Here is a 457,459-nt window from a genome sequence, read left to right as displayed (position 1 = left end):
CACTACGCGGGAATGTATCTTGAGGTAAGGAGGTGATCCAACCGCAGGTTCCCCTACGGTTACCTTGTTACGACTTCACCCCAGTCATGAATCACAAAGTGGTAAGCGCCCTCCCGAAGGTTAAGCTACCTACTTCTTTTGCAACCCACTCCCATGGTGTGACGGGCGGTGTGTACAAGGCCCGGGAACGTATTCACCGTAGCATTCTGATCTACGATTACTAGCGATTCCGACTTCACGGAGTCGAGTTGCAGACTCCGATCCGGACTACGACGCACTTTATGAGGTCCGCTTGCTCTCGCGAGTTCGCTTCTCTTTGTATGCGCCATTGTAGCACGTGTGTAGCCCTGGCCGTAAGGGCCATGATGACTTGACGTCATCCCCACCTTCCTCCGGTTTATCACCGGCAGTCTCCTTTGAGTTCCCGACCGAATCGCTGGCAACAAAGGATAAGGGTTGCGCTCGTTGCGGGACTTAACCCAACATTTCACAACACGAGCTGACGACAGCCATGCAGCACCTGTCTCACGGTTCCCGAAGGCACTAAGGCATCTCTGCCGAATTCCGTGGATGTCAAGGCCAGGTAAGGTTCTTCGCGTTGCATCGAATTAAACCACATGCTCCACCGCTTGTGCGGGCCCCCGTCAATTCATTTGAGTTTTAACCTTGCGGCCGTACTCCCCAGGCGGTCGACTTAACGCGTTAGCTCCGGAAGCCACGCCTCAAGGGCACAACCTCCAAGTCGACATCGTTTACAGCGTGGACTACCAGGGTATCTAATCCTGTTTGCTCCCCACGCTTTCGCACCTGAGCGTCAGTCTTTGTCCAGGGGGCCGCCTTCGCCACCGGTATTCCTCCAGATCTCTACGCATTTCACCGCTACACCTGGAATTCTACCCCCCTCTACAAGACTCTAGCCTGCCAGTTTCAAATGCAGTTCCCAGGTTAAGCCCGGGGATTTCACATCTGACTTGACAGACCGCCTGCGTGCGCTTTACGCCCAGTAATTCCGATTAACGCTTGCACCCTCCGTATTACCGCGGCTGCTGGCACGGAGTTAGCCGGTGCTTCTTCTGCGGGTAACGTCAATCGMCGWGGTTATTAACCWCAKCGCCTTCCTCCCCGCTGAAAGTACTTTACAACCCGAAGGCCTTCTTCATACACGCGGCATGGCTGCATCAGGCTTGCGCCCATTGTGCAATATTCCCCACTGCTGCCTCCCGTAGGAGTCTGGACCGTGTCTCAGTTCCAGTGTGGCTGGTCATCCTCTCAGACCAGCTAGGGATCGTCGCCTAGGTGAGCCATTACCCCACCTACTAGCTAATCCCATCTGGGCACATCCGATAGCGTGAGGCCCGAAGGTCCCCCACTTTGCTCTTACGAGGTTATGCGGTATTAGCTACCGTTTCCAGTAGTTATCCCCCTCTATCGGGCAGTTTCCCAGACATTACTCACCCGTCCGCCACTCGTCACCCAAGAGCAAGCTCTCTGTGCTACCGTTCGACTTGCATGTGTTAGGCCTGCCGCCAGCGTTCAATCTGAGCCATGATCAAACTCTTCAATTAAAAGTTCGATTTGCTGCAACAAGTGCAGCGATGCTCATCTGTAAAACGTCATAATGAATTTCATTATGTGTTCACTCGTGAGACTTGATATTTTTTGACACCCGAAGGTGTCTGATATCAATCCTGCGAGTGCCCACACAGATTGTCTGATAAATTGTTAAAGAGCGGTGCAATCAGTGCCGAAGCTTCCTGTTGCGAGGTGGCGTATATTACGCYTTCCTCMTTCRGAGTCAATCTTTTTTTGAAGATTTTTCTCTGTCGCTTCAGTTACCTGAAGCTCCTGACCCGGTGACTCGTAAGCCGTTGTTCCGTGTCAGTGGAGGCGCAGTATAGGGATTTTCTGGRGGCTGACAAGGGCTAATTGCAAAAAACTTTTCAAACGTTTACTTTTCCACCAGAAAGGCTGATTAACGCGCTCTTTTGCTGCTTTATTCAACAAAAATGGGCCAGAGGCCCATTTTTGCTACTCGACTAACCTTACTGATGCGCCACGATTACGCCGTCTTTAATATCCATCCGGATGGTTTTTCCCGGAACCAGCGCCCCGGAAAGGATCTGCTGCGCCAGCGGATTCTCAATTTGCTGCTGGATAGCCCGTTTCAGCGGCCTTGCACCGTACACCGGGTCGAAGCCGTTCTCGCCCAACAGCTGCAACGCCTGATCGGAGATCTGCAACTCAAAGCCGCGTTCTTCCAGGCGCTGATACAGGCGGCCAAGCTGAATACGGGCAATCGAGGCAATATGGTTTTCACCCAGCGGATGGAACACCACCAGCTCGTCAATACGGTTGATAAACTCCGGTCGGAAGCTGTGGCTGACCACCGACATCACCAGTTCCTTCATTTCACCGTAGCTCAGCGCACCGAAGCGCTCCTGAATCAGATCGGAACCGAGGTTCGAGGTCATGATCACCACGGTGTTACGGAAGTCCACCGTGCGCCCCTGACCGTCGGTAAGGCGGCCATCGTCCAGCACCTGCAGCAGGATATTGAACACGTCCGGGTGTGCCTTCTCTACTTCATCTAACAGAATGACGGAGTAAGGGCGGCGGCGAACGGCTTCGGTCAGATAACCGCCCTCCTCATAACCGACATACCCCGGAGGTGCCCCCACCAGCCGCGACACCGAATGTTTTTCCATAAACTCGGACATGTCGATGCGTACCATCGCTTCGTCGCTGTCGAACATAAAGTTAGCCAGCGCCTTACAGAGTTCGGTTTTACCCACCCCGGTCGGGCCGAGGAACAGGAACGAACCGATCGGCCGGTTGGGATCGGCCAGGCCAGCGCGGCTGCGGCGAATCGCATTAGAGACCGCTTCCACCGCTTCGTTCTGACCAATCACCCGCTTATGCAGTTCCTGCTCCATCCGCAGCAGCTTATCGCGCTCGCCTTCCATCATCCGCGCTACCGGAATACCGGTCCAGCGCGCCAGTACGTCGGCAATCTCAACGTCGGTGACGCGGTTACGCAGCAGACGCATGGTTTTGCCTTCGGCCTGGGTTGCCGCCGCCAGCTGTTTTTCCAGATCCGGGATCTTGCCGTACTGCAGCTCGGACATCTGAGCCAGGTCACCCTGGCGACGCGCCTGCTCCATGGTCAGCTTCGCCTGCTCCAGTTCGGCTTTAATATGCTGGGTACCGGAGAGCGAGGCTTTTTCCGCCTTCCACTCTTCTTCCAGCTCAGAGTATTCACGCTCTTTCTGGCCGAGTTCGTTCTCCAGCATCTCCAGACGTTTGATGCTGGCATCATCAGACTCTTTCTTCAGCGCCTGCTGCTCCAGCTTAAGCTGGATAATCCGCCGCTCCAGGCGATCGAGCGATTCCGGCTTCGAGTCAATCTGCATACGGATGCTGGATGCCGCTTCGTCGATCAGGTCGATCGCCTTATCCGGCAGTTTGCGATCGGCAATATAGCGGTGCGACAGCGTGGCCGCCGCGACGATGGCCGGGTCGGTGATCTGCACATGGTGATGCAGCTCATAGCGCTCCTTCAGGCCGCGCAGGATGGCAATGGTGTCTTCCACCGTCGGCTCGGCGACAAACACCTTCTGGAAGCGACGCTCCAGCGCGGCGTCCTTCTCTATATACTGACGATACTCATCCAGCGTGGTGGCACCAACGCAGTGCAGCTCACCGCGAGCCAGCGCCGGCTTCAGCATATTACCGGCATCCATCGCGCCGTCTGCCTTACCGGCACCGACCATAGTGTGCAGCTCATCGATAAACAGAATGACGTTGCCTTCCTGCTTCGACAGATCGTTGAGGACGCCTTTCAGACGCTCCTCGAATTCACCGCGGTATTTCGCCCCGGCCACCAGTGCACCCATATCCAGCGCCAGTACGCGGCGGCCCTTCAGCCCCTCCGGCACTTCGCCGTTGATAATGCGCTGCGCCAGCCCTTCAACGATCGCGGTCTTACCCACGCCGGGTTCACCGATCAGCACCGGGTTATTCTTGGTACGGCGCTGCAGCACCTGAATGGTGCGGCGGATCTCTTCATCACGGCCGATCACCGGGTCAAGCTTACCCAGCTCCGCCCGTTCGGTGAGATCGATGGTGTATTTCTTCAATGCCTGACGCTGGTCTTCGGCACCCTGGTCGTTCACGCTGTCGCCTCCGCGCATCTGCTCAATCGCTTTTGTCAGTTTCTCGCTGGTCACCCCAGCCGATTTCAGTAAGTCCGCCAGCGAACCGCGCGATTCCAGCGCCGCCAGCACAAACAGTTCGGAGGAGATAAAGTTGTCGCCGCGCTTTTGCGCCAGCTTGTCGCACAGGTTAAGTACCCGGCCGAGATCGGCAGAGGGCTGCACATCGCCGTCGGTGCCTTCGACCTGCGGCAGACGGCTAAGAGCCTGTTCAATGCCGTTACGCAGTTCGGCCACGTTAACGCCGGCGGCGGTCAGGAGAGGACGAACCGATCCGCCTTCCTGGCTAAGCAGGGCGCTCATCAGGTGCAGAGGTTCAATAAATTGGTTATCGCGGCCAAGGGCCAGAGACTGGGCGTCGGCAAGAGCCAACTGGAATTTGTTAGTAAGACGATCCAGACGCATCATTTCCCCCTTTCAGGTCAGATTGCTACTGGAGATTAGATGAGGTCATCCCTCAAATTTTCAAGGTATCTGACCTGAGTTTTTGGAGAAAAAAACATCATTCCGGACCGTCTTGTGGCGCTAGGTTAACTCAGCCAGATGAAACTTGCCATACGGCCGGTGATTCCATCGCGTCGGAAGGAGAAAAATTGCTCATGCTGGTTAAAAGTGCAGTCACCCCCGCCGAAAACTTGCGCCACGCCGGCACCTTGCAGGCGCTGTTTTGCCAGCAGCCAGAGATCGGCGGTGAACTTTTCACCCTGCGGACGGAATGCCGCATCGGCTTCAGCATGCTGGCTGACAAATGCCTCCCGCACCTCGGCACCGACCTCAAACGCGGTCGGGCCGATCGCCGGTCCGAGCCAGCAGCTAATCTCTGACGGCGGAACGGAAAACGCCGCCAGAGTGGCTTCCAGTATCCCGGCACACAGGCCACGCCAGCCGGCATGCGCCGCCGCCACCTGCTGGCCGTCCTGAGAACAGAACAGTACCGGCAGGCAGTCGGCGGTCATCACCGCGCAGACCACGCCCGGCTGCCGGGTCCACACCGCATCGGCTCGCACCGCCGCTGGCATGTCCCCGTTAAGCCGCAGTACCTCGATACCGTGGACCTGCTCCAGCCAGACCGGCATCGCGGGCAGTTCCGCCAGCTGCAGCAGCCGCTGACGATTCTCCTGCACCCGCTGCCCGTCATCACCGACGTGGGCACCAAGATTCAGACTGTCCCAGGGCGCCGTGCTGACGCCCCCGCTGCGGGTGCTGCTGCCGGCGCGTACGTTGGCCGGCACCGTCCATTGCGGGGTAATCAGACCCATTACCAGTCCAGCTGCTCTTTGAACTCTTCGGTATCGGCCTTCAGCGCGGCGATCAGGTCGACCATATCCTGCGGCAGCGGCGCGTGCCACTCCATCTCAATTCCGGTAATCGGATGATAGAGACGCAGCATGGTCGCATGCAGTGCCTGACGGTCAAAACCACGCAGGGTGCTGATGAACGCTTCGGATGCCCCTTTAGGCGGGCGAGGACGACCGCCGTACAGCGGGTCACCGACCAGCGGATGGCTGATGTGCGACATATGGACGCGGATCTGGTGGGTACGGCCGGTTTCCAGACGCAGACGCAGGCGGGTGTGCGCACGGAAATGTTCCATGATGCGGTAGTGGGTGGTCGCCGGCTTGCCCATCGGATGCACCGCCATATGGGTGCGCTTGGTTGAGTGACGGCTGATCGGCTGATCCACCGTGCCGCCGGCGGTCATACGGCCGATGGCCACCGCTTCGTACTCACGGGTAATTTCACGCCGCTGCAGGGAATCCACCAGGTGGGTCTGCGCCGGAACGGTTTTTGCCACCACCATCAGCCCGGTGGTGTCTTTATCCAGGCGGTGCACGATGCCCGCACGCGGTACATCGGCAATCGCCGGGAAGTGGTGCAGCAGCGCATTCAGCACGGTGCCATCCGGGTTACCGGCACCCGGGTGAACCACCAGATCGCGTGGCTTATTGATCACCAGAATGTCGTCATCTTCATAGACGATAGTCAGTGGGATATCCTGCGCTTCCCAGCGGGCTTCCTCTTCAATCTCGGCATCGATGGTAATTTGCTCACCGCCGAGCACTTTTTCCTTAGGTTTGTCGACAATTTGACCGTTCATAGTGACGCGACGGTCAAGGATCCACTCTTTTATGCGAGATCGTGAATAATCAGGGAACAATTCAGCCAAAGACTGATCTAAGCGTTGTCCGAGTTGCGATTCGGATACCGTTGCGTTGAGTTTTACTAGTTGTGCCATATACAGCTTCTTCGTTAACGTTGGGTTTTCACGGCGATGCCGTTTAATATAATGTGCTATTGTACCTGGTCACTATCGGGAGCTAAACGGACAGCTTTCCTGAATAACACTCTGAGGATAATCAAATCGTCATGATGCGTATGAAATATCTGGTGGCTGCAGCCACGTTGAGCCTGGCATTAGCTGGATGTTCCGGCTCCAAGGACGTGGTGCCTGACAGCCCGCCTGCTGAGATTTATGCCACGGCTCAGCAAAAACTGCAGGACGGTAACTTTAAAGGAGCCATAACGCAACTGGAAGCGCTTGATAACCGCTATCCATTCGGGCCGTACTCCCAACAGGTTCAGCTGGATCTGATCTACGCTTACTACAAAAATGCCGATTTACCGCTGGCGCAGGCTGCCATCGACCGCTTTATGCGTCTGAACCCGACCCATCCGAATATCGATTACGTCATCTATATGCGTGGTCTGACGGATATGGCTCTGGATGACAGCGCCCTGCAGGGCTTCTTTGGTATCGACCGTTCTGACCGCGATCCGAGCCATGCACGTGACGCGTTTAAGGACTTCTCACAGCTGCTGCACGCCTACCCGAACAGCCAGTACGCGACCGATGCCCGCAAGCGCCTGGTGTTCCTGAAGGAGCGCCTGGCGAAGTACGAATTGTCCGTTGCTGAATTCTACACCAAACGCGGTGCCTATGTCGCTGTGGTTAACCGTGTAGAGCAAATGCTGAAGGATTATTCCGATACCGATGCCACCCGCACGGCGCTGCCGCTGATGGAAAACGCTTATCGCCAGCTGCAGCTGAACGCTGAAGCCGAGCGCGTCGCCAAAATCATCGCCGCTAACCAGGCCTGATCGGTGACACAATAAAAAAGCAGCCGTAACAGGCTGCTTTTTTTGCTGTAAAAACAGGCATTTTCACCCGTTTCCCCGCAAGTTAACTTATCAACAATGCCACCGAATATCCCCGGCTGCAAGGCCTGCAGGAGGGTTTCTCTGCCCTTCTCACAGATTTTCCTTCTTTGACAAAAAGTGACAAAAAATCGTGATTTAGATCACACCTTTCCGCGTAAATCGCGCTATGCTGGATCCACCAAGACGGAAATGACAGAGAGGTAACACTATGGTTCTGAACATTACCAGCAAGCAAATGGAAATCACGGCGGCCATCCGCCAGCATGTCGAAGACCGTCTGAGTAAGCTCGAAAAGTGGCAAACCCACCTGATTAATCCGCACATCGTTCTGTCGAAGGAGCCGAAAGAATTCGTTGCCGATGCCACCATCAATACGCCAAATGGCCCGCTGGTCGCCACCGCTAAGCATGAAGACATGTATGCGGCAATTAACGAGTTGATCGGCAAACTAGAGCGTCAGCTGAACAAAGTTCAGCATAAAGGTGAAGCCCGCCGCGCCGCCGCCAGTGTTAAAGACCTCAGCGTGGTTGACGAAGAGTAATCCCCACCCAGAGATAACGCGCCCGCCGGGCGCGTTTTTTATTGACAGAATGAAATTACAGCGGTTACTTTAATCCCCTCAGACCTTATGGACAGCAACATGCACCGTATCCCGTTTTTCTTCGCATTCTTTTTTACCTTCCCATGACCGGGAGGCAATTCGTCGTGTGAGAATGAATGCGAAGACGAACAACAAAGCCTCCCAACCGGGAGGCTTTTTTTTTAGCGACATCTGACAGGTAGCACTTATGACCACCGAGAATCCCCTGCTTGCCCTGCGTGGAAAAATCAGCGCACTCGACGAACAACTGCTGACGCTGCTGGCCCAGCGTCGTGAACTGGCGGTCGACGTCGCCAGAGCAAAAATGGCTACCCATAAGCCTATCCGCGATATCGACCGCGAACGCGACCTGCTGGAGCGACTGATCGCGCTGGGTAAGACTCACCAGCTGGACGCCCACTTTATCACCCGCCTGTTCCAGCTGATTATTGAAGACTCGGTGCTGACCCAGCAGGCTCTGTTGCAGAAACAGCTGAACAACACTAACGCCAGCTCGGCGCGCGTCGCCTTCCTGGGGCCAAAAGGCTCTTACTCGCACCTGGCGTCACGCCACTACGCCGCCCGCCACTTCGATAACGTTATTGAGATCGGCTGTGCCAAGTTCCACGAGATCTTTAACCAGGTAGAGACCGGACAGGCCGAATATGCGGTGCTGCCGGTGGAGAATACCACCTCCGGCTCGATTACCGACGTGTATGATCTGCTGCAACAGACCAGCCTGTCGATCGTCGGTGAAATCACCATGCCGATCGATCACTGCGTGCTGGTCTCAGGCCAAACCGACCTGCAGCAGATTGAGACGGTGTACAGCCATCCGCAGCCGTTCCAGCAGTGCAGCCACTTCATCAATCGTTTCCCGCAGTGGAAAATTGAGTACACCGAAAGCACCGCCGCGGCGATGGAGAAGGTTGCCGCGATGAATTCACCCAAGGTGGCCGCGCTGGGCAGCGAGGCCGGCGGCGAGCTGTACGGCCTGCAGGTGCTGGAGCGTAACCTGGCGAACCAGCGGCAGAACATCACCCGCTTTATCGTGCTGGCGCGCAAGCCGATTGACGTGTCGCTACAGGTACCGGCCAAAACCACGCTGATTATGGCCACCGGCCAGCAGGCGGGTGCGCTGGTAGAGGCGCTGCTGGTGCTGCGTCAGCATAATCTGACCATGAGCAAGCTGGAGTCGCGGCCGATTAACGGCAACCCGTGGCAGGAGATGTTCTACATCGACTTCCAGGGCAACCTGCGCACCGAAGCCGTACAGCAGGCGCTGCGCGAGCTGGCACCGATTACCCGTTCGCTGAAGGTGCTGGGCTGTTACCCAAGCGAAAACGTGGTGCCGGTCGAGCCGCAGTAAGCCTGTTACACGCCAATAAAAAAGGGCCCTGCGGCCCTTTTTTCTGTCTTACGCGTTACGGCCGGCTGTCGTTAGCCTGCTTCAGCAGGATGCGGCTCTCGGCCTGGAAGCGCTGGGCGTGGTCACCAAACCACTGCTCCACGCGGCGGAAGCTGGCGATAAACGCCTGCTTATCGCCCTGCTCCAGCAGCCCAATCGCTTCGCCAAACCGCTTGTAGTAGCGTTTGATCAGCGCCAGGTTACTCTCCGACGACATGATAATGTCAGCGTAAAGCTGTGGATCCTGGGCAAACAGACGCCCGACCATTGCCAGCTCCAGCCGGTAGATCGGTGACGACAGCGCCAGCAGCTGGTCCAGCTGCACGTTCTCCTCGGCCAGATGCAGGCCGTAGGCGAAGGTGGCAAAGTGGCGCAGCGCCTGAATAAAGGCCATATTCTGGTCGTGCTCCACCGCGCTGATGCGGTGCAGACGCGCGCCCCACACCTGGATCTGCTCCAGGAACCACTGATAGGCTTCCGGCTGACGGCCGTCGCACCACACCACCACCTGCTTTGCCAGGCTGCCGCTGTCCGGGCCAAACATCGGGTGCAGGCCAAGTACAGGACCGCCGTGCGCGGCCAGCATCGCCTGCAGCGGTTTGTTCTTCACCGAGCAGAGATCGACAAGGATGCAGTCCTGCGGCAGCGGCGGCAGTTCGGCGATCACCTGTTCGGTCAGATGGATCGGCACGCTGACGATCACCATACCGGCATTCGCCAGCAGCGCGTCGGCGCGATGCCAGTCCTCTTTATCGAGGATCTCGACCTGGTAACCGGACAGGGTCAGCATTCTTTCAAACAGCCGCCCCATCTGGCCGCGGCCGCCGACGATCACCACCGAGCGCAGTCCCGGATTAAGCGTTTTAAAGCCCTTATCGTTTTCACTGGTGTACGACTCGCGCATCACGCGGCGCAGCACATCTTCGATCAGATCCGGGGGCACGCCCAGCTGTTCCGCCTCTTTGCGGCGCGAGGCCAGCATGGAGGCCTCACGCTCGGGGACGTAAATCGGCAGCCCGTAGCGGCTTTTCACCTCACCCACTTCCGCTACCAGCGCCAGCCGTTTCGCCAGCAGATCCAGCAGCGCCTTATCCGTTTCATCGATTTGATCGCGTAGTGCGGTCAGCTCAGCCACCATACTTCATTAACCCTCGTGCGACAGACGCGCCGCCAGTACGCCGTTCAGATCCTGATGGATCTCCCGCAGCAGGCTCTCGGTGGTTTCCCAGTTGATGCAGGCATCAGTGACGGAAACGCCGTAGCGCATCGCGCTGCGCGGCTGCTCGGAAGACTGGTTACCTTCGTGCAGATGGCTCTCCAGCATCAGGCCCATAATTGAACGGTTGCCGTCTTTGATCTGCGCCACCGCAGACTCAGCAACGCCGGACTGGCGACGGAAGTCCTTATTAGAATTACCGTGACTGCAATCTATCATCAAGGATGGGCGGAGTCCCGCCTGCTGCATCTCTTTTTCACACTGCGCCACGTCATTCGGGCCGTAGTTCGGCGTTTTACCGCCGCGCAGGATCACATGGCCGTCCGGGTTGCCCTGGGTCTGCAACAGGCACACCTGGCCGGACTGGTTGATGCCGACAAAACGGTGCGGCATCGCCGCGGCGCGCATGGCGTTGATGGCGGTCCCCAGGCTGCCGTCGGTGCCGTTTTTGAAACCAACCGGCATCGACAGGCCGGAGGCCATCTCACGGTGGGTCTGCGACTCGGTGGTACGCGCACCGATCGCCGACCAGCTGAACAGGTCGCCAAGGTACTGCGGGCTGTTAGGATCCAGCGCTTCGGTGGCCAGCGGCAGGCCCATTTCCACCAGGTTCAGCAGCAGCTGGCGGGCAATGTGCAGGCCGGCTTCCATATCGAACGAGTTGTCCATGTACGGGTCATTAATCAGCCCTTTCCAGCCGACGGTGGTACGCGGTTTTTCAAAGTAGACGCGCATCACAATGTAGAGCTGGTCGCCCACCTCATCGGCCAGCGTTTTCAGATGACGGGCATAGTCGAGCGCCGCTTCGGTATCGTGAATCGAGCAGGGCCCGCACACCACCAGCAGGCGGTGATCTTTGCCGCTGATAATGTCAGAGATGGTCTGGCGGGAAGCCGCAATCTGCTGCTCCAGCACGCTGTTCAGCGGGAACTGCTTTTTCAGCTCTTCCGGCGTAATCAGAACCTGTTCGTCAGCGATATGAACGTTATTCAGCGCATCTTTTTGCATGATCGTCATCCTGGAGTATTCGGTTAAAAGGGATCCTCAAGTGAGGTTGAGAGCAACTGTACCAGAAGGCGTACAAAACACAAATAACGAACGTACACATTTATTACCACCAACAAACAGGAAGATGACCAACCAAACAAAAAATAAATAAAAAACATAAAGTTAAATATAATCAACCGAAAACAACCAACCACAACACTGTAAACTTAAAATTACACTTCAGACTCTAATTTCGAAAAAAACTTAATCATTTCCGCAACCTGCCGTCCTTGCCTGCGCCAAAGAATTTTTTTATCGTTAAACAGACGCTGTAAAACCGATCGTTGCCAGGAGGCGACCATGAATATTGTGATCAGGCCCTATGAAGAGAGTGACGCCGCCGCGTTCGCCCGCGCGGTAAACCAGTCGCTGGATACGCTGAAACCCTGGCTGCTGTGGGCTCACGCGGATTTCACCGAGGAGCAGGCGCTTCAGTGGTTTAGCCTCACCCATCTGGAGCGACGTCAGGGAAAATCCGACGAGCTGGGCCTGTTTGCTGAAGATGGCCGCCTGCTGGGCGGGGCCGGGCTACGTTTTCACCCGGATGCTGCGGTACCCTGCTCGATCGGCTACTGGGTAGCCAGCAGTGAACAGCGTAAAGGCGTGGCCCGTCAGGCGGTGCGCCAGCTGGCAGCACGCGCGTTCAGCCGCCCGGAGGTGACGGCGATTGAGATCCTCGCCGCCGAAGAGAACCGTGCCAGCCGGGCGGTGGCGGTCAGCGTCGGGGCTGCGTTAACCGGGATTCATTTCGGACTGATCGTGCTGGAGAGCGGCCCGGTCAGCACCGCCGTCTACCGCCTGAGCCGCACGCAGTAATGCGGCCAGCGGCTGGCGCTGCCGGCCTTCATCATCGAAATTATCCGGGGCCAGCCAACGGGTAATGGCCTGGCCGATCTCGGGCCACTCACCGTCGATAATCGCGTACCACTGCGAATCGCGCGAGCGCCCCTTACGCGTCATCATCTGCCGGAAGGTGCCCTCGTAGGTGAACCCCAGCCGCAGCGCCGCGTTACGCGAAGGGGCATTTAGCGCATCACACTTCCACTCGCAGCGGCGGTAGCCCAGCCGGAAGGCGTAATCCAGCAGCAGCCACAGCGCTTCGGTACCGATAACGCTGCGCTGCATCAGCGGCGACCAGGTCACGCCGCCAATCTCCAGCGAACCGTTGGCCGCATCGATACGTAAATAGCTGACCAGCCCCACCGGCAGGTTGCGCTGCTGGCAGATAACGGTAAAGGTGACGAACGTTTTATCCGCCGCCCGGCGGGCCAGCCACAGATGAAAATCGGCCAGCGTCTGCGGCCGCTCCTCGGTCAGGTAGGTCCAGTCACGATCGTCCTCTGCGGTGGCAAAGGCGGCATACAGCGCGTCGCCGTGCAGCCCGGTGGCCAGCGGCTCCAGCCGGCAACTGCGCCCCTGCAACGGCTGACGGGCGGGTAACGCCGCCGGCTGCCAGTCTGGCAAAGGTGCCCCAACCGGTTGTCCGTACTGATTAAACTGCTGCGTCATTTCTCTCTCCTGTTGGCGAAAAAATTCATCACAACGCGCCGCCGGCACGCTTGCCAGCCAGCAGCCCTTACAGTAGCATCCTTTTTTACCCGCACAGGATACTGAAATGACGCTTCACGTTCGTTTAGCTCTGGTTGGTGACTACCGTGCCGATGCCGTTGCGCATCAGGCCATCCCGCTGGCCACAGAACTGGCCGCCCGCTCGCTCAATCTCGACGTCAGCCCGCACTGGCTGCCAACCCCCGACATTACTGCCCCCGACGTATTGCAGGAATATGATGCTATCTGGCTGGTGCCAGGCAGCCCATACCAGCACGATGACGGAGCCTTTATGGCGATTACCTACGCACGTGAAAACGACGTGCCGTTCCTCGGCTCCTGCGGCGGTTTTCAGTATGCTGTGGTCGAGTACGCCCGCAACGTGCTCGGCTGGCAGGATGCCGGGCATGCGGAGACGGACAGCAGCGGCCGCCTGGTGATTGCCCCGCTCAGCTGTTCGCTGGTGGAAAAAACCGGTGAGATCGTCATTACCCCGGGCACACAGCTGGCCGCGATCTATGGCCAGGAGGTAATTACCGAAGGCTACCACTGTAACTACGGCGTTAACCCGGACTTCGTGGCAGAGCTCTCCGGTCACGCGCTGCGTATCAACGCCCACGATCGCGCCGGCGACGTGCGCGGCATCGAGCTGCCGGGCCAGCGCTTTTTTGTCGCCACCCTGTTCCAGTCGGAGCGGGCGGCGCTGCGTAATGAACTCTCGCCGCTGGTGGTGGCGTTACTGCAGGCGGCCAGCCGCTAGCCAGCGCGCTGCGTGATGCGCAGATCGAAAGCCTGGCGCATGGCGAGGGCCAGCAGGGCTGGTCGGCGCTGTCGCGAAGTTTTATGCGCCGCGCCGGGCGGCTGCCCGATGACTCAGGCCGTCAGACCTGAGCGGGTGTCCGTCAGGGGGTGCTGATCACCACCGCCACGCGGCGGTTTTCAGCCCGGCCCTGCGCCGTTTTGTTGCTCTGCACCGGGCTGCTGTCACCCAACCCGCGGGTGGTCAGATTGCTGCGTGGGATCCCGGCACCGCGGGCCCAGGCATCGGCCACCACGTTGGCGCGTTTGAGCGACAGCGCTTCGTTAAAAGCCTTCTCACCGTAGTTATCGGTGTGCCCGTCGAGGCGTGCGTGGCGCAGGCCGGTGGCAGAGAGCTGCGCCGCCATGCGCTGCACGATGGCGGCGCTTTGTGTGGTCAGCTCGGCCTGGTTTTTGCCAAACAGGATCTTCTCGGACAGGCCGAGCATCCAGCCCTCCGGCACTTCGTTAAAGCCCTGTGCCCGCATCGCAGCAACCTGTTGCGCGGTAAATTTTCCCTGAGGAGCTGACTGGCAGCCGGCCAGCAGCAGCGCTAACGCCAGCGCGGCAAACCCGTTTCGCTTGTTCATTGCATTTTCCTTGTGTTATCAGGCCACCCGCGGGCGGCGTTTTTCCTTTTCGCTATACATGCTGCGATCGGCCGCTTCCATCAGCGCCTCGGCCGTGGCGGCCTGGCAGGCAACGGCATAACCGATGCTCAGCCGCACCGCCAGCGCTACGCCGCTGCTGAGCACCACCGGTTCCTCCATCCGCAGATGGATCGCCGCGATCGTCGCCTGTACCTCGTCTTCATCGTTCAACCCTTCGAGGATCATCGCAAACTCGTCGCCGCCAAAGCGGCAGGCCAGCTGGCGGCTGCCGGCACACTCGCTGAGCCGTGAAGCGATGCTCTGCAACACTTCGTCCCCCGCGGCATGCCCAAAGCGGTCGTTGATGCTTTTAAAGCCGTCACCGTCCATAAACAACAGGGCAGTGCGCAGCTTACGTTCGGCGTCGCTGAGCACGCTATCCAGCGCGCTGGTAAAGGCGGCACGGTTAGCCAGCCCGGTTAACGGATCGCGCAGGGCGCGCTGCAGCAGCGAGTCTCTCTCCTGCTGCTCCCGCCGCTGCCACTTCTCCATCTCATTCAGCAGGCTGTTAAAGTCTTCGCCAAAGGCGTGCAGCTCACTGATCGCCGACGGCGGCACCCGGCGGGAAAACTGACGGGTGGCGCGGATCTCGTGCACCACGCCGGTAATGGTCTGCAAGGCCGAAACCAGCCCGCGATGCAGCCGACGGGTGATCAGTAGCGCGACCAGCGCGGCCAGCAGCAGGCACAGGGTTAATACGGCCAGCGAGCGGTAAACAAAGCGGGTGACGGTACTGTCTTCGCCGGTCAGCGTCAGCGTGCCGATGCGCTGGCCGTTATGCTCGATCGGCTGCTCAACCGGCCGCGGGAACAGCCAGTGGGAGACCATCTCCCCCAGCGGGTCAATATGCTGCGTCCGCTCCTCCGGCCACGCCCAGCGCGCAAGCTCCTCGCCATCGCTGTCGGTGACCACCGCTGACGCGAACTGCCCCTGGCGGCCCAGCTGGGCCAGCGTATCCCGCGCCGCATGAGCGTCGCGAAACACCACCGCCGCCTCCACGCTGTGGCTGACGGTGCTGGCCAGCAGCTGCAGATTCTTCTCCGCATACTGGCGCAGTGAAAGCAGCGAGGTGGCAGAGATAAACAGCCAGGCGATGATAAGCGTCGTGACCACGCTGATCGCGCTGATGCGAATCAGCGTACTTCTGAAGGTGGGCCTGCGGATGTTGCGTTTAGCCATGTCGGTTGCTCCCTGCAGATGCCAGCATTAATACATCGGGATGCACCCGAACGCCGCTTCGACTTAGCGAGTCGAGATTGACCGAGAAACCGACCCGGTCATCGGTAAACTTAAGGCAGAAAGCGCTGCCTGCCGAGCAGTCCGCGGCCTGCTCGGCAATGGTCAGTAACGGACGCGGCAGATAGGCGCCGATCGCCTCCAGCTGCTGCCGCTGCGACTCCTGGCCAAAATAGAGTGCATCACACTGTTCGGCGAGTGCCTGATTGACATCCGCCACCGGGATCGCCTGCCAAAGGTCGGGGCCGGCGTCGATGCCGTCCAGCGCCGCCGCATAGGTAGCGGAGCGAAACACACACAGCCGCGGCACCCCCTTCAGATGCGGCCAGCGGGTGTAGCTGATGATCCCGGCGACGGTTTGCCGCACTCCAGCCGCTAAGACCGGATCGGCTGCCGCAGGGTGCACTTCGCTTCTGAGCGGCAGGCTGGCCGCACTCAGCAGAATCAGTAAACTCACCCGCCACTTTATCGCCATGACGCCTCTTTAGCCCCGGCCACCCGCGTGGCGCTGTCGTGCCAGGTTCTGTCACTTAACTTTAATTAAGAAATATCCTAACATTCAAAAACCCATTCGTCATGATTAGCAAACCTGCTGAGTGACTGAAAATGGGTAAAATTTTCGTAATTCGTCCATTTTCCAGGCAATAAAAAGGCCGATCGTCGATCGGCCCGGTGTACAGGATTGTGCCGTTAAACGTTAGCCGCTCATGCTGGCCGGGGAAACAATCCGCCGCTGACGCCGTTCGAAAACCATCGAAAATGCGCCACCGGCCACCACCAGGCAGGCGCCCGCGATGGTGACCGATTCCGGCAGCGTGTCCCAGAACAGGTAGCCCAGAAATACCGACCAGACCAGCGTGGTATAGTCAAAAGGTGCCAGCAGCGAGGCGTCGGCATAACGCAGGCTTAGGGTCATCAGGATCTGCGTAACGCCGCCGAGCAGACCGCAGCCCAGCAACAGCAACAGCTGGTTAAGATCAGGCACCGTCCAGCCAAATCCCAGCGTGAACAGTGAGGTGATGGTTGTCGTGATGGCAAACCAGAAGGCGATCGCGCCGGGCTGTTCTTTACCGTTAAGGTAGCGGATCTGAATCGAGGCTGCCGCAATGCACACCGCCGCCAGCAACGCCAGGCTCATGCCCAGCACCGACTGCCAGCTGACGCTGCTCAGGGACCCGCTGCGGCCAAAGAACAGATGTCCGGAAAGCATTACCAGAATGCCGGAGAAGCCGGCAATCACCGCCACCCAGCGGTGCAGCTTCACCTTTTCGCGCAGGAAGATGGCCGCCATGATCACCGTAATCATCGGTGCCGCGTAGTTAATTGTGGTCACGTCGGTCAGCGAGAGATAGAGCAAGGCGAGGTAGCTGAAGTAGAGCCCGCCGGTGCCGGCCAGGCCGCGCACCACGTGCCCTTTAATATTGCGCGTGCGGATGCCGTCAATAATTCGCCCCTGGCACCACAGCCAGATAAACAGCGGGATTAGCGCCACAGAAGAACGGAAGAAGATCACTTCGCCGACGGGGATGGTGCCGTCGAGGCCTTTAACGCAGGCCATCATCAGCGTGGAGGTCAGGGCTGCGCCGATCTTCATCGACACGCCGGTAGCGGGACCGGCCTGGTAAGGCATAGGGGATTTCCTGGGAAATGTGATGATATTCACAACCATACTCGCTTTGGCCGCTTTATTAATCCGATTATCAGCGGCTGACGGCATTTTCTGCGGTTTTCATGTCCGGCCGCAAAAAAAAAGGGGCCAACCTTTCGGTCAGCCCCTTGATTATTAACTATCAGATGTCGCTTAAGCGCCCAGACGTTCTTTGATACGTGCAGACTTACCGGTACGCTCACGCAGGTAGTACAGTTTGGCTTTACGCACAGCGCCACGACGTTTAACGGTAATGCTGTCGATTACCGGTGAGTGAGTCTGGAAGACACGCTCAACACCTTCGCCGTTGGAAATCTTACGAACAGTAAATGCAGAGTGCAGACCGCGGTTACGAATAGCGATAACCACGCCCTCGAATGCCTGCAGACGCTTCTTAGCACCTTCCACAACCCATACTTTCACTTCCACGGAATCACCCGGACGGAATGAAGGTACGTCCTGCTTCAGCTGCTCTTGCTCGATTTGCTTGATAATGTTGCTCATAATTAAATCTCTTATCCTGGGTAAACTGATAGTTAGGACGGCAGGCTCGGTGCCTGGCCAGTCGTATCATCGTTTTGTTGACTGACGTGTTCCCGTTGGAACGCGTTCAGCAACTTTGCTTGCTCTTCAGTCAGAGCCAGGTTTTCCAGAAGTTCAGGTCTTCTAAGCCAGGTACGGCCCAGCGACTGTTTCAGGCGCCAGCGGCGAATATCAGCATGGTTGCCCGACAGCAGAACTGGCGGTACTTCCATCCCTTCCAACACTTCAGGGCGGGTGTAGTGTGGGCAGTCCAGCAAGCCGTCTGAGAACGAATCCTCTTCGGCCGACGCCTGTTTACCCAGTACGCCCGGAATTAACCGGGAGACCGAGTCAATCAGCGTCATCGCTGGCAGCTCGCCACCGCTGAGAACGTAATCACCGATCGACCACTCTTCATCGATTTCGGTTATGATCACGCGCTCATCAATCCCTTCATAACGACCGCACACCAGAATTAACTTCGGGTTAGTCGCCAGTTCGCTCACTCCACCTTGATCGAGTTTGCGCCCCTGAGGTGACAGATAAATCACCTTAGCACCTTCTCCTGCCGCCGCTTTTGCTGCGTGGATGGCATCCCGTAAGGGTTGAACCATCATTAGCATCCCCGGTCCGCCGCCGTAAGGACGTTCGTCCACGGTACGGTGCCGATCATGAGCGAAGTCACGAGGACTCCAGCTCTGGATGCTGAGCAGGCCATTTTTTACTGCCCGGCCGGTGACTCCGTAATCGGTAATTGCGCGAAACATTTCGGGAAACAGGCTGATTATGCCAATCCACATGCTTTGCGCCGGAGTATTACCGCTCAGTTCGGAGCTCAAAAACCAGGATCCCAATCTACCGTAATGATACGGGTAGTGAGATCGACATTCTTGATAACCTGTTCATCAAGGAACGGGATCAGCCGTTCCTGTGCACCGAATGCATCTTTCAGGTTTGCCTTCACGACGAGAACGTCGTTAGAACCGGTTTCCATCAAATCGATGATTTTGCCCAGCTCATAGCCTTCAGTGGTGACTACCTGGCAGCCCATCAGGTCTTTCCAGTAGTAGTCGCCGTTATCCAGCTGTGGCAGCTGCTCTGAATCCACGACAATTTCGCAATTAGTCAGCAGACCCGCGGCGTCACGATCGTCAATGCCTTTGACTTTGATGATCATGTCCTGATTGTGGCGTTTCCAGCCTTCCAGCTCGACACGCTGCCATTGACCCGCCCGCTGGATAAACCACGGCTGATAGTCAAAAATGCTTTCGGCGTCTTCGGTGGAGGAAAACACTTTGAGCCAACCACGGATACCGTAGGCCGAGCCCATCTTACCCAGCACAAGCGGGTTAGCGGGAGGCTGCGAGGTGAGTTGCTTGCTCATGTTGACCACCGTGACAGATTAAGCTGCTTTCTTAGCTTGTTTGATCAGCGCGTTAACGCGATCAGACAGGGTTGCGCCCTGGCCAACCCAGTGCTCAATACGGTCCAGATCCAGACGCAGTGGCTCAGCCTGACCAGAAGCGATCGGGTTGAAGAAGCCTACGCGCTCGATGAAGCGGCCGTTACGTGCATTGCGGCTGTCGGTGACGACTACCTGATAGAACGGACGCTTTTTAGCGCCGTGACGTGCCAAACGAATTGTTACCATAACATCCTCTTTAGTTAATAAAACAGCCGGGCCCCATTGAGGGAACGGGGCCCGGATGCAATATAAAAAGCCCGAAAATTTTACTCTTTTTGGCGCAAAAAGCAACCTAAATCGCTTATCCGCCTCCAGGCTGGCTTAACGGCCCGGGAAGCCTGGCGGCATCATACCTTTCATGCCGCGCATCATCTTCGCCATACCGCCATTTTTCATCTTTTTCATCATGCGCTGCATATCGTCAAACTGCTTAAGCAGGCGGTTAACGTCCTGCACCTGCATACCGGAACCGGTGGCGATACGACGTTTGCGGGAACCTTTGATGATCTCCGGTTTTTCGCGCTCTTTGCGCGTCATCGAGTTGATCATCGCTTCCATACGCACCAGCACTTTGTCGTCCATCTGCGACTTAACGTTGTCCGGCAGCTGACCCATGCCCGGCAGTTTGCCCATCAGGCTGGCCATGCCGCCCATGTTACGCATCTGCTTCAGCTGGTCGAGGAAGTCGTTGAGGTCGAAGCCGTTGCCTTTTTTCAGCTTGCTGGCCAGTTTCTCAGCCTGCGCGCGGTCAACCTTGCTTTCGATATCTTCGATCAGCGACAGCATGTCGCCCATGCCGAGGATACGCGAAGCAATACGCTCGGGATAGAACGGCTCAAGGGCCTCGGTCTTTTCACCGACGCCCATAAATTTGATCGGCTTGCCGGTAATGTGGCGAATGGAGAGCGCCGCACCGCCGCGGGCGTCACCATCGACTTTGGTCAGAACCACACCGGTGAGCGGCAGCGCTTCGTTAAACGCCTTCGCGGTATTCGCGGCATCCTGGCCGGTCATCGCATCGACCACAAACAGCGTTTCCACCGGATTAATCGCGGCGTGAACCTGTTTGATCTCATCCATCATCGCTTCGTCGACGTGCAGACGACCGGCGGTATCCACCAGCAGCACGTCATAGAACTTCAGCTTCGCCTGTTGCAGGGCGTTTTTAACGATGTCGACCGGCTTCTGGCTGAGGTCGGACGGGCAGAAATCCACGCCAACCTGTTCGGCCAGCGTTTCCAGCTGGCGGATTGCCGCCGGGCGATAGACGTCGGCGGAAACCACCAGCACCTTTTTCTTGTGCTTTTCGCGCAGGAACTTACCGAGCTTACCGACGCTGGTCGTTTTACCGGCACCCTGCAGGCCCGCCATCAGCACCACCGCCGGCGGCTGCGCGGCGAGGTTCAGCGTATTGTTCTCTTCCCCCATTGCCGCGACCAGTTCGTTTTTAACGATCTTAACGAACTCCTGGCCCGGGGTGAGGCTTTTATTGACGTCATGGCCTACGGCACGCTCTTTCACGCGATTGATAAACTCACGTACCACCGGTAGCGCAACATCCGCCTCCAGCAGCGCCATGCGCACTTCACGCAGCGTGTCTTTAATATTGTCTTCAGTCAGCCTGCCGCGGCCGCTGATATTGCGCAGGGTCTGCGACAATCGATCGGTTAAATTATCAAACATCGTCTCTCGCTCAACGTAATGAGAGGCCGCCGGGGCGACACAAATTGCGCGGATTATAGCATGATCCCCCAGGGCTGTGTCCCGCAATTGCTTACCTCGCTGCCCATCCCTGCCCGCTTTGCGTAACGTGCCGGAGATCGTAACCATTTACCATCAGATCGTTTGGAGCAAGCTGCCGCTGGCGCTATACTGTTTTTTTTCTCAGTCATAGCCGGTACTGACAACATTTATGTCCGTTTTTGCGATTCTGGCGCTGTTTGCCTACTCATCCAGCCTTGCCCTGATTATCCCCAGCCTGCTGCGTAACAACGGCACCTGGCGTCGTCTGGCCGTTCTCTCCGCCACGGTGGCGCTGGTCTGTCATGCCGTGGCGCTGCAGCAGCGTATCTTTGCGCTGGACGGCGGGCAAAACCTCAGCCTGCTGAACATCGGCTCGCTGGTCAGCCTGCTGATCTGCGCGATCATGACTATTGTGGCGTCGCGCAACCGCGGCTGGATCCTGCTGCCGGTGGTCTATACCTTTGCGCTGATTAACCTGGCGTTTGCCTCCTTTGTGCCCAACGCCTTTATCACCCACCTGGAGGCCACCCCGGGCATGATGATCCATATCGGGCTGGCGCTGTTTGCCTACGCTACGCTGATCATTGCCGCTCTGTATGCGCTGCAGCTGGCGTGGATTGACTGGCTGCTGAAGACCAAACGGCTGGCGTTCACCAGCGACATCCCGCCGCTGATGACCATCGAGCGCAAGATGTTCCACATCACCCAGATTGGCGTGGTGCTGCTGACCCTGGTGCTTTGTACCGGGTTGTTCTTCCTGCAGGACCTGTTTGCGCGTGAAAATATCGATAAAGCAGTACTGTCGATTCTCGCCTGGTTCCTGTACATCGTACTGTTGTGGGGCCACTATCATGAAGGCTGGCGCGGTCGCCGCGTGGTGTGGTTCAACTGTGGTGGTGCCTTCCTGTTGACCATGGCCTATTTCGGCAGCCGGATGCTGCAGCACGTTTTACTTCACTGACCTGGCCTGCAAGGATTTCCCTTGGAACATATCTCAACGACCACCCTGATCGTGACGCTGGTTATCATGATCCTGGTTTCCGCATACTTCTCCGGTTCTGAAACCGGCATGATGACGCTTAACCGCTACAAGCTGCGTCATCAGGCTAAAAACGGCGACCGCGCGGCGCGGCGCGTTGAGAAGCTGCTGCGCCGCCCTGACCGGCTGATCAGCCTGGTACTGATCGGCAATAACCTCGTCAATATCCTTGCTTCTGCGATTGGCACCATCGTAGGTATGCGCCTGTACGGCGACGCCGGGGTAGCGATTGCTACCGGTATTCTGACCTTCCTGGTGCTGGTGTTTGCCGAAGTGCTGCCGAAGACTATCGCCGCGCTCTACCCGGAAAAGGTCGCTTTCCCCAGCAGCGTGCTGCTCGGGCCGCTGCAGGTGGTGATGCTGCCGCTGGTGTGGCTGCTGAATACCATTACCCGCATGCTGATGCGCATGGTGGGGATTAAAACCGACGGCTCCGCCAGCTCGGCGCTGAGCAAAGAGGAGCTGCGCACCATCGTTTATGAGTCACGCTCGCTGATGTCACGGCGCAATCAGGACATGCTGCTGTCAGTGCTCGACCTGGAGAAGGTCGACGTTGAGCAGATTATGGTGCCGCGTAATGAAATTGTTGGCATCAACATCAACGACGACTGGAAATCCATCGTCCGTCAGCTGACCCACTCACCGCACGGGCGTATCGTGCTGTACCGCGAATCGCTGGATGACGCCATCAGCATGCTGCGCGTACGTGAGGCCTGGCGCCTGATGAACGAGAAAAAAGAGTTCACCAAAGAGGTGATGCTGCGCGCCGCTGATGAGATCTACTTTGTGCCGGAAAACACTCCGCTCAACGTGCAGCTGGTGAAATTCCAGCGCAATAAGGAGAAGGTCGGCCTGGTGATCGACGAGTATGGCGATATCAAGGGGCTGGTCACTATCGAAGACATTCTCGAAGAGATCGTCGGTGATTTCACCACCTCAATGTCACCGACGCTGGCCGAGGAAGTGATGCCGCAGAATGACGGCTCGGTGCTGATCGAAGGCAGCGCCAACGTGCGCGAGCTGAATAAGGTGTTCAACTGGACGCTGCCCGCCGAGGACGCCCGCACCATCAACGGTATGGTGCAGGAGGCGCTGCAGGACATTCCACAGCCCAACACCCAGTTGCAGATCGACCACTACGCGATTAATATTCTCGACGTGCAGGACAATATGATTAAGCAGGTGCGGATCACGCCACAGAAGCCGCTGAAGGAGTCGATCGGTTCATAACCCCTGCCCCGCTCGCTGTTCTGCCGGGCGTTCAGACGTAAAAAAGAAGGCGGCCAGTGGCCGCCTTCCTGCTGCTAACAGATTCACATCACTGACGCTAGATCTGCAGCGTTTTCAGCTTTTCAGCCGGCAGCGCCAGATCTTCATTACGGTTAACGCCGATCGGGTTGTCGATAACGTTCTGCGCAATGGCCTTGGCTTCGTCCAGCGAGTGCAGCTGGTAGCTGCCGCACTGGTATTCGTTCAGCTCAGGGATCTGATCCTGGCTGGCCACTTTCAGCACGTCCTGCATCGCCGCTTTCCAGGCTTTCGCCACGCGATCTTCCGCCGGAACGCCGATCAGGCTCATATAGAAACCGGTACGGCAGCCCATCGGCGAGATGTCGATGATCTCCACGCCGTCGCCGTTCAGGTGATCGCGCATAAAGCCGGCAAACAGATGCTCCAGAGTGTGGATACCGCGCTCTGAGAGGATCTCCTTGTTCGGCCGGCAGAAACGCAGGTCAAACACGGTGATGGTATCGCCGGCAGGGGTGTTCATGGTCTTCGCGACACGGACAGCAGGAGCGGCCATGATGGTGTGATCTACGGTAAAGCTATCCAGCAATGGCATGTTGTTACCTCAACGAATGAATTTATTTTAGAAACAGTGAAACTTTTTCTGTTACCGCGCGTCTGAATATATGAAAGACGCGCATTTGTTATCATCATCCCTGACAACAGAGATGTTAATTTGGCCACAGTGATGTGGCCTTTTTCTTTTGGCGCTAGCCTTTATCCTTCAGAAACTCTTCCAGGCTCAGCGTATCACTCTCTTCGATCTCCCGCTGCTTCACTACCGAACGCCGCGCTTCGTCGCTAAACTGCTCTTCGCTCAGAATTTCCAGCGGCTCCTGCAGCAGCTGCTGACGATACTGCTCGGCCAGCGCCATGCCGGTGCCGGCGATGCCGTTATCCTTCAGCGACTGCATAAAGCGCGCGGAGTAGGTCAGTTCCGGATCGTCAAAAGAGGCCGCCAGGCGATCGCACACTTCCTGATAGTGATGCTCACCGTTCTGACTGTCGAGCGTCACCGCTACCCTGTGCAGATCGCGGAACAGCGCTTTACCGACGTCGGCCAGCGGCTGCTGGGCCGCTTCACAGCCCATGCCAATGGTCTGGCCCGGTTTGCGCCCTTCCAGAATCACCCGATTCCAGTTGTGGCGCGTGCAGGCCAGCTCATCGCTGTTCATCTCCGGGGCCTCTGCCAGCGCACACCAGATCAGGAACAGATCGAGGAAGCGCGCCTGATTCGCGTCAACGCCGATCGGTGAGAACGGGTTGATATCCAGCGAGCGAACTTCAATGTATTCGATGCCGCCGCGCAGCAGCGCATCGGACGGAGCTTCGCCGGAACGGGTCACGCGCTTGGCGCGGATCGGCGCATACAGCTCGTTCTCAATCTGCAGCACGTTGGCGTTCAGCTGCAGCCAGTTGCCCTGCTCATCCTTCACGCCCATCGAAGCAAACTCTGCCGACGGGGTTTTGATCGCCGCCTTAAGGGCGGTGATGTAGTCAGGCAGGTTGTTGAAGGTGATATTCAGCCCGCTCTGCGCCTTATTGGTATAGCCCAGATCGCTTAAGCGCAGCGAAGTGGCATACGGCAGCGACAGCATGCCGCTTTCACTGCGCTCGAACGGCAGTGAACTCTCTTTGCCCTGCAGGAACGAGGAGCAAATCGCCGGCGATGCGCCGAACAGATAGGGGATCACCCAACCGAAACGGTAGTAGTTGCGGATCAGCCGCAGGTAACCGTCGGAGATAGCGTCTTTGCCGCTCTCCGCATCCTCAACACCCGCCCACGCCTGCCAGAACGACAGCGGGAGCGAGAAGTTGTAATGTACGCCTGAAATCACCTGCATCAGCGCACCGTAGCGGTTTTTTAACCCCTGACGGTACAGCGTCTTCATCTGACCGATATTGGAGCTGCCGTACTGCGCCAGTTCGATATCCTGCCCCGGCTCAATCAGGCACGGCATGCTCATCGGCCACAACCGCTCGTCGCCCAGTTCGCGCAGGGTATGGCGATGAACGTCGCGCAGGAAGGCCAGCAGGCGATCGATATCGCGATCGACCGGGGTGATAAATTCTAACAACGCTTCGGCGAAGTCGGTGGTGATCCACTTGTGGGTCAGCGCCGAGCCGAGAGAAGTCGGGTGGCCGGTGGTGGCAAGGTGGCCATCGGGCCTGACGCGCAGGGTCTCGCGCTCAATACCGCGACCAATGCCTTTAAGTGCATCAGGATGGGCCTGAAGCCAGGTTAGCGCCTGTGATACATCCGGGATCAAATCGACCTCCCGCTCGGAGAAAATTTATTATTGTTAAGCATCATATTCATCGTGGCCTCGCCTGACGGCGAATCAGTGCCACCACTCCATGCCCTGTAATGTTGCCGTTGCCAGCAAGACGTAACGCAGCGTTTTGCCGACGGCGAGGAAAATCACCACCGGCAGCCAGGCGAACCGCAGCCAGCCGGCCAGCACGCACAGCAGGTCGCCGACCAGCGGCAACCAGCTTAAAAGCAGCGCCGCAGGCCCCAACCGCCGTAGCCAGACCAGCGCGGTGGCATGCCAGCGCCCCTGCTGCTTTAACGGCAGCAGACGGCCAATAACCACGTTGGTTAAGCCGCCAAGGGTATTGCCCAGTGCGGCGGTGACGACCAGACCAACGGCTGAGGCTTTACCCGCCAGCAGCAGCCCAACCAGCACCGCCTCGGAACCGCCGGGCAGCAGCGTGGCGCTAAGAAAACTGCTGACGAACATTGACGCGTAGAGCCAGTCACTCACAGCAGACGAACGTCAACCACGTCCATGCCTGCCGCCCGCGCGGCCTGCAGGCCGAAATCAGCATCTTCAAACACCACGCAGCGCGACGGCGGCACGCCGATCAATTCGGCGCAACGCAGAAATGTATCAGGTTGTGGCTTATGACGTTTAACATCATCTGCACCAACAATCGCATCAAAATGGTCAAGCAGGCCGAGGTGCTGCAACAGCGCGACCGCCATGGCGTGCTCGCTGCCGGTGCCCACCGCCATCGGGCGACGCCCTTTATAGGCTTTTACCACCTCGATTAACGGCAGCGGCTGCACGCTGTCGTACAGCATAGTTTTCAGCAGCGCGTTTTTCTCATCGGCCAGCCGATAAGGATCGAGATCGCGCTGGTGACTGTCAATCAGCACCTTAGCGATATGCCAGGTGGGGGAGCCGTTCAGGCCAATCACCAACTGGTCATCAAAGGTCATATCGTAGTGTGCCAGCACCTGATGCCAGGCTTTACGGTGTGTGGGCTCGGTATCCAGGATGGTGCCATCCATATCGAAGATCAAGCCATCGTAAGCATCGTACATTCTCTTACCCATCCTGATTGAGGAAACCACACTTTAGCGTAAAGCACTGAAAATGTCGCTGTCAGCATGGATCCGCAAATGCCATGAATAGTATAGGGATTTAGCCTGACGGAAGAAAATGAGGAAAATGCATGAACAAAGCGATGATGAAGAATAGTGAAGCAGGAAGATAACAGAGACAGAGACAGTATGGTGCATCCAGGAGGATTCGAACCTCCGACCGCTCGGTTCGTAGCCGAGTACTCTATCCAGCTGAGCTATGGATGCATTGGGTACTGCTGAGGGGGTACTGCGAGCAGATTAGAATGACTGGCATTTAAGCCTGTAAAAGCTGCCAAACTTCTAAAATATGGTGCATCCAGGAGGATGACTCGGCTTCGCCTCGCCCTGCGGGCCGTTGCTGAAGCAACGTTATCCTCCTTTGTGCTGGCTTTGACACTACTGCTTTCTGCCAGAACAAGGTTGCTGCCAAACTTCTAAAATATGGTGCATCCAGGAGGATTCGAACCTCCGACCGCTCGGTTCGTAGCCGAGTACTCTATCCAGCTGAGCTATGGATGCGTCGGTAAAGCTATTTGGTAAAGCTATAAGGGAGATAATGCGACAAACCTGAGGAGATACTGAAGAAAATCACTGCCACTTGCGGAGAAAGGTTAAACCGTAGAGGTTGCTACCAGAACTTCGAAAGATGGTGCATCCAGGAGGATTCGAACCTCCGACCGCTCGGTTCGTAGCCGAGTACTCTATCCAGCTGAGCTATGGATGCATCGCTAATTCTTGTATTACACAGGGTGCTGACTACTCACCGTGATACAGGGCTGCTAACGCTGTATCGGTACTACCCCAAACTCAGTGCCGCTAATGCCACACTGAAAGAAGATGGTGCATCCAGGAGGATTCGAACCTCCGACCGCTCGGTTCGTAGCCGAGTACTCTATCCAGCTGAGCTATGGATGCAAAATGGCGGTGAGGCGGGGATTCGAACCCCGGATGCAGCTTTTGACCGCATACTCCCTTAGCAGGGGAGCGCCTTCAGCCTCTCGGCCACCTCACCACTAGCACTCTTTCGAGTTGTGCTTCAGAACGTTGTTTCTGCTCATCGGCACTGCGTGGCGCACATATTACTTTCTGGGCGTTGTAAGTCAAACAATTTCTCAGGCTTTTTTAGTCAAATGCGTTTGTTTGCACAAAAGCCACGCAAAATGGCGACTTAGAGAACAAAAAGGGTGATTTATCAACAGCAACAGTGCGTTATCCGCCGCAAAACCCTGATAAAGAAAATCCGGTTTGCGGCCCCTTTCCGATTAAAAAGAGCCGAATACAGACCCCCAATGTACGGTAATTATCAGTCACCGCTGCTGAATCGCGGAAAAAACAGGCAATCCAGTGTTAACACCGGCTAATGGCGGCAGATAAAGATGGTTCGCTGCAGAATCTGCATCCGGCTTATCGGAGGGGCTCCGGAACGCGGCCCTCCTACACCATCCAGCCTCAGGGCAAGAAGCGCTGTCCTTTGCACGAGGCTACAGAGCCCTGAACAGGTTCGCTGCAGAATCTGTACCCGGCTTATCGGAGGGGTTCCGGAACGCGGACCCGCTCCACCATCCCTGCGCTCGGCCGGGCACGTCCGTGTGCCCGACGGTCCGCTAACCCGGATCCCCTCCGATTGCCCTCAAGAGCCGTGTTGCTGCCTTAAAACGACATCGTGCCATCCGGTCACTATGCACTCTGCACTCAGTAACCAGTAACCAGTAACCAGTAACCAGTAATCAGTAATCAGTAACCAAATTTAGCATCGAACTGTTTTATGTTTTATGCACAGCAACTCAGTAGCTTATAGGGAGGCCGTTGGGGGGACAGGTTAGCCGGGCGTACGGCGCAGGGACGCGCCGTCCGAGCCCACAGGGAGGTGTTTACGGCGACCCGGCGATCTGCCCGCCAACGGCCGACCCTGCCCCCTGCCCTCCAGCGATACCTTTGGCAGCGATAACCTGACCTCAGCGATACCTTTGCCAGCGATAGCCTGACCTCAGCGATACCTCAGGCATTGATAGCCAGCCCTCCAGCAACGCCTTTAGCAGCGACAGCCATGCCAGAGGCTCTCTGAGTCAGAAAAAGCGAGATCCGAGCAAAAAGAAACAGCGGATTTGGAACTTTGGAGCCAGGGGAGAAGTTTCTGAGTAAAGCGGAGAAAGCAGGAAAAGCGGTTGCGCCTCGCTGCCGGGAGCGAGGCGCAGGATCCGTTAGTAACTCGATGGCTGAGTTTTTTCGGCCTGAATACGTTGATAAATTTCTTCGCGATGCACCGAAACTTCTTTAGGGGCGTTCACACCGATACGAACCTGGTTACCTTTAACACCCAGCACAGTTACAGTCACCTCATCACCGATCATGAGGGTCTCACCAACTCGACGAGTTAGAATAAGCATTCTTTGCTCCTTGAAAGATTAAAAGAGTCGGGTCAACTGTACCCCGGCATTATCCATCATATAACGCGAAATGTAGACTATGACAAATACACCATTTGTGCACCTGCTTGCCAATACATTCTGCTGATATTTAGTTTAGCCGAAAAGCCCACCGTCAACCTGACTTTATGATTACCGGGCGTACCGCGTTACCAAAGCGCCGGAGCACGCGTCTCCGGCCCTCTGTCACAGTACTTCATTATTGTCTTACAGTTTTGCTGCCACCCACGACTCAACGCCGGCCAGCGCCGCAGGCAGTGCCTGAGCATCTGTGCCACCCGCCTGAGCCATATCCGGACGACCACCGCCTTTACCGCCAACCTGCTGGGCCAGTTCGCCCACCAGCTCGCCGGCCTTAACGCGATCGGTCAGATCTTTGGTCACCCCGGCAATCAGAGAAACCTTACCGTCGGCCACCGTTGCCAGCACAATCACCGCAGAGCCGAGCTGATTTTTCAGATCGTCCACCATGGTACGCAGCATCTTAGGCTCGACGTTGTTCAGCGCGCTGACCAACAGTCTGGTGCCTTTCAGCGCGATCGCCTGGCTGCTCAGTGAAGCACTGTCCTTCGCCGCCTGCTGATCTTTCAACTGCTGCAGCTCTTTTTCCAGCGCGCGGGTATGGTCGAGCAGCGCGCGAACTTTTTCATTCAGGTTGCTGCTGTTGGCTTTTACCAGCTGCGCAATATCCTGCAGCTGCTCGCTCTGGCCGACCACCTGGGCCAGCGCGCCCGCGCCGGTCACCGCTTCAATACGGCGCACGCCGGCGGCGGTGCCTGACTCAGAAAGGATGCGGAACAGGCCGATATCACCGGTCCGGTTGGCGTGAATACCGCCGCACAGCTCGGTAGAGAAGTCTTCCATGCCCACCACGCGCACGCGGTCCTCATATTTCTCGCCGAACAGCGCCATCGCGCCCTTCGCTTTCGCCTCTTCCAGATCCATCACCTGGGTTTCAATCGCCAGGTTACGTCGGATCTGCGCGTTGACGATATCCTCAACCTGACGCAGTTCCTGCGGCTTCATCGCTTCGAAATGCGAGAAGTCAAAGCGCAGGTACTTATCATTAACCAGCGAGCCTTTCTGACCGACGTGCTCACCCAGCACCTGGCGTAACGCCTCGTGCAGCAGGTGGGTCGCCGAGTGGTTCAGGCGAATACGGCCACGACGCTGTTCGTCGATCGTTGCTGCGACGCGATCGCCCACGCGCAGCGTACCGCTGTTCACCTTACCGATATGGCCGAACGCTTTGGCATACTTTTGGGTATCGGTCACCGTGAAGCTGACGTTACCGGCGCTCAGTTCACCGGTATCGCCCACCTGGCCGCCCGACTCACCGTAGAACGGCGTTTCGTCCAGCACCACCACGCCTTCCTGACCGGCGCTGATTTCATCAGCGGCTTCGCCGTTAACGAAGATGGCGGTCACCGTAGCGTCGGTCAGCGCCTGCTGCTCGTAGCCTTTGAAGTCGGTGGCTGCGTCAAGACGGATCACGTTGCTGTAATCGGCACCAAAGCCGCTGGCGTCACGGGCACGCTGGCGCTGCTGCTCCATGGCGCGTTCAAAGCCGGCTTCGTCGATTTTCAGATCGCGCTCGCGGCACACGTCAGCGGTCAGATCCACCGGGAAACCAAAGGTGTCGTACAGGCGGAACACGGTGTCACCGTCGAGGGTATCGCCCTGCAGGTTCGCCAGCTCGTCATCCAGCAGCGCCAGACCGCGCTCAAGGGTTTTGGCAAACTGCTCTTCTTCGGTTTTCAGAATCTGCTCAACCTGCGCCTGCTGACGCTGCAGCTCTTCTCCTGCAGCACCCATCACTTCAATCAGCGGGGCAACCAGCTTCCAGAAGAAGGCACCCTGTGCGCCCAGCATATTGCCATGACGCACCGCGCGGCGAATGATGCGGCGCAGCACGTAGCCACGGCTCTCGCTTGACGGGATCACGCCGTCGGCGATCAGGAAGGCACAGGAACGGATGTGGTCAGCAATCACCCGCAGGGATTTGTTGCTGAGGTCGGTCGCGCCGGTCGCCGCGGCCACCGCTTTAATCAGCTTAGCGAACAGGTCGATCTCGTAGTTAGAGTTGACATGCTGCAGCACCGCCGAGATACGCTCAAGGCCCATACCGGTATCCACCGATGGCTTCGGCAGCGGCTGCATGGTGCCGTCAGACTGACGGTTGAACTGCATAAAGACGATGTTCCAGATCTCGATATAGCGGTCGCCATCCTCTTCCGGGCTGCCCGGCGGGCCTCCCCAGATGTGGTCGCCGTGGTCAAAGAAGATCTCAGAGCACGGGCCGCACGGGCCGGTATCGCCCATCTGCCAGAAGTTATCGGAGGCGTAAGCGCCGCCTTTGTTGTCGCCGATGCGGATAATGCGCTCGCGCGGCACGCCGATTTTCTGTTCCCAGATGTCGTAGGCTTCGTCATCGGTCTCGTAGACGGTCACCCACAGTTTCTCTTTCGGCAGGCCGAACCACTCAGGGCTGGTCAGCAGTTCCCACGCGTAGGCGATCGCTTCAGGCTTGAAGTAGTCACCAAAGCTGAAGTTGCCCAGCATTTCAAAGAAGGTGTGGTGACGCGCGGTATAGCCGACGTTTTCCAAATCGTTATGCTTACCGCCGGCGCGCACGCAGCGCTGCGAGGTGGTGGCACGCGAGTAGTTGCGCTTGTCCTGGCCTAAGAAAACGTCTTTAAACTGGTTCATCCCGGCGTTGGTAAACAGCAGCGTCGGGTCGTTGTGCGGGACGAGGGAGCTACTGGCTACAACCTGATGTCCCTTACTCTGGAAAAAGTCGAGAAACGCTTGACGAATCTCCGCAGTGCTCTTGCTCATATTTGTCCTGGAATCACGCTAAAGAACGTTTCGTGGTCTGGGCGGCCCGGTATTGCTGCCGGCAACGGCGACGCACGAACAAAAAGTGGTGAATAAGATAAATTTTCTTCCGGGGGAAGTAAAATCCCATTGCGGGTCAATCGTCAAAATTTGCGAAAATAGCGCGGATATCCTCGCTAAAGAAGCCTTTGCTCATCAGATAACGCTGCACTTTGGCCTTTTCCTTCCAGTCGGTGGGAAAAGGCAGGCCAAACTTGCGTTCCGCCAGCACAAACGCCTGGCGCGCCCAGTCGATTTCCGCCGCAAACATCGCCTGTTCAATCAGCTCTTTCGCCACCCCGCGCTGCCCCAGCTCCAGGCGGATGCGCTGCGGCCCGTAGCCCTTACGGCTGCGCGAGCTCAGGTAGCGTTCGGCAAAGCGAGCGTCGTCCAGCCAGTTGTGCTGATAGCACCAGGCCACCACCTGGTCGATCTCCTCGCTGCTCAGCGGTTCCGGCGGCGTCTCCTGCTTTGCAAACTGCGCGGCGCGTTCGGTTGAGATCACCAGCTTACGGCGGAACTCGCTTTCGCTGTGATCGCGCATGGCCAGAATACGCGTGGCCCGCTCCAGCAGTTTGGTCTGTCGGTTTCGTGCGGTGGAGTCTGACATTGGGTATTCCCCTGTGTTGAGGCCGGTGAATGAGGTAAGGGTAACGCCGGGGCAAAATCCTGGCGAGGAGAAATCACGGCAAGCCGGCAGAAGCAGCCGTTTTTCGACAGATAAGGCGGGTATCCGGCGTCATGGCGTGGTAACCCGGTGCCATTAAGAGGGGGATCCGACGTCATGACGTGGTAACCCGGTGCGATAAAGAGGGGGATCCGGCGTCATGGCGTGGCATCCCGGTACCATAAGGGTAAGCGTGGGTTTGCGGGCCAGCCTGAGCCATAAAAAAAGGAACGGGGTTACCGTTCCTTTTCATCTGGGTTATCAGCCTGCGGCGCTCAGCTTACCGGCTGATAAACACGCCAGGGATCAGAAGTCTTCTTCTTTTTCGCTGCCTGCATCCGCTTCGTGCGGAGCCGGAACGAAGTCAGGCTTGTCGTCCTGGTTACCCAGCAGCATCGCACGCAGCTTGGTGTCCAGCTCGTTCGCCAGCGCCGGGTTCTCTTTCAGGAAGTTAGAGGCGTTAGCCTTACCCTGACCAATTTTGTCACCGTTGTAGCTGTACCAGGCACCGGCTTTCTCGATCAGCTTGTGCTTAACGCCCAGGTCCACCAGTTCGCCGAGGGTGTTAATGCCTTCGCCGTACATGATCTGGAACTCAGCCTGCTTAAACGGCGCAGCGATTTTGTTTTTAACCACTTTCACGCGGGTTTCGCTGCCCACCACTTCGTCGCCCTCTTTGATCGCGCCGATACGGCGGATGTCCAGGCGCACGGAGGCGTAGAACTTCAGCGCGTTACCGCCGGTGGTGGTTTCCGGGTTACCGAACATCACACCGATCTTCATGCGGATCTGGTTGATAAAGATCAGCAGAGTGTTGGAGTTTTTCAGGTTACCGGCCAGCTTACGCATCGCCTGGCTCATCATACGCGCCGCCAGGCCCATATGTGAGTCACCGATTTCGCCTTCGATTTCCGCTTTTGGCGTCAGCGCCGCTACGGAGTCAACGATGATCACGTCTACCGCGCCAGAACGCGCCAGTGCGTCACAGATCTCCAGCGCCTGCTCACCGGTATCCGGCTGGGAACAGAGCAGGTTGTCGATGTCCACGCCCAGCTTCTTGGCGTAGACCGGGTCAAGGGCGTGCTCGGCGTCGATAAAGGCACAGGTTTTGCCTTTACGCTGTGCCGCGGCAATCACCTGCAGGGTCAGCGTGGTTTTACCGGAAGATTCCGGGCCGTAGATCTCAACGATACGCCCCATCGGCAGGCCGCCGGCGCCCAGCGCGATATCGAGGGATAAAGAACCGGTAGAGATGGTTTCAACATCCATCGTACGGTCTTCACCCAGGCGCATGATGGTACCTTTGCCAAACTGCTTTTCAATCTGGCCGAGCGCTGCTGCCAGTGCTTTTTGCTTGTTTTCGTCGATAGCCATTTCTACTCCTGATCGTGCGGGTAAAGCATACGCGGGCGCTGCTTTGGTTCAAAAATATGCGTTAATTATACTGTATGGTCATACAGTATCAAGCTCTATTTTGCAGAAAGGTGGTCGAGCAGCGTCTGTAGCGCGTGGGCGGTGGCCTGGCGACGAACCGCCTCACGGTCGCCGCTAAACCGGCGGCGCTCTGCCCTCACCTCCCCGCCGGCGCTGGCGAAACCAAACCAGACGGTACCGACCGGTTTTTCATCGCTGCCGCCGTCCGGCCCGGCGATGCCGCTAACCGAGAGCGCGTAATCCGCGCCTGCCGCCTGCAGCGCGCCCTGCGCCATCTCACGCACCACCGCTTCGCTCACCGCGCCGTGCTCCGCCAGCGCAGCGGCGCTGACGCCGATCATCTGCTGCTTGGCTTCGTTGCTGTAGGTGACAAAGCCGCGCTGGAACCAGGCCGAGCTGCCGGCGATGTCGGTCAGCACCTTGGCGATCCAGCCACCGGTGCAGGACTCCGCGGCGGTGACGCTGGCACCTTCGGCCTGCAGCCGCTGGCCAAGACGGATGCTCAGTTGCTGTAATTCGTTATCGGTCATGCTCTCCCTCCTGCCGAACGTGAAGAGCGAAAGAGTAGCACCTTTCCCTGGCCGACGGTGCAGAGAAAGCAGATTTTGCGGTGCGCCTTCAGCGGCAGTACGGGCGGTTACGGCGCAGGGACATTTTTCTCAACGCGCGCCGCACAAAATAGCAGGCCGCTCTGCGGCGCCCCGAAAAAATTGAGCAATTAATATGCCTCCTGTACAGACGCAGGAATGTCAGCGGCCGATCGCCAGCACGGCACGACAGTAAACAGGTACGGTTAACCGGCTTTCTGCGCCACCATAAACAGGCGCGGGAAGGCCATCAGCCGGTTACCGTCCTGGCGCGGTGGCAGCGCGCGCTCAATTTCCGCCTGATACTCTGCCAGGTACTGCGCCTGTTCCGCCTCGCTGAGCGCGGCGAGGTAAGGCCGCAACCCGGTGGCGCGCAGCCAGTCAACCACCGCCGCCGCCGAAGGCATCACGTGGTAATAGGTGGTGCGCCAGATATCCACCCGGCAGCCGGCGGCGGTCAGCAGATCGTAGTAGGCTTCGGTGCTGAGCAGCCGCTTGCGGTCGGCGGCGGACGGCGGGATTTTCTCCTGCCACGCCGGGCGCGCTGCGACATCACGCATCAGGCTGTGGGTGGGCTGGTCAAGGTTATCCGGCATCTGCACCGCCAGCACGCCGCCGGGGGCCAGCTGTGCCACCAGGTGCGGCAGCAGCACCGGGTGATCGGTCAGCCACTGCAGCGAGGCGTTGGCATAAATCACATCCTGGGCGGGCCGCGCCTGCCAGCTGCGGATATCGGCCAGCTCGAAGCGACAGCCGGGCAGCCGCTGCCGCGCCTGGTCGATCATCGCCTGCGAACTGTCCAGCCCGGTGATCTGCGCAGAGGGCCAGGCGCGATGCAGCAGCTCGGTGCTGTTGCCGGGGCCGCAGCCGAGATCGGTGGCGTAATTAATCTGAGTAAGAGGGATGCGCCTGAGCAGTTCTTCAGCCGGTCGCGTACGCTCCGCTTCGAACTGCCGGTAGAGATCGGGGTTCCAGTCTTTCATTGTGCCTCATTGAATGTCAGAACAGACGGGCTAAGTGTAGCCCGTCTGTCACCGAGATAACTCAGCGAAATGCAACAGGGTTTTGCCGCTTACTGCCCCTGACGTGCGCGCCCTACCGCCTCACCCAGCTGCCATACCGCCATCGCATAGTGATTGCTGTGGTTATAACGGGTAATGGCGTAGAAGTTCGGTAAGCCGTACCAGTACTGGTAGCTGGTGCCGACGTCAAACTTGAGCAGGCTGACCTGCTGGTTATTATCCAGCGGGATCTGTGGCGACAGCCCCGCCGCCGCCAGCGAGGAGACGCTGTATCGGGTTTTGAAACCGCTCTCCATGCCCGCTGCCTGGCCGTTAGCCATGACGGCTACCGTGCCGCCGGTCACCCAGCCGTGCGCCTGGAAATAGTGCGCCACGCTGCCGATGGCGTCGACCGGGTCCCACAGGTTGATATGGCCGTCACCGTTGAAGTCCACCGCGTACTCTTTAAACGCCGATGGCATAAACTGGCCGTAGCCCATCGCGCCGGCGAACGATCCGCGCAGATCCAGCGGATCGTCGCCTTCGGTGCGCGCCATCAGCAGGAAGGTCTCCAGTTCGCCGCTGAAGTAGGCGGCGCGGCGCGGGTAGTTAAAGGCCAGCGTGGCCAGCGCATCGATAATGCGCGTTTTGCCCATCACCCGCCCCCAGCGCGTCTCCACGCCGATAATGCCGACGATAATCTCAGGCGGCACGCCGTAGGTCTGCTGCGCGCGCTGCAGCGCATCCTGATACTGGTTCCAGAACGCCACGCCGTTCTGCACGTTATCCGGGGTAATGAATTTGCTGCGGTAGCGCAGCCAGGCGCCGTTCGGGCCGGTCGGGCCCTGAGCGGTTGGGGCCTGTTTGTCCATCAGCCGCAGCACGAAGTCGAGGTTTTTCGCCTGCGCCAGCACGTCATGCAGCTGCTGACGCTCAAAACCGTGCTTACGCACCATATTATCAATAAAGGCGTTGGCGGCCTGGTTATCGGCAAAGTCGCCGCCCAGCACGCTACCGCTGTGCGAAGGCTGCAGCAGGAAGCCGCCGTTACCTTTAAACGGGTTGCCCGTCGGTTCAGCGGTGGCCGGTTTCGGCTGGCTGCTGCAGGCAGAAAGTAAAGCGACAACAGGGAGAAGAGTAGCCAGAGAACGCATCGGATATCCATAAAGCGGTGAGAAAGAGTCAGAAAACTGATGGTAAGCAAAGGGCGGGAAGAGTTAAAGCGGATTTGTGCCGGGGGATGTAAAGAAACGCCAACCCCCGCCCCTGCGGGCGGGGGAGGTCAGTCAGGCCGGGCGGAAACGGCCGAGGTCGTAGTGCTGCGGGAACAGGTCATCCAGCTCCTGCTGATGGGTCACCGCCACTACCGTGGTGCCCGGCAGCTCGCGGCGCACCAGCGCCAGCAGCGCACGGGCGGCGGCGTGATCGAGGCTGCTGGTGGCTTCGTCCAGCCACAGCGTCTCAGGCCGCGCCAGCAGCGCGCGGGCAAAGGCCAGACGCTGGCGTTCGCCGCCGGAGAAGATGCGGTCCCAGTTCAGCTGCTCGTCCAGCCGGTCGCGCCAGGCACCCAGCCCCACCTTGTCCAGCGCCTCACGCAGCGCGTCACTCGCCGCCAGCACCGGCTGCGGATAGCAGAGGATCTCCGCCAGCGTGCCGTGGCCGAGGTAGCTCTGCTGCGGCAGCAGCAGGCTGCGACCTTCCTGCAGCTGCCACTGGCCGTCGTAGTAGGGCCACAGGCCGTTCAGCGTGCGCAGCAGCGTCGATTTGCCCAGGCCGCTCTCGCCGGTCAGCTTGCTCCAGCTGCCCGGTTCACAGTGAAACGCCACGTTGTGCAGCAGCGGCTGCCCCTGCGGGGTACGGAAGGAGAGGCTGCCAATCTGCAACCGTTTACCGGCATCTGCCTGCTCCTGCTGCGACTGATGTTGCAGGATCTCGGCGCGGAACTGCGAAAGGCGCTGCATACTGGCCGACAGCTCGATCAGTGCCGGGTAGACGCGGATAAACCAGCTCAGCACGATATGCACCTGGTTAAAGGCGCTACGGATCTGCATCAGCCCGCCGAAGGTGACGGTTTTATTCAGCAGCAGCGGCAGCGCGGCAAACACCGGCACGATCTGGCTGACGCGGGTGTAGCCGACAATAAACAGATTCATATTACGTTCGGCGTTCATCAGCGAGCGCCAGTTGCCGGTCACCGCCTGGAAGTGGCGCGCGAGGTGACTTTTTTCCTGCTGCTCACCGCCGTACTGGGCGATCTGCTCGGCGTTATCGTGCTTGCGCAGCAGCGAGGCGCGGAAGTTACCCTCCAGACGCTCTTTGCTCACCGTCAGCCCGTGCATTTTTTTACCCAGCAGATGGGTGACCAGCGTACCCGCCAGGGTATAGACCAGCACCACCCACACCAGATAACCGTGGATGGTCCACTCGTTGCCGAACAGAGTGATTTGCTGCACCCCCGAGAGCTGCCAGAGAATAAAGACAAAGGTAAACAGCTGGATCGGGTTCAGCAGCAGATCGACGGTCAGGCCAATCGTTTTGGTGACAAAAATCTCGATATCCTGCGCGATACGCTGGTCGGGGTTATCCACGCGGCCGCTCAGCGACATGCGGTAAAACGCCCGCTTCGCCAGCCAGCTGTCCACCAGCTCGGCGGTCAGCGCGCCGCGCCAGCGGATTATCAACAGCTTGCGGAACCACACTTCATAGACGATGGCGAAAACGTAGATCAGAATATAGAGCGCGTACTCCTTCACCAGCGCATAAATCTTGCCGCCGTCCAGCGCCGTCAGCGCGTCATAGAACGACTTGGTCCACTGTACGAACAGCACGTTAAGCCAGATCACGCTGCCACCCAGCGCCAGCATCACCAGCATAATCAGCCATGCCTGTACGCTGCTGCGCTGGCCCCAGAACGGGCGACACAGCGCCCAGAATTGTCCTGCGGCCTTTTTCACTTTTTCACCTGCTGCGGCAGCGAAATTGAGACCACCCGGTTCTGCGGATTATAGAGCCGGGCTGCCATCGCCTGCACGCCGGCCAGCGTGATGCTGTCGGCCAGCCGTGCGGCGTCGCTGAGATAGCGCGGATCGTTATAGTGGCGATAGCTCAGCTCCAGGCGGCGCTGCAGGGTGAAGATATCCTGCTGGCGCCCCTGCTCGGCGCGGATAAAGTCGCGCTTCTGCACGTCAATCTGCTGCTGGGTGATCTGCTGCGGCAGCTGCGCGAACACCGCCTCCGCCCGCTGCCACAGCTCCTGCGCGCGCTCCGGCGCGCTGGTAAAGCTGACCTCCGTCTCGATGCGCTGGTGGCGATCCGCCAGCTCGCTGTTCATCTGCATGCGGTAGATGCCCAGCGCGTCGTCGCGCAGGCTGGACTTCAGCGCCTGGCTGGCGAGGTTACGGGCAATGCTGACCTGCACCGCCGCCTGCGGCGTCCACGTCTGCGGGGTAAAGCTCCAGCTCTTCACGTCGGCGCGTGGCTCAACGTTCAGCGCCAGCGTCTCCTCGTAGCGGCCGCTGCGCGGCAGCTCCGGCTGTACCGTGGCGACCGGCTGGCGAGGGATGCCGGCCAGGTAGCGTTCGGCCAGCGGCTTCAGCAGCTCCGGCGACATATCGGCCAGAATAAACCAGCTGACCGGCGCGCGGGCGGCCGTCTGCCACTGCGTCAGCAGCGTGCCGGCATCAATCGTTTTCAGCTGCTGCTGCGTCGGCGGCGTCCAGCCCGCGCTGCCGTAGCGCAGCAGACGGGTGGCCTGCGCGCGGGCATTGCCTGCCGATCCGGCATCCACCGCCTGCTGGCGCGCCAGCCGCAGCAGGCTCTCTTTCATCACGTCCGGGGCGATGCCCGCGGCAGTCTGCAACGCATAGTTCAGCGCCAGCAGATCGCCCAGCGCCTCGCGGGAAGACTGGCCGGTGTACTGCAGCTCGTCCGGCAGCTGGCTCACGCCAGACGATACGGCTTTCTGCTGCTTCCACGCCACCAGCTGTTCGCCCTGCCAGCCCTGCGGGCCGCTCTGCCCCACCAGCTGGGTCGCCAGCTGCGACTGCCACGGATTGAGCCCGGCGGTGTTAAAGCCCGCCGCGCTGCGGCCAGACAGCCAGACTTTATCTTTCGCCAGCGGCGTACGCAGCAGCACCACCCGATCGCCGTTGCTCAGCGTCCACTGTTCCACCTGCTGCTGCGGGAAGCTTTTCACCGCAGCGATAGTCCCCGGCTGCGGGGTCACCTTCAGTTCGGTCACCACCTGCTCCACCTTGCGCTGCGGTGGGGCCAGCGTTTCGGTTTTCAGCTGCTCGCGCAGGCGGATGACCGACTGCGCCGTTGGCAGGGTAAACGGCGTGTTGCCGGGAATGCTGAACTGCACCAGCGCGTCGCCGGCCGTCAGCCACTGCTGCAGCCGTGCGTTAACCTGCTGATTAGTGATGGTCTCCAGCGCCGCCAGCGCCTCACGGCCGCGCTGCTGGCTGCCGGTATACGGCTTGCCCTGCGCCCAGCTGGTGAAGATCTGCTGTACCCAGTCGGCAAACTCACGCTGCTCCGGCTTCGCGGCCATGCGCTGCGCCACGTCGCGGATATCCTGCTTCACGTCGGCAATATCGACGTCGCTCAGGCCGTAACGGCGCACGCGCTCCACCTCACGCAGCAGCACCCGCAGCGCCACCTGGTGCCCGTCGGGCATCACGTCGGCAAATACGCCAAATGCTTCGGTGGTTTTGCCAATATCCGATTTACGCACCACCAGGCCGCCGACTTCCGCCGGCAGCTCCGGCTTCTGCCGACGCATCTGGCGGCTGACGCTGGAGAGGGCGATCTGGCTGATTAGGCGCTGTTCATAGGTGGTGGTGCCAGGATTACTGCGCAGCACCAGCGACAGCTGGCTGCTGCCGCTCTGGCCGTCCTGCAGGCGCACCACCTTTAGCTGCGTCTGCAGGCGCGGTTCGTAGTAGTCCCGCTCTGGTACCGCGCCCGCCGGCAGGGTGCCGAAATAGCGCTTAATTTCCGCCGCCGCCGTCTCTGGCCGGAAGTCACCGATCACCAGCAGGCGCATATTGCCCGGATGATACCAGCGCTGATAAAACTGCTGCAGCGTGGTGGCCGGGGTGTTGCGAATAGAAGCCTCAGTGCCGATGGTCGGGCGCTCCGGGTAGCGCGAGCCGTGGCGAATAGCCTGCACGCGCTGCTGGTTCATGCGCTCGGCCACGCCCAGCTTGCCGCGCCACTCTTCCAGAATAATGCGCCGCTCGTCGTCAAGGTCGCGCTGGGTCAGGCGGGCATGCCCGGCCATCTGGCTCAGAGACTCCAGCGCCACGTCCAGCTGCCCCGCTCCGCCCGGCGGGCTGAACATATACAGGGTGCGCTCGTAGTTGGTCATCGCGTTGTAGTGCTGCGCCCGCACCCAGCCGCGCTGGTGCAGCTGGGTGGCCACGCCCTGCGGATACTGCTCGCTGGCGCGGAACACCAGATGCTCCAGCATATGCGCCACGCCGGACTCGTTATCCTGCTCATCGATCGAGCCGACGTCCACGCTCAGCCGCACGTCCACGCGCTGCTTCTGGCCGCTGAGCGGCACCAGCGTATAGCGCAGGCCGTTATCCAGCACGCCTTCGGTAATCTGTGGCAGCGGGCTGAGCGTTTCCGCCGCCCGCGCGCCGTTGAAGAGGAACAGCAGGCTGACGATTGCCACCAGCCCGCTTAAGTTTCGCCATTGCTTCATTGCAAATTTCCTGTACCGGAACGCGCAAACACGCACTCACGGTTTGCTGATTAACCGGGCGGGCGGAAGAGCCGGCCCGGGATGACTGATTTACAGGCAGGCGTTTAAGCCTGCCTGGGATAACGACTTAACCGGCAGGTGTTTAAGCCTGCCTGGCGAGCGGATTAACCCGGCAGGCATGCAAGCCTGCACGGCGAGCTGATTAACCCGGCAGGGGCTAAGCCAGCCGCGAATAAGATGGCTCACCGGGCAACCGCTTACGCCAGCCCGGTTGCCCTCTTACCAGTTGTACGCCACGCCCAGCCAGAACTGACGTCCGGCTTTGTAGGTGACGACTTTGGAGTTGGCACCGGTGGTCTGCGAGGTTTCGATCACCGAGTCCAGCACGTTGATCACGTCCAGCGTCAGGTCAACGCTCTGATCTTTGTACACCGGCTGGTTGTAGCTGAAGCGCCAGTCGTAGGAGATATAGTCCTTAAACTTGATCTTGTCGTACCGGGTGGCGGAACCTTCATAGCTGCCGCAGGCTCCGTCTTCTGACGGGCAGCTAACGGTGCTGGTGGTGTAACCGCTGTAACCGGCGGTATAGCCGATATTCTGGTTCCAGTTCAGGCGGATCGCCGGGAAGAAGGTATTGACGTTGACAAAGGCGGTCCACGGCGTGTTGAAGTCCAGCGCATCCATTGCCCCTTTTTCGATTAACTTACCGTCGAAGATCACCATATTTTCATCGGTGTCGCTCTGCTCGTAGTAGGTCTGCGAGCTGGATTTGTTTTTCACGATGCTCGCGCCCAGCGACCAGCTGACGTCGGCCCAGCCAAACTGCATCGGGCTGATCGGCTCGGCGCTTAACGAGAAGGTATCGCCGCGGGTTTTGGCATTGTTATCCAGCACGTAGCTTTTACCACCATCGGCGTCGGTTACCGTTTTACGACCGAACTGATCCTGACCGCTGCGGTTGACCCACTTCGCCGTCCACAGCGTGTCGCCGATGCGCTGGGAAAGCCCAAGTGACAGTTCGTCGCTGTACGGGGTTTTCAGGCTGGAGATATCGTAGTCAATAGCGTTAGTACGCGTATCCCCCACCGTCCAGGCATCGGTTGCGCTGGTACGGGTAAGGATATTGTAAGAGCTGATGCCCTGGCGCAGCTTATAGGCCAGCAGGTTCTGCCCGTAGTAGCGGTTGGCACCACCAAACACGCGGGTGGTGCGGTCGCCAAATACGTCATACGAGGTGGCAAAGCGCGGGGCCAGCGTCAGGTTGCCAAGGAAGTCGTCATACTGGGCGCGCACGCCCGGCGTCACTTCCAGATTGCCGAAGTTCATGCTGTCCTGCAGATAAACCGCATAGTTGGTGTAGTTGCCGGTGACTTCGCGGGCCGGGTACAGGGTCACGCTTTTGAAGTACTGCTCACCGTCGATACAGAAGTCATCGCCTGACTGACAGACCACGTTTCTGTCAATGGTCGAGGTACCCCGGCTCAGATTAACATCCCGAAAACGCTTGTAGCGGGCGCTGTAGAGATCCACTTCCCAGCCAAGGTCTAACTGATGCTGTAGCCCCATAAACTTAATCGGGTTCAGCTCATAGTCCTGCTTCAGCGTGGTGGTACGTTTCTCCGTGGCGAAGGATCCATATCCCCCCAGGTTACCGTTGGCGCTGCCCCAGGTAATCACGTTAGAGACAAAATTACTGGCGGTGGTGTAATGACGCCAGGTCTGATAGGTATCAGACTCATGGTCGATTTTGTTTTCTTCAAACTGGTAACCGGCAAGACTGGTCATTTTCCCCCAGTCAGCCACGTGCTCCCACTCTATATTGGTGCGATAACCGCCGCCGGTATTGGTATAGGAGCCATTTTTGGCGTTAGTTTTAAAATACTTCGATTCATGCGGCGAATACATGCCGGTCAGGCGGAAAATATCGCCGTTATCGGCCAGATAAGTTCCTTTCAGCAAATACGTTTCCGCAAGACGCGTTTGATCGTCCCACTCTTCCAGCGCCGACTGATAAAAAGGAATGGTCGACTTCTGACGGTTATAGGCAAAGATAAAACCGGCTTTATCACTGAGTGGCTGATTCGCAGAGAAGGAGTAAAACTCTTTTTTGAACTTCGGCTGATAGGTGTGTTTGGTGGCCGAGTAAAAATCTTCACCGATGGCTTCATCAATGTGATAGCGCGTCCAGGCGTCGCGGGTCGTGCGGTAGGAAATTTTTCCGGAGGACTTTTCCAGGTCCGGATCTTTCAGGCGCGCATCCACCACCCCGCCGGTAAAGTCACCGTATTTCGCCGAGACGTTGCTGTCGAACACCTCCAGCTGCTCTACCAGCTCAGAGTTGATCCAGTATGACTGGGTGCCGCCAGCGGGCAGATCGGTTGGGGAGAACCCATCGGGATCGTTACTCAGTTCCCCGCCGTTCGCCCCCGGGTTAATGGTGTTGTTGTTCGACAGGCCGTCGATCATAAAGTTGTTGTTATAGAACTTCTCACCGTGGAAGGAGACGTTTTCCGGCGCAATTTCCCCCGGCGTGTTGCTGCTGTCGGTGGTATTGGCGAAGCGCACGTTAGGGTTGTGCTTCAGCAGCTCGGTAATGGTGCCGTTCTGGGTCGGCATCCGGGCGATCTGCTCTTTAGTGAGGATCTGGGTGCCCATCGACTGGCTGGTCGGCGTGGATCGCACCAGAATAGTATCTTCCCCTGCCGTATTCTCAGCCGGGGTATTCTGCTGTGTTTCAGCGTTGTTTAATGACTGAGCGTCCGTATTGTCATCCTGCTGGGCCATAGCCGCAGCTGGCACCAGCGAGAGTGCCATAATAATACCGAGTTTGTTCACTGTTTTTCCCGAGGTTTATAATTGCTGTAACAAAAAAATATTTTAATTTTCGAGCGCGACCTGGCCATTTAATTTAAACACGATCGAGGCAACCTGGTCGTTAACCGCCGCCTGCGTCTGATAACGCCAGCGGGCAATATCTTTGGTCACCGACTGAGCAAATACGCCGACCGGTGTTTCAGACAAAATTCGTACGTTGGTCACGGTGCCGCTGGCGGTGACGTCAAACTTAATGCGCACCCGCCCTTCCACCCCCAGCGCTTTGGCGCGCTGTGGATAATCGACCCGCCGGTGCAGCGCACGGAAATTCTGGTTATTGCTGCTGCCCGCGCCCCGCGCGGCGTTGCCGCTGTCGCTGCTGCCGGCGTTCAGCGCGCTGCCGGCGGCCTGGCGGGAGCTGCCGCTGGCCGCTGCGGCCTGGCCACCCGTTACGGCGTTGGCCTGAGCGGTGGCGTGGGTCGATGTGGTTGGCGCGTTCTGCGCAGCAGCGTTACGGACGACGGCCGCCTCGCTAACCGGCTGTCTGACGACGGTGGGCTGGCGGCTGGGCTGAGCAGCCTCCGCAACCGCGCGTGGCGAGCGTTCGGCCTGCCGGTTAGCCGCCTGGGTAACCACTGATGCGCTCTGACGGGTGGCCGGCGGGGTTGCCGCTGGCGTGGTCTGCCGCGTTGTCGACGGAGCGACCGCCGGGGTCTCCTGGCGGGTTGCCTCTGCATCAGTGCGGCGGTCGCTCAGTGGCCGACGCTCAGGCTTAACCGGGGCCGCCTGGCTTTCGCTATGACGGGCCGTGCGGCGCTCGGGGTCGGCGGCCTGCTGCGGCGCCACGGGCTGGGCGTTTTTCTGACGCGAAGCCGCCGCTTTCAGCCCGGCATCACGGGCGGCCTCGCGCGCACGGGGTAAAGCAATTTCCGGATCGGGCAGGGTCACTTCGGTCGCCAGCGGGCGTGCGCTCTCGCCAGCAGCCGTACCGGTGGGTTGCGCAGCGGACGCGCCGGCGGGCAGCGCGGAGGACGGGTTCACCGCCATGGCGGCAGGTGGTGATGAAGCCGCGGCTGCGGGCTGGCCGTGGCTGGCGCTGAGCACGCTGAAGGCCACCGCGCCGCCGGCGTTACCGGCCATCACCAGCGGCGGCACCCGCTCTTCACGCAGCAGGCCGACGATCAGCGCCACGTGCAGCAGGATCGACAGCGTGACTACGCCGGGCAGCCGCCATTTCACCGGCCAGCGCTCCCCCGTCGTAAACCCGTCTGCTGTCAACGTCTGTGAGTTTTTCACATCCAACCCCTGGTGCCGTTAATAATCTTTTTAGCTAAAAACGCTACATATCATCACGTTATGCCATATAGCTGAATGATAATTATTTTACAAACGATAATTATTAGCAATTAAAATTTACACCTGGCGAACAAAACCGTGCTAAACGTCAACAAATCTGTTGCTAAAAAAAGACTCAACAACTTGAAAAATAGTGGTTTTCTATAAACTGACAAGGAAGTGTAAAGGCTTACACTGTCAAAATAACTGGGGCTGGCTTACGAACGAGTGGAATGTCCGGCCAGCGCGGCAGGATCGGGATAACAGGAACAGATTTTCAGTACCGCAATCAGAGGCGTCAGGCACGGCCTGCGAGTGCAGCAGAATCAGAGGCGGCAGGAACTGCCTGCTATAGCGACAGAATCAGAGAGCAGAAAAGGCCTGCCAGATCGGAAAAATCAGAGAGCGGGAACGGCCTGCCGATACGGCAGGCGCGGACGGATAATCAGCTGAGGAGAATGCGTAGCCGGTTACTGTTTGTAGAAGATTTCGCCGGATTTAGCCGACAGGATCTTCCCTTCTGCATCGGTAATCAGCACATAGTTGCCGCCCATATAGGTCCAGTGGCTGCTGGCCTCCGGTGCCGGCAGGTGGCGGGTTTTCCAGTCGCTGACAATATATTTTTTGCTGCGGTAGAGGTCCGGCACCACGTCACCGAGGGTGAAGCGTTTAAAATCGGCGAAGAAGGTTTTCACCTCATACGGGTCCGCCGGGTTGCTCTGGCTTTCCGCCGCCGCGCCCTGCTCGTCAGCGCCGGAAAGCGCGTTCTGGCTCTGCGGGGTCTGCACCGGCGGGGTTGCCGGAGCGTCCGGGGTAAGCGCTGGGGCAGCAGATTGATCTGCGGCCGCCGGCGCGCTGCTGGTTTCAGGCGCGGCGGCCGGGGCGTCGGCTTCACCGGCGGCAAAGGCGACTGAGGTCGTAGCAAGGGCCGCTACTGAGAAAACGGCGGAACACAACATGACGTTTAACTTACGCATAGCTTCTCCAAATGGGGTTCACCTGCCGGCCGTTCTGTGCAGCAACCCGGCCGGCCAGTATGAGCGGGCGGGCACCGGTCTCCGCCGTCAGTCAGACGTTAGAGGGCATAACGGTGGAATGGTTCCGGCACAACTGACGCAATATTAATAGGATATCGGCGCCTGCTGTGGGAATTATTGTCAGAAAAGATGACAGCGGCGGGCGGGTAACCCGGGGTTGGCAACGTCAGGCAGCCGGGGCGCGTTCGATCAGGGTTGCTGGCTGAGCAGCATCGCTGCTCCGCAGGGGAGATCGTGGCGCGTACGGTCAGCGTTACCGGTTAAGCAGCGCCGCCTGCCCGCAGGTATTATGCCCCGGCCTGGCGGCCGGGGCGCAGTGGGTCAGCGCGGCGGGCCAGGCAACGCCAGCTCCGTGCGCTGCAGGTCGCGGTACAGGCTAATGATATACAGCAGGATCACCAGCGAGAACGGCAGGCCGCACAGCACCACGGCGGTCTGCATGGCGTTGAAGCTGCCGGCAGAGAGCAGCGCACAGCACACCACGGTGGTCACCACCGCCCAGAACACCCGCAGCCATGCCGGTGCATCATCGCGGATTGAGCCGCCGCGCGAGGAGAGGTTAGCGATCATCAGGGTGCCGGAGTCGACCGGGGTCAGAAACAGGAAGAAGCTGATTACCACGGTAAAGCCGGCGGTCACCCGCGTCCACGGCAGCGACGCCAGCAGCTGGTACACCGTCATCGGCGGGTCGTTCAGGGCCACCCTTCCCAGCAGCGCATTACCCTGTTCCAGCACCAGCGCAATGGCGGTGTTGCCGAACAGCGACAGCCAGGCGAGGGTGAAGCCCAGCGGGATCAGCATCACGCCGAAAATCAGCTGGCGCACGGTGCGCCCGCGTGAGATACGGGCGATAAACAGGCCAACGAACGGTGCCCATGACACCCACCACGCCCAGTAAAACAGCGTCCACATCCCCTGCCAGTGCCGCGCCTGACCATAGAGATAGACATCGAAGCTTTTTCTCACCAGCGCGGAGAGATAGTCGCCGGTGTTCTGCAGCAGGCCGTTAAGCAGGTGCAGCGTCGGACCGGCGATAAATACAAACAGCAGCAGCAGGCACAGCAGTACCACGTTAACACGCGACAGCATGGCAATCCCCTTCTCTACCCCGCTGACCGCCGCCAGCGTTGCCACCACCATCATCGCCACCAGCAGACCGGTGATGACCAGGGGGGTTTGCGGCACCTGGAACAGGTAGTTCAGCCCTGAGCTGACCAGCAGCGCGCCAATGCCGAGATTGGTCACCATCGAAATCACCGTGACCAGAATACCAAAGCCGTCCACCAGATGGCCGGGCCAGCCGTTAATACGATCGCCACACAGGCCATACAGCGCCGAACGCAGCGCCAGCGGCCGCCCGCCGCGGTAAGCAAACCAGGCGAGCGCCGTCGCAATCAGCGCATACAGCGCCCAGCCGTGCAGGCCCCAGTGCAGGAAGGTCAGTACCATGGCGTTGCGTGCCGCCTGTACCGTACCCCCGCTACCTTCCGGCGGCTGCAGGAAGTGGTCGAGCGGTTCGTAGGCACCGTAGTAGACCAGCGCGATGCCGATCCCGGCGGAAAACAGCATCGCCACCCAGGATAAATAGCTGAATTCAGGCTCATCGTGCTCATGGCCCAGCTTCAGCGTGCCAAAGCGCGACAGCGCCAGCCAGAACACAAACAGCATGCACACCACCATCAGCAGCATGTAGTACCAGCCAAACACGTCGGCCATCCACTGCTGGGCCTGCTCCAGCCAACGCTGACTGGCGACCGGGTACAGCACGATCGGCAGGCTGAGCAGCGTAATCACCGCCGCGGAGCCGATAAAGACCGGCAGGTTAAGCCGCTGCGCGGGCGGACTTTCATCGGGTTGCTGACGAATCACTGTCATGATGTTTTCCATAAGGGGGGAGTTAACGGGCCGCTTTTAGCTATAAGCATCAATAAAAATCACAATTAATTGATGTTTTTGCAGCATATGCGTGATTAATTGAACGTTCAATTAAAAAAGGCATCGTATTTTTACGAAAAACTCAAAAGTGGGATGCGGCGTGGGCGGAGGCGGACACGGCAGATTTACCTAAGTCACGGGCTATCACATTGGTCGGTTGTAACGTTTATCACTTATAGTAAGAGGCAGTTATTGTAGGGGTATTCACTGAAGCAAACGGAGCCCAACATGAGCATGTCAACCGAGCAAGATAGCGATAATAATAACGCCGTACCCGCAGGAAAATGTCCGTTCCCTCACGGCCAGTCTGATGACAAAAGCGTGCTGGCGCGCAGTGCAGGCAGCGGCACCAATAACACCGACTGGTGGCCTAATCAGCTGAAGGTCGAACTGCTGAATCAGCACTCCTCCCGTTCCAATCCTTTAGGCAGCGCCTTCGACTACCGCAGTGAATTCAACAAACTCGACTACTTTGCCCTTAAAGGTGATATCAAAGCGCTGCTGAGCGATTCTCAGTCCTGGTGGCCTGCCGACTGGGGCAGCTATATCGGCCTGTTTATCCGCATGGCGTGGCACAGCGCCGGCACCTACCGCACCATCGACGGGCGCGGCGGCGCCGGCCGTGGCCAGCAGCGTTTTGCGCCGCTCAACGCCTGGCCGGATAACGTCAGCCTCGACAAAGCGCGCCGCCTGCTGTGGCCGGTGAAGCAGAAATACGGTCAGAAGATCTCATGGGCCGACCTGTTTATCCTCGCCGGTAACGTCTCGCTGGAGAATGCCGGCTTCCGCACCTTCGGCTTTGCCGCCGGGCGCGAAGACGTCTGGGAACCGGATCTCGACGTCAACTGGGGCGATGAGAAAGAGTGGCTGGCGCACCGCCATCCGGAAGCGCTGGCCAGCGCGCCGATCGGCGCCACCGAAATGGGCCTGATCTACGTTAACCCGGAAGGGCCGGAAGCCAGCGGCGAACCCGCCTCGGCCGCCCCGGCGATCCGCGCCACCTTCGGCAATATGGGCATGGACGACGAGGAGATCGTCGCGCTGATCGCCGGCGGCCATACGCTGGGTAAAACCCACGGTGCCGCAGCCGCCAGCCACGTCGGCGTCGATCCGGAGTCCGCCCCGCTGGAAGCGCAGGGCTTCGGCTGGAACAGCAGCTACGCCAGCGGTGCCGGCGCGGATGCCATCACCTCCGGCCTGGAAGTGGTGTGGACGCAAACCCCGACCCAGTGGAGCAACTACTTCTTCGAGAACCTGTATAAATATGAGTGGACCCGGGTCCACAGCCCGGCGGGGGCGATCCAGTTTGAGGCCAGCAACGCCGAGGCGATCATCCCCGATCCGTTCCACCCCGGCCAGAAGCGCAAGCCGACCATGCTGGTCACCGACCTGACGCTGCGTTTCGATCCGGAGTTCGATAAGATCTCCCGCCGTTTCCTCAACGATCCGCAGTCGTTTAACGAAGCCTTTGCCCGCGCCTGGTTCAAGCTGACCCACCGCGATATGGGGCCAAAAGCGCGCTACCTCGGCCCGGAAGTGCCAAAAGAAGACCTGCTGTGGCAGGACCCGCTGCCGGCGGCCAGCCATCAGCCCGGCGCCGAAGAGATTGCCAGCCTGAAGGTGGCGATCGCCGCCAGCGGGCTGAGCGTCGGTGATCTGGTGGCGACCGCCTGGGGCTCCGCCTCGACCTTCCGCGGCGGCGACAAGCGCGGCGGTGCCAACGGTGCCCGCCTGGCGCTGGCCCCGCAGAACGGCTGGGCGGTGAACGCCACCGCCGCCCGCGTGCTGCCGCAGCTGCAGGCGATCCAGCAGGCGTCCGGCAAGGTCTCGCTGGCCGACGTCATCGTGCTGGCCGGCGTGGTGGCAATTGAACAGGCCGCGGCGGCGGGCGGCATCAGCATCCACGTGCCCTTTACGCCGGGCCGCGTTGACGCACGCCAGGATCAGACCGACGTCGGGAGCTTCGCGCTGCTCGAACCGCTGGCCGACGGTTTCCGCAACTATCGCCGGGTGCGTGGCGGCTCGTCGACCGAAACGCTGCTGATCGACAAAGCCCAGCAGCTGACCCTCAGCCCGCCGGAGCTGACCGTGCTGGTCGGCGGCCTGCGCGTGCTGGGAACCAACTTCGACGGCAGCCAGCACGGCGTACTGACCGCGCGGCCTGGCGTGCTGAGCAACGACTTCTTCGTTAACCTGCTGGATATGCGCACCCGCTGGCAGGCGCAGGAAGGATCGAGCGAACTGTTCAGCGGCAGCGACCGCCAGAGCGGCGAACAGCGCTATACCGCCACCCGCGCCGACCTGGTGTTTGGCTCCAACTCGATCCTGCGCGCGGTGGCCGAAGTCTACGCCAGCAACGATGCGCAGCAGAAGTTCGTCGCCGACTTTGTCGCGGCGTGGACGAAGGTGATGGAGCTGGACAGGTTTGATGTGCAGTGAGTAAGAGGGCGTAGCGGATACGCCTGATAAGATGTAAGCCCGGCCGGGATCTGGCCGGGATCACCACGAGGCCCGGCTGATTTAGCGCCGGGCTTCGCTTTTGTCTGTTACAGGTGTGCAATATGCCATGGTTTCCGGCAACGGCTTGCCCACTTCTGCACCGGCAATATCGCAGGCCAGCGTCAGGCGATCGCTGCCTGAGTACCCCGAGAAAACGCCGCCAAAACGTTGACTGCTGTACAGCTGGAGTTCACCCTCTGAACTGTCGACAACCACCGCCCAACGAATCAAACGATCCTGTGGCCCAACAGGAATAAACAGCTGCCAGTGCCCGTCAGGTGTAAGAGAAAAATGCCCGCTGGTATCGGTCTGCGACGTCGCTATTGGCTTACAAAAATCCGTTAACGTCACAGCCGCACCCACAATGGGTTTACCCCCGTTAGCGAGGGTGCCGTCAACGTGCGGAGTGGAATAATCATGGAACAGGCAGCCGCTAAGTAAAAGCGGGCTGGCGATAGTCAGCAGTAAATATCGGGTGATGCGAGCGATCGGTGACATTGGGCGCAAATCCTTTAGCGAGTGGTGCTTCCTGTTGCAGATTATCAGTACGCCGGAGGATTTCTGAAAGGTAATGGTGCGTTAGGCAGGGGGGGATTTATAACGACCTTTGAGCCAACTTTTGCCCGAATATCATCCTCATGTTTAAGACGTCAGAACCCTGTAGCGTTATAGTATTCCTGTTTTCCCCTCCCTCTCATTAACGCAGGACATCGCCATGAACCGGTATCATGTCTCCAACAGTGAAGGCCAGTTTGAGAAAGACTCAGGTGAGCAAGTTCTGGCTAACAGGCTGGGAATCTCGCGTACTGACGAAATTGACGACGCTGAACTTATTCTGTTAGAAAAACTCTACCACTCTGTTTTTGAAGAAAAATTCCCGACAGGAAAAATTAATGTTGCCCTGTTAAAAAACTGGCATCGTCGCTGGCTAGGGAACATTTATGAGTGGGCCGGGCAGGAGAGATCGGTCAACATCAGTAAGGGAGGGTTTATGTTTGCTCCTTCAGCACAACTTCCAAAACTACTTGAAGAATTCGATGAAAAATATCTTGCGCTCTACACGCCCTGCAGCGGCCTGGAAGAAGAAGAGCTTATCGCGGCTATTGCTATCGTCCATGTGGAACTGATACTTGTTCATCCGTTCAGGGAAGGAAACGGGCGTTTGTCGCGGTTGTTAGCCGATGTGATGGCAGTTCAGGGAGGATATAAACCTCTGGATTATCGAAGCTGGGAGCAAAATAAGACCGGCTATGTTTCAGCTATCCATGCCGGTATGTCAATGAACTACGCCCCCATGAAGCACTGGGTCAGGCAAGCATTGAGAAACGACTAAACCGCCAGCCGGAGATGAGAAAACCTCTTACGAGTTTCTTCAAGTGAGGCTTCGATCTTAGCGGATGACTGACCGGTCTCTACCGCCGTAGAGGTGGCAACAGAGCGGGCAATATCTGCACGGGACGGCACAGCATAGGGTGCCTGTGTTTTTTTAATTTCGCTCATTATCACTCCCATCAGCCACGTTTCGGTTAATAAATCACTGCCAATAATTATACCCGTCTTTCTCTGTAAATTCACGGCTTCTGTCCAGCGTATCATTCATCTGGCCGCACTTCAAAATAGCTTTCCCCTGCCCTGTTCATCGGAATTTCGCCACTTTCCCGCCCCACTTTGTGTCCCCCCTGCAGGTTTATTAACCCGCTCAGCATTGAGCATGCGCTGATAGCTGAGGGTTTCCCTGAACAATGGGCCGGGTAGACATTGACAGTTATCAGATCAATCCATCTTCAGAACAATTTTCCCGACGTTCAGGCCCGCCTCCATACGCTGATGCGCAGCCGCCGCATCCGACAAAGGATATACGCTGTCGATAACGGGGATCAGCACGCCGTTTGCAAAGCTCGCCAGCCAGTGCTCGCGGAATCTGCGGGACATGGCATGCTTAACGTCCTGCGAACGTGATTTCATCACCGTGCCTGCAATGTGCAGATGACGGTATAACAGCCGGTCGAGCGGAATTTTAGCGTTATCAATGCCGCCCATAATGCCAATCTGAATCAGGCGTCCGCCAAAAGCGAGCGCGTTAATATTACGTTCAAAGTAAGGTGCGCCAATAAAGTCGAGGATCAGATCCACCCCCTTACCGTCGGTTGCCTTATGCACCACCTCTGCGAAGTCCTCATTCTGGTAGTCAATAAGCCAGTCTGCCCCCAGCAGGCGGGCCTGCTCCTGATTAGCCGCTTTTACGGTGGTAAAAATGGTCGCCCCGGTCGCGCGCGCCAGCTGGACCGCGGCCCCACCGACTCCGCCCGCCCCGGCGTGAATCAAAACCGACTCTCCGGCTGTTAATTTCCCGAGGTGTATCAGCGCTTCATGCGCGGTGACAAACACCTCGGTAATCGCCGCCGCCTGAATATAATCAAGATTATCGGGGATCGGCATCGCCATGCGGTAATCAATGCGCGAGTATTCCGCATAGGCACCGCCGCCGACGATCCCCATCACGCGGTCACCTGGCCGGTAGCCGGTGACCGCATCGCCTGTTGCAATCACCTCTCCGGCGATTTCCAGCCCCATAAGGGTCGAATCACCAAAATCAGGGCGGCCATACCCCCCTTTACGGTGGGTCAGATCGGCGCGGTTGACCCCGGCAGCGTAGGTACGTATCAGCAGATCCTCCGGGCGCAGCTGAGGTTTTTCCACTTCTGCCAGTTTCAGTACGTCCGGCGTGCCAAATTCTTCAAAGGTGATAGCTTTCATCATCGTCTGCTCCGTTAAGTCAGTGATGTGATGCCGCCGTCTGCGGGTTACAGTCCGGCGGCACGTCATTATCGGGTTTCTGCAAAGGTGGCGTTCGCACAGGCAGAAGCGGTGATCGCCGCCGGGAAGCCGGCGTAAAATGCCAGATGCGTGATGACCTCACTCAGTTCCGACTCGGTCAGGCCGTTTTCTATGCCACGGCGCAGATGTGCAGGTAGCTCATTCGCATGGTTCAGCGCGATCAGGCAGGCGATGGTAATCAGGCTGCGATCGCGCGGTGCCAGCGCCGGATCGGCCCAGACCCCGGAGTAAAGCGGCTGCTCAACAAAATCCGCAAGTTTAGGCGTAAACGGGCGTGCGGCGGCGCGCGGGCTGGTAAAGTCGATAGGTTTCATGATGATATTCTCCGCTTAACTGCTCAGATCTGGCTGATGAATTTGTTGGTCAGATAGGGGGCAATCCCTTCACGCCCGCCTTCGGAACCGTGACCGCTCTCTTTCATGCCGCCAAACGGCAGTTCAGTGGCGATGATGCGGTACTGATTAATGCCAATCATGCCGGCCTCAAGCCCGTCCCCGACGTCAAGTGCGGTCCGCGCGCTGCGGGTAAAGGCGTAGGCAGACAGCGCGTAAGGCAGCCGGTTTGCCTCTTCAAGGCCGTCGGTGATGGTGTCAAACGGACGCATCACGGCGATCGGACCAAACGGCTCCTCGTGCATGATGCGGGCGCTCAGCGGCACGTTGGCCAGTACGGTGGGCTCAAAGAAGAAGCCGGGACGATCGAGGCGTTTCCCGCCGGTCAGCACTACCGCCCCCTGTGCTACCGCGTCGTCGACCAGCGCGGCCATTTTCTCCAGCTGCCGTTCGTTGGCCAGCGGCCCTACCTGAGTGCCCTGCACCATACCGTCACCGATTACCAGTTCCCGGGTGGCCGCCACAAAGCGCCCGACGAAGCGGTCATAAGCACCGCGCTGGATCAGGAAACGCGTTGAGGAGATACAAATCTGCCCGGTGCCGCGGAAGCGGTTTGCCGCACCGTCCGCCGCGGCCGCCTCTATATCGGCATCCTCAAAGACCAGCACCGGCCCGTGACCGCCCAGCTCAAGCGAGATCGGTTTCACACCCGCCGCGGCGCGTTCAGACAGTAAGCGCCCCACAGGAACGGAACCGGTAAAGGCAACCTTGCGGATAATCGGCGAAGCGATAAGTTTTGCTGAAACCTTGTCAGGGACGCCGAACACGATTTGCAGCACGCCTTTCGGCAAACCCGCATCATCCAGGCAGCGCGCCAGCGCCAGCGCCGTTGCCGGGCTCTCTTCGCCGGGTTTGAGGATCACGCTGCAGCCTGCTGCCAGCGCGGCGGAGAGTTTCCTGGCCGGCGTAATGGCCGGGAAGTTCCACGGGGTAAACGCCGCCACCGGGCCAATCGCCTGCCGCTTAACCAGCTGCTGCACACCTGGGCGGTTAGCAGGCACCACGCGGCCATCAATACGACGCGCTTCTTCAGCGAACCATTCAAAGTAGTCCGCCGCGCGCTGGACTTCGTCACGGCTTTCCGCCAGCGGCTTGCCCTCTTCCAGCGTCATCAGCGTTGCAATATGCTCCGCCCGATCGCGCATAAGAGCGGCGGCTTTTTTCATAATGCGTGCACGCTGATCCGGCACGGTGTTACGCCACAGGTTAAAACTGTCGTGGGCGGTCACCAGCGCCTGATTCAGGTCGGTGTGGGTTGCCATTGGCAGGCGGCCGAGGGTTTTGCCGCTTGCCGGATTGATCACCGCCAGGGTGTCACGGTCTTCGGCAGTCAGCCACTGGCCGTTGATGAAAAGATAAAGTGGATCATACTGTTGCGTTTGCATAAGGGCTTCCTCTCAGAATAAATCGGTAATCTCTTACTGGTGAGGAGAAGCTTAAGGGAGATGCGTATTGCTGATAAGATAGCCATCACCCACAACAGCTATGCAAAGAATGCACAGATGCAGTCAGAAAAGTTTGCTGAGTTTTTAGGCGTATTTGTTGATGTCGCCAGGGAGAGCAGTTTCTCCGGCGCAGGCCGTCGGCGCGGGCGCACGCCCTCTTCGGTCGGCCGGCAGATAGACGCGCTGGAATCCTACCTTGAAACGCCGCTGTTCTTACGCTCCACCCGCCACCTGACGCTGACCGATGCCGGCGAAGCGCTGCTGGTCCGCGCGCGGCAGATACTCGATTCTCTGGATGATGCCCGCCAGGAACTGGCCTCGATGAAGGGTGACGTGACCGGCACGCTGCGCGTTGCCTGTTATCCGACGTTTGGTAAGCGCTACGTATTGCCGGTGATGGGGCAACTTGCCCGCCAGTATCCTGACCTGAACGTTGAACTGGACCTGACGGAGCGGATCGCCGACCCGGTAGCGGAGCGGCTTGACGTGGTAATACGCATCGGCGATATGGCAGACAGCACGCTGATTGGTACGCGCATCGCCATACAGACCCGCGTCCTCTGCGCCAGCCCGGCCTACCTTGCCCGCGCCGGCACGCCGGTGGCGCTGAACGAGATTGCCGCTCATCGGCTTATCGACAAGCTGCACGGGGCCGACCTGCTGCGCTGGAGCGATGTGCTCGGCCATCCGGCACGCTGCAGCCATGCTCAGCCCGTTTTCGGCTGCGATGATTTTGAGGCGATGCGCCTTGCCGCCATCGAAGGTCTGGGCATTGCTTACCTGCCCGACTGGGTGGCTGGCCCCGATATTCAGGCCGGTGTACTGACGCAAATCTGCCCGGAATGGTCCGATCGGGCTGCCGCATCAACGGGGATCTATGCGCTGCGCGCGCTGCGAAACCCGCCCGCGCGGGTGAGCATCTTTATGGATGCGCTACGCGCTTATATCGGGCAGCCGTTTAGCTGGTCAACCCGCGAGTAGCGCAGCGGGTGCGACAGCTGACAAAAGGGGGGGAAAGCCTGACGTTTTCCTCGCTATGCGAGACGCCTTCCGGTTTTACGGGTGTCAGTTTCAGGCCGGCTACGTTACACTAACCGCAACCGGAAAATGGCCACCTATAATCACAACTCACGCCATTAAGCCTCTTACATTTCAATGGACTAAGTAAAAACAGCGCATGAACGATACCCCTAAACTCACCGCCCATACCCCGATGATGCAGCAGTATCTGCGCCTGAAAGCGGACCACCCTGAGATCCTGCTGTTTTACCGCATGGGGGACTTTTACGAGCTGTTCTATGATGACGCGAAACGTGCCTCGCAGCTGCTGGAGATCTCGCTGACCAAACGCGGCGCGTCGGCCGGTGAGCCGATCCCGATGGCGGGCGTGCCCTATCATGCGGTGGAGAACTATCTTGCTAAGCTGGTGCAGCTGGGTGAGTCGGTGGCGATCTGTGAGCAGATTGGTGACCCGGCGCTGAGTAAAGGCCCGGTTGAGCGTAAAGTGGTGCGCATCGTGACCCCCGGCACCATCAGCGACGAGGCGCTGCTTAACGAGCGCCAGGACAACCTGCTGGCCGCCATCTGGCAGAGCCCGCGCGGCTTTGGTTTCGCCACGCTGGATATCAGCTCCGGCCGCTTCCGCCTGGCCGAACCGGCCGACCTGGAAACCATGGCCGCCGAGCTGCAGCGCACCAACCCGGCCGAGCTGCTCTATCCGGAAGAGTTTGGCGCCATGTCGCTGATTGAGAACCGCCGCGGGCTGCGCCGCCGCCCGCAGTGGGAGTACGAGCTGGATACCGCCCGCCAGCAGCTGAATCTGCAGTTTGCCACCCGCGACCTGAGCGGCTTTGGCGTTGAGCAGGCGCACCACGCGCTGCGCGCGGCCGGCTGCCTGCTGCAGTACGTGAAGGATACCCAGCGCACCTCGCTGCCGCACATCCGCTCGCTGACCATGGAGCGCCAGCAGGACGGCATCATTATGGACGCCGCCACCCGCCGTAATCTGGAGATCACCCAGAACCTCGCCGGCGGCGTGGAGAACACCCTGGCCGCGGTGCTGGATAAAACCGTTACGCCGATGGGCAGCCGCATGCTCAAGCGCTGGCTGCACCTGCCGCTGCGCAACCCGACCACCATTACCCGCCGCCAGCAGAGCATCAGCGCGCTGCAGAGCTTCAGCGAGGAGCTGTCGCCGCTGCTGCGTCAGGTTGGCGATCTGGAGCGTATTCTGGCGCGCCTGGCGCTGCGCACCGCGCGTCCACGCGATCTGGCGCGCATGCGCCACGCCTTCCAGCAGCTGCCGCAGCTGAACCTGCTGCTGGCCGACGAGCAGACCGAACACCTGCAGGCGCTGCGCGATAAGATGGGCGACTTTGCCGAACTGCGCACGCTGCTGGAGCAGGCGGTGATTGAAGCGCCGCCGGTGCTGGTCCGCGACGGCGGGGTGATTGCCCCCGGCTACAACGCCGAGCTGGACGAGTGGCGGGCGCTGGCCGACGGGGCTACCGACTACCTCGACCGGCTGGAGATCCGCGAGCGCGAAAAGCTCGGGCTGGATACGCTAAAGGTCGGCTTTAACGCCATCCACGGCTACTACATTCAGGTCAGCCGCGGCCAGAGCCACCAGGTGCCGATCCACTACGTGCGCCGCCAGACGCTGAAAAACGCCGAACGCTACATTATTCCGGAGCTGAAAGAGTACGAAGACAAGGTTCTGACCTCGAAAGGCAAGGCGCTGTCGCTGGAGAAGGCGCTGTACGAGCAGCTGCTGGACCTGCTGTTGCCGCATCTGGAAGCGCTGCAGGAGAGCGCCGCCGCGCTGGCCGAGCTGGACGTGCTGAGCAACCTGGCCGAACGCGCCTGGGCGCTGAACTACAGCTGCCCGACGCTGAGCGACGCGCCGGGCATTAAAATCACCGGCGGCCGTCACCCGGTGGTCGAGCAGGTGCTGAAAGAGCCGTTTATCGCCAACCCGCTGTCGCTGTCGCCGCAGCGCCGTATGCTGGTGGTCACCGGGCCGAATATGGGCGGTAAAAGTACCTATATGCGCCAGGCGGCGCTGATCGTGCTGATGGCCTGTATCGGCAGCTTTGTGCCGGCGGAGCAGGCGACGATCGGCCCGGTGGATCGCATCTTCACCCGCGTCGGGGCCGCCGACGACCTCGCCTCCGGCCGCTCAACCTTTATGGTGGAGATGACCGAAACCGCCAATATCCTGCACAACGCCACCGAGCAGAGCCTGGTGCTGATGGATGAGATTGGCCGCGGCACCTCCACCTACGACGGCCTGTCGCTGGCCTGGGCCTGCGCCGAAAGCCTGGCCAACCGCATTAAGGCGATGACGCTGTTTGCCACCCACTACTTTGAGCTGACCACCCTGCCGGACCAGATCGAGGGCGTGGCCAACGTGCATCTCGACGCCGTGGAGCACGGCGACACCATCGCCTTTATGCACAGCGTGCAGGACGGCGCGGCCAGCAAGAGTTACGGTCTGGCCGTGGCGGCGCTGGCCGGGGTGCCAAAAGAGGTGATCAAACGGGCGCGGCACAAGCTTAAAGAGCTGGAGGCGCTCTCCGGTGCCGCCGCAGCCAGTAAAGCGGACGGCTCGCAGCTGCCGCTGCTGGTGGAAGAGACCTCGCCGGCGGTGGAAGCGCTGGAAGCGCTGGATGCCGATTCACTGTCGCCGCGCCAGGCGCTGGAGTGGATCTACCGGCTGAAAGCGCTGGTGTAGCGCGCTATACATAGCATCCTGCAGGCTGTTTCAGGGCGGCGAACGAATCAATCTCCAGTCACAGAGAAAACGCTGTGACTGGGATGCATAAGAGCAGCCAGTGCAGAAGCATTGCCTGAAGGATGGGTGTATGAACAGGCAATAAAAAAAGCGATGACCGGGGTCATCGCTTTTTTTGGCATTACCTTAGACTGATGCAGCGTTACTCGCGAAACAGGGCTTCAATACTCAGCCCCTGTGCCTGCAGGATTTCACGCAGGCGACGCAGGCCTTCAACCTGAATCTGACGAACACGTTCACGGGTCAAACCGATTTCACGACCCACATCCTCCAGCGTTGCCGCTTCATAGCCTAACAGACCGAAACGACGCGCCAGTACTTCGCGCTGCTTGGCGTTCAGTTCGAACAGCCATTTGACGATGCTTTGCTTCATATCATCGTCCTGCGTGGTGTCTTCCGGGCCGTTGTCTTTCTCATCGGCCAGGATGTCCAGCAGCGCTTTTTCAGAATCCCCGCCTAACGGCGTATCAACTGAGGTAATGCGCTCATTGAGGCGCAGCATGCGGCTGACGTCATCAACGGGCTTGTCCAGCTGTTGCGCAATCTCTTCCGCGCTTGGCTCATGATCGAGCTTGTGTGACAGTTCACGTGCGGTACGCAGGTAAACGTTCAGCTCTTTCACGATATGGATCGGCAGGCGAATGGTACGGGTTTGATTCATAATCGCCCGTTCAATCGTCTGACGGATCCACCAGGTGGCATAGGTGGAGAAGCGGAACCCTCTTTCGGGGTCAAACTTCTCTACCGCGCGGATCAGGCCGAGGTTACCTTCTTCAATCAGGTCCAGCAGGGCCAGACCACGATTGCTGTAACGACGGGCAATCTTCACCACCAGGCGCAGGTTGCTTTCAATCATGCGGCGACGTGAAGGTACGTCCCCCCGCAGGGCACGGCGAGCGAAGAAGACTTCTTCTTCAGCCGTTAATAGTGGAGAGTAACCAATCTCTCCCAGATAAAGCTGTGTCGCATCCAGAACGCGTTGCGTTGCACCCTGTGACAACAACTCTTCTTCAGCTAAATCGCTATCACCAGGTTCGTTTCCGACAAGAGCCTTCTCATCAAAAATCTCAGCTCCGTTTTCGTCGAATTCCGCGTCTTCATTTAGATCGTTAACTTTCAGCGTATTCTGGCTCATAAGCGGCTCCTACCCGTGATCCAAGGGCAGAACTGCAAGGTTCTGCCGGACTATCGCTGCGGCAAGTAGCGCAGCGGGTTTACGGATTTCCCCTTGTAACGAATTTCAAAGTGCAGCCTCACCGAACTGGTTCCGGTACTGCCCATGGTGGCGATCTTCTGGCCCGCTTTCACTTCTTGTTGTTCGCGAACCAGCATCGTGTCGTTATGGGCATAGGCACTCAGATAATCATCATTATGTTTGATGATAATCAGATTACCGTAACCGCGCAGGGCATTACCGGCATAAACCACACGACCTGAGGCGGTGGAGACGACGGCCTGACCACGCGACCCCGCGATGTCGATACCTTTGTTGCCTCCTTCGGAAGCAGAGAAGTTATCGATAATCTTACCGTCGGTCGGCCAACGCCAGCTGCCCACCGGGGTGGAGCTGTCCGTTGTACTGCTGACGGTTGGGGCGGTAACCGGTGCTGTTGTCGTTGCAACAGTTGTACCGGACGAAGGCAGCATTTTGCCCCCGCTTGACGTATCTGAATCCTCAGAATACGTAATTACGGGTTGGCGCGCAACAGGTTGCTGAGCGATTTGTGAGCTGACCGGTGGCGGCGTTACCCCACCGGCTTTCGCATCGGCAGTGGTGATCGCGTTACCGCCGGTGATCGGCGTACCTGAGCCGTTAGCCACCTGTAACTGCTGGCCAACGTTGAGCCCGTAAGGCGCGGCGACGTTATTGCGCTGTGCCAGATCGCGGAAATCGTTGCCGGTAATCCACGCAATATAGAACAGAGTATCGCCACGTTTAACGGTATAGGTGTCGCCGCCGTAGCTACCTTTCGGAATATTCCCATACTGGCGATTGTACACAATGCGACCGTTTTCGGTCACCACGTTCTGGGCCGGGGCTGAACTGGCCATGCCGCCGGACGAAGAGGACGACATTGAAGGCGGACGCGCGGGAATAAAACCACCGCCACCGCCGCCACCGCTGTTCGCGCTGCTGATATTGCCACCCGGACTCCCGCCGAGCATGCGGCCGGAATCATTACCGCCAACGGAACTGATGGGGGCCTGCGTATTGTCGCTGGAACAGCCCGCCAGCCAAAATCCAACCACTGTCACCGCTGCAATACGGCGTAACTTAAATCCTGGGCTTCCCGTGCTCATCTATCCCCCATTACGGCAATACTTCTTTTAATGTGTAAACCGCGACACCATCCGGGCCACCGCCCTGATGCGCAAAGTTATCAGATACTAGCAACATCATTCGGAAGCTGCCATGAAACAGTTGTATAGAAATGTCCTGGAACTCAGGCGAGATCACCCTGCACCAGCGGCACAAAACGCACCGCTTCGATGGTTTCAACCTTAAACTCGCCGCCGTGGCGACGAATGCGCTGCAGCACCTGCTGATCTTCACCAACCGGCAGCACCATAATGCCGCCTTCATCCAGCTGGTTGAGCAGCGCCTTAGGTATCTCCGGCGGGGCGGCGGTGACGATGATCGCATCAAAGGGCCCGCGCGACGGCCAGCCCAGCCAGCCGTCGCCGTGGCGGGTGGAGACGTTATGCAGGTCGAGCTGCTTCAGGCGGCGCTTGGCCTGCCACTGCAGCCCTTTAATTCGCTCCACCGAACAGACGTGTTCGACCAGGTGGGCCAGAATCGCGGTCTGGTAGCCGGAACCGGTGCCGATCTCCAGCACCCGCGAAGCCGGGTTCAGCTCCAGCAGCGAGGTCATGCGCGCCACCATATAGGGCTGGGAGATGGTCTGGCCGGAACCGATCGGCAGCGCCATATTCTCCCACGCCTTATGTTCGAAGGCTTCGTCGACAAAGCGCTCGCGCGGCACCTCTTCGATGGCCTTTAACAGCAGCTCATCGTTAAAGCCCTGCTGGCGCAGCAGCAGCAACAGCGACTCGGTGCGGCCACTTACCATTCAGTACCCACCTCCACGTTGCTCAGCCACGCAGCCACCACCTCCTGCGCCGCGTGGGCGGTCAGGTCAACGTGCAGCGCGGTCACCGAGACATAGCCTTCATCCACGGCGGCAAAGTCGGTGCCCGGGCCGGCATCCAGCTTATCGCCCGGCGGGCCAATCCAGTACAGCGTGTGGCCGCGCGGGTCCTCCAGCGGGATCGCCCGATCGCTCGGGTGGCGGCTGCCGCAGCGGGTAACGCGGATGCCTTTGATCTGATCCAGCGGCAGGTCCGGCACATTGATATTGAGGATACGCCCGGTGCGCAGCGGTTCGCGCTGCAGGCCGCGCAGGATCGAACAGGTGACGGCAGCCGCCGTTTCATAGTGCTCAAAGCCGTTCAGCGACACCGCCAGCGCCGGTAGCCCGAGGTGACGCCCCTCCATCGCCGCCGCCACCGTACCGGAGTAGATCACGTCATCGCCGAGGTTGGGCCCGGCGTTGATGCCGGAGACCACGATATCCGGCCGCGGCCGCATCAGCGTATTCACCCCAAGATAGACGCAGTCGGTCGGCGTACCGGCCAGCACCGCCACGTCGCCGTTGGCGTGGGTGAAGGTGCGCAGCGGCGTCTCCAGCGTCAGCGAGTTGGAGGCCCCGCTGCGGTTGCGATCGGGAGCAACAACCTGTACCTCGGCAAATTCGCGCAGCGCCTTTGCCAGCACCTGTATACCCGGCGCGTGGATACCGTCATCGTTACTCAGCAATATGCGCATTAAACACCTAACCTGTTGATTTAAAGATAGCCAAACCGTCGGCGCAGGGGTGCTTGCCCGGCAGGGAAACGCAGAGCGCTTATCTGATGGACACCTGCCGAGGGCGGGTTGATTGCTGCATTTTAGCTGGATGACGCGCCGGGCGGTAGGTGTAAGTTTCTGGTTTTAAACCCGACGCAGGCTGACTGCGCGTTCGCTGCGCAGCTTTGGCGGCCGCGGTCATGTTTCCGCTCACACTCTGCCGGTGGCGGCGCGCAGCTTCACCAGGCCATTTTTGCGACAGGTTTCATTTCTGGTAGTTGTTTTTCTGCGCCCCTGCTCACAAAATAGCTGACAATATTCTCCAGCAGGCCTATGCGATGGCGCTTTTCCGCAATCCCTTTTTTAAAAGCAGTGACCAGGCTACCGAACAGGCTTATGAAGATGGCGTTATCGCGCTGTCGCAGGGCAACTGGTACGAGGCTCACCCTTTGCTGAGCCGGGCGGCCGCGGGCGGCCATATCTCCGCCTATTACAATCTGGCGCTGATCTACGCCGCCGGGCATATCACCCCTTATGATATCGATATCGCTGCCGACTGCTATTACAAGGCGGCGATGGGCGGCCATCCGCAGGCTAACGAGCTGCTGTTTATGCTGGAGGCGGCGGACCGCGCCGGGCTTGGCACCATCCACCTGGCGGAGTTTACCCTGCGCAGCCAGGATGCCGACGGCCTGCCGTTTATGACCCTGCTGGCCGGCTGCCGCTTTTATGCCGCAGTCTGTAAGGCATCCGGGGCGACCAGCCAGGTGATCGAGTATGAACTGGAGGCCGCCAGCAACAGCACGCCGCAGTACGTACGCGATTTTGTCACCCGTACCGGCATCCCATACTCCATTTACGGTGGCGGGCTGGAGCGGGTGAAGGAGGGCACCGCCGCCGATCAGATTATCGACGGGCTGAATCAGCTCTACTACAGCATGGTTAAAGCCGGGTTCCCCGATGAGAAATGCCTGATGGCACGCTGCACCATCGTCGGCTATCTGGTCTCGAAATCGATGTACGGCCACCGGGCGCAGCCGTTGCTGGGGGTAGACCGGTTTTTCGGTGAAGCGCCGCAGGCGGGCATCAACGGCAGGTCCGTCCGATGACGGATCAGATGAAAGATCGTCTGCACCTCGACGGCCAGACGTTTTTGCTGCGCAGCGAGCCGCTGAACAGTTATATCCGGACGCACTGCATTAAGGTGACGCGCGATCTTAACGATACCGTCAGCTGCTGCTGGCGCGGTTACACCGCCGACTGGCAGATCGCCGAGGGCAGGCTGTGGCTCACCGGGCTGCGCGCCGTCATAAAAGATAACGATATTTTGCCGCGGTTTAACTTCAAAACCGGTTTCCCGGTGCTGGCCGACTGGGTCAGCGATGAGGTGGTGTTTTACCAGCGCGATGAGCTGTTTGCCATCAGCTGTACGGTGATTAACGGTACGCTGATAAAGAACCGGTGAACTCAGCTGTTGAGCCAGGCTGAAAGCCCTGCTCCCGGCCAGCAGATGTCACCGCCGACGTGGCCCAGGCGATATCCCTCTCACCGCGAGTGAATGACGGGCAGTAAAAAGGCCTGCATTTTCATGCAGGCCTGATAAACGCATCACCGCGTTGCGCAGAGAGCGGGATTACTCATCCGCCCCGTTAGCATCATCCCCGACCCGCAGCAGCTCGCGCACCACGCTGGTGGCGAAGCTGCCGGCCGGCAGCCAGAAGTTCAGCGCCAGCGTGTGGTCGTCCAGCCACGTCCAGCGCAGGTCGCGCGGCACCACCAGCATGGCGCGGCGGGCGGCGTCGACCTTCTCACGGGTCAGCAGCGCGATTAGCGGCTCCTGACCGGCCAGGCTCTGCTGCTCGCACGCCAGCGCGTCATGCAGCGGGCCGGGTTCACCGCTGCCCGGCAGCGGTGCGGTAATTCGCAGCTCACCGGCGTTAACGCGCTGCTGTAAGCTTTCCAGCTCGGCGGCGTCGGCGACAAACCAGCTGCCGCGGCCGGTCAGCTGCAGCGCGTCGCCCGGCAATACATGGGTTAACCCGCTCTGCTGCGCCAGACGGTCGCTGACCACCTGATTAAACATCGCGCTGCGCGCGGCGGAGAGCAGGAAGCTGCGCTTGTTGCGCTCGCGCACCTGGATCTCATTTGCCGCCCAGCGCTGCGCCATCAGCAGGTTGCTGCCGCCGTGGCCGAAGCGCTGGCTGCCGAAGTAGTTCGGTACGCCGCCGGCGGCGATCTGTAGCAGCCGCCGTTCGGCGGCGTCACGGTCGTCAATCTCACGCAGCACCAGGATGAAAGCGTTGCCCTGCAGCGCGCCGGTGCGCAGCTTGCGGCGGTGGCGCGCGCTCTCCAGCACCTCAACCCCTTCCAGCACGAAGTCGCGCATATCCGGGGTAGTTTTACCCGGCAGGCGCATGCAGAACCACTGCTCGGTTACCGCGTGGCGGTCCTTCATACCGGCAAAGCTGACGTCGCGCGGGTGAATTTTGACAAACTTCGCCAGCGCCTCGGCCACAAAGCGGGTGTTGCAGCCGGTTTTACGGATGCGCACCAGCAGCTGCTCGCCGTCGCCGTCCGGCGCGTAGCCGAGATCTTCCACCACCACAAAATCCTGCGGGCTGGCCTTGAGCACGCCGCTGGCCTGCGGCTGACCGTACAGGTAGCCCTGCTTCGCGAGATCCATTATTCGGCCTTCAGCAGCAGCGCCACGGCTTCACAGGCGATGCCCTCACCGCGGCCGGTGAAGCCCAGCTTCTCGGTGGTGGTCGCCTTGACGTTGACCTGATCCATATGGACGCCGAGATCTTCCGCGATATTGATGCGCATCTGCGGCGAGTGCGGCAGCATCTTTGGTGCCTGGGCGATAATCGTCACGTCGACGTTGCCGACGCGGTAGCCTTTGGCGGCAATCTGGCGCATTGCCTCACGCAGCAGCACGCGGCTGTCCGCGCCTTTGTAGGCGTCGTCGGTGTCCGGGAACAGCTTGCCGATGTCGCCCAGCGCCGCCGCGCCGAGCAGCGCGTCGGTCAGCGCATGCAGCGCCACGTCACCGTCCGAGTGGGCCAGCAGCCCTTTCTCGTAAGGGATACGCACGCCGCCGATAATCAGCGGGCCTGGGCCGCCAAAAGCATGTACGTCAAAACCGTGTCCAATACGCATTAGCGCTCCTGTTGGTCAAATTGGGTCAGATAGAAGGCGGCCAGCGCGAGGTCTTCCGGTCGCGTGACCTTGAGGTTGTCGCTGCGGCCGCTGACGAGTTCGGGACGATAGCCGCAGTACTCGAGCGCGGAGGCCTCATCGGTGATGGTAGCCCCCTCGCTTAGCGCGCGCTGCAGGCAGTTGCGCAGCAGCGCCAGCGGGAACAGCTGCGGGGTCAGCGCGTGCCACAGCGCCTCACGCTCGACGGTGTGATCGATGCTGCCGTCCGCCATGGAACGCTTCATGGTGTCACGCACCGGGGCCGCCAGAATGCCGCCGGTCTGGCTGGTGCTGGTCAGCGCCAGCAGGCGGCTTAAATCGTCCAGGTGCAGGCACGGCCGCGCGGCATCGTGCACCAGCACCCAGTCAGCCCCTGCCGCCGCCTGCAGGCCGCAAAGCACCGAATCGGCGCGCTGGCCGCCGCCGGTGACCACGCTGATGCGCGGGTCACCGGCGGCCGGCAGCGCGGCAAACCAGCGGTCGTCAGGGCTGATGGCGACAATCACCCGGCTGACCGCCGGGTGCGCCAGCAGCGCCGCCAGGCTGTGTTCCAGAATGGTTTTGCCCGCGATGGTGAGATACTGTTTCGGACGCTCGGACTGCATACGGCTGCCGATCCCCGCAGCGGGGACCACGGCAATCACCTGCGGAAAAGAGGCTGGGTTCATCGTTATAGTTACTGGTTAGCTGGTCGGCCCTGCTGCGCGGTTCGTTTACTTTGGTCCGGCACCAGGCGATAGAATACCTCACCGGGTTTAATCATCCCCAGCTCGTTGCGTGCGCGCTCCTCAATCGCCTCCGAACCGCCGTTAAGATCGTCGATTTCGGCAAACAGCTGATCGTTGCGTGCTTTTAGCTTGGCGTTACCGGCCTGTTGCACAGCAACATCACCGTTAACCCGCGTATAGTCGTGTATGCCGTTCTTGCCCAGCCAGAGCGAATATTGCAGCCAGCCAAGAAGTGCAAGTAACAGCAGCGTAAGTTTTCCCATCCCGCCCCCTGAAAAACGGCTCAATCATCCCATAACTTGCGGCACGACTCCACTGTGCCAGCGAAATAGCCGCGCTTTCGCGCCGCAGGCGATAAAACTGCGTTAAAAAACAGCAAAACGGCGTGAATTACCCCGCCACGCGGGTAAAATTTTGTAACGCAGCGATGCACTCTCACACGGAGTGCAGGTAAAATTTAATCGCGCAGCACCGTGCGCTCACACGCAGGGCAGGCCGCTACCAGCCGGTCAGCAGGCTGAACAGCAGCCAGAACAGGCCAAACACCGCCAGCACCGTCACCAGTATGGACCAGAACAGGTGGCCGCGCAGCAGGGTGCAGGCCGCCATACCGGTAAATACCGAAACCGGCAGCAGCGCGAGGAAGAACGGCCAGGTGTAGAGGAACAGAAACAGCGTGTTAGCGCCGTAGAACAGGAAGGGAACGGCCAGCGCCAGCCACCAGGACGCAAATCCGGCCACGCCGCCGGGGAATAACCCGGAGGTCTCCTGGCGTTCGTGTTGTTCTTTACCTGCCAGCATGGGGGTGACGTTATTCATAGCTTTCCCGTTAACGACCATCGGGGAGCGGCCGGTGCCGCCCCCCGCCCGGCTGCCCCTGAAAGCGGCGCAGGCCAGAAATGTCTTAGGGTTTGATAATATCGCGCTGGCGCAGCAGATCTAACAGTTGAACGGTTAAAGTTGTTACCAATTGTTCGCCATCCAGATGAATTTCCGGTCGTTCAGGCGCTTCATACACCGCGTCGATGCCGGTGAAGTTACGCAGCTCACCGGCGCGCGCCTTCTTGTACAGCCCCTTCGGATCGCGCGCTTCACAGGTCGCCAGCGGCGTGTCGACAAACACCTCGACAAAGCGCCCTTCGTCCAGCAGGTCACGCACCATCTGCCGTTCGGCGCGGTGCGGTGAGATAAAGGCGGTCAGCACCACCAGCCCGGCGTCAGCCATCAGCTTCGCCACCTCACCCACCCGGCGGATATTCTCTTTGCGATCGTCATCGCTGAAGCCGAGGTCCCGGCACAGGCCGTGGCGCACGTTGTCACCGTCGAGCAGATAGGTGCTGACGCCGGCACGGTGCAGCGCCTGTTCCAGCGCCCCGGCCACCGTCGATTTACCCGATCCGGAAAGCCCGGTAAACCACAGCACCGCGCCCTGATGGCCGCGCTGCTGTTCCCGCTCCGCACGCGTTACCGCGTGCGAATGCCACACCACGTTGTCGTCGTGTTCGGCCATTACTGACCGCCCAGCAGATCGCGTGCGTTCCAGTGCGGGAAGTGACGACGTACCAGCGCGTTCAGCTCCAGCTCAAAGGCGCTGTAGTTGCCCGCGGCCTGTGCCGTTTCCGCCAGCGGCTGGCGCACCATGCCGGCACCGACGGTGACGTTGCTCAGACGGTCGATCAGGATCAAACCGCCGGTGACCGGGTTCTGCTGATACGGATCCAGCACCACCGGTTCGTCAAAGATCAGATCGACCAGGCCAATGCCGTTCAGCGGCAGTGTGTCCGCCGCGTGCTGCGCGAGGCTGTTAATCTCCACCTGATGCTGAATTTTTTCCACCCGCGCGCGGGTTTTCTTGCCGGCTATCTTAACGTCGAAGCTCTGGCCCGGCGTTAGCGCCTGTTCCGCCATCCACACCACGTCCACCGACGCGCCGCGCACCGCCTGCAGGTCGGCATCGGCGTCCACCAGCAGGTCGCCACGGCTGATGTCGATCTCATCTTTCAGTACCAGGGTAATGGCTTCACCGGCGTGCGCCTGCTGCAGGTCGCCGTCAAAGGTGACGATGCGCGCCACGGAAGATTCGACGCCGGAAGGCAGCACCTTAACGCGCTGGCCGACCTCAATCACCCCGGAGGCCAGCGTACCGGCGTAACCGCGGAAGTCGAGGTTCGGGCGATTCACGTACTGCACCGGGAAGCGCACCGGCTGCTGTTGCGCCTCACGCTGCACCTCAACGGTCTCCAGCACGTCGAGCAGGGTCGGGCCGCTGTACCAGTTCATCGCCGCGCCCGGTGCCGCCACGTTCTCCCCTTCCAGCGCCGACAGCGGCACAAAGCGGATATCAAGGTCGGCAGGCAGCTGGCCGGCGAAGTCCAGATACTCCTGCTTAATCTGCTCAAAACGTTCCTGGCTGTAGTCAACCAGGTCCATTTTGTTCACCGCCACCACCAGGTGCTTAATGCCCAGCAGCGTGGAGATAAAGCTGTGGCGACGGGTCTGATCCAGCACGCCTTTACGCGCGTCGATCAGCAGGATCGCCAGGTCACAGGTTGAGGCACCGGTAGCCATATTACGCGTGTACTGCTCGTGGCCCGGGGTGTCGGCTATGATGAACTTGCGCTTCTCGGTAGAGAAGTAGCGGTAGGCCACGTCAATGGTGATGCCCTGCTCGCGTTCGGCCTGCAGGCCGTCGACCAGCAGCGCCAGATCAAGCTTCTCGCCCTGGGTGCCGTGGCGCTTGCTGTCGTTATGCAGCGTCGAGAGCTGGTCTTCATAGATCTGCCGCGTGTCGTGCAACAGGCGGCCAATCAGCGTGCTTTTACCGTCATCGACGCTGCCGCAGGTGAGGAACCGCAGCAGGCTCTTGTGCTGCTGCGCGTGCAGCCAGGCTTCCACGCCGCCCTGGTCAGCGATCTGTTGTGCAATAATGGTGTTCATGACGGCTCCTTAGAAATAACCCTGGCGTTTCTTCAGCTCCATGGAGCCGGCCTGATCGCGGTCAATCATCCGCCCCTGGCGCTCGCTGGTGGTGGAAACCAGCATCTCTTCAATGATCTCCGGCAGCGTGCCGGCTTCCGACTCAACGGCACCGGTCAGCGGCCAGCAGCCGAGGGTGCGGAAGCGCACCTTACGCTGTTCGATCTTCTCGCCCGGCTGCAGGTCGATGCGATCGTCATCGATCATCATCAGCATGCCGTCACGCTCCAGCACCGGACGCTCGGCGGCCAGGTAGAGCGGAACAATCTCGATGTTTTCCAGGAAGATATACTGCCAGATATCCAGCTCGGTCCAGTTGGAGAGCGGGAACACGCGGATGCTTTCGCCTTTGTTGATCTGGCCGTTGTAGTTGTGCCACAGCTCCGGGCGCTGGTTTTTCGGGTCCCAGCGGTGGAAACGGTCGCGGAACGAGTAAATACGCTCTTTGGCGCGCGACTTCTCTTCGTCGCGGCGGGCACCGCCGAAGGCGGCGTCAAAGCCGTACTTGTCCAGCGCCTGCTTGAGACCTTCGGTCTTCATAATGTCGGTGTGCTTGGCGCTGCCGTGGACGAACGGGTTAATGCCCATCGCCACCCCTTCCGGGTTACGGTGGATCAGCAGCTCGGCACCGATGTTCTTCACCGTGCGGTCGCGGAATTCGTACATCTCGCGGAATTTCCAGCCGGTATCAACGTGCAGCAGCGGGAACGGCAGCGTGCCCGGGTAAAAGGCCTTGCGCGCCAGGTGCAGCATCACCGAGGAGTCTTTACCGATGGAATACATCATCACCGGGTTGGAGAACTCTGCCGCCACTTCGCGGATAATATGGATACTCTCCGCCTCCAGTTGACGCAGATGAGTCAGTCGTTTTTGATCCATAACACCTTTTTCCTCAAGCCAAATTCACAACGGCGGACTCGCGTCCGGCCTGCTGTGCAGAATGTTGATACCACGCCAGCTGCTGATGCAGCTTCACCACTTCGCCAATCACCAGCAACGACGGGGTAGGAGCCTCAGCGGCCAGCGTTTCCAGCTGTTCCAGGGTGCCGGTCAGCACCTGCTGATCCTGACGGGTGCCGCGACCGATCACCGCCACCGGGGTCTGCGGATCGCGGCCGTGAGCAATCAGTTCGCGGGAGATATCCCCGGCTTTGGCGCTGCCCATATAGATCGCCAGCGTCTGGCGGGCGCGGGCCAGCGACGGCCAGTCGGTGCCGGCACCGTCGGCGCGGCACTGGCCGGTAATAAACAGCACGCTCTGCGCGTAGTCACGGTGGGTCAGCGGAATGCCGGCGTAAGCGGTCGCCCCGGCGGCAGCGGTCACGCCCGGCACCACCTGGAACGGAATGCCGGCCGCCTTCGCCGCCTGCAGCTCTTCACCGCCGCGGCCAAAGATAAAGGGATCGCCGCCCTTCAGGCGCACCACGCGCTTGCCCTCCAGGGCCAGCTTCACCAGCAGGGCATTGGTCTGCTCCTGCGACAGCACGTGTTCGCTGGCGCGCTTGCCCACGCAGATGCGGTCGGCGTCGCGGCGCACCAGGTCCAGCACTTCCGGGCTGACCAGATGGTCATACAGCACCACGTCGGCCAGCTGCATCACCTGCAGCCCGCGCAGGGTCAGCAGCCCGCTGTCGCCCGGCCCGGCACCGACGAGGATAATCTCTCCCTGCCGGGCTTCCGGTTCGCTGAGCTGCTGGTCGAGGGTCGCTTTCGCACCGCTAATGTTGCCGGAGCCGACCTGGCTGGCAAACAGGCCGTTAAAGGCCTTCTCCCAGAAGCGGCGGCGGTCGGACATTTTGCTGAAGCGGTCTTTGACTTTTTCCCGCCACTGACCGGCGATTTCCGCCATCTGCCCGAGGTTAGCGGGCAGCAGCGTTTCAATCTTCTCACGCAGCAGCCGCGCCAGCACCGGCGCGGTACCGCTGGAGGAGATCGCCACCACCAGCGGGGAGCGATCGACGATAGACGGGAAGATAAAGGAGCATTTCGGCTGATCATCGACCACGTTGGCCAGCAGGTAGCGATCGGTGGCATCCTGGAATACCTGGCCGTTCAGCTCGCCGTCGTCGGTGGCGGCAATCACCAGAAACACCCGGTCCAGCTGGCTGGCCTGGTAATCCGTTGCCAGCCATGCGATCTGCTGGTCAGCGTGCAGTTCAGCCAGCTCCTCGCACAGCTCGCGGGAGACCACCTGCACGCGCGCGCCGGCGCGACGCAGCAGCTCGATTTTGCGCGCAGCCACGTCGCCGCCACCCACCACCAGCACCGGTTTGTCTCTGATCTGAGCAAAGAGGGGAAGATATTCCACGAGGACCTTATCAATAATCACATAACGTTAACGGGACTATACGTTCCCACATTAAGTCTTATGAAATTACTATTTGGAATGAGTAGTTACCGAATGGAATAACGACCTGGTAAAGCAGCGAACAAAATGTGCTTAACGGATGATATTTCGGGCCTTTCGCCGCAAATGAAATTATGCAACCGTCCTCACACTTTCATACCGTGGTGACCAAATATTTTGCCTCGTTCGTCACGGGATGACGACTCAGGAATTCCGCTGCTCTCACGGCTTCGTGACGGCCTGTTGGTGATGCCGACCGGCCTGGGCCAGCCTGGCGGCCACTCTGCCGCGGGTGGTGCGCCGGCACTTCCCGCCGCCCTGCACAACCGGGCGCAACGTGATAACCTGAGCGGCATCGATCGCTCACCCGGGCACATCCCCCGCCGCCCCCATGACTGCGTGGCGGCGCTGCTGTTGCGGGTCCGCGAACTGACTACCCCCTGATAACGGAGTTCTGCATGTATATTGTGTTCCTGACCTACACCCGCCCGATGGAAGACGTGGAAGCGCTGCTGGAGCCGCACATTGAGTGGATTAACCGCTACTTTAAAGCCGGCGCCTTTATCAGCGCCGGGCGTAAAGATCCGCGCGATGGCGGCATGGTGATGGTGAGGGAGATGGACAGGAAACAGCTGGATCAGATCCTGGCGGAAGATCCGTTCCAGGCGGTGGCGCGCTACGACGTTACCAAAGTGAATATCACCCGCTCGGCGGATAAATTCAGCGGCCTGACCGGGATTTAATCGCAGGCCAGATAACGTTCGGTAATCCCCACCCACAGCGCCGCGCCGGGCACGATATTGGCATCGTTAAAGTCGTAGTGGCCGTTGTGCACCGGTACGCCGTTGGCCCCCTCGGTGCCGTTACCGATGTTGATATAGCACCCGTTAGGGTGCTGCTCCAGCATCCAGGCAAAGTCCTCGCTGGCCATCACCTGCACCCCGTCGTGGCATTTCGCTGCGCCAAACAGCTCAGTCCCTACCTGGCGGGCAAAGTCGGTCGCCTCCGCAGCGTTGATCAGCACCGGGCTGCCGGCGATGTGGCGCAGCTGCGCCGTGGCGCCGTAAGCCTGCGCGGTCGCGGTGGCAATCGTCCCAATCCTTTCCAGCACCTGCTGGCGCGCGGCCTTATCCAGCGTACGCACCGTCAGCTTCAGGCAGCCGCTGCCGGGGATCACGTTCGCGGTATCGCCCGCCTGCAGGCTGCCGATGGTGACCACCGCCGGGGCGAAGGGGTCGACGTTGCGTGCGACGATCGACTGCAGCGCCAGCACGATATGCGCGCATACCAGCACCGTGTCGGTGGCCTTATGCGGAAACGCCCCGTGGCCGCCCACTCCGTTAACGTCAATCTCAATCGTATCGCCGGAGGCCATGGTAACGCCCTGGCGGAAGTAAAACTCCCCGGCGGCCAGCCCCGGCAGGTTATGCATGGCAAACAGCATATCGCAGGGGTAGTTGTCGAACAGCCCCTCGTCAATCATCCGGCTGCCGCCGCACAACAGCTCTTCGGCAGGCTGGAAAATCAGGTTCAGCGTGCCGTTGAAGTTGCGCGTCGTCGCCAGATAGCGCGCCGCGCACAGCAGCATGGTGGTGTGGCCGTCATGGCCGCACATGTGCGACACGCCGGGATGCAGGCTGCTCCACGGCAGGCCGCTCTCCTCGACAATCGGCAGCGCATCCATTTCGGCGCGAATGCCGAGTACCCTGCTGCTTTTGCCCATTTTAAGAGTGGCGACCAGCCCGGTGCCGGCGATACCGCGCTGCACCTGATAACCCCACTCTTGCAGCCGCTCCGCAACCAGCTCGCTGGTGCGGTGTTCGTTAAAGCCGGTTTCCGGGTGTTGGTGGATAGCGTGGCGGACGCGGGTGAACTCGGCTTCCAGCGCGCCAACGCCTTGCAGAATGTGGTCAAACATGAAGTCCTTCTCCCTGCTGGTGGCCCCCGCGGAGGGGGAGAGATGGCCGGCCCGGCGTGCTGAGCCCGCCGACTATCCCTCCTAATCTAAGCCAGCCAGCGGCTGCGGGACATTCGTAAAAATACGATAAAAAAAGCCGCCCCCGGCAAACCAGGGGCGGCTTCATGGTACAACGGGCAGAGCAGCGGTTACTCGTGCAGACCGCACTCGCGTTTCAGGCCAAAGAAGCGCGTCTCTTCTTCTGCCATGCCCGGCTCCCATTTACGGGTGGTGTGGGTGTCGCCCACCGACAGGTAGCCCTGCTCCCGCAGCGGGTGATAGACGAGGCCGTGCTGCTGCAGGTACTGATAGACCTGACGGTTGTCCCAGTCGATGATCGGCAACAGCTTGAACACGCCCTTCTTAATCGCCAGCACCGGCAGATGCGCCCGGCTGCCGGACTGATCGCGGCGCAGGCCGGCAAACCAGGTCTGCGCGTTCAGCGTCTGCAGCGCGCGGTTCATCGGCTCGACCTTATTGATCTGGTTATAGCGCTCAATGCCCTCAACGCCCTGCTCCCACAGCTTGCCGTAGCGCGCTTCCTGCCACGCCGCGCTCTGTGCGGCGCGGAACACCTGCAGGTTGAGATCCAGCTTCTCCGTCAGCTCATCAATGAACTGGTAGGTTTCCGGGAACAGATAGCCGGTATCGGTGAGGATCACCGGGATGCCCGGCTTCTGCCGGTTAACCAGGTGCAGGCTCACCGCCGCCTGAATGCCGAAGCTGGAGGTGAGCACCGCCTCACCGGGCAGGTTCTCCAGCCCCCAGATCACGCGATCCTCAGCGGAGAGCTTATCCAGCCGGTTGTTAATTTCGGCGAGCGCCATCACCTGCTCAACCTTCGGTAGTGCCTTCAGTGCGTTGAGATCGAGAACTGCCATATCACGCCTCTTTGACTTCCCAGAAATCCCGTGCCGGGTCGAGCACCGGAGCGATAATGCCGCTACGGATGGTGAAATCACCGAAGCCTTCATCGGCTTCGCGCTCGTTTGCCCAGCGACCAATCAGTTCATCAAGGGTAGCAAGGATCTGCTCTTCGTTGATGTTTTCGCGGTACATGCGCGGAATGCGCGTGCCCATGCGGTTGCCGCCCAGATGCAGGTTGTAACGCCCCGGGGCCTTGCCCACCAGGCCCACTTCAGCCAGCAGCGCACGTCCGCAGCCGTTCGGGCAGCCGGTCACGCGCAGCACGATGTGCTCATCGCCGACGCCGTGGCCGTTCATGATCCCCTCAACGCGGGTGACGAACTCCGGCAGGAAGCGTTCGGCTTCGGCCATCGCCAGCGGGCAGGTCGGGAAGGCCACGCAGGCCATCGAGTTTTCACGCTGATGGCTGACGCTCTCCATCAGGCTGTGGGCGACCGCGATCTGCTCAATACGATCTTTTTCAGCTTCCGGTACGCCGGCGACGATAATGTTCTGGTTGGCGGTCAGGCGGAAATCGCCCTGGTGCACGCGGGCGATCTCGGCGATGCCGCTCTTCAGCGGACGGCCCGGATAGTCCATCAGGCGGCCGTTTTCCACGAACAGCGTCAGGTGCCACTTGTTGTCGATGCCCTTCACCCAGCCGAAGCGGTCGCCGCGGGTGGTGAACGCATACGGGCGCGTCGCCTCAAGGGTAATGCCGGCGCGGCGCTCAACTTCGGCCTTAAAGACCTCCGGACCCACGCGCTCCATGGTGTATTTGGTTTTGGCGTTTTTACGATCGGTACGGTTGCCCCAGTCGCGCTGGACGGTGACTACCGCCGCCGCCACGTCGAGCACCTTCTCCACCGGCAGATAGCCCAGTTCGGTGGCGGTGCGCGCGTAGGTAGCCTTGTTACCGTGGTCGATAGACAGTCCGCCGCCCACCAGCAGGTTAAAGCCGATCAGTTTGCCATTCTCAGCAATCGCCACAAAGTTCAGGTCGTTGGCGTGCAGGTCAACGTCATTGTGCGGCGGCACCACCACGGTGGTTTTAAACTTACGCGGCAGATAGGTTTCACCGAGGATCGGTTCGACGTCGGTGGTCGCCACCTTCTCCTGATCCAGCCACACTTCCGCATAGGCGCGGGTCTGCGGCAGCAGGTGCTCAGAGAGCTTTTTCGCCCATTCGTAGGCTTCCTGATGCAGTTCAGACTCCACCGGGTTGGAGCTGCAAAGCACGTTACGGTTAACGTCGTTGGCGGTGGCCAGCGCGTCCAGCCCGACTTCGTGCAGCATCTGGTGCGCCGGCTTCACGTTGCCCTTCAGGATGCCGTGGAACTGGAAGGTCTGACGGTTGGTCAGGCGCACGCTGCCGTAAATGGTGTTATCGGTGGCGAACTTCTCAATCGCCAGCCACTGGGTCGGGGTGATGATGCCGCCCGGCAGGCGGCAGCGCAGCATCATCGCGTGACGCGCGTCCAGCTTCTGCTCCACGCGCTCGGCGCGGATGTCGCGGTCATCCTGCTGGTACATTCCGTGGAACCGGATCAGCAGGAAGTTATCGCCGTTAAAACCGCCGGTCAGGCCGTCGTTTAAGTCCTCGGCAATGCCGCCGCGCAGATAGTTGCTCTGTTTTTTCAGGCGCTCGGCGTCAACCAGCTTGCCTTCGACCACCAGCGGGCCCGGGTATTTGATATCGCTCATTAGTACACATCTCGCTGATAGCGGCGCTCAACGCGCAGCTCGCTTAAGAATTCATCTGCCGATTCGGTGTCCATCGCACCGTATTCGGCCACCACGTCCAGTAACGCCTGCTCAACGTCTTTCGCCATGCGGTTAGCATCGCCACACACGTAAATGTGCGCGCCCTCCTGCAGCCAGCGCCACACTTCGGCCCCTCTGGCGCGGATCTTATCCTGCACGTAAACCTTGTGTTTCTGGTCACGAGACCAGGCCAGATCGATATTGGTCAGCAGGCCGTCTTTGACATAACGCTGCCACTCCACCTGATAGAGGAAATCCTCGGTGAAGTGCGGATTGCCGAAGAACAGCCAGTTCCTGCCGGCCGCGCCTTCGGCGTCGCGCTGCTGCATAAAGGAACGGAACGGCGCGATGCCGGTGCCCGGACCAATCATAATCACCGGCGTTTCCGGGTTGGCCGGCAGGCGGAAGTTGTCGTTGTGCTCGATAAACACGCGGATTTCAGCGTCCTCTTCCAGCCGGTCAGCGAGGAAGCTGGAGGCACCGCCGGCGCGCGCACGGCCTTCAATCTCGTAGCGTACCGCGCCGACGGTAATGTGCACCTCGGTCTCGTTCTCGGCCTGTGAAGAGGCGATCGAGTAAAGGCGCGGGGTCAGCGGACGCAGCAGGCCGGTCAGCTGTTCGGCGTTCAGTTCGGTCGGCGCATAGCGCACCATATCGACGATCGGCGTGGTCTGCGCATAGTGCTGCTGCTGCGCTTTCTCCGCGGTCTGCGCCAGCAGCACCTCGTTACGCGACAGCTTTGCGTACTGCTCGACAATCTGCGGCGTGTTCACCGTCAGCTCATAGTGTTTCTGCAGCGCTTCGGCCAGCGGCAGCGTCTGGCCATGCACCCCGACCGGCTCGTCGCCCTTCAGCCACAGCAGGCCGAGCAGCTCCTGCACCAGCTGTGGATCGTTCTCAAACCACACGCCCAGCGCATCGCCCGGCTGATAGCGCAGACCGGAATCGCCGAGGTCGATTTCAATATGGCGCACGTCTTTATCGGAGTCCCGGCCGGTGATCTTCTGATTAACCGCTAAGCTGGCGGTCAGCGGTGCCTCTTTGCTGTACGGGCTGCTGTGGATTTCGTTAACGCTGCCGCTGGTGGCGACAGCCAGCTGTGCCGCGCCGGCGTCCGGCACCCGCGCCTTGAGAATATCGGTCAGCTGTTTGCGCCAGGCTTCTGCCTGCGCCGCATAGTCGACGTCCGCATCCACGCGATCGGCCAGCCGCTCTGCGCCCAGCTCCGCCAGTTTGCTGTCGAAATCTTTCCCTGCCTGGCAGAAGAACTCGTAGGAGGTATCGCCAAGGCCGAACACCGCAAAGGCGTTACCGTCAAGCTTCGGCGCTTTCTTCGACATCAGGAACTTATGTAACGCCACCGCTTCTTCCGGCGCTTCCCCTTCTCCCTGGGTGGAGGTCACCACCACCAGCAGTTTCTCCTGGGCGATCTGCTTGAACTTGTAGTCACCGGCGTTCACCAGGTTAACGTTCAGCTTCACCGCCAGCAGATCGTCACGCAGCTGTTCCGCCAGGCGACGGGCGTTGCCGGTCTGCGAGGCGGAGAGGATGGTCACGGCGGGGATTTCAGCGGCCGCCGGTGCCGGCGCGATCGCCGCACCAGGGGCCTGATTGACCATGCCCCAGAAAAACCCGGACAGCCAGGCCAGCTGGGTTGGAGAATAATCACCGGTGGCGGCCTGCAGGCGGGCAAGCTGCTCCGGGTTTAACGGAAGCATGTTGGATGTCATTGCGTCGAAAATTCCACAGTCGAAGGTCTATAGGGGACAGGTTAAGGCCTGGTATAATAACCCTTAAATAAAGGTTGGAAATAATTAATAACCAAAATGACTAAGTGGTTTTTCGGGTAAGCGATAACACCAAAACAGGTTGATTAACCCTATATTTTTCATAAACTTAAAATCTGCATTTTCCGTTTACACTTTCACTTATTGGCATCCGCCGCTAAACGGGTGCGAAAAAAGCCGTTTTCCGGTATCCTGCCGCGGTTTTCCCGCTAAAAGACTGAGACTGCTATCATGGCCACCACGCTGTTTAAAGATTTTCAATTCGAAGCCGCCCACCACCTGCCGAACGTGCCGGCCGGGCACAAATGCGGCCGCCTGCACGGCCACTCCTTTATGGTGCGGCTGGAAATTACCGGCGAAGTGGACGCGCATACCGGCTGGGTAATGGACTTCTCCGAGATCAAAGCGGCTTTTAAGCCGGTCTACGATCGTCTGGATCACTACAACCTGAACGACATCCCGGGCCTTGAGAACCCGACCAGCGAAGTGCTGGCCGCCTGGATCTGGCAGCAGATGAAACCTGTGCTGCCCCTGCTGAGCGCGGTAATGGTCAAAGAGACCTGCACGGCGGGTTGCGTTTATCGCGGGTAAGTAATGCAGCAGTACAAAAAATAGTCATTGCACACTCCCTGTTTATTTGCGAAAATTTCGAATAAATGCTTTCAGGAACAGGCAATGACCACATTACAGAACAAGCTGCCTTCACAACATGAAGCCGAGCTAGCAAAACTTTGCAGCCGCGAACTTTCTGCCATCCTCGAAACGCGCGCTGAGACTCAGCAGGTCTCCGTGACTGATAAACGTGGCCAGGTCCATAATGTTCGTATTCCGGTCAACGCACTCCGTTTGCTGGTAGATGTGCTGACAGAGCTGGGTGAAGGTAACGCTGTTCGGCTGGTCCCGGTTGGTGCTGAGATGACCACTCAGGAAGCCGCTGATATGCTTAATATTTCCCGTCCGACACTGATTCGCCTTCTGGACTCGGCCGAGCTGCCTTATCATCGCACTGGCAACCGCCGAAAAATTCGCTTTTCCGATGTACTGGCTTACCGGGATCGGCTCAAAAATGCCCGCCTTGATGCACTGGATCAACTGGGGGCAATCGATCAGCAACTCGGAATGGGATACGAATGAGCGCGGGTTATGCCGTAGTACTTGATGCCTGCGTTCTTTATCCGGCACCGTTACGCAGTTTCCTCATGTACCTCGCTGCCGGAGGACAGTTCCGGGCGCACTGGACAGAAGATATCCATGAAGAGTGGATCAGGAACCTGTTACTGAATCGTAAAGAGTTAGCCAGACCTCAATTAGAGCGTGTCAGGGCATTGATGGACAGACATGCTCCCGACGCACGGGTAACCGGATATCGTGAATTAATTGATTCCATTACCGGGCTGCCCGACAAAGACGACCGACATGTTGTGGCTGCAGCGATAGTCGCTCAGGCAGCAGAAATTTGACATTCAATCTGAAGGATTTTCCGGATGAGGTTCTAACCAGATGGAATTTGCGTGCAATCCACCCCGACAGTTTCATCACCAGCCTGAGCGATTTGGATATTACCCTCGTACTGGAGGCAGCCCGACGCCAACGGGCCAGCCTGAAATCTCCACCTTTTAGCGCTGACGAATTTCTCGATTGCCTGCTGCGCCAGCAGTTACCAGAGACCGTATCGCGACTGCGTCCACTTAGCGGTCTGATCTAAAGAAGCTCTGATGCTAAAACTATGCTTTTACAGGCTGGAATCGCTAACAGACTGATTGATTCTCAGGTTTACCCCGCTTTACTTTCCTGTCATCTCCCTGTCATTCCCCCCCACTACATTGTTGGCTCACTCATTAAAGATCAAGAGAATCAACGATGAAGCTGTCAAGCAAACTGTCTGTTCTTGCCCTGGTTTTTTCAGCCTGCGCCCAGGCCAGTACCATTAATATCCTCGACTTTCCGCAGCCGGAAAATAACCCGGAAGAGTTCTACGCCCTGACCGAGATCCCGGCCGGCGGCATTATCAAGTATGAAACCGACGCCAGAACCGGCTTTATTATCGCCGACCGTTTCCAGTCGATGCCGGTAGCCTACCCGGCCAACTACGGCTCACTGACCCAGTCGCTGGGCGGTGACAACGATCCGCTGGACGTTGTCTTCTACACCCGCGCGCCGATGGCCCCCGGTACGCTGATCAAACTGCGCCCGATCGGCGTGCTGAAAATGATCGACGGCGGCGAGTCCGACGATAAGATCGTCGCGGTGCCGGCCAGCAAGATCGACCCGACCTACGATGACATTAAATCGATGGCCGACCTGCCTAAACTGGAACAGCAGCGCCTGGAAGCCTTCTTCCGCGTCTACAAGCAGCTGCCGGAAGGCCGCAAGAAGGTCGAGCTGAACGGCTTCGGTGATGCCGCCGCCGCCAAAACCGAAATCAAAGCGGCCTATGACGCTTACAAAGCGAAAGCCGCTCAGTAAGGCAACAGGTGCGGGTGGTGACGGGCTGCCCGTACTCTATGAAAGACTTATCAAACATCCAAAAAAGAAGCTCCCTTAATAATCGATGAAAAAATATTTCTTCGGGTAGGGATTAATTTTATAAAATTAGATACAACCATCTTCGTTAACTTCACTCAATATTAATTCAAGTAAGCTTCGAGCACACTCCTTAGCATGCCTAGTTATAATATCGAGAGCACTTGTAAAAAGGAAAGTTCCATTGGTTACTTCCCCAATAGCAAAAATACTAGAATTTATAACACCTGAATCACTTATAATTCTATAACTTGACCTGCAAACATTTAAACCACCTAAATAGTTCCTCGATATTACTTTACCTTCGAGCAACCTTGAAAACAAAACCGAATCACAATCATCTAAATACCTAGGACTTCCAGTTGCATACAAAATTTTATCTAAATAACTACCACCATCATGAAAACACATTCCACTTTTAAAAAATATACTTGGATTTATTTCACCATGAACATAACTGAGTTGCCCCGATTTAATATAATCTAAAATCTTTAATGCATTTACTCTAGGTATAGATACTCTCATTGACATTGCATTCGAAAAATAACTTGCTAAAAATAGTTCTTTGTCTTTTTTTGAAAACATACTCCATATAAGATCTATACAATCATTGGTATCGTAAAGAATCGCCTGCCAGGCGCGTGGGCCACTAGATAAATTAATTTCCCGCTGAAGAAATGAAGCTAGTGAACTTATGGGTTTGAAATTAATTGGCAGATCGTCACCATCCTGAGTTTTTTTTGTTTTCTTGTAATTATCAATCTCTTTATTATATAGATCATGCAATATTTTAAAATCCATAACATTAAAATTTGAGGATATAAAACTTCGATTCAAATACAAATTTTTGTAACGTTTTTGTGTTCCTCTCACAAAGGGAAAATTACCTGATCTAGAAAATAGAGTAATTTTCCCTCTATGCCCTGACTCAATTAGGCTAATTACTGAATCGATGGCACTAAGCCTTGACCCCACGATCCCAACATTATCATAAGGCATAATTTTTTTAGGTAAAAACTTAGTTGGGAAAGGAGTAGTCATAAAATCACCATCCTTTGAATAATCTTTTCCTTTCCCATTGAGATTACCACAGGCAAGAATTATCTTATTTGCATAAACCTCCTCACCATCACTCAAGGAAATAACAAACTCATGCTCATCTAACTTATCGATACTTACCGCCTCACCTTTTATTTTTTTTATTTCAAAGCCAGAATAGTGAGCATGCTTGCATATTTTCTCAAAAGCATCCTTCATATATATTCCAAAAAGCGCTCGTGGCAAGTAACTATCTCTCTTCACCTTTAAATTAGCAAAATCAACTCTCCACTTATTCTCACAGCACACTAACCATTTGTAGAAGTCCCCCGGACTATCTCTGAAAATCGTAATATTTTCAGCTTTGGTATTTAGAATATTTGATTCAATATCATTTCTATATGCATTACCGGGGCCTATTTCTTCTGATTTTTCTATTACTAAAAAACAGATGGCCAATGGTTCGGTATTATTACACTCCTTTATAAAATTATCTATAAAAGAAACACAAGATGCCCCACCACCAACGATAGCAATATTTAAAGACATAGCAAATCCCTTTTAGATTTAAAACACCTACTCAATTAATCTCGAATGGAAATTCCTTTTCTACTCTATCTAATTCAACATCACCAACCAGCTTAATAAGATAGAAAATCCCTTTATGCAGTTTAAATACAATCAACTCCGTTATAATTATTATTTCCTTTTGCCAAAAATGAGATTGATTAGTAGAAATTGTTATTTGTTTGACATGATCAACAAACTTTTTCACCTTCCCTCCACTTACAATTTCAACTTCCCCTGAACTCAGTGCCTTTTCAAAAAAATTGGTTCTCGTTGTACCACACAAATATATTTTCTTAGCTGAATGAAAAATATTAATAAATCCACCCGCACCCGTTACCTCTCCTCCAAAAGAGCTAGCATTGACATTCCCATACTTATCTATTTCAGCGAAGCCCAGAAATGCAACATCGATTCCACCGCCATTATAAAAGCTAAATAAATCAGACTGTTGAATGCATGCGCTAAAATTTTCTGACTCACCAAATGACATGCCTGTTTTGGGAGTCCCATTTATGACTCCTGATTCAATAGAGGAATGAAACTTTTGATTACTTTTAGCGATCCTCTCTCCTATAAGAGCCGGTAGTCCTATGCCAAAGTTCACATAAGACCAATCTTCTATTGGCTCTGCACAAGCATATTTAATAATAACCTCCTTTTCGATTCTGATGTTATCAAAATCATCATAAAATGTATAATTAGCGGAACCATAACTTGGGAAGTGTTTATTTTTTGATATCACAACATAATCAACTAAGTGCCCTGGGATATCTACTTTTTGAGCTGGTAAAATGTCCACCACACTCTCGACCTGAAAAGCAATTATACCTCCACTATTTCGAACTGCCATTGCTTGCAATAGTGCATCATGCAGAGCCGCCTCGCCAGACATTGATATATTTCCGTTCATATCTGAGACAGTTCCTCTGAGCATAGCAAAATCGGCTCCTACGCTAGGAAAATAAAGCATATCCTTACCCATGATGTTAACAACGCTTACCAATGTATTTCCTTCAATTACAAGATTACCACCATCAACTCTAGGGTCTACAAAGGAATGCAACCCTACTGAAGTAATATGGCCATCCAGTCCACTTGCTATATCCCTAAAAAGATGACTAATAACTCCCAGAGGCCAATTATGCGCTTCAATCCTCCCACTCAGCCCAAGTTTAGCTAGTGAAGGGCAATAACCCCAGAATCCACCAATAGCTCTTTTTACTAGAAATTCATTAGCAATCACATCTAATCCTTTCCCTTTTTTATCACCTGAACCAGATCCGAAAAACAATGTTAATCCTAGTGGATGCCTTTCCTCTGAAAACCGATTGGCTAGAGCATCTGTTAATTCATCGGGATGACCACAACAGCCAAACCCTCCAGGGATTACAACCGACTTATCTTTAATCAAACTTACCACATCTCTAGCTGTTGTTATTTTCACATTATCCCTTGCAGTTGTTTTACGGGTTTATATCTCGATGCCAAAATTAAGCATCCTTTCTTGGATTCCATACTATGACAAGTGCCAGGAGAACGCAGAATAAATGAACCCGGAAGAAAGGTTTTATTGTTTTCAATATAATCACCTTTTAATACCAGCACAGTCTCATAGCCAGTATGTAAGTGTTTAGGTACGAACGCATTTGGTCCATAGCGAATGAATGCCATATCTGCACCGTGAGGATCGTTGACAGTCTCATCAAATAAAACAGCTATTTCTACATTTTTTCTAAGTCCTTTTTGGTAAGTGGAAAATTCAATCCATTCAGGTAATTCAAAATCCTCACCGAAAGAAATATTCATTACTAAGTCATATGCCTCAGATTGATAAATTAATGTCACAGTATTTTACCCTCTCATCACAGAAAACTTATTTGATATATGTAAAAATAATCAGTTAGCCCTAAGCCTAATTGCTAAAACAACTCAATCGATTGATTTCTCGGCTGATAAGTTGACAAGCAAATGGTATAAGCAACAACATCTAGACTCGTATATTATTATAGCAAAACTGGAATTAAAATAGATTTTCATCCAAATAAAACCAGCTTGCTATACTTAAAGTCAAAATGGATAATTTATTTATCTATTGAAGTAATGTAAGCCGTTAATTAATTTCGCCACCAATCCAAACCGTGCCAGTAGTGCGGCCAGCGCTGCTCTTTACCTGAGTTATTTACCAGAGTGGCGAGAATCACCAGCGCAACACTGCCTAACAGAACCGGCGTCAGCAGGAAAGACCAGTTCATCACCTGCTGTCCGGCAAGAATGATCACGATCGGGTTGGCGCCGGCAGGGGGATGAACGGTTCGCGTAACCTGCATCAGCAAGATAGCCAGACCGACTGCGACGGACATGACGATCGCTGAATCTCCCAGCGTATAAAGCGCAGTCATGCCCACCGCCGCAGCGATCAGATGCCCGCCGATCACGTTACGAGGCTGTGCCAGTGGCGATGCTGGTACGGCAAACAGCAGTGCGCAGGTTGCCCCAAACGGTGCCATTAGCCAGGGTACGCCGGTTGACGCAGCCAGATACCCCAGCAGCAGGATCCCCAGAGTGCTGCCGATAAATCCCCTGACCAACTGCATCACGCCAGGTCTGGGTGGCAACTGGCCACCGCCGGATAATTTTTTCATCTCTCTCTCCTTAATGCTCAACGTTAAACCACAAGGTTCTGTGGTAGCCTTAACCGTACAGATCTATACAAGTCAAAATGTACAGATCTGTACACTTAACGGCAATGCTGATTTTGCGGGTAGAGAGGAACAATTTTGTGAGTAAAAGTGAACACATTCTGGACGTTGCTGAGACCCTGTTTAACCAGTTCGGTTATTCAGCCGTGGGGGTTGACCTGATCCGGGATCACGCCAGGGTATCTAAAACGTCGATGTACCGGCATTTTGGTTCCAAAAATAAGCTGATTGAAGCCGTGCTGACCCGACGTCATCAGCGTTTTGAAAATACGCTGGGCAAGACCGTCATCGCCGGTTCGTCCACGGAAGAGAAGCTTAATGCCCTTCTGGATTGGCATTTCGCCTGGTTTCGCGAAGCAGATTTCAAAGGCTGCATGTTTATGCACGCCTTTGCGGAGTTCAAATACGCCGATCGGCTCCTGGCCGATCGGGCACAGCAGCATAAGGCCTGGCTTAAGGCGCTGATTGCCTGCGCTTTTGACGTCGACGAAGCGCGGTCTGAGGCCTGCACGTCACTGCTCCTGACCTGGTTTGAGGGGCTGATCGTCACAGCAGAATTTGGCGAGATCGACGCCGATCGCGAACTGTACCGTTCAGGAATGCATGCGCTTGCCGCTACGCGCTTCCCCACTTATGCTCAGTAATGTCTTTGCCCTGCAGGCTTAGCACTGTCAGCCGCTAACCCTTGCCGCCCCTGGCCCCCAGCCGTGACTTATTACGACCCGTGCCGCCACTAAAGAGCGGCATCGGGTGCTCAGTCTCTGACAGCTGATGCCGCTTATACGCCCTTACTTTCAACCAAACAGATAAGTCCGGCTTTATGTTTTTTTGTCGCAAGCTTAGCCAAAATAAACTTATTCTTATTCCATCTACTATATTAAATGACGATATAAGCGCGGTTTTCATCACCGTGCTACGCTCCCGCCATAAGTTCAGATAAGAAATACTACGATCCAGGAAAGGTGCCCGATGCCCACATGGCTGACGTTAGCAATAGACTCCTTCTGGCCGATGCTGTACGCCGGCCTGACATTCACCATTCCACTCACCTTAATCTCCTTCGTGCTCGGCCTGTCGCTCGGTTTCCTGGTGGCGCTGGCGCGGTTGTATGGCCCAAAACCGTTAAAGCAGCTGGTGCGTTTCTACGTCTGGCTGATCCGCGGCACGCCGCTGCTGGTGCAGCTGTTTCTGATTTTCTACGCGCTGCCCAGCGCGGGCATCACCATTGACGCCTTTCCGGCGGCGGTGATCGGCTTTACGCTGAACATCGGTGCTTACAGCTCGGAGATCGTGCGCGCTACGCTGCTGTCGGTGCCGAAGGGACAGTGGGAAGCGGCGCATTCGATTGGCATGAGCTGGCCCCAGGCGCTGCGGCGCATCGTCATCCCGCAGGCGGCACGTATCGCCGTGCCGCCGCTGTCGAATACCTTTATTTCACTGGTAAAGGATACCTCACTGGCCTCGGTTATTACCGTGCCCGAGCTGTTCCTCGCCGCGCAGCGCATCGCTGCCGTTACCTATCAGCCGCTGATCCTCTATACCGAAGCGGCGATTATTTATCTGTTAATCAGTTCGGTATTGTCCGCCCTGCAGACGCGGCTGGAAAAAAAGCTGGAAAATACTGCCCCGCGTAAGGTGCATAGCCATGATTAAGTTATCCGGCATTGAGAAACGTTTTGATGACAACCCGGTCCTGAAGAATATCAACCTGACTATTAACGAAGGCAGCGTCACCGCGCTGATCGGCCCGTCCGGCAGCGGCAAAAGCACCCTGCTGCGCTGCATTAACCTGCTGGAGATCCCGCAGGCGGGTGAACTGACCATCGGCAGCGAGCAGATCGTCTTTACCGGCAGCCCGCGGGTGGGCAGAAACGACCTGAAGCGTATCGCCGGGCAGACCGGCATGGTATTTCAGAATTTTCAGCTGTTCCCGCACCTGACGGTGATTGAGAACATCACCGAAGGGCTGATCGTGGTACAGAAACAGTCACGTGACCAGGCGCGGGCGCGGGCGGAAGCGCTGCTGGAGAAGGTCGGTATGCTGCATAAGCGGGATGCCTGGCCGTCGACGCTTTCCGGCGGCCAGCAGCAGCGCGTGGCGATTGCCCGTGCGCTGGCACCGTCACCCAGGGTGCTGCTGTGCGACGAACCGACCTCGGCGCTGGACCCGGAACTGGCGGTGGAAGTGGTCGCGGTACTCAGGCAGCTGGCGCTGGAGGGTACCACCATGCTGATGGCCACCCACGACCTGCGGCTGGCCGCCAATATCGCCAATAACGTGGTGTTTCTGGAGGCGGGCGAAATCGTCGAATCCGGCACCTCACGCGATATTTTTACCCGGGCACAAAAGACCCGAACCCGGGCGTTTATCTCAACGCTGACCGAAACCCTGCCCGATTCATGGGAAATTTAAACCACAACCACACACGGCATTCAGGAGCACTAAGATGAAAACACTCGCAACGCTGGTCTTTGCAGGCCTGGTTCAGCTCGGCTTCGCAGGCGGCGCACTGGCTGCTGACGATCTGGCAAAAATCCAGTCCGCCGGGGTGCTGAAAATCGGTACCGAAGGCACCTATCCGCCCTTCACCTTCCATGACGCCAGCGGCAAGCTGACCGGCTTCGACGTCGAAATTGGCCGCGAAGTGGCAAAACGCCTCAACGTAAAGGCGGAATTTGTCGAGAGCAAATGGGATGGCCTGGTAGCCGGGCTGGATGCTAACCGGTATGAAGCGGTGATTAACCAGGTGTCGATCACTCCGGCACGTCAGGCGAAGTATGATTTCTCCGAACCCTATATCAGCTCCAAAGCGGCGCTGATCGTGCGTAACGACAACACCAGCGTGAAGACCTTTGAAGATCTGAACGGCAGGAAATCTGCCCAGTCGCTGACCAGCAACTTCGCAGAACTGGCGCGCAAATATAAGGCGGAGATCGTTGGTACCGACGGCTTTAACCAGTCTGTTGATCTGGTCGCCAGCGGCCGCGCCGATGCCACCATCAACGACAACCTGTCGTTCCTCGACTTTAAAAAGCATAAGCCGGACGCGCCGGTGAAAATCGTCGCCACCCAGAGTGACGCCGAGCAGGAAGGGATCCTGATCCGTAAAGGTAATCCGGAGCTGAAGGCGGCGATCGATAAGGCCTTAGCCAGCATTAAGAGTGACGGCACTTACCAGCGCATCTCGCAGCAGTACTTCGGTGCTGACGTGTCGAAATAAGGTAACAGCCCGGCGACAGGCGCGGATCTTCGCGCCTGTCGCAAAGTCCCGCTACGCCCCGCCTGTAAGCCGAGCCGCCATCTGCAAGCCGCACCGATCCGCGTTTAACAACCGTGCCAAACCCTGTAAGCCCCCTCTACTCGCCGTTTAACAATCGTGCCGCTTCATCGCCGCTGAACCACTGCGCCAGAAAATCCAGTAACGCGCGCAGCCGCGGCGACTGGTGCTGGCGTGAGGTGTAGATGGCGTAAACGCCGAGGTCCTCCAGCTGCCACTCGGGCAGCAGCGCCACCAGCTGGCCGCTGGCCAGATACGGCCCGGCGCTGAAGGTCGGCTGCATTGAAATACCGCTGCCGGCCAGCGTGGCGGCCAGCAGCATCACCGAATCGTTGGCGCTGAGATTACCGCTCACCGCCACCGCCTCCAGTTCCTCACCCCGACTGAAGTGCCACAGGCTTTTGCCAAAGTGCGAATAGGCCAGGCAGTTGTGCTGTGCGAGCTGCGCCGGCGTCTGCGGCGTGCCGCTGCGCGTCAGATAGTCCGCTGAGGCGCAGATCACCGACCGGCAGCGATGCAGCGGGCGGGCGATCAGGTTGGGCTCCAGCTGTGAGGTAATGCGCAACGCCAGATCGATGCGCTCCTCCACCAGGTTGACCCGCTGGTTGCTGATATGCAGATCGATACGGATGCGCGGGTGCTGACGCTGGAAGGTGTCAATCGCCGCCATCAGCACGCTCTGACCCAGCGACAGTGAACAGGAGACGCGCAGCAGCCCGGACAACGCGTCCCCTTCCGGCTGGTTGCTGTTCTCGATTTCCACGGCCAGCGCCATCAGCTGCTGACAGCGGGCCAGCGCATGCTCCCCGGCCGGGGTCAGGCTCAGGCGGCGGGTGCTGCGGTGCAGCAGTCGCGCCCCGGACCAGCTCTCCATCTGCGTCAGATAGCGGGTGACCATCGCCCGCGACATCGCCAGCGTTTCCGCGGCCGCCGACAGGCTGCCGCGCTGAACGATAGTGATAAAAACCTGTGCTGCGGTCAGCCTGTCCATCATATGCCCGTTTTATGCAACAATCTGTTGCCTGATAGTCGGTTTATCCGGCCCGTTTTGCAATCCACAATAGGGGACTTTTCGCATCACAGGTTAACTGCCATGAAACGTTTATCGATTTTACTGCTGGCCGGCGCGGCCAGCGCCCCGCTTTACGCCGCCGAACCGCTGCAGCTGCAGGTTTATAATCCGGGCGAAGCCAGCATTTTCCCGGTCTCCAGCGAGATCATCTCCGGCCCGCACGAGGTGGTGCTGATCGACGCCCAGTTCCAGCGTAACGACGCCGAAGAGCTGGTCAGACGCATTAAGGCCACCGGCAAAAAGCTGACCACGGTGTTTATCAGCCAGTCCGATCCCGACTACTACTTCGGCCTCGACACCATTAAGCAGGCGTTTCCACAGGCTAAGATCGTCGCCACCGCCGCCACCGTCGCGCTGATCAACCAGACCAAAGACCATAAGCTGGCGTTCTGGGGCCCGAAAATGGGCGACAACGCGCCAAAATCGCTGATCGTGCCGCAGGTGCTGGCGGGCAGCAGCTTCACCGTTGACAGCCAGATCGTTGAAGTTCAGGGCAGCCACGGCGCGGAGCCGCAGAACGGCTGGCTGTGGGTACCGGCGCTGAAAACCGTGCTCGGCGGCGTGCAGGTGTCCGGTGACAATATTCACGTCTGGCTGGCGGACGCGCAGACCAAAGCCGCGCGCGAAGTGTGGCAGCAGAAGCTGCAGGCGATCGCCGCGCTGCAGCCGCAGCGGGTGATCCCGGGGCACTTCCTGCCAGGGGCAGCGGAATCATTAGAGTCGGTTAGTTTTACGCTGAACTACCTGAAAAAAGCCGAAGAGACGCTGACGCAGACCAAAGACGCCGTCGCCTTTACCGAGGCGATGAAGGCCAGCTATCCGGCGTTGAAAGACGTGTCGAGCCTGGAACTGAGTGCGAAAGTGCTGAAAGGGGAAATGCAGTGGCCGTAACGGCGTTTGCAAAGGTAACACTGGCGTAGCGGGCGGCATTCGCAGCGGAAATCCCGTGCGGCAGAGCCGGCCTGAAACGTTCCGTTTACGGCGTCTTCAGGGCTGTGTGCGGTGACGAACGTGGCCTCGATACGTGGCGATGTTCACCGGCGTGGAGAACGCCGGTGAACGTGGCATCAGGCAATATTCAGGTACTTGTGGGTCTGCATCGACAGCCGCCAGTTGCGGGCAATACAGGTGTCGATGCACAGCTTAGTGGCATCGTCCTTCTGGCTGATCGGCTGCAGCGCGATAATCCGCGCCTTGCTGTCGCTCAGCGTCGCCAGCAGGTCGTCCAGCGCATCGACATCACGCTGGCGGGCCACCGGGTGCTTCACTTCATCGGCGCGCACCAGCGCCGAATGCAGCACGTCGTAGCCGCCGCGCATGTTGACCTTCGGCGATACCGTCACCCAGGTGGTGGCGGTGCAGCGCACCTCATGGGTGCCGCTGGTTTCTATCTGGCAGCTGAAGCCCTGCTGCTCCAGTTCGGCGGTCAGCGGCGTCAGGTCGTGAATGCACGGCTCACCGCCGGTAATCACAATATGCTGCGCCGTCCAGCCGTGCTGGCGGACAACCGCAATCAGCGCTGCGGCGTCGGCCGCACCCCAGGCGTCGGTCTCTGCCGTTTTCAGCAAAATATCGCCCAGCGAGGTTTCCCGATCGGCCAGCTTATCCCAAGTGTGTTTGGTATCACACCAGCTGCAGCCCACCGGGCATCCCTGCAGGCGGATAAAAATTGCCGGAACGCCGGTATAAATCCCTTCGCCCTGCAACGTCTGGAACATTTCATTTATCGGGTACTGCATTGACTTCTCGACTGGTGGCTAAATAACGGGCGCAGATTATGGCAGATTGCGACTGCAACACCAACCATCCTGTGCCTTCCGGCCGTCCTCAGTCGTTAAAAGGTCTCCCAGTTGCCCTCATCAGCGGCCAGCGCCTTGCGCGGAGCCGCCAGCTGCGGGGTTTTAAGCGCCGGCACCGTGGGCGTCACCCGCGCCACCGCCGCCGGCTGACCAATTTTAAACACCGCCACCGTCTGGGTCAGGCGGCTGGCCTGCTCCTCCAGCGAGGCCGAGGCCGCCGCCGACTGCTGCACCAGCGCGGCGTTCTGCTGGGTCACCCGATCCATCTCGGTGACCGCCACGCCGATCTGGTCGATACCCCGGCTCTGCTCGTCGCTGGCCGAGGCGATCTCACCCATGATATCGGTGACGCGCACCACCGCGCTGACGATTTCATTCATGGTCTCTCCGGCGGTGGTCACCTGCTGCGAACCGGAGTCGACCCGGCTGACTGAAGCTTCGATCAGGCCTTTGATCTCTTTCGCCGCCTGGGCGCTGCGCTGGGCCAGGTTACGCACCTCCCCCGCCACCACTGCAAATCCGCGGCCCTGCTCGCCGGCGCGCGCCGCTTCCACCGCGGCGTTCAGCGCCAGAATATTGGTCTGGAAAGCGATGCCGTCGATCACGCTGGTGATATCGGCAATGCGTCGCGAGCTGTCGGAGATTTCACTCATGGTTTTCACCACGCCGTCGACCACCCGGCCGCCCTTCCCGGCGGTTTCCGAGGCGTTTCTGGCCAGCACCGTTGCCTGGCGGGCGTTATCGGCGTTCTGCTTCACCGTGGCGGTCAGCTGCTCCATGCTGGCGGCGGTCTGCTCCAGCGAGGCGGCCTGCTGCTCGGTGCGCGACGAGAGGTCGCTGTTGCCCTGAGAAATCTCGCTGGCGCCGGTATAGATGGCGTTTGAGCTGTCGCGTACGTTGCTGACGGTGTTAATCAGCGAGTGCTGCATCTGCGTCAGCCCATCGGCCAGCTGGCCCATTTCGCTGCGCCCTTCGACCGCCAGCGTCTGCGACAGGTCACCGGCGGCAATGCGTTGCATATGCGCCAGCAGCTGCTGCAGCGGGTTCAGCAGCACGCGACGGATCCCCTGCCACACCGCGATCAGCAGCACCACCAGTACCACCAGCACCGACGCCAGCGTCCACAGCATATTGCTGTAGCCCTGCTGATTCTGGTCCGTACCCACCTGCAGCAGCTGACGGTTCTGCTCCCGCCACTGCTCGTAGGTGCTCTCCAGCTCGTCCTGCGCCTGCTGCGTGTCGAGATTGCCGTAGGCCTCATAGTTGTTCGCCGCGAGGAACTGTATCGACTGCTGCAGCAGACCGTGCAGCTGCTGGTAGCGCGCGCCGACCGCGTCGGCCAGCGCCGCGCTCTCGCCGCTGACCACTGGCATATTTTGATACCGGGTAAAGTGCTGCTGCGCGTCGTCCAGCGTCTCGCGCGCCTGGCCAAGCAGTTTCGCCATCGCCGCCAGCGAGGCGTCATCGGTCTGCTTCTTCAGCATGCGGATCGCCACGCGGTTAATGGTGACGCGGGTTTTGACCAGCGTCTGCCATGCGTCGCTGAGCTGCCCCTGCTGCTGGGTGAGGATCCCGGCACGGTTGAAGTTGGCCTTATCCTGGCTGATGGCGTTAAACGACAGCCCGCTGGAGACCAGCAGCAGCGCACTGAAAATGAGCAGCATAATAAGGATGCTGGTGACAACTTTAACGTTTTTGAACATGGTGCTCACTCTGTAGTGGGGAAGATGGCGGACACCACTGATTATCGGTTAACAACGGCGGGAACTTTAGCCTCGGCGGCAGGCCGGGTGCCAGAATTTGTGTAGCGACAGGCATAAAAAAACCCCGTCCGCAGACGGGGTTTTGTCGGTTATTCCGCGCCGGTGACGGCGGGGATTAACGCAGCTTACTGGCCTTTAACTTCTTTCAGGCCGTTGAATGGCGCACGGTTGCCCAGCGCTTCTTCAATACGCAGCAGCTGGTTGTACTTAGCTACGCGGTCAGAACGGCTCATAGAACCGGTTTTGATCTGGCCTGCAGCGGTACCGACCGCCAGGTCAGCGATGGTGGCATCTTCGGTTTCACCTGAACGGTGAGAGATCACCGCGGTGTAGCCGGCGTCTTTCGCCATCTTGATCGCAGCCAGGGTTTCGGTCAGTGAACCGATCTGGTTGAATTTGATCAGGATTGAGTTAGCGATGCCTTTATCGATACCTTCTTTCAGGATCTTAGTGTTGGTCACGAACAGATCGTCACCGACCAGCTGGATTTTGTCGCCCAGTACTTTGGTCTGGTATGCGAAGCCCGCCCAGTCAGATTCGTCCAGGCCGTCTTCGATAGAGACGATTGGGTAATCTTTGGTCAGGTCTTCCAGGAAGTGGGTGAACTCTTCAGAGGTGAAGGCTTTGTTGCCTTCGCCAGCCAGCACGTACTTGCCGTCTTTGTAGAATTCAGATGCCGCACAGTCCATCGCCAGGGTAACGTCTTTGCCCAGCTCGTAGCCTGCTGCTTTTACCGCTTCTGCGATAACGGCCAGTGCTTCGGCGTTAGAACCCAGGTTTGGCGCGTAGCCGCCTTCGTCGCCGACCGCGGTGCTCAGGCCTTTAGACTTCAGCACTTTTGCCAGGGTGTGGAACACTTCAGAACCGATACGCAGCGCTTCTTTCAGCGTTTTCGCGCCAACAGGCTGGATCATGAACTCCTGAATGTCGACGTTGTTGTCCGCGTGCTCGCCGCCGTTGATGATGTTCATCATTGGCAGTGGCATAGAGAACTTGCCTGCGGTGCCGTTCAGTTCAGCGATGTGCTCGTACAGCGGCTGACCTTTAGAGGCAGCGGCCGCTTTCGCAGCAGCCAGAGAAACGGCCAGGATGGCGTTAGCGCCAAACTTGGATTTGTTCTCGGTGCCGTCCAGCTCGATCATGATCTTGTCGATGTTAGCCTGGTCTTTCGCGTCTTTACCGGTTACGGCGTCAGCGATAGGACCGTTAACAGCGGCAACGGCTTTGGTTACGCCTTTGCCCAGGAAACGAGATTTGTCACCGTCACGCAGTTCCAGCGCTTCGCGGGAACCGGTAGAAGCACCTGATGGTGCCGCAGCCAGACCAACAAAGCCGCCTTCCAGGTGAACTTCTGCTTCTACAGTCGGGTTACCACGGGAGTCGATGATTTCGCGGCCGATGACTTTTACGATTTTGGACATTAGTTTTTCCTCAGTACAAGTTAACTTAAACTTAGACAACAACGCCCTGAGACCGAAGTTCAGGGCGTTATGAAAACACTTATTTTGCCAAACGCTTCTGGAACTCGTTTGCTGCCTTCACGAAGCCGCTGAACAGCGGATGTCCGTCACGCGGCGTGGAGGTGAACTCCGGGTGGAACTGACACGCAACATACCACGGGTGGTCAGGGATCTCGATGATCTCCACCAGCTGGTCGTCGCCGGAACGACCCGCGACGCGCAGGCCGGCCGCTTCAATCTGCTGCAACAGCATATTGTTCACTTCATAGCGGTGACGGTGACGCTCAACGATGGTGTCGCTGCCGTACAGCTTGCGCACCAGGCTGTCATCGGTCAGCTGGCACTGCTGGCTGCCCAGACGCATGGTGCCGCCCAGGTCGCTCTGCTCGGTGCGCTGCTCAACGTTGCCTTCTTCATCACGCCATTCGGTGATCAGCGCCACCACCGGGTACTTACAGTCCGGCTGGAATTCGGTGGAGTTGGCACCAGGCATGTTCGCCACGTTGCGGGCGAACTCCATCAGCGCCACCTGCATACCCAGGCAGATGCCGAGGTACGGGATATTATTCTCGCGCGCATACTGCGCGGTCATGATCTTGCCTTCCACGCCACGGTAGCCGAAGCCGCCCGGGATCAGGATAGCATCCAGATCCTTCAGCACTTCCACACCGCGGGTTTCCACATCCTGCGAGTCGATCAGCTTAATGTTGACCGTGACGCGGTTTTTCAGGCCGCCGTGCTTAAGGGCTTCAATCACCGACTTATAGGCATCCGGCAGCTCAACGTACTTGCCGACCATACCGATGGTCACTTCCGCGCCCGGATTAGCTTCTTCGTAAATCACCTGCTCCCACTCGGCCAGGTTGGCTTCCGGTGCGTTCAGGTTGAAACGTTTGCAGATAAAGTCGTCGAGGCCCTGCGATTTCAGCATGCCCGGGATCTTGTAGATCGAGTCGACGTCTTTCAGCGAGATCACCGCTTTTTCCGGCACGTTACAGAACAGCGCAATCTTGGCGCGTTCGTTGGCCGGTACGGCGCGGTCAGAGCGGCAGATCAGCACGTCTGGCTGAATGCCGATCGACAGCAGCTCTTTCACCGAGTGCTGGGTAGGTTTGGTTTTCACTTCACCGGCGGCGGCCATATAGGGCACCAGGGTCAGGTGCATATACATGGTGTGCTCGCGGCCCACATCCACCGCCATCTGACGGATGGCTTCAAGGAACGGCAGAGACTCGATATCACCGACGGTGCCACCAATTTCAACCAGCACCACATCGTGGCCTTCGCCGCCTTCGATGATGCGCTCTTTGATGGCATTGGTAATGTGTGGGATCACCTGAATGGTCGCGCCCAGATAGTCACCGCGACGCTCTTTGCGCAGCACTTCTGAGTAGATACGGCCGGTGGTGAAGTTGTTGCGGCGGCTCATCTTGGTGCGAATGAAACGCTCGTAGTGACCGAGATCCAGATCGGTTTCTGCGCCGTCGTCGGTGACGTACACTTCACCGTGCTGAGTCGGGCTCATGGTGCCCGGATCGACGTTGATATACGGATCCAGCTTCATGATGGTCACGTTAAGACCGCGCGCTTCAAGGATTGCAGCCAGGGAAGCGGCAGCAATGCCTTTACCCAGAGAGGAAACGACCCCGCCGGTCACAAAAATATAGTTCGTTGTCATGCTGAACCTGAGAATGTAGGTTTAAAGACGATGGAATGAAATACCAGGACGGGAAAATAGTATACCCGAAACACCCCGGAACGACAATTGATCGTTTCCGGTTGTGTTACCGCCACCGCATTTACCGCCCTGACATTACCTGATTTCGCCACGCAGAAGGTTGACGCGCGTCACATTTTTGTTGAATCGTGTCAGCCAATTATTCCTCTGACTTTACCTGCTGCCACGCGGCCTCCATCTGCTCCAGCGTCGCCTGCGGCATACTCATCCCCTGAGCGGCGATAATCTGCTCAACCTGGCGGAAGCGCCGTTCAAATTTGGTATTGGCCTTTTGCAGCGCGGTTTCGGCTTTCTTGCCCAGATGGCGCGACAGATTGACCGTGGCAAACAGCAAATCGCCGATCTCCTCTTCAAGCTTCTGCTCGTCGATCACCGCCTGCTTCGCCTCGTGCATCACCTCGTCGATCTCTTCATACACTTTGTCCAGCACCGGCCCGAGGGTGGTCCAGTCGAAGCCGACGTTGCTGCAGCGTTTCTGGATTTTGTGCGCGCGCATCAGCGCCGGCAGCGCGGCGGGAATATCGTCCAGCGCCGAGTGCTGCGCCTTATCCGCCCGCTCCTCGCTTTTAATCTGCTCCCAGTTAACCAGCACCTCGGCGCTGCTGCCGGCTTGTGCATCGGCAAAGATATGCGGGTGGCGGCGCTCCAGCTTGTCGCTGATGGCGGTGCAGATGTCGTTGAAGTCGAAACGCCCCTGCTCCTGCGCCATCTGCGCATAGAACACCACCTGGAACAGCAGATCGCCCAGCTCGCCGCGCAGGTCGTCGAAGTCGGCGCGGTTGATCGCGTCGATCACCTCATAGGTCTCTTCCAGCGTATAGGGTGCGATGGTGGCAAAGGTCTGCTCGCGATCCCACGGGCAGCCGTGCTCAGGGTCGCGCAGGGTTTTCATGATGCCGAGCAGGCGATCGAGAGAAGTCATAGTTTCATCCATTTAAGTGTGAGAAAGAGTAATTCGCTGCCGGTTTCAGTACCCGTCTGAACCAATGAGCCCGCTATACGAACCCATCGCTGCCGGTTCCGGTGCCCGGCGTATCGGGTATATCCGGAACGCGGACACGCTATAAACACATCCATGTGCGCTCGGCGGCGGCCATCCCTGGCCGCCGACGGTCCGCTAACCCGGATATACCCGATTGCCCGTAACGACGGAAGTCGCTGCCTGACAGCACATCCGGCTTTTGCTATGCAGCAGGTAGTTTAAACGTTAAAAACAGCGATACAACAGGCAGAAAGGGAGGGCGCTGGCGGACAGGTTAGCCGGGCGTACGGCGCAAGGATGCGCCGTCCGAGCCCACAGGGAGGTGTTTACGGCGTCCCGGCGTTCTGCCGCCTGCGGCCGAACCCAGCACAGGAACGAGAAGCTACGCCCTTAAAACAGCGACACAAACGTCAGAAAGGGAGGCCGCTGGCGAGCAGGTTAACCGGGCATCAGAGCCTGTAGCGACTTTACGTCTGCCGCCGTTAATGCAGACGTTTGGCATCTATTATGTCTGGCACCTGGTTGAGTCTTGCCAGCACCCGGCTCAGCACCTGCTGGTTATAGATCTCGATATCCATATCGATGGTCGCCAGCTGCTTTTTGGTGTCGCTGTGGCTGGAGACGCCCAGCACGTTGACCTTCTCATTGGCAAGGATGGTGGTGATATCGCGTAACAGGCCGCTGCGATCGTTGGCGGTCACGCGCACCACCAGCGAATAACCGCTGGAATAGGTTTCCCCCCACACCGCGTCAACAATGCGCTCCGGCGCGTGCGACATCAGATCGGCCAGCTGGTCACAGTCGGCACGGTGGATCGAAATGCCGCGCCCCTGGGTAATAAAACCGGTGATATCGTCGCCGGGGATCGGCTGGCAGCAGCGGGCGATGTGGTGCATCAGGTTGCCGACCCCTTCCACCACCACCCTGCCGCTCTCTTTGCTGCGCGGCACGCTGCTGGCGGTTTTCTGCGTCAGCTGGCGCAGCGCTTCGCGATCTTCCTCTTCGGCGCTCGGCTTGTTGAGCTTCGACTGCAGGTAGTTGCTCATCTGGTTGAGGCGAATATCGCCGCCACCGATCGCCGCCAGCAGTTCATCGAGGGTATGGAAGTTATAGCGCGGCAGCAGCAGCCGCTCGGCGTCCTTCAGGCTGATATCGAGATGATCCAGCTCGCTGTCAAGGATCTGCCGCCCGGCGATGATGTTCTTATCGCGATCCTGCTTGCGGAACCAGGCGTGGATCTTCGAGCGTCCGCGGCTGGTGGTAATGTAACCAAGGTTCGGGTTCAGCCAGTCGCGGCTCGGATTCGGCTGTTTCTGGGTGATAATGTCGATCTGATCGCCCATCTGCAGCTGATAGGTGAACGGCACGATGCGTCCACCGATCTTGGCGCCGATGCAGCGGTGGCCGATATCACTGTGGATATGGTAGGCGAAGTCGAGCGGCGTCGAGCCGGCCGGCAGGTCGACAACGTCGCCTTTCGGGGTAAACACGTAGACCCGGTCATCAAACACCTGGCTGCGAACTTCATCGAGCATTTCGCCCGAATCCGCCATCTCTTCCTGCCAGGTAATCAGCTTACGCAGCCAGGCAATGCGCCCTTCATGGCCGGACGCCCCACGGGCGCTGCCGGAGGTTGAGCCCTCTTTATACTTCCAGTGGGCGGCCACCCCCAGCTCGGCATCTTCATGCATCTGCCGGGTGCGGATCTGAATTTCAACGGTTTTGCCCTTCGGCCCGAGCACCACGGTGTGGATCGACTGATAGCCATTGGGCTTTGGGTTAGCGACATAGTCATCAAACTCGTTCGGCAGGTGGCGATACAGCGTATGCACGATACCCAGCGCGCCATAGCAGTCCTGCAGGCGTTCAGCGACGATGCGCACCGCGCGCACGTCGAACAGCTCGTCAAAGGCCAGCGCCTTTTTCTGCATCTTGCGCCAGATGCTGTAGATATGTTTCGGCCGGCCATACACCTCGGCCTTGACACCCTCTTTCTTGATCTCCGCGCGCAGAGACTCAACGAAGGTATCAATATAGCCTTCGCGATCGATGCGCCGCTCGTGCAGCAGTTTGGCAATGCGTTTGTATTCATCGGGGTGCAGGTAGCGGAAGCAGAAGTCTTCCAGCTCCCACTTCAGCTGGCCGATGCCGAGGCGGTTGGCCAGCGGGGCGTAAATATTGGTGCACTCTTTCGCCGCCAGCACGCGCTCGTCTTCCGGCGCGTCCTTCACCTCACGCAGGTGAGCAATACGCTCCGCCAGCTTGATCACCACGCAGCGGAAATCTTCCACCATCGCCAGCAGCATGCGGCGCACGTTATCCACCTGCTCGGAGGCCATCGAGTCGTTATGGGTGGCTTTCAGCTGGCGGATGGCGTCCATATCGCGCACGCCGTGCACCAGCAGCACGATAGCCTTGCCGAAATGCTCTTCCAGCACCGCTTCGCTGACTACCCCGGCGTCGGCCAGCGGGAACAGCAGCGAGGCCTGCAGGGTTTCAAGATCCATGCTGAGCATGGAGAGGATCTCCACCATCTCCACGCCGCGCCACAGCAGCAGCGTGGCGTCCGGATGGTCCTGGGTCGCCGTTTCACAATAGCGCCAGGTTTCGGCCAGACGTTCACATGACTGTTGGTTAGCGATCCCCAGACTGGTGATCCACTGGTCGGGCGCAAACTCACCGGCCGTATTCAGATGTGCACTTCTTACCGCAACCATATCCTCTCCTGCACGCCCCCCGGTTCGGGGGACCCTTTTCGGCTAAACAGCACCATGAGCCCCGGCACGCGCGATATCACACCCCGCCGCGCACCCTGACCCGTTCCCATTTGGTAGCCGGACGTCAGTACTCTCTGACCGTCCCATGCCCGTCTTCATTCTGTTCAGCGAAACATTATACGCAGCCTTCCCCCCGAATGCTGCAACGCCCTCCACACCTGCGACATTTTAAGCCACTTTTCCGGTTGTGAGAGTAAAACTTCCCATTGTGAAGCGGTAAAACAGCACGCAATTCTGTCGCTGTCGGCCTTATCCAGGGCAGTGTAGGCCATTTCTGCCGACTCGTCAGGCGACTCGCATCAGGGATGATTACGCAGCAACGACCCCCTGCCAGCAGGGCGTTTCGTATTGCGTCAGCCATCGCCGGGTTCGTGGCAGCTGATGCTTATGCGAAAACCGTTCCAGTTTTACGCTAAACTTCGCTGAATGCCTGCGCCTGACGCCGCCTTCGCCGCTGAACATATTAACGCCGTCAGTGCGCACGCACGCTGCACGCTAAAACGGTGCAAGGCGCAGGGCTTGCTCCATAACGAGGCACCAGAACAGGGCATTCGCAGATATCGCCCAGCTCAGTCCCGCTCAGCGGACCAAAACCTCTTTATGATGCGCGGCTTTTGGGCTGCCAGTTCCGGCGCAGAGAGAGTAGAATTGCGTCATTCGTTTCACCGCTGGCTCACGGCGGTGGCAATCATCCACCGTCGCCCTCCGGCGACCCGGGATTCGGCCAGGACGCACCCGCTCGGCGAAGGATCGCCCAGGCCTCGCACAGGGAATACAGCATGACCAAATACAGCCTGCGGGCGCGCATGATGATTCTGATACTCGCCCCCACGTTGATGATCGGGCTGCTGCTGTCGACCTTTTTCGTGGTCAACCGTTATAACGAACTGCAGCGTCAGCTTACCGATGCCGGTACCAACATCATTGAACCGCTGGCGGTCTCCAGCGAGTATGGCATGACCTTTCACAGCCGCGAGTCCGTGCGTCAGCTGGTCAGCCTGCTGCACCGTCGTCATTCAGAAATTGTGCGGGCAATCTCGGTATTCGACGATAAAAATCAGCTGTTCGTCACCTCGAACTACCATCAGTCGCCCGATCTGCTGCGCCTGCCGGACCATGCGCCGCTCAGTGGAAAATACTTAAAAGAGCGGCACGGCAATTCGGTGATCCTGCGCACGCCGATCCTTTCGGAAAGCTACTTCCCCGATGAGTCCCCGGGGCAGGAGGCGAAGCCAACCGGCAATCCGCTGGGCTACGTGGTGATTGAACTCGACCTGCAGTCGGTGCGGCTGCAGCAGTACAAAGAGGTATTCATCTCCACCCTGCTGCTGCTGCTGTGCCTGTGCATCGCCATGCTGTTCGCCTACCGGCTGATGCGTGACGTCACCGGGCCGATCCGCAACATGGTCAGCACCGTCGACCGCATCCGTCGCGGCCAGCTCGACAGCCGGGTCGAAGGCTATATGCTCGGCGAACTCGACGTACTGAAAAACGGCATTAACTCGATGGCAATGTCGCTGACCGCTTACCACGAAGAGATGCAGCAGAACATCGACCAGGCAACCTCCGACCTGCGGGAAACGCTGGAGCAGATGGAGATCCAGAACGTTGAGCTGGACCTGGCGAAAAAACGCGCCCAGGAAGCGGCGCGCATCAAGTCCGAGTTCCTCGCCAATATGTCCCACGAGCTGCGCACCCCGCTCAACGGCGTGATCGGCTTTACCCGCCAGACGCTGAAAACCGCGCTGAACACCACCCAGCGTGACTATCTCAACACCATCGAACGCTCGGCCAACAACCTGCTGAGCATCATTAACGACGTGCTGGACTTCTCCAAGCTTGAGGCCGGCAAGCTGGTGCTGGAGACCATTCCGTTCCCGCTGCGCGCCACGCTGGATGAAGTGGTGGTGCTGCTGGCACAGTCGGCGCATGAGAAAGGGCTGGAGCTGACGCTGAATATTCAGAGTGACGTGCCGGATAACGCCATCGGCGATCCGCTGCGCCTGCAGCAGATCGTGGTCAACCTGCTGGGTAACGCGATTAAATTCACCGAGCGCGGCAACGTCGATATCCGGGTGGAGAAACGCGCGCTGAGCAATAATCGCATGGAGCTGGAGGTGCAGATCCACGACAGCGGCATCGGAATTTCCGAGAAACAGCAGTCCCAGCTGTTCCAGGCCTTTCGCCAGGCGGACGCCAGCATCTCACGCCGCCACGGCGGCACCGGGCTGGGGCTGGTGATCACGCAGAGGCTGGTGGGCGAGATGGGCGGTGAGATCTCCTTCCACAGCCGGCTGAACCACGGTTCGACCTTCTGGTTCCATATCAACCTGGCGCTGAACCCTAATGCCGCCAGCGACCCGCGGGTGATGGACTGCATTGCCGGGCACCGGCTGGCCTACGTTGAGGCCAACGTGGCGGCGGCGCGCGCCACGCTGGAGATGCTCAACGCCACGCCGATGCACGTCAGCTACAGCCCGACGCTGGAGGAGCTGCCGGACGCCCACTTTGACGTGCTGCTGCTGGGGATGCCGGTCAGCGCGGTGCCGGAGGCCGGGCTCGGCGGCGAGCAGCTGAAACCGCTGCTGCAGCGCGCCGACAACCTGATTCTGGCGCTGCCTTTCCAGATGCAGATGTGGTCTGAAGAACTGAAAGCGCGCGGGGTGACCGCCTGCCTGGTTAAGCCGCTGTCGATGACCCGGCTGCTGCCCGCGCTGGTCGACTACCATTCGCGGGAGAGCCGACCGCAGCCGCTGCATACGCGTCTGCCGCTGCGGGTGATGGCGGTGGATGATAATCCGGCCAACCTTAAGCTGATTGGTGCCCTGCTGGAGGAGCAGGCCGAGGAGATCGTGCTGTGCGACAGCGGTGAAGCGGCGATCCAGCAGGCGCGGCTGCAGAAGCTGGACATTATTCTGATGGATATCCAGATGCCGGACATCGACGGCCTGCGCGCCAGCGAGGCGATCCGCGCCCTGCCACAGCATGCAACCACGCCGATCGTCGCCGTCACCGCCCACGCGCTGGAGGGGGAACGCGAACAGCTGATCCACGCGGGGATGAATGACTATCTGGCAAAACCGATCGACGAGCAGAAGCTGAGCGTGCTGCTGGCACGCTATGCCCTGCCGCAGGGTGGCGAACGGCTACCGGTAATCGACGTGCCGGCCTCGCTGGACTGGTCGCTGGCGCTGCGCCAGGCCGCCAATAAGCCCGACCTGGCGGAAGATCTGCTGCGGATGCTGGTGGATTTCCTGCCCGAGGTGCAGAGACTGGTGGAGGAGTCGATGGCGGAGAACAACGCCGCCAGCCTGCGCGATATCATTCACAAGCTGCACGGCAGCGCCAGCTACAGCGGCGTGCCGCGTATGAAGCAGCTTTGCCAGCAGCTGGAGCAGGGCCTGCGCCAGCAGCAGGATATTGCGGCGGTGGAGCCGGAGCTGTTTGAACTGCTGGACGAGATAGAAAACGTGGCGGGGCTGGCGAAGAAACGTCTGAAGCTGTAAGGCATGGCAGGAACGGTAACAGTGCCACCTCCCGACAGAGCTGCCGGCGATCGCCGGCTGGCGTGCAGCACCGGGAACACCGGTCTCTCTGTCGGCAGCGGGCAGGTCAGCCCAACTTTTGCCGGGCATCGCCCGGCAGCAGTTTTATTTCAGCAGCTGCGCCCACTGTTCCACCCACGGCGAGGTGACCTCTTCCGGTTCCGGGTTCTCACCCGCGTCCACCAGCAGCACCTCGCCCACGCGCACCGCGCTGTGCTCCTGCAGCAGCGCGTCAAACTGTTTGCCAGCGCCGCAGAAGTTGCTGTAGCTGCTGTCGCCCAGCGCAATTACGCCGTAACGCAGCGTCGGCTGGTAGCCCAGCTGGTCTTTCATCGCGTGGAACAGCGGCGCAATGCTGTCCGGCAGGTCGCCCTGCCCGGTGGTGGAGGTAATCACCAACGCCACCTTATCGGCATAACGCTGCCAGTCCGCCAGCGAAGCATCATCGTAAATTTTCACCTGGTGGCCGGCCGCCACCAGCAACGGCTCGGCCTCTTCCGCCACCAGCAGCGCGTTACCGTATACGGTGCCCACAAAAATACCGACTTCAGCCATCTTGTTCTTCCTTACTCAGGTCGCGGTTATTACCGGCCAGCGGCGCCCGCCGGCTCAGAGTTGTTCACTATCCTGCAGACTTTGCGGCGGCAACTCAACCCTCGGCACGTCAGGTAGCGTGGCCTGCCAGCCAAACTGTTCCATCATCACCTGCCACACCGCGTCCAGCCCGGCACGCAGCACCAGCGGCTCGCCGGTGACCGGATGGTGAAGGCGCAGTTCGCTGGCGTGCAGCATCAGGCGATTAAGGCCAAAGTGCGTGGCAGCGCTGCGGTTCTGCTTCAGGTCGCCGTGCTTGCTGTCGCCGATGATCGGATGGCGCAGATGGCTCATATGCCGGCGCAGCTGATGTTTACGCCCGGTCTGCGGCAGCATCTCCACCAGCGAATAGCGCGAGCTGGCGAACCGGCCGACGGCCACCGGCAGCTCGGCCGTGGCCAGCCCGCGCCAGTGGGTCACCGCCGACTGCGGCGATTTTTCCTGGCTGAACTTATCGGCGATTTTATCCAGCTCTTCGGTAAGCGGATAGTCCAGCGTCTCATCGCCCTCCAGCCAGCCGCGCACGACCGCATGGTAGGTTTTCTGCAGCTGATGCTGTTCAAACTGCTGTGACAGCAGGCGCGCCACCTCCGACGACAGCGCCATCAGCAGCACGCCGGAGGTCGGGCGATCGAGACGATGCACGGTAAACACGTGCTGGCCAATCTGGTCACGCACCGTCTGCATCACAAACTGCGTTTCATGGCGATCGAGCCAGCTGCGGTGGACCAGCCAGCCGGAAGGTTTGTTGACCGCCACCAGCCACTCATCCTGGTACAGTATTTCCAGCATCAGTTGCCTGACTCAAACAGGTTGTCAAAGGCGGTCAGGCAATGCAACAGGCGCGTGCGGTGCGGCATCGCGGCGTCGAGCGCCACCTCATAGTAAGGGGCAATGGCCAGCGTGGCCGGCAACGGCGCGCCGGCATCCAGCAACGCCTGCATGCGCGGTAAAAATACCCACTGTAGCCACTCCAGCGGCAGCATCGTGCTCACACAGAAGGGTTCGGTGCAGGCAAAGGCCTCACTGTCCGGGGGCTGGTTCTGCCACAGGCCACTCTCTTTCAGGCACTGTTCTGTCGCCTGTAACCGTGCCTGAACCTGCTGATGACGGTTCATGGTCAACCTCTTAGCTGATGCGTGATAAAAAAGGGGGGCAAGCATACCGTTTTCACGCGGGCGGCCGCAACTGCGGCGATGGAAAGCGCGCGACGTGGGCCGGCGGGCCAGGATCGAGGCATAAAAAAAGGGAGCACTGTGTTAACAGTGCTCCCGGTTCGTTTGCAGCAATCCCGCTACCTTGATGCTCCCTGCTCTTCCGTGAAAACTCGTCCTTCCGCCATCCGTTGCTGACACCTTCCCGGTGAATATCCCTGTACATCCCTGAGCACCACTCTCCATAGCGGTTCACATTCTCCGTCCTGGAGGTGTCCCTTATCTCATCCTGAGCTGTTCCCTGTTGCTTCATCGTTGAAGCCTATCCCTGTCGCTATCATCCTGACGGGTCCTGCTCAATCCATTGAGGACATCATCCTGATGTCATCCTGAATCCTGAGCATCCCTTCAATAACGATAATTTTGCCCGATTATCACGACTAAACAAGGTACCTGCGCAGATTATATGTCCCTGCTACGGGCGTTAATTTAGTGCAAAAGGTGCTAAGATCATGATCTGACATAATTTTACATTCTTAGGCGTTAACAGAATGTCAAAATCTTTGGCGATCTCGCACAGCTTTTGTAAGAGATCTCGCACGCATCATGCAGCCATTAACGAATCAGCTAACGATAAGTGGCTGTAACGAAATAAGAAAATTCTTAAGAGAAGGCGCAATCACTTCGCGGTTTTTCTTCCCCAGCTGTTCGAGAATCACTTCACCGCTGAGATTACACACCGAGATCACCTCCAGCTCCGACTCGGTGGTGGCAATAAACAGCGTGGGCGACTGCTTTAAACGCCGTTTCATCAGCAGATGACCGATTAGATTCTCCTGCACCCGAATAAAGTCCTCTTCGCTCCACGCCTGCAGCAGCGAGAGCGCCAGGCCGTCGCAGCTGGCCGCCATGTCGCCGGCAAACTGGGTGGTCCAGAACGCCGTAAGCGCCGGCTGCAATTGCAGATCCAGCGCCCGTTCTACCGCCAGCAGATTCTGTGCCAGGGTAAAAGGCTGCGGTTGCCACCAGACGCTCTCCTGCTGCGTCTGCAGCACACAGGGTGAGGGAACCCCGGTTAAATCCGCGCTGGCAGGGGCGTGCCCGCGCTGCTGCTGCCAGAGATCGCAGTAACGTGCGGTAAAATCCTGTAAGGCCTGGCCGGTTTCATCAATCATTCTTTTTTCACTCTTAGTATGCTGAGTTACACTGACCGCCTATTGTAGCCCGAACCCGCGTCGGGCTGACTGCCAAATTTGCAACTGCGCCTGCCAGCACAGGCAGTAAGGTAATACGATGTCTTCCTACGACAACCATCAGGCCCTTGACGGCCTGACGCTGGGTAAGCCCACAGAGTACCACGACCGCTACCAGCCGACGCTGCTGCAGGCGGTGCCGCGCAGCCTGAACCGCGAACCGCTGGGTCTGTTCCCGGATAACCTGCCCTTCAGCGGTGCCGATATCTGGACGCTTTACGAACTGTCATGGCTGAACGCGAAGGGTCTGCCGCAGGTGGCGGTGGCGGAGGTGAGCCTCGACGCCGCCAGCAGTAACCTGATCGAATCGAAAAGCTTTAAGCTCTACCTGAACAGCTTTAACCAAACCCCCTTTGCCGACTGGGGCGACGTGCGCAACACGCTGGAGCGCGATCTGAGCGCCTGCGCCGAGGGCGACGTCGCCGTCGCTCTGTTCCGCCTGCAGGAGATCGAAGGGCAGCCGATCGGCCACTTCAGCGGCCACTGCATCGACGAGCAGGATATCACCATCGACAACTATCAGTTCAGTACCGACTATCTGCAGGATGCCACCGGGCAGGAAGTGGTCGAAGAGCAGCTGGTCAGCCATCTGCTGAAGTCCAACTGCCTGATTACCAACCAGCCCGACTGGGGATCGGTACAAATCAGCTACCGTGGCCCGCGTATTCAGCGCGAAGCGCTGCTGCGTTATCTGGTCTCATTCCGCCACCACAATGAGTTTCACGAACAGTGCGTGGAGCGCATCTTCAACGATATTCTGCGCTTCTGCCAGCCAGAAACGCTCAGCGTCTACGCCCGTTATACCCGGCGCGGCGGGCTGGATATCAATCCGTGGCGCACCAACGGCAGCTTCCGTCCGTCACGTTCACGGCTGGTACGTCAGTAAGCCTCATGCTTCACATCGTCAGCGATTGCCCGCGCGGGGGAGTGTTTTTTTAGCGCCCGGAGCGCTAAGCTGATGACGGGCAACCAGAAAAGGATGCCCAGGGATATTTTACCCCGCGGCTGCAGTCGCGGAGTTACCGATCACCCAGGCGGGTGTAAAGGAGTTCACTTGATTACTCAAATCAGCCCACTCGGCTCGATGGATCTGCTTTCTCAACTGGAAGTCGACATGCTGAAGCGCACGGCCAGCAGCGACCTCTACCAGCTGTTTCGTAACTGTTCCCTGGCCGTGCTTAACTCCGGAAGTCTGACCGACAGCAGCCATGAGCTGCTCTCCCGCTTCGAAAGTTTTGATATCAACGTGCTGCGCCGCGAACGCGGCGTCAAATTAGAGCTGATCAACCCGCCGGAAGAGGCGTTCGTTGACGGCCGCTTAATCCGCTCGCTGCAGGCCAACCTGTTTGCCGTACTGCGCGATATTCTGTTTGTGAACGGTCAGATCGACCACGCCGGGCGCTTCCAGCATCTCAACGTGGAAAACTCGGTGCATATCACCAACCTGGTGTTCTCTATTCTGCGCAACGCGCGGGCGCTGCACGTCGGCGAAGAGCCCAACACCGTGGTGTGCTGGGGCGGCCACTCGATCAACGCCGTGGAGTACCAGTACTGCCGCAGCGTCGGCGCCCAGCTCGGCCTGCGCGAGCTGAATATCTGTACCGGCTGCGGGCCGGGGGTGATGGAAGCGCCGATGAAAGGCGCCGCGGTGGGCCACGCCCAGCAGCGATACAAAGAGGGGCGTTTTATCGGCCTGACCGAGCCGTCAATTATCGCCGCCGAGCCGCCGAATCCGCTGGTCAATGAGCTGATCATTATGCCGGACATTGAGAAACGGCTGGAAGCCTTCGTGCGCATTGCCCACGGCATCATTATCTTCCCGGGCGGGGTGGGCACGGCAGAAGAGCTGCTCTACCTGCTGGGGATCCTGATGAACCCGCACAATCACGACCAGGTGCTGCCGCTGATCCTCACCGGGCCAAAAGAGAGCGCCGACTACTTCCGCGGGCTGGATGAGTTTATCGTCAGCACGCTGGGCGAAGCCGCCCGCGTTCACTACCGCATCATTATTGACGATGCGGCCGAAGTGGCACGTCTGATGAAAAAAGCGATGCCGAAGGTGAAAGAGTACCGCCGTGAAACCGGCGACGCCTACAGCTTCAACTGGGCGCTGCGCATTGCGCCGGACCTGCAGGTGCCCTTTATGCCCAGCCATGAAAATATGGCAAACCTCAACCTTTACCCGGATCAGCCCGCCGAGCAGCTGGCCGCCGCGCTGCGCCGCGCCTTCTCCGGCATCGTGGCCGGTAACGTGAAAGACGTCGGCATCCGCGCGATTAAAGAACAGGGGCCGTACAAGCTGCACGGCGATCCGCAGATGATGCGCCGCATGGACGAGCTGCTGCAGGGCTTTGTCGCCCAGCACCGCATGAAACTGCCCGGCAGCGCCTACATCCCCTGCTACGAAATCATCAAGTAACCTCACCCAGCGGCCCGCAGGGCCGCTCAGGGCCAACACTATGATCCATCTGTTAATTATTGACGCGCTGAACCTGATTCGGCGCATTCACGCGGTACAGGGCTCGCCCTGCCAGCAGGCATGCACTCACGCCGTGCAGCAGCTGTTGCTGCACACCGGGGCCAGCCATGCGGTGGCGGTGTTTGACGATGACGACCGCCGCGAAAGCTGGCGGCACAGGCTGCTGCCCGACTACAAAGCGGGGCGTTCGCCGATGCCGGACGCGCTGCACGACGAAATGCCGCTGCTGCGCGCGGCCTTCGCCACCCTTGGCGTGGCCAGCTGGCACTCGCCCGGCGATGAGGCGGATGACCTCGCCGCCACCCTCGCCTGCAAAATTTCAGCAGCGGGGCACCAGGCGACCATCGTCTCGACCGATAAGGGCTACTGCCAGCTGCTGGCGGCCAACATTCGCATTCGCGACTACTTTCAAAAGCGCTGGCTGGACGTGCCCTTTATCGCCGATGAATTCGGCGTCGCGCCGCAGCAGCTTACCGACTACTGGGGGCTGGCCGGCATCAGCAGCAGTAAAATCGCCGGCGTCCCCGGCATTGGCGGCAAAAGCGCCGCGCAGCTGTTACAGCAGTTTGGCAGCCTGGACGCGATCTATGCACAGCTGGACCAGGTGCCGGACAAGTGGCGCAACCGGCTAAGCGGCGCGCAGCAGCAGGCAGAGATCTGTAAGCAGGTGGCGACGCTGAAAACAGATTTGGTGCTGGAAGGGAATCTGAAGGATCTGCGCCTGCCGGGTTAAGCTAAAGCATTAACGCTCGTCGCGCCGTCCTCCGACCGCACTCCAGATGCGGCGAATATGTACCGTCACCTCTTCGCGATCGTGATACAGCTGACGCGCCTGGATCTGCGCATTGATACCGCTGGCCTTCAGCTTCTCGTCGATCATCGCCAGGTTCTGCGACACCTCTTCGTAGCGCTTTTTCATCGGCAGCTTGAGGTTAAAAATGGCCTCACGGCACCAGCCGTTGACCAGCCAGTCGGCCATCAGGTTAGCCACGCGCACCGGTTTTTCCACCATGTCGCAGACCACCCAGTAGTTGTTATTGCGCGTCGGGCGATACTTAAAGCCGTCCTCACGCTGGTGGAACACCTGCCCGGTGTCCATCAGGCTCGGCGCCATCGGGCCGTTATCCACCGCGTTAACCATCATGCTGCGCTGCACCAGCTGATAGGTCCAGCCGCCAGGGCAGGCGCCGAGATCCACCGCCCACATGCCGCTGGCCAGACGTTCATCCCACTCATCCGCCGGAATAAACACGTGAAATGCCTCTTCCAGCTTCAGGGTCGAACGGCTGGGCGCGTCGGACGGGAACTTCAGCCGCGGGATGCCCATAAAGAACGGCGAGTTGTTGTGCGGCAGGGAGTAACCCACGTAGCAGTGGCCAGGCGCGATAAAGAACACGTGCACCACCGGACGCTTGTTGGTCTCATAGTTGACCAGCACTTTTTCTTTACGCAGGGCGGCGCGCAGCGGCACGGTAAACTTGCGGCAGAACTTGAGCAGCTCTTTGCTCTCGTTGGTATCCGGCACTTCCACCCGCAGCTCACCCCCCTTCTCCACCGCGCCCACCAGCATGCCGGCCACCGGCGTGATGCGGTCCTCCGGCGGCAGGTCGCGCAGCAGCTCACCGACCACGATCATCTGGCGGGCGAAGATCAGCTGACTGTACGGCAGATCCTTCAGCAGCTTCTCGGCCTCACCGGGCTGATAGCATTCGAACAGCACGTAGGCCGAATCTTCTTTCACCCGGGCAAAGCCGAAAATCTGGTGTTCGGCGGCCTTAGCGGTGATCTCCGCCGCGCACTCTTTCTCAAAACCCTGACGGCAATACAGTAAAATTTTATTCATGGCGTTCTGCCCTTTTTTTCAGACGCAGAGCGCCAACCAACATCAAGATCCAGCCAACCAGCAGGCAGGTGCCGCCGATCGGAGTGATATAAACCCACAATTTCAGGTGTGACAGCGCCAGGCTGTAGAGGCTGCCGCTAAACAGCACCACGCCGAGCGCCAGAAAAGCGCTGCTCCAGTAAAACCAGATATTGGCCCGGCGCAGCATCACCGCGGCGGTACCGAGGATCGCCAGGGTGTGGATCGCCTGGTAATCCAGCCCGGTTTTCAGCCACGCCATTTCAGCGGGGCCGAGAGATTTACCCAGCACGTGGGCACCAAACGCGCCCAGCATGACGTAGAAAAAGCCGCTAATTGCGGCAAAAATTAACATTGCGCGACTGGACATGGTCCATATCCTCAATCAGGGCAGCCCTGCGGTCGGGGCTGGCGTCCATCGATCACTTAAGCGTCCGCCACGGGCAGCTTACTGCTCGTAGCGAAAGCGAAATTTTTCCTGTTCACTGGCGGCTTTGGCCAGGATCCACTGCCGGAAGGCGGCTATTTTACCGAGTTCTGCCTGACTGTCATGACAAACCAGATAAAAAGCATTCTTACTTACCAGCACGTCGTTAAACGGGCAGACCAGCCTGCCGGCTTCAATCTCCGTCTGCGCCATCACGTTATTGGCCAGCGCGATCCCCTGGCCGTGAATCGCCGCCTGCAGCACCATCGCGCTGTGGCTGAAGATTGGCCCCTGCTGCACGTTGATGGCGTTCAGCCCCAGCTGACGGGTATAGGCCTGCCAGTCACGGCGCGAGGCGTCATGCAGCAGCGTATGCTGGCTCAGCGCCGCGGGCGAGGTTAACGGCCGGTCGCCGGTTAACAGCATCGGCGAGCACACCGGCAGCAGATACTCAGCGTAGAGTTTTTCAACCCGCAGGCCCGGCCAGTTACCACGGCCATAGAAAATCGCTACGTCAACGTCATCAGCCAGCTTCATCTCTTCATCGCGGTCAACCGCCTGAATACGCACGTCAATGCCCGGATAATCCGCGTTGAAACTGGTCAGGCGCGGCACCAGCCACTGGATGGCGAAACTCGGCAGCAGGCTGACCGTCAGCGCTCCTTTGGCGCTGCGCGCCTGCAGCTTACGGGTGGCGTCGTTGAGGGCGGTAAAAATCTCTTTGATATCGAGATAGTAGCTCTGCCCCTCTTCGGTCAGCAGCAGCGAGCGGTTACGGCGACGAAACAGCTTAAGCCCGAGGAAATCCTCCAGCGACTTGATTTGGTGGCTGACCGCCGCCTGGGTAACAAACAGCTCTTCTGCCGCTTTGGTAAAGCTCAGATGACGCGCCGCGGCATCAAAAACCCGCAGGGCGTTAAGAGGAGGCAAACGTTTCGACATGATGGAAGGGTTTTTCCCGGCATAAGCGTTGCTTTACAACACCTGGTTACGTATTAGTTTTTTTTATTCGACACATTATAAATTGTCCGTTGAGGAACCGCCAGCAAATACCTATAGTTGCCGCACTTCCTGAGCCGGAACGAAAAGTTTTTGAGGATTGGGTATTAACGTACTGAATCTTTGGCACTTTTGGCTTGTGGGCGTGATGTTGTGTTTGCAATTGACCTGACGATTTTCGGGTCCGGTGGCGTAAGCGACCTTTTATTCCTGTAGATTTACCCTGTCTGTCCATAGTAAATTCTTAGTAGCACCGCTTTTTGCGGTGCTTTTTTTTTGCCTGACGTTTACTGATCCATCTCCGCCATCTCTTTCACATCCGAACGGTTGATCTGCTGCATGTTGCCACTGGCATCTTTATAGCCGATCATTCCGGTGTCGTTATCCACCGACGGCTTGCCTTTGGCGACGATGGTGCGGCCATCGTTGGTGTGCATCACGTAGTTGCTGGAGCAGGCGGCCAGAGTAAAGGTCATGGCACAGGCGGCGATTACGGCAGCGATCTTTTTCATCTTAAATCTCCTTGCAGATAAATGGGCGTTAATCCCCCGCAGGCGGTTGACCCTGCGCCCCCGGGCAGTAAAAATGCCTGTAACGGGCGGCTTTGTTTTGCGGGTAATGGCATAACGCTGACCTTTTTTAGCATAACGCGCTTTTTTCGCTTTGCCAGAAAGCGACACTGAATTCAGCCTGGTCCTAAAAAACCGGCACTGCCCGCCCTGATGAGGAGAGTATGACGTCTTTTAATCCCGCGCTGTTTCGCCAGCAGTTTCCGGCGCTCGCCGAAGCCGGCAGCTACCTCGACAGCGCCGCCACCGCGCTAAAACCCCAGGCGGTGATTGACGCCAGCGAACAGTTTTATCGCCTGAGCGCCGGCACCGTTCACCGCAGCCAGTTTGCTGCCGCCCGCCGTCTGACCGAACGCTACGAGAACGCCCGTGGCCAGGTGGCCCGCCTGCTGAACGCCGCCGATGCACACGCCGTGGTCTGGACCAAAGGCACCACCGAAGCGATCAACCTGGTGGCACAAAGCTGGCTGCGTCCGCGCCTGCGGCCGGGCGATGAGATTGTCGTCAGCGAAGCGGAACACCATGCCAACCTGGTACCCTGGCTGATGGTGGCCGAACAGTGCGGCGCGCGGGTGGTGAAGTGGCCGCTGGGCGACGATCGCCTGCCGGATATCCGCCTGCTGCCCGCGCTGCTGAACAACCGTACCCGCCTGCTGGCGGTGAGCCAGATGTCTAACGTCACCGGCGGCTGCCCGGATCTGCCGCAGGCCATCACCCTTGCCCACGCCGCAGGTGCCAGCGTAATGGTGGACGGCGCACAGGGCGTCGTGCACGGCCCGCCCGACCTGCAGGCGCTGGACGTGGATTTCTATGCGTTCTCCGCCCACAAGCTGTACGGCCCGATGGGCACCGGTGCACTGGTGGCGAAACCGGAACGGCTGAATGAGATGGTGCCGTGGCAGGGTGGCGGAAAGATGCTGACTGAGGTCAGCTTTACAGGCTTTACCCCGCAGGCTGTGCCCTGGTGCTTTGAAGCAGGAACCCCCAACGTTGCGGGGGTGATTGGCCTGAGCGCCGCACTCGAGTGGCTGGCAGACGTGGATATCGCGGCTGCCGAGCGCTGGAGTTGCGATCTTGCCAGCCTGGCCGACGCCCGGCTGAGCGCCCTGCCCGGCTACCGCAGCTTCCGCGTCGGCGAGTCCAGCGTGCTGGCGTTTGATATTGCCGGTGTGCACCACAGCGATGTGGTCACGCTGCTGGCGGAAAGTGGCGTGTCGCTGCGCGCCGGCCAGCACTGTGCTCAGCCGCTGCTGGCGGCGCTGGGGGTCAGCGGCACGCTGCGCGCCTCTTTTGCCCCCTATAATTCCCTTGAAGACGTGGACGCGCTGGTCGCGGCCATGACCACCGCACTTGACCTGTTGGCAGACTGAATCATGAACCTGATAGCCCCTCATCCGTTTGGCAGCGAGATTACCCGCGACGCGCTGCTGCAACAGTTTTCCGCTTTTCACCAGTGGGAAGATCGCTACCGCCAGCTGATCCTGCTGGGTAAAAAGCTGCCCGCGCTGGCAGAGGAACTTAAAGAGCGGGATATTGAGCTGAGCGGCTGTGAAAACCGCGTCTGGCTGGGGCATCAACGCCTGGCAGACGGTCGGCTGCATTTTTATGGCGACAGCGAGGGCCGCATCGTGCGCGGCCTGCTGGCGGTGCTGCTGGTGGCAGTGGAGGGGCAAACCCCGCAGCAGCTGGCGGCGGAGGACCCGCTGGCGCTGTTTGACCAGCTGGGTTTAAAAGCGCAGCTGAGCGCCTCGCGCAGCGCCGGATTACAAGCGCTGGCTGAAGCGGTATTAAAAACGGCTAATCACCAAAAGTGAATGTTGCACTATCGGGGGGACAAATCTGAGAATAGTTAGCCTCCCGGCGATGATAATCTGAACGGCTGCGGTCGTTTACGACTTTGTCGCGGAAGCTGTCGGTACATAAAGGATTGCGCGACGCACGTTCACGGTTAGCTTTGATGCTCCAGTTCTGATTATCCTTTTCCCGCTGCTGATACTGTTCCAGGGAGCGGGCAATTTCCCGGGCGTTCCAGCGTCCTTCTGGCTTGCCGCCAGCGCCAGAAGGAGGCAGCGGTGCGGAATGACCCGCTGGATTTTTCGCGCTCCAGCTGGCAGGATCTTCAGGCTGCCAGTGGAAAGTGGGACCAGCCGCAGAAACGACAGCAGGTATGATGATTCCGATGATAATGATGAGTCGCGTTTTCATAAATCACCTGCGGGGAGGGTAAACTTAGCCACCACTCTGCGCCGGATATACTCAATCTGAAATCAATCAACGCGTGCAACCGCGGACTTTTGTGCGTTTGCGTTCGCCTTCGCCATCATCTTCTTCAGCACGTGTGACACGGCGACAAAACCAAAGGTCGCGGTAACCATGGTGGCTGCGCCAAACCCGGCGGCACAGTCCATCCGTTTCGGGCCTTCAGCGGTACTGCGCGAGGCGCACACCGTGCCGTCCGGCTGGGGATACATCAGCGCTTCGGTGGAAAACACGCAGTCGATACCCAGCTTGCCCTTGCTGTTTTTCACGATCTTAAAATCGTTTTTCAGCCGTTCGCGCAGCTTAGCCGCCAGCGGATCCTGAATGGTTTTCGCCAGATCGGCCACCTGAATCTGCGTCGGATCGATCTGCCCGCCCGCACCGCCGGTGGTCACCAGCGGCACCTTATTACGCCGGCACCAGGCCAGCAGCGCCGCTTTTGGCCGCACGCTGTCGATGGCATCAATCACGTAGCTGAACCCCTGGTTCATCAGCTCAGCGGTGTTATCCGGGGTGATAAAGTCGTCGACGCAGGTCACCCGGCACTCCGGGTTGATCTCGCGGATACGGGCGGCCATCACCTCGGTTTTCGCCTGGCCGACGTTATCCTTCAGCGCGTGGATCTGGCGATTGGTATTGGTGACGCAGACGTCATCCATATCAATCAGGGTGATGGCACCGATACCGGTACGCGCCAGCGCTTCGGCGGCCCAGGAACCGACGCCGCCGATGCCGACCACGCAAACGTGCGCGTCGGCAAACAGCTGCAGCGCGTCCTGACCATACAAACGCCCGGTGCCGCCAAAGCGTTGCCGCCAGGCGTCAGAAAGAACCGTCATGCACTATTCCTCGAAGAAAACGAAGGGCCACCTGGGTGGCCCGGAGAAAAATTACTGGCTGGCGAGCAGCGCGCCCTGCGCGTCACGCGGCACGGCGGCGGAAGAGAACAGCGGCGTACCGGCTCCCGGTGCGGTTTTCAGCACCCACACGCGGCCATAATGGTTAAACCAGCCCGCCATATGCCCGGCGTCCGGGCCGATGCCCTGGTAGATGTCAAAGTGCTGGCCTTTAATGGCCCCGCCGACGTCCAGCGCCACCATCATGCGCATCTCATATTTTCCGGTAAATTTACCGTTGTTGTCCAGCAGCGGGATCTCCGCCAGCAGCGTTGTCCCCGCCGGGATCAGTGACCGGTCAGAGGCCACCGACGCTTTGGCAATCAGCGGCACCGCGCTGGCCCCGCGCACCGGCGCAAAGTTCTCCGGCTTAAAGAACACGAACGACGGGTTCTGCTCCAGCAGCTCGCGCACCTCCGCTTCGCTGTGCTTCAGGCCCCACTCGCGGATCGCCTGCATCGACATATCTTCCCGCTTCACTTCGCCACGGTCGATCAGCACCTTACCGATGCTGCGGTAGGCGTGGCCGTTCTTGCCGCCGTAGCCGAAGAAGGTCAGCGGCCGGCCGTCGCCGAAGTCCACATAGCCGCTGCCCTGCACGTCCATAATAAAGTTATCCATCAGCGAATTGCTGTAGCCGGCAATATAGCGGTCACCCAGCGCACCGCTGTAAATCTGCGCGCGGCTCGGCAGCTGCTTGCCACGCGGACGCGGCGGCATGCGGTAGAGCGGATACTGGAACTCACCCTGGCGGGTGTAACGCGCCTGCAGCACCGGCGTATAATAGCCGGTAAACTGCACGTTGCCGTAGTTGTCGGCCCCTTCCATCTGGTAGGCATTCAGACCGAACTCCCGCAGCTGGCGGGTATCGCCGCCGGCCATCAGCCAGCTCTGCACCGCGCTGAAGGTGCTTACCTGGCGAGAGTAGAGACCGGATGAGCTGCTGCGGACCTGCTGTACCTGGTCGGCATAGTCTTTGCCGTTCACCGGGCGGCCTTTAGCGTTAGGCTGATTGACCAGGCCCAGCGGCTGCTCCAGCTTGCCATCCTTATACTGCTGCCCACGGTCGGTGGGTTTAGAGGAACATGCCGCCAGCAGCGCCAGCAGCGAACCGGTCAGTAAAACTTTAGCCCAACGTCCTTTCATACCTTTATCTACCCTTAACCGGAAATAAGCGAAATCTGCTGCGAAGATAGCAAAGCCGCCCTGAGATTGACATCCTCCCCGCCCTGAAGGGCAAGGATTCTTACAGCGTTCAGAACAAAATCTGACTCGCCTCGGTGGGTTCCTGCTTCAACGGGTGGCCTGACTGCACCATCCCTCCACAGGCAAGCACGGCATGTCCTGCCGCTAAAATATTACGAGCGCCGTTTATATCGGCGTTCTCGTTATATCCACATTCCAGACACTCGAACTGGCTTTGTGACTGGCGGTTTTCTTTAGCTGTATGACCACAGCAGCCGCATTTCTGACTCGTATACGCTGGATTGATTGCCAGTACCTGCCCCCCACGCCAAAGCTGCTTGTACTCAAGCTGTCGGCGAAGCTCGTACCAGCCCTGATCCAATATCGAGCGGTTTAACCCGGATTTTGCCCGGACGCTGCGACCGTGCTGGCCTGTCGAACCCGAAGCTGACTTTGACATGTTGGCAACCTTCAGATCTTCAATGACAATCATCGCGTGGTTTTTGCTGATTGTCGTGCTGACTTTATGAAGGTAGTCGCGGCGGATATTACCGATACGGGAATGCAGGTTCTGTACTTTGCGTTTTGCCTTCTTCCAGTTGTTGCTGAACTTCACCTTCCGGTTCATTTCACGCTGGAGTTTGGCAAGTTTCTTCTGATTGGATTTAAAGCTGTCTACAGGCTCAAAAACCGTGCCATCTGATAGCGTAGCGAACTTCGCTACGCCCGCATCAACCCCCACCATCGATGTTGAGCCATGAGCCGGTTCAGTAACGTTGTATTCCGTCTGAATGCTGATATACCACTTACCGCATGACTGGCTGACGGTGACGTTTTTCACCTCACCCACGACCTCACGGCTATTTCGATAACTTATCCAGCCCAGTTTTGGCAATGATATACGGTTATTGACCTGATCGAGCTTCACGCCCTGCGGATAGCGGAAGGCATCACTTTTACCGCGCTTTTTAAAGCGTGGGAATGACGCCCGTTTCTGGAAGAAGTTTTTATATGCTCGCTCAAGATCTTTTAAAGCCTGTTGCAAAGGTTGAGAGGGTGCTTCTTTCAACCACTGCGTTTCGGGTGTTTTTTTCCATCCGACCAGCCACGCTGCCATTTTTACATAGGTAAGGTATTTGTTACTCGCCTCATGATTTTTATTCTGCAACTCCAGCGCGCGGTTAAAAACGAAACGACAAGCCCCAGCGAAGCGCCGCATATCACGCTCTTGCTGACCATTTGGTCTTAACTGGAATTTAAAGGCTTGTAGTCGCTTCATACCCGCAATTTTACTCCTGGTCTGTGACAAAGGAAATTGATATTTGTCGGGGGACGACATTGTACTTTCCTGATGCATGTTCGCCTGGTCTTTGTTGCCAGGTATCGACGAAGAGTATTTGATCAGGATGCTATCGGGAAGTTATGTAGCTACTTTACCAGCGCATGTACTGATTTTGACGTTGAGCTGGTTAACATGGAGGGTGAAAACGATCACGTTCACTTGCTGATCGACTACCCCCCAAAATTAGCAGTATTAAATCTTGTAAAAAGCCTAAAGGTGTGTAAGGCAGATTACTTCGTCGTGATCGCCCAGACGTTGCTGCACGGTATTACTACAACGGGGTTCTGTGAACCCCAGGCTACTTTGCCAGTAGCTGCGGAGGTGCACCAATATGCATCATCCGGCAATACATTGAGCAACAGCAAACACCTGGTTAAGTGGAAGACCGCGCCTTATATCCCCGCCCTGAAGGACGGGATTTTACGGTGCACTGGATAAAACGTGCGCCACCGCTGCGCGACGGCATTTGTACAACAATCCAGCGCCTCGCTTAAAAAATGCGTCATCAGGATGATTTCGGCCACTTATCTTCAGAAAGGGGTTGCAAGAAAAATCATCAAGCGTATAGTGCGCATCCACGGACGCGGGATGGAGCAGCCTGGTAGCTCGTCGGGCTCATAACCCGAAGGTCGTCGGTTCAAATCCGGCTCCCGCAACCAATTCACCGCAGTCTGGTGAAGCAGTAAAAGATAGTGTCGTRATGGAAGCGACAAACCACGCGGACGCGGGATGGAGCAGCCTGGTAGCTCGTCGGGCTCATAACCCGAAGGTCGTCGGTTCAAATCCGGCTCCCGCAACCAATTTTCCGCAGTGGTCAGTAGTAATAAAAAGCGTTTACGGACGCGGGATGGAGCAGCCTGGTAGCTCGTCGGGCTCATAACCCGAAGGTCGTCGGTTCAAATCCGGCTCCCGCAACCAATTTAACACCCTGATGGGTGTTTTTTGGTTTCTGGCCTATAGCTGGAAAACCTCTCCTACAAGAAGAGGCATTATTTATGCTCACCCCATCAACTTCATAGCTTTCTCTTCAAGAATTTTACTTCTTTCAACAATAAATTCTTCATAAGATAGCGACTCAATATTTTGCGGACAAAAAGCCAACTCAAGGTATACTTTCTTTTGAAGATCAGGGCATTTTTTTAGATATTCTGAAGGCTCCTTGTCTTTTATTGAATTATTATCAGCCCTAGTCAGAAAACAGATGTTCGCTAAAATATTAATATTTCTTTTTTCAACACCCATTCTTTTGAGAAATGCTTGAGGGAAAATGTGGTGATATTCATGCTTACTACCTTTCTTCAAGGCCTTACTAACATCGACTTTTGCACCACTCCAAAAAGAATGAGGCTGAGCAGTATTAAGCATGGCAATTAAAGATTTTGAATTGGCGTTGCCAGCAGCAAAATTACTATTACTGAAAGAAAATTTCAACTCTGCTTTAGGCAGTTTGAATGCGTAATTTTCATCAAGCTTCAACTTATTCATTTCGATTATATCGTGTGCTTGCTTTTCATTTACATCAGATGAAAACCTTCTGCTAAATAAAGACCTCCAAAACCAAGTTTTAATTATATCATTTTGTTTTGCTGTATAATTAAGCCCTTCAGATTTATTAGTTGCAAAAAAACAACTTAAAGGGACCAATAACCCAGGGAAAGGTAAAAGTTTGAAATGAGATATACCTAACTGTTTGGTGAGATAATCAATTGCTCCTGTAAGACCATTTTCAATTTCACAGAATCTGTTACGTATCTCATCACCTTTTAAATCCATTATCTTATCAGGTGTTGTTTCACCTAATATTATTCCTGCGCATATTCTTAACTGGAGATCTTTATCGTCAACCAAATCATCATAACCATGGTCTTCAATTTTTGTTTGTAGCTCTCCAAATCTTTCAACTAAATCGAAGTCTTCAGACCAACTCCAAGCTGAGAGCAGTTCAAATACATTAAGTTCAGTACCAGCCCTATTTATTCTCTCGAAAACTATTGCAACTTTATTTCTATCACTAGACTCAAAAATCTCGTTGGGGATCATGTACTCTCTGAATTTTGCGCTCATTGTATCAATTCTATCCAATAATTCATCTGGAAGAACTGCCATTGCCTTTCTATAAGCTACTGGTTCGAAAATTGTTTTGATTGGAAAATGACGATTTAAATCTATTTCTCCATCTTCTAATGCCATGAATAAAGACTCTTGGACATTGTCAGGGGAAATCATATCGAAGTAGATATCTGTCCAGTCATCACTTTGAGGCTGAAGATCATTCTGAAATGTACTAAAAATACTAGTAAGCCTTTGCTGACCATCCAAAACATAATTTACTGGATAATCTTTAGCTGGTTCAGGGAGAATGAATGAGCCGAGATTTTTTTCGGCACTTAATCTGGCATCTGTTTTCCACAGTATGACTGTACCTATTGGATAACCTTTATATATACTATCAAGTAAAAATGCTATTTGGTCTGGCTCCCAGACAAAGTCTCTTTGAAAGGCAGGTATACGTATGTCACCAGTTGTGATCCTATCAATCAATCGTCTTATACTAAGTGGTTCTGACATCTCTAAACTCCTTTTTTAGTGAAGTAACAAATGAAAAAATATCAGAGATAGCTGTTTTTTTAAATGAATTTTTTAGTAGTGATTTATAGTTGCCCCGTTAGCAAAGTACGCCTTAATCCCTGCCAGAATCGACTCCGCCACCTGCTGCTGAAAACGCGCGGTGCGCAGCTTACGCTCCTCTTCCACGTTACTGATAAACGCGGTTTCCACCAGAATTGATGGAATATCCGGTGCTTTCAGCACCGCAAAGCCGGCCTGATCTACCGAACGCTTGTGCAGATGGTTGATGTGGCCCATCCGTGACAGCACCTCTTTACCAAACTTCAGGCTGTCGTTGATGGTCAGGCTCTGCACCATATCAAACATGGTGCTGTCGAGATAGCGGTCGCCGCTCATGCTGACGCCGCCGATCAGATCTGATTCGTTCTGCGTCTGCGCGAGGAAGCGGGCGGCGGTGCTGGTCGCCCCTTTGGTCGAGAGCGCAAACACCGAAGAGCCGCGCGCGGCACGGCTGGTAAAGGCGTCGGCGTGGATCGAAATAAACAGATCGGCGCGCTGTTTACGCGCCTTCGCCACCCTGACCTTCAGAGGAATAAACACGTCTTCGTTGCGGGTCATATAGGCGCGCATGTTGGGCTGTTTATCGATCAGCGCCTTCAGCCGCCGGCCAATTTTCAGCACCACGTCCTTCTCACGCGTTTTATGCTTGCCCACCGCGCCGGAATCTTCCCCGCCGTGCCCGGGGTCGATCATGATCACGATCGGCCGATCGCGCCCGGCTTTGCCCGGCAGCGGCGCGGCGGCCGGCTGGTCACGCTCCAGATCGCCCTTGTTGTAATTTTCCAGCAGTGCCAGCAGCGGATCGTCGCTCTGTTTGTTCTGCGCCGGATAGAGATCCAGCACCAGGCGGTTGTTGATCCCGGCCACCGGGGCAAGGGTAAACACCTTCGGCGAAACATTCTGCTTCAGTTCCAGCACCAGCCGCACGGTGCGGGCATCGAACTGGCCGACGCGGGCGTTTTTAATATAGGGATCGTCCTGACGTACCAGCTTACCAATGCCCTTTAGCGTGTGGTTAAGCTGAATATCTTCTATATCCACCACCACCCGATCGGGATGGCTGAGCGCAAACTGCCTGTATTTTAACGGCCTGCCTGACTCAATGGTCAGGCGTGAGTAGGTCGAGGAGGGCCAGAGGCGGATCGCCACCACGTGGCTGCCTGCGGCCATCCCCACCCCGCTCACGCTGAGCAGCAGGCCGGCACCTGCGCCCTGTAACAGCCGTCGTCGGCTGAGAAAAGTTGAATCAGACATGCCACTCCAGATGCGCTAAAACGCGTAATAAAAAGCCAATTGAGACAAATTTGTAAAAACTTTAGCGAAAGCGCCGCCGGGTGTCACCCGGAAAAAGCGAATAAATGCAGTAAATTAGCATTACAGTTTCACGGTAACGGGTGATAATTAAGGAAAAATGTCGCTTGCACCCGGCCCCATAAAAGAATAAAAATACATATTTACCGAATAATCATGCAAAGAGGGTTTGCCGTGAAGGAACGCAGTACCGAGCTGGTTCAGGGTTTTCGTCATACCGTTCCCTACATTAACGCCCACCGTGGTAAGACGTTTGTCATTATGCTGAGTGGCGAAGCCATTGAGCATGAGAACTTCTCCAGCATCGTCAACGATATCGGCCTGCTGCACAGTCTCGGCATCCGTCTGGTGGTGGTTTACGGTGCCCGCCCGCAGATCGATGCCAGCCTTTCCGAGCGCCATCTTGAGCCTGTTTATCACAAATATACCCGCGTCACCGACGCGCAGTCGCTGGAGCTGGTCAAACAGGCCGCCGGCCGGCTGCAGCTGGATATTACCGCCCGTCTGTCGATGAGCCTGAGCAATACGCCGCTGCAGGGCGCGCATATTAATGTGATCAGCGGTAACTTTATCATCGCCCAGCCGCTGGGCGTCGACGACGGCGTCGATTACTGCCACAGCGGCCGCATTCGTCGCATCGATGAAGAGGCGATCCACCGCCAGCTCGACAGCGGCGCGATCGTGCTGCTGGGGCCGGTGGCGGTATCGGTGACCGGTGAAAGCTTTAACCTGACCTCCGAAGAGGTGGCCACCCAGCTGGCAATCAAGCTGAAGGCCGAGAAGCTGATCGGCTTCTGCTCCGAGCAGGGCGTCACCAACCGCGAAGGGCGGATCGTTTCCGAGCTGTTCCCTAACGAGGCGCAGCAGCGCATCGACGAGCTGGAAAACGACGATGACTACCACTCCGGCACCGTGCGCTTCCTGCGCGGCGCGGTGAAGGCCTGCCGCAGCGGCGTGCGCCGCAGCCATCTGATCAGCTACCAGGAGGACGGCTCGCTGCTGCAGGAGCTGTTCTCACGCGACGGTATCGGTACCCAGATCGTGATGGAGAGCGCCGAACAGATCCGCCGCGCCACCATTAACGACATCGGCGGCATTCTGGAGCTGATCCGCCCGCTGGAGCAGCAGGGGATCCTGGTGCGCCGCTCGCGGGAACAGCTGGAGATGGAGATCGACAAGTTCACCATTATCGAACGCGATAACCTGACCATCGGCTGCGCCGCGCTCTATACCTTCCCGGAAGAGAAGATCGGCGAGATGGCCTGCGTGGCGGTGCATCCGGATTACCGCAGTTCGTCGCGCGGTGAAGCGCTGCTGGAGCGCGTGGCGCTGCAGGCGCGGCAGATGGGGCTGAAAAAGCTGTTCGTGCTGACCACCCGCAGCATCCACTGGTTCCAGGAGCGCGGCTTCAAGCCGGTGGACGTCGAACTGCTGCCGGAAAGCAAAAAGCAGCTGTATAACTACCAGCGCCGCTCCAAGGTGCTGATGGTCGACCTGCGCGAAAACAGCGAGCATATCCGCCAGAGCTGACGCCACCGCAGCACTACGCCTGCAACCCGCGGCCCGGTAAATACCGGGCCGCGGACTTCTGATCGGCTAACACACTCAACGCTCCGCCATCAGCTATCAGCCATCAGCCATTACGCCGATTCATCGTGCCCGTCAGTTGCCAGCGCTATCGCTTCCGGCACCAGCGTATTCAGCCGCTCTACCAGCCCGCTGCGCCGCTGCGTGCGCACCTTCACCGCCGCGTTAAATACCGCAGCGTCGCTGTACAGCGTCAGCTGCTGCTTCGCACGGGTGATAGCGGTATAGACCAGTTCGCGGGTCAGCACCGGCGTCATCTGCCCCGGCAGTACCATCAGCGTGTGTTCAAACTCCGAGCCCTGCGATTTATGCACGGTCATGGCATAAGCCGTCTCGTTGGGCGGCAGGCGGCTGGGCTGTACCGGCTTGATGCTGCCGTCCGGCAGCGGGAAGAACACCTTCAGCTCCTGTTCCGCGTTGCGCATCGCGATGCCGATATCGCCGTTAAACAGCCCCAGCGCACGGTCGTTGCGGGCGATCATCACCGGCCGCCCGACGTACCAGCGGCCGTTGGCCGCCAGGTTGCGGTGGATCAGCCCGGCGCGCGCCAGCGACGCCTCAATGCGCTCGTTCAGGCCGGAGACGCCAAACGGCCCCTCGCGCAGCGCACACAGCAGCTGAAAGCGCGAGAAGGCCGCCAGCACCTCGCCCGGCGCGGCTCCGGCGGCCAGCAGCTGCAGATAGCCGCGATAGCCGGCCACGCAGTCGGCCAGCAGCTGCTGGTAATGCTGCGCATCGTTCAGAGGCTGCAGGCGGATATCGCTCAGCCCGGCGGTGAACACCCGCCCCGCCCCGGCGGCATCCCCGGCGTTCACCGCCCGCGCCAGCTGGCCAATCCCCGAGCCGGCGGTAAAGCGGTAGCTGGTGCGCAGCAGGCAGATCATATCGCGCACCGGCGAGGCGAGAGGGTCTTCCACGCCCTGTACCTCACAGCCGGTGATGCGGCTCAGTTCGGCGGCGCGCTGCGGGCTGTAGCCCTGTTCAGCGCAGCGGCAGATATCGCCGAGCACCGCGCCGGCCTCCACCGAGGCGAGCTGATCGCGGTCGCCGAGGAAAATCACCCGCGCCTGCGGCGGCAGTGCGGCTATCAGGTGCGCCAGCATCGGCAGGTCGACCATTGAGGCCTCATCCACCACCAGCACGTCAAGGTGCAGCCGGTTGCCGGCGTGGTAGCGCATGCGCTGGCTGCCCGGCAGCGCGCCGAGCAGCCGGTGCAGGGTGGTGGCTTCGGCCGGAAAACGCTGGCGCACCGCTGGCTCCAGTTCCAGCGCCTGCAGGGTTTTGCCCAGCGACTCGGTCAGCCGCGCGGCCGCTTTGCCGGTCGGCGCGGCCAGCTCAATACGCAGGCCGGCGGGGGACAGCTCGATCAGGCTGGCCAGCACCCGCGCCACGGTGGTGGTTTTACCGGTGCCCGGCCCGCCGGAGATCACCGACACCTGGCGGGTCAGCGCCACCGCGGCGGCGATTTTCTGCCAGTCGCCCGGCTCGCGGCCAAAGTAGCGGTCCAGCGTGCGGCCAAGCGCCGCTTCATCCACGGCCCAGTGCTGCTGGCGCTGGATAAAGCGCGCCACGTCACCTTCGCTCTGCCACATACGGTGCAGGTAGAGGCGTTCGTCGTGCAGCACCAGCGGCGTGGCATCGCCGCCGTCACCCACCGCCGTCTCGGCCAGCAGCAGCGCCTGCCAGTCGGCAGGCTCCCCCGCCGCCAGGCATAACTCCTGCGCCAGCTGCGGGTGCCGCCCGTCAAACAGCGCGGCGGGCCGCAGCTGCGCCAGCGGCAGGCAGACGTGCCCTTCGCCGGCATCGCGACTGACCAGCGCCGCCGCCAGCATCAGCGCCGGCCGGCTGTCGTCGGCCAGCATGCGGGCAAACTGCACGTCCAGCGCGCGCAGCAGGCGCTGGCGGCAGGCCAGATCTAACAGGTCGGCCATGCTCATCGCGCCGTCTCCTCATCGCCACGGAACAGCTGGTCCAGCGCCTCAACAAAGCTCAGCTCAGGGCGGGCGGTGAAGATGCCGTGGCTGCCCTCTTCGCCGTCCAGCCCGCGCAGGAACAGATAAATCACCCCGCCAAAGTGCTGCCGGTAGTCATAGTCCGGCAGGCGGTGGCGCAGGTAGCGGTGCAGCGCCAGGGTATAAAGCTGATACTGCAGATCGTAACGGTGCGACTGCATCGCCTGCGCCATAGCCGGCTGGGTGTAGGCGCTCTGGTCCTCACCCAGCCAGTTAGATTTGTAGTCCAGCAGGTAGTATTTGCCCTGCCAGCAGAACACCAGGTCGATAAAGCCCTTCAGCATGCCCTGCACCTGGTGAAACTCCAGCGGCGGCGTCCCGGCCGACAGAGGATCCTGACGCACCAGCGCATCAAGCGCGCCGGCGGTAAGCAGCCTGGAGATCGGCAGGTAGAACTGCAGTTCAACGCGGCAGGCTTCCGGCGACAGCTGGTTCAGGCTGACCCCACTCTCATTTAACGGGGTCTGCAGAATGCGGCTCAGCCAGTCGCACATCACCGGCAGCCACTCCTCGCTCAGCCCCTGGCCCTGCAGCTGCTCCAGCAGCCAGACGTCATCCAGCGGAGCGGTGAAGTCGATCGCCTCAAACAGGCCGTGCAGGAAAGTGCCGGGCGCCGCGCCGCGCGGGAAGCTGTGCGGCGTCAGCTGCCGGGCGCTCTCCGGCTGCGCTTCGCCGACCGCATCGACGTCAAACCGCGGCAGCAGATCCAGCGTCTGCGCCGCACCGTGCTGCTGCAGGCCGGAGTAGCTGGTCACCCGCCAGTCGTCGCGTAAGGCACGCGGCAGCGGCAGACAGCGCAGGTTTTCCGGCGCTTCAGCTTCCGGCTGGAAGCGCGGTGCGTCGCTGCCCGCAGCGTCAGCCAGCGCGGTATGCTCACACTGCATCGCCGCCAGCAGCGCCTGCAGCGTGGCGGCATCCGCCGCTTCCCCACGCTGTAACAGCCAGCCCAGCGCGCTGCGGTGCAGATCGCTGGCACCCTCTTTTTTACGCGTTCCCTTTACCAGCGGGGCCACCCCGACGCTGCAGTGATACACCGACCGCGTCAGCGCCACGTACAGCAGGCGCAGATCTTCCGCCAGCCGCTCCTGCTCGGCCAGCGCTGCGCTCTCCTCGTCCGGCTGCAGGTCGAGCAGCGCGGCAAAGGTCTGCCGGTCATGGTAAACGGCGCTGTCGGCCTCGCGGAAGTTGGCGACAAACGGCAGCCACACCAGCGGATACTGCAGCCCTTTGGATTTATGGATGGTAACAATCTGCACCAGGTGGCGATCGCTCTCCAGCCGCAGCTGCTGGTTCGCCACCTGGCCGTCGGGCTGCTCCAGCTGCTGCGCCAGCCAGCGCACCAGCGCGTGTTCGCTGTCGAGCCCGGCCGCCGCCTCCTGCAGCAGCTCGCCGAGGTGCAGCAGGTCGGTCAGCCGGCGTTCACCGCCCTCCGAAGCCAGCAGGTTCTCGGCCATCTGCCGCTTCAGCATCAGCTCACGCAGCATCGGCAGTACCCCGCGCTTCAGCCAGCGCTGGCGATAGTGGTCAAACTCGTCCACCAGCCGATCCCAGGCGCGTTCGTCGCGGCCCAGCTGGTCCAGCGTCAGCGCATCGAAACCAAACAGGCTGCTGGCCAGCGCGGTGCGCAGCGTGCGCTCCTGCTCCGGGTTCAGCACCGCCTGCAGCAGCCACAGCAGCTCGCGCGCCTCGTTCGAGGTAAACACGCTGTCGCGGTTAGACAGATACACCGACGGGATCGCCAGCCGCTGTAGCGCATCGCGCATCACCGCGGCTTCGCCACGGCTGCGCACCAGAATGGTAATATCCGACGCCCGCAGCGGCTGCTGGCTGCCGGTTTTGCCGATCAGCGCCAGCCCCTGCTGGCCCGCCGCCAGCCACTGGCTGATTTCAGCGGCGCAGCAGCGGGCCATCGCCTGCTGATAGTCGCTGACCCCGACGCCTTCGCCGGGCTGCAGCCACAGCTTCAGCGCCGGCTGCTCCACGCCGTCAACGGTGAAGCTCAGCCGCTGATTGGGTTCCGCCGCGCTGACCGCGATAAACGGGATTTCGTTAAACAGAAACGGCTGTGGCAGGCGCGCAAACAGCTGGTTGACGCTGTTAACCATCGCCGGCGAGGATCGCCAGTTGGTCTGCAGCGTGTAGTGGGCGCTAACTTCGGTGCGGGCGCGCATGTATGTAAAGATATCGGCGCCGCGAAAGGCGTAGATCGCCTGCTTCGGATCGCCGATCAGCAGCAGCGCGCTCTCCGGCTGGCGAACGTACAGCCGGTGAAAGATGCGGTACTGCTGCGGGTCGGTGTCCTGAAACTCATCGATCAGCGCCACCGGATAGCGCTGCCGGACGGCGGCGGCCAGCGCCTCACCGGCGGGCTGCTGCAGCGCGGCGTCAAAGCGACCGAGCAGATCGTCAAAGCCGAGCTGCGCGTGCAGGCGTTTTTCCTGCTGGGTGATGCGGCGAATGTCGCTCAGCGCGCGGGCAATCAGCAGATCTTCCAGCGTGCGCGGCTGCGCGAGGAAGTCGTCGATCTGCACAAACAGCGCATGGCGCGGCGCTTCGCCTTTTTTGGTCTTGTCGCTGAGCATCTGCTGGCCAAAGCGCTCAAGATCTTTCGGCACCGCATAGTCGAGGGTGTCGCTTTGCGCCCACAGGGTGATTTTTTCCAGCCAGGCAGGTAAGTGCTTACTACTGTAGCTGCGTCGGTCAACGCCGGAAGCCTCAATCAGCGCCTGCAGATCGCCCGCCGCCAGCCACGCCGCCTTGATCGCCGCAATGCGGCTGATAATCTGCTGGTGCCGCTGCTCCAGCGTTTCATCCGGGTGCGGCGCCGAGCGCAGGGTCGGCGCTTCACCGTTCAGCCACGGCGACAGCGTTTTCAGCAGCGCATCCGGCCCGGACCACAGCTCGCGCACCGCGGCGGCCACCGGCAGCGGCAGCGGATAGCAGTGGCGACGCCAGAAGTCGGCCGCCGCGCGACGGCGCAGCGGCGTTTCATCTTCGATCAGCTGCTGCTCAAACATCATGCCGGACTCAAAGGCGTTCAGATTAAGCATACGCTGGCAGAAGCCGTGAATGGTGAAAATGCCGGCGTCATCCATCTGCCGCTCGGCGGCCAGCAGCATTGCCGCCGCCTGCGACAGATCGGCGACGCCCGCCATCAGCTCGCGCAGCATCGGGTTGGCGCTGTCGCCGCGCACGCAGGCGATGCGCAGTTCGTGGATATTGGCGCGGATGCGCCCGCGCAGTTCGGCGGTGGCGGCCTCGGTAAAGGTCACCACCAGAATCTCCTCCACGGTCAGCGGCCGTCCGTACGCCGCGTCTCCGCCCAGCCCCAGCAGCAGGCGCAGATAGAGCAGCCCGATGGTAAAGGTTTTACCGGTGCCTGCAGAGGCTTCAATCAGCCGTTCACCGCGCAGCGGCAGGCTTAACGGTTGCAGCGGGCTGGCGGGCTGGCTCATGGCTTATCCTGGATCACCGGGAACGACTGCTGCAGCGTCGACAGATCTTTCCAGGTGGTCCAGCCCGGTGCCACCGCGTAGTCGGCTTTGCCGTGATGGCTGCCGGAGATCTGCGACAGCAGCGCCAGGCCGTTCGGGGCGATTACCGCCTGGTGGAAGAAGTCGGCCAGGGCGGCAGGCGTCAGCTGTTGCACCTGGGCAATCACCTTCTCACGGGTGTCGAAACGGTAATTTTCCCGGCTGAAATCCTTGCTGAAGCGCCCGGCCTCTTCATCCAGCGTCTGCGGGCGCTGTTTCAGCTCGTTGATCATCGCCGCCTGATACTGGGCGAAGTCCTCTTTTTTCATTTCACGCAGCCGTTTTTCCGCCGTCGGATAGAACGCCTGGAAACGGGTTAACAGGTATGCCGGCTGTTTGACGTTGCTCTGCAGCAGGAAACCGATCCCCCACTGGCGGCCGACCGGCATCTGGAAGGCAAATACCGCATAGCCCAGCTGCTCTTCGGTGCGCAGCTGGTTGTAGAACCACGGCTGAATAATCTGGCTGAGCAGCGCGCTGCTGGCCATGCTCTGATGCTCGCCATAGCCGGTCGGCACGTAGACTGCCGCCAGCGCGGAGTCGGTGCTGCTGCCGGCTTTTTCCAGATTGGCCCGCTTAAGCTGGTCCACCACCACTTCGTTGTTGTGCCACCAGCGCTCACCGGAACAGTTGAGCTGATTTTTCACCTCATCGGCCAGCGTGGTGACCGCTTCCGGGGTCATGTTGCCCACCACCAGCAGTTCCGGGGCGGCTTTTTCCAGCAGCATTTTGCGGTAGTCCGCCAGCTGCTGCAGCGTAACGGTTGGCACAATCTTACGGCGTTCACTGCGCTGGGTGTACGGCAGGCGCGACAGCAGCTGCGCAGGCTCGATCGCCAGCTCAAACGCTTTGCCCTTTTCGGCGGCGTCCAGCCGCTCGATATACCAGGATTTAGCCTGCTCCAGCTGCTGCCCGGTAGGCGTGAAACGGGTGTAGCCGGCAATCAGCTGGTTCATCAGCTTCGGCAGGCGCTGGGTAAAGCCGCTGGCGCTGAAGGTCACCCCGTCATTTTCACCGGTCGAGAAGCTGATGCCGCCCACCGACGCCTGTGAGCTCAGTTCATCCAGCGCCACGCCGGCCAGATAATCATTGAGGGCAAACAGCACCTGGTTCTGCGCGCTGTTCATCGCCTGCTCATTGCGCAGCGACAGGGTGATGCTGGCCTTCGGCTCATCGGCGTAGTACTGGCTGGGCATGTAGAACACCCGCAGCCCCGGCTTGTTGACCAGCTCCTGCGGGCGATCGTAGCCGTGCGCCGGTTTAATCAGGCTGAAATCATCGGGAATGTAGGGGTTGAGCACCGGCAGCGACAAAGTGATTTTGTCGCTTTCCGCCTGCCACTGGCTGAAGGTCTTCGCGCTGATTTTGTCCACCTGATAAGGGGCGTCAACAAAGTAAGCGGTTTTGTTGTGCGGCTCCTGCGGGCTGATATACCAGATACGTGCGTTCTGCGGCGTCATGCCGTCCAGCCGTGCTTTAATCGCCTGCGGATCGTAGCGGTCGGCGATGTAGGAGGCATCCAGCGTGTGCTCAACCGGCACGCGCAGCATGGTATCCACCAGCCACTCGATGTAGTCCATATCACGGGTAATCGACGGGTAGCGGAAGTCCAGGTCGAGCACGTGGGCCACTTCATCGAAGTAACGTTTATCAATGCCGCCGTCGCGCAGGGTCTTCAGGTAGCTGAACACCGCCGCCACGACCCGATCGCGGTTGGCCTGGCCTTTGTCGGTCAGCGAGACGGCAATCGAGAAGATACCGCCGTTGCGGTCAATCATCGGATCGGCCCCGCCGCTGACCGAGTCAGCCAGCCCCTGGCTCTGCAGCCAGTCCGACAGGGTGTTTTTGCTGCGGTTACCGATCAGGTAGCCGATCAGCGTGTCGGTTTTGCTGCGGAACTTATCGCTGTTATTTTCAATGCGGAATTCGATCTTCAGCTGCTTGCGCGGCTGGGCCGGCACGTAGTGGATCACAATGCCTTTCTGCTGGTCGGTCACCACCGGTACGTCGATCGCCGGCACGGTAGCGTTGTGGCTGGCGACGCGGCCAAAGGTGGCGACGGCAATCTTCTGCAGCTCTGCCAGCGGCTTGTTGCTGTAGATCACCGCTTTCATCAGGTTGGCCGAGTAGTAACGCTGGTAGAAATCCTGCAGCGCATCGTGCAGCTTGCTGCCGGGTTTGTCGCGCAGCGTCTCCAGGTTGCCGCCGGCGAACAGCGAGCTCGGGTGCTGCGGGTTAAGCGTTTCCGCCCCCACCTGCGCCATACGCAGGCCATCACGCGAACGGGCCATGGTCAGCTCGGCGTTGACCGCGTTACGTTCGCGGTCGGCGTTGACCGGGTCGAGCAGCGGCTCGGCGATGGCGTCCGCCAGCCGGTCGGCGGCCGGTTGCAGGGCGTCATTTTCCACTTCCAGATAGAAGGCGGTACGGTAAGGCGCGGTACTGGCGTTATGGCTACCGCCGTGCTTTTTGAGGAATTCGGCGAGGTTATCCGGCTCCGGGTAGCGTTTGGAGCCCATCAGCACCATATGTTCAAGGTAGTGTGCCAGCCCCTGCTGGTTGCGCGGGTTTTCCAGCGAGCCGACCGGCAGCGCCAGCGCCGCCAGCGACTTGGTGGCCAGCGTGTCGGACACCAGCAGCACGGTCATGCCGTTATCCAGACGGATCGCCTGATACTGGCGCGGATCTTTTTCGCTTTTATGAATGGTTTCCGCGATGGGCTGCCAACCGTTCTCCGCCATACTCAGCGGGCTGAACAGGGCTACCGAAACAAAACAAGCTAACCAGACTGCATAACGACGCATTCAGACTCCTCAACACATGCTACTAATAACGTTATAAAATAACACTACAGGATAGTCTCCTGCTTGTCCCTGAAACTTTACTCTCACGTCCTGCCGGTTCTGCGCCGCATAACGGTTACTGCTGCGGCTGGTGCCACTGACGCATCGGCAGCAGCCACCGTTCGGCCGCGGCGGTGAACTGCTGCACGGCCTCGTCATCCAGTTGACGGATCAGCCGCTGCAGTGAGGGGTCGCTGCCCTCGCCCTCTATCTGATAATTGCCCTGCCAGGCGGCCAGCAGCTTCGCCTGGGCTTTCTTCTGCGTGGCCTCATCGCGCAGCAGCGTGCCGCTGTTGCCGTCATAGCTGGCCTCCAGCCAGGCCGCGCCGCTGCGGGTCAGCAGCAGCGGCAGGCACAGCCCCTGCTGATAACCCGCGATATAACCCGCCAGCTGCTGCTGCGCCTGCTCTGCCGCCATCGCCGGGAAGTGCCATTCGCTCTCCAGCCGGCCAAGCATGCGGCTGCTGCCGCTGCCGCCGCTGGCGCAGTAGACCAGATGTTCCAGCCACAGCGTCAGGCCGTCGGTGTAGTTGAGCACACCGGGCCGCCAGCGCAGCAGGCCACTGTCCTGCACCTGGGTCAGCCAGCCGGTCAGCGCCACGCCGCCGCACTCCAGCAGGATCTCGCGGTTCTCCGCCCCGGCGCGCAGATCCTTTACCCGGGCGGCCAGATCGCTCATCTCCTGCTGCTGCTCCTGCCACAACAGCTCACCGAACGCCCCGTAGGGCAGCGCGCCCGCCGCCCGCTGACGACGGTAGAGCTGCTGGCCGTCGCCGCCGTCTATAAGGCTGTTCAGCAGCTGGCTGTTAAGCTGATAACGGCTCAGCCCGTCCAGCGCGAACGGTTCGGCGTCCGGCAGGCCGCTCTCCTCCAGCTGGAAGCTGACGCCCAGCCGCAGGCTGAAAAACGCCCGCACCGGATGCCGCCAGAAACGCACCAGCCGTTCAAAGCTCAGCGTATTTTCCTCCAGCGGCTCCAGCGCCTGCATAAACGGCGGATGCGCGCTGCCGGCCGCGCTGGCGGCGGGCAGCCACTCGGCGGCGTAGCTGGTAAACTCCGACCGTTCGCTGAAATTTTCCGCCGCAAACGGCATCCGGCTGTGCAGATGCTGCAGGTGTTCAACCACCGCCTGCGCGCTGCTGTCGACGTCGCGATCGCGGTCCGCCGCCAGGCAGAAGCTCTGGCTGATGTACTCCACCAGTTCACTGACCAGCACCGAAGGATATCGTTCCGTATTATCCTGAATCGAGCGGGCGATATAGCTGATATAGAGCTGCTGCTGTGCCGAGTTGAGCGCCTCCAGGAACAGGTAGCGGTCATCGTCACGGCGGCTGCGGTCGCCCTTTTGGCCCTGCTGGCTCATCAGGTCAAAGCCGAGCGGCGGCAGGGTGCGCGGATAAACCCCGTCGTTCATCCCCAGCAGGCAGACCACGCGGAAGGGAATGGAGCGCATCGGCATCAGGGTGCAGAAGTTGACCGGGCCGGCGAGGAAGCGCTGGCTGATGCGCTGCTGGTCGAGCCGCGAGGTCAGCTCATCGCGCAGCAGCGCCAGCGGCACCGCCTGATCAAACCGGGCCTCCAGGCCGTACTGCACCGCCTGCTGCCACTGCTCCTCGATCAGCGTCAGCGCCGCTTCCGTATCGGCATCCCGCACAAAGAAATCATCCAGCATCTGGCGGCACAGCGGCAGCCAGGCGTCCAGCCCGCGCGCCTCGCTCAGCCACTGTCGCCAGCGGTTCAGCTGCATCAGCAGGCCAGCGAGGTTACCCGCCAGCTCGGCGATCAGCCCGCTCGACTCATCGTAAGGCAGGATCCCCTGCCAGTCGCCCGCGTCGCTGTTCATCGCATAGCCCAGCAGCATGCGGGTCAGGCCAAAGTGCCAGGTGTGCTGGCCGGTGGCGGGCAGATCCAGCTCGCGTACGCTGTCATCATCCAGCCCCCAGCGGATGCCGGACTCGGCCACCCAGTGACGCAGCAGGCGCAGGCCCTCTTCATCTACCGCGAAACGCCCTGCCACCGCCGGTACCTCCAGCAATGCCAGCACCTCTTCGGCGGTAAACCGGCTTTCCGGCAGGTTGAGCAACGCCAGATAGGCCTGCAGCGCCGGGTGCGCCTGGCTGGCGCGGCGGTCGGAGATGGCAAACGGCAGCTGGCGCTCCGGCGGCGCGTTGCCAAACACCGCCTGAATAAACGGCGTGTAGGCGTCGATGTCCGCTACCATCACGATAATGTCGCGCGGCGTCAGGCTGGCATCTTCCGCCATCAGCGCCAGCAGCCGGTCCTGCAGCACCTCGACCTCGCGCTGGGCGCTGTGGCACTGGTGAATAACGATCGAGCGGTCCTCTTCGGCCAGCACGCGCTTTTCACGGCTGCTGTTCCACTCCCCGGCGGCCAGCCCGAGCACGGCGTTATCTTCCAGCTCCAGCAGGTCGCGCTTGATGGTCTGCAGCAGGTTGGTCGGATCGATATCGACGAAGGCCACCACTTCGTTCGGCTCCATCTGCGCCAGCAGATAGAGGTTATCGCGCCCCAGCTTGCCCCACGAGGCCAGCAACGGGTTACTCAGCTGCTGCTCACCCGCCGGGTTAAACAGCGTCGCGGCGCTGCCGCCATCGAGGAACTGCGGCACGTCATGCTGATGCTGATAGTGTTTGCGATGGCGGTTCTGCAGCTTCGCCAGGAAGGCGTAGTCCTGAATATCGCCCCAGTAGTGGCGGCAGGGGTTGGTAAACAGCAGGTGAATATCAATGTGGCGGCCCAGCGCCTGCAGCGCCTGCAGATAGACCGGCGGCAGCGCTGAAATACCGCAGATAAACACCCGATCCGGCAGGTTGGCCGGACGGGTGGTGCTTTTTTCCAGAGCGTGAATAAAGCGCTGATAGAGGTTGGCACGGTGCCATTCCGGCTGGCCCAGCTGGTGGGTGTACTCCACCAGCGCCGCCCACAGCGGCGCCTGCCAGGCCTGCGCCTCCGCCAGCCCCTCGACTAACTGCCCCTGCTGCCACTGATTCAGCCACTGCGGTCGGTAGACCAGATACTGGTCAAACAGGTCGGCGACCTTAGTCGCCAGCTGGAACAGCTTGCGCTTGTCGTCGTCGTCGCTCAGGTAGTGACGCAGCGGGGTAAAGGCGTCGTCCGCGAGCATTGCGGGCAGGATCGCCATCAGCTTCCAGCTCATGCTGGACTTGTTGAAGGCGCTCTCTTTCGGGATCCCCGGCAGCACGCTTACGAACATGTCCCAGATAAAGCTGGCGGGCAGCGGAAAATCAATGTTGGCGGCAATGCCGAACTCGTCGGCCAGCGACATCTGCAGCCACTGCGCCATGCCGGGGCTCTGTACCAGTACCACCTCCGGGCGCAGCGGATCCTGCAGCGGCTGGTTTTCGATCTGCCATGACGCCAGCGTTTTCAGTATGTCCAGCTGATTGGAGTGGTAAACGGTAAACATAACCAACGGTCCCTTATAAGACGTTTCATTTTTCCGGGGAACTACTTTACCCCGTCCGGCCGGCGATGAACATGTCACAACGCGAGCCTGGTGTGCCGGTTCACCCACCAGGGGGTGAACCGAAGCCCGGCGACTCAGCGCAGCGCAGCTGCGTCAGCTCCGCGCGCCGCCCGGCCGGGCTGACCACCCGCGCCGTCAGCAGCTGGCAACCCGCCGGCCCCGGCTGCTGCAGGCGCTGCCCCTGCCAGCCGCCCGGTACAGCCTGGCCCAGCAGCAGCTGATGGGCGTTGCGCCAGGCGCTGCGCTGCTGCCACTGGCGCTGGAACCCGTCGGCCAGCGCCAGCTGATACTGCATCAGCGCGCTGAAACTGAGGCTAAACAGCAGCAGCGCCACTAATGTTTCAATCAGGCTAAAACCCTGCTGGTCAGGCCGGTCTGAGGCAGGTTCCGGTATAAGCCTGCCCCCCTGCTGATGCGCGCGGCGCAGGTCAGAGTCTGGCTGCATTCTCAGGCTATATTGCTGTGGTCTGCATATGACAGGCTTCAGTTTCATATTAAGGCCCTGCTGCCGCGGCCGGTATCTGGCAGGCGCCACTCTCTTTCAACGGGCAAAAATCCAGCCAGCCATGGGCTAAAGGGTGCAGGCGTGGTGCCGTTCCGCCCAGCCAGCGCCATAATGCCAGCGTTCTTTCACCGCTGTCGGCGTACAGTAAGCTGCGTGGCTCAGCGTTATTATCAGCGCGCGTCTCGCCGCTGCGCAGGCACGCGCGCCAGCCCTGCGGCTGTAGCCGCTGGCACTGCCAGCCCCCGGTTTGCGGCCAGTTGAGACGCTCACCCCACGCCAGCGCGGAGGCAGCAGCGGCAGACTCCCGGTAATAGCGCCCTTCGCCCGCCACCAGGCTCAGGTTATCGCTGAGCTGGCGGCGGGTGGCATGCAGCAGCAGGCTGCCCATCATCAGAAGAATGACCACCATCAGCAACGTACCGCCGCCACGCTGCTGGCCGATCGCCCTCGTCTCGCTACCGTTCGTGGCAGCGGCTTCGCCACGACGCCAGCCAGGTTCACCGCCGTTGCTCATGGCGACGTTAGCCTCGTTCGTTGCCATCATAGCGACGCTAGCCTCTTTTGTTGCCATCATGACGCCCCTCACTACGCCGTCTGTACGCTTCATAGCGGCCTCACCACCGTCATCCGTTACTCGTTATTGATGCCTCCCTGCCCCGCGTCAGTGACTCCCGATCCGCCGTACCCTTGAGGAAGACAGTCCCCTTCATCGCAGAAAGTCCCCTGTCAAACTCGGTTATTTTTACAAATTCTCCGCATTCACCTGCTGCTCCAGCGTCAAGGTTACGGCAGGCCACGCCACCGCGAAGGCGCTGAGTACCAGCCTGAGCTGATGCGCGTGCCGCGCGATCGTGAACTGGCTGATAGCGATCTGGCGAGGGTCGTTCAGTTTTTCCCAGCCAGGCCCCTCGCAGCTCGCCACTCCGCGCTGCATTTCCAGATTGCCCGCGCGCAGCCGGTAGCCCCAGAACTCGCTGTTGTCCCGCCCGACGCCCTCCCACCTGCCGTTACTGTTCTCATCCCAGCGCAGCAGCAGGCAGGCGGACGGCGGCGGGCGAATGCTCAGAGCCGGGCCGGAACAGTGCCCGTTACAGTAGCCGGCACGCCGCAGGGCTTTCTCCAGCCGCCAGGCGATCTGCTGCAGCTCCTCCTGCAGCTGAGCCTGCATCAGCAGCCGCTGAGTATGCTGCACCAGCAGCGGCAGCGTGCGCGTGGCGCCGAGCATCAGCACGCTGCCTACTGCCAGAGCGATTAACACCTCCAGCAAAGTAAACCCCTGCGCCCGCTGCTTTTTCACTGGCGCCCTCTGACGCCGCCCGTCATGCCTGAGTAACTGAACCTGGTTCCGTCCATGAACCCGCCTTTGTCCATGAACCCGTAGCTGTCCATGAACCCGCCTTTGTCCATGAACCCGTAGCTGTCCATGAACCCGCCTTTGTCCATGAACCTGTATCCGTCCATGAACCTGCTTCTGTCCATGAAGCAGAGCATGCGCCCGTCCATGAACCTGAGCACCCGTCTGCCCCGTCACCGGCAGCGCTCTTCGGACTGCGCGCAGATGCGCACCCGGCCGCGGGCGGAGACGATAATGCGCCGCTCCCCTGCCGGGCTGGCAATCAGCACATGGCCGGGGAAGGCGGTGTTGTTTTTACCGTAGAAACCCATGCCGTCGCTGAGTTCACGCAGCCGCACTTCCGGCCAGGGGGCCGACAGCTGCCACGGTGACGACGGCCGACAGCGCTCAACGGCGGGGCCGCCGCCGAAGCACCAGCGCGCGCCTGGCTTCAGCCACAGCAGCCGTTCGGCGTTATGCCAGTTGGCGTCGCTGCGCAGGCGCAGCAGCAGCTGGCGGATCTGCGCGGCGCTTTCGTCCAGCCGCTGACGCTGCTGCCAGCGCTGCCAGCCGTGCCAGCCCGAGCTGCTCAGCGCGGCCACCATCGCCAGCACCAGCATCATCTCCAGCAGGGTAAAACCACGTTCGGTCAGGATTTTCATCACGCCAGTTTGCGCCTGCCGGCAGCGGATGCCAGCGGCAAAAGCCATCGTTGCGGGGGCTGTTCAGCGGAAGATAAAGAGTTGCAGCAACGCGCCTGATTATTGCGGCGAAGTGCAGAAGTTRGTGAAGTTAGTGAAGTGTGARGTTRGTGARGTTRGTGARGTTGGTGAGGTTGGTGAGGTTGGTGAGGTTGGTGAGGTTGGTGAGGTTGGTGAGGTTGGTGAGGTTGGTGAAGTCAGGCAGGAAGGCGTGCCCGGCGGGCTGCGGTAAAGCAGCACGCCGGGCAACAGGGTCAGATCGCCACCGGGGCTTTAATCGCCGGATGCGGGTCGTAACCTTCAATCTCAAAATCGTCGAAGCAGTAGTCGAACAGCGAGTCCGGTTTACGCTTGATGATCAGCTGCGGCAGCGTGCGCGGTTCACGGGTCAGCTGCAGACGCGTCTGTTCCAGATGGTTGCTGTAGAGGTGAGTATCGCCACCGGTCCAGACAAAGTCGCCCACCTGCAGATCGCACTGCTGCGCCATCATATGCACCAGCAGCGCATAGCTGGCGATATTGAACGGCAGGCCGAGGAAGATATCGCAGGAGCGCTGGTACAGCTGGCAGGAGAGTTTACCATCCGCTACGTAGAACTGGAAAAAGGCGTGGCACGGGGCCAGCGCCATCTCGTCCAGTTCGCCGACGTTCCAGGCGGAGACGATAATGCGCCGCGAGTCCGGGTCAGATTTCAGCTGCTCAACCACCTTCGTCAGCTGGTCGATCTGGCGGCCGTCCGGCGCGCCCCAGCTGCGCCACTGCTTGCCGTACACCGGCCCGAGGTCGCCGTTTTCATCCGCCCACTCATCCCAGATCGAGACCTTGTTCTCTTTCAGGTAGGCGATATTGGTATCGCCGTTGAGGAACCACAGCAGCTCATGAATAATCGAGCGCAGATGGCACTTCTTGGTGGTGACCAGCGGAAACCCTTCCTGCAAATTGAAACGCATCTGGTGGCCGAAAACCGACAGCGTACCGGTGCCGGTGCGATCGTTTTTCGGTGTGCCGTGGTCAAGCACGTGCTGCATTAACGCCAGATACTGTTTCATTTTTCCTCACGAATTTTGGGCTGCGGGCGACGACGGTACGCCCAGATAATCATAATCACACCTGCCAGAATCATCGGCACGGAGAGGATCTGCCCCATGCTGATGCCGCTGAACAGGCCAAGCTGCTGGTCCGGCTGGCGGAAGAACTCTACGATAATACGGAAAGCGCCATAGCCGATCAGGAACAGGCCAGAGACCGCGCCCATCGGGCGTGACTTACGAATAAACAGGTTGAGGATGATAAACAGAACCACCCCTTCCAGAATCAGCTCATACAGCTGCGAAGGGTGGCGCGGCAGCACGCCGTAGGTCGAGAGCAGCGACTGCCATTCCGGATGGCTGGCCACCAGCGCAATATCTTCGCTGCGCGAGCCGGGGAACAGCATTGCCCACGGCAGGTTCGGATCGACGCGGCCCCACAGCTCGCCGTTGATAAAGTTGCCAAGGCGTCCGGCACCCAGCCCAAACGGGATCAGCGGCGCCATAAAGTCAGCCACCTGGAAGAAGTGACGTTTGGTGCGGTGGGCAAAGATCATCATCACCACGATCACGCCGATCAGGCCGCCGTGGAACGACATACCACCGTCCCACACTTTGAACAGGTAGAGCGGATTTTCGAGGAACAAAGGCAGGTTATAGAAGAACACATAACCGATACGTCCGCCGAGGAACACGCCGAGGAAACCAGCGTACAGCAGGTTTTCAACCTCTTCTTTTTTCCAGCCGCTGCCCGGCTTATTGGCGCGGCGCACCGCCAGCCACATGGCGAACACGAAACCCACCAGATACATCAGCCCGTACCAGTGCAGCGAAACCGGCCCGATGGAGAAGATCACCGGGTCGAATTGGGGGAAAGCCAGATAGCCGTTATTCATCTTTCACCATTAGTTGAGTCAATCCTGACAGGCAGCCGCAATCGTCGGCTGCATAAGTCGCGCATCATAGCATAGCGGGAATTTTCGCGGTCCCGCCCGAGTGTAAACTTTGTTAAGAGAGAAGTTGCCTGAGGAACCCGTTCAGCGCCCGCCGCGGATCAGGCCGCCCAGCCCTTTCTGCTCCATAAACGCCGCCACTTCGCTGCGCACCTCGCGGGTGTGCATCGCGGCCAGGCCGGTGCGGGCCAGCGCCTGCGCCTCTTCCAGCTCAATATGGCGCAGCAGATATTTGACCCGCGCCACGTTGCGGCCGTTCATGCTCAGGTGGTGATAGCCCATGCCCACCAGCATCACCACGCTCATCGGGTCGCCGGCCATTTCACCGCACAGGCACAGCTCAATACCGGCCCGTTCTGCCTCATCGGCGATGGTCTGTAACGCCCGCAGCAGCGCCGGGTGCAGGCTGTCGTAGATTGACGCCACCCGGGTGTTGTTGCGATCCACCGCCAGCAGGTACTGGGTCAGGTCGTTGGTGCCGACCGAGATAAAATCGATGCGCCCGCGCAGGTGCGGGATCATAAAGATCATCGACGGCACTTCAATCATCACCCCCAGCCGGGGCAGCGGAATAGCGTAACCGAGCATCTCGCTCACTTCCTGACTGGCGCGGTCGATCAGCCGTTGCGCCTCGTCGATCTCATCAATGCTGGTGATCATCGGCAGCAGGATGCTGAGGTTGTTGCTGGCCACGTTGGCGCGCAGCATCGCGCGCAGCTGCACGAGGAAAATCTCCGGCTGGTCAAGGGTCAGGCGGATGCCGCGCCAGCCCAGCGCCGGGTTCTCTTCGCTGATGGGCATATAGGGCAGCTGCTTGTCCGCGCCGACGTCCAGCGTGCGCAGCGTCACCGGTTTATCGAGGAACAGCTGCAGCATGCCCTGATACTGCGCCACCTGCTCCTCTTCCGACGGGAAGCCGCTCTGCAGCATAAACGGGATTTCGGTACGGTACAGGCCGACGCCGTCGACCCTGCTGCCCTGGGTTTTTTCATGCTCGGCGCTTAAGCCGGCATTGAGCATTACTTTTACCGTCTGGCCGCTTTTCAGCTGCCCCGGCTGCTCAACCAGCCCTTCGGCCAGCTGGCTCAGTTCGTTCTCCGCGCTGATCAGCCGCTGATATTCGTTGACCAGCACCGCTTCCGGGTCCACCAGCAGCTCGCCGCGATAGCCGTCGACGATCAGCAGGTGGCCCTTCAGCAGCTCCGGCTGAATATCGGCCCCCATCACCGTCGGAATACCCAGCGCGCGCACCATAATCGCCGCATGGGAGTTGGCGGCACCGTCACGCACCACCACCCCGGCCAGCCGTTCACGCGGCAGCTCGGCCAGCGTGGTGGCCGTCAGCTCATCGGCCACCAGCACGAAGCGTTCCGGCCAGGTGTTGGTGCCCTGAATGGTGTCGTCAAGGTGGAACAGCAGGCGCTGGCCAAGCACCCGCAGGTCGCCCGCGCGCTCGCGCAGATAGCTGTCCTGCAGGCTGGCAAACTGGGCGGCAAACTTCTCAATGACCTTTTTAACCGCCCACTCCGCCACCGAGCCGGCCTCAATCTCCGCCAGCAGGTCTTTCTTCAGCCGCGCATCGCTGAGCAGGTGCGAGTAGAGATCGAAGATTGCCGCGCTCTCTTTGTGCAGGCTGGCGGTGAAGCGCTTGCTGTAACGGCGAAACTCCGCCGAGGCTTCCGCCATCGCCAGCGCCAGCCGTTCGCGTTCGCGCACTGAATCGAGCGTTGAGGCCGCCGAGACGTTTTCCAGCGACGGCTGTGAAGAGTCTACCCAACCCTCCGCCACCGCCACACCGGACGCGGCGGCAATCGCCTGAATGCGGGTTTGCCGGTACTGGCCGAACAGCGCGTTAAGCTGGGACTGCGACAGGATCGCCGCCAGCTGCGTCGCCAGCGTGACCAGGAAGGACTCTTCGCTTTCGTCAAACAGGCGATGTTCGCGCTGCTGCACCACCAGCACGCCCAGCAGCTGGCGACGGCTGATGATCGGTACGCCGAGGAACGAGCGAAACTGCTCCTCTTTGACCGAGGGGATATATTTAAAGCTGGGGTGTTTCTGCGCATCGGCAAGGTTGATCGGCTCAGCAAGGCGACCGACCAGGCCGACAATGCCTTCATCAAATGCCAGGGCGACCGTGCGCCCACGCGGCTTTTTTAGCCCACGCGTAGCCATCAGGTAGTAGCAGCGACGATCGTTATCGGCGAGGTAAACCGAGCAGACCTCGGTTTCCATCGCCAGACATATCTCATTAACCAGAATATCCAGCGCCTCGGTAAGACGAGGCGCTGCTGCCACTTTCTCAACTATTTCGCGCAGCTGTGTGAGCATGATCGGTGTGGCTTAACCTCTCTTCCGTCGAAAGGGCGTGTTTCGTGGTGCGGTATTTTCCTGCAGGGGCATCACCACGCTGGCAAACTCTTTCATCACCCGACGATAGACGTCGCGCTTGAAGGAGACCACCTGGCGTACCGGATACCAGAAGCTGACCCACCGCCAGCCGTCAAATTCCGGCGTGCTGCTGGTTTGCATGTTGATATCCGCGTCGTTGCACAACAGCTGCAGGAGAAACCATTTCTGTTTTTGGCCGATACAAACCGGCTTTGTGTCCCAACGCACCAAACGTTTAGGCAACTTATATCGTAACCAGTTTCGGGTGGAGGCCAGAATGCGCACATCCTTACGGTGTAAACCGACTTCCTCGAAAAGCTCGCGGTACATTGCCTGTTCCGCGGTCTCCCCTGGGTTGATGCCCCCCTGGGGAAACTGCCAGGAGTGCTGACCAAAACGTCTGGCCCACAGCACCTGTCCCTGCCTGTTACAAATTACGATACCAACATTCGGGCGGTAGCCATCATCATCGATCACCGGACTACCTCAAACTAAAACTGGATGTTCTGATTGTTTCACACTCCTTACAGACGGTAAACCACTGCTTTAACAGCATGTGCCTGGTCCGGAGTGGGATAACTCTTCATTAACAGGCAAGTTATAAACAGAAAGCGGGGGAAAAAGGCGATCTTATTCACGTTTTCTGTGGATAGCTTTGTGCAGAACTCGCTGAAGAAGTGGGGAAAACTTTTATAGTCGCTAAACAAGACCTGCCAGCATCAAGGAATAATCTTATATTAATCAGCGGTATTTAGCGGTGTAGCGCCCTTTTCCTGTCCATGTCATTCTGCTGTCATATCCAGCGATCCGCGGACTGGTGATTTTTCGCGCACATATGACGTTATCCACAGAATATGTTGATTACTTGCCCACGACGCAGGCTAAATGGGCAAAAAAACCCTGCGTCAAGGCTGTAAATGGAAACAGTATTATCTTCACGGACCACTTATCCCACTTTTCTGTGGATAACTACCCGGAAGATCCTGTTCATTGCCGGTGACCAGAAAAGTTAAACCTTACTGAGCCCTGACCGACGGCGGCAGTCGGGCGATAAAAAAACACGATTTATCATGCTATTATTGTTTTTTTCCCCCACTGAATAACCGCACGCCGTGATGCTGTCGTTTGCTGTACTTTTTTTAACCACCGGAGAGCAGATTGAGCGATAACGATTTTCTGCCGCCGCCACGCCATGAAGATGAGCTGATGGCCCGCGCCCGAGGCCTAGCGGGGTACACCCTCGGTGAACTGGCGCACGCCTGTGGTTTAGCTATCCCGCGCGATCTGAAGCGCGATAAAGGCTGGGTGGGTATGCTGCTGGAACGCTGCCTGGGGGCCAGCGCGGGCAGCAAGCCGGAGCAGGATTTCGCCGCCATTGGCGTTGAGCTGAAAACCATTCCGATCGACGCGGCGGGCCGCCCGCTGGAAACCACCTTTGTCTGCGTGGCGCCGCTGACCGGCAACAGCGGCGTGACCTGGCTCACCAGCCACGTCCGCCATAAGCTGAGCCGGGTGCTGTGGGTGCCGGTGGAGGGCGATCGGGCCATTGCGCTGCCTGACCGCCACGTCGGGGCCGCGCTGCTGTGGAGCCCCAACGCGGAGGAGGAGCGGCAGCTGCGCCGCGACTGGGAAGAGCTGATGGATATGATCGTGCTCGGCCAGGTGGAGCAGATCACCGCACGCCACGGCGACGTGCTGCAAATTCGCCCTAAAGCGGCCAACAGCAGAGCGTTGACCGAGGGGATTGGCCGCGAGGGGCAGCCGATTATGACCCTGCCGCGCGGCTTCTATCTGAAAAAATCCTTTACCGGTGCGCTGCTGGCGCGGCACTTTTTACTCTGAGCCGCCGGCGGTGGCCGGCGATGTCAAGTTTTCCGGCCTTAACGCCGGACTTTCAGACTGATGTGATTATCACCACGGAATATTTCGTTTATTACTACACTCTTAAGCGTAAACGAATCACAGGGGAGATAACCATGAAGTTGATGACTGGCGCAGCGGCGATCGGCATAGCGATGCTGTTGAGCGGCTGCAGCAGCAGCTATGTAATGGCGACCAAAGACGGGCAGATGATTATGACCGACGGTAAGCCGCAAATTGATAAAGAGACCGGGCTGGTGCAGTACACCGACGAGTCCGGTCATGAGAAGCAGATTAACGGCGACGAGGTTTCCAGCATCGTTGAGCGCTAATCTGGCGGCTGTTGCCTGGATGCGCCCGTATTCAGGCAGTTGTTCATCGCTCTGCACAATTCCTCACTTCCCCCACTGCCCCGCCGCGGTTATAGTCGAAAACCGGGATCTGGCACCGTCAGCCAGTGAACGATGCAGGAGTATTCCCTGACCTTCAAAAATGAAAAGGAAGCCGGAAATGCATTATCACCGTATCCCCCACAGCACCCTTGAAATCAGCTCACTGGGCCTGGGAACCATGACCTTTGGCGAGCAGAACAGCGAAGCCGACGCGCATGCCCAGCTGGATTACGCCCTGAGCCGCGGCATCAACCTGATTGATACCGCCGAAATGTATCCGGTGCCGCCGCGCCCGGAAACTCAGGGCCTGACCGAGAGTTATATTGGCAGCTGGCTGAAGGCGCGCGGTAACCGTGACAAGGTGGTGCTGGCCTCGAAAGTTGCCGGACCGGTGCGCGGTGCGGACGCCTCTATCCGCCCGGGGCAGGTACTGGACCGTAAAAACATCCGTGCCGCGCTGGATGCCAGCCTGAAACGGCTGAATACCGACTATCTCGATCTTTATCAGCTGCACTGGCCGCAGCGCCAGACCAACTTCTTTGGCAAGCTGAACTATGAATATGCCGATACCACCGCGCCGGTCACGCTGCTGGAGACGCTGGAAGCGCTGAACGAGCAGGTTCGCGCCGGGAAAATCCGCTACATCGGCGTGTCCAATGAAACGCCGTGGGGCGTGATGCGCTATCTGCAGCTGGCGGAAAAACACGAGCTGCCGCGCATCGTCAGCATTCAGAACCCCTACAGCCTGCTGAACCGCAGCTTTGAGGTGGGTCTGGCGGAGATCAGCCATCATGAAGGGGTTGAGCTGCTGGCCTACTCCAGCCTGGCATTTGGTACCCTGAGCGGTAAATACCTCAACGGTGCGCAGCCCGCCGGCGCGCGCAATACGCTGTTCAGCCGCTTTACCCGCTACAGCGGCGAGCAGTCGCAGCTGGCCATTGCAGAATACGTCGCGCTGGCGAAAAAACACGGGCTGGACCCGTCGCAGATGGCGCTGGCGTTTGTCCGTCAGCAGCCGTTTGTCGCCAGCACGCTGCTGGGTGCGACAACGCTTGAGCAGCTGAAGATCAATATCGACAGCTACGACCTCACGCTGAACGCGGACGTACTGGAAGGGCTGGAGGCGATTCACCGCCGCTTCACTTACCCTGCGCCATAATGTCTCAGGGCGAGGTTTCCCTCGCCCTGTTCTTACGCTTTGTTGTAACGCTGCATTCGCGCCACGCTCGCCTTCATCTGCTGCTGCCAGTCCGGGGTGCGGGCTTCGACCATATCAAAGACCATCTTTTTCACTGACTTAACCAGCTCTGGCGCGGCCTGCTGCGGCGTACCGCTGTGGAACGGCGGATGCGGATCGTACTGGGTGATCAGCTGAGCGTACTCGGCGCTCTGTTTGCCGGCCAGCTCCGCCTGCAGCGTCAGGCCAAAATCGATACCGGCCGTGACGCCTCCGCCGGTAATGCGGTTGCGGTCAATTACCACGCGGTCATTGACCGGGATCGCCCCGAAAGGTTTCAGATCGTCGATCATTGACCAGTGGGTGGTGGCCTGATACCCCTGCAGCAGCCCCGCCGCGCCCAGCAGAATGGAGCCGGTACAGACGCTGGTGATCCATTCCGCTTTGCCGCCCACCTCATGCAGCCAGTCGATCATTTCATGCTCTTTCAGCAGCGCATAGGGGTTGCCGGTGCCGGTGATGCACAGGACGTCCACTTTTTTCAGCTCGCGGAAGGTGGTGCTGGGCAGGAACTGCACGTGGGCCATTTCGCCGTGGACCGGGTTACGGTCGCGCCAGACAAAGTGAATATCGAAATTTTCACCGCCCAGCATGGTCGCCGGGCCGATGATGTCCAGCGGGGTCATGCCGGGGTAAATAACAAATGCGAGACTGATCCTTTTACCTTTGTCGCCCGTTGCCTGCTTCAGCCCGTGCCGGTACTGCGGTGTGGCCGCCGGGGGGGCAGCAAACAGTGAACCCGTGGCACCGGCTCCAAGACTGGCGGCGACCAGGGACAGTGCGGATTTGGCAATAAATTCCCTTCTTTCCATTTCAGGCTCCCTTTCAGAATGTCGTAAAGTTCGCTCGCCGCCCGGCAAAAAGCACTGCCGCTGGCGAAACGGGTGATGAGCAACGCAATGGTACGCGAACGATATGCGCCGCAGTATGCAAGTCATGCGTCATAGAAGAGGTCGAATAGTAACCGAAAGAAAAGCGCAGGCAGGAGGGGAAAGGCCTTAAAGATCTTAAAACCGGTAAAGCGAGTACGGGCCGAGCAGGCCCGTACTTAGGTTGTTCTCAGCGGCGGCGTTTTTGCACCTGATGCCAGCCCCACAGCAGGGCGATGGCCAGCGCAAACAGCGCGCCGAAACCTACGCCGGTGGCAACCGGTGGCGCACCGAGGCGGATCGCCAGCGAGTAGAGGCCAAGCATCAGCAGCATCGCCATATTCTCACCGAGGTTCTGCACCGCGATGGCGTTACCTGCTCCCACCGTCTCTTTGCCGCGCATCTGCAGCAGCGCGTTAAGCGGTACCACGAAGAAGCCACCCAGCACGCCAATCACCACCAGCAGCAGGTAAGCGTTGATCGCCTGCTGCTGCAGGGCAAACGCCACTACCGCCACGCCGATCAGTACGCCGGCCGGCATACAGCGCGCCACGGTTTTCAGCGTCACCAGCTTCGCCGCTGCGATCGCACCGATGACGATGCCGATCGCCACCATCGCGTTAAGCAGCGTCGGCGTTTTGTTATCGCTGATGCCCAGCGCCACCGGCACCCACAGCACCAGCAGGAAGCGCAGCGTTACCCCGGCGCCCCAGAACATGCTGGTGCCGACCAGCGAGAAACGGGTCTCCGGGTTGCGCCACAGCGTGCGGCAGGCGTTGAAGAAGCTGGCGGACATCGCCGCCGGCCGCCACGACTGGCCGCCGCGCGCCGCGGGCAGTTTCGGGATCAGCAGGTTGGCCGCCACCGCCAGCGCGTAGGCCAGCACGCAGGCCGCCAGCGCGCCGGTCAGGTTCCAGTCGGCGAGGAAGCCGCCGGCTACCGAACCGAGCAGGATCGCGGCGATGGTCGAGGACTCCATCAGGCCGTTGGCCTTAACCAGCGTTTCCCCGTCGGTCAGTTCACCGAGGATGCCGTACTTGGCAGGGGAATAGGCCGCCGCGCCGATGCCGACCAGGCTGTAGCCGAGGAAAGGATCAAAGCCGAAGCAGATCACCATCGCGCCCAGCAGCTTCAGGCCGTTGGCTGCCATCATCACCCGCCCTTTGGCAAAGCCGTCGGCAAACTGGCCGACGAACGGCGCGAGAATGATGTAGGTGGCGACAAACACCATCTGCAGCACCGGCTGGCTCCAGTCGGGATAGACCAGCTGCTTGAGCACCGCCAGCGCGGCAAACAGCAGCGCGTTATCACCAAACGCCGACAGGAACTGGGCGACGATCACCGCCATCATCCCCTTCGACAGCAGCGGCTTGCCGCCCGTCGCCAGGTTACTCATCGTTGCCCTCCGGCTTTTCTGCCATCTCACGCAGGGTGACAAAATCCGGTTTACCGCTGCCGAGCAGCGGCAGCTGTTTAATCACGCGGATATCGCGCGGCACCGCCAGCTCGGGGCTGCCCAGCTCACGCGCCGCCTGCAGCAGTTTATCGCGCGACAGTTCCGCATCGGTGGTAAACAGCACCAGCGCTTCACCACGGTTGCCGTCCGGGCGCTGGGTGGCCGCATGTTGTTTATCCGCCGAGGCCTTCAGCGCAATCTGCTCGACGTTCTCCAGAGAGACCATTTCGCCGGCGATTTTGGCAAAGCGCTTCACGCGGCCCTGAATCTGGCAGAAACCACCCTCGTCGAAGCTGACGATATCGCCGGTGTCGTACCAGCCCGCTTCCATCAGCCCTTCGCCGTTATCCGCCACCGGGGCTTCCAGCACGCCAGGGCGCTCAACGCGCAGATAGCCCTTCATAATGTTCGGGCCGCGCAGCTGCAGCAGACCGCCGTTCTCGATACCCGGTACCGCTATCAGCCGTGAATCCATGCCCGGCAGAATACGCCCGACGGTTTGCGATTTCGCCGCCATCGGCACGTTGATCGCCACCACCGGCGCGCACTCGGTCACACCGTAACCCTCAAGAATACGGATGCCGTACTTCTCAAACCAGACGTCTTTAGTCGCCTGCTGCAGCTTCTCCGCCCCCGCCACCACGTAGCGCAGGCGGGCAAAGTCATACGGATGGGCAAAGCGGGCATAGTTAGCGAGGAAGGTCGAGGTGCCGAACAGCACGGTGCAGTTACGGTCATACACCAGCTCAGGTACGATGCGGTAGTGCAGCGGGCTGGGGTAGAGAAACACCTGCGCGCCGGTCATCAGCGGGGTGAACAGCCCGACGGTGAGGCCAAAAGCGTGGAACAGCGGCAGCGCCGACATAAAGCGGTCACGCGGCGTAAAGTCGGCCACGGTGCGGATCTGCTCAACGTTGGCCAGCAGGCTTTTATGTGAATGCACCACGCCCTTCGGGTGGCCTTCCGAGCCGGAGGTAAACAGCACCATCGCCGCATCTTCCGGCTGCTGCGGCACGGCGGCCAGCGACGGCAGCAGCAGGTGGCTGAGGATCCACAGCTTGTCGCCGGTGGTGACGGTGTCCTTCAAATCTTCGAGGAACACCCATTTGACGCCGGTAATGCCCTCCGGCAGATGCCACAGCTTGCCTTTGTCGAGGAACTGGCGCGAGGTGAAGACGGTTTTCACCTCAGAGGCGGTCAGCGCGCTGGTCAGCCCCTTCACCCCGGCGGTGTAGTTAAGCATCGCCGGCACGCGGCCGCGCATTGAGGCACCGAGAATGGCGGCCGCGGTCACCGTGGCGTTCGGCAGCAGCAGGCCGATAACTTCGCCCTGATGAGTGTAACGTTCGAGGATACGCCCGACGCCAAGCGATTTTTTCAGCAGGCCGGTGTAGCTGTCGGGGGTGAAACTGACGTCCTCGATGCACGGCTTAAACAGCCCGTAGCGGGTGCGGGCAGAAAGAAACGCCTGATACAGCGTCTCACGCGGGCGCACCGCCATCCGCGCTTCCATCATGATGTGGTGCAGGTGCTCACCGGCCAGACGCCGGCGGTCGCGGGCTTTCGGCGCTTCCGGCATCGGGATGGTGGTTGGTGGCAGCACGGTCAGGGTAATGCGCGGGAACAGGCGACGCTTAAATACCCCGGCCAGCCGGCCAAACGGGGTGAACTCCGCGCCTTCAATGCGCAGCGGTACCACGGCGGCCTGCGATTTGGCGGCAACGAAACCGGCACCGTCGTAGATCTTCATCAGCGACCCGGTGACGGTGATGCGCCCTTCCGGGAAGATCACCACCGGGCGGCCTTCATTAACCAGCCGTACCAGCTGCTTCAGCGACATCGGCCGCGTCGGATCCAGCGGCACCACGTCAATAAACTTGCCGACCCAGCGCATATACCACTGTTCGCTGATCGATGAGTAGACGGCAAACACCGGTTTTACCGGCAGAAACAGCGCCAGCAGCACGCCGTCGATAAACGACATATGGTTAGGGGTAATCAGCACCTTGCTCTTATACAGGCCGGAGAGATCGCCGGCCAGCCGGGTGCGAAACAGCACGCGAAACAGCGTGCGGAACAGAGTAAATAACATGCCAGCTCCTGAGCAGGTCACAAGTTGCTGTAACCATGCAGGATATGACCGCACAACTCAATAATTTTCAGACCGGGTTCCACTGCGCATAGCGCCCGCAGCCAGTTCCAGCAGAACAAGCAGCGCAAGAGCCAGGATAAACCACACTTTACCCGCCGCCACCAGTATCCAGCCGCCAAAGGCTGGAAAACCGAATATGCCGACGAAATAAGACATTACGAACCAGGTCAGGGCCGCATGCCGGTTTTCCGGCAGCGAATCATTCACCGCCCAGGTCTGGATCACCGGATACACCAGGCCGTAACCGAGGCCGGTGAGCATCGCGGAGGCAATCTGAAAAGCAGGATGGATCGGTATCCACAGCAGGCAAAGAATGCCGACAAACAGGCAGCATAACAGAGCAGAAACCAACGGCAGACGGGGCAGCCCCGACAGCCGCCGCGACAGCAACAGCCGGGCAACCACTGCCGTAGTGGCATGCACCCAGAAATAGGTGCTGGCGCTGGCGGAGGTCCCTTCGACCAGGCTTCCCTGGAACGACATCATCCCTGAAAAAACACAACCGCCTAATCCGACCATCACTATGGGCCTGGCGGCAGGGCTGAAAGCCAGTACGGCGAGTTTTTTCACCCAGGGCCTCAGAGCCCGATCGCCTGGCCCACCCGGTTCTTTACGACCAAATGCCGCCAGCAGCAGGGCAGCAAGCAGACCGGCCCCCCCCACCAGCAGAAAGCACTGCTGTAACGGAGTGTGCAGGCTACCGGTCAACAGCGTGACCAGTACCGGCCCGCCACAGATCCCGACCATCTGAAACGCGCTAAAGCGGGTAAACCAGTGTCCGCGATCGGCATCTGAAACACGTTCAGAAAGCGCCATAGGTGCACCGATATAAAACATCCCCCACCCCAGGCCAATCAGCAGTGTGGATAGCAAGGGTACGAACCTGAATTCTTCGCTTAAGCTCCCCATCAGCAGATAACCCACGGAGAGGATGAACGCTGCGAGTGCGGCAAGCCGCGAGGCATCCATCCGCCCGGCAAACCAGCCGACCAGTGGCACCCCGATAAATGTCCCCAGCAGAGCCATACTCAGCGTCGTACCGGCCTCAATATCGGTTCCGCCCTGAGAGCGAAACCAGGCAGAGAACAGGAAGGTGGCGCCGTAACCGCCCGCCGTCAGAGAGGTACCTGACAGCAGAAGCAGTGCAGTTGAATTTTTCATGGTTGCACGTCCTGCGCACGGCCTGCTGAGCGGCGAAATACAGGGTTCATCGCACGGAGTGCCTCTACGGCGACTTTAAGCCGCTGGCAAACGTAACTGATTTCAGCTTCCGTATTGAATCGCCCGATGCCGATACGGATGCTTGCCTGAGCCATCGCATCGCTGAGGCCCATTGCTTTAAGGACGTGCGACGGTGCCTGTCGGGCAGAGGTGCATGCCGAGCCGGCTGACAGCGCAATGTCAGGAAGTTCGAGCAAGAGGGAGTCGGCGTCAATGCCGCTGAAAGAGAGATTCAGTACCCCCGGAAGATGGTGTTCGGGGTGACCATTTAAACGGACTTCAGGCACATTCTCGACGACAAACTGCCAGAGCCGGTTACGCAACGCCCTTATCCGGGCGGATTCTGACGCTTGTTTCTCCACAGCCAGTTTAACAGCGTGGGCAAAGCCGACGATGCCGGCAACATTTAACGTCCCCGATCGCAGGCCATTTTCGTGCCCTCCTCCCACCATCATAGGCTGAAGTTCAATAAGAGGTTCCCGTGAGCTGATATACAGCGCGCCGACACCTTTGGGGCCATAAATTTTATGGGCCGAGAAAGATGCCAGGCTGATATCTGACAACCTGACGTCCAGCGCTATTTTTCCCAGCGACTGCGTTGCATCGCAATGAAAAACCACACCCTGCTCGCGACAGATTTTCCCTATCTCGTTTATCGGTTGCAGCGCACCCGTTTCATTATTTGCCGACATAATTGAGACAAGACGGGTCTCTTTTCTGATTTCACCAGAAACAGCTTCAGATAAAACGATTCCATAACAGTCCGGTGCAACCCGGCTGACCTGCATCCCGGCAGATTCAAGCCTGGCACAGCTGTCCAGCACGGCTTTATGCTCAATCTGTGAGGTAATGACATGCCCGTTTTTAACCGGACTGAACAGTGCCAGATTGACCGATTCCGTCGCCCCTGAAGTGAAAATAATATCACCGGGACTGTATGCATTAATCGCGCTGGCGATGATTTCACGGGCATTCTCCACCGCTTTGCGGGCCTGCAAGCCCCAGACATGGCTGATACTGGCCGCATTTCCGTAAACGTGGGTGAGATAGGGCATCATTGCTTCAAGTACGTCATCATCTAAAGCCGTAGTGGCATTGTTATCCAGATATACAGAACCATCCTGTCCATTCATCGGTATCTTCCTGAGGTTGTACTGCGAATCGATTTAAAACTGCGGGTTTTGTCGTGCGGCGATAATCTCTCCCTGCTGTACGCCGCCCTGCTCATCGACCAGGTTCAGGCGAATACCGGCAGTAAAGCCGAGCAGGTGGCTCAGCTGCAGCCCGCGAACCCAGGCGAGGCTCCCTGACCAGGGGCTGTCTTCAAAGAACACTTCCAGCACCGATTCAGGCGTCCGTCCTTCGCCTGCAGCCCGTTCAAAATATTCCCGGGTGATCGCGGCGCAGGAGAGTTTCGACGCCTGCGGGCCGGCGCTTGCCGGAGCCGGTGCACGCATACGGTTAACCACCGGCTCAGGAATATCATCATTCTCAAGCATATAAACAAGGTGTTGCCGGGCAGAGTCTTCATGAATGGCGTAGATTTCGCTGAGCGGAATATTGTATTGATTCGCCACCGGTAAAAAAACACGTTGAATACGCTGATGCAGATGACACAGGCGGGGACGTCTTTTTTGCGAATTAGTGAGCTTCTCTGCCAGAAAATGTTTGCGAAAAATACCATGATGATCGAAAGCAACGGATATTCTCGGTTTATTACCCTGTTCAGGGGTGCATTGACTGGCGAATTTAAGCGCTGATTCAAAGGCTTTAAGTTGCGCCTCAACGACAATCTCACCGGCTTCATCAATAAAAACACGGGAGTTTCCGGCGAGTATGCTGATAAGAGAGCGTTCGACATCCATTATTTTCTCCTTTTCAAAACCCGGCATTCCGCATCTGAAACATCACCCGCATCGAAATAACGTGCTGTGAACGTATAGAGTGAAACGCCAAAAGTTCAAAGAAAACAAATATCAAAAACCCGTAAAGACCACAACCGTAAAAAATCCATATTAACTTACATACATGTTATTTATTAGCCTGTTCACTAACGCGTTACCCCGTAAAAATAAAGCCCCGGTGACGTAATGTACGCTGGCCGGGGCCTGTTGCCTTGCGACCACTTTGCCAGGCTAGCGCCAGCCGCCCCCCAGCGCCACGATCAGCTGTACGCTGGTGACCCACCGGGTGCTTTGCAGCTGCAGCAGGCTCTGCTGCTGGCTGAGGCTGCTGTTTTCGGTGGTGGCCACATCGAGATAGTCGATCATTCCCGCCTGGTACTGGTTAAAGGTTACGCGCGCTGACTCCTGCGCCGACGCGGCGGCCTCCTGCTGCGCCTGCAGCTCATCCTGCAGGGTGTGCAGCTCCACCAGATAATCCTCCACCTCCTGGAAGCCGCTCAGCACCGTCTGGCGGTAGCTGGCAACGTCAGCGTCATAGGCGGCGCGCGCCTGCTCCACCTTCGCAGACGTGGCCCCGAAGTCGAGCAGCGTGCCGCTCAGCGACGGCCCTAACGACCAGATACGGTTCGGCAGCGAGAACAGGTTGCTGAACGAGGAGCCGCTGTAGCCGCCGCTGGCGCTGAGGGTCAGATCCGGGTAGTACCCGGCGATCGCCACGCCCACTGCTGCGTTGGCGGCGGCCACCGTGCGTTCCGCCTGGGCGATATCCGGCCTGCGCTGCAGCAGTGCGGACGGCAGCGCGGCCGGGATCGCCGGCAAAGTGGCGTTCAGCGGTGCCGCCGCCAGGCTGAATTCCGCCGGGGTTTTGCCGACCAGCACCGCGATGGCGTGCTCCAGCTGGGCGCGCTGCCAGCTGAGATCCAGCGCCGAGGCGCGGGCGCTGGCCAGGGTGGTTTGCGCCTGCGCCAGGGTGGCGCGCGACTCGCTGCCCGCCCGGTATTTGTTATTAATTACCGTCAGATAGCGCTGATAGGCGGCAATGCTCTGCTGATACAGGGCAATGCGCTGGTCGAGAATACGCAGCTGGAAGTAGTCCTGCGCCAGCGTTGACTGGGCGCTGAGGGTGATATTGCCCAGTCCGGCGGCGCTGGCCTCTGCGCTGGCCTGGTTCTCTTCCAGCGTGCGGCGCAGTTTGCCCCAGATATCCAGCTCCCAGGAGGCAGAGAGCTGCGCCGAGTGGCTGTTGCTGATCCGCCCGCCGCTGGTCGCCCCGCTGCTGCTGGCCGCCGTGCCGCTGCGGGTTGAGCTGGCGGTGGCGCTGACCGTCGGCAGCAGATCGCGGCTGGAGCCGGAGGCCAGCGTCAGCGCCTGGCGGTACTTCGCCTCATACTGCGCCACGTTCTGGTTGGAGACCTGCACCTGGCGCAGCAGCGCATCCAGCGTCGGGTCACGATACACCGCCCACCAGTCGCCCTTCTGCTGCGCGTCCTGCGGCGTGGCCTGCTGCCAGCCGCGCGCTTCTTTATAGCGCAGCGCACCCGGTGCCGACGGCCGCTGGTAGTCCGGCCCGACGGCGCAGCCGCCGATCAGCAGTGCCAGCACTACGGGGGTAAGTTTATTCAGTTTCATCAGGCGTTCCTGGGGTGGCGCAGGCGCTGCCACTGGCGTTGCGTGGCGCGGCTGGCACGGTCGAGATAAAGGTAGACCACCGGGGTGGTAAACAGGGTCAGCAGCTGGCTCAGTGCCAGGCCGCCGGCAATCGCCAGCCCCAGCGGGCTGCGCAGGTCGGCATCGCCGCCGCTGCCCAGCGCCAGCGGCAGCGCGCCGAAGAAGGCGGCCAGCGTGGTCATCATAATCGGCCGGAAGCGCATCAGGCAGGCCTGAACGATCGCCTGCTGCGGCGTCATGCCCTGATTGCGTTCGGCGGCCAGCGCAAAGTCGATCATCATAATGGCGTTTTTCTTGACGATGCCGATCAGCAGCAGGATGCCGATCAGCGCAATCACCGTCAGCTGGGTGTCGGTCAGCAGCAGCAGCAGCAGCGCCCCAACCCCGGCCGACGGCAGCGTCGACAGAATGGTCAGCGGATGAATGTAGCTTTCATACAGCATCCCCAGCACGATATACACCGCCAGCAGCGCAGCAAGGATCAGCCACGGCATGGTGCTGGTCAGCCCGACAAACGCCTGCGCGGTGCCGGCAAAACCGGCCTGGATGCTGTCCGGCAGGCCAATTTTCGCCATCGCGGTTTTGATCGCCGCCTGCGCTTCTTCCAGTGACGCACCGTCCTGCAGGTTGAAGGCGATGGTGCTGGTGGCCGACTGCCCCTGATGGTTTACCGACAGCGGCGCGTTGCCGCCGCTGAAGCTGGCGAAAGCGGAAAGCGGGATGCGCTCGCCGCCGTCGTTGAGCACGAACAGCTGCTGCAGCGCGGCAGGGTCACGGGTCCAGCGGTCGTTCAGCGACATCACCACGTGGTACTGATTGAGCGTTTTATACAGCGTGGCGATCTGCCGCTGGCTGAAAGCGTTATTCAGCAGCGTATCCAGCATGCTGACGTTGACCCCCAGCCGGGTGGCGCGATCGCGGTCGATACCGATCATCACCTCCTGACCGCCGGTTTCCGAGTCGGAGTCAACGCTGGTCAGCTGCGGGATCTGCTCCAGCGCCGCTTTCACCTTCGGCGTCCAGGTGCGCAGCGTGTCGAGGTCGTCGGCCTGCAGGCTGTACTGATACGAGGCGTTAGCGCTACGCCCGCCGATATGCAGATCCTGCGCCGCCATCAGAAACAGCTGCACGCCGGGGATATTCTGCGTTTTGCCGCTCAGGCGGTTAGCCACGGTACTGGCGTCGTCGCGCTGTTTAAAATCCTTCAGGTGGACGAAGAACATCGCGGTATTGCGCGAGCCAAAGGCACCGCCGCCGATCGACGACATCACCCCGTCCACCGCCGGATCCTGCTGGATCAGCGCGGCAAACTGCTTCATCTTCGGCTCCATCGCCTGGAAGGAGACGTTCTGATCGGCGCGCAGCATGCCCATCAGCAGGCCGGTATCCTGACTGGGGAAGAAGCCCTTCTGCACCACGCCGTAGAGGAACACGTTGAGCACGATGGTCAACAGCAGGCTGAACAGGGTTAAGCGCTGGTGGCGCATTACCCACGCCAGCCCGGCGCTGTAGCTTTCCAGCAGGCGGTTAAGGCCATTTTCAATCCACTGGTACAGCGGGTGCGGGCGCTTTGTGACCGCCGGCTTGCGCTTCAGCAGCCTTGAGCAGAGCATCGGCGTCAGGCTCAGCGACACCCCCATCGAAATCACCAGCGACACGCTGAGCGTGACGGCAAATTCGCGGAACAGGCGGCCAACGATGCTGCCCATCAGCAGGATCGGGATAAACACCGCGATCAGCGACAGGGTCATCGCCAGCACGGTAAAACTCACCTCCTGCGCCCCCTTAATCGCCGCCCGCACCGGGCTGAGCCCCTGTTCGATATAGCGGGTGATGTTTTCCAGCACCACGATGGCGTCGTCGACCACAAAGCCGGTGGCGATAATCAGCGCCATCAGCGACAGGTTATCGAGGCTGTAGTCGAGCAGGTACATCACCGCGCAGGTGCCGATTAACGATACCGGCAGCGCCAGCGCCGGTATCGCCATCGCCCGCAGGTCGCGCAGAAACACAAACACCACGCCGATCACCAGCAGCATGGCGATCAGCAGCGTCTCTTCGGTGTCGTACAGCGAGTCGCGCACGTTGGGCGAACGGTCCACCACCAGCGTCAGGCTGACGTCAGCGGGCAGATCCTGCTTAATCAGCGGCAGCTGCGCCTTAATATCGTCGATGGTCTGCAGCATACTGGCCCCCGCCTGGCGGGTGACGCCGATAGTGACCGACGGCGCACCGTTGTAGAAGCCGACGTTGTATTTATCCTCCACCGCGTCATACACCGTCGCCACGTCGCTGAGGCGCACCGCGCGGCCGTTCTGGTAGCTGACCACCAGATCGCGGTAGTTTTTTGCCTGCTCCTGCTGGCCGTTGCCGTCCACCATCCACGACTGCGTATCGCCCTGCAGCACGCCCTTCGGCAGGTTGCTGGTGCTGCTGGCGACCGCCGTCCGCACCGACTCCAGCGAGATGCCGTAGTGACTCAGCTGCTGCGGCTGCAGGTCAATGCGTACCGCCGGCAGCGAACTGCCGCGCAGCGACACTTCACCGACGCCGGCCACCTGGGCAATTTTCTGCTGAATTTTGCTGTTGGCGAGATCGTACAGTTCGGCGCCGGAACGGGTGGAGGAGGAGAGCGCCATCATCACGATCGGCGCGTCGGAGGGGTTAGCTTTTCGGTAAGTGGGCAGCGACGGCATGCTGCCCGGCAGCAGGCTGCGGGCGGCATTGATCGCCGCCTGCACGTCGCGCGCCGCGCCGTTAATATCGCGGTCCAGCGCAAACTGCAGGATGATATCGCTGGAGCCCTGCGAACTCTGCGAGGTCATTTCGGTAATGCCGGCGATCTCGCCCAGCGCGCGCTCCAGCGGCGTCGCCACCGTGGCGGCCATGGTTTCCGGGCTGGCACCCGGCAGGCTGGCGCTGACCATAATGGTCGGGAAGTCCACCTGCGGCAGCGGTGCCACCGGCAGCAGCCGGTAGCCAAGCGCGCCCAGCAGCAGCAGCGCCAGGGTCAGCAGCAGCGTGGCCACCGGGCGGGAGATAAACAGCCGGGTCAGGTTCATTCACGCCCCCGGGCCGCCGCCGCCCGCATCCAGCGTTTGCCGCGCTGCGCCAGGCCGTCAAACCACAGATAGATAACCGGCGTGGAGAACAGCGTCAGCACCTGGCTGACGATCAGGCCGCCGACAATCACCAGCCCCAGCGGCTGGCGCAGTTCGGCACCGGAGCCGGAGGCCAGCATCAGCGGCAGCGCGCCGAGTAGCGCCGCCAGGGTAGTCATCAGGATCGGCCGGAAGCGCAGCAGGCAGGCCTGGTGGATCGCCTCACGCGCGCTCAGCCCCTGTCTGTTTTCCGCCTCCAGCGCAAAGTCGATCATCATAATGGCGTTCTTTTTCACGATGCCGATCAGCAGGATCACGCCGATCAGCGCGATCAGGCTGAATCCGGTACCGGCCAGCAGCAGGGTCAGCAGCGCGCCGACCGCCGCCGAGGGCAGCGTGGAGAGAATAGTCACCGGGTGGATAAAGCTCTCATACAGAATGCCAAGCACCACGTACATGGTCAGCAGCGCGGCGAGGATCAGCCACAGCGTGTTGCCGGTGGCGCTCCGGAACGCTGACGCCTCCCCCTGATAGCGCAGAACGATCGACGACGGCTGCGCCAGTTGGCGGCTCACCTCGCTGATGGCCTGCTGCGCCTGCTCCAGCGAGGTGCCGTCGCTGAGGTTAAACGACACCGTCACCGCCGGGAACTGGTTAATGCGCGTATGCACCAGCGAACCGGTACGCAGGTGGACGGTGGCAATCGCGGTCAGCTTCACCATACCGCTGGTGCCGGAGTAAGAGGAGCTGCTGCTGCCTGATGAGCCTGAACCGCTACTCGTGCTCGTGGTGCTGGTGCTGGTGCTGGTGCTGCCAGACGCACTGCTGCTGCCCGAGGTCGCCAGCCAGATATCGTCAAACGACGCCGGTGACTGCTGGAACTGCGGTGCCACCTCCAGCACCACGCGATACTGATTCGACTGGGTAAAGATGGTCGAGATCAGCCGCTGGCCAAAGGCGTTATACAGCGCGGTATCCACGTCCGAGGCGGTGATGCCGTAGCGCGCCGCCGCGTCACGGTTCAGCTCAATGTAGGCCACCTGCCCCTGCTCCTGCAGGTTGCTGACCACCGAACTGAACTCGGGCCGCGCGCGCAGCGCCGCCACCAGCGTCGGTGACCAGCTGACCAGGTTTTCACTGTCGGCATCATCAAGGCTGAACTGGTAGCGGTCCGGCGTGACCTGGTCGTTAACCGTCAGATCCTGCGCCGACTGCAGGTAAAGCTGAATGCCCGGCACCTGCGCGGTGGCCTGCTGCAGTTCGGCGATCACCGCATCGGCCCGCTTATCGCGTTCATCCAGCGGCTTAAGGTTAATCTGCAGACGGCCACTGTTCAGGCTGGTGTTGCTGCCGTCGATGCCAACGGTGCTGGAGACGCTCGCCACCGCCGGATTGTTCCGCACGATCGCCGCCAGCTGCTGCTGTCTTTTCGACATCTCACCGAAGGAGACGTCCTGCGAGGCAATCGTTACCCCCTGGATTAGCCCGGTATCCTGCGCCGGGAAGAAGCCTTTCGGCACCGCCAGCCAGAGCAATCCGGTCAGCACCAGCGTGGCCAGCGCGACGCACAGCGTCAGCCGCTGGTGGTTAAGCACCAGGGTCAGCAGGCGGTCATAGCCGGCGATCAGCTTATCGAACAGCTCGCCGCCCTTGCGTGAGAAACGCGACTGCCGCTCCGGCGGGATATGCTGCAACAGGTATGCGCAGAGCATCGGCGTCAGGGTCAGCGAGATAAACATCGATACCAGGATCGCTACCGCGAGGGTGATGGCGAATTCGCGGAACAGCCGCCCGACCACGTCGCCCATAAACAGCAGCGGGATCAGCACCGCGATCAGCGAGAAGGTCAGCGAGATAATGGTAAAGCCGATCTGCTGCGAGCCCTTCAGCGCCGCCTGCATCGGGGTTTCGCCCTCCTCCAGCCGCCTTGTGATGTTCTCCACCACCACGATGGCATCGTCGATCACAAAGCCGGTGGCGATGGTCAGCGCCATCAGCGACAGGTTGTTCAGGCTGAAGCCGGCCAGGTACATCACGCCAAAGGTGCCGACCAGCGACAGCGGTACCGCAATGCTCGGGATCAGCGTGGCGGCAACGTTGCGCAGGAACAGGAAGGTGACCATCACCACCAGCGCAATCGACAGCATCAGCTCGAACTGCACGTCGCGGATTGAGGCGCGGATGGTCTGGGTGCGGTCGGAGAGAATGCTGACCTTCACGCCGTCCGGCAGCGCGGCCTGCAGCGTCGGCAGCTGTGCCCTGATGCTGTCGACCACCGAAATCACGTTGGCACCCGGCTGGCGCTGTACGCTGATGACAATCGCCGGGCTGTTGTTGGCCCACGCAGACTGATAAACGTTTTCCGCCGCCTGCTCAATCTGCGCGATATCGCGCAGGCGCAGCGCAGCGCCGTTTTTATACGTCAGGATCAGGCTGCCGTACTCGTCGGCGGTGCGCAGCTGGTCGTTGGCGTCGATGGTCACCGAATGGTACGTGCCGTCAAAGCCGCCCTTCGAGCCGTTGACGTTGCCGTTGCTGACCAGCGTGTTGACGTCGGCCAGCGTGAGGCCGTGGGCCGCCAGCGCCTTCGGGTCGACGCGTATGCGGATCGCCGGCTGATGGCCGCCGGCCAGCGTGACCATACCCACCCCGGCGATCTGCGCCAGCTTCAGCGCGATGCGGGTGTTAACCAGGTCCTGCACGCGGGTCAGCGGCAGCGTGTCTGAGGTGGCGGCGAGGGCGATCACCGCGCTGTCCGCCGGGTTGACCTTTTTATAAGTTGGCGGGCTGGGCAGGTCGGTCGGCAGCAGGCTGTCGGCGGCGTTGATCGCCGCCTGCACTTCCTGCTCAGCCACGTCCAGCGACAGGTCCAGCGAGAACCTGAGGCTTATTACCGACGAGCCGCCGGAGCTACTGGAGCTCATCTGGCTTAAGCCGGACATCTGACCGAGCTGGCGCTCCAGCGGCGCGGTGACCGAGGAGGCCATCACGTCCGGGCTGGCCCCGGGATAGAGGGTGGTGACCTGAATAGTCGGGTAATCCACCTGCGGCAGCGCCGAGGTGGAGAGCAGCCGGTAAGCAAAAATACCGGAAATCAGGATGCCGGCCATCAGCAGGATGGTGGCTACCGGCCGGTTGATAAAGAGGCGTGACGGATTCATGGCGCGGTGCTGCTCTGGTCAGCCGTCTGCTGCTCCGGTGTCACCCGTTCAACCCTGCTGCCGCTGCTCAGGCGATCGATGCCTTCGGTCACCACCTGCTCCCCGGCCCTGACGCCGTCGAGGATCGCCTGCTTATCGCTGCCAAAGGCCGGGCCGGTTTTCACCGCGCGGCGGGTAACGGTGCTGTCCTGGCCGATCACCCAGACAAAGCTGCCGTCGCTGCTCAGCTGCAGCGCCTGGGCCGGTATTACCGTGGCCTGCTTCAGGGTGGCGGTCTGCAGACGCAGATTGACGAACTGATTCGGATAGAGCGCTTCGTCCTGATTGGCAAACAGCGCCTTCAGCGCAATGCTGCCGGTGCTGGTATCAATCTGGTTGCTGATAAACTGCACCTCGCCCTGCGCCAGCTCGGCCTTGCCTTCCTGATCGAAGGCGGCAGCGGACAGGCTGCGATCGTTGTGCAGCGCCCTGAGCAGGGTCGGGATATTACTCTGCGGCACGCTGAAGGTCACCGCCGCCGGCTGGGTCTGGGTGATGGTGACGATACCGGTGGTGTCAGAGCTGTGCACCATATTGCCGGCGTCCACCAGCCGCAGGCCAACGCGGCCGCTGACCGGCGCGGTGATGCGCGCATACTCAATATCCAGTTTTGCCGCCGCAATCTGCGCCTCGTCGGTTTTTACCGCGCCGCTGTACTGACCGACGGTCGCCACCTGGCTGTCCAGGTCCTGGCGCGCCAGTGAATCCTGAGCAAATAGCTTCTGATAACGCGTCAGCGTCAGCTGCGCGCTTTTCAGCAGCGCCTGGTTCTGCGCCAGCGAGCCTTGATACTGCGCCAGCGTGGCCTGATAGCTGCGCGGGTCGATCTGCGCCAGCAGCTGCCCGGCGCTCACCTTCTGCCCCTCTTTAAACAGCACCTGGGTCAGCTGCCCGTCGACGCGGCTGGTCACCGTCACCGTGGCGTTCGGCACCACCGTTCCTAACGCGTTGAGGTACACCGGCACGTCGGCCAGCGTCACCCTGTCAGCGTGCACCGGGGTGGCCGCCCCGGCCATCATCATGCCGGGCGGACCGCCGTGACCGCCGGGGCCGCCCGGGCCACGCATCCCGCCGGGGCCACCGTGTCCGGAAGGTGCCGACGGCCAGAAACGCCACACCAGGCACGCGATCGACAGCAGCAGAAGGAGAATGACAGCGATTTTACGCCGGGAGTGCGGCCGGGAGGTGGAGTTCAGGGTCATGAGGCTCTTGAGTTAAGGACAGCGTTCAGATAAAACGCGCCTGAAATGCAGACGCGATAAAAGAGTCGGGCGATAATCCATCGCGGTCAGGCCCGGGCTCAGCAGCCGCTGTGCAGGAACCGACCGGGAAGGAAGCGTCAGTGCCCGACTGCATCAGCGGTTGTTGATAGTCATTCCTATTATCGAACAGCGCGTTGTTTAAATTCTATGCGCAGAGCGTAAGGGTTGCGTAAGAAGTACAGGATCCATCCCGCCCGGTCAGGATTTCCAGCCGCCCCCCAGCGCCTTATACAGCGTGATCTGCTGATTCAGCTGCCCCAGCTGCGTGGTAATTCTCGCCTGCTGCGCGCCGTAGAGCGTGCGCTGGGCCACCAGCACGTTAAGGTAGTTGTCCACCCCTTCGCGGTAGCGCAGCGTCGCCAGGTCATAGTTTCGCTGGCTGGCTTTTTCGTCCAGCTGCCGCGCCTGCAGCTCGTCACGGTAGGTATCCTGCCCGGCCAGCGCATCGCTGACGTCCTTAAAAGCGCTCTGAATCGCCTTCTCATAGTCGGCAATCTCAATGCGCTTCTGCAGCTTCGCAATATCCAGATTTGCCGCGTTTACGCCGCCGTCGAATATCGGCAGATTGATGCCCGGGGCAAACGACCAGGCGCCGCTGCCGCCGGAGAGCAGGTGCCCGAGGCTGCCGGAGCTGGAGCCGCCGGAGAGCAGGTGCCCGAGGCTGCCGGAGCTGGAGCCGCCGCTGGCGGTCAGGCTGATGCTCGGGAAGAAGGCCGCGCGCGCCGCGCCGATGCTGGCATTGGCGGCCTTCAGAGTATGTTCTGCCGCGATAATATCCGGTCTGCGGGTCAGCAGATCGGACGGCAGCCCGGCCGGGGTGGCCGGGAAGCGCCACGCGTTATCCAGCCGCGCGTCGGCCAGCAGATTAGCCGGCAGGTCACTGCCCACCAGCAGCGCCAGCGCGTTCACATCCTGGCGCACCTGACGGGTGTAGCTGGCCACGTCGGCCTGCGCGGTGCGCACCGAGGTTTCGGCCTGCAGCAGATCCTGCTCGCTGGCCACACCGCCGTTATAGCTGCGCTGGGTCAGGTTGTACGAATCCTGCTGGCTGTTCAGCGTGCTGCCGGCCAGCGCCAGCAGCTGGTTGTCTGAGCAGAGCGACAGGTACGCCGAGGCCACTTCGGCAATCAGTCCGATCTGCGTGGCGCGCTCGCTGGCGGCGGTGGCCAGGTACTGCTCCAGCGCCTGGTCGCGCAGGCTGCGCAGACGACCAAAGAAGTCCAGCTCCCACGAGGTAACGCCCAGGCTGGCGTCATACTGATGGTAGGTGACCGGGCCGCTGGACTGGGTGCTGTACAGCCCGCCCGGCAGATGGGTGCCAGTGCCGCCCGCGCTGAGGTTAACCGACGGCAGCAGTGCCGCACGGTCAATCTGTACCTGGGAACGCGCCACTTCAACGTTCAGCGCCGCCACCCGCAGGTCACGGTTATTTGCCAGCGCGCTGGCAATCAGCTTATTCATCACCGGATCGGTGAAGAAGGTCTGCCAGCGGATATCGGCACCGTTGCCCTCGTCGCTGGCGCCGTACCGGTCATACTGGCCTGCTACCGGCAGCGCCGGGCGCTGGTAATCCGGCTGCATGGTGCAGCCGCTCAGCGCCAGCAGCAGCGCCAGCGGCAGCACTCCGAGAGAAAAAGCCTTATGCGTCATTCTGTTGGACCTCTGTTTTGATTTTCTTTTTTCCGGCAAAACGCTGCGCCACTACCACGTAAAACATCGGTACAAAGAAGATGGCGAGGAAGGTCGCGGTGATCATGCCGCCGACCACGGCGGTCCCGATCGAGTGCTGGCTGCCGGCCCCGGCGCCGTGGGAGATGGTCAGCGGCAGCACCCCGAGCACGAAGGCCATCGACGTCATGATAATGGGCCGGATGCGCAGCTTCGCCGCCTCCAGCGCCGCTTCAACCAGTCCGCGTCCCTCTTTTTCATGCAGGTCTTTGGCAAATTCGACGATCAGAATGGCGTTCTTCGCCGCGAGTCCGACGGTGGTCAGCAGCCCCACCTGGAAGAACACGTCGTTTTCCAGCCCGCGCAGCAGCACGGCGAGAAGGGTGCCGAGCACCCCAAGCGGCACCACCAGCAGCACCGAGAAGGGAATCGACCAGCTTTCATACAGCGCGGCCAGGCACAGAAACACCATCAGAATCGACAGGGTATACAGCGCCGTAGTCTGTGAGCCGGACGACTGCTCCTCCCAGGAGAGGCCGTGCCACTGCACCTTAAAGCCCGCCGGCAGTCTGGCGGCAATCTCCTGCACCGCTTTCACCGCATCGCCCGTACTGTAACCACTGGCCGGGGACCCCATAATCTCCACCGCCGAGACGCCGTTAAAGCGTTCATAGCGCGGCGAGCCGTACTGCCATTCACCGCTGCCAAAGGCGGAGAACGGTACCATGGTGCCGCTGGAGTTACGGAAGTACCATTTGCTGAGGTCTTCCGGCGTGACGCGTGAACCGGCGTTACCCTGCACATAGACCTTCTTGACGCGGCCGTGGTAGATAAACTGGTTCACGTAGCTGGAACCCCAGGCGGTGGAGAGTTCGTTGTCGATATCCTCCAGGCTGATGCCCAGCGCCCGCGCCCGTTCATCATCGATAATCAGGTGGTACTGCGGCTCATCCTCCATGCCGTTAGGACGGGTGGCGAACAGCCGTTTATCCTGTGCCGCCATGCTGAGGAACTGATTACGCGCCGCCATCAGCGCCGCATGCCCCTGGTTGCGGGTGTCCTGCAGGAAGAAGTCGAAGCCGGTGGCGTTACCCAGCTCCATCACCGCCGGCGGCACCAGCGCAAACACTCTGGCATCCTTCATGCTGGCGAAGTGGGCCATGGTGCGCGCGGCAATCTTCTGCACCGACTGGTCACTGTTGCGTTCCGCCCAGGGTTTGAGCAGCACAAAGGCCATCGCGCTGTTCTGGCCGCGCCCGGAAAAGCTGAATCCGTTAGGTTCAAATACGGAGGTTACCGCCGGTTCGTTCTTCGCCAGCCACTGCTGGATCTCATCCAGCACCTGCTGGGTACGCTCGGTGGAGGCGTTGGTTGGCAGCGTGACCTGCATCATCATCACCCCCTGATCCTCATCCGGCAGGAACGAGGTGGGCACCCGCGTGAACAGGTAGCCGGTAGCGACGACGATCGCCAGGTAGATGACGAGGAACAGGCCACGGCGTGAGATCACCGTCCCCACGCCGCGGGTATAGTGCAGCGTGCCGGCGTCAAACCTGCGGTTGAACCAGCCCGCCAGCCCGGTGGTTTTCTGCTCGGCCGCGCTGGGTTTAAGCAGCGTGGCGCACAGCGCCGGGGTAAAGGTCAGCGCCATCAGCACCGACAGCACCATTGCCGACACGATGGTGATTGAGAACTGGCGATAGATAACCCCGGTGGAGCCGCTGAAGAAGGCCATCGGCAGCAGCACCGCCGACAGCACCAGCGCGATACCAAACAGCGCGCCCTGGATCTGCGCCATCGACTTGATGGTGGCGGCCTTCGGATCAAGATGTTCGTCGTGCATCACGCGCTCGACGTTCTCCACCACCACGATGGCATCATCCACCAGCAGGCCGATGGCCAGCACCATGCCGAACATGGTCAGGGTGTTGATGGTGTAACCGCAGGCGGACAGGATGCCGAAGGTGCCCAGCAGCACCACCGGCACCACCATGGTGGTGATCAGCGTGGCGCGCAGGTTCTGCAGGAATACCAGCATCACCAGGAACACCAGCGCAATCGCCTCAAACAGGGTTTTCACCACCTCCTCAATCGAGGCGCTGACCACCGGCGAGGTGTCATAAGGGAACTCTACTTTCACCCCGGCAGGCAGCGTGTCTTTCAGTCCTTCCACCGTGGCTTTCACCGCGTTCACCGCATCCAGCACGTTACCGCCGCTGGCCAGACGCAGCGCCATACCCGCTGAAGGCTTACCGTTCTGGGTCGCCGAGATGCTGTAATCCTGTGGGCCGAGATCCACGCTGGCCACGTCGCGCAGCCGCACCTGGGAACCGTCGGTATTGACCTTCAGCAGGATATTTTCAAACTGCGATATCTTCTGGAAACGGCTTTTCCCGACGATGGTGGCGCTGAACTTCGCCCCCTCAATGGTCGGCAGCCCGGCCAGTTTACCGCTGGAGACCTGCACGTTTTGCTGGGTGATGGCGGTGGTGACGTCACTGGGGATCAGCTGATACTTGTACAGCTTCGCCGGGTCCAGCCAGATGCGCATGCCGTATTCAGAGCCCAGTACGAAGAAGTCACCCACGCCGGGCGTGCGCGCAATCGGATCTTCCAGTCTGGAGACCAGCAGATCGGCCAGGTCACCGTTACTCATCCTGCCGTCGGTCGACACCAGGCTGACCACCAGCATAAAGTTAGCCTGGTACTTGCGGACGTTAATCCCCTGCTGGGTGACTTCCGTCGGCAGCTGCGACTCGGCCAGCGACACCTTGTTCTGCACCTGCACCTGGGCGATATCGGGATCGGTGCCCTGATTAAAGGTGACGATAATGGTGGCGCTGCCGTCGCTGGCGCTCTGTGATTCGATATAGCGCAGATTATCAATGCCGTTCAGCTGCTGCTCAATCACCTGCACCACGGTATTCTGGGTGGTTTCCGCGCTGGCGCCCGGATAGGTGACCGCGATCGAAATGGCCGGTGGCGCAATGTTCGGATACTGATTAACCGGCAGCTGCAGGATCGCCAGCGCCCCCACCAGCATCACCACTATTGCGATTACCCAGGCAAAAATCGGGCGCTCTATGAAGAATTCAGACATCAGATTTCCTTACTGCGCGGAGGGATCGGCGGTGGTTAAGTTGGCCTGCGGCGTGGCTTTGATCTGATGCTCGCTGGGGTTTACCTGGCTGCCGACGTGCAGGTTTTGCAGGCCATCCACCACCACCCGGTCACCGGCCTTCAGCCCGCTCTCCACCAGCCATTTACCGTGCTGCATCTCACCGGTGGTTATCGTCTGCTGCGCGATGCGGTTATCGGCCTGCACCACGTAGACATAGGGCCGCCCTTTGTTGTCGTGCATGATCGCCTCCTGCGGGGCGAGGATCCCCTGCTCCGCTATCCCCTGCGGGAAGCTGGCGTGCACAAACATGCCGGGCAGCAGCAGACGTTTCGGGTTAGGAAAGCGCGCGCGCATGGTCACGCTGCCGGTACTTTCATCGACGGTGACTTCCGAAAATTCCAGTTGCCCCGGTTGGTCGTAGGCGGAACCATCTTCCAGCGTCAGTTTTACCGCCGCGGCGTTGTTACCCACCGCCTGCAGCTTGCCGTCGGCCAGCGCGCGCCGCTGGCGCAGCAACGCCTGCGAGGATTCGCTGACGTCAACGTAGATCGGGTCCAGCTGCTGGATGGTGGTGAGGTAACTGCTCTGGCCGCTGGTCACCAGCGCCCCCTCGGTGGAGAGCGAGCGACCGATATGCCCGGTAATCGGCGCATAGACGTGGGTGTAGCTGAGGTTAACGCGGGCGGTTTCGAGATCGGCCTTCGCCTCTTTGGCACTGGCCGCCGCATCCTCGTAGGTTTGCTGGCTGACCGCATGCGCGGCGGCGAGCGGCTTGTAGCGGTTGGCCAGCGTCTGCGCATTACTCAGCGTGGCCTGCGCTTTATCGAACGCCGCCTGATACGTTGCCGGATCGATCAGATAGAGCGGATCGCCCGCTTTGACCTCACTGCCCTCTTTAAACAGACGCTTCAGAATAATGCCGCTGACCTGCGGACGGACCTCTGCGGTTCTGACCGCGGTGGTACGGCCGGGTAACTGGCTTAACAGGGTGACCGTTTCAGCGGACAGCGTGACCACCCCGACATCAACGGGCTTATTGCTGGCAACCGGGGCTGCCGTCTGGTCGCAGGCGGCCAGCAGCAGAGCCAGACTCGCGGCAGAGATCCTTAAGCGCATGGTGAATTCTCTTTTAGATGTGATTTGATTAATAATGTGAGTGATCATTCTCATTTCAGGACGTCATTATAGAGAACCTGTAATTCGAAGGTGTTAAGTTTCTGCTAAAGATAGTGTCGAAAGGCTACAAAATAGCGGCGGTACGTGCCGAACAGGTTGAACTCCGACGGATGACCAGCGTAACCTGAACACGTTATTGCTGCTGAAAGGAGAGAGTAAGCGTATCGCTCGCAATTGTGACGGTGTTTACCGGCTGAAAGAGATGCGGGGTGGCCGCTGCGGCGCCGCATAAATCACGGCGAGGCAGCGGCCAGGGGGTAACCGGCTTAGCCGTGGGTGTAGATGGCATCCGGTGGAATATTCATATGCTTCAGTACCGGCCCGATGATGTTACCAAACACCGGTGACGCCACCGATCCGCCAAAGTGATCGCCCGCGGTTGGGTGGTTAATCATAATCACCAGCGCCACCTGCGGATTACTGGCCGGGGCCACGCCGGCGGTATAGTTAATGTACCCCCCGTCGTATTTGCCGCTGTCACCCATTTTTTCGGCAGTGCCGGTCTTGATCGCCAGCCGGTAGCCGGGAACGGCGGCGCGCACGCCGCTGCCGCCCGGCAGGGCATCACTCTCCATCATATGCACCACTTCACGCACCGTCTGCTCGTCGGCCACCCGCTGGCCGAGCACCGGCGGGCTGACTTTGGTAATCGACAGCGGACGATAAATGCCAAACGAGCCCAGCGTGGCGTACTCGCGGGCGATCTGCAGCGGCGTGACCCGCAGGCCGTAACCAAAGGAGAAGGTGGCACGCTCGATATCCGCCCAGCGCTGGCGATGCGCCGGGAAGTAGCCGACGCTTTCACCGGTCAGCCCCAGTCCGGTAGGTTTGCCCAGGCCAAACGACTGATAGGTGTCCACCAGCACCTGCGCCGGCATCGCCAGCGCGATATGCGACACGCCGATGTCGCTGGATTTTTGCAGAATGCCGGTCATGGTCAGCCGCGGCCAGTGACCAACGTCGCGGATCAGATGGCCGTTAACCCGGTAAGGCGTGGTGTCCAGCACCGAGTCCGGCCGCACCAGCTTGCGCGCCAGCCCCTCCATAACCACCAGCGGTTTTACCGTGGAACCGGGTTCATAGCTGTCGTTAATCGCCGCGTTGCGCATCTGGTTCGGCGCAACGTCGGCGAAGTTGTTCGGGTTGAAGGAGGGGTAGGAGGCCATACCGAGGATTTCGCCGGTGTCGATCTTGATCAGCACCGCCGCGCCGGAATCCGCCTTGTTCAGCAGTACCCCATCGCGCAGCTTGCTGTACATCGTAAACTGGTCGAACTTATCAATACTCAGCTGCACCGTTGGCGGCTGGCGCGGTGGCTCGTAGTCGATCATGGCGATGATGTTGCCACTGGCATCCTGACGATACTTCTCCACGCCTGGCGTCCCCTGCAGTAGCTTATCAAAGCCTTTTTCCAGCCCGGTCAGGCCGCTGTTATCCGCCCCGACGATCCCCAGCAGCGGCGCGGTGGCCTCGCTCATCGGGTAAAAACGGCTGTCGTCATAGCGGGTGCTGATACCGGCCAGATGCAGTTTGGCAATATCTTTGGCGATGCCCAGTTCAATCTTGCGCCCCAGATAGAGGAAGCGCCGCTGTGGGTTAGCGTTAATCTGAGCCGCCAGCTGCTCCGGCCGCTGCTCCAGCGCATTCGCCAGATACTGCCATTTGGCGTTGGTGAAATCCGGATGCGCCTCCAGCACCCGCTGCGGATCGGCAATAATATCGCGTGAAGGCACGCTCAGCGCCAGCGCTTCGCCGTTGCGATCCAGCAAGGTTCCCCGGTTGGTCGGCAGCGTCACCGTGCGCAGCGAACGTTCATCGGCCTGCTTTTCCAGCATGGGATGATTGATTAACTGCAGATCGGCCACCCGCGCCAGCAGGAAGACCAGGCAGGCCATCACCCCACAGCAAACCCAGCGAAAACGAACCGGGTTAAAGGTGGGAGCGGGCTGTGAACGCGTCGGCATTTTTTTTAGCGGGGGCATGTTTGTTCCATTGCAGATGCCTGATAAGTTTCTGGCATTTATACAAAAATCGCGTGAAGGATGACAGGGGAACAGTGTTTCAGATCGTGTTTATGGCGGGCAAAAAAAACCTGCGCATCTGCGCAGGTTGGTGAAAAAAAGCGATAATACTTTTGATGTTCACCCATCAATACCTCTGGGACTTGAACTGTAGCAATCTGCCGCATTCCGGCGCTATACGCGAATCGCAACAGTTAACCGCAAAGTGTAACCAGCTATGTGATTTGTAGGGCTTTTCGCAATCTTTTGCTCACCCTTCCTCACGCCTGACAAAATTCTTCGTAGCGGCTTCCGGATTTGATTAAACGTGGTTTTCATCGGCGGAAAAGTGGGTAAATATCGACCTGTTCATTGTGTGAACAGGGGATTTATGACTCAATAGAGAGCGGGCTGAAGAAGCAAAGCGGCGGCCCGCCACCACCAAAAAAAAGGGATGTCAGGCAATGGGTGCGGTTAAAGAAAAAACTGTCGCTTCTTTTCAACATCAACGATTGGGGCCGCAGGCCCGTAGCAGGGAGCAGCATATGGCTAATTTTGCCGAACAGTTTGGGCAGATGCAGCATGACATCGGGGTGATTAAAATCGATCAGGCGGTCATGATGACCCGCTCTGAACATTTTGCCACCCGGAGTGAGCTACATGAGGTAAAACTGGATGTTCAGGTACTGAAAACTGATGTTCATAATTTAAAACAAGACGTTAATGAGCTTAAAGGCGATGTTCGCGTTCTGAAAGTGGATGTTCAGGAGTTAAAAGTGGATGTTCTGGCGCTTAAAACCGATATGAAGCAGGTAAAAACCGAGCTGCATGAGTTCAAAGGCACCTTCGATCTGTTCAGAACCGAGGTGGGCAAAGCCTTCGCCGACGCGGAGATCCGCACCAACGATCGCTTTGACGCCCTGAATAGCCGCATCACCTGGACGCTGCTCGCGCCGGCCATCCTTGGCATCATGGCCTGGTTTGCCAAAACCGCCCTGCTGGCGGCCTGATTCGGGCGCATTTCCCCCATCCGGCCATCCGCAGGACACCTGGTGTCGGTTACAGACCGCCTTCCGCCTTTTTAATTTCGACCAGACAGCTCATCGCGTTCGGCCCCTGCGTCAGCGATGAAGTACCGATATCCAGCGTTAATACGTTCGGGTTACCGGCACGGTCATAGGGCTGCCACGCTTTACCAAAGCCGGGATCGAACCAGGCGCCGGTGGCAATCAGCACCACGCTCTGGCTGACGCCGTCGGTGATGCGCACCCCGGCCTGCATACGTCCGCGATCGTTACTGACCTCAATCACCTCACCGTCAACAATTCCGCGGGCGGCAGCATCCAGCGGATGCATCCACAGCGTTTCACGTCCGGCGGTTTTATTGGCCTGCACCGACGGCGTAGCGTCCATCTGGCTGTGCAGGCGATCGGCAGGCTGGATCGAAATCATATGCAGCGGGAAGCGCTGGCTGGCGTCGGCCCCCAGCCATTCACGCGGCGGCTGCCACTGCGGGTGCGGCGCAAAATCCTCCAGCTGATAGCCGGCGATGGTGTCACTGTAGAGCTCAATCCTGCCGCTGGCGGTCTTGATCGGATGGGCCACCGGATCATGGCGGAATTCCTGCATAAACACCCAGTCTTTCTCCGACGGCGGGATCTCCACGTGCCCCTGCTGCCAGAAGGTGTCAAAGTCCGGGAAGTCGATGCCCTTGCCGCGGTGCGCCAGCGCGCACTGCTGGTAGAGGTGTTGGATCCACCCCATTTCGCTGCGGTTTTCGGTGAAGGTCTCCCGGTAGCCGAGGCGCTCGGCCAGATCGGCGAAAATATCAAAGTCGTGACGCGCCTGATGCTGCGGCTTAATCGCCTGATGCATCGCCAGCACAAAGCGGTCCTTTGACGAGCCGCCAATATCGTTACGTTCCAGCGTCGTCGTCACCGGCAGCACGATATCCGCCATCTGTGCCGCCGGCGTCCAGACGATATCCTGCACGATCACCGTGTCCGGCCGCTGCCAGCCCTCTACCAGACGGTTGAGCTGCTGATGATGGTGGAACGGGTTGCCGCCCGCCCAGTGCACCAGATGGATCTCCGGATAGGTGTGCGTTTCGCCCTGGAAGGTGTAGGGCGTGCCCGGATGCAGCAGCATATCGGCAATGCGCGCCACCGGGATCGCCTGGCTGGCGATCGGGTTCACCCCGGTTGACATCAGCGGTGAAGGCCCTTCAGTACGCGGATTGCCGACGCTGTTCATCGAGCCGTGACCAAACGAGAACCCGCCGCCGGACAGGCCGGGCTGACCGAGCATCGAGGAGAGCGCGATCATCATCCAGTACGGCTGTTCGCCGCGATGGGCGCGCTGAACCGAATAGGAGCAGGTGATAAAGCTGCGCTGGCCGCACAGCTGCTGCGCCAGCAGGCTGATGCGGGCAGCAGGAATGCCGGTGATCTCACTGGCCCACTGCGGCGTTTTCGGCTGGCCATCGCTTTCACCCAGCAGATAGGCGCGCAGCTGCGGCCAGCCGACGCAGTGCGACTGCAGGAAGCCGCTGTCCACCGCTCCCCGCCGTTCAATCTCAAAGCCCAGCGCCAGCATCAGCGCCACGTCGGTGTTAGGCCGGATCGGGATCCACTCGGCGTTAACAAACTCCGGACAGTCGTCGCGCATCGGGCTGATATTAACCACCGGTGTGCCTTTGGCGGCCAGCTGCAGCAGCGCCGGCTTCAGGCTGTGCTCAGCCGCACCGCCGGAGGCCACCTGGCCGTTTTTCAGCGCCAGCCCGCCGAAGGCGATAAAAATATCGCAGTGCTGCACCACGCTCGGCCAGTCGGTGACCCGGCCGGTGAGCGGCGCAAAGGTGCCGATGACGTAAGGCAGGAAGAACTGTGCGGCGCCCCAGCTGTAGTTGCCCTGCTGGTCGATGGCGCCGCCGCCCTGGTTGTAGAAGCGCCGTACCAGGGTTCGCGCGTGGTGCACCCTTCCCGCCGATGACCAGCCGTAAGAGCCGTCAAAAATACCGCTCGCGCCGTAGCGATCGCGCACCCGGCGGTTTTCATCGGCCACCAGGTCCAGCGCGGTTTCCCAGTCTACCGCGACAAAATCTTCCCGCCCGCGCAGCGAACGATCGCTGTTCTCACGCGCCCTGAGCCATGACCGGCGCACCATCGGCTGACGGATGCGTTTGTCGGAATAGACCAGTTCCGGAATGCTTTTCAGCATCGGCGACGGATCCCGATCGGCGAAAAACGGCTCGCAGCGCAGCAGCCTGCCCTGCTCTGTCACGGCGGTAAACGCGCCCCAGTGGGCAAGATGCGGGAATTTTTTAACGGTCATTGACGGGATCCGGCTGCGTGATGATTTCTGGAAAGGGAGAATAGCATGTTTCCTGAACGGCGGGCGAGTGGCGGCGCGGCTGAGTCTGTCAGGCTTTGCTGCCAGAGAAATCATCAGCTTTGCGATATCCGCGACATTCTGACCGCTTGCAGTCGCTGGCGCTTTCCGCAACACTGAAGCCTGTGTAAACGCTTACCCAGTAAGGCAGTAAACCCTATGGCTACCATAAAGGATGTTGCCAGGCTCGCGGGCGTATCGGTCGCGACCGTATCAAGGGTGATCAATCACTCGCCCAAGGCGAGCGAAAGTTCACGCCTGGCCGTAACAGAGGCGATGGAGTCGCTTCATTATCACCCCAACGCCAACGCGCGCGCGCTGGCCCAGCAGTCGACGGAGACCATCGGGCTGGTGGTCGGCGACGTATCCGATCCGTTTTTTGGCGCGATAGTTAAATCGGTGGACGAGATTGCCTGGCAGACCGGCAATTTTCTGTTGATTGGTAACGGTTATCATGACGAGCAGAAAGAGCGCCAGGCGATTGAGCAGCTGATCCGCCACCGCTGCGCGGCGCTGGTGGTTCATGCGAAAAAGGTGCCGGACAGCGAGCTGATCCCGCTGATGAAACAGATCCCGGGTATGGTGCTGCTGAACCGGATAGTGCCGGGGTTTGAGCCACGCTGTATCGCGCTGGATGACCGTTACGGTTCCTGGCTGGCGACCCGCCATCTGATTCAGCAGGGTCATGAAAATATTGCCTTTATCTGCTCGACCCACTCAATCTCCGATGCCACCGATCGTCTGCAGGGTTACTACGACGCCCTGAAAGAGCACGGGATCGCGGTCAACGACCGGCTGGTCGCCTGGGGAGAACCGGATGAGGTCGGCGGTGAGCTGGCGATGACCGAACTGCTCGGTCAGGGTAAAAACTTTACCGCCGTCACCTGCTACAACGACTCGATGGCCGCCGGCGCGCTGGCGGTACTGAGTGATAACGGCGTGCAGGTGCCGGAGCAGATGTCGCTGATCGGCTTTGATGATGTGCTGGTCTCGCGCTACGTTCGCCCGCGCCTGACCACCGTGCGTTACCCGATCGTCACCATGGCACAGCAGGCCGCCGCGCTGGCGCTGGCCTTAGCCAGCGGCCAGGCTCTGCCGGAGGTCACCAACCTGTTCAGCCCGACGCTGGTTCGCCGTCACTCGGTCAGCGCACCGCCCGCCTGAGCCGCCGGCCGGGGGTTTCACCAGGGTCTGAAGAGGGGCCCTGATACGCCTGCCAGACGTTTCCGTCAGACGGCAAAAAGCCGGTCCGGAAGGACCGCCTTTTTGCCGTGATGGCGTGAAGTGCGTCAGCTGCACGATTGTGCCGCAGACAACGTCGCACTCCCCGGTCTTTTACAGCTCCAGCGCCAGCAGTTCGGCCACCGTCTGCGCACGGCGGATCTGGCGCGGCTGGCCGTTTTCAAACAGCACTTCCGGGATCAGCGGACGGCTGTTGTAGTTAGAGGACATCGAGGCACCGTAAGCGCCGGTGTCGTGGAACACCAGGTAGTCACCAACCTGCACAGCAGGCAGCGCGCGGCTCTCCACCCTGCCGCCCTCCTGCTGGGTGAACACATCACCGGATTCGCAAAGCGGCCCGGCCACCACGCTCTCAACGCTGGCCTGTTCATCCAGCTCACGCCCGTCACCGGCGATGGCGGAAATATGGTGATAGCTGCCGTACATGGAGGGACGCATCAGCTCGTTAAAGCCCGCATCCACCAGTACAAAGTGACGGCTGCCCATCTGCTTCACCGCGCGCACCTGGCTTAGCAGCACTCCGGATTCTGCCACCAGGAAACGGCCTGGCTCGATCTCCAGCTTAACCGGGTGACCAAGGTGCTGCGCCACGCGCTGACGCGCGCTGTCCCACAGGCCAAAATAGTGGCGGGTATCGATGGTTTCACCGCCCGGCTGGTAAGGAATCGACAGGCCACCGCCGGCGGAGATCGCCTCCAGGTCCTGGCCAAAATTCACCACCAGGTTGACCATCGCGTCGCACACCTGCTCCAGGTGGCCGTAGTCGACGCCGGAACCGATATGCATATGAATGCCCACCAGTTTAAGCTGGTAGCGCTGAATCGCCTCCAGCGCCAGCGCCATGTCGCCGTGCCAGATACCGTGCTTGCTGTTCTCCCCGCCGGTATTGGTTTTCTGGCTGTGGCCGTGGCCAAAGCCAGGGTTGACACGCAGCCACACCGGGTGCCCGGCTGAGACCGCGCCCAGCTGGTGCAGCATGTCGACCGAACCGGCGTTGACCGGCACCTTCAGCTCCGCCACCCGCGCCAGCGTTGGCTCATCAAGCAGATCGGCGGTAAAGACGATCTCGTCGCCGCCCGGCTGATAACCCGCCGCCAGCGCACGCTCGATCTCGCCCAGCGACACCGAGTCGACCTTCACCCCCGCCTCACGCATCAGGCGCAGAATATGGATGTTCGAGCAGGCTTTCTGCGCGAAGCGTACCACGTCAAACTGCTGCAGCTGGCCGATGCGCTCACGGATAATCTCCGCATCGTAGGCCCAGACCGGGCCGGGATACTGGCGCGCCAGGGCCAGCAGGTTGGTATGGTTCAGGGCGGTGGTGGTATCGGTAAGCGGGCGTGGCATAAGGCGTCTCCATAGGTTGATAACGCTATTACGCCACAGGCGCAGGCGGGATAAAAATATCTGTTTTAATGAAGTCTATTCATTCATGATATGGCTCAGGGTGTTTTAAGGAGTACAGCCCATGGCTGGCGTGTCGCTACGGCATATCGAAATTTTCCACGCGGTGGTCACCACCGGCAACCTCACCGAGGCCGCTACGCTGCTGCATACGTCGCAGCCGACCGTCAGCCGCGAGCTGGCGCGGTTTGAAAAGCTGACTGGCCTGCAGCTGTTCGAGCGGGTACGCGGCCGCCTGCAGCCGACCGTGCAGGGGCTGCGGCTGTTTGAGGAGGTGCAGCGTTCGTGGTACGGGCTGGATCGGATTATCAGCGCCGCAGAGGGGCTGCGGCAGTTCCGCCAGGGCGAGCTGTCGGTGGCCTGTCTGCCGGTGTTCTCCCAGTCGCTGCTGCCGCTGCTGTGCCAGCCGTTTATGCAGCGTTACCCCGAGGTGAGCATGAACATTATTCCGCAGGAGTCGCCGCTGCTGGAGGAGTGGCTGTCGGCCCAGCGCTACGATCTCGGGCTGACCGAAACCACCCACACCCCGGCCGGCACCGGGCGCAGCGAGCTGTTTACGCGTAATGAGGTGTGCGTGCTGCCCGCAGGCCATCCGCTGACGCAGCGCGACTGCCTCACGCCGCAGGATTTTGCCGGGCAGAACTACATCAGCCTGTCGCGCACCGACAGCTACCGCCAGCTGCTGGACGGGCTGTTTCACGAACAGGGGGTACAGCGGCGGATGGTGATGGAGACGCACAGCGCCGCGTCGGTGTGTGCGATGGTCAGGGCGGGAGTGGGGATTTCGATCGTCAACCCGCTGACGGCGCTCGACTACGCCGACAGCGGGGTGATAATGCGGCGTTTCAGCGTTGACGTACCCTTTACCGTCAGCCTGATCCGCCCGCGTCACCGTCCGGCCTCGGCGCTGGTCGAGGCCTTCAGCCAGCATCTGCAGCAGCAGGCTGGCCTGTTCGGCCAGCGCCTTGACCGGCAGCTCGGTTAAGCGTTAACCGCCTGCGGTTCGCCGCGGGTGTTGCGGAAGGTATACAGGCAGATCAGCAGCCCGACCACCGCCAGCACGGCGGCAGAAACCGGTACCGCCGTCAGGCCGTAGCCGCCGCCGATCACCGCCCCGCCGACCCAGGCACCCAGCGCATTGCCGACGTTAAACGCCGAAATGTTCAGCGTGGAGACCAGGTTCGGCGCGTCCTTACCGTGGCGCACCACGTTAATCTGCAGCGCCGGCACCATGGCAAAGGTCGCCATCGCCCACAGGAACAGGGTTATCTCCGCCAGCCACAGCGAGTGGCTGGTCCAGCTGAACAGCAGCGAGAACACCGCAATCAGTGAGAAGCTGAGGATCAGGCTGAACGACACACGCCAGTCGGCCAGTTTACCGCCCAGCGTATTGCCGACCGTCAGGCCGGCACCGATCAGGAACAGCGTCCAGCTGACGCCGCGATCGCTGATGCCGGTCACTTCCAGCAACAGCGGCGCAATATAGCTGAACAGCGCAAACATCGCGGCGGCAAAGAACACGGTCATCAGCAGCGACAGCCACAGCCTGCCGTTGTTCAGCGCGCTGACTTCGCTGGCAAGGTGCACCGGCTTTTCATCGCGGTTGGTCGGCAGGCTGACTATCAGGCCGATAAACGCCAGTACGCCAATCACCGAGACGCCCCAGAAGGTGGCACGCCAGCCGAACAGCTGACCAAACCAGGTGCCGAGCGGCACGCCAAGCACGTTAGCCAGCGTTAAGCCGGTAAACATCAGCGCCACGGCGGACGCCTGTTTGCCCGGCGCTACCAGGCTGGCGGCGACCACTGCGCCAATGCCGAAGAAGGCTCCGTGGCACAGCGCGGTGACGATGCGGGCCAGCATCAGCAGGTTATAGGTATAGGCCAGCGCACAGAGAATATTGCCGACGATGAAAATTGCCATCAGCAGGATCAGCGTGCGTTTACGCGGCAGTTTTGCCGTCAGCAGCGCCATGATCGGCGCGCCAATCGCCACGCCCAGCGCATAGCCGCTGATCAGCCAGCCGGCGGATGGGATCGACACCTGCAGATCCTTCGCCACTTCCGGCAACAGACCCATGATGACAAATTCGGTGGTGCCGATGGCAAAAGCGCTAAGCGCCAGCGCCAGTAATGAAACAGGCATAACAGAGACTCCTGGACAAAGAGATGACCCGCTCCCGGCAACGAAGAGGGAGCCCGATCAGAAAACGATGAATCGGTGATAACTGAGAACCAGATCACAGACGGACATTAAAGCACAGCGCCCCCCGCCCTGACAGTCCACTCAAGGCAAGGGTGTATTGCCATTTTTGCAACAATCGGCCTCTGCCACCTCTTTCATTAACATCAGTATCCCTGATGCTTAACAATTAGGAATCCTCTCACCCTTAAAGGCCTTAATCCCCTTAATTTAAGGTGAGTCAGGTTGTTGGGCGATGAAAAAAACACCACCATGCGCCGCAGAAACACCAGCAACTTTCTGCGAAGGGTAAGCCACTGACGACATCAGGCACCGCCGTATCCGACGGAAAGTTATTCACTTATCCGAAGGAAACGTAATGAAAATTTTAATCGCCCTGTCAGCCCTCGTCCTCAGCGGATGCTCGGTGGGTGACTACCACTACAGCAAAGAGTCCCTTAAGCGCGTCGATATGACCTTTACCGGCATTCCCACTATCCTCGGTGCCGGTTCGCTCGGCTCGACCATTCCGCTGACGCCGGAGTACAGCCTGACCGCCGCGCACGTGGCGAAGTTCTCACTCCACCGCGTGAAGGCCTGGCACCCCCAGTGCGATCTGGCGGTGATTTACCATGACAACAGCGACCTGAAGCAGTCGCCGGTGTTCCGTAACAGCAACATCGGTGACCGCGTTAACTATTACGGCTACAGCTTTATCAGCGCCATGCCGGTGGCCTCCAGCGGCGTTAACCTGATTAATACCGGCATCGATAACAGCTATAACAAACGCGGCTGCGTGGCGGTGGCCAGCAACGCCGGCGTGGTGAAAGGCATGTCCGGTGGCCCGGTCTACAACGCCAGCGATGATTCGATTGCCGGGGTGATCGTCGGCTACAGCGGCCGCATCAACGATAAGAAAACCGGTGAGAAGCTGTACAGCGACGTATCGCTGTACATTCCTTACGCCGGCTTTGAACAGTGGCTGACCAACGCCATTAACAGTTAATCCAACCCCGCGTGATGCCCGCTAATCTCCGCCCCCTGACGACGGATTAAGGGCATTCTGGCGCGCCGCAATAAAAATGTCGCACCCGGCACTAATGAGATCTTAAGCACGTCCGATAACCCATTGTGTCCGGACGACAACGCTGGCCTGGCCTGCCCGGCCAGCCTTCAGCACCACGGCAGACGCCTTTAACCCCTGATTACGTAAGGTGAATTAACCACTTACCGTTAGGGATCATCCGAAAAAACTCACTCCAGGACCAGGAGGATTGCGATCCCTGTGGGCATCGTTAGGCTTGATGACGAAAAAATACATTAGCCCTCTGCAATAAAAAAAGCCTCAATCACTGCAGAGAGGGGGAAAGGAATCTGGCGGAAAACACGTTTAAACCACCGGGGTTACCTATGCGATCTGCAGTATGCCTGTTAGCGGTCTGCCTGAGCGGCTGCTCAGTCGGCAGCTATCACTACAGTGATGAAACGTCCAAACGGGTCGATATGACCTTTACCGGCATTCCTACCATCCTCGGTGCGGGAACGCTCGGCACCACCATTCCGCTGACCGCGGAATACAGCCTGACCGCGGCCCATGTGGCAAAATATTCGCTCTACCGGGTGAAAGCCTGGCATCCCGAGTGCGACCTGGCGGTGGTCTACCATAAAAATGATGAGCTTAAACAGCAGCCGCGCTTTCGCAACGGCAAGCTGGGCGATCGGGTGAATATGTACGGTTACAGCTTTATCAACGCCCTGCCGATGGCTTCCAGCGGCGTCAATCTGATTAACACCGGTCTGGATAACAACTGGAACAAGCGCAGCTGCGTGGCGGTCGCCAGCAGTGCCGGCGTGGTACAGGGGATGTCCGGCGGCGCGGTGTATAACGCCTCGGACAATACCGTCGCCGGGGTGATTGTCGGCTACAGCCGGCGGCTTGACGATATTAAAACCGGCAAGCTGCTTTATCGTGACGTGTCGCTGTATATCCCTTACGCCCGTTTTAACCAGTGGCTGACGGCGGCGCTGCTCGGCTGAACCGCCATCAGACTTGCGGACTCGACCGGCCTACTCTTCCTGCAGTACGAACATGCCAAACGGATGGATCTGCAGGAAGAAGCTGTCGCCCGGCGCGGGTTGCAGCTCGGTCGCATTGACCTGCAGCAGCAGCTGTTGCCCCTGCCAGTCCACCAGCACCTCGTACTGCGGCCCCATATAGGCCACTTTAATGATGCTGCAACGCTGGCTCGCCTCTCCCCGGGTGCTGAGGGTGATCGCCTCCGGACGCACGCCCACCGTACAGTGCTGACGATCGGCGGCAAAGCCGTCAGGACGCGGGACAGAATAGCCCTGAATCTCCACGCTGGCGGGGAAGATCCGCGCCTGGAAGATATTGATATCGCCCATAAAGCTGGCCATAAAGCGCGAAGCCGGGTAGCGATAGAGCTGCTGCGGTTCGCCGAGCTGCATAATCTGCCCTTTGTTCATTACCAGTACGCTGTCGGAGACCGCAAAAGCCTCGCTCTGATCGTGGGTGACATACAGCGAGGTGATGTTGAACTGCTGCTGCAACTCGCGGATCTTTTCGCGCATGCTGCGGCGCAGGTTGGCGTCCAGGTTACTCAGCGGCTCATCAAACAGCAGCACCTTCGGCTTGAGGATCAGCGCGCGGGCCAGCGCCACGCGCTGCTGCTGGCCACCGGAAATCTGGTCAACGTAGCGGTCGGCAAAGCCCGCCAGGTCAACCAGCTCCAGCGCTTCCTCTACCCGCTCACGGATTTCCGCCTTTGGCCGGCCGGTCATCTTCAGCCCGTAGCCGATGTTCTCCCCCAGCGACATATGCGGGAACAGCGCATAGGACTGAAACACCATGCAGATGTCGCGCTGCTGAATTGAGCGGTGGGTCACGTCCTCACCGTCGATAAAGATCTGCCCGTCGCTGGGCTTTTCCAGCCCGGCAACCATGCGCAGGACGGTGGTTTTTCCGCAGCCCGACGGGCCAAGCAGCGTCACCATCTGCCCCTGTGGAATCGACAGGTTGAGGCCTTCAATCACCGCATTGCTGCCAAAACGCTTGGCGACGTTGCGCAGTTCAACAAAACCTTTTTTAGCCTGAGTTGCTGCAATATTGGCGTTCATAAGCACTCTCTAACTGTTTTTCGCCCGCGAGCGGGCCACGCGCGCTTCACCGACCAGCGCATCGAAAATAAAGATAATTGCCAGCATCACCACGATCAGAATCGAACCGTAGGCGATCGCCATACCGTACTCACCGTCCTCAACGCGGTTGAGGATGTAGGAGGTGGCGACGCGGGTGTCCGGCGTGACCAGGAAGATAATGGCGCTGACGGTGGTGATGGCCCGCACGAAGCTGTAGATCAGCGCCGAGAGGATCGCCGGGCGCAGCAGCGGCAGCACGATGTAAACCATGGTGCGCAGCGAACCGGCGCGCAGGCTGAGGGAGGCTTCGTCCAGCGACTTGTCCAGCTGGCCCAGCCCGGCGATCCCGGCGCGAATGCCTACCGGCACGTTGCGCATCACCATCGAGATAATCACGATCGCGGCGGTACCGGTGAGGTACACCGGCGCGCCGTTAAAGGCGAGGATATAGGAGATGCCCGCCACGGTACCCGGTACGGCAAAGCACAGCATGGTGGAGAACTCGATCACCTTCTTGCCGCGGAACTGCTGGCGCACCACCACCCAGGCGATCAACAGGCCAAACAGGGCGGTAATCGGTGCCGCAACGCCGGCAAACAGCAGCGTGTCGAGCAGTGATGGCCATGCGCCCTCGCTGAAGCCCTGGCCGAACAGCTTGCTGAAGTTGTCCAGCGTCAGGGTGTAATCCACCCCCCAGTTGACGGTAAAGCTGCCGAAGAAGATGCTGCCGTACAGCAGGACGTTAAAGGCGATCCACACCCACAGCAGGGTCGTCACCGACCACACCAGCGCGCGCGGCAGCGGCTGTACGTCGCCGCGTGAGGATTTGCCGGAGATGGTGACGTAGGAGCGCTTACCGATCCACAGATACTGCACGCAGAACACCAGCAGCGAGAACAGCAGCAGGATCACCCCGAGCGTACTGGCGGAGGTGTAGTCCAGCTGGGCACCGGTGATATAGAAGTAGATCTGGGTGGCCAGCACGTCAAAGTTGCCGCCGAGCACCAGCGGGTTACTGAAGTCGGCCAGCGACTGCACGATGACGATCAGGAACGAGTTGGCCAGCGCCGGCTTCAGCAGCGGCAGAAACACCTGTTGAAAGGTCTGCAGACGGGTAGCGCGCAGCGTATAGGAGGCCTCTTCCAGCGACGGGTGCAGCGTTTTAATCGCGCCGTCGAGGATCATAAAGGACATCGGCGTAAACGCCAGCACCTGGGCCAGCCAGATACCGGTGAAGCCGTACAGCCAGTTGGTGTCGGTCAGGCCGAAGTAGGTCACCATCAGCTCGGTAACGTAGCCGGATCGCCCCATCATCAGCGTAACGCCCAGCCCGACCACGAACGGCGGCGTGACGATCGGCAGAATCGAGAACACCCGCCCCAGCAGCGCCGAACGTTTGGCGATGCGCGTGGTGTAGATCGCCAGAATCAGGCCGAAGAAGGTACAGCCTACCCCCACCGCGGCGCTGAGCAGGAACGAGTTCCACACCACCAGCAGGATATGTTTTTGCCCGAGCACGGCCATGAACTGCAGCGGCGCAAAGTCGCCGTTGTCGTCGGTGACCATCGGTTTGAAGATCGCCAGGCTCGGCCAGATGATAAACAGGCCGATCAGCGCCACGATGGCAATCAGCGAAGCCAGCACAAAGCGGTCGCCGCCCAGCCACTCCAGCCGCGCCAGCGCCACGGTGATCACCCCACCCAGCCCGATAAGCATGACAATAGTGCCGTAGCCCATGCCGCTACCGGTCAGCGCGGCGCTGGCCACCATCAGCAGGGCGCAGCCCACCGCCCAGCCCGCGTCAAAGCGGTGGCGCGCAGCCGCGTTGCCGGCCCGCAGCGGGCGCACCAGCAGCAGCAGCGGTGGCAGCAGCCACAGCAGGCTGATATTCAGGCCGGACCAGCCGTAGGCGGCGAGGATCTCGTCCGCCGTCGACTCCATCAGCCCGTAGTTCAGGCTGAAGACCGGCAGCAGCAGGTAGCCCGCTACCAGCAGCGCCAGCCAGATAAAAACAGCATCTTTGCCCTGCGTCTGGCGCAGCGCGATGGTGTCACTCATAGTATTCCCCGGAAGTAGGTACAGCAGGTGAGCGCGCCCGCAGGCGCGCCATCAGGCGGATTACTGGCCCATTTTGACGTCGTTAACCCATTTGGTGATCAGGTGCTTACGCGTCTCCGTCGCCCCGAACTTATCCATGTCGTAGTCAATCAGCTTGAGATCGTCGAGCTTCAGCGAGTTCGGCGATGACTCGGCGGTGGTGTTGGTGAGGATCTGGTAGGACTGGCCTTTTTTCCACGACAGCTCCTGCGCCTCTTTCGACAGCGCCCAGTCAACAAACAGCTTCGCGTTATCGGCGTTACGGGCGTTTTTCAGGATGCTGACGCCGCCAACTTCATAGCCGGAACCTTCACAGGGTGAAACCAGCGTCAGCGGTGCGCCCTTCTCTTTCTCCAGCGAGTAGTCGTGCAGGAAGCCGATGCCGATCGCCGTTTCACCGCGGGCGGCGTTACGCGCCGGGGCGATACCGGATTTGGTGTACTGAGAGATGTTGCCGTTGAGCTGTTTCAGATAGGCAAAAGCCTGATCCTCGCCCCACAGCTGGGTAAAGGTGGCCAGCGCGGTGTAGGCGGTGCCGGAGCTTTGCGGGTCGGCAATCTGGATTTCACCTTTGTAGACCGGGTTGGTCAGATCCTTCCAGCACTTCGGCTCCGGCAGGTTCTTCTCTTTAAGGCGCTGGGTATTGACGCCGAAGCCAAGAATGCCGACGTAGATCGCCGAGGAGAAGTTGCCCTTCAGTTTGGCCGGATCGCGGAACTGCGGCATGATCTGCTCAAGGTTCGGTGACTTATACGCCTGCAGCAGCCCCATCTCCCCCGCCTGCGACTGCGGGTCAAGCGTGCCGCCGTACCAGACGTCGGCCTGCGGGTTGTTTTTCTCGGCGTCGACCTTGGCCAGCGTGCTGCCGGAGCCGTTGCGGATAAAGCTGGTTTTCACATCATACTTTTCGCCGAAGGCTTTGGCTTCGGTTTCACACATGGCGTTGGTGGCGCTGCAGTAGATCACCAGCCGGCCTTGCGCCTGGGCGGTGCCGGCCAGCGTGCCGAGGGATACCGCGGCCGCCATCAGGGTAGTGAGCGTGTTCAGTTTCATCAGGTTATCCTTATTTTCGGGGGTCGGCAGACCCCGTCATTACGGAGCCTGTTTAAATCTCAACCGGTTAAGCCCGGCAATCAGCAGCGGCATCAACAGCAGGCCGATACAGCCCGCCGCCGCGGTCAGTAAGGCAAAGAATCCGGGCCAGCCGTAGTCCTGCATCAGCTTCGCCAGCGGCCAGCCGGCCAGCGCCGCGCCGAGATAGGCAAACAGCGCCAGAAAGCCGGTGACGGTGCCCGGCGCGTCTTTATGGCTGTACTCCGCCGCCGCCAGGCCAATCAGCATCTGTGGACCAAAGACAAAAAATCCGAGGCTGAAAAAGCTCACCGACAGCAGCGCCGGGTGGTGCACCGGCGCCAGCCACAGCGCGGCCATACTGATAAACAGCCCGCAGGCAAACAGCAAAATCACCGGTGCGCGCTGGCCGCGAAACAGCAGGTCAGAACCCCAGCCGGCGAACAGCGCGCCGATCACCCCGCCCAGTTCAAACAGCGACAGCGTGGCGTTGGCCGCCAGCAGGCTGACGCCGTGGGTTTCGGTCAGCCACAGCGTGCCCCAGTCGTTAAGCGCGATGCGGATCAGATAGACCAGCACGTAGGAGACGCTCAACAGCCATATAGTGCGGTTGGCCAGAATGTCGCGGCGCAATATTTGCCGCAGCGTCGACGGCGGGCTGTGCTGCAGCTGCCACAGCTCCAGCGGATCGCGACGCCACTCGCCGACCGGCGGCAGCCCCAGCGTGGCCGGCTTATCGCGCAGCTGCCAGCACAGCCCGATGCCGATGGCGATGCCGACCGCGCCGGGCAGCAGCAGCGCCGCCTGCCAGCCCTGGCTTACCGCCAGCCAGCCTGACAGCAGCGGCACCAGCGCCCCGCCGAGGTTGATGGAGGTATTCCAGCAGCCCCACCAGAAGCCGCGCTCATTTCTGGAGTACCAGCTGGTCAGCAGCCGCGCACAGGGTGGCCAGCCCCAGCCCTGGAAAAAGCCGTTCAGCGTCCACACCACCAGCAGCGCACTCCACGAGTGGCACAGGGTAAAGACGATATTCAGTACCCCGGTGGCGATCAGCCCGCAGCCCATAAACCAGCGGGCGGAACAGCGGTCGCTGAGCAGGCCGGAGAAGAACTTCGACGCGCCATACACCAGGTAAAACAGCGTGCCGAGCAGGCCGATATCCGCCTTATCCAGCCCCAGCTCCAGCTGCAGCACCGGCATCACGTGGCTGATGCTGCGACGGGTGAGGTAAAACGCGGCGTAGCCGATAACCATCGCGAACAGCAGCCGCGGCCGCCAGTAGCGGTAGCGTTCGGTAATCTGTTCTGGCGTCAGAGCGACGGCAGCCATGTCAACCTCCGGGTGGTTAGGGGCACTATAGGGAAAGCCGTGGGATCGGGCATGAGACTAAGTAGGAAGCGACTAAGACTTATTCCTGGTTATGCCGGGTTTTCGCGTGAATTTGTGGGCAGGTTAACAATTATTTGCGTACCGGGCGGCGGCAACAGCTGCCAGTCGCCGCCTAACGCCCGTACCCGCTCCTCAATACCGCGCAGGCCAAAGCCGCCGCTGACCTCGGCGGGTATGCCGACGCCGTCGTCGCTGACCGTCAGCATCAGCTGGCCGGGAGCTTCGCTGAGGCTGACGCTGACCCGTCGCGCACCGGCGTGTTTACTGCTGTTGTTCAGCAGCTCCTGCACCACGCGGTAGAGGGTAAAGGTCAGCAGCTCGTCCTTAGGTGCGGCGCTCAGCCGGTAGTCGAGCTCAAATTCAATGCCGCGATCGGCAAAGGAGAACTCGCCGGCCAGGTGCTGCAGCGCCTGATCCAGCGACATTTCGTCCAGCACCGGCGGGCGGATCTGCCGCAGCAGCTGGCGGGTGGTGTGATGGATGCGCTGCGACAGGTCGCCAATCTGCCCGGCCGCCAGCTTTGCCGCCGGCGTGTCGCTGGCGCGCGCCACCAGCATCGCCTGGATCTGAATGGCGGTGATGTTCTGGCCAATCTCATCGTGCAGCTCACGGGCGATCGCCTTGCGCACCTGCTCTTCGGTGTCCACCAGCTGCGCCATCAGCCCGCGGCGGGCCAGCAACTCCTTCTCCAGCTGCTGGCGATAGCGCTGCAGATGCTGTGCCAGCTGCTGCTGACGGCTGACGGCAATGCCCAGCCCGATGCCGAGCAGCGCCTGGGTGGAGAGAAACAGCTCCAGCTCGCGCAGGTCGGTAAAGGCACCGCTGGCCTGGCGGGTCAGGGTGATCAGCACGCTGCCGATCATCGCCGACAGCACCCCGCCCTGCCAGCCAAATCGGTAGGCCATCACCACGTTGGGCAGAAACACCACGATCAGCAGCAGGCGCTCCATCTGTGGCGCGATCGACAGCTGCACGCAGACGCCGATGGCGAACACCACCGAACACCAGATCAGCAGCGAGGTGCGCAGCGGCGGGTCGGGCAGACGCTGCGCTAACATATCGCTGAGATGCTGCTGACGCAGATATTCGTAGATCAGATAGATAAACGGCGTGAGCAGTACGCCGCCGGTAAAGCTGGCCAGCAGCGTCTGGGCCAGCGGCGCGGTCAGACCGAAGCCGACCAGCGCCCCCTGCAGCAGCGCGTTCAGCGCCACGGCGGCCAGCAGCAGCAGCAGGCGCTGCCAGTAGAGGGTGTGCAGATGCCAGGAGCGCTGGCAGAGCCAGGCGGGCAGCAGGCTGAGCAGCGGCGACAGCAGGATCGCATAGCCGGTCAGCAGCTGTTCCAGCAGCAGCCAGCCCAGCAGCAGCAACACCACCACCAGCAGCGGCAGCCAGTAGCGTTTCGGCAGCAGGATGGTCAGCGCCAGATACAGGCCGCCCGGCAGCAGCAGCACCGACTGCTGGCTGTCCTCGCTCAGCCACAGGCTGATGGTCCACAGCGCCAGCCAGCTGAGGGCAAAAAACAGCGCCAGCATCAGCGGCAGCATCACCTGGCGCGCCTGCGGCATCAGGGCTGCCCCAACAGCTGATGCTGCAGGGCGAAATGCACCAGATCTACCGTGCTGGCGCAGTGCAGTTTATCCAGCACGTTAGCGCGATGAACGTGCACCGTTTTATGGCTCAGCGCCAACTGGTCGGCGATCGCCCGGACGCTGGTGCCAACGATCAGCAGGTCAAACACCTGCCGCTCCCTCGGCGTCAGCGCGTTCAGCGCGGTCGGCAGCGGCCGGGTCTGGCGCAGCGCCCGCAGCGCATCGGCACAGAGATAGAGCCCGCCAACGCTGACCGAACGCACCGCCTGCACCAGCTCTTCCGGGCCGCAGCGCTTGGTCAGATAGCCGCTGGCCCCTTTATCCATCGCGCTTTGCACAAAGGCGCTGGTGTCATAAATGCTGAGGATGATGGCGCGAAAGCCGGGCCGCTGCTGCCGCAGGCGGCTGAGCAGGTTCAGCCCGCTCTCGTCGGGCATGGCGATATCCAGCACCGTGACGTCATAAGGTTCCCGCAGCAGGTGCGGCCACGCCTGTTCGGCGCTGGCAAACTGGCCGGTCACCTGCATATCACTTTCCAGCGACAGCAGTTGAGCAAAACCGGAACGCACCACCACGTGGTCGTCCACCAGTGCAACATTGATCATTTTCGTTATCCGCCAGATTTTTGCGCCATCATGCCTGGCCGGCCGGGGCCAGGCAAACGACAGGGGGAAAAGTGCTGGGGAGTTAACAGTTCAGGCAGAGGGCAGCCCGTTTGCCGCTACCCGCCATGCTATCGCTATCTGCACTTGCTTTGCGCATCAGGCAGCCCATCGTGCGGGCCGAACGATTGCTGTGGCGGGTCTTCCCAGCGGTCGGGACGGGTGGCGAGATACGCCGTATTCTTCGGATACCAGATGCGGTTCTCAGGTTTGCTCGCTTCGCCAACGATCAGCAGATGCGCTTCGCTGTCGCCGTTGTTGATAAAGGTATGGCAGATGCCGGTGCCCGCCGGAAATGCCACCGCGTCGCCCGGTTTCAGCGGCCACAGTTCGCCGTTGATCCACACCGCCGGCTCGCCCTGCAGCACCCAGGCAAACTCCTCTTCCGCACTTTCCGCGTGCGGATATGACATACGCCGACCGGGCAGCAGCCGCTCGTGATGGATGCCCAGCCGGGTCAGCCCCAGCGCCCTGCCCAGCGGCGCGCCAATCGACATCAGCTCGTCGCTGTCCGGGTAGTGTTCATTATCTTCGCCCTCCAGCTCACGCCAGTGACGGATAAAAGCGGGTCGGTTCATGGGAGTCCTCGGAGTCGCTTGATCGTAAGAACTTACTATCGTGGCCTTCAGGCACAGATGTAAAGAGAGGAATGACGTAATAAAAGTGCTGTCTCCCACAGAATTCAGGAAGCCATCTCGCAACCTGTGACTATTCAGTGTCCGACCTGCTTCCTGCTGCGGGAATATTGCAGGTAAGGTGTTTGCTTCGGACAACAGAGGGAACTGTCGTGGGACTCATTCTTCAGGGAACACATATCAGTGTTGATCACGCCTGCCGCGACTGGTTGTTAACGGTGCCGGAAGGTAATCCAACCGAAGAGCAGTTAGGCGACTTGCGTATATGGTCTGTTTTTCGCAGGATGCTGCACTCTGGTAAACAACGCAGAGATCGCACTGCCCGGCAGCTCGGTGTTTAGCTCTGCCGGAACCAGACGCGCTTGATTGAACGCTAAAAAGGGAGTATAAATTTCACCCAGAGTGTGCTTGAGTCTCCCCGCTCTTAAAATCCAGACGAGACCCGCGTAGCACCCTGGCCGGGGTCGGTTCGTAAAGAACAAGTATCCGGTTGGTTAGGCAGCGGCTAACCCTTCAGCTTATGGCTGTCGTAGAACAACCTTAAAAGGAGAGCAAACGCTCTCCTTTTTGCTGTCTGCAACTTGCCCGCCCTTAAACTTTCACTGGCAACCGGCAAAAAAAATGCCGGCCACCTGGGTGACCGGCATCATCGGCCCGCGAACGGGCCGGGTGGCGAACGCTTACTTGCTGCTCGGGCGCAGGGCCGGGAACAGGATCACGTCGCGGATGGTGTGGCTGTTGGTGAACAGCATCACCATACGGTCGATACCGATGCCGAGGCCAGCCGTTGGCGGCAGGCCGTGCTCCAGCGCGGTGACGTAGTCTTCGTCGTAGAACATCGCTTCGTCATCACCGGCGTCTTTGGCGTTAACCTGCTGCAGGAAACGCTCGGCCTGGTCTTCCGCATCGTTCAGCTCTGAGAAGCCGTTACCGATTTCACGTCCGCCGATAAAGAACTCGAAGCGGTCGGTGATTTCCGGGTTGTCATCGTTACGGCGCGCCAGCGGCGACACTTCCGCCGGGTATTCGGTGATGAATGTCGGCTGGATCAGGTGCGCTTCGGCGGTCTCTTCGAAGATCTCGGTGACCACGCGGCCGAGGCCCCAGCTCTTCTCAACCTTGATGCCGATCGCCCGGGCAATCGCCACCGCTTTATCGAAATCGTCCAGATCGCTCAGCTCGGTTTCCGGGCGATACTTTTTGATCGCTTCACGCATGGTCAGCTTCTCAAACGGCTTACCGAAATCGAAGGTCTCCTCGCCGTAAGGCACCACGGTGGTGCCCAGCACGTCCTGCGCCAGGGTGCGGAACAGGCTTTCGGTCAGCTCGATCAGGTCTTTATAATCCGCATACGCCATATAGAGTTCCATCATGGTGAACTCAGGGTTATGACGCGGCGAAATACCTTCGTTACGGAAGTTACGGTTGATTTCGAATACGCGATCGAAGCCGCCGACCACCAGACGCTTCAGGTACAGCTCCGGGGCAATACGCAGGTACATGTCGATGTCCAGCGCGTTGTGATGGGTGATAAACGGACGCGCAGATGCGCCGCCAGGGATCACCTGCATCATCGGGGTTTCCACTTCCATAAAGTCGCGGCCAACCATAAAGCTGCGGATACCGGCCATGATCTGCGAACGCACTTTAAAGGTGTTGCGCGAGGTGTCGTTGGCAATCAGGTCCAGATAACGCTGGCGGTAGCGGGTTTCCTGATCGTTCAGGCCGTGGAACTTGTCCGGCAGCGGGCGCAGCGCTTTGGTCAGCAGGCGCAGTTCGCTGCAGTGAATCGACAGCTCACCGGTTTTGGTTTTAAACAGCTTGCCGCGGGCACCGACGATATCGCCAAGGTCCCACTTCTTGAACTGCTCGTTGTACACGCCTTCGGCCAGGTCATCGCGCGACGCATACAGCTGAATGCGGCCGCCGACGTCCTGCAGCGTGACGAACGAGGCTTTACCCATGATACGGCGGGTCATCATACGGCCGGCCACGCTGACTTCAATACCCAGCGCTTCCAGCTCTTCGTTCTCTTTATCACCAAATTCAGCGTGCAGCTGCTCAGAGGTGCGGTCACGGCGGAAGTCGTTCGGGAACGGCAGGCCGGTTTCACGCAGCGCCTTAAGCTTTTCGCGACGCGTTTTCAGTTCGTTGTTCAGCTCAAGTGCGGCATCAGCGGCCTGCGGTTGTTGTTCAGACATGTGAGTTCCTTATAGCCCTGCTTTCAAACTTGCTTCGATAAAACGATCCAGATCGCCGTCCAGAACCGCCTGCGTGTTGCGCGTCTCTACGCTGGTGCGCAGATCTTTGATGCGCGAATCGTCCAGTACGTAAGAACGGATCTGGCTGCCCCAGCCAATGTCAGACTTGTTGTCTTCCGCAGCCTGTTTATCCGCATTTTTCTTCTGCATTTCATACTCATACAGTTTGGCGCGCAGCTGCTTGAAGGCCTGATCTTTGTTCTTATGCTGGGAGCGGTCGTTCTGGCACTGCACCACAATGTTGGTCGGCAGGTGGGTAATACGCACCGCGGACTCGGTTTTGTTGACGTGCTGGCCACCGGCACCGGAGGCGCGGTAAACGTCAATGCGCAGGTCGGCCGGGTTGATGTCGATATCGATGTTGTCGTCCACTTCCGGGTAGATAAACACCGAACTGAACGAGGTGTGGCGACGGCCGCCGGAGTCGAACGGGCTCTTACGTACCAGGCGATGCACGCCGGTTTCAGTACGTAACCAGCCGAACGCATAGTCGCCGATGATCTTGATGGTGGCCGATTTGGTGCCGGCAACTTCACCGTCTGACTCTTCGATGATTTCGGTTTTGTAGCCTTTGGCTTCCGCCCAGCGCAGGTACATACGCAGCAGCATGCTGGCCCAGTCCTGGGCTTCGGTGCCGCCGGAACCGGCCTGAATATCCATATAGCAGTCGGCGCTGTCATATTCGCCGGAGAACATGCGGCGGAATTCTAATTCGCCGAGCTTCTTGTCCAGTACGTCGAGTTCCGCCACCGCCTCGTTAAAGGTCTCTTCGTCGTCGGCTTCGACCGCCAGCTCCAGCAGGCCGCTGACGTCTTCCAGCCCCTGGGTCATCAGATCGAGGGTTTCAACGATGGCCTCAAGCGAGGAGCGCTCTTTACCCAGCGCCTGGGCGCGTTCAGGTTCGTTCCAGACGTCCGGCTGTTCCAGCTCGGCGTTTACTTCCTGCAGGCGTTCTTTCTTAGCATCGTAGTCAAAGATACCCCCGAAGAACGTCGCTGCGCTCGGTGAGATCCTGAATGCGGTTTTTTACCGGATTAATTTCAAACATGATTTTGAGATCTTATGTAGTGATCGAAAAGGGCGTGAATGTAACAAAGCAGTTTAACCGAAACGACGGTCGGTTTGTAGCGCTGATGCTTACAGCGCCCAGAGATGGTCAACGATCAGCTGCAGGTTGCGATTGCCGCGAAACTCGTTAACGTCCAGCTTGTAGGCCAGCTCCACCTGTTTGACGCTCGGGTCCGGCCACAAAGCCGTATCAACGTTAAAGGCGATGCCGTCAAGCAGCGGCCCGCCGCCGAGCGGTTCCAGCATCATTTTCAGGTGACGCTCGCCGACCAGCCGCTGCTGCAGCAGTTTGAACTTACCGTCAAAGGTCGGCTCCGGGAACGCCTGCCCCCAGGGTCCGGCTTCGCGCAGCAGTTCGGCGGTGGGCAGCGTCAGCTCCTGCGCCATCAGTTCACCGTCGCTCCACACCACGCCCTGCAGCGCGGCTTCATCCAGCCAGTCCCCGACCAGTTCGGCAAAGCGATCGCGGAACGCCGTGAAGTTGGCCTCCTCCAGCGACAGCCCGGCGGCCATCGCGTGGCCGCCAAACTTGACGATCAGCCCCGGGTTAAGGGTGTCCAGCCGCTCCAGCGCGTCGCGCATATGGAAACCCTGAATAGAGCGGCCGGAGCCTTTCAGCGTGCCGTCACCCGCCGGGGCGAAGGCGATCACCGGCCGGTGGAAGCGCTCTTTCAGGCGTGAGGCGAGGATACCGACCACCCCCTGATGCCAGTCGGGATGATACATGGCAATGCCGAGCGGCAGCGCCTCGCTGCTGGCCTCAAGGCCGTTGCACAGCGTCAGCGCCTCCGACTGCATGCCCTGCTCAATCTCTTTTCGCGTCTGGTTCAGCGCATCCAGTTCGTTAGCCAGCATCCGCGCCTGGGCAAGATCCTCGCTCAGCAGCAGCGCCACACCGACCGACATATCGTCAAGGCGGCCGGCTGCGTTCAGCCGCGGCCCGAGGGCAAAGCCGAGGTCGCTGGCCGCAAGGCTGCGGGCATCGCGGTTGGCGATCTCCAGCAGCGCACGAATACCCGGTCGGCACTTGCCGGCGCGGATGCGGCTCAGCCCCTGCCAGACCAGAATGCGGTTGTTGGCGTCCAGCGGCACCACGTCCGCCACCGTGCCCAGCGCCACCAGATCCAGCCATTCGGCCAGGTTCGGCAGCGTGGTGACGCCGCTGTCGCGCAGGCGCGCGCGCAGCGCCAGCATCAGATAAAAGGCCACGCCAACGCCGGCCAGCGCCCGTGACGGGAACTGACAGTCGCTGAGGTTGGGGTTCACGATGGCGTCGGCATCGGGCAGGGTTTCCCCCGGCAGGTGGTGATCGGTTACCACCACCTGAATGCCTTTTTCATGCGCCAGCGCCACGCCGGCGTGGGAAGAGATGCCGTTATCCACGGTGAGGATCAGCTGCGCGCCGCGCGCCGCCGCCTGCTCCACCACCTCCGGGCTGAGGCCGTAACCGTCGTCGAAACGGTTTGGAACCAGGTATTTTACGTTGCTGCCGCCCATCCCGCGCAGCGCCAGCACCGTCAGCGCGGTGCTGGTGGCTCCGTCCGCGTCAAAGTCGCCGACGATCATAATGCAGCGCTGGTCAGCCAGCGCCTGCTGCAGGATCGCGGCGGCGCGGTCGATGCCGCTCAGGCTGTGAAACGGGTGCAGATTTTTGGCGCCGCGCTCCAGTTCGCCGGCCTCGCGCACGTCGCGGTTGGCGTACAGCCGCCGCAACAGCGGATGCAGTTCGTCAGGCAGAGCACTCTGTTCCGTCGCCTGGCGGCGACGAAGGGTAGTTTCAGGTTTATGCAAAATCAGCCGCCGTTTTTCTGGCTATCGAGCAGTTTTTTCAGATCCTGTGGCCCCTGATAACCCGGCACCATCATGCCGTTTTCCAGCAGCATCGCCGGCGTGCCCTGAATGCCGAACAGCACGCCCAGCTTGTAGTGCTGCGCAATGTCAATTTTGCAGTCGGCAGCGGCCACCTTCTCGCCTTTCATCGCGGCGGTAAAGGCCTTGCGCGGGTCGGCGCTGCACCAGATCGACTTCATCTCTTTCGCCACCTGCCCGTTCAGCCCTTCCCGCGGGAAGGCCAGATAACGCACGGTGATACCCAGCGCGTTGTAGTCAGGCATCTGTTCGTGCAGCTTGCGGCAGTAGCCACAGGTGATATCGGTAAACACCGTAATCACGTGCTGCTCCTTCGGCGCTTTATACACGATCATCTCTTTTGCCAGCGCGTCGACCTTACCTTCCAGCAGCTTATTGGTGACGTTGACCGGCTGCGCGCCGCTGACGTCGTACAGTGGCCCCTGGATAAAGTGTTTACCGTCGTCGGTAACGTACAGCACGCCGCTCTCCGACAGCACGGTTTTAAAACCGGCCAGCGGCGAGGGCTGAATTTCGGTCTGCTCCAGGCCCAGTTTTTTCAGCGACTGCTGAATGGCGGCATCGTCAGCCTGCGCAAAGCCGCTGACTGAGGCAATCAGCAGGGAGAGTAACAGGTGCTTTTTCATCTTCTATCCTTATCCGGCCTGCCGTGCAGGCGGTAGTGCTCTGAAATTATGCACGCGGGTGATGCTGCTGATGCAACTGCCGCAGGCGTTCTGTCGCCACGTGCGTATAAATCTGTGTAGTCGATAAATCACTGTGCCCCAGCAGCATCTGTACCACGCGTAAATCCGCCCCGTGGTTTAACAGATGCGTGGCGAAGGCGTGGCGCAGCACGTGCGGCGACAGTTTTTCACCGTCGATACCCGCCAGTGTGGCGTAATGTTTAATGCGATGCCAGAAAGTTTGCCGGGTCATCTGCTGCGCGCGGTTGCTGGGAAACAGCACGTCCAGCGGCTGGCCGTTCAGCAACATCGGGCGGCCATAGGTAATAAACTGCTCAATCCAGTGCACCGCCTCTTCGCCCATCGGCACCAGGCGCTCTTTATTGCCCTTACCGATCACTCGTACCACCCCCTGACGCAGGCTGATATCGCTGAGGGTCAGCCCAACCAGTTCGCTGACGCGCAGCCCGGTGGCGTACAGCAGCTCCAGCATCGCCTTATCACGCAGTTCAATCGGCTGCTCCAGACACGGGGCCTGCAGCAGCCGCTCCACCTGCGCTTCCGACAGATCTTTCGGCAGGCGCTGAGGCAGCTTTGGCGACGACAGCAGTGCGCTGGGATCGTCGCCGCGCAGCGACTCGCGGTACAGGTACTGAAACAGCCGCCGCATCGCGCTCAGCAAACGGGCTGAGCTGGTAGCCTTGTAGCCGCCCTCCAGCCGTTCGGCGAGAAAGCCCTGCAGACTGACCGCATCCACACTCAGCAGCGACAGCTGCTGATGCGCCAGCCAGCCGGTTAGCGAGCGCAGGTCGAGTCGGTAGGAAGCCACGGTGTTCTCCGCCAGATTGCGTTCTATCCACAAGGCATCGAGGAACTGCTCGACAAGATCGTTATCCTCCACCGGTTTGCTCCTGAATGTTGCGTTTTCTTGCCAGGCGTGGCGTTTTGTGCGCGCTGAACCGCCGCTTTTCACTGCAATATCAGCATAATGATGCCGTCTGCCGCCGCCTGAATGTCGCCCATTATGCCTTATTCCTGACTAAATCTGGTACAATCGCCGCCATGCTTTAAGGAGAGATGAGTTCGATTAAGATGAACATTGGTCTGTTTTACGGCTCCAGCACCTGCTACACCGAGATGGCCGCTGAGAAAATTCGCGATTTTATCGGCGAAGATCTGGTCACCCTGCACAATCTGAAAGACGATTCGCCGGCGCTGATGGAGCAGTACGACCTGCTGATCCTCGGTATCCCGACCTGGGACTTCGGCGAACTGCAGGAGGACTGGGAGGCGGTATGGAGCGACCTGCCCGGCCTTAATCTGCAGGGTAAGGTGATTGCCCTGTACGGCATGGGCGATCAGGGCGAGTACAGCGAGTGGTTCCTCGATGCGCTGGGCATGCTGCATGACGTGCTGGCCCCGTGCGGCGCACAGTTTGTCGGCCGCTGGCCGCTCGAAGGCTACGAATTTACCAGTAAAAAACCGCTGACCGCGGACGGTCAGCAGTTCGTGGGCCTGGCGCTGGACGATGTGAATCAGTTCGACCTCACCGATGAACGCATCGCCCAGTGGTGCGAGCAGATCCTGACCGAAATGGCCGAACTGCTGTAGTCGCCTGTCGCTCTGTGGGGCGGTAAGCGCGGTGCTTACCACCGCGCAGGATTGAGATCGGTTAAGCCCGGTTATTTCCACAGCCGAAAACGGCCCTCCTCCTGATCCTCCTCAGCCAGCGGCTCAGCGACGGGCTGGCGCAGAGCGTACCAGTCAATTTTCCGCGTCAGCCCCATCACCGTCGCCAGCGCCACCATCAGCACCCCGGTGCCCAGCAGCAGCGCGCTGTCTTCGGACTGCAGCAGCTGCCACAGCACCGCGTCCAGCAGCAGCAGACCGCCGGTAAACAGTAGCGCGCGCCGTCCACCTAAAATCGCCTGCAGATAGAAGCCGTTCACGGCCGCACAGGTCAGGCTGGCGGCCAGCCAGGCGAGGTTAAAGCCGATATGTTCGGACAGCGCCAGCAGCACCAGGAAGAACATCACCAGCGACAGCCCGACCAGCAGGTACTGCATCGGATGCACGCGCAGCGCGCTCAGCGTTTCAAACAGGAAGAAGGTCATAAAGGTCAGGCCGATCAGCAGGATGGCGTATTTTACCGCCCGCTGCGTCAGCTGATACTGATCGACCGGGTTGACCACCGTGGCGCTAAAGGCCGGTAGCAGTTGCGCCTGTATTCTGGCGTCATCGTGAAAACGTGAGTTGAGGTTATTGGCAAACCAGCTGCTTTGCCAGCTGGCGCTGAAGCCCTGGGCGCTCACCTCCCGCCGTTCCGGCAGGAAGCCGCCGGTAAAGCCCGGATGTGGCCAGTTGCTCTTCAGGTCAAAGCGGCTGTTTTTACCCAGCGGCACCACCTGCAGCTGCTGTGTGCCCTGCAGCTTAAGGGTGAAACTGAGTTGCAGCGTCGGCTGTTGCAACAGCGCTGGCGGTAGCACGGCGTGCAGGCCTTCACCGTTACCGTCCAGCTCACTGCCGGGCTGAAAATCGATCGGCTGGCCGCCGGTCTCCAGCGCGCTGACCGCGCTGATACCGCGTGAATCCCCCACCACCAGTACCACCCGCGGCTCGCCGATGACGATCTCCGGTTTCTGCAGATCGCTAAGCCGGCTGCGGTCAAAGCGGGCGTTAACGGTCAGCCCGCTGCGCCACACCTGCCCCTGGTAGATACCGATGGTGCGCGGCTCAACCTGCTGATCGCCGACGATTTTCAGCTCTTCCGGCAGGTAATAGCGCAGATAGTCGAGCCGTTGCGGCTGGGTTTTTTCACCGTCACTGACCAAACGGGTGATGCTGTACGGCACCACGATCAGCGGACCCAGCAGGCGCTGCGGCCCGCTGGTGCTCTGGCTGAGTTTGTCGGCTACCGTATCGCGCCAGGCGCTGCGTTCAGCAATCAGTGAATTGAGCTGGCTAAGCGGCACCAGCAGCAGCAGCAGGCAACCTGCCAGGGTAAGAACTTTCCAGAACAGAGCGGACTTTATCATTAGAGATCTCCTGTGTCAGTGCGCAGAAGATAGCCCCGCCGTGTGGGGTGAAGATGAAGTTGTGTGAAGGGACGGTGAAGTCAGCGGCTATTTTTTAAGGTCAGCAGCGCGCTGACGCCGCCCTGCGGCCGGTTGGTAAGGGCGATGCTGCCCTGATGCAGGCGTGCGACCTCGCGCACAAAGGCCAGACCCAGCCCGCTGCTCTTCTCGCCGTCGCCGCGCGGCAGCGAGTAGAAACGTTCAAAGATATGGCCGATGGCGTAATCGGGGATGCCGCTGCCGTTGTCGCTCACCTGCAGCCAGATCTCATCGGCATCCTGCCCGCCGCTGAAGGTCACGCTGCCGCCGGCGGCGGTGAAATCCAGCGCGTTATCCAGCAGGTTTGCCAGCGCCTGCTCCAGCAGCAGCCGGTCGGCGGCCACGTTCAGCCCCTGCAGCGAGTCGCGATCGATCTGCAGATGTTTGCCCTGCGCCTGTACGATGCGGCTGGCGCACAGTGATTCAACCAGCGGCAGCAGCGCCACCGGCTGGCGCACGATCTCCGGCACATTCTCCAGTTGCGCCTGGCGCAGCAGATGGTCAATCAGCCGCTGCATACGCCGGTTCTGCTGCAGGATATTGCCGGAGAAGCGGCGGATCACCCCGGCGGGCGGGCACTCATGGATAATCTCCGCCGCGCCGCGGATCGCCGCCAGCGGGCTCTTTAATTCGTGGGTCAACGCGTAGACGTAATGCTCGATGTAGCGCTTGCCTTCCAGCTTCAGCCGCATGCTCTCCAGCGCCTGCGCCAGCTTGCGCAGCTCGCTGCTGTTCAGCGCCGGCAGCGGCGGCGTGTTACCGGCGCTGACCGCGTCAGCATAACGCGAGAGCCGCCCCAGCGAGCGGTTGATCCACAGCACAAACGCCAGCCCGGTCAGCAGCGCAATCCCCAGCAGCGCCGCCCCGGCCCACAGCACGCGGCGCTCGCTGCGGCGGATCACCGGCAGCATGGTGCTGTTGGCCTTGCCGACGCTGAGCACGCCGACGATGCGGTCGCCCTCACGCACCGGGGCCGCCACGTACATCACCGTGCTGTTCTCATCTTCCGCCACGCTGCGGGTGCTGCGCGCGCCGTACTGGCCGCGCAGGGTCAGCAGGACGTCATTCCAGCGCGAATAGTCCTGCCCCAGCGCCACGCCCGCCGAGTCAAACAGTACGATGCCGCGATGGTCGGTCAGATAGACCCGATACTCGTTACGCCGCTTGACGATGCCGCTGATATTCGCCGCTACCGGGTAGTCGCCAAGCGCGGCAAACGCCTGTGCCAGCTGCCCGTGCGCCGGATGGCCGCTGCGCAGATCGGCACGGGCGAACTGCGCCAGCAGCGTAGCGGTATCCACCAGCGTGCCTTCGGTAGCACGCCGCACGCCGGGCTTAATCTCCTGCAGAAAGATATTCAGCACAAACCAGGCCGCCACCGCCACGATCAGGAAGTAGCCCAGCAGCAGGCGCATGCCGATTTTCATCACCCTACCGCCAGGCTGTAGCCGAGTCCGCGATGGGTTATCAGCACTGCTGCCTCGTCAATCTCCCGCAGCTTGGCGCGCAGAGTTTTAATATGGGTATCCACGGTGCGCTCAAGGCTCTCTTCGGCATCAGTCCACACCTGCGCCATCAGCTGCTGGCGTGAGAATACCCGGTTGGGGGAGTGCAGCAGGGTCTTCAGCAGCAGATACTCGTAGCGCGTCAGCGGCAGCGGCTGCCGGCACCACGTAATGCGCGCGGCTTCATCATCGAGGGTGAAACGGCCGATCGACTGCAGCGACGATGCCGCAATACGCTGCTGCTTCTGCAGACGCTTCAGCAGGGTACGCACCCGTGCGCAGACTTCACGCGGTGAAAAGGGCTTAGCCACGTAGTCATCCGCGCCAATTTCCAGCCCGAGCAGGCGATCGAGCTCCTCGCTACGGGCGGTAAGGAACAGTACCGGCAGATCGGGCTGACGGGCCAGCAGCTGGCGGCACAGCTCAAAGCCGCTGATATCCGGCAGGCCGACGTCGAGGATCGCCAGGTCCGGCGGGCCGTCAGCCAGCGCATCCAGCAGCGGCAGGCCGCGGGCAAACCAGCGGGTGGTAAAGCCCTCCAGCTGCAGCATATAAATCAGGGTATCGGCAATACTGGCTTCATCCTCCACCAGCCAGACCGTGGCGCCGGACATTACACGTCTCCTTCAGGCATCAGCAGCCGCTGACGCAATAATCGCCATGCCGCCGGCGGCATGGCATCGGCAAACAGCCACAGCCGTTCACGCTTCCCGCGTGCGTTACGCAACGTCAACAGGATCGCCCACGGCGTGAGCCAGGGGGGCCGCTGCAGGTGCCAGCGCTGTTCACGCCAGCGCAGCTGCCTGCCCAGTGACCAACTGAGGTACCCCGTTCGACGGCGGATACGGCGCTGGCTACGCACGCTTTCCAGCAGCGTCAGCGCCAGTAACACCCCCCACCATGGCGTAACCGATGCAGGCCAGTGGGACAGCAGCAACGACATCAGCACCGCGCCGTGCAGCAGCAGAGAGAGGCGGCAGGCGCAGCGCGAGAGCCGTAACTCAGATTGCCACCGGGCCACGTTGCTGGTTCCGCTGCTGGATCAGTAACACCATGCGTTTCAGTTCCGGGTCAGCGGGTTCACCGTGGTTCATCAACCAGTTGAACAGGTCGGGGTCATCACTTTTCAGGAGTTGTACAAACACCTGCTTATCGGCATCTGTTAAGGAGTCAAACTCATGCTGGAAGAACGGCATAATTGCCATATCCAGTTCACGCATGCCGCGACGGCACGCCCAGTGAATACGTGATTTATTACTAATATCCATGTGTCTCAACGTCGTTTAATCAACCAGGCGCACAGTGTAACCCGTTTTGCCGCCGCTGTTGATGCCCCAGTACACAGCCTGAGTACCCGCCCGCAAATCAGCAACAACGGTTGCAGGGTTATCATGCGATTTGTGCCGCTTCTTCAGGAAACAGGTTGCAAAGCAGGACGGCTCTTTTAACATGAACAGCAACTTTACCTCATTTTCGCTGAATCAGGATGGCACCATGTCGAGTCTTACTTTCCCGCCGGGCCCGCCGCAGCCCGCATCCCAGCTGCCGCTCACGTTGATTTCACTGGAAGAGTGGGCGCTGGTCACCGCCACCGGCGCTGACCGGGTCAGCTATCTGCAGGGGCAGCTGACGCTGGACGTTGCCGCGCTGGACGCCACCCGGCACCAGCCCGCAGCCCATTGCGATGCGAAAGGCAAGATGTGGAGCAACCTGCGCCTGTTCCACCGTGGAGAAGGGCTGGCCTATATTGCGCGCCGCAGCCTGCGTGATAACCAGCTGCAGGAGCTGAAAAAATATGCGGTCTTCGCCAAAGTGACGCTGGCCGCCGATGACGACGCGGTGCTGCTTGGCGTTGCCGGCCTGGGCGCGCGCGCGGCGCTGGCCGGGGTGTTCAGCCAGTTGCCCGATGCCGACACCCCGGTGGTGCAGCAGGATGAGACCACCCTGCTGTGGCAGGAGCTGCCGGCCGAGCGTTTCCTGCTGGTGACCAGTGCATCACAGGCGCAGGCGCTGGCTGACAAACTGGCCGCAACGGCACAGTTGAATAACAGTAACCAGTGGCTGGCGCTGGAGATCGAAGCCGGCTTCGCGGTGATCGACAGCGCCACCAGCGCGCAGTTTATTCCGCAGGCGACCAATATTCAGGCGCTGAACGGCATCAGCTTTAAGAAAGGCTGCTACACCGGCCAGGAGATGGTGGCGCGGGCCAAATTCCGCGGCGCCAACAAGCGTGCGCTCTACTGGCTGGCGGGGCAAGCCGGCCGGGTGCCTGAGGCTAACGACGCGCTGGAGATGAAGATGGGCGAAAACTGGCGGCGTACCGGTACTATCCTCACCGCCTGCCGGTTAGAAAATGGTGATGTCTGGGTGCAGGCGGTGCTGAACAACGATCTGGAAGCCGATACGGTACTTCGGGTACAGGGCGATGAAGGCGGCGAACTGAGCATCCAGCCGCTGCCTTATGAAATCACCGCAGGCTGACCAGCCTTAACGGATATAAAAATAAATGGCGAAGAAGTGGCACAGGCTGCCACCGAGTACAAAGCCGTGCCAGATGGCATGGTTGTAAGGAATACGCTTCGCCACGTAGAAGAAAACCCCCAGCGAGTAGACGATGCCCCCGACGGCCAGCAGCCAGACGCTGCCGGCCGGCAGGCGCAGCACCATCTGATACAGCACCACCAGTGACAGCCACCCCATCAGCAGGTAGGTCACCAGCGACAGCGCGGCAAAGCGGTGCGCGAAGGCCAGTTTAAACACCACCCCGGCCAGCGCAAGGCTCCAGATTACCACCATCAGGCCGTGCGCCAGCGGCGACTTCAGCCCCACCAGCAGAAACGGCGTATAGGTGCCGGCAATCAGCAGATAGATGGCGGCATGGTCAATCTTCTTCAGCCAGTACCTGGCCCGCGGATGCGGGATGGCGTGGTACAACGTCGAGGCAAGAAACAGCAGGATTATGCTGCCGCCGTACAGGCTGTAACTGGTGATGGCCAGCGCACCGGCACCGGCGTCGCTGGCCTGGCTCAGCAGCAGCACCAGCCCGATAACGCCCAGCAGGCAGCCGATGCCGTGGCTGATGCTGTTGACCACTTCCTCTGCCAGCGAATACTCCGGCTCCAGAACGTTCTGTTTCACTCTGTTCAACCGCGATCTCCTGCTCCGCCGACTATCGCCCGATGCGATAGCCTGATTTCCTGACAGCCTAACCGAGAAATATTTCAGAGTACAACTGTAAGCTGAAAAAAGTATGAAACGATGTAACACTTTCTGGCATGTAATACGCAAACGTTTCCCTCACACTGCGGGCGAATTTTTTCAGGGAGGCGGCGCACACCAAAGGCTGGCTGAGTTAGCCACAGCGCGCGGCGGCCAGGCAGGCCCGCCGCGCCGGCAGGTTTACTCGTATTCGCTCATCGGCACGCAGGAGCAGAACAGATTACGATCGCCGTAAACGTCGTCCAGGCGTTTCACCGTCGGCCAGTACTTATTGACGCTGCCTGCCGGGAACACCGCCAGCTCACGGCTGTACGGGTGTGACCACTCGCCAACAATCTCCATCTGGGTGTGCGGCGCGTTGACCAGCGGGTTATCTTCCGCCGGCCACTCACCGCCCGCCACCCGATCGATTTCGCTGCGGATCGACAGCATCGCGTCGATAAAGCGGTCGAGCTCGGTTTTACTCTCCGACTCGGTTGGCTCCACCATCAGCGTGCCCGGCACCGGGAACGACATGGTCGGCGCGTGGAAGCCGTAGTCAATTAACCGCTTGGCAATGTCCAGCTCGCTGATACCGGTTTGCTCCTTCAACGGACGGATATCCAGAATGCATTCGTGCGCCACGTGGCCGTCGGCTCCGGCATACAGCACCGGATAGGATGACTTCAGCCGGGTGGCTATATAGTTGGCGTTGAGGATCGCCACCGAACTGGCCTGCTTCAGCCCTTCCGCCCCCATCATGCGGATATACATCCAGCTGATCGGCAGGATCGAGGCGCTGCCAAACGGCGCGGCGGAAACCGCACCCTGACGGGTCAGCATCCCCTCAATTTCCATGACGCTGTGCCCCGGTACGAACGGTGCCAGGTGCGCCTTCACGCCGATCGGCCCCATGCCGGGACCGCCGCCGCCGTGCGGAATGCAGAAGGTTTTATGCAGATTGAGGTGCGAGACGTCAGCGCCTATATAGCCCGGCGTGGTGATTCCCACCTGCGCATTCATATTCGCCCCGTCCAGGTAAACCTGGCCGCCAAACTGATGAACGATCTGGCAAACCTCACGGATGGTCTCTTCGTACACGCCGTGGGTAGACGGATAGGTGACCATAATGCAGGAGAGCGTTTCTCCCGCCTGCTCTGCCTTGTTGCGCAGATCGTGCAGGTCGATATTGCCCTGTCTGTCGCAGGCCACCACCACAATATCCATGCCGGCCATCTGCGCCGAGGCCGGGTTGGTACCGTGGGCCGAGGCCGGGATCAGGCAGATATTGCGCGAGCACTCATTACGGCTTTCGTGATAGCGGCGGATCGCCAGCAGCCCGGCATACTCACCCTGCGCGCCGGAGTTTGGCTGCATGCAGAGCGCGTCATAGCCGGTCAGCTGCACCAGCCACTGCGAAAGCTGGCCAATCATCTGCAGATAGCCGCCCGCCTGCTCCGGCGGGCAGAACGGATGCAGCTCGGCGAATTCGGGCCAGGTAATCGGGATCATCTCCGCCGCGGCGTTCAGCTTCATGGTGCAGGAGCCCAGCGGGATCATCGCCTGGTTCAGCGCCAGGTCCTTGCGTTCCAGGCTGTGCATGTAGCGCATCATCTCGGTTTCGCTGTGGTAGCGGTTAAACACCGGATGGGTAAGAATCGCCTCACGGCGCAGCAGCGCGTCCGACAGCGAACGGCTCTCTGCGCTGGCCTGCGCATCCAGCGCGTCGATATCCTGGCCGTGATCGTCGCCCAGCAGTACCGCAAACAGCGTCGCGATATCTTCCCGGCGGGTGGTTTCATCAAGGGTGATCCCCACCGCATGCAGCAGATCGGTGCGCAGGTTAAGGCCAAAGGTCAGGGCGCGGTCGAGCACCGCCGCCTTATCGGCCACCTCGACCGTCAGGGTGTCGAACCAGCTGTGGTGGCGCAGCGTCAGTCCGCCGTTCTGCAGCCCGGCGGCCAGAATATCGGTCAGCCGGTGAATGCGGCTGGCGATGCGTTTTAACCCCTGTGGGCCGTGGAAAACGGCATACAGGCTGGCAATATTGGCCAGCAGCACCTGCGAGGTGCAGATATTGGAGTTGGCCTTTTCCCGGCGAATATGCTGCTCACGGGTCTGCATCGCCATGCGCAGCGCGGTGTTGCCGGCGGCATCGCGCGATACGCCGATAATGCGGCCCGGCATCGAGCGCTTAAACTCATCGCGGGCGGCAAAGAAGGCCGCGTGTGGGCCGCCGTAGCCCATCGGCACGCCAAAGCGCTGCGCGGAGCCAAACACAATATCGGCCCCCTGCCTGCCCGGTGCCTCCAGTAGCACCAGCGTCAGTAGATCGGCGGCGACGCTGACCAGCACCTGGCGTTGCTTCAGTTCCGCGATCAGCTGGCCGTAGTTGTGTACTTCGCCGCCGGTGCCCACCTGCTGTAACAGCACGCCAAATACTCCTTCCAGCTCCAGCACCTTGTCGGCTTTGTCGACCAGCACGTCGAAACCAAAGGTCTCGGCGCGGGTGCGCACCACGTCCAGCGTCTGCGGGTGAACGTCGTCGGCCACGAAGAAGCGGTTGGCGTTTTTCAGCTTACTCAGCCGTTTGGCCATCGCCATCGCTTCTGCCGCCGCGGTGGCTTCATCCAGCAGCGAGGCGGAGGCGATATCCAGCCCGGTCAGATCCAGCGTCAGCTGCTGGAAGTTAAGCAGCGCTTCCAGCCGCCCCTGAGATACTTCAGGCTGATAGGGCGTGTAGGCGGTGTACCAGCCCGGATTCTCCAGCATGTTACGCAGGATCACCGGCGGCGTGAGCACCGGCGTATAGCCCATGCCGATATAGGATTTATAACGCTGATTTTGCGCGGCAATCGCCTTGAGCTCGGCCAGCGCCTGATGCTCGGTCACCGCATCGCCCACCGCCGGCGGGCCGGGCAGCTGAATGTCGGCAGGCACAATTGAGGCAATCAGTTCACTGAGTGAATCGGCTCCAACCGCGGCCAGCATCGCTGCCTGCTGCTCGGATGAAGGTCCAATATGGCGGCCGATAAAGGCGCCGTGATGTTCAAGCTGGCTGAGGGTCTGGTTCATGAGCGGTCAATCCTGCGGGTTAGCAGGCCGGCGTCCACCGGCCACGGGGAGAGAAGGTTATTCGCTGATGGAACTGCTGTAGGCTTCCGCGCTCAGCAGCGTCGCCAGTTCGGCTTCATTGCTGGCTTTAATGCGAAACAGCCAGCCGTCACCGTAGGGCTCACTGTTAATCAGCTCCGGCGAGGTTTGCAGAACGTCGTTGATCGCGATGATTTCGCCACCGATCGGAGCATAGATATCGGATGCGGCTTTCACCGATTCGGCCACCGCACATTCATCGTCTTTGCCATAAACGTTGCCGACTTCAGGCAGTTCAACAAACACCATATCGCCCAGTAGCTCCTGCGCGTGCTCGGTGATGCCGACGGTATAGATACCGTCGGCATCCTTACGCACCCACTCGTGGCTTTCACAGTACTTCAGTTCACTCGGTACATTGCTCATTCACTGGATCTCCAAAAGGTCGGGAATAATCGTTTTAAATCACTGGCTGACCGCCACGCACGAACGCCGGTTTACAGACCCTGACCGGCATTTCACGGTTGCGGATCTGCACAATGGCCTGCTCGCCAATCCCCGCCGGCACCCGTGCCAGCGCAATGCTGTAACCGAGCGTCGGTGAGAACGAGCCGCTGGTAATTACGCCTTCCTGCACGTTGCCGCCGGCATCGGTAAAGCGCACCGGCAGCCCGTTACGCAGCACGCCTTTCTCGGTCATAATCAGGCCGACCAACTGCATCGTGCCCTTCTCACGCTGGCTCTCCAGCGCTTCACGGCCGATAAACGGCCGATCTGCCGGTTGCCAGGCGATGGTCCAGGCCATATTGGCGGCCAGCGGTGAGACACTTTCATCCATCTCCTGGCCGTACAGGTTCATCCCGGCCTCCAGCCGCAGCGTATCCCGCGCGCCCAGCCCGGCGGGCTGTACTCCTGCCGACAGCAGGCGCTGCCACAGATCCACCACCTGCGCCGCCGGCAGGGCAATTTCATAACCGGATTCGCCGGTATAGCCGGTGGTGGCGATAAACCAGTCGCCCGCCTGCACGCCGAAGAACGGTTTCATGCCTGCTACCGCCGCCCGCTGCGCATCATCCAGCAGCGACTGCACTTTTTGTTGAGCGTTAGGGCCCTGCACCGCCAGCAGCGCCAGGTCATCACGCTCGGTCAGCTCAATGCCGTAAGCCTGTGCCTGCTGCGAGATCCATGCCAGATCGTTCTCGCGGGTGGCAGAGTTGACCACCAGGCGGAAGAAATCTTCAGCGAGGAAATAGACGATCAGGTCGTCTATAACGCCGCCCGAGGCGTTCAGCATGGCGGTGTATAGCGCTTTGCCAGGGGAAGTGAGTTTGGCGACGTCGTTGGCCAGCAGGTAGCGGAGAAACTCCCGCGTACGTGCGCCGTGCAGATCAACAATGGTCATATGGGAAACATCGAACATGCCGGCATCGCGGCGCACCGCATGGTGCTCATCAAGCTGTGAACCATAGTGCAACGGCATCATCCAGCCGTGGAAGTCCACCATCCGCGCCTGCGCGGCCTGATGCTGTTCAAACAACGGAGTTTGCTGAGTCATCATTCCTTACCTGATATCCGGTTGCTGACTAACGCCACATGCCACCGATCGCGGCCGGGCGCAAACGTTACCTTCCTGCTGAACTTACCACCGACGTGCGCGGTTAACCATAAGTTAAACAGGGTCGAACCTGTAGAGTGCACGAAAAACCCCGAATAATGATGCAGTTTATTTCACTGCTTTAACGAGAGTTAACCCACATAAACAGCATGCTAAGCACAAAAAGGCAGATTTACCTCAGCAATCCGAGACGGCCGGAGGGAAATCCCTCTTCATTCGGCGCACACCATCATTACTAAAACTAATCCGAACTACGGCGTAAAATTAGAATAAATCAAACGATGCGCAAAAAAGGGGCAATCGTTGCGCCAGAAATGGACAACGTGGGGGGGGAGCAGATAACGAATTAAAAATGGGGGCCGTAGCCCCCACCTTTTTCTTCTGTTTTACAGCATTAACGCAGCCACTCCGGCAGATCGTGCAGGCCCATCGCCTGCTTTAACAGCCGCGGCTTGACGCCGGGCAGCACGTCCGCCAGCGCCAGGCCGACGTCGCGCAGCAGCTTTTTCGCCGGATTGTTGCCGTCAAACAGCTCACGAAAACCCTGCATGCTCGCCAGCATCAGCGCCGCGCTGTGCTTGCGGCTGCGCTCGTAGCGGCGCAGGTAGAGGTGCTGACCGATATCCTTGCCCTGCTGCTGCAGGCGACGCACTTCGCCGATCAGCTCTGCCGCATCCATAAAGCCGAGGTTAACGCCCTGGCCTGCCAGCGGATGAATAGTGTGCGCGGCGTCGCCGACCAGCGCCAGCCGGTGCGCGGCAAAGTTGCGCGCGTAGCGGCCGGCCAGCGGGAAGGTCTGACGCTCGCTTTCGACCTGACACAGGCCGAGGCGCAGATCAAAGGCAACGGCCAGCTGCTGGTTAAACACCTCATCAGGCATCGACTGCAGGCGGCTGGCCTCCTGCGGCGACAATGACCAGACGATGGAACAGAGGTGCGGATCGCTGAGCGGTAGAAAGGCCAGAATGCCGTCGCCGTGAAACACCTGACGCGCCACCGCGCCATGCGGCTGCCCGGTACGGATGTTGGCCACCAGCGCATGGTGCTGATAATCCCAGAAGGTCAGCGGGATATCCGCCTTGTTGCGCAGCCAGGAATTAGCCCCGTCGGCGGCCACCAGCAGGCGTCCCGTCATCATCGTGCCGTCGCTGAGGGTGACGAAGGCTTCATTCTCGCCAAAGGCCACCTGCTGCAGCTCGGCCGGGGCCAGCAGGGTAATGTCGCTGAGGCTCTGCGCCCGCTGCCACAACGCCTGATGGATCACCTGGTTTTCAATGATATGCCCCAGGTGGGTCAGATCCTGCTGACCGTCGTCAAAAGCAATTTCACCAAAGCTGTCGCGATCCCACACCTGCATGCCGTGGTAGGCGCTGGCCCGCGTTGCCAGAATAGTACTCCAGACGCCGAGATGCTGTAGCAGCCGCTCGCTGGCGGCGTTGATCGCCGACACGCGCAGGGCCGGTGGCGCATCCGCCGCCAGCGCTTGCGGCTGTTCGCGCTCCAGCACCGCCACGCGCAACCCGCTGCCCTGCAGGCCACAGGCCACCGCCAGACCGACCATGCCGCCTCCGGCAATAATCACATCATAAGTTTGCATGACTGCTCTCTCCTTAACGCTTAACCCAGCCCAACGTGCGCCCGGCCAGCAAATTACGTAACGGCGGCAGATGGTCCATCGCCATCAGCCCCAGATTGCGCCCGATCACCAGCGGCGCATAGCAGTTAGCAAACAGTCTGACCAGGCCGTCGGTGACGCCGATGGTCGCCGCGGTGTCCGGCCGGCGGCGCTGCTGATAGCGCTGTAACGTAGTGAAACTGCCGACGTCCTGCCCGTCTCGCCAGCTGGCCGCCACGGTTTCAGCCAGCGACATCACGTCACGCATGCCGAGGTTAAAACCCTGGCCGGCGATCGGATGCAGTGTCTGCGCGGCGTTGCCCACCAGCGCCAGCCGGTGCGATACGTGCTGCCCTGCGCGCTGCAGCCGCAGCGGATAGCTGTCGCGCTGGCCGACCTGGGTAATGCGTCCCAGCCGCCAGCCAAACGCCTGCTGCAGCCGGGTGAGAAACTCATCGTCGCCCCAGCCGTCGACCTGCGCCCGGTTTTCCAGCGGATGGCACCACACCAGCGAACTGCGGCCGGCGGACATCGGCAGCAGCGCCAGCGGGCCGTGTTCGGTAAAGCGCTCGAAGGCACGGCCGTTGTGCGCCTGCTGCGTCGAGACGTTGGCAATCACCGCCACCTGCTGATAATCCTCGCTGTGCCATTGCACGCCGCAGGCGGCCGCTACCGGGGAGCGCGCACCGTCCGCCGCCACCAGCAGCTGGCCGGTCAGCGTTTCGCCATCGGACAGCACCACGCTGACGCCCTGCTGCGAACGGTCCACCTGCGCCACCGTGGCCGGGCAGCGCAGCGTGACGCCCGGCGCCTGCTGCAGGCGGGCGAACAGCCGCTGGCCGACATCGTGCAGTTCCACTACCTGGCCGAGCGCGCTGATGCCGTAATCGGCTGCGTCCAGCGAAACAAAGCTGGCATGGCCGCGATCGCTGACGTGCACGTGGCGAATGGCGGTACCGCAGGGAGCCAACAGCGGCCACAGGTCGATCGCCGCCAGCTGGCGACAGGTTCCTTCGGCAAGGGCAATGGCCCGGCCATCATAGCCGGGATGTGCCCGATTGCCAGGTTCCGTGGCCTCCACCAGCGTCACCGGCAGCGCACCGCCGGTCAGATGAGAGATGGCCAGCGCCAGCGTCGCCCCGGCCATCCCCCCGCCCGTAATAATTATGCTCATTGTTGCTTCGCTGCCGCCATCAGTGCTTCAATTTCGTCGGCATCTTTTACCACCGTCGCGGTCAGGTTTTCGTTGCCTTCAGCGGTGATAAGAATGTCGTCTTCAATGCGGATGCCGATGCCGCGGTACTCCGGCGGCACCTCAGCGTCAGGCGCAATATACAGCCCCGGTTCTACGGTCAGCACCATGCCCGGCTCCAGCGGCCGGTCACGATCGACGCCGTAGTGGCCGACGTCGTGCACGTCCAGCCCCAGCCAGTGGCTGAGACCGTGCATAAAGAAGGGACGGTACGCCTGTTCGGCGACCAGCGTAGCCACATCGCCCTGCAGGATGCCCAGCCTGACCAGCCCGCTCACCATCACCTCCACCACCTCAGCGGTCACCGCACGGATGCTGGTGCCGGGGCGATAGAGTTCCAGCGCCCGCTGCAGCGAGGCCAGCACGATGTCGTAAATCGCCCGCTGCGGCGCGCTAAAGGTGCCGCCCACCGGGAAGGTACGGGTGATATCACCGGCATAGCCCTGATACTCGCAGCCGGCGTCGATCAGCACCAGCTGGCCGTCGCGCATCTGCCCCTCATTTTCGGTGTAGTGCAGGATACAGCCGTTGTCGCCGGCACCGACGATAGTGCTGTAAGCGGGAAAGCGTGCCCCGTGACGGTTAAATTCATGCTGGATCTCACCCTCCAGCTGATACTCATACATCCCCGGCCGTGACTGCTGCATCGCCCGGGTATGCGCCAGCGCGCTGATGCGACCGGCTTCACGCATGACCGCCAGCTCTTCCGCCGATTTAAACAGGCGCAGCTCGTGCACCCACGGCCGCCAGTCGGTGACGCTGGCCGGCGCCTGCAGATTTTGCCGCGAGCCGGCGCGCAGTTTATCCAGCGCGGCGAACAGCAGCTGGTCAGCAAAAGCATACTGCCCCTGCGCGTGGTAAACCACATCCAGCCCGTTGAGCAGCAGGTGCAGCTGTGCGCCGAGATCGTCCCAGGGCAGCGCACGATCCACCGCCAGCGCTGCCGGGGCCGCATCCTGCCCCAGACGACGGCCAAACCAGATCTCCGCGGTCAGATCGCGCACGCGGTTAAACAGCACGCTGTGGCTGTGCTTCGCGTCACTCTTGATCAGCAGCAGCAGTGCCTGCGGCTCGTTGAAACCGGTGAAGTACCAGAAGTCGCTGTTTTGCCGGAACGGATACTCGCAGTCGTTACTGCGGGTCACTTCCGGGGCGGCAAAGATCAGTGCCGCACTGCCCGGTACCATTTTTGCTAACAGCGCCTGACGGCGGCGCAAAAACTCTTGCTGGGTCATTGGCATCTCCATGAGTGAGTGATCGGGCCTGGCTGAGCCACAGGGCCGTTTAATCCGTTAGTGCAGGGTCGGCTTGCTCGCTACCGCGTTGACCGGCGGCATCTGACGGGTAAAGGTGTCGTGGCACAGCAGCGCCGCAACGCGCACGTACTCCACCACCTCTTCCAGCGACTGCTCCAGCTCTTCCTGGTCTTCATCTTCATCGTAGCCGAGCTGGGCAATGGTGCGCAGATCGTCAATCGCTTCGCCGGTTTCGCCTTTCACTTTGTCGAGCTTCGGTTGGGTGACGCCCAGCCCGAGCAGGAAGTGGTTAACCCAGCCGGCCAGCGCGTCCGCGCGGTCAAACACGGTGATATCGTCATCTTCCGGCAGGTAGAGCTGAAACAGAAAGCCTTCATCTTCCAGCGATTCACCGATTGCCTGGTGCAACTCCTGCAGCGGAACGCTGAGCACGTGGGAGAAGGCCATGCCTTCATTGGTCAGGTCATGAACCAGTGACTGCCAGCGGCCATCGCGGTTTCCACCGCAGATGATCCCGCTTAGCAGGCCATGCATTTCAGCGGGCGTCATGCCGACACCCTGCTGCGTCAGTACGGAGGCCAGGGCGTTATAACCCGGCATGGTATTAGTCAGTGACATACGTTTACTTCGTCGTTGGCTGATGAGTTCGTGTTATGCTACCACCAGGTGCCTCATCGATTCCAGAAAGGGGTTGTTTCTTCTATTTGGGGTAGTTATAGTGGCGCCCCTCCCGAGCCAACGAATGGCCAGGGTGATAGCGGGCGCAGTAATTCAGTCAGGAAGGTGGCATGTCTGCACAACCGGTAGATCTTCAAATTTTTGGCCGTTCTTTGAGAGTAAATTGTCCGCCGGAACAGCAAGATGCGCTGAACCTGGCCGCAGAAGACCTCAATCAGCGTTTGCAAGACTTAAAAGTTCGCACTAGAGTCACTAATACAGAGCAACTGGTGTTTATCGCTGCCCTGAATGTGTGTCATGAGCTGGCGCAGGAGAAGGTTAAAACCCGCGACTATGCGTCTAACATGGAACAACGCATTCGCATGCTGCAGCAGACCATTGAACAGGCATTGCTTGAGCAGGGTCGCATAACTGAACGTACCGGTGCGAAGTTCGAATAACACTTTGGCGTTACCTGTGATAGAGTGACGATGAAGTAAAAAATTCTCTGAGATGTTTGCAAGCGGGCCAGTCCCCTGAGCCGATATTTCATACCAAACAGAGTCTGGCGCTCTGTAGCCTGTGAGCATGCTCGGTCCGTCCGAGAAGCCTGATGGCTACGACGGCAGTCTCACCTTGAACCAAGGGTTCAAGGGTTACAGCCTGCAGCGGCATCTCGGAGATTCCTACCTTTTTTACCGCAGTCCCCTTTTCCCCGGCTTTAATCTTCCTTACGCTAAGCGACATCCCTCTGTTTACGGAGTCAACCGCGTATGAACCTCAATCTTCACGATCGTCAGGATATTCGTAGACACGTGCGCCATTTACGGCGAGCGCTGAGCGATGAGCAGCAGCGGCAGGCCGCCGATCTGATCGCGGAGCATGCGCTCAGTTTCGCCCCGATTGCCGGAGCAAAAAGTATCGCCCTGTTTCTGTCGGTCGACGGCGAGATCAACACCCGCCCGCTGATTGCCAAACTGTGGCAGCGCAAGCAGCGCGTCTACCTGCCGGTGCTGCATCCGTTCTCCGCCGGCCAGCTGCTGTTTTTGCGCTATGAGCCGCACACCGAATTGCATATCAACCGCCTGCGTATCCCTGAACCGCCGCTGGATATCCGTCAGCTTCTGCCGCTGAGCGAGCTGGACGTGCTGATGGTGCCGCTGGTCGCCTTTGACAGTCAGGGGCAGCGGCTGGGCATGGGCGGCGGGTTTTACGACCGCACGCTGCAAAACTGGCAACAGCACGGTTTTCTGCCGGTGGGGCTGGCGCATGACTGCCAGCAGGTGGAGCAGCTGCCGGTGGCCGGGTGGGATATTCCCCTGCCCGCGCTGATTACGCCATCTTACATCTGGCAGTGGTAGCCTCACCCTTGCACCTGCGCAGCCACAGGAACAGACAGAGCCAGCAGAAAACCCGCCCGGCAGGGCCTGGTGTCTGAAGAGTTAAGTCTGGCGTAATAAAGGTTTTGGGGGAGTTAACGCGGTGTCAGCAGGCCACAGGCATAAAAAAGCCGACTGAAAACAGTCGGCCTTTAACATTACTGGCGCGAAGATCAGTACAGCAGGCGTGCGCGAATAGTGCCAGGAATGGCCTTCATCAGCTGCAGCGCTTTATCCGCCACGTCCTGTGGTGCATCAACGTCAATCACCACATAGCCCATCTGCGGGGTGGTCTGCAGGTACTGCGCCGAGATGTTGATCCCCTGATCGGCGAAGATCAGGTTGATCGCAGTCAGCACGCCCGGACGGTTCTCGTGGATGTGCAGCAGACGGCTGGCGTTAACGCCGTGCATCGGCAGCGAGGCTTCCGGGAAGTTTACCGCCGACAGCGTTGAGCCGTTGTCAGAGTATTTCACCAGCTTACCGGCCACTTCGGTGCCGATATTCTCCTGCGCTTCCTGAGTAGAACCGCCGATGTGCGGGGTCAGGATCACGTTATCAAAGGCGCTCAGCGGGGAGATAAACGGATCGGTGTTGGTCGCCGGCTCAACCGGGAAGACGTCAATCGCAGCGCCGGCAAGGTGCTTGCTGGCCAGCACTTCACATAGCGCCGGGATATCCACCACCGTACCGCGTGAGGCGTTGATCAGCAGCGAGCCCGGCTTCATCAGCGCCAGCTGCTCTGCGCCCATCATGTTCTGCGTCGACTGGGTTTCCGGCACGTGCAGGCTGACCACGTCGCTCATGTTCAGCAGGTCGGAGAGATGCTGGACCTGAGTGGCGTTACCCAGCGGCAGCTTGCTCTCAATGTCGTAGAAGAACACATGCATGCCGAGGCTTTCCGCCAGCACGCCAAGCTGCATGCCGATATGGCCGTAGCCGATGATGCCCAGCTTTTTGCCGCGCGCTTCATAGGAGCCAACCGCCTGCTTGAACCACTCACCGCGGTGCGCTTTGGCGTTGGCCGCCGGCACACCGCGCAGCATCAGCAGCAGCTCGCCGATAACCAGTTCAGCGACGGATCGGGTGTTGGAGAAAGGTGCGTTAAAGACCGGAATCCCGCGGATCGCGGCCGCATTCAGGTCAACCTGGTTGGTCCCGATGCAGAAGCAGCCGACGGCAACCAGTTTTTCAGCCGCGGCGAAGATCTCTTCGGTCAGCTGAGTACGCGAACGCAGCCCGATGAAGTGTGCATCGCGGATGGATTCTTTCAGTGCGTCGCTGTCCAGTGCGCCTTTGTGAAATTCGATGTTGGTGTAGCCTGCAGCACGCAGATTCTCTACCGCGCTCTGATGCACGCCTTCCACCAACAGGAACTTAATCCTGTCTTTCTCCAGTGATACTTTTGCCATTTCCCGACCCTATTTAGCAGACTTCAGATGTGGCGTAATCCTGCTATCCGGTGGTTCTGTCAGCGCAGGCTGGGCGATGAAAACGCCAAAATGCCGCCCGGCACGGAGTGAACTGCCGCGATATAAGATTGCCTTCTGTCAAAATAACAAAATTTACGCCCGCAGCAATACAAACGATTGCTCTGCTCACCAGCACGGGATATCGCGCCTCAGAATATTACGATAGAAAATCGCTACGCCGTAGTCAGCATCAGGAGGATCACACGACTGGAGCCTGCAATGTGACATAAGTCACCAAATTGCAGCGGACGAAGAAAAGATATTTTTTAGTTAAAAAAAACGGGTACCGACGCTATCGGCACCCGCCAGATCATTTTTTGATGGTTTTCACACCATCGGCGGTGCCAATCAGTGCCACATCGGCCCCACGGGCAGCGAACAGGCCGACGGTCACCACACCCGGCAGCGCGTTGATCGCCTGTTCCAGCGCAATCGGGTCGACAATTTTCAGGTTATGTACGTCGAGAATGATATTACCGTTGTCGGTCAGCACGTTCTGACGATACTCCGGCAGGCCACCGAGCTTCACCAGCTGGCGTGCCACGTAGCTGCGTGCCATCGGGATCACTTCCACCGGCAGCGGGAAATTCCCCAGCACGTCAACCTGCTTGGTGGCGTCGGCGATACAGATAAAGCGCTCGGCTACCGCTGCGACGATTTTCTCGCGGGTCAGGGCCGCGCCGCCACCTTTGATCATCTGCATCTGGCCGTTAATCTCATCGGCACCGTCGACGTAAACCGACAGCACGTCGATTTCATTAAGGTCGAATACCGGGATCCCCAGGCTTTTCAGCTTCTCCGTCGACGCTTCAGAGCTGGAGACCGCGCCTTCAATCTGGTGCTTAATCGAGCCCAGCGCATCGATAAAGTGCGCGGCGGTAGAGCCGGTCCCGACCCCGACAATTGTCCCCGGCGTGACGTAATCCAGCGCCGCCCAGCCGACGGCTTTCTTCAGTTCATCCTGCGTCATGGTATGCCTAAACCCTGTGATCCACTGTGTGCGCGTAGTATAAAGCAAGGCGGCGGAAAATCACCGCTCAGGACGCGGTAAGATGCCAGGATTGCAGGCTTGCCCACAAAGTGATTGATTCACAAAGTGCCGCAAGCGCCGCCCAAATGCGAAAAAGTGTGGCATAGTGCTGTCACCACACCTGAGAGAAGAGTACTACGATTCATGAAACGCCCGGATTATCGAACCCTTCAGGCGCTGGATGCAGTGATTCGCGAGCGCGGCTTTGAACGTGCCGCACAAAAGCTCTGTATTACCCAGTCTGCCGTGTCACAGCGTATCAAGCAGCTGGAAAATATGTTTGGCCAGCCGCTGCTGGTACGAACCGTGCCGCCACGCCCGACCGAGCAGGGGCAGAAACTGCTGGCGCTGCTGCACCAGGTCGAGCTGCTGGAAGAGGAGTGGCTGGGCGATGATAACAGCGGCACCACGCCGCTGCTGCTGTCGCTGGCGGTCAACGCCGACAGCCTGGCGACCTGGCTGCTGCCGGCGCTGAAAACGGTGCTGACCGACTCGCCGGTGCGTCTGAATATTCAGGTGGAGGATGAAACCCGCACCCAGGAGCGCCTGCGCCGGGGTGAAGTGGTCGGGGCAATCAGTATCCAGCCGCAGCCGCTGCCCAGTTGCCTGGTGGATCAGCTCGGGGCGCTGGATTATCTGTTCGTGGGTTCCAAAGAGTTTGCCGCGCGCTATTTCCCGAACGGTGTTACCCGCTCCGCGCTGCTGAAAGCGCCGGCGGTGGCCTTTGACCATCTGGACGATATGCATCAGGCGTTTTTACAGCAGAACTTTGACCTGTCGCCGGGCAGCGTGCCCTGCCACATCGTGAACTCGTCGGAAGCCTTTGTACAGCTGGCGCGTCAGGGCACCACCTGCTGTATGATCCCGCACCTGCAGATTGAACGTGAACTGGCTGAAGGGGAGTTGATCGACCTGACGCCTGGGCTGCTACAGCGTCGGATGCTCTACTGGCACCGCTTTGCACCGGAGAGTCGTTTAATGCGCCGGGTGACCGATGCGCTGCTGGCACACGGCCACCGCGTGCTGCGCCAGGATACCGGCGAGTAGACGCACTAAACAGGGGGCAGGCAATCTGCCCTGCCCCCGTTCTTTACCCTGTTACGGATTAGCGGCAGCCGGCTGATGGCCGCGCTGCAGTTCAAACACTACGTCAACCTGATCGTCAAAGTGGATGCTCTGTTGCTCGTAGGTCTGGGCCGCTGAGGTCATCGGAGCCGCTTCGGCGGTTTTGTACATGCGCGCCATCGGCATCGGCTGGTAGTTGGCAACGTGATAGCGAATGCTGTACACCGGTCCCAGCGTGGTGCCAAAGCCTTTCGCCAGTTCATCGGCCTGACGGGTCGCGTCCTCAATGGCCGCCTTACGGGCTTTATCGCGATACTGCTCAGGATGTGCCACGCCCAGCTCAACCGTGCGGATTTCGTTCAGACCGGACTTCAGCGCACCGTCCAGCAGTTCATTCAGCTTATCCAGCTGGCGCAGCGTCACTTCCACGGTGCGCACCGCACGATAGCCCTTGAGCACTGACTTACCGTCTTTCAGGTAGTCATACTCCGGCTGGGTACGCAGGTTAGCCGCATTGATGTCTTTTTTCTCAATGCCGCTTTTATCCAGGAAATCAAAATACTGTTGCACGCGTGAATCGGCCTGCTTTTTCGCCTCAGCAGCGTCCTTAGCAGAGACGTTCACTTCAATTGCCAGCGTGGCAATATCCGGGGTGGCATCCACGCTGGACTGCCCGGACGTCACCACGTGCGGGCCGTTCGGCAGTTCATCCGCCTGCGCGGCCAGCGGTAAAGTACTCAGTCCAATCATTGCGGCCAGGGCCAGTTTAGTCAGCTTCACTGCTTCCTCCATAAGGCTGTTATCAGCGCAAAATTGCTGCTGTCAGAAGCATAGCCGACAGCAGCGAATTATTCCGTCAGTTCACGACGATGCAGCACATTTTAGCGTGTGGCATCTCGCCATACTATGACCACAATTCCTAAAGGAAGTTTACTGCCACAGTCCCAGCGCCTGCAGCGCCAGCTTGAGCGCGATGATCCACATCACCAGCCCGACCAGCAGGTTAACTACACGCTGCGCGCGCGGCGTATTCAGCCGCGGCGACAGCCACGCGGCCAGCAGCGCCAGGCCAAAGAACCACACCACCGAGGCACTGACCGAACCGAGCGCGAACCAGCGACGCGCCTCTTCCGGCAGTTGGCCCCCGAGGCTGCCGAGCACCACAAAGGTGTCCAGATAGACGTGCGGGTTAAGCCAGGTGACCGCCATCATAGTGATCACAATGCGCCAGCGCCCCTGCCGCAGCCCCTCACCCGAGGCCAGAGTAATATCGCCGCTGAAGGCGGTGCGCAGCGCGCCCCAGCCGTACCACAGCAGGAACGCCACACCACCCCAGGTCACCAGGTTGAGCAGCAGCGGCGACTGACTCAGCAGCGCGCTGCCGCCGAAGATGCCGGCACAGATCAGCGCCACGTCGCTCAACGTACAGAGCGCAGCGGTCATCAGGTGATACTGACGACGAATGCCCTGATTCATGACAAAGGCGTTTTGAGGCCCTAACGGCAGGATCAGGGCTGCACCTAAGGCAACCCCCTGAAAATAAACGGATAACACAATAAACCCCCTCTGTCAGACTATTTTCGGCCAGTGTATAGCGGCATTATTATTAGGGGAAATTGATAATTTTAATGATTAATCGATTTTTCTTATAACGATAGTATCCAGGCGTGATAGTCGCGCTGCCTGAATAAAGGATTTAATGATGTTTAACTTAGCAAGCGCTGGTGGGGGCATAAGCTGTGGGCTGGACTGTGGACTGTGGACTGTGGACTGTGGAATGTGGGTGGATTAATGCATTCTGTGGCGTCAATTAGCTATTACATCCATCTGTTTACAGCAAAACCTCTGCCCTGGGGCAGAGGTTAAAACGCTTACGGTAACGGTTTGGTTAATTGTTGCGGGGCGTCCTGTGCAGCATTCTGTGCCGCCTGTTCAGCCGCCTTAACCTGATGCAGATGCACGTCCATCTGCGGGTAAGGAATACCGATATTGTGCTCGTCCAGCGTGCGTTTGAAGTTCTTCATCAGATCCCAGTAGACCTGCTGCAGATCGCCGGCATTGCTCCAGCAGCGCACCACGAAGTTCAGCGATGAGGCCGCCAGTTCATTCAGGCCAATCTGCACGCCGCGCTCCTGCAGCACGCGCGGGTCAGCATCCACCACCTCACGCAGCAGTTTCAACACCAGATCCACGTCGGCATCGTAGGCCACGCCGATAATAAATTCGTTACGGCGCTCCGGTTCGCGGGAGAAGTTGATAATATTGCCGGCGATAATTTTGCCGTTCGGCACCACCACGTACTTACCGTCGGCGCTGCGCAGGGTGGTCGAGAAGATCTGCACGTTCTGAACGGTGCCCATCACCCCGCCCAGGTCGACGAATTCACCGGTGCGGAACGGGCGGAAGGTGACCAGCAACACGCCGGCCGCGAGGTTAGAGAGCGAGCCCTGCAGCGACAGCGCGAGGGCTAAACCGGCGGCACCCAGTACGGCAATCACCGAAGCGGTTTGCACCCCAACCCGGCCCAGTGCGGCAATCAGGGTAAAGGCGATCACGCCGTAGCGCACCAGCGCGGAGAGGAAGTCGGCCACTGTGGCATCGATATGGCGGGCGCGCAGCACCTTGTTCACGCCGCCGGAGATAAAGCGCGCCACCATCATGCCGACGATAATAATCGCGACGGCCGCCACGATATTGACCACATAGCTCAGCAGCAGCGCCTGGTTGCGCACCAGCCAGCCGCCGGCGCTGTTAATCCCGTGTACCACGTTCAAATCATCCATCTGTTGTTCCTGTTGTTGGCCCAAAGCGGGCGTGCAAATTCTTGCCGCATACACGACAACCGGTGAGTTAAGGGTAAACAATAATGGCGGATGTGCCAAATAAGTGACGGGATTGCTTAGATTTTCTGCGGCAATGGCATAAAAAAAGGCCCCGCGGGGCCTTGTTAATAAGAGCGGCGATTACAGAACGTCGATCGCGTTCAGCTCTTTGAATGCCTGCTCCAGGCGCACAACCATAGAAGCCTGTGAAGCACGCAGCCAGACGCGTGGATCGTAGAACTTCTTATTCGGCTTATCAGCGCCTTCCGGGTTGCCCAGCTGCGCCTGCAGATAACCTTCGTTCTTTTTGTAGTACTGCAGGATGCCGTCCCAGGTTGCCCACTGGGTGTCGGTATCGATGTTCATTTTGATTACGCCGTAACCAATTGACTCTTCGATCTCTGCAGCAGAAGAACCGGAACCGCCGTGGAACACGAAGTCCAGCGAGTTGTGCGGCAGGTTGTGTTTCTTGCTGACGTAATCCTGAGAATCACGCAGGATGGTTGGGGTCAGCTTCACGTTGCCTGGCTTGTACACGCCGTGTACGTTACCGAAAGAGGCCGCGATGGTGAAACGCGGGCTGATTTTGCTCAGCTCGGTGTAAGCGTAATCAACGTCTTCCGGCTGGGTGTACAGCGCAGATGCGTCCATGTGGCTGTTGTCCACGCCATCTTCTTCACCGCCGGTGCAGCCCAGTTCGATCTCCAGGGTCATGTCGAGTTTCGCCATGCGCGCCAGGTATTTAGCAGAGATCTCAATGTTCTCTTCCAGTGACTCTTCAGACAGGTCGATCATGTGAGAAGAGAACAGCGGTTTGCCGGTTTTCGCAAAGTGAGCTTCACCCGCATCCAGCAGACCGTCGATCCACGGCAGCAGTTTCTTGGCACAGTGGTCAGTGTGCAGGATCACCGGCACGCCGTACTGTTCAGCCATCAGATGCACGTGATGGGCACCGGCAATAGCACCGAAAATCGCAGCGGCCTGCGGCTTGTCAGATTTGAAGCCTTTACCAGCGATAAACGCTGCGCCACCGTTAGAGAACTGGATGATGACCGGTGCTTTCACTTTCGCAGCGGCTTCCAGTACGGCGTTGATAGAATCGGTACCCACGCAGTTAACTGCTGGCAGGGCGAATTTGTTCTCTTTCGCTACCTGGAAAATCTTCTGCACGTCGTCACCGGTGACAACGCCTGGTTTTACGAAATCAAAAATCTTAGACATGTTAGCTTGTCCTGTTTTTTGTCGGCCGTTAAGAAGGTTGCCCCGTAGGGCAAATCATACCGGCGGGGCGCAACGGCCCCGCCACTCAATTACTGTTTCGCACGCTCTTCGAGCATGGCTACCGCTGGCAGAACCTTGCCTTCCACGAATTCGAGGAATGCGCCGCCGCCGGTAGAGATGTAGGAAATCTTGTCTTCGATACCGAACAGGTCGATCGCTGCCAGGGTATCACCGCCGCCGGCGATGGAGAACGCCTCGCTGTCTGCAATCGCCTTAGCGACGATTTCAGTACCTTTGCGGAAGTTAGGGAATTCAAACACGCCAACCGGGCCATTCCACAGAATGGTTTTAGCATCTTTCAGCAGGGCAGCCATCGCCAGTGCGGTTTCGTCGCCGAAGTCCATGATCTCTTCGTTGTCCTGCACTTCTGACACTTTCTTCACCGTAGAAGGGGCAGTTTCAGAGAACTCGGTGCCAACGCGGGAGTCAACCGGTACCGGGATACCGTGCTCGTCACGCAGTTTTTTTGCGGCTTCAACGAAATCGGGTTCGTACAGTGACTTACCGACGTTGTTGTCGATAGCCACGAAGGTGTTCGCGATACCGCCACCGACGATCACGGTGTCAGCAATTTTCACCAGCGAGTTCAGCACGTCAAACTTGGTGGATACTTTAGAACCACCAACCACGGCCACCATCGGGCGTGCAGGGTTTTTCAGGGCTTTGCCCAGCGCTTCCAGCTCGGCTGACAGCAGCGGACCGGCACAGGCGACAGGAGCAAATTTGCCCACGCCATGGGTGGACGCCTGCGCACGGTGTGCGGTGCCGAAGGCATCCATCACGAAGATATCGCACAGGGCTGCGTATTTTTTAGAGAGGGCTTCGTCGTCTTTCTTCTCGCCTTTGTTAAAGCGCACGTTTTCCAGCACCACCAGCTTACCGGCCGCTAGCTCAACGCCGTCGAGGTAATCATTTGCCAGCGAAACGTTGTCGGCACCCAGCTTCTCTTTCAGGTAGTTGACTACCGGCAGCAGTGAGAACTCTTCGTTGTATTCGCCTTCGGTCGGACGACCCAGGTGGGAGGTTACCATCACTTTAGCACCCTGCTTCAGCGCGGCTTCGATGGTCGGCAGAGAAGCACGGATACGTGCATCTGACGTCACTTTCCCTTCTTTAACCGGTACGTTCAGATCGGCACGGATCAGAACACGCTTACCAGCCAGATCCAGATCGGTCATCTTAATTACAGACATGGTGAACCCTCTCGTTGATTCTCAAAGTTTTGACAGGCGCAAGCCGCGCCCTACCTGAAACCGCTTGTGGCCATCGCTAAGGTGGTGTCGATCATCCGGTTAGCGAAACCCCATTCATTGTCGCACCAGACCAGCGTCTTGATCAGGTGCTTACCGCTGACCCGCGTCTGCGTGCCGTCGACAATGGCACTGTGCGGATCGTGGTTAAAATCAATAGAGACTAACGGTAATTCCGTGTAGTCAACTATACCACTAAATGCCCCTTCTGACGCACTTTGCAGCAGGTCGTTCACCTCGCGCGCCGTGACCGCATCACGCACGCTGACGCTGAGATCGATCGCCGTGACGTTGATAGTCGGAACGCGCACTGCGATCGCTTCAAAGCGATCGTTAAATTTGGGGAAGATGCGCGTGATACCGGCGGCCAGCCGGGTATCCACCGGAATAATGGACTGGCTGGCGGCACGCGTGCGCCGCAGGTCCGGGTGGTAGGCATCAATCACCTGCTGATCGTGCATCGCCGAATGGATGGTGGTTACCGTGCCGGACTCGATGCCCCAGGCGTCATCCAGCAGTTTGATAATCGGAATAATGCAGTTGGTGGTACAGGAAGCATTAGACACCAGCAGATGCCCGGGTTGCAGTTCCTGCTCGTTCACCCCGAACACCACGGTGGCATCGAGATCGTTACCGCCGGGGTGTGAGAACAGCACCTTTTTAGCGCCGGCCTGCAGATGCGCTTCGCCATCTGCACGGCTGCCATACACGCCGGTACAGTCCAGTACGATATCCACGTTCAGCTCGCGCCACGGCAGTGAGGCAATATCAGGCACATGCAGCAGACGAATGCTGTCATCACCCACCTGGAGCAAATCGCGTTCCTGACGCACGTCCCAGGCAAAGCGCCCGTGGCTGGTATCGTATTTAAGCAGATGCGCCATTCCGGCGGCGTCAGCCAGCTCATTGATCGCCACCACCGTTACCTCCGCGCGACGTCCGGTTTCATACAGCGCACGCAGCACGTTGCGCCCGATACGACCAAAACCGTTAATGGCAATACGAACCGTCATAGTACCCCTGCTAAAAATTCACCATTAGTCTGAATTGGGAGAATAGCCTGAGCCAGCTGCCGCAATTTGTACAGGGAATTCTTATATTACAGAAACATCTGCCTTGCCGCCGGTCATTTCATTTGTCACGACTGAAACGGTTCAGCCAGAGTAATAAAAATCAATGCCGATAGGAATAGTGGGGGTCAACTACCTGCTAAAGATTGGATCTGCGTCACAAAAAAGAGTTTTAACGCGTAAAATTTATCCGATAATCACGCAAGGTTCATCAGCAGGAAAAAGGCGGGATCAGGCTCTGCCATCCCCTGAACCACGCCGCTGGCGGCAGGGTGCAGTCATCATGCAGGCAACGCCCCCCCTGAACCGGACATAGGGCAGATCGCTGAAAGGGGCAGAGGTAAAAAAAAGGCGCTGCAATGCAGCGCCTTGTCTGATAACTACCGGTAAACGGCAGCTCAGAGGATTACAGCAGTTCTTTCGCTTTAGCGACCACGTTATCCACGGTGAAGCCAAACAGGTCAAACAGCTGCTCGGCCGGTGCAGACTCACCGAAGCTGGTCATACCGACGATAGCACCGTTCAGGCCGGTGTATTTGAACCAGTAATCCGCGATGCCCGCTTCAATGGCCACGCGCGCGCTGACGGCTTTCGGCAGCACGGATTCACGGTAGGCCGCATCCTGCTTGTCGAAGGCATCGGTAGACGGCATAGAGACCACGCGCACCTTACGGCCTTCCGCAGTCAGCTTATCGTAAGCGCCGGTTGCCAGCTCAACTTCAGAACCGGTTGCAATCAGGATCAGCTCAGGCGTACCTTCGCTGTCTTTCAGCACATAAGCACCGCGGGCCACGTTAGCCAGCTGCTCAGCGGTACGATCCTGCTGTGCCAGGTTCTGACGTGAGAGGATCAGCGCGGTCGGGCCGTCTTTACGCTCGATAGCGTATTTCCAGGCAATCGCTGATTCAACCTGGTCACACGGACGCCAGGTGCTCATGTTCGGGGTCACGCGCAGGCTGGCCAGCTGCTCAACCGGCTGGTGAGTCGGGCCATCTTCGCCCAGACCGATCGAGTCGTGGGTGTAAACCATCACCTGCTGGATCTTCATCAGCGCGGCCATACGCACGGCGTTACGCGCATATTCAACGAACATCAGGAAGGTCGCGGTGTACGGCAGGAAACCACCGTGCAGGGTGATACCGTTGGCGATCGCGGTCATACCGAATTCGCGCACGCCGTAATGGATATAGTTACCCGCAGCGTCTTCATTGATTGGCTTAGAACCGGACCACATGGTCAGGTTACTTGGTGCCAGGTCAGCGGAACCGCCCAGATACTCTGGCAGCAGCTTACCGAAGGCTTCGATGGCGTTCTGAGAGGCTTTACGGCTGGCGATTTTCGCCGGGTTAGCCTGCAGCTGTTCAACGAATTTCTGTGACTCTTCAGCCCAGTTTGCCGGCAGCTCATTGTTGACGCGGCGCTTGAACTCGGCGGCCAGTTCCGGGAAGGCTTTCGCGTAGGCGGCGAATTTCTCATCCCATGCGGCTTCTTTCGCCTGACCGGCTTCTTTGGCATCCCACTGCGCGTAGATATCCTGTGGGATCTCAAACGGCGCGTGGTTCCAGCCCAGCTGCTTGCGGGTCAGTGCGATCTCATCGTCACCCAGCGGGGCGCCGTGGGAATCATGGGTACCCGCTTTGTTTGGTGAGCCGAAACCGATGATGGTTTTGCACATCAGCAGTGAAGGTTTATCCGTGACTGCTTTGGCCTCTTCCACCGCTTTTTTAATCGATTCAGCATCATGGCCGTCAATGCCGCGCACCACGTGCCAGCCGTAAGACTCGAAGCGGGTCGCGGTGTCGTCGGTGAACCAGCCTTCAATATGACCATCGATAGAGATACCGTTGTCATCATAGAACGCCACCAGTTTGCCCAGCTTCAGCGTACCGGCCAGCGAGCAGACTTCGTGAGAGATGCCTTCCATCATGCAGCCGTCGCCCATAAACACGTAGGTGTTATGGTCTACCACATCGTGGCCAGGACGGTTGAACTGCGCGGCCAGCGTGCGTTCAGCGATAGCAAAGCCCACGGCGTTAGCAATACCCTGGCCCAGCGGACCGGTAGTGGTTTCAACGCCGGCGGTGTAGCCGTATTCCGGGTGACCTGGAGTTTTGGAGTGCAGCTGACGGAAGTTAGCCAGTTCGCCAATCGGCAGATCGTAGCCGGTGAGGTGCAGCAGGCTGTAGATCAGCATCGAGCCGTGGCCGTTAGACAGCACGAAGCGGTCACGATCGGCCCACAGCGGATTTGTAGGGTTGTGATTCAGAAATTCACGCCACAGGACTTCGGCGATATCAGCCATACCCATAGGGGCACCAGGGTGGCCGGATTTGGCTTTTTGCACCGCATCCATACTTAATGCGCGAATGGCGTTGGCAAGCTCTTTACGAGAAGACATTTTCTACTCCAGGTCGGATTTAACGCTTCACCTTTCTCAACCTATTGTAATCAATGAGTTATCAGGCAAAGCAGAACGAAAGTCGCCCATCAATGTACATGAAATACGGGTAACATGTACATGCCGCGGCAGGTAAAAATCCTCACATTATTTGCGTTTTGAGAATGCCCCGACTAGGCAAGCAATGCCGCAGGCGCTATAACTCAGATTACTGCCGGACGATTACCGCAGCCGTATTTTGCCAACTTTCTGATTTTTTTACCTTGTTACCTGAATGGATGAACTGGAATGAAGAAACGTCTCGCCTTTGCCGCGTTGTCGCTGGCAACCCTGGTTTCTGGCTGTCAGAATTTTGACAGCAACGCTCTGATGCAGTCTGGCGCACAGGCTTTTCAGGCGGTCACGCTGAGCGATGAGCAGGTCAAAGAGCTCAGTGCTAAATCCTGTCAGCAGATGGACGCGGAGAATCAGGTCGCCCCGGCAAGCAGCCCCTACACCCAGCGCCTGAATAAAATTGCCGCCTCGCTGGGCGACAATATTAACGGTACACCGGCCAACTATAAGGTTTACCTGACCAAAGACGTTAACGCCTGGGCGATGGCTAACGGCTGTATTCGCGTCTACAGCGGCCTGATGGACCTGATGACCGACAACGAAGTTGAAGCGGTTGTCGGCCACGAAATGGGCCACGTGGCGCTGGGGCACTCGCGCAAGGCGATGCAGCTGGCTTATGCCACCACCGCCGCGCGTACCGCCGCCGCCTCCGCCGGTGGCGTTGCGGCCTCGCTGTCGCAGTCCCAGCTGGGTGACCTCGGCGAGAAACTGATCGGTGCACAGTTCTCGCAAACGCAGGAGACTCAGGCCGATGACTATTCATTCGACCTGCTGAAAAAACGCGGTGTGAATCCAAACGGTCTGGTAACCAGCTTTGAGAAACTGGCGAAGATGGAAGGCGGCAGCGGTGGCGGCAGCCTGTTCGACTCGCACCCGGCGTCACAGGAGCGGGCCGATCATATTAAGGCGCGTATCGCGGCAGGTAAATAATCCTCACCCGCCTTACGCCCGGTAGCGATTGCCGGTATTAACAAGGGCAGCGCCTGCGGCCTCCTGCCCTTCACAGGCTGAAGGCGTTCAGCCCCTGTTTTCAGTAAAGTGTTTTCTGCGGTGGCCCGGCAAAGTGCAGCGGGCCGATCTCCTGCATGGCCACTTCAATCAGCGACGGGCCTGGCTGCGCCACCGCTTCACTCAACGCGGCGTGAAAACCGGCCGCGGCCGTCACCCTGCGGGCGTTCAGCCCCATCGCCCGGGCCAGCAGCGTGAAGTCCGGCGTATGCAGCCGGTTATAAAACTGCCGCCCTTCAAAGTATTTGTCCTGAATGCCGCGCATTACGCCATAACCGCCGTCATTCATGACCAGCAGCGTGACGTTGGCGTTTTCCTGCACCAGGGTTGCCAGCTCACCTAATCCCAACGCCAGGCCACCGTCGCCGACCAGCGCGACCACCCTGCTTTCCGGGTTGGCCAGTGCAGTACCAATCGCCATCGGCAGCCCCATACCGATCGCCCCGGCCAGCGAATGGATCCGCGCTCCCGGGCGACCGGTGGGCAGTAAACGGCTGCCCCACAGACTGCCGGATACGGTGATATCACGAACAAAAATGCCCGATGGTGGCAGAGCGGCAGCCACGGCATCGCTCAGCCCGGCATAGACGCCACATTGATCGCGCAGATCGGTTTCCGCTGCGCTCACCGCCTGTGCAATATCGCGATCCCATGCCGGATCGGGGCGTTCAGCGGGGACATAAATGGCTGCCAGCGCGCTCAGCAGCGCGGCGCAGTCATAACTGAGCACCTCGTCCGCCGGATAGTTACGGCTGGCAGCCGCCGGGTCGAGGTCAATCTGCAGCAACGGTGACGGCAGCGGCAGCGTCCAGCTGCGGGTTTCGTTGCTGCGCAACCGTGAGCCGGCCACCAGCGTCAGGTCGCAGCGGCGCAACAACGCCTCAACAGAGAGTGAGTTATGAAATGCCCGCAGGCTGCGCGGGTGACTGTCCGCCAGGATGCCGCGCCCGTGCGTGCTGGAGATCACCGCCACGCCGGCATCTGCCAGCTGGCGTACCGCATCGGCGGCCTGCAGCGCCCCGCCGCCCACCCACAACAGTGGCCGTTGAGCCGCCCGCAGACGCTGTGCCAGCGCCGCCACCACGTCGGCTGGCGGTGATGCGGGCTGCAGCGGCCGCACGGCGGGGGTCACCAGACTTAACGGTACCCGGCTGTTCTGGATATCGATCGGAATTTCCAGCGAAACCGGGCCACAGGGTGGCGTTTGCGCCAGCTGAATCGCCCGGTGCAGCATGGCCACCGCCTGCTGTGGGGAGTGCACGCGCAGCGCCTCTTTGCCGCTGGCGCGCAGAAATCCCAGCTGATCGCGGGCCTCATGGATAAAGCTGCAGTCGGCATCCAGGTAAGCTTTCTCCACCTGGCCGGTGATATGCAGCAGCGGCGTACCGGCGTTAGCGGCTTCCAGCAGCGCGCCGACGGCATTGCCGGCACCGCAACCGGTGCTGGTCAGCGCCACGCCCAGGCCACTGAACCGACCGTGCGCATCCGCCATGCTTACCGCCCCGGCCTCACCGCGGCTGGTGACAAAGCGCAATCTTCCACGCCGCCCGACCGCATCGGCGATCGGTAAATTGTGAATCGAAATAATCCCGTACATCGTGCTGACGCCATACTGCTCAAGGGTGCGGGCCAGCGCTTCACCTACCGTAATGGTTTCACTCATCGTTTGCTTCCCATCAGTTAATCGCTCCAGTGGTTGATCGTTGGGCCCGTGGCCAGATAGATGCTTTTCTGCTGCATCCAGGCACGCAGCCCCTGTAGCCCTTTTTCCCGCCCGAGGCCGCTCTGTTTAACACCACCAAACGGCGTGGAGACTGAAAATACTTTGTAGGTGTTAATCCACACCGTGCCGGCCTCAAGCCGCGCGGCCAGCGCCAGCGCCCGGGTAACATCCCGCGTCCAGATCCCGGCAGCCAGGCCGTAGACCGAATGGTTGGCCGCGGCGATCAGCGTCTCTTCATCGTTAAAGGGCATCGCCACCAGCACCGGGCCGAAAATCTCCTCCTGGCAGACCTGCGCAGCGTTGCTTAACCCGGTGATAATGGTTGGCTGGAACCAGTTACCCGCCGCCAGCGCCGGGTCGGCGGGGATCTCACCGCCACATAAGACTTCGCCGCCCTCGCGACGGGCCAGCGCGACATAGTCGGCAACCGACTGCCGGTGCTGCGGCGAAATCAGCGGGCCGAGGTGAACACCGGCCTGCAGCGGGTTACCGAGGCGTAGCCCACGGGTCAGCTGCAGCAGGCGGTCCAGCAGCGGTCGCCAGACGGAACGGTGCACAAACAGCCGCGCACCGGCAATGCATGCCTGACCTGCCGAGCTGAAGATGCCGTAGCAGATCCCCCGCGCCGCCTGTTCGATATCTGCATCTGCCAGCACGATAGTGGGTGACTTTCCACCCAGCTCCAGCGAGGTACCAATCAGCTTGTCGGCCGCAATATGCGCCAGCGCCCGCCCGGTGCGGGTACCGCCGGTAAATGAGATTTTTTTCACCAGCGGATGGCGCACCAGTGCATCGCCCACAATGCTGCCCTTACCCGGCAGCACGCTGAACAGCCCAGGGGGAAGCCCCGCCTCCTCAAAGATTGCCGCCAGTTGCAGCGCCATCAACGGCGTAGCCTCGGCCGGTTTCAGCATCACCGCGTTACCCGCTGCCAATGCCGGCGCAACTTTCTGCATCTCACTGGCTATCGGTGAGTTCCACGGGGTGACAGCCGCCACCACCCCGATCGGCTCCCAGGTGCTGAAGGTCATCACCTCGCGGCTGCGCTGTGGCGGCAATTCCCCCTCCAGCACCTCACAGGCGGCGGCAAAGTAGTGGGCGGTGGCTGCCGCACTGGCCACCAGCCCGCGCGTTTCCGCCAGTGGCTTGCCGTTATCGCGGGTTTGCAGTTCGGCCAGTGGTTCCAGCCGTGCGGTAATCAGATCGCCCGCCCGATGCAAAATGGCCGCGCGCTGATGGCCGGGCATGCTGCGCCAGTGCGGATCGCGCCAGGCACGCTCTCCCGCCTGTACCGCCAGCTCCACATCCTCCAGACTGGCAGCCCGCAGCCAGCCATTGACTGAGCCGTCGGCGGGAAAGGTACTGCAGAAGCGTTCTCCGCCCCCTTCACGCCAGCTTCCGGCCAGGTAGAGTTTCAGATTTTCCATGAGGACTCCTTCAGAGATCCAGCAACTGGCGACAGGCCTGAACAGCACTCAGCGCCGCGAGCATGGACGTTTTCGGATTAGAAGGCAGCGGATGAGCGTGGATCTCCAGGTACAGTTCGCCAAATCCACCACCGGCATGGATGCGGTGACAGTTGCACTGCGTGTCAGGATCAACGATCAGCTCAACCCGTGTGCGATCCAAACCGATCCCCGCCAGCGCAATCGTGGCAGCCACGTTGGCATTGGCCGGAAAACGCAGCGCGGCTTCCCGGGCGCTGCCGCGAAAAAACACCTCCCGATGGCGGACTGCGTCGAGATCGATCAGCGTCTCTGCCAGGCTTCCGCGCCAGCTGAGCGGGTTTTTACAGGACTGATAAAGCACGCTATCCAGGCCGCCCTCTCGTGCGCTGGTCAACCCGTCAAGGCCCGCTACCGCCCCGGAAAGCAGCGTCAGGCGCCCCCCCCCGGCGCTGGCCGCCTGGCGCAAACGCCGATACAGGGCATCGTCTGCCAGCGCACCGGTAGAGATCACCGCCAGCCCCCAGCCGCGTTGCAGCACCCCCTGGCCGAAGTCAGCAACCGCCTGCTGGCTGGCGCACTCCAGCACCAGATCGGGCCTTCCCGGGCACGCAAGGGGCGACAGCAGGGGAGTAACCTCACCGCCAAAGCGCAGGCGGATAGCGGCATGATGGTGTTCGCGTGCCACAATCCAGCCGACGCAAACGCCCTCCGGCAGGCGGGCAATCAGCTCCTGCGCCATCGCGCCGTAGCCAATCAACACTATTTTTTTCATCGGCGATCCCTATAGCTGGCGGGCGAAGCCGCCGGACACATCCAGCGCGGCACCGGTGGTAAAGGAAGCCAGCGGTGAAGCCAGGAACAGCAACGCCTGCGCCGCTTCCTCCGGTTTCCCCAGCCGCCCCATCGGAATACCGCGTTCTGTGGCCAGCTCCGCAGTCCAGGCTTCCCAGCTCTGCACCGGATCCTGACGCTGCTGATAGCGACGACGCCACTGACCGGACTCCACCATGCCCAGTAAAATCGAATTGATCCGCACACCCTTAACGATCAGCTCGTTAGACAGGTTCAGCGTCATATTCAGCAACGCAGCCCGTGCCGCCGACGTGGCGATCATGTGCGGTTCAGGCTGGCGTGCCAGCAGCGAATTCACGCAGGTCACAGACGCGATATCCGACTGCTCGAGCAGTGGCAGAAACGCCTGCAGCGGATGGATTACCCCGAACAGTTTCAGCCCGGCCTCCCGTAGCCAGGCCTCATGTGGCGTAGCGTCAAAGTGAGCGACATAGCCCTGCCCGGCGTTGTTGATCAGCATATCCACCGCGCCAAACTCGCGACCTACCTCCTGAGCAAAACGGCCGACCTGCTGCGGGTCCAGCACGTCGCAGCAGTAAGGCAGCATCTCAGCATGAGGGAACGCCTCGCGCAGCGCCGCGTCGGCACTGGCCAGCCGCCCCCGATCACGCCCGCAGAAGGCGACTTTTGCCTCTGCCGCCAGCAGCAGTTTCACGGTGGCAAACCCAATACCTGAGGAGCCACCGGTGACGACCGCCACCCGCCCCTTAATCTGTAAATTCATCACCTTCTCCTGTGAGCAGCCTCAGCAGCTGACGGTTGAAAAACGCCGCGCCGTCGAGATAGCTGGCATGGCCGGCCAGGGGAATAGTCACAAATGGTACCCCCCAGCGGTAAGCCAGCGCCTGTGCGCCGGCAGGCGGCGTAATCGCATCACGATCGCCGCACCACACCTCGACAGGCAGCCGGATTTCTGCCAGCCAGCGGTGAATATCACCCTGCGCCAGCAGCGAGACCGCCTGCAGAAAGCCCGCCACGTTCAGCCGCCGCATGCCTTTGGCCACCGTGGCAACATCGCACTCATCGGCCTGCGGGCGTAATAAGGCGGGGGCGCGCTGCTGCGCCATCTGTTCCAGCCCGCCCGCCAGCTGTTGCTGACGCTGATGAATAATCTCCTGCTGCTTTGCAGGCGGTGCACCGCCATATCCCTGTGCCGGATCGGCCAGCACCAGACGGCTGACCCGCTCCGGGTAACGCACCGCAAACGCACAGGCGATCAACGCCCCCAGCGAATGCCCGACCACCACCGCCTGCCCGACCCCTGCCGCATCGAGCATCCGCGCCAGCGCTCCGGCATAGCAGGCCGCCGTCGGTTTTTCTGCCGCCAGGGGAGCGCTGTCGCCGTATCCGGGGGCGTCCCACGCCAGTATGCGGCAGCAACGTTGCAGCCGCGGATCGTTCAGCTGCCTGTGCCAGCTGGCGCTGCCGGAGCTGATGCCATGCAGCAGCACCAGTGCCGGCCCCGTTCCGCTCTCCTGCCAGGCGGTCATGAGGCGACCGGATTACGCTTAACACCCGCCAGCGGATGATCGGCGGGATAGGTGGGGATACGCGGTTTAGCGCAGCCGAGCATGACGCACATCAGCGCTTCCTCTTCACCGTGATTTAATAAGCCACGGTACACCCCGGCAGGCACCGAGATCAGATCGCGTTCGTTAAGTACGGTTTCGCAGTAGTTATCGCCCTCTTTCACCATCAGCGTGATGCTGCCTTTCAGCATAAAGAACACCTCTTCGACATCGTCGTGCAGATGCAGCGGGCCTTCACATCCGGCTGGCAGCACCATGGTAGAGAAGGTGAAATGTTCTGCCTCCACGGTATTGCCATCAGCCGCAACGCCGGTTGCCCCGGTTCCGATGTAACGCATCTGCGCCCGGCGGTATTTCGGATCGAAATCTGCCTGGAACTTCAGCGCACTCCAGTCATATTTACGCCCGCTAAAACGCGCGATACGTGATTCCACCCAGGCATCCATCGGGATGCCTGCCGGTTTGACGGCCGTTTTTTCAGTCTCTGACATAGCTTGTCACTCCTCAGTAACGTTGCAACAGCGGCAGCAACAGCACGCATCCCAGCGCGGCCATCACCACCAGAAACATCAGTCCGCTATCCATGCTGTGCGTGGAAGCAATCAGCATGCCCATCACCAGCGGGGCCAGCGCGCCGGCAACATTTCCCAGCCCGTTGAAAATGCCACCGGCAGTCGCGCTGACCTCCGGCGGGGTGGCTTTCGCCAGCAGAGCAAAGATATTGGGTGCCCCGGCTCCCCACAGAAAGGTGCTGACACTCATCGCGGTGATTAACAACCCGGTCTGCCGCAGGTGCAGCACCGTCAGCAAACCAAGCGCTGCGCCAGCCAGTGAGATAAAACAGGCCAGCGCCCGGCGATCGATACGGTCGGAGATCCAGGCACCCACGCCTTCCCCGATCAGCATGGCGATAAACGGCAACGATGAAAGCCAGCCCACCTGCCCCAGGTTGATACCCCTTCCCTCCACCAGGTAGCTGGGCAGCCAGCCGTTGATCCCCCACAGGTAGGTAAGAAACGCGATATTGAACAGGCAGATCAGCCAGAAGTGACCGTTACGGTACAGTACGGAACGCGCCATCCTGCGTGGCCGGGCCAGCGCCGGAGAGACTTCGCCACGCTTAAGGTTACGCAGCGCCAGGCGGATGCACACCAGCACCGGCACGGTCAGCAGCGACATACAGAAGAAGGTCCACTGCCAGCCGAAATGGTTGAGGATAAACAGCGACAGCGGGAAGCCAATCGCCGCCCCGAGTGGCGTACCCAGCAGCCATAACATGGTGGCGCGTGCCTGCAGGTGACGGGGGAAATTGTGGCGCACCACCGCAAAAGCCAGCGGAAACAGTGGCCCCTCTGCCACGCCAAGCGTAATGCGCAGCAGCAGCATGATACGGTAAGAGTGGCACAGGCCCATCGCCAGCATCAGCAGGCACCACAGCACCATGAGCCCACTCAGCAGCTTCAGTGGATCAACGCGATCGCCCAGCCCGCTCAGCAACATCGACGAGCAGCCGTAGCTGAGCAGAAACGCACTCAGCAGCAGCCCCAGGCGGGTCGTGTCGAAGTTCAGCCCCATCGCCTGCTGAAAGTGAGTATCGGAAAACAGCGCGGCAATACTGACTTTATCGAAGAAGGCCAGCAGTACGCAGGCAAACAGCGCCAGCGGTATCGACCAGCGAACCGGTTCGCTGTCAGCAACGCTACCCTGAGCGGGATTTAACGGATGTTCAGTGGCGATCATAGCTCCTCCCCGTTCAGCGCAGCGTCATCAGCGAAAACGCCGGATCGGCAAGCTGCTGCGCATCCAGTGGCCGCTGCGTACCGATCCAGCGTTTCGCCAGCTTAATGCTGCGCGCGTCATTAAAGCTCACCAGCTGCTGCAGGCAGTTGTCCTCGCCCAGGCGGAACCACAGCGTGCTGTCACTTTGCTGGCGTACCACGGTTTTGCCTTGCCCCTGCGGCAGGCCGAGGATCTGCATGTTGATGCCATACTGATCTGACCATAACCACGGGATCTCGTCGTAACCCGGTGCAGCGGGGTCGAGTAGTGCTCTCGCGGTGGCAATCGCCTGATTCTGCGCAAAAGCCCAGGACTGCAGTGAGAAGCCAAAGCGCGGATGTCGCGCCACGTCACCCACGGCATAAATCGCCGGATCGCTGGTTTGCCCGCGATCGTCGATCACAATGCCGTTGCCGACCTCCAGCCCCGCCTGCTGCGCCAGTTCCAGATTGAGTTCCACCCCGACCCCGACCACCACCCGATCAAACGACCGTAGCGGTACCTGGTCACAGCTGATTTGCGGCAATCCGTGCTGATGAGCGAGCCGCATCTCGCCACAATCGCAATGAATGCTGACCCCCTGTTGCTGGTGCAACGTCAGTAAAGCCTGTGAAACAGCCGCATCAACACTACGCTGGCAGAGCCTGGGCTGGCGTTCATACAGCGTCACCGCAATCCCGAGGCTGCGCGCCGACGCGGCAATCTCCAGGCCGATCCAGCCTCCCCCGACCACCGCCAGCTGCCGGCAGTCAGCCAGAGCGGACTTCAGGGACAGCGCGTCATGCCAGCTGCGCAGGGTATGAACGCGCGGATGGTTCTGCCACTCGCGCCCCGGCAGACGCGGACGGCTACCGGTAGCAATCAGCAGACGGTCGTAGGGCACGGACTGACCGTTACTCAGCAGCACCGATTTCTGCTGCCGCTGGATACGCTCCGCACGCAGCGGACGATACCAGGTCAGATCCAGCGCCGCCTGCTGCTCTTCACTGAACAGGCGACTCAGCGGGGCATCGGCTTCCAACAGTGCTCGTTTGGAGAGCGGAGGCCGCTCGTAAAAATCCCAGGGTTCATCGCTGATGACACTAATCGTTCCCTGATAACCGCTGTCGCGCAGCGTTTTGGCCACCCAGCCTGCGGCCTGGCCCCCGCCGATAATCACCATCCCGGCGCTCATCGTATATTCTCCTTCTGCTGGCGACGGGTGGTGTAGTCGATCCCCCCCTCTACCGCCCATTCAGTAAACGAGGTCAGTGAGTGCTCCAGCTCCCGTGGCTGCCAGTTTTCTGTCAGCCAGTCTTCGTTGGTGTAGTACTCAAACGCACCGCCCGTCGGGCTGTTGACGTACCAGAAATAGGCCGAGGAGACCGGATGGCGACCCGGACCAATGAAGGTGCTCCACTGCTGCTTATTCATTGCCAGGCCACCGCCGATCACTTCATGGATATCGCGCACGGTGAAGGCCACATGATTCAGCCCGCGTTTGCCGCCGGGCAGTTGCAACAGAAACAGATTGTGATGGCCGCCGTGAGCACCACAGCGTAAGAACACGGCGCGATCGACATAGCGGTCTGAAACCTGGAAGCCCAGCAGTTCACGATAGAAGCGCTCAGTTTGTGCCAGGTCAGTGACGAAGAACACCACATGACCGATATTGACCGGTGTGGCCTGCTGGTACACCGGACTGGGCCGATCCACCCGGCGTATGTCACCCCACTGATTGATCGGCAGCACCGGCAGGCTGACCGGCTGCTGGCGGCCAATCGCCACCCGCAGGGCCATGCCGTTCGGGTCGCAACAGCTGAGCACACCGTCCTGTTCGCTAAAATCAGGCAGCTCACACAGACGCTGGCGCACGGCGGCGAGCGCCGCCGCATCGGTTACTCCCCAGGTGATGCGACGCAGCGTGGAACCGGCCTCAAACGCCGGGGGCAGTTGCGGATCGTCGATCGGGTAGAAAGCCACCTGTGCGCCACTCAGCGTCTGATAGTGGTGACTGCCGGCTTCACCCGCGGCCGACAGGCCAAAATCGGTAATAAATTTGCTGCACAGCGCCGGGTCTTCCACGCCAAATTCAAGCTTTTCGATGCCGGTGATGCTCATAATCAATTGCCTCAATAATCATCAGTTTTCAGAATTTCGGCGTGCAGACGCCCCCGGCGCGCGGCGCGCGCCCGATAGTCATCCGGAACAGAGCTACTCTGCGGGCGGGTGGTGCCCCAGCAAGCCCGAGATTTTTGCGGCGGCCTCCGCCACCAGCTGTTGTAATCGCGGCCGGTCACCGGACGGGATCTCATCGACCGGCACCATAATGCTGATCACTGCCACCACGCTGCCCGCACGGTTAAATACCGGATAGACAATGGATGAGATGCCGCGGCGAAAGAACGATTCACCAATCACATAGCCGCGTACCCTGTCGTCCTGCACCATCTGCCATAACCCTTCGCGATCCTGCACATCGCCGTGCGCATTGCCCGGCAACATCGGGCGCGGAAACAGCTGCTCAAAGTCATCGCGGCTGACGCCGGTCAGCAACATACGCCCCAGCGAGGTACGCTGTACCGGCAGCCGCGTACCGATACTGACCTGATTCACCCTGGCATTGGCGGCACTGACCCGGGCGATGTAGATCAGGTCACAGCCATCGCGAATCGCCAGGTGGCTGCTGCACTGGCTGAGGTCTCGCAGCCGTTCAATCACCGGCTGGCCGAGCTGCGCGACGTCCAGTGACGCGATATATTCGAACCCCAGCCGCAGGATCATGATGCCCGGCTTGTAGGTGCCATTACGCGGGTTACGCTCAATGAAGCCAAGGTGTTCAAGGGTCTGTACCACACGCCAGGCACTGGCTTTTGGCATATCCACCAGCCGGTGCAGCTCGGCAAAGGTCATCTCGCGATGCTGTTCACCAAATGCCAGCAGCAGCTGCAACCCCCGCTGCAGGCCAGGCATCAGATAACGGCAGCCCTGCGGTTGTTCGTCCATGACAGCCTTCGCTCCCTAGTTAAAGACAAAACCGCCGTTGACCGGCAGCAGCTGCCCGGTCACAAAGCCGGACATCCCGGAGAGCAGCCACACCACGCTGCCGCTGACATCCTGCGGATGCTGCTCCCCGGCCAGGGCCCGCCCCTGTTCGTAGAGCTGATGGCGCGCAGCGGGGACATAATCGGTGGCTGAAACCCGCGTCAGGCCTGGCGCAATGGCATTCACCCGCAGCCGGCGTTCGCCCAGTTCCCGCGCCATTGAGCGGGTCATGGCAATAATCGCCCCCTTGCTGGCAACGTATGCCAGCAGACGGGGTGCCCCCCACAGCGCCGTATCAGAAGCCACATTGACGATGGCACTCCCTGACGACATCAGCGGCACAGCTGCCCGGCTCACCAGCCAGGTGCCACGCACGTTGACCTGCATCACGCGATCCCACAGTTCGATATCGTGATCCAGCAGGTTTTTACCGCCGACACCGGTTGCCAGCCCGGCATTATTGACCAGGCCATCAATTCCACCGCCACGGGCAAGGGTGGCAAATGCCGCCGTCACCGATCCGGGGTCTGAGATATCCACGCTAAGATACTCAGCCTGGTACCCCTGCTGGAGCAGATCGGCACAACGGCGCTGCAGCTCATCCGCCAGGATATCGAGCATCACCAGCGTTGCCCCCTGTGCCGCAATATCCTGCGCAAACTGCCAGCCCAGTCCGCGTGCCGCCCCGGTCACCACGATGCGTTTTCCCGCCAGTAGCCCGCTCATCACAGTGGCTCCCTGACTTGCGGATCTTCGGCCAGCTGCCCGAGCTGCTGCCGTGCAGCCTTCTGCATCATGCGGCGCAGACGGGAGAGCCCGACATCGTGCTGATACAGGAACTCATGCTGGCGGGCATCCGGGGCCAGGTTTTCCAGCACCACACGATCCTGCTCCAGCACGTCCCAGTGCAGCCCTTCCAGCCGGTTGCGGTAGAGGAAGCGCCACATATCGCGCTGCCAGCCGCTGACCTGGCGGATACGCCAGAAGAACACCCGGCAGCGGTTCTCATCTTCCGGCACCACCATGCCGACGATCCAGAAATGCCCGCCCGGCCCGAAGCGTTTCCGGTAAGGGATCGACAGCCGCATCCACTGCGCGCCACTTTCGCCAAACTCCACCCAGTCGAAGTTGACCCCTTTCTGCCCCTCTTTCTGAAAAATAAAACCGGTGTCGGTGGGCTGGAGTGACATTTCAGCCTGACGTTCGCCTTCGGCCATCGAGTGTGAAGAGGAGTGGAGGTAGGTGCCGTGCATCGGGTCCATCACGTTTTCCAGCGCATACTGGTAGTTACAGTTCCAGGCTGCGGTGCACAGAAAGTTGCTGTAGTGCTCACCATCAGCCAGTTCTTCCGGGAACACCAGTTCACTGGCCGGCCGCTCTGCCGTAACACCAAACCAGATAAAGATTGCACCATGCGCTTCCTGAATCGTATACGTACGCACACACTGCCGGCCCGCCAGCGGACAGCCTGCTACCGCAGGCACATCTTTTACCGTACCGCTGCCGGCAACTTCGATACCGTGATACCAGCAGGCAATACGGTCACCGAGGTTCCAGCCCATCGATAAGCGAGCACCGCGGTGCGGGCAGCGATCTTCCAGCGCCTGCAGTTCGCCCTGTTGATTACGCCAGACGACGATCTGTTGCCCAAGGCGAGTGATACCGACCGGAGCCGACTGGACTTCCCAGCTGGCCAGCACCGGATACCACAGCCCGCGCAACCCCTGATTAAGATAGTGTTCTGTATCGCCCATGATGACCTCCGCTCAGTAGCCGTTAATACGTAAGAAATCGCAGAAGCTGGCTTCCGTCCAGGCGCTGCCGCTACGGTCAAATACGCGTTGCTGATTCAGCGCCAGAACCAGCCCTGCGACGGACTCCTGGCCCTGTTCAAACAGCGACTCCAGTGCAGCGATCAGCGCGATTTCAAACTTGTCAGGCTGCCGCTGGCGGGTCTGCCAGATAATATTCTGATAATTGCCCGGATGATGGATGGCACCATTACCGCCCTCTCCTGGCGGCAAAAACTGGGCGCTGCCCGGCAGATAAGGATTAAAATCGGTATCACTGCTCATCACTGTTCCTCCCCGATTAATGCAATCTGGATCTGGTTATCCACCACCCGCAACGGATAAATCTGCAGGTCGCGTCCGCCGGGTTCACGCAGACAGCGCCCGGTTTTGATATCAAATACGGCTTCGTGCAGCGGGCACTCCACTTTCCCGTCCTCGACAAATCCCTGGCTCAGCAGAGCCCAGGCGTGCGGACAGATATCTTCCATGGCATAAAACTCACCCTCAACCTGATAAATACCGATCTCTTTACCGCTGACATTACCCGCGTAGGGAAAATCCTCCCGTACCTGCGAGAGACTGCATACCGTTTTCCAGTTCATTATTTCCTGCCCCCGCCATCAGTTTCATATTTGAAACGCTGTCTCACATTCAACACGGCCAATATATAACCAGAGGAGGAATAAGCAATATGCAAAACTGGCAATAAACAGGATTGACGAGAATATCTGGAGCAACTGTGCAAGAGATCACGAAAATATAAAACAAATCAGAATCAATAGAATAAACAAACAAAAAAACAAAACAACCTTAACCATTAAAAACAATGGATTAAAAAAAATTACTGCAAATAAAACATTTAGAAAACGCCAAAAAAACAACTTCAAAATAGTAAAAGACATCATTTAAAAAACAACAAAAACATGTAATGACAAAAAATATCTCACCTTAAATACAGAAAAACCGCCAGTACCCGTCGAAAAAAATCATTTAAAATAACAAACTCACCTTTTAGCCTGCCAGAATGATTAGAGAAAATAAAAAATATCAGAGACTGTCCAGTTGCTGTCAGCATTGGGAAACACGGGATCCGGGTTGTTGACTCAGGGGAACTAAGGGATGAAACGGCGCAGTTCAGGAGAATGGGAGTGAAAATCAGACAGTGCGCGGACCCGGAACAGCAGACCGCATAATCATGGTGAGAGGCCAGCAAGAGAGATAAAACGGGGCAGCGGCTGGCTGCCCCGTTACGATCGGCAGGGTGTCGCGTTACAGGCTCAGCCCTTATTGGCCGCCTGCACGTGCAGCATATCCAGCGCCAGGCTGGCAGCCGCCAGCGCGGTGATATCCGACTGGTCGTAGCCAGGCGCCACTTCCACCAGATCCATGCCGACGATATTCAGCCCCTGCAGGCCGCGCACCAGTTTGCTGGCTTTATCGCTGGTCAGGCCGCCAATCACCGGCGTACCTGTGCCCGGCGCGTGCGCCGGATCCAGGCAGTCAATGTCGAAGGTCAGATAGACCGGCATATCACCGACGATCTTCTTCACCTCGGCGATGATGTCATCAACGCTGCGATCGTTGACCTGCGCGGCATCCAGCACGTTAAAGCCCAGTGACTTATCGAACTCGGTGCGGATACCGATCTGCACCGAATGCGCCGGGTCGATCAGCCCTTCCTGCGGCGCGGTCCAGAACATGGTGCCGTGGTCAAAGGTTGGGCCGTTGGAGTAGGTATCGGTATGCGCATCGAAGTGGATCAGCGCCATTTTGCCGAAGGTTTTTGCATGCGCGCGCAGCAGCGGCAGCGTGATGTAATGATCGCCGCCGAAGGTCAGCATGCGCTTGCCGCTGGCCAGCAGCTTCTCGGCGTGCGCCTGCAGCTTGTCGCTGAAGTCCTGCGCGTCACCGAAGGCGTACACCAGGTCACCGCAGTCGATCACGTTCAGGCGCTGGCGCAGGTCAAACTCCCACGGCCAGCGGCAGCCTTCCCACGCCAGGTTCGTTGAGATCTGGCGGATTGCGCCCGGCCCCAGGCGGCTGCCCGGACGGCCTGAGGTGGCAGCATCAAACGGCACGCCGGTGATCACCCACTCGGCGTTGCTGTCATACGGCTGGAAGTTCAGCGGGAAACGCAGAAAACCGAAGGCGTTGGACACCAGCGAGTTGTCGTACTGATTGCCTAACGTGTTGGTATTCATAACCACTCCTTTCTTTCTTAAGCACCGGTTGGTTGCGGTGCGGATGTGCTTATTGCGCTAAAAAAAATCCCCACCGCGTCGTTAACCCGACGAGGAAGGGATAGTGTGTTTACCGGCGGGATCGCCCGCCGCCGTTAGTGATAAAATTCTGTTACTCGTCTTCCAGGTAAGTATACCCGTACAGCCCGGCCTCGAACTCTTCGAGGAACTGCGCACGCAGATCGTCGTCAAGGTCGCTCTGCTTAATCTGGTTGCGGAAGTGGGTCAGCAGCTCGTCCGGCTTCAGCTGCACGTACTCCAGCATATCGGCGACCGTATCACCTTCGTCTGACAGCTGCACTTCGATCGAACCGTCGGCGAAGGCAAACACGTCCACCGCTTCGGTATCACCGAACAGGTTGTGCATATTGCCGAGGATCTCCTGATAGGCACCGACCATAAAGAAGCCGAGCATCGGTGGGTTTTCCACGTCGTACTCCGGCATCGGCATGGTGGTGGCAATGCCGTCACCGTCGATATAGTGATCGATGGTGCCGTCAGAGTCACAGGTGATATCCAGCAGCACCGCACGGCGCTCCGGCACCTTGTCCAGGCCTTCCAGCGGCAGCACCGGGAACAGCTGATCGATGCCCCACGCGTCCGGCATGGACTGGAACAGCGAGAAGTTGACGTATATCTTATCGGCCATGCGCTCCTGCAGCTCGTCGATCACCGGGCGGTGCGCGCGGTTGCTCGGGTCCAGGTGCTGCTGGATATAGTGACAGATGCTGAGATAAAGCTGCTCGGCCCAGGCACGCTGGGTCAGATCGTAGGTGCCCTGTGAGTAGCCGGTATGGATGTCGAACAGATCCATCTGGCTGTCATGCAGCCATTCGCGCAGCGAGCGGCGGTTATTCGGCTCGTGCATCTCCTGCCAGGTATCCCACAGGCTGGCGATCGGGCGCGGTGAGTCGGCGGCCGGAGCCTGCGGCTCGCTGAACTCGTTGCGCTCAACGCCGATAATATTGGAGACCAGCACGGTGTGGTGCGCGGTGACCGCACGGCCGGACTCGGTGATCACCGTCGGGTGCGGCAGGTTATGCTCTTCGCAGGCGTCACCGATAGCCCAGATCACGTTGTTGGCATATTCGTTCAGGCCATAGTTGACCGAGCAGTCGCTCTGCGAACGGGTACCTTCATAGTCGACGCCAAGGCCACCGCCGACGTCAAAGCACTGAATGTTGACGCCCAGCTTGGCCAGCTCAACGTAGAAACGTGCCGACTCGCGCACGCCGGTGGCGATGTCGCGAATATTGGCCATCTGCGAACCGAGATGGAAGTGCAGCAGCTGCAGGCTCTCGATACGCCCGGCTTCGCGCATAATATCCACCAGCTTCAGTACCTGGGTGGCTGACAGGCCAAACTTGGATTTTTCACCGCCGCTCGACTGCCACTTACCAGAGCCCTGCGACGCCAGGCGCGCACGAATGCCCAGCCGTGGCACCACGTTCAGGCGCTCGGCTTCTTCCAGCACCAGCTTAACTTCGGTCATCTTCTCCAGCACCAGATAGACCTTGTGGCCCATCTTCTCGCCGATCAGCGCCAGGCGGATATATTCGCGGTCTTTGTAGCCGTTACAGACGATCACCGAACGGGTCATGCCGGCATGCGCCAGCACCGCCATCAGCTCGGCCTTCGAGCCGGCTTCCAGCCCCAGCGGTTCGCCGGAGTTGATCAGCGATTCAATGACGCGCTTGTGCTGGTTAACCTTGATCGGATAGACGAGGAAGTAGTCGCCGCGGTAGCCGTATGACTCGCGCGCGCGCTTAAACGCCGCGTTGATGGAGCGCAGGCGGTGCTGCAGGATCTGCGGGAAGCAGAACAGCGCCGGCAGGCGCTGGCCTTCGGCCTCGCGCTCTTTGACCAGCTTCGCCAGGTCGACGCGAGCTTCCGGCACGTCCGGATCGGGACAAACGCTGATATGCCCCAGTTCGTTAACGTCGTAGTAGTTATTGCCCCACCAGGCAATATTGTAGGTGCGCAGCATTTTGCTGGCATCGCGATCGCTCATGGCCACCTCCTGCATTGAGCGGAGTGCACCCTGTTCGCCAGCTGACGAACCCTTGATTGTTTTCATGTCGTCAGACATCGCAGACCTCAAATGGTAATGAATCAATACAGCTTACCGCGGCAGCACCCTGCTGCTGCGGCCACTTACCCATAGCGCAAATTTTCAGCCAGGCGGACTGAAACACCGCAAAACTCGGTTTCTGCAGTATAACATTGTAAAACACGTGGCGGACTCCGTAGTACGAGTCAGAGAAGCACAGCGACAACTCTCAGGATAATCTGAGAGAACCGGGTCACACTGTCGAGAAGATTAGCCTGCGCCAGTGTCGGGATTATGACCAACGCGCATAAAACATCGACAAAAAGAGCGAAAAGACGATCGAAATGAAGGGGCGGAGAGTACGCCGGCGTGGCGTAAATGACCTGACTGGATAACATCCTGGTTCATTACTGTTATCACCTCCACACACACCGGACGGCGTGCGGTAAAGACAAAATCTGCGGGTGAAAGCCAGCACGAGGGGTTCGTCGCTGACGGGCCGGGTGCCGAAACAACGTCATCGTCACGGGCAACGGCGTTTTATACAGCCCGACGGCATCAATTGCAAAATGAAATTATGTCAAATGCGCCCTCTGTCAGGATTTTTTGCCACTTTTCAGCCCAGCGAAAACCGTCTTTCCATCAAAAAATGCTGGCAATCCGCTTAATGACTAACCTAGAATAGCCGTCCAGATGTTAATCCGTCTATACTGGTTAACTTCTAAGCGTCCTGTTTTACCGTACATCTGTACTGCTCATGGCTTTGCCTGTGGGGGCGCTGAGTCTGAGTCTCCGGGCTGGTTTCCAGTCTTCGCGCTATGCAGTCGATTTTTAACCCGAATATTCAAGGTAAAGAATAAAATGGCTAAACACCTTTTTACATCCGAGTCCGTATCAGAAGGACATCCCGATAAAATCGCCGATCAGATCTCTGATGCCGTGCTTGATGCCATCCTCGAGCAGGACCCGAAAGCCCGTGTGGCCTGCGAAACCTATGTGAAGACCGGTATGGTTCTGGTTGGCGGTGAAATCACCACCAGCGCATGGGTGGATATCGAAGAGATCACCCGTCAGACCGTACGCGATATCGGCTATGTTCATTCTGATATGGGCTTTGATGCCAACTCCTGCGCGGTACTGAGCGCGATTGGCAAGCAGTCACCGGATATCAATCAGGGCGTTGACCGCAGCGATCCGCTGGAGCAGGGTGCCGGTGACCAGGGCCTGATGTTTGGCTACGCCACCAACGAGACCGACGTGCTGATGCCAGCGCCGGTGACCTACGCGCACCGTCTGGTGCAGCGCCAGTCAGAAGTGCGTAAGAGCGGCAGCCTGCCGTGGCTGCGCCCGGACGCGAAAAGCCAGATCACCTTCCAGTACGATGACGGCAAAATTGTCGGTATCGACGCGGTGGTGCTGTCAACCCAGCATTCTGAAGACGTGTCGACCAGCGATCTGCGTGAAGCAGTGATGGAAGAGATCATCAAGCCGGTTCTGCCTGCGGAATGGATCAACGCCAGCACCAAATACCACATCAACCCAACCGGTCGCTTTGTGATCGGCGGCCCGATGGGCGACTGCGGCCTGACCGGGCGTAAAATCATCGTTGATACCTACGGCGGCATGGCCCGTCACGGCGGTGGTGCGTTCTCCGGTAAGGATCCGTCAAAGGTTGACCGTTCTGCAGCCTACGCCGCGCGCTACGTGGCGAAAAACATCGTGGCCGCCGGCCTGGCCGACCGCTGTGAGATCCAGATTTCCTACGCGATTGGCGTGGCTGAACCCACCTCCATCATGGTGGAAACCTTCGGTACCGGTAAAGTTCCCAGCGAGCAACTGACCCTGCTGGTTCGCGAGTTCTTTGAACTGCGCCCGTATGGCCTGATCGAAATGCTCGACCTGCTGCACCCGATCTACCGCGAAACCGCTGCCTACGGCCACTTTGGTCGCGAGCATTTCCCGTGGGAAAAAACTGACAAAGCCGCGCTGCTGCGCGATGCGGCTGGCCTGAAGTAAGTTCCGGCCGGTCATCAGGGCGCCTGCGGGCGCCCTTTTTTTTGCCTGCCGCTCACCGCTCTCCCCCCTTTTCTCACCGATAAACTGCTGGCCTGCCTCAGCGGCAGGTCACTTGTTCCTTGCCGCTTAATGGGTTTTCACTGGCCGATCGGTACAGGAAATTCTTAAAATGAAAATGGTAACGGTTACACTAACTATTTTCCTTATTTTTCCTGTCATTAACATTACTAAAATCGCAGACTTTACCTTAAAATGCGCCATTTTCAGCGCCATCTGCCAGGCGCTCTGCAGGTCAAGCAGCGAAGCAATAAGCTGCTATGGTTTAACTTCATTTTCACGCCGGGTGTGCTTTGGCAAGGTGTTTTCAGATATTTCAGCTTGTAACCGATTACATCAGTGTGATCTGTCGCACGCGATACGCACCCCGGTTTTCTACGCTTAAAACAACCTATAACAGTTTTATTTAACGGAGGCGCTATGCCTGATAATAACAAACGCAGCAGAACGTCAAACAAGACCATGACCCTGTTTGTCTGCTTCCTCGCCGCGCTGGCCGGCCTGCTGTTCGGCCTGGATATCGGCGTGATTGCCGGCGCACTGCCGTTCATCGCGAAAGACTTTTCCGTCACGGCCCACCAGCAGGAGTGGATCGTCAGCTCAATGATGTTTGGTGCGGCGATCGGTGCGGTCGGCAGCGGCTGGCTCTCCTCCTACCTCGGGCGTAAGAAGAGCCTGATGATCGGGGCGGTGCTGTTCGTGATCGGTTCCCTGTGGTCGGCGATGGCGCCGAACCCTGAAATGCTGATCGTCGCCCGCGTGCTGCTGGGGCTGGCGGTTGGCGTGGCCTCCTACACCGCGCCGCTGTACCTGTCTGAAATCGCGCCCGAGAAAATCCGCGGCAGCATGATCTCGCTGTACCAGCTGATGATCACCATCGGCATACTGGCCGCTTACCTCTCCGACACCGCCTTCAGCGCCAGCGGCGAGTGGCGCTGGATGCTCGGCATCATTACTATTCCGGCCCTGCTGCTGTTAGTCGGCGTGTTCTTCCTGCCCAACAGCCCGCGCTGGCTGGCGGCGAAAGGCAACTTCCGCGATGCCCAGCGCGTGCTGGACCGGCTGCGGGATACCAGCGAGCAGGCCAAACGCGAACTGGATGAGATACGTGAAAGTCTGAAAATCAAACAGTCCGGCTGGCAGCTGTTCCGCAGCAACGGCAACTTCCGTCGGGCAGTGTATCTGGGCGTCGGTCTGCAGGTGATGCAGCAGTTTACCGGCATGAACGTGATCATGTATTACGCGCCGAAAATCTTTGAAATTGCCGGCTTTGCCAACACCACCCAGCAGATGTGGGGCACGGTGATCGTCGGCCTGGTTAACGTGCTGGCGACCTTTATCGCCATTGGTCTGGTGGACCGCTGGGGACGTAAGCCGACGCTGAAGCTGGGCTTCCTGGTGATGGCGCTGGGCATGGGCATCCTCGGCACCATGCTGCATATCGGCATTCACTCCGCCGGCGCGCAGTACTTTGCCGTGGCGATGCTGCTGATGTTTATCGTCGGTTTTGCCATGAGCGCCGGTCCGCTGATCTGGGTGCTCTGCTCTGAGATCCAGCCGCTGAAGGGGCGTGACTTCGGTATTACCGTCTCTACCGCCACCAACTGGATCGCCAATATGATCGTCGGGGCCACCTTCCTGACCATGCTGAACACGCTGGGCAACGCCAACACCTTCTGGGTCTACGCCGGGCTGAACGTGCTGTTTATCCTGCTGACCATCTGGCTGATCCCGGAGACCAAGAACGTCTCGCTGGAGCACATCGAGCGCAACCTGCTGAGCGGCAAAAAGCTGCGCGATATCGGCCAGCGCGACTAATCCTCGCTCTTTCAGCCTGCTGCCGGAACGTCACTCCGGCTGTCAACGGGCCAGCTTAACCGCTGGCCCGTTTTAGCAGGCGCTCCCGCTGTACAATTGCACTGCCCGCCCGCCAGGCTCTTCCCCACCCCGCCTGTTCTCGTCGGTTACTTACGTCCGCGCCGCTCAGCACTCGCCCCTGCATCCCTGACGCTTCCCCGCTTGCGTTCCTCCTTGTGTTCACCTCCCTGCCCCCGTATTCTCTGCCAGATGAAACCTCAACGACTTCCCATCGCCCTGCAGCAGGCCGTGATGCGCTCGCTGCGCGACAAGCTGCAGCAGGCCAACCAGCGGCTGGAGCGCAATTATCCGGAACCGAAGGTGGTCTGGCAGCAGCGCGGCACCGCCGCCGGTACCGCATGGCTGGAAAGCTGGGAAATCCGCCTGAACCCGGTACTGCTGCTGGAAAACCAGCAGGCGTTTATTGATGAAGTCGTGCCGCACGAGCTGGCTCACCTGCTGGTGTGGAAACACTTTGGCCGCGTGGCACCGCACGGCAAAGAGTGGAAATGGATGATGGAGAAAGTGCTTGGCGTTCCCGCCCGCCGTACCCATCAGTTCGCCATCAACTCGGTGCGCAGCAACGTGTTTCCCTACCGCTGCCGCTGCCAGCAGCATCAGCTCACCGTACGCCGCCATAACCGCGTGCTGCGCGGCGACAGCCAGTACCGCTGCCTGCAGTGCGGCGATATTTTACAGCCCGGCGAGTTTCCAAACGCGTAAACACGCCAGATAAATCCGTAATACAGACGAAAAATGGCTGATTTATAAGCTCATTATTCGCAATTTCCGGCACTTCTGTTACTCTCCAGCCCCCTTATGGATGACAGATTTTCCGGAATATGCTGCACAAAACAATCCTCCCGCTGGCGACCGTGCTGGCCTGTTTACCGGGGCTGAGCCATGCCCTGAACCCCGATAAATTTCAACAAAACAGCTTCAGCCAGGCCAAGGCCTATGCGGTAGAGATCAACGCCGATGCGCCGGGCAGCTTTTACTGCGGCTGTAAAATCAGCTGGACCGGTAAGAAAGGCACGCCTGACCTCGCCTCCTGCGGCTATCAGGTGAGAAAAAATGCACAGCGCGCCAGCAGGATCGAGTGGGAACACGTGGTCCCGGCCTGGACCTTTGGCCACCAGCTGCAGTGCTGGCAGGAGGGCGGGCGCAAAAACTGTGCGAAAGACGCCGGTTACCGCCGAATCGAGTCTGATTTACACAATCTGCAGCCATCGGTTGGCGAGGTTAACGGCGACCGTGCTAACTTTATGTACGGCCAGTGGCGCGGCGGCGAAGGTCAGTATGGCCAGTGCGCGATGAAGGTCGACTTTAAGAACAAGCTGGCGGAACCGCCGCAGCAGGCGCGTGGGGCGATTGCCCGCACCTGGTTCTATATGCGCGACCAGTACAAAATTTCTATGTCCAGCCAGCAGACGCAGTTGATGACGGCCTGGTCAAAGCTCAATCCGGTTAATAGCTGGGAGTGCGAACGTGATAAACGTATCGCCCGGGTTCAGGGCAATCATAACCCCTATGTACAGCAGGCCTGCCAGCGGTAGAATGGCTTAACCGCGCTGAACAAAGCGACTTTTTTAACTTTTACAGGACTTCCATGCGTATTCCCCGCATTTATCACCCCGAGCCGCTGCAGCCGGGTAGCGAAACGGCGCTCTGCGATGAGGCCGCTAACCACGTCGGCCGCGTGCTGCGCATGGTGCCAGGCCAGTTTCTGGAGTTATTTGATGGCTCCGATCGCGCCTTCAGCGCTGAAATCGTGCAGGCGGATAAAAAAAACGTGCGCGTGCGTATTGGTGACGTCCGCGCCGACAGCCGTGAATCGCCGCTGGATCTGCACCTGGGCCAGGTGATGTCACGCGGTGAAAAAATGGAATTTACCATCCAGAAAGCGGTAGAACTTGGGGTTAATGTTATCACCCCCTTGTTTTCTGAACGCTGTGGAGTAAAGCTGGACGCCGAACGTATGGCGAAAAAGCTGCAGCAGTGGCACAGGATCGCCATTGCTGCCTGTGAGCAGTGTGGCCGCAACCGCGTGCCGGAGATCCGGGAGGCGATGACGCTGGAAGCCTGGTGCAGCGAGCCGGAAGCCGGCCTGAAGTTAAACCTGCATCCGAGAGCCGAACACAGCATCAACACGCTGCCGCTGCCGGTGGAACGCGTGCGGCTGCTGATTGGCCCCGAAGGCGGGCTGAGCGCGGCTGAGATTGCCATGACCGCCGGGCATGACTTTACCGACATTTTGTTAGGGCCGCGGGTGCTGCGAACGGAAACCACCGCGCTTACGGCCATTACCGCGCTGCAGGTTCGCTTTGGCGATCTGGGCTGAACACCGTTAATTTCATCAAATCTGAGCGTCAGAATACGCAAAGCGGAGAAAAGAATGATAAAGCTTGGCATCGTGATGGACCCGATCACGTCGATTAATATCAAAAAAGACAGCAGCTTTGCCATGCTGCTGGAAGCACAGCGCCGTGGTTATGAAATCCATTATATGGAGATGAACGATCTCTATCTGCGCGGCGGTGAAGGCCGGGCGCGCACCCGCCTGCTGAGCGTTGAGCAAAACTATGAGCAGTGGTTCACCTTCGGCAGCGAGCAGGATATTGCGCTGTCCGACCTGAACGTGGTGCTGATGCGTAAAGATCCGCCGTTTGACACCGAGTTTATCTACGCCACCTACATCCTGGAGCGCGCCGAAGATAAGGGCACGCTGATCGTCAACAAACCGCAGAGTCTGCGCGACTGTAACGAAAAACTGTTCACCGCCTGGTTTGCCGAACATACGCCGGACACGCTGGTGACCCGTAACGCCAGCCAGATCCGCGAATTCTGGCAGCAGCACGGCGACATTATCCTTAAGCCGCTGGACGGGATGGGCGGTGCCTCTATCTTCCGCGTGAAGAAGGAAGATCCTAACCTCTCGGTGATTATCGAAACCCTGACGGAGCACGGTAATTTCTACTGCATGGCGCAGAACTTCCTGCCGGCGATCAAAGATGGCGACAAGCGCGTATTAGTGGTTGATGGCGAGCCGGTGCCTTACTGCCTGGCGCGTATCCCTAAATCCGGCGAAACCCGTGGCAACCTGGCCGCCGGCGGCCGTGGTGAAGCGCGCCCGCTGAGCGAAAGTGACTGGGCGATTGCCCGCGCCATCGGCCCAACGCTGAAAAAGAAAGGGCTGATCTTTGTTGGCCTCGACATCATCGGCGATCGCCTGACGGAAATTAACGTCACCAGCCCGACCTGTATTCGTGAAATCGAAGCGGCCTTCCCGATCTCGATCACCGGTATGCTGATGGATGCCATCGAGAAACGCCTGGCCTGATAGCCACCGTGGGGCCGGAGTTGCCCCTGTGCCCACCCCTTCACCGCCCGTCTGGTTGCAGCCGGGCGCTGGAACTGCAAGACGACTAAGTATGAATTTACAGCATCACTTTCTTATTGCTATGCCCGCGCTGCAGGACCCCATGTTCCGGCGCTCGGTGGTTTATATCTGTGAACATAACGATGACGGGGCAATGGGGCTGATCGTCAATAAGCCGATGGAGAACCTGACCGTCGAAGGTATGCTGAAGAAACTCAAGATCGACACGGACTCGCGCGATCCGGCCATTAAGCTGGATAAGCCGGTCTTTTCCGGCGGCCCGCTGGCGGAAGATCGCGGTTTTATTCTGCATTCGTCGCAGGGCAGCTTTGGTTCAAGCATTCGCGTGTCTGACAATACGGTGATCACCACCTCACGCGACGTGCTGGAAACGATGGGCACCGCGCAGCAGCCGCAGCAGGTGCTGGTGGCGCTTGGCTACTGCGCCTGGGAAAAAGACCAGCTGGAAGAGGAGCTGCTGGAAAACGCGTGGCTGACCGCCCCCGCCAACAGCAACATCCTGTTTCGCACGCCGATCGCCGAGCGCTGGCGCGAAGCGGCAAAAAGCATCGGCATTGATATCCACAATATTACCAGTGAAGCGGGTCACGCCTGATGAGCCATATGACGTTGTTAGCCTTTGATTTTGGCACGAAAAGCATCGGCGTAGCCATTGGTCAGCAGGTGACCGGTACCGCCCGTCCGCTGGCTGCGCTGAAGGCGCAGGACGGCACGCCCGACTGGGGCAAAATTGAGGCGCTGTTAAAAGAGTGGCAGCCCGATCGGGTGATAGTTGGCCTGCCGCTGAATATGGACGGCAGCGAACAGCCGCTGACCGCGCGTGCACGCAAGTTCGCTAACCGCATCCACGGCCGCTTCGGCGCACAGGTCGACCTGCATGATGAGCGGCTCAGCACCGTTGAGGCCCGTGCTGAACTGTTCGAACGCGGTGGCTTTAAGGCGCTAAGCAAGGGCAGCGTAGACTCGCTCTCTGCGGTGATCATTCTGGAAAGCTGGTTCGAGAATCACTACGCCTGAACACGCCGGCGGCTTGCTCAGACGTTGGTGATGATGGCATCCAGCGCCGCCACCACGCCAGCAATAGTTTTCGGCCAGGGATCCACGCTGTTGATCCATCACTTTTCTGATGCTGGTCATACAATAACCCCCGCTTTGCGCCGCTCCGCCAGGCTCTGCTCAAAGGTCTGCATGCCCTGCTGGCTGCCGGTTTGAATCAGCGCCGGCAGCTGATGGGTTTTGCCTTCGCGGATCAGATTGGCCACCGCCGGTGTATTAACCAGCACCTCAAACAGCGCCACCCGGCCCTCAGGTGCCGCCACCAGCTTCTGCGCCAGCACCGCCTGCAGGCTGCCGGCCAGCTGGCTGCGTACCAGATTTTTCTCACTACCCGGAAACACGTCCACCAGCCGTTCCACCGCCTGCGCCGCGCCGCGGGTATGCAGCGTGGCCAGCACCAGGTGGCCGGTTTCTGCGGCGCTCAGCGCCAGCTGAATGGTCTCGGCATCGCGCAGCTCGCCCAGCAGGATCACGTCCGGATCTTCCCGCAGCGCCGCACGCAGCCCGTCGCTGAAGCGGCTGAAGTGCAGGCCCAGCTCGCGCTGCTGGATCAGCGAACTTGCGCTGTGGTGAATAAATTCCACCGGGTCTTCCAGGGTCAGAATATGCCGCTGCTGCTGCTGGTTCATCGCCCCCACCAGCCCGGCCAGCGTGGTTGACTTGCCGCTGCCGGTCGCGCCGACGATCAGCACCAGCCCCTCTTCCTGCAGCAGCAGCGCGTCGGCTATCGCCGGCAGGCGCAGCGAAACCAGCGGCGGGCAGTCGCTGGCGATCAGCCTCAGCGCCAGCGACAGCCCCAGACGCTGGCGAAACAGGTTGGCGCGCAGCCGGGTGCCCTCCGGCAGCGTCAGGGCGAAATCCACCTGACCATGCAGGTGCAGCGCCTGATGCTGCGCCGTGCTCAGCCAGCGCATGGCGAAGGCCTCCAGCCCGTCGCCCGTCAGCGGCGGCCGCTCGCCAATCGGCTCCAGCCGGCCATGACGACGCCAGAACGGCGAATAACCACTGCAAAGGTGCAGATCCCCGGCATTTTGCTTTACACTGAGGGCCACTAACTCTTCAATATCCATATTAATTCCCTGACTATGAGTTCGACAGAGCACAACCTACAGCAAGTCCGCCAGCGGATCTCAGCGGCGGCACAACGATGCGGGCGCGATCCGCAGGAAATTACGCTGCTTGCAGTCAGCAAAACAAAACCTGCGAGCGCGGTTCAGGAAACCGTCGCCGCCGGGCAGCTGTGCTTCGGTGAAAACTACGTGCAGGAGGGCGTGGATAAGATCCAGCAGCTGGATAACCCGGCGCTGATCTGGCACTTTATCGGCCCGCTGCAGTCGAACAAAAGCCGCCTGGTGGCGGAGAACTTTGCCTGGTGCCACACCGTCGATCGTCTGCGCATTGCCGCACGGCTGAACGAACAGCGCCCGGCTGAACTGCCGCCGCTTAACGTGCTGATTCAGGTCAATATCAGCGATGAACAGAGCAAATCCGGCATCGCGCTGGCAGACCTGCCGGCGCTGGCCCAGGAGATTGCCCGGCTGCCGCGGCTGGCGCTGCGCGGGCTGATGGCCATTCCGGCACCGGAAGCCGACTATGACCGTCAGCTGGCGGTGTGCCGGCAGATGGCCGATGCGTTCCATCAACTGCAACAGGATTATCCGGACGTGGACACCCTGTCACTGGGGATGAGTGACGATATGGACGCGGCGATTGCCGCGGGCAGTACGATGGTACGCATTGGCACCGCCATCTTTGGCGCACGTGACTACACGGCGCGCAGTTAACCCCAACTACTAAGGAACCCCATGCTAGCGTTGAACTTTCTGGTCACAACGGTAATTGCTATCTACATCAAAGTGCTGCTGCTGCGCATCTGGATGCAGTGGGCGCGCTGTGACTTCTACAATCCGTTTTCACAGTTCGTGGTTAAAATTACCCAGCCGGTGGTGAAACCGCTGCGGCGCGTTATCCCGTCCATCGGGCCGCTGGATACCGCCTCGCTGCTGCTCGCCTGGGTGCTGGCGGTGCTGCTGGGGCCGATCACCCTGCGCCTGTACTATCCCGATCCGATCTTCCTCTATCTGGGGCTGGTGATCGTCGCCAAATCAGCCGGTATGCTGGTGTTCTGGGTGATCATCATTCGTTCACTGATGAGCTGGGTCAGCCAGGGTCGCAACCCGGTCGACATGGTGATGGTGCAGCTGACCGAGCCGCTGATGGCCCCGATTCGCCGCATTATTCCGGCAATGGGCGGCATTGATTTCTCAGCGATGGCGGTGATTTTGATCCTGTATATGCTGAATTTCATCGGACTCGAGTATATCCCCGGCTGGGCCCAGTTCTGATTTAACCGGCGTCTTTTCCGCCGTGGGTGCGTTGGCTGCCCTCGCAAACCCCGGTCACTTACTTGTGTAAGCCCCGGGGTTTACTCAGTTGCCGCCTTCCCACGACGAAAAATACTTGGTTAAATCTGTGCGAAATGCGCAATGTGACATGCTGAACGATTAAACGGTTGATTCAGGCGGATTTGGGGGGTAGGTAAATCTGTGCTGAAGGCATATTTTATATGGCGAGATGGGTGATGTTGCAGGTTGTTCGGCAGCAAGCCGATGCCAGATAACGATTTTCTGCAAAGCAGTGGGGGATCAGGCATTCATTGCCAGCCATGTTCTTTTACCGTTGCTGCATCTTTCACGTCCCCCTGGTTAAAGCTCTGCAAAATCCCCGCGTTTTCCGGTAAAATCGCCTTTATCACTCATATTTTTTGGTTTGCCCCCTGTCGTTTTGCGAAGGCGCGCTGAGCCGCTATCTGTTTACCAGCCTGGATTAACTATGCAAAAAGTTGTACTTGCCACCGGTAACCCCGGAAAGGTTCGCGAACTGGCCGACCTGCTGGCCAAGTTTGGTCTTGATGTTGTCGCGCAGACCGATCTGGGCGTGGAGTCCGCCGAAGAGACCGGCCTGACCTTTATCGAAAACGCCATCCTGAAAGCGCGCCATGCGGCGCAGATTACCAGTCTGCCGGCGATTGCCGACGACTCCGGGCTGGCGGTGGATGCGCTGGGCGGCGCGCCGGGCATCTACTCCGCGCGCTACGCCGGTGAAGACGCCTCCGACCAGCAGAATCTCGACAAGCTGCTGCAGGCGCTGGAAAACGTGCCGGACGGCGAGCGCCAGGCGCAGTTTCACTGCGTGCTGGTCTACGTGCGCCACGCCGCCGATCCGACGCCGCTGGTGTTCCACGGCAGCTGGGCGGGCGAAATTGCCCGCAGCAGCGCGGGCGCGGGCGGCTTTGGCTATGACCCAATCTTCTTTGTGCCGGCGCTGGGCAAAACCGCCGCCGAGCTAAGCAAGAGCGAGAAGCAGGCGGTTTCGCACCGTGGTAAGGCGCTGAAACTGCTGTTGGATGCAATGCAGAATGGTTAATCTGCCTCCGCTCAGCCTGTACATTCACGTGCCGTGGTGCGTACAGAAGTGCCCCTACTGCGACTTCAATTCGCACGCGTTAAAAGGCGAAGTGCCGCACGAAGAGTACGTGCAGCACCTGCTCAACGATCTGGATGCCGACCTGCCGCTGACGGCAGGCCGTGAGGTGAGCACCATTTTCATCGGCGGCGGTACCCCCAGCCTGCTCAGCAGCGCCGCGATGCAGATGCTGCTGGACGGCGTGCGGGCGCGCCTGCCGCTGTCACCAACCGCTGAAATCACCATGGAAGCCAATCCGGGCACGGTGGAGGCTGACCGCTTCAGCGCCTACCAGCGCGCCGGGGTGAACCGTATTTCGATTGGCGTGCAGAGCTTCAGCCCGCAGAAGCTGGAGCGCCTTGGGCGCATTCACGGGCCGGAAGAGGCGAAGCGCGCGGCGAAGCTGGCCGAAGCGCTCGGCCTGCGCAGCTTTAACCTCGATCTGATGCACGGCCTGCCGGACCAGTCGCTGGAAGAGGCGCTGGACGACCTGCGCCAGGCGATTGCCCTTAATCCACCGCACCTGTCGTGGTATCAGCTGACCATAGAGCCGAACACGCTGTTTGCCTCACGGCCGCCGCGCCTGCCGGACGACGACGACCTGTGGGATATCTTTGAACAGGGTCACCAGCTGCTCAGCGCCGCCGGCTACCAGCAGTATGAGACCTCCGCCTACGCCAAACCCGGCTACCGCTGCGAGCATAACCTCAACTACTGGCGTTTTGGCGACTATCTCGGCATCGGCTGCGGCGCGCACGGTAAGCTGACCCAGCCGGATGGCACCATTATCCGCACCACTAAAACCCGCCATCCGCGCGGTTTTATGACCGGTAAATACCTGGATAAGCGTCATGAGGTGGCCGACAGTGAGAAGCCGTTCGAGTTCTTTATGAACCGCTTCCGACTGCTGGAAGCCGCGCCACGTGCCGAGTACCCGCGCTACACCGGGCTGGACGAGCGCAGCGTGCGCCCGCAGCTTGATGAAGCGCTGGCAAAAGGCTACCTGACGGAAACCGCAGAGCACTGGCAGATTACCGAAAAGGGCAAACTGTTCCTTAACTCGCTGCTGGAGCTGTTCCTGACGGAAGAGGAGTAAGGCGTCGCCGCCTTACTTCAGCCCCGCCACCAGCGCCTGGCGCTGACCTTCCAGCACCGTGACCCGGTTACAGACTTCATGGCCGAAGTTCTGGAAGTCCTGCTCCTGGTTGCTCCACTCGGCCTGAATTGCCTGCTGTAAGCCGCCAAGGTTGCCCATAATCGCCTGCAGCGGATTGTCGCCGCCGGTCTGGCGGGTGCCCATCTCGTTGAGGCTGTCCTGCACCACGCCACCCATGGCGTTCTGCACCAGCCGTTCACCGTCCTGGCGCACCTGCGCCACCGCCTTATGGTGGAAGGTGAGGCCGTCGCTGCGGTGCTCGATAATGCGGTTCATCTGCTGCTTCAGCTGGCCGTCCAGCGTGGTCAGGCGCTGGCGCACGTTGCTGTTCTGGCCGAGCTTCTGCACGATCACCCGGTCCAGCGCCACCCGCCCCTTCTCCAGCCGCTGCTTCGCGCCGTTATCAATCCACGGCAGGTCACGGCGCAGCGCGTTCTGGTAATCAATCGCTTTCTGCCGCGAGCTGGCGTCAACGCTGAGCGGCTGACCGTTGCGCTGCACGTCGCCACCCGGTGAAATGACCAGGTTACCGCTGGCCCCCACCACCTGAACCTGCTGGGGAGAGATGACGATATCGTCCTGGGGATTAACGCTGCACTGATAGTCAGCCAGAGCCGGGCCGGCGGCCAGCAGCAGTACCGTGGTGATAAGCGCCTTGCGCATAGTGACTTCTCCTTAAAAAAAAGGGCCACGCATGCGTGGCCCTGGCCATCAGCCACCCTGCGGCGAGCGCAGGAGAACTGACGGTGACATGGTCGGATGATTGTTTACTTAGTCATACCAGACGTCAAAAAGTTCGGTCACTTTCACGTCGTTCAGCTTGTGCGCTTCCAGCCACTTAGCGACCAGTTCACGGTGTTCGTCGGTGCACTTACCGGTGTGCTGCATGCAGACCAGGCCTTCCCACTGCAGGTAGCCGCTGGCGTCGAACGCCAGGCCGTTTGGCTCGATCACTTCGGCGATAAACGCATCGAGGGTGGTATCGATGGTTTCATCACTGGTACCTTCGGCAAAGGCAAAACCAACCGAGAAGCCCACTTCCTGGAACTCATCAATATGCATTTTTTTACGAAGACGACGACTGCGCTGTATAGCCATTATTTAACCCTCTCAAACATCAGATCCCAAACACCGTGGCCAAGACGCTGACCACGCTGCTCAAATTTTGTTAACGGCCGCGATTCCGGGCGCGGCACCCAGTTTGCCGTTTCCGACAGATTTTTGTAACCCTCAATGCTGTTCATCACTTCCAGCATGTGCTCAGCGTAGGCTTCCCAGTCGGTGGCCATATGGAATACGCCGCCCGGCTTGAGCTTGCTTTTGACCAGCTCGGCAAAGGGGAGCTGCACGATGCGGCGTTTATTATGCCGCGCCTTGTGCCACGGGTCCGGGAAGAACAGCTGCACCATGCGCAGCGAGTTATCCGGGATCATAGTGTTCAGCACTTCCACCGCATCGTGGCACATCACCCGCAGGTTGCTGACGCCGGCTTCTTCCGCGCTGGCCAGGCAGGCACCGACGCCCGGTGAATGCACTTCAATACCGAGGAAGTTTTGCTGCGGATTGTTAGCGGCCATCGCCACCAGCGAGGCCCCCATGCCGAAACCGATCTCCAGCACCACCGGCCCTTCGCGGCCAAACAGTTCGGTGAAATCTACCGGCTGCGGCTGATACTCCACGCCCATCACCGGCCACAGCGTATCCAGCGCCTGCTGCTGCCCTTTGGTCAGGCGGCCCTGGCGGCGCACAAAGCTGCGGATGCGGCGCATAGCGCGGCCATTTTCATCAAATTCCGGTGAGATAACATCGTTTTTCATGTTTATGCCTGCGGCTGTGCTCTGTATAAAGCGGGCATTATGCCCTCAGGGTGGCAAAACTTAAAGGCCGGCCGATCCTGGCAATCAGTATAGACAGCATTTGGCTGCTTCCCGGCCCGGATTACATTCCCCGGTAAATATGGGGTTTTTACTGCCCACCGGGTCAATGCAGCGATTATCCGGTTTACAGCCCCGATTGTCTGTGCTGGAATTCCTGCCTGATTTTTAGAGAAGGTTCGCAGTTCAATGATGCAGGCGTCGCAGTTTTCACAGCAGGTACTGGACTGGTATCAGCGTTTTGGTCGCAAAACCCTGCCGTGGCAGCAGGAAAAAACGCCCTATAAGGTCTGGCTGTCTGAGGTGATGCTGCAACAGACCCAGGTCGCCACGGTGATCCCCTATTTTGAACGCTTTATGGCGCGCTTCCCGACGGTGGCCGATCTAGCCGCCGCGCCGCTGGATGAGGTGCTGCACCTGTGGACCGGGCTGGGCTACTATGCCCGTGCGCGCAACCTGCACAAGGCGGCCCAAAAGGTGGTCGAGCAACACGGCGGCCGCTTCCCGGAGACCTTTGAACAGGTCGCCGACCTGCCGGGTATTGGCCGCTCCACCGCCGGCGCGGTGCTGTCACTCTCCTTAGGCCAGCACTTCCCGATCCTCGACGGCAACGTCAAACGCGTGCTGGCACGCTGCTACGCCGTTGACGGCTGGCCGGGCAGGAAAGAGGTGGAGAAACGCCTGTGGCAGATCGCTGAAGAGGTGACGCCGGCCGTCGGCGTCAGCCAGTTCAATCAGGCGATGATGGATCTTGGGGCGATGGTCTGCACCCGTTCGAAACCGAAATGCGAGCTGTGCCCGGTTAACAGCGGCTGTATCGCTTACGCCCATAACAGCTGGGCCAGATATCCGGGCAAAAAGCCGAAGCAGACCCTGCCGGAGCGCACCGGCTGGCTGCTGCTGATGCAGCAGGGCCAGGACGTCTGGCTGGAACAACGGCCCCCGGTCGGCCTGTGGGGCGGCCTGTACTGTTTCCCGCAGTTCGCCTGCGAAGAAGAATTACGCCAGATGCTGCGCCGCCGCGGCGTCGACGATCGCCCGTTGCAGCAGATGATCGCCTTCCGCCATACCTTCAGCCATTTTCACCTGGATATCGTGCCAATGTGGCTGGATCTGCCTTCTGCCCGTGCCGCAATGGATGATGGCCCGGGTCTCTGGTATAACTTAGCGCAGCCGCCCGCCGTAGGGCTGGCCGCGCCGGTAGAGCGCCTGTTGCAGCAGCTGCGTCACCCGCAGCAGAGAGCACTGAGCGCACGCGCCACAGAAGAAGAGGAAGAGTAATGAGCCGCACAATTTTTTGCACGTTCCTGCAACGTGATGCCGAAGGGCAGGATTTTCAGTTGTACCCTGGCGACACGGGCAAACGTATCTACAATGAAATCTCGAAAGAAGCCTGGTCGCAGTGGATGACCAAGCAGACCATGCTGATTAATGAGAAAAAACTGAGCATGATGAACCCGGATGACCGTAAGCTGCTGGAGCAGGAGATGATCAAATTCCTGTTCGAAGGCAAAGACGTGCATATCGATGGTTACACCCCGCCAGCAGAATAAGCACCGGGCCCCGCTGAGGGGCTCTTTACACCGTGGGCACTGCACGAAAAGATGAAGAAAAAACTGATAGGTTTGCTGATTATTGCTCCGCTGCTGGTTTCCTGTTCTGGTAAGAAACAGAACACCAACCAGGAAGCCTGGGTGAAAGATACCAACGGCTTTGATATTTTGATGGGACAATTTGCCCACAACATCGAAAATATTTGGGGAATCAACGAAGTTCTGATCGCCGGACCGAAAGATTATGTGAAGTACAGCGATCAATACTATACCCGCAGCCACATCAACTTTGAGGCGGGTAGCATCACCATCGAGACCATCGCGGGTACCGACCCGACCGCCAGCCTGCGCCAGGCGATCGTGACCACCCTGCTGATCGGCGAGGATCCGGGTAACGTCGATCTCTACTCCGACGCTAACGACATTCAAATCAGTAAAGAACCGCTGCTCTACGGCCAGGTGCTGGATAATACCGGCCAGCCGATCCGCTGGCAGGGCCGCGCGGGCACCTTTGCTGACTACCTGATCCAGAACAAGCTGAAGCGCCGCACCTCCGGCCTGCATGTGATCTGGTCGGTAACCATTCCGATGGTGCCGAACCACCTCGACAAGCGTGCGCATAAATACCTGCCGCTGGTGCGCCAGGCGTCCGAGCGCTACGGCGTCGATCAGTCGCTGATTCTGGCGATCATGCAGATCGAGTCAAGCTTCAACCCCTATGCGGTCAGCCATGCCGACGCACTGGGCCTGATGCAGGTGGTGCAACACTCCGCCGGGGTGGACGTATTCCGGATGAAGGGTAAATGGGGTAAACCGAGCCGCAGTTATCTGCTGGACCCGGAAAACAACATCGACGCCGGTACCGCCTATCTGTCGCTGCTGCAGGGCACCTACCTGAGTGGCATCAGCAATACGACATCGCGCCGCTATGCGGTGATCACCGCCTATAACGGCGGTGCCGGTAGCGTACTGCGGGTGTTCTCCAGCGATAAGGATCAGGCGTTTAACCGCATCAACAACCTGTCGCCGGCGGAGGTTTATCAGCGGTTGACCAACAACCATCCTTCTGCCGAGTCCCGTCGTTACCTCTACAAGGTTAACAACGCGCAGAAGAGCTATCACCGCTACTAACCCTCCCCCGGGAAACGTCCCGGGGATCGGCAGGCCGGTATGACGCCCGTCATCCCGGCCTGCCGGTTACGAAGCCACGGCGACCAGGCCGCCGTTACCCTCACCGAGGCGCAGATTATCGGTTTCACCCTGCAGTTCATACACCTGGTGCTTCAGTGATTCCGAGGACGCCGACAGCGCACCAACCAGAGAAACATTACTCTGCGTCACCCCTTCCAGTTCAGACAAAGCAACATTAATTTGTTCGATACCTTTTTCCTGTTCATCAATGGATATCAGCATCTGTTCCATCAAGCTGTTAACATTGGCTGAGTTAGAAACAATGTCCAGCATGTTTTTCTCTGCATCCGACACCAGCTCCACACCCTGACGGATGTTTTTGTTGGTTATCTCAATCAGCGATTTGATATTTTTTGCCGATTCCGAACTTTTATGGGCAAGGTTTCTTACTTCGCTGGCCACCACCGCAAATCCCCGCCCATGTTCACCCGCCCTGGCCGCTTCAACGGCCGCATTAAGCGAAAGAATATTGGTTTGAAAAGCGATACTGTCAATCATGCCGATAATTTCATTCATCCTTCCGGCACAATCCATAATCGAGGTCATATTGCTCGTCAGATTTTTCATCAACTCGCCGCCGCGATCGGCAGAGGTATGCGACTGACTGGTAAAGCTTTTAAGCTGACGGGTATTCTCGACGTTGTTTTTGGTTCCGGCAGAAATCTGTTCCATGCTGGAGGCCGTCTGCATCAACATCGCTGACTGTTGCTCGGTTTTCGAGGAGAGGCTGGCGCTCTGGTTCTCCAGCGTTTCTGATAAAACAAATACTGATTTCGACGATGCGCGAATATTACTGACCAGATGGCAGAGCTTATCAGAAAGCTTGTTGATGCCTGAATTCAGCCGGCCGGCACAGTTGTTGCCAAACTCAGGGATCTTCAGCGATATCTCGCCAGCATTAATATTGTCTATCGCCACTTTTACCTGGGTAATCGGTACCACCAGATACACGGTGAGATAGACCCACAGGCCAATCAGCAACAGCAAACCTAACCCATTAAAGAGGTAAAAAGCCGATGCTTCCCGCACAAAAAAGTAGAAAGTGACGTTAACCACCATCAAAAATATCAACAGAAATACAGCGACAAGCGTTCTCACACTGGTGTTTTTGAACATTCTTCATCCCGCCTTATGTTTCGATGACCTTTCCATTTATCTACCATTTGTGCGGGAAGTCTACCGGGCAGAACAAAAAACAACCAACAGCGAACTTAACACAAATTACCGATATTAAACGCCAGTTAACGGGTGGTTTAGGGCGTTCATAAAACGTTGAGCATCCGCGCCTCTGCGACCTCCCCCGGACCAATCAAAAACCGGGCTTATTAATAGCTGATAAAAATCAGCAGGTTTCAGCCATCGTGCAGACCAGTTTCCCACAACCTTTTGCCCGGTAGCACACTATCCGCGGGGGATTCGTCATATCAGTAAAAGCACTAAATCAGTCACTAAACTTTAGTATCTGCAATTTAAGAAAAACAGATAAAAACAACGAACTTCCTCACTTTCTTTACGAAAAGACGAAAATATAACAATAAACAGTTGATTAATTTGAGTTAAGATCGAGAATAGTTAAGTATCAAGCAGAGGTTGTGTTGTTCACCATCACTTCAGCACCCAATCAATTGTTCAATAAAATGAATGAAAAGATCATGCGTGATATTCTGCTGAACGTGACTGACGGGAGAGAGGGTAAGCGCTGCTCCTGAAATCAACACTGGCAAACGGTGACAGGGCTGCCGGTACTATTCTCATACCGTAACAACTGTAAAGATGAGGTTATCGTGGAGCAAAGGGATCAGGCTAATGTGTTGAAACTGACATCAACACGGACAAGAACACGTCGCTTACTGATTGAAACCGCAATGAGGCTGTTTGACAGCGATGTTTTTCCATCTATCACCGAAGTGGCTCAGGAGGCACAACTGTCACGCGCCACTGCCTATCGCTATTTTCCTACCCAGAGCGCGCTGGTCTCGGCGGCAATGACGGAAATCCTTGGCCCGATAACCAGCTGGCAACCCAAATCGCAGGATGCCTCCTCGCGCGTTGACGAACTGCTGGGTTTTGCCTTCCCGCGGATGCTGCAGCATGAAGGTACACTGAGGGCGGCCCTGCACCTTTCACTCAGCCAGTGGGCGCAGGCGCGTTCTGCTAACCCGATTCCGCTTAAGGAACGGCTGGTACGAGGTAACCGTAAGGCGTCACTGGTGCAGGCGCTTGAGCCGCTAAGAAAAGAGATGCCCGCCCCGCTGGTCGAACGTGTATTACGTGCTTTATCACTGGTTTACGGATCGGAGATTTTTCTGGTGATGAAGGATATCTGGGGCTGCAATAACGATGAGCTGCAGGACATGAGTAAGTGGATCGCTAACGCTATTCTGCGCCAGGCACGTGAAGAGGCTCAGGTGGCGGCCGGGTAAACCCGCACCCGGAGCAGTACCAAGAGGTGAAGCGCAGCAACAGGGTGATAAACGCCCTGTTGCTGCCTGCGTGTTACCCGCCACTTAACGAGACAATACATAGCCCTGCAGATGCTTCACGCCCTGCGCATCGGTATCCACATACACGCCCTGCAGCTCGGGTGAGAAGCCCGGCAGCAGGTTGAGCCCCGCTTCCAGCGCGAGGAAGTAGCGCTGCACCGCCCCACCCCACACTTCACCCGGCACCACGCACAGCACGCCCGGCGGGTAAGGCAGCGCGCCTTCAGCCGCAATCCGTCCTTCAGCCTCGGCAATCGCCACCAGCTCGACGTTGCCACGAATAAATTCGCTGTTAGCATCCTGCGGGTTCATCGCCACCGTCGGCAGACTGTGCTGACGGAACATCGCCTTCTGCAGATCTTTCACGTCGTGATTCACGTACAGATCGTGCATCTCCTGACACAGGCGGCGCAGCGTGTAACCCGCGTAGCGCACCGCGTTTTTACGGTAGATGGTCGGCAGCACGTCGCGCAGCAGCGCATCTTCTTTAATATGCTGCTCAAACTGCGCCAGCTTCGCCACCAGCCGTGCCATCTTCTCTACGCTCTCCGCCGGGGTCAGCAGGAACAGGATCGAGTTAAGGTCGCACTTCTCCGGTACCACGCCGTTTTCACGCAGGTAGTTGGCGAGAATGGTCGCCGGAATGCCGAAGTCGGCGTATTTACCGCTGGCGGCATCGATCCCGGGCGTGGTCAGCAGCAGTTTGCATGGATCGACCAGATACTGATCCTGCTCATAGCCGGCAAAGCCGTGCCAGCGGGCACCGGGTTCGAAGCTGAACCAGCGCGGATCGCTGGCGATGGTCGCCGTGGGCGCATCCTGCCACGGCAGGCCATCAACCTCAGCGGGGATAAACGGTCGGATCAGCTCACAGCGGGCGAGGATCGCTTTACGTGCATCAATGCCCAGCACCACGCACTCGTGCCAAAGGCGGCGACCGGCCTCGCCCTGATGCATTCTGGCGTTGATATCCAGCGCGGCAAACAGCGGATAGAACGGGCTGGTGGAGGCGTGCAGCATAAAAGCGTTGTTCAGCCGCTTGTGGGGGCAAAAACGCGGCTGGCCGCGCAGATGGTTATCTTTCTTGTGGATCTGCGAAGTCTGCGAGAAGCCCGCCTGCTGCTTATGTACCGACTGGGTAACAAAAATTCCCGGATCGGACGGCTTAAGATCGAGCAGCAACGGCGAGCAGGCCTCCATCAGCGGAATAAACTGCTCATAGCCGACCCACGCCGAGTCAAACAGGATGTAGTCACACAGGTGGCCGATACTGTCGACCACCTTACGCGCGTTATACACCGTGCCGTCGTAAGTGCCCAGCTGGATAATCGCCAGCCGGAACGGCCGCTCCTGCTCTGCCCGTTCAGGAGCCACCTGACGGATCTGCTCGCGCAGGTAAGCCTCGTCGAAACAGCGCGCGTCGATGCCGCCGATAAAGCCAAACGGGTTACGCGCGGTTTCCAGATAGACCGGCGTGGCGCCGGCCTGAATCAGCGCGCCGTGGTGGTTAGACTTGTGGTTATTGCGGTCAAACAGCACCAGGTCACCGCGGGTCAGCAGCGCGTTGGTCACCACCTTGTTGGCGCTGGAGGTACCGTTAAGCACGAAGTAGGTTTTATCGGCGTTGAACACCTTCGCGGCAAACTTCTGCGCGTGCTTGGCAGATCCTTCGTGGATCAGCAGGTCACCGAGCTTCACGTCGGCGTTACACATATCGGCACGGAACAGATTCTCACCGAAGAAATCGTAGAACTGCCGACCCGCCGGGTGCTTTTTAAAGAACGCCCCGCCCTGATGACCGGGGCAGGCAAAGGTGGTGTTATCCATCGCCACGTATTTGGTCAGCGTCCGGAAGAACGGCGGCAGCAGGTTAGCCTGGTAAGCGGAGGCCGCTTTTTCCAGCAGCGTGGCGTCATCGTCATCCCCGGTCAGCAGGCCGTCAGCCTGCGGCAGATCGTCAGCCTGTGACGCATCATCCAGCGCGATAAACACCGGCAGTTCAAAACCGGTGCGCTTAAGCAGCGTCAGAATGCCGCTGCGCGAATCGGAGACGGAGACCACCACCGCGGCAACGTCGGTGAAGTCGGTGTTATCCAGCGTAACGACTTCGCGCCCGGTGCGCAGGTGGATAGCGACGGTGGTGCTGGCTGCAATTTTCAGTGGGGTCATAACGCTAATCCTCAGGCGTCAAGGATAAGGGTGCCGGAGCACATTACAGGAACGCAGGCGATGCGCCGCACTCCCGACGAAAAGTCAGGCCTGGTGAGCAGAACGGAGTCCGGCTTCAACCGAAAGGCATGAGTAAAATCAGAACGGGTCTGTTCTTACTGATGGCCAACAGTTAAGCGTAATAAGACCTCACCGCACGGTGAGAGAGTGTATCGACGACGCGTGACAATGCGAGGGCAGCCGCGGGCGCAACATCAGCAGATGTTGGTGGCAGGTACTGACTGGCAACAGTAAACCTGGCATGGCGGTGGCCTCAGCAAAACGGGGATGGGACAGCAAATTTTGCGCAATCATGGCATTTTTTACCGGCAGGTTCAACCCATCCCGCGCGGTTAATTATGCATGATTATTGCTAAAAAATTCACTTCAGCCGGTAGCTGAACTGGCGTAATGCACCCGGTTTCGCCCGGCGTGTTTTGCCGCGTACAGCGCCACGTCAGCCTCGGCGTACAGCTGTTCAAAACGGCTGTGCTGCCCGCCCCAGCTGACGCCGAGGCTGACCGTCACCAGCCGCTCAGGCAGCACCGACAGCGGCGACATATTCAGCGAGGCGTGAATATAGCCCGCCACCACGCCCGCCTGCCCCAGCGTAGCCCCCGGTAGCAGGATGGTAAACTCTTCGCCGCCAACGCGGCCAACGCTGCCGCTGGCCGGCACCGAACGTTCAATGCGGCGGATCAGCTCGCCGATCACCGCGTCGCCGGTCGGGTGACCCCAGGTGTCGTTAATAACTTTAAAATGATCGATATCCAGCAGGATCAGCGCCGCTTCATCCAGCAGCAGCGCGTTGCTGATGCGGTTGATAATGGCGCTGCGGTTATACACGCCGGTGAGCGGGTCGTGGCTGGCTTCATACTCCAGCCGCTGCGCCAGTTCACGCAGCCGTTCATTCAGCAGGGTCAGCTCGCGCTCGGCGCGGTCGCTGCGCGAGATCACCCGCCATGATTCGCGCATCAGCCGCTGATAGTGACCGTTCAGCTCCAGCAGGGCGCTGCGGTAGGTTTCGGCGTCGCTGCCGGCGCGCGCGGCGATCTCCCGCGAGCGCTCAAGAAGGGCATTTTCATCCGTGAACAGCTCGGCCAGGCCGCTCATCCCGTTTCACCCGGATGAAAAATTACGCCGATCGCCGGAAAATCCACGCTCAGCTCCTGACCAAACTCTTCCGCCACGTCATCTTCCGCGTCGAAATACCAGTGCAGCTCTGTCGGCTGCCCCCCCTCCGCCACGCCGTTCAGCAGCGCAAACAGCCCGAACAGCATCTTGGTGCTGGAGCTGTTGAAGTAGCTCAGCGCCACGTGAATGCTCAGCATCGGCTGCGGCTGCGGCTGCTCTGCCCAGCCCTCCACCGCGGCCAGCAGCGGGCGGTAAAAGGCCGCCGCGTTCTCCGGCCAGGACTCGCCGCTCAGCGACAGCCTTCCGGCGGAAAAATCAAACTCAACGGCCGGCGTGGTCGCCGTCGCCGGAATCGAAATTGTGTGCATAGTCAGACGGTTCCCCGTTTAAAGTATCGCCTTCAGCCAGAACGCGGAGAGATCCGTCGATTCCACCCGGCGAAAAGTAAACTCCAGCGGCTGGCTGGCATCGCGCGCCAGCGTCAGTAACCCGACGTGCGCCCCTTTACTCCAGGCCGGACTTTCGCTTTGTAGCGCGTGTTTATAAGCCGCCTTAATCTCTGCCGCATCCATCGCGAGGATCTCTTCCAGGCAGCGGGTCAGCCTCGCGGCCTCGTCGCTGCGGATCAGGTTTGCGCTCTCACAAACGTAGCGCCCGTCACGGGTGCCGACGCAGATGGCCCCAAAACGCAGCTCGTCGTTGTCGCGGCACAGCGCGCGGCTGTCCGACGAGTAGCGCATGATGTTCTGCACCATCTCAACAAAGGTGGAGAACAGCCGGCGGCGCAGTGGAAACGAGGCTTCATGCTTCTCCAGATAGAGGCGGATCACTTCACCCATCGCCACCACCCCTGGCTGCGAAAAAAAACCGGTGTAGTGCAGTGCCACCGCGTCGTGTGGCGTATCCGCCAGCAGGCGGCTAAGGATTACATCGCTGGTTATCATGCTCGTTGCCCCGCGGCCCTGGTTACTCAGTATCGAAAGCCTAAAAAGGTCATATCATCACGCCGCGGCTGGTGCCCCTGCCAGCCGGCGTATGCCGCTTCTACCGCCTGCATCAGTTCGCTGGCCGGGCGGTGGCGATGGGTTTCCAGCAGCTGCTGAATGCGTTTACGGCCAAACATAATGTTGCGATCGCCGCCAACCTGATCGCTCAGGCCATCGGTGAAGGTAAAAATCAGGTCGCCGGGGCGCAGCGGCCGCTCGTGACGCGTCCACTGGTAGTCGGCCGGGGTATCGGTGTAGCCGACGCCCATCCGGTCACTGCTCAGCCAGCAGGGTTCGCCGCCGTCCGCCGCCAGCACCAGCGCCGACAGACGTGCACCGGCCCAGATCAGCCGCTGCTGCGCGTTATCGATAAACAGCACCAGCGCGTCGCAGCCGTCGTTGGACAGCGAAGTCTGCTGCGCCGCCTGCTGCTGCCCCAGCGTCTGCTTGATGTAGCCGTTGATCTGCTGCAACAGCAGATCGGGCTGGTCCGGTCCGCAGCGGGTCAGCGCTTTTTCCAGCGCCGACGAGAGGATCACCGTCATAAAGGCACCGGGCACGCCGTGACCGGTGCAGTCACCCATCAGCAGCAGCCAGCCGTGCGTAAAGGGCTTAAAGGCATAGTAATCTCCGCCGACGCAGTCGCGCGGCTGCCAGCACAGGCAGCTGTCCCGCAGCTCGCGGCTTAACAGACGTCGCGACTGGTCGAGCATCGCTTCCTGGATCACCCGCGCGTACTCAATGCTCTGCATTATCTGCCGGTGCTGCTCCGCCTGCAGCCCGGAGACGGTCTTAATCAGATCGATACCCAGCCCCATGCCGATATAGTCGCCGTTATCGGTGAGGATAAAGCCGTCGGTCAGCGACTTATCGCCGGAGGCGACCATCTGCTGCGCCACGTTTTCCAGCGTGCTTTCGGCATCGATCACCAGCGGACTTTTGTCCATAAAGGCGATGCAGCTTTTACGATCGTAGAGTTCGTGAAAGAAGGGACGGGCCATCTGCGACAGAAACAGATGGCGGTTGATTAAACCAAACGGCCTGCCCTCTTCCACCACCGGCAGCGCGATCAGCCCGTGGTGCCCGGCAAACAGCGCCATCACCGTCAGATTATCGCTTTCCGGGGAAACAACGGGCACGCGAATGCACAGCTCACGCGCGGTGTGCGGGCGCGTAGCCGGGCGGCGAGGGTCAGTGTTGCCTGATGCTAAGTCCATGATCTGTTGCCGGTTGAACAAAGTGAGCACAGCCTGGCAGGCAAATGTGACACTTTTATATCAGCCATGAAGAAAGTCAGAATTTACCCTGTTTATTCCGCCCTAACACCGAATGCCAGCAGATAAGAGGTGAAATTGTGAACAATCCGTATCGGCGACAGGCGACAGTGCGGAGGGAAAAGCTTAAGAATCGCGCCTTCTGAGCAAAAAGAGTGCAAACGAACGCGTTTTACAAAGAAAGCCGTTGACGCCCTGCGCCGGTTACGGTTTAATGCGCCCCGTTGCCCGGATAGCTCAGTCGGTAGAGCAGGGGATTGAAAATCCCCGTGTCCTTGGTTCGATTCCGAGTCCGGGCACCACTAATTAAAGAAACCAGCCTATGGCTGGTTTTTTGCTTTCTGGCGATCAACACTCTCCTTGTCCTCCGCCAGAGACGCGCAGTAGTTCCGCCGGTTGAACGATAGAACGATGGCCAGCGGATATTCATTCCGGCTGCTGTCAGGCTACCCGATGAGGGATATGAGTCACATCGCCACGCCCTGCAAGCAAACCAGCAACAGAAATATCTTCGTCCAGCGTGTCCCAGTGGATGCCCCGGGGGCTGAGTTCATAGCCGTTACGCTGTTCAGGGGAGGCATGCAGCAGGCGCGGAAACCATGCCAGCGGTACACCGAGGGTTCGGCCATCGTTAAGCTCAACCCACATGGTGACCTCATCGAAGCTGACATTTTTAGCTAAAATAGTCATTCCACGCCTCCAGAAACACCGTTTGGTTATCTTCAACAATTGCAGCCAGTTCTTTCAACGTCCTGGCGTGAAATCCATCGCTACTGGCCAGTGCCACTGAAGGTGTTAACCAGAACTTAGCTTCATTACCTGCTTTCATTACGTGAACGTGGGCAGGTTCGAGTGGATTGCCCTCGTTAGAGTAAAAAAAGAACTTAAAACCACCAATCCTTAGTATAACAGGCATGTCAGTTATCCTTAAATGCTGAACGGATTATGCATGATTTTAGAGCAACCGGCCCATTTGCTCCCCCAGACCTATACATACCTCATGTCTCACGCTGGTGTCATTCCGCATACCAGTAACGTTACCGGCCTTCACCGTCAGCAAATCCTTTCCTCATCATATTCGTAAAACACCGGATGTTCTGCGCAACAGCGTAACAGCGCGCCAATGTCGTCCACGTTCTGCTGTCAAAGACTCAAGGCCCTCAAGGCCATATCGCGTGAACCCGTTAATCCAGCGTCCGATGGAGGAGCGTGCGCAGCAGAATGTTCTGGCTACCACGCTGACACGTGCGATCATGTGCAACACAGCCAGTGATAAGCCTGCAGGCGTGCTTCTTGTCGCGAGTTTTATGAATGGTTTTCTGCATCAGGCGTCGTTCACTGCGGGGAGATTGGTGCTATGATCGACATCGCTCAGTAAAGTTGATGGTTTGTGAAGTTTGACGCTCGATCAGATCGCACAATCCAAGCTGAGTTCTCTCAAAAAGATCTACTATTCGGAATAGATGATTAGCGTCAGCTCTTTTTTGCCAGTACGTCCTGCGGAATATCCTTATCAAGGCTCAAAGAGGTAACCGCCTCTTCAGAATGAGGTTTTCTTCTTCTGCTTCAGCTCTGAAGGATAAATCCCGCAGTATTTCTTACGCCAAGTATGAAACAAGGGGTCACAAATACCCAGCTTGCTGGCAGACATCTGGTATGAACGTACCCAGTTCAGCCTGCTTAAGGGAAAAAATAATGTGCTTTTGGCAGATATCGACTTTGCATCGGCACAACCCCTGTTCAGGGAAGTGTGCATCATGCCAGAATTCTGTTTCTGAATGTAACGGAATTTCGGGTAAGGGTCAAATCTAGGTTGATTGTTTTTATAAACTTTAGTATTGATAAGCGATTACTTCACATATCTGCTAGATTCATGCCTAGCGCAGGGAGATGAATTATGTACGTAAGCAGTTTAAAAATAAACAATTACAGGAAATTTGGTCGCAATGATAATACGATTGGCTTCGTGGAAGCAAAGAGTAATAACGCTAAACACAACATCGTTGCATCCTCTACAACGCTTGTAATTGGGAAAAATAACTCAGGGAAAACCACAGTAACTAAAGCTCTGGAATTAATGGTTTCAGATTCGGAGGTTATAAATGGTCATGATTTTAACTATAACTACGCAAAGAAGATATTAAGCCGACACTTCTCTGGGAATTATGATGAAACACCAAAACTCAAGTTTGAAATTGAAATAATCTTCGATAATAGTGAAGGTGATTTCACTGGAGTCTTGGGCGCTTTCGTTGACATAAAAACCGCATTAATGAATGAAAACAAAAAAGCGAAAGTAACAGTAGAATACAAAATCAAAGACATGTCGTCATATCACGAAAAGGTAGAGGAATTGATATCATCGAGAAAAGGCGAAGACTCTGATGACCATATAACCTTTAGAAGATACTTAGAAATCATTTCAGCACTTAAATTCAAAAGAGTAATCACAAACAATGTTGGAAGAGTTGTAGATAAAGTTCTCCCCAAAAATTTAATTGACTTGCGGGTAATTTCTTCTGCAAAGAATATTCATGATAAAAAATTATTAACGAGATCTTTCAATAAAATCATAAAGTTTATGTACGAAAATAATGACGTGGATTATAAAAATATTTTAGGATTGGTTGGAAGTAATAATGAAAGCTTAACCTTAAGCATAAAAAACAAACATCAAACTGGAGTTCAATCAGTTTTGAGTAAGATCATCTCTGATAAGAAGATAGGATTGGATCTTCGTTCAGACTTAACTTTTGAAAAACTAATGTCTGACCTGGTTATTTATGAGCATAAAGATGGTGCTCATATGGTTCCTGAAGGTCAGTTTGGATTAGGATATGCAAGTCTAATTAGCATTTTAGGTGAAATAATAGACTATGCAAACCAAGGATTGAACAAAATAAAACAAAGTAGAATTAGGATATTATGTATTGAAGAGCCTGAAGTATTCATGCATCCACAAATGCAAATAAATTTTGTAAGGCATATTCAAGAAGCTCTTTTAGCGATCTTTGAACTTGCAGAAAAAAGTATAGACTCCATAAAAACCCAACTACTTGTTACTACGCACTCGTCACACATATTAAACAGTATAATACATGGAAGCGGTACTTTGGATGATATAAATTATATCCATCTAAAAAATGGTGATGCTGCAAGCTTACTTCTAAAAGATGATGAAATAAGCGACACTCCTATAGAAAAGGAACAATTCACCTTTATTAAAAAACATATTAAACATCAAGTCCCTGAGTTGTTTTTTTCAGATGCAATTATTCTAGTTGAAGGTATTACGGAAGAGCGAGTTTTAAATTATTACATAGAGTCAAATACAATTCTCAGCAGAATGCACATATCAGTATTTAGAATAGATGGTGCACATGGAAAAGTTTACGCTAGCTTAACCTCCAAATTACTAATACCAACATTAATCATCACTGATATCGATTATTGTAAAGATAAAAGCTCTATTATTGAAAACCCCTTAGTCGATTCAGGTGATAATGATGAATCTAATCAAATTAGTGAAATAAAAGAAGGGACAATTACTACCAATGCAACTCTCAAGCATTTTTTTAATTCTGATATAATTTCAAATTATCATGGCTATTATCAAAATAACAATGTGATGGTGGTTTTTCAAAAGGATAGTGTAAGCATCCGTGGAGGAAGTGATCCTATTTCTTACTATGCTACGAGTTTCGAAGAAGCTGTTATTTTAGAAAACTATAACAATCATCTACTGCACGAAGTCCTTAACTCTGTATTAGGGAAGTCTTTTCGTGATATTTTAAATAATTCCACGGATGGAGTAGTGTTAGCACATAATTCCAGCAAAATACAAAATCTTTTAGCTAAAAAGAAAAGTGATTTTTCAAATCTAATGATTTATTTACTTGTCACTAAAAATACTGACAAGCCAGAATTACCAGCTTATATTAAAGCGGGCTTGAATTGGTTGGCTAAAGAGTTAAACAATAGTGGGGCTGATGATGTCTTTTTACCTTGATAACAAACAAAAAGAAATTGAAGATAATGTCACTAAGGAAGTCAGAAATTTAATAAGGGGGAATTCTTCATTTTACTTTATTGCGGGAGCTGGCTCAGGTAAAACCTATGCTCTTATTGATGGCGTAAATGAATTTATTAAATTAAAACACACTGAGCTAAGAGCTATGGGGCAAACTGTTCTATGTATAACATATACAAACAATGCCGCTAACGAGATTAGAAAACGGGTTGGTGATGACAATCTCACTTCCATTTCGACGATACACTCTTTCATTTGGGAGACCGTAAATGTTCACATGGATGAAATGATTGAAGAACATGTTATATATTTGAATGAAGAAATTACAAGAATAAATAATGATATATATGTGTATGAGTCTGATAAAAAAGCCATTGCTAATATTCGTGACATAGGAAAGGATAATATCAGCAAGGTGGTTGAAAAAATCGCACTAAAGCAGAATGATTTTTATGATGCATGTAATCTTGGTGCCAAGGATTTTTGGGATTATTTGGCGAGAGAGTTTGGTGATGAGTTTTCATTTAAAATAAAATCAAATGCTCAGCACGTGACTCACGCATTAAAAAATTTAGTTAGAGCTAAGAAATACAAAATTTGCATCGATAAAATACTGTCAAAAGCAGAAGGCTTTGATAGTCTAAAATACTTCAGCTCCAAAAACATCGAGTCACTTAATAATAATATTATTGGTCATGATACTTTGTTGAAATATTCTTCGAGAATGTTTTGCAAATATCCTGCACTTACGAGAAAAGTGATTGATGCTCATCCTATAGTTTTTGTCGATGAATTTCAGGATTCTGAAGACTCAGTTCTTAATATTTTTCTAGGTTTGCTCGAATACTCTCAGGGAAAAAAAATTGATTTTTGTTTGGGTTTTTTTGGTGATCCTGTTCAAGCCATATACAATAATAAAATGCACGCTATGAACAAAAAAATGGCTATTGTAGGAAAAAATATAAATAGAAGATCTCATCAGACCATTGTCAACTGCATCAATAAAATTAGAGGTAGTCGTGATCTTATTCAGCAGAACCCTATTAATATTTATAGTGGTAAATGCGATCTTTCTTTCGAGGTGAGAAGCAAATCTGAATACAGCCATTCATCCATAATGCTTGAGATTGATAAATACAAGAAAAAATGGGGAATAGACTCCAATAACAAACTAACATGTTTGGTCCTTAAGAATAATATGCTTTCTGAGCTATGTGGCTTTGGTGATCTTTTCCTGCTTATCAATGACATCTATAACATTGAGTTTTCAAAGGGATTTGAAAAAGTAAGCTCGGAATTTCTTTTCTCAGAAGAAAGAAATGCTGGACGGCTTCCTATACTCCTCTACGAAATAATCCTCCCATTGTATTTAATTAAAAATAAAGAAGAGTTGTCGCTTGCAGATGTTTTTGGCGGAAATTTTCATAACTCATGTAGTCTAAATGATTTAATTGAAAGTGTGCGTTTTTTTTATGATCTTGGTTTTATAACCTTGTATGATTACATTTGTGATGCCTTAGATAAAAAGGATGAGTGTGAAAACCTGAATAATAAGTCCATTAAAATAATTGAATCTGTAATTCCATTCGATACACAAGTTATTGAACACCTCATAAGTGATATTTACAATAAATGTAAATTTAAAAAAGACGAAAAAACAAAAAAATTAATTAGAAAAGTTCTACTAACAGATATACACCAGTTTTATCGCTGGTTAGACTTTTTGTTTCAATCAATCTCAAAAAATGACACAGATTATTTGACCTGCCACTCGTCTAAAGGGCTTGAGTTTGATAATGTTATAGTTTTCCTAGATGATTCTTTTAATAGAAATGAAACATACATCTCCGCATTCCTTCAAGCAGATATTAATGAGATTTTAGATGATCCTTTAGAATCGGCACGAAGAATAGTTTATGTTTCATGCTCTCGTGCAATAAAAAATTTACGAGTGTGTTTATACACTGCCACAGGTGAAAATATCGAATCAACCAAAGGAATTTTTAACTCTATTTAATTAAATTCAAATCAACCAGTAAAAAAAACCAAATGGGATTTGTGTTAAAATTAATCACCAGCGCACCGGCGCTACCCATTCAAGGCACTTTGGTTTTTGCGAAGCTGCCCAGCCGCTTGTTTGGGTACACCAGCACGCCACCAAACAGCAAAAAAATATGATTTCCCGGGCTACGTTTATGTGTAAAAACCCACCCAACGGTTTGTTTAATTTCCGAACAGTTACGAGGCGTATATACTCGCAGTATGTCTTACTCAGGAGATCGACCATGAAACACCGTGTCAGCGTTACCGTGGACAAAGACCATTATCAGGTATTGAGTGATTCCGGGATCAACGTCTCTGGGCTGGTGAACGATGCGATTGGCAGGGAAGCTCGCCGCATAAAGTCTGAAGAGTGGAAAAAGGATAATCGTGAGGGAATGGAGGAAGTCGCTAGGTTCATCGCACAGAATGGCTCATTTGCTGATGAAAACAGGAGCTGGTGACTATACAGTTCTTTCTTTATGCGTACAAACGTGCCAGCAACTACAAAATGTTCATTTGCGTGCAAAGTGATATTTTCGAAACACCGAAACGTAGGATGGTCATTCAACTTATAGAATCGCATCATCTCTCTGATAAAGTGAATAAAATCCTTTTTCCTCAGATGTGAGTCAATGGCGAAAACTTTAGGCTGATGATAACCGAGCTATCCGGTGTCCCAATGGACGTCATTGGCGGAGCAATTGCGGATCCTAGCGAATACGCAGATGATATTAAGAATGCTGTTAACCTCATGTTCTGGGAGATTTTATAAGCTGTCCGCTTTAACTAGCCATAAATTCATCACAAAAAAACACAATAAATATTTTCACTACACATCCCTGTTACGAATATTTAATCCTCCCAGCTGAGTTCTCCCACGCATTCGGCACAATTATCTGCAAACGCCTTCCACCCACATGCCGTTTTCTGTCTGATTCAGGGCGAAAACCATCTGTTCCTCGGTATAACGCAATTTTTTCGTAACAGATGACCTCATTTGTACTGAAAATGCCGAAAGCCCAATGAGAATCAACGCGTGCTGCGAATGCTGGCACGCAAACCGGGTGATACGGATCACCCAATTACCGGGTAACATAAGCCACCCGCCCCTTTTGCGCTGCCAGCCCCTGCCCCCTCCCCCTCAGCTCAAATCCACCTGCTTATGCCCAAAGAACCACGTCACCCCAAACCCGGCGATCCAGGAGATGGCGATCCCTGCCGCATACACCGCCATGCCGGCCCCGATCCCCTGTGCGGAGGTCATCAGCGGCAGCGCCACCAGCCCGGACGGGCCAAACACGGTATTCAGGCCCACCGGCAGCCCAAGCCAGGCGACCAGCCCGATAAAGAAGCCGCCGCAGGCACCGCCGATACAGGCGGTAACGAAGGGTTTGACGCGCGGCAGCGTTACCGCGTAGATCAGCGGCTCCCCTACCCCCAGCAGACCGGGAACGAGCGCTCCCTTCACCTGGTTGCGCAGCAGCGAGCCTTTTGCAGAACGGCAGTAAAGCGCCAGCGCCGCGCCCACCTGGCCGCCGCCGGCCATCGCCAGAATCGGGAACAGCGAGTTGAAGCCCTGCGCATCCATCAGCGCAAAGTAGACCGGGATAAAGCCCTGATGCACGCCAAATACCACCGCAATCAGAAACAGCCCGGCGAGAATGGCGGTGCCGAACGGATTGCCGTTGAGGTGCAGGAACAGCCACGACATGCCCTTAAACAGTTCTCCGCCAATCGGCATAATCAACGTAAAGGTCAGCGCGCTGGTGATCAGCAGCGTCAGCGTCGAGGTAAGGATCATATCCAGGTTGTCCGGGATCACCTTACGCAGCTGACGCTCCACCCAGGCGCCGAGAATAGCGGCCAGCAGTACGCCGATAATATTGCCGCGCGGATCGATGGGTAAACCGAAGAAGTTATCGGTGCCGGAGAAGGTGCCGGTGGTGGCCGCCGGGTTGTAGCCGAGCAGGAACAGCGCGGCGATAATCGCACCGTTGACGCCGGAGCCGCCAAACGCCTTCTGCGCGTTATAGCCAATCAGGATCGGCAGGAAGGTAAACAGCCCCTTACCGAACAGCTTCATCCAGGCGACGATATGCACCACGGTGGCATTGCGTTCACTTTCCGCCACGCCGGCCAGCAGCCCCTGTTCGATTAAGGTCGCGAAGCCCAGCAGCATGCCGGCGGCGATAAACCCCGGGATCAGCGGGGTAAAGATGGTGGCAAATTTAGCGAGGAACTGATGCACCGCGCTGGTCTGTTTTGCCTTCATTTTCCGTTTGGTGTCACCGGCCAGCGCCGCTGCGCTTCTGGCTTCGCCAGCCACCGCGAGGTCACCGCCCGCAGCACCGGCGGCGCGATCCTCACCGTCCGCCAGCATCGCGTTCATCATCTCTGCGGCGGTCTGCGCTTTGCCAGGGCCAACAATGATCTGCAGCTGGTCGTCGCTGTTGATCACTCCCAGTACCCCCGGTAACGCTTTGAGCTTATCCGCCTGGATCAGCTGGTCATTATGCAGCGTCAGGCGCAGGCGGGTCATGCAGTGCCCGCAGAGGCGGATGTTACCGGCACCGCCGGTCAGCTGCAGAATGTCCGCTATCAGCTGTTGGTTTATTTTGGCCATCACATACTCCCGGCGGCGGGTGCTGAAACCCGTGGAAAGAAAATCACTCGAGGAATAATCTATTACAAGTTAAATTTCACAAAGGAATATTTAATTCCTTTGCAAAAAGTGTGATCGCCATCGGCAGGACAGAGAAATAAGCTCCCGCGTTTCTGCCGCCGGTCTGAGGCACTGTTTTAGTGCGGAGCCCTGGTGCACCTCTGCCGCTGCTGCACCTTTACCCTCGCCTGCCACACCCATTTTTCGCCTCGCCGCTCACCTTTCTCTCCCTGGCACACTTTATGCAGTTTGTTCTCCGGGCTCCTGAAACAAGGAAGGGATGATGAATAAGAACTATGAAACAGCGCCGCACTTTTATGATGAAATGGTGCTGAGCAATGGACACTACCGCCCACACTATCGGGAATACTGGCAGTGGCTGCAGCAGGCTGACCGGCAGGCGGTGGCGCGTAAACGTGAAGAGGCCGAGCTGCTGTTTCACCGGCTGGGTATCACCTTTAACGTCTACAACGATGATGGCGGGGCGGAACGCTTAATTCCCTTCGACAGCGTGCCGCGGATCATTCCGGCCAGCGAGTGGGCGATGCTGGATAAAGGCATCCGCCAGCGGGTGCAGGCGCTCAACGCCTTTCTGCACGACATCTACCATCAACAACATATCCTGAAAGCCGGCATCGTCCCCGCCGAACAGGTGCTGGTGAACGACCAGTACCAGCCCTGTATGCAGGGCATCAATCTGCACCGCAATCTGTATGCGCATATCGTCGGGGTGGATATGGTGCGTAACAGCGACGGTGAGTGCTACGTGCTGGAGGACAACCTGCGCACCCCGTCCGGCGTCTCCTACATGCTGGAAAACCGTAAGATGATGATGCGGCTCTACCCGGAGCTGTTCGCCGACCAGCGTATCGCGCCGGTAGAGCGCTACCCGTCGCTGCTGCTGCAGACGCTGCGCGAGAGTTCACCGGTCAACGATCCGGTGGTGGTGGTACTGACCCCAGGCCGTTTCAACAGCGCCTACTTCGAGCACAGCTTCCTCGCCCAGCAGATGGGGGTGGAGCTGGTGGAGAGCGCCGATCTGTTCGTGAAAGACGGCGCCCTGCTGATGCGCACCACGGCCGGCCCGTGCAAGGTGGACGTGGTCTACCGCCGGGTTGATGACGCGTTCCTCGACCCGCTGGCCTTCCGCGCGGACTCGATGCTTGGCGTACCCGGCCTGCTGTCGGTGTACCGCAGCGGCAACGTGGTGCTGGCTAACGCCATCGGCACCGGCGTGGCGGATGATAAGTCGATCTACCCCTATGTGCCGGACATGGTGCGTTTCTACCTGAATGAAGATCCGATCCTCAATAACGTACCCACCTGGCAGTGTCGCCGCCCGGATGAACTGTCGTGGGTGCTGGCCAACCTTGAACAGCTGGTGGTGAAGGAGGTGCACGGTGCCGGCGGCTACGGCATGCTGATCGGCCCGGTGGCCAGCCGGCAGGAGCTGGCAGACTTCCGCGCGCGCCTGCAGGCCAAACCGCACAACTACATTGCGCAAAACACCCTGGCGCTCTCCACCTGCCCGACCTTTGTTGACCAGGGGCTGGCACCGCGCCATATCGACCTGCGGCCGTTCGCCCTCAGCGGCGCGGAGATCCGGCTGGTCCCCGGCGGGCTGACGCGCGTGGCGCTGACCGCCGGTTCGCTGGTGGTCAACTCGTCGCAGGGCGGCGGCACCAAGGATACCTGGGTTCTGGAGGATGACGCATGCTAAGCCGCACGGCCAGTGGCCTGTACTGGATGGCGCGCTATTTAGAGCGCGCCGAGAATATTGCACGGGTGCTTGACGTCACCCACCGCCTCTCCCTGATGCCGGTTCGCGGCAGCCTTAACGATGAGCTGCGCGTGCCGCTGAACCTGACCAACACCAGCGACCTCTACTGGTCGGTCAACGATCGGCTGGCGATGCCGCAGCTGTTCAGCTTTTTTGCCCTCGACGATCGCAACCCCGGCAGCATCTATAACTGCTGGCAGGCCGCGTGGAATAACGCCCATGCGGTGCGCGGCAGCCTCTCTTCTGAACTGTGGGAGAGTATTAACGCCAGCTGGCTGGAGCTGCGCAAGCTACGGCGCGGAGGGATCGACGGCGGCGGGGCCGACGCCTTCTTTGACTGGGTCAAAGCGCGTTCACACCTGATCCGCGGCGCGATGTTCGGCACGCTGATGCGCGGTGATGCGATGAGTTTTATCCGCCTGGGCACCCTGCTGGAGCGGGCCGACTGTACCGCCCGCCTGCTCGACGTCTATCAGTACCTGACCGACGCGGATGATGACACGGTGCGCGAATACTACCGGCTGGATACGCTGCTGCGTTCGGTATCGGCGCGCGAGGCCTATCACACCATCTACAGGCAGCAGCTGGCCGCCGACGGCGTCAATGAGATGCTGATCCTGCGTGAGGAGAGCCCACGATCGCTGCGATCCTGCGTGGAGGAGATCGCCCGCCAGCTCGATTTGATCGGCGGCAGCGGGGACGATCGTCCGCGCTATCTGCTGACGGTGCTGCATGCCCGCCTGCGGTTCAGCAGCTGGCCGTCGCTGCAGAGCGACGGGCTGCACGTCTGGCTGCAACGTTTTCTTGCTGAGCTGGCAGAGATCGCCGACAGCATTCATCACACCTATCTTGAGGCGAAGTAAGATGAAACTGACCATTGAGCACAAGACCTGCTTCAGCTATCAGCATCAGGTTAAACAGAGCACCCAGTACCTGCGGCTGACCCCGCAGGACTCCAGCCACCAGCAGATTATCTCGTGGGAATTACAGCTGCCGGACCAGGCGGTGTGCACCACCGACGCCTATGGCAACGTGCTGCACGTGCTGACCCTCGACCGTCCGCATCAGCAGATTGAGATCGCCGCGCGCGGCGTGGTGGAGATAATCGAAGGCGGCGATCGGTTTGCGCCAGCGGACGACAGACTGTCACCGCTGGTGTTTCTGCGCCTCAGCCCGCTGACCCAGCCGGATACGGCCATCCGGGAATTTGCCTGCCGTTATTATCGCGAAGAGGCGCCGCTGGCCAGCCTTGAACGCCTGATGGGAGAGCTGCTGTTGAAGATGCCCTATCAGCCCGGCAGCACCCGGGTCACCGACAGCGCGGCCGAGGTGTTTGCCGCCGGCAGCGGCGTCTGCCAGGATCACAGCCACGTGTTCCTCGCCTGCTGCCGCAGCCTGCAGATCCCGGCGCGCTACGTCAGCGGCTATCTCTACACCGATAATGTGGAACATGTCGCCACCCATGCCTGGGTGGAAGCGTGGCTGGACGGCCACTGGCACAGTTTTGATATTACCAACAACACCCGCAACGTTCGTCAGCACCTGCGGCTGGCGATCGGCGTTGACTATCTCGACGCCTGCCCGGTGCGCGGCATGCGCATCGGCGGCGGCAGTGAAGAGATGCAGGCCGTGGCTGCGGTGCAGCAGATGGCTTCCCAGCAGTAATTTTTATCGGATAAATTATGACCTACTGTGTGGCAATGCGTTTATCGTCAGGGATGATTTTCGTTTCCGACTCCCGCACCAATGCGGGCGTTGACCATATTTCGTCGTTTCGGAAGCTGCACGTTTTCCAGCGGGATGGAGAGCGGACGCTGGTGCTGCAGAGCGCCGGTAATCTCGCCACCACCCAGAGCACGCTCAGCCTGCTGCGGCGCGGCTGTGAAGATGACGGCGCGCCAAACCTGATGAACTGTACCAGCCTGTACGACGTGGCGCTGCTGGTCGGCGACACGCTGCGCGCGGTTATCCAGCGTGACGGCGAGGAGTTTGGCGGATCGCTGATGCTGGGCGGGCAGATCAAAGGGGAAGCCCCGCGGCTGTTCCAGATCTATCCGCAGGGCAACTTTATTGAAGCCAGTACCGACACGCCCTACTTCCAGATTGGTGAGAGTAAATATGGCAAACCGATTATCGATCGGGTGCTGCACTATCACACCCCGCTGGAACAGGCGATGCAGTGTGCGCTGATTTCAATGGACTCAACGCTGGCGAGTAATATCTCGGTGGGCCTGCCGCTGGACGTAATGATCTACCCCGGCGACAGCTTCAGCTGCGAGCAGCAGTACCACCTGACCGAGAAGCACCCCTACTTTTCACAGCTGCGTCAGCGCTGGAGCAGCGGCCTGCTCAGCGTCTTTTCACAGCTGCCGCCGTTAAAGCTGGAGGAGTAAGAGAGACAAGGTAAAGGAGGCAGAATTTCAGACCGTCTGAACGGGTATCTCCGACCGGAAATACCCGTTATTGATTAATCCGTTTACTCCACTTCGATCGAAGACAGCAGCGCGTTCTGAATAATGCGCTGCGCCAGCATCGCGTCCTGCTTATCCTGCGCGGCCTGCAGCGCCGGGATATCCAGCTTGTCCAGCGCGCGGTAGATATGCTTGAGGAAGCGGATCGACAGCTTGGCCGCCTCCACGCTGTCTTCGCGGAACGGGAACTGGTCGAGCTGCCAGACGCCGTCCCAGTTGTTGATCTTCAGCACGTAGAAGAACTCGAAGATCTCGGTCATATGCACGGTGCCGACCACCAGGTCATCATCCCAGCCGCGCAGGTTGTCGTTTACGTCCATGCCAAACAGGCGGCCACGATCGATAATCAGCTGGGCGGAGTCCGCCGGCGACTCGCCGCCAAACAGCGCGTGGCCGAAGTCGAGCAGCACGCCAACGTTATCCAGGCCAATTTCCTCAATGCCCAGCAGAGTGCGCGCCGCCGAGTCCCAGGTCATTTTGACGCGCGGTTCGCGCGGCTTGTACTCGATGGCAAACTTCACGTCCGGGTTGGCCGCCGCCAGCTCGCGCATGCCGTCCACCGCCAGCGCCCACAGCTGCTTGTGGTTGACCTGGAACGGATAGTCCCAGCCGTCCTGCCCCGGCCACACTTTCACGTAGCTGGCACCCAGCTCACGCACCACGTCCGCCGCTTCGTTCATCAGCTTCAGCGCGTCGGCACGGGCCACCGGGTCCGGGTTGGTAAAGGCACCGCGTGACCATTTACGCAGGTAGATCTCGGGGGTGATGCCGATCGCCTGCAGGCCGGCGGCGGCCAGCGCCTCTTTTACCTGAGCCACGGTCACGCCCGGCGAGAACGGGTACGGCACATCGACGTAAGAGAGGTCGCCGACCTCCGCCGCCAGCGCGATCTGCTCCAGCGTGCTTAACGCCGGGCCGTAGCCATCCACCGCGTAACGGTCGATATAGTTGGCGAAATGCCATAAACCTGCGCCAAACTTCGGATAGTTGTAAGTGCTCATCGTGGTTCTCCATTAGCGGCTAAATGTGTTTGCCTCAGCGCAGCTGCGGCGTTATCAGTCTGTAGTCTGTTAGCAGTGTGCCGTTGCCCTGTTTTCTCAGCCCGGCCTTGCCGCCCCGCCCTCTTCAATCAGGGCCTTCTGCGCCACCACCGCGGCCTTCTGCTGCATGCGGTTCTGCATCTGGTCGATAATCACCGCAATAATGATCACGATGCCCTTAATCACCATCTGCCAGAACTCGCTGACCCCCATCATAATCAGGCCGTCGGCGAGGAAGCCGATGACAAAGGCACCGACCAGCGTGCCGAGGATGGTGCCGCGCCCGCCGGCCAGCGAAGTACCGCCCAGCACCACCGCGGCGATGGCGTTCATCTCAAACGAACTGCCGTTGGCCGGGTGGCTGGCCACCAGCTGCGAAGAGACCACAATGCCGGCGATGGCGGCACAGAGTCCGGAGAGCGAATAAACGAGAATTTTCACCCGCTTCACCCGCACGCCGGAAAGCTCTGCGGCACGTTCGTTATCACCGATGGCGTAGACCTGGCGGCCAAACGGCAGGCGGCGTGCGATGTAGGCAATCACCAGCGCCAGCACGATCATCATCCAGATGGCGTAAGGCAGGCCGAAGAAGTAGCCGGCCCCGATCTGGTCAAAGCCGGTATTGCCCAGCTGCGGATTGCCCTGCAGGCCGGGGAAGGTTTCACCGCCGGAGGTGAGCATCGCCGCCCCGCGCAGGATGTACATGGTGCCGAGGGTGCAGATAAACGGCGCAACGTTATAGCGGGTAATGATCCAGCCGTTGGCCGCGCCGATCAGCCCACCGATCAGCAGCACGACCGGCACAATCACCCACACGCTGGGAAAAATAGCGATGCCGAACATCGGCAGCACGATGCCTTTGGTAATCATCCAGCCGGCGATCATCCCGCACAGCCCCAGCGTGGCACCGATCGACAGGTCAATGCCGGCGGTGATAATCACAAAGGTGATGCCCAGCGCGAGGAAGGCGTTGATGGCGATATGTTTGACCATAATCACCATGCTGCCGACGGCGAGAAAGTCCGGCACGGTGATGGCAAAAAAGCCGACGATCAGGATCAGGGCGATAAAGGTACGCATTTTTAACAGCAGCAGGATCAGACTCTCCCGCGAATTAAACGCTCTGGCCGCCGACGCGGGCAGCGCGGTGCCTTGACTGGTTTTCATCTCAGAACCCCTTTGCACTTGCTTTGACCAGCGCCGATTCTTCAGCGGCGGCACGTGGAATATCGGCGGTCAGCTTGCCGCCTGACATCACCAGAATACGGTCGGAGACCGCCATGATCTCTTTCAGATCCGAGGTGGAAAACAGAATGGCGATCCCCTGCTGCGACAGCTGTACCATCATGCGAAACACGTCGGCCTTGGCCCCTACGTCAATACCGCGGCTGGGTTCGTCCAGCAGCAGCAGATTGGGGTTGGTAAGCAGCGAGCGGCCAATCACCACCTTCTGCTGGTTGCCGCCGCTCAGCGCGTTGATGCTGACCTCCGGCGAGGAGACTTTGATCGAAAGATTGCTGACCGTCTCCGTCACCACCTCCTGCTCCTGCTGGCGCGAGATAGCAAAACGGTACTGCAGCCGCTGCCACAGGCTGCCGATGGTCAGGTTACTGGCCACCGACGACACCGGGAAAATGCCGGTACGCTTGCGGTCTTCCGGCACCAGGCTCATGCCCATGCGGATACGTTCGGCGGTATCCAGGCGCTGCGGCACCGGCTTGCTGTCCAGCCAGATCTTGCCCAGGTAGTTACGCTGGGTGCCGAGCAGGCACTCAAACAGCTCGGTGCGCCCGGCCCCCATCAGGCCGTAGATGCCGACGATCTCGCCGGCACGCACGTTAAAGGAGACGTTATCCACCAGCGCATTGCCCGCAGGGCCGACGCAGGTAATATTTTCCGCCTCCAGCACCGGCGCGCCAAACTGGCGATCGTCGGTCAGGAAGCTGGTCACCGGCTCGCTGCCGAGCATCTCCCGCACGATCCACGGCACGTCGATCTCGCTGACCTGCGCTTCCGCCTGAAAACGGCCGTCGCGCAGAATGGTGATCACATCGCCGATCGCCATCAGCTCTTCCAGCCGGTGGGAGATATAGATGATCGACACGCCCTGGCGGGTCAGTTCGCGGATCACCCGGAACAGGATCTCCACTTCGGTTTTGCTCAGCGCCGAGGTCGGTTCATCGAGGATTAAAATATCGGTGTTTTCCGCCAGCGCCTTGGCGATCTCCACCAGCTGCTGCTGGCCCACTTTCAGGTTCGCCACCAGCTCGCGCGGCGAGATCGCCTGGTCCAGCCGCTGCATTAACTCGGCGGTGCGCGCTTCCTGGGTCTTTTCATCAATCGGCCGCAGCCCGCTTTGCAGTTCGCGGCCGAGAAAGATGTTTTCCGCCACCGACAGGTTCTCAAACAGGTTCAGCTCCTGGTGTACCATGCCGATCCCGAGCGCGGCCGCCGCCCGGGTGCTGTTCAGCTGCACCTGTTTGCCGTTAAGCCAGATCTCACCGCTGGTGGGCGGTTGTACCCCGGCGAGGATCTTCATCAGCGTCGATTTACCGGCGCCGTTTTCACCAATGATCACGTTGACCTTGCCGCGCCAGACGCGGTAGTCAACGCGGTCCAGCGCCAGCGTGCCGGGGAACAGCATCGACATCGCCCGCGCCTGCAGAATAATCGGATCGAGATCGCTCATTAGGGCGCTTCCTGTTTCATGCTGACGGCGACCACCTCAGGCGGCTGGTTCGGCTGCATCAGCACCGCCAGCACCAGCTGCACCGGTTTACCCACCCAGCTGGCGTCCACCTCAGGCAGCTGTTTCACCGCCTGGCGATTCAGCGCTTTGGTCATCTGCGCAAACTGCACCTGGTTGGTGAACTCTTCAAAGCGAAAACCGGCCGCATCACGGATCGCATTGCTACGCACTACCGGGCCAATCAGCACCGGCACCGCTTCTCCGTTAATGGTCACCGTCAGTTTCCGCTCGCGATCTTCCGCCGGGCTGACGGCGGTCACCGTGCCGCCGGCGCGAACAAAGACGCTTTCGCTGGTGCCCGTTTTTACCGTTGTGGATTTGGTTTTCATATCGGCCCAGCCCAGCGCACGATCGGCTGAGGCTTGCAGTACCCGCGGTTCCCAGTTCTCTTCGGCCACCTGTTGCGGCGTCTGGCTGCTGAATCCGGCTTTAGCGGTCGGATCCTTTGGAAGGATCGGTTGCCCGTTCGCATCCAGATCGACCACCGTACAGCCGCTCAGCAGCACGGTAGCGACCAGCAGGCCGGCGAAGGAGAGTTTCATCACCATCATCGGCTCCCGGGTTATTTAGCGAGGTTGAAGACTTTCAGCTTGCTGGCGTTGCTTTCATCAATCAGCACGCAGTCCATCAGCTGCTTCTCTTCTTTCTGCGCTTTGCCATGGGTCAGGTAGTAGTCGGCCTGTTCAATCGCCATCTGCGCCTGCGCCCAGCCCGGCTGCAGCACCGTGGCCTTGATGTTGCCTTTGTTGATAATCGAGTCGCGCACGTAGTCGCTGCCGTCAAAGCCAACCACGATCACGTTGGTTTTGCCCGCGGCTTTCAACGCGGCTTCCGCGCCCAGCGCCATGGTGTCGTTACCGGAGATCACCCCAACGATGTTCGGGTTTTTCTGCAGGATGGTTTCCATGCGGCTGAAGGCTTCGGTCTGGCTCCAGTTGGCGCTCTGCTGCGCGACCATCTTCATGTCTTTGTAGTCATCCAGCACGTCGTGATAGCCCTGTGAACGCACGCCGGCGTTGGTGTCGGACTCTTTGCCCAGCAGCTCGACGTACTCCCCCTTACCGTTCAACAGCTTGGCAAACTTCTCCGCTCCCAGCTGTGCGCCCTGATAGTTGTTGGAGACGATCTGCGCCACCGCTACGCCGGTTTTGTTGATTTCGCGGTCGATCAGGAAAGTCGGGATGCCGGCATCTTTCGCCTTCTGCACCGGGCCAACCGTGGCGTCTGCCCCGGCGTTATCCAGCACGATGGCCTTCGCCTTACGGCCGATGGCGGTTTCAATCAGCTGGTTCTGTTTGCTCACGTCGTCATCGTGTGACGCCACCAGCGTGCTGTAGCCCAGCGCTTTGGCCTTGGCCGCCGCGCCGTCGGCTTCTGCTTTAAAGAACGGGTTATCGTGGGACGGGGTGATAATGACAATCAGCCCTTTGTCTGCCGCCAGGGCGGAAGCGCTGAGGGTCATGGCGGAAAGCAACAGGCCGGTAAGCAGGGTACGTTTCATTGACTATCTCCACTGTGAATAAATATTCATGCGTGATTTATTATTCTTTCATCATTGGTGATTGCTCAGATTTAGTCCAGATGTTCAGATCGAAAAGGAGAAGAGGATCACAGGGGATTTATTGATTTTCTTACTTATCAGTAAGATAAAACAGACAATTCATTTTATATCAATGATTTAAAACTGTGACAGAGGTAACGGTTGGCACGGTTTTTCTGTAAATAGCGCTGTTTTTACAGGGAAAATTACGGCGGAAAAAGTGTTCTGAATCATCCGTCGTGCAGGAAAAAATGAACCAGCAAACAGGATATGGGGTGATTCGGGTGGAAGCAGAGTCGTTCATCGTGAATAAAAGCCTGATGACCTGCTGCGTCGGTTTTTGCCAAATCGTAGCCGGTTATCTCTCAACAATAACCGGCTACGCGTTTAGTCTGGTGACGTTACTGCCCGAAAAACTTGATATCGGTTGCCGTCGGGATCGTCACGGCGCTGCCCGCTGGGATCAGTTCGCCGCTTTGCGCGTCAAAGCTGAAGCGGCTGATGCTGTTAGAGAAGACGTTTGCCACGTACAGCGACTGGCCGCTCTGGTCAAACGCCAGGGCGCGCGGCTCGATGCCGCCCGCGGCCACCGCGCCTTGCTGCTGCAGTCTCCCCTGCTCGTCGATACGGAATATCAGGATACGGTTATCCGCACCGCGATTCATTACCAGCAGCCAGCGGCCGTCCGGGCTGAGAACAATCCCGGAACCGCTTTTAAACGCCGTCTCATTTTTAGCGTACAACGGCAGGTTCTGCTGCTGCTCCAGCCCCTCTGCGGTGACCGTAAAACCGACCACTTCGGCAGACATCTCAGTCACCAGCCAGGCAAAGCGGCCATCGGCAGAGAACGCCATATGGCGCGGACCGCTGCCGGGCGGCAGCTGTACGTTGCGATCGGCGTCCGGCTGCAGCGGCAGCGCCTTGCTGGCCGCGTAGCGGTAAGCGTGCAGCAGGTCAGCGCCGAGATCGGCGACGTACAGCATGCTACCGTCCGGGCTGAACGTCACCGAGTGGGCGTGGCCGCTGGCCTGGCGATCGGCCACCGCGCCGGAACCGGCGGCATAAGGGAACTCCTGCACCGACTCAGACAGCGCGCCGTTGTTCGCCACCGGGAACACGGCGATGCCGGCACCACCTGGCGCGACCGAGTAGTTGGCGACGATCAGAAAACGGCCGTCCGGGCTGAGCGCCGCGTGGGTGGGCTGCTGCCCGGGGCTGCTGACCGAGTTAACTACCGAGAAACGTCCGTTTGCGTCACGCGCCAGCGCGGTCACCGCGCCGTTGACCTCTTCGTTGGTGACCCAGGCAAAGCGGCCGTCCGGCGAGCTGGCGATCCACGACGGGCTCTTCATCTTCAGTACGCCGTTTATCTCCAGCGAGCCGTCGGGGTGGCGGGTGAGCTGGTACAACCCCTCGCTGGGTTTTTCCGGTTGCTGTACCCGCGGATCGTCCGGCACCGAGGTCCAGCTCCCTGCCAGTGCGCTTTGCGTTGTCATTATGGGTGTTTCAGCCTGCACGCTCTGCGCGTGGGTTATAGCGGTTGCCGTTGTCATGATCATCATTACCAGTAAGCCTGTTCTGCCGGGTGATAAACGTGGAGACATTGTAACACCTCACCATCAATGAATTATTTCATCCCTCCATATCGTCGGCTGGCAATGACCAGACCATTAAACGAGGGTATCATTCAGGGTAGAAGATATCTGTTTTTCAACGAAGAATTAAGTGCAGGAAGGAGACCCAGGGCACAAAAAAATCTGACTGGCGAGGTCAGGTTTTTTATTTTCCCACTCATCCTGTAATGCTCGCGCCGGTGTCAGCCCCCCCCTTCCTCACCAGTCAGACAGGTTACTGAAATATATATTTCCATCTTTTTCACAAGAGCGTTATCACTACGTTTTGGCAGAAAAAATTAATTAACCTGTTACACGAAGAAATAATAAGACCGCTGTTACACGCAGGAATAATAAGACCGTGGTTTTTATATTTTACAATGCCCTTCTGATGCTACTTCCTGATGCGCCAGATAATTAAACTGCTGCAACCCGCCATCTGTGACCAACAGCGCAATATAAACAATTATCCACTCTGTACCATTATTTCCGCAAATTATGTACAAAAAATACTCTGCACACAGGGCTACCATCGCCGGGTAATAGCGTTTTCTGAATATTAATCCGCTAAGGAGAGTCAGCAATGGCCAAAAATATCGATAAAAAGAGAGTAATTAATGACGCCAGCATCGAAGAAAAAGTCAGCCTGCTCTGTGGCAAAGGCTTATGGCGTATGGGGCAGATCCCCCGCTTCGCGACACCCGACGTGGTGATGACGGACGGCACCTACGGCGTGCGCTACAGCGAGTCGCAGATAGACCAGGGAGAGGGGCTCTCCTGTCGCGAATTTTTCGAAGTGGTCGCGCAACGGCCGGTCGGCAGTGAGCCACAGCGTGGTGCGGAAGCGTCGGCACAACAGGGCAACGATCCCGGCCTGCAGCTGTTCGGCACCAGTAAACCGGCTACCTGTTTTCCTAACGGGGCCAGCGTGGCCTGCAGCTGGGATACTGAACTGATGAGAAAAATGGGCGTGGCGCTGGCCGAAGAGTGCCTGGAGATGGGCGTCAGCATTTTGCTCGGCCCCGGGATCAATATCCGCCGCACGCCGCTGGCCGGGCGTGCGTATGAGTACTACTCAGAAGATCCCTTACTGAGCGGAGAGTTGGCGGCGGCACTGATCGACGGCCTGCAGAGCCAGGGGGTGGGGGCCTGCCTGAAACACTTCGCCTGCAATAACTCAGAGATCCGTCGCACCCAGATGGATTCGGTCGTCGACGAGCGGGCGCTGCGGGAGATTTACCTGGCCGGTTTTCGCCGGGCGATTGAAAAATCCAATCCGTGGATGGTGATGACCTCCTACAATCTGCTCAACGGCGTGCAGACCTCCGCGAATCCCTGGCTCACCCACCAGGTGCTGCGTGACGAGTGGCAGTATCAGGGTATTGTGGTATCTGACTGGTATGCGGTGAAACACCGTCCGGCGTCACTGCTGGCCGGTAACGATCTCTCCATGCCGGAAACCCAGACTGACAAAACCGAGCTGGCGGCAGCCGTGGCCAGCGGGCAGGTCCCCCTCAGCCAGCTCGATTTATCCGTAAACCGGGCGCTCGATCTGCTGGAAAAAGCAGAACAAAACAAACGCCCCGGCTTTAAGGCCGATTTTGAGCAGCATCATAAACTGGCGCAGCAAATTGCCGCTGAGAGCCTGGTGTTGCTGAAAAATGAGGGGCAGATCCTGCCGCTTAACGCTGCCCGGCATAAAAAAATCGCCGTAATCGGCCACCCGGCTACCCGGCCGGTGATTCAGGGCAACGGTTGTGCCACCACCCATCCCTGGAAGCTCGATACCCCGCTGGATGAAATCATGCAGCTGGCGGGAGATTTTGATGTCAGCTGGGCACCCGGTACCGCCAGCAATGACAGCAGCGATGCCAGCGCTCTGCGTACCGCCGCCGAGGCAGCGGCCAGTGCCGATCTGGCCATTCTGTTTGTCAGTACCCCGATTGGTGAAGATGGCGAGAACAGTGACCGCGAACATCTGTCCATCCAGCCACAGCATGAAGAGCTGTTGAATGCCATCGCCCGCGTGCAGCCGGAACTGGTGGTGGTGATCGCTAACAGCGAATCGGTGGTCATGCCGTGGCTGGCGAAGGCCCGTGCCGTTATTGAACTGTTTTTTGCCGGCCAGGGGATGGGTAAAGCGGTTGCTCAGGTGCTGCTGGGCGAGGCGAATCCCTGCGGCAAGCTGACGGTCACCGTGCCGAATACGCTGGAAGAGACCCCCGCTTTTCTGACCTATCCCGGTGATAATAACCGCCAGTACTACTCAGAGGGGCTTTACGTTGGCTATCGCTATTACGACAGGCGTAAAATAGAGCCGCTGTTTCCGTTTGGTTTTGGCCTGAGTTACACCACCTTCAGCTATGAAGAGATCGCCCTTTCCACGACCCGGCTGCGGCCGGATGAGACGCTGACGGTAAGCGTCACGCTGAAAAACAGCGGAGACCGGGACGGGAAAGAGATTGTACAACTGTATGTCGCCCCGCCGCACGGCAGGCTGGCACGGCCGGAGCAGGAGCTGAAAGGCTTTGCCAAACTGGAGATCGCTGCCGGTGAGCGCCGGACCGCCTCGATTGAACTGGCCGCGCGCGACCTGGAAATCTGGGATCCGGCTTCAGAGCAGTGGAGAATTGAGCCAGGTGTCTACCGCCTGCTGGCCGGGAAATCATCACGAGATATCGCCCTGGTCGCCACCCTCACCGTGATGGCTGACCGCCTGCCCGCGCCGCTCAGAGAAGACTCTTCACTGACTGATTTGCTTGAACACCCTGCCGCTTTTGAACGGGTTTGCCAGCTGTTCAGCCGAAAAAGCGGCCGATCGCTGCATGAAGCGAGGAAAACGCTGGAACTGAACGCACCGGACCTGTTTACCAGCGTATTTATCAGCCTGGCGACCATTTTTGAACTCGATATCTCACGCGATGAGCTCAACGAGGTGATTAATGGCTGAGCATCATCCGGTCAGTGCTGCCCCCGAAGGGGGCAGCCAGCGGACAGCCGACCCTCTGTCGCAAAACCTCCCGACGATCGCGCTCAGGGAAAAGCTCAGCTATGGCTGCGGCGATCTGTCATCCAACCTGATGTGGGGGGTAACCGCTTCATTTATCCTTTACTACTACACCGACGTCTATCAGATTGCCGTGGAGCGGGTTGCCCTGATGCTGCTGGTGGTCAGGGTGATCGATGCCTGTTTTGATCCGCTGGTAGGCTGGCTGATTGACCGCAGCCGTGATGCGGATATGGTCAGGCGGCTGATCGCCTGGCTGGCGGTGCCGTTCGGGCTGATTGCCTTACTGGCTTTTCTGCCACTCCCGCTGTCCGACAACGGCAAGCTGGCCTGGGCCACGCTGACGTACACCTTACTGGGTGCCATTTACGCGGGCATCAATACCCCCTACGGCATCCTCAGCAGCCTGATGACGCCCCATCCGCAGCAGCGAGTGGTGCTGAATGCCTTCCGCGCGATGGGATCGCAGAGCGGCATGCTGCTGATCGCATTGCTGACCCTGCCCGCCGTTCACTGGCTGGGCGGCGGTAGCAGCCAGCAAAATGAGCTGAAAGGATTTCCGCTGTATATGGCCGGCGTTGGCGCGTTGGGCTGCGGGCTGTGGTTTGTCACCCTGAAGGGCTGTGTTATCCGCTATCGGCCGGAACCACACCGCTTTCCGCTGAAAATCCTGCTCGGGGCGCTGCTGAAAAACCGGGACTGGCTGCTGTGTACCCTGGCCTTCGGGCTTTACTACATTATTCTCAGCGCATTTTACTCCTTCGCCCTCTACTTTGCCCGTGGCGTACTGATGCAGAGCACGGCGTTTGGGGGGTATATCCTGACGCTGATCACCTTCTTTTCGGTAACGGGCAGCGCCTGTGTTCCCCTGCTGATCCGCTACGTCAGCCGCAGAACGCTGTTGCTGGCGGGCTATGTTTGTCAGGCCGCGCTGCTGATACTTATCGGCCTGATTCCGCTCACCCCCCTGCTTTTTATGCTGTTGTTTCCACTGGTGGCGCTGCAGCTGGGAGTTAACTCGCCGATCTACTACTCCATCATCGCCGACAGCATTGACGCAGGGATGGCGAAAACTGGCGTACGTACGGCAGGTCTTGCCTGGTCGCTGAATACCCTGATGACCAAAGTCGCTTATGCCGTAGGCGGCTCTCTTCTTGCCATGATGCTCTCTCTCGGCCATTACGATCCCCAGGCGCTGATCCAGAGCGAACTGACCGCCCGTTATGTAAAAATAGGCTTTATCTGGATGCCGCTGATGGTCTACCTGATCTCGTTGCCGGTGATCTGGCGGTTGCCTCGCGATCGGCAAACTGCCAGCAATAAGTGATTTTGTGCACAGTTTTGCGTACTGAGGCTTGAGCTGAACGCTACTAATGTAACAAATTGGTTAACGGTCTGATGCTCCTGCCCGTTCCGCATGGGCATCCGGTCTGCAATATGGACAAAGTCAGGAAGTGATGTGTAAACATCACTTTTTTTTGCGCCAAATGGCCTGACCATTAGACCTGTAAAAAGTGCAATCTTCCGTCATCTGCCTGAACACAACATGACAATAACGAGAAACAGAGGGTACGTATGTCTTCAACATCAGAGGTTTTGCCTGAAACCACCCGCAGAGTGCTGGGGCTGCCTGCATCATTCTTCCTGCTCGGCATTTCATTAATTTCGATTATTCTCGGTTACACCATTCTCGGCATTAAGCTGGAGGCGCTGCTGTGCATCACTGCGGTGCTGAACGCCTTTGTCGCCATGTGGCTGGGCTACAGCTTCCAGGACATCATTGATGAAATCGTGAAGAAATTTTCTCAGGCGCTGCCGTCACTGATGATCGTGATGTGCGTTGGCGGGGTGATTGGCGTGTGGATGAGCTCCGGCACCATCCCGTACCTGATCACCATCGGCCTGAAGATTATTAACCCGCAGTATCTGGTGCTGATTACCTTCCTGGTCACCAGCATCGTCGCCACCTGTACCGGCACCTCGTGGGGCTCGGCGGGCACCATCGGCGTGGCGCTGATGGGCGTGGCGCACGGGCTGGATGCCAACCTGGCGGCGGTGGCGGGTGCGGTAGTCGGCGGTGCTTACTTCGGCGACAAAATTTCCCCGCTCAGCGGCTCCTCCAACTTTGCGGCGATCGTTAACAACCTCGACCTCTACGATCATATCCGCCACCTGTGCAAAACCACGATCCCGGCTTACCTGATCTCTGCGGTGATCTACTTCTTTATCGGTTTCTGGAGCCAACCGGGCAGCGGCAGCCTCGCTTCCGCACAGCAAACCGTCGATCAGATCCACCAGCTTTATCACACCAGCTGGATCCTCGCGCTGCCGATCTTTATCGTACTGGCCGGTGCGCTGTTGAAAAAACCGGTGATCCCGGTTCTGCTGTTTACCACCGCCATCTCAATGCTGATCGCCTGGTTTACTCAGGGCATCGGCCTGATTGAAAACCTGAATATCTGGGTTTCCGGTTTCAGCGTCAGCACCCTGACCGATAACCCGGAAGCGGTACCGGCCAGCATTCGTCTGCTGCTGGAGCGCGGTGGCGTGGCCTCGATGATGTCGCTGATTCTGGTGATCCTCTGCGCCTTCTCCTTCGCCGGCCCGCTCACGCTGACCCGCGCGCTGGATATTATCATCGGCTACTTCACCCGCATCGTCACCAGCGCCGCAGGTCTGATCTTCTCGACTATCGCCGCCTGCGTGGCGCTGATTGCCGCCACCGGCAACAACAATATCGCCTGCCTGCTGCCCTCGGAACTGTTCAGAAAAGCCTATGAACAGAACGGGCTGCACCGTAAAAATATCTCCCGTACCGTGGAAGACGCCGCCACGGTGATTGAACCACTGATCCCGTGGACCGCGGCCGGGGTGTTTATGGCCGCGACGCTGAACGTGGCGACGCTGGATTATGCCCTGTGGGCCGTGCAGTGTTACGCCGGCTTAATCATTGCCGCTTTCTACGCCGTCACCGGGCTGTGCATTGCGAAAATCGACCCAACCGAAGAAATTAAGGACTAAACGTGAGCAATACAACCTATCTCCCGAGCTGGGACAGCCTTGACCAGCGCCAGACGCCGGCATGGTTCAACCAGGCAAAATTCGGAATCTTTATTCACTGGGGGGTGTTCTCCGTACCCGCCTGGCGCAAAGTTGATAACTCGCTGTTTGGCTCTTACGCCGAGTGGTATTACGCCAGCGTTTACGGTAGCTATCGCAATAACGACGATGATTTCCATGCAAAGCATTACGGCAGTGATTTCCTGTACCGCGACTTTGCGCCGCAGTTTAAGGCAGAGCTGTTTGATGCCGATGCCTGGGCGGCGCTGTTTAAGGCCTCCGGCGCGAAATATGTGGTGATGACCACCAAGCACCACGACGGCTACTGCATGTGGCCGACCACCAACGCCCACAAGAAAAACTGGAACAGCGCTGACGTCGGGCCGCAACAGGATCTGCTGGGTGCCGTCACCACGGCGGTACGCGACAGCGGGCTGAAGATGGGGATCTACTACTCGATCATCGACTGGGAGACCAACTGGAGCCACCGCGCCGAGGGTGGTTACTTTGTGCCGGAAAAAGATCGCCTGAAGTTCGGTATCGATGAACAGCGTTATCCACAGGAGATCCTGCTGCCGCAGCTGAAAGAGCTGGTGAACACCTATCAGCCCTGCCTGATCTTCTCCGACGGCGGCGAGTGGGATCTCAGCGAGGAGTTCAGCCAGACCAAAGAGTTCCTCGCCTGGCTGTATAACGACGCGCCAAACAGGGATGAAGTGCTGGTGAACGACCGCTTCTTTAGCGGCATGCCGGGCAATCACGGCGACTACTACAGCACCGAATACAACGATAAAGAGGGCTTCGGCAAAACCCATCCGTGGGAAGAGAGCCGCGGCATTGGCAAATCCTACGGCTTTAACCGCGCCGAACAGCTGGAAGATTACTGCACCTCGCAGCAGCTGGTAGAGCAGCTGATCGGCATCGTCTCGAAGGGCGGCAACTTCCTGCTTAACGTGGGCCCGACCGCCGACGGCCGCATTCCGACGCTGCAACAGGAGCGCCTGCGCGATATCGGCCGCTGGATGGACGTTAACGGCGAGGCTGTCTATGACAGCCAGATCGGCGGTCGTCTGCAGAGCGACGATGCACGCTGCGCCTTCACCCGCGTGGCGGAGGCTGACTACCTGATCGTTAACAAGTGGCTGAGCGAACCGCTGACGCTGAACCTGCAGGCGGGCTACCGGCCGGCTGTCTGTCAGCTGCTGTGCAAGGGTGAGGCGCTCGAAGTGCCGTTCTCCATCAGCGACAACACCCTGACGCTGCAACCGCTGCCATATCAGTTCGACCGCGGGCTGGAGTACGCCTTTACCTATAAATTTACCGCGTAAACCGGCATAACGGCCAGCCAGTCTGGCCGTTACCACAGCCGGTGCTGCTCTGCCCTGCGGCCCCTGTTCTGAGCGCGTAGACTGCTGTACGACGGCTTTTTTTCCTGCCAGCTGCCCCTCTCACTCTCCCTGATGCTGACCTGACTGCCGTTGCAGTGTGGAGCAAGGGATTTTCCCGGATCGTTAATGAGATCTTAATCACACAATTCAGCCACTTAGCCGTGCGGTAAAACCGCTTACCGCCGCCTGCCACCGCTCATCCGCCAATATCACCGCTTAACGACAATTCCCGCCTTTCAACTGGGATTTCCGTCACCCTTAACGGGCATAAAAAAATAATCCCTTTACCCTACTCAGCCTCACCGGCCGCCTGCGCCGGACGCGCTGATAACCAGGTTACTTATGAATAAAAATACCGCTCTCCGGCACCTGCCGTGGATGTTACTCGGCATACTGGGTGCCTGCTGCCTCGCCGTGGTGGCGCTGCGCCGCGGCGAACATATCAGCGCGCTGTGGATCGTCGTCGCCTCGGTGTCGGTCTATCTGGTCGCCTACCGCTACTACAGCCTGTATATCGCCCGGAAGGTGATGAAGCTTGACCCGACCCGTTCCACACCGGCGGTGCTGAATAACGACGGGCTGAACTACGTACCGACCAACCGCAACGTGCTGTTTGGTCACCACTTTGCGGCGATCGCCGGGGCCGGACCGCTGGTCGGCCCGGTGCTGGCGGCGCAGATGGGCTACCTGCCCGGCGTGCTGTGGCTGCTGGGCGGCGTGGTGCTGGCCGGGGCGGTGCAGGACTTTATGGTGCTGTTTATCTCCTCGCGCCGCAACGGCGCCTCACTGGGGGAGATCATCAAGAAAGAGATGGGCCCGGTGCCCGGCACCATCGCGCTGTTCGGCTGCTTCCTGATTATGATCATCATCCTCGCGGTGCTGGCGCTGATCGTGGTGAAAGCGCTGGCGGAGAGCCCGTGGGGCGTGTTTACCGTCTGCTCAACGGTGCCGATTGCGCTGTTTATGGGCATCTATATGCGCTTTATCCGTCCGGGCCGCGTCGGGGAAATCTCGGTAATCGGCGTGCTGCTGCTGATCCTCAGCATCTGGTTTGGCGGTATCGTCGCCCACGATCCGTACTGGGGCCCGGCGCTGACCTTCAAGGACACCACCATCACCTTTACGCTGATCGGTTACGCCTTTATCTCGGCGCTGCTGCCGGTGTGGCTGATCCTTGCGCCGCGCGACTACCTGGCCACCTTCCTGAAAATCGGCGTGATCGTCGGGCTGGCGATCGGCATCGTGATCCTTAACCCCGAGCTGAAAATGCCGGCCATCACCCCGTATATCGACGGCAGCGGCCCGCTGTGGAAAGGCGCCCTGTTCCCGTTCCTGTTTATTACTATCGCCTGCGGCGCGGTCTCCGGCTTCCACGCGCTGATCGCTTCCGGCACCACGCCGAAGCTGCTGGCCTGTGAAACCGACGCGCGCTTTATCGGCTACGGTGCGATGCTGATGGAGTCCTTTGTGGCGGTGATGGCGCTGGTTGCCGCCTCGATTATCGAGCCGGGCCTCTACTTTGCCATGAACACCCCACCGGCCGGGCTGGGCATCACCATGCCGAACCTGCACGAGCTGGGCGGCGAGAACGCGCCGCTGATTATGGCGCAGCTGAAGGACGTTACCGCCCAGGCGGCGGCCACCGTCAGCTCGTGGGGCTTTGTTATCTCACCTGAAGAGATCCTGCAGACCGCGAAAGATATCGGCGAACCGTCGGTGCTCAACCGTGCCGGCGGTGCGCCGACGCTGGCGGTGGGCATCGCCCACGTGTTCGACAAAATCATGCCGGTGGCCGATATGGGCTTCTGGTACCACTTCGGCATCCTGTTTGAGGCGCTGTTTATCCTTACCGCGCTGGACGCCGGTACCCGCTCCGGCCGCTTTATGCTGCAGGATCTGCTGGGTAACTTCGTGCCGTTCCTGAAGAAAACCGACTCACTGGTGGCCGGGATTATCGGCACCGCCGGCTGCGTCGGCCTGTGGGGCTATCTGCTCTATCAGGGCGTGGTGGATCCGCTGGGCGGCGTGAAGAGCCTGTGGCCGCTGTTCGGCATCTCCAACCAGATGCTGGCCGCCGTGGCGCTGATCCTCGCGGCCGTGGTGCTGGTGAAGATGCAACGCACCCGTTATGTCTGGGTGCCGCTGCTGCCCGCCATCTGGCTGCTGATCTGCACCACCTGGGCGCTGGGCCTCAAGCTGCTCAGCAACAACCCGCAGCTGGAAGGCTTCTTCTTTATGGCCGGCGAGTATAAGGCGAAGATGGCGGCGGGCAGCGACACGCTGACCCCGCAGCAGCTGAGTAATATGCAGCATATTGTCATTAACAACTACACCAACGCCGGGCTGAGTATTCTGTTCCTGATCGTGGTGTACAGTATCCTGTTCTACGGCTTCCGCGCCTGGCAGAAAGCCCGCCGCGCGGACACCCGAACCGACTGCGAAACGCCGTACGTCGAGGTGCCGAAAGAGGGGATTAAAACCGTCTCCGGCCACTAAAGGCTCAATCCGGGCGGTGCCGTTAACGGCACCGCTTTTTTCGTTACGGAGAGGAATATGTTTGATAACTTAGGCGCGGCAAAAAAGTATCTCGGCCAGGCCGCGCGGATGCTGGTCGGCATCCCCGACTATGATACCTACGTTGCCCATATGCAGGCCAATCATCCGGACCAGCCGGCGATGACCTATAAAGAATTTTTCCGCGAGCGCCAGCAGGCGCGCTACGGCGGCGATGGTAAAGGCGGCATGCGCTGCTGTTAAGGAACGTTATGAACCCGATTGCAGTTACGGTACTGACCGGTTTTCTCGGTGCCGGTAAAACCACCCTGTTACGCCATATTCTGCACGAACAGCAGGATTACAAAATTGCCGTGATTGAGAACGAGTACGGCGGCGTGGCGATCGACGACCAGCTGATTGGCGACCGCGCCACGGAAATCAGAACCCTGACCAACGGCTGCATCTGCTGTTCGCGCGCTAACGATCTGGAGGATGCGCTGCTCGACCTGCTCGACGGGCTGGATAACGGCACGCTGGCGTTTGACCGGCTGATTATCGAGTGCACCGGCATGGCCGATCCCGGCCCGATTATTCACACCTTCTTCTCGCACGAGGTGCTGTGCCAGCGCTACCTGCTGGACGGCGTGATTACCCTGGTGGATGCGGTGCACGCCGCTGAACAGCTGGGGCGCTTCAGCCTTGCCCAGGCGCAGGTCGGCTACGCCGACCGTCTGCTGCTGAGCAAAACCGACGTGGCCGGCGACAGCGCGGAGCTGGTTGAACGCCTGCAGCGCATCAACGCCCGCGCCCCGGTCCATCCGGTGGTTAACGGCCAGATCGATCTGGCGCTGCTGTTTGACACCCGCGGCTTTATGCTGGAGGAGCAGGTGGTGCAGCCCGCGCCGCGCTTCCGCTTTATCGCGCCTGCCCAGCCGATGATCGCCTCTCTGGTGGTTGAGCTGGACTACCCGGTGGAACTGGCGGCGGTGTCGGCGGCGATGGAAGAGCTGCTCGGCGGCTTTGCCCAGGATCTGCTGCGTTATAAGGGCATGCTGTGGATCGCCGACCAGCCGTGCCGGCTGCTGTTCCAGGGCGTGCAGCGTCTGTACAGCGCCGACTGGGACCGCGAGTGGCAGCCGGAAGAGACGAAGCGCAGCACACTGGTGTTTATCGGCCAGCAGCTGCCGGAATCGCAGATCCGCGGCACCTTCGAGGCGCTGCGGCCGCGTTAAAGGGTAAGCTCAGCCCGACTGCTGCAGGACGCCGGCGGCAAACGCGTCACCCGGGCAGTGCCCGGCTGAGCCTGAACCGTGGCTGCCACAGTCACAGCCCCAGCCGCTCCTTCAGCGGCTTCAGGTAGCGGCGGCTGACCGGCACCGTCTGGCCGTTGCGCAGCAGCAGCTCCGCCTGGCCGTTATCCTCCAGGCGGATCTCGCGCAGGTGCGCCATATTCACCAGGTGCTGACGGTGGCAGCGCACCAGCGGCGTGCGGTTCTCCAGCGTGCGCAGCGTCAGCTCGGTAAAGCCCTCCCTGCCGTCCTGACTGGTGACGTACACGCCGCTCAGCCGGCTGCTGACAAACGCCACCTCCTCCATTGGCAGCAACCAGATACGGCTGTGGCCGGTGCAGGGGATAAACTTCAGCGGCTCCGGGCCTTCCAGCGCGGCGATATTCTGCAGCGGCCGCACCTCGCGCAGGCGGGCGAGGGTTTTTTCCAGCCGGGCGGGATCGACCGGCTTAAGCAGGTAATCAAACGCGTGCTCCTCAAACGCCTTCACCGCGTACTCATCAAAGGCGGTCAGAAACACGATCCAGGGGCGCTGCTGCGGATCGAGCATACCGGCCATCTCCAGCCCGCTGATGCGCGGCATCTGAATATCGAGGAACACCACGTCCGGCCGCAGCCGGTTGACCGCGCCCATCGCTTCAATGGCGTTGGCGCTCTCCCCCACAATGGTAATATCGGCCCGATCCTGCAGCAGCACGCGCAGGTTCTCGCGCGCCAGCGGCTCGTCATCGACGATCAGTACATTCAGCATAGGTTTTTTCCTCAGGCGCTCATCGGCAGGCGCAGGGTGATGCGCGTATAGCGCTCCGGCTCGCAGCTGACGCTGATGCCGCAGTCGTCGCCAAAGCGGCCGCGCAGGCGCTTGTCGACCAGGCTCATACCGAGGCCACTGCCGTCCGCGCCGGGTAGATAGAGTCCGGCATTATCCTCGACGGTCAGCAGCAGATGTTCACCCTCGGTGCGGGCGTCAATGGCGATCACCCCGGTCCCCAGCAGCTGTGAAGTACCGTGCTTGATGGCGTTCTCGACGATCGGCTGCAGGGTGAATGCGGGCAGCCGCAGCTGCGCCAGTGACTCCGGTACCCGCAGATCGACCCGCAGCTGCGAACGGAAGCGGGCCAGCTCAATCTGCAGATAGGCGTTAACGTGCTCCAGCTCGTTGGCCAGCGTCACCACGTCGCCCGGTCGCTTGAGGTTTTTGCGGAAAAAGGTCGACAGATACTGCACCAGCTGCGCGGCCTGCGTGCTGTCATGACGGATCACCGCCACCAGCGTATTCAGCGCGTTAAACAGGAAGTGCGGATTGACCTGCGCGTGCAGCAGCTTGATCTCCGACTGCACCAGCAGCGCCTTCTGCCGCTCAAACTGCCCGGCAAGGATCTGCGCCGACAGCAGCTGCGCGATGCCTTCGCCCAGCGTGCGGTTGATCGAGCTGAACAGCCGGTTACGCGGCTCATAGAGCTTGATAGTGCCGATCACCCGCTGATTTTCACCGCGCAGCGGGATCACCAGCGTCGAACCCAGCTTGCAGTTATCATGCAGCGAACAGCGGTAAGGCACCTCGTTACCGTCGGCGTAGACCACCTCACCGCTCTCAATCGCCCGCCAGGTATAATCCGAGGCGATCGGCGTGCCGGGCAGGTGATGATCGTCACCGGTGCCGGTAAAGGCCAGCAGCTTGTCGCGATCGGTGATCGCCACCGCGCCGATATCCAGTTCGCGATAAAGCACCTGCGCCACCTTCATGCTGTTCTCTTCGTTAAACCCCTGGCGCAGGATCCCCTCGGTTTCTGCCGCCAGCCTCAGCGCGGTGGCCGAGAAGGCCGAGGTGTATTTCTCAAACATCGCCCGCTTGTCGAGCAGGATGCGCATAAACATCGCCGCGCCGACGGTATTGGCGACCATCATCGGCGCGGCGATGTTTTTCACCAGGTGCAGCGCGTCCTGATACGGGCGGGCGATCAGCAGAATAATCGCCATCTGCACCAGTTCCGCCACCAGCGTCACGCCGCCGGCGGTCAGCGGGCTGAACACCCGGTCGGGGCGGCCGCGTTTAAGCAGGTAACTGTGCAACAGGCCGCCGAGCAGCCCTTCGGTAAAGGTGGAAAGCATACAGCTCAGCGCGGTCATCCCGCCCAGCGAATAGCGGTGCAGGCCGCCGGTCAGCCCCACCAGCCCGCCGACCACCGGCCCGCCAAGCAGGCCGCCCATCACCGCGCCGATGGCGCGGGTATTGGCAATCGAGTCTTCGATATGCAGGCCGAAATAGGTACCGAGAATGCAGAAGATTGAGAAGGTGACATAGCACAGCAGCTTGTGCGGCAGGCGGACGGTCACCTGCATCAGCGGGATAAACAGCCGGGTTTTGCTCATCAGCCAGGCGATCACCAGGAACACGCACATCTGCTGCAGCAGCTGTAACACCAGAGTAAAATCGACCATCCTGCCTGCCCGTTCGCCCGTATTGCGGGCACCCTACTCTGTTACGCCGCCGGTTTCAGCGCGCTGATCTTAAAAACGCGATCTGGCGCGCATTTTTCTGCTGAAGCCCGCTCTCCGTTCACCGGCCCCCTGGCGGTTATATCAGGGACCGGACAGACGGACGAGTTAAGAGTCAGGCGAGTTAACAGGCGGTCAGGCAGTCAGGCAGTCAGGCAGTCAGGCAGTCAGGCAGTCAGGCAGTCAGGCAGTCAGGCAGTCAGGCAGTCAGGCAGGCTAAGTCACATCAGCCTGCACTGGCTATCTGTACTATGCGTCACCCTGTGCCGATATCCCCAGCGGCTGCACCACCGGGTTACCGGCCCGGTCATGCAGGATCTCGACTTCGACGCCGTAAGTGTCACCGATCAGCTGCGCGTTAATCACTTCGCGCGGCCGCCCCGCGGCCTGCAGCTGACCACCGGCCACCACCAGCAGGTTGTCCGCGTACTGGCAGGCGAGGTTGAGATCGTGCAGCACAATCACCGTTACCCAGTTGCGCGCGCGGGTTTCGCGCCGCACCAGGTTGAGCAGCGCCAGCTGATGTTTAAGATCCAGCGCGCTGACCGGTTCATCCAGCAGCATCACCTCAGGCTCACGCATCATCACCTGGGCAAACAGCACCATCTGCCGCTGTCCACCGCTGAGCGAAGCGATATCGCGTTCGGCCAGATGACCGATCCCGGCCTGCTCAAGCCGCTGCATCGCCGCGTCCAGCGTCTCGTCATCGATATGCAGCGACAGCCTGCCCAACCGCCCGAGCACCACCACCTCCAGCACCGTCAGGCCGATATCCGCCGTGCTGTCCTGCGGCAGGTAGGCGATGCCGTCGCGCCACTGCTGCAGCGTTTTTCCGCGCGGCTTGCCGGCGGTTAACTCGCGTTCTCCACAGCGGATCGTACCGGTCGCCAGCGGCAGCTCGCCAAACAGCGCGCCGAGCAGCGTGGTTTTTCCGGTGCCGTTGGGGCCGATAATCACGTGGATCTGCCCGGCGGCCAGCGACGTGCTAAGGCCATTGATAATGGTGCGGCCACCGCGCTGCACCTGAATGCCGTTGAGCGCGATCATAAGGCACTCCTGCGCGGGGCGAAGATCAGCCACAGTAAAAACGGCACGCCAACGATCGCCGTAACAATGCCAACCGGGAACAGCGCGCCGGGCACGATCGATTTCGACAGCACCGACGCCGCCGACAACATCATCGCGCCGCTCAGCACCGACATCGGCAGCGAGAAGCGCTGATCTTCACCGACCACCATGCGCGCAATGTGCGGCGCCACCAGGCCGATAAAGCCGATCACCCCGACGAAGCTGGTGGCGGTGGCGGTCATTACCGCCACGATCACCAGCACCTTCATGCGCAGGCGGCGCACGTTCACCCCGAGGCTGCGCGCGCGGGTTTCGCCCATGCGCAGCGCCGCCAGCTGCCACGAGTCGGCCAGCAGCAGCAGGCAGCAGACCAGCGTCACTATCGTGGTAAGGAGCAGCGTCGGCCAGGTGGCCTTGGTCAGGCTGCCGAACAGCCAGAACAGGATCTGTTGTGACAGCTCCGGCGCGGAGAGAAACTGGATCAGCGACAGCAGCGACTGGAACAGGAACAGCAGCGCGATGCCGCCGAGAATAATGGTTTCAGTGCGCACCCGGCGCATCGAGGCCAGCATAAACAGGAACAGCGCGGCGATCATTGAAAACAGAAACGCGCCGATCGGCACGGCGAACATCGGGTTCAGTCCGAAACCGCCAAACGCCAGGCTGAGCGCGGCACCAAAACCGGCCGCGGCCGCCATTCCCAGCGTGTAGGGGCTGGCCATCGGGTTATTCAGCAGGGTTTGCATCTGCGCGCCGCCGGCACCCAGCGCCGCGCCGACCACCAGCGCCATCAGCGCCATCGGCAGCCGCAGTTCACGCACGATGGCGTCGGTCATCGCCGCACGTTCACCCAGCCCGGTCAGCGAGCGGATCACCTCAGAGGGTGAGAGCATCGACGGGCCGGTGGCGATATCAAACACCAGGCTGACCGCCGTAATCAGTAAAAACAGCAGCACGTAACGCCAGCGCTTACGTTCGCGCGCGCGATGCGCGGCAATGGCGTTGCGGCTGGCAGAGGGAATAGTCATGGTGGTATCCAGAAAATCACGCGCCGCCGCAGCAGCGCGATCGAAACGATCGGTGAGGTGCCGGACGGCCCGCCAGCGCAGCGGCGGGCCGCCGGGGGGCATCGTTACTTAACGCCGACCACAAAGGTACCTTCCGGGGTGACCGGCAGGTATTTTTTGTAGTAGTTAAGGTAGTTAGCCAGCGGATCGACGTCCTTGAACTGCTCAGGGTAGAGCTGTTTGGCCATATACTGCACCATCGCGAAGTCAGACAGGGTACGGGACGCGCCCTGATAGACGCCGTACACCTTGCCGTTTTTCACCGCCGGCAGTCCGCTCCAGCCGGCACGCTGCTCAAAGCCCTTCAGCTTCGCGCGCGCGTCGTCAATTTTTACCCCCTGCCCCATCGGCAGCGCATTGGGGTTGGCATTGTTCTCACGCCCGGCGATGAAAATAGCGTCCGGCTGTGAGGCCAGCACCTGCTCAGGGTTCAGCGGCCCCCACCACTCAACAAACGGCGTGGCGATATTGTTGCCGCCGGCCGCGGTGGCCATCGCGCCCCACATGTTCTTGCCGTAGGTGAAGGAGTACTCTTCCGGGCCTTTATTGCCAAACTCGACGTACACCTTCGGCTGCGGCTTGCCGGAGGCCTTAACGCGATCGGCCACCTGTTTCAACGACGCCGCATAAAGATCGGCGATTTCCGTCGCCCGCGCGTCCTGCCCGGTCAGCGTGCCCAGCACGCGGGCGGAGGCCACGTGGCGCTCAACGGTCTGCGCGTTAAAGTCGACCACCGCGATCGGAATGCCCTGCTTCTCGATACGCTTGATATCGGCACCCAGCGCCTGATACTGCCAGTCGGCGAGGATCAGCAGGTCCGGGTTAAGGCTCAGCACCTTCTCCACCGAGAAGTTCTGCGCCTCTACTTCGCCCACGTCAGGAATGTCTTTCAGCGACGGGTGGTGCGCCACGTGCATCGCCCAGTTAGCCGGCACCCAGCCTTCCCACGCTTCACGCGACAGGCCAACCACCGAATCAAAGGCTTTCTCACCGCCCACGGCCATATAATCTTCAAAGTAGAAACCCAGCACCACGCGCTTGGCAGGCAGGTCGACCTTCACCTGACGGCCGATGACGTCGGTCAGGGTTTTGATTTCAGCCAGGGCTGAGGTGGCGGTTGCCAGCAGGGCAAGCGCCAGCGCACCGGCAACAGCACGGCGTTTAAAGACAGATGAGGACATTGTTTTTTTCCCGAGGTAAGAGAGTCAAATCAGACCGGCTAAATTTAAATGATAATCACTCAACATTGATACATTTATTTACATTACCTGACGATTTCATGGCAAAGGCTCCACATTTGCCGTTTTTTTTGCGCGAACCACCTGCCGCTCACGCGCCGTTCTGCCTTTGGGCAACGCGTTGTGCGACAGCAGGGACGGGAATCAAGTAAACTCAAGGGTACTACGGACATGACTGACGTATCGCCAACGCCATGCGCCTGCGCCCGCCGCCTGATCCACTGCACAAGGAACCCGCAATCATGTTGCCACGCTTATCCCCGCTCTCTACGCTGCTGCCGCTGCTTGCCTGCGCGCTCAGCGCACCGACCGCTGCCGCACAGGCCATCGATATTCAGGACGAGCGGGTGCTGCTTTCACCACCGGAAATCAGCGTGCGTAACGGTACGCTCTACTACGATGGCCAGATTATTACCGGCTCGGCAGACAAGGTGATTGACCAGCTAAAGATGCGGCGGGTGGAGAAGATCTCCCTCAACAGCATCGGCGGCGACGTCGTGGAAGCGATGAAATTAGGCCGTGAGATCCACAAGCGCGGCGTTGACGTTGAGGTGAGAAACGTCTGTGCGTCCGCCTGCGCCAGCTACCTGTTCCCCGCAGGCAAAAACAAATATATTGGCCAGAACAGCTACCTGCTGTGGCACGGCAGCCTGCACAGCCCGGCCAGCGAGATCGCGATGGAAAACAGCGAAGACGGGATGACGGCGCAGAAGTTTGTCACACAGCCCGAATTTATCGCGCTGGCACAACAGGAGAGCCAGTTTTACCAGACGATCGGCGTCAGCGAAAAGATCGCTTATTGCCCACAGCTGCTGGCGGATTACCGGCAGAAATTCCCGGAGAAGTGGTTCTCCTGGTCGCAGGCGGAGCTGGCACGTTTCGGCGTTAAGTCCGTCTACTGGACCACCAGCGCCGCCCGCTGGCAGCGTGAGATGAGCGCGCGCGGGGTAATTTTTGCCGGGGCCTGTGGATGAATGGCGAGCAGAGTCTGAACCGCCATCGATAGCCTGAACAGGGACGAAAAAAAACCGACTTTACCGTCGGTTTTTTTTCGTTACCTGAGCATTCTCGTTGTCGCAATACACTTTACTAAGCCTTATAAGGCCTCAACGCAAACTGAATTAAGGCAAGGTAACCAGCCTGCCCTAATCCGCCCCATTTTCAGGTTGGTAGCCCTGCAACGGAACAATACCTGCTGTATCACTAAGCCAGATAATGTTATCACCCCCTGCCCTGCGGTCAATAAGCAACCGCCTGAAAAACGCACAATATGTGGTTCGAGCTTAAGCTTCGAATGCTTATAATCGCGAAGCTTAATGATTACACGAAGCTGTCTCTGGCAGGTTGCTGAAAAGGATTTGAAAATTTCCCGGTCGGAAACAGATGGTGCTGCCCGGTTTGCCTTAACCTGCAGAGTGCCTGTTGTTTCACTAAGCCAGAAACGCGCCGCGAGGGAAAACCCAAAGGCATAAGCGGCGGGTGGTGCTCTGTTCAGATAAGGAGCGCACCGGTGATACTGCTGGGAAGCATTCTGCTGATACTGCAAATTCTGCACGTCAGCCTTAGCATTATCGTTGTCGCAAGACAACTTGCCGCAAGACCGTAAGGAGCAGCGGTAACCTGAATCAAGGCGGGGTTTCACCACCCGCCTTTTTTCGTGGCAGCCCGTTAACAGCCGCAGCTTTACCGGCACCCAGCGTAAAGAAGCGCAAATTTCGTCACTTTACGTTATGAACCAGGCTAGGATCCGCGGGTGTACAACAACTGAGGACAATTTTCTTTCCGCACCGACGAGAAGCAACAACGCGGATAAGTTGTAAATTATATGGATACTTTGTTCAGAAACGAACGCTTCTGCTTTACCTCAACACGCACCTTCAGCGCCCTCATTACCGGTGAACAACACTGGCGTAACGCACTTTAGTCCTGCTCTTCCGCCTGCGGCATAACGCATTTCTGCGTGGCTTTGCCGACTCTGTTTTCTGCTTTCAGCCCCGTAGCCTCGCGCAAACGGTGGGCTGGCGCACGATGATGACTCTCTTGTGGAAGAGATATTATGCGTTACTGGTTCCTGCTGGCTCTGGCCATTGCTTTTGAAATTACCGGCACCCTGTCGATGAAATGGGCAGATGTAAATGACCACCACGGCGGCTATCTGCTGATGCTGGTGATGATCGCCCTGTCCTATATTTTCCTCTCCTTTTCTGTAAAAAAAATCGCTCTCGGCGTGGCTTACGCCATGTGGGAAGGGGTGGGGATCCTGTTTATTACCCTGTTCAGCGTGCTGTTGTTTGATGAGTCCGTATCACTGATGAAAGTCGCCGGACTGGCCACGCTGATAGCCGGTATCGCCCTGATTAAAACGGGCACCCGCAGTAAAACCCCACGAGCCGCACAGACGCAGGCAGGGGGGCATCATGCAGGCGTTTGAATGGGTACATGCTCTCTGGCTGCTGGTGGCCATTCTGCTTGAAATTGCCGCCAATATCCTGCTAAAACTGTCGAACGGCTTTAAACGTAAGGCTTACGGCGTACTCTCCCTGCTGGGCGTGCTGGCCGCATTCAGCGCATTATCGCAGGCCGTGAAAGGCATCGATCTTGCGGTTGCCTACGCCCTGTGGGGTGGCTTCGGCCTGATAGCGACGATTGCAGCGGGCTGGGTGATGTTTAGTCAGCGCCTGAACCGCAAAGGCTGGCTGGGTCTGCTGTTGCTGCTGGCCGGAATGGTGATGATTAAGCTGGCCTGAGCAGAAATGAGGGCGAAAAAAAACCGACGATGACGTCGGTTTTTTATCTCTTTTAGCGATTGGTAGCCGCATAAAGAATCGTACCACCTGAAGTGTGAAGCCATGAAATCGTATCACGTCAACAGGTAAGGTCAATGTCACTCAGTACAGAATACGCACGATTTGCAGGTTATCACATCCCTTTCCCCCATTATAATCAGCCTGCTCACAGCAGTATCAGGTTACCTCTTGCCGGTAGCTGAAAGGACTCATCCCTGGTTTTTCCCAACCGGTAACAGATGGTGCTGCCCGGTTTGCCTGAACCTAAAAGAGTGCCACCTGAATGTGAAGCAGAAATGCGTCGTGAGGGAAAACCCAAAGGCATTAACGGCGTGTGGTGCTCTGGCTGGATAAGGAGCGCACCGGTGATACTGCTGGGAAGCATTCTGCTGATACTGCAAATTCTGCACATCAGCCTTAGCATTATCGTTGTCATCAGACAACTTGCCGCAAGACCCTAAGGGGTAACGGCAACCTGAAGCAAGGCGGGGCTAACCACCCTGCCTTTTTTCGTTCTGCCAGAACGCTGATTATTGTGTATCTGCGCCAGCCAGCCCACATTGATGCATAAATTTCGCCCTTTCAGCCACTGGCAAAGAGAGTGTAAAACCGGTACTTTGTACTTTTGTACTAGCTACAAGGATCAACATGAATATCGGTAACTCCCTCGACGAACTCCGCCGGCAAATCGACACCCTTGATAGTGAACTGGTGAAACTGATCGCGAAACGCGCGACCTGTGTTAAGGCGGCGGCCGCCTTTAAAAAAGACAGCGCTGCCGTGCGCGCGCCGGACCGCGTGCAGCAGGTGGTGGATAAGGTTCGCCTGCAGGCCAGTGAGCAGGGGCTGCCGCCGGAGATTGCAGAAAGCGTCTGGCGGGCGATGATTGGCGCATTTATCGACTATGAACTGCAACAGCATCAGCAGCTCACCGTCGGTAAGTCCGGCTGATAACCAGCAGTATCTGACACCACAGCGTAATTTGCCGCCTCGCTCACAATTCCCATACACGATTCGGTAATCTCATTGCCTTTCCCCCTCTGCCGCTATAGAACTGTGGGCAGGCGTGTCACTGGTATCAACCAGGCAAGACCTGAAGCTCCCTTAAACCGGGGCTTCAGGTCTTTTTTTTTGGGAAAAATAAGGGGTGTCAGATGAGCTATCTGGAAACGGCACAAACAATAATTAACCTGGTTGGCGGTGTGAATAACATCGAACATATCGAGCACTGTTCAACCCGGCTGCGGCTGAGCCTGGTGGATAACGCGCGGGTCAACCAGCCAGCGCTGGAAAAAGTGCCGGGCGTGCTGGGCGTGCGGGTCAACGTCCAGTGTCAGGTTATCATCGGCAAAGAGGTGATTGAGATCTACGAGGCGGTGCGCCAGCTGGCAGAAGGCCGCCAGCCTGACGCGGCCAGACCCGGCGCACGTCGCCAGTGGGGGCCGTATCTGATTGACTTTGTGATCAGCATTTTCCAGCCGCTGATCCCGGCGATTGCCGGCGGCGGCGTGCTGAAATCGCTGCTGCTGCTGCTCGACGTAATGGGCTGGCTGACCCGCGATAACTCCACCTGGAAGGTGCTCGACGCCATCGGCTCCGCCCCGCTCTACTTCCTGCCGATTCTGGTGGCGATCACCACCGCCACCAAACTGCGGGTTAATATTCTGGTGGCGGTCTCGGCGGTGTCGGTGCTGGTGCTGCCGGCGATGTCGAAACAGCTGGCGGAGGGGGCACAGTTCCTGTCGTTCGATCTGCTGAATATCGCCTACGCCTCGCAGGTGTTCCCGGCGATCCTCTGCGTGCTGTTCTACGCCCAGACCGAGAAGTTCTTTAACCGCTACTCGCCGTCGGCGCTGCGGGTGTTCCTGTCACCGATGCTGTCGCTGCTGGTCACCGTACCGGTGACGCTGCTGCTGCTCGGCCCACTCGGCTTTGAACTGGGTTCCGGCATGGCCACGGTGATCCTCTGGCTGTACGGCAAGCTGGGCTTTGTCGCCACCGCGCTGCTGGCTGCCGTGCTGCCATTTATGGTCGCCTCCGGTATGCACAAGCCGATGATCCCCTACGCCGTGGCTTCGATGTCGCAGTTCGGCCGCGAGATGCTCTACCTGCCCGCGTCGCTGGCGCACAATATTGCCGAAGCGGCCACCTGCTTTGCCATCTACTTTAAAAGCCGCGACAGGGTGAAAAAGTCCACCGCGCTGTCGGCCGGTCTCTCCGCGCTGTGCGGCATTACCGAACCGGCGCTGTACGGCATTACGCTGCTGAATAAGAAGGCGCTGTATGCGGTGATTATCGGCAGCGTGATCGGCGGCGGCTTTATCGGCTGGATGGCGGTAGAAGCGTTTGCGCTGGTTGGCCCGGGCCTCGCCAGCATCTCAATGTTCGTCTCACCGACCAATCCGGCCAATATTCTCTGGGCGCTGGCCGGTGCCGGGCTGGCCTTTGTGGTGACCTTTGTTGTCACCCTGGCGATCTGGCATGAGGAGCCGCAGGCAACCGCCACCACGCCGACGCGGGTCAACGCGTTCGATCTCAACAGCCCGGCGGAGGGCAAGGTGATCCCGCTCTCCTCGGTCAACGATGAGGTGTTCTCTGCCGGTATTATGGGTGACGGCATCGGCGTTATCCCCACGCACGGATCGCTGTATGCTCCGGCGGACGGCACCATCAGCAGCCTGTTTGAGAGCGGCCATGCGCTCAGTATGCTCACCGACAGCGGAGCTGAGATTATTTTCCACATTGGCATTGATACCATCAAGATGGAAGGCCGCAACTTCTGGCCTGAAGTCACTGAAAATCAGCACGTTAAAGCCGGCGATCTGCTGGTCAGGTTTGACCTTGAAGCGATTACTGCCGCCGGCTTCGATCCGGTGGTGGTGATGGTCGTCACCAACAGCGACCGCTTCGAGGTGCTCTCCCCTTCGTCCGACGCTGCCGTCGGCACTCATCACGTGATGACCTTAAAGGAGTCAGTATGAAACAGAATATCCCGGTATTTCCGCAGAACTTTTTATGGGGCGCGGCCATCGCCGCTAACCAGGCGGAAGGCGCCTGGAACGTGGCGGGCAAAGGCCCGTCCGTAGCCGATGCGATTGCGCATAAGCCGAATATGGACGTAAAGGACTACAGCGGCCATATGGCGCTGAGCGACGAAAATATTCAGGATGCGCTGAACGGCCTGAACGATGAGAAATACCCAAAACGTCGCGGCATCGACTTCTATCATCGTTATAAAGAGGATCTGGCGCTGTTTGCTGAGATGGGTACCAAAGTGCTGCGCGTCTCCATCGCCTGGTCACGCATCTTCCCCTCCGGTGAAGAGGCGCAGCCGAACGAAGCCGGCCTGCAGTTTTATGACGATCTGTTTAGCGAGATGCGTAAGCACAACATTGAGCCGCTGGTCACCCTCTCCCACTACGAGATGCCGCTGATCCTCAGCGAAAAGTACAACGGCTGGGTGCACCGTAACGTGGTCGATGCCTTCGTCCGTTACTGCAACGTCTGCTTCCATCGTTATAAAGACCTTGTGCGTTACTGGCTGACCTTCAACGAGATCGACAGCATCCATCGCCACCCGTTTACCACCGCCGGGATCCGCGAAGAGAAGTGCGCACCGGGCCATGCCCGGCAGGATATCTATCAGGGCCTGCACCACCAGTTTGTCGCCTCGGCGCTGGTCACCCGCGACTGCCACGCGATTATTCCGGGCAGCCAGGTAGGCTGCATGCTGACCAAACTGACCACCTATGCGCGCACCTGTCACCCGGATGATGTGCAGGCAACGCTGAAGAAAAATCTGGAAAACTACTTCTACGCCGACGTGCAGGTAAACGGCGCCTACCCGCCGCTGATCCTGCGTGACCTGGAGCTGCGCGGCATCCGTCTTGAGATGCAGCCGGACGATCTGGATATTCTGCGCAACCACACCGTCGACTTCGTCTCCTTCAGCTACTACATGTCGCTGACCGAATCGACGCAGCCGGACGCCGAGCGCATCCCGGGCAACACCGTGCTGGGGGTAAAAAACCCCTACCTGCCGGCGTCCGAATGGGGCTGGCAGATCGACCCGGTCGGGCTGAAGATCTCCCTGCTGGAGCTGTATGACCGTTACCAGAAGCCGTTGTTTATCGTGGAGAACGGCCTCGGCTCGCGCGACGAAGTGGTGGACGGAAAAATCCACGACGGCTACCGCATTGACTACTTCAGATCACACTTCGAGCAAATGCTGGCGGCGATCCACGAAGGCGTTGAGCTGATGGGCTTTACCAGCTGGGGAACAATTGACATTATCAGTGCCGGTACTTCACAGATGTCCAAGCGTTACGGATTTATCTATGTTGATCAGGATGATGAAGGCCACGGCTCGCTTGCCCGCCTGCGTAAAGACTCATTCTGGTGGTATCAGAAAGTGATCGCCACCAACGGCAGCGATCTCAGTTAAGTCATCAGGCCGCGGGAAACGCATGTGATAAGAGTTAAGAAGTCGCTGAATAACAGTATGCTGCTGGTTGAACAGGAGGGTCGCGAGATGATCCTGTTTGGCAAAGGCCTCGGCTTTGGCACCAAACCCGGTGCGCTGGTTGACGCCAGTCATATCGAGCAGGTGTTTATTCCGCTGGAGAGCTACAAAGCGCAGCACTTTCTTTCTCTGACCGACAGCGTGCCGGCGGCCTTTTTTGACGTTACCCACGACATCATCGCCGTGGCACAGCCGCAGTACGCTGAGAAGCTGAACAGCGTGCTGCTGTTCACGCTGGCCGAACACCTGTTCTTCGCCGTTGAGCGCAGTAAAAGCGGCATGAACGTGGTGAACAAACTGAGCTGGGAAGTGAAACGCTACTACCCGCGCGAGTATGAACTGGGCCTGCGTGCCACGGCGCTGGTGAACCAGCGCTTTCGCATCACCCTGCCCGACGACGAAGCGGTGCATATCGCCTTTCACCTGATTAACGCCTCAGGTGAGAGCGACAACGGCGACGCCCATCAGCAGGTCCAGCTGGTGAACCGCATTGCCGAAATCGTTCGCTACAAGCTGAACCGCAACCTGGATATCACCACCATCAACTACAACCGCTTTATCACCCATCTGCGCTACTTTGCCGAACGGGTGCTGGCGGGCAAGATCGTCAGTCGCAACGGGGATGATTTCTATCAGGAAATGGTGCGCTTTCACCCACAGGCGATGCAGGTCGCCTGGGCTGTGCGTGACTACGTTGAAGAGAAGCACCAGCTGGTGCTGCCCAACGACGAGCTGACCTGGCTGAGCATTCATATCAGCCGGCTGGCGCAGGGCGAGGTGGAGTAATCAGTAACCAACAGAGCCTGAACGGATGGCACTATCATTCGTTTCAGCGGTTTCCGACTCCCTTGTGACCGGCTGTACGTTCTCACATCGTCGTTGTAACGCACCGACGGCACAGCAATAATCAGCAAATGCCGTATCTTCCTGTGATTCCCCTCCCTGCGTGTCTGATGAAAGGAAGCATAATGACAGTCACCCTGCGGGCCTTATGCTGGCTGACGGCCGCAGCGTTCAGCAACAGCGTCTGCGCCCTCTCTCCGGTCCTGCTCAAACAGGGAATAAATCCTCTGGATATCAATGATGACGGGCGACAGGATTATGTCGTGGTCGCGCAATTCGATAACAACACTTCCCACCCTAATCTTGGTTTGACCTTCTTCGTCGATCGCGGCGACGGCGGCCTCAGCATTATGCCGGTGGCAAACAGCGAGCGGTTTACGTGGTTTGACTACCGCCTGTCGGCGGACGCGGAGTTTCTGGTCGAGGATAATCAGCTGTTTCGCCGCGGCAACACTTTCTGGCTGATCAACGCAGAGAAAAAGGGCGAGAGCCCTTATGACCGCAACCCGTTCCAGCTCTCCTACTATCGGTTTACCCAGTCCGATGACGATCCGGGCGTCCCGCTTTATCAGTGGTCACTGATGAAAAAGACGATCACCCAAAACAGCTACGACTCCGCCACTCAGGCCTGGGCCGAGGTGGATGAGCGGGATCTGCAGCCGTGAAATTGAAGGAAAGCGAGCTGCCGGATAAATAAAAGCCCCGAACTACGGGGCTGCGGGGCTGTTGGCTGGATATTTTTCAGATCGGCGTTGACGGCGTAGCGCAGGCTCATCTGATTTTGCTACCTTACAGCGCGGCAGCCGTGGGTGAATGCTTCGGCCTGCTTCCATCAGCGAGGCGGGGATCCCCTCCGCCCGCGCGGGGAAATAATGGCAGAGGGTTGAGTGGAAATAACAGCAAAAAAGGCAACGTCAATCGGGCTGATTGCTATCGTCCTGTGGAGCGCCATCGTCGGGCTGATCCGCAGCGTCAGCGAAGGGCTGGGGGCGATTGGCGGGGCGGCGATGATCTACAGCCTGGCATCGCTGGTGCTGCTGCTGACCCTTGGTTTTCCCAAAGTAAAAACCTTCCCGCGCGCCTACCTGATTACCGGCAGCCTGCTGTTTGTCTGCTACGAGCTGTGCCTGTCGCTGTCGCTGGGCTTCGCCAGCACCGGCACCCAGGCGATCGAAGTCGGTATGGTTAACTACCTGTGGCCGGGCATGACCATTCTGCTGTCGGTGATCGTTACCAGGCAGAGATGCAGCCTGCTGATTATTCCCGGCATGCTGGTATCGATCGCCGGCATCTGCCTGGTGCTGGCCGGCGACCGTGCATTCTCCTTCAGCGAAATTGCGGCCAGCGTCGCCTCCAATCCGCTCAGCTACGGGCTGGCGTTTAGCGGCGCGGCGATCTGGGCAATCTACTGCGTGGTGACTAAAAAGATTGCCAACGGCAGCAACGGCATCACCCTGTTCTTTATCCTGACGGCGCTGACGCTGTGGGTGAAATTCCTCGCCGCGCCGCAGCCGGAAATGGTCTTTACTCTGCGGGTGGGGGTGAACCTGCTGCTGGGCGCGATGGCGATGGGCTTCGGCTACGCGGCCTGGAACATCGGGATCCTGCACGGTCACGTTACGCTGCTGGCCACCGCCTCCTACTTTATTCCGGTGATCTCGGCGATGCTGGCGGCGGTGATGCTCAACGCCAGCCTGTCGGTCAGCTTCTGGCAGGGTGCCGCGATGGTCAGCCTCGGCTCGCTGCTGTGCTGGTGGTCAACCCGTCAGCGATAATAAATGGCAATATGCTGGCCGTTAATCTGCTCGATGCTGACCAGTACAGCCGCCCCGCCCGGGGCGGCGAACATTAATTCCGCTGCTCGATCACCCCATACCAGCCCAGCCCGTCATAACTCTCGTAGCCCGGGGTCAGCGCGAAGGAGACGGTTCGTCCTTCATCCGGCTGAAAGAAACCACTGCTGCGCCCGTCGGTGTGCAGCGGAAACCGCTCGCCCAGCCTGGCGCTGGCATCGCTGCTGGCCAGGATCCGGTGGTGCGAATCGAGGATCATACAGCGCGTGCGCGACCACTCCTCCTCACTGAGCCGCACCCCGCTGACCACGGCCGTGGCCTGCGGTGCCCAGTCAAAGAAAATCATCAGCGCCCCGATTGGCTTGCCGTGCGCCTCCCCCTGCTCACGGATCGCCGTGGCGTAGGTTGCCACCGACGCATTGTGCAGCTGTGGCAGCTCTGCCACATCGCTGCTTACATAGTCATCGCCGCTGCGGGTCGCCATCGCCTCACTGAATGCCGCCAGATGGCGAACGTTTTGCCCGCTGACTGGATAGCGATCGCCCCGTCCGTTAGCCAGTACGTTGCCCGCAGCATCGGCGATCCAGATATCCAGGTAAACGGTATAGCTGCTGAGGATCACCGCCAGCCGGCGGGCGGCATGCTGACAGGCCGCCGCGTCCGCCGCGCTGACGCAGGCAACCACTGCCGCATCGGTCGCCCACCAGCGCACGTCGCAGGAGCGTTCGTACAGGTTACGATCGATAATGTCGATGGTATTCAGCGCCAGATCGACACAGCGCTGCCCCTGATGATCCCGTAAGCGGGCAATCATGCTGTCACCCAGCGCCGTCAGCTCAGAGAGCGCTCCCGCCAGCTCTTTGTTCAGGCTGGTGGTAATATCCGCGATAACGCCAGAGACGTGTTTCACCTGATTCGCCACCACGGCGAAGCCGCGTCCGGCCTCACCCGCGCGGGCTGCCTCAATCAGCGCATTCAGCGCCAGAAAGGTGGTTTCGCGGTTGATATCATTAATATCGGCAATTTTACCTTCAGCCATTTTGCGAATGTGTTTACTCAGATCGACGATCTCATGCGGATTGGACATCGTTATCAGGGGTCTCCGGCCAGGTGATAGGCGTATCGGCTACCGCCACCGGCAGCACGTCACAAAGCACAAAGTGTAGGGTGGGAAAGTGCGTGCTGTCACCAGCCTGTAACAGACGAAATCACTAATTTGACTTAATTTTCATGACGTTAAGCATAAGCAATTGAATCGCAAACCTTTAGCCAGCCATAGGAAAATATGATGACCACCGCCTGTCACCGCGCCTGGTTATGGTCCTACCACTTCGCTAAAAAACTGTACCCTGCCCGCAAAAAAGCAAAATAGTCGCGTCGAAGATTGTTTTTAAATAACAAAATATTAACCATATGTGCAGCAGGCAGGCTGAATCCCTGAACGGTCCTACCAGTTATCAGTCGGGTGACTCCTCTGCGCAAGCCCCCTCCCGCTTCTTCAGGCCAGCAGGTGAAGACCATGAACATCCCAGTACCACCGGCCGCGCTCTCGTTGTCGGCCCGGCTCAGAGAGCAGATCCAGCAGCTTGAGCTGGCGCCCGGCGCACGCCTGCCTGCCGAGCGTCGGCTGGCGGAAGTGCTCGGGGTATCGCGTTCGTCGCTGCGCGAGGCGCTGCGCACGCTGATTGCCGAAGGCGTACTCTACAGCCGCCACGGCGGCGGTACCTGGCTTTGCGAAACGGACGACAGCGCACGCTGGTCACAGCAGCGTATCGTACAGCCGCTGAAGGCGCTTGTGGCGGGCGACCCCAGCTACCGTGACGATATTCTTGAAGCGCGTCACGCCATTGAGGCCAGCACCGCCTGGTATGCGGCGCTGCGTGCCACCGAAGAGGATAAGCAGAAGCTGCAGGGCTGTTTTGATGCCCTCTGCCAGCAGGAAAGCCGCTCCGAAGAGATGGCTGCCCAGGCCGACGTGCGTTTTCACCTGGCGATCGCCGAGGCCTCACACAACGTGGTGTTACTGCAGACCATGCGCGGCTTTTTCGATCTGCTGCAAACTTCGGTGGCGCACAGCCGCCAGCGGATGTACAGCGCCCCGGACATCCACGCCCGGCTGACCGAACAGCACGCTGAACTGCTGCAGGCGATCCTCGCGGGCGATGCCGAACGCGCGCGCCGCGCAGCACAGCAGCACCTCGGATTTGTGCACGCCACGCTGAAGACGCTGCAGGAAAATGCGGCCCGGCAGGAGCGTATTTCGCGCCTGCCGGGCGACGAAGATAAGTGGATAAAGGAAGAAAACCGATGATCATTTCAGCCGGCAGCGACTACCGCGCCGCCGCCAGACGCATACTGCCACCGTTTCTGTTTCACTACATTGACGGCGGTGCCTACAACGAGCATACGCTGCGCCGCAACGTCGATGACCTGGCGCAGATCGCGCTGAAGCAGCGGGTGCTGAACGATATGTCTGAGCTGGACCTGCGGACCAGGCTGTTTAACGAAGAACTGTCGATGCCGGTGGCGCTGGCCCCGGTCGGCCTGTGCGGCATGTATGCCCGCCGTGGCGAAGTGCAGGCGGCACGGGCAGCTTCGGCGAAAGGCATCCCCTTCACCCTCTCCACCGTCTCGGTGTGCCCGATTGAAGAGGTCGCCCCGGCGATGGACCGGCCGATGTGGTTCCAGCTCTACGTGCTGAAGGATCGCGGCTTTATGCGCAACGTGCTGGAACGCGCCAAAGCGGCCGGCTGCTCCACGCTGGTGTTTACCGTGGATATGCCGGTTCCGGGTGCCCGCTACCGCGACGCGCACTCCGGCATGAGCGGCCCGAACGCGGCGCTGCGACGCTACCTGCAGGCGGTCACTCATCCGCAGTGGGCATGGGACGTCGGCCTGCACGGCAAGCCGCACGACCTCGGCAATATCTCCGCCTACCTCGGCAAACCCACCGGGCTGGAGGACTATATCGGCTACCTGGCGAAGAACTTCGATCCGTCAATCAGCTGGTCCGATCTGGAGTGGATCCGCGAAGCCTGGGACGGCCCGATGGTGATCAAAGGCATTCTCGACGCCGATGACGCCCGCGATGCGGTGCGCTTCGGCGCCGACGGCATCGTGGTCTCTAACCACGGTGGCCGCCAGCTGGACGGCGTGCTCTCCAGCGCCCGCGCCCTGCCGCGCATCGCCGATGCGGTCAAAGGCGATATCACCATTCTGGCCGACAGCGGCATCCGCAACGGGCTGGACGTGGTGCGGATGATCGCGCTGGGCGCGGACAGCGTGCTGCTGGGCCGCGCGTACCTCTATGCGCTGGCTACCGCCGGGCAGGCGGGCGTGGCGAATCTGTTAAGCCTGGTGGAAAAAGAGATGCGCGTAGCGATGACCCTGACCGGTGCCAAAAATATCGCCGCCATCTCACGCGATGCGCTGGTCGACGGTGGGCTGGCGTAATACCGCGCCGCTGGCCTGCGCCAACACCGTTGAGCGGCAGGCCACGTCCAGCCGCTCAACGGGCATCCCTCTCCCCCGGCAGCCGCAGGGATTAAGCCGTTCAGGCGGAAATCCGGGGGCTGAAGGAGGCAGACAGCCATCTGCGCGGTGTTACCGGTACAGCGACAGATTCCCCGTCAGGCGGGTAATCTTCTTTTTCGGTCCGATCAGGCCGATCGCCACCAGCGCGATCTGCGGGCTGCTGACCGACGAGATACGCTCGCCGTACTCGTCATAGGTTTTGCACGACTGCGCCAGCGCGCTGAACGGCATCACGTATATCTCGTCATCCTGCTGCGCCGTCTGCAGCAACGCCTGCAGATAGCTCCCTTCCGCCCTCAGCACCGGCAGTGGGGCATAAATCACCCCCGGATAGCTGACCCCGTCTGCGCTGTGCAGATCCGGCCCCACCAGATTATCCACCGTGCGGCCGAAGCTGATGCCGATCACGCTGGCGGCATTCATCGCCAGCCCCGGAGCAAGCTGGGCGTCCACCACGATGGTACAGCGTTGTTGCGTTGCATCAAATTTCATCATCATTCCTGTTCTAATGTGCCGTCGGAGCAATAGTATCGCCCGTTCCACCTGGAAAAGGTGGTCTGAATTGCTTGTAAAAACAGTAAAAAAGGGCAAAATTTACCTGATAACCGCCATCAAAAGACAGGAAATGACCTGATGACCTTAAGCCCCAGTGAGATGCACATTCTCACCCTGCTACAGAACGACGCGCGCATCACCAATCAGGCGCTGGCCGACGAAATCGGCCTGTCCGCCTCGCCCTGCTGGCGCAAAGTGCGCAGGCTGGAGGAGGAGGAGGTGATTCAGGGCTACCGTGCGGTGCTGAATCGCCGCAAAATCGGGCTGGGCGTGATGGTGTTTGTGCGGGTGAGCATCGACAGCCACAGCGAAGCCGATGCGAAAAAGTTCGAACAGCAGGTGACCGCGCTGGATAACGTAGTGGCCTGCTACAGCATCGGCGGCGATGCCGACTTCCTGCTGCAGGTGGTGTCACGGGATCTCGACGCCTTTGCGGAGTTTTCCATGACGGTGATCCGCCGCCTGCCAGGTATAAAAGAGATGCAAAGTATGTTTGTACTGAAGGAAATTAAGCCGCTGGTGGGCTATCCGTTACAAAAATCACGCTGAACCCTTAGCGATGACGAACAGCACCGCTTACCTGTTAGCGGCAGAAGGGCCGATCTCTGGCCGTAAAAGATTAATTTTTTCACACCATACTTTTTTTCCGGTTAGCGACGGAAGTTGCGGGACTCTGCCGCGCCAATAACGTCCTGTTGCGCGGTTCAACGCTGCAATTCAGCCGCGAGAAGGGTGCGTCAGGCGGGCATCTGTTCACCTGCCCGTCGACCCCCTCCCCTCTTTTGACCTGTGAATAGTCTTAAATTTAAGGAGAAACCTGTAACCTAAGTATATTCTTAAAAACTCTGCAACCTGCGGTAATTAAAACAAAACCGTCACGCGTGACGCTGATATTTCCCCTCAAAGTAAACCCTTATTACAAAATCAAATCATTCAGTTCCTTAATGCTAATTGACTGGCTAAAAATTTGTCTTAAGATGAGAGCTGTCTCCTCGCTGAATCTGGCGTTACGTAACGTATCCCGGTAAAGCAGTGCCTGACGTACTGGCTGTAAAACGGGCTTCAGACCTGTTGCAACAGCGCCTCTCTTCAGCACGGCGACAGATAAGTAAGGCTTGATAATTAGTGTGTTATAGGTCGTTATATGGGAAATGAGGGGTAAGTACTTTTACCTTTGGTTTTCCCATGCATCTCTGTTTACATTTACCGGGGAAAATGAAATGGGTGACATCGTCCTTATGAGCATGGCATTCATGCTCATTGCAGTCTCTGCATACAGCTTGATTTCATATATTCGCGACAGAAGAAACTCTTCTTTCCCGAAGAAAAAAAGATAATCCCCTGTTTTACTGGCGGGCTATCCACTTTCCGGCGAGCCATCTGGCTCGCCGGAGATGACGCCATTATTAAGATAAATCTGTAGTCCGCCACTGACAACAAAGGGAGATATGTCTTATTCCCCCAGGAATAATTTAACGTATTATTGACCCATAGCAGCGAAATCCAGTGAGTACCTGATGGCTAAATACTAGGATTAATCGCATACCAATCACGTTAAATAGACCGGGTATCATTATGAATGACTATTTCCTTATTAGCATGGCGACTTTACTGATTGCGGTCTCCGTCTGGAGCCTTCACTCGTGGCTGCACGATGTTAAAAAGAAGTCCTTACCCAGGACCAGGCGCTAATTGAGCACCTGCCGGTCAACACCCGGCGGCCTTTACTGCCGCCAGCCCGTCCCGCCTCCTTTTGTTCCTGCCTTTTTACCGCTTGTTAGCGTTATGCTCTCTCTTCGGCCATTCTGAGCCCTCAGCCTACGACCGGCAGCCTGCTGCACCCACCATCGCGGTGAACATTCAGCCCCCTGTCCCGAAAGCATCATGACAAATGAGCGCCGCACGACGGTCAACTCAAGCCTGAATTTTTCAGATTGCGTCCTTTTTAGCAGCCGTGTCACTATCAGCCCTGATCAGAATCCGCCGTTTTGACGGTGGAGCAAGCGATGATTTCACGTTACCGATTGAGAGTAAAACGATGTCACAAAGCTTCAGCAGGCGCGTCCACTTCTACTACTGCATCCTGGTTGCGCTCAGGATGTATGGCAAAAAGCAGCCGGGGAACGCCAGGGGGAAGAATAATTTCCTGCTGAAATGGTTGCGTAACGCCGAGAACGGTAACCTGTTTCCGCCAGAAATCAGCAGTGAAATCACGTGGCTGCGCGGCAAAATCATCAGCGCCGGCCCCGACGCCAATCTGGAACCGATGCTCGATTATGTTTACCGGACCGCACGCCGGGCAGAGGGGATGAAGGATCGCTAAAATACCCCAGAGCACATACCCGGCATGACGTCGTTTTACCGTCAGCGGGTCAGCTCTCGTCTTCAACTTCAACAGCAGCACTGCGGCAAGGTAGTGATTCGCGTCTCAACCTTATGAGGTAGCGGATGGACTAATCAGGCTATTTATCAAGATTTAGCGGAATGATTGCCAGCGCCATCTGAAGTAGGCTTTCCATTGACCAGTTTACTTTCACAATGGACATGCCATGAACCAGAGCCCAACCCGGTTAGCTCCCCCTGCCCTGCAGCTGAGTGTAATAATCGGCATGCTGGAGCATCTTAGCGATCCCTGGGGGATCAAAGATGCGCAGTCTCGTCATCTGTATATGAACAAAGCGGCCTGTCTGTACACCGCTACGCCCGCAGGTTTCAGCCTGGAAGGCAGGCTGGACGGCGAGTTTCCCGCCGCCTGGGCCGAGTGCGAAGACGACTTTATCGAACACGATCGCCGCGCGCTGGCCGCTCAGGGGCGCGTGGCGGTGATCGAGACCCACTACTGGTTCGGGCTGCCGGAGCTAACCCCCTGTATCAGCGAGAAGATCCCACTGTTTGACAACGACGGTAAATTTATTGGCGTCGTCTGGAACGCCCGTCGGCTGAATACGCTGTCGCCGCTCAGGTACATCGATAAGCAAAAACCCAGCGTACTGACCACCGAAGCCGGCAGCACGCTGTTCACCCGCAGCGAACTCGATACCTTGTTCCTGTTACTGCAACGTTGCACAACCAAAGAGATTGCCAGGGCATATGGCCTCAGCCATCGCACCGTGGAAGATCGCGTTTACAACCTCTACCAGAAGGCGGGCGTACATAGCCTGCGCCAGTTCGAAGAGTATTGCCGTGAGGCAGGTCTGGATAACTACATCCCCCCGCGCCTGCTGGAAAAAGGAATTCAGTTTATCTGACCACAAGGAGCCCTCTGATGCAGATCGAAGATTATCCCCTCAGCCGTGTGCCGCCTGACCGGCGCGTCTCTTTTCTCAGCGTGGCGGTGGTGCATATGGGTATGCTCACCGCGCTGGACCAGTTTATGCTCGGCGCGGTGCTGGGCAACGGCATGAGCATTGCCAGTGCGCTGATGGCGATCCTGGCCGGCAGCGTTATTTTTGGCGCGATCACCTTCGGGCTGGGTTACGCCGGGATGAAAGAGGGGTTGTCCGGCAGCCTGCTGGCGCGCTGGTGTGGTTTTGGTCGCGTGGGATCGATCCTGATTGGTCTGATCGTCGCCATCAGCCTGCTCGGCTGGTTCGGCGTGCAAAATGCGATCTTTGCCCGCTCGCTGAACTTCGCGCTGGGCGGCGGCCCGGGCTTCGCGCTATCGGCCACCCTCTCCGGGCTGCTGCTGACACTGCTGGTAGCGTTTGGCTTTAAGGCGTTACGCTTTACCGCGCGCATCGCCGTGCCGCTGTTTGTTGGCCTGGTCGCGCTGATTGCCTGGCAAACGCTGTCCGGCCAGCAGGTGCCGCCGCTGCTCAACGTGGCAGACAGCGTCACGCCCCTGACCATTAGCGCCGCGGTCACCCTGGTGGTCGGCGGGGCCATCGTCGCCAGCCTGATGACGCCGGACCTGACGCGCTACTCGCGCAGTACAAGGCACGTGGCGGGAACGGTGCTGCTCACCATTATCGCCGGAGAGTTCGTGATTAACGGCCTGGCAATCATGATTTCCCATACGCTGCACACCGCGGATGTGGTCACCATTATGTCGCAGGCGACGGGCGGCATCGGGCTGCTGCTGGTGGTCTTCTCCACCCTGCGCATTAACGACCTCAACCTCTATTCGTCCGCGCTGGGGGTGATTAACGCGGTGGAAGGCCTCTGCGGTAAAAAGCTGCGCTATCGCAGCACCACGCTGGCTATTGGCGTGCTGGGCACGCTGCTGTCGGTGCTGGGGATCCTCGATCGTTTCGTTGATTTCCTGACCCTGCTGGGCGTGGTGTTCCCGCCGATCCTCGGCATTATGCTGGTGGACTATTTCCTGCTGCGCAGCCAGCGGGCGGTGCTGGAAAGCAGCCGCAGGCAGGGTACGTTACCCGGCGATGCTGAAACACCCACCTGCGGCTGGCCAGCCATCGCCGCGACGCTGGCCGGCAGTACGGTGGGCCTACTCTGTGAATGGGGCGTGCCGACGCTCAACGCCCTGGTCAGCGCCTGCCTGCTCTATGCCCTGCAGAAACAGTTCCAGAATCGCGTTAGGCCGGCGGCCTTTACGGGTCACCAGCGCGATCCGTGAGTCAAAGCAGAAGCGCTGCGGGGCCAGCGCGCGCATCATGCCCCGCGTCACCCAGTGGCTGGCGTAGTGATCCGGCAGAAAACCCACGAACTGGCCGGTGAGGATCAGAAACGCGATGCCTTCCCGGTCGCTGGCGCTGGCGCTGCAGTTAAACAGCTGGTGCAGGCCGATGGTTTCGGCGGTCATGCGCGAGCCGGGCGCCACCGCATCCAGCGTCTGCAGCTGCGCGTCGTCCGGCAGGGTAGCGCTGCCGAACAGCGGATGCGTATGGCTGCAGTACAGCGACGATCGCTCGGTGTACAGCGGCTGATAGTCCAGCCCGGAGAGCGGCACGGTCAGCGGCAGCGCCCCCACCTGGATACGCCCGTCCAGCAGCCCGCGCTCAATATCGGCCGGGGTGCTCATGCTCAGATTGATGCGTACCTCCGGCGCCCGGCGGCGCATCTCCGCCAGCGCGTCGGTAATCTGCATCTGCGGCGTGGTCACCAGATTATTGATCAGCGCGATGCTGAACTCACCGCGCAGCTGTTTATGCAGCTGATTGACCTGCTGACGGAAGGATTCCATCGACGCCAGCAGCGTGTCGCTGAGCCGCAGGATCTCCCGCCCCTCATCGGTCAGCGAAAAACCAGCACGGCCACGCTGGCACAGTCGCATGCCGAGACGCTTTTCCAGATCGCTCATGTGCAGGCTGATCGCCGAGCGGGTGATCCCCAGCAGGCTTTCTGCCGCCGAGAAACTGCCGCACTCTGCCACTGTCTTAAACACACGCAATAGTTTCAGATCAAAATCGCTGACCTGACCAAGAGATTTGCCGCTCATTAGGTGAGTAATTCCTTAACTGATGATTAGTTAATCAGTATTTAACTCACCCATTACTTCGGTGCAAACTGTTTTACCCCCTGTTACCCGGAGATGTGCCATGTCTGTCGCCGATGAAATCAGCCAGCTTAATCTGCAAAGCCACTGGATGCCGTTCAGTGCCAACCGTAACTTCCACCAGGACCCGCGCTTTATCGTGGCGGCCGAAGGCCAGTGGCTGGTGGACGATAAAGGACGCCGTATCTACGACAGCCTCTCCGCACTGTGGACCTGTGGCGCAGGCCACACCCGCAGCGGGATCCAGCAGGCGGTATCACGCCAGCTGGGCACCCTCGACTACTCGCCGGGCTTCCAGTACGGCCATCCGCTGTCATTTAAGCTGGCGGAACGCATTGCCGGGCATCTGCCGGGCGACCTCAGTCACGTGTTCTTTACCGGCTCCGGCTCTGAATCCGCCGATACGGCAGTGAAGATGGCCCGCGCCTACTGGCGCGCCAAAGGTCAGCCGACCAAAACCAGACTGATTGGCCGTGCGCGTGGCTACCACGGCGTCAATGTTGCCGGTACCAGCCTTGGCGGCATCGGCGCTAATCGCAAGATGTTTGGCCAGCTGATGGACGTTGACCACCTGCCGCACACCCTGCAGCCGGGCATGGCCTTTACAAGAGGCATGGCGGAAACCGGCGGCGTGGCGCTGGCCGACGAGATGCTTAAGCTGATTGAGCTGCACGACGCATCGAATATCGCCGCGCTGATCGTCGAGCCGCTCTCCGGATCGGCCGGGGCGATAATTCCACCGGTGGGTTATCTGCAGCGGTTGCGCGAGATCTGCGATCGGCACGATATTCTGCTGATCTTTGATGAGGTGATCACCGGCTTCGGCCGCATGGGCCGCTGGAGCGGTGCTGAATACTTTGGCGTAACGCCGGATATCCTCAACTTTGCCAAGCAGATTACCAACGGCGCGATCCCGCTGGGCGGCGTGGTGGCAACCAGCGAGATCTATCACACCTTTATGGCACAGAACCTGCCACAGCACGCGGTGGAGTTCGGCCATGGCTATACGTATTCTGCCCACCCGGTGGCCTGTGCCGCCGCGCTGGCAACGCTGGATATTCTGGAAAACGAGCAGCTGATTGAACAGTCCGCCAGCCTGGCACCGCACTTTGAACAGGCGCTGCACGGCCTGAAAGGCAGCCCGCACGTGGTGGATATCCGCAACTGCGGCCTGGTCGGTGCGATCCAGCTGGCACCGCGCGGTGCCGACCCGAGCATCCGGCCATTTGATGCCGGAATGGCGCTGTGGCGCGCCGGTTTCTACGTGCGTTTCGGCGGCGACTGCCTGCAGTTTGGTCCGATGTTTAACGCGCAGCCGGACGATCTCGACCGTCTGTTTAACGCCGTGGGCGACGCCCTGCATCACACTGACTGAGGCTACACAGATAGCCGGTACCGCACTCTATAGACGGCGCGACGGGACAGGCGCGGCCTGCCGGTCTCCGGTCATAAACAGGACGTATTTTTAACGCTCGTCGCCCGGCGAACTGTGTCGCCGGGCCGGTTACTCTGCAACCCTCCTGCTTGTTTGCCAGCAAGATGTGATTATGCAGGCAGTTCCGTAAAAATTATTGGTTATATTCCGTTACTACGCACCAGCAGCAATTGACAGCATGCTTTGTACTGGCCTAATTTCTGGCCGGCAGGCCTGCGGTTATTGCTGTGATAACAGGAATTAATAATGATAATCGAGCGAATACTGAATAATAACGTGGTTATTAGCCTCGACGACCACCGTCAGGAAATGGTGGTCATGGGTAAAGGCATCGCCTTCAATAAAAAGATCGGTGATACTACCGACCCCGACAAAGTAGAGAAAATCTTTTCCCTCAACACGCCTTTCACTGAACAGTTTAAAGCATTACTTAATCTGGTTCCGGCAAGCTGTATTAGCGCTACCGAAGCGATTATCGCTCTGGCTAACGACAACCTGCCCGGTAAATTACACCACAGCCTGTTAATCTCCCTGGTCGACCATCTGTATTATGCGCTGCAGCGCTTTTCGCAGAATATTCATATCCCTAACGCCCTGCAGTGGGAGATTAAAAAACTTTACCCGCAGGAGTTTGCGCTGGGCATCCAGGCGCTGCAGATTATTGCCGAACATACCGGTTCGCAACTGCCGGAAGATGAAGCCGGCTTTATTGCGCTGCACCTGGTGAATGCCCAGCTTAACGACAATATGCAAAACACCGTGCAGATCACCCGTTTTATGCAGGACATTCTGAGCCTGGTACAGTATCACTTTGACCTGGTTTATGAGGAAGAGGGGCTACGCTACCAGCGTTTTGTCACCCACCTGAAATTTTTTGCCTGCCGGGTGCTCGACCATCAGCATATCGACGGGGACGATCCTGCGCTGGCACAGCTGGTGCAGCAGCAGTATCCGGCGGCGCAACGCTGTACCGATAAAATCAACCAGTATACAGAATTACATCACGATCACAGCCTCACTCAGGATGAACGCATGTTCCTGACCATTCATATTGAGCAGCTAAGAAAGTAACCGTTGCCGCGCGCACGGCTATGGACAGATTACGATACGTGAAGCGCTTCACAGATTAAAGACAATCCAAAAACAACGCTTGAGTGCGCCCGACATTAGGCTTATAGATATACGCCATAGCAGGATTGTGATCTTCACGCTAATTATCGCGTGCAGAGCAAAACCTAACTGACCCCGCGCGGATCGTCTTATCCCCGCCGGAAGAAGTTAGGTTTTTTTTTGCCTTTAATTTACCGACCAGAATATACGAACCAAGCTGAGCCAATGGGATACGCCAGTTTATGCAGAGAAATAATTAACGGCGTCGGTGGCCGGGATAATATTGTCAGCGTGACCCATTGCGCCAACCGTTTACGTTTTAAAAGGATCACCGATGAAAACCCAGTTTCCGAACGATTTTCTGTGGGGTGGCGCGGTCGCTGCTAACCAGGTCGAAGGCGCGTATAACGCCGACGGTAAAGGGCTATCCACTTCCGACTTCCAGCCACACGGCCTGATGTACCCGCCAGGCGAACGGAAGCCGGGCGAGTTCAATCTGAAAGATGTCGCCATCGATTTCTACCATCACTATCCGCAGGACATCGCACTGTTCGCCGGGATGGGCTTTAAAACCCTGCGCACCTCGATTGCGTGGACGCGCATCTACCCGAACGGCGACGAGCAGCAGCCTAACGAGGCCGGTCTGGCGTTCTACGATGCGCTGTTTGACGAGATGCTCAAAAACGGTATCCAGCCGCTGATCACCCTCTCCCACTACGAGATGCCTTACCATCTGGTACAGCACTACGGCGGCTGGGGCAACCGGCAAACTATCGCCTTCTTCGAACGCTACGCCACCACGGTGTTTGAGCGTTATCAGCACAAGGTGAAGTGGTGGCTGACCTTTAACGAGATCAACTGCGCGCTGTTCTCCTGCTTTACCGCGCTGGGCCTGCCGCCGGGCAGCAGCCCGCAGGTGGTTTATCAGGCCATCCACCACCAGTTGGTGGCCAGCGCCCGGGTAGTGAAGGCCTGCCACCGGATTATTCCCGATGCGAAAATCGGCAATATGGTGGCGGCGATGCCGTACTACCCGCTGACCTGCCACCCGGACGACGTGCTGGAAGCGCAGCGCAAAGAGCGTGAATGGCTGTTCTTTTTCGACGTGCAGGCGCGCGGCGAGTACCCGAGCTATATGCAGCGCCGCTTTGATGAGCAACATATCCTGCTGCAAATCAGCGCGCAGGATCGCGACGATCTGCAGGAGACCGTCGACTTCCTGTCGTTCAGCTACTACATGAGCAGCTGCGCCAGCGCCGATCCGCAGAAGCAGCAGGCCACCGGCAATATCCTGAATATGATCCACAACCCGTACCTTAGCGCCTCCGACTGGGGCTGGCAGATTGATCCGGCCGGGCTGCGCCATCTGCTGAATATGCTGTGGGATCGCTACCGTAAACCGCTGTTTATCGTCGAGAACGGGCTGGGGGCCAAAGACCAGATCGAGGAGGACGGCACCATCCGCGATGACTACCGCATCGCCTACCTCAACGATCATCTGGTGCAGGCCGGGGAAGCCATCGCCGACGGCGTGCAGCTGCTGGGTTATACCAGCTGGGGGCCGATCGATCTGGTCAGCGCCTCGACGGCGGAGATGTCCAAGCGCTACGGTTTTATCCACGTTGATCGCGATGACGAAGGTAACGGCACGCTGGAACGCCGCCGCAAGAAAAGCTTTACCTGGTATCAGCAGGTGATCGCCAGCAACGGTGGCTCGCTGGTGAAGCCGGAGATGGACGGCCGCTGAGGGCATCTGAATTCCGCATGAACGACAGAACCCTGGCAGAGCCGTGACGATAAAGTTAAGCCGCACTGGCTCAGCCGTGTTCCCCGCCGATTTTCCGCTCATCAGCGGCGGAGATTTACTGCCTCTCTTGCCGCACGGCGTAGCCTGCTGTGCGCTTTCGTGACCCCCGACTCAAAAAACGAACAAAAAACAGACACCGCATTAACAAGCCTTGAGCCTGCCTCCTCCCCGGCCGGAAGATACCCCGCAACGACCTGACAGACTTTCCGCAGCACGTCAGCACGTCAGCACGTCAGCACGTCAGCACGTCAGCACGTCAGCACGTCAGCACGTCAGCACGTCAGCACGTCAGCACGTCAGCATGTTGAACATCAGTACGTCGGTACGTCACCTGTTATTACGTAGCAGGTCAGTTTGCCAGCACGGGAGGGAACCATGGATTACAGCGCACTCTGTGCCGCCATTATTCAGGGGGTAGGCGGGCAGGATAACGTTATCAAGGTGTTTCACTGCGCCACGCGCCTGCGCTTTACGCTGAAAGAGAACCAGCGTGCCGATTCGGCCGCGCTGAAGCAGACCGCCGGGATCATCACCGTGGTGGAGAGCGGTGGCCAGTATCAGGTGGTGATTGGCACCCACGTCGGCGAGGTCTGTCAACAGCTGATCGCGGAGGGGTTGGGCGATCCACCACCGCCGGTCACCGGTGAAAAGGGTCAATCAGCACCACGCGCCGCTGGCTGTGGCAGAGCGCTGGTCAACAGCGCAATCGATATTATTTCCGCCATCTTCGCACCGCTGCTGCCGCTGCTGATCGCCTCAGGGCTGATGAAAGGGGTACTAACGATCGCCACCCTGCAGCACTGGCTGGATAAGGGCAGCGGGACCTGGACCCTGCTGTATGCCGCCAGCGACGCGATGTTTTTCTTTATGCCGGTGCTGCTCGGCTACACCGCCGGCGGCCGCTTTGGCGGTAACCCGCTGCTCACCATGGTGCTGGGGGCGGCGATGGTACATCCGTCGCTGATTGCGCTGTTCCATGCCAGCCAGCACAACCCGATGCTGCACGTGCGCTTTATGCTGCTGCCGCTGACCCTGATTAACTACAGTTCGACGGTGATCCCGGTGATCCTCGCGGCTGCCTTTTGCTGCTGGCTGGAAAAACGGCTGAACCGCTGGCTACACGTATCGATACGCGCTTTCTTCACTCCGTTCCTCTGCCTGCTGATCGCCCTGCCCGTTACCTGTCTGCTGATTGGCCCGCTGGCTACCTGGCTCAGTAACGCCATCGGCAACGGCTACAACCAGCTTTGGCTGCTTAGCCCGGTCGCCGCCGGGGCCATTCTTGGTGCCGCCTGGCAGGTCCTGGTGATCTTCGGCCTGCACTGGGGGCTGGTTCCGCTGATGCTGAACAACGTTGCCACGCTGGGCTTTGACACTATCTCGCCGATCACCAGCGCCGCCGTCTGGGCGCAGTCCGCGGCTACCCTCGGCATTCTGCTGCGCACCCGCGACCCGCGGCTCAAAACGCTCGCTGCACCGGCGTTTGTCTCCAGCGTGTTCGGCATTACCGAACCGGCCATCTACGGTGTCAACCTGCCGCTGCGCCGGCCGTTTGTCATCGGCTGCATCTGTGGCGCACTGGGCGGCATGGTCGTCGGCTGGTTTCACGGCATGGCACATAACATCGGTGCACTGGGCATCTTCGCCTTTCCGGCCTTTTTATCGCCGGCGGGGCTCGATCGCGCCTTCTGGGGCACGCTGACCGGCTGCATCGTGGCTTTCGGCTGCGCGTTTGTCAGCAGCTGGCTGTTTGGCATTCCTCACCCCGACCGCAAGGAGAGCAATCATGAAACTTAAACACCTGCTGCCCGGCACACTGCTGCTGCTCGGCAGCCCGCTGGCGCTGGCCGACAGCGGCTGCAACGCCTATGACCGCCTGTTGCCGAGGGGCCCTGAAACGCCGTCAATTGGCTCCGCCTGCGACACGCTGTTTCCCGAGTGGGGCGGCGCACGGCGTAAAATGGCCGACTACGGTTTCTACGCCCAGGCCCAGCTGCTGACCAATCTGACCTATGACGTGGCGGGCAACCGCCGTCACAAACCCAATTACGTCGGGCAGCGGCCGACCACCGGTAACTTTATCCAGTTTGATATGACCTACGATCTGGACCGGCTGGGGCTGCCGGATCGGAGCCAGCTGCACCTGCAACTCGGCTATTCGTATAACAATTACCGTGGTAACGGCCAGGACGGCCACCCCTCGGTGATGGACCTGTCGGTGTACCAGCCGCTGTTCAATCAGCGGGTGATCCTGCATTACGGCTATTCCGACTGGCTGAACCACTTTTACGGCCTCTATCTGGGTGCCAGCACCGCCTCCTCCGCGCTCGGCCCGACCAGCGTGATGCTCAATCAGGCCGGACTGACCAGCCTCAAGCCCAGCCCGGGGCTCGACGTGCGGGTTCTTAGCGCCGATCGTCGCTGGTACGATCATATTGGCGTGGCGCGCAGCCAGAGTTCAGACGGGCTGCAGGCCGATTCGCATTACAACCTCTACGGCCTGCGCTGGAAGGAGCCGCACGCAGGTACCCTGTTGATCAATGAAGTAGGTTATCGGGTTAACGCCGCCAACAGCGACAGGATGACGTGGATCAGGGGCGGATCGGTGTATAACAAAACCCCGTACCTCAACTACAACTCAGGCCGGTACAACAGCGAAACCTGGTCGCACTATCTCGCCGCCACCCAACAGCTGACCCAGCCCGATCCCAGCCAGCCCGATCGCGGCTGGTATATCGACGGCAAAACCAACTACGCGCCGGAGAACCGTAACCTCTATATGGCCGACGCCTCGCTAACGCTGTTCAGCATCGGCCCGTTTAAACAGCGCCCGGCGGATATGGTCTCATTCGGGGTGTCTTACAATAAATTCAGCGATGACGCGAAGCACTACTTTCAGCGCAAGGGCCAGTCCGCCGACGGCTTCAGCACCACCGGCTCGGTCGCCTATACGTTACGGGTGATGCACGGCATCTACTGGACCAATCAACTCTCCTGGACGCACCATCCGGCCATCACCCCGCACGAGGACGATGCCTGGAACCTGGAAACGCAGATGGTGGTGAATTTGTAACGTCAGAGGTTGGTGACTAACTCTATGCTTAGCGGCCAAACAGCTCGCTGTGGGTGCCGAAACGAATCCAGGTGAGCAGCGTTCTTTCAGCGTTAAAGCGGTAAATTAGCAGGTGATCGCCGCCAACATGAAGCTCGCGCTCACCGTTCTGATAATCCTTTCCTTTAAGAGGATGGATTATCCATCATCTCGTTGATTGTGCTGTATCCGTCAGCATCATTTTGACGATTGCTTGCATAACTCTCTCCACACACGACGTTGTAGTCACATTGCAGCCACAATATCGATTAAAAGACAGTCACCGCCAGTGTCTGTCCTGCCTGCGATAACGCCGCCACACTCTATCCCCCGGCTGGGACAAAACATGCACAAAAAGGGCGGATTGCGTCATCGCACCACGCACATCGGCCGGGCGCTGATCGGGTCGGGATGGATTTCGGCGTCGATGCTGAATACCGATCGCAGCAGGTCGGGTGTCATCACCTGCCGTGGGCTGCCGCTGGCGACGATACGCCCGGCGGCCATCAGCACCAGATGGTCGCAGTAGCGGCTGGCCTGGTTGAGATCGTGCAGCACGGTGACCACCGTTTTGCCCTGCTGCTGCTGACGGTGGAGCAGCGCCATCAGCTCCACCTGGTGATTGATATCCAGATAAGTGGTCGGTTCGTCGAGGAGCAGCAGCGGCGTCTGCTGCGCCAGCGCCATCGCCAGAAACACCCGCTGCCGCTGGCCGCCGGAGAGTTCGCTGACCTGCCGGTCGGCCAGCCCGTCCACCTGGGTTTCCGCCATCGCCGCCGCTACCTGCTGGCGATCCAGCCCGCTGAGCCGGCCAAACAGGTTCAGCCACGGGCTGCGGCCGTAGCCGACCAGCTCAGCCACGGTGATGCCTTCCGGGGTCACCGGCTGCTGCGGCAGCAGCGCCAGCTGGCGGCCGAGCTGGCGCGGCGTAATGTGGCTTAACGGCGTGTCGTTCAGGCGGATCTCCCCGGCACGCGGGGTAAGCAATCCGGCCAGGCAGCGCAGCAGCGTGGATTTGCCACAGCCGTTCGGGCCGAGCAGCGCGGTAATCCGCCCGGCGGGCAGGGTCAGGGAGAGATCGTGCAGGATCGGCGTGCTGCCGTAGCCCGCGCGCAGCCCGGAAACGGTCAGTTGCGTCATCAGCGAGTCCTCATTAACAGCCAGAAAAACCACGGCGTACCGATAATCGCGGTCAGAACACCGGCGGGCAGCTCCAGCGGCGGGTGCAGGGTGCGCGCCAGCAGGTCGGCCAGCAGCAGCAGCAGCGCCCCCACCGCCATCGCGGCGGGCAGCAGCAGCCGGTGGCGGCCGCCGACCAGACGCCGGGTCAGGTGCGGAGCCACCAGGCCGATAAAGCTCAGCGGGCCGCACAGCGCCACGCTAATCGCCGCCAGCGCCAGCGCCAGCAGCAGGATGCGCCGTCGCGCGGCGGGCGGGCTGACGCCGAGTGTGGCCGCCTGCTCCTCGCCCAGCGCCAGCAGATCGAGATCGCGGCACAGCAGCAGGCTCAGCGGCAACAGCAGCAGCCACGGCGCGGCGATCTGCACAAACGGCCAGCCACGCCCCCACAGGCTGCCGGTCAGCCACAGCAGCGCCTGGCCCACCTCCAGCGGACGGGTCAGCAGCAGGTAATCGGTCAGGCTGGCATACAGCGCGGTTAGCGCCACGCCGAGCAGCGCCAGCCGCAGCGGCGCGCCGCCGCCGGCCAGCCGCTGCAGCAGCCAGAAAGCCAGCAGCGCTCCGGCCAACGCCAGCAGCGGCAGCCACACCACCGGCAGCGCCGGAAACAGCAGCAGCCCGGCCACCGAGCAGAGACCGGCGGCGTGATTGACGCCGAGGATCTCCGGCGAGGCCAGCGGGTTGCGGATCGCCCCCTGCACCAGCACGCCGGAGGCCGCCAGCGCCGCGCCGACCAGCAGCGCCAGCAGCAGGCGCGGCAGGCGATACTCGATCAGCGCAAAGTGGCGGTCGCTGGCCGGGTCCAGCGCCTGACGCAGCTGGCTGAGGCTCAGCGTTTCGCTGCCGTAACGCAGCGACAGCAGCGCGCCGGTGGCCAGCAGCAACAGTAATAAGGGTGTGACCAGAGAAACTCTTTTCATCTCAGCGTTCCGTCCCCGGCAGCAGATGACCTACCGGCAGACAGGGTCCCCTGCGTCAGTATCGCTATCAGCCTCATGTGCGCCTCCGCACCAGCCAGACAAAAAACGGTGCGCCGACCAGCGCCAGCACCGCGCCGGCCGGCAGCTCACCGGGGAAGGCCAGCCCGCGCGCCAGCAGATCGGCCAGCAGCATCAGCAGCGCGCCGAGCAGCAGCGCGGCGGGCAGCAGGCGGCGCAGATCGTGGCCAAACAGCGCCCGCGCCATATGCGGCACCAGCAGGCCGAGAAACGCCAGCGGCCCGGCCACGCTGACGCAGCTACCGACCAGCAGCACCACCAGCAGGTTGATCAGCAGCCGCAGGCGGCCAGGGTGAATGCCCAGCGTGCTGGCACCGTCATCGCCCAGCCGCAGCAGGTTGAGCCGCCCGGCCAGCAGGCAGGCCAGCGGGGCCAGCAGCAGGGTAAACGGCAGCAGCTGCCAGAACTCGCGCCAGCGCACGCTGGAGACGCCCCCCGCCAGCCAGTGCAGCACGCCGTACGCGTGATCTTCCGCCAGCAGCAGCGTGGCGCGGGTCAGCGCCGCGCACAGCGCCGACACCGCCACCCCGGCAAGGATTAGCCGGCTGCGATCGCCGGCCTGCTGCCAGCCGCGCCCCAACAGCATCACCAGTCCCCAGCTGATGCCGCCGCCCACCGCTGCCAGCAGCGCGATCGAATAACCGGCCACCCACGCCGGATTAAAGGCGGTGGCCAGCACCATCGCCAGCGCCGCCCCGGCGTTGATGCCGAGCAGCGACGGCGACGCCAGCGGGTTGCGGGTCAGGGTCTGTAGCAGCGCGCCGGCCAGCGCCAGGCTGGCCCCCAGCAGCATCGCTACCAGGCTGCGCGGCAGGCGCAGGTTAAACACCAGCGCCTGGGCGATACCCGCAGGCGGGCCGGGCAGCAGCGCCGCCAGCGCCTGGCCGGGGCCGATGGCGATCGGTGACCAGCAGAACAGCGACAGCCAGAAGGTCAGCGCCAGCGCGGCCAGCAGCAGGCTGACACGTAGCGCTGGGCAAGCGGAAACACGCCAGCGGCCTCGACAAAATGAACGCCCGATCCGATGGCTTCCCTCATCACCCGCTTGCCCGGCAAACGTCAGGCAAGGTTCTGCTGCAGACGCTACCGAAATGGCGTGCTCGCCAGACCTGGCTGACGGATCGCGCTGTAGGGCCTGGCGTTCTGTTAAACGCGCTTTCAAGGCGTGCTATCCAGCGGCCGGTGATGCAGGATCGCCACCAGCTCGGCGGCGATCTGCTCGGCGGCAAACAGCCCGCGCATCCGCGCCCAGACGTTACTGTCCACTGACGCCACCTGATGCTGCTGCGCCGCCTTCAGCACCTGCCACAGCGGGTCCTGCTGCCAGTCGCGCACGATGCTCTGCTGGCGGTAGTGGGCAACGATCAGCCAGTCGGGATCGAGCGCCAGCAGCTGCTCCAGCGTCAGGCTGGCCAGCGCCGCCTGGCCGACCGGCGGCGGCACCTTAACCCCCAGCGCGGTCAGCACGCTGCCGGTGTAAGCGTCGCTGCTGTGCAGGTTAAACTGCTGTTCGCGCGAGGTGCCAAACGCCACCGTGATGCCTTTCGGCAACCGAGCGGCAAACGCCTGCATCCGCTGGCGGTGCTGCGCCAGCCGCTGCTGCATTGCAGCGTCCTTACCCAGCACCTGGCCAATGGTCGCCGCCGACTGCAGGTTCTCCGCCCAGGTCTCATTGCGCGACTTCAGCATCAGCGTCGGCGCGATGCGCTTCAGCTGGCCGAGAATGCCGCCGTGGCGGGCGGCGTCGGCGATTATCAGGTCCGGCTTCAGCGCGGCGATCGCTTCGAGGCTCGGCTGCGCCCGGCTGCCCACCGACTGCCACGGCTGGATGCGCTGGCGCACCGCCGGCAGAATACGCGCCGCGTCGCCGTCATCGGCCACGCCGATCGGGCTGACGCCCACCGCCGCCATCGCGTCAACGAAAGACAGCTCCAGCACCACCACCCGCTGCGGCACGCCGTTCAGGGTAAATTCGCCGTTGCTGTCGGTGACGGTCACCGCCTGTACGGTGCTGGTCAGCAGCAAGAGCACGCCGCCGAGCAGCGTCAGAAGGGTGCGAATCATGGCCATTTCTCCGGTTTTATAACGACAAAGCGGACCGCCAGAAGGCGGCCCGTTGGGGACTATACAGACGCCACGCCGCAGAACATCCACACCTCATCCGGCCGCCGGTGAAATGATGGCTCCGCACATTGCCGGATCCTGCGGCGTTAAGCATCAGAACTTCACCGCACCCTGCATATAGATCGTGCGCGGCTGCCCGGCGTACAGGCCTTTATTGTTGTCATCAAAGGCGCGGGTGAAGTACTCATGGTCAAACAGGTTCTTCACGCCGACGGCAAGGTTGAGGTTGGCGTACTGCGGGCCGAAGTCGTAGCCGGCACGCGCGCCCCACAGCATAAAGCCGGGGATGCGGCCGGTGCTGCCGTCGGCGCTCTCGGCGCGGGTGTTGGCGTTATCCGCATACTGGCCGGACTGGTACTCGCTGTTGACGTTAAAGGTCCAGCTACCGGTCTGGTAATCCAGCCCCAGCGTGCCCTTGTGCTTCGGCGAGAACGGCACCTGGTTGCCGTGGTAGCCACCCTGTTCGCGGATCACCGCGTTGACGTAGGCATAGCTGGCGGAGAACGACAGGTTTTCCAGCGTCGGTGACAGGTCGCCAAGGTCGTAGCGCAGCTTGCTCTCCAGCCCGGTGTGGCGGGTTTTACCGCGCGCGGTCACGCTGTCGGTCACCTGGTTCGAGTCGTACTGGTTGCTGAAGTTGATCAGGAACAGCCCGGCTTCCGCCTGCAGCACCTGGTTATCAAAGCGGGTGCCCAGCTCCCAGGTACGCGCTTTTTCCGGTTCGACGCTGCCGCTGCTGACCGCTTTGCCGATCTGGCTGTACTGCACGGTACCGAACGAGCCTTCGGTATTGGCGTAGAGGTTCCACTCGTCGTTGAGGTGATACAGCACGTTCAGCGCCGGCAGCGGCGCGTTGTAACCGATCTCCTGCTTTTCGCCCTTAATAAAGTTGTTCTGGTAGGACTGGATATGCTCGTAGCGCATGCCCGGCGTCAGCGTCCAGTCACCGATATCGATGCGATCGTCAATGTACCAGGCGTGCGCTTCGGTGCCGGACTGGGTGTCGCGATCGTACGGGCTGCTGCCGGTTGGCAGTAGCCGGCTGGTCGCCAGGCTGGTGTAGCGCAGCTCGTGGGTCGACTCGCTGACGTAGCGGTAGCCGATGCCAACTTCGTGCGCGCTGTCGCCAAGGTTAAAGCTCTGGCTGTAGCGCGGTTCCACGCCGCGCACCCAGTACTCGCGCGGCGACAGGGTGATGTTCTTGCCCTGGTCGAGGTAGCCGCTGCGCAGCGTGTTGGTCCAGAAGGTCAGGATATTGAACCTGTGCTGCGCGTCCGGCTGGTACTGATAGCCAAGGCTGGCCAGCTGGCGGCGGCCCCAGAACTCATCGTACGGGCGGGTGGACTGAAAACGGTCAGCGTTATAGTTGGCGCGCGACAGGCCGCCCGGCATCTGCGCCCGGCCTTCGTAGTACTGCAGCAGGCTGGTAAAGGTGTGCTCCTCGTTCGGCGCGTAGCGGGTCTTCAGCATCACGTCGTCGATTTTGGTCGCGCTGTGTTCGCGCCAGTCGCTGCCTCGCGTGCCGGAGTAGAGCAGCGCCGCGCCGAAGCCGTTGTCCGCGGTACCGCCGATCAGCAGGTTGCCGCTGCCCTTCGGATCGTTCTGCGACGAGGTCGGCGTCAGCATGCCCTGCATGCCGCCCTCAACGGCAAACTCGTTTGGAATGGCGCGGGTGACAAAATTGACCACGCCGCCGACGCTCTGCGGCCCGTAGCGCACCGCGCCGCCGCCGCGCACCACGTCCACCGCGTCCATATTGCCCAGCGACACCGGGGCCAGCGACAGCTGCGGCTGACCGTAAGGGGCGAACGGCACCGGGATGCCGTCCATCAGCACCGTGGTGCGGCTGGCCAGGCGCGGGTTGAGGCCGCGGATGCCGAAGTTCATCGCCATATCATGGCTGCCGGTGCCGTTATTCTCCGGTGCGTTAACGCCGGGAATGCGGTTCAGCGCTTCACGCAGGGTGGTCGCGCCGCTGCGGGCAAACTCCTCGCGGCGGATCACGTCACGCGCGCCCGCATGTTCAAACACGTCGTTTTCCCGCGCGTCCGCCAGCCAGTCGCCGACCACGGTCAGCGCGCCAGCGGCGGCCGGCTGCGGCTGCGGCGTCAGGGTAAAGGTATTGCCCCCCAGCGCCTTCAGCTGCAGGCCGCTGCCCGCCAGCAGAGCCTGCAGGCCCTGCTCCGGCGCGTAGCTGCCGTTCAGCCCCGGGCTGGTTTTGCCGCGGGTCAGCGCCGCATCCACCGACAGGGTGAGGCCGGCGGTGGCCGCAAACTGGTTAAGCGCGGCGTCGAGATCGCCGGCGGCTATCTGGTAGTGGGCCGCGGCAGGCTGGCTGGCGGCGGCGGCCAGGGCCGGTGCCGCCAGCGCCAGCGGCACCAGCGCACAGTGAACGGCAAAAGCCAGAGGGGAGGTATTGCGTAAAACCCACAGCACGCGGGCAGAAGAATCAGACATGACCGTCTCCGAAAAGGGATGTTTTTATACTCTCTGCAGATAAGTCGAATGAGGCGGGCAAAAGGGACAATGCAAATGCGAATTATTTTTCTTATCAGTCAGTCAGGCGGCGCTGACCTTCACCCAGTAACGGCTAACCGTCTGAATTTTCACCGGTAGCGTCTGTACCAGCACCGCCAGCAGCCGGTCGGTATCCGCCAGCGGGAAGGTGCCGCTGACCCGTAAATCCGCCACGCTCGGATCGCAGATCAGCATGCCGTGACGCCAGCGCGCCACCTCAGCCAGCACCTCCTCCAGCCGCCGGTTGCTGACGCTAAGCAGGCCGCGCTGCCAGCCGAGATCGGCGGCGTTCAGCGGCTGCAGGGCTTCAAAACGGCGAGCGGTAAAACGCAGCGTCTGCCCGGCGGGCACCCGCAGGCTCGCCTGCGGATCGGCCTGCAGCGTCACCTCAACCGCGTGGCGCTGCACGCTGAGCGTGGTGGCATCATCCCACTGGCGCACGCTGAATTCGGTGCCCAGCGCGCGCAGCCGCCCTTCGCGGGTGCTGACCAGAAACGGCCGCCGTCCGGGGTCAGCGGCGGTGGTGATGGCGATCTCGCCCTGGCTGAGGGCCACCAGCCGCTGTGACGGCGTAAAGTCCAGCCGCACCGCGCTGGCGGTATTCAGCTGCAGCTCAGAGCCGTCCTGCAGCCGCACCCGCCGCTGCTCGCCGGTGGCGGTGTGATAGTCGGCGCGCAGACCGACGCCGACCGGCGAGCGCCACAGCTGCCAGCTGCCGCCAACGCCGAGCAGCAGCAGCAGGCTTTTAAGCACACGCCGGCGGGTCTGCTGTACCTCGCGGTGGGACTGATGGAGCACCTGGTAGCCGAGATGGCCGGGCAGAGTCTGCAGCTGGCCCTGCAGCGACTCGACGCGCTGCCAGGCCCAGCGGTGGTCCTCATGTTGCTGATACCACTGCTGCCATTTACTGCTCAGCTGCGGGCTGATTTCACCGGCGCACAGCGTGGCGTACCACTGTGCGGCCATCTTCAGCGCCAGCCGCTGCCCGTCGCTAATCTGCAGGTTCACCCGTTCAGCTCCAGACCCAGTCGGAACAGCAGGCAGTGCTCGGTGGCCTTCGCCATATACTTTTTCACCGAGCTGACCGAAACCTGCATCCGTTCGGCGATCTGCGGGTAGGTCAGTCCTTCCAGCTGCGACAGCAGAAACGCCTGGCGCACCTTTTCACCCAGCCCGTCGAGCATGGTGTCAATCTGCTGCAGGGTCTCCAGCAGGCCGTGCTGCAGCTCCGGCGAGGGCATATGCGCTTCCGGCAGTTGCTCCAGCAGGTCCAGCCACGCGCGCTCCAGCGCGTTGCGCCGGAAAAAATCGACCATCACCCGGCGGGCGATAGTGACGAGGAACGACTTTGGCTGACGAACGGACAGCGCGTTGCCGCCGCTCAGCACGCGGAGAAAGGTATCCTGCGCCAGATCGTCGGCGTCAGCCATCGACCCTAACCGCTGCGCCAGCCAGCGCTGCAGCCAGCGGTGATGCGACTGATAGAGATCGGCGAAAGGGTCGGCAACGGCCGGATTTACTGGTGTTGGCATACAATAAGACACAACCCGGGTTAAAATTTACCCGGGCAGGATAGTTGATAATGGTTATCATTTCAATCGACAGCTAACGCCGTCGACAGGCCCGCACGCCTGCGATCAACCGCCGTGGTACGGCCCAGGTACTACCGAATCCCGCACCACCAGCTGACCGCTGAACTGCGGTACCACCACGGCGGGCTGGTCATCAAGCAGCTCCAGCAGTTTGACAAAGGTATGCCTGATCATCTCGCCTACCGGCACGTGAACGGTGGTCAGCGGCGGCACAAAGAAGGCCGCCATGGGAATATCATCGAAGCTCAGCAAGGAGATATCCTCGGGAATGCGCTTGCCGGCGGCGTAAAACGCCCGCGCCGCGCCGATGGCCATATCATCGTTACTCGCCACCAGGGCGGTAAAGGTAACTTCCCGCGACAGCAGCTGTAGCCCGGCCTCGTAGCCGGTTTGCGGCGTCCAGGCTCCGTGGGCAATGCGACGCTCGTCCCAGGCAATATGATGCGACCGCAGCGCCCGCCGGTATCCCTCAAGGCGGCTGATACCGGTGGGGGAATCGGCCGCACCGGCAATAAACGCAATATCACGGTGCCCCTGGCTGAACAGATAATTGACGGCGTCAAAGGTATTCTGTTCGTGGCAGGCAAACACGCAGCGTTCGGGGTATTTCTCCAGCCGGCGGTTAACCACAATAATCGGCTTGCTGGTTTGTTCGATAATCTCATCCAGCTCGCGCGTGGTGAGAAAGCGCGGGTAGATAATCACCGCATCGCAGCGCAAATCGAGCAGAAACTCAATCGCCTGGCGCTCCTCACGGGCGTTGTGCTTGCCGTCGGCCAGCAGCAGCTGGCGGCCATGCTGTTCGGTGACGGTGGCCGCCTGGAATAACAGCTCGCTAAAATAGGGGCCGTTATACAGGGTGTTGGTTACCACCAGGCCAATATTATTGGATTTATTGGTTGCCAGATTCCTCGCCAGTAAATTAGGCCGGTAACCGGTCTCTTCTACCGCTTTAAATACCTTATCCTGGGTGGTTTTACTGACATAACTATTGCCTGCTAATACCCGGGACACCGTCGCTTTTGACACGCCCGCTTTATTTGCCACATCCAGCATGGTAACCATAAATATATCCTGCGATGTAAATTCTTGCCGCTATAATAACCCGATTTTAAATCGTGGAACATTGCTGATAAGACGATTATAAAAAACTATACACATTAACAAGTTACAACTAAACCTTGCTACAAATCACACTTTTTCGACTCTGCCTGGCATGCCAGCAACGCCCTTATACCTTACGCCATTATTTTAAAAAATAATTTAAACCGCTCGTTAACCGCTGCTTAACCTGCTTCTGATATAGAAGTTAACCCTGCCAATTACACTGTTTTTTTGTGGTCATCAACGGCGTTTGCGATCCGAATCACAAATCGTTACACTGAATCTGAAACCGGTTGCAGAAACAGGGTTCTTTCCGCTATCAATTAAGAAAAACCAGACCGGAGAACAGCCATGAATAAAATTTTACTCTGTTGTGCTGCAGGTATGTCCACCAGCATGGTGGTCCAGCGGATGGAAAAGGCCGCAAAAGAGAAGAACATCGACGTGGAGATCAACGCGGTAGGACTCGACGAATTCAACGAGCAGATCGGCCATTACGACTGCTGCCTGCTGGGCCCGCAGATCAAGTACAAGCTGGCGGACTTTAAGCCGCTGGCGGATGAGCTGAACAAGCCGATCGCGGTGATCAACACCATGGATTACGGCATGATGAACGGCGACAAGATCCTCACCGAAGCGCTGGCGATGATCAACAACGGCAGGGCCGCGTGATGAGCCGCTTCAGCGAGACCCTGTTTGGGGTGATCGAAAACCGCATCAGTCCGATCGCGGCGCGGTTATCAGGCCAGCGCCACGTGGTGGCAATCAAGGACGGCTTTATCTCCTCGATGCCGTTCCTGATCGTCGGATCCTTTATGCTGCTGTTTGCGCACCCGCCGTTTGGCGCCGACAGCCAGTGGGCGTTCGCCCGGTGGTGGCTGGGTATGGTGGAACGCCACTCAACGCAGATCATGATGCCCTACAACATGACCATGGGCATTATGGCGGTCTACATCTGCGCCGCCATCGCCTATAACCTTGCCATCAGCTACAGGATGAACGGCTTTATGGCCGCCTGCCTGTCGCTGATGTCATTCCTGCTGGTCGCCGCGCCGCAGAGCAACGGCGCGCTGCCGGTGGGATCGCTGGGCGGCGAAGGGATCTTTACCGCGATTATCGTCAGCCTGTATGCCACCGAGCTGATGCACTTCCTGCAGAAGCACAATATTGGCTTTAAGCTGCCCGAACAGGTGCCGCCGAAAATCCGCCAGTCGTTTGACCTGCTGATCCCGATCATGGCGATCTTCATTACCCTGTTCCCGCTCAGCCTGTGGGTGCAGGATCAGTTCGGCATGCTGCTGCCGCAGGCGATTATGGCGATCTTCAAGCCGATCATCTCCGCCTCTGACTCGCTGCCCGCCGTGCTGATCGCCGTACTGCTGTGCCATCTGCTGTGGTTCGCCGGTATTCACGGTGCGGTGATCGTCGGCGGTATTCTGCAGGCGTTCTGGCTGACCAACCTCGGCATTAACCAGCAGGAACTCAACGCCGGCCAGCCGATTACCCAGGTGTTTATCGAGCCGTTCTGGCAGTTCTTTATCGTGGTCGGCGGCTCGGGGGCCACCATGGGGCTGGTGTTCCTCTACCTGCGCAGCCGTTCGGCGCACCTGCGTTCGATTGGCAAGCTGGGGCTGGTGCCGAGCATGTTCAACATCAACGAGCCGATTATCTTTGGTTCACCGATCGTCATGAACCCGCTGCTGTTTATCCCGTTTATCACCGCGCCGCTGGTTAACGCCACCATTGCGTGGATCGCCACCCGCACCGACATGGTCAATCACGTGGTGTCGTTAGCGCCGTGGACCACCCCCGGCCCGATCGGTGCCGCCTGGTCAACCGGCTGGGACTTCCGAGCGGTGATTCTGGTCGGCGTGCTGATCGCTGTCTCAACGCTGATTTACTACCCGTTCTTTAAAATGTACGAACGCCAGCTGCTGGAGCAGGAACAGCCTGCACCCGCGAAAGAAGATGGCGACCTGAAAGCCGTGGAGGGCTGAAGCATGGATATGGAAACCACCGTAATGGAGCTGATTATTCACGCCGGTGAAGCGCGCTCCTGCTCGATGCAGGCGCTGCGTGCCGCCCGCGGCTATGACTGGCAGGAGGCGGACGCGCAGCTGACCGCCGCCTCGGTCGCCGCCAAAGCGGCCCATAAGATTCAGACCGCGCTGATCGGGGCTGATGAAGGGGTCGGCAAGATCCCCGTCAACCTGATACTGGTTCATGCACAGGATCATCTGATGAACGCCATGCTGTGCCGCGAGCTGGCAGAAGAGATCATCCTTCTGCATCGCGAGGTGCAGGCGCTGAAGCAGGCGCAGTAATCCACGCGGGGCGAGCGTATCGCCCCGAACTGAATCCGCGCTGGCAGGAAACGGCCAGCCACCACCAAGCAAGGAGTTAATGATGCAATACGGCAAGTTAGCGCCCTTCCCGGACGGTTTTTTATGGGGAGCCTCCACCTCGGCCTACCAGGTTGAGGGGGCATCAACCCTGGACGGTAAAGGCCCCTCGGTCATCGACAAGGCCAGCTTTGACCCGCGCCTGACCGATTTCACCGTCACCAGCGATCACTACCACCGCTTCGCTGAGGATGTGGCACTGTTCGCTGAGCTGGGCCTGAAAACCTACCGCCTTTCGATCTCCTGGAGCCGCCTGTTCCCTGAGGGCACCGGCGAGCTGAACGCCAGAGGCGTAGAGTTTTATCAGAAACTGCTGACTGCGCTGACCGATCGCGGCATAGAGCCGCTGGTCACGCTCTACCACTTTGACCTGCCGTGGGCGCTGCAGGAGAAAGGCGGCTGGTCCGATCCGGCCACCATCGACGCCTTCGAACACTTTGCCCGCACCTGCTTTGAACTGTACGGCGACCGGGTCAGGTACTGGCTGACCATCAACGAACAGAACATCATGATCCTCAAAGGTGACGTCATCGGCACGCTGCCTGCCGGCACCAAAGATCCGCACAAAACCCTGTATCAGCAGAACCACCATATGATGCTGGCGCAGGCGCGGGCGATGATCGCCTGCCACCAGATGCTGCCTGCAGCGAAAATCGGCCCGGCGCCGAATATCTCCTGTGTCTACCCGGCCAGCTGCAAACCCGCCGACGTGCTGGCGGCAAACAACTTTACCTCGATCCGCAACTGGCTGTATCTCGACCTCGCCTGCCACGGCCGCTACAACACCATCGCCTGGCGCTTTATGCAGGAGAAAGGCTGGCTGCCGACCATCACCGACGCCGAGATGGCGCTGCTGAAGCAGGCTAAGCCGGACTTTATCGCCTTTAACTACTATGCGTCGGCCACCGTGGCCGCTGAAGTGAGTGAAGGAGAAGGCGACCAGCGGCCCGATCAGCAGATGGCCGGTATTGATGCCAGCGTCTACGTCGGCACCAATAACCCGAACCTGAAGAAAAACCAGTTTAACTGGTACGTCGATCCGGTCGGCTTCCGCATCACCGCCCGCGAGATCTACGATCGCTATCACCTGCCGCTGATCGTCACCGAAAACGGTCTCGGCGCTTACGATGAGCTGGAAGCAGGGAATAAGGTCTATGACGACTACCGCATCGCCTACCTCAGCGACCATCTGCAGCAGCTGCAGCTGGCGATCAGCGACGGCGTAGAGATCTTCGGCTACTGCCCGTGGTCGGCGATCGACCTGGTCAGCACCCATCAGGGGATCAGCAAGCGCTACGGCTTTATCTACGTCAACCGCGACGAGCACGATCTGAAAGATCTGGCGCGCTACCGCAAGAAAAGCTTCAGCTGGTACCAACGAGCGATCGCCACCAACGGCGCGGACCTGAACAAAGAGATCGAATACTGATGCACCGGGGCTTAACCGCCCCGCTACTTACGCTGGCGGAACGCCGTTACTGTCCGCTCTGAGACCTTCAGCCCGGCACCGGCGGCAACGCCAGCGATGTCACGGCAATTTTTGCCGTATTGACGACGTTGTTAATCTCACCAGTCAGAATAAAGGAAAGGGTTATGTCACAGCAGTTACCAAAAGATTTTCTGTGGGGCGGCGCGGTTGCGGCGCATCAGGTTGAAGGCGGCTGGAACGAAGGCGGCAAAGGGCCGAGCATCGTTGACGTGCTCTCCGGCGGCGCGCACGGCGTGGATCGGGTGATCACCGACGGCATCGACCCGGCGCACCACTACCCCAACCACCTGGCGGTGGATTTCTACCATCGCTATAAAGAAGATATCGCGCTGTTCGCCGAGATGGGCTTTAAGTGCTTCCGTACCTCGATTAACTGGACGCGCATCTTCCCGAACGGCGACGAACAGCAGCCGAATGAAGCGGGCCTGCAGTTCTACGACGATCTGTTCGACGAGCTGCTGAAGTACAACATTGAACCGGTGATCACCCTCTCCCACTTCGAGATGCCGCAGCACCTGGTAAAAGAGTACGGCGGCTGGCTGAACCGTAAAGTGGTCGACTTCTTTGTGCGCTACAGCGAGGTGGTACTGAAACGCTACCAGCACAAGGTGAAGTACTGGATGACCTTTAACGAGATCAACAACCAGCGTAACTGGCGCTACCCGCTGTTCGGCTACTGCAACTCAGGCGTGATCTTCAACGACCACGAGAAGCCGGAGCAGGCGATGTACCAGGTGCTGCACCACCAGTTCGTGGCCAGCGCCCAGGTGGTCAAACTCGGCCATCAGATCAACCCGAACCTGCAGATCGGCTGTATGCTGGCGATCGTGCCGCTCTACCCGTGGTCGTGCCACCCGGACGACGTGATGTTTGCCCAGGAGTCGATGCGCGAACGTTACCTGTTCGGCGACGTGCACCTGCGCGGCTACTACCCGTCCTACATCCTGAAAGAGTGGCAGCGCAAGGGCTACAACATTGAGATGCAGCCGGGCGATGAGCAGGCGCTGCGCGAGGGCTGCGCCGACTACCTCGGCTTCAGCTACTACATGAGTAATGCGGTGCAGTACTCGGCGAAGGACAGCGACGGCGGCCGCCATATCGAAGGCTTCCTCGGCAGCCGGCCAAATCCGCACGTTAAAGCCTCCGACTGGGGCTGGCAGATTGACCCGGTAGGCCTGCGCTATACGCTGAACGCCTTCTATGAGCGCTACCAGAAGCCGATGTTTATCGTTGAAAACGGCTTTGGTGCCTACGATACGGTGGAGGCCGACGGCCAGATCAACGATGACTACCGCATCGCCTACCTGCAGGCGCATATCGAGCAGATGAAGATCGCGGTGCTGGAAGATGGCGTCGATCTGATGGGCTACACGCCGTGGGGCTGCCTTGACTGCGTCTCCTTTACCACCGGCCAGTACAACAAGCGTTACGGCTTTATCCACGTGGATAAAAACGACGATGGCAGCGGCACGATGGCCCGTTCGAAGAAGAAAAGCTTCGGCTGGTATCAGCGGGTGATCGCCAGCAACGGCGCGGAGCTGTAAGCCGTTTACCCGCCCTGCGCCGGTCACGTTCTGGCGCAGATTAACTGAAAAGACAGCCGCATCCTGCGGCTGTCTTTTTTGCATTGATGCTGTCCGGTGCTGCTCACCGGAGAGCGACGCGGCCGCAGGGCCAACAGAAATTCAGGCGTTTACGATTGTCCGCCAGATGCGAACGGGTTAATTAATGGAACCGTACATAAAAACAGCAACCCCTGAACATTAGCCCAAAGGAGCATGCAGAATGCGCATCAGTCACCCCGTCCTGCCCACGGCCCTGAGCGAAAAGGTGCTGGAGAAACTGGGTATGACCCATTACCCGGCAGCAGATCGCCAGGGTCTTTACGCTCTGTATCAGGTCTGTAGCCGCCATATTCCCTACGATAATCTGCGCCGGCGCATCCAGCTTGCCGCACGGCCGGCCGAGCTGCCGCCGCTGATTGCTCCCGAGCGTTTTTTTACCGACTGGCTGAGCGACGGCGTAGGTGGCACCTGCTGGGAGTTTCAGGCCGCGCTGCACGCTCTGCTCAGCGACTGCGGTTTTACCCTGCGCTACGCGATGTCGACGGTACAGATGCCGGGGCAGGAAGGATCGCTCTATTATCACGGCACGCTGATTGCCGACGTGGACGACCAGCCGCTGATTTTTGACCCGCCGCTGATGCTCGGTGAGCCGCTGCCGTTAAAACCTCACTCGCTGGACCATCCGCTGTGGCAAAGCGGCGTGCATTTTAGCGACGGCAGCTGGTGCATCACCTGGCGACCGCTGGGCCGTCCGCCGGTCGACTGCCGCCTGTACCACCTGAACGCCTCCGCCGAGGAGGTGCTGGACCAGCGTGAAACCCTGCGCCACCTCGACTACAGCCACTTTTTCGCCTCAACGCTGATTCGCGCGCTGCATGCCGACTCGATTAGCGGCATTGTTAAAGGCGAGTATATCGTGCGCCACGCGGACGGCCATGAAACCCGTCGCCCGCTATCCCACAGCCAGCAGCAGCGGCTGCTCACCGAAGAGTTCGGCATCAGCGAACGGCTGGCGGTGCAGGTGCCGGCGGGGTAAGAGGCGTTCGGCAAACCTGCACGCATCCTCCTGCCACTCTTCTCTACTGCCGGTAACGCTGCCGGACAGCCCCTGAAGATTACCGGCTCACTGACTGAGGCCCGATGCTGTAAATCGGCAGTATCAGGCCAGATGCCGCTGCACAAGCCGCAGGGTGCGCCGCCGGATCACGCCGCTGACCGGGCGGATGACTGCCCAGTAGCAGGCGAAACGAGCTTTAAGCCGGGGGGTTGGACAGTGAACAAAAAGAGCGGCTGGAATTGACAGTAGCATTGTTTCACGTAGGATCTGAACTGAGCGAGAAGCTAACTGCATTAGGGTGCAATAGTTAGTGGAAGAACCCCACAGTATCCCTAAATTCTGTGTCAGGGTGAAACCTCAACACCTTAGCCTGGAGGTGTAAAACATACAGGCATTAAAAAACCGCCTTCTGAACACGGCGGTTTTTTAATGCCTTTTATACAGCAGATGCCCCTGTCGGTGCTTGTTAAGGCTTTTAGCGCTGGTGTGAAAAATTCCACAACACTCTCCCATCCCAGGGAGCAACGACAGCGAGCATTTGTTGCTTCTGCTGATATGTTCCGATGAACATATACCTTGCCATCTCATCGTCATACAAGGTTTCCCAAATCTCAAAGGGATGCGCTAACGTATCCAAAGCGAGCAAAACATAACGCTCACGGGCATCCAGCCTCTTTTCCACGATATGCCTCAGGTTGCTTCTGGCAATATTCATGCTGCCAATTGGCGTACTTTTAGAGACAGCCTGCATGCTGGGATCAACAAAACCCATGTGGAACTCGAGTAATTCGACGGCCCCTCCGACACTATTCGCAGCCTGGATTTCAGGTAGGGGATCCCGGCGATTTTCACTGATGAGTTCCCTGAGGTCGGGCAGCATCAGCTCTTTAAAGGTGGGCAAATGACTGATGGCTCTGGCCATGATTACCTTTTCTTTGACCAGCAAATTCCGAATGATTAGATGAGCTTGTCCCTCATCGTGAGCACCAAACAGCTTGCCAGCCAAAAAAACAGGCCGTTATGCCAATCATGCGACTATTCAGTCTGCGCCATATCTCACCCCTTTTTCCCCGCCGATTTACCAATTGAGCGGTGCAGATCCTGGATGCGCTTCATCGACTTCATGGTTTTCTGCGGTGCGCCGGAGGCCACCGACATCACCAGCATTTCCAGGCACAGCAGCACCGTGCCGTGCAGCGGCACCTTGCCGTTTTCACCGCCGCGCGGCACGGCGATCACCGTGTGCGCCTCGCGGCTGAAGCGCGAGTCCGGGGCGTTGGTCAGCAGGATCGCCGGAATGCCCAGCCGTCGCGCTTCGGCCAGGGTGGTCAGCCCTTCGCGGTGCGCTGATTTCTGCCCCATCATGATCAGCACGTCACCGCGTTGCAGGTAGAGCAGCTGCTCGGCCAGCAGAATACCGGTGCGGTTAAGCGAAAAGGCCGGCGTGCCGATGCGGGTAAACAGCCGCGCCGTATAGTCCGCGAGGACGCCGGAAGCCCCGATGCCAAACACCGCCACCTGGCGCGCCTCGGCCAGCAGCGCCACCGCCTGCGCCATCGCCGCGCGGTTGCGCGGTTCGCTTAGCGCTTCGCAGGCGCGCAGGTGCCCTTCCACTACGAACTCAATGCTGGCATTGACGTCGCTGGCCAGCGCGCCGAGGGTGGTATCCATCTTTTCCGCCGAGTTGACCGCCGGGCCCAGCCAGCGCTCGATGGTCTGTTTCAGGTCACGCAGCCCGGCAAAGCCGAGCGTCTGAATGGCGCGGATCACCGTGGCGTCCGAACACCGGGTGGCCGCCGCAATCTCCATCGCGGTGTGCTCCAGCACCACCTCACGATGCTCATTGATGTAGCTGACCACCGCGTACAGGCGCGGCGTCAGCAGGTGCGCGCGGGCGCGAAAGCGTTCGCCAAACAGATCGACGCGGCGGCGTGAGGCGTGCGGCAGGCTCATGGTTCCCCCTGCCTTTCCGGCAGCGTGCGGCCGGACAGATGGGACTGCACCTGGGCCACCAGCAGCCCCAGCGCGGCAAACGAGTTGGAAATCACCTCATCGCGCGACAGCAGGACGTAATGCCCCTGGCGGCAGGCCTGCAGGAACTCGCAGAAGCCCGGCATCACCCGGTTCATATCGGCAATTTCGTCCGCCGGCTTACCGCCGGTATCCGCCCGCCAGGTGTCAAACACAAAGTCGGCGTCCAGCTCCGGCAGCTGCTCGGCGCTGACGTCGATGCGGCCGCCGTCGGGGATCGCATCAACCAGCGGCGGGAAGCGGAAGCCGGCGTCGCGCAGCACCCGCCCCAGCGAATGGTAGCTGTGGTGCACGGTAATCTTGCCGTTGTTGGCCTGGATCACCGACACGGTCATCTTTTGCGTGTCCACCACGTGGCGCAGCTGCTTAATCTGCTCCTGATAGCGGCGTTCAAGGATCGCCAGCCGCGCCCGGGTGTCGGTCAGTTCCGCCAGCTTCGCGTAGATGCGCGGCGCACCGCCGAGCAGGTGATCGATGCTGACCGTCGGTGCGATCTTCTCCAGCTGTTCGATCGGCGTGTTGCGCCCCGGTTCGGTGATGATCAGGTCGGGTCTGGCCGCCGCCACTGCCTCAATATCGATATCGGCGGTGCCGATAAAGCGGATCGGCGAGTTATCAAAATCAACGCCGGTCAGTAATCCGCTGGAGCGCAAAAAATGGCTGCCGTCCGGACGGGTGCGGCCGTGGCTGGCCACCGGCATCACCCCCAGCTCAATCAGCGGAATGGTGATATCCAGATCGTGCAGCGACACGATCCGCTGCGGGTGCAGCGGCACCTGCACCGTGCGGCCCAGATCGTCGGTAAAGGCGCGGGTGGCCTGGCCCGGGGCGCGGTCAGCCCGCGCCGCGCCGGCATCGGTAGCGGGGGCAGAAGCGGCCTGAGCTGGTGTTTTGCCCGCTGATTCGCCCGCAGCAGAGGCTGGCGCGTTGGCCGCTGGTACGTTCGCAGCCGCAGAGGCATCCACACCGGGTGCTGTGGTCTGCGCAGCAACTGCCGCCGTGGCGATCGTGGTAGCGCCGCTCAGCAGCAGCGCGGTTAACAGAGTTCGCATAGGGTTCCTTATCACATCAGAGTGCGTCACGGCGACGCCAGAGCAGCAGCAGGAAAAAGGGCGCGCCGATCAGCGCCATCACAATACCGGCCGGGATTTGTAACGGCGCAAACGCCAGCCGCCCGACGCTGTCGGCCAGCAGCACCAGCAGCGCCCCGATCAGCGCGCTGCCGCACAGCAGCGCCACCTGGCCACCGCGCAGCAGCAGACGGGCGATATGCGGGGCGATCAGCCCGACAAAACCCAGGCTGCCGACGCAGGAGACGCTGGCGGCAGTGAGCAGCACCGGGGCAGTAAAGCGCACCCACGCCAGCCGGCGCAGCCGCACGCCCAGCCCGCTGGCCGTACTATCGCCGAGCAGCGCCACATCGGCCGCGCGGGCGGTGAAAAACAGGATCGCCGCCGCCGGCAGCGCCCAGCCGGCGGCCAGCCCCAGCAGTGGCCAGGTGGCCGCGTGCAGGCTGCCCGCCAGCCACATCAGCGCGGTCTGCACGTCACGCACGTCGGCGGTGGTGATAAACACCCCGGTGGCGGCGGCAAACAGCCACGAGACGCCAATGCCGATCAGGATAAAGCGCGGCCGCGAGATATCCCGCGCCAGCGCCACCACCAGCAGCGCCACCAGCAGCCCGCCGGCCATCCCCGCCAGCGGCCGCCACAGCAGGCTGGCGGCCGGAAACAGCAGCACCAGCGTCAGCACCACCGCGCTGGTGCCCTCCTTAACGCCGATCAGTCCCGGGTCGGCCAGCCCGTTACGGGCGATCGACTGCATCGCCGCCCCGGCCATGCCCAGCATCGCGCCACACAGCAGCGCCATCAGCAGGCGCGGCAGGCGGATGTCCCACACAATATAGTGCTGCTCTGCGGCCAGCGACTGCGGATAAAACAGCGCCCGGCCGATGGCGGAGGCGGGCACCGGCAGCGATCCCTGGGTCAGGCTGGCCGCCAGCAGCATCAGCGCCAGCCCGGCCAGCCCTGCGCCCGCCAGCAGCAGACGCGGGCGCAGCAGCAGGCTGTAGCGGCCCAGCCGCAGGTGACGGAACCCGGCCCGACGTTCAGAGGCGATCATTTAAAAGTCCTTGCGGCGATCAGGATAAACACCGGCGCGCCCACCAGCGCGGTCATAATCCCGGTGGCCAGCTCCTGCGGGGCCAGCAGCGTGCGTGCGGCGATATCCGCCAGCAGCAGCAGCAGCGCCCCGGCCAGCGCCGAGAGGGGCAGCACCACGCGCAGATCGTTGCCCACCGCACGCCGCACCAGCTGCGGCACCACCAGGCCGATAAAGCCCACCGGCCCGGCCAGCGATACTGCGGCACCGCACAGCAGCGCGGCGGCCAGCAGCGCGATAAAACGGGTGCGCGCCACCGGTACCCCCAGGCCACTGGCGGAGCGATCGCCCAGTGCCAGCATATTCAGCCGCGGGGCGATCGCCAGCGCCAGCAGCACGCCGGTCAGCGCAGGGATAGCGGCCGCAGCGGCGGCGGGCCAGCGCTGGCCGGCGAGGTCGCCCGCCAGCCAGGTGCGCATCGCCAGCAGCGTCTGCTCATCGAGGATCAGCACCGCCGCGGCGATCGCCGAGGCAAAGGCCGACAGCGCCACTCCGCACAGCGTGACCTTGAGCGGCGTCAGCCCGCTGCGCCCGGCGGAGGCCAGCAGCATCACCAGCGCAAACAGCGCACCGCCCCCGGCGGCGGCCACCAGCGGCCGCAGGCCGAACAGCCCGCTGCCGCTGAGACCGAGCGCGCTGCTCAGCACCACCGCCAGCGCCGCCCCGGCGTTCAGCCCCAGCAGGTGCGGTTCACCCAGCGGATTGCGCACCACCGCCTGCAGCAGCACGCCGGCCACGCCGAGCGCCGCGCCGGTCAACAGCGCGGCCACCAGCCGCAGCAGGCGCAGATCGACGATGACCCGATGGTCAAAGTTACGCGGCTGATAGTCGAACAGCGCCTGCAGCACCGTCGCGGGGCCGATGCTGCGGGCACCGATGCCGAGATGGAAAACCACCGCCAGCAGCAGCAGGCCGAGCAGGCTCAGGGTGCTCAGCGCCGCGCGCGCCCGGCGGCGCAGCTGCGCCGTCTGCAGCGGGTTCATCCGGCGCTACCCTGGCGCTGCGGGAACGGAATAAAGAACGGTTTCTGCGTCAGCGGGTTGACCGCCGTCTGCACCTGCACGTCAAACACCGCCTCAATCAGTTCGGCACTGCAGGTCTCACCTTCGGCCACCACGGCATGCAGCCGCCCGGCTTTCAGAAACACCAGCCGATCGGCATAGTTAACCGCAAAGTTCATATCGTGCAGCACCACCACCACCGTGCGGCCATGCTCACGGGTCAGCGTCTGCAACAGTTCGAGGATCTCCACCTGATAGCGCAGATCGAGGTACGTGGTCGGTTCATCAAGCAGGATGGTATCGGTCTGCTGCGCCAGCGCCATGGCAATCCAGCAGCGCTGGCGCTGCCCGCCGGAGAGACTCTCGACCGGCAGGTGCGCCAGCGCGTCGGTGTCGGTCAGGCGCAGCGCCTCGGCCACCGCCTGCTGGTCGGCGTCCGACCACTGGCGCATAAAGCCCTGCCACGGATAGCGCCCACGGGAGACCAGCTCAAACACCGTCAGCCCGTCCGGCAGCAGCGGCGTCTGCGGCAGCATGCCGAGCCGGCGGGCGATCTCACGGGTCGGCTGCTGATGAATGGCTTTACCGTCCAGCCGCACGCTGCCGCCCAGCGGCAGCAGCATGCGCGCGATGGTGCTCAGCAGGGTGGACTTGCCACAGCCGTTGGCCCCGGCCAGCACGGTCATTTTCCCCTGCGGAATGGTCAGGCTGACGCCATCCACCACCACCTGGCGGCCATAGCCGACGGACAGGCGATCGATAACGATCCCCTGCTCTGACGGCAGCGCCGCGTGACCTGCTCCGTTTTCCTGCCGTTGTAACATGACCCGCTCCTGCACCGGCTTCGGCCATTAGCTCAGCCTGACCGCCCGCACATTAAATAAAAATAACTCTCATTCGTCTTCACGATCATGCGGAGTTAACATGTAGTAGTCAAGCGGCGTATTGTTTTACTACATCGCGATTATTTCGATGAAAAAAACCCTAAAAAAGCAAAGGAATTAACCTTATTAAATATATAAAAATCATAATGTTAAATGCAAAATATTAATTTTAAACCCGGGTTATTTCGCGACGTAGTCAACCGCTAAAATTTTTGCGTATTTTACGTTTACTACTACATAGCTACATGTTTGAATGATTCTCAATTACATGTCTGGCGGCACCCATCGCGTTAACGGACAGAGCAGCGGCCACGCCGCTAACCGGGCAATGATGACTTTAGCTCTGCCTCTGCGGGCAGGATCGGACAGTTTGCGGGAATCAAAATAATGACAGAGTTAACATCTGCTATTTCGGGGAAAAAAGGGCGTGCGCTGTTTTCAGCGCTGTTTATTGGCGCACTAAGCGTGCCGGCTGCAGGTGCAGCACAGACTGCGGATGCGGCGGCCATCCTCAATGCCAGTAATGCCAGTAATGCCAGGACAAGCATCAACACTACCAGCAACGCCAGCAATACCGGTGACACCAGCAGCAAAACCGGCGGCGGCAAGACCAGCGACAGCGATACCGGCAACGCCAACAAAGCCGGCAACAGCAACAGCAACAGCAACAGCAGCAGTGAAACCGGCAGCATCACCGTAACAGGTAAAACCGCTGACGCCAGCCGCACGATGACCAGTGGCTATCAGCCGCTGAATACCAGCACAGCCACGCTGACCACGATGCCGCTGCTCGATGTGCCGCAGGTGGTCAATACCGTCAGCGACCGGGTGATTGCCGACCAGCACGCCACTACGCTTGACGAGGTGTTAAACAACGTCAGCAACGTGGTACAGACCAACACGCTGGGCGGCACCCAGGACGCCTTTGTACGCCGTGGTTTCGGCAGCAACCGCGACGGTTCGGTGCTGACCAACGGCCTGAAAACCGTGCTGCCGCGCAGCTTTAACGCCTCGGTAGAGCGTGTGGAAGTCCTGAAAGGACCGGCCTCAACGCTGTACGGTATTCTCGACCCCGGCGGGCTGATCAACGTGATCACCAAACGCCCGCAGCAGACTTTCAGCGGTTCGATCCAGGGCACCTCGACCAGCTTTGGCGGCGGCAACGGCGCGCTGGACGTCACCGGCCCGATCGCCGGCACCAGCCTGGCCTACCGGCTGATCGGCTCGGTGCAGGATGAGGACTACTGGCGCAACTTCGGCAAGGAGCGCAGCAGCTTCTTCGCGCCGTCGCTGACCTGGTTTGGCGATGACGCCACCATCAACGTTGCTTACTCGCACCGCAACTACAGCACGCCGTTCGATCGCGGCACCATCTTCGATCTGAACACCGGTCACGCGGTCAACGTCAGCCGCGAAACGCGCTTTGATGAGGCATACAACATCACCACCGGCGAATCGCACCTGGCCCAGCTGAACGGCGAATACCGCCTCAACAACCAGTGGACGGCGAAGTTTGACTACAGCTTCAGCCAGGATAAGTACGGCGATAATCAAGCGCGGGTAATGGCCTATGACGCCGCCACCGGCAACCTGACCCGCCGCGTGGATGCCACGCAAAGCTCCACCCAGCAGCAGCACGCCGCACGCTTCGATCTGCAGGGCAACGTGGTGATCGGCGGGCTGTATAACGAGATCCTCACCGGCGTGGCCTACGAGTACTACGACCTGCTGCGCACCGATATGATCCGCTGTAAGAACGTGAAAGATTTCAATATTTACCACCCGTCTTACGGCTCCACCGGCAAATGCACCAGCGTCTCCGCCGCCGACAGCGATCAGCGCATCCGCCAGGTGAGCTACTCCGGCTACGTGCAGGACGCGCTGTACCTGACAGATCAGTGGATTGCGGTGGCGGCGATGCGCTACCAGTACTTTACCGAGTTCGCCGGCAAGGGCCGCCCGTTCAATACCAATACCGACAGCAGCGACAGCCAGTGGGTGCCAAAGCTGGGGCTGGTGTATAAAGCGACGCCAAACGTATCGCTGTTTGCCAACGTCTCGCGCTCGTTTATGCCGCAGTATTCGATTGCCAGCTACATCGGCGAGCTACCGCCGGAGACCGCTACCGCCTATGAGGCCGGTGCCAAGTTCGATCTGTTTGATGGCGTGACCGGCAATATCACGCTGTTCAACATCGATAAAAACCACGTGTTGTATAACGACACGGTAAACGGTGAAACGGTGGCAAAAACCGCCGGTAAGGTGCGTTCCCGCGGTGTGGAAGTTGATCTCGCCGGGCGGCTGACCGATAACGTCAATCTGATCGCCAGCTACGGCTATACCGATGCCAAAGTGATGGAAGACCCGGATTACCAGGGCAAGATGCTGCCCAACGTGCCGCGCCACACCGGTTCACTGTTCATGACCTATGACTTCAACAACGTCTGGGACGGCAATACGCTGACCGTCGGTGGTGGCGGCCATGCGGTGAGCCGTCGCTCCGGCAACAACGGCGAGGACTATTCGTTGCAGGGTTACGCGGTAGCGGATGCCTTTGCCGCTTACAAGATCAAGACGCAGTATCCGGTGACGCTGCAGGTGAACGTGAAGAATCTGTTCGACAAGACCTACTACACCTCATCGATCGCCACCAATAACCTCTCTAACCAGATTGGCGACCCGCGCGAGGTACAGTTTACGGTGAAGATGGACTTCTGATCCGCCTGCCCCCTTCCTGGCACCTGCGTTGCTGCTTTAAGGGCATCGCTTTTTCAATTGGTGCCGGGTTCGGCCGTTGGCGACAGAACGCCGGGACGCCGTTAATTTTTTAAAGCCCCAAAATCCGGGCTTTAAAAAATAATCCATCCATGGAGGCTCGGACGGCGCATCCTTGCGCCGTACGCCCGGCTAACCTGCCCGCCAACGGCCTCCCTGCCAGCAATTGCGTAGCTGTTAAGGACATCGCTTTTCGCCTGGGTACTGAAGTCTAAAAAGTGGTTACTGTCTGGTCTGGTTTGGTTTAGTCTGATTTGGTCTTAAAACAGCGACGCAAAAAAATAGCAGGCAATCGGGGTTTATCCGGATAAGCGGACCTTCGGGCACACGGACGTGCCCGGCAGAGCCCAGGGATGTTACTGGCGTGTCCGCGTTCCGGATAAACCCCGATTAGCCAGGCACCGGCACCTGAAGCGACCCGGCCCAAAGCCACTCCCCGATAAGCCCGCCCCTGTCTTCAAAGCGACTATGCCCTTAGCCCTTAGCCCTTAGCCCCCTTCTGCTATAATCAGTCATAACTAAACATTATCCTATCGGCAATTAATGCCGGATTTAGTGGAAAAAGAGATAACCAATTCGTAATAAGAATAATTATCAAACCTATTTAAAAAACAGAAAGATTTATATTTAAATAAAAAATTAACCTAACAAAATCAGTTAATTGAAAATTAGTTAAAGAAAAATAGCCTTTGCTATACTTACAGGGTTTTTATTTTAAAAAGATGCGTGCATAATGCGCAGAAATCACCTGTGACCAACAGCCAAAAATAAATTAAGGAGTCATTATGCTGACCAATGAAATGACCGCAAAACTGAACGACCAGCTGAACCTCGAATTCTACTCTGCCAACCTCTACCTGCAGATGAGCGCCTGGTGCACCGATAAAGGCTTTGACGGTGCCGCCGCCTTTATGCGTGAACACTCCCGTGAAGAGATGCAGCATATGCAGCGTCTGTTCGGCTACCTGAGCGACACCGGCGCAATGCCGGTACTGGGCACCATCGACGCCCCACCGGTGACCTTCAACTCGCTGCACGAAGTACTGGACCTGGCCTATCAGCACGAACAGCTGATCACCGGAAAAATTAACGAACTGGCTCATGCTGCCATTACCACCCAGGACTACTCCACCTTCAACTTCCTGCAGTGGTATGTTGCCGAACAGCATGAAGAAGAGAAGCTGTTCAAATCGGTGCTGGATAAACTGGCGCTGGTCGGTAACAGTGGCCAGGCGCTGTTCTTTGTGGACAAAGATCTGAAAGATCTGAGCGCCAATACCCACAGCCACCAGGCGTAATCTCCCGCCCGATCGCTGAAAAAAAACGCCTGATGTGCTGCATCAGGCGTTTTTTTATGGCTGAAAACGGAGAGCGCTGCTGCAGAAAATGCACAGGGCTCCCCTTATACGCTTACTTTGTTGGCTTCAGCGTCACCCAGTATCCCGGCTGATAAGCGATCGGCAGGAACTTCTCGTGGAACTCGCGGAAGGTGGCGTCCGGATCGATATCCTTGAACAGCTCCGGGTGCAGCCATTTGGCGATCGCCTGGATAGCGACAAACTGGTATGGGCTGTCGTAGAACTGGTGCCAGATGGCGTGCGCGTTGCCGTTAGTGGCAACCGGCAGCGTGCTGAAGGCCGGACGGGCCATCAGCGCGGTCAGACGTTGGGTGGCAACGGTCAGATCGGCACCTGGCCCTACGCCCACCCAGCCGCCGGCGGTGTTGTAGTTCTTCCAGTTAGCGCCGGTGACGATCGCAACGTCAGGACGGGCGGCGATAATCTGCTCCGGGTTCAGGGTGCCAAAGGTGCCGGGGATCAGACCCTTTGCGATGTTGATGCCGCCAGCCACTTCCACCATACGGCCAAAGTTTTCGTCGCCAAACGACATGCAGCACTCTTCGGTGTAGCCACCGGCGCGATCGAGCATCACCTTCGGACGCTTGCCGTGGAAATCCTTCAGCCGGTCGGTGACGATGTCGATCTGCTTTTTGCGGAAGGCGATAATCTCTTCCGCCCGCTGCGGTTTGCCCACCAGCTGGCCCATAATGCGGATGCTTTTCTCCGCGTTCTCAAACGGCTTTTCGCGGAAGTCGATAAACACCACCGGAATGCCGAGCTTGTCGAGCTTCTCGGTCAGCTTAGACTCGTCGGTGGCCGCTTTGGACTCCAGGTTCATCAACACCAGGTCCGGCTTCAGGGTCAGCGCCTGTTCCACGTTAAAGGTGCCGTCTTTGGCACCGCCGAAGGTCGGCAGCTTTTTAATCTGCGGATACTTTTTAGCGTAGATCTCATAGCTGTCGAAATCCGCCTTAGGCAGATCGTCGCGCCAGCCGACCACGCGCTGGAACGGCGCGTCGGTATCAAAAGCGGCCAGCAGATAGATCTGCCGCCCTTCGCCGAGGATCACCCGCTTCACTTCGGATTTGATTTCAACCTTACGCCCGCTGACGTCTTCCACCGTAAACGGTGCCGCCAGCAGTGAAGCAGAGGCGCACAGCCCCGCCACCAGAATTAACGCTTTACCCCAGATCGTCATAGCTACCCCACAAGGACAATGATTATTATTCTCAGAAAAATCGTGCCCCGGCATGCTACGTGCAGGTGAAAATGAAAACAATATCGCGGAAGAAATTTCGTCGGGTGACAGTCACCCTGCCGAATGGCAGGGTACCAAAAGCAGCGCGGACGTAAGTCCGCAGCAGGCGTGAAACTCAGAACGATAGCCGGTAAAATTTGCTGTCCACCTTCATTACCGGAAAGCTCTCCGGCAGTGCGCTGACCGCAATCTCGTCAAAACCGTTCTTCTCATAAAAGCGGTGCGCAGCAAGGAATTTCGCCGTGGTGCCCAGGTAAACATCCTGTAGCCGGCGTGCCCGGGCATGCTCCAGCAGCGTATTCAGCAGCGCGGCACCGGTGCCGAACTGACGGCCGCGGTACTCTGCGGCGACAAACATTTTGCGCAGCGCCGCCTGGCGATCGCCAATGTCCTTCAGGCCGATGCAGCCAACAATGACGTCACCGCTGCGCGCTATCCAGAAGCCGCCGTTACCCTGCTGGTAAAAATGCTGCACGTTACGCAGATCCGGCTGCTGATCGGCGGTGATATCAATGCCGAACTCCTGGTTCTGGATGCCAAGGATCAGCGCGATCACCGCCTCCTGATGCTGCGCCTGGTAAGGCTCAATCACTATCGATTCACCGGACATCACCGCCTCCTTTATACGGCCAGCGCACGTTCAACGTGCAGCAGGCAGGTGGCAAATACGTCTTCGCTGACTCCCCGCGCGACCGCGTCAGGGTCTGCGTCACCGGTGACGGTAAAGTCAGCCCACCATTCGGCCAGCGTCTGATTGCTGCCCTGCGGGGTGAGCTTAATCACCGCCACATAATCCTTAACCGGCATTGGCCCTTCAACAATCGCGTAATGCAGCTCAAAGGCGTCGGTGTCCAGTTTCAGCAGCTTTTCCCGCACGATGCCGTCCGGCACCGTCAGCCGACGCACCACGCCCGGCTCGGTGTGGCTGGCACCGTTTTCCAGTTCACTGTGGGAGATGGCCGGGTGGATCGCCGGCAGGCCGTTAAAATCGGCCAGCAGCGACCAGATTACGGCGGGTGCGGCGGCAATGGTGCGGCTGGCGTAAGCAGTATGGGGCATGTTCAGTCCTTAAAAGAGCCTTGAAGGATCATCAATCTAGCACGTTCATATCCTGAGCCGGTTAACCCTTTCAGGCGGCAACAAAAAACCGGTCTCAGGGACCGGTTTTTTTCGCCAGACATTCTCGTTAACGGAAGCGTTGCTGCCTGTACGCCGGATGTTAACGCCCGGCTACGGCCGCGTCATGCAGGTTCAGGCGCTGCCAGAAGCTCTGCTGTGCGTCACCAGAGAGCGGGTAACCGGCTTCCAGCGCGGTGCGCACCATCAGCTGACGACGCTGTGCGGCGCTGAGTGCTGGCAGCGCCGCTTCCAGCAGCACTTCTGCACCTTCCGGCACCACCACCGGCGCGGCTTTCACGCTGGCGCGCGGCAGGTTGTAAGTCATGGTGAAGCGGTAGAAGGTACGCATCGCCGGCGCGGCGAACGGATCGTCTTTCGCCGCCACCTTCGCGCAGGCCGCCAGCGATGAACCACACTCTTTCTCCAGCGCCGCACGCAGCTGCTGCTTCGCCTCATCGAACAGCTTGCGGTACGACGGATCGTTGAGGTAGTGCGCCACGTTGCGCTGCGCCACCATCCGCGATCCCATCACGTCCAGCGGATAGTGAACGCCGAGCACGATGCGCGAGTAGCCGTAGCGCGCCCCGCGATCGACCAGCGGCACAAAGCGTTCCGGGATCATCTGTGCCAGCAGCAACGCGTCGGTGTAGCCGGTGTTGGTGTGGCCGCTCGGGAAGGAGCCGCCGTCGGCGGTGTACGGGTGGCCATCTTTCACCACCGCCGTGTCCGGCACCCGATGAATGGTGTTGCCGGCGATCAGGAACGGGCGTTTATTGTCGAAATGCTTTTTCGCCTCACCGGTGCTGACCTCGCTGGCCTTCAGCAGCGCGGCGGCGCGGCCCAGTTCACCCTTGTCGTAGGCGCGAATAAACGCTTCGCCCAGCTTCGGCCCCAGCGCGTCGGCGAGGAAGTAAAGGTAGTTCTGGCCTTCGGCTTCCACCAGCGCCTGGCGGCGGGTGGCGTCAGAAGCGTTGAGGTTGATGCTTTCCACGGTGTCGAGGTTCTGCTTCAGCGTCGCCTGCGGCAGCGCGGTAAAACCGCTCAGCAGCGCAATGCCCGCCTGCTGGTTGGCCTTTTTAGCGAAATCGTAGCCGCTGGCCTTAAGCCAGGCTTTATCCACCTGTTTACCGCCCTGCTTTGCCGACTCCAGCTGGCTGCGCATCACGCTGGCGTAGTCCCCTTTGATGCTGGCGATCAGCGCGTTCTGTGCCGCGCTCTCCAGCGCTACGTAGGGCTGGCTGGTGCTGGCCGGGGTGGTGGTACTGGCGATAGCGGCTGCCTGCGGCAGCGTGGTGCCGGCGGCGTGCGCCAGCGGACCGGCCAGCAGCGCGGCGGTCAGAAGGGTGAGACGAAAGCGCATGTTTTTATCCTTAGAATCATCAGTCGGTTAACCTTGCCGCCAGCAGGTTAACGCCGCAATATGACGCTTTTTTGACAAGTCACATCCGGATACACTCCGGATTTCCCCGTCGCCTGCCCCCTTCACACCTGCCACGGCAGCACGCCGCGGTGCTTACGGCCGAGCAGCGATGCCAGCAGCATCAGCAGCACCACCAGCAGGATCATCAGGCAGCCGACCGCTGCCGCCAGCGTGGATGAGCCACCCTCGTCGAGGAAGACGATGGTCGGGCCGATGGTTTGCGTGGCGGACGTCACCAGCAGGATCGATACCTGGATTTCATTCAGCGCGGTGAGGAACACCAGAATCGCGCCGGCAATCACCGAAGGTGCCACCAGCGGCAGCAGGATATCGCGCATGCGGCGCAGGAAACCGGCCCCGGCCAGCTGCGCGGCCTCGTCCAGCGATCGTTCAACGCGGGCAAAGCCGGCCAGCGTCGGCCGCAGCACCAGCGCGAGAAAGTTCGACAGGTAGGCGGCGAGGATAATCCACACCGTACCATACAGGCTGACGTTGAGCAGCGGGATCGGCTTAAGGAAGAACAGCAGTGCGGCGATGCCGGTAACCACGCCGGGCAGCGCGTACGCCAGTTCGCTGGAGAGATGCAGCACCCGCACCAGCCGGGTGCGCCGCCAGCTCAGGTAACAGGCCATAAACAGCGCCATCAGCGTCAGGATCGCCGCCGCCAGCAGCGTCAGCCCGAGGCTGGTCACAAACGCATGGCGCACCGCCGGGTAGTCGAACAGCGCGTTGCGGTAGTTGGCCAGCGTCAGCGACTGCCAGTCAAGCGCCTGGCCAAAGCCCTGGGTCAGCGAGGTGGTCAGCAGCGCTGAAAGCGGCAGCAGCAGGATCAGCGCCATCATCAGCCAGACGGCGATCTCCACCGGCAGGCGCCAGCGCCCCAGCGACTGCTTCAGTCCGTGGGTGCTGCCGTTGACGCGCACGTCGCGCCGCCCGCCGAGCAGGCTGCTGGCGATCATGCCGATCAGCGTAATCGCCGCCAGCAGCAGCGACAGCACCGCCATATCCGGCAGCGCGCCGGGGCCGCTGTTGTTGAGCTGCTGATAGATCAGGGTGATCAGCGTCGGCACCCGCGCCGGAATGCCCAGCATCGCCTGGATACCAAAGTTACCGGCGGCAGAGACAAACGACAGCGCCGCCCCGGCGAAGATCGCCGGGCGGGCCAGCGGCAGGATCACGTCCAGCAGCACCCGGTACGGCGAGGCACCGGTGATGCGTGCCGCCTCGACCAGATCGGCGGGCAGCCGTTGCAGACCGGCGCGCACCGTCAGAAATACCAGCGGCGCGTTATGCAGGCCAAGCAGCACAATAATGCCCGACAGAGAATAGAGCGGCGGCCGGCCGCCATCACCGGGCGACAGGCCTGCCGCCGCCAGCCCCTGCACCAGCAGGCTGGACGGCGACATCGCCTGTACCCAGGCCAGCGCGGTGACCTGCGGTGGGATCATCAGCGGCAGGATAAAGGCGAATACCCAGGCGGCCTTCGCTCGCATATCGCTCAGCGCCACCAGCCAGGCGGCCAGGGTGCCGAGCAGCAGCGCCAGCCCGGTCGAGGCCAGCGCGATAATCAGCGTGTTACCGGTGGCGCGCAGTACCCGCGGCGTCGCCAGCAGCTGCAGCAGGCGCTCGCTGTCCGGCACGCCGGCGGGGGCGATCGCCGCCCAGATCAGCCGCGCCAGCGGCGCGATGGAGAGCAGGCCGATCGCCAGCGCCAGCAGCCACAGCACCCAGCGCTCGCTGCCCGGCCAGCGGGATGTTGGTCGGGCGGCAGCGCCGCGCAGCAGAGAAGGCAACACGCTCATCATCAGCCGCCGAAGATGTCGCTGAATTTTTCGCGTACCTGCTTATCGTCGGCCACCGCTTTGTCGGTATCCAGCGTCAGCAGCTTAATGGTGTCAACCGGCGCAAAGCCCTCCGGGGCAGCCACACGTTTATCAATCGGACGGTTCCCCTGTTCAGCCACCAGCTGCTGGCCTTTTTCGGACAGCATAAAGTCGACAAAGGCCTTCGCCGCCGGCACGTTGTGCGCCCCCTTCAGGATCGCCACCGGCTCGGTGACAAAGGAGGCCCCCTCCTGCGGATAGACCAGGTCGACCGGGCTGCCCTGCTTCTTCGCGCGGATCAGGTCGGCGTCGGTAATCACGCCATATTTAGCGATACCGCTGGCCACCGCCTTCAGCGCCGGGCCGTTACCGCCTTCCGGGGTGATATCGTTGGCCGCCAGCTTCTGGTAAAACGCCCAGCCAATTGACGGGGTGTTAATCGCGGTGTGCAGATGGTACAGCGCGGCACCGGAGTAAAGCGGGCTGGGTACCGCCACCTGGCCACGGTTGTCGGCGTCGGTCAGCGCCATCCAGCTGTTAACCGGTTTGGCCTTCTGCGTGTTGTAGCCGATCACCGTGGCGATAATTTTGGTGCCAAACCAGGTTTTGTCCTTGTCGTAAAAGTCCGGGCTGATGTGGCTGACCGGCGCACCGGCGTAGGCCATCAGCTGGCCCTCTTTCTTCAGCGCCCCGAGGTTAATCGCATCGGCCACCAGCAGCACGTCAGCCTTCACATCACCGCTCATCATCTCGGTGCGCAGCACGTTCATCAGCTGGGTGGTGCCGTTGCGCGTCCACGACACCTCAATCCCCGGATTGGCGGCCTTAAACGCATCGATGGTCTGCTGCGCGATTTCCGGTGCCTGCGAGGTGTAGACCACCAGCCTGCCGTCGGCGGCAACGGCGGTGGCAGACAGAGAGAGCAGGCCGGTCAGTACCAGAGTGTTTACCTTGCTACGCATAGTGCTGAGATCCTTGAGTGTGAGCCGTTAAGAGGGAATAACCCAGCCGTCGGAGACCGACAGCCGTAAACGATCGCCGGTGCTGACCAGCCGATCGGGAGAAAGGAACAGCGCCAGGCGGCTGTGCGGATCGGCTACCGGTGCCATCTCCAGCTGACGATAACTGCCGCGGTAAACCACCCGCCGCACGTCGGCACAGAAGCCAGGCTGGTCTTCAGCCACCGGCTGCAGATCCGGCGCGTGCAGGCAGACGTTGCCGTCCGGACGTACGCGCTGATCGGGGGAGGCACGCAGGTAGACGCGCTGGCCGAACAGCGTGACCCACGCCTGGCCTGCGCCGTCCGGCTCAATGTCGCTGACCGGTACCACCCGGCCATCGTCGATAAAGCGTGCCACCATCTCGTTGGCCGGCTGGCGATACAGGGTTTGCGGGGTGGCGAACTGCATTACCTCCCCGGCGTGCATCACCACGATGCGATCGGCCAGCGCCATCGCTTCATGCTGGTCGTGGGTGATGTAGATCAGGGTGGCTCCGGCGTGCTGATGGAAGCGGGTAAACTCCTCCTCCATCGCCGCGCGCAGGTGCACGTCAAGGTTAGCCAGCGGCTCATCCAGCAGCACCAGCTGCGGCCGTGTGACCAGGCAGCGCGCCAGCGCCACGCGCTGCCGCTGACCACCGGAAAGATCGGCGGGCTTACGTGCGCCCATGCCGTGCAGGCCGACCAGCTCCAGCGCGGCGTCGACGCGCTGCTGGCGGATGGCGCGATCCATCCCTTTTATTTTCAGGCTGTATTCGACGTTTTCTGCCACCGACATATGCGGCCACAGGGCATAATTCTGGAAGACGATGCTCAGGTCGCGCTGCTCGGGGGCAAGGTGCTGACCGGGGGCGCTGTAGCAGCGGTCACCGACGGTGATGGTGCCGCTTTCCGGCACTTCAAACCCGGCCAGCGTACGCAGCAGCGTGGTTTTTCCACAGCCGGAGGGGCCGAGCACCGCGATAAATTCTCCGTGCTCAATCTCAAGCGAGACATTACGCAGCACCGGCTGGCCGCCGAACGACTTGCACAATTTTTCAATCAGGATCGCGGACATAGCGGGTTTCTCCTGCCAGTCAGTTATAGCAACGGCTAAAACATACTGAGGGAAGATGACAGTGGGGTGACAGGCGCAGCTCGGGGGAGTGGATTAAACGGCGGCCGTCCGGCATCATCGCATTATTGCGTAAGACCCGGGCGTCACGCAGACGCTAGTCTTAGCATTCTGACGCCTGCCAGGAAGGGACACTATGAATCTGGATGCGGAATTTACCCTGCGTAAGCTGGAAATTTTTATCGTCTTTATGAACCGCGGCAACCTGACGCGCACCGCCGACGCGCTGGGGATCAGCAACGTCAGCGTACACCGGGCGCTGCACAGCCTTGAGCAGAGCGTGCGCTGCCCGCTGTTTGCCCACCAGGGGCGCAGCCTGGTGCCGCTACCCGCCGCGCATACGCTATGGGAATACGGCCAGGAGGCGCTGGATATGCTGTCGCGCGGCGTCGAGGAGGCGCGCAAGACCGCCGGGATCGGCCAGGGGCGTATCCGGCTGGGTACCCTCTATTCGCTGACGCTGGAAACCGTGCCGCAGCTGATTATGGGGATGAAAATGCGCCGTCCGGACCTGGAGATGGAGCTGACCATGGACTCCAACGAAACGCTGCAGGCGCGGCTTGAGGACGGGCTGCTGGATGCGATCCTCATCGTCACCTCTGACGCCGTCATTGACCTGAATCGCTTCGAGATGCTGCCGCTGTTTGACGATGATATTTTTCTGGCGGCACCGGCCAACTCGGGGCTGGAGAGCGGCCAGACCGCCGACCTGCGCGATTTTTCAGAGCAGAAGTTTGTCTCGCTGGCCGACGGCTTTGCCACCTCGCAGGGCTTTTATGAGGCCTTCGCCGTGGCGGGCTACCAGCCGGAGATCGTTACCCGGGTGAAGGATATCTTCTCGATGCTCAGCCTGGTGCAGGCCGGGGTCGGCTACACCCTGCTGCCCGGCCGCATGAAACGGGTGTATGAAAATTCAGTGCAGCTGCTTAAGCTGGCCGCGCCCTACCAGCGCCGCCAGACCATCTCCATCGTCTTTGAACGCAACCGCGAACACGATCCGAACCTGCTGGCGCTGGCGGCAGAGGGCCGCATGTACCGGCGGCAGCGTGAGGGGGCCGAACGGCAGGCCGGCTGATGCAACGCCGGTCAGAGGCTCCCCCGGGACCACAGGATCGCGATGCTACCTGCAGACCGGCCGCCGCAGGGTAGCGGAAAGGGGCTGGGACGCCGCCCGGCCCGCTCCTGGCAACACGGTAACGGGAGCATGACGGGCAGATCAGGGTTAACCGATTCCGCTACCCTCGCCGTTGCACTGCCCGTTCAGCCAGCCGCGTAATCAGCGCCGTTGCACTGCCCGTTAAGCCAGCCGCGTTATCAGCGCCGTTGCACTGCCCGTTCGGCCAGCCGTTTAATCAGCGCCACGCTGCCCTGCTCCAGCGCCACCGCTTCCCCACCGTTCAGCACCGGCCGGGTTAAACCGGTCAGCACCGCGCCCGGCGGCATCTCCACCGCCAGCCCAACTTCACGTTCTGTTGCGGCAACCATCGCGTCATACCAGCGCACCGGGCGGGCCATGTTCTGAGCCAGGTCGGCGGCAATCTGCTGCGGCTGCCACAGCACCCGCGCCGTGCTGCCGCTCAGGTAAGCGGCCTGCGGCCGCGCCAGCGACACCGACTGAAACGCCTCTGCCAGCTGCTCAGCCTGGGTGCCCAGCAGCGGGCAGTGAGACGGTGCGTTAACCGCCAGCCGGTGCACCTTCTGCGCTCCGGCAGCCCGTGCCCGTGCGGCCACTTCCGCCATCGCCACATCGCTGCCGGCGATGACCAGCTGCTGCGGCGCGTTGATGTTCGCCAGCCAGCAGGCGTCGCCCAGCAGCGGCTGCAGCCGTGCCTCATCCAGCCCGATTATCGCGGTCATGCCGTACCCCTGCGGAAAGGCCCGCTCCATCAGCGTGCCGCGCAGCGCCACCAGCCGCAGTGCGTCAGCAAAACTCAGCGCCCCGGCAATCACCGCTGCGGCAAACGCGCCGATCGACAGGCCGCAGCAAAAGTCAGGCTGCACGCTCTGCTGCCGCAGGCTGCGGGCGTGCGCCACCCCGGCGATCAGCAGGCACAGCTGCACCGCACGGGTCTGTTGCAGCGCTGACGCCCGATCCAGCTGCCTGACGTCTTCCCCCAGCGCCGTGCTGGCCTCGTCCAGCAGCTCGTCACCGCCCGGAAGCTGTTGCAGCATGCCGGGGCGCTGGCTGCCCTGGCCGGGAAAGGTAAACAGGATGTTCACGGCTGCGGGCCCCACGGCTGGCGGGTCAGCAGCGGGCCGCGGGCCGTTTTCAGCAGCACCTGACCGTCGCGCAGCCACTCAGCGAGGGCAAAGCCGCCATACGGCGTCTCGACCTGGGTATCCACCCGGCAGGGTAGCTGGCTGACAAACTGCTGCCAGGCGCGCAGCGCCTGCTCCGCCACCGGCTGCGGGCAGCGGATCAGCAGGTCGAGGTCGCTCTGATGATGCATCACCGGCACTTCGGTCACCAGCGCGTAGCCGGCGCTGCCGGTGATGCCCCAGATCCAGGGCCAGCGCTGCTGCGCCAGCTGAATCGCCGCCTGCAGCGGCTGCTGCGAGACAAACGGTGAAGCCAGCAGCTGCTGCGGGGTGCTGAGCGCTTCCGGGGCCAGTACCCGCACCACCTGCGCAGGGTCTACCCAGGCCGCCGCCCGCTGCTCACGCTTCAGCCCGCGAATGCCCACCGGAATACGCCCCTGCTGTGGATCGCTGTCGCGGCGCACCACCAGCGGCAGCGCACTGCGCCACTGGCTTGCCACCCAGCCGGGCAGCTCGCCCGACAGCGCGCCAGGCGCTCCTACCCAGAGCAGATCGTGTGGCTGAAAAATCATTCTCGCCTCCTGATGTTTGGCCGCAGCGTCACCTGACGGCGGTGCCGTCCATTATTACGCCTCTCGTTCACCGCTACCACTGGCTGCGCATCATCTCCCGCACCCGCAACGAACTGCGGCGGTTCTCCGCTCCCAGGCGGCACTGCAGGCCGGGGTCACGCCGCGCGGCGGCCACCGCGGCGGCCAGCGCCTGCTGCACCTGCGCCACGTCTTCGGCGTCCGGCGCGTCCGGCTGGCGAATATCCAGCAGCGCTTCCAGCAGGCCCAGGCTGTGGTAGCTGCCAATGTCGTAGGCCATCGGCGGCACGCTCTGCGCCAGTTTTTCCAGCGCCTCTACGCTGCGCAGGGTGATGCGCGCCGCCGCCGCCTTGCCCATCGCGTGGATCTGCACGCCGGGATCGTTGAAGGCGATCAGCCGGTTGGCCTGGTAGCCGTGCGCCAGAAACGCGCCGGACATCGCCCTGCCGACGATCAGCCCGATCACCGGGTGGCCGGCCAGCCGCGCTTCGGCGTAAGCTCCGGCGGCGGCGGCCAGCGCCTGGTGGATGCCAAACGCCTCCTCGCGGCGGCCGTAGGCCTGGCTGGGCACGTCGATCACCGCCACGATCGGCCGCTTCAGCGCCCGCTCACCATCGGCTGCCACGGTTTCACTGACCACCTTCGCCAGCGTCCAGCCTTCCAGCAGGCCGACCTCACCGCCCGCCGCGCGCGGATAGTGGTTCTGTGCGTCCGCCACCACGGCGATAAAACGCGCGGGTTCGGCGCCCACCTCACCCTCCGCAACCTGCACCGATGCACACAGCCCTGGCATGCGCGCCGCGCCGCCGGTCAGCTGCTGCAACCAGATTTCACCGCGCCCCGTTGGCTGATTCATGGCCGTTCCTCCCCGTTAAACAGTGCCGTCACCTGTCGTGCATCCGCCTGCTGCCGCGTGTCTGCCTCAGTCAGGCGCGGCAGATAATAGTCATAACGCTGCGAGCGATGCGGCAGAGGCACGCCGCGATCCAGCGCGTCGCGCATTGCCTGGCGCACCGCCTGCTGGCCGTCCGCCACCATCACATCCGCCAGCCCGCTGCGGCTACGAACCTCACCACCGCTCAGGCTCCAGATAAACGGCCGGTCGCGCGAGTCATACTCCTCAATGCCCGCCTCCTGCTCGATCACCTGCGGGCCGTTCAGCCCCAGCCGCGCCTCGCGGGTGACGATCAGCTGGCTGCACAGCCCGGCGGCGATCGACATGCCGCCGAAACAGCCGACGGTGCCGGCGATAATCCCCACCACCGGGGTATAACGGCGCAGGTCAACGATCGCCGCGTGGATATCGGCAATCGCCGCCAGCCCGAGATTGGCCTCCTGTAACCGCACGCCGCCGGTCTCCAGACACAGCACGGCACGGGTTGGCGTGCCGTTGCGGTGGTCGTCTGCCGCCAGCTCCAGCGCCGCCGCCATCTTCGCACCGGAGACTTCCCCCATGCTGCCCCCCTGAAACGCCCCTTCGATGGCGATGACCACCGCAGGTTCGCCGTCGATGGTGCCTTTCGCCACCACCATGCCGTCATCCGCCTGCGGCACGATGCCCTGCCCGGCCAGCCACGGCGACATCACGCCGTCGAACGGGTCAAGCAGTTCGCGAAAGCTGCCGGCGTCCAGCAGCAGGCGCGCGCGCTGGCGGGCGTTCAGTTCAATAAAGCTGCTGTCGTTACGCACCGGCCACCTCCTCAAATACCTGCTCAATACGGATCCGCGCCACGCCGGGCGTGGCGGCAAAGTCGTGAATGGTCATCTGCCCGGCCGCCAGCACGCCGAACCCGGCCAGCCGGTTGAACAGCGCCTGCCAGCGGCGTTCGCTGTTGTCCACCGAGGTGGTAATGGTGACGCCGAGCGTGGTGCCGGGCCCGGCAACAAACAGCACTTCCATATCGCCGGAGCCGACCACGCCGGCCAGCGCCCTGCCGTTCAGGCTGCGGCTGGCGGGAACCGTTAAGGTTATCTGTTGCATAACATCCTCTTTATCCTGCTGCGGCAGCATCAGCCGCCGCGTGAAAGTCGATCGAGAAACAGGGTCGCCGCCAGCAGATCGGCGGCACCGCCGGGTGAGGCGTTGGCGGCCAGCATCTGCCGGTCAAGCTGCACCAGCGCCGACCAGCCTGCGGGCTGGCTCACGCCGCCCGCCGCCAGCACCGCGCGCGCGCCCTGCTGCATGGCCGTCAGGCCGGCCAGCCCGGCGCGTGACAGTACGCAGGTGTCGCTAAGGCTGGTCATCATCGCCAGCAGCGCGTCCAGCTGCGCCTGCTCTTCTGTTGCTCCCTGCTGGCGGCTGGCGTGCAGCTGTGGCAGCGCAAGATCGGTGATATGAGGAAAACCCTGCTGCGCTTCTTCACGCGCGCCGGGCAGCCGGAAGCGCGCGCTGGCACGCTGGCCGTTGCTGAACTGGCGGGGCATCTGTGCGTCCGGCAGCCGCGCCAGACGGGCGGCGGCTTTCACCACACGAGTCATCGCCTGTTCGCCGCTGCAGATTGTGGCATTTTCTCTGCGTGTGGCAGCTGCTGTGCCAGTTCCGACGGCGATAGTCGCCCCCCGTGCAGCCGTTTCTGCGCCAGTGCCCGGTGCAGCATTCGCCCCCCACGTAACCACCGCTGTACCACTTAAAGCGGCGGCATTCCCCCTTAGCGTCAGCGCCTCTGCACCGCTGCCGACGGCATCTTGTGAATCAGCCGTCATCGCCGCGCCGCACACCAGCAGCCCCAGCGCCCAGATCGCGCCGCGATGGGTGTTAACGCCGCCGGTAGCCTGCAACATGCACGCTTCGGCCTCGCGGCCGAGCTGGCCGACCCGCTGGCGCAGCGCGACATCCGCCGGTTGTTGCCAGCAGGCCAGCGCCAGCGCCTGAAAGGCGGGCGTCAGGCTGTGGGCGGAGCGTTCCATCAGCGCCAGCGTCAGATCCTGATGCGCGCCGCTGCCGCGCCGGTCAACCAGCCCCGGTTTCGGCGTCAGCCGCACTTCATCCAGCAGGCAGCCGGTGGCCAGCGCCGCCAGCCGCCGTGCCCGTGTTTCCGCTTCCGTCGCGGCGTACTGCCGCAGCAACGTCATTACCAGCTCCGGAATCTGGCCGGCGGCTGATACAGCCCGCCGGACCAGTCGACCAGCTCGGCCACGCTGCCCGCCGCCAGCAGCGAGCGGCTGGCGTCAGTACGGCGAATGCCGAGATCTTCCGGGAAGGCCACTTTGCCTTCGCGCCGCAGCTGTGCCACCCGCTGCGCGCTAACGCCGAGGCCGATATCGGTAATACCCGCTACCGCCGCCACCATCGCCCGCCTCTCCTCCAGCGAGCGCGCGCGGTACAGGTAGGCGATGCCCTCTTCGGTCAGCACGTGGGTGACGTCATCGCCGTAGATCATCACCGGTGCCAGCGGCATCCCGGCGGCTTTCGCCACTTCAACAGCATCCAGTTTTTCCACAAAGCTCGGTTTCGCCCCGGCCTGGAAGGTCTCGACCATCTGCACCACCAGCTTGCGGCCGCGCGCCAGCGGATCCGGCTCTTCGATCATCGCCAGCCACGCCGGGCTGGCATGGCGCCGCCCGTGCGGGTCGTGGCCCATATTCGGCGCGCCGCCAAAGCCGGCCAGCCGCCCGCGGGTCACCGTTGAGGAGTTGGCCAGCCCGTCGATCTGCAGCGTGGAGCCGATAAACATGTCGGTGGCGTACTGACCGGCCAGCTGGCAGAAGGCGCGGTTAGAACGCATCGATCCGTCGGCACCGGTGAAGAACACGTCAGGCCGCGCGGCCACGTATTTCTCCATGCCCAGCTCGCCGCCGAAGCAGTGCACGCTCTCCACCCAGCCGCTTTCGATCGCCGGGATCAGCGTCGGGTGCGGGTTAAGCGCCCAGTGGCGGCAGATTTTGCCCTTCAGGCCGAGCCGTTCGCCCCAGGTCGGCAGCAGCAGCTCGATGGCGGCGGTGTTAAAGCCGATACCGTGATTCAGCGACTGCACCTGATGTTCGGCGTAGATCCCCTTGATTGCCATCATTGCCATCAGGATCTGTTCCGGCTTGATCAGCCGCGGATCGCGGGTGAACAGCGGCTCGATAAAGAACGGCCGATCGGCCACCACCACAAAGTCGATCCAGGAGCCGGGGATATCCACCCGCGGCAGGTCGCTTTCGTCATCCACCAGCTCGTTGATCTGCGCGATGACGATACCGTCGTGAAAGGCGGCGGCCTCAACCAGCGCCGGGGTATCTTCGGTGCTGGGGCCAGTGTAGAGGTTGCCCTTGCGATCGGCCTTAAAGCCGGCCACCAGCGCCACGTTGGGGGTCAGATCGACAAACAGGCGGGCGTAGAGCTCGATATAGGTGTGGATCGCGCCGATCTCCAGCAGCCCGTCTTCCAGCAGCTGAGAGATGCGCAGGCTCTGCGGCCCGGAGAAGGAGAAGTCCAGCCGGCGGGCGATGCCCTTTTCAAACAGATCGAGATGTTCGCTGCGGCCGACGCTGGGCATGATCATATGCAGATCGTGCAGCTTCTGCGGATCCACCTGCGCCAGCGAGCGCGAGAGGAAGTCGGCCTGCTTCTGGTTATTGCCCTCCATCACTACCCGGTCGCCAGGGGCGATCAGCGCCTCCAGCATGGCGACCAGCGCGTCGGTGGGCAGGACTTTATCGGGCAGGCCGAGGCTGGCGATACGCCGCTGCTTTTCGCGGCGACGCGTATCCCAGGCGCGGGGTGTGGCAGGGGAATGCATGGTGTGACCTCCGGCAGGCGGTGGGCGTGCGTTGCCGCACTCAGACCTGTCAGTGTGCGCGCAGAGTCATGACGCCACAATTACGCACGGCGCTGGGTCGTTAGGCTGGGAGTAATGAAAGAAGAGAAATGAAGTAGATCAGCGCGTTACAGATAACAGAATCAGATAAGCGTCACATAAAGTCGTATAAATACGAAAAAAGGACAGCCCGGTGAGGCTGTCCCTTATTCAAGTTCCGGCCATTACAGACGGCCGGTCAGTTGCAGTATCGCAACGATGATTTGCAGCACGGCGTTGATTAACTCAAGCACCAGCAAGGCAATTTCCATCACTTTCTCCCTGTTACGGGAGTGCGCACAGCACCATGAATGCCCTTGAGCTTCCCTTCACGGTTTGTACCCGGTAACAGGGACATGCGACACTCTGCGGGTGGGGGCAAACCGGGCAGCACCATCTGTTACCGATCGGTATAAACCCTCACTGACTGAACACCCACAGCTCTCGCAACGGCATCCCTGCTCACCGTGCATCAGTATACATTTCGCTCAGATCAAAAAACAATCAGTTGAATCTTGACGTTGAAGCCCTGTTCATCTACCGTAGACCTGTCTGATCTGCTGTGGTCCGGTAAGTTACAGCCTCACTGACAGCATCCCCCGGCGCGAGCGGTGACTCATTCCGGGAAGGTTAATCTCAGGCAGTTGCAGTATCACAACGATGATCGGCATTAAGCGGGTACGGGCTTACTGCTAAGGTTCTCTGCTCAGCAACCAACTGTTGCAGGAACAAAAAAAAGAACCCTCCTCACGGACGGGTTCTTTTTTTATGCGTGCAGTTTAACGGTCAGGCTGTGGCGTGGTGTTCCGCGCTGGCAGGATGCTGCGAAACCCCGGCCATTTCGGCCATCTCCGCATCGGTTCCCTGCTGCGCCGTCCCCGCCTCTTCTCCCTGCTGATGCACCGCAATATAACGCTGGTAGCGGCTCTCTTTCAGCCGGGTAAGATCCACCAGCACCAGTCCGTCGATGCAGTGGTTAAAGTCCGGGTCGCTGCCGAAATCGATAAACTGCACGCCGCCGGTTTCACACAGCTCTGAATACTGCTTATAGAGCGGCGGAATGCCGGTGCCGAGGTTGGTCAGCAGGCGCTTCAGCGTCTTCAGATCTTCGCCGTAACTTACGCCGTGAAACTGCGCCAGCACGTCCGGCAGCGAGGCCGGATACGGGCGGCGGGAGGCGGCCAGCGGCAGCGCCGGGGCAAACCACAGGCGGTAGAACGCGACCAGCAGATCGCGCGCCGCCAGCGGCAGGCCGCCGGAGATGGAAACCGGGCCGAACAGGTAGCGATACTGCGGGTATTTCGCCAGATATGCGCCGATCCCCAGCCACAGATAGTCAAGGCCGCGTTTGCCCCAGTAAGCGGGCTGGATAAAGCTGCGCCCCAGCTCAATGCCCTGCATCAGAATCGGGTTCATCTGATGGTCGTAGTGGAACAGGCTGTGGCTGTAGATCCCCTCGACGCCCTTGCGCTCTAACTGTTCGGCGGTAGGGATAAAGCGGTAGGCACCGACGATATCCAGCGCCTCTTCGTCCCACAGGATCAGGTGATAGTAGTCATCATCATAGTCATCGAGGTCGCGACGGGTGCCGCTGCCCTCGCCCACCGCGCGGAAGGCAATTTCACGCAGCCGCCCCAGCTCGCGCAGGATCGGCACGTAGTCTTCGCCGTTGCGGCGGTAGAGGTAGATCATTTTGCCGTCCGGCAGCTGGCCAAGCACTTCGCAGCAGGCCAGCGCGCGCTTCAGCACCGCGCGGTCTTCCGCACGGGCGATGGCCGCTTCGGTCTGGAACAGCGCCGGCTTGCCTGCACCGACCCGATACAGGTGACGGCGAAAGCGTGCCGCCAGCGCTTTGGCCGGCGTGTGGCCGTCGTGCCAGCTGGCGTAAGGGATGCGTTTGCCAATCTTCAGCTTCAGCCGCGCGCCGCGGTTATGGAACATCTCTTTGACCAGCAGCAGCATCGACAGCGGCCGGTAGATTTTCGAGGTGAGGTAGAACAGCGCGCTGTTGCGGCCGCTGACGTGGATCGGCACCACCGGCGCGCGGTAGCGGGCCGCCAGCTTAAGGAAGCCGTGGCTCCATTTGCCATCCTTCACCCCTTTGCTGCCGAAGCGTGACACTTCGCCGGCCGGGAAGAAGATCAGCACGCCCTGGTTCTCCATCTGCTCCTGCATCGTCGCCAGCTGCTGGCGGCTGGTGCGGTTGCCCATATTGTCCACCGGCAGCATCAGGCTGCTCAGCGACTCCAGGCAGTTGAGCAGACGATTGGTGACGATTTTCACATCGCGACGTACCTGTGAGACGGCGTGCAGCAGCGCCAGACCGTCCAGCGTGCCCAGCGGATGGTTAGCAACGATCACCACCGGCCCCTGGCTGGGGATCTGCTCCAGGTCACGTTCGCTGAGTTCGCAGCTGACGTCGAGATACTCCAGCACCTGTTCCACCATATCCAGCCCCTTCAGGTGGCGGTATTTCTGGTTGAACTGCTGAAACTCTTTTTCGTGCAGCAGCGCACGGAGCAGAGACTTTTGCCACGAGGGCGTGTGACGCTGCGGGCTGAGCTCTTCCAGTACGGTTTCGATAGTAAACACAGGCGGATCTCCGGGCGTTTTAGCCGACACTACCCAGCGTGGATGAACCGCTTATGGCAAAAAAATGACCGGAATAAGACAGCACTCAGGGCGGTATCCTGTCCGCCTGCCGGGTATCGGCTCCCCTTAGGGCAGTCACACCTCGGCTGAAAAGATAGTTGCAACCGGTAACTATTTGGATAATTTGATGGTAAAACGCACCGTTACAGGTAAAAATATCTCCCCGGACTTAAAGAAAAATGAATTATGAACACGGATTTTATTATTCATCACTGGCTGGTTGATTCCGCGTCCGGTTCGCTTATACATCAGCAAACCGGCGAGCAGCGGCGGCTCGGCGAGTTCCAGTTTAAGCTGTTACAGGTGCTGATTGAGCATGTCGGGCAACCGCTCTCGCGCGATGAGCTGACCAGCCTGGTGTGGGAACGCCGGGTCATCGGTAATAACAGCCTGCCGAATGCGATTCACGCACTGCGCGTGGCGCTGGACGATAACGGCAAAGAGCAGCGTATCATCCGCACGCTGCCCCGTAAGGGCTATATCCTTGATGCCGACTTTTGCCATTCAGGCCCGTCAGCAGAAGCGATCACCCCCAGCACCAGCACCCGCGCCGATGCGCTGCCGGTGGATGAAGAGCCTGCGCCGTCAGAGGCCGCGGCCCCCGCCGTGCTGCCAGAGCCCGCCGGCACGCCTCCCCGCCCCAGCCGTTTCTGGCGACGGCTGGTGGCGTGCCAGTGCATGGTGTTGCTGGTGGTGGCCGGCTGGCTGTTCGGCAGACAGATCGCCACCGAGGGGTCTGAAATGACGGAAGTCAGTGCAGGGGTCTACAGCAATATTCGCCTGGTCGAGCTGTATCGCGGCTGGGAGGTCTTCTCTGCAGCGGAAGATTTAAGCAGCCAGCTGGGGCCGGTATTGTTCACCCTTAACCAGCAGCTGGCGAGCAGTAAAATGACGATGGACGTTTACTTCTATGCCTATGGCTCATCACTCAATTACACCCTGTCGCTGAAAAATGCCTGCGGTGCGAAACAGCTGGCGATGAATATCAGTAACTGGCGCACGGATGAAGTACAGCTGAACACACTGATTTCCCGTGAAACACAGAGAAAAATCAATGAAATGGCCAATTGCGCTCGTTAGTTTACTGCTGATTACAGTGCTGCTTTTAGCCGCCGGGCTGATTCACCGGCCCTCCGATAAGGGTGGTGCGCTACTTTTTGACACCTTCACCGGGGAAGATCTACAGCTGGGCTATTACGATCTGCTGGCCAGCCAGCGGGAAATTTACGACACCCACTTCGATCGGCGCGACAACAGCCTGGTGCTCACCCTGACCAGCCCCAATGACAACCGGTTTATGGCGAAAGTCAGCCTTGAACAACCCCAGGCCGATGGTGAAGGCGTCACCTGGCGCTATCGCCCGATCCACTATGCGGACAGCGGCAACGCCAGAATGATCAAAAATATTTTGGGTAACGCGGAGCAGAACGGCGTGCGCTTTGATGCGGTACATTTTGGCAAAGACCTGCTGGCCATTACGCCGTCAGGGCAAATTTTACTGGTCAACTGATACGTCAGGCTGACGGGGCAGCGCTGCCCCGCCAGCGTTAGCGATCGGCAAAACGCGCCCGCCACGCCTTCAGCGTTTCAGGCAGCGCCTGCTTATCCTGCGCGGTGGTGGCATAATGGACGCTGACCCCCTGTTTTCCGCCCGGTTCCACGCGCATCGCCCAGATGTTGCCGTCAGGCGTGTACATCACTATCGCCGCCCGCCGGTTGGCCATCCCTTCGTACCACATCGTGACCACGGTGGCCCCGAGGTTATCCTGGTCATCACCGTAAACAAAGCGGGTGGCCGTGGCCAGATAGTGCGCATAATCACTGCCCACCAGCTGACGGAAGCGCTCATCGGTGGCTTTATCCGGCAAGATACCGAGGCTCTGTAACGTTGCTTGCGGCCGCGGATCGGCCTGCGCTTTCATATAGATGCCGTCGAAGGCCATGATGCCGGGCAGCAGCACATCACACTTTCCGTGCTGATCGCTGCTCACCTTTAACCGGCCATCCGGCAGGGGGATCAGGATCAGGCCACAGTCACCTCCCCAGACAGGGTTATAACTCAGCGCCAGGCTGCCATAAAAATCGAGACTGCTGGTGAAGTCATAACGATGACTGCCGCCCCAGGCTTCAACGTCCATGCGGTACTGCCATTTTGCCGGATGCTTGATATTAATCCGCCCGCCGTTGCCCGCCGTAGCGCTGGTGTTCCACCACTGGCCTTCCCAGTCGAAGGTTTGTGGGCTCTGATGCAGCTGGCTTATCCCGGTCAGGTAGACTCCCCGCAGGCAGGCAGCACTTCGGCAGGCATCACGCGTTGCCGCCCACGCCGTGACCCGTTGCGTGACACCGGGGGGATCCCGCAGCACTTCATCATTAAATGCGTTGCTGAATACGCGATCCAGCCAGCTTAGCTCCGGCACATCGCAGACGGTATTTTCCATCAGGCTGGCCGCTCGTCCGCAGTCCAGCGCCTGCACCGGCAGCCCCGATCCGAGTAACAGGCTGCCTGCCAGCAGGGGGAGAAATCTCAACATCATGTATGCTCACGCCTCCATTATCCCGAACCACGCCGCGGTGCACGCCGCGGTGCTGCGGGGCAGCCAAGTTTACACGCCGGGCACTTTTACAGCTACTCTTTCACCCGTTCACCAAACTGTTATAGCCTGATAAACGTGAACTGTGTCTGCTGTTACCGGCAAAAATAGCGTTTACTATCACTCTGTCCGCATTCCATAACAGAGGTAATCCATGGAAGAAGTCAAAAAAATTCTGCTGCGCGAGATTGATAGCCTGAATCGCGCCGAGCAACGCGATAACAAACCGCGCTTCAGCTTCAGCTTTTTGAAAAAACACCCGGGCCTGTGGGCATCGATGTACGGTTGCTACATTCTGACCGTCGCGCTGATCTTTACCACCGACTTTCTCGGCTGGCCGGCCTTCTGGGGCGCGACGCTGTTTATCGTACTGATGAGCGGCCTGATGCTGCTGGACGTGACGCCGAAATACCGCTTCGAGGATATCGACAACGTCAGCGATATTCGCGTCTGCTATTACGGCGAGTGGTACTACATTCGCACCCTGTCGCCGCAGGCGATCAGCGATATTCTTAACAACGACAAGGTGCCGGACGAGATCAAACAGGGCGTGGATAAACTGCTGACCAAAAAGGGCGAAGTCGACTTTTACGACGTGTTCCGCCTGACCTGGGGCCAGAAGAGCGCCGCCGCGGTCTAACCCCCTGCCCGCGTGCCGGGCGGTAACGCCGCCGGCCCGGCGATCAGTTCGACGATCAGCCGGCCCAGCGTCGCGACCGCCGCATCGTGTGGCTCCTGCCACCAGGCGGTGTTAAAGCGGAAGTAGTTCGCGTACTGCTCGCTGGATGAGAACATCTTACCCGGCGCAATGCTGATGTTCTGCTCTAACGCCCGGTAGTACAGCTGGGTGGTATTCACCCCGCCCGGCAGCTCAATCCATAAGAAGTAGCCCCCCCGCGACTCATTGATGCGCGCGCCGTCGGGCAGATGGCGCTTCAGCGACAGCAGCGCCAGATTTTTACGCTGTTCCAGTACCTGCCGCAGGCGGCGCAGATGCAGATCGTAGCTGCGGGTGCCGAGGTAGGTGGCCAGCGCCTGCTGCATCGGGGCGCTGGTTGACAGCGTACTCATCAGCTGCAGCCGCTGGATGCGCTGGGCATGTTTTCCGGCGGCCACCCAGCCGACGCGAAAGCCGGCCACCAGGTTTTTCGAAAACGACGAGCAGTGCAGCACGTTGTCATCGCGGTCGAAGGCTTTGGCCGGCAGCGGCTTCTCCGCGCCGAAATAGAGCTCGCTGTAGACGTCATCCTCAATCAGCGCCACGTTATGCTGCGCCAGCAGCGCCACCAGCTGCTGCTTGCGGGCTTTGCTCAGGGTGCAGCCAACCGGGTTCTGCTGATTGCTCATCATCCACAACGCCTTGATCGGCCAGCGCTGCAGCGCGCGGCTCAGTTCGTCGAGATCGATGCCGTTCTGCGGGTCGGTGGCGATCGCCACGCTCTTCAGCTTCAGCCGCTCGATTGCCTGCAGCGCGCCATAAAAGGACGGGTTTTCAATTGCCACCCAGTCACCCGGCTCGGTCAGCGCCTGCAGGCTAAGGTTCAGCGCTTCCATCGCTCCGTTGGTGATGACAATTTCGTCCGGCGTCACCTGCACCCCCTGTAGCGCATAGCGCTGCGCCAGCGTTTTGCGCAGCGCCTCGTTGCCGGGTGGCAGATTGTGCAGCGCGTCCACCGCCTTCATGCTGTGCGAAACGGTGGTCAGCGCGCGCATCAGCTGGCGCTGCGGAAACAGCTCGGGGTCAGGGAAGGCGGAGCCAAAGGGGATGATGTGCGGATCGCGGCTGGCCTGTAATACATCGAAAATAAAGGCGTTGATATCCACCGACTCCGCCAGCTGCAGCTTCTGATGGCTGACCGGCTGGCTGAGGAATGCGGCGCGCGGCGCCACGTAGTAGCCGGACTGCGGGCGTGACTGGATCCAGCCCTGGCTCTCCAGCACCTGGTAGGCGTGCATCACCGTCATCAGGCTCACGCCGCTCAGGCCCACCTGCTCGCGCAGCGAGGGCAGTTTTTCCCCCGGCAGCCAGATTTCGCTCTCAATTTGCTGGCGAATCTGCGCCACCAGCTGCTCATATTTTGCCACGACTGTTACAGGCCAGATGCAGGAATTGGAGAACTATTATAGGTTGCAGCGCGTTGACAGTAAATCAACCCGTGCAGGCGGGAACGTTCCCGCAGGCCGCAGCCAGACGCGGCACCTGTGGGAAGCACCGGTCAGCGTGCGCCCTGCCGGCTGGCGGCCAGCCCACCGGCGGCGTTATTCGCCGCAGGGCTGGCGTCTTTACTGACATAATCCGCCAGTTCCGGTACCCGATCGGCCGGGATCGGCCGCCCGAGCAGGTAACCCTGCAGGGTGTTACAGCCGAGGCTGGTGAGGAAATCCTGCTGTTCCGCCGTCTCCACCCCTTCCGCCACCACCTTCAGGTTGAGGGTTTGTGCTAAGGCAACGATGGCGGTGACGATGGTGGCATCTTCCGTCTGCGCCTGTAGCTCGCGGACAAACGCGCGGTCGATTTTCAGCTCGCTTGCCGGCAGTCGCTTCAGGTACAGCAGGCTGGAGTAGCCGGTGCCAAAGTCGTCAATTGACGCTTTTACCCCCAGCCCGGTCAGCCGGGTGAGGATGCGCACGCTTTCGTCCGGATCGCGCATCGCGGTGGTTTCTGTGACCTCCAGCGTCAGCAGTTCCGCCGGGATCTGGTGTTTCTGCAGCGCCGCCACCACCGTCTCCACCAGCCCGCTCTGCTCGAACTGCAGCGCCGACAGGTTGACCGCCACCGACCACTGGGTATTGCCCTGCAGATGCCACTCGCGCAGCTGACGGCAGGCTTCATCAATCACCCAGTTGCCGATGCTGATAATCAGGCCGGTTTTCTCCGCCAGCGGCAGGAACACGTCAGGCGTCAACAGGCCGCGTTGCGGATGCTGCCAGCGCAGCAGCGCCTCAAAGCCGATCACCGGCCCGCTGGGCGCACAGAACTTCGGCTGGTAGAACAGGCGCAGCTCGCGGTGTTCCTGTGCCAGCCACAGATCGTTAATCAGCTGCAGCTGGCTCTGGGCAATGGTATTCATCGACGGCTGGAAGAAGGTATAACCGTTACGGCCGTTATTCTTGGTGTGGTACATGGCGGCATCGGCGTTAAACATCAGCTCGCGCTCATCGGCTCCGTCCCCCGGGAACACCGCGATACCGATGCTGAGCGACACCACCAGCTCATAGCGGGAGATATCAAACGGCGCTTCCACCGCCTTGACCAGCGCATCGGCAACCGTGGCCGCATCGTTCGGATCGTCGATTTCGATCAGCAGCACAAACTCATCGCCGCCGAGCCGCGCCAGCGTATGGTGGCCGTCCATCTTTTCTTTCATCCGTTCGCTGACGGCGATCAGCAGGCTGTCACCTATATGGTGGCCAAAGGCGTCATTGACCGCCTTGAAACCGTCAAGATCCATAAACATCAGCGCGAACTTAGAGTCTTCCCGCGTGGCTTTATTCAGCGCCTGGTCCAGCCGGTCTTCCAGCAGAATACGGTTCGGCAGCCGGGTCAGGTTATCGTGCAGCGCCAGCTGGGCCAGCTCACGGTTGGCTTCGGCCAGCGATGAGGCCAGCACTGAGGTACGCGCCTGCATCCGCGCGTCGAGCATCGATACCAGCAGGGTGATCCCCAGCACCGCCAGCGTGACCACGATCACCAGGATCGCCAGCCAGCTGCTGTTGACCCCCAGATGGGCCGTGTGGCTCTCCATCGGGAAACTGGCGGCGGCCATGCCGGTGTAGTGCATACCGGCGATCGCCAGGCCCATCACCACCGCCGCGCCGCCGCGCTTCAGCGTCAGGTAGCCCATTTTCAGCCGCAGGTGAAAGGCCAGCCACAGCGCGGCACCAGAGGCACCAAAGGCAATCATTACCGACACGGCCACCCAGCCCCAGTGCCAGACAATACCCGGTTCGACCATCAGCGCGGCCATGCCGGTGTAGTGCATCGCCACCACGCCGCTGCCCATAATCACCGCGCCACCGGCCAGCCGGTACCACGGCAGCTCACCATAACAGACCACCCACAGGGCAAACATCGATGCTGCTACGGCGATCAGCATCGACACGCCGGTCAACAGGGCGTTATAGCTCATCTCCACCGGCAGGCTCATCGCCAGCATGCCGATAAAGTGCATTGCCCAGATGCCGATGCCCATCGCAAAACCGCCGCCCACCAGCCAGACGTTTGCCACTTTCCCGGTCGACGTCGCGACCCGGCCAGCCATATCCAGCGCGGTATACGAGGCCAGAATAGCGACAATAAAAGAAACAGTAACCAGTAGCTGGTCGTAGGAACTCATGAGCATGTGAAAATCCTGGAAGCAGAAGCCATTTCCTGACTCAGTATAAATTAATTTTGCTAATGTAATTCTTCAGAGCGGTTCACCGGGTCATTTGGCGTCGGCCGGCAGGCCGGTGAATCCTTAGTGGCGAATAGCACCAAAGAAGGTCATGAGGGGCCAGACTAAAACCCGATAATTCATCATGTTTATTAAAAGAGTTTTTTCGTCGGGGAACCTTATCACCCCCCCTCTCAATAGCCTAGACCGGTATCAGATAAATCTTGATTTTTTTTTACCAGGCAACACAACACCGAAGCTTTCTTTATATTTTAAAGCGTTAACACTTAAATAAATTTTTGAGAATCTTCTTCACACCCGCTTACAGACTGTTCTATAGTTAAGTCAAATTGCGCTAACTTGTTAATTCAAGTAGTAGAAATTATTGACCTGATTCACACACTGAGTGACAGGCATTCATCTATTTTTATTGCCACGTTAAGCCCGGCTTACGTGAAAATTCATCAGGCGAAAAAGCACTTTAATCACTCTAATCATTAAGGAATGGTTATGAAAAATAAGCTTTTTCTGCTGGGCTGCGCACTTGGGCTCGGCATGGCCTCTTCGGGCTTTGCTGCCACCTCCAACGGGATTATTAACGTCACCCTGACGCTGACCAACGGTTGTCTGGTCAACGGCTCACCGACGCCGACCAGCGGTAATATCAACTTAGGTGCCCTGAGCTTCGGCACCAGCACCACCATCTTTACCGACCTGAACGCGGTGCTGATCGGCAGTGCGGGTAACGGTATCTACGTGCGTTGTACCACCGGCGCCACGCCGACGGTACAGGTGACCGGCAGCGCCAATGCCGCGCCGACCGACGTTGCCAATATCTTTGGCTTTGTCAGCACCGCGCCGCGCTATCTGAAGACGGCGACCGATGCCACCCGCGCCGTGGCCTACACGCTCTATCCGTCTGAAGCATCAACCACGCCGATCGCTAACGGCGTTAACCTGACCGCGTCAGGTACCGCCAGCCCAACGCTGGGAGCCAACTATCCGATCTACGGTCGTATTACCCAGGGGGGCAATAACCCGCTGATCCCGGCCGGCGACTACCTCGACACCATTACCGTCGCGATTAACTACTGATCGAGCGTTGGAAAATCAGGGTGCCGTCAGAACGGGGGCGCGGGTTAAGGCGCTGTCGTGCAGGGCTGTTGCTGCCGCTGCTGCTGTTTTGCCATCGCAACGCGGCGATGCCCGCCGCGGCACCGATGGCGGTCAGCGCCACCATCAGCAACGGCTGCGTCATATCAGGCACCAACCTCGGGGTGATGGGGGCGCTGGATTTTGGCAGCCGCGCCGGGGTTGGCACGGCGACGCTCACCGCCAGCTTTGTCAAAAACGCCACCCTGACGCTGGCCTGTACGCCGGGAACTAACCTGTTGATGAGCATTAACGGCGGCAGCAATTTCGGCACCAGCCGCAACCTGAAGGTGGCGAATAACACCGATTTGGTGGCTTACACCCTTTACAGCGATGCCGGAATGACCACCGCCATTCCGGTGAATCAGAACGTCACGATACCCACGCTGACCAATGCCAATAATATTACGCTACCTGTCTACGGCCGGTTGTCACTGAGCGGGGTTTACCGCGCAGGTACCTACAGCGATACGTTAACGGTAACGCTGACCTGGTAGTGCAATGGACGCAATTAAAAGGATGACTATGACCGCTTCTTTCGCCAGGAAATTTGTCTTTGTCGTGCTCAGTCTGATTTCATGGCACGTCGCTGCCGGGAACTCGGTGCTGATTTCTCCGATCGATCCGAAAATCGGCAGCGACGATAACGCTGCCGAACTGTGGATTGAAAACCGCGGCAGCGATACCACGCTGATGCAGGTGCGCGTGTTCCTCTGGCAGCAGGCCGGCGGCCGCGAGCAGTTTCAGACCCAGCAGCAGGTGATGGCCAGCCCGCCGATGGTGCGGATTGAACCCGGCAAAAAACAGCTGATCCGGCTGGTGCGTCAGGTGATGCCCGCTGCCGGTAAAGAGCAGGCTTATCGCATCCTGCTGGATGAGATCCCCACGCCGAAACAGCCGGGCCAGCAGGGCAGCGGGCTGAACTTCCAGATGCGATATTCGGTGCCGCTGTTTGTCTACGGCCCCGGCCTCAGCGCGGCCAGTGCTAAGCCTCAGCTGAGCTGGCGGCTGCTTAATCAGAACGGCAAAAACGCGCTGGAGATCAGCAACGCCGGCAGCGGCCACGCCCGTCTTAGCGACGTGACGATCGGCGGCCGTAAGGTGTCGGAAGGGCTGCTTGGCTATGTGCTGGCGGGCAGCAGCAACACCTTCCCGGTCGGCGTTCCTGCCTCCGCCAGCGGCGAGCTGAATGCCAGCCTCGGCAATAATAAAAACTGGCGTAGCGGCGCTTCACGCTAGCCGATGGTCATCTGTCGATCGGCTTTACACCGCTGCGGCCTGGCGCTGTCCGGGCTGCTGAGCTGCCTGCCCTCGTGGCCGGCCGGCGCGGAGACCTTCGACGGTTTACCCCCGCCGCCAGCGATGGGGGCGACTCAGCAACAGAATTATATGCTGGGCCTGTCGGTGAACGGCCGCGACGGCAGCGACCTGGTGCCGGTCGAATTTCGCGACCAGCACTACCTGCTGCGCGCAGAGGATTTGCAAAAAGCCGGTATTCCCGCAGCTAAGCTCGGCAGTGGTCTGGTGGATGTCTCGGCGCTGGACGGGGTAAAAGCCAGCTACGACGCGGCCAGCCAGCGTATTCTGCTGACCGTTCCGGCGGCGTGGCTGCCGCAGCAGACCCTCGGCGAGCCGCTCAGCAACGGCCCACGCTTTGCTGCGCGCAGCAGCGTCGGCGCGCTGTTTAACTACGATATTTACACCCGGCAGAGCAGCGGCGGCGGCACCCAGCTGTCGGCGTGGAACGAGTTACGCCTGTTCGGCGGCTACGGCCAGTTTTCCACTAACGGCAGCCTGCAGCAGCGCCTGAGCGGAGCGGAGGGCTACAGCGACAACGGCTATATTCGCTACGACAGCTGGTGGGCTAACCAGAATGAAGATGACGTGCTCAGCGTGCGCGTCGGTGACCTGTATACCGATGCCCTCGGGTGGAGCAACAGCGTGCGGCTGGGCGGCATCCAGATCGGCCGTGACTTCTCGGTGCGCCCGGACCTGATCACCTACCCGCTGCCGTCGTTTTCCGGCCAGGCGGCGCTGCCCTCCACCGTCGATCTGTTTGTGAACGGCTATAAGGCCAGCAGCAGTAACGTGCAGCCCGGCCCCTTCTCACTGACCAATATGCCGTTTGTTAATGGCGCAGGTAACGCGGTGGTGGTCACCACCGATGCGCTGGGCCGCCAGGTCACCACCACCCTGCCGTTCTACGTCACCGGTAACCTGCTGAAAAGCGGCCTCAGCGACTTCTCGTTTGCCGCCGGCGCGCTGCGTGAAAACTACGGCCTGCAGAGCTTTGACTACGGCCCGGCGGCCAGCAGCGGCTCCTTTCGCTACGGCGTGACCGACTGGCTGACGCTGGAGAGCCATGCGGAAGGGGCAGAGTCGCTGGCGCTGGCCGGCAGCGGTGTGCAGGTGCGCGTTGGATCGCTGGGGGTAGTGAACGGTTCGATGAGCGGCAGCCGGCTGCAGGGCGAAGGTGGCCGGCAGTACAGCTGGGGCTGGCAGTACACGGCCAACCGCTTCAATCTCAGCACCCAGCATACGCTGCGCGACGCCGGTTATGGCGATCTGGGCGTGTTCGCCGACCGCTACGATCGTGACCTTTCTCCACAGCCGGTCAGCGACGGGCAGCCCGTGCCAGCGACCTATTTTTCCAGCATGAGCCGCCGCATCGGCCAGTACAACGCCAGCGCCACGCTGGATCGCTATGGCAACCTCGGTGCGGCGCTGATCGACATTACCAGCGGCCAGGGCGACCGTACCCGGCTGCTGAACCTGTCGTGGAGCAAAAGTTTATGGGGCAACAGCAATCTGTACCTCTCCGCCAGCCGCGATATGCAGGCCGGGGACTGGTCGGGCATGCTGTCGCTGTCGGTGCCGTTCAGCGACCTGCTCAGCGGCAGCATCAGCGTGGAGCGCAATCAGCAGGGCGATACCGCCCAGCGCTTTTACGTGTCACGTGCGATGCCGACCGACGGCGGTTTTGCCGCCGATGCCGCCTGGGCCAGGCAGGGCAGCAGCAGCGGCGGTGACTATCGCCAGGCGACGCTGCGCTGGCGCACTCAGCAGATTGATACCGCCGCGGGCTACTACGGCACGCAACAGAACAGCACAAGCTTTGCCCAGCTCAGCGGCTCGCTGGTGCTGATGGACGGCGAGGTGCTGCCCGCCAACCAGGTCAACGACGCCTTTGTGGTGGTGAAGACCGGTTATCCCGGCGTTAAGGTGCAGTATGAAAATCAGCTGATGGGGAAAACCAACCGCAACGGCTACCTGCTGGTGCCGCGCGTCAACGCTTACTACCCGGCGAAATACTCTATCGACAGCATCGATCTGCCGGCCGATATGACCGCCAGCGATGTGGAACAACGCTTCCCGGTTAAACGGCAGAGTGGCTATCTGCTGAACATGGCGGTGGAGCCGCTGCGCGCCGCCAGCGTGATCCTGCATGACGGCGCGGGCCAGCCGCTGCCGGTGGGCTCAATAGTCAGCCGCCCGGGGCTGGCCACCGAATACGTCGGCTGGGACGGCATCGTATGGATGGAGAAACTCTCCGAACAGAACCCGATTCGCGTGGATACGCCGGATGGCCGCAGCTGCAGCACGCAGCTGGCGGTGCCTGAAGGCCGTCCGCACTCACTGACCACCTACGGCCCGCTGAAGTGCGCACTGACACCACTGCCCGCCCCGTCATCTGCAGGAAACCCACCATGAAAAAGTTACTGTCGATCGTTACCTTCCTGCTGCTGGCGGGCGCTGCACCGGCGATGGCCGTCTGTACGGTGCCCAGCCCGGTGACCGCCAGTTTTGGCACTGCCACCTCGTTTGCCGCCAACACCACGTCCAGTTCCGTCAACTCGACCATCAACGTTAACTGTGGCCCCGGTGCGATCCTCGCGCTGCTATCGGCAGATACGATAACCCTGAGGGGGACCGCCACCACCTTCAGCTCCCCTCCCTATCCCGCAATGGGGCTGGGCAGCGATGTGATCCCGTTTCGCATCTGTTTTGATACCGGCTGCGCCAATGAACTGCTGACCACCGGCAACACCTATACCATCGACAGCAGCAAGCTGCTGGGGCTTAACCTCGGCGGCAGCACCCAGGTCAACTTTGGTATTCCGATTTATCTTTATACCCGCACCGGCGCGGTGGTGGCGGCGGGCACCTATACTACCGACGTGTCGATCCTGGTGACCTGGAACGTCTGTACCGGTATCGGTCTGCTCGGAGCCTGCCTGCTCGGCTCGCAGAATACCGGCTCCACGACGATGACCCTGCGGGTCAGCATGATCGTCACCAACGACTGTACTACCCTGACCACGCAGCCGATCGCCTTCGGTTCCGCGCCGCTGGTCAGCCAGTTCACCACCTTCAGCGGCAATATTACCGTGGTCTGCACTAAGGGCAGTACCTATACCGTCGGCATTACCAACGGTCAGCACGCCACGGGAACCCAGCGCTATATGATCAGCGGCAGTACCCTGCTGGCCTATCAGATCTACAAGGGCACCGGCACCACCTACTGGGGACCAACCGGTACCGACCGCCAGTCCAGCAGCGCAGTGACGGCCAATGCGGACTTCATCACCCGGGTGTTCCCGTTTAACGCCCGCATCCTGACCACACAAAATACGCCGGTGGCGGGCTCCTACACCGATACGGTGTCGGTAGACGTGTCGTTCTGATCGATGAGTAACGGTTAATCACGGCTGGAATTGTTAATTTTTTGTTACTTATCCGTGCGCCAGCGCAACGCCTGCGGTGATCCTCATCACATTAAAACCGTGACGGGCGGGATAAAACGGAGGGAAACCACAAGGAAGCCGTGATGAACAATGTGACCTCCCCCTCCCGCCAGGGTAACGCCCGCACCATCTTTAACGTGACCAGCGGTAACTTCCTGGAAATGTACGACTTTATGGTGTTTGGCTACTACGCCAGCGCCATCGCGAAAACCTTTTTCCCCGGTGACGATCCCTTCGCCTCGCTGATGCTGACGCTGATGACCTTCGGTGCCGGCTTCCTGATGCGGCCGCTGGGAGCGATTATTCTCGGGGCGTATATCGACCGGCACGGCCGCCGCAAAGGTCTGCTGCTGACGCTGGGACTGATGGCGATGGGCACGCTGACCATTGCGGTGATGCCGGGCTACGCCACGCTGGGCATGGCCGCGCCGGTGCTGATACTGCTCGGGCGGCTGCTGCAGGGCTTCTCGGCCGGGGTCGAGCTGGGCGGCGTGTCGGTGTATCTTTCCGAAATTGCGCCAGAGGGCAGAAAAGGTTTCTTTGTCAGCTGGCAGTCCGGCAGCCAGCAGATTGCGGTAATTTTTGCCGCGCTGCTCGGCCTGCTGCTCAACCACCTGCTGGATAAAGGCCAGGTGACGGAATGGGGCTGGCGCATTCCGTTTATCATCGGCTGTTTAATCGTGCCGTTCCTGTTCTGGATCCGCCGCATGCTGGAAGAGACAGAAGCCTTCAGCCAGCGTAAACACCATCCGACCCTGCGTCAGGTGCTGCGCTCGGTGGTGCGAAACTGGGCGCTGGTGCTGGCGGGCATGCTGATGGTGGTCACCACCACCGTCAGCTTCTATATGATCACCGCCTTCACGCCGACCTTCGGCAAAACGGTGCTGATGATGAGCGATAAGCAGAGCTTTTTCGTCACCCTGTGCATCGGCGTCTCTAACCTGTTCTGGCTGCCGGTGATGGGTGCGCTGTCCGACCGCGTCGGTCGCCGCCCGCTGCTGCTGCTGTTTACCCTGCTGATGATCGCGACGGCCTGGCCGGTGCTGCACTGGCTGGTGAACGCCCCCAGCTTTAGCCACCTGCTGGAGGCCGAGCTGTGGCTGTCGTTCCTGTACGGCAGCTACAACGGCGCGATGGTGGTATATCTGACCGAGGTGATGCCAGCCGACGTGCGGGCGACCGGTTTCTCGCTGGCCTACAGCCTGGCCACCGCGCTGTTTGGTGGCTTTACCCCGGCCATCTGCAGCTACCTGATCCACGCCACCGGCGATAAGGCGATGCCCGGCGTCTGGCTGAGCATTGCCGCCGTCTGCGGGCTGGCGGGCACGCTGCTGATCCAACCGCTGGTGAAGCAGTACCGGGCGCGCCGGCTGGCGGAACAGGCCGTTTCCTGGCCGTAACCCGGACCTGCTGCCATAAAAAAAGCCGCTACCTGTCGCAGGTTAGCGGCTTTTTTAGATCCGACGCTTACTTCTTCGCGACGGTTTCCATGCCCATCAGGCCAATTTTCAGATATCCCGCTTCACGCAGCTTATCCATCACGCTCATCAGCGTTTCATAGTCGACGGTTTTATCGGCCTGGAAGAAGATGGTGGTGTCCTTCTTGCCTTCGGTCTGCCGGGTCAGCACCTGCACCAGCGTCTCCGAGGTCACCGCATCGTTGCCGATAAACAGCTGGTTATCCGCTTTGATCGACAGATACACCGGTTTTTCCGGGCGCGGCTGCGGCGCACTGGAGGACGCAGGCAGATTGACGCGGACGTCAACGGTGGCGAGCGGCGCGGCGACCATAAAGATAATCAGCAGCACCAGCATAACGTCGATAAACGGCGTTACGTTGATCTCGTGCATTTCACCGTTGCTGTCGAGGTCTTCGTTTAATCGCATGGCCATAACGCTTAACCTACCCGCAGTTTCTGCGCAGACTTAACGCGGTGAGCATCTTCGCTGGCGGCCAGGTCAAGATCGCGGCTCTGCAGCAGCAGCACCTGGGCAGCCACGTCGCCCAGCGAGGCTTTGTAGTTGCCGATCAGGCGGGCAAAGACGTTGTAGATCACCACCGCCGGGATCGCGGCGACCAGGCCGATCGCCGTCGCCAGCAGCGCTTCGGCAATCCCCGGTGCCACCACCGCAAGGTTGGTGGTCTGGGTTTTGGCGATGCCGATAAAGCTGTTCATGATGCCCCATACGGTACCGAACAGGCCGACAAACGGCGCGATGGCCCCGATGGTTGCGAGGAAGCCGTTACCGCGGCCGGCGTGGCGGCTGAAGGCGGCTACGCGGCGCTCCAGGCGGAACGCGGTCCGCTCTTTAATACCGTCGTTGTCGTCAGAACCGGCAGAGAGTTCCAGCTCGTTCTGCGCTTCCTGCACCAGTACGCTGCTCAGGCTGTTGGCGCTGAAACCGTCGCTGGTTTTGGTCGCGTCGTCCAGCGAACGTGCGCCGGACAGCAGCTGCTGTTCGCGCTTCAGGCGACGGCGCGCCGAGCTGAGTTCGATGCTTTTGCTGAAGAAGATGGCCCAGGTGACAACCGATGCCAGTAACAGCCCAATCATTACCGCTTTTACTACGATGTCCGCATGCTGATACATGCCCCAGACGGAAAGGTCCGTCTGCATCAAATCATTTGTCACGCTGTTTCTCCAACGTCTGAGTACGGATTACGAAAAATTCATCGCGGATCATATCAAAAAAGCGGGGAATTGATAGTAGTTCTCATTACTATTTACACTCTGTAAGGCAATTTTTGAACAACTTTTTGCTTTCTGTGGCTTCGGACACTTGCGTTGTGAAATTTTATCACTTACTCAGACGCTGAATGTCCCCGTGGCGTCAGCCGTGTTAACGTAAAAAAACAGACAAAAGTGACCACAAGGACCCGCCTTACCATGACCAGGAAACTGGAAACCACCTTAATCAGCGCCGGGCGCAGTAAACGTTACACGCAGGGATCGGTAAACAGCGTTATTCAGCGTGCTTCTTCGCTGGTTTTTGACAGCGTGGCGGATAAAAAACGCGCCACCGCAGGCCGTGCCAGCGGCGAGCTGTTTTATGGTCGCCGTGGCACCCTGACCCATTTTTCGCTGCAGGAGGCGATGACCGAGCTGGAAGGCGGCGCGGGCTGCGTGCTCTACCCGTGCGGTGCGGCGGCGGTGGCCAACGCCATTCTGGCCTTTGTCGCCGCCGGCGACCACGTGCTGATCAGCGGTGGTGCCTATGAACCAACCCAGGATTTCGCCAGCAAAATTCTCAGCAAGCTGAACGTCACCACCAGCTGGTTCGATCCGCGCCCCGGCACCGACATCAGCGACCTGGTGCAGGCCAACACCCGCGTGGTATTCCTTGAGTCACCGGCCTCGATCACGATGGAAGTGCCGGACATCCCGGGGCTGGTGGCCGCGGTGCGCCGCAAAGCGCCGGAAGCGATCATCATGCTGGATAACACCTGGGGGGCCGGCATCCTGTTCCGCGCGCTCGATTCTGGCGTGGATATCTCGATTCAGGCCGGCACCAAGTACCTGGTCGGCCACTCCGACGCGATGATCGGCACCGCGGTGGCCAATGAACGCTGCTGGGCGCAGCTGCGTGAAAACTCTTACCTGATGGGGCAGATGGTCGATGCCGATACCGCCTACGTCACCAGCCGCGGCCTGCGCACGCTGGCGGTGCGCCTGCGCCAGCATGAAGAGAGCAGCATCCGCGTGGCGCAGTGGCTGGCGGAGCGGGATGAGGTGGCGGTGGTCAATCACCCGGCGCTGCCGCAGTGCAAGGGGCATGAGTTCTGGCGGCGCGATTTTACCGGCAGCAGCGGCCTGTTCTCGTTTGTGCTGAAAGAGCGGCTCAGCGCCGAACGGCTGGCGCTGTACCTCGACAACTTCAGCCTGTTCAGCATGGCCTACTCGTGGGGCGGCTTTGAGTCGCTGATCCTCGCCAACCAGCCGGAAGAGCTGGCGGACATTCGCCCGGCGGGGGGCGTCGATTTTACCGGCACGCTGGTACGCCTGCACATCGGCCTGGAAAATGCCGATGACCTGATTGATGACCTGCAGGCTGGTTTTACCCGCCTGAACGGCTAAACTCCCTTAACTGACCTCAATAAAGACGCAACGGCGCATGCCGTTCGCGTCTTTGATCAACATCCCGGAACGCATTTGCGGGTAGAATACGACGATAATCGCAGGTAACGGGAATCATAATGGGTGTTTTGCACGAGATTGTTCAGGCGCTGTGGCACCAGGATTTCGCGGCGCTGGCCAATCCGCAGGTAATTTGGGTGGTTTACGGCGTGATGTTTGCCACGCTGCTGCTGGAAAACGGCCTGCTGCCGGCCGCCTTTCTGCCCGGCGACAGCCTGCTGCTGCTGGCCGGGGCGATGGTGGCCAAAGGAGTGATGGGCTTTATCCCGACCATGGTGATCCTTACCGTCGCCGCCAGCCTCGGCTGCTGGCTGAGCTATCTGCAGGGGCGCTGGCTGGGCAATACCCGGGTGGTTAAAGGCTGGCTGCTGCACCTTCCCGCGCACTATCATCAGCGCGCATGGTCAATGTTTAACCGCCACGGCCTGCTGGCGCTACTGGCCGGGCGTTTTCTGGCGTTTGTGCGGACCCTGCTGCCCACGCTGGCCGGTATCTCCGGCCTCAGCAACCTGCGTTTCCAGCTGTTTAACTGGCTGAGCGGGCTGCTGTGGGTGTCAATTCTGGTGACGCTGGGTTACGCCATCAGCCAGGTGCCGTTTATCAAACGCCACGAGGATCAGGTGATGGCCTGCATGATGGTGCTGCCGCTGGTGCTGCTGTGCCTCGGGCTGATTGGCAGCGTGGCGCTGGTGGTAAAAAGCAAACGGCGCGCAGGCTGACTAAAAGTATTAACTCACGTGGTGGGCAGGGCCGTTGAGGCTGGCCACCGTGCTAACGCTCGCCGGCAGGCCCTGCCGCTGCCCGGCGTTATAACGCCGCACTCTGGCGCATACGCGCCATCTCTTCACCCGGCGTGACGCCAAAGTAGCGCTTAAACTCGCGGGAAAACTGCGACGCGCTCTCATAGCCGACCTTCATCGCCGCCACGCTGGCCTTCATCCCCTCCTGCAGCATCATCATCCGCGCCTGGTGCAGGCGGTAACTCTTCAGATACTGCAGCGGCGAGGTGCTGGTCACCGCCTTGAAGTTGTGGTGAAACGCCGAGACGCTCATATTGGCCTCCGCCGCCAGCAGATCGACGCTCAGGCTGTCGGCAAAGTGGTGCTCAATGCGCCGCAGCGAGCGGGCGATCTGGCTGAGCTGCGTCTGGCGGCTCACCAGCGCCAGCAGCGCCCCGCCGCACGGCCCCTGCAACACGTGGTAGAGGATTTCGCGCACGATCCCGGGGCCGAGCACCCGGGCATCGCGCGGGCGGGTCATCACGTCCAGCAGCCGTTCGGTGGCGCAGAGCATCTCTTCGGTCAGCAGCGCCGAGTGGATGCCGCTCGACTGCGGCACCGGCTGGAAGCCGTCATCGTCACCGATGTCGATCAGCAGATCCTGCAGCCCCAGCGCGTCCACCCGCAGCGACAACCCGGCCAGCGGACGTTCCGGGCTGGCAAAGGTTTCACACTCAAACGGCAGCGGCACCGTCAGCATCAGGTACTTAGTGGCATCGTACTGAAACACGCTGTTACCGAGGTAGCCGGTTTTCTGCCCCTGAAACAGAATGACGATCGCCGGCTGATACATCACCGGCTGCCTGGCCCGGTAGCGGTCAGCGTGGATCAGGCTGATGCCGGGCACCGCCGCCACCGCCCCAGGTTTACCGCTGACCAGCCCGGTGACCTGGCGCGCCAGCCGTTCACAGATTGCCACTCTGTCCATTGCTCTCTCCGCTGAATATGTCGCCCTGCATCATCGCCTCACGCTCTCTGTTTCTCCAGCACTTTGGAGGATCAGGCAAGAAACAGGCAGAAATGTGCATTGAGCAAACGGCGGGCGCTGCGCAGAATGAAGCCAACCCTTTTCTCCCTTCAGCGATTTGGATCCCCTACCATGAACAATTTCACCCTGCACAACCCCACCCGCATTCTGTTTGGCCGGGGCCAGGTCGCCCAGCTGGCCGCCGAGATCCCCGCCGGCAGCCGGGTACTGATTACCTGGGGCGGCGGCAGCGTTAAGCGCAACGGCGTGCTGGACCAGGTTTATCAGGCGCTGGCTGGCTTTGAGGTCAGCGAATTTGGCGGCATTGAACCGAACCCGAGCTATGAAACGCTGATGCTGGCGGTGGCGCAGGTGCAGCGCGAGAAAATCACCTTCCTGCTGGCGGTAGGCGGCGGTTCGGTGCTGGACGGCACCAAGTTTATCGCCGCCGCGGCGTTTTATCCGCAGGACCCGTGGCACATTCTGCAGACCGGCGGCGCGGAGATCCGCGAAGCGTTACCGGTTGGCTCGGTGCTGACCCTGCCAGCCACCGGTTCCGAAGCCAACCGCAGCGCGGTGATCACCCGCCGCGCTACCCAGGATAAGCAGTCGTTCCGCAACAACCTGCTCTATCCGCGCTTTGCCATCCTCGACCCGGAATACACTTACAGCCTGCCGCCGGTGCAGATTGCCAACGGCGTGGTCGACGCCTTTGTGCACATCGTCGAGCAGTATCTGACGTATCCGGTCGACGCACGGGTGCAGGATCGCTTTGCGGAAGGCCTGCTGCTGACGCTGCTGGAAGAGGGGCCGCGTGCGCTGGCCGAGCCGGAGAACTACGCCGTGCGCGCCAATATTATGTGGACGGCAACGCTGGCGCTCAACGGGCTGATCGCCGCCGGCGTGCCGCAGGACTGGGCTACCCATATGCTCGGCCACGAGCTGACCGCGTTGCACGGCATCGACCACGCGCAGACGCTGGCCATCGTGCTGCCGTCGCTGCTGAACATCCAGCGCGAAGGCAAGCGTGAGAAGCTGCTGCAGTTTGCTTCGCGCATCTGGGGGCTGGAGGACGGCGACGAGCAGCAGCGCATCGACGGCGCGATCGCCGCCACCCGCGACTTCTTCGAACGGATGGGCCTCGCCACGCGCATGGCGGACTACCAGCTTGACGGCTCGTCAATCCCGCAGCTGCTGTTGAAACTGGAGCAGAAAGGGCTGACGGCGCTGGGCGAGCGCCAGGACATTACGCTGGCGGTCAGCAGACAGATCTACCTCGACGCACGCTAATCCCCGCCGGTTTTTGCCTTTTCGGCTAGACTTACCGCTATTGACCGGTGCCGATGCGCCGGTTTTTCCGCTATCGCTAAGGAGACTGTATGGCAGAGCAACCGATCATTAAACTGCACGACGGCAACCACATTCCCCAGCTTGGGCTGGGCGTGTGGCAGGCCAGCATTGATGAAGCGCGCCAGGCGGCCGTCGCCGCGCTGCAGGTGGGCTACCGTTCGATTGATACCGCCGCCATCTATAAAAATGAGGAGGGTATCGGCCAGGCGCTGCAGGAGACCGACGTGGCGCGCGACGACATCTTTGTCACTACCAAACTGTGGAACGATGACCAGCTCAACGCAGAACGGGCGCTGGAAACCAGCCTGAAAAAACTGCAGCTGCCGAGCGTCGATCTTTATCTGATGCACTGGCCCTGCCCGCAAAAGGATAGCTACGTGCAGGCCTGGCAGCAGATGATCAGGCTGCAGGAGCAGGGGCTGACCAAAAGCATCGGCGTCTGTAACTTTAATGAACCGCACATGAAACGGCTGATCGAGGAGACCGGCGTCAGCCCGGTGGTTAACCAGATCGAGCTGCACCCGATGCTGCAGCAGCGCACGCTGCACGCGTGGAACGCGCTGCATCAGATCCAGACCGAGTCGTGGAGCCCGCTGGCACAGGGCGGCAAAGGCGTGTTTGAGCAGGAGGTGATCAAACGGCTGGCGCAGAAGTATGACAAAACCGCCGCGCAGATCGTCATCCGCTGGCACCTCGACAGCGGCCTGGTGGTGATCCCGAAATCGGTCACGCCGTCGCGCATCGCCGAGAACTTCGCCGTGTTCGACTTCCGTCTGGAAAAATCAGAGATGAGCGAAATTGCCGCGCTGGACAGCGGCAACCGGCTGGGGCCGGACCCGGAAGAGCTGAACTAAGCCGCTCCGGCTTAAAGAAAAAGGCGGGGCCGAAAACGGCTCCGCCTTTATCCTGAACAGTCCTGCCACCGCTAAATGGCCTGCGCCACTCATTAAGCGCCTGGCGCTGCCAGGGGTAAGCGACGGCTGATATCGCCTGCGATACGCTCACCTGCCCTGCGCCCGATAACGGTTTACAGCGTCTGCTGCACCACCATCTGCCCGGCGCTGCCGCGATCGGCCATCTCCAGCGTCTGACTGTAGTAGAGGAACGGGAAGTGTTCAGAGGAGGGCTGGGTAAAGGTGACAAACAGCTCCACGTCGCCGTCAATCCACACCGTATCTTTCCAGCCGCGATCTTCCGCCATCGGCTGCGCGCCGTTAACCCGTTTGATCAGGAACATCACCCCCTGAATATGGAACGCCTGCGGCGTATCGGCGTGCACCATCCAACGCTCAAAGCTGCCCTGCTGGGCCTGTACGTCAGTGCGGTTCACGTCCCACACCGCGCCGTTAATCCCGGCGGTATCATCCCCGAGGCGGAATTCACGGGTGCGGCTGACGCTGCCCTCAATCATCTGATCCGCCAGCAGCCGCATCGGCAGGTTGTCGGTGACCAGCGGCAGCAGCCCGGTGGGACGCAGGTTCAGGATCAGCGTGGAGGTCAGGATGCTCGACGGCTCGAAGAAGCCGCGCAGCCGATCCACCAGCCCGGCTGCTTCACCGGCGGTAATCGACACCTCATCGCCCTGCGACATATCCACCAGCACTTCACGCCGCTCGCCGGGGGCCAGCGACAGCTGCTGCACCGCCACCGGCGCGGGCAGGAAGCCCTGATCGCTGGCGATGACGTTAAATGGCCTGCCGTCGCTGATGCGCAGCTGATAACGGCGGGCGTTAGAGGCGTTGAGCAGGCGCAGGCGCACCCAGCCACGGGAGACCTCAACGTAAGGGTTCTGCGCACCGTTAACCAGCAGCGTATCGCCGACCAGCCCACCCGACGAGGGCGGGTCGTACTCCGGCGTGCCGAAGTTATCCAGTCGTTTATCCTGAATGATCAGCGGGAAATCATCGACGCCGTAGTGGTTAGGGATTGGTAAGGCCTTACTGACCTGATCTTCGACCAGCCACATGCCCGCCAGCCCGCTATAGACGTGCGGCGCCATATGGCCAGGGGTGTTGGCGTGATACCAGCAGGTGGCGGCGGCCTGGCGAATCGGGATCACCGGCGCCCAGTCCACGCCGGGCGACATCAGCCGCGCCGCGCCGCCCATCAGCGCGCCGGGCACCTGCAGGCCGCTGACGGTCATCGACACCGGCTCATTCAGCCGGTTGCTGTAGATGATCTTCACATCATCGCCGCTCCACACCCGCACCGTCGGGCCGAGATACAGCCCGTTAATGCCCCACACCTGCGCTTTGCTGCCACCGGTAAACGACCAGTGGCTGCGCTGCAGGGTCAGGAACAGCGGCTGCCCGCGCTTTGATTCAATCAGCGGCGGTACCGGCAACGGCGTGCCCTGCCCGGCGGCGCGGGCGCTTAACGGCAGCGCCGAGGCGGCGAGTGCCAGGCCGGAGGCCTGAATAAACTGACGACGACTGAAAGACATAACCACTCCGTTAGCCAAAAAACAGCCGCCGGAGCGGCCATAATCCATTTTCCCGATTTGCGCCCGGCGCGCCTGCGGCCGATAGCCTGCGTGAGGGCGCGCTGACCCTAGCGGGTGCCGGCCGCCTCGCGCGCGGCGACTTCGGCGTTAAGCTCGTCGAGCTTATCCGACATCAGCTCGCGGCAGTGGGTGGCCAGCTTGCGCACCGACTGACCTTCAAACGCCTTCACGTCCACCGGCGGCAGCATTTCGATAATCACCAGACCATTATTCAGCCGGTTAAATTTCACTTTATCGTGGGTGTTGGAGACCACCACCGGAATAATCGGCACCCCCGCCGCCACGGCGGCGTGGAAGGCACCGGTTTTAAACGGCAGCAGGCCGCGCCCGCGGCTGCGGGTGCCTTCCGGGAACATCCAGAAGGAGATCTTTTTCTTCTGAAACTGCGCCACCAGCTCACCAATGGTGCCGTGGGCGCTGGCGCGGTTTTCGCGGTCGATCAGCAGGTTGCCGGTCAGCCAGTAGAGCGGGCCAAACAGCGGCACCCACAGCAGGCTCTTCTTACCAACGGTGACGGTGGTCGGCTGCACGATACCGGCGGCGGTGACCATGTCAAAGTTGTTCTGGTGGTTACAGATGTAGATCGCATTGGGGAAATTTTCTGCACCCTGCGGTTTACGGTGTTCCACCTTCAGGCCCAGCACCGGTGCCAGGCGGGCAAACAGATGGCCAAAGGTCGCCACGTGACGCGGATTGCGCGGGCTGAACAGGCACCAGATCGAACCAAATACACACACCAGGATGGAGTAAATCACCACCACGATGATACGTAAAACAGACAGCATAATAACCTCATAATGGCTTGCGGACAGCATATTGCGGCGGGCCACGGCGGCAGGCACGCCGCGGATTAAATACCGGCTGGCGCTAACGTCAGCCGGCAATCACGGGGTTACTCTTCGCTGTCGTCTCGGGCGGGACGCGCCGGCCCGTCAACGTCCACGCGGTCAATACGCTGCAGGCCACGCGGCAGCAGGGTGCCACGGCGGCCGCGCTCGGCGCGGAACTTCTGCAGGTCAGCCGGCTTCAGCGTCAGCTTGCGCTTACCGACGTGCAGGGTGATGGCATTTTCCGGCGTCAGCAGCAGCAGCCAGGCCAGCCTGTCCTCACCGGAGGCCGCTTCCGCCGACGGGATTGAGACAATTTTGTTGCCCTTGCCTTTCGCCAGCTGCGGCAGATCGGCCACCGGGAACATCAGCATGCGGCCGGCGGCGGTGATTGCCAGCAGCAGCTCGTCGCCGTTAATCGCCTGCGGATTCATCACCCGCGCGTTTTGCGGCAGCGCCAGCAGCGCCTTACCGGCGCGGTTGCGCGATACCAGGTCGCTGAAGGTACAGACGAAGCCGTAGCCGGCATCCGAGGCCATCAGCAGCTTCTGCTCGTCTGGCGCCATCAGCACCTGCTCCATCACCGCACCCGGTGGCGGCGTCAGCTTGCCGGTCAGCGGCTCGCCCTGGCCGCGCGCGGACGGCAGCGTAACCGCGTCCAGCGCGTAGCTGCGGCCGGTGGAGTCGATAAACACCACCGGCTGATTGCTCTTGCCGCGCGCGGCGGCAAGGAAGGTGTCGCCGGCCTTATAGCTGAGGCCGGTCGGGTCGATATCGTGGCCCTTGGCGCTGCGCACCCAGCCCATCTGTGACAGCACGATGGTTACCGGCTCTGACGGTACCAGCTCGGTTTCGCTGATCGCTTTCGCCTCTTCGCGCTCGCGCAGCGGAGAACGGCGATCGTCACCGTAGGCGTCGCTGTCGGCCTGCAGCTCTTTCTTCAGCAGCGTGTTCATCTTACGGTCGGAGCCGAGTACGCCCAGCAGGTAATCACGCTCTTTTTCCAGCTCGGCCTGCTCGCCGCGGATCTTCATCTCTTCCAGCTTCGCCAGGTGGCGCAGTTTCAGCTCGAGGATTGCTTCCGCCTGAGTTTCCGACAGTTCGAAGCGCGACATCAGTACCGGCTTCGGTTCGTCCTCACTGCGGATGATATGGATCACCTCGTCGATATTGAGGAATGCCTTCAGCAAGCCTTCCAGGATATGCAGACGCTTCTCAACCTTCTCCAGCCGGTAGTTGAGGCGGCGGCGCACCGTATCACGGCGATAGACCAGCCACTCGCTGAGGATCTCCAGCAGGTTTTTCACCGCCGGACGGTTATCCAGCCCGATCATATTCAGGTTGATGCGGTAGCTTCGCTCCAGGTCAGTGGTGGCAAACAGGTGGTTCATCACCTGATCCATATCGACGCGGTTAGAACGCGGCACGATCACCAGGCGGGTCGGGTTTTCGTGGTTGGATTCGTCGCGCAGGTCTTCGACCATCGGCAGCTTTTTGTTGCGCATCTGCGCCGCGATCTGCTCCAGCACGCGCGCGCCGGAGACCTGGTGCGGCAGCGCGGTGATCACCACGTCGCCATCCTCACGCTTCCACACCGCGCGCATGCGCACCGATCCGCGCCCGCTCTGGTAAATTTTGCGGATTTCGCTGCGCGGGGTAATGATTTCAGCTTCGGTCGGGTAGTCCGGCCCCTGCACGATATCCAGCAGCTCATCCAGCGTGGTTTTCGGGCTGTCGATCAGGGCCATCGCCGCTTTGGCCACTTCGCGCAGGTTGTGCGGTGGGATATCGGTGGCCATGCCGACCGCGATACCGGTGGTGCCGTTCAGCAGAATATTCGGCAGCCGCGCCGGCAGCATCTTCGGCTCCTGCATGGTGCCGTCGAAGTTTGGAATATAGTCAACCGTGCCCTGCCCCAGCTCGCCAAGCAGCACTTCGGCGTATTTCGACAGGCGTGACTCGGTATAACGCATGGCGGCGAAGGATTTCGGGTCATCCGGCGCACCCCAGTTGCCCTGACCGTCTACCAGCGGGTAGCGGTAGGAGAACGGCTGCGCCATCAGCACCATCGCTTCGTAGCAGGCGCTGTCGCCGTGCGGGTGATATTTACCCAGCACGTCACCGACGGTACGCGCCGACTTCTTAAATTTTGCGCTGTTGTTCAGCCCCAGCTCAGACATGGCATAGACGATGCGGCGCTGAACCGGCTTGAGGCCATCGCCAATATAGGGAAGCGCCCTGTCCATGATCACGTACATGGAGTAGTTGAGATAGGCGTTTTCCGTAAATTTATGCAGGGCAAGGCGCTCTGCGCCGTCCTGCGTCAAGTCGCTCATGTATCTGTTTTCCTCACATCCGGGCGTTAGTGCTTACAGCGGGTTGCGTGCCACACAAGCCTTGTTTGGCGAGGATAGTACCTTATTCGCCGGGGCTCTGCACCGATAACCGCCGGGTTTGTGGCGCAGAACCCATACGACTTTCACCCACGCAGCCGTGGCTCAGCCAGCGGCCTGCGACGCCGTGAGCGCGGGGTCAGCCTGCCGGGTTAGCTTAAAGAAGGCTCCGTACAGCGCGGCATCGTTCTGATAGTGGCAGCGGTCAATTTCCGGGAACGGGAAGTCACCAAACTGACGGCTCTCAGCGACCAGCTGAGCAAAGTGGTGGCGCACGCGCTCCAGCAGCACCGGCTGCGCGCTGATGCCGCCGCCAATGACGATTTTCTGCACGTCCAGCGTGCTGTGCAGGTTGAACAACAGCCGGGCAACCTCACGACAGAAGTCATCAAAAATCGCCCGCGCCTGCGGGTCACCGTCGTTAACATAGCGCAGCGCCGTCTCGCCGTCGGTCAGGTCAGCATGGTCTTTGACCTGGTTGATCGCTTTGATGGTGTTGACCGCCGAGGCCAGCTGGCCAGCCCAGCGCACGTCACCGGCGGTGAAGCGGCTGACGATAAAGCTCAGCTCGCCGGCGCGGAAGTGGTTACCGCTGCGCAGCTGATGGTTAAGGATAATGCCGCCGCCCACCCCGGTGCCGAGCGTGATCGCCACCCCGTCTGCCACCCCCTGCAGACTGCCGCCGTACTGTTCGGCACAGGCCACGATTTTGCCGTCATTTTCGATCGCCACCGGCAGTTTATAACGTGCGTTAAGCAGCTCACCGAGGCGCACGCCGTGCAGAAAGCGCAGCGCGCCGCCTTCATAGATCACCTGATTCAGCGGATCGATAGCGCCGGGGCAGCTGATGCCGATGCCGCTGAAGCGGTACGCCAGGCTGTCAATCCCGGCATAGAGATCCGCCAGAAACGCCGCCAGCGAGTCACTCTGCGTGGCCCGCGAGTGCTTTTCGATGATCTCGCCCTGTTGATTAAACACGCCGTACTTTAACCGGGTTCCGCCGATATCAATCGTCAGCCAGACCTTCTCCAGGTGATTGTTCATTTCGCCCCTTTATCCTTTTCCCTGTTATCCCGTGCCAGCATCCGCAATGAGCCGATATTCTGCTGTGGTTTACGGGATGATTGATGAAACTGCTGAACATAGTAAGCCGCTGTTAAAAATCAGCTTTAGAAAAAACGACTGAGCCAATTATTAGCACAGCGAGTACGAACAGCACGAAAAAATGACACGTTAAATTGCGTTAAGCCTCAGCGGTACTCCCCTTGCTGCCAACAGCCTGTCTCAGCAGGACGCACCTCTTTTGTTGTCCCACCCATTGTCATCTCCGTTTTACACGTCAGATTCAGCCCGGTTTTGCCGATCATTGTTGCCGTCCAGTCAATAATGTTGTGATCATCCACGCATTTTTCCGCTGTGGCTGTCCCGCTAGAATGGCGTCAACTTCATGAACCGAGAGCAACCCCATGAGCAAAATTCTGATCCTTGATGCCGGTAAAACCTTCGCCCACTCCAAAGGCGAACTGAACCATACCCTGACCGGCGTGGCCGCCAGCTTCCTGCGCGACGCCGGGCACGACGTAGAGGTCACCGTGGTGGACGACGGCTACGTGGTCGCCGATGAAATCGAAAAATACCTCGCCGCAGACACGGTGATCTATCAGATGCCCGGCTGGTGGATGGGCGAGCCGTGGACGCTGAAAAAGTATATTGATGAGGTGTTTACCGAAGGCCACGGCAAGCTGTACGCCAGCGACGGCCGCACCCGCTCTGACGCGGCGAAGAAGTACGGATCCGGCGGCCTGCTGCAGGGCAAAAACTACCTGCTGTCGCTGACCTGGAACGCGCCGCTGCAGGCGTTTACCGACCCGGAACAGTTCTTTGAAGGGGTGGGCGTGGACGGCGTGTACCTGCACTTCCACAAGGCCAACCAGTTCCTCGGTATGCACGGCCTGCCGACCTTTATCTGCAACGACGTGATCAAGCAGCCGGATATCGAGGGCGATATCGCCCGCTGGCGTACGCATCTGGCGGCCGTATTCGGTCAGGCTTAATCCCGGCCGTAAGGCTTGCGTCGGACTTCTGTCGCTGCCGGTTCATATGCCCGGCGTATCGGGGGGCTCGCTTTACGCGCTGGTCGCTGCCAGTCCAGATGCCCGGCGTATCGGGTGTATCCGGAACGCGGACACGCTATAAACACATCCATGTGCGCTCGGAGGCGGCCATCCCTGGCCGCCGACGGTCCGCTAACCCGGATACACCCGATGCCCGTAATTTCTGATGTCGCTGTCGGATAGATCGCTCTTTGACTACAGCAGCTGCTTCTCCGTCAGCTGTTCGCTAAGAAAATCGAGGAAGCAGCGAATGCGGGTCGAGAGCGCGCTGTTGCGGTACCAGACCGCATGGATCGGGTGGCTGAGTTGTTTCGTTTCGGCTTCCAGCAGCGGCACCAGCCGGCCCGCCGCCTGATCCTCCCGGCTGAGGTAGTGTGAGATGCGCACAATCCCCTGCCCGTGCACCGCCAGCAGACGCTGGGTTTCACCGCTGGAGGTGGCAATCGTCGGGGTGATATGCAGCGGCTCGCCGTTCTCATCATCCACCGGCCAGCGGTTAAGCTGCTCCGGGTAGCTGAACCCCAGCAGCCGGTGCTGCGCCAGTTCCGCCACGTTTTGCGGCGTTCCGTGACGGGCCAGATAATCCGGACTGGCCATCAGCTGCAGGCGGCTGCGGCCAAGCAGGCGCGCGTGCAGCGTCGAGTCGCGCAGTTCACCAATACGAATGGCGATATCGGTCTGCTGCTCCAGCAGGTCGATCATCAGCTCATCGGTGTTAAGTTCGAGGGTGATCTGCGGGTAGCGGCGGGAAAATTCGCCCACCAGCGGCACGATCGCGTGCAGCATAAACGGCGTGGCGGCGTTGATGCGCAGATGGCCGGAGGGCGTTTCACGGCGCAGGGCGATCGCCTCTTCCGCTTCTTCAACCGAATCCAGGATCTGGCGGGCGTGCTGCAGAAACAGCTGCCCTTCATCGGTCAGCATCAGCCGCCGGGTGGTGCGCTGCAGCAGCGTGGTTTGCAGCTTGCTTTCCAGCCGGCTGATGGCGCGGCTGATGCCGGAGGTAGTCTGGTTCAGCTGTTCGGCGGCGGCGGTGAGCGACCCGCTGTCGACCACTGCCAGCCAGGCGCGCAGCTCTTCAAGGGTGATTTTCACACGGAGATCCTGATAGCGGGCAGTTGCCCGCTATTAAACCCTATTCACCGCGCGAAGTAACCCATCTCATCCCGCTCAGCCACACAGCAGCATCACGGCCGCCACGCTCTGGTTGCGATGGGGTGCGTACCCGCGTTTGCGGCCAGGTGCGCACCCGCTACGGCGCCTGGTTGCGATCAGGTCCGCACCCGCAGCCGCGCCTCGATTTTATCGGCCGCCCTGGTCACTACCCAGGCAATCACCATATAGAACACCACCGCCACCAGGAAGGCTTCCAGGTAGTAGAAGTTCAGCGCGGCGGTCAGCTGCGCCTGGGCGAAGATATCGACCACCTCGATGGCGAAGGCCAGCGACAGCGCCTTCATGATCACCATAAACGCGTTGGCGAGATCGGGGATCGCCGAAACGATAATCTGCGGGAACAGCACCCGGCGGAACAGCTGCCAGCCGCTGTAGCCCAGCGAATGCGCGGCATCGGCCTGCCCGCTGTCAAAGGCGTTCAGCGCCCCTTTTACCACCTCGGCCTGAAACGCCGCTACGCAGGCGGTCAGCGCCACAATCACGATCACCCAGTTGGGCAGCGAGTGGGCGTTAACCTCGACGTTGAGCGCCCCGGCGATAAAGTGCAGCGCCGGCGGCAGGCCGTAGTAGGCGAGGAAGATGACGATCACCATCGGCACGCCTTTGAAGACCACCTTATAGCCGATGACCAACTGACGCAGCAGCGGGATGCGCTTGTGCTCTACCAGCGCAAACAGCCCGCCCAGCAGCGTGGAGAGCAGGAAAATGGTCACCGCCATCAGCAGCGTTACCGGTACGGCGTCGAGAATGCTCAGAAAGTCCGGCAGCAACACATCGGTATCAAACATAGTCTTACTCTCTTAGTCAGACGCTGGCGGTGAATTTAACCTTCGCCGCCCCTTCGCGGGTGTATTTCCCCTGACGCGCTTCGAAGAAGCGCACCACCAGCCACGCTGCCAGGCACAGCAGCGAGTAGAGCACGGCCAGCACCAGGTAGGTGCCAAACTGATACTGGTTGTAGTCGCGCTCCATAATCAGGTGCGCGGTGGCCATCACGTCGGCCGCGCCGATATACATCACCAGCGCCACGTTGTGGATCAGGTAGATCACCGCATTCCCGTAGCCGGGCAGCGCAATATGCAGCGCCTGCGGGCCGATAACGCGGCGGATTTTATGGCGCAGCGGGTAGCCGAGGCTGTCGGCGGCATCGTGCTGGCCGCGCTCGACCGCCAGCCAGGCAGGACGTATTACTTCAGAGAGGTAGCCGCCGTGGTACAGGCTCAGCCCGACCATCGACGCCACCTCTGCTGAGAAGAAATCTTTTATGCCAAACAGACCGGCCACCAGCGGCAGGCCGTAGTAGGCGACAAACAGCTGCAGCACCACCGGGACGCTGCGCGCGTAGGAGACGTACAGGTCGGCCAGCTGGCTGAGCAGCAGCACGCGGCGCACGCGCAGGGTGGTGGCGAGCAGCGCCAGCCCAAAACCGACGATCAGGGCGACAAACATTATCGCCAGCGTCAACGGCAAAGCCGAGAGCAGTTCGGGGATCATGGTCGAAAGATGCACGGTGAAACACTCCTCAATGGCAGTTCAGCTTTGCCCGCTGGCCGGCTCAGCAGCGGCCAGCGGTAAATCGGTTACTTGATGTACTTAACGACGTCTTCGCCGAACCACTTCTGCGACAGCTTATCCAGCGTGCCGTCTTCTCTGAGCTCTTTCAGCGCCTTAGCGATATCGTCATTCAGCGCCTGATTCTCATCATCGCGGTGGATTAGCACATAGGTGTTGTTGATCGAGACCGGCTCGCTGGCTTTAATGCTCAGCTTCTGGTTATCGATTACCGTCTGCTCGCCCAGGTTAGACGGCAGGATCAGCGCGTCATATTTGCCGTTTTGCACTTCCTTCAGGCGGTCCGGGTAAGGGATACCGGCGCTGGAGGCTTTGATGGTCACCTTGTCGCCCGGGTTCTCCTGCTGCCACTGGGTAACAAACTTGTAGACTCCGCCGCCGGCGGTCACCGGCACGATGTTTTTACCGACCAGATCCTTCATGCCGTTGATGTTGCTGTCGCTGCGGCTGTAGATCTTCATCAGGCTGGCACCGAGCGGGCTGTCAGGGATCAGGAACTGCTTGCTGCGGGCCGGGTTCCTGTAATAGCCGCCGGTGGCCGCATCATATTTGCCGGTCACCAGGCCGGTCTCCTGGGCGATATCCGCCGCGCCTTCCAGCACAAATTTGTACTGCGGCAGTTTAGCGTTGATCGCGCGCAGCACGTCCGGCTCGTAGCCTTCCGGTTCGTGACCAATCGCGCCCCAGGAGAGCGGTTTGGATTCGGCAGCGGTCGCGATTTTAATGGTGCGAACCGCCTCCGCCGCGTGGGCGAGACCGGCGGTCAGCAGAGTCAGGGCAACGGCGCCAGGCAGAGCCAGACGACGCAAAGCGAAAGTGATTGGCATGTCTTGGTTTCCTTTAATGATCAGATGGCGTGTTCAGCGTTAAGAAACTGGGCAAGGCGTGGCGTAGCCGGGCGCTCGAACATCTCTGCCGGGCTGCCCTCCGCCGCCACAATGCCCTGATCCATAAACACGATGCGGTTAGAGATGCTTTTGGCGAACTGCATCTCATGGGTGACCAGCAGCGAGGTGATCCCCGATGAGGCCACGTCTTTAATCACCTTCAGCACTTCCCCCACCAGTTCCGGGTCAAGCGATGAAGTGGGTTCGTCGAATAACATCACGTCCGGACGTACCGCCAGCGCGCGGGCGATGCCGGTGCGCTGCAGCTGGCCGCCGGAGAGCTGGGAAGGATAGTGGTCAAGCTTGCCCGACAGGCCCACGCGCTCCAGCTCCTGCACCGCGATCTCGCGGGCTTCCTGCTTCGACTTGCCCTGCACCACCACCAGCGGGTCCATCACGTTTTCCAGCACGGTCATATTGCGGAACACGTTGAACTGCTGGAACACCATCGCGGTGCGCAGGCGGATCGCCTGGATCGCCGCTTTATCCGGTGCCTGATAGTCCATGCGGATCTGGTCCAGCGCGATGGTGCCGGAGGCCGGTTTCGCCAGGTAGTTGATGCAGCGCAGCAGCGTGGTTTTACCGGTGCCGCTCGGCCCGATGATCGACACCACGTCGCCGCGTTGCACCGACAGGTCGACGCCTTTCAGGATTTCGTTGCTGCCGTAGGCCAGCTTGATGTTATTGAGTTCGAGCATGTGCAGGTGGCTCCTGGTTATTTTTCAATGCCGGCATGGCCGAGCACGTGCATCAGGCGGTTGGCCCAGCCGAAGATGGCGATGGCGTGGATCAGATCGACGATCTCCGCCTCGTCCAGCCCGACGGCGCGCAGCGCGGCGATATGTTCCGCCGTCGCCGCTGAAGGGGTGAGCGAGAGCGCGCGGGCAAACTGCCAGATCGCGGCGTCACGCGGGCCAAGGGTTTCCGCACGGTCAAAATAGAGCGCGCTGATCACCGCCTGGCTGTCGGTCAGCTGGGCGTGACGCCGGGCGTGGACCACGGCGCAGTAGGTGCAGCCGTTGACCATCGACGCGCCCAGCGCGCCCAGCTCGCGGTCGGCGCGATCCAGCCCGCCGTCAACGTACATAATCGCGTTGAACAGCACGGTGCGCGCCACGTAACTTTCCGGATCGTGCGCCAGCGTGCGCACGTAGTCGGAGACCTTCTTGTTCGACGGCGTTACCTTCATCGCCTCCAGCTGCGCGGGGGTGGCATCATTCAGATCCAGCGGCGCGATATGCGGGTGCCAGCTCAGCGGCTTAAGGCTAATCAGCGGGATCATACGGACCTCATCAGGCGCAGGCCGGCGGCGATACGGGTCTGGAAATTGACAAAGGCGACCAGCTCGGAGAGCGCCACAATCTGCGGGTTGCTCAGCCCGGCCTGCTCCAGCAGACGGATATCGCTGGCCTGAGCGTGGGCGGGGGTCAGGGTCACCCGGTCGGTGTGGCGCGCAAGCGCAGCCAGCAGTGCATCGGCCGGGGTTTCCCCGGCGGCCAGCGCCTGAAGCGCGGCGTCCGGCTGCTGCTGTGCCAGCTGCGCGTCAAAGTCCGCCACCAGCGCCGCATCGTCGTTCAGCGCAGCGATACGCCGGGCCAGCGCCAGGCGTAGCGCCGCGCTCAGGCCAAGGCCATCCTGCGGCAGCAGCACCGACTGGCGGCACTGCTCGGCACCGTCAACAAACACCGGTCGCAGGCGGCGGGTGTGGTACAGCGCATCGTCCGGGGTCAGGCCAGCGGCCCGATCAATAGCGTCGGTCACAACGCGTTCTCCTTCAGTAATGGGGTGGAATCCACCCACTCATCGCCCAGCAGCTCCGGGGTATCGAAGGCCTGCAGGCTGGCGTAATGGGTCGCGACGTCTTCGGCAAACAGCGAGGCGGCAATGCCGCGCACCAGACGATCGGCACCGGCGCTGACCGCCGGAATATCGCCGGAAACTTTGCCGTGGGTCAGCATCGCCGCGTCGTTAAAACAGTGAATGTTTGCCAGCAGCGGACAGCTGCCGGGCTGTTTTTCGCGAAATTCAAACGCCGGGCCGAGGTCCGGTGCGGCCAGCATCGCCGGGCGCGGTGCGCCCATTTCCGGCCGGTAGCGGCCATCTGCCCAGCTGCGGATATACGGCGCGATGGCGGCGAACTCCGGGCGGCCGTTAAAGTCGTTGGTAAAGCCGGTGGCGGCGATCAGGTAGTCGTAGCGCAGTTCGCCCTGAGTGGTATCAATCCGCAGGCCGCCGGTCTCTTCACGCACCGCGTTGATGCCGCAGTCGAGGAAGAAGCGCGCGTTGGCGTGGCGTGAGACGCGCAGCGTTGAAGAGCGCGGCGGTGGCGTCTGGGTGCTGCTGGTGTAGTCAACGAACCGCCACTTCCACGCGTCGTCCAGCGGGTGCATGCCGTGCACCACGCCCTGACTGCCGATGCCGGTCATTTTGTTGATGCGCGGCATCTCACGACGGCGGATCAGCAGATCCACCTGGCCGGCACCGGCTTCCAGCGCGGTCGCCGCGTTATCCATTGACGACGCACCCGCGCCGATCACCGCCACGCGCTTGCCCTGCAGCGCGCCGAAGTCAATCTCATCGGCGGAGTGCGCCCACAGGCGGCGATCCACGCCCTGCAGAAAGTCCGGCACCGCAAAGCCGCCGAGCCCGGATCGGCCGGTGGCCAGCACCAGCCGGCGGGTGTAAACGCGGCCGGTTTCAGCACCGGCAAGATCGATAGCGATCAGATCGTCGGCGGCGCTGATGGCGGTCATATGCACGCCGTTGCGCACCGGCAGCTGCAGCACGTGGCGATACCAGACGAGGTAATCCATCCACTGCGCTTTCGGGATTTTATCCAGCGCCTGCCAGGCTTCAGCGCCCCACTGCGCGGTAAACCAGGCGCGGAAGGTCAGCGCGGGCAGGCTCAGCGCCGGGCCGTGCAGGGTTTTCGGCGAACGCAGGGTCTCCATGCGCGCGAAGGTCACCCACGGCCCTTCCTGCCCCGCCGGAGCGGCGTCATAGGTGACAACGTTGTCGATGCCGGTGAGCAACAGCTTCGCCGTGGCCGCCAGACCGCACATACCACCGCCGATCACCACCACGTCGCGCACCGGCTGCCCCTGGTATTCTCGGGGTGGCACCCAGGATTTAGCGGGCAGTTCCAGCAGCGAAAGATCCTCGCGCAGGCGGGACTCCAGCGCGGTGAGGCCGTCTGCTGCGGACAAAGGGACAGGATGCGACATAACGATTTCCCTGGCGGGCCTCCACGCGGCGGAAGCCTGAGTAACAAAACATTACTATCATCAGGACTAAGCATGTTAAATGCGTAATCATCCGGTTAATGCATAGTAACGAACAAGGCTCGCATAATCCTCCGCGCTCAGAAAGGAGTCAATGCGGCTGCCCGGATTTCAACCAATGGATTTGTTATATGCTATGCAGGAAAAGTTATAACGCGGCGGCGCAGTTTGGGAATAGTGCCAGGAGTGAACGGCTTTGAGGGTGATAAGGAGATGAAAATAATGCCATTATTGTTACCCCCCCTTGCAATTGCTCACGGCGATTCGCAAGGGGGGACTGATAGCGAGCCCGGCGGGGCTTAAACCTCAATCTCCGCCGTGTCGCCTTTCTCCTGCAGCCAGTTGCGGCGGTCTTCGGAGCGCTTCTTGGCCAGCAGCATATCCATCACCGCCATGGTCTGATCGACGTCGTCGTCGCCGATGGTCAGCTGCACCAGGCGGCGGGTGTTCGGGTCGAGGGTGGTTTCGCGCAGCTGCAGCGGGTTCATTTCGCCGAGGCCTTTAAAGCGCTGCACGCCCGGTTTGCCCTTCTTACGCTTAAGCTGTTCGAGAATGCCGGCCTTCTCTTCCTCATCCAGCGCGTACCAGACCTCTTTACCCAAATCGATGCGGTAGAGCGGCGGCATCGCCACGTAGACGTGGCCGTTTTTCACCAGGCTGCGGAAGTGGCGCACAAACAGCGCGCAGAGCAGCGTGGCGATATGCAGGCCGTCCGAGTCGGCGTCGGCGAGGATGCAGATTTTGCCGTAACGCAGCTGGCTGAGGTCTTCGCTGTCGGGATCGATGCCGATCGCCACCGAGATATCGTGCACCTCCTGCGAGGCCAGCACTTCGTCTGACGACACCTCCCAGGTGTTGAGGATCTTCCCCTTCAGCGGCATGATCGCCTGATATTCACGATCGCGCGCCTGCTTGGCCGATCCGCCCGCCGAGTCCCCTTCCACCAGGAACAGCTCGGTGCGGTTGAGATCCTGAGCGGAGCAGTCTGCCAGCTTGCCGGGCAGCGCCGGGCCGCTGGTGAGCTTTTTACGCACCACCTTTTTCGCCGCACGCATGCGGCGCTGGGCGCTGGAGATCGCCAGCTCCGCCAGCATCTCGGCAATCTGGATATTCTGGTTCAGCCACAGGCTGAAGGCGTCTTTCACCACGCCGGAGACGAAGGCCGCACACTGACGGGAAGAGAGTCGCTCTTTGGTCTGGCCGGCGAACTGCGGATCCTGCATCTTCACCGACAGCACGTAGGCGCAGCGGTCCCAGATATCCTCGGCCGACAGTTTGACGCCGCGCGGCAGGATATTGCGGAATTCACAGAACTCACGCATCGCGTCCAGCAGCCCCTGGCGGAGGCCGTTGACGTGGGTGCCGCCCTGCATGGTCGGGATCAGGTTAACGTAGCTTTCGGTCAGCAGTTCGCCGCCTTCCGGCAGCCACAGCAGCGCCCAGTCCACCGCTTCCACATCACCGGCGAAGGCGCCGACGAACGGTTTTTCCGGCAGCAGCGGCAGGCCGTTGACCGCCTCCATCAGGTAGTCGGTCAGGCCGTCCGCGTAGCACCAGCTCTGCTCGGTGTTATTAACGTGGTCTTTAAAGACGATCTCAACGCCCGGGCAGAGCACCGCCTTGGCCTTCAGCAGGTGCTTAAGGCGCGAGACGGAGAAGCGCGGGCTGTCAAAGAAGGAGACGTCCGGCCAGAACCGCACGCGGGTGCCGGTGTTGCGCTTGCCCACCGTGCCGGTGACGGCGAGTTCCTGCACCTTGTCACCGTTCTCAAACGCCATCTCATAGACTTCGCCGTTGCGGCGCACGGTCACTTCCACGCGGCGCGACAGGGCGTTGACCACCGAGATGCCCACGCCGTGCAGGCCGCCGGAGAACTGATAGTTTTTGTTGGAGAACTTGCCGCCGGCGTGCAGGCGGCAGAAAATCAGCTCAACGGCCGGCACGCCCTCTTCGGGGTGGATATCCACCGGCATGCCGCGCCCGTCGTCGATCACTTCCAGCGACTGGTCGGCGTGCAGAATCACCTCTATGCGTTTGGCGTGACCGGCCAGCGCTTCATCCACGCTGTTGTCGATCACTTCCTGGCCTAAGTGGTTAGGGCGCGCGGTGTCGGTGTACATACCCGGGCGGCGACGCACGGGTTCAAGGCCGCTGAGAACCTCAATGGAATCAGCGTTATAGCTGGACTGAGTCATTGTATGAATCTGATTGGTGGTGGCTAAAAATGATTGCCCCTCTCCCGGTTCGGCTCACTGGTGGGATAATCCCAGGAAGTCGAGTATGGCGGGGAAGTGACGTTCGAATCCGATAAAAGCATGATTTCCGCCCTCTTCAACCGTCTGGCGGCAGGCGCTGTAGTAGTCCAGAGCCTGACGGTAGTCGAGCACTTCATCTCCCGTTTGTTGCAGCAACCAGAGTAAATCCGGTGACTCTAACGGGTCGACCTGCATCACTTTTAGATCGTAAATATGGCGAGACTCTAACACATATTGCTGACCGGTGTACGGGTTCTGGTTCTCGCCCAGGAAATCCGCCAGCAGCTCAAACGGCCGCACGGCAGGGTTGACCACCACCGCCGGCACGGTGAAGCACTGCGACAGCCAGGTGGCGTAGTAGCCGCCCAGCGAGGAGCCGATTAAGCCTAATGGCTCACCTGCCGACTCCAGCACCAGCTCCTCCAGCAGCGCCGCGGCGTCGGCCGGAAAGGCCGGCAGCTGCGGCACCCGCAGCCGGATCTCCGGATGCTGCGCGGCCAGCCATGCGCGGAACTGCGTGGCCTTGGCCGACTGCGGTGAACTGTTGAAGCCGTGCAGGTAGAGCAGCGTGGCCATCGGTCAGTATCCTTCTGAGTCGAGATCCGGGCTGAACCGCTGGGTGGTCAGACGCTCCACCTCGGTTTCCAGCCGGCCGTCGTCGTACAGATCCAGCCAGCGCCAGCCCGGCGGCAGCGCATCAATGGTGAAGTTGGTACAGTGCGGCTTGAACTGCACGCAGGTCGACGGTGAGGTCAGCACCCGACGGCCGTGCCACATCAGGTCCAGCTCCTGGTGAATATGGCCACACAGCAGGTTTTTTGCCAGCGGATAGCGCTGTAAAACGCAGTCGAGCATATGCGGATTGCGCAGGCTGTGCTGATCGAGCCACGAGCAGCCGGACGGCAGCGGATGGTGATGCAACAGCACCAGCGTGTGCCGTTCGGGTGCGCTGGCCAGCACGCTCTCCAGCCACTCCAGCTGGTACTCGCTCAGTTCGCCGTGCGGCACGCCAAACACCTGGCTGTCCAGCAGCACGACCTGCCAGTGTTCACCCAGCAGCACGTGTTTTTGATCGTTGATGCTGGCGGTGGCGGCCAGCGTGTTGAACATTGCCGGCTGAAAATCGTGGTTGCCCGGCAGCCAGACACAAGGTGCCGGCAGACGTGCAATGCCCTCAGCAAAGTGCTGATAGGCTTCGGGGGAGTGGTCCTGCGCCAGGTCGCCGGTGGCGACGATCAGGTCGATATGACGCTGCTGCTCAGCGATGGCATCCAGCACGGCGTCATAACTGGCCCAGGTGTTCACACCCAGCAGCGTTTCGTGTTTACCTGCAAAAAGGTGGGTATCCGTTATCTGTAAAATCCTGACTCTGGACCCACTCGCCACAGGAAGTTTTAACAGGCTTTCCAATCAAAGTCCTTAAGGTTGCCGACGTACCTGTCGCAGTCGCAGCAGGGTTAACACACCGGAACGGCCATCGCGCCATGAGATAAGCAGTAGCGCAGCCACTCGGCAAGAAACTGGTTAATCTGGTGTTTTTCATCACGCTGGTGCAGCTTTTTATTCGGGTAATCATAGCGTGCTTTAAAGCGATAGATCTGCTGCGTGGAACACACTTCCGCCACCATCGCATCATGGTAGAGCCGCACCGACATTGATGGCAGGCTCCAGTAACTGACCGCCGGGGCGGTCTGTCTGACCTCCACCAGCGTAGTGTAACGGGTGGATTCAAGGATGGTAAGCTGATAGCGGGCACCCTTTACCTGATAAGCCACCGATTCACCAGTGCGATCGTCGCGCGGCAGCAGGCGGCGCATCTGGGCAAAATTGGTTTCGCAGACGCGCATCATTTCAGGAAAATCGGGGACGTAACGCTTCATTATTCAGGTTTCCACTCTTCACACAGCTGTTTATGGTGCAACTGCAGCCATTGCAGGGCAATCACCGCGGCTGCATTATCAATTTTCCCCTGCTCCACCCACTGGTAAGCCTGGCTGCGGCTGACCACGTGTACCAGAATATCCTCATTCTCGTCCTCCAGGCCATGGTTTCCCTGCGCCACGCTGGCATCCACTTCGCCGACGTAAACCGCCAGCCGTTCCGTGGTACCGCCCGCGCTGGAGAGGTAGTTAACGATCGGTTTCAGTCGCCCCGGCGTCAGGCCGGCTTCCTCTTCTGCTTCGCGCCGGGCCACCTGCTCGGCGTTTTCACCGGCTTCGATCATGCCGGCGACCAGCTCCAGCGTCCACGGCGTCGGGCTGGTGTCCCAGGTGGCGATACGGATCTGCTCGATCAGCACCACCTGGTCACGCACGGGATCATAGGGTAGCAGCACTGCGGCGTGGCCGCGTTCAAAAATTTCGCGGCTGACCTCACCGCTCATCTCACCGTTAAACAGGCGGTGGCGGAAGCGGTAGCGTTCCAGCGAAAAAAAACCGCGATACAGGGTCTCACGTGCAATAATTTCTACATCGTTTTTGGTGAAAGTCACTGGAAATTTCTCTTCAGCGGCCATAACGACTTCTCCTCTGTAATCGTGCTCTTATCTACAAATGCAATAGTAACGTACCGATAGTCTGGTTCTTAGTGAATTATTTGCGTAAATTTAGGCAGAATGGCACTTCTAGCCAACTTACGGCAACGATGCTGTCTGTTAGAATCGGCGATAATTTTTCGGCTCATATCAGCGCTACCCTAGCAATTTCGCTGCATTACAAGGAATGCGAATGAACAAACTGCTCCCTTTATTTATTGGTCTGAGCCTGGGCGGCTTCAGCGTCACCAGCCAGGCTGAAAACCTGTTGCAGGTCTATCAGCAGGCGCGTTTATCCAACCCGGACCTTCGTAGCTCTGCAGCCGACCGCGACGCGGCCTTTGAGAAAATCAACGAAGCGCGCAGTCCGCTGCTGCCACAGCTGGGCCTTGGGGCTGACTACGCCTATAACAGCGGCTACCGCGATGCCCGCGATTCAAAAAGCACTACAAAAAGCGCCTCGCTGCAGCTGACGCAGACCATCTTTGATATGTCAAAATGGCGCTCGCTGACTCTGCAGGAAAAAACGGCAGGCATTCAGGATGTTTCTTATCAGACCGCGCAGCAGACGCTGATCCTTAATACCGCGACCGCCTACTTCAATGTGCTGAACGCCATCGATACGCTTTCTTATACTGAGGCGCAGAAACAGTCGATCTACCGTCAGCTGGATCAAACTACCCAGCGCTTTAACGTTGGTCTGGTGGCGATCACCGACGTGCAGAACGCCCGCTCACAGTACGATACCGTGCTGGCTAATGAAGTGTCCGCGCGTAACGATCTGGATAACGCGGTAGAAACCCTGCGTCAGGTGACCGGCAACTACTACCCGAGCCTGGCCTCACTGAACGTCGATCGCTTCAAAACTGACAAGCCGCAGCCGGTCAACGCGCTGCTGAAAGAGGCGGAAAGCCGTAACCTCAGCCTGCTCTCCGCCCGCCTCACGCAGGATCTGGCGCGCGAGCAGATCCGTTCAGCAGAAACTGGTCATATGCCCACGCTGGATCTGACCGCCTCAACCGGCCTGAGCAATAACCGTTACACTGGCGATCGCGCAACACAGAATGACGCGATCACCGGTAGCAACCAGGTCGGCTTAAGCTTTAAGCTGCCGCTCTACAGCGGTGGCTCGGTCAGTTCACAGGTGAAACAGGCGCAGTACAACTTTGTTGCCGCCAGCGAGCAGCTGGAAGGCGCACACCGTACTGCGGTGCAGACCGTGCGTTCATCGTTTAACAACGTCAATGCCTCAATCAGCAGCATCAACGCCTACAAGCAGGCGGTTGTGTCGTCACAGAGTTCACTGGACGCGATGGAAGCCGGTTATCAGGTTGGTACCCGCACCATCGTTGACGTGCTGGACGCCACCACCACGCTGTACAACGCCCGCCAGCAGCTGGCTAACGCCCGCTACAGCTATATGATCAACCAGCTGAATATCAAATCGGCATTGGGTACGCTGAACGAGGAAGATCTGCAGGTGCTGAACAGCCACCTCGGCAAGGATATCAGCACCGCGCCATCGCAGGTGGCACCGGAGAACGCCGGGCAGGACGCCCGCGCTGACGGTGCAGAGCCGGCCCGCGCGGCGGCTATCCGTCCGGCGGCGGCCAAACCAGCCAGCGGTAACCCATTCGGCCAGTAACGGTTAGCAGAGTCGCCCGGTTTCAGCACAAGCCGGTCAGCTAATTCTTACAAGGTATTCTTTATCCAGGGCAGCCCACGGGCTGCCCTTTTTTACGCTCTGTGCCGCAGAACGTCTGGCCGTTCACAATCAAACGTATAGCTTGGTAAAGATAAGCCCGCAATCCCTCACGATCGCTTCATTTTCCACCGCTATTCCCCTATCCTAGTCGTTATCTTTGGGCAAAGGAAAATATACGATGAAACGGACTAAACAGATCAATCATGCCTCCTTCCGCAAGAGCTGGAGCGCACGCCACCTTACCCCGGTGGCGCTGGCGGTGACCGCCGTCATTATGCTGGCCGGTTGTGAGCAGGCGGACGAAACCGTCTCGATGTATCAGAACGCCGACGACTGTTCGAAGGCCAACCCGGGCCAGGGCGCGCAGTGCACCACCGCCTTTAACCAGGCCAAAGTGGAAGCCGAGAAGACCGCGCCAAAATACGCCAGCCGTGAAGACTGCGTGGCCGAGTTCGGCGAAGGCCAGTGCCAGCAGACCACACCGGCGCAGGCCGGCGTGGGCACCACCAACGCGGAAAACCAGTCCAGCGGCAGCTTCTGGATGCCGCTGATGGCCGGTTATATGATGGGCCGCATGATGAGCGGCGGCGCCACCCAGCAGCAGCCGTTGTTCTCACCGAAAGCGGCAGGCAGCCCGGCCGCCGGCCAGTACGTCGATGCCAGCGGTAAGAGCTACGGCGCGGCAACTCCGGGCCGTACCGCCACCGTGCCGAAAAGCGCGATGGCACCGAAACCGGCGACCACCACCACCACCACCCGTGGCGGCTTTGGCGAGTCGGTCGCTAAACAGAACACCATGCAGCGCAGCAGCGCCAGCAGCAATAACAGCAGCAGCCGCTCTTCCGGCACCACCAGCCGCAGCTTCGGGGGCTAAGGCCGCATGAAACGTATTGCGATTGCCGAGCGCCCGGACTGGCGCGAGAAAGCCAACGAGTACGGTTTTCATTTTCATACCATGTACGGCGAGCCGTACTGGTGTGAGGATGCCTACTATGAGTTCACGCTGCAGCAGATCGAGACGCTGGAAGACGCTACCGCTGAACTGCACCAGATGTGCCTGCAGGCGGTGGATCTGGTCACCGGCAGCGAAGAGCTGCTGGAGAAGTTCCGCATTCCAAACCACACCTGGGATTTCGTCCGCGATTCGTGGAAAAGCGGCCAGCCGTCGCTTTACTCGCGGCTGGATTTGGCGTGGGATGGTCAGTCTGCACCTAAGTTGCTGGAGAATAACGCTGATACGCCAACCTCGCTGTATGAGGCGGCGTTCTTCCAGTGGATCTGGCTGGAGGATCAGCTTAAAGCCGGTAAGCTGCCGACAGGCAGCGACCAGTTTAACAGCCTGCAGGAGAAGCTGATCGACCGCTTCAGCGAGCTGCATCAGCAGCACGGATTCAGCTGGCTGCACTTTGCCTGCTGCCGCGATACGGATGAGGATCGCGCCACCATCCAGTATCTGCAGGACTGCGCCACCGAAGCCGGGCTGCCGAGCGAATTCCTGTATATGGATGAGATCGGGCTGGGTGAAAGAGGCCAGTTTACCGACGTGCACGACCAGGTGATCGGCAATATGTTTAAGCTCTATCCGTGGGAGTTTATGCTGCGCGAGATCTTCTCCACCAAGCTGGCCGACGCCGGCGTGCGCTGGCTGGAGCCGGGCTGGAAGAGCATTATCTCAAATAAAGCGATGCTGCCGCTGCTGTGGAAGATGTTCCCCGATCACCCGAATCTGCTGGCCGCTTACTTCGCCGAAGATAACGTGCCGCATATGGATAAGTACGTGATCAAGCCGCTGTTTTCCCGCGAAGGGGCGAACATTCGCATCGTGGAGAACGGTAAGGAGATCGCCCGCGCAGACGGTCCGTACGGGGAGGAAGGGATGATCGTGCAGCAGTTTCATCCGCTGCCAAAGTTTGGCGACAGCTATACGTTGATCGGCAGCTGGCTGGTTAACGATCAACCGGCCGGGATCGGTATTCGCGAGGATCGCGAGCTGATCACTCAGGATCTTTCCCGGTTCTATCCGCATACGTTTGTTGAGTAACTGGCTGGAAGTGAGGTGCCCCTGCTGTAAGGTGCCCCGCTCAGGGAGCCTGTACACTCCGCAAAGACGCAAAAAACGTCATGCATGACAGCTCAGCACGGGACATCCCTGTTCCGTGATGCTTTGCTCCGTGTACAGGCTCCCTTCGCTTTAACTTCTGAGTCGTCTGAAGGTAAAACCGTCAACTCCGTGACCTGCTCAGGGAGCCCGTACGCTCCGCAAAGACGCAAAAAACGTCATCCATGACAGCTCAGCACGGGCCTTCCCTGGCCCGTGATGCTTTGCTCCGTGTACGGGCTCCCATCGCTTTAACTTCTGAGTTGCCTGACTGAAAGCCACTTTGGTGGTTCGTCAGCCTACCTGCACCGACAACATGCTCAGCGATCCCATCTCGATGCCATCCACCGGAATCGAGACGGCTTCGCCTTTGGCGCGTGCGCCGAGGACGTAGAGCAGCGGCAGGTAGTGTTCCGGCGTCGGGTTGGAGAGCGCCGCGCCTTCGTGCTGCATAAAGTTGACCAGCGGATGCTGTTCGCTTTCGCCTTCCCAGGCCAGGTTGTCGCGCACGTACTGGTTGAATGACTCGGCCCACGGGTAGTTCTCGCCGCCGCCCCAGCGCACCATGCGCAGGTTATGCACCACGTTGCCGCTGGCGACGATCATGATGCCCTGCTCGCGCAGCGCGGCCAGCTTGCGGCCCAGTTCAAAGTGATAAGCCGCCGGTTTGGTGGCGTCGACGCTGAGCTGCACCACCGGGATATCCGCATTCGGGTACATTTTGATCAGCACGCCCCAGGATCCGTGGTCGAAGCCCCACTCCAGATCCTGATGCACGATAACCGGCGACAGCGCGTCGGCGATCTGCTGCGCCAGCTGTGGCGATCCCGGTGCCGGGTAGCGGGTATCAAACAGCGCCTGCGGGAAGCCGCCGAAGTCGTGGATAGTGCGCGGTTTCTCCATCGCGGTCACCGCGGTGCCGCGCGTGTACCAGTGGGCGGAAACGGCGATAATCGCTTTCGGGCGCGGCAGGGTTTCGCCCAGATGACGCCAGCATTCGGTATATGGGTTTTCTTCCAGCACGTTCATTGGACTGCCGTGGCCAAGGAAAAGCGCAGGCATACGGGAATGGCTCATGATATTGCTCCCAGGGGTAATTTGTTCTGATGAGCACACATTACGCCCTTTCAGGCCGGGAAAAACTCGGATAAGCCTGATGGAGATAGTCAGGAAATTTGAATATGAAAAGGGCCAGCGGAGCCGGCCCTTACGCGGATCAGCTGGCCTGCTGCGTCTCGTGGCTGCGGCGGTACGCCACCAGATCTTCGATGGTCACCACCGGCATGTCGTGTTGCTTCGCGAACACCACCGCTTCCGGCGCGTGCGCCATGGTGCCGTCATCGTTGGTCAGCTCACAGAGTACGCCCGCCGGTTTGAAGCCCGCCAGCGTCACCAGGTCGATGGTGGCTTCGGTGTGGCCGCCGCGGGTCAGTACGCCACCGGCACGGCCGCGCAGTGGGAACACGTGCCCCGGGCGGTTGAGGTCGCTGGGTTTAGCGTCGTCGGCAATCGCGGTGCGGATGGTGGTCAGGCGATCGGCGGCGGAAACGCCGGTGGTGACGCCCTGCGCCGCTTCGATGGTGACGGTAAAGCCGGTGCCGTAAGAGCTGGTGTTGTTCTGCACCATCATCGGCAGATCCAGCTGTTCCAGGCGCTGTTCGGTCAGGCACAGGCAGACGATGCCGCTGCCGTGGCGGATGGTCAGCGCCATCTGCTGGACGGTCATGGTTTCGGCGGCGAAGATCATATCGCCTTCATTTTCACGATCTTCATCGTCTAACACCATCACGCCGCGGCCTTCGCGCAGCGCTGCGATAGCACGGGTTACACGCTGTTCAGGCGTGCCAAATTCAGAAAGTAGCGACTGATTCATGGTAAATAAACCTTAATAAATGTATGGGTTACCAGAACCAGGGCGTGCTTAGGAGTGTCAGAAAGTGACAAAAAAATAACGCAGGCGGGCACAAGCCCGACGGATGCCGTTACTCTCTCCCATCCGGACTCTAACCGTCGGCCCCGGAATTACACCGGATCTGCTGACCTTCAGAATGGCTCCTGAAGCGCTCGCGGGCTTTCAGCTGACGCTGATTTACCGCCGGTGGGGAATTTCGCCCCGCCCTGAGAATAAGCCTGAATACTATAACGCCGTTAAACTGGCGCGGCAACGAACAAAACGCGCAAATTGTTATCCACCGTGCGGATTTAGCCACCCTAACCGGCCCTGAAAAAGGCCGATTCTCTCGCCGGTGGCGGTGAGCCGCGCAGCATAATCACCGCGTTGGTCGATCGCAGATGCCGTTAACGGCGTTTTCCGGTTTATCCTTTTGCCATCAGGGATTACACTTAAGCGATACCCGTCACTACCAGGAAGCCGTCATGATTGACACGAAAAAAATTGAACAACTGGCCCGTCAGGTTCACGAATCCATGCCGAAGGGCATTCGTGAGCTGGGTGATGACGTTGAGAAGAAGATCCGCCAGACGCTGCAGGCGCAGCTGACCCGGCTGGATGTGGTGAACCGCGAAGAGTTTGACGTGCAGACGCAGGTGCTGCTGCGCACCCGTGAGAAGCTGGCGGCGCTGGAACAGCGGCTTGCCGTGCTGGAAAGCCGTCCGGCCGCCGCACCTGTCGTTACTGCGACGAGTGCAGCCGTACCCGGCAGCGCTTCCGCCCCTGCCGCAGCACCGGCCGAGCCGGAGCAGCCTGTCGACCTGAAAAAACCGCTCTGACCGGACGCCAGGCGGGCCGTAAACGCTCCGCGATCGGCTCTGCGGGACAATTCCCTCCCAAAGCCGTCATCGCTGCGGGCCAGCCAGGATAAGCGGTTGTTCAGGGCGGTCAAACCACAGGTCCGCGCTGACAGCCGTTTGTCCACGGCGGTTAACCTGATACCTGCCGTGAACGCCGCTGGCGCTCAGCAGTTAACCGGAAGCGCCCGCCGTTCTCCTGCGGCTGCCCCAGGACAGCCGCCCGGTGCCCGGTTATCCCCCCTTGCGGGTGATAATGGTCCTGATGATGTTGCTGGTTGAGATGCCGTCTTCGAAGTTAAGTACGCGCACGTCGCCGCCGCTGGCCCACACCTCTTTGCTGCCCGCGATATCTTCCGGCTTGTAGTCACCGCCTTTCACCAGCAGATCCGGCAGGACGCCGGCGATCAGCCGCTGTGGCGTATCCTCTTCAAAGCTCACCACCCAGTCCACCGCTTCCAGCGCACCCAGCACGATCATGCGGTTTTCCTGCGGGTTAACCGGGCGGGTTTCGCCCTTCAGCCGGCGGGTAGAGGCATCGCTGTTGACCGCCACGATCAGCCGGTCACCCAGCTTGCGCGCGTTGGCGAGGTAGGAGACGTGCCCGGCATGCAGGATGTCGAACACGCCGTTGGTCATCACCACTTTTTCACCGCGCTGACGCGCTTTTGCCACTTCTGCCTTCAGCTGCGCTTCATCCATCACGCCAAAGCCGGATTCCGGCCGCGCGTGGATGGCATTTTCCAGCTCAACGGTGGAAACGGTCGAGGTGCCGAGCTTGCCGACCACCACGCCCGCCGCCGCATTGGCGAGGAAACAGCTCTCTTCCAGCGTGTTGCCCGCCGCCAGCGCCGCCGCCAGCACGCCGATCACCGTATCGCCGGCACCGGTAACGTCGAAGACCTCCTGCGCCTGGGTTGGCAGGTGGAACGGCGCTTTGCCCGGCTGCAGCAGGGTCATGCCGTTTTCAGAACGGGTAACCAGCAGCGCGGACAGCGCATGCTGTTGCATCAGAGCGGTGCCGCGCTCGACGATCTCGGCCTCGCTTTTGCACTTACCGACCACCGCCTCAAATTCAGACAGGTTTGGCGTCAACAGGGTGGCGCCGTGATAGCGGCCGAAGTCGGTGCCCTTCGGGTCCACCAGTACCGGTACGCCAGCCTCACGCGCCAGGCTGATAATGGCTTCCACGCTGCTCAGCGCGCCTTTGGCGTAGTCAGAGAGCACCAGCGCGCCGGTATGCGGCAGCGCCTGCGCGATACGATCGTGCATCGGCTGCGGGTCAACGCCGTCAAAGCCCTCTTCAAAATCCAGGCGGATCAGCTGCTGGCTGCGCGACAGCACCCGCAGTTTGGTGATCGTCGGGTGGGTAGGAACGGTGACAAAATCACAGGCTACGTTCACGCCGCCCAGGGTGGTGTTGAGCACGCGCGCCGCGTCATCATTGCCGGTCAGGCCCACCAGGCGCGATCCCGCCCCCAGCGAGGCGATATTCATCGCCACGTTAGCCGCGCCCCCCGGGCGCTCCTCGATCTGCTCCACTTTGACCACCGGGACCGGTGCTTCAGGAGAAATGCGGCTGGTCGGGCCATGCCAGTAGCGATCCAGCATCACATCGCCAACCACCAGAACCGCCGCACGCTTAAAATCGGGCAGTGTAACTTTCATTCCAGACACTCCAGACTGCAGTAAAATTCAAAAAATGATGCGCGCGATGATAGCACATTTGTTGCCGTGGCTGACCAGCGGCACCGGGCGCGGCGTTACTCACCGAGCCACGCCTGCCAGCTGGCGTTAACCCGCGCTTTTTCATCGGCGAACGCGCCCTCTTCGACGTGCCCCGGCAGCGCCTGCAGCGCCAGATGGTGCAGGGCATCTCGCAGGGTGACGTAGGCGCGGGTCAGCTCGCGCGCCTCTTCCTCCTCCATCAATCCGCCGTTGGCCAGCAGTTCGAGGATGCGCACGTTATCCGACCAGCGCGTCAGGCTTTGATCCTGTGCGGCATAGCGTAAGACCATAAACTGGGTGATGAATTCAATGTCGGTGATACCACCGCGATCCGCCTTCAGATCCCAGCGGCCTTTGTGTTTATTGCCGAGGTGCGCGCGCATTTTCTCGCGCATTTCACGCACCTCGGTTTGCAGCGTCTGCGCCTCACGCGGCAGCGCCAGAATATTACGGCGGATCGCCGCAAAACGCTGGCTGAGCGCGGCATCACCCGACACGATGCGCGCCCGCACCAGCGCCTGATGCTCCCAGGTCCAGGCTTCGGTGCGCTGATAGTCGTCAAAGGCGTCGAAGGTGCTGACCAGCATGCCGGCCGCGCCGGACGGCCGCAGGCGGGCGTCCACCTCGTAGAGGATGCCGGAGGAGGTGCGGGTGCTGAACAGGTGCATCACCCGCTGCGCCAGCCGCAGGTAGAACTGGCGGCTGTCGATGCTGCGTTCGCCCAGCGTCACCGAGTCGGTCGGGCAGTCGTGCAGGAATACCAGGTCGAGGTCGGAGCTGTAGCCCAGCTCCCAGCCGCCCAGCTTGCCGTAGCCGACCACCGCAAAGCCGCGTTCACCGTCGTGGGTCAGGTGCGAGGGCACACCGTGACGCGCCACCATCATCTGCCACGCCTGCTGCACTACCGCTTCAATCATCGCCTCCGCCAGCCAGGTGAGGTGGTCACTGACCTTCATCACCGGCAGGGTGCCGGCGATATCCGCTGCGGCAATACGCAGATGCTGCGCCTGCTTAAACTGACGTAACGCCTCCAGCTGCTGCTCTTCGTCCTCTTCCGGGATGCGCAGCAGGTACTGGCGCAGCTCGTCGCGATAGGCGTCGGTGGCGGTGGCCTGATAGAGCGTGGCCGGGTCAAGCAGCTCATCGAGCAGCAGCGGATAGCGCGCCAGCTGGCTGGCGACCATCGGCGAGGCCGCACACAGGCGGATCAGGTGTTTCAGGGCACCGGGGAACTCGGTCAGCAGCTCCAGATAGGTGCTTCGCGTCACCACGCCGAGCAGCAGCGGCGTCAGGCGGCTCAGGGTCACCGATGCATCATCGCGCGGCACCACTTCCGCCAGCAGACGCGGCATCAGTTGATCCAGCGCCTGGCGGCCGCGCGGCCCGATGGTGCGCTTGTCGACGTCGTGGCGGAAGCCGTTGATAGCGTTAAGCAGCTGCTGGCGCGCGTCGCCCGCCAGATGCGGCACCAGCGGTGCCAGCTCCGCCTCTTCCAGCCGGTCCTGCCACAGCACGCCGTAATCGCCCGCGTCACGCTGCTCGTCGGGTTCCGGCGCGTCGTCGCCGATCAGGTCGTCAAAGATGGTACGTACCGCCGCCATATGCCCGTCAAGCAGCAGCAGCAGCGCCGCCCAGTCGGCAAAACCCATCGCCCAGGCCAGACGCGCGCGGTCCAGCTCGCCGGCGGGCAGCGTCTGGGTCTGTTCGTCGTTGATGCTTTGCAGCAGGTTTTCCAGCCGGCGCAGGAACAGATAGGCGTCGTGCAGCTGGGTCACCTGCTCGCCGTTGAGCAGGTTCAGCTCGCCGATGGCGGCCAGGGTGGGCAGCAGCGCACGCATCTGCAGCGAACGTTCGCGCCCGCCGCGGATCAGCTGAAACACCTGCACGATAAATTCGGTTTCGCGGATGCCCCCCGCGCCGAGCTTGATGTTGTCGGTCAGCCCGCGCCGCCGCACTTCACGGGCGATCATCCCCTTCATATTACGCAGCGACTGGATCACGCTGAAGTCGATGTAGCGGCGGAACACAAACGGCCGCAGCATCTGCTGCAGCTCCAGGCTCCAGCGATCGTTGTCGCCGCCCATCAGCCGCGCTTTAACCATCGCGTAGCGCTCCCAGTCGCGCCCCTGCTCCTGGTAATAATCTTCCAGCGCGGCAAAGCTCAGCACCAGCGGGCCGCTGTCGCCAAACGGCCGCAGGCGCATATCCACGCGATAGACGAAGCCGTCAACGGTGGGCTGGTCCAGCACCTTAATCAGCCGCTGGCCGAGGCGGGTAAAGAACTGCGCGTTACTCAACTCGCGGCGGCCGCCCTGGGTAGTGCCGTTTTCCGGCCAGGTGAAGATCAGGTCAATGTCCGAGGAGAAGTTCAGCTCGCCGCCGCCCAGCTTGCCCATGCCGAGGATCAGCAGCGGCTGCGGCTCTCCCGCCGGGTTAACCGGCGTACCGAACTCGCGGCAGCAGGCGTGCCACAGCCAGTCGCGGGCGGCCACGATCAGCGTTTCGGCCAGCTCGCTCAGCTGGGTCAGCGACTGCTGCGTGCTGCTGGTCGCCAGCGCCTGCATCCAGGCAATACGGGTCAGCATATGGCGGCGGAACAGCCGCAGCTCACGCATCAGCCCGTTCTCGTCCTGCACCGCAGCCAGCTGCTGCTGCAGCCACCGGGCGTAATGCTGCCACTCGTCCGGCTGCGGCGGTTGCTGCTGCAGCTGCTGCCACCACTCCGGGCGTTTGCTCAGGTTATCGCTGATGAAATCGCTGAACGCCAGCACCGCCTGCTGCTGCGCGCCAGCGCTGCTGAACAGCGGATCGAGCCGCGTAATCTGTTCTGCCAGTGCCGGAGGCAGCGGCTGAGATAAAGATGGCACCATAAACACTCCCTGATAATCGGCTATACACGTCATCCTTCAAACTGCCTCTGCGTTGGCTACTCTCGCTCACCCCAGTCACATAGTTGTCTATGCTCCCGGGGATTCACTCGTTTGCCGCCTTGATGCAGCTTGAATGATGATGTGTATACACAATGACAAAACAGGCGGCGGCAAGGCCTCAGGCGTTGCCGTTTTTCCAGAATGGCGGCTGCTTCAGCGCCTGGCGGCGGTGACCGTCCAGCCAGATATCCTGCTGTTCGACGATCGCCGTTTGCAACAGCTGCCAGTTTTGCAGCCACTCACCGACCACCGCTGGCTCATAGGCACCGGCCAGCAGACGGGCGGCCAGCTGCTGGCGATGCAGGCGGGTCAGCTTGTCCTGATACTCATTGAGCTGATTAACCTGAGCAAAGGTCTCTTTCAGATCGGCACCGATGCGGCCCAGCATGATATCGCTGAAGCGCTTAAAGGAGCCCTGCAGTTTGGCCTCGGCCCGCGCATCGGCGAATTCACGCCAGCGCTCGGTGACAATCCAGTGAGTAAGTGCTAACTGCGCTTCCAGCCAGAGCGGACTGAAGCACAGCGCCTGCGGATCCAGGTTGTCGTCCAGCAGCGCCTCTTCCAGCGCGGTCAGCCGCTGGCGCAGTTCGCTGTTGGCTTTGCGCGGCACCAGCGCGCCGTACAGGGAGAACACCTGGCGCAGCGTTTCCAGCGCGTTTTTGATCTCAACCAGCGCGCCGTTGGTGCCGCGCAGCCACAGCTCTTCATGGTACTGCCACTGCGAGAGCGCCAGCAGCAGCGCGGCGCGCATGCCCTCTTCCACCGTGGCCTTCGGCCGCACCTTCAGCACCGGCAGCGGGTGCAGCGCGCGCGGCGGGTTGCCCTGCGCCAGCGCATAGCCGCGCGCCGCCTTGCTCAGGCTGCCCAAGCGCAGACCGTCCAGCCGGGCCAGTTCGGCGGCCAGCGCCAGCAGATCGTCACGCTGGCCGCTTTTAAGCTCCAGCTCAATCTCCGCCAGCGGCTCGCTCAGTTCGCCCGCGCGCACGTCGCCGCGATCCCAGGCTACTTCAATCTCGCTTTCACGGTAAGTGACCACCCACTTTTCACGGGTGAAGTTGGTGCTGAACAGCGCCTGTAACTGCTGCTGCAGGGCGGCGACATCGGTACCGGCGGGCCACACGTCCGCAGGCAGGCGCTGGATATCCAGCTCGGGTTTTTCGAGGTCGACGTTGTACTCGGGGCGCTGGTGCAGGCCGCCTACGCTCTGACCGGCGGTTTTCAGCGTCATCTCATAACGATCGCCGACCCCACGGATGCGCAGCCCCATATCCCAGCGCCGCAGCTGGTTGTCGGCGGTTTCAAAATAAATATTGGTCAGCGTCTGTCCGGCATGATGCTGATGCGGCAGGGCGGCGAGTTTTTCGGCAACGCCGGCGGCGTCGCTACGGGTAATGAACTTTAATTCGATTTCGATGGTCATAATGTCTTATTTTATGTCGTTACCGGCACGGTAACCTGGGGTTGTGCCACGGAATAGCGAGCAGATTAATGCACAAACCGCCGGGCTGTCTCGGGTTTATTATGCTTTCGCGTGGCAGATCGCAGGCCCGGTGAGACCAGGATAGTTCCCATTCAGCTTTCTGCGGGGCCGCTCCAGACTGTGCCTTTGGGTTTTTCCGCATTAACTACAATTAAAGAGTTCGAATGAAATTAACTCACCTGATGGGCCTGACATTGCTGGCCCTCAGCACGGCAGCTACCGTGCACGCCGAAGAGAAACGCTATGTTTCCGACGAACTTTCTACCTGGGTACGCAGTGGCCCGGGTAACGATTACCGCCTGATCGGCACGCTGAACGCCGGTGAAGAAGTCAGCCTGCTGCAGTCCAATGAAAACAGCAAATATGGCCAGATCCGCGACAGCCAGGGGCGTACCACTTGGATCCCACTGGCCCAGCTCAGCCAGCAGCCCAGCCTGCGCACCCGGGTGCCAGAGCTGGAGCAGCAGGTGAAGGATCTCACCGCCAAGCTGGATAATATCGACAGCAGCTGGAACCAGCGTACCGCCGATATGCAGAAGAAAGTGGCCGGCAGCGATGACGCGATTAACGCGCTGAAGGAAGAGAATCAGCAGCTGAAAAACCAGCTGGTGGTGGCGAAGAAAAAGGTCGATGCCGCCAACGTGCAGCTGGATGACAAGCAGCGCGCCATCATCATGCAGTGGTTTATGTACGGCGGCGGCGTGGCGGGCGTTGGCCTGCTGCTCGGCCTGCTGTTGCCGCATATGCTGCCACGCCGGAAGCAAAATAACCGCTGGATGAACTGATCCGCAGCGGCCGTGCCCGGGGGCATCCGTTGATGCCCCTTTTGTCGTGCCTGCGATTTAGCCTTTGCACGCTAAAAATGATAGAGTAAACGCCTGCCAGAACCTCAATTCTGGCCCCCTTTCCCCTGCTGGAGACCCGTTGTGAAAACCTACCTCGTCGGTGGTGCCGTCCGCGATGCCCTGTTAAATCTGCCGCTGAAAGACAAAGACTGGGTGGTGGTAGGTGCCTCACCTGAAGAGATGCTGGCGGCGGGTTATGAACAGGTGGGACGCGATTTTCCGGTATTTCTGCACCCAAAAAGCCATGAAGAGTATGCGCTGGCCCGCACCGAGCGTAAATCCGGCAGCGGTTATACCGGCTTTGTATGCTACGCCGCGCCGGACGTGACGCTGGAGCAAGATCTGGCGCGCCGCGATCTGACCATCAACGCCATCGCGCAGGATGACGCCGGGCATTATTACGATCCCTACGGCGGCCGCGCCGATCTGCAACAGCGCCTGCTGCGCCACGTCTCCCCCGCCTTCAGTGAAGACCCGCTGCGCGTGCTGCGCGTGGCCCGCTTTGCCGCGCGCTTCGCCCGCCAGGGTTTTAGCGTGGCGCCAGAAACGCTGACGCTGATGCGCGAGATGACCGCCAGCGGTGAACTGGCGCACCTCACTGCCGAGCGGGTATGGAAAGAGACCGAAAACGCCCTGCTGAGCGACAGCCCGCAGATCTATTTTGAAGTACTGCGCGACTGCGGCGCGCTGGCGGTACTGTTCCCCGAGCTGGATGCGCTGTTTGGCGTGCCCGCCCCAGCGCAGTGGCACCCGGAGATCGACACCGGCGTCCACAGCCTGATGACGCTGGCGATGGCGGCCAGGCTCAGCCCGCAGCTGGACATCCGCTTTGCCACCCTGTTCCATGATGTCGGCAAAGGGCTGACCGACCCGGCCAAATGGCCCAGCCATCACGGCCACGGTCCGGCCGGCGTGCCGCTGGTTGCCGATCTCTGCCAGCGGCTGCGCGTGCCTAATCAGGTGCGGGACCTCGCGCTGCTGGTCACCGAGTTTCACGATATCGTGCATACCATTCAACGACAGAGCGCGGAAACGCTGGTGGCGCTGTTTGACCGGCTGGACGCCTGGCGTAAACCGCAGCGTATTGAGCAGGTGGCGCTGACCAGCGAAGCCGACGCCCGCGGCCGGGGAGGATTTGAGGAGAACCCGTATCCGCAGGGAGACTATCTGCGTGCAGCCTTTCAGCAGGTGCTCAAGGTTGAACCGCGCGCAGTCGTCGCCGATGGTTTTAAAGGTGCTGAAGTCCGCGAAGAACTGACCCGGCGGCGGATTGCCGCACTGGCCCACTGGCAGACACAGCAATAAAGCATCATGGGCAGGGACGTTCTTCGTGCAAGCAACTCAGAGACGTTCTTCGTTCAGACAACTCAGAGCGTAAAGCGAAGGGAGCCTGTACACGGAGCAAAGCATCGCGGGCCACGGATGGCCCGCGCTGAGCTATCAGGGATGATGCTTTTTGCGTCTTTGCGGAGTGTACAGGCTCCCTGAGCCGATCACAGCGCTGCCAGACAACCGTGCATAACGAGCCCCACAGACTTACAGCACAAACACCGCGTAAACGGCCGCTGCGATAACAAAGCGATAGATCGCGAACGGGATAAACGAAATCCGTTTGATAATGTGCAGGAAGCTCTTAATCGCAATCAGCGCGACGATAAACGCGGTGACAAAGCCTACGGCAAACATCGGCAGATCGGCCATGCTGAGGAAGCCCATGCTCTTATAGAGATCCAGCGCGGTAGCCCCCATCATCATTGGCACCGCCAGCAGGAACGAAAACTCCGAAGCGGCATAACGGCTGACGCCCATCAGCATCCCGCCGGAAATAGTGGCACCCGAACGCGAAAAGCCCGGCCACAGCGCCAGACACTGGAAGCAGCCGATCATAAAGGCCTGACGGTAGGTAATATCGTCCACGCCCACCGCTTTCGGCTGTTTCGGCTTCAGCAGCTCGGCGGCAATCAGCAGCACGCCGCCGACCACCAGCGCATACATCACGTTGACCGGGTTAAACAGCGCTTTGATATGGTCGTGCAGCAGCAGACCAATCACCACCGCCGGCACCATGCCCAGCAAAATATGGATAAGCGTCAGATGACCGGTGCCGGTTCCCTCATGCGCGACCGGCTTACCGCCAAAGTGGATGCCGATCAGCCCAAACAGGCGGCGCCAGAACATCACCACCACCGCCAGAATCGATCCCAGCTGGATCACTACCTCAAACGTTTCGGCCTTATCGCCTTCAAAGCCCAGTAAATGACCGACGATGATCATATGTCCGGTGGACGAAACCGGAAGAAACTCCGTTAATCCCTCAACCACGCCGAGTATCAGTGCCACCCACAGCTGGTGAATATCTGCCATTAAAATCTACCCCTAAGCATACAAATCATTAAAAAGGCGGCCGCATATCGCGCCCGCCCAATTGTGCTCATACAATGAGACCCGGTTTAAGACAGAGCTTAATGTGATTTGGTTTCATTGTGATGGCAATCATCCTGAATTTATTTCGGATTTGTCCCGCGTTCGATGATCACGCCGACGGTACGCGCTTCGGCCACCGCACCCGGCTTACTGACCTTAATCCGCACCCACGGCGAGGCGAATTCGCTTAACAGCAGGCTGGCCACCTCTTCCGCCACCCGCTCCACCAGCGCGAACCTGCCGTTCGCCACGTGGCGCAGGATCGCCTCAGAAACGTCCGCGTAGCTCAGGCAGTCAGCGACGTTATCGCTGGCGGCGGCTTTACGGTTATCCCATGCCATTTCGACATCGAACACCAGCTTTTGGGAAATAGTCTGCTCCCAGTCGTAAACGCCAATGGTGGTGATCACCGACAGTTGCTCGATAAATACAATATCCATGAAACGGCTCTCTGTTTTTGTGGTTGCCGATACCATCACCGGCGCTTTATGCGTATTATCCACGGATGCTGACAACAAAACGACCCCAACAGGACGGAACGCTGTTATGAGTGTATTCGCGCTTGGCATGATCCTTTTCGCGTATCTGTGTGGCTCGGTCTCCAGTGCGATTCTGGTGTGCCGGCTGTTCGGATTACCGGACCCCCGCCATAACGGTTCCGGCAACCCGGGTGCCACCAACGTGCTGCGCATCGGCGGCAAAGGCGCGGCGGCCGCGGTGCTGGTGTTTGACGTTCTGAAAGGGATGCTGCCGGTGTGGCTGGCGTATCACTTTGGGCTGCCGCCGCTTTATCTGGGCCTGACGGCAATCGCCGCCTGCCTCGGTCATATCTATCCGGTGTTTTTCCACTTTAAGGGCGGTAAGGGCGTGGCCACCGCGTTTGGCGCGATTGCGCCGATCGGCTGGGACCTGACCGGGCTGATGACCGGCACCTGGCTGCTGACCGTGCTGCTCAGCGGCTACTCATCGCTGGGGGCGATTATCAGCGCGCTGATCGCGCCGTTTTACGTCTGGTGGTTCAAACCGCAGTTCACCTTCCCGGTGGCGATGCTCTCCTGCCTGATCCTGCTGCGCCACCATGACAATATTCAGCGGCTGTGGCGCGGGCAGGAAGGCAAAATCTGGAAGAAGAAGAAAAAGCAGCCGTAAACCCGTGGTTTTCAGAGCGGGTGGCTACGGCACGTCAGCAGCAAACCCACGGCAACGGGAGCGGAAGCGGATCGTCGCCGCTGACGCTGACGGGGTCAGGCGCGGGCAGACCGCCGCACCTGAAGCATACCGGCGAGCGCGATTCCACTGACGATGCCCGCTCCCGAACCGACGTGCGGACTCAGATGGCGGGTAGCTCCGCCAGCGGCCAGCGCGGACGCACGGTGACGCTTAACCCGGCATGGGTGCCGCCTTTCATGCGCACCATCCCGGCATAGGCGATCATCGCGCCGTTGTCGGTACAAAACTCCGGCCGGGCATAGAACACCTCTCCCCCGCGTTTTTGCATCATCTCAGCCAGTTTGCTACGCAGCGTGCGGTTGGCGCTGACGCCACCGGCAATCACCAGCCGCGTAAAGCCACTCTGATCCAGCGCACGACGGCACTTAATCGCCAGGGTATCGACCACCGCGTCTTCAAAGGCGCGGGCGATATCGGCGCGGGTCTGCGCATCGTCCGGGTTGTCGCGGATGGTGTTGGCGGCAAACGTCTTCAGACCGGAGAAGCTGAAGTCCAGCCCCGGACGATCGGTCATTGGCCTCGGGAAGACAAAGCGTTTTTCCACGCCCTGCTGCGCCATTTTCGCCAGCATCGGCCCGCCCGGATAGTCCAGCCCGAGTAGTTTGGCCGTTTTATCAAAGGCTTCACCCGCCGCATCGTCAATTGACTCGCCAAGCAGCGTATATTCGCCGATGCCGGTGACGCTAATCAGCTGGGTATGGCCGCCGGAAACCAGCAGCGCGACAAACGGAAATTCTGGCGGGTTTTCTTCCAGCATCGGTGCCAGCAGGTGACCTTCCATATGGTGCACGGCGATCGCCGGCACGTTCCAGGCAAACGCCAGCGAGCGGCCAATGGTGGCGCCGACCAGCAGCGCGCCGACCAGACCCGGCCCGGCGGTGTAGGCCACGGCATCGATATCCTGCGCCTGCAGCCCGGCCTCTTTCAGCGCCGCCTGAATCAGCGGCACCGTTTTGCGCACGTGATCGCGCGACGCCAGCTCCGGCACCACGCCACCGTAGTCGGCATGAAGCTTCACCTGGCTGTAAAGTTGATTGGCCAGCAGGCCGGCCGTATCGTCATAAATGGCGATGCCGGTTTCATCGCAGGATGTTTCAATTCCGAGAACACGCATGTTTTTTCACCTCATTCAAGCGGCGCGCAGTGTAGCATGACCGCGCTTTTGCTGGCGGCAATTATATGCACGCAGCGCTTACTTACTGTACAACAAGGCGATTTTTTTTAGGCGTGGCGGGCTGATTGATGTATAATCAGCGCCCTGAAAAAAGCCGGCAGCCGCACAGGCGCATCTGTTGGTGAAGATATGCTATGGTGCTTTACAACGAAGCCTGTGTTGGAGTAAAATTCCGCACCATTTTGAAATGAGCTGGCATCGACGCCAGCGGCAAAAACCGATTTTATCGAGGTGAGAGTTACATGCCGGTAATTAAAGTACGTGAAAACGAGCCATTCGACGTAGCACTGCGTCGCTTCAAGCGTTCTTGTGAGAAAGCAGGCGTTCTGGCTGAAGTTCGTCGTCGTGAGTTTTATGAAAAACCTACTACCGAACGCAAGCGCGCTAAAGCGTCAGCCGTTAAACGCCACGCGAAGAAACTGGCTCGCGAAAACGCACGCCGCACTCGTCTGTACTAATATCCTGAGGGGTCACCCTCACGTTTCACAGACAAGTTAGTAGTTATCAGGCCGTGCTTCCGAAAGGAATGCGCGGCTTGTTGCCGTTTATGGCAGTTGAAGGGGATTTATGGCTGGACGCATTCCGCGTGTATTTATCAATGACTTACTCGCACGCACGGATATCGTGGATCTGATCGATGCCCGGGTTAAGCTAAAAAAGCAGGGTAAGAACTATCACGCATGCTGTCCTTTTCATAACGAGAAAACCCCCTCCTTCACCGTCAACGGTGAAAAGCAGTTCTACCACTGCTTTGGCTGTGGTGCCCACGGCAACGCCGTCGACTTCCTGATGAACTACGATCGTCTGGAATTTGTCGAAAGTATTGAAGAACTGGCGACGCTGTACGGTCTGGAAGTGCCCTATGAAAGCGGTAGTGGCCCCAGCCAGTTAGAGCGTCACCAGCGTCAAAGTCTTTACCAGTTAATGACCGGCCTGCGGGATTTTTATCAGCAGTCGCTGGCCCAGAGCCCATCGGCAGGCGCACGTCAGTATCTGGCGCAGCGCGGCCTGAGCGATGAGGTCATTCAGCACTTCTCCATCGGTTTCGCTCCGGCAGGCTGGGATAACGCCCTGAAACGTTTTGGCCGTAATCCCGACGATCGTCAGTCACTGACGGACGCCGGCATGCTGGTAACCAACGATAAAGGCCGTACCTACGATCGCTTCCGCGAGCGGGTGATGTTCCCGATCCACGATAAACGTGGGCGGGTGATTGGCTTTGGCGGCCGGGTGCTGGGCGACGGGGTGCCGAAATACCTCAACTCGCCGGAAACCGATATATTCCATAAAGGTCGCCAGCTGTACGGCCTGTATGAAGCGCAGAAAAACCATCCACAGCCGGCCAGGCTGCTGGTGGTGGAAGGCTATATGGACGTGGTGGCGCTGGCCCAGTTTGGCGTCGATTACGCCGTAGCCTCGCTCGGCACCTCGACCACGGCGGAACATATTCAGTTACTGTTCCGTACGACGGACACGGTGATCTGCTGCTATGACGGTGACCGGGCCGGCCGCGAAGCCGCCTGGCGGGCGCTGGAAACTGCGCTACCTTATATGAATGACGGCCGTCAGCTGCGCTTTATGTTTCTGCCGGACGGCGAAGATCCGGATACGCTGGTGCGTAAAGAGGGCAAAGAGGCGTTTGAAGCGCGTATGGAGCAGGCCACGCCGCTCTCCGCGTTTCTGTTTGACACGCTGATGCCGCAGGTTGATTTACGTTCACCGGACGGGCGGGCGCTGTTGAGCACCCTGGCCCTGCCGCTGATTAGCCAGGTACCCGGCGAAACGCTGCGCATCTATCTGCGCCAGGAGCTGGGCAACAAGCTGGGGATTCTGGACGACAGCCAGCTGGAAAAGCTGCTGCCGAAACAGGCTGAAAATGCGAAACAGCCACCGCAGCCCCAGCTAAAACGCACAACCATGCGTATACTTATTGGGCTGCTGATACAAAATCCGCAGCTGGCCGCTCAGGTTCCGTCGCTTGAAGGCCTGCAGCAGTCAGACGTGGCCGGTTTTTCTCTGTTTGTTGAACTGGTCAACACCTGTGTTGCCCACCCCGGTATGAGTACCGGGCAGCTGCTGGAGCTGTATCGCGGCACAAAATTTAGTCAAAGCCTTGAAACCCTGGCCACATGGAACCACATGATCGTGGATGACGAAGTGGAAACCATGTTCCAGGACTCGCTGGCCAGTATGTACGATGCCGCACTGGAGCAACGGCTGGAAGAGCTGATTGCCCGTGACCGTACCCATGTACTGAGCGCTGAAGAACGCCGCGAGTTTTGGGCACTGAGCCAGGCGCTGAAGAAACAATAATTTTTGCAGTGAGTGGTCGCCCACTCACTGCTCCAAATCAGAATCAAGAAGCGTTATCGGCGCAGCCAGTTTGCCCACCGCCTGCGCGCAGCACCCGGAGCGTACATCAGTACGTGAGGAGTGCGAGCACAGCCGGGGGGCAAAATGGCAAGTGAGATAGCTTCGGACAGAACATCAAGCGGCTTGAGTGCCGAATATCCGTCAGGTTGACCCTGACAGCCGCCACGACGGGCAGCGGCAATAATCCAAACGCCCTCACTGTTATTGTTGGCCTCATAGCCGACCAACACCAATCTAATTTAACAGAAGTGTGGATACCGTCTTATGGAGCAAAACCCGCAGTCACAGCTGAAACTTCTTGTCACCCGTGGTAAGGAGCAAGGCTATCTGACCTATGCCGAGGTCAATGACCATCTGCCGGAAGATATCGTCGACTCCGATCAGATCGAAGACATCATCCAGATGATTAACGACATGGGTATTCAGGTGGTGGAAGAAGCGCCTGATGCCGATGATCTGATGCTGAATGAAAGCAGTAACGATACCGATGAAGATGCGGCAGAAGCGGCTGCACAGGTATTGTCCAGCGTTGAATCTGAAATTGGCCGCACCACCGACCCGGTGCGCATGTACATGCGTGAAATGGGTACCGTTGAGCTGTTGACCCGCGAAGGCGAGATCGATATTGCCAAGCGTATTGAAGACGGTATTAACCAGGTCCAGTGCTCTGTTGCAGAGTACCCGGAAGCGATCACCTACCTGCTGGAGCAGTACGATCGTGTTGAAGCAGGTGAAGCCCGCCTGTCTGACATGATCACCGGCTTTGTCGATCCGAATGCACAGGAAGATATCGCTCCGACCGCGACCCACGTCGGCTCCGAATTGTCTGAAGAAGAACGTAACGACGACGAAGAGGAAGATGAAGAGTCCGACGACGACAGCAGCGAAGACGATAACAGCATCGATCCTGAACTGGCGCGCGAGAAATTTAACGACCTGCGCGTCCAGTACGAAAAAGCCCGTACGGTAATCAAAGCCAAAGGCCGCAGCCACGCAGACGCCGCCGCCGAGATTCAGGCGCTTTCCGACGTCTTTAAACAGTTCCGCCTGGTGCCGAAGCAGTTCGACTACCTGGTGAACAACATGCGTACCATGATGGACCGCGTTCGTACTCAGGAACGTCTGATCATGCGTCTGTGTGTTGAGCTGTGCAAGATGCCGAAAAAGAACTTTATTACCCTGTTCACCGGCAACGAAACCAATGAAACCTGGTTCAAAGCCGCGCTGGCGATGAACAAGCCGTGGTCTGAAAAGCTGAACGAAGTGTCTGACGACGTGCATCGTGGCCTGCAGAAACTGCAGCAGATCGAAGCAGAAACCGGCCTGACCATCGAACAGGTAAAAGACATCAACCGTCGCATGTCGATCGGTGAAGCGAAAGCGCGCCGTGCGAAGAAAGAGATGGTTGAGGCCAACCTGCGTCTGGTTATCTCGATTGCCAAGAAGTACACCAACCGTGGCCTGCAGTTCCTTGACCTGATTCAGGAAGGTAACATCGGCCTGATGAAAGCGGTGGATAAGTTTGAATACCGCCGCGGCTACAAGTTCTCGACCTACGCCACCTGGTGGATCCGTCAGGCGATTACCCGTTCTATCGCCGATCAGGCGCGTACCATCCGTATTCCGGTGCATATGATTGAGACGATTAACAAGCTCAACCGTATTTCGCGCCAGATGCTGCAGGAGATGGGCCGTGAACCGACGCCGGAAGAGCTGGCCGAACGTATGCTGATGCCGGAAGATAAGATCCGTAAGGTGCTGAAAATCGCTAAAGAGCCGATCTCCATGGAGACGCCGATTGGTGATGATGAAGATTCGCATCTGGGCGACTTCATCGAAGACACCACGCTGGAGCTGCCGCTGGACTCTGCCACTTCAGAGAGCCTGCGTTCTGCCACCCATGACGTGCTGGCCGGCCTGACCGCCCGTGAAGCGAAGGTGCTGCGCATGCGTTTCGGTATCGATATGAATACCGACCACACGCTGGAAGAGGTGGGCAAGCAGTTTGACGTAACGCGTGAGCGTATCCGTCAGATCGAAGCCAAGGCGCTGCGCAAGCTGCGTCACCCAAGCCGCTCCGAAGTGCTGCGCAGCTTCCTGGACGACTAACCACAGGTTAGCTTTTCCACCTGCTGCATAAAAATGGCCCCTTAACCGGGGCCATTTTTTTGGCTGATAGCATGAAAAAGGGTGCTCATCGATCTCCACCCAACAATGAGCCTGACGGGCGGGCACAGGGCCCGCCGTCAGCTGGCTTTACCCTACGGGTGACAGGCTAAGCTGGCTTGCAACTCTATCCCTCCCTGTTTATACCGCAGCTCACAGAGTGAACCACGGGTTACCAGAGCCAGCAAAACCTCGGTCACACAGACCACAATAATGCACAGGGCTAGCAGTTTCTTTGCCATCTTTGGCCTCCTTTCTCCATTGCTTTACAGCTGGCAAAAGGCTACCCTCACATTGTCGAGATGTAAGGAGCAGCCTCACGTGATGAACATCATGTGGGGCTTTTTCTCTTTACGTCCCTTACCAGAATGGCTCAGGACATAAGATCCTGAGCACCCGCCACGCAGTCTACTCCTTTACTTTTAAATCAACGACTTCAGTTGCGCTAAATCAGCGCCTCGTCTGAAATTTATGCAACAGCGCTGTAATTCCTGAAAGGCGTAACAGGCCGTTTTAACACAGTCATCTAACCGATATGCGCAGCCGGTACCTGCCCGTTAACGGCCTGACATTCAGACTTTAACAGTGATCATCTGCCATCAAATTGCCGCGATCACCGCCGCCGTAATCTGTTCCGTTTTCAGCCCACCGCCGTTGCCCGCCTGCGCCGTTACCGTTTCCACCGCCCTGAGGATCGCCGCCGCCGCGTCACGCTCGCCGAGGTGCTCCAGCATCAGCGCCGCTGACCAGATGGCGGCGATCGGGTTTGCAATCCCCTGCCCGGCGATATCCGGTGCCGAACCGTGTACCGGCTCAAACATCGACGGCACGCCCGGCTGCGGGTTGAGGTTGGCGGAGGCCGCGTAGCCCAGACCGCCCTGGATCGCCGCACCAAGGTCGGTGAGGATATCGCCAAACAGGTTCGAAGCGACGATCACGTCCAGCGTCTCCGGGTTCATCACCATCCGCGCGGCGATGGCGTCAATGTGATAGCGGTTCACCGTCACGTCCGGGTATTCCCGGGCGATCTCTTCGGTGACCTCATCCCACATCACCATGGTGTATTTCTGCGCGTTGGACTTGGTGACCGAGGCCAGCCGCCCGCTGCGCTGACGCGCCATCTCGAAGCCGTAACGCAGAATGCGCTCGACGCCGCGGCGGGTAAAGATCGAGGTTTCCACCGCTACTTCATCCGGCGTGCCCTGATGGATACGGCCACCGGCGCCGCTGTACTCGCCTTCGGTATTTTCACGAATGCACAGGATATCAAAGTCGCCCTTGCGCAGCGGCCCTTCCACCCCGGCCAGCAGCCGGTGCGGGCGCACGTTGGCAAACAGGTCGAACTGCTTGCGGATCGGCAGCAGCAGCCCGTGCAGCGAGACGTTATCCGGCACTTTATCCGGCCAGCCCACCGCGCCCAGCAGCACCGCATCAAAGCGCTTCAGCGTGGCGATGCCGTCCTGCGGCATCATTTCACCGTGCTCAAGATAGTACTCACAGGACCACGGGAACCACTCACCGCCGAGGGAAAAATCAAATTTTGCCGCGCTGTGTTCCAGCACCTGCCATGCGGCCCGGGTGACGTCAACGCCAATGCCGTCGCCGGGGATCACCGCTACCTGATAGCTATTCATAACTCTCCTTAACCGTTATTCAGGGCACAAAACCGGGCGGTGCAACGGCGAGGTGGCACCCAGCCGCCCGTCTCCTGCCCTTTATCATCGCCGATGCGGATAACCGGTGCTGCTTTTTTCAGAGCGATCGGCGGCAGAAGCTGCCGAATACGCGCCAGGCGCAGTCGGCAGAGGGTGCAGAGGGTGCAGAGGGGCCAGGAGGCGTGACGTTACATGACCTGCCGGATCGCCCACACCGCCAGCGCATGGTCCTCATGGGAAGGCAGGCCGCTGACGGTAACCGCGCCAATAACGCCACCGCCGGCCAGCAGCAGCGGGAAGCTGCCGCCGGAGTCGGTGTAGCGCTGCGGATCCATATAGCTCATCTGCTCCATCGCCACGCCGTTGGCCTTGTTCAGCTCGCCGGTATACAGCGAGGCGTGGGCGTTGCGCAGCACGGTGTTGCGCTTACGGGCAATCCATTCGAGGTTTTCTGCGCTGGAGCCGCTCAGGGAGGTGCTGAACAGCACCTGACCAAAGGCATAAACTTCAATCGCTACCGGCAGGTTTTCGCGGGCGGCACGTTCGCGCAGCAGGCTGCCGATCTGCCAGGCGGTATCAAAACTGAACTGGCTGACGCGCACGTGGGCTTCCTGCTCAAGCAGGGTTTCAAGGCTGGGAATGGCGGACATAAATCGTCTCCGGCAAGGTTAACGGTCAATGCCCTGCAGGATAGTTGAATTTATTATTTCACAAAACACCAAAAAGAAATAAAAATTTTATTTGTGAGCTTAGTCAAATATCGTGTTGCAACAACGGCAAAACGGGCCATCGCTGGCCCGTCCGGGGGTTAGCGGAAGACGCTGACCGCCTCCACCAGCCGCTGCGCCTGGTACTTCATACGCTGTGCCGCGCGAGCCCCTTCCGTGACCAGCGCACTGTTATCATGGGTCAGACGATCCAGCGCCGCTACCGCCTGGCCGACCTCGTTCAGGCCGCTGCTCTGCTCGGCGGTAGCCACGCTGATCTGCTGCAGCAGTTCGGTGACGTTCTGCACCTTCTCAACGATATCGCTGATGGCTTTGCCGGCTTCATGCACCTGCCCGGCGCCGGACTGCACCTTGAGGTTACTGGCCTGAATCAGCTGGCGGATCTCGCTGGCGGCACCGGCGCTGCGCTGCGCCAGGTTACGCACCTCGCCGGCCACCACCGCAAAGCCCTTGCCCTGCTCGCCCGCCCGCGCGGCTTCCACCGCCGCGTTCAGCGCCAGGATATTGGTCTGGAACGCGATGCTGTCGATCAGCCCGGTGATGGTGGCGATCTGCCGCGCGCTCTCGGCGATCTCGTCCATGGTCACCACCACGTCCTGCATCACCTCGCCGCCCTTCGCCGCCGCACTGCTGGCGGTACGCGAGAACTGGTTGGCCTGCTCGGTGCTCTCGCCGTTGCGCTGCACGGTGCTGGTCATCTGGTTCATGGTGCTGGCGGTCTGCTGCACGCTGGCCGCCGTCTGCTCGGTGTGGCTGCTGATCTGGTCATTGCCGCGCGCCAGCGCGTCACTCGCCTGGTGCACGTCGACCACCTGATCGCGCACGTCGTTGATCAGCCAGCTGAACATCAGCCCCAGCTGGCCGACGGCGCGCAGGGTCATGCCGATCTCATCCACCCGGTTCAGATGACCCACCTGCGGCCGGGCACCGGACGCCACGTCCAGCGCCTGGCGGCACACCGACTCCAGCGGGCGCGAGATCTGGCTCTCCAGCCACAGGCTGCCCAGCAGCAGCAGCAGCGCCGAAACGCCGCTGAAGCCGGCCAGCGCCAGGCCGGATGCACCAGATGCGGCGGCAGCTGCGATCAGCGGCAGCCACAGCGCCAGCAGCGCGCTGCGGATGCGCCAGCGCAACGGCAGGGTTTTCAGGATGCTCAGACCGCTGAGCCAGCCGCTGCGCAGCAGCAGCCCCTTATGCAGCCGCCAGCCCTGCATTTTCCCCTGATTGATCTTCTGATACAGCTGCTCAGCCGCCCGCACCTCCTCCGCCCGCGGCTTGGTGCGCACCGACATATGCCCCTGAATCTCACCGTTGCGGATCACCGGCACTACGTTGGCCCGCACCCAGTAGTGGTCACCGTTTTTACGCCGGTTTTTTACCAGCCCGGTCCACGGCAGCCCCTGGTTCAGGGTGGCCCACATATCGGCAAAAGCGGCTTTTGGCATATCCGGGTGGCGCACCAGATTGTGCGGCTGACCGTCGATCTCGTCGCGTTCATAGCCGCTCACCTCGATAAACGCGTTGTTGGCGTAGGTGATGTAGCTGCTGGCATCGGTGGTGGTCATCAGCGTGATATCGTCGTCGAGCGGATGTTCCTGTTGTGTAACAGGCTTCGGGGTGTGCATATAACGGCCTTGTTATAAATAAGTTTACTGGCAGGGTTTAAGCACAGTTGTCGGCAGAAAGAGGAGAAACTTTACCGGTATCAGGTGGCTTTGCGTGCCGCGTCACGAAAGCAGGACAGACCCGCCGGCCACGTGCGGCGGTCAGCGAGTACTAAGGGCGCCGGAGTGCAGCGGTCAGTAGGTACGGTGGTCACCGGAGTGCAGCAGTCAACGGTTACGGTAGTCACCGGAGTACAGCGGTCAGTAGGTACGGTGGTCGCCGGAGTGCAGCGGTCAGTGGGTACGGTGGTCGCCGGAGTGAGGCGGTCAGGCGGTCGACGGGGGGTGACGATCGGAAGCAGGCCGATCTCCCGCGTGGCCGGCAGGCAGGCGATCGGCAAACGCCTCGCGCAGCCAGTGGATAAATCCGCTGACCGCCCGCGGCACCTGCGCGGACCACGGGCGCACTACATAGAGCATATCGGCGAAGGCACCGACGGTGTGCCACTGCGGCAACAGCTGCACCAGCGTGCCCTCCTGCAGCGCGGCGCGGGCGCTGAAGTCCGGCAGCAGGGCGATGCCCAGCCCGGCCAGCGCGGCATCGCGGATCGACTCGCTGTTGTTGGTGGCAAACGGCCCGCTGACGTTAACCGACTGCCGCTCGCCCCCGGCCAGCGGGGCAAAACTCCAGCGCGGGGTCTCCACGCCGCGCGGATAGTAGAGACACTGGTGGTCGGCGAGCGATGCCGGGGTCGCCGGCGTGCCGGCGTGGGCCAGATAGCCGGGGGACGCCACCACCAGCGCCTGGGTGCGGCACAGCGGCAGCGCCACGTGGGTTTCCGGCAGCGTGTTGCTGTGGCGGATGGCCAGATCGAAGCCTTCGCTGGCCAGCGAGATAATCCGGTCTGACACCTCCAGCTGCACACGCACCTGCGGATGCTGGCGCAGAAACGCAGTGATGTGCGGCACCAGCTGCTGGCGGGCAAAGGCGACCGGCGCGGTGACCCGCACCAGGCCACGCAGCGGACCGGCCGAGTCACGCACGCTGAAGAAGCTCTGTTCAATGCGGGCAAAGGGTTCACGCAGATCCTCCACCAGCTTTTCGCCGGCGCTGGTCAGCCGCACGCTGCGGGTGGTACGCGTGACCAGCGGCACGCCGGCCAGCTGCTCCAGCTCTTTGATCTTCTGCGACATCGCGGCTTTGCTCACCTCCAGACGGTCGGCGGCGGCGGTAAAACTGCCCTGCTCGGCCAACACCGTCAGCCAGTGCAGGTGATTCCACAGCGCGTCGGTTTTTAGCTCTTTCATCAGTATTGTTCACTATAGTAAATAATCATTTCAAGTATAGCGGTTTTTCCCGACGAAATAAGGGGGTAAGTTGTGCATCAGAGACGGGCAGATACAGCAGGGTGCTACCAGCAGACCCGCCGTTCACTGGCCGCATAAATCCAGCAAACAAGACAATGTCGAGGTATCTATGCCGTTACTGCAATTTGATGTGATCCAGGGCCGTTCCGAGTCTGAACTGAAAATGCTGCTGGACGCCGCGCACCGTGCCGTGCTGGCCGCCTTTAAGGTGCCTGAGCGCGATCGTTATCAGATTGTTCAGGAAAACAAGGCTTATCAGATGGTGTTTGAGGATACCGGCCTCGGCTTACAGCGCACCGATAATCTGGTGATGGTGCGGGTGTTTACCAGCCCGCGCAGTAGCGAGCAGAAACAGTTCTTTATGGCTGAGCTGTGCCGTGAGTTTAAAGAGAGCTGCGGTATTCTGCCCTCCGACGTGATGATCACCTTTATCACCAATGAGAAAGGTGACTGGAGCTTCGGCAACGGCGTGGCGCAGTATCTGACCGGCGAACTGTAATGCTCAGACCGTACCGCCGCTAAGACGGCGCCAGGGCCACAAAAGTCAGGGGATGCTGAACGCAGTGGTCAACGTGGTGGTGAGCGTGACGGTGAGGATAACGGAGAGAAGGTAGCCTGGGTGGCGGCGTGCTACCGCATGAAGCCCCCCGGCGAACGCCGGGGAGCAGGTTACGCTTAGAAGTCGTAACGCAGACGCACCAGGTTCATATCACCCAGTTTGTCGGTGCTGGAGGTAAATACGTGTTCGTAGTCAACACGGAAACCGTAGTCCAGCTTGAAGGTCACGCCCAGGCCGTTGTCGATGCGCTGGTAGTCACGGCCGGAGACGTACTGCAGACGGTCACCCATCACATACGGCATCACCGACTTCAGACCATACTGATCCACCGGTACGGTGTAACCCGCCAGGTATTCGATACCCCAGGCATCACCGGCGAAGTAGTCATGCACGTTAGCTTTTTTGGTGGTCAGGAAGTTGTTGTAGTAACCACCGCCGAAGCTGAAGGTCCAGTTATCCGGTTTCCAGGTCAGCGCGGTACCGAAGATATTCTGGTCCCAGGACTCGCTGTCGCCGTTGCCCGGGTTACGCATTTCGGCGCGGGTATAGTTCCACGCGGTGCCCCACGTCAGGTCTTTGGTGATATGGGTATCCACGCCCAGCGAGCCGCCGCCCTGGCGCTTGTAGCGCAGGCCGTTGCCCGGCAGGTATTCGCTGTCGGCAAACAGGTAAGAGGCGTAGAAGTCGGTGTTGCCGTAGCTGTTTTTGTACTTCAGCATCTTACGTGAACGGTATGAGCCGTCGTAATCACCGTTGATGCCGTTACCCGGCGCCTGGCCGACCATATCGTAGTCCCAGATATCGGTCTTCGCACCGACCACATCGTAGTAGACGCTGTTCTGCTGGCCGAAGGTCAGCGTACCCCAGGTGTCACTCTTCAGGCCGGTATAGAGCATACGACGGGTGGTGTCATGCGCGCCTTTTGCGTGGTGGCTGTCCCAGTCAAACACCGCCGGGATATTCACACCCAGCTCGTAATAGCTTATCCAGCTGATGTCATCGAACAGGTAGTAATCTGCCGCGAAACGGAAACGGGTACCGCCGTCAAAGCCGTTACGCTTATAGGCATTGCTGCCGTCCGGGCCGGTGATGTTATTGAACTGCGGACGAATGCTGCCGCCCACGGTAAAGTTCAGGCGGCTCAGCGGGTTACCCGCCTGCGGATCCTGTTTCAGTACGGTAATCTCTGCGTTAGCGGCAAACGATGCACTGCCCACCACCAGTCCCAGGCCAATGGCCTGAGTTAAAGTGCGCATTTTAGTTAACATTTATTTCTATCCCTTATTATTTTTTAAGAATTGTTGCGCGAAAATAATACCGCGATCTGTGAGATAAGAAATTAGCAAAAATTACTATTCTGTGCTTTCACGATGTGAATTTCTTAAATTAATATTTCAAAATATTTATTTTTTAATCGATTTAATCATTTCGTGCTTATTTACTCTACCCAACCTAAACGAAAGTAAATAAGCGCACTCAGAAATCATAACGCAGACGCATAAAGTTGATGTCGCCCATACGATCGTTGCCTGAACGAAAAACGTGCTGATAATCAATGCGAAAACCTTTTTTTAAATAGAATACCACGCCGAGGCCGTTCTCACGTATAAAGCGCCGCTGCGGCCCATGCCCGGCGCGCAACCGATCGCCAAACCAGATCGGCATAACGGATTTCAGTACCGGCATCTGCACCGGGAAGTCGCGCCCGACAAAATAACTCGCCCCCCAGGCATTGTGCGCAAAGTAGCGATCTGCAGGCTGACGCGCCAGCGCAACGAAATGGTGATACCAGCCGCCACTGACCGCCACCGTCCACAGCCCCGGCTTCCAGCTTACGGCGCTGCCCAGCAGCTGCTGATTCACCCGCCGCGCGTCGCTGTGGTCATCATTGCGCAGCGAGTCGCGGGTCATCACCCCCGCCACGGCCAGCGTCAGGTCGGGGGTGACCCGATAGTCAACCGCCAGCCCCGCGCCGTTATGACGCTTAAAGCGCAGGCCGTGGCGTAACAGCCGTTCGTGCGCGCTGCTCATATAGCTGGCATACAGGGTGGCCGGCCCGAACGGCCTGACGTACATCAGGGTGTTGCGCGTTCCCCACGAGCCATCGATGCTGAAACCGGCGCCCAGCGTGGCCGGTTCAGCGTGCAGATCGTTACCCCAGATATCTGTTTTAGCGCTGATGGTTTCGTAATAGACGCTGTTGCGCTGCCCCCAGGTCAGCTCGCCCCAGCGCTCGCTGCGTAGCCCGCTGTACATCTGGCGGCGGACGGTGTTGCGGGCACCGCTGGCGTAGTGGCCCTTCCAGCCGACGATTTTCGGGATATCCATGCTGTTTTCATACAGGTTAACCAGCGACAGATCCTCATCAAGGTTGTAATTAAGCCGCAGCATATAGCGCGAGCTGCCGTCATACAGATTGCGCTGGTATGAACCGCGATCGCTGCCGCCCATCACGTCAATCACCACGGCACGGATGCTGGCCCCCGCCGCCACATGGATGCGGCTCAGCCCCTGCTCACCGCTGCGTTTGCCTTCTTTCAGAGTAACTTCAGCCGCGACGGGGCGGGATAACAGCAGCAGCCCCAGGGAAAAAACGATCAGACAGTCTCTGCGCGCAGTATACATAGCCATCCCTCCGTGACGGATTACCCTGATACTGCGCTCGTGATCATTCAGAGTGGAGAGCACACTTAAACGCTCATTTTGTCATCATGAAACGGCAATACGTGCGGGCAGCACAGATTGCTGAGGGGTTAAGCGCAAAAACTTGCACCGGATAACACTTCTGCACCGTGCACATCCCGCAGCGTCTGCCGTCTGGATTACAGGCTTCACTATCAGATGGGCCCGTCGCTCCGGGATGTTAGCGCGGGCTGTGCGATGTGACTGACGACTTTTGTCGCAGATTCCGAAGCAGAAATATGGCCTGCTTAACACTTCTGCAACTCTGTGGCGCAGCGTCTCCCCAGCCGGGGCGTAATCGGTTAATTTGACCACGCGATGTGCTCTGCTGGTGAAGTTAAACAAACGTTAAACAAACCCGTTACCATCAGTAACCATCGCCTTTTTTCACTGTTCGCCAGGCGGCCAGGCGGGGATAATCCGTCCTATTACAAAATATTTCAGTGTGCATTTTTTACGCTTCGCCTCTGCATGACAGGGACTGCGTCACACCAGGGGAAGACCGATTTAATGATTTCTGCCACCTTATCGCTGCTACTGTTTGCCGCCTCGGCGGCGCTCTATTCGTGGAAAGCCGGACGCCACCGGCTGTGGTTTACGCTGCTGTTGATCCTGCTGGGGACCAGCCTGATCCTCAACGCCACGCTGTTGGCCAGTAATTACTTCACCGGTGACGGGATTAACGACGCGGTACTCTATACCCTGACCAACAGCCTGAGCGGTGCCGGAATGCAAAAGTATCTGCTGCCCGCCGCCGGGCTGGTAGCCGGGCTGGTGGCGATCGTTGCCCTGCTGGCGTGGGTGCTGCGGTTGCGCAGGCATACCCCTTACCGTCGGCGCTGGAGCCTGCTGGCGCTGCTGCTGGCGATCGCTTCAGTTGCAGCGACCCCCGCCTGGCACCAGACCACCGCGCTGGTGAAGTCGCAACTGGCGCGCGCCGATTCGGATTTTTCCAGCCACTATCAGGTACCGTCGAAGAACCTCTCCGGCGACCGGCCAAACCTGGTGTGGATCTACGCGGAGAGCCTGGAGCGCACCTATTTTGATGAGCAGGCGTTTCCCGGACTGGCACCGGAGCTGAACAGCATCCGTGCCGAAGCGGTCGATTTCAGCCACACCGAACAGCTGCCCGGCACCGAATACACCATCGCCGGCATGGTCGCCTCACAGTGCGGCATCCCGCTGTTCGCCCCCTTTGACGGCAACGCCTCCAGCTCACTCTCCACGTTTTATCCGCAAAACGTCTGCCTGGGCGATATCCTCAAGGCTGCGGGTTATCAGAACTGGTTTTATCAGGGGGCCAGCCTGAGCTTTGCCGGTAAAGATCTGTTCCTCTCGTCGCACGGTTTCGACCATCTGTACGGCTTTAACGAGCTGAAAAGCGTGGTGAAGGACCCGAAATACCGCAACGACTGGGGCTGGTATGACGACACGGTGCTGGATCTGGTGTTTGATAAGTACCTGGAACTGGCGAAAACCAACCAGCCGTTCTCACTGTTTACGCTGACCGTTGACACGCATCATCCGGACGGGTTTATCTCGCGCAGCTGCCAGCGCAGGTCTTATCCGTTCGAGGGCAAAGAGAACAAATCCTTTGCCGCCGTGGCCTGCGGCCAGGAGCATATTGCCCGGCTGATTGAGCGCATTCGCGCCACGCCGTACTTTAAGAACACCATTATCGTGGTCAGCTCTGACCATCTGGCGATGAACAACACCGCCTTTAAGTACCTGAACCAGCACCCGCGTTCCGATCTGTTCTTTATGCTGCGCGGCGACAGCGTGCGCAGCGATGTGCTGACCATGAAGCGCAGCACGCTGGATAACGGGGCCACGGTGCTGGACGCGATGGGCGGCGATAACTTTATCGGCCTCGGGCGCAGCAGCCTGTCGTCCACCTCGCTTTCCACCACCTTCCTGGATATCAAAGAGAAGATTAACGAGTGGAAGCCGGACGTCATCGCGCTGTGGAACTTCCCGAAAACCATTAGCGATTACAGCGTTGATACGGTGAAAAACAGCTTCAGCTTCTCCGGCACCCACTTTACGCTGCCGCTGCTGCTGTCGGTACAGGACGGACGCATCGAACCGAAGCTGGATGCGTATCTGGCCACGCCGCTGAAGCAGCAGCTGGCAAAATTTGCCGCCGGTGAGCGCTTTGTCTGGATCGACCGCTGCTACAAAATCGGCAGCGTGTGGGATGAGTCGAAGATGCTCAACAATAATCTGTGCATCGCCAGCGGCACGCTGAACGCGCCGCCGCTGATAAGTGAAGTACAGCCCGGCAGCAGCAAGGGTAAAATCAGCTTCCCGGACACTGAGGCTGATGAAAACAGCTGGCAGCAGGCGGTTGCCCGCCTGAACGTCAGCGACGCCGACCTGAAATACCGCGCAGACCGCATTCTGTTTAACCTGCCGGGGCTGCCGCAGGAGGTGCAGAAGGTGAGTGGCCTGTCATACGTTGAGCCGTGGGGCCGCTGGTCCGATGCCAACCTGCAGCCGCAGGTGACGGTACAATACCTGCAGCCGCTGCCCGCCCGATTCCGCCTGACCCTCACCGCCCGCGCGATTGGCCCGAACGCCCTGCGCCCGGTAACGGTACAGGTCGGCGGCTGGCAGCAGCAGGTGACCTTCAGCGAACAGGCGGGCAACGTGCAGCTGGAGGTGGATAACCCCGATGGCGCACGCGTGATAAGCCTGGTGCCGCCGGAGCCGGTGGAATCCAGCGAAGGACTGACTGACGGGTTTACCGCCCGCAGGCTGGGCATCGGCCTGGTGAGCCTGCAGGTAGAGCCGCTGCCGTAAGACTGTCGACCGCGCCGCAGCCATAAGACTGCGGCGTGCAACCCAACAGCGGCGACCACGATCGCTGAGCGCCTGGCCAGGCAGGCGCGCCTGGCACTGCACCTGCGGTCGCTGGCCGCTCAATGGCCTGTCTGTCAGCTCGCCCCCCTGCGAGGCGGGTCCATCTGGGCGGCTCCCCTCCTAGAGCACCAGTTCGATCTGGTAACTTTCCATCCAGCGATTCAGCCCGACCACCATCTCCAGCCCGACGCGACTGTCCAGCATGCTGCTGCTGCCAGGCGCTTCGGCCAGTTTCGTCCGCAGCTGGCCTTCATCCAGCAGCGCCCTGACCGGCGCATTGCTGTCCTGCAGGATCGCCGCTGCCGCAGTGCGCAGCGCCCGCTCATAGGCCGGGTCCTGAGTAGAGGGGTACGGGCTTTTCAGCCGCTGGTATACCGACTGTGGCAACAGATCTTTGCCCGCCTCGCGCAGGATGCTCTTTTCCCGACCGTCGAAACACTTCATTTGCCACGGGATATTGAACACATACTGCACCAGCCGGTGATCGCAGAACGGTACCCGCACCTCCAGCCCCACCGCCATGCTCATGCGATCTTTGCGATCCAGCAGCCCCTGCAGAAAGCGCGTCAGATTCATATAGCTGAGCTGACGCATCCGCTGGTCACCGGCGTTCTCACCGGGCAGTACCGGGCAGGCCTGCCGCGCCTGCGAAAAACTGTCATGCAGGAATTCGTCCATGCGGAGCTGCTTCAGTAACGCCGGGTCAAGCAGGCTGGTATCGTCCAGATATTTACCGGAGACCGCATTCAGCCACGGAAAAATATCGCCCTGTACCGACTCGGGATCGTAGAACCAGCGATAGCCGCCAAACACCTCATCGGCAGACTCGCCGGAGAGCGCCACGGTGGAACGTTTACGCACCGCTTCAAACAGCAGATAGAGTGACGGCCACAGGTCGCCGTAGTGCGCGGGCGGCAGATCCAGCGCACGGATCACCTTATCGCGAATGTCGCTGCCCGCCATATTCAGGCTGTCGAGCACGATCTCGGCGTGCTCCGAGTTGAGCATCTTCGCCACGTCGCGCACGTAGGGGGCATCCGGCGTGGCGCGCAGATCGTCACTAATAAAATCGATGCCATGCGACCGGAAATCGACCGAGAACGTTCGGATATTATCGCGCCCCTGCTCCAGCAGTTTTTTCGAGGCCAGCGCGGTCACCAGCGACGAGTCCAGCCCGCCGGAGAGCAGGCTGCACATCGGCACGTCGGCGACGATCTGCCGCGCGATAATGTCATCCAGCAGCTCACGGGTATGGCCGATGGTCTGCTCCAGCGAGTCGGTGTGATCGTTAGCCTCCAGCTGCCAGTAACGGTGGCGATGGTTGCCCTGCGGAGTAAACTGCATCATCTCGCCGGGCTGCAGCTCCGCCATGCCGCTGAATACCGCATGGCCGGGGGTTTTGACCAGTTCCAGCAGCTCACGCAGGCCATCGGCGCGCACCCGCGCCGGCACCAGCGGATTGGCCAGCAGCGCTTTCGGTTCAGAGCCGAAAATCACCCCGTCAGGGGTGGTAAAATAGTACAGCGGTTTGACCCCCATCCGGTCACGCACCAGCAGCAACGACTGTGCCCGCAGATCCCAGATGGCAAAGGCATAAATGCCGTTGAGACGGCCGACAAAATCATTGCCCCACTGCAGCCAGGCGCGCAGCACCACCTCGGTATCGCTGCGGCTGGTGAAGCGCTGCCCGAGCCCTTCCAGCTCGGCTCTCAGCTCTTTGAAGTTATAGACCTCACCGCTGTAGGTGATAACGGCATCCACGCCGCGGTGTCCTGCCATCATAGGCTGTGCGCCACCCGCCAGATCGATCACCGACAGGCGCCGGTGCCCGAGGCCAACCGGCCCGGCAATCCAGATACCCTCCGCATCGGGTCCCCGCAATGCCATGGTATCGGTCATTTTTTGCAGCGTGTCGCGCTGATCCTGCATCTGACGGCTGTAAGATAACCATCCCGTTATTCCACACATTTTTTAACTCCTGTTGGTTGTTTTTAAATACCTCCTTAGCTTTAGCCTGTCCGGGATTAAGCTTCATCTCAAAGAAATTTATTTAGTAAAAACATGATGATACGAGGTTTTCTATTTTGACTGATCCGTGTTTTCTTATTAAAAAAGGCCTATTACACACCGATATTATTAAACGGCTGGCGCGGGTGATACTCTCGTTTCCGGAACGCGTTGTCCTCATCCGCTGCCGGGGTTTCACGAAACGCTTGCAGTTAAAAACAAAGAATTTACACTGCCAAGTCATCACTCACTGACAGGGATGCTCCCCCGTTGAAACACCTACTGCCCGCCGTGCTGCTCACCGCCGTAACCCTGCCACTGCACGCGTCCGCCCGTACCGCCCCCGACCCGCTGCTGGCGTCAAAGGTGGTTGACCGTTACGCCGATAATATCTTCTATAACACCAAGGCCAGCGGGATGGCGATCGTGGCGATTGATGCCAATCAGCGGGTGTTTGCCAGCCGCGGCGCGGTACGCCCCGGCAGCCCGCAGCGGCCGCAGAAGGATTCGGTGGTGCGCATCGCCTCGCTGACCAAGCTGATGACCAGCGAACTGATGGTTAAGCTGGCAGAGGAGAACAAGCTCAAACTTGACGATCCGCTGAGCAAATACGCCCCGCCCGGCAGCCGGGTGCCGGCGTTTAACGGCCAGCCGATCCGGCTGATCAACCTGGCCACCTACACCAGCGGCCTGCCGCGCGAGCAGCCCGGCGGCAAAGCCAACCGCGCCGTCTTCACTTGGCCGACCTACAACCAGCGCTGGAACTGGCTGAGCACCGCGAAGCTGACCTGGACGCCGGGCGAACGCGCCAGCTACTCCAACGTCGCCTTCGACCTGCTGGGGGATGCGCTTTCCCGCGCCGCAGGCAAGCCCTACCCGGCGCTGCTCCAGGAAAAAATCACCCGCCCGTTGGGGATGAAAGACACCACCTTTACGCCGTCGCCGGACCAGTGCCGACGCCTGATGATCCCGGCGAAAAGCCCGAGCCCGTGCAATAACTCGCTGGCGGCGATCGGCAGCGGCGGCGTCTACTCGACGCCGGACGATATGGGCCGCTGGATGCAGCAGTTCCTCTCTTCCGACGTGCAGGCGCGCAGCGCGCAGGTCGACCGCCTGCAGACCATGATTTACCAGCGCAGCCAGCTCAGCCAGGTGGTAGGCATGGACGTGCCGGGCCGCGCCGATGCGCTGGGCATGGGCTGGGTCTATATGGCACCGCGCGACGGTCGCCCCGGCATCATCGAGAAAACCGGCGGCGGCGGCGGCTTTATCACCTATATGGCGATGGTGCCGCAGTACAGCGTCGGCGTGTTTGTGGTGGTCGCGCGCTCTAATGAAACCCGCTTCACGCCGATGAGCGACGGCGTACACAACCTGCTCACCGAGCTGATTGGTAACACCTCCGACAGCGCGAAGCTGGCCGCCAGCATTATGGCAGACTGACCCTACCCCGCAGGCGTCGCCGTTGCAGACCGGTTTCAGACGGGCAACGCGCATTAACGGGCAGTGATACCGGAGTCAGCCGGTTACAGGCGGGCATGCGCGCAGGCCGGACGCGGCGGCAAACCGGGGCTAGCCCGTTTTGCTGCCCGCCGGGTGCGGTGCCACAACGCACAGCCGCGGGCTGCGCATCAGCCGTTCCCGCGCCAGCAGCCGCCCGCGCTGATCGAAATAACGGCTGGGCCAGATCACCGACGGGTGTACCCCCAGCGCGCGGGCGATAATAAACTCACCCTTCGGCCACGGCTTTTTCAGCGCGTTGGCCAGGGTGCCGGAACTCAGCCCGGCCTGGCGCGACAGCGCCGCCAGCGAGCTTTTGCGTTTCTTAATCGCCGCAACGATGTCAGCCGGATGCATATCACTTTTCATCTTCATAACGTCCTCTCCTTGTGTTTGGCACCTCATCTCCTTCAAACTTATCACTAAGTATTACTTAGTACAATTTACATGAGCAGCTTAGAGAATCCTGTTAATTGTTCAGAAGTCAGGATCGACATGCTGCCACACCGTCTGAAAGAAGCCCGTCTGCAAAAAGGGATTTCACAACAAAAACTGGGGATCCTGGCCGGTATTGACGAAGCCACCGCCAGCGCCCGGATGAACCAGT

At 59.6% G+C, this 457,459-nt stretch carries 391 protein-coding genes, 9 tRNA genes, 1 rRNA gene, 1 other RNA gene, 4 pseudogenes, 1 riboswitch and 1 other annotated feature (1 of these 408 running past the window's edge); of the genes and pseudogenes, 143 read left to right on the top strand and 263 right to left on the bottom strand.

Annotated elements, in window-relative coordinates; translation table 11 throughout:
* Window positions 1-25: 25 nt before the first annotated feature.
* The 4 genes from ASF13_RS02750 to rluD form a co-directional block, all read right to left on the bottom strand.
* Window positions 26-1,565: ribosomal RNA gene (locus ASF13_RS02750) — 16S ribosomal RNA — on the bottom strand.
* A gap of 477 nt (window positions 1,566-2,042) precedes the next feature.
* Window positions 2,043-4,616, bottom strand: a complete 2,574-nt coding sequence (clpB, locus tag ASF13_RS02745; protein ID WP_056232278.1) for an ATP-dependent chaperone ClpB — start codon at window positions 4,614-4,616, stop codon at window positions 2,043-2,045.
* 125 nt (window positions 4,617-4,741) lie between these two features.
* A complete protein-coding gene (yfiH, locus tag ASF13_RS02740) occupies window positions 4,742-5,470 on the bottom strand; it encodes a purine nucleoside phosphorylase YfiH (protein ID WP_056232275.1) in 729 nt (242 codons plus the stop codon).
* Window positions 5,470-6,447: a 23S rRNA pseudouridine(1911/1915/1917) synthase RluD gene (rluD, locus tag ASF13_RS02735; protein ID WP_056232272.1), complete on the bottom strand. Its 978-nt coding sequence runs from the start codon at window positions 6,445-6,447 to the stop codon at window positions 5,470-5,472. Before rluD ends, yfiH begins: the two co-directional genes overlap by 1 nt.
* 131 nt (window positions 6,448-6,578) lie before the next feature.
* Here rluD and bamD point away from each other — a divergent pair, with 131 nt between their 5' ends.
* The 4 genes from bamD (at window position 6,579) to pheA (ending at window position 9,319) form a co-directional block, all read left to right on the top strand.
* Window positions 6,579-7,310: an outer membrane protein assembly factor BamD gene (gene bamD / locus ASF13_RS02730; RefSeq protein ID WP_056232269.1), complete on the top strand. Its 732-nt coding sequence runs from the start codon at window positions 6,579-6,581 to the stop codon at window positions 7,308-7,310.
* Between the two features lie 268 nt (window positions 7,311-7,578).
* The gene (gene raiA / locus ASF13_RS02725) at window positions 7,579-7,911 is read left to right on the top strand and encodes a ribosome-associated translation inhibitor RaiA (RefSeq protein ID WP_056232266.1); all 333 of its coding nucleotides are present in this window, start codon (window positions 7,579-7,581) and stop codon (window positions 7,909-7,911) included.
* Between the two features lie 98 nt (window positions 7,912-8,009).
* Window positions 8,010-8,134 (top strand) — a sequence feature (Phe leader region).
* Window positions 8,011-8,058 carry a pheA operon leader peptide PheL gene (pheL, locus tag ASF13_RS24735; RefSeq protein WP_199177700.1) on the top strand — a complete coding sequence of 16 codons (48 nt, stop codon included), beginning with the start codon at window positions 8,011-8,013 and terminating at the stop codon, window positions 8,056-8,058. It overlaps the preceding feature by 48 nt.
* Window positions 8,135-8,158: 24 nt before the next feature.
* Complete coding sequence (gene pheA / locus ASF13_RS02720) at window positions 8,159-9,319, top strand: bifunctional chorismate mutase/prephenate dehydratase (RefSeq protein ID WP_056232263.1); 1,161 nt, start codon at window positions 8,159-8,161, stop codon at window positions 9,317-9,319.
* Between the two features lie 55 nt (window positions 9,320-9,374).
* Here pheA and tyrA read toward each other — a convergent pair whose 3' ends face one another.
* Window positions 9,375-10,496, bottom strand: coding sequence for a bifunctional chorismate mutase/prephenate dehydrogenase (gene tyrA / locus ASF13_RS02715; protein WP_056232260.1), 1,122 nt, complete (start codon window positions 10,494-10,496; stop codon window positions 9,375-9,377).
* Window positions 10,497-10,502: 6 nt separating this feature from the next.
* Window positions 10,503-11,582 (bottom strand): 3-deoxy-7-phosphoheptulonate synthase, encoded by a 1,080-nt coding sequence (locus tag ASF13_RS02710; RefSeq protein ID WP_056232257.1) that lies wholly within the window; start codon window positions 11,580-11,582, stop codon window positions 10,503-10,505.
* Between the two features lie 339 nt (window positions 11,583-11,921).
* Between ASF13_RS02710 and ASF13_RS02705 the strand changes: the two genes are divergently transcribed.
* Window positions 11,922-12,437, top strand: a complete 516-nt coding sequence (locus tag ASF13_RS02705; protein ID WP_056232256.1) for a GNAT family N-acetyltransferase — start codon at window positions 11,922-11,924, stop codon at window positions 12,435-12,437.
* Here the strand turns inward: ASF13_RS02705 and ASF13_RS02700 are convergent.
* On the bottom strand, window positions 12,354-13,130 hold the full coding sequence (locus ASF13_RS02700) for a GNAT family N-acetyltransferase (protein WP_056232253.1): 777 nt from the start codon (window positions 13,128-13,130) through the stop codon (window positions 12,354-12,356). The genes ASF13_RS02705 and ASF13_RS02700 overlap by 84 nt on opposite strands.
* Window positions 13,131-13,236: 106 nt before the next feature.
* Here ASF13_RS02700 and ASF13_RS02695 point away from each other — a divergent pair, with 106 nt between their 5' ends.
* On the top strand, window positions 13,237-13,929 hold the full coding sequence (locus tag ASF13_RS02695) for a CTP synthase (RefSeq protein ID WP_056232248.1): 693 nt from the start codon (window positions 13,237-13,239) through the stop codon (window positions 13,927-13,929).
* A gap of 142 nt (window positions 13,930-14,071) precedes the next feature.
* Here ASF13_RS02695 and ASF13_RS02690 read toward each other — a convergent pair whose 3' ends face one another.
* The 9 genes from ASF13_RS02690 to ffh all read right to left on the bottom strand — a co-directional run bounded on the left by ASF13_RS02690 (window position 14,072) and on the right by ffh (window position 21,171).
* A complete protein-coding gene (locus tag ASF13_RS02690) occupies window positions 14,072-14,557 on the bottom strand; it encodes an OmpA family protein (protein ID WP_056232245.1) in 486 nt (161 codons plus the stop codon).
* A gap of 18 nt (window positions 14,558-14,575) precedes the next feature.
* Window positions 14,576-15,796 carry a diguanylate cyclase DgcN gene (dgcN, locus tag ASF13_RS02685; RefSeq protein ID WP_056232243.1) on the bottom strand — a complete coding sequence of 407 codons (1,221 nt, stop codon included), beginning with the start codon at window positions 15,794-15,796 and terminating at the stop codon, window positions 14,576-14,578.
* On the bottom strand, window positions 15,789-16,328 hold the full coding sequence (locus tag ASF13_RS02680; RefSeq protein ID WP_072166266.1) for a YfiR family protein: 540 nt from the start codon (window positions 16,326-16,328) through the stop codon (window positions 15,789-15,791). Before ASF13_RS02680 ends, dgcN begins: the two co-directional genes overlap by 8 nt.
* A 222-nt stretch (window positions 16,329-16,550) precedes the next feature.
* Window positions 16,551-17,483 carry a DMT family transporter gene (locus tag ASF13_RS02675; RefSeq protein ID WP_056232240.1) on the bottom strand — a complete coding sequence of 311 codons (933 nt, stop codon included), beginning with the start codon at window positions 17,481-17,483 and terminating at the stop codon, window positions 16,551-16,553.
* A gap of 171 nt (window positions 17,484-17,654) precedes the next feature.
* Complete coding sequence (gene rplS, locus ASF13_RS02670; RefSeq protein ID WP_056232239.1) at window positions 17,655-18,005, bottom strand: 50S ribosomal protein L19; 351 nt, start codon at window positions 18,003-18,005, stop codon at window positions 17,655-17,657.
* Window positions 18,006-18,037: 32 nt separating this feature from the next.
* Window positions 18,038-18,823 (bottom strand): tRNA (guanosine(37)-N1)-methyltransferase TrmD, encoded by a 786-nt coding sequence (gene trmD / locus ASF13_RS02665; protein ID WP_056232237.1) that lies wholly within the window; start codon window positions 18,821-18,823, stop codon window positions 18,038-18,040.
* Window positions 18,824-18,858: 35 nt separating this feature from the next.
* The gene (rimM, locus tag ASF13_RS02660) at window positions 18,859-19,407 is read right to left on the bottom strand and encodes a ribosome maturation factor RimM (protein WP_056232236.1); all 549 of its coding nucleotides are present in this window, start codon (window positions 19,405-19,407) and stop codon (window positions 18,859-18,861) included.
* 18 nt (window positions 19,408-19,425) lie between these two features.
* Window positions 19,426-19,674, bottom strand: a complete 249-nt coding sequence (gene rpsP / locus ASF13_RS02655) for a 30S ribosomal protein S16 (RefSeq protein ID WP_004155935.1) — start codon at window positions 19,672-19,674, stop codon at window positions 19,426-19,428.
* A 135-nt stretch (window positions 19,675-19,809) separates the two neighbouring features.
* Entirely contained in the window at window positions 19,810-21,171 is a 1,362-nt protein-coding gene (gene ffh / locus ASF13_RS02650) for a signal recognition particle protein (protein WP_056232233.1), read from the bottom strand.
* A 229-nt stretch (window positions 21,172-21,400) separates the two neighbouring features.
* Between ffh and ASF13_RS02645 the strand changes: the two genes are divergently transcribed.
* Together ASF13_RS02645 and ASF13_RS02640 are read left to right on the top strand one after the other, a co-directional pair.
* Window positions 21,401-22,192 (top strand): inner membrane protein YpjD, encoded by a 792-nt coding sequence (locus ASF13_RS02645; RefSeq protein WP_056232230.1) that lies wholly within the window; start codon window positions 21,401-21,403, stop codon window positions 22,190-22,192.
* 21 nt (window positions 22,193-22,213) lie between these two features.
* Window positions 22,214-23,500, top strand: coding sequence for an HlyC/CorC family transporter (locus ASF13_RS02640; protein ID WP_056232227.1), 1,287 nt, complete (start codon window positions 22,214-22,216; stop codon window positions 23,498-23,500).
* Between the two features lie 97 nt (window positions 23,501-23,597).
* On the opposite strand, the gene luxS is transcribed toward ASF13_RS02640, so the two are convergent.
* The 22 genes from luxS to ASF13_RS02530 all read right to left on the bottom strand — a co-directional run bounded on the left by luxS (window position 23,598) and on the right by ASF13_RS02530 (window position 48,696).
* Window positions 23,598-24,113, bottom strand: a complete 516-nt coding sequence (gene luxS / locus ASF13_RS02635; RefSeq protein ID WP_056232225.1) for an S-ribosylhomocysteine lyase — start codon at window positions 24,111-24,113, stop codon at window positions 23,598-23,600.
* A gap of 154 nt (window positions 24,114-24,267) precedes the next feature.
* The gene (gene gshA, locus ASF13_RS02630; RefSeq protein ID WP_056232220.1) at window positions 24,268-25,827 is read right to left on the bottom strand and encodes a glutamate--cysteine ligase; all 1,560 of its coding nucleotides are present in this window, start codon (window positions 25,825-25,827) and stop codon (window positions 24,268-24,270) included.
* A 72-nt stretch (window positions 25,828-25,899) separates the two neighbouring features.
* The gene (locus ASF13_RS02625; protein WP_056232218.1) at window positions 25,900-26,325 is read right to left on the bottom strand and encodes a YqaA family protein; all 426 of its coding nucleotides are present in this window, start codon (window positions 26,323-26,325) and stop codon (window positions 25,900-25,902) included.
* A complete protein-coding gene (gene yqaB / locus ASF13_RS02620) occupies window positions 26,322-26,888 on the bottom strand; it encodes a fructose-1-phosphate/6-phosphogluconate phosphatase (RefSeq protein WP_056232215.1) in 567 nt (188 codons plus the stop codon). Before yqaB ends, ASF13_RS02625 begins: the two co-directional genes overlap by 4 nt.
* Window positions 26,889-27,078: 190 nt before the next feature.
* Window positions 27,079-27,155: transfer RNA gene (locus ASF13_RS02615), tRNA-Arg, on the bottom strand.
* Window positions 27,156-27,372: 217 nt separating this feature from the next.
* A tRNA-Arg gene (locus ASF13_RS02610) sits at window positions 27,373-27,449 on the bottom strand.
* 128 nt (window positions 27,450-27,577) lie between these two features.
* A tRNA-Arg gene (locus ASF13_RS02605) sits at window positions 27,578-27,654 on the bottom strand.
* A 114-nt stretch (window positions 27,655-27,768) separates the two neighbouring features.
* Window positions 27,769-27,845, bottom strand: a tRNA-Arg gene (locus ASF13_RS02600).
* A gap of 4 nt (window positions 27,846-27,849) precedes the next feature.
* Window positions 27,850-27,942, bottom strand: a tRNA-Ser gene (locus tag ASF13_RS02595).
* A 1,189-nt stretch (window positions 27,943-29,131) separates the two neighbouring features.
* On the bottom strand, window positions 29,132-29,317 hold the full coding sequence (gene csrA / locus ASF13_RS23165; protein ID WP_072166264.1) for a carbon storage regulator CsrA: 186 nt from the start codon (window positions 29,315-29,317) through the stop codon (window positions 29,132-29,134).
* A gap of 246 nt (window positions 29,318-29,563) precedes the next feature.
* On the bottom strand, window positions 29,564-32,194 hold the full coding sequence (gene alaS / locus ASF13_RS02585) for an alanine--tRNA ligase (RefSeq protein WP_056232209.1): 2,631 nt from the start codon (window positions 32,192-32,194) through the stop codon (window positions 29,564-29,566).
* A 136-nt stretch (window positions 32,195-32,330) separates the two neighbouring features.
* The gene (locus ASF13_RS02580; protein WP_056232206.1) at window positions 32,331-32,843 is read right to left on the bottom strand and encodes a regulatory protein RecX; all 513 of its coding nucleotides are present in this window, start codon (window positions 32,841-32,843) and stop codon (window positions 32,331-32,333) included.
* A 363-nt stretch (window positions 32,844-33,206) separates the two neighbouring features.
* Entirely contained in the window at window positions 33,207-34,274 is a 1,068-nt protein-coding gene (gene recA / locus ASF13_RS02575) for a recombinase RecA (protein ID WP_056232201.1), read from the bottom strand.
* Between the two features lie 95 nt (window positions 34,275-34,369).
* Complete coding sequence (gene pncC / locus ASF13_RS02570) at window positions 34,370-34,864, bottom strand: nicotinamide-nucleotide amidase (protein ID WP_056232198.1); 495 nt, start codon at window positions 34,862-34,864, stop codon at window positions 34,370-34,372.
* Between the two features lie 263 nt (window positions 34,865-35,127).
* Window positions 35,128-35,904: a trans-aconitate 2-methyltransferase gene (gene tam / locus ASF13_RS02565; protein ID WP_056232196.1), complete on the bottom strand. Its 777-nt coding sequence runs from the start codon at window positions 35,902-35,904 to the stop codon at window positions 35,128-35,130.
* Window positions 35,905-35,993: 89 nt separating this feature from the next.
* Complete coding sequence (gene mltB, locus ASF13_RS02560) at window positions 35,994-37,076, bottom strand: lytic murein transglycosylase B (RefSeq protein ID WP_056232193.1); 1,083 nt, start codon at window positions 37,074-37,076, stop codon at window positions 35,994-35,996.
* Between the two features lie 132 nt (window positions 37,077-37,208).
* The gene (locus ASF13_RS02555; RefSeq protein WP_056232191.1) at window positions 37,209-38,876 is read right to left on the bottom strand and encodes an ABC transporter ATP-binding protein/permease; all 1,668 of its coding nucleotides are present in this window, start codon (window positions 38,874-38,876) and stop codon (window positions 37,209-37,211) included.
* Complete coding sequence (locus ASF13_RS02550; protein ID WP_056232188.1) at window positions 38,873-41,635, bottom strand: M16 family metallopeptidase; 2,763 nt, start codon at window positions 41,633-41,635, stop codon at window positions 38,873-38,875. The genes ASF13_RS02555 and ASF13_RS02550 overlap by 4 nt, the downstream gene beginning before the upstream one ends.
* A 279-nt stretch (window positions 41,636-41,914) precedes the next feature.
* Window positions 41,915-44,470, bottom strand: a complete 2,556-nt coding sequence (locus ASF13_RS02545; protein ID WP_056232187.1) for a TonB-dependent siderophore receptor — start codon at window positions 44,468-44,470, stop codon at window positions 41,915-41,917.
* Window positions 44,471-44,512: 42 nt separating this feature from the next.
* A complete protein-coding gene (locus ASF13_RS23160) occupies window positions 44,513-45,745 on the bottom strand; it encodes a TonB family protein (RefSeq protein WP_072166263.1) in 1,233 nt (410 codons plus the stop codon).
* 509 nt (window positions 45,746-46,254) lie between these two features.
* Window positions 46,255-46,761, bottom strand: coding sequence for an RcnB family protein (locus ASF13_RS02535; RefSeq protein ID WP_056232184.1), 507 nt, complete (start codon window positions 46,759-46,761; stop codon window positions 46,255-46,257).
* Between the two features lie 381 nt (window positions 46,762-47,142).
* Window positions 47,143-48,696 (bottom strand): BCCT family transporter, encoded by a 1,554-nt coding sequence (locus ASF13_RS02530; protein ID WP_056232182.1) that lies wholly within the window; start codon window positions 48,694-48,696, stop codon window positions 47,143-47,145.
* A gap of 294 nt (window positions 48,697-48,990) precedes the next feature.
* On the opposite strand from ASF13_RS02530, the gene katG reads away from it, so the two are divergent.
* Window positions 48,991-51,195, top strand: a complete 2,205-nt coding sequence (katG, locus tag ASF13_RS02525) for a catalase/peroxidase HPI (RefSeq protein WP_056232377.1) — start codon at window positions 48,991-48,993, stop codon at window positions 51,193-51,195.
* An 81-nt stretch (window positions 51,196-51,276) separates the two neighbouring features.
* Here katG and ASF13_RS24730 read toward each other — a convergent pair whose 3' ends face one another.
* Window positions 51,277-51,753 carry a hypothetical protein gene (locus ASF13_RS24730; RefSeq protein WP_072166262.1) on the bottom strand — a complete coding sequence of 159 codons (477 nt, stop codon included), beginning with the start codon at window positions 51,751-51,753 and terminating at the stop codon, window positions 51,277-51,279.
* A gap of 217 nt (window positions 51,754-51,970) precedes the next feature.
* Between ASF13_RS24730 and ASF13_RS02515 the strand changes: the two genes are divergently transcribed.
* Window positions 51,971-52,588: a Fic family protein gene (locus ASF13_RS02515; protein ID WP_056232179.1), complete on the top strand. Its 618-nt coding sequence runs from the start codon at window positions 51,971-51,973 to the stop codon at window positions 52,586-52,588.
* Here ASF13_RS02515 and ASF13_RS23150 read toward each other — a convergent pair.
* The 4 genes from ASF13_RS23150 to ASF13_RS02500 form a co-directional block, all read right to left on the bottom strand.
* Window positions 52,585-52,830, bottom strand: coding sequence for a hypothetical protein (locus tag ASF13_RS23150; RefSeq protein ID WP_146005437.1), 246 nt, complete (start codon window positions 52,828-52,830; stop codon window positions 52,585-52,587). The genes ASF13_RS02515 and ASF13_RS23150 overlap by 4 nt on opposite strands.
* 198 nt (window positions 52,831-53,028) lie before the next feature.
* Complete coding sequence (locus ASF13_RS02510) at window positions 53,029-54,015, bottom strand: NAD(P)H-quinone oxidoreductase (protein WP_235514930.1); 987 nt, start codon at window positions 54,013-54,015, stop codon at window positions 53,029-53,031.
* Window positions 54,016-54,080: 65 nt separating this feature from the next.
* Window positions 54,081-54,407 carry a carboxymuconolactone decarboxylase family protein gene (locus tag ASF13_RS02505; protein ID WP_056232177.1) on the bottom strand — a complete coding sequence of 109 codons (327 nt, stop codon included), beginning with the start codon at window positions 54,405-54,407 and terminating at the stop codon, window positions 54,081-54,083.
* Between the two features lie 23 nt (window positions 54,408-54,430).
* A complete protein-coding gene (locus tag ASF13_RS02500) occupies window positions 54,431-55,870 on the bottom strand; it encodes an NAD-dependent succinate-semialdehyde dehydrogenase (protein WP_056232173.1) in 1,440 nt (479 codons plus the stop codon).
* Window positions 55,871-55,930: 60 nt separating this feature from the next.
* Between ASF13_RS02500 and ASF13_RS02495 the strand changes: the two genes are divergently transcribed.
* Window positions 55,931-56,911 carry a LysR family transcriptional regulator gene (locus ASF13_RS02495; protein ID WP_235514929.1) on the top strand — a complete coding sequence of 327 codons (981 nt, stop codon included), beginning with the start codon at window positions 55,931-55,933 and terminating at the stop codon, window positions 56,909-56,911.
* Window positions 56,912-57,107: 196 nt separating this feature from the next.
* On the top strand, window positions 57,108-59,663 hold the full coding sequence (gene mutS / locus ASF13_RS02490; protein WP_056232171.1) for a DNA mismatch repair protein MutS: 2,556 nt from the start codon (window positions 57,108-57,110) through the stop codon (window positions 59,661-59,663).
* Between the two features lie 202 nt (window positions 59,664-59,865).
* Here mutS and rpoS read toward each other — a convergent pair whose 3' ends face one another.
* From rpoS to surE, 4 genes are all read right to left on the bottom strand, one after another.
* Window positions 59,866-60,858: an RNA polymerase sigma factor RpoS gene (rpoS, locus tag ASF13_RS02485; RefSeq protein ID WP_056232169.1), complete on the bottom strand. Its 993-nt coding sequence runs from the start codon at window positions 60,856-60,858 to the stop codon at window positions 59,866-59,868.
* Window positions 60,859-60,908: 50 nt separating this feature from the next.
* Window positions 60,909-62,024 carry a murein hydrolase activator NlpD gene (nlpD, locus tag ASF13_RS02480; RefSeq protein ID WP_056232167.1) on the bottom strand — a complete coding sequence of 372 codons (1,116 nt, stop codon included), beginning with the start codon at window positions 62,022-62,024 and terminating at the stop codon, window positions 60,909-60,911.
* A 143-nt stretch (window positions 62,025-62,167) separates the two neighbouring features.
* Entirely contained in the window at window positions 62,168-62,794 is a 627-nt protein-coding gene (locus tag ASF13_RS02475; RefSeq protein ID WP_056232165.1) for a protein-L-isoaspartate(D-aspartate) O-methyltransferase, read from the bottom strand.
* Window positions 62,788-63,549 carry a 5'/3'-nucleotidase SurE gene (gene surE / locus ASF13_RS02470; protein WP_056232162.1) on the bottom strand — a complete coding sequence of 254 codons (762 nt, stop codon included), beginning with the start codon at window positions 63,547-63,549 and terminating at the stop codon, window positions 62,788-62,790. The genes ASF13_RS02475 and surE overlap by 7 nt, the downstream gene beginning before the upstream one ends.
* A gap of 359 nt (window positions 63,550-63,908) precedes the next feature.
* On the opposite strand from surE, the gene ASF13_RS02465 reads away from it, so the two are divergent.
* On the top strand, window positions 63,909-64,679 hold the full coding sequence (locus ASF13_RS02465) for a sel1 repeat family protein (RefSeq protein ID WP_056232158.1): 771 nt from the start codon (window positions 63,909-63,911) through the stop codon (window positions 64,677-64,679).
* Window positions 64,676-65,035: a hypothetical protein gene (locus ASF13_RS02460; RefSeq protein ID WP_056232156.1), complete on the top strand. Its 360-nt coding sequence runs from the start codon at window positions 64,676-64,678 to the stop codon at window positions 65,033-65,035. The genes ASF13_RS02465 and ASF13_RS02460 overlap by 4 nt, the downstream gene beginning before the upstream one ends.
* A gap of 168 nt (window positions 65,036-65,203) precedes the next feature.
* Here the strand turns inward: ASF13_RS02460 and truD are convergent, their stop codons facing one another.
* The 9 genes from truD to cysG all read right to left on the bottom strand — a co-directional run bounded on the left by truD (window position 65,204) and on the right by cysG (window position 72,780).
* Entirely contained in the window at window positions 65,204-66,253 is a 1,050-nt protein-coding gene (truD, locus tag ASF13_RS02455) for a tRNA pseudouridine(13) synthase TruD (RefSeq protein WP_056232152.1), read from the bottom strand.
* Window positions 66,253-66,729, bottom strand: a complete 477-nt coding sequence (gene ispF / locus ASF13_RS02450) for a 2-C-methyl-D-erythritol 2,4-cyclodiphosphate synthase (RefSeq protein ID WP_056232149.1) — start codon at window positions 66,727-66,729, stop codon at window positions 66,253-66,255. The genes truD and ispF overlap by 1 nt, the downstream gene beginning before the upstream one ends.
* Window positions 66,729-67,436: a 2-C-methyl-D-erythritol 4-phosphate cytidylyltransferase gene (ispD, locus tag ASF13_RS02445; protein WP_056232146.1), complete on the bottom strand. Its 708-nt coding sequence runs from the start codon at window positions 67,434-67,436 to the stop codon at window positions 66,729-66,731. The genes ispF and ispD overlap by 1 nt, the downstream gene beginning before the upstream one ends.
* An 8-nt stretch (window positions 67,437-67,444) precedes the next feature.
* Complete coding sequence (gene ftsB, locus ASF13_RS02440; protein ID WP_056232143.1) at window positions 67,445-67,759, bottom strand: cell division protein FtsB; 315 nt, start codon at window positions 67,757-67,759, stop codon at window positions 67,445-67,447.
* 235 nt (window positions 67,760-67,994) lie between these two features.
* Window positions 67,995-68,315 (bottom strand): DUF3561 family protein, encoded by a 321-nt coding sequence (locus tag ASF13_RS02435; RefSeq protein WP_056232366.1) that lies wholly within the window; start codon window positions 68,313-68,315, stop codon window positions 67,995-67,997.
* An 85-nt stretch (window positions 68,316-68,400) separates the two neighbouring features.
* A complete protein-coding gene (gene cysC / locus ASF13_RS02430; RefSeq protein WP_056232141.1) occupies window positions 68,401-69,006 on the bottom strand; it encodes an adenylyl-sulfate kinase in 606 nt (201 codons plus the stop codon).
* A complete protein-coding gene (gene cysN / locus ASF13_RS02425) occupies window positions 69,006-70,433 on the bottom strand; it encodes a sulfate adenylyltransferase subunit CysN (RefSeq protein WP_056232138.1) in 1,428 nt (475 codons plus the stop codon). Before cysN ends, cysC begins: the two co-directional genes overlap by 1 nt.
* 9 nt (window positions 70,434-70,442) lie before the next feature.
* Entirely contained in the window at window positions 70,443-71,351 is a 909-nt protein-coding gene (gene cysD / locus ASF13_RS02420; RefSeq protein WP_056232136.1) for a sulfate adenylyltransferase subunit CysD, read from the bottom strand.
* Window positions 71,352-71,364: 13 nt separating this feature from the next.
* On the bottom strand, window positions 71,365-72,780 hold the full coding sequence (gene cysG / locus ASF13_RS02415; RefSeq protein WP_056232364.1) for a siroheme synthase CysG: 1,416 nt from the start codon (window positions 72,778-72,780) through the stop codon (window positions 71,365-71,367).
* 216 nt (window positions 72,781-72,996) lie between these two features.
* Between cysG and ASF13_RS02410 the strand changes: the two genes are divergently transcribed.
* On the top strand, window positions 72,997-73,263 hold the full coding sequence (locus ASF13_RS02410; protein ID WP_146005438.1) for a hypothetical protein: 267 nt from the start codon (window positions 72,997-72,999) through the stop codon (window positions 73,261-73,263).
* A 14-nt stretch (window positions 73,264-73,277) separates the two neighbouring features.
* On the top strand, window positions 73,278-73,562 hold the full coding sequence (locus tag ASF13_RS02405) for a YciI family protein (protein WP_056232132.1): 285 nt from the start codon (window positions 73,278-73,280) through the stop codon (window positions 73,560-73,562).
* Here the strand turns inward: ASF13_RS02405 and ASF13_RS02400 are convergent.
* From ASF13_RS02400 to cysJ, 4 genes are all read right to left on the bottom strand, one after another.
* Window positions 73,559-74,737, bottom strand: a complete 1,179-nt coding sequence (locus ASF13_RS02400; protein WP_056232129.1) for a M20 aminoacylase family protein — start codon at window positions 74,735-74,737, stop codon at window positions 73,559-73,561. The genes ASF13_RS02405 and ASF13_RS02400 overlap by 4 nt on opposite strands.
* Window positions 74,738-74,925: 188 nt before the next feature.
* A complete protein-coding gene (locus ASF13_RS02395) occupies window positions 74,926-75,657 on the bottom strand; it encodes a phosphoadenylyl-sulfate reductase (protein ID WP_056232127.1) in 732 nt (243 codons plus the stop codon).
* Between the two features lies 1 nt (window position 75,658).
* Window positions 75,659-77,386, bottom strand: a complete 1,728-nt coding sequence (gene cysI / locus ASF13_RS02390) for an assimilatory sulfite reductase (NADPH) hemoprotein subunit (RefSeq protein WP_056232124.1) — start codon at window positions 77,384-77,386, stop codon at window positions 75,659-75,661.
* Entirely contained in the window at window positions 77,386-79,176 is a 1,791-nt protein-coding gene (gene cysJ / locus ASF13_RS02385) for an NADPH-dependent assimilatory sulfite reductase flavoprotein subunit (RefSeq protein ID WP_056232121.1), read from the bottom strand. Before cysJ ends, cysI begins: the two co-directional genes overlap by 1 nt.
* Window positions 79,177-79,464: 288 nt before the next feature.
* On the opposite strand from cysJ, the gene queD reads away from it, so the two are divergent.
* The 5 genes from queD to ASF13_RS02365 all read left to right on the top strand — a co-directional run bounded on the left by queD (window position 79,465) and on the right by ASF13_RS02365 (window position 81,699).
* Complete coding sequence (gene queD / locus ASF13_RS02380) at window positions 79,465-79,824, top strand: 6-carboxytetrahydropterin synthase QueD (RefSeq protein WP_048917133.1); 360 nt, start codon at window positions 79,465-79,467, stop codon at window positions 79,822-79,824.
* Between the two features lie 84 nt (window positions 79,825-79,908).
* The gene (locus ASF13_RS23145; RefSeq protein ID WP_072166260.1) at window positions 79,909-80,367 is read left to right on the top strand and encodes a helix-turn-helix domain-containing protein; all 459 of its coding nucleotides are present in this window, start codon (window positions 79,909-79,911) and stop codon (window positions 80,365-80,367) included.
* On the top strand, window positions 80,364-80,693 hold the full coding sequence (locus tag ASF13_RS24850; RefSeq protein ID WP_235514928.1) for a PIN domain-containing protein: 330 nt from the start codon (window positions 80,364-80,366) through the stop codon (window positions 80,691-80,693). The genes ASF13_RS23145 and ASF13_RS24850 overlap by 4 nt, the downstream gene beginning before the upstream one ends.
* Entirely contained in the window at window positions 80,690-80,938 is a 249-nt protein-coding gene (locus tag ASF13_RS24845; protein ID WP_235514927.1) for a hypothetical protein, read from the top strand. Before ASF13_RS24850 ends, ASF13_RS24845 begins: the two co-directional genes overlap by 4 nt.
* 155 nt (window positions 80,939-81,093) lie before the next feature.
* Window positions 81,094-81,699, top strand: coding sequence for an inorganic diphosphatase (locus ASF13_RS02365; RefSeq protein WP_056232116.1), 606 nt, complete (start codon window positions 81,094-81,096; stop codon window positions 81,697-81,699).
* Window positions 81,700-81,825: 126 nt separating this feature from the next.
* On the opposite strand, the gene ASF13_RS23140 is transcribed toward ASF13_RS02365, so the two are convergent.
* The 4 genes from ASF13_RS23140 to ASF13_RS02355 all read right to left on the bottom strand — a co-directional run bounded on the left by ASF13_RS23140 (window position 81,826) and on the right by ASF13_RS02355 (window position 86,006).
* Window positions 81,826-83,343, bottom strand: a complete 1,518-nt coding sequence (locus tag ASF13_RS23140) for an FAD/NAD(P)-binding protein (RefSeq protein WP_072166259.1) — start codon at window positions 83,341-83,343, stop codon at window positions 81,826-81,828.
* Between the two features lie 31 nt (window positions 83,344-83,374).
* Window positions 83,375-84,808 (bottom strand): CoA-transferase, encoded by a 1,434-nt coding sequence (locus tag ASF13_RS02360; RefSeq protein ID WP_072166258.1) that lies wholly within the window; start codon window positions 84,806-84,808, stop codon window positions 83,375-83,377.
* Window positions 84,805-85,209: a cupin domain-containing protein gene (locus ASF13_RS23135; protein ID WP_146005439.1), complete on the bottom strand. Its 405-nt coding sequence runs from the start codon at window positions 85,207-85,209 to the stop codon at window positions 84,805-84,807. Before ASF13_RS23135 ends, ASF13_RS02360 begins: the two co-directional genes overlap by 4 nt.
* 269 nt (window positions 85,210-85,478) lie before the next feature.
* Window positions 85,479-86,006, bottom strand: a complete 528-nt coding sequence (locus tag ASF13_RS02355) for an HPP family protein (RefSeq protein WP_056232110.1) — start codon at window positions 86,004-86,006, stop codon at window positions 85,479-85,481.
* A 104-nt stretch (window positions 86,007-86,110) separates the two neighbouring features.
* Here ASF13_RS02355 and ASF13_RS02350 point away from each other — a divergent pair, with 104 nt between their 5' ends.
* From ASF13_RS02350 to ASF13_RS02335, 4 genes are all read left to right on the top strand, one after another.
* Entirely contained in the window at window positions 86,111-86,707 is a 597-nt protein-coding gene (locus tag ASF13_RS02350; RefSeq protein WP_199177614.1) for a TetR/AcrR family transcriptional regulator, read from the top strand.
* A 325-nt stretch (window positions 86,708-87,032) separates the two neighbouring features.
* Complete coding sequence (locus ASF13_RS02345; protein ID WP_056232103.1) at window positions 87,033-87,716, top strand: amino acid ABC transporter permease; 684 nt, start codon at window positions 87,033-87,035, stop codon at window positions 87,714-87,716.
* The gene (locus tag ASF13_RS02340; RefSeq protein WP_056232101.1) at window positions 87,709-88,476 is read left to right on the top strand and encodes an amino acid ABC transporter ATP-binding protein; all 768 of its coding nucleotides are present in this window, start codon (window positions 87,709-87,711) and stop codon (window positions 88,474-88,476) included. The genes ASF13_RS02345 and ASF13_RS02340 overlap by 8 nt, the downstream gene beginning before the upstream one ends.
* Before the next feature lie 34 nt (window positions 88,477-88,510).
* Entirely contained in the window at window positions 88,511-89,284 is a 774-nt protein-coding gene (locus ASF13_RS02335; RefSeq protein WP_056232099.1) for an amino acid ABC transporter substrate-binding protein, read from the top strand.
* Between the two features lie 136 nt (window positions 89,285-89,420).
* Here ASF13_RS02335 and ASF13_RS02330 read toward each other — a convergent pair whose 3' ends face one another.
* Window positions 89,421-90,332, bottom strand: a complete 912-nt coding sequence (locus ASF13_RS02330; protein ID WP_056232361.1) for a LysR family transcriptional regulator — start codon at window positions 90,330-90,332, stop codon at window positions 89,421-89,423.
* 102 nt (window positions 90,333-90,434) lie between these two features.
* Between ASF13_RS02330 and ASF13_RS02325 the strand changes: the two genes are divergently transcribed.
* Window positions 90,435-91,304, top strand: a complete 870-nt coding sequence (locus ASF13_RS02325) for an MBL fold metallo-hydrolase (protein ID WP_056232097.1) — start codon at window positions 90,435-90,437, stop codon at window positions 91,302-91,304.
* Between the two features lie 176 nt (window positions 91,305-91,480).
* On the opposite strand, the gene queE is transcribed toward ASF13_RS02325, so the two are convergent.
* The 6 genes from queE to relA form a co-directional block, all read right to left on the bottom strand.
* Complete coding sequence (queE, locus tag ASF13_RS02320; protein ID WP_056232094.1) at window positions 91,481-92,152, bottom strand: 7-carboxy-7-deazaguanine synthase QueE; 672 nt, start codon at window positions 92,150-92,152, stop codon at window positions 91,481-91,483.
* A 95-nt stretch (window positions 92,153-92,247) separates the two neighbouring features.
* Window positions 92,248-93,915 (bottom strand): methyl-accepting chemotaxis protein, encoded by a 1,668-nt coding sequence (locus tag ASF13_RS02315; protein ID WP_056232093.1) that lies wholly within the window; start codon window positions 93,913-93,915, stop codon window positions 92,248-92,250.
* Between the two features lie 185 nt (window positions 93,916-94,100).
* A complete protein-coding gene (gene eno, locus ASF13_RS02310; RefSeq protein ID WP_056232090.1) occupies window positions 94,101-95,396 on the bottom strand; it encodes a phosphopyruvate hydratase in 1,296 nt (431 codons plus the stop codon).
* 79 nt (window positions 95,397-95,475) lie between these two features.
* Entirely contained in the window at window positions 95,476-97,113 is a 1,638-nt protein-coding gene (gene pyrG / locus ASF13_RS02305) for a glutamine hydrolyzing CTP synthase (protein WP_056232088.1), read from the bottom strand.
* Window positions 97,114-97,312: 199 nt separating this feature from the next.
* Window positions 97,313-98,095: a nucleoside triphosphate pyrophosphohydrolase gene (gene mazG / locus ASF13_RS02300; RefSeq protein WP_200929761.1), complete on the bottom strand. Its 783-nt coding sequence runs from the start codon at window positions 98,093-98,095 to the stop codon at window positions 97,313-97,315.
* A gap of 542 nt (window positions 98,096-98,637) precedes the next feature.
* Window positions 98,638-100,872, bottom strand: coding sequence for a GTP diphosphokinase (relA, locus tag ASF13_RS02295; RefSeq protein ID WP_056232085.1), 2,235 nt, complete (start codon window positions 100,870-100,872; stop codon window positions 98,638-98,640).
* 839 nt (window positions 100,873-101,711) lie between these two features.
* Here relA and barA point away from each other — a divergent pair.
* On the top strand, window positions 101,712-104,438 hold the full coding sequence (gene barA, locus ASF13_RS02290) for a two-component sensor histidine kinase BarA (RefSeq protein ID WP_056232082.1): 2,727 nt from the start codon (window positions 101,712-101,714) through the stop codon (window positions 104,436-104,438).
* 144 nt (window positions 104,439-104,582) lie between these two features.
* Here the strand turns inward: barA and ASF13_RS02285 are convergent, their stop codons facing one another.
* The 4 genes from ASF13_RS02285 to syd form a co-directional block, all read right to left on the bottom strand.
* Window positions 104,583-105,032 carry a flavodoxin gene (locus tag ASF13_RS02285; RefSeq protein ID WP_056232079.1) on the bottom strand — a complete coding sequence of 150 codons (450 nt, stop codon included), beginning with the start codon at window positions 105,030-105,032 and terminating at the stop codon, window positions 104,583-104,585.
* A gap of 54 nt (window positions 105,033-105,086) precedes the next feature.
* On the bottom strand, window positions 105,087-105,863 hold the full coding sequence (truC, locus tag ASF13_RS02280; protein ID WP_056232077.1) for a tRNA pseudouridine(65) synthase TruC: 777 nt from the start codon (window positions 105,861-105,863) through the stop codon (window positions 105,087-105,089).
* Window positions 105,863-106,189, bottom strand: coding sequence for a YqcC family protein (locus tag ASF13_RS02275; protein WP_056232074.1), 327 nt, complete (start codon window positions 106,187-106,189; stop codon window positions 105,863-105,865). Before ASF13_RS02275 ends, truC begins: the two co-directional genes overlap by 1 nt.
* Window positions 106,190-106,848: 659 nt before the next feature.
* Window positions 106,849-107,400 (bottom strand): SecY-interacting protein, encoded by a 552-nt coding sequence (syd, locus tag ASF13_RS02270; protein ID WP_056232072.1) that lies wholly within the window; start codon window positions 107,398-107,400, stop codon window positions 106,849-106,851.
* Window positions 107,401-107,518: 118 nt separating this feature from the next.
* Between syd and queF the strand changes: the two genes are divergently transcribed.
* The 3 genes from queF to xni all read left to right on the top strand — a co-directional run bounded on the left by queF (window position 107,519) and on the right by xni (window position 110,690).
* Entirely contained in the window at window positions 107,519-108,364 is an 846-nt protein-coding gene (gene queF / locus ASF13_RS02265; protein ID WP_056232069.1) for an NADPH-dependent 7-cyano-7-deazaguanine reductase QueF, read from the top strand.
* A gap of 168 nt (window positions 108,365-108,532) precedes the next feature.
* Window positions 108,533-109,897: a nucleotide 5'-monophosphate nucleosidase PpnN gene (gene ppnN, locus ASF13_RS02260; protein WP_056232066.1), complete on the top strand. Its 1,365-nt coding sequence runs from the start codon at window positions 108,533-108,535 to the stop codon at window positions 109,895-109,897.
* Between the two features lie 40 nt (window positions 109,898-109,937).
* Entirely contained in the window at window positions 109,938-110,690 is a 753-nt protein-coding gene (gene xni, locus ASF13_RS02255; RefSeq protein WP_056232064.1) for a flap endonuclease Xni, read from the top strand.
* A gap of 9 nt (window positions 110,691-110,699) precedes the next feature.
* Here xni and rlmM read toward each other — a convergent pair whose 3' ends face one another.
* The 4 genes from rlmM to ASF13_RS02235 all read right to left on the bottom strand — a co-directional run bounded on the left by rlmM (window position 110,700) and on the right by ASF13_RS02235 (window position 113,756).
* Window positions 110,700-111,800: a 23S rRNA (cytidine(2498)-2'-O)-methyltransferase RlmM gene (rlmM, locus tag ASF13_RS02250; RefSeq protein WP_056232061.1), complete on the bottom strand. Its 1,101-nt coding sequence runs from the start codon at window positions 111,798-111,800 to the stop codon at window positions 110,700-110,702.
* Window positions 111,793-112,188: a DUF423 domain-containing protein gene (locus ASF13_RS02245; RefSeq protein ID WP_056232058.1), complete on the bottom strand. Its 396-nt coding sequence runs from the start codon at window positions 112,186-112,188 to the stop codon at window positions 111,793-111,795. The genes rlmM and ASF13_RS02245 overlap by 8 nt, the downstream gene beginning before the upstream one ends.
* 78 nt (window positions 112,189-112,266) lie before the next feature.
* On the bottom strand, window positions 112,267-113,187 hold the full coding sequence (locus tag ASF13_RS02240) for a transcriptional regulator GcvA (RefSeq protein WP_056232056.1): 921 nt from the start codon (window positions 113,185-113,187) through the stop codon (window positions 112,267-112,269).
* A gap of 344 nt (window positions 113,188-113,531) precedes the next feature.
* Window positions 113,532-113,756: a YgdI/YgdR family lipoprotein gene (locus ASF13_RS02235; RefSeq protein ID WP_056232053.1), complete on the bottom strand. Its 225-nt coding sequence runs from the start codon at window positions 113,754-113,756 to the stop codon at window positions 113,532-113,534.
* A gap of 221 nt (window positions 113,757-113,977) precedes the next feature.
* Between ASF13_RS02235 and csdA the strand changes: the two genes are divergently transcribed.
* Together csdA and csdE are read left to right on the top strand one after the other, a co-directional pair.
* The gene (gene csdA / locus ASF13_RS02230) at window positions 113,978-115,183 is read left to right on the top strand and encodes a cysteine desulfurase CsdA (RefSeq protein WP_056232051.1); all 1,206 of its coding nucleotides are present in this window, start codon (window positions 113,978-113,980) and stop codon (window positions 115,181-115,183) included.
* Between the two features lie 3 nt (window positions 115,184-115,186).
* On the top strand, window positions 115,187-115,627 hold the full coding sequence (csdE, locus tag ASF13_RS02225; protein ID WP_056232047.1) for a cysteine desulfurase sulfur acceptor subunit CsdE: 441 nt from the start codon (window positions 115,187-115,189) through the stop codon (window positions 115,625-115,627).
* On the opposite strand, the gene ASF13_RS24155 is transcribed toward csdE, so the two are convergent.
* From ASF13_RS24155 to ASF13_RS02210, 4 genes are all read right to left on the bottom strand, one after another.
* On the bottom strand, window positions 115,611-116,018 hold the full coding sequence (locus ASF13_RS24155) for a hypothetical protein (protein WP_156365541.1): 408 nt from the start codon (window positions 116,016-116,018) through the stop codon (window positions 115,611-115,613). The genes csdE and ASF13_RS24155 overlap by 17 nt on opposite strands.
* Window positions 116,019-116,080: 62 nt before the next feature.
* Entirely contained in the window at window positions 116,081-116,911 is an 831-nt protein-coding gene (tcdA, locus tag ASF13_RS02220) for a tRNA cyclic N6-threonylcarbamoyladenosine(37) synthase TcdA (protein ID WP_056232046.1), read from the bottom strand.
* A 51-nt stretch (window positions 116,912-116,962) separates the two neighbouring features.
* Window positions 116,963-118,114, bottom strand: coding sequence for a murein transglycosylase A (gene mltA / locus ASF13_RS02215; RefSeq protein WP_056232044.1), 1,152 nt, complete (start codon window positions 118,112-118,114; stop codon window positions 116,963-116,965).
* 109 nt (window positions 118,115-118,223) lie between these two features.
* On the bottom strand, window positions 118,224-119,432 hold the full coding sequence (locus ASF13_RS02210; RefSeq protein ID WP_056232358.1) for an RNA-guided endonuclease TnpB family protein: 1,209 nt from the start codon (window positions 119,430-119,432) through the stop codon (window positions 118,224-118,226).
* Window positions 119,433-119,467: 35 nt separating this feature from the next.
* Here ASF13_RS02210 and tnpA point away from each other — a divergent pair.
* The 4 genes and pseudogenes from tnpA (at window position 119,468) to ASF13_RS02190 (ending at window position 120,413) form a co-directional block, all read left to right on the top strand.
* Window positions 119,468-119,872 (top strand): annotated as a pseudogene (gene tnpA / locus ASF13_RS02205) (IS200/IS605 family transposase).
* Window positions 119,873-120,077: 205 nt separating this feature from the next.
* Window positions 120,078-120,154, top strand: a tRNA-Met gene (locus tag ASF13_RS02200).
* A gap of 64 nt (window positions 120,155-120,218) precedes the next feature.
* Window positions 120,219-120,295 (top strand) — tRNA-Met (locus ASF13_RS02195).
* A gap of 41 nt (window positions 120,296-120,336) precedes the next feature.
* A tRNA-Met gene (locus tag ASF13_RS02190) sits at window positions 120,337-120,413 on the top strand.
* Between the two features lie 81 nt (window positions 120,414-120,494).
* Here the strand turns inward: ASF13_RS02190 and ASF13_RS02185 are convergent.
* Both ASF13_RS02185 and amiC read right to left on the bottom strand, forming a co-directional pair.
* On the bottom strand, window positions 120,495-122,063 hold the full coding sequence (locus tag ASF13_RS02185) for a DUF262 domain-containing protein (protein WP_056232042.1): 1,569 nt from the start codon (window positions 122,061-122,063) through the stop codon (window positions 120,495-120,497).
* A 72-nt stretch (window positions 122,064-122,135) separates the two neighbouring features.
* Window positions 122,136-123,377, bottom strand: a complete 1,242-nt coding sequence (gene amiC / locus ASF13_RS02180) for an N-acetylmuramoyl-L-alanine amidase AmiC (RefSeq protein ID WP_056232040.1) — start codon at window positions 123,375-123,377, stop codon at window positions 122,136-122,138.
* A 213-nt stretch (window positions 123,378-123,590) separates the two neighbouring features.
* On the opposite strand from amiC, the gene argA reads away from it, so the two are divergent.
* Complete coding sequence (gene argA / locus ASF13_RS02175; RefSeq protein WP_162237176.1) at window positions 123,591-124,964, top strand: amino-acid N-acetyltransferase; 1,374 nt, start codon at window positions 123,591-123,593, stop codon at window positions 124,962-124,964.
* Between the two features lie 110 nt (window positions 124,965-125,074).
* On the opposite strand, the gene recD is transcribed toward argA, so the two are convergent.
* The 13 genes from recD to rppH all read right to left on the bottom strand — a co-directional run bounded on the left by recD (window position 125,075) and on the right by rppH (window position 144,305).
* Complete coding sequence (gene recD, locus ASF13_RS02170) at window positions 125,075-126,958, bottom strand: exodeoxyribonuclease V subunit alpha (protein WP_056232035.1); 1,884 nt, start codon at window positions 126,956-126,958, stop codon at window positions 125,075-125,077.
* The gene (recB, locus tag ASF13_RS02165; RefSeq protein WP_056232033.1) at window positions 126,955-130,488 is read right to left on the bottom strand and encodes an exodeoxyribonuclease V subunit beta; all 3,534 of its coding nucleotides are present in this window, start codon (window positions 130,486-130,488) and stop codon (window positions 126,955-126,957) included. Before recB ends, recD begins: the two co-directional genes overlap by 4 nt.
* Window positions 130,485-133,370 (bottom strand): pitrilysin, encoded by a 2,886-nt coding sequence (ptrA, locus tag ASF13_RS02160; RefSeq protein ID WP_056232030.1) that lies wholly within the window; start codon window positions 133,368-133,370, stop codon window positions 130,485-130,487. The genes recB and ptrA overlap by 4 nt, the downstream gene beginning before the upstream one ends.
* A 115-nt stretch (window positions 133,371-133,485) precedes the next feature.
* Window positions 133,486-136,857: an exodeoxyribonuclease V subunit gamma gene (gene recC / locus ASF13_RS02155; RefSeq protein ID WP_056232028.1), complete on the bottom strand. Its 3,372-nt coding sequence runs from the start codon at window positions 136,855-136,857 to the stop codon at window positions 133,486-133,488.
* A 100-nt stretch (window positions 136,858-136,957) separates the two neighbouring features.
* Window positions 136,958-137,362 carry a prepilin-type N-terminal cleavage/methylation domain-containing protein gene (locus tag ASF13_RS02150; protein ID WP_082502260.1) on the bottom strand — a complete coding sequence of 135 codons (405 nt, stop codon included), beginning with the start codon at window positions 137,360-137,362 and terminating at the stop codon, window positions 136,958-136,960.
* Between the two features lie 49 nt (window positions 137,363-137,411).
* A complete protein-coding gene (locus ASF13_RS02145; protein WP_235514926.1) occupies window positions 137,412-137,966 on the bottom strand; it encodes a DUF2509 family protein in 555 nt (184 codons plus the stop codon).
* Between the two features lie 198 nt (window positions 137,967-138,164).
* Window positions 138,165-138,719 (bottom strand): prepilin peptidase-dependent protein, encoded by a 555-nt coding sequence (locus ASF13_RS02140; RefSeq protein WP_056232025.1) that lies wholly within the window; start codon window positions 138,717-138,719, stop codon window positions 138,165-138,167.
* A complete protein-coding gene (locus ASF13_RS02135) occupies window positions 138,716-138,913 on the bottom strand; it encodes a hypothetical protein (RefSeq protein ID WP_156365540.1) in 198 nt (65 codons plus the stop codon). Before ASF13_RS02135 ends, ASF13_RS02140 begins: the two co-directional genes overlap by 4 nt.
* Before the next feature lie 36 nt (window positions 138,914-138,949).
* On the bottom strand, window positions 138,950-139,417 hold the full coding sequence (locus tag ASF13_RS02130) for a prepilin peptidase-dependent protein (RefSeq protein ID WP_056232350.1): 468 nt from the start codon (window positions 139,415-139,417) through the stop codon (window positions 138,950-138,952).
* A gap of 293 nt (window positions 139,418-139,710) precedes the next feature.
* Window positions 139,711-140,505 (bottom strand): thymidylate synthase, encoded by a 795-nt coding sequence (gene thyA, locus ASF13_RS02120; RefSeq protein ID WP_056232019.1) that lies wholly within the window; start codon window positions 140,503-140,505, stop codon window positions 139,711-139,713.
* Window positions 140,502-141,380: a prolipoprotein diacylglyceryl transferase gene (gene lgt / locus ASF13_RS02115; RefSeq protein ID WP_056232016.1), complete on the bottom strand. Its 879-nt coding sequence runs from the start codon at window positions 141,378-141,380 to the stop codon at window positions 140,502-140,504. Before lgt ends, thyA begins: the two co-directional genes overlap by 4 nt.
* 141 nt (window positions 141,381-141,521) lie before the next feature.
* Window positions 141,522-143,768 carry a phosphoenolpyruvate--protein phosphotransferase gene (gene ptsP / locus ASF13_RS02110; protein WP_056232013.1) on the bottom strand — a complete coding sequence of 749 codons (2,247 nt, stop codon included), beginning with the start codon at window positions 143,766-143,768 and terminating at the stop codon, window positions 141,522-141,524.
* A 12-nt stretch (window positions 143,769-143,780) separates the two neighbouring features.
* Window positions 143,781-144,305 carry an RNA pyrophosphohydrolase gene (gene rppH, locus ASF13_RS02105; RefSeq protein WP_056232011.1) on the bottom strand — a complete coding sequence of 175 codons (525 nt, stop codon included), beginning with the start codon at window positions 144,303-144,305 and terminating at the stop codon, window positions 143,781-143,783.
* Window positions 144,306-144,986: 681 nt separating this feature from the next.
* On the opposite strand from rppH, the gene mutH reads away from it, so the two are divergent.
* From mutH to ASF13_RS02090, 3 genes are all read left to right on the top strand, one after another.
* Window positions 144,987-145,670, top strand: coding sequence for a DNA mismatch repair endonuclease MutH (mutH, locus tag ASF13_RS02100; RefSeq protein WP_255354401.1), 684 nt, complete (start codon window positions 144,987-144,989; stop codon window positions 145,668-145,670).
* A gap of 134 nt (window positions 145,671-145,804) precedes the next feature.
* A complete protein-coding gene (locus tag ASF13_RS02095) occupies window positions 145,805-146,020 on the top strand; it encodes a YgdI/YgdR family lipoprotein (RefSeq protein ID WP_056232009.1) in 216 nt (71 codons plus the stop codon).
* A gap of 178 nt (window positions 146,021-146,198) precedes the next feature.
* Window positions 146,199-147,239: an NADP(H)-dependent aldo-keto reductase gene (locus ASF13_RS02090; RefSeq protein ID WP_056232007.1), complete on the top strand. Its 1,041-nt coding sequence runs from the start codon at window positions 146,199-146,201 to the stop codon at window positions 147,237-147,239.
* 32 nt (window positions 147,240-147,271) lie between these two features.
* Here the strand turns inward: ASF13_RS02090 and ASF13_RS02085 are convergent, their stop codons facing one another.
* From ASF13_RS02085 to ASF13_RS02020, 14 genes are all read right to left on the bottom strand, one after another.
* The gene (locus tag ASF13_RS02085; protein WP_072166256.1) at window positions 147,272-148,129 is read right to left on the bottom strand and encodes a DJ-1/PfpI family protein; all 858 of its coding nucleotides are present in this window, start codon (window positions 148,127-148,129) and stop codon (window positions 147,272-147,274) included.
* A 247-nt stretch (window positions 148,130-148,376) separates the two neighbouring features.
* Window positions 148,377-149,582: a lysophospholipid transporter LplT gene (lplT, locus tag ASF13_RS02080; RefSeq protein WP_056232004.1), complete on the bottom strand. Its 1,206-nt coding sequence runs from the start codon at window positions 149,580-149,582 to the stop codon at window positions 148,377-148,379.
* Window positions 149,575-151,734 carry a bifunctional acyl-ACP--phospholipid O-acyltransferase/long-chain-fatty-acid--ACP ligase gene (aas, locus tag ASF13_RS02075; protein WP_056232001.1) on the bottom strand — a complete coding sequence of 720 codons (2,160 nt, stop codon included), beginning with the start codon at window positions 151,732-151,734 and terminating at the stop codon, window positions 149,575-149,577. The genes lplT and aas overlap by 8 nt, the downstream gene beginning before the upstream one ends.
* A gap of 57 nt (window positions 151,735-151,791) precedes the next feature.
* Complete coding sequence (locus ASF13_RS02070; RefSeq protein ID WP_056231998.1) at window positions 151,792-152,955, bottom strand: MFS transporter; 1,164 nt, start codon at window positions 152,953-152,955, stop codon at window positions 151,792-151,794.
* Entirely contained in the window at window positions 152,952-154,148 is a 1,197-nt protein-coding gene (locus tag ASF13_RS02065) for a cysteine desulfurase family protein (RefSeq protein WP_056231995.1), read from the bottom strand. Before ASF13_RS02065 ends, ASF13_RS02070 begins: the two co-directional genes overlap by 4 nt.
* A 33-nt stretch (window positions 154,149-154,181) precedes the next feature.
* Window positions 154,182-154,880, bottom strand: a complete 699-nt coding sequence (locus tag ASF13_RS02060; protein WP_056231993.1) for a hypothetical protein — start codon at window positions 154,878-154,880, stop codon at window positions 154,182-154,184.
* Window positions 154,881-155,150: 270 nt separating this feature from the next.
* Window positions 155,151-156,548, bottom strand: a complete 1,398-nt coding sequence (locus ASF13_RS02055) for an efflux transporter outer membrane subunit (protein WP_056231990.1) — start codon at window positions 156,546-156,548, stop codon at window positions 155,151-155,153.
* Entirely contained in the window at window positions 156,548-159,649 is a 3,102-nt protein-coding gene (locus tag ASF13_RS02050; RefSeq protein ID WP_056231988.1) for an efflux RND transporter permease subunit, read from the bottom strand. The genes ASF13_RS02055 and ASF13_RS02050 overlap by 1 nt, the downstream gene beginning before the upstream one ends.
* A complete protein-coding gene (locus ASF13_RS02045; protein ID WP_056231985.1) occupies window positions 159,646-162,849 on the bottom strand; it encodes an efflux RND transporter permease subunit in 3,204 nt (1,067 codons plus the stop codon). Before ASF13_RS02045 ends, ASF13_RS02050 begins: the two co-directional genes overlap by 4 nt.
* A complete protein-coding gene (locus ASF13_RS02040; protein WP_056231983.1) occupies window positions 162,846-164,090 on the bottom strand; it encodes an MdtA/MuxA family multidrug efflux RND transporter periplasmic adaptor subunit in 1,245 nt (414 codons plus the stop codon). Before ASF13_RS02040 ends, ASF13_RS02045 begins: the two co-directional genes overlap by 4 nt.
* Before the next feature lie 258 nt (window positions 164,091-164,348).
* Window positions 164,349-165,800 (bottom strand): efflux transporter outer membrane subunit, encoded by a 1,452-nt coding sequence (locus tag ASF13_RS02035; protein WP_056231980.1) that lies wholly within the window; start codon window positions 165,798-165,800, stop codon window positions 164,349-164,351.
* A complete protein-coding gene (locus tag ASF13_RS02030; RefSeq protein WP_056231977.1) occupies window positions 165,790-168,918 on the bottom strand; it encodes an efflux RND transporter permease subunit in 3,129 nt (1,042 codons plus the stop codon). The genes ASF13_RS02035 and ASF13_RS02030 overlap by 11 nt, the downstream gene beginning before the upstream one ends.
* Before the next feature lie 9 nt (window positions 168,919-168,927).
* Window positions 168,928-170,055: an efflux RND transporter periplasmic adaptor subunit gene (locus tag ASF13_RS02025; RefSeq protein WP_056231974.1), complete on the bottom strand. Its 1,128-nt coding sequence runs from the start codon at window positions 170,053-170,055 to the stop codon at window positions 168,928-168,930.
* Between the two features lie 326 nt (window positions 170,056-170,381).
* A complete protein-coding gene (locus tag ASF13_RS02020) occupies window positions 170,382-172,097 on the bottom strand; it encodes a penicillin-binding transpeptidase domain-containing protein (RefSeq protein WP_056231972.1) in 1,716 nt (571 codons plus the stop codon).
* 482 nt (window positions 172,098-172,579) lie between these two features.
* Between ASF13_RS02020 and ASF13_RS02015 the strand changes: the two genes are divergently transcribed.
* Window positions 172,580-173,125, top strand: a complete 546-nt coding sequence (locus tag ASF13_RS02015; RefSeq protein ID WP_146005441.1) for a hypothetical protein — start codon at window positions 172,580-172,582, stop codon at window positions 173,123-173,125.
* A 49-nt stretch (window positions 173,126-173,174) separates the two neighbouring features.
* Here the strand turns inward: ASF13_RS02015 and ASF13_RS02010 are convergent, their stop codons facing one another.
* Window positions 173,175-175,448, bottom strand: a complete 2,274-nt coding sequence (locus tag ASF13_RS02010) for a molybdopterin guanine dinucleotide-containing S/N-oxide reductase (protein ID WP_056231966.1) — start codon at window positions 175,446-175,448, stop codon at window positions 173,175-173,177.
* Between the two features lie 216 nt (window positions 175,449-175,664).
* Here ASF13_RS02010 and galR point away from each other — a divergent pair, with 216 nt between their 5' ends.
* Window positions 175,665-176,669 (top strand): HTH-type transcriptional regulator GalR, encoded by a 1,005-nt coding sequence (gene galR / locus ASF13_RS02005; RefSeq protein WP_056231965.1) that lies wholly within the window; start codon window positions 175,665-175,667, stop codon window positions 176,667-176,669.
* Between the two features lie 171 nt (window positions 176,670-176,840).
* Here galR and lysA read toward each other — a convergent pair whose 3' ends face one another.
* Entirely contained in the window at window positions 176,841-178,094 is a 1,254-nt protein-coding gene (gene lysA / locus ASF13_RS02000) for a diaminopimelate decarboxylase (RefSeq protein WP_056231962.1), read from the bottom strand.
* A 121-nt stretch (window positions 178,095-178,215) separates the two neighbouring features.
* On the opposite strand from lysA, the gene ASF13_RS01995 reads away from it, so the two are divergent.
* Window positions 178,216-179,136 (top strand): LysR family transcriptional regulator, encoded by a 921-nt coding sequence (locus tag ASF13_RS01995; RefSeq protein ID WP_056231960.1) that lies wholly within the window; start codon window positions 178,216-178,218, stop codon window positions 179,134-179,136.
* On the opposite strand, the gene ASF13_RS01990 is transcribed toward ASF13_RS01995, so the two are convergent.
* Window positions 179,133-180,296 carry an MFS transporter gene (locus ASF13_RS01990; protein ID WP_056231958.1) on the bottom strand — a complete coding sequence of 388 codons (1,164 nt, stop codon included), beginning with the start codon at window positions 180,294-180,296 and terminating at the stop codon, window positions 179,133-179,135. The two genes, ASF13_RS01995 and ASF13_RS01990, sit on opposite strands and share 4 nt — an antisense overlap.
* Window positions 180,297-180,711: 415 nt before the next feature.
* Between ASF13_RS01990 and ASF13_RS01985 the strand changes: the two genes are divergently transcribed.
* Together ASF13_RS01985 and ASF13_RS01980 are read left to right on the top strand one after the other, a co-directional pair.
* Window positions 180,712-181,338, top strand: coding sequence for a trypsin-like peptidase domain-containing protein (locus ASF13_RS01985; protein ID WP_056231955.1), 627 nt, complete (start codon window positions 180,712-180,714; stop codon window positions 181,336-181,338).
* Between the two features lie 404 nt (window positions 181,339-181,742).
* The gene (locus tag ASF13_RS01980) at window positions 181,743-182,369 is read left to right on the top strand and encodes a hypothetical protein (protein ID WP_056231953.1); all 627 of its coding nucleotides are present in this window, start codon (window positions 181,743-181,745) and stop codon (window positions 182,367-182,369) included.
* A 30-nt stretch (window positions 182,370-182,399) separates the two neighbouring features.
* Here ASF13_RS01980 and fbpC read toward each other — a convergent pair whose 3' ends face one another.
* The 12 genes from fbpC to xerD all read right to left on the bottom strand — a co-directional run bounded on the left by fbpC (window position 182,400) and on the right by xerD (window position 197,701).
* Complete coding sequence (fbpC, locus tag ASF13_RS01975) at window positions 182,400-183,470, bottom strand: ferric ABC transporter ATP-binding protein (protein ID WP_056231950.1); 1,071 nt, start codon at window positions 183,468-183,470, stop codon at window positions 182,400-182,402.
* Between the two features lie 9 nt (window positions 183,471-183,479).
* A complete protein-coding gene (locus ASF13_RS01970) occupies window positions 183,480-185,549 on the bottom strand; it encodes an iron ABC transporter permease (protein WP_056231945.1) in 2,070 nt (689 codons plus the stop codon).
* A gap of 60 nt (window positions 185,550-185,609) precedes the next feature.
* Window positions 185,610-186,641: an ABC transporter substrate-binding protein gene (locus tag ASF13_RS01965; RefSeq protein ID WP_056231942.1), complete on the bottom strand. Its 1,032-nt coding sequence runs from the start codon at window positions 186,639-186,641 to the stop codon at window positions 185,610-185,612.
* A 39-nt stretch (window positions 186,642-186,680) separates the two neighbouring features.
* On the bottom strand, window positions 186,681-187,988 hold the full coding sequence (uhpC, locus tag ASF13_RS01960; RefSeq protein ID WP_056231939.1) for an MFS transporter family glucose-6-phosphate receptor UhpC: 1,308 nt from the start codon (window positions 187,986-187,988) through the stop codon (window positions 186,681-186,683).
* An 89-nt stretch (window positions 187,989-188,077) separates the two neighbouring features.
* The gene (locus ASF13_RS01955) at window positions 188,078-189,616 is read right to left on the bottom strand and encodes an MASE1 domain-containing protein (protein ID WP_056231936.1); all 1,539 of its coding nucleotides are present in this window, start codon (window positions 189,614-189,616) and stop codon (window positions 188,078-188,080) included.
* Complete coding sequence (locus tag ASF13_RS01950; protein ID WP_056231934.1) at window positions 189,616-190,245, bottom strand: response regulator transcription factor; 630 nt, start codon at window positions 190,243-190,245, stop codon at window positions 189,616-189,618. The genes ASF13_RS01955 and ASF13_RS01950 overlap by 1 nt, the downstream gene beginning before the upstream one ends.
* Window positions 190,246-190,379: 134 nt before the next feature.
* Entirely contained in the window at window positions 190,380-190,880 is a 501-nt protein-coding gene (locus ASF13_RS01945; protein WP_056231931.1) for a cupin domain-containing protein, read from the bottom strand.
* A gap of 737 nt (window positions 190,881-191,617) precedes the next feature.
* Entirely contained in the window at window positions 191,618-193,138 is a 1,521-nt protein-coding gene (lysS, locus tag ASF13_RS01940; RefSeq protein ID WP_056231928.1) for a lysine--tRNA ligase, read from the bottom strand.
* 9 nt (window positions 193,139-193,147) lie between these two features.
* Window positions 193,148-194,246, bottom strand: a protein-coding gene (gene prfB, locus ASF13_RS01935) for a peptide chain release factor 2 (protein ID WP_101505333.1) whose coding sequence is annotated in 2 segments (ribosomal slippage) — window positions 193,148-194,170 and window positions 194,172-194,246 — 1,098 coding nt in all. Because the reading frame shifts where the segments join, the coding sequence is not laid out codon by codon here.
* Window positions 194,247-194,335: 89 nt separating this feature from the next.
* The gene (recJ, locus tag ASF13_RS01930) at window positions 194,336-196,057 is read right to left on the bottom strand and encodes a single-stranded-DNA-specific exonuclease RecJ (protein WP_056231923.1); all 1,722 of its coding nucleotides are present in this window, start codon (window positions 196,055-196,057) and stop codon (window positions 194,336-194,338) included.
* A gap of 2 nt (window positions 196,058-196,059) precedes the next feature.
* Window positions 196,060-196,761, bottom strand: coding sequence for a bifunctional protein-disulfide isomerase/oxidoreductase DsbC (dsbC, locus tag ASF13_RS01925; RefSeq protein WP_056231920.1), 702 nt, complete (start codon window positions 196,759-196,761; stop codon window positions 196,060-196,062).
* A gap of 46 nt (window positions 196,762-196,807) precedes the next feature.
* The gene (gene xerD, locus ASF13_RS01920; protein ID WP_056231917.1) at window positions 196,808-197,701 is read right to left on the bottom strand and encodes a site-specific tyrosine recombinase XerD; all 894 of its coding nucleotides are present in this window, start codon (window positions 197,699-197,701) and stop codon (window positions 196,808-196,810) included.
* A 191-nt stretch (window positions 197,702-197,892) separates the two neighbouring features.
* Between xerD and fldB the strand changes: the two genes are divergently transcribed.
* A complete protein-coding gene (fldB, locus tag ASF13_RS01915; protein WP_056232341.1) occupies window positions 197,893-198,411 on the top strand; it encodes a flavodoxin FldB in 519 nt (172 codons plus the stop codon).
* 71 nt (window positions 198,412-198,482) lie between these two features.
* On the opposite strand, the gene creD is transcribed toward fldB, so the two are convergent.
* The 5 genes from creD to sdhE form a co-directional block, all read right to left on the bottom strand.
* Entirely contained in the window at window positions 198,483-199,835 is a 1,353-nt protein-coding gene (gene creD, locus ASF13_RS01910) for a cell envelope integrity protein CreD (protein ID WP_056231914.1), read from the bottom strand.
* Between the two features lie 80 nt (window positions 199,836-199,915).
* Entirely contained in the window at window positions 199,916-201,340 is a 1,425-nt protein-coding gene (creC, locus tag ASF13_RS01905) for a two-component system sensor histidine kinase CreC (RefSeq protein WP_056231913.1), read from the bottom strand.
* Window positions 201,340-202,032: a two-component system response regulator CreB gene (gene creB, locus ASF13_RS01900; protein WP_056231911.1), complete on the bottom strand. Its 693-nt coding sequence runs from the start codon at window positions 202,030-202,032 to the stop codon at window positions 201,340-201,342. The genes creC and creB overlap by 1 nt, the downstream gene beginning before the upstream one ends.
* A complete protein-coding gene (locus ASF13_RS01895; RefSeq protein WP_056231909.1) occupies window positions 202,032-202,439 on the bottom strand; it encodes a protein YgfX in 408 nt (135 codons plus the stop codon). The genes creB and ASF13_RS01895 overlap by 1 nt, the downstream gene beginning before the upstream one ends.
* On the bottom strand, window positions 202,420-202,686 hold the full coding sequence (gene sdhE, locus ASF13_RS01890; protein WP_056231907.1) for an FAD assembly factor SdhE: 267 nt from the start codon (window positions 202,684-202,686) through the stop codon (window positions 202,420-202,422). Before sdhE ends, ASF13_RS01895 begins: the two co-directional genes overlap by 20 nt.
* 226 nt (window positions 202,687-202,912) lie before the next feature.
* Here sdhE and ygfZ point away from each other — a divergent pair, with 226 nt between their 5' ends.
* A complete protein-coding gene (gene ygfZ, locus ASF13_RS01885; protein WP_056232338.1) occupies window positions 202,913-203,899 on the top strand; it encodes a tRNA-modifying protein YgfZ in 987 nt (328 codons plus the stop codon).
* A gap of 6 nt (window positions 203,900-203,905) precedes the next feature.
* Here the strand turns inward: ygfZ and ASF13_RS01880 are convergent, their stop codons facing one another.
* From ASF13_RS01880 to ASF13_RS01845, 8 genes are all read right to left on the bottom strand, one after another.
* Complete coding sequence (locus ASF13_RS01880) at window positions 203,906-204,556, bottom strand: hemolysin III family protein (protein WP_056232335.1); 651 nt, start codon at window positions 204,554-204,556, stop codon at window positions 203,906-203,908.
* A gap of 261 nt (window positions 204,557-204,817) precedes the next feature.
* Window positions 204,818-207,691 carry an aminomethyl-transferring glycine dehydrogenase gene (gene gcvP, locus ASF13_RS01875; RefSeq protein WP_056231904.1) on the bottom strand — a complete coding sequence of 958 codons (2,874 nt, stop codon included), beginning with the start codon at window positions 207,689-207,691 and terminating at the stop codon, window positions 204,818-204,820.
* 57 nt (window positions 207,692-207,748) lie between these two features.
* Window positions 207,749-208,135: a glycine cleavage system protein GcvH gene (gcvH, locus tag ASF13_RS01870; RefSeq protein WP_056231901.1), complete on the bottom strand. Its 387-nt coding sequence runs from the start codon at window positions 208,133-208,135 to the stop codon at window positions 207,749-207,751.
* Between the two features lie 34 nt (window positions 208,136-208,169).
* On the bottom strand, window positions 208,170-209,264 hold the full coding sequence (gcvT, locus tag ASF13_RS01865; protein ID WP_056231898.1) for a glycine cleavage system aminomethyltransferase GcvT: 1,095 nt from the start codon (window positions 209,262-209,264) through the stop codon (window positions 208,170-208,172).
* A gap of 454 nt (window positions 209,265-209,718) precedes the next feature.
* Window positions 209,719-210,921, bottom strand: a complete 1,203-nt coding sequence (gene ubiI, locus ASF13_RS01860; RefSeq protein ID WP_056231886.1) for an FAD-dependent 2-octaprenylphenol hydroxylase — start codon at window positions 210,919-210,921, stop codon at window positions 209,719-209,721.
* Window positions 210,922-210,934: 13 nt separating this feature from the next.
* Window positions 210,935-212,113, bottom strand: a complete 1,179-nt coding sequence (ubiH, locus tag ASF13_RS01855; RefSeq protein WP_056231883.1) for a 2-octaprenyl-6-methoxyphenyl hydroxylase — start codon at window positions 212,111-212,113, stop codon at window positions 210,935-210,937.
* Window positions 212,110-213,426, bottom strand: a complete 1,317-nt coding sequence (pepP, locus tag ASF13_RS01850) for a Xaa-Pro aminopeptidase (protein ID WP_056231879.1) — start codon at window positions 213,424-213,426, stop codon at window positions 212,110-212,112. Before pepP ends, ubiH begins: the two co-directional genes overlap by 4 nt.
* 57 nt (window positions 213,427-213,483) lie before the next feature.
* Window positions 213,484-214,065 (bottom strand): YecA family protein, encoded by a 582-nt coding sequence (locus ASF13_RS01845; protein WP_056231877.1) that lies wholly within the window; start codon window positions 214,063-214,065, stop codon window positions 213,484-213,486.
* Window positions 214,066-214,235: 170 nt separating this feature from the next.
* Between ASF13_RS01845 and zapA the strand changes: the two genes are divergently transcribed.
* The 3 genes from zapA to ASF13_RS01835 all read left to right on the top strand — a co-directional run bounded on the left by zapA (window position 214,236) and on the right by ASF13_RS01835 (window position 215,465).
* Window positions 214,236-214,565 carry a cell division protein ZapA gene (gene zapA / locus ASF13_RS01840; RefSeq protein ID WP_056231872.1) on the top strand — a complete coding sequence of 110 codons (330 nt, stop codon included), beginning with the start codon at window positions 214,236-214,238 and terminating at the stop codon, window positions 214,563-214,565.
* A 41-nt stretch (window positions 214,566-214,606) separates the two neighbouring features.
* Window positions 214,607-214,791: non-coding RNA, 6S RNA (gene ssrS, locus ASF13_RS23120), on the top strand.
* A gap of 86 nt (window positions 214,792-214,877) precedes the next feature.
* Complete coding sequence (locus ASF13_RS01835) at window positions 214,878-215,465, top strand: 5-formyltetrahydrofolate cyclo-ligase (RefSeq protein WP_056231869.1); 588 nt, start codon at window positions 214,878-214,880, stop codon at window positions 215,463-215,465.
* A gap of 191 nt (window positions 215,466-215,656) precedes the next feature.
* On the opposite strand, the gene serA is transcribed toward ASF13_RS01835, so the two are convergent.
* Window positions 215,657-216,895: a phosphoglycerate dehydrogenase gene (gene serA / locus ASF13_RS01830; protein ID WP_056231866.1), complete on the bottom strand. Its 1,239-nt coding sequence runs from the start codon at window positions 216,893-216,895 to the stop codon at window positions 215,657-215,659.
* 370 nt (window positions 216,896-217,265) lie between these two features.
* The gene (gene rpiA, locus ASF13_RS01825; protein WP_056231863.1) at window positions 217,266-217,925 is read right to left on the bottom strand and encodes a ribose-5-phosphate isomerase RpiA; all 660 of its coding nucleotides are present in this window, start codon (window positions 217,923-217,925) and stop codon (window positions 217,266-217,268) included.
* A gap of 204 nt (window positions 217,926-218,129) precedes the next feature.
* Here rpiA and ASF13_RS01820 point away from each other — a divergent pair, with 204 nt between their 5' ends.
* Window positions 218,130-219,032 (top strand): LysR family transcriptional regulator ArgP, encoded by a 903-nt coding sequence (locus ASF13_RS01820; RefSeq protein WP_056231861.1) that lies wholly within the window; start codon window positions 218,130-218,132, stop codon window positions 219,030-219,032.
* A gap of 51 nt (window positions 219,033-219,083) precedes the next feature.
* Here the strand turns inward: ASF13_RS01820 and ASF13_RS01815 are convergent, their stop codons facing one another.
* The 7 genes from ASF13_RS01815 to tkt form a co-directional block, all read right to left on the bottom strand.
* A complete protein-coding gene (locus ASF13_RS01815) occupies window positions 219,084-219,842 on the bottom strand; it encodes an oxidative stress defense protein (RefSeq protein ID WP_056231858.1) in 759 nt (252 codons plus the stop codon).
* 138 nt (window positions 219,843-219,980) lie between these two features.
* Window positions 219,981-220,604 carry an arginine exporter ArgO gene (gene argO, locus ASF13_RS01810; RefSeq protein WP_056231855.1) on the bottom strand — a complete coding sequence of 208 codons (624 nt, stop codon included), beginning with the start codon at window positions 220,602-220,604 and terminating at the stop codon, window positions 219,981-219,983.
* A gap of 317 nt (window positions 220,605-220,921) precedes the next feature.
* Complete coding sequence (gene mscS, locus ASF13_RS01805) at window positions 220,922-221,833, bottom strand: small-conductance mechanosensitive channel MscS (protein WP_056231851.1); 912 nt, start codon at window positions 221,831-221,833, stop codon at window positions 220,922-220,924.
* 180 nt (window positions 221,834-222,013) lie between these two features.
* The gene (gene fbaA / locus ASF13_RS01800) at window positions 222,014-223,093 is read right to left on the bottom strand and encodes a class II fructose-bisphosphate aldolase (RefSeq protein WP_056231848.1); all 1,080 of its coding nucleotides are present in this window, start codon (window positions 223,091-223,093) and stop codon (window positions 222,014-222,016) included.
* Window positions 223,094-223,182: 89 nt separating this feature from the next.
* Window positions 223,183-224,346 carry a phosphoglycerate kinase gene (gene pgk / locus ASF13_RS01795; protein WP_056231845.1) on the bottom strand — a complete coding sequence of 388 codons (1,164 nt, stop codon included), beginning with the start codon at window positions 224,344-224,346 and terminating at the stop codon, window positions 223,183-223,185.
* A 50-nt stretch (window positions 224,347-224,396) separates the two neighbouring features.
* Window positions 224,397-225,416: an erythrose-4-phosphate dehydrogenase gene (gene epd / locus ASF13_RS01790; RefSeq protein WP_056231841.1), complete on the bottom strand. Its 1,020-nt coding sequence runs from the start codon at window positions 225,414-225,416 to the stop codon at window positions 224,397-224,399.
* Window positions 225,417-225,879: 463 nt separating this feature from the next.
* Window positions 225,880-227,871, bottom strand: coding sequence for a transketolase (tkt, locus tag ASF13_RS01785; protein ID WP_056231839.1), 1,992 nt, complete (start codon window positions 227,869-227,871; stop codon window positions 225,880-225,882).
* A gap of 288 nt (window positions 227,872-228,159) precedes the next feature.
* Between tkt and ASF13_RS01780 the strand changes: the two genes are divergently transcribed.
* Window positions 228,160-228,915: a M48 family metallopeptidase gene (locus ASF13_RS01780; protein WP_056231836.1), complete on the top strand. Its 756-nt coding sequence runs from the start codon at window positions 228,160-228,162 to the stop codon at window positions 228,913-228,915.
* Window positions 228,916-229,015: 100 nt separating this feature from the next.
* Here the strand turns inward: ASF13_RS01780 and ASF13_RS01775 are convergent, their stop codons facing one another.
* The 16 genes from ASF13_RS01775 to speA all read right to left on the bottom strand — a co-directional run bounded on the left by ASF13_RS01775 (window position 229,016) and on the right by speA (window position 245,470).
* Window positions 229,016-230,656 (bottom strand): thiamine pyrophosphate-binding protein, encoded by a 1,641-nt coding sequence (locus tag ASF13_RS01775; RefSeq protein WP_056231834.1) that lies wholly within the window; start codon window positions 230,654-230,656, stop codon window positions 229,016-229,018.
* A gap of 17 nt (window positions 230,657-230,673) precedes the next feature.
* Window positions 230,674-232,143 (bottom strand): aldehyde dehydrogenase, encoded by a 1,470-nt coding sequence (locus ASF13_RS01770; RefSeq protein WP_056231831.1) that lies wholly within the window; start codon window positions 232,141-232,143, stop codon window positions 230,674-230,676.
* A 10-nt stretch (window positions 232,144-232,153) separates the two neighbouring features.
* Window positions 232,154-232,936: an aspartate dehydrogenase gene (locus ASF13_RS01765; protein WP_056231829.1), complete on the bottom strand. Its 783-nt coding sequence runs from the start codon at window positions 232,934-232,936 to the stop codon at window positions 232,154-232,156.
* A gap of 9 nt (window positions 232,937-232,945) precedes the next feature.
* Window positions 232,946-233,740, bottom strand: coding sequence for an SDR family oxidoreductase (locus ASF13_RS01760; RefSeq protein ID WP_056231826.1), 795 nt, complete (start codon window positions 233,738-233,740; stop codon window positions 232,946-232,948).
* Complete coding sequence (locus ASF13_RS01755; protein ID WP_056231823.1) at window positions 233,724-234,506, bottom strand: alpha/beta fold hydrolase; 783 nt, start codon at window positions 234,504-234,506, stop codon at window positions 233,724-233,726. The genes ASF13_RS01760 and ASF13_RS01755 overlap by 17 nt, the downstream gene beginning before the upstream one ends.
* Complete coding sequence (locus tag ASF13_RS01750; RefSeq protein ID WP_056231820.1) at window positions 234,503-235,036, bottom strand: cupin domain-containing protein; 534 nt, start codon at window positions 235,034-235,036, stop codon at window positions 234,503-234,505. The genes ASF13_RS01755 and ASF13_RS01750 overlap by 4 nt, the downstream gene beginning before the upstream one ends.
* A gap of 13 nt (window positions 235,037-235,049) precedes the next feature.
* Entirely contained in the window at window positions 235,050-236,285 is a 1,236-nt protein-coding gene (locus tag ASF13_RS01745; protein ID WP_056231818.1) for an MFS transporter, read from the bottom strand.
* Between the two features lie 13 nt (window positions 236,286-236,298).
* Window positions 236,299-237,498, bottom strand: a complete 1,200-nt coding sequence (locus tag ASF13_RS01740; protein ID WP_056231815.1) for an NAD(P)/FAD-dependent oxidoreductase — start codon at window positions 237,496-237,498, stop codon at window positions 236,299-236,301.
* Entirely contained in the window at window positions 237,495-238,424 is a 930-nt protein-coding gene (locus ASF13_RS01735) for a VOC family protein (RefSeq protein WP_056231812.1), read from the bottom strand. The genes ASF13_RS01740 and ASF13_RS01735 overlap by 4 nt, the downstream gene beginning before the upstream one ends.
* Before the next feature lie 93 nt (window positions 238,425-238,517).
* A complete protein-coding gene (locus tag ASF13_RS01730; RefSeq protein ID WP_056231809.1) occupies window positions 238,518-239,309 on the bottom strand; it encodes an IclR family transcriptional regulator in 792 nt (263 codons plus the stop codon).
* A 15-nt stretch (window positions 239,310-239,324) separates the two neighbouring features.
* Complete coding sequence (locus ASF13_RS01725; RefSeq protein ID WP_056231807.1) at window positions 239,325-240,074, bottom strand: SDR family oxidoreductase; 750 nt, start codon at window positions 240,072-240,074, stop codon at window positions 239,325-239,327.
* Window positions 240,074-241,102: an aromatic ring-hydroxylating dioxygenase subunit alpha gene (locus ASF13_RS01720; protein WP_056231803.1), complete on the bottom strand. Its 1,029-nt coding sequence runs from the start codon at window positions 241,100-241,102 to the stop codon at window positions 240,074-240,076. The genes ASF13_RS01725 and ASF13_RS01720 overlap by 1 nt, the downstream gene beginning before the upstream one ends.
* Before the next feature lie 12 nt (window positions 241,103-241,114).
* Complete coding sequence (locus ASF13_RS01715; protein WP_056231802.1) at window positions 241,115-241,423, bottom strand: recombinase-like helix-turn-helix domain-containing protein; 309 nt, start codon at window positions 241,421-241,423, stop codon at window positions 241,115-241,117.
* A complete protein-coding gene (locus ASF13_RS01710) occupies window positions 241,423-241,743 on the bottom strand; it encodes a non-heme iron oxygenase ferredoxin subunit (RefSeq protein ID WP_056231801.1) in 321 nt (106 codons plus the stop codon). Before ASF13_RS01710 ends, ASF13_RS01715 begins: the two co-directional genes overlap by 1 nt.
* Before the next feature lie 675 nt (window positions 241,744-242,418).
* Window positions 242,419-243,342 (bottom strand): agmatinase, encoded by a 924-nt coding sequence (gene speB, locus ASF13_RS01705; protein ID WP_056231798.1) that lies wholly within the window; start codon window positions 243,340-243,342, stop codon window positions 242,419-242,421.
* Window positions 243,343-243,493: 151 nt separating this feature from the next.
* The gene (gene speA / locus ASF13_RS01700) at window positions 243,494-245,470 is read right to left on the bottom strand and encodes a biosynthetic arginine decarboxylase (RefSeq protein WP_056231796.1); all 1,977 of its coding nucleotides are present in this window, start codon (window positions 245,468-245,470) and stop codon (window positions 243,494-243,496) included.
* A gap of 822 nt (window positions 245,471-246,292) precedes the next feature.
* Between speA and metK the strand changes: the two genes are divergently transcribed.
* The 8 genes from metK (at window position 246,293) to ruvX (ending at window position 253,778) form a co-directional block, all read left to right on the top strand.
* The gene (gene metK / locus ASF13_RS01690) at window positions 246,293-247,447 is read left to right on the top strand and encodes a methionine adenosyltransferase (RefSeq protein WP_056231790.1); all 1,155 of its coding nucleotides are present in this window, start codon (window positions 246,293-246,295) and stop codon (window positions 247,445-247,447) included.
* Between the two features lie 477 nt (window positions 247,448-247,924).
* Entirely contained in the window at window positions 247,925-249,322 is a 1,398-nt protein-coding gene (locus ASF13_RS01685; RefSeq protein ID WP_056231787.1) for a sugar porter family MFS transporter, read from the top strand.
* 249 nt (window positions 249,323-249,571) lie between these two features.
* Window positions 249,572-250,084 carry a SprT family zinc-dependent metalloprotease gene (locus tag ASF13_RS01680; protein ID WP_056231784.1) on the top strand — a complete coding sequence of 171 codons (513 nt, stop codon included), beginning with the start codon at window positions 249,572-249,574 and terminating at the stop codon, window positions 250,082-250,084.
* Between the two features lie 119 nt (window positions 250,085-250,203).
* On the top strand, window positions 250,204-250,917 hold the full coding sequence (gene endA / locus ASF13_RS01675) for a deoxyribonuclease I (RefSeq protein WP_056231781.1): 714 nt from the start codon (window positions 250,204-250,206) through the stop codon (window positions 250,915-250,917).
* A gap of 53 nt (window positions 250,918-250,970) precedes the next feature.
* The gene (gene rsmE / locus ASF13_RS01670) at window positions 250,971-251,702 is read left to right on the top strand and encodes a 16S rRNA (uracil(1498)-N(3))-methyltransferase (protein WP_056231779.1); all 732 of its coding nucleotides are present in this window, start codon (window positions 250,971-250,973) and stop codon (window positions 251,700-251,702) included.
* Window positions 251,703-251,756: 54 nt separating this feature from the next.
* The gene (gene gshB / locus ASF13_RS01665; protein WP_056231776.1) at window positions 251,757-252,701 is read left to right on the top strand and encodes a glutathione synthase; all 945 of its coding nucleotides are present in this window, start codon (window positions 251,757-251,759) and stop codon (window positions 252,699-252,701) included.
* A 91-nt stretch (window positions 252,702-252,792) separates the two neighbouring features.
* Window positions 252,793-253,356, top strand: a complete 564-nt coding sequence (locus tag ASF13_RS01660; protein ID WP_056231773.1) for a YqgE/AlgH family protein — start codon at window positions 252,793-252,795, stop codon at window positions 253,354-253,356.
* Window positions 253,356-253,778 (top strand): Holliday junction resolvase RuvX, encoded by a 423-nt coding sequence (gene ruvX / locus ASF13_RS01655; protein WP_199177616.1) that lies wholly within the window; start codon window positions 253,356-253,358, stop codon window positions 253,776-253,778. The genes ASF13_RS01660 and ruvX overlap by 1 nt, the downstream gene beginning before the upstream one ends.
* Window positions 253,779-253,894: 116 nt before the next feature.
* On the opposite strand, the gene ASF13_RS01650 is transcribed toward ruvX, so the two are convergent.
* Window positions 253,895-254,887 carry a type IV pilus twitching motility protein PilT gene (locus tag ASF13_RS01650; RefSeq protein ID WP_056231768.1) on the bottom strand — a complete coding sequence of 331 codons (993 nt, stop codon included), beginning with the start codon at window positions 254,885-254,887 and terminating at the stop codon, window positions 253,895-253,897.
* 15 nt (window positions 254,888-254,902) lie between these two features.
* On the opposite strand from ASF13_RS01650, the gene ASF13_RS01645 reads away from it, so the two are divergent.
* The 4 genes from ASF13_RS01645 (at window position 254,903) to hemW (ending at window position 258,378) form a co-directional block, all read left to right on the top strand.
* On the top strand, window positions 254,903-255,601 hold the full coding sequence (locus ASF13_RS01645) for a YggS family pyridoxal phosphate-dependent enzyme (RefSeq protein WP_056231765.1): 699 nt from the start codon (window positions 254,903-254,905) through the stop codon (window positions 255,599-255,601).
* A 21-nt stretch (window positions 255,602-255,622) separates the two neighbouring features.
* Window positions 255,623-256,162 (top strand): YggT family protein, encoded by a 540-nt coding sequence (locus ASF13_RS01640; protein WP_056231762.1) that lies wholly within the window; start codon window positions 255,623-255,625, stop codon window positions 256,160-256,162.
* 487 nt (window positions 256,163-256,649) lie between these two features.
* Window positions 256,650-257,243, top strand: a complete 594-nt coding sequence (locus ASF13_RS01635; RefSeq protein WP_056231757.1) for an XTP/dITP diphosphatase — start codon at window positions 256,650-256,652, stop codon at window positions 257,241-257,243.
* Window positions 257,236-258,378 carry a radical SAM family heme chaperone HemW gene (gene hemW / locus ASF13_RS01630; protein WP_056231755.1) on the top strand — a complete coding sequence of 381 codons (1,143 nt, stop codon included), beginning with the start codon at window positions 257,236-257,238 and terminating at the stop codon, window positions 258,376-258,378. The genes ASF13_RS01635 and hemW overlap by 8 nt, the downstream gene beginning before the upstream one ends.
* A 12-nt stretch (window positions 258,379-258,390) precedes the next feature.
* Here hemW and ASF13_RS01625 read toward each other — a convergent pair whose 3' ends face one another.
* The 3 genes from ASF13_RS01625 to trmB all read right to left on the bottom strand — a co-directional run bounded on the left by ASF13_RS01625 (window position 258,391) and on the right by trmB (window position 260,255).
* The gene (locus ASF13_RS01625) at window positions 258,391-259,101 is read right to left on the bottom strand and encodes a DUF2884 domain-containing protein (protein WP_056231752.1); all 711 of its coding nucleotides are present in this window, start codon (window positions 259,099-259,101) and stop codon (window positions 258,391-258,393) included.
* Between the two features lie 108 nt (window positions 259,102-259,209).
* The gene (locus ASF13_RS01620; RefSeq protein ID WP_056231750.1) at window positions 259,210-259,536 is read right to left on the bottom strand and encodes a YggL family protein; all 327 of its coding nucleotides are present in this window, start codon (window positions 259,534-259,536) and stop codon (window positions 259,210-259,212) included.
* The gene (gene trmB / locus ASF13_RS01615; RefSeq protein WP_056231747.1) at window positions 259,536-260,255 is read right to left on the bottom strand and encodes a tRNA (guanosine(46)-N7)-methyltransferase TrmB; all 720 of its coding nucleotides are present in this window, start codon (window positions 260,253-260,255) and stop codon (window positions 259,536-259,538) included. Before trmB ends, ASF13_RS01620 begins: the two co-directional genes overlap by 1 nt.
* 249 nt (window positions 260,256-260,504) lie before the next feature.
* Between trmB and mutY the strand changes: the two genes are divergently transcribed.
* The 3 genes from mutY to mltC are packed head-to-tail and all read left to right on the top strand — an operon-like array spanning window position 260,505 to window position 262,996.
* The gene (gene mutY, locus ASF13_RS01610; protein WP_199177618.1) at window positions 260,505-261,593 is read left to right on the top strand and encodes an A/G-specific adenine glycosylase; all 1,089 of its coding nucleotides are present in this window, start codon (window positions 260,505-260,507) and stop codon (window positions 261,591-261,593) included.
* On the top strand, window positions 261,593-261,865 hold the full coding sequence (locus tag ASF13_RS01605) for an oxidative damage protection protein (protein ID WP_056231741.1): 273 nt from the start codon (window positions 261,593-261,595) through the stop codon (window positions 261,863-261,865). The genes mutY and ASF13_RS01605 overlap by 1 nt, the downstream gene beginning before the upstream one ends.
* Window positions 261,866-261,916: 51 nt before the next feature.
* On the top strand, window positions 261,917-262,996 hold the full coding sequence (gene mltC / locus ASF13_RS01600; RefSeq protein WP_056231739.1) for a membrane-bound lytic murein transglycosylase MltC: 1,080 nt from the start codon (window positions 261,917-261,919) through the stop codon (window positions 262,994-262,996).
* A 66-nt stretch (window positions 262,997-263,062) separates the two neighbouring features.
* Here the strand turns inward: mltC and ASF13_RS01595 are convergent, their stop codons facing one another.
* On the bottom strand, window positions 263,063-264,172 hold the full coding sequence (locus ASF13_RS01595) for a methyl-accepting chemotaxis protein (protein ID WP_056231736.1): 1,110 nt from the start codon (window positions 264,170-264,172) through the stop codon (window positions 263,063-263,065).
* A gap of 668 nt (window positions 264,173-264,840) precedes the next feature.
* On the opposite strand from ASF13_RS01595, the gene ASF13_RS01590 reads away from it, so the two are divergent.
* Entirely contained in the window at window positions 264,841-265,479 is a 639-nt protein-coding gene (locus tag ASF13_RS01590) for a TetR/AcrR family transcriptional regulator (RefSeq protein WP_056232333.1), read from the top strand.
* 84 nt (window positions 265,480-265,563) lie between these two features.
* Here ASF13_RS01590 and ASF13_RS01585 read toward each other — a convergent pair whose 3' ends face one another.
* From ASF13_RS01585 to ASF13_RS01565, 5 genes are all read right to left on the bottom strand, one after another.
* Complete coding sequence (locus ASF13_RS01585; protein WP_056231734.1) at window positions 265,564-267,708, bottom strand: ornithine decarboxylase; 2,145 nt, start codon at window positions 267,706-267,708, stop codon at window positions 265,564-265,566.
* A 426-nt stretch (window positions 267,709-268,134) separates the two neighbouring features.
* Window positions 268,135-268,860 carry a GGDEF domain-containing protein gene (locus ASF13_RS01580; protein ID WP_056231731.1) on the bottom strand — a complete coding sequence of 242 codons (726 nt, stop codon included), beginning with the start codon at window positions 268,858-268,860 and terminating at the stop codon, window positions 268,135-268,137.
* Complete coding sequence (locus ASF13_RS01575) at window positions 268,857-269,249, bottom strand: DUF1987 domain-containing protein (protein WP_056231730.1); 393 nt, start codon at window positions 269,247-269,249, stop codon at window positions 268,857-268,859. The genes ASF13_RS01580 and ASF13_RS01575 overlap by 4 nt, the downstream gene beginning before the upstream one ends.
* Window positions 269,250-269,267: 18 nt before the next feature.
* Window positions 269,268-269,825 (bottom strand): SiaB family protein kinase, encoded by a 558-nt coding sequence (locus ASF13_RS01570; protein ID WP_056231727.1) that lies wholly within the window; start codon window positions 269,823-269,825, stop codon window positions 269,268-269,270.
* A gap of 26 nt (window positions 269,826-269,851) precedes the next feature.
* Window positions 269,852-271,084, bottom strand: a complete 1,233-nt coding sequence (locus ASF13_RS01565; protein ID WP_056231725.1) for a SpoIIE family protein phosphatase — start codon at window positions 271,082-271,084, stop codon at window positions 269,852-269,854.
* A 283-nt stretch (window positions 271,085-271,367) separates the two neighbouring features.
* Here ASF13_RS01565 and ASF13_RS01560 point away from each other — a divergent pair.
* Window positions 271,368-271,443: transfer RNA gene (locus ASF13_RS01560), tRNA-Phe, on the top strand.
* Between the two features lie 139 nt (window positions 271,444-271,582).
* Here ASF13_RS01560 and ASF13_RS23115 read toward each other — a convergent pair.
* The 3 genes and pseudogenes from ASF13_RS23115 to ASF13_RS24840 form a co-directional block, all read right to left on the bottom strand.
* Window positions 271,583-271,831, bottom strand: coding sequence for a DUF2442 domain-containing protein (locus tag ASF13_RS23115; protein WP_072166254.1), 249 nt, complete (start codon window positions 271,829-271,831; stop codon window positions 271,583-271,585).
* A complete protein-coding gene (locus tag ASF13_RS01550; RefSeq protein ID WP_056231720.1) occupies window positions 271,815-272,057 on the bottom strand; it encodes a DUF4160 domain-containing protein in 243 nt (80 codons plus the stop codon). Before ASF13_RS01550 ends, ASF13_RS23115 begins: the two co-directional genes overlap by 17 nt.
* A gap of 183 nt (window positions 272,058-272,240) precedes the next feature.
* Window positions 272,241-272,509 (bottom strand): annotated as a pseudogene (locus tag ASF13_RS24840) (IS630 family transposase); the annotation flags it as partial.
* A 529-nt stretch (window positions 272,510-273,038) separates the two neighbouring features.
* On the opposite strand from ASF13_RS24840, the gene ASF13_RS01545 reads away from it, so the two are divergent.
* From ASF13_RS01545 to ccdB, 4 genes and pseudogenes are all read left to right on the top strand, one after another.
* Window positions 273,039-275,150, top strand: a complete 2,112-nt coding sequence (locus tag ASF13_RS01545; RefSeq protein WP_056231717.1) for an ATP-dependent endonuclease — start codon at window positions 273,039-273,041, stop codon at window positions 275,148-275,150.
* Window positions 275,134-277,188, top strand: coding sequence for a UvrD-helicase domain-containing protein (locus ASF13_RS01540; RefSeq protein ID WP_056231714.1), 2,055 nt, complete (start codon window positions 275,134-275,136; stop codon window positions 277,186-277,188). Before ASF13_RS01545 ends, ASF13_RS01540 begins: the two co-directional genes overlap by 17 nt.
* Before the next feature lie 268 nt (window positions 277,189-277,456).
* Window positions 277,457-277,675, top strand: a complete 219-nt coding sequence (ccdA, locus tag ASF13_RS01535) for a type II toxin-antitoxin system antitoxin CcdA (protein ID WP_056231711.1) — start codon at window positions 277,457-277,459, stop codon at window positions 277,673-277,675.
* 2 nt (window positions 277,676-277,677) lie between these two features.
* Window positions 277,678-277,986 (top strand): annotated as a pseudogene (gene ccdB / locus ASF13_RS01530) (type II toxin-antitoxin system toxin CcdB).
* A 369-nt stretch (window positions 277,987-278,355) separates the two neighbouring features.
* On the opposite strand, the gene murP reads toward ccdB, so the two are convergent.
* A complete protein-coding gene (gene murP / locus ASF13_RS01520) occupies window positions 278,356-279,837 on the bottom strand; it encodes a PTS N-acetylmuramic acid transporter subunit IIBC (protein WP_056231707.1) in 1,482 nt (493 codons plus the stop codon).
* A gap of 322 nt (window positions 279,838-280,159) precedes the next feature.
* Here murP and ASF13_RS01515 point away from each other — a divergent pair, with 322 nt between their 5' ends.
* From ASF13_RS01515 to ASF13_RS01500, 4 genes are read left to right on the top strand one after another with little or no spacing between them, the layout of a single operon-like run.
* Window positions 280,160-281,596, top strand: coding sequence for a circularly permuted type 2 ATP-grasp protein (locus ASF13_RS01515; protein WP_369814343.1), 1,437 nt, complete (start codon window positions 280,160-280,162; stop codon window positions 281,594-281,596).
* Entirely contained in the window at window positions 281,590-282,519 is a 930-nt protein-coding gene (locus tag ASF13_RS01510) for an alpha-E domain-containing protein (protein ID WP_056231702.1), read from the top strand. The genes ASF13_RS01515 and ASF13_RS01510 overlap by 7 nt, the downstream gene beginning before the upstream one ends.
* 1 nt (window position 282,520) lies before the next feature.
* Window positions 282,521-283,321, top strand: a complete 801-nt coding sequence (locus ASF13_RS01505) for a transglutaminase family protein (protein ID WP_056231699.1) — start codon at window positions 282,521-282,523, stop codon at window positions 283,319-283,321.
* A 17-nt stretch (window positions 283,322-283,338) separates the two neighbouring features.
* Window positions 283,339-284,049 (top strand): proteasome-type protease, encoded by a 711-nt coding sequence (locus tag ASF13_RS01500; protein WP_056231697.1) that lies wholly within the window; start codon window positions 283,339-283,341, stop codon window positions 284,047-284,049.
* Window positions 284,050-284,132: 83 nt separating this feature from the next.
* Here the strand turns inward: ASF13_RS01500 and ASF13_RS01495 are convergent, their stop codons facing one another.
* From ASF13_RS01495 to ASF13_RS01470, 6 genes are all read right to left on the bottom strand, one after another.
* Window positions 284,133-285,128 carry a sugar phosphate isomerase/epimerase gene (locus tag ASF13_RS01495; RefSeq protein ID WP_056231694.1) on the bottom strand — a complete coding sequence of 332 codons (996 nt, stop codon included), beginning with the start codon at window positions 285,126-285,128 and terminating at the stop codon, window positions 284,133-284,135.
* A gap of 96 nt (window positions 285,129-285,224) precedes the next feature.
* Window positions 285,225-286,334, bottom strand: coding sequence for an ABC transporter permease (locus ASF13_RS01490; protein WP_056231691.1), 1,110 nt, complete (start codon window positions 286,332-286,334; stop codon window positions 285,225-285,227).
* Between the two features lies 1 nt (window position 286,335).
* A complete protein-coding gene (locus tag ASF13_RS01485; RefSeq protein WP_056231689.1) occupies window positions 286,336-287,856 on the bottom strand; it encodes a sugar ABC transporter ATP-binding protein in 1,521 nt (506 codons plus the stop codon).
* Window positions 287,856-288,467 (bottom strand): DUF2291 family protein, encoded by a 612-nt coding sequence (locus tag ASF13_RS01480; RefSeq protein WP_235514923.1) that lies wholly within the window; start codon window positions 288,465-288,467, stop codon window positions 287,856-287,858. The genes ASF13_RS01485 and ASF13_RS01480 overlap by 1 nt, the downstream gene beginning before the upstream one ends.
* Window positions 288,468-288,478: 11 nt before the next feature.
* On the bottom strand, window positions 288,479-289,417 hold the full coding sequence (locus ASF13_RS01475) for a D-ribose ABC transporter substrate-binding protein (RefSeq protein WP_056231686.1): 939 nt from the start codon (window positions 289,415-289,417) through the stop codon (window positions 288,479-288,481).
* A gap of 440 nt (window positions 289,418-289,857) precedes the next feature.
* Entirely contained in the window at window positions 289,858-290,952 is a 1,095-nt protein-coding gene (locus ASF13_RS01470) for a lactonase family protein (RefSeq protein ID WP_056231684.1), read from the bottom strand.
* A gap of 700 nt (window positions 290,953-291,652) precedes the next feature.
* Between ASF13_RS01470 and ASF13_RS01465 the strand changes: the two genes are divergently transcribed.
* The 7 genes from ASF13_RS01465 to yjiA all read left to right on the top strand — a co-directional run bounded on the left by ASF13_RS01465 (window position 291,653) and on the right by yjiA (window position 302,252).
* Window positions 291,653-294,019 (top strand): glycoside hydrolase family 3 protein, encoded by a 2,367-nt coding sequence (locus ASF13_RS01465; RefSeq protein WP_056231682.1) that lies wholly within the window; start codon window positions 291,653-291,655, stop codon window positions 294,017-294,019.
* Window positions 294,012-295,403, top strand: coding sequence for an MFS transporter (locus ASF13_RS01460; RefSeq protein ID WP_056231680.1), 1,392 nt, complete (start codon window positions 294,012-294,014; stop codon window positions 295,401-295,403). The genes ASF13_RS01465 and ASF13_RS01460 overlap by 8 nt, the downstream gene beginning before the upstream one ends.
* Window positions 295,404-295,651: 248 nt before the next feature.
* Window positions 295,652-297,097 carry a Na+/H+ antiporter NhaC gene (gene nhaC / locus ASF13_RS01455; protein ID WP_072166253.1) on the top strand — a complete coding sequence of 482 codons (1,446 nt, stop codon included), beginning with the start codon at window positions 295,652-295,654 and terminating at the stop codon, window positions 297,095-297,097.
* 2 nt (window positions 297,098-297,099) lie between these two features.
* The gene (locus ASF13_RS01450) at window positions 297,100-298,464 is read left to right on the top strand and encodes an alpha-L-fucosidase (RefSeq protein WP_056231678.1); all 1,365 of its coding nucleotides are present in this window, start codon (window positions 297,100-297,102) and stop codon (window positions 298,462-298,464) included.
* Window positions 298,465-298,866: 402 nt separating this feature from the next.
* Window positions 298,867-301,020, top strand: a complete 2,154-nt coding sequence (locus ASF13_RS01445; protein ID WP_056231676.1) for a carbon starvation CstA family protein — start codon at window positions 298,867-298,869, stop codon at window positions 301,018-301,020.
* 57 nt (window positions 301,021-301,077) lie between these two features.
* Entirely contained in the window at window positions 301,078-301,281 is a 204-nt protein-coding gene (locus ASF13_RS01440; RefSeq protein WP_056231673.1) for a YbdD/YjiX family protein, read from the top strand.
* Window positions 301,282-301,289: 8 nt separating this feature from the next.
* Window positions 301,290-302,252, top strand: coding sequence for a GTPase (gene yjiA, locus ASF13_RS01435; RefSeq protein ID WP_056231671.1), 963 nt, complete (start codon window positions 301,290-301,292; stop codon window positions 302,250-302,252).
* A 91-nt stretch (window positions 302,253-302,343) separates the two neighbouring features.
* Here the strand turns inward: yjiA and btsR are convergent, their stop codons facing one another.
* The 5 genes from btsR to ASF13_RS01410 all read right to left on the bottom strand — a co-directional run bounded on the left by btsR (window position 302,344) and on the right by ASF13_RS01410 (window position 308,124).
* Entirely contained in the window at window positions 302,344-303,060 is a 717-nt protein-coding gene (btsR, locus tag ASF13_RS01430; RefSeq protein ID WP_056231668.1) for a two-component system response regulator BtsR, read from the bottom strand.
* Between the two features lie 11 nt (window positions 303,061-303,071).
* Window positions 303,072-304,751, bottom strand: a complete 1,680-nt coding sequence (locus tag ASF13_RS01425; RefSeq protein ID WP_056231665.1) for a sensor histidine kinase — start codon at window positions 304,749-304,751, stop codon at window positions 303,072-303,074.
* Window positions 304,752-305,057: 306 nt separating this feature from the next.
* The gene (locus ASF13_RS01420) at window positions 305,058-305,855 is read right to left on the bottom strand and encodes an ABC transporter ATP-binding protein (protein ID WP_056231663.1); all 798 of its coding nucleotides are present in this window, start codon (window positions 305,853-305,855) and stop codon (window positions 305,058-305,060) included.
* On the bottom strand, window positions 305,852-306,904 hold the full coding sequence (locus ASF13_RS01415) for an iron ABC transporter permease (RefSeq protein ID WP_056232325.1): 1,053 nt from the start codon (window positions 306,902-306,904) through the stop codon (window positions 305,852-305,854). The genes ASF13_RS01420 and ASF13_RS01415 overlap by 4 nt, the downstream gene beginning before the upstream one ends.
* 104 nt (window positions 306,905-307,008) lie before the next feature.
* Window positions 307,009-308,124, bottom strand: coding sequence for an ABC transporter substrate-binding protein (locus ASF13_RS01410; RefSeq protein ID WP_056231661.1), 1,116 nt, complete (start codon window positions 308,122-308,124; stop codon window positions 307,009-307,011).
* 299 nt (window positions 308,125-308,423) lie between these two features.
* On the opposite strand from ASF13_RS01410, the gene ASF13_RS01405 reads away from it, so the two are divergent.
* The 9 genes from ASF13_RS01405 (at window position 308,424) to yddG (ending at window position 318,107) form a co-directional block, all read left to right on the top strand.
* Window positions 308,424-309,155 (top strand): hypothetical protein, encoded by a 732-nt coding sequence (locus ASF13_RS01405; protein WP_056231659.1) that lies wholly within the window; start codon window positions 308,424-308,426, stop codon window positions 309,153-309,155.
* A gap of 1,082 nt (window positions 309,156-310,237) precedes the next feature.
* Window positions 310,238-310,612 carry a multidrug/spermidine efflux SMR transporter subunit MdtJ gene (gene mdtJ / locus ASF13_RS01400; protein WP_056231657.1) on the top strand — a complete coding sequence of 125 codons (375 nt, stop codon included), beginning with the start codon at window positions 310,238-310,240 and terminating at the stop codon, window positions 310,610-310,612.
* Window positions 310,599-310,928: a multidrug/spermidine efflux SMR transporter subunit MdtI gene (mdtI, locus tag ASF13_RS01395; RefSeq protein ID WP_056231656.1), complete on the top strand. Its 330-nt coding sequence runs from the start codon at window positions 310,599-310,601 to the stop codon at window positions 310,926-310,928. The genes mdtJ and mdtI overlap by 14 nt, the downstream gene beginning before the upstream one ends.
* Before the next feature lie 687 nt (window positions 310,929-311,615).
* Window positions 311,616-311,918, top strand: a complete 303-nt coding sequence (locus tag ASF13_RS01390; RefSeq protein WP_056231651.1) for a chorismate mutase — start codon at window positions 311,616-311,618, stop codon at window positions 311,916-311,918.
* A gap of 203 nt (window positions 311,919-312,121) precedes the next feature.
* Complete coding sequence (locus ASF13_RS01385; protein WP_056231648.1) at window positions 312,122-313,948, top strand: beta-glucoside-specific PTS transporter subunit IIABC; 1,827 nt, start codon at window positions 312,122-312,124, stop codon at window positions 313,946-313,948.
* Window positions 313,945-315,411: a glycoside hydrolase family 1 protein gene (locus ASF13_RS01380; protein ID WP_056231645.1), complete on the top strand. Its 1,467-nt coding sequence runs from the start codon at window positions 313,945-313,947 to the stop codon at window positions 315,409-315,411. Before ASF13_RS01385 ends, ASF13_RS01380 begins: the two co-directional genes overlap by 4 nt.
* Before the next feature lie 24 nt (window positions 315,412-315,435).
* The gene (locus ASF13_RS01375) at window positions 315,436-316,275 is read left to right on the top strand and encodes a PRD domain-containing protein (RefSeq protein ID WP_056231643.1); all 840 of its coding nucleotides are present in this window, start codon (window positions 315,436-315,438) and stop codon (window positions 316,273-316,275) included.
* Between the two features lie 182 nt (window positions 316,276-316,457).
* Window positions 316,458-316,997 carry a hypothetical protein gene (locus tag ASF13_RS01370; RefSeq protein ID WP_056231642.1) on the top strand — a complete coding sequence of 180 codons (540 nt, stop codon included), beginning with the start codon at window positions 316,458-316,460 and terminating at the stop codon, window positions 316,995-316,997.
* Between the two features lie 228 nt (window positions 316,998-317,225).
* On the top strand, window positions 317,226-318,107 hold the full coding sequence (gene yddG / locus ASF13_RS01365; RefSeq protein ID WP_056232322.1) for an aromatic amino acid DMT transporter YddG: 882 nt from the start codon (window positions 317,226-317,228) through the stop codon (window positions 318,105-318,107).
* A gap of 73 nt (window positions 318,108-318,180) precedes the next feature.
* Here yddG and ASF13_RS01360 read toward each other — a convergent pair whose 3' ends face one another.
* Window positions 318,181-319,212, bottom strand: coding sequence for a methyl-accepting chemotaxis protein (locus ASF13_RS01360; protein ID WP_056231640.1), 1,032 nt, complete (start codon window positions 319,210-319,212; stop codon window positions 318,181-318,183).
* 432 nt (window positions 319,213-319,644) lie between these two features.
* Here ASF13_RS01360 and lldR point away from each other — a divergent pair, with 432 nt between their 5' ends.
* Window positions 319,645-320,436, top strand: a complete 792-nt coding sequence (lldR, locus tag ASF13_RS01355; protein ID WP_056231637.1) for a transcriptional regulator LldR — start codon at window positions 319,645-319,647, stop codon at window positions 320,434-320,436.
* Window positions 320,433-321,578, top strand: a complete 1,146-nt coding sequence (lldD, locus tag ASF13_RS01350) for an FMN-dependent L-lactate dehydrogenase LldD (RefSeq protein ID WP_056231635.1) — start codon at window positions 320,433-320,435, stop codon at window positions 321,576-321,578. The genes lldR and lldD overlap by 4 nt, the downstream gene beginning before the upstream one ends.
* A 150-nt stretch (window positions 321,579-321,728) precedes the next feature.
* Here lldD and ASF13_RS01345 read toward each other — a convergent pair whose 3' ends face one another.
* Complete coding sequence (locus tag ASF13_RS01345; RefSeq protein ID WP_056231633.1) at window positions 321,729-322,151, bottom strand: DUF2000 domain-containing protein; 423 nt, start codon at window positions 322,149-322,151, stop codon at window positions 321,729-321,731.
* A 141-nt stretch (window positions 322,152-322,292) separates the two neighbouring features.
* Between ASF13_RS01345 and ASF13_RS01340 the strand changes: the two genes are divergently transcribed.
* The 5 genes from ASF13_RS01340 (at window position 322,293) to ASF13_RS01325 (ending at window position 326,790) form a co-directional block, all read left to right on the top strand.
* Window positions 322,293-322,763 (top strand): Lrp/AsnC family transcriptional regulator, encoded by a 471-nt coding sequence (locus tag ASF13_RS01340; RefSeq protein WP_056231631.1) that lies wholly within the window; start codon window positions 322,293-322,295, stop codon window positions 322,761-322,763.
* A gap of 602 nt (window positions 322,764-323,365) precedes the next feature.
* Window positions 323,366-323,551 carry a small membrane protein gene (locus ASF13_RS25270; RefSeq protein WP_146005443.1) on the top strand — a complete coding sequence of 62 codons (186 nt, stop codon included), beginning with the start codon at window positions 323,366-323,368 and terminating at the stop codon, window positions 323,549-323,551.
* A gap of 701 nt (window positions 323,552-324,252) precedes the next feature.
* Window positions 324,253-324,537 carry a hypothetical protein gene (locus ASF13_RS01335; protein ID WP_056231628.1) on the top strand — a complete coding sequence of 95 codons (285 nt, stop codon included), beginning with the start codon at window positions 324,253-324,255 and terminating at the stop codon, window positions 324,535-324,537.
* Window positions 324,538-324,763: 226 nt separating this feature from the next.
* Entirely contained in the window at window positions 324,764-325,462 is a 699-nt protein-coding gene (locus tag ASF13_RS01330) for a helix-turn-helix transcriptional regulator (protein ID WP_056231626.1), read from the top strand.
* 14 nt (window positions 325,463-325,476) lie between these two features.
* Window positions 325,477-326,790 (top strand): cytosine permease, encoded by a 1,314-nt coding sequence (locus tag ASF13_RS01325; protein WP_056231623.1) that lies wholly within the window; start codon window positions 325,477-325,479, stop codon window positions 326,788-326,790.
* On the opposite strand, the pseudogene ASF13_RS23105 reads toward ASF13_RS01325, so the two are convergent.
* Window positions 326,719-327,612: pseudogene (locus ASF13_RS23105) on the bottom strand (LysR family transcriptional regulator); the annotation flags it as partial. The gene ASF13_RS01325 and the pseudogene ASF13_RS23105 sit on opposite strands and share 72 nt — an antisense overlap.
* A 100-nt stretch (window positions 327,613-327,712) precedes the next feature.
* Here ASF13_RS23105 and ASF13_RS01320 point away from each other — a divergent pair.
* The 6 genes from ASF13_RS01320 to ASF13_RS01300 all read left to right on the top strand — a co-directional run bounded on the left by ASF13_RS01320 (window position 327,713) and on the right by ASF13_RS01300 (window position 335,094).
* Window positions 327,713-329,044, top strand: coding sequence for an aspartate aminotransferase family protein (locus tag ASF13_RS01320; RefSeq protein ID WP_056231620.1), 1,332 nt, complete (start codon window positions 327,713-327,715; stop codon window positions 329,042-329,044).
* A gap of 306 nt (window positions 329,045-329,350) precedes the next feature.
* A complete protein-coding gene (gene licT / locus ASF13_RS01315; protein WP_056231618.1) occupies window positions 329,351-330,175 on the top strand; it encodes a BglG family transcription antiterminator LicT in 825 nt (274 codons plus the stop codon).
* Between the two features lie 264 nt (window positions 330,176-330,439).
* Window positions 330,440-330,601: a PTS transporter subunit EIIB gene (locus tag ASF13_RS23940; RefSeq protein WP_082502257.1), complete on the top strand. Its 162-nt coding sequence runs from the start codon at window positions 330,440-330,442 to the stop codon at window positions 330,599-330,601.
* Window positions 330,549-331,961, top strand: a complete 1,413-nt coding sequence (locus ASF13_RS01310; RefSeq protein WP_056231616.1) for a glycoside hydrolase family 1 protein — start codon at window positions 330,549-330,551, stop codon at window positions 331,959-331,961. Before ASF13_RS23940 ends, ASF13_RS01310 begins: the two co-directional genes overlap by 53 nt.
* Before the next feature lie 435 nt (window positions 331,962-332,396).
* On the top strand, window positions 332,397-333,818 hold the full coding sequence (locus ASF13_RS01305; protein WP_056231612.1) for a PTS transporter subunit EIIC: 1,422 nt from the start codon (window positions 332,397-332,399) through the stop codon (window positions 333,816-333,818).
* The gene (locus tag ASF13_RS01300) at window positions 333,808-335,094 is read left to right on the top strand and encodes a carbohydrate porin (protein ID WP_056231610.1); all 1,287 of its coding nucleotides are present in this window, start codon (window positions 333,808-333,810) and stop codon (window positions 335,092-335,094) included. The genes ASF13_RS01305 and ASF13_RS01300 overlap by 11 nt, the downstream gene beginning before the upstream one ends.
* A 28-nt stretch (window positions 335,095-335,122) precedes the next feature.
* Here ASF13_RS01300 and ASF13_RS23095 read toward each other — a convergent pair whose 3' ends face one another.
* From ASF13_RS23095 to ASF13_RS01260, 9 genes are all read right to left on the bottom strand, one after another.
* Window positions 335,123-335,272: a type II toxin-antitoxin system YafQ family toxin gene (locus ASF13_RS23095; protein ID WP_233208916.1), complete on the bottom strand. Its 150-nt coding sequence runs from the start codon at window positions 335,270-335,272 to the stop codon at window positions 335,123-335,125.
* Between the two features lie 209 nt (window positions 335,273-335,481).
* Window positions 335,482-336,252 carry a Fe(3+) dicitrate ABC transporter ATP-binding protein FecE gene (gene fecE / locus ASF13_RS01295; protein WP_056231606.1) on the bottom strand — a complete coding sequence of 257 codons (771 nt, stop codon included), beginning with the start codon at window positions 336,250-336,252 and terminating at the stop codon, window positions 335,482-335,484.
* Window positions 336,252-337,211 (bottom strand): Fe(3+) dicitrate ABC transporter permease subunit FecD, encoded by a 960-nt coding sequence (gene fecD, locus ASF13_RS01290; protein ID WP_056231603.1) that lies wholly within the window; start codon window positions 337,209-337,211, stop codon window positions 336,252-336,254. The genes fecE and fecD overlap by 1 nt, the downstream gene beginning before the upstream one ends.
* 73 nt (window positions 337,212-337,284) lie before the next feature.
* Window positions 337,285-338,310, bottom strand: coding sequence for an iron-dicitrate ABC transporter permease FecC (gene fecC, locus ASF13_RS01285; protein WP_072166268.1), 1,026 nt, complete (start codon window positions 338,308-338,310; stop codon window positions 337,285-337,287).
* Between the two features lie 137 nt (window positions 338,311-338,447).
* Window positions 338,448-339,353 (bottom strand): Fe(3+) dicitrate ABC transporter substrate-binding protein, encoded by a 906-nt coding sequence (locus tag ASF13_RS01280; protein ID WP_056231599.1) that lies wholly within the window; start codon window positions 339,351-339,353, stop codon window positions 338,448-338,450.
* Between the two features lie 153 nt (window positions 339,354-339,506).
* The gene (fecA, locus tag ASF13_RS01275; RefSeq protein WP_056231597.1) at window positions 339,507-341,870 is read right to left on the bottom strand and encodes a TonB-dependent Fe(3+) dicitrate receptor FecA; all 2,364 of its coding nucleotides are present in this window, start codon (window positions 341,868-341,870) and stop codon (window positions 339,507-339,509) included.
* Between the two features lie 102 nt (window positions 341,871-341,972).
* Window positions 341,973-342,938 (bottom strand): ferric citrate uptake sigma factor regulator FecR, encoded by a 966-nt coding sequence (gene fecR / locus ASF13_RS01270; RefSeq protein WP_056231594.1) that lies wholly within the window; start codon window positions 342,936-342,938, stop codon window positions 341,973-341,975.
* The gene (gene fecI / locus ASF13_RS01265; RefSeq protein ID WP_056231592.1) at window positions 342,935-343,462 is read right to left on the bottom strand and encodes a ferric citrate uptake sigma factor FecI; all 528 of its coding nucleotides are present in this window, start codon (window positions 343,460-343,462) and stop codon (window positions 342,935-342,937) included. The genes fecR and fecI overlap by 4 nt, the downstream gene beginning before the upstream one ends.
* A 105-nt stretch (window positions 343,463-343,567) precedes the next feature.
* Window positions 343,568-344,587: a LacI family DNA-binding transcriptional regulator gene (locus ASF13_RS01260; RefSeq protein ID WP_056231589.1), complete on the bottom strand. Its 1,020-nt coding sequence runs from the start codon at window positions 344,585-344,587 to the stop codon at window positions 343,568-343,570.
* Between the two features lie 390 nt (window positions 344,588-344,977).
* Here ASF13_RS01260 and ASF13_RS01255 point away from each other — a divergent pair, with 390 nt between their 5' ends.
* The 6 genes from ASF13_RS01255 to ASF13_RS01230 all read left to right on the top strand — a co-directional run bounded on the left by ASF13_RS01255 (window position 344,978) and on the right by ASF13_RS01230 (window position 351,118).
* Complete coding sequence (locus tag ASF13_RS01255) at window positions 344,978-345,298, top strand: PTS sugar transporter subunit IIB (protein ID WP_056231587.1); 321 nt, start codon at window positions 344,978-344,980, stop codon at window positions 345,296-345,298.
* Window positions 345,298-346,623 carry a PTS sugar transporter subunit IIC gene (locus ASF13_RS01250; protein WP_056231584.1) on the top strand — a complete coding sequence of 442 codons (1,326 nt, stop codon included), beginning with the start codon at window positions 345,298-345,300 and terminating at the stop codon, window positions 346,621-346,623. The genes ASF13_RS01255 and ASF13_RS01250 overlap by 1 nt, the downstream gene beginning before the upstream one ends.
* A gap of 3 nt (window positions 346,624-346,626) precedes the next feature.
* A complete protein-coding gene (locus tag ASF13_RS01245) occupies window positions 346,627-346,950 on the top strand; it encodes a PTS lactose/cellobiose transporter subunit IIA (protein ID WP_056231582.1) in 324 nt (107 codons plus the stop codon).
* 82 nt (window positions 346,951-347,032) lie between these two features.
* Complete coding sequence (locus ASF13_RS01240) at window positions 347,033-348,457, top strand: glycoside hydrolase family 1 protein (RefSeq protein WP_056231579.1); 1,425 nt, start codon at window positions 347,033-347,035, stop codon at window positions 348,455-348,457.
* 164 nt (window positions 348,458-348,621) lie between these two features.
* The gene (locus tag ASF13_RS01235) at window positions 348,622-350,061 is read left to right on the top strand and encodes a 6-phospho-beta-glucosidase (RefSeq protein ID WP_056231576.1); all 1,440 of its coding nucleotides are present in this window, start codon (window positions 348,622-348,624) and stop codon (window positions 350,059-350,061) included.
* Window positions 350,062-350,302: 241 nt separating this feature from the next.
* Window positions 350,303-351,118 (top strand): arylamine N-acetyltransferase, encoded by an 816-nt coding sequence (locus ASF13_RS01230; RefSeq protein WP_056231573.1) that lies wholly within the window; start codon window positions 350,303-350,305, stop codon window positions 351,116-351,118.
* Window positions 351,119-351,614: 496 nt separating this feature from the next.
* On the opposite strand, the gene ASF13_RS24605 is transcribed toward ASF13_RS01230, so the two are convergent.
* The 6 genes from ASF13_RS24605 to ASF13_RS01200 form a co-directional block, all read right to left on the bottom strand.
* On the bottom strand, window positions 351,615-352,061 hold the full coding sequence (locus ASF13_RS24605) for a PBECR2 nuclease fold domain-containing protein (RefSeq protein WP_235514921.1): 447 nt from the start codon (window positions 352,059-352,061) through the stop codon (window positions 351,615-351,617).
* A gap of 134 nt (window positions 352,062-352,195) precedes the next feature.
* Window positions 352,196-353,092, bottom strand: a complete 897-nt coding sequence (locus ASF13_RS01220; RefSeq protein WP_056231570.1) for a MurR/RpiR family transcriptional regulator — start codon at window positions 353,090-353,092, stop codon at window positions 352,196-352,198.
* Window positions 353,089-354,222 (bottom strand): ABC transporter substrate-binding protein, encoded by a 1,134-nt coding sequence (locus ASF13_RS01215; RefSeq protein ID WP_235514920.1) that lies wholly within the window; start codon window positions 354,220-354,222, stop codon window positions 353,089-353,091. Before ASF13_RS01215 ends, ASF13_RS01220 begins: the two co-directional genes overlap by 4 nt.
* A gap of 16 nt (window positions 354,223-354,238) precedes the next feature.
* Complete coding sequence (locus ASF13_RS01210) at window positions 354,239-355,291, bottom strand: iron ABC transporter permease (RefSeq protein WP_056231569.1); 1,053 nt, start codon at window positions 355,289-355,291, stop codon at window positions 354,239-354,241.
* Window positions 355,288-356,313, bottom strand: a complete 1,026-nt coding sequence (locus tag ASF13_RS01205) for an iron ABC transporter permease (RefSeq protein ID WP_056231566.1) — start codon at window positions 356,311-356,313, stop codon at window positions 355,288-355,290. Before ASF13_RS01205 ends, ASF13_RS01210 begins: the two co-directional genes overlap by 4 nt.
* On the bottom strand, window positions 356,310-357,155 hold the full coding sequence (locus tag ASF13_RS01200; RefSeq protein ID WP_056231565.1) for an ABC transporter ATP-binding protein: 846 nt from the start codon (window positions 357,153-357,155) through the stop codon (window positions 356,310-356,312). The genes ASF13_RS01205 and ASF13_RS01200 overlap by 4 nt, the downstream gene beginning before the upstream one ends.
* Before the next feature lie 447 nt (window positions 357,156-357,602).
* Here ASF13_RS01200 and ASF13_RS01195 point away from each other — a divergent pair, with 447 nt between their 5' ends.
* Together ASF13_RS01195 and ftnA are read left to right on the top strand one after the other, a co-directional pair.
* On the top strand, window positions 357,603-359,933 hold the full coding sequence (locus ASF13_RS01195) for a TonB-dependent siderophore receptor (RefSeq protein ID WP_056231563.1): 2,331 nt from the start codon (window positions 357,603-357,605) through the stop codon (window positions 359,931-359,933).
* 842 nt (window positions 359,934-360,775) lie between these two features.
* Entirely contained in the window at window positions 360,776-361,288 is a 513-nt protein-coding gene (gene ftnA / locus ASF13_RS01190; RefSeq protein ID WP_056231562.1) for a non-heme ferritin, read from the top strand.
* Window positions 361,289-361,400: 112 nt separating this feature from the next.
* Here ftnA and ASF13_RS01185 read toward each other — a convergent pair whose 3' ends face one another.
* The 7 genes from ASF13_RS01185 to ASF13_RS01155 form a co-directional block, all read right to left on the bottom strand.
* Window positions 361,401-362,528: an ABC transporter substrate-binding protein gene (locus tag ASF13_RS01185; protein WP_056231559.1), complete on the bottom strand. Its 1,128-nt coding sequence runs from the start codon at window positions 362,526-362,528 to the stop codon at window positions 361,401-361,403.
* A gap of 175 nt (window positions 362,529-362,703) precedes the next feature.
* On the bottom strand, window positions 362,704-363,198 hold the full coding sequence (locus ASF13_RS01180; protein ID WP_056231556.1) for a GNAT family N-acetyltransferase: 495 nt from the start codon (window positions 363,196-363,198) through the stop codon (window positions 362,704-362,706).
* 11 nt (window positions 363,199-363,209) lie between these two features.
* Window positions 363,210-363,647, bottom strand: a complete 438-nt coding sequence (locus tag ASF13_RS01175; RefSeq protein ID WP_056231553.1) for an SRPBCC family protein — start codon at window positions 363,645-363,647, stop codon at window positions 363,210-363,212.
* A gap of 160 nt (window positions 363,648-363,807) precedes the next feature.
* Window positions 363,808-365,067, bottom strand: a complete 1,260-nt coding sequence (locus ASF13_RS01170) for a phosphatase PAP2 family protein (RefSeq protein ID WP_056231550.1) — start codon at window positions 365,065-365,067, stop codon at window positions 363,808-363,810.
* A 122-nt stretch (window positions 365,068-365,189) separates the two neighbouring features.
* Complete coding sequence (locus ASF13_RS01165; protein ID WP_056232316.1) at window positions 365,190-366,929, bottom strand: iron ABC transporter permease; 1,740 nt, start codon at window positions 366,927-366,929, stop codon at window positions 365,190-365,192.
* 2 nt (window positions 366,930-366,931) lie between these two features.
* Complete coding sequence (locus tag ASF13_RS01160) at window positions 366,932-367,912, bottom strand: ABC transporter substrate-binding protein (RefSeq protein WP_056231547.1); 981 nt, start codon at window positions 367,910-367,912, stop codon at window positions 366,932-366,934.
* Window positions 367,913-367,939: 27 nt separating this feature from the next.
* Complete coding sequence (locus ASF13_RS01155; protein ID WP_056231544.1) at window positions 367,940-369,007, bottom strand: ABC transporter ATP-binding protein; 1,068 nt, start codon at window positions 369,005-369,007, stop codon at window positions 367,940-367,942.
* A gap of 193 nt (window positions 369,008-369,200) precedes the next feature.
* Here ASF13_RS01155 and ASF13_RS01150 point away from each other — a divergent pair, with 193 nt between their 5' ends.
* The gene (locus ASF13_RS01150; RefSeq protein ID WP_056231541.1) at window positions 369,201-370,139 is read left to right on the top strand and encodes a LysR family transcriptional regulator; all 939 of its coding nucleotides are present in this window, start codon (window positions 369,201-369,203) and stop codon (window positions 370,137-370,139) included.
* 239 nt (window positions 370,140-370,378) lie between these two features.
* Here the strand turns inward: ASF13_RS01150 and mdcH are convergent, their stop codons facing one another.
* The 8 genes from mdcH to ASF13_RS01110 all read right to left on the bottom strand — a co-directional run bounded on the left by mdcH (window position 370,379) and on the right by ASF13_RS01110 (window position 379,286).
* Window positions 370,379-371,284, bottom strand: coding sequence for a malonate decarboxylase subunit epsilon (gene mdcH / locus ASF13_RS01145; protein WP_056231539.1), 906 nt, complete (start codon window positions 371,282-371,284; stop codon window positions 370,379-370,381).
* Window positions 371,281-371,895, bottom strand: a complete 615-nt coding sequence (locus ASF13_RS01140) for a malonate decarboxylase holo-ACP synthase (RefSeq protein WP_056231536.1) — start codon at window positions 371,893-371,895, stop codon at window positions 371,281-371,283. The genes mdcH and ASF13_RS01140 overlap by 4 nt, the downstream gene beginning before the upstream one ends.
* Window positions 371,896-371,968: 73 nt before the next feature.
* Window positions 371,969-372,769: a biotin-independent malonate decarboxylase subunit gamma gene (gene mdcE, locus ASF13_RS01135; RefSeq protein ID WP_056231532.1), complete on the bottom strand. Its 801-nt coding sequence runs from the start codon at window positions 372,767-372,769 to the stop codon at window positions 371,969-371,971.
* Window positions 372,766-373,602, bottom strand: coding sequence for a biotin-independent malonate decarboxylase subunit beta (locus ASF13_RS01130; protein ID WP_056231530.1), 837 nt, complete (start codon window positions 373,600-373,602; stop codon window positions 372,766-372,768). Before ASF13_RS01130 ends, mdcE begins: the two co-directional genes overlap by 4 nt.
* On the bottom strand, window positions 373,595-373,894 hold the full coding sequence (gene mdcC, locus ASF13_RS01125; protein ID WP_056232313.1) for a malonate decarboxylase acyl carrier protein: 300 nt from the start codon (window positions 373,892-373,894) through the stop codon (window positions 373,595-373,597). The genes ASF13_RS01130 and mdcC overlap by 8 nt, the downstream gene beginning before the upstream one ends.
* Window positions 373,895-373,923: 29 nt before the next feature.
* Window positions 373,924-374,985: a triphosphoribosyl-dephospho-CoA synthase gene (locus ASF13_RS01120; protein WP_056231525.1), complete on the bottom strand. Its 1,062-nt coding sequence runs from the start codon at window positions 374,983-374,985 to the stop codon at window positions 373,924-373,926.
* On the bottom strand, window positions 374,985-376,637 hold the full coding sequence (gene mdcA / locus ASF13_RS01115; protein WP_056231522.1) for a malonate decarboxylase subunit alpha: 1,653 nt from the start codon (window positions 376,635-376,637) through the stop codon (window positions 374,985-374,987). The genes ASF13_RS01120 and mdcA overlap by 1 nt, the downstream gene beginning before the upstream one ends.
* Window positions 376,638-377,480: 843 nt before the next feature.
* Window positions 377,481-379,286: a lysophospholipid acyltransferase family protein gene (locus ASF13_RS01110; RefSeq protein ID WP_082502256.1), complete on the bottom strand. Its 1,806-nt coding sequence runs from the start codon at window positions 379,284-379,286 to the stop codon at window positions 377,481-377,483.
* A gap of 246 nt (window positions 379,287-379,532) precedes the next feature.
* Here ASF13_RS01110 and ASF13_RS01105 point away from each other — a divergent pair, with 246 nt between their 5' ends.
* Both ASF13_RS01105 and ASF13_RS01100 read left to right on the top strand, forming a co-directional pair.
* Window positions 379,533-380,426, top strand: coding sequence for a transcriptional regulator (locus ASF13_RS01105; protein ID WP_056231519.1), 894 nt, complete (start codon window positions 379,533-379,535; stop codon window positions 380,424-380,426).
* Between the two features lie 16 nt (window positions 380,427-380,442).
* On the top strand, window positions 380,443-380,856 hold the full coding sequence (locus tag ASF13_RS01100) for a hypothetical protein (RefSeq protein WP_146005481.1): 414 nt from the start codon (window positions 380,443-380,445) through the stop codon (window positions 380,854-380,856).
* A 37-nt stretch (window positions 380,857-380,893) separates the two neighbouring features.
* Here ASF13_RS01100 and ASF13_RS01095 read toward each other — a convergent pair whose 3' ends face one another.
* The gene (locus ASF13_RS01095; RefSeq protein ID WP_056231514.1) at window positions 380,894-381,883 is read right to left on the bottom strand and encodes a hypothetical protein; all 990 of its coding nucleotides are present in this window, start codon (window positions 381,881-381,883) and stop codon (window positions 380,894-380,896) included.
* Window positions 381,884-382,094: 211 nt separating this feature from the next.
* Here ASF13_RS01095 and ASF13_RS01090 point away from each other — a divergent pair, with 211 nt between their 5' ends.
* Entirely contained in the window at window positions 382,095-382,580 is a 486-nt protein-coding gene (locus tag ASF13_RS01090) for a YlaC family protein (protein WP_056231511.1), read from the top strand.
* On the opposite strand, the gene ASF13_RS01085 is transcribed toward ASF13_RS01090, so the two are convergent.
* On the bottom strand, window positions 382,577-384,025 hold the full coding sequence (locus tag ASF13_RS01085; RefSeq protein WP_056231508.1) for a PLP-dependent aminotransferase family protein: 1,449 nt from the start codon (window positions 384,023-384,025) through the stop codon (window positions 382,577-382,579). The genes ASF13_RS01090 and ASF13_RS01085 overlap by 4 nt on opposite strands.
* Before the next feature lie 131 nt (window positions 384,026-384,156).
* A complete protein-coding gene (locus ASF13_RS01080) occupies window positions 384,157-386,283 on the bottom strand; it encodes a bifunctional diguanylate cyclase/phosphodiesterase (RefSeq protein ID WP_056231505.1) in 2,127 nt (708 codons plus the stop codon).
* Window positions 386,284-386,826: 543 nt separating this feature from the next.
* Between ASF13_RS01080 and ASF13_RS01075 the strand changes: the two genes are divergently transcribed.
* The 6 genes from ASF13_RS01075 (at window position 386,827) to ASF13_RS01050 (ending at window position 393,613) form a co-directional block, all read left to right on the top strand.
* Window positions 386,827-387,411 carry a spore coat protein U domain-containing protein gene (locus ASF13_RS01075; protein WP_056231502.1) on the top strand — a complete coding sequence of 195 codons (585 nt, stop codon included), beginning with the start codon at window positions 386,827-386,829 and terminating at the stop codon, window positions 387,409-387,411.
* A gap of 107 nt (window positions 387,412-387,518) precedes the next feature.
* Complete coding sequence (locus ASF13_RS01070) at window positions 387,519-387,965, top strand: spore coat U domain-containing protein (RefSeq protein WP_082502263.1); 447 nt, start codon at window positions 387,519-387,521, stop codon at window positions 387,963-387,965.
* A 28-nt stretch (window positions 387,966-387,993) separates the two neighbouring features.
* Window positions 387,994-388,707, top strand: a complete 714-nt coding sequence (locus ASF13_RS01065; RefSeq protein WP_233208974.1) for a molecular chaperone — start codon at window positions 387,994-387,996, stop codon at window positions 388,705-388,707.
* Between the two features lie 3 nt (window positions 388,708-388,710).
* Entirely contained in the window at window positions 388,711-391,179 is a 2,469-nt protein-coding gene (locus ASF13_RS01060) for a fimbria/pilus outer membrane usher protein (RefSeq protein ID WP_056231493.1), read from the top strand.
* Complete coding sequence (locus ASF13_RS01055) at window positions 391,176-392,153, top strand: spore coat U domain-containing protein (RefSeq protein WP_056231491.1); 978 nt, start codon at window positions 391,176-391,178, stop codon at window positions 392,151-392,153. The genes ASF13_RS01060 and ASF13_RS01055 overlap by 4 nt, the downstream gene beginning before the upstream one ends.
* Window positions 392,154-392,296: 143 nt before the next feature.
* Window positions 392,297-393,613 (top strand): MFS transporter, encoded by a 1,317-nt coding sequence (locus ASF13_RS01050; protein ID WP_056231490.1) that lies wholly within the window; start codon window positions 392,297-392,299, stop codon window positions 393,611-393,613.
* Window positions 393,614-393,680: 67 nt separating this feature from the next.
* Here the strand turns inward: ASF13_RS01050 and exbD are convergent, their stop codons facing one another.
* Together exbD and exbB are read right to left on the bottom strand one after the other, a co-directional pair.
* Window positions 393,681-394,106, bottom strand: coding sequence for a TonB system transport protein ExbD (gene exbD / locus ASF13_RS01045; RefSeq protein WP_056231488.1), 426 nt, complete (start codon window positions 394,104-394,106; stop codon window positions 393,681-393,683).
* Between the two features lie 5 nt (window positions 394,107-394,111).
* Entirely contained in the window at window positions 394,112-394,846 is a 735-nt protein-coding gene (exbB, locus tag ASF13_RS01040) for a tol-pal system-associated acyl-CoA thioesterase (protein ID WP_056231487.1), read from the bottom strand.
* 255 nt (window positions 394,847-395,101) lie between these two features.
* Here exbB and metC point away from each other — a divergent pair, with 255 nt between their 5' ends.
* Together metC and ASF13_RS01030 are read left to right on the top strand one after the other, a co-directional pair.
* On the top strand, window positions 395,102-396,289 hold the full coding sequence (gene metC / locus ASF13_RS01035) for a cystathionine beta-lyase (RefSeq protein ID WP_056231482.1): 1,188 nt from the start codon (window positions 395,102-395,104) through the stop codon (window positions 396,287-396,289).
* 119 nt (window positions 396,290-396,408) lie between these two features.
* A complete protein-coding gene (locus ASF13_RS01030) occupies window positions 396,409-397,068 on the top strand; it encodes a DedA family protein (RefSeq protein ID WP_056231479.1) in 660 nt (219 codons plus the stop codon).
* An 88-nt stretch (window positions 397,069-397,156) separates the two neighbouring features.
* Here the strand turns inward: ASF13_RS01030 and ASF13_RS01025 are convergent, their stop codons facing one another.
* Entirely contained in the window at window positions 397,157-398,056 is a 900-nt protein-coding gene (locus ASF13_RS01025; protein ID WP_056231477.1) for an AraC family transcriptional regulator, read from the bottom strand.
* Between the two features lie 171 nt (window positions 398,057-398,227).
* Between ASF13_RS01025 and yqhD the strand changes: the two genes are divergently transcribed.
* Both yqhD and dkgA read left to right on the top strand, forming a co-directional pair.
* On the top strand, window positions 398,228-399,385 hold the full coding sequence (gene yqhD / locus ASF13_RS01020) for an alcohol dehydrogenase (protein ID WP_056231474.1): 1,158 nt from the start codon (window positions 398,228-398,230) through the stop codon (window positions 399,383-399,385).
* 89 nt (window positions 399,386-399,474) lie between these two features.
* Window positions 399,475-400,299: a 2,5-didehydrogluconate reductase DkgA gene (gene dkgA, locus ASF13_RS01015; RefSeq protein WP_056231472.1), complete on the top strand. Its 825-nt coding sequence runs from the start codon at window positions 399,475-399,477 to the stop codon at window positions 400,297-400,299.
* 173 nt (window positions 400,300-400,472) lie between these two features.
* Here dkgA and ftsP read toward each other — a convergent pair whose 3' ends face one another.
* From ftsP to ASF13_RS00995, 4 genes are all read right to left on the bottom strand, one after another.
* Entirely contained in the window at window positions 400,473-401,888 is a 1,416-nt protein-coding gene (gene ftsP, locus ASF13_RS01010) for a cell division protein FtsP (RefSeq protein ID WP_056231471.1), read from the bottom strand.
* Window positions 401,889-401,995: 107 nt separating this feature from the next.
* Complete coding sequence (locus ASF13_RS01005; protein ID WP_056232309.1) at window positions 401,996-402,733, bottom strand: 1-acylglycerol-3-phosphate O-acyltransferase; 738 nt, start codon at window positions 402,731-402,733, stop codon at window positions 401,996-401,998.
* 107 nt (window positions 402,734-402,840) lie between these two features.
* Window positions 402,841-405,111 (bottom strand): DNA topoisomerase IV subunit A, encoded by a 2,271-nt coding sequence (gene parC, locus ASF13_RS01000; protein WP_056231468.1) that lies wholly within the window; start codon window positions 405,109-405,111, stop codon window positions 402,841-402,843.
* 162 nt (window positions 405,112-405,273) lie between these two features.
* A complete protein-coding gene (locus ASF13_RS00995; RefSeq protein WP_056231466.1) occupies window positions 405,274-406,212 on the bottom strand; it encodes an ROK family protein in 939 nt (312 codons plus the stop codon).
* A 422-nt stretch (window positions 406,213-406,634) separates the two neighbouring features.
* Here ASF13_RS00995 and ASF13_RS00990 point away from each other — a divergent pair, with 422 nt between their 5' ends.
* Window positions 406,635-407,222 (top strand): NAD(P)H-dependent oxidoreductase, encoded by a 588-nt coding sequence (locus ASF13_RS00990; RefSeq protein WP_056231465.1) that lies wholly within the window; start codon window positions 406,635-406,637, stop codon window positions 407,220-407,222.
* A 255-nt stretch (window positions 407,223-407,477) separates the two neighbouring features.
* Here ASF13_RS00990 and ASF13_RS00985 read toward each other — a convergent pair whose 3' ends face one another.
* From ASF13_RS00985 to nudF, 13 genes are all read right to left on the bottom strand, one after another.
* Entirely contained in the window at window positions 407,478-408,377 is a 900-nt protein-coding gene (locus ASF13_RS00985; RefSeq protein ID WP_056231461.1) for a LysR substrate-binding domain-containing protein, read from the bottom strand.
* Window positions 408,378-408,553: 176 nt separating this feature from the next.
* Window positions 408,554-409,246 (bottom strand): amino acid ABC transporter permease, encoded by a 693-nt coding sequence (locus ASF13_RS00980; RefSeq protein WP_056231457.1) that lies wholly within the window; start codon window positions 409,244-409,246, stop codon window positions 408,554-408,556.
* A 16-nt stretch (window positions 409,247-409,262) separates the two neighbouring features.
* Window positions 409,263-409,952 (bottom strand): amino acid ABC transporter permease, encoded by a 690-nt coding sequence (locus ASF13_RS00975; protein ID WP_199177656.1) that lies wholly within the window; start codon window positions 409,950-409,952, stop codon window positions 409,263-409,265.
* A gap of 86 nt (window positions 409,953-410,038) precedes the next feature.
* On the bottom strand, window positions 410,039-410,857 hold the full coding sequence (locus tag ASF13_RS00970; protein WP_056231453.1) for a transporter substrate-binding domain-containing protein: 819 nt from the start codon (window positions 410,855-410,857) through the stop codon (window positions 410,039-410,041).
* A gap of 20 nt (window positions 410,858-410,877) precedes the next feature.
* Window positions 410,878-411,615 (bottom strand): amino acid ABC transporter ATP-binding protein, encoded by a 738-nt coding sequence (locus tag ASF13_RS00965; protein ID WP_056231450.1) that lies wholly within the window; start codon window positions 411,613-411,615, stop codon window positions 410,878-410,880.
* 17 nt (window positions 411,616-411,632) lie between these two features.
* Window positions 411,633-412,199, bottom strand: a complete 567-nt coding sequence (locus ASF13_RS00960; protein ID WP_056231448.1) for a peroxidase-related enzyme — start codon at window positions 412,197-412,199, stop codon at window positions 411,633-411,635.
* Window positions 412,196-412,678, bottom strand: coding sequence for a hypothetical protein (locus ASF13_RS00955; protein WP_056231445.1), 483 nt, complete (start codon window positions 412,676-412,678; stop codon window positions 412,196-412,198). Before ASF13_RS00955 ends, ASF13_RS00960 begins: the two co-directional genes overlap by 4 nt.
* Entirely contained in the window at window positions 412,675-414,141 is a 1,467-nt protein-coding gene (locus ASF13_RS00950; RefSeq protein ID WP_056231443.1) for an NAD(P)-binding domain-containing protein, read from the bottom strand. The genes ASF13_RS00955 and ASF13_RS00950 overlap by 4 nt, the downstream gene beginning before the upstream one ends.
* A 356-nt stretch (window positions 414,142-414,497) precedes the next feature.
* Complete coding sequence (parE, locus tag ASF13_RS00945) at window positions 414,498-416,393, bottom strand: DNA topoisomerase IV subunit B (protein ID WP_056231441.1); 1,896 nt, start codon at window positions 416,391-416,393, stop codon at window positions 414,498-414,500.
* A 54-nt stretch (window positions 416,394-416,447) separates the two neighbouring features.
* Window positions 416,448-417,029 (bottom strand): esterase YqiA, encoded by a 582-nt coding sequence (gene yqiA, locus ASF13_RS00940; protein ID WP_056231439.1) that lies wholly within the window; start codon window positions 417,027-417,029, stop codon window positions 416,448-416,450.
* 3 nt (window positions 417,030-417,032) lie between these two features.
* Window positions 417,033-417,863, bottom strand: coding sequence for a 3',5'-cyclic-AMP phosphodiesterase (gene cpdA / locus ASF13_RS00935; protein WP_056231436.1), 831 nt, complete (start codon window positions 417,861-417,863; stop codon window positions 417,033-417,035).
* 47 nt (window positions 417,864-417,910) lie between these two features.
* A complete protein-coding gene (locus tag ASF13_RS00930; RefSeq protein WP_056231433.1) occupies window positions 417,911-418,333 on the bottom strand; it encodes a DUF1249 family protein in 423 nt (140 codons plus the stop codon).
* The gene (gene nudF / locus ASF13_RS00925) at window positions 418,333-418,968 is read right to left on the bottom strand and encodes an ADP-ribose diphosphatase (RefSeq protein ID WP_056231431.1); all 636 of its coding nucleotides are present in this window, start codon (window positions 418,966-418,968) and stop codon (window positions 418,333-418,335) included. Before nudF ends, ASF13_RS00930 begins: the two co-directional genes overlap by 1 nt.
* Before the next feature lie 211 nt (window positions 418,969-419,179).
* Here nudF and tolC point away from each other — a divergent pair, with 211 nt between their 5' ends.
* The 3 genes from tolC (at window position 419,180) to ASF13_RS00910 (ending at window position 422,732) form a co-directional block, all read left to right on the top strand.
* Complete coding sequence (tolC, locus tag ASF13_RS00920) at window positions 419,180-420,631, top strand: outer membrane channel protein TolC (protein ID WP_056231428.1); 1,452 nt, start codon at window positions 419,180-419,182, stop codon at window positions 420,629-420,631.
* 238 nt (window positions 420,632-420,869) lie between these two features.
* The gene (locus ASF13_RS00915) at window positions 420,870-421,565 is read left to right on the top strand and encodes a DUF1190 family protein (protein WP_056231426.1); all 696 of its coding nucleotides are present in this window, start codon (window positions 420,870-420,872) and stop codon (window positions 421,563-421,565) included.
* A 6-nt stretch (window positions 421,566-421,571) separates the two neighbouring features.
* Window positions 421,572-422,732: a glutathionylspermidine synthase family protein gene (locus ASF13_RS00910; protein WP_056231422.1), complete on the top strand. Its 1,161-nt coding sequence runs from the start codon at window positions 421,572-421,574 to the stop codon at window positions 422,730-422,732.
* 351 nt (window positions 422,733-423,083) lie between these two features.
* Here the strand turns inward: ASF13_RS00910 and ygiD are convergent, their stop codons facing one another.
* Window positions 423,084-423,866, bottom strand: a complete 783-nt coding sequence (ygiD, locus tag ASF13_RS00905; RefSeq protein ID WP_056231420.1) for a 4,5-DOPA dioxygenase extradiol — start codon at window positions 423,864-423,866, stop codon at window positions 423,084-423,086.
* Between the two features lie 139 nt (window positions 423,867-424,005).
* Window positions 424,006-424,662 carry a 3,4-dihydroxy-2-butanone-4-phosphate synthase gene (gene ribB, locus ASF13_RS00900; RefSeq protein ID WP_056231416.1) on the bottom strand — a complete coding sequence of 219 codons (657 nt, stop codon included), beginning with the start codon at window positions 424,660-424,662 and terminating at the stop codon, window positions 424,006-424,008.
* Window positions 424,663-424,769: 107 nt separating this feature from the next.
* A riboswitch (FMN riboswitch) is annotated at window positions 424,770-424,919 on the bottom strand.
* A gap of 246 nt (window positions 424,920-425,165) precedes the next feature.
* On the opposite strand from ribB, the gene ASF13_RS00895 reads away from it, so the two are divergent.
* A complete protein-coding gene (locus tag ASF13_RS00895) occupies window positions 425,166-425,519 on the top strand; it encodes an accessory factor UbiK family protein (RefSeq protein WP_056231413.1) in 354 nt (117 codons plus the stop codon).
* Window positions 425,520-425,771: 252 nt separating this feature from the next.
* Here the strand turns inward: ASF13_RS00895 and hldE are convergent, their stop codons facing one another.
* The 3 genes from hldE to ASF13_RS00880 all read right to left on the bottom strand — a co-directional run bounded on the left by hldE (window position 425,772) and on the right by ASF13_RS00880 (window position 431,615).
* Entirely contained in the window at window positions 425,772-427,205 is a 1,434-nt protein-coding gene (gene hldE, locus ASF13_RS00890) for a bifunctional D-glycero-beta-D-manno-heptose-7-phosphate kinase/D-glycero-beta-D-manno-heptose 1-phosphate adenylyltransferase HldE (protein WP_056231410.1), read from the bottom strand.
* 95 nt (window positions 427,206-427,300) lie between these two features.
* Window positions 427,301-430,135 (bottom strand): bifunctional [glutamate--ammonia ligase]-adenylyl-L-tyrosine phosphorylase/[glutamate--ammonia-ligase] adenylyltransferase, encoded by a 2,835-nt coding sequence (glnE, locus tag ASF13_RS00885; protein WP_056231407.1) that lies wholly within the window; start codon window positions 430,133-430,135, stop codon window positions 427,301-427,303.
* Window positions 430,136-430,313: 178 nt separating this feature from the next.
* On the bottom strand, window positions 430,314-431,615 hold the full coding sequence (locus tag ASF13_RS00880; RefSeq protein ID WP_056231405.1) for an inorganic triphosphatase: 1,302 nt from the start codon (window positions 431,613-431,615) through the stop codon (window positions 430,314-430,316).
* Between the two features lie 224 nt (window positions 431,616-431,839).
* Here ASF13_RS00880 and ASF13_RS00875 point away from each other — a divergent pair, with 224 nt between their 5' ends.
* The gene (locus ASF13_RS00875) at window positions 431,840-432,460 is read left to right on the top strand and encodes a TIGR04211 family SH3 domain-containing protein (protein WP_056231402.1); all 621 of its coding nucleotides are present in this window, start codon (window positions 431,840-431,842) and stop codon (window positions 432,458-432,460) included.
* 141 nt (window positions 432,461-432,601) lie between these two features.
* Window positions 432,602-433,825 (top strand): multifunctional CCA addition/repair protein, encoded by a 1,224-nt coding sequence (locus ASF13_RS00870; protein ID WP_056231400.1) that lies wholly within the window; start codon window positions 432,602-432,604, stop codon window positions 433,823-433,825.
* A gap of 231 nt (window positions 433,826-434,056) precedes the next feature.
* On the opposite strand, the gene bacA is transcribed toward ASF13_RS00870, so the two are convergent.
* Window positions 434,057-434,884: an undecaprenyl-diphosphate phosphatase gene (gene bacA, locus ASF13_RS00865; RefSeq protein ID WP_056231397.1), complete on the bottom strand. Its 828-nt coding sequence runs from the start codon at window positions 434,882-434,884 to the stop codon at window positions 434,057-434,059.
* A gap of 140 nt (window positions 434,885-435,024) precedes the next feature.
* The gene (folB, locus tag ASF13_RS00860; protein ID WP_056232307.1) at window positions 435,025-435,384 is read right to left on the bottom strand and encodes a bifunctional dihydroneopterin aldolase/7,8-dihydroneopterin epimerase; all 360 of its coding nucleotides are present in this window, start codon (window positions 435,382-435,384) and stop codon (window positions 435,025-435,027) included.
* A gap of 106 nt (window positions 435,385-435,490) precedes the next feature.
* Here folB and plsY point away from each other — a divergent pair, with 106 nt between their 5' ends.
* Window positions 435,491-436,093 (top strand): glycerol-3-phosphate 1-O-acyltransferase PlsY, encoded by a 603-nt coding sequence (gene plsY / locus ASF13_RS00855; RefSeq protein WP_056231394.1) that lies wholly within the window; start codon window positions 435,491-435,493, stop codon window positions 436,091-436,093.
* Window positions 436,094-436,274: 181 nt separating this feature from the next.
* On the opposite strand, the gene tsaD is transcribed toward plsY, so the two are convergent.
* Entirely contained in the window at window positions 436,275-437,288 is a 1,014-nt protein-coding gene (gene tsaD / locus ASF13_RS00850) for a tRNA (adenosine(37)-N6)-threonylcarbamoyltransferase complex transferase subunit TsaD (RefSeq protein ID WP_056231391.1), read from the bottom strand.
* A 302-nt stretch (window positions 437,289-437,590) separates the two neighbouring features.
* On the opposite strand from tsaD, the gene rpsU reads away from it, so the two are divergent.
* From rpsU to rpoD, 3 genes are all read left to right on the top strand, one after another.
* Window positions 437,591-437,806 (top strand): 30S ribosomal protein S21, encoded by a 216-nt coding sequence (gene rpsU / locus ASF13_RS23085; protein ID WP_001144069.1) that lies wholly within the window; start codon window positions 437,591-437,593, stop codon window positions 437,804-437,806.
* 109 nt (window positions 437,807-437,915) lie between these two features.
* Window positions 437,916-439,661 (top strand): DNA primase, encoded by a 1,746-nt coding sequence (dnaG, locus tag ASF13_RS00845; protein ID WP_056231390.1) that lies wholly within the window; start codon window positions 437,916-437,918, stop codon window positions 439,659-439,661.
* A 324-nt stretch (window positions 439,662-439,985) separates the two neighbouring features.
* Window positions 439,986-441,830: an RNA polymerase sigma factor RpoD gene (gene rpoD / locus ASF13_RS00840; RefSeq protein ID WP_056231387.1), complete on the top strand. Its 1,845-nt coding sequence runs from the start codon at window positions 439,986-439,988 to the stop codon at window positions 441,828-441,830.
* Between the two features lie 152 nt (window positions 441,831-441,982).
* Here rpoD and ASF13_RS23080 read toward each other — a convergent pair whose 3' ends face one another.
* From ASF13_RS23080 to ASF13_RS00820, 5 genes are all read right to left on the bottom strand, one after another.
* Window positions 441,983-442,129, bottom strand: a complete 147-nt coding sequence (locus tag ASF13_RS23080) for a Hok/Gef family protein (RefSeq protein WP_082502255.1) — start codon at window positions 442,127-442,129, stop codon at window positions 441,983-441,985.
* A gap of 357 nt (window positions 442,130-442,486) precedes the next feature.
* Window positions 442,487-443,521 (bottom strand): tartrate dehydrogenase, encoded by a 1,035-nt coding sequence (locus ASF13_RS00835; protein ID WP_056231386.1) that lies wholly within the window; start codon window positions 443,519-443,521, stop codon window positions 442,487-442,489.
* A gap of 209 nt (window positions 443,522-443,730) precedes the next feature.
* Entirely contained in the window at window positions 443,731-444,192 is a 462-nt protein-coding gene (locus ASF13_RS00830) for a heme-degrading domain-containing protein (protein WP_056231384.1), read from the bottom strand.
* Window positions 444,193-444,350: 158 nt separating this feature from the next.
* The gene (locus ASF13_RS00825) at window positions 444,351-445,895 is read right to left on the bottom strand and encodes a PAS domain-containing methyl-accepting chemotaxis protein (protein WP_056231381.1); all 1,545 of its coding nucleotides are present in this window, start codon (window positions 445,893-445,895) and stop codon (window positions 444,351-444,353) included.
* Window positions 445,896-446,201: 306 nt separating this feature from the next.
* Window positions 446,202-447,182: a LysR family transcriptional regulator gene (locus ASF13_RS00820; protein ID WP_056231378.1), complete on the bottom strand. Its 981-nt coding sequence runs from the start codon at window positions 447,180-447,182 to the stop codon at window positions 446,202-446,204.
* Between the two features lie 169 nt (window positions 447,183-447,351).
* On the opposite strand from ASF13_RS00820, the gene ASF13_RS00815 reads away from it, so the two are divergent.
* Complete coding sequence (locus tag ASF13_RS00815) at window positions 447,352-447,741, top strand: tautomerase family protein (protein WP_056231375.1); 390 nt, start codon at window positions 447,352-447,354, stop codon at window positions 447,739-447,741.
* 176 nt (window positions 447,742-447,917) lie between these two features.
* On the opposite strand, the gene ASF13_RS00810 is transcribed toward ASF13_RS00815, so the two are convergent.
* Together ASF13_RS00810 and ASF13_RS00805 are read right to left on the bottom strand one after the other, a co-directional pair.
* Window positions 447,918-449,069 (bottom strand): porin, encoded by a 1,152-nt coding sequence (locus ASF13_RS00810; protein ID WP_056231372.1) that lies wholly within the window; start codon window positions 449,067-449,069, stop codon window positions 447,918-447,920.
* 208 nt (window positions 449,070-449,277) lie between these two features.
* Complete coding sequence (locus ASF13_RS00805; protein ID WP_056231370.1) at window positions 449,278-450,426, bottom strand: porin; 1,149 nt, start codon at window positions 450,424-450,426, stop codon at window positions 449,278-449,280.
* A gap of 567 nt (window positions 450,427-450,993) precedes the next feature.
* Here ASF13_RS00805 and opgB point away from each other — a divergent pair.
* On the top strand, window positions 450,994-453,285 hold the full coding sequence (gene opgB, locus ASF13_RS00800) for a phosphatidylglycerol--membrane-oligosaccharide glycerophosphotransferase (protein WP_056231367.1): 2,292 nt from the start codon (window positions 450,994-450,996) through the stop codon (window positions 453,283-453,285).
* Between the two features lie 180 nt (window positions 453,286-453,465).
* Here opgB and asnB read toward each other — a convergent pair whose 3' ends face one another.
* Window positions 453,466-455,313 carry an asparagine synthase (glutamine-hydrolyzing) gene (gene asnB / locus ASF13_RS00795; protein ID WP_056231364.1) on the bottom strand — a complete coding sequence of 616 codons (1,848 nt, stop codon included), beginning with the start codon at window positions 455,311-455,313 and terminating at the stop codon, window positions 453,466-453,468.
* 309 nt (window positions 455,314-455,622) lie between these two features.
* On the opposite strand from asnB, the gene ampH reads away from it, so the two are divergent.
* Window positions 455,623-456,795 (top strand): D-alanyl-D-alanine-carboxypeptidase/endopeptidase AmpH, encoded by a 1,173-nt coding sequence (gene ampH, locus ASF13_RS00790; RefSeq protein WP_072166250.1) that lies wholly within the window; start codon window positions 455,623-455,625, stop codon window positions 456,793-456,795.
* Window positions 456,796-456,924: 129 nt separating this feature from the next.
* Here the strand turns inward: ampH and ASF13_RS00785 are convergent, their stop codons facing one another.
* Window positions 456,925-457,227 (bottom strand): helix-turn-helix transcriptional regulator, encoded by a 303-nt coding sequence (locus ASF13_RS00785; protein WP_056231360.1) that lies wholly within the window; start codon window positions 457,225-457,227, stop codon window positions 456,925-456,927.
* A gap of 120 nt (window positions 457,228-457,347) precedes the next feature.
* On the opposite strand from ASF13_RS00785, the gene ASF13_RS00780 reads away from it, so the two are divergent.
* Window positions 457,348-457,459: the 5' portion of a helix-turn-helix transcriptional regulator gene (locus ASF13_RS00780; RefSeq protein ID WP_056231357.1), read on the top strand. The gene runs 143 nt beyond the window's last position; only the first 112 of its 255 coding nucleotides appear in the window; the start codon lies at window positions 457,348-457,350; its stop codon lies off the right edge, out of view.

The organism is Erwinia sp. Leaf53 (assembly GCF_001422605.1).
In the GTDB taxonomy this organism is placed as follows: domain Bacteria; phylum Pseudomonadota; class Gammaproteobacteria; order Enterobacterales; family Enterobacteriaceae; genus Erwinia.
Note: the sequence above shows the minus strand (reverse complement) of the source record. Positions and strands in the feature narration are given on the sequence as shown.

Excerpts from the sequence above, each read along its gene's own strand:
- ASF13_RS02345 (WP_056232103.1), top strand. The coding sequence starts at position 87,033 with ATGCCCACATGGCTGACGTTAGCAATAGACTCCTTCTGGCCGATGCTG.
- syd (WP_056232072.1), bottom strand. The coding sequence starts at position 107,400 with ATGATTGATGAAACCGGCCAGGCCTTACAGGATTTTACCGCACGTTAC.
- rplS (WP_056232239.1), bottom strand. The coding sequence starts at position 18,005 with ATGAGCAACATTATCAAGCAAATCGAGCAAGAGCAGCTGAAGCAGGAC.
- ASF13_RS01605 (WP_056231741.1), top strand. The coding sequence starts at position 261,593 with ATGAGCCGCACAATTTTTTGCACGTTCCTGCAACGTGATGCCGAAGGG.
- ASF13_RS02145 (WP_235514926.1), bottom strand. The coding sequence starts at position 137,966 with ATGATGGCAACGAACGAGGCTAACGTCGCCATGAGCAACGGCGGTGAA.
- ASF13_RS01545 (WP_056231717.1), top strand. The coding sequence starts at position 273,039 with ATGTACGTAAGCAGTTTAAAAATAAACAATTACAGGAAATTTGGTCGC.
- rimM (WP_056232236.1), bottom strand. The coding sequence starts at position 19,407 with ATGAGCAAGCAACTCACCTCGCAGCCTCCCGCTAACCCGCTTGTGCTG.
- ASF13_RS00895 (WP_056231413.1), top strand. The coding sequence starts at position 425,166 with ATGATTGACACGAAAAAAATTGAACAACTGGCCCGTCAGGTTCACGAA.
- ASF13_RS01730 (WP_056231809.1), bottom strand. The coding sequence starts at position 239,309 with ATGGACGAACAACCGCAGGGCTGCCGTTATCTGATGCCTGGCCTGCAG.
- fldB (WP_056232341.1), top strand. The coding sequence starts at position 197,893 with ATGAACATTGGTCTGTTTTACGGCTCCAGCACCTGCTACACCGAGATG.
- gshB (WP_056231776.1), top strand. The coding sequence starts at position 251,757 with ATGATAAAGCTTGGCATCGTGATGGACCCGATCACGTCGATTAATATC.
- mltC (WP_056231739.1), top strand. The coding sequence starts at position 261,917 with ATGAAGAAAAAACTGATAGGTTTGCTGATTATTGCTCCGCTGCTGGTT.
- eno (WP_056232090.1), bottom strand. The coding sequence starts at position 95,396 with ATGTCCAAAATCGTAAAAGTCATCGGCCGCGAAATCATCGACTCCCGT.
- fecE (WP_056231606.1), bottom strand. The coding sequence starts at position 336,252 with ATGACGCAACTGACCGTTTCCGGGCTGCGCGCGGGCTACGGCAGCACG.
- ASF13_RS01320 (WP_056231620.1), top strand. The coding sequence starts at position 327,713 with ATGTCTGTCGCCGATGAAATCAGCCAGCTTAATCTGCAAAGCCACTGG.
- ASF13_RS01650 (WP_056231768.1), bottom strand. The coding sequence starts at position 254,887 with ATGGATATTGAAGAGTTAGTGGCCCTCAGTGTAAAGCAAAATGCCGGG.
- ASF13_RS01075 (WP_056231502.1), top strand. The coding sequence starts at position 386,827 with ATGAAAAATAAGCTTTTTCTGCTGGGCTGCGCACTTGGGCTCGGCATG.
- tolC (WP_056231428.1), top strand. The coding sequence starts at position 419,180 with ATGAACAAACTGCTCCCTTTATTTATTGGTCTGAGCCTGGGCGGCTTC.
- ispD (WP_056232146.1), bottom strand. The coding sequence starts at position 67,436 with ATGAACCCAGCCTCTTTTCCGCAGGTGATTGCCGTGGTCCCCGCTGCG.
- ASF13_RS01485 (WP_056231689.1), bottom strand. The coding sequence starts at position 287,856 with ATGAGCGATCTCGATCCGATTATTCTGCAGGCGCGGGCGATGTCGATG.
- creC (WP_056231913.1), bottom strand. The coding sequence starts at position 201,340 with ATGAAAATCGGCATGCGCCTGCTGCTGGGCTACTTCCTGATCGTGGCG.
- ASF13_RS02535 (WP_056232184.1), bottom strand. The coding sequence starts at position 46,761 with ATGCGTAAGTTAAACGTCATGTTGTGTTCCGCCGTTTTCTCAGTAGCG.
- ASF13_RS02505 (WP_056232177.1), bottom strand. The coding sequence starts at position 54,407 with ATGAAACCTATCGACTTTACCAGCCCGCGCGCCGCCGCACGCCCGTTT.
- ASF13_RS01170 (WP_056231550.1), bottom strand. The coding sequence starts at position 365,067 with ATGCGCTTTCGTCTCACCCTTCTGACCGCCGCGCTGCTGGCCGGTCCG.
- ASF13_RS01165 (WP_056232316.1), bottom strand. The coding sequence starts at position 366,929 with ATGAGCGTGTTGCCTTCTCTGCTGCGCGGCGCTGCCGCCCGACCAACA.
- ASF13_RS01780 (WP_056231836.1), top strand. The coding sequence starts at position 228,160 with ATGAAGAAACGTCTCGCCTTTGCCGCGTTGTCGCTGGCAACCCTGGTT.
- ASF13_RS02045 (WP_056231985.1), bottom strand. The coding sequence starts at position 162,849 with ATGAATCCGTCACGCCTCTTTATCAACCGGCCGGTAGCCACCATCCTG.
- ASF13_RS02395 (WP_056232127.1), bottom strand. The coding sequence starts at position 75,657 with ATGGCAGTTCTCGATCTCAACGCACTGAAGGCACTACCGAAGGTTGAG.
- ASF13_RS01505 (WP_056231699.1), top strand. The coding sequence starts at position 282,521 with ATGAAACTGACCATTGAGCACAAGACCTGCTTCAGCTATCAGCATCAG.
- ASF13_RS02325 (WP_056232097.1), top strand. The coding sequence starts at position 90,435 with ATGAAACGTTTATCGATTTTACTGCTGGCCGGCGCGGCCAGCGCCCCG.
- endA (WP_056231781.1), top strand. The coding sequence starts at position 250,204 with ATGCTGCACAAAACAATCCTCCCGCTGGCGACCGTGCTGGCCTGTTTA.
- ftnA (WP_056231562.1), top strand. The coding sequence starts at position 360,776 with ATGCTGACCAATGAAATGACCGCAAAACTGAACGACCAGCTGAACCTC.
- hemW (WP_056231755.1), top strand. The coding sequence starts at position 257,236 with ATGGTTAATCTGCCTCCGCTCAGCCTGTACATTCACGTGCCGTGGTGC.
- rpoD (WP_056231387.1), top strand. The coding sequence starts at position 439,986 with ATGGAGCAAAACCCGCAGTCACAGCTGAAACTTCTTGTCACCCGTGGT.
- ASF13_RS01470 (WP_056231684.1), bottom strand. The coding sequence starts at position 290,952 with ATGACAACGCAAAGCGCACTGGCAGGGAGCTGGACCTCGGTGCCGGAC.
- ASF13_RS02405 (WP_056232132.1), top strand. The coding sequence starts at position 73,278 with ATGTATATTGTGTTCCTGACCTACACCCGCCCGATGGAAGACGTGGAA.
- recC (WP_056232028.1), bottom strand. The coding sequence starts at position 136,857 with ATGTTTACCGTTTACCACTCCAATCAGCTGGACATACTGAAAACGCTG.
- sdhE (WP_056231907.1), bottom strand. The coding sequence starts at position 202,686 with ATGGATATTAGTAATAAATCACGTATTCACTGGGCGTGCCGTCGCGGC.
- ASF13_RS02285 (WP_056232079.1), bottom strand. The coding sequence starts at position 105,032 with ATGGCTGAAGTCGGTATTTTTGTGGGCACCGTATACGGTAACGCGCTG.
- ASF13_RS23145 (WP_072166260.1), top strand. The coding sequence starts at position 79,909 with ATGACCACATTACAGAACAAGCTGCCTTCACAACATGAAGCCGAGCTA.
- ASF13_RS01720 (WP_056231803.1), bottom strand. The coding sequence starts at position 241,102 with ATGGGCGATACAGAACACTATCTTAATCAGGGGTTGCGCGGGCTGTGG.
- ASF13_RS23140 (WP_072166259.1), bottom strand. The coding sequence starts at position 83,343 with ATGTCTTTAAATATTGCTATCGTTGGTGGTGGGGCATCTTGTGTTTCT.
- queE (WP_056232094.1), bottom strand. The coding sequence starts at position 92,152 with ATGCAGTACCCGATAAATGAAATGTTCCAGACGTTGCAGGGCGAAGGG.
- ASF13_RS02010 (WP_056231966.1), bottom strand. The coding sequence starts at position 175,448 with ATGACCGTTAAAAAATTCCCGCATCTTGCCCACTGGGGCGCGTTTACC.
- ASF13_RS01475 (WP_056231686.1), bottom strand. The coding sequence starts at position 289,417 with ATGAAACGTACCCTGCTTACCGGCCTGTTGCTTTCCGCCATGACCCTC.
- dnaG (WP_056231390.1), top strand. The coding sequence starts at position 437,916 with ATGGCTGGACGCATTCCGCGTGTATTTATCAATGACTTACTCGCACGC.
- ASF13_RS01030 (WP_056231479.1), top strand. The coding sequence starts at position 396,409 with ATGGGTGTTTTGCACGAGATTGTTCAGGCGCTGTGGCACCAGGATTTC.
- csrA (WP_072166264.1), bottom strand. The coding sequence starts at position 29,317 with ATGCTTATTCTAACTCGTCGAGTTGGTGAGACCCTCATGATCGGTGAT.
- ASF13_RS01490 (WP_056231691.1), bottom strand. The coding sequence starts at position 286,334 with ATGAAAACCAGTCAAGGCACCGCGCTGCCCGCGTCGGCGGCCAGAGCG.
- ASF13_RS01200 (WP_056231565.1), bottom strand. The coding sequence starts at position 357,155 with ATGTTACAACGGCAGGAAAACGGAGCAGGTCACGCGGCGCTGCCGTCA.
- ASF13_RS01625 (WP_056231752.1), bottom strand. The coding sequence starts at position 259,101 with ATGCGCAAGGCGCTTATCACCACGGTACTGCTGCTGGCCGCCGGCCCG.
- ASF13_RS01140 (WP_056231536.1), bottom strand. The coding sequence starts at position 371,895 with ATGATTTTTCAGCCACACGATCTGCTCTGGGTAGGAGCGCCTGGCGCG.
- yqaB (WP_056232215.1), bottom strand. The coding sequence starts at position 26,888 with ATGTACGATGCTTACGATGGCTTGATCTTCGATATGGATGGCACCATC.
- speA (WP_056231796.1), bottom strand. The coding sequence starts at position 245,470 with ATGTCTGACGACATGAAAACAATCAAGGGTTCGTCAGCTGGCGAACAG.
- ASF13_RS02185 (WP_056232042.1), bottom strand. The coding sequence starts at position 122,063 with ATGTCAGAACCACTTAGTATAAGACGATTGATTGATAGGATCACAACT.
- cysI (WP_056232124.1), bottom strand. The coding sequence starts at position 77,386 with ATGAGCGATATCAAATACCCGGGCCCGCTGGTGGTCGAAGGCAAGCTG.
- lgt (WP_056232016.1), bottom strand. The coding sequence starts at position 141,380 with ATGAATAACGGCTATCTGGCTTTCCCCCAATTCGACCCGGTGATCTTC.
- truC (WP_056232077.1), bottom strand. The coding sequence starts at position 105,863 with ATGCTGGAAATACTGTACCAGGATGAGTGGCTGGTGGCGGTCAACAAA.
- parC (WP_056231468.1), bottom strand. The coding sequence starts at position 405,111 with ATGAGCGACTTGACGCAGGACGGCGCAGAGCGCCTTGCCCTGCATAAA.
- ASF13_RS00965 (WP_056231450.1), bottom strand. The coding sequence starts at position 411,615 with ATGCTCGAACTCAATAACATCAAGCTGGCCTACGGCAGCAACGAAATC.
- rpiA (WP_056231863.1), bottom strand. The coding sequence starts at position 217,925 with ATGACGCAGGATGAACTGAAGAAAGCCGTCGGCTGGGCGGCGCTGGAT.
- ASF13_RS02330 (WP_056232361.1), bottom strand. The coding sequence starts at position 90,332 with ATGGACAGGCTGACCGCAGCACAGGTTTTTATCACTATCGTTCAGCGC.
- ASF13_RS01235 (WP_056231576.1), top strand. The coding sequence starts at position 348,622 with ATGTCACAGCAGTTACCAAAAGATTTTCTGTGGGGCGGCGCGGTTGCG.
- ASF13_RS02095 (WP_056232009.1), top strand. The coding sequence starts at position 145,805 with ATGAAGTTGATGACTGGCGCAGCGGCGATCGGCATAGCGATGCTGTTG.
- opgB (WP_056231367.1), top strand. The coding sequence starts at position 450,994 with ATGATTTCTGCCACCTTATCGCTGCTACTGTTTGCCGCCTCGGCGGCG.
- ASF13_RS01565 (WP_056231725.1), bottom strand. The coding sequence starts at position 271,084 with ATGGACTTAGCATCAGGCAACACTGACCCTCGCCGCCCGGCTACGCGC.
- ASF13_RS01820 (WP_056231861.1), top strand. The coding sequence starts at position 218,130 with ATGAAACGCCCGGATTATCGAACCCTTCAGGCGCTGGATGCAGTGATT.
- metK (WP_056231790.1), top strand. The coding sequence starts at position 246,293 with ATGGCTAAACACCTTTTTACATCCGAGTCCGTATCAGAAGGACATCCC.
- ASF13_RS01480 (WP_235514923.1), bottom strand. The coding sequence starts at position 288,467 with ATGATGGTGATGAAACTCTCCTTCGCCGGCCTGCTGGTCGCTACCGTG.
- gcvP (WP_056231904.1), bottom strand. The coding sequence starts at position 207,691 with ATGAACCAGACCCTCAGCCAGCTTGAACATCACGGCGCCTTTATCGGC.
- ASF13_RS01595 (WP_056231736.1), bottom strand. The coding sequence starts at position 264,172 with ATGTTCAAAAACACCAGTGTGAGAACGCTTGTCGCTGTATTTCTGTTG.
- mdtI (WP_056231656.1), top strand. The coding sequence starts at position 310,599 with ATGCAGGCGTTTGAATGGGTACATGCTCTCTGGCTGCTGGTGGCCATT.
- ASF13_RS01220 (WP_056231570.1), bottom strand. The coding sequence starts at position 353,092 with ATGAGCCTGCCGCACGCCTCACGCCGCCGCGTCGATCTGTTTGGCGAA.
- ASF13_RS01640 (WP_056231762.1), top strand. The coding sequence starts at position 255,623 with ATGCTAGCGTTGAACTTTCTGGTCACAACGGTAATTGCTATCTACATC.
- zapA (WP_056231872.1), top strand. The coding sequence starts at position 214,236 with ATGTCTGCACAACCGGTAGATCTTCAAATTTTTGGCCGTTCTTTGAGA.
- ASF13_RS00980 (WP_056231457.1), bottom strand. The coding sequence starts at position 409,246 with ATGTTTGATACCGATGTGTTGCTGCCGGACTTTCTGAGCATTCTCGAC.
- ASF13_RS24155 (WP_156365541.1), bottom strand. The coding sequence starts at position 116,018 with ATGAAAACGCGACTCATCATTATCATCGGAATCATCATACCTGCTGTC.
- yqiA (WP_056231439.1), bottom strand. The coding sequence starts at position 417,029 with ATGGCCACGCTGCTCTACCTGCACGGCTTCAACAGTTCACCGCAGTCG.
- queF (WP_056232069.1), top strand. The coding sequence starts at position 107,519 with ATGTCTTCCTACGACAACCATCAGGCCCTTGACGGCCTGACGCTGGGT.
- ASF13_RS01515 (WP_369814343.1), top strand. The coding sequence starts at position 280,160 with ATGAATAAGAACTATGAAACAGCGCCGCACTTTTATGATGAAATGGTG.
- ASF13_RS01370 (WP_056231642.1), top strand. The coding sequence starts at position 316,458 with ATGACAGTCACCCTGCGGGCCTTATGCTGGCTGACGGCCGCAGCGTTC.
- ASF13_RS02020 (WP_056231972.1), bottom strand. The coding sequence starts at position 172,097 with ATGCCCCCGCTAAAAAAAATGCCGACGCGTTCACAGCCCGCTCCCACC.
- ASF13_RS02460 (WP_056232156.1), top strand. The coding sequence starts at position 64,676 with ATGACGGATCAGATGAAAGATCGTCTGCACCTCGACGGCCAGACGTTT.
- cysN (WP_056232138.1), bottom strand. The coding sequence starts at position 70,433 with ATGAACACCATTATTGCACAACAGATCGCTGACCAGGGCGGCGTGGAA.
- serA (WP_056231866.1), bottom strand. The coding sequence starts at position 216,895 with ATGGCAAAAGTATCACTGGAGAAAGACAGGATTAAGTTCCTGTTGGTG.
- ASF13_RS01330 (WP_056231626.1), top strand. The coding sequence starts at position 324,764 with ATGAACCAGAGCCCAACCCGGTTAGCTCCCCCTGCCCTGCAGCTGAGT.
- ASF13_RS01345 (WP_056231633.1), bottom strand. The coding sequence starts at position 322,151 with ATGAAATTTGATGCAACGCAACAACGCTGTACCATCGTGGTGGACGCC.
- ASF13_RS01080 (WP_056231505.1), bottom strand. The coding sequence starts at position 386,283 with ATGCTCATGAGTTCCTACGACCAGCTACTGGTTACTGTTTCTTTTATT.
- speB (WP_056231798.1), bottom strand. The coding sequence starts at position 243,342 with ATGAATACCAACACGTTAGGCAATCAGTACGACAACTCGCTGGTGTCC.
- ASF13_RS01005 (WP_056232309.1), bottom strand. The coding sequence starts at position 402,733 with ATGCTGTCTGTTTTACGTATCATCGTGGTGGTGATTTACTCCATCCTG.
- ASF13_RS01815 (WP_056231858.1), bottom strand. The coding sequence starts at position 219,842 with ATGGAGGAAGCAGTGAAGCTGACTAAACTGGCCCTGGCCGCAATGATT.
- csdA (WP_056232051.1), top strand. The coding sequence starts at position 113,978 with ATGACGTCTTTTAATCCCGCGCTGTTTCGCCAGCAGTTTCCGGCGCTC.
- rsmE (WP_056231779.1), top strand. The coding sequence starts at position 250,971 with ATGCGTATTCCCCGCATTTATCACCCCGAGCCGCTGCAGCCGGGTAGC.
- creB (WP_056231911.1), bottom strand. The coding sequence starts at position 202,032 with ATGTCCGGCGCCACGGTCTGGCTGGTGGAGGATGAAGCCAGTATTGCC.
- ASF13_RS01980 (WP_056231953.1), top strand. The coding sequence starts at position 181,743 with ATGCGATCTGCAGTATGCCTGTTAGCGGTCTGCCTGAGCGGCTGCTCA.
- ASF13_RS01775 (WP_056231834.1), bottom strand. The coding sequence starts at position 230,656 with ATGAGTGAAACCATTACGGTAGGTGAAGCGCTGGCCCGCACCCTTGAG.
- ASF13_RS01445 (WP_056231676.1), top strand. The coding sequence starts at position 298,867 with ATGAATAAAAATACCGCTCTCCGGCACCTGCCGTGGATGTTACTCGGC.
- ASF13_RS01385 (WP_056231648.1), top strand. The coding sequence starts at position 312,122 with ATGAGCTATCTGGAAACGGCACAAACAATAATTAACCTGGTTGGCGGT.
- ASF13_RS01215 (WP_235514920.1), bottom strand. The coding sequence starts at position 354,222 with ATGCGAACTCTGTTAACCGCGCTGCTGCTGAGCGGCGCTACCACGATC.
- gcvT (WP_056231898.1), bottom strand. The coding sequence starts at position 209,264 with ATGACTCAGCAAACTCCGTTGTTTGAACAGCATCAGGCCGCGCAGGCG.
- ASF13_RS02030 (WP_056231977.1), bottom strand. The coding sequence starts at position 168,918 with ATGTCTGAATTCTTCATAGAGCGCCCGATTTTTGCCTGGGTAATCGCA.
- ASF13_RS02495 (WP_235514929.1), top strand. The coding sequence starts at position 55,931 with ATGCGTATTGCTGATAAGATAGCCATCACCCACAACAGCTATGCAAAG.
- yqhD (WP_056231474.1), top strand. The coding sequence starts at position 398,228 with ATGAACAATTTCACCCTGCACAACCCCACCCGCATTCTGTTTGGCCGG.
- mltB (WP_056232193.1), bottom strand. The coding sequence starts at position 37,076 with ATGCGTTCTCTGGCTACTCTTCTCCCTGTTGTCGCTTTACTTTCTGCC.
- ASF13_RS02275 (WP_056232074.1), bottom strand. The coding sequence starts at position 106,189 with ATGAACCGTCATCAGCAGGTTCAGGCACGGTTACAGGCGACAGAACAG.
- ASF13_RS01715 (WP_056231802.1), bottom strand. The coding sequence starts at position 241,423 with ATGAGCAGTGATACCGATTTTAATCCTTATCTGCCGGGCAGCGCCCAG.
- ASF13_RS01755 (WP_056231823.1), bottom strand. The coding sequence starts at position 234,506 with ATGACCGCCTGGCAGGAGAGCGGAACGGGGCCGGCACTGGTGCTGCTG.
- ASF13_RS02070 (WP_056231998.1), bottom strand. The coding sequence starts at position 152,955 with ATGAAAAATTCAACTGCACTGCTTCTGCTGTCAGGTACCTCTCTGACG.
- ASF13_RS02040 (WP_056231983.1), bottom strand. The coding sequence starts at position 164,090 with ATGACCCTGAACTCCACCTCCCGGCCGCACTCCCGGCGTAAAATCGCT.
- trmB (WP_056231747.1), bottom strand. The coding sequence starts at position 260,255 with ATGAAAAACGATGTTATCTCACCGGAATTTGATGAAAATGGCCGCGCT.
- truD (WP_056232152.1), bottom strand. The coding sequence starts at position 66,253 with ATGGATCTCGCGAAGCAGGGCTACCTGTACGGTCAGCCGCAGGCCAGC.
- rpoS (WP_056232169.1), bottom strand. The coding sequence starts at position 60,858 with ATGAGCCAGAATACGCTGAAAGTTAACGATCTAAATGAAGACGCGGAA.
- ASF13_RS02365 (WP_056232116.1), top strand. The coding sequence starts at position 81,094 with ATGAAGCTGTCAAGCAAACTGTCTGTTCTTGCCCTGGTTTTTTCAGCC.
- ASF13_RS01460 (WP_056231680.1), top strand. The coding sequence starts at position 294,012 with ATGGCTGAGCATCATCCGGTCAGTGCTGCCCCCGAAGGGGGCAGCCAG.
- ygfZ (WP_056232338.1), top strand. The coding sequence starts at position 202,913 with ATGTCGAGTCTTACTTTCCCGCCGGGCCCGCCGCAGCCCGCATCCCAG.
- ASF13_RS01965 (WP_056231942.1), bottom strand. The coding sequence starts at position 186,641 with ATGAAACTGAACACGCTCACTACCCTGATGGCGGCCGCGGTATCCCTC.
- ASF13_RS01495 (WP_056231694.1), bottom strand. The coding sequence starts at position 285,128 with ATGAGCACTTACAACTATCCGAAGTTTGGCGCAGGTTTATGGCATTTC.
- argA (WP_162237176.1), top strand. The coding sequence starts at position 123,591 with ATGCAAAGAGGGTTTGCCGTGAAGGAACGCAGTACCGAGCTGGTTCAG.
- ftsP (WP_056231471.1), bottom strand. The coding sequence starts at position 401,888 with ATGTCTTTCAGTCGTCGTCAGTTTATTCAGGCCTCCGGCCTGGCACTC.
- ispF (WP_056232149.1), bottom strand. The coding sequence starts at position 66,729 with ATGCGTATTGGACACGGTTTTGACGTACATGCTTTTGGCGGCCCAGGC.
- ASF13_RS00785 (WP_056231360.1), bottom strand. The coding sequence starts at position 457,227 with ATGAAGATGAAAAGTGATATGCATCCGGCTGACATCGTTGCGGCGATT.
- ASF13_RS02055 (WP_056231990.1), bottom strand. The coding sequence starts at position 156,548 with ATGAAACTGAATAAACTTACCCCCGTAGTGCTGGCACTGCTGATCGGC.
- ASF13_RS01360 (WP_056231640.1), bottom strand. The coding sequence starts at position 319,212 with ATGTCCAATCCGCATGAGATCGTCGATCTGAGTAAACACATTCGCAAA.
- ASF13_RS01060 (WP_056231493.1), top strand. The coding sequence starts at position 388,711 with ATGGTCATCTGTCGATCGGCTTTACACCGCTGCGGCCTGGCGCTGTCC.
- fbpC (WP_056231950.1), bottom strand. The coding sequence starts at position 183,470 with ATGAACGCCAATATTGCAGCAACTCAGGCTAAAAAAGGTTTTGTTGAA.
- mltA (WP_056232044.1), bottom strand. The coding sequence starts at position 118,114 with ATGAAAGGACGTTGGGCTAAAGTTTTACTGACCGGTTCGCTGCTGGCG.
- bacA (WP_056231397.1), bottom strand. The coding sequence starts at position 434,884 with ATGGCAGATATTCACCAGCTGTGGGTGGCACTGATACTCGGCGTGGTT.
- ASF13_RS01210 (WP_056231569.1), bottom strand. The coding sequence starts at position 355,291 with ATGATCGCCTCTGAACGTCGGGCCGGGTTCCGTCACCTGCGGCTGGGC.
- ASF13_RS01970 (WP_056231945.1), bottom strand. The coding sequence starts at position 185,549 with ATGAGTGACACCATCGCGCTGCGCCAGACGCAGGGCAAAGATGCTGTT.
- ASF13_RS02235 (WP_056232053.1), bottom strand. The coding sequence starts at position 113,756 with ATGAAAAAGATCGCTGCCGTAATCGCCGCCTGTGCCATGACCTTTACT.
- ASF13_RS02085 (WP_072166256.1), bottom strand. The coding sequence starts at position 148,129 with ATGGAAAGAAGGGAATTTATTGCCAAATCCGCACTGTCCCTGGTCGCC.
- ASF13_RS02240 (WP_056232056.1), bottom strand. The coding sequence starts at position 113,187 with ATGTCGAAACGTTTGCCTCCTCTTAACGCCCTGCGGGTTTTTGATGCC.
- ASF13_RS02065 (WP_056231995.1), bottom strand. The coding sequence starts at position 154,148 with ATGAATGGACAGGATGGTTCTGTATATCTGGATAACAATGCCACTACG.
- mutY (WP_199177618.1), top strand. The coding sequence starts at position 260,505 with ATGCAGGCGTCGCAGTTTTCACAGCAGGTACTGGACTGGTATCAGCGT.
- ASF13_RS02210 (WP_056232358.1), bottom strand. The coding sequence starts at position 119,432 with ATGAAGCGACTACAAGCCTTTAAATTCCAGTTAAGACCAAATGGTCAG.
- ASF13_RS00930 (WP_056231433.1), bottom strand. The coding sequence starts at position 418,333 with ATGAAGCGTTACGTCCCCGATTTTCCTGAAATGATGCGCGTCTGCGAA.
- ASF13_RS01680 (WP_056231784.1), top strand. The coding sequence starts at position 249,572 with ATGAAACCTCAACGACTTCCCATCGCCCTGCAGCAGGCCGTGATGCGC.
- pheA (WP_056232263.1), top strand. The coding sequence starts at position 8,159 with ATGACCACCGAGAATCCCCTGCTTGCCCTGCGTGGAAAAATCAGCGCA.
- ubiH (WP_056231883.1), bottom strand. The coding sequence starts at position 212,113 with ATGAGCATAATTATTACGGGCGGGGGGATGGCCGGGGCGACGCTGGCG.
- ASF13_RS01570 (WP_056231727.1), bottom strand. The coding sequence starts at position 269,825 with ATGATAACCAGCGATGTAATCCTTAGCCGCCTGCTGGCGGATACGCCA.
- ASF13_RS01230 (WP_056231573.1), top strand. The coding sequence starts at position 350,303 with ATGCGCATCAGTCACCCCGTCCTGCCCACGGCCCTGAGCGAAAAGGTG.
- queD (WP_048917133.1), top strand. The coding sequence starts at position 79,465 with ATGGCCACCACGCTGTTTAAAGATTTTCAATTCGAAGCCGCCCACCAC.
- galR (WP_056231965.1), top strand. The coding sequence starts at position 175,665 with ATGGCTACCATAAAGGATGTTGCCAGGCTCGCGGGCGTATCGGTCGCG.
- yjiA (WP_056231671.1), top strand. The coding sequence starts at position 301,290 with ATGAACCCGATTGCAGTTACGGTACTGACCGGTTTTCTCGGTGCCGGT.
- ASF13_RS02700 (WP_056232253.1), bottom strand. The coding sequence starts at position 13,130 with ATGACGCAGCAGTTTAATCAGTACGGACAACCGGTTGGGGCACCTTTG.
- surE (WP_056232162.1), bottom strand. The coding sequence starts at position 63,549 with ATGCGCATATTGCTGAGTAACGATGACGGTATCCACGCGCCGGGTATA.
- ASF13_RS00825 (WP_056231381.1), bottom strand. The coding sequence starts at position 445,895 with ATGCACACCCCGAAGCCTGTTACACAACAGGAACATCCGCTCGACGAC.
- epd (WP_056231841.1), bottom strand. The coding sequence starts at position 225,416 with ATGACGGTTCGTATTGCCATTAACGGTTTTGGTCGTATCGGGCGCAAC.
- tam (WP_056232196.1), bottom strand. The coding sequence starts at position 35,904 with ATGAAAGACTGGAACCCCGATCTCTACCGGCAGTTCGAAGCGGAGCGT.
- mdtJ (WP_056231657.1), top strand. The coding sequence starts at position 310,238 with ATGCGTTACTGGTTCCTGCTGGCTCTGGCCATTGCTTTTGAAATTACC.
- ASF13_RS01260 (WP_056231589.1), bottom strand. The coding sequence starts at position 344,587 with ATGGTTACCATGCTGGATGTGGCAAATAAAGCGGGCGTGTCAAAAGCG.
- barA (WP_056232082.1), top strand. The coding sequence starts at position 101,712 with ATGACCAAATACAGCCTGCGGGCGCGCATGATGATTCTGATACTCGCC.
- ASF13_RS24850 (WP_235514928.1), top strand. The coding sequence starts at position 80,364 with ATGAGCGCGGGTTATGCCGTAGTACTTGATGCCTGCGTTCTTTATCCG.
- hldE (WP_056231410.1), bottom strand. The coding sequence starts at position 427,205 with ATGAAAGTTACACTGCCCGATTTTAAGCGTGCGGCGGTTCTGGTGGTT.
- ASF13_RS01150 (WP_056231541.1), top strand. The coding sequence starts at position 369,201 with ATGAATCTGGATGCGGAATTTACCCTGCGTAAGCTGGAAATTTTTATC.
- ASF13_RS01155 (WP_056231544.1), bottom strand. The coding sequence starts at position 369,007 with ATGTCCGCGATCCTGATTGAAAAATTGTGCAAGTCGTTCGGCGGCCAG.
- ASF13_RS01765 (WP_056231829.1), bottom strand. The coding sequence starts at position 232,936 with ATGAAAAAAATAGTGTTGATTGGCTACGGCGCGATGGCGCAGGAGCTG.
- lldD (WP_056231635.1), top strand. The coding sequence starts at position 320,433 with ATGATCATTTCAGCCGGCAGCGACTACCGCGCCGCCGCCAGACGCATA.
- ASF13_RS02350 (WP_199177614.1), top strand. The coding sequence starts at position 86,111 with ATGCTGATTTTGCGGGTAGAGAGGAACAATTTTGTGAGTAAAAGTGAA.
- ASF13_RS02705 (WP_056232256.1), top strand. The coding sequence starts at position 11,922 with ATGAATATTGTGATCAGGCCCTATGAAGAGAGTGACGCCGCCGCGTTC.
- tcdA (WP_056232046.1), bottom strand. The coding sequence starts at position 116,911 with ATGACGGTTCTTTCTGACGCCTGGCGGCAACGCTTTGGCGGCACCGGG.
- ASF13_RS01070 (WP_082502263.1), top strand. The coding sequence starts at position 387,519 with ATGCCCGCCGCGGCACCGATGGCGGTCAGCGCCACCATCAGCAACGGC.
- ASF13_RS00910 (WP_056231422.1), top strand. The coding sequence starts at position 421,572 with ATGAAACGTATTGCGATTGCCGAGCGCCCGGACTGGCGCGAGAAAGCC.
- ASF13_RS01390 (WP_056231651.1), top strand. The coding sequence starts at position 311,616 with ATGAATATCGGTAACTCCCTCGACGAACTCCGCCGGCAAATCGACACC.
- parE (WP_056231441.1), bottom strand. The coding sequence starts at position 416,393 with ATGACTCAGTCCAGCTATAACGCTGATTCCATTGAGGTTCTCAGCGGC.
- trmD (WP_056232237.1), bottom strand. The coding sequence starts at position 18,823 with ATGTGGATTGGCATAATCAGCCTGTTTCCCGAAATGTTTCGCGCAATT.
- ASF13_RS02315 (WP_056232093.1), bottom strand. The coding sequence starts at position 93,915 with ATGTTCAAAAACGTTAAAGTTGTCACCAGCATCCTTATTATGCTGCTC.
- ASF13_RS25270 (WP_146005443.1), top strand. The coding sequence starts at position 323,366 with ATGAGGGGTAAGTACTTTTACCTTTGGTTTTCCCATGCATCTCTGTTT.
- ASF13_RS00880 (WP_056231405.1), bottom strand. The coding sequence starts at position 431,615 with ATGACCATCGAAATCGAATTAAAGTTCATTACCCGTAGCGACGCCGCC.
- ASF13_RS01580 (WP_056231731.1), bottom strand. The coding sequence starts at position 268,860 with ATGAGCGGCCTGGCCGAGCTGTTCACGGATGAAAATGCCCTTCTTGAG.
- murP (WP_056231707.1), bottom strand. The coding sequence starts at position 279,837 with ATGGCCAAAATAAACCAACAGCTGATAGCGGACATTCTGCAGCTGACC.
- ASF13_RS01550 (WP_056231720.1), bottom strand. The coding sequence starts at position 272,057 with ATGCCTGTTATACTAAGGATTGGTGGTTTTAAGTTCTTTTTTTACTCT.
- ASF13_RS01995 (WP_056231960.1), top strand. The coding sequence starts at position 178,216 with ATGGCTGGCGTGTCGCTACGGCATATCGAAATTTTCCACGCGGTGGTC.
- nlpD (WP_056232167.1), bottom strand. The coding sequence starts at position 62,024 with ATGAGCACGGGAAGCCCAGGATTTAAGTTACGCCGTATTGCAGCGGTG.
- ASF13_RS02580 (WP_056232206.1), bottom strand. The coding sequence starts at position 32,843 with ATGTCAGACTCCACCGCACGAAACCGACAGACCAAACTGCTGGAGCGG.
- mdcC (WP_056232313.1), bottom strand. The coding sequence starts at position 373,894 with ATGCAACAGATAACCTTAACGGTTCCCGCCAGCCGCAGCCTGAACGGC.
- dkgA (WP_056231472.1), top strand. The coding sequence starts at position 399,475 with ATGGCAGAGCAACCGATCATTAAACTGCACGACGGCAACCACATTCCC.
- ASF13_RS23940 (WP_082502257.1), top strand. The coding sequence starts at position 330,440 with ATGGGATACGCCAGTTTATGCAGAGAAATAATTAACGGCGTCGGTGGC.
- metC (WP_056231482.1), top strand. The coding sequence starts at position 395,102 with ATGACCAGGAAACTGGAAACCACCTTAATCAGCGCCGGGCGCAGTAAA.
- mdcE (WP_056231532.1), bottom strand. The coding sequence starts at position 372,769 with ATGAATCAGCCAACGGGGCGCGGTGAAATCTGGTTGCAGCAGCTGACC.
- ASF13_RS01255 (WP_056231587.1), top strand. The coding sequence starts at position 344,978 with ATGAATAAAATTTTACTCTGTTGTGCTGCAGGTATGTCCACCAGCATG.
- btsR (WP_056231668.1), bottom strand. The coding sequence starts at position 303,060 with ATGCTGAATGTACTGATCGTCGATGACGAGCCGCTGGCGCGCGAGAAC.
- ASF13_RS02400 (WP_056232129.1), bottom strand. The coding sequence starts at position 74,737 with ATGTTTGACCACATTCTGCAAGGCGTTGGCGCGCTGGAAGCCGAGTTC.
- ASF13_RS01090 (WP_056231511.1), top strand. The coding sequence starts at position 382,095 with ATGGAAGAAGTCAAAAAAATTCTGCTGCGCGAGATTGATAGCCTGAAT.
- ASF13_RS01405 (WP_056231659.1), top strand. The coding sequence starts at position 308,424 with ATGTTGCCACGCTTATCCCCGCTCTCTACGCTGCTGCCGCTGCTTGCC.
- ASF13_RS01540 (WP_056231714.1), top strand. The coding sequence starts at position 275,134 with ATGTCTTTTTACCTTGATAACAAACAAAAAGAAATTGAAGATAATGTC.
- dsbC (WP_056231920.1), bottom strand. The coding sequence starts at position 196,761 with ATGAAAAAGCACCTGTTACTCTCCCTGCTGATTGCCTCAGTCAGCGGC.
- ASF13_RS02355 (WP_056232110.1), bottom strand. The coding sequence starts at position 86,006 with ATGAAAAAATTATCCGGCGGTGGCCAGTTGCCACCCAGACCTGGCGTG.
- ASF13_RS00835 (WP_056231386.1), bottom strand. The coding sequence starts at position 443,521 with ATGAATAGCTATCAGGTAGCGGTGATCCCCGGCGACGGCATTGGCGTT.
- ASF13_RS01065 (WP_233208974.1), top strand. The coding sequence starts at position 387,994 with ATGACCGCTTCTTTCGCCAGGAAATTTGTCTTTGTCGTGCTCAGTCTG.
- pyrG (WP_056232088.1), bottom strand. The coding sequence starts at position 97,113 with ATGACAACGAACTATATTTTTGTGACCGGCGGGGTCGTTTCCTCTCTG.
- ASF13_RS01985 (WP_056231955.1), top strand. The coding sequence starts at position 180,712 with ATGAAAATTTTAATCGCCCTGTCAGCCCTCGTCCTCAGCGGATGCTCG.
- ASF13_RS02435 (WP_056232366.1), bottom strand. The coding sequence starts at position 68,315 with ATGAATAACGTCACCCCCATGCTGGCAGGTAAAGAACAACACGAACGC.
- ASF13_RS23115 (WP_072166254.1), bottom strand. The coding sequence starts at position 271,831 with ATGACTATTTTAGCTAAAAATGTCAGCTTCGATGAGGTCACCATGTGG.
- ASF13_RS02515 (WP_056232179.1), top strand. The coding sequence starts at position 51,971 with ATGAACCGGTATCATGTCTCCAACAGTGAAGGCCAGTTTGAGAAAGAC.
- ASF13_RS23080 (WP_082502255.1), bottom strand. The coding sequence starts at position 442,129 with ATGGCAAAGAAACTGCTAGCCCTGTGCATTATTGTGGTCTGTGTGACC.
- ASF13_RS01745 (WP_056231818.1), bottom strand. The coding sequence starts at position 236,285 with ATGATCGCCACTGAACATCCGTTAAATCCCGCTCAGGGTAGCGTTGCT.
- ASF13_RS01735 (WP_056231812.1), bottom strand. The coding sequence starts at position 238,424 with ATGAGCATCACCGGCATCGAAAAGCTTGAATTTGGCGTGGAAGACCCG.
- ASF13_RS00990 (WP_056231465.1), top strand. The coding sequence starts at position 406,635 with ATGAGCAAAATTCTGATCCTTGATGCCGGTAAAACCTTCGCCCACTCC.
- ASF13_RS01645 (WP_056231765.1), top strand. The coding sequence starts at position 254,903 with ATGAGTTCGACAGAGCACAACCTACAGCAAGTCCGCCAGCGGATCTCA.
- tsaD (WP_056231391.1), bottom strand. The coding sequence starts at position 437,288 with ATGCGTGTTCTCGGAATTGAAACATCCTGCGATGAAACCGGCATCGCC.
- ccdA (WP_056231711.1), top strand. The coding sequence starts at position 277,457 with ATGAAACACCGTGTCAGCGTTACCGTGGACAAAGACCATTATCAGGTA.
- ASF13_RS01335 (WP_056231628.1), top strand. The coding sequence starts at position 324,253 with ATGTCACAAAGCTTCAGCAGGCGCGTCCACTTCTACTACTGCATCCTG.
- ASF13_RS02530 (WP_056232182.1), bottom strand. The coding sequence starts at position 48,696 with ATGACAGTGATTCGTCAGCAACCCGATGAAAGTCCGCCCGCGCAGCGG.
- ASF13_RS01340 (WP_056231631.1), top strand. The coding sequence starts at position 322,293 with ATGACCTTAAGCCCCAGTGAGATGCACATTCTCACCCTGCTACAGAAC.
- ASF13_RS01305 (WP_056231612.1), top strand. The coding sequence starts at position 332,397 with ATGGATTACAGCGCACTCTGTGCCGCCATTATTCAGGGGGTAGGCGGG.
- folB (WP_056232307.1), bottom strand. The coding sequence starts at position 435,384 with ATGGATATTGTATTTATCGAGCAACTGTCGGTGATCACCACCATTGGC.
- dgcN (WP_056232243.1), bottom strand. The coding sequence starts at position 15,796 with ATGGCTAAACGCAACATCCGCAGGCCCACCTTCAGAAGTACGCTGATT.
- gcvH (WP_056231901.1), bottom strand. The coding sequence starts at position 208,135 with ATGAGCAATGTACCGAGTGAACTGAAGTACTGTGAAAGCCACGAGTGG.
- ASF13_RS01955 (WP_056231936.1), bottom strand. The coding sequence starts at position 189,616 with ATGCCGCAGGCGCGCCAGGTGATGCTGCCGCTGATGCTGGCGCTGTTT.
- ASF13_RS24730 (WP_072166262.1), bottom strand. The coding sequence starts at position 51,753 with ATGTCACCGATCGCTCGCATCACCCGATATTTACTGCTGACTATCGCC.
- recD (WP_056232035.1), bottom strand. The coding sequence starts at position 126,958 with ATGAGCATGGCCGACCTGTTAGATCTGGCCTGCCGCCAGCGCCTGCTG.
- mdcA (WP_056231522.1), bottom strand. The coding sequence starts at position 376,637 with ATGCATTCCCCTGCCACACCCCGCGCCTGGGATACGCGTCGCCGCGAA.
- ASF13_RS02645 (WP_056232230.1), top strand. The coding sequence starts at position 21,401 with ATGTCCGTTTTTGCGATTCTGGCGCTGTTTGCCTACTCATCCAGCCTT.
- ASF13_RS02475 (WP_056232165.1), bottom strand. The coding sequence starts at position 62,794 with ATGGTAAGTGGCCGCACCGAGTCGCTGTTGCTGCTGCTGCGCCAGCAG.
- nudF (WP_056231431.1), bottom strand. The coding sequence starts at position 418,968 with ATGGCCGCTGAAGAGAAATTTCCAGTGACTTTCACCAAAAACGATGTA.
- tyrA (WP_056232260.1), bottom strand. The coding sequence starts at position 10,496 with ATGGTGGCTGAGCTGACCGCACTACGCGATCAAATCGATGAAACGGAT.
- fecI (WP_056231592.1), bottom strand. The coding sequence starts at position 343,462 with ATGCCAACACCAGTAAATCCGGCCGTTGCCGACCCTTTCGCCGATCTC.
- ASF13_RS00815 (WP_056231375.1), top strand. The coding sequence starts at position 447,352 with ATGCCGTTACTGCAATTTGATGTGATCCAGGGCCGTTCCGAGTCTGAA.
- plsY (WP_056231394.1), top strand. The coding sequence starts at position 435,491 with ATGAGTGTATTCGCGCTTGGCATGATCCTTTTCGCGTATCTGTGTGGC.
- fecD (WP_056231603.1), bottom strand. The coding sequence starts at position 337,211 with ATGAAAAGAGTTTCTCTGGTCACACCCTTATTACTGTTGCTGCTGGCC.
- ASF13_RS01380 (WP_056231645.1), top strand. The coding sequence starts at position 313,945 with ATGAAACAGAATATCCCGGTATTTCCGCAGAACTTTTTATGGGGCGCG.
- ASF13_RS01300 (WP_056231610.1), top strand. The coding sequence starts at position 333,808 with ATGAAACTTAAACACCTGCTGCCCGGCACACTGCTGCTGCTCGGCAGC.
- ASF13_RS00875 (WP_056231402.1), top strand. The coding sequence starts at position 431,840 with ATGAAATTAACTCACCTGATGGGCCTGACATTGCTGGCCCTCAGCACG.
- ASF13_RS01250 (WP_056231584.1), top strand. The coding sequence starts at position 345,298 with ATGAGCCGCTTCAGCGAGACCCTGTTTGGGGTGATCGAAAACCGCATC.
- ASF13_RS01835 (WP_056231869.1), top strand. The coding sequence starts at position 214,878 with ATGAACCTCAATCTTCACGATCGTCAGGATATTCGTAGACACGTGCGC.
- ftsB (WP_056232143.1), bottom strand. The coding sequence starts at position 67,759 with ATGGGAAAACTTACGCTGCTGTTACTTGCACTTCTTGGCTGGCTGCAA.
- ASF13_RS01585 (WP_056231734.1), bottom strand. The coding sequence starts at position 267,708 with ATGACCCCACTGAAAATTGCAGCCAGCACCACCGTCGCTATCCACCTG.
- ASF13_RS02245 (WP_056232058.1), bottom strand. The coding sequence starts at position 112,188 with ATGTCCAGTCGCGCAATGTTAATTTTTGCCGCAATTAGCGGCTTTTTC.
- ASF13_RS01425 (WP_056231665.1), bottom strand. The coding sequence starts at position 304,751 with ATGGTCGATTTTACTCTGGTGTTACAGCTGCTGCAGCAGATGTGCGTG.
- ASF13_RS01420 (WP_056231663.1), bottom strand. The coding sequence starts at position 305,855 with ATGATCGCGCTCAACGGCATTCAGGTGCAGCGCGGTGGCCGCACCATT.
- ASF13_RS01055 (WP_056231491.1), top strand. The coding sequence starts at position 391,176 with ATGAAAAAGTTACTGTCGATCGTTACCTTCCTGCTGCTGGCGGGCGCT.
- creD (WP_056231914.1), bottom strand. The coding sequence starts at position 199,835 with ATGATAAAGTCCGCTCTGTTCTGGAAAGTTCTTACCCTGGCAGGTTGC.
- lldR (WP_056231637.1), top strand. The coding sequence starts at position 319,645 with ATGAACATCCCAGTACCACCGGCCGCGCTCTCGTTGTCGGCCCGGCTC.
- mscS (WP_056231851.1), bottom strand. The coding sequence starts at position 221,833 with ATGGATGATTTGAACGTGGTACACGGGATTAACAGCGCCGGCGGCTGG.
- ASF13_RS01050 (WP_056231490.1), top strand. The coding sequence starts at position 392,297 with ATGAACAATGTGACCTCCCCCTCCCGCCAGGGTAACGCCCGCACCATC.
- licT (WP_056231618.1), top strand. The coding sequence starts at position 329,351 with ATGATAATCGAGCGAATACTGAATAATAACGTGGTTATTAGCCTCGAC.
- ASF13_RS01175 (WP_056231553.1), bottom strand. The coding sequence starts at position 363,647 with ATGCCCCATACTGCTTACGCCAGCCGCACCATTGCCGCCGCACCCGCC.
- pncC (WP_056232198.1), bottom strand. The coding sequence starts at position 34,864 with ATGACCGATAACGAATTACAGCAACTGAGCATCCGTCTTGGCCAGCGG.
- ASF13_RS02710 (WP_056232257.1), bottom strand. The coding sequence starts at position 11,582 with ATGCAAAAAGATGCGCTGAATAACGTTCATATCGCTGACGAACAGGTT.
- cysJ (WP_056232121.1), bottom strand. The coding sequence starts at position 79,176 with ATGACATCCAACATGCTTCCGTTAAACCCGGAGCAGCTTGCCCGCCTG.
- ASF13_RS02335 (WP_056232099.1), top strand. The coding sequence starts at position 88,511 with ATGAAAACACTCGCAACGCTGGTCTTTGCAGGCCTGGTTCAGCTCGGC.
- ASF13_RS00830 (WP_056231384.1), bottom strand. The coding sequence starts at position 444,192 with ATGTCCGCCATTCCCAGCCTTGAAACCCTGCTTGAGCAGGAAGCCCAC.
- ASF13_RS02690 (WP_056232245.1), bottom strand. The coding sequence starts at position 14,557 with ATGAACAAGCGAAACGGGTTTGCCGCGCTGGCGTTAGCGCTGCTGCTG.
- tkt (WP_056231839.1), bottom strand. The coding sequence starts at position 227,871 with ATGTCTTCTCGTAAAGAGCTTGCCAACGCCATTCGCGCATTAAGTATG.
- ASF13_RS01160 (WP_056231547.1), bottom strand. The coding sequence starts at position 367,912 with ATGCGTAGCAAGGTAAACACTCTGGTACTGACCGGCCTGCTCTCTCTG.
- pepP (WP_056231879.1), bottom strand. The coding sequence starts at position 213,426 with ATGACCCAGCAAGAGTTTTTGCGCCGCCGTCAGGCGCTGTTAGCAAAA.
- amiC (WP_056232040.1), bottom strand. The coding sequence starts at position 123,377 with ATGTCTGATTCAACTTTTCTCAGCCGACGACGGCTGTTACAGGGCGCA.
- ASF13_RS01740 (WP_056231815.1), bottom strand. The coding sequence starts at position 237,498 with ATGAGCGCCGGGATGGTGATTATCGGCGGGGGCCAGGCCGCAGGCTGG.
- ASF13_RS02500 (WP_056232173.1), bottom strand. The coding sequence starts at position 55,870 with ATGCAAACGCAACAGTATGATCCACTTTATCTTTTCATCAACGGCCAG.
- ptrA (WP_056232030.1), bottom strand. The coding sequence starts at position 133,370 with ATGCGTCGTTATGCAGTCTGGTTAGCTTGTTTTGTTTCGGTAGCCCTG.
- mutS (WP_056232171.1), top strand. The coding sequence starts at position 57,108 with ATGAACGATACCCCTAAACTCACCGCCCATACCCCGATGATGCAGCAG.
- ASF13_RS01990 (WP_056231958.1), bottom strand. The coding sequence starts at position 180,296 with ATGCCTGTTTCATTACTGGCGCTGGCGCTTAGCGCTTTTGCCATCGGC.
- ygiD (WP_056231420.1), bottom strand. The coding sequence starts at position 423,866 with ATGAGCCATTCCCGTATGCCTGCGCTTTTCCTTGGCCACGGCAGTCCA.
- ASF13_RS01945 (WP_056231931.1), bottom strand. The coding sequence starts at position 190,880 with ATGAACCGACCCGCTTTTATCCGTCACTGGCGTGAGCTGGAGGGCGAA.
- ptsP (WP_056232013.1), bottom strand. The coding sequence starts at position 143,768 with ATGCTCACACAGCTGCGCGAAATAGTTGAGAAAGTGGCAGCAGCGCCT.
- ASF13_RS01180 (WP_056231556.1), bottom strand. The coding sequence starts at position 363,198 with ATGTCCGGTGAATCGATAGTGATTGAGCCTTACCAGGCGCAGCATCAG.
- ASF13_RS01415 (WP_056232325.1), bottom strand. The coding sequence starts at position 306,904 with ATGACTATTCCCTCTGCCAGCCGCAACGCCATTGCCGCGCATCGCGCG.
- ASF13_RS01310 (WP_056231616.1), top strand. The coding sequence starts at position 330,549 with ATGAAAACCCAGTTTCCGAACGATTTTCTGTGGGGTGGCGCGGTCGCT.
- ASF13_RS02015 (WP_146005441.1), top strand. The coding sequence starts at position 172,580 with ATGGGTGCGGTTAAAGAAAAAACTGTCGCTTCTTTTCAACATCAACGA.
- rpsP (WP_004155935.1), bottom strand. The coding sequence starts at position 19,674 with ATGGTAACAATTCGTTTGGCACGTCACGGCGCTAAAAAGCGTCCGTTC.
- ASF13_RS01510 (WP_056231702.1), top strand. The coding sequence starts at position 281,590 with ATGCTAAGCCGCACGGCCAGTGGCCTGTACTGGATGGCGCGCTATTTA.
- ASF13_RS01185 (WP_056231559.1), bottom strand. The coding sequence starts at position 362,528 with ATGACGATCTGGGGTAAAGCGTTAATTCTGGTGGCGGGGCTGTGCGCC.
- lysS (WP_056231928.1), bottom strand. The coding sequence starts at position 193,138 with ATGTCTGAACAACAACCGCAGGCCGCTGATGCCGCACTTGAGCTGAAC.
- ASF13_RS01240 (WP_056231579.1), top strand. The coding sequence starts at position 347,033 with ATGCAATACGGCAAGTTAGCGCCCTTCCCGGACGGTTTTTTATGGGGA.
- pgk (WP_056231845.1), bottom strand. The coding sequence starts at position 224,346 with ATGTCTGTAATTAAGATGACCGATCTGGATCTGGCTGGTAAGCGTGTT.
- recB (WP_056232033.1), bottom strand. The coding sequence starts at position 130,488 with ATGAGCCAGCCCGCCAGCCCGCTGCAACCGTTAAGCCTGCCGCTGCGC.
- ASF13_RS01280 (WP_056231599.1), bottom strand. The coding sequence starts at position 339,353 with ATGATTCGCACCCTTCTGACGCTGCTCGGCGGCGTGCTCTTGCTGCTG.
- ASF13_RS02465 (WP_056232158.1), top strand. The coding sequence starts at position 63,909 with ATGGCGCTTTTCCGCAATCCCTTTTTTAAAAGCAGTGACCAGGCTACC.
- ASF13_RS01710 (WP_056231801.1), bottom strand. The coding sequence starts at position 241,743 with ATGAACTGGAAAACGGTATGCAGTCTCTCGCAGGTACGGGAGGATTTT.
- ASF13_RS01660 (WP_056231773.1), top strand. The coding sequence starts at position 252,793 with ATGAATTTACAGCATCACTTTCTTATTGCTATGCCCGCGCTGCAGGAC.
- ASF13_RS02695 (WP_056232248.1), top strand. The coding sequence starts at position 13,237 with ATGACGCTTCACGTTCGTTTAGCTCTGGTTGGTGACTACCGTGCCGAT.
- ASF13_RS02050 (WP_056231988.1), bottom strand. The coding sequence starts at position 159,649 with ATGAACCTGACCCGGCTGTTTATCTCCCGCCCGGTGGCCACGCTGCTG.
- ASF13_RS02130 (WP_056232350.1), bottom strand. The coding sequence starts at position 139,417 with ATGAAAATCCTGACCGAACGTGGTTTTACCCTGCTGGAGATGATGCTG.
- luxS (WP_056232225.1), bottom strand. The coding sequence starts at position 24,113 with ATGCCATTGCTGGATAGCTTTACCGTAGATCACACCATCATGGCCGCT.
- cysC (WP_056232141.1), bottom strand. The coding sequence starts at position 69,006 with ATGGCCGAACACGACGACAACGTGGTGTGGCATTCGCACGCGGTAACG.
- ASF13_RS01025 (WP_056231477.1), bottom strand. The coding sequence starts at position 398,056 with ATGGACAGAGTGGCAATCTGTGAACGGCTGGCGCGCCAGGTCACCGGG.
- ASF13_RS01635 (WP_056231757.1), top strand. The coding sequence starts at position 256,650 with ATGCAAAAAGTTGTACTTGCCACCGGTAACCCCGGAAAGGTTCGCGAA.
- ASF13_RS24605 (WP_235514921.1), bottom strand. The coding sequence starts at position 352,061 with ATGGCCAGAGCCATCAGTCATTTGCCCACCTTTAAAGAGCTGATGCTG.
- glnE (WP_056231407.1), bottom strand. The coding sequence starts at position 430,135 with ATGGTGCCATCTTTATCTCAGCCGCTGCCTCCGGCACTGGCAGAACAG.
- ASF13_RS01410 (WP_056231661.1), bottom strand. The coding sequence starts at position 308,124 with ATGTCCTCATCTGTCTTTAAACGCCGTGCTGTTGCCGGTGCGCTGGCG.
- fecA (WP_056231597.1), bottom strand. The coding sequence starts at position 341,870 with ATGTCTGATTCTTCTGCCCGCGTGCTGTGGGTTTTACGCAATACCTCC.
- bamD (WP_056232269.1), top strand. The coding sequence starts at position 6,579 with ATGATGCGTATGAAATATCTGGTGGCTGCAGCCACGTTGAGCCTGGCA.
- ASF13_RS02060 (WP_056231993.1), bottom strand. The coding sequence starts at position 154,880 with ATGGATGTCGAACGCTCTCTTATCAGCATACTCGCCGGAAACTCCCGT.
- rlmM (WP_056232061.1), bottom strand. The coding sequence starts at position 111,800 with ATGAATAAAATTTTACTGTATTGCCGTCAGGGTTTTGAGAAAGAGTGC.
- ASF13_RS00805 (WP_056231370.1), bottom strand. The coding sequence starts at position 450,426 with ATGTATACTGCGCGCAGAGACTGTCTGATCGTTTTTTCCCTGGGGCTG.
- ASF13_RS00810 (WP_056231372.1), bottom strand. The coding sequence starts at position 449,069 with ATGTTAACTAAAATGCGCACTTTAACTCAGGCCATTGGCCTGGGACTG.
- ASF13_RS01205 (WP_056231566.1), bottom strand. The coding sequence starts at position 356,313 with ATGAACCCGCTGCAGACGGCGCAGCTGCGCCGCCGGGCGCGCGCGGCG.
- ruvX (WP_199177616.1), top strand. The coding sequence starts at position 253,356 with ATGAGCCATATGACGTTGTTAGCCTTTGATTTTGGCACGAAAAGCATC.
- ASF13_RS01120 (WP_056231525.1), bottom strand. The coding sequence starts at position 374,985 with ATGACGTTGCTGCGGCAGTACGCCGCGACGGAAGCGGAAACACGGGCA.
- ASF13_RS01685 (WP_056231787.1), top strand. The coding sequence starts at position 247,925 with ATGCCTGATAATAACAAACGCAGCAGAACGTCAAACAAGACCATGACC.
- xni (WP_056232064.1), top strand. The coding sequence starts at position 109,938 with ATGATCCATCTGTTAATTATTGACGCGCTGAACCTGATTCGGCGCATT.
- ASF13_RS02135 (WP_156365540.1), bottom strand. The coding sequence starts at position 138,913 with ATGCTCTGCTTCATGGACAGAAGCAGGTTCATGGACGGATACAGGTTC.
- ASF13_RS01245 (WP_056231582.1), top strand. The coding sequence starts at position 346,627 with ATGGATATGGAAACCACCGTAATGGAGCTGATTATTCACGCCGGTGAA.
- ASF13_RS01950 (WP_056231934.1), bottom strand. The coding sequence starts at position 190,245 with ATGATCAATGTTGCACTGGTGGACGACCACGTGGTGGTGCGTTCCGGT.
- ASF13_RS01845 (WP_056231877.1), bottom strand. The coding sequence starts at position 214,065 with ATGTCACTGACTAATACCATGCCGGGTTATAACGCCCTGGCCTCCGTA.
- ASF13_RS00820 (WP_056231378.1), bottom strand. The coding sequence starts at position 447,182 with ATGAAAGAGCTAAAAACCGACGCGCTGTGGAATCACCTGCACTGGCTG.
- ASF13_RS00975 (WP_199177656.1), bottom strand. The coding sequence starts at position 409,952 with ATGATCCCCGAACTGCTCTCGGCTTTGCCGTTGACGCTGGCGATAATG.
- ASF13_RS01725 (WP_056231807.1), bottom strand. The coding sequence starts at position 240,074 with ATGAGCGGGCTACTGGCGGGAAAACGCATCGTGGTGACCGGGGCGGCA.
- aas (WP_056232001.1), bottom strand. The coding sequence starts at position 151,734 with ATGTTATTTACTCTGTTCCGCACGCTGTTTCGCGTGCTGTTTCGCACC.
- ASF13_RS02150 (WP_082502260.1), bottom strand. The coding sequence starts at position 137,362 with ATGCAGCCAGACTCTGACCTGCGCCGCGCGCATCAGCAGGGGGGCAGG.
- raiA (WP_056232266.1), top strand. The coding sequence starts at position 7,579 with ATGGTTCTGAACATTACCAGCAAGCAAATGGAAATCACGGCGGCCATC.
- asnB (WP_056231364.1), bottom strand. The coding sequence starts at position 455,313 with ATGTGTGGAATAACGGGATGGTTATCTTACAGCCGTCAGATGCAGGAT.
- exbD (WP_056231488.1), bottom strand. The coding sequence starts at position 394,106 with ATGGCCATGCGATTAAACGAAGACCTCGACAGCAACGGTGAAATGCAC.
- mazG (WP_200929761.1), bottom strand. The coding sequence starts at position 98,095 with ATGACTTCTCTCGATCGCCTGCTCGGCATCATGAAAACCCTGCGCGAC.
- rluD (WP_056232272.1), bottom strand. The coding sequence starts at position 6,447 with ATGGCACAACTAGTAAAACTCAACGCAACGGTATCCGAATCGCAACTC.
- ASF13_RS01620 (WP_056231750.1), bottom strand. The coding sequence starts at position 259,536 with ATGGCTATACAGCGCAGTCGTCGTCTTCGTAAAAAAATGCATATTGAT.
- ASF13_RS01095 (WP_056231514.1), bottom strand. The coding sequence starts at position 381,883 with ATGATGTTGAGATTTCTCCCCCTGCTGGCAGGCAGCCTGTTACTCGGA.
- relA (WP_056232085.1), bottom strand. The coding sequence starts at position 100,872 with ATGGTTGCGGTAAGAAGTGCACATCTGAATACGGCCGGTGAGTTTGCG.
- ASF13_RS01770 (WP_056231831.1), bottom strand. The coding sequence starts at position 232,143 with ATGGAAAATCTGAAACTCTACCTGGCCGGAAGCTGGCGTGAAGGGGGC.
- recA (WP_056232201.1), bottom strand. The coding sequence starts at position 34,274 with ATGGCTATCGACGAAAACAAGCAAAAAGCACTGGCAGCAGCGCTCGGC.
- uhpC (WP_056231939.1), bottom strand. The coding sequence starts at position 187,988 with ATGGCTGCCGTCGCTCTGACGCCAGAACAGATTACCGAACGCTACCGC.
- ASF13_RS00960 (WP_056231448.1), bottom strand. The coding sequence starts at position 412,199 with ATGATCCCGCTGATTAGCCTTAAGCCGCTGAGCTGGCACCCGCATATC.
- rpsU (WP_001144069.1), top strand. The coding sequence starts at position 437,591 with ATGCCGGTAATTAAAGTACGTGAAAACGAGCCATTCGACGTAGCACTG.
- ASF13_RS01105 (WP_056231519.1), top strand. The coding sequence starts at position 379,533 with ATGAACACGGATTTTATTATTCATCACTGGCTGGTTGATTCCGCGTCC.
- nhaC (WP_072166253.1), top strand. The coding sequence starts at position 295,652 with ATGTCTTCAACATCAGAGGTTTTGCCTGAAACCACCCGCAGAGTGCTG.
- ASF13_RS02510 (WP_235514930.1), bottom strand. The coding sequence starts at position 54,015 with ATGATGAAAGCTATCACCTTTGAAGAATTTGGCACGCCGGACGTACTG.
- lplT (WP_056232004.1), bottom strand. The coding sequence starts at position 149,582 with ATGAGTAACCTGGCGACGGGCGGCAAGCCGCTGCTGTCGAAGGGGATG.
- ASF13_RS01465 (WP_056231682.1), top strand. The coding sequence starts at position 291,653 with ATGGCCAAAAATATCGATAAAAAGAGAGTAATTAATGACGCCAGCATC.
- ASF13_RS01750 (WP_056231820.1), bottom strand. The coding sequence starts at position 235,036 with ATGTCAGAGACTGAAAAAACGGCCGTCAAACCGGCAGGCATCCCGATG.
- lysA (WP_056231962.1), bottom strand. The coding sequence starts at position 178,094 with ATGCCACGCCCGCTTACCGATACCACCACCGCCCTGAACCATACCAAC.
- fbaA (WP_056231848.1), bottom strand. The coding sequence starts at position 223,093 with ATGTCTAAGATTTTTGATTTCGTAAAACCAGGCGTTGTCACCGGTGAC.
- ASF13_RS02035 (WP_056231980.1), bottom strand. The coding sequence starts at position 165,800 with ATGACGCATAAGGCTTTTTCTCTCGGAGTGCTGCCGCTGGCGCTGCTG.
- yfiH (WP_056232275.1), bottom strand. The coding sequence starts at position 5,470 with ATGGGTCTGATTACCCCGCAATGGACGGTGCCGGCCAACGTACGCGCC.
- thyA (WP_056232019.1), bottom strand. The coding sequence starts at position 140,505 with ATGAAACAGTATCTGGCGTTAATGCAGCACGTGCTTGACCACGGCACA.
- katG (WP_056232377.1), top strand. The coding sequence starts at position 48,991 with ATGTCAACCGAGCAAGATAGCGATAATAATAACGCCGTACCCGCAGGA.
- ASF13_RS00915 (WP_056231426.1), top strand. The coding sequence starts at position 420,870 with ATGAAACGGACTAAACAGATCAATCATGCCTCCTTCCGCAAGAGCTGG.
- clpB (WP_056232278.1), bottom strand. The coding sequence starts at position 4,616 with ATGCGTCTGGATCGTCTTACTAACAAATTCCAGTTGGCTCTTGCCGAC.
- ASF13_RS00950 (WP_056231443.1), bottom strand. The coding sequence starts at position 414,141 with ATGTCGCATCCTGTCCCTTTGTCCGCAGCAGACGGCCTCACCGCGCTG.
- ASF13_RS01195 (WP_056231563.1), top strand. The coding sequence starts at position 357,603 with ATGACAGAGTTAACATCTGCTATTTCGGGGAAAAAAGGGCGTGCGCTG.
- ASF13_RS00970 (WP_056231453.1), bottom strand. The coding sequence starts at position 410,857 with ATGCCAATCACTTTCGCTTTGCGTCGTCTGGCTCTGCCTGGCGCCGTT.
- ASF13_RS00995 (WP_056231466.1), bottom strand. The coding sequence starts at position 406,212 with ATGAACAATCACCTGGAGAAGGTCTGGCTGACGATTGATATCGGCGGA.
- ASF13_RS01760 (WP_056231826.1), bottom strand. The coding sequence starts at position 233,740 with ATGAATTTACAGATTAAGGGGCGGGTGGCGGTCGTCACCGGTGGCTCC.
- ASF13_RS02025 (WP_056231974.1), bottom strand. The coding sequence starts at position 170,055 with ATGCGCTTAAGGATCTCTGCCGCGAGTCTGGCTCTGCTGCTGGCCGCC.
- ASF13_RS02090 (WP_056232007.1), top strand. The coding sequence starts at position 146,199 with ATGCATTATCACCGTATCCCCCACAGCACCCTTGAAATCAGCTCACTG.
- ffh (WP_056232233.1), bottom strand. The coding sequence starts at position 21,171 with ATGTTTGATAATTTAACCGATCGATTGTCGCAGACCCTGCGCAATATC.
- ubiI (WP_056231886.1), bottom strand. The coding sequence starts at position 210,921 with ATGCAAACTTATGATGTGATTATTGCCGGAGGCGGCATGGTCGGTCTG.
- cysD (WP_056232136.1), bottom strand. The coding sequence starts at position 71,351 with ATGGATCAAAAACGACTGACTCATCTGCGTCAACTGGAGGCGGAGAGT.
- ASF13_RS02675 (WP_056232240.1), bottom strand. The coding sequence starts at position 17,483 with ATGCCTTACCAGGCCGGTCCCGCTACCGGCGTGTCGATGAAGATCGGC.
- ASF13_RS02340 (WP_056232101.1), top strand. The coding sequence starts at position 87,709 with ATGATTAAGTTATCCGGCATTGAGAAACGTTTTGATGACAACCCGGTC.
- alaS (WP_056232209.1), bottom strand. The coding sequence starts at position 32,194 with ATGAGCAAGAGCACTGCGGAGATTCGTCAAGCGTTTCTCGACTTTTTC.
- ASF13_RS02550 (WP_056232188.1), bottom strand. The coding sequence starts at position 41,635 with ATGAAGCAATGGCGAAACTTAAGCGGGCTGGTGGCAATCGTCAGCCTG.
- ASF13_RS01500 (WP_056231697.1), top strand. The coding sequence starts at position 283,339 with ATGACCTACTGTGTGGCAATGCGTTTATCGTCAGGGATGATTTTCGTT.
- csdE (WP_056232047.1), top strand. The coding sequence starts at position 115,187 with ATGAACCTGATAGCCCCTCATCCGTTTGGCAGCGAGATTACCCGCGAC.
- ASF13_RS01575 (WP_056231730.1), bottom strand. The coding sequence starts at position 269,249 with ATGCACACAATTTCGATTCCGGCGACGGCGACCACGCCGGCCGTTGAG.
- ASF13_RS02680 (WP_072166266.1), bottom strand. The coding sequence starts at position 16,328 with ATGGCGATAAAGTGGCGGGTGAGTTTACTGATTCTGCTGAGTGCGGCC.
- ribB (WP_056231416.1), bottom strand. The coding sequence starts at position 424,662 with ATGAATCAGTCGCTACTTTCTGAATTTGGCACGCCTGAACAGCGTGTA.
- ASF13_RS01440 (WP_056231673.1), top strand. The coding sequence starts at position 301,078 with ATGTTTGATAACTTAGGCGCGGCAAAAAAGTATCTCGGCCAGGCCGCG.